356 protein-coding genes, 7 tRNA genes, 1 other RNA gene and 7 pseudogenes (2 of these 371 cut by a window edge) are annotated in these 461373 nt (G+C 58.9%); 174 read left to right on the forward strand and 197 right to left on the reverse strand.

Annotated features, from left to right (window positions below):
* The 3 genes from SH664x_RS14110 to SH664x_RS14120 all read right to left on the reverse strand — a co-directional run.
* On the reverse strand, positions 1-191 hold the beginning of the coding sequence (locus SH664x_RS14110) for a hypothetical protein (RefSeq protein WP_437201929.1). 1219 nt of this gene lie to the left of the window's left edge; the window shows 191 of its 1410 coding nt (coding positions 1-191); its start codon is at positions 189-191; its stop codon lies beyond the left edge, outside the window.
* Positions 192-333: 142 nt separating this feature from the next.
* Positions 334-702 carry a hypothetical protein gene (locus tag SH664x_RS14115; protein ID WP_437201931.1) on the reverse strand — a complete coding sequence of 123 codons (369 nt, stop codon included), beginning with the start codon at positions 700-702 and terminating at the stop codon, positions 334-336.
* Between the two features lie 369 nt (positions 703-1071).
* Positions 1072-2109, reverse strand: coding sequence for a leucine-rich repeat domain-containing protein (locus SH664x_RS14120; RefSeq protein ID WP_437201933.1), 1038 nt, complete (start codon positions 2107-2109; stop codon positions 1072-1074).
* Positions 2110-2487: 378 nt separating this feature from the next.
* Between SH664x_RS14120 and SH664x_RS14125 the strand changes: the two genes are divergently transcribed.
* The 3 genes from SH664x_RS14125 to SH664x_RS14135 all read left to right on the forward strand — a co-directional run bounded on the left by SH664x_RS14125 (position 2488) and on the right by SH664x_RS14135 (position 5463).
* Complete coding sequence (locus tag SH664x_RS14125) at positions 2488-2916, forward strand: acyl-CoA thioesterase (RefSeq protein ID WP_437201935.1); 429 nt, start codon at positions 2488-2490, stop codon at positions 2914-2916.
* Positions 2917-3738: 822 nt separating this feature from the next.
* On the forward strand, positions 3739-4797 hold the full coding sequence (locus SH664x_RS14130; protein ID WP_437201937.1) for a DUF1559 family PulG-like putative transporter: 1059 nt from the start codon (positions 3739-3741) through the stop codon (positions 4795-4797).
* 246 nt (positions 4798-5043) lie between these two features.
* Positions 5044-5463 carry a hypothetical protein gene (locus SH664x_RS14135; protein WP_437201938.1) on the forward strand — a complete coding sequence of 140 codons (420 nt, stop codon included), beginning with the start codon at positions 5044-5046 and terminating at the stop codon, positions 5461-5463.
* Positions 5464-6226: 763 nt separating this feature from the next.
* On the opposite strand, the gene truD (SH664x_RS14140) is transcribed toward SH664x_RS14135, so the two are convergent.
* Complete coding sequence (gene truD / locus SH664x_RS14140) at positions 6227-7399, reverse strand: tRNA pseudouridine(13) synthase TruD (protein ID WP_437201940.1); 1173 nt, start codon at positions 7397-7399, stop codon at positions 6227-6229.
* Positions 7400-7850: 451 nt separating this feature from the next.
* Between truD (SH664x_RS14140) and SH664x_RS14145 the strand changes: the two genes are divergently transcribed.
* The 5 genes from SH664x_RS14145 (at position 7851) to SH664x_RS14165 (ending at position 13160) form a co-directional block, all read left to right on the forward strand.
* Positions 7851-9305 carry a protein kinase domain-containing protein gene (locus SH664x_RS14145; protein ID WP_437201941.1) on the forward strand — a complete coding sequence of 485 codons (1455 nt, stop codon included), beginning with the start codon at positions 7851-7853 and terminating at the stop codon, positions 9303-9305.
* Between the two features lie 604 nt (positions 9306-9909).
* Positions 9910-10872 carry a DUF1559 family PulG-like putative transporter gene (locus SH664x_RS14150; protein WP_437201943.1) on the forward strand — a complete coding sequence of 321 codons (963 nt, stop codon included), beginning with the start codon at positions 9910-9912 and terminating at the stop codon, positions 10870-10872.
* Between the two features lie 211 nt (positions 10873-11083).
* Positions 11084-11521: a carboxypeptidase-like regulatory domain-containing protein gene (locus SH664x_RS14155; RefSeq protein WP_437201945.1), complete on the forward strand. Its 438-nt coding sequence runs from the start codon at positions 11084-11086 to the stop codon at positions 11519-11521.
* Positions 11522-11658: 137 nt separating this feature from the next.
* The gene (locus SH664x_RS14160) at positions 11659-12519 is read left to right on the forward strand and encodes an NAD(P)-dependent oxidoreductase (protein WP_437201946.1); all 861 of its coding nucleotides are present in this window, start codon (positions 11659-11661) and stop codon (positions 12517-12519) included.
* Positions 12520-12872: 353 nt separating this feature from the next.
* Complete coding sequence (locus SH664x_RS14165) at positions 12873-13160, forward strand: hypothetical protein (protein ID WP_437201948.1); 288 nt, start codon at positions 12873-12875, stop codon at positions 13158-13160.
* A 167-nt stretch (positions 13161-13327) separates the two neighbouring features.
* Here the strand turns inward: SH664x_RS14165 and SH664x_RS14170 are convergent, their stop codons facing one another.
* The 6 genes from SH664x_RS14170 to SH664x_RS14195 all read right to left on the reverse strand — a co-directional run bounded on the left by SH664x_RS14170 (position 13328) and on the right by SH664x_RS14195 (position 21950).
* Positions 13328-14170 carry a class I SAM-dependent methyltransferase gene (locus SH664x_RS14170; protein ID WP_437201950.1) on the reverse strand — a complete coding sequence of 281 codons (843 nt, stop codon included), beginning with the start codon at positions 14168-14170 and terminating at the stop codon, positions 13328-13330.
* Positions 14171-14211: 41 nt separating this feature from the next.
* Complete coding sequence (gene lepA, locus SH664x_RS14175; RefSeq protein ID WP_437201952.1) at positions 14212-16014, reverse strand: translation elongation factor 4; 1803 nt, start codon at positions 16012-16014, stop codon at positions 14212-14214.
* Positions 16015-16153: 139 nt separating this feature from the next.
* Positions 16154-17203 (reverse strand): M42 family metallopeptidase, encoded by a 1050-nt coding sequence (locus SH664x_RS14180; RefSeq protein WP_437201954.1) that lies wholly within the window; start codon positions 17201-17203, stop codon positions 16154-16156.
* 390 nt (positions 17204-17593) lie between these two features.
* Positions 17594-18085 (reverse strand): hypothetical protein, encoded by a 492-nt coding sequence (locus SH664x_RS14185; RefSeq protein ID WP_437201955.1) that lies wholly within the window; start codon positions 18083-18085, stop codon positions 17594-17596.
* A gap of 246 nt (positions 18086-18331) precedes the next feature.
* Complete coding sequence (gene trpS, locus SH664x_RS14190; RefSeq protein WP_437201957.1) at positions 18332-19327, reverse strand: tryptophan--tRNA ligase; 996 nt, start codon at positions 19325-19327, stop codon at positions 18332-18334.
* A 112-nt stretch (positions 19328-19439) separates the two neighbouring features.
* Complete coding sequence (locus SH664x_RS14195; RefSeq protein ID WP_437201959.1) at positions 19440-21950, reverse strand: hypothetical protein; 2511 nt, start codon at positions 21948-21950, stop codon at positions 19440-19442.
* Positions 21951-22186: 236 nt separating this feature from the next.
* On the opposite strand from SH664x_RS14195, the gene SH664x_RS14200 reads away from it, so the two are divergent.
* The 6 genes from SH664x_RS14200 (at position 22187) to SH664x_RS14225 (ending at position 28955) form a co-directional block, all read left to right on the forward strand.
* Positions 22187-23326, forward strand: a complete 1140-nt coding sequence (locus SH664x_RS14200) for a hypothetical protein (RefSeq protein WP_437201962.1) — start codon at positions 22187-22189, stop codon at positions 23324-23326.
* 68 nt (positions 23327-23394) lie between these two features.
* Positions 23395-24408 (forward strand): ATP-grasp domain-containing protein, encoded by a 1014-nt coding sequence (locus SH664x_RS14205; protein ID WP_437201965.1) that lies wholly within the window; start codon positions 23395-23397, stop codon positions 24406-24408.
* A gap of 12 nt (positions 24409-24420) precedes the next feature.
* Positions 24421-25467, forward strand: a complete 1047-nt coding sequence (locus tag SH664x_RS14210) for a hydantoinase/oxoprolinase family protein (RefSeq protein WP_437201966.1) — start codon at positions 24421-24423, stop codon at positions 25465-25467.
* A gap of 386 nt (positions 25468-25853) precedes the next feature.
* On the forward strand, positions 25854-26978 hold the full coding sequence (locus SH664x_RS14215; protein ID WP_437201967.1) for an FHA domain-containing protein: 1125 nt from the start codon (positions 25854-25856) through the stop codon (positions 26976-26978).
* Between the two features lie 113 nt (positions 26979-27091).
* Positions 27092-28282, forward strand: a complete 1191-nt coding sequence (locus tag SH664x_RS14220; protein WP_437201969.1) for a glycosyltransferase family 4 protein — start codon at positions 27092-27094, stop codon at positions 28280-28282.
* Positions 28283-28884: 602 nt separating this feature from the next.
* A tRNA-Gln gene (locus SH664x_RS14225) sits at positions 28885-28955 on the forward strand.
* Positions 28956-29118: 163 nt separating this feature from the next.
* Here the strand turns inward: SH664x_RS14225 and SH664x_RS14230 are convergent.
* Positions 29119-29667 carry a sigma-70 family RNA polymerase sigma factor gene (locus SH664x_RS14230; RefSeq protein WP_437201971.1) on the reverse strand — a complete coding sequence of 183 codons (549 nt, stop codon included), beginning with the start codon at positions 29665-29667 and terminating at the stop codon, positions 29119-29121.
* A 135-nt stretch (positions 29668-29802) separates the two neighbouring features.
* Positions 29803-30456 carry a hypothetical protein gene (locus SH664x_RS14235; protein ID WP_437201972.1) on the reverse strand — a complete coding sequence of 218 codons (654 nt, stop codon included), beginning with the start codon at positions 30454-30456 and terminating at the stop codon, positions 29803-29805.
* 398 nt (positions 30457-30854) lie between these two features.
* Between SH664x_RS14235 and SH664x_RS14240 the strand changes: the two genes are divergently transcribed.
* The 4 genes from SH664x_RS14240 to SH664x_RS14255 all read left to right on the forward strand — a co-directional run bounded on the left by SH664x_RS14240 (position 30855) and on the right by SH664x_RS14255 (position 36278).
* Entirely contained in the window at positions 30855-31094 is a 240-nt protein-coding gene (locus SH664x_RS14240) for a type II toxin -antitoxin system TacA 1-like antitoxin (RefSeq protein ID WP_437201973.1), read from the forward strand.
* A gap of 364 nt (positions 31095-31458) precedes the next feature.
* Positions 31459-33153 (forward strand): NUDIX domain-containing protein, encoded by a 1695-nt coding sequence (locus SH664x_RS14245; protein ID WP_437201974.1) that lies wholly within the window; start codon positions 31459-31461, stop codon positions 33151-33153.
* A 60-nt stretch (positions 33154-33213) separates the two neighbouring features.
* Positions 33214-34455 carry an SIR2 family protein gene (locus SH664x_RS14250; protein WP_437201977.1) on the forward strand — a complete coding sequence of 414 codons (1242 nt, stop codon included), beginning with the start codon at positions 33214-33216 and terminating at the stop codon, positions 34453-34455.
* Positions 34452-36278, forward strand: coding sequence for an ATP-binding protein (locus SH664x_RS14255; RefSeq protein ID WP_437201978.1), 1827 nt, complete (start codon positions 34452-34454; stop codon positions 36276-36278). Before SH664x_RS14250 ends, SH664x_RS14255 begins: the two co-directional genes overlap by 4 nt.
* Positions 36279-36330: 52 nt before the next feature.
* Here SH664x_RS14255 and SH664x_RS14260 read toward each other — a convergent pair whose 3' ends face one another.
* The 11 genes from SH664x_RS14260 to SH664x_RS14310 all read right to left on the reverse strand — a co-directional run bounded on the left by SH664x_RS14260 (position 36331) and on the right by SH664x_RS14310 (position 47453).
* Positions 36331-36582, reverse strand: coding sequence for a hypothetical protein (locus SH664x_RS14260; RefSeq protein ID WP_437201979.1), 252 nt, complete (start codon positions 36580-36582; stop codon positions 36331-36333).
* Positions 36579-38483, reverse strand: coding sequence for a hypothetical protein (locus SH664x_RS14265; protein WP_437201980.1), 1905 nt, complete (start codon positions 38481-38483; stop codon positions 36579-36581). Before SH664x_RS14265 ends, SH664x_RS14260 begins: the two co-directional genes overlap by 4 nt.
* A 3-nt stretch (positions 38484-38486) precedes the next feature.
* Positions 38487-38792 (reverse strand): hypothetical protein, encoded by a 306-nt coding sequence (locus tag SH664x_RS14270; RefSeq protein WP_437201982.1) that lies wholly within the window; start codon positions 38790-38792, stop codon positions 38487-38489.
* 43 nt (positions 38793-38835) lie between these two features.
* A complete protein-coding gene (locus SH664x_RS14275; RefSeq protein ID WP_437201983.1) occupies positions 38836-39633 on the reverse strand; it encodes a hypothetical protein in 798 nt (265 codons plus the stop codon).
* Positions 39630-40394 (reverse strand): hypothetical protein, encoded by a 765-nt coding sequence (locus SH664x_RS14280; protein ID WP_437201986.1) that lies wholly within the window; start codon positions 40392-40394, stop codon positions 39630-39632. Before SH664x_RS14280 ends, SH664x_RS14275 begins: the two co-directional genes overlap by 4 nt.
* A gap of 191 nt (positions 40395-40585) precedes the next feature.
* Positions 40586-41086: a hypothetical protein gene (locus tag SH664x_RS14285; protein WP_437201988.1), complete on the reverse strand. Its 501-nt coding sequence runs from the start codon at positions 41084-41086 to the stop codon at positions 40586-40588.
* A 356-nt stretch (positions 41087-41442) separates the two neighbouring features.
* The gene (locus SH664x_RS14290) at positions 41443-42048 is read right to left on the reverse strand and encodes a hypothetical protein (RefSeq protein WP_437201991.1); all 606 of its coding nucleotides are present in this window, start codon (positions 42046-42048) and stop codon (positions 41443-41445) included.
* A gap of 30 nt (positions 42049-42078) precedes the next feature.
* Positions 42079-42423 carry a hypothetical protein gene (locus tag SH664x_RS14295; protein ID WP_437201992.1) on the reverse strand — a complete coding sequence of 115 codons (345 nt, stop codon included), beginning with the start codon at positions 42421-42423 and terminating at the stop codon, positions 42079-42081.
* A 227-nt stretch (positions 42424-42650) separates the two neighbouring features.
* Positions 42651-45110 (reverse strand): hypothetical protein, encoded by a 2460-nt coding sequence (locus tag SH664x_RS14300; protein ID WP_437201995.1) that lies wholly within the window; start codon positions 45108-45110, stop codon positions 42651-42653.
* Positions 45111-45303: 193 nt separating this feature from the next.
* The gene (locus SH664x_RS14305) at positions 45304-45513 is read right to left on the reverse strand and encodes a helix-turn-helix transcriptional regulator (RefSeq protein ID WP_437201996.1); all 210 of its coding nucleotides are present in this window, start codon (positions 45511-45513) and stop codon (positions 45304-45306) included.
* 647 nt (positions 45514-46160) lie between these two features.
* Positions 46161-47453 carry a tyrosine-type recombinase/integrase gene (locus SH664x_RS14310; RefSeq protein ID WP_437201997.1) on the reverse strand — a complete coding sequence of 431 codons (1293 nt, stop codon included), beginning with the start codon at positions 47451-47453 and terminating at the stop codon, positions 46161-46163.
* A 504-nt stretch (positions 47454-47957) separates the two neighbouring features.
* Between SH664x_RS14310 and SH664x_RS14315 the strand changes: the two genes are divergently transcribed.
* A complete protein-coding gene (locus SH664x_RS14315) occupies positions 47958-48929 on the forward strand; it encodes a site-specific integrase (protein ID WP_437201999.1) in 972 nt (323 codons plus the stop codon).
* A gap of 1359 nt (positions 48930-50288) precedes the next feature.
* Positions 50289-50585 (forward strand): DUF1580 domain-containing protein, encoded by a 297-nt coding sequence (locus tag SH664x_RS14320; RefSeq protein ID WP_437202001.1) that lies wholly within the window; start codon positions 50289-50291, stop codon positions 50583-50585.
* A 47-nt stretch (positions 50586-50632) separates the two neighbouring features.
* Here the strand turns inward: SH664x_RS14320 and SH664x_RS14325 are convergent, their stop codons facing one another.
* On the reverse strand, positions 50633-50806 hold the full coding sequence (locus SH664x_RS14325; protein WP_437202003.1) for a hypothetical protein: 174 nt from the start codon (positions 50804-50806) through the stop codon (positions 50633-50635).
* Positions 50807-51138: 332 nt separating this feature from the next.
* Here SH664x_RS14325 and SH664x_RS14330 point away from each other — a divergent pair, with 332 nt between their 5' ends.
* Together SH664x_RS14330 and SH664x_RS14335 are read left to right on the forward strand one after the other, a co-directional pair.
* Positions 51139-53253 (forward strand): phage/plasmid primase, P4 family, encoded by a 2115-nt coding sequence (locus SH664x_RS14330; protein ID WP_437202004.1) that lies wholly within the window; start codon positions 51139-51141, stop codon positions 53251-53253.
* Positions 53254-53732: 479 nt separating this feature from the next.
* Complete coding sequence (locus tag SH664x_RS14335; RefSeq protein WP_437202006.1) at positions 53733-54236, forward strand: hypothetical protein; 504 nt, start codon at positions 53733-53735, stop codon at positions 54234-54236.
* A 41-nt stretch (positions 54237-54277) separates the two neighbouring features.
* Here the strand turns inward: SH664x_RS14335 and SH664x_RS14340 are convergent.
* A pseudogene (locus tag SH664x_RS14340) lies at positions 54278-55085 on the reverse strand (IS5 family transposase).
* A 736-nt stretch (positions 55086-55821) separates the two neighbouring features.
* On the opposite strand from SH664x_RS14340, the gene SH664x_RS14345 reads away from it, so the two are divergent.
* The 9 genes from SH664x_RS14345 to SH664x_RS14385 all read left to right on the forward strand — a co-directional run bounded on the left by SH664x_RS14345 (position 55822) and on the right by SH664x_RS14385 (position 62008).
* A complete protein-coding gene (locus SH664x_RS14345; protein ID WP_437202009.1) occupies positions 55822-57624 on the forward strand; it encodes a hypothetical protein in 1803 nt (600 codons plus the stop codon).
* 197 nt (positions 57625-57821) lie between these two features.
* Complete coding sequence (locus SH664x_RS14350; protein ID WP_437202011.1) at positions 57822-58406, forward strand: hypothetical protein; 585 nt, start codon at positions 57822-57824, stop codon at positions 58404-58406.
* The gene (locus SH664x_RS14355) at positions 58403-59152 is read left to right on the forward strand and encodes a hypothetical protein (RefSeq protein WP_437202013.1); all 750 of its coding nucleotides are present in this window, start codon (positions 58403-58405) and stop codon (positions 59150-59152) included. The genes SH664x_RS14350 and SH664x_RS14355 overlap by 4 nt, the downstream gene beginning before the upstream one ends.
* 330 nt (positions 59153-59482) lie before the next feature.
* Entirely contained in the window at positions 59483-59659 is a 177-nt protein-coding gene (locus SH664x_RS14360) for a hypothetical protein (RefSeq protein WP_437202014.1), read from the forward strand.
* Positions 59660-59714: 55 nt separating this feature from the next.
* On the forward strand, positions 59715-59924 hold the full coding sequence (locus tag SH664x_RS14365; RefSeq protein WP_437202016.1) for a transposase: 210 nt from the start codon (positions 59715-59717) through the stop codon (positions 59922-59924).
* A 489-nt stretch (positions 59925-60413) separates the two neighbouring features.
* Positions 60414-60620: a hypothetical protein gene (locus SH664x_RS14370; RefSeq protein WP_437202018.1), complete on the forward strand. Its 207-nt coding sequence runs from the start codon at positions 60414-60416 to the stop codon at positions 60618-60620.
* Positions 60621-60956: 336 nt separating this feature from the next.
* Positions 60957-61145 carry a hypothetical protein gene (locus SH664x_RS14375; RefSeq protein ID WP_437202019.1) on the forward strand — a complete coding sequence of 63 codons (189 nt, stop codon included), beginning with the start codon at positions 60957-60959 and terminating at the stop codon, positions 61143-61145.
* Between the two features lie 116 nt (positions 61146-61261).
* A complete protein-coding gene (locus SH664x_RS14380) occupies positions 61262-61468 on the forward strand; it encodes a hypothetical protein (protein WP_437202021.1) in 207 nt (68 codons plus the stop codon).
* A gap of 42 nt (positions 61469-61510) precedes the next feature.
* Positions 61511-62008 (forward strand): integrase core domain-containing protein, encoded by a 498-nt coding sequence (locus SH664x_RS14385; RefSeq protein ID WP_437202023.1) that lies wholly within the window; start codon positions 61511-61513, stop codon positions 62006-62008.
* A 225-nt stretch (positions 62009-62233) separates the two neighbouring features.
* Here SH664x_RS14385 and SH664x_RS14390 read toward each other — a convergent pair whose 3' ends face one another.
* The 4 genes from SH664x_RS14390 to SH664x_RS14405 all read right to left on the reverse strand — a co-directional run bounded on the left by SH664x_RS14390 (position 62234) and on the right by SH664x_RS14405 (position 67487).
* A complete protein-coding gene (locus tag SH664x_RS14390) occupies positions 62234-63538 on the reverse strand; it encodes a DUF1552 domain-containing protein (RefSeq protein WP_437202025.1) in 1305 nt (434 codons plus the stop codon).
* Position 63539: 1 nt separating this feature from the next.
* Positions 63540-66077, reverse strand: a complete 2538-nt coding sequence (locus SH664x_RS14395; protein ID WP_437207239.1) for a DUF1592 domain-containing protein — start codon at positions 66075-66077, stop codon at positions 63540-63542.
* A 38-nt stretch (positions 66078-66115) separates the two neighbouring features.
* A complete protein-coding gene (locus tag SH664x_RS14400) occupies positions 66116-66529 on the reverse strand; it encodes a hypothetical protein (RefSeq protein WP_437202027.1) in 414 nt (137 codons plus the stop codon).
* A 172-nt stretch (positions 66530-66701) separates the two neighbouring features.
* Positions 66702-67487, reverse strand: coding sequence for a DUF1559 family PulG-like putative transporter (locus SH664x_RS14405; protein ID WP_437202029.1), 786 nt, complete (start codon positions 67485-67487; stop codon positions 66702-66704).
* Positions 67488-67553: 66 nt separating this feature from the next.
* On the opposite strand from SH664x_RS14405, the gene SH664x_RS14410 reads away from it, so the two are divergent.
* Together SH664x_RS14410 and SH664x_RS14415 are read left to right on the forward strand one after the other, a co-directional pair.
* Positions 67554-68003, forward strand: a complete 450-nt coding sequence (locus SH664x_RS14410) for a transposase (protein WP_437201050.1) — start codon at positions 67554-67556, stop codon at positions 68001-68003.
* Positions 67958-68392 (forward strand): IS5 family transposase, encoded by a 435-nt coding sequence (locus SH664x_RS14415; RefSeq protein ID WP_437202032.1) that lies wholly within the window; start codon positions 67958-67960, stop codon positions 68390-68392. The genes SH664x_RS14410 and SH664x_RS14415 overlap by 46 nt, the downstream gene beginning before the upstream one ends.
* On the opposite strand, the gene SH664x_RS14420 is transcribed toward SH664x_RS14415, so the two are convergent.
* Positions 68357-68836 carry a hypothetical protein gene (locus tag SH664x_RS14420; protein ID WP_437202034.1) on the reverse strand — a complete coding sequence of 160 codons (480 nt, stop codon included), beginning with the start codon at positions 68834-68836 and terminating at the stop codon, positions 68357-68359. The two genes, SH664x_RS14415 and SH664x_RS14420, sit on opposite strands and share 36 nt — an antisense overlap.
* Here SH664x_RS14420 and SH664x_RS14425 point away from each other — a divergent pair.
* The 6 genes from SH664x_RS14425 (at position 68819) to SH664x_RS14450 (ending at position 74044) form a co-directional block, all read left to right on the forward strand.
* The gene (locus tag SH664x_RS14425) at positions 68819-69106 is read left to right on the forward strand and encodes a hypothetical protein (protein WP_437202036.1); all 288 of its coding nucleotides are present in this window, start codon (positions 68819-68821) and stop codon (positions 69104-69106) included. The genes SH664x_RS14420 and SH664x_RS14425 overlap by 18 nt on opposite strands.
* Before the next feature lie 364 nt (positions 69107-69470).
* Positions 69471-70250 (forward strand): hypothetical protein, encoded by a 780-nt coding sequence (locus SH664x_RS14430; RefSeq protein WP_437202038.1) that lies wholly within the window; start codon positions 69471-69473, stop codon positions 70248-70250.
* A gap of 11 nt (positions 70251-70261) precedes the next feature.
* Positions 70262-71047: an AAA family ATPase gene (locus tag SH664x_RS14435; protein ID WP_437202040.1), complete on the forward strand. Its 786-nt coding sequence runs from the start codon at positions 70262-70264 to the stop codon at positions 71045-71047.
* A 401-nt stretch (positions 71048-71448) separates the two neighbouring features.
* Positions 71449-71727: a hypothetical protein gene (locus SH664x_RS14440; protein ID WP_437202042.1), complete on the forward strand. Its 279-nt coding sequence runs from the start codon at positions 71449-71451 to the stop codon at positions 71725-71727.
* Positions 71728-71797: 70 nt separating this feature from the next.
* Positions 71798-72220, forward strand: a complete 423-nt coding sequence (locus SH664x_RS14445; protein ID WP_437202043.1) for a hypothetical protein — start codon at positions 71798-71800, stop codon at positions 72218-72220.
* A 330-nt stretch (positions 72221-72550) separates the two neighbouring features.
* The gene (locus SH664x_RS14450) at positions 72551-74044 is read left to right on the forward strand and encodes a hypothetical protein (protein WP_437202045.1); all 1494 of its coding nucleotides are present in this window, start codon (positions 72551-72553) and stop codon (positions 74042-74044) included.
* Here the strand turns inward: SH664x_RS14450 and drmC are convergent.
* The 7 genes from drmC to drmD all read right to left on the reverse strand — a co-directional run bounded on the left by drmC (position 74017) and on the right by drmD (position 93837).
* Positions 74017-74808 carry a DISARM system phospholipase D-like protein DrmC gene (drmC, locus tag SH664x_RS14455; protein ID WP_437202047.1) on the reverse strand — a complete coding sequence of 264 codons (792 nt, stop codon included), beginning with the start codon at positions 74806-74808 and terminating at the stop codon, positions 74017-74019. The two genes, SH664x_RS14450 and drmC, sit on opposite strands and share 28 nt — an antisense overlap.
* A 2-nt stretch (positions 74809-74810) precedes the next feature.
* Positions 74811-76640: a DrmB family protein gene (drmB, locus tag SH664x_RS14460; protein ID WP_437202049.1), complete on the reverse strand. Its 1830-nt coding sequence runs from the start codon at positions 76638-76640 to the stop codon at positions 74811-74813.
* Positions 76637-80056: a DISARM system helicase DrmA gene (drmA, locus tag SH664x_RS14465; RefSeq protein ID WP_437202052.1), complete on the reverse strand. Its 3420-nt coding sequence runs from the start codon at positions 80054-80056 to the stop codon at positions 76637-76639. The genes drmB and drmA overlap by 4 nt, the downstream gene beginning before the upstream one ends.
* A 40-nt stretch (positions 80057-80096) precedes the next feature.
* Positions 80097-83876, reverse strand: a complete 3780-nt coding sequence (locus SH664x_RS14470) for an RNA-directed DNA polymerase (protein WP_437202054.1) — start codon at positions 83874-83876, stop codon at positions 80097-80099.
* 110 nt (positions 83877-83986) lie between these two features.
* A complete protein-coding gene (locus tag SH664x_RS14475; RefSeq protein ID WP_437202057.1) occupies positions 83987-85918 on the reverse strand; it encodes a hypothetical protein in 1932 nt (643 codons plus the stop codon).
* The gene (locus SH664x_RS14480; protein WP_437202059.1) at positions 85890-90572 is read right to left on the reverse strand and encodes an Eco57I restriction-modification methylase domain-containing protein; all 4683 of its coding nucleotides are present in this window, start codon (positions 90570-90572) and stop codon (positions 85890-85892) included. The genes SH664x_RS14475 and SH664x_RS14480 overlap by 29 nt, the downstream gene beginning before the upstream one ends.
* Positions 90573-90576: 4 nt before the next feature.
* Positions 90577-93837 (reverse strand): DISARM system SNF2-like helicase DrmD, encoded by a 3261-nt coding sequence (gene drmD, locus SH664x_RS14485; protein ID WP_437202061.1) that lies wholly within the window; start codon positions 93835-93837, stop codon positions 90577-90579.
* Positions 93838-94036: 199 nt separating this feature from the next.
* Here drmD and SH664x_RS14490 point away from each other — a divergent pair, with 199 nt between their 5' ends.
* The 3 genes from SH664x_RS14490 (at position 94037) to SH664x_RS14500 (ending at position 98016) form a co-directional block, all read left to right on the forward strand.
* On the forward strand, positions 94037-94399 hold the full coding sequence (locus tag SH664x_RS14490) for a helix-turn-helix domain-containing protein (RefSeq protein ID WP_437202063.1): 363 nt from the start codon (positions 94037-94039) through the stop codon (positions 94397-94399).
* A 374-nt stretch (positions 94400-94773) separates the two neighbouring features.
* The gene (locus SH664x_RS14495; protein ID WP_437202066.1) at positions 94774-96951 is read left to right on the forward strand and encodes an ATP-dependent nuclease; all 2178 of its coding nucleotides are present in this window, start codon (positions 94774-94776) and stop codon (positions 96949-96951) included.
* 87 nt (positions 96952-97038) lie between these two features.
* A complete protein-coding gene (locus tag SH664x_RS14500) occupies positions 97039-98016 on the forward strand; it encodes a DUF932 domain-containing protein (RefSeq protein WP_437202068.1) in 978 nt (325 codons plus the stop codon).
* Positions 98017-98024: 8 nt separating this feature from the next.
* Here the strand turns inward: SH664x_RS14500 and SH664x_RS14505 are convergent, their stop codons facing one another.
* Positions 98025-100577, reverse strand: a complete 2553-nt coding sequence (locus SH664x_RS14505; RefSeq protein WP_437202071.1) for a helicase-related protein — start codon at positions 100575-100577, stop codon at positions 98025-98027.
* A 2-nt stretch (positions 100578-100579) separates the two neighbouring features.
* The gene (locus tag SH664x_RS14510) at positions 100580-101008 is read right to left on the reverse strand and encodes a hypothetical protein (protein ID WP_437202073.1); all 429 of its coding nucleotides are present in this window, start codon (positions 101006-101008) and stop codon (positions 100580-100582) included.
* 179 nt (positions 101009-101187) lie between these two features.
* On the opposite strand from SH664x_RS14510, the gene SH664x_RS14515 reads away from it, so the two are divergent.
* The 12 genes from SH664x_RS14515 to SH664x_RS14570 all read left to right on the forward strand — a co-directional run bounded on the left by SH664x_RS14515 (position 101188) and on the right by SH664x_RS14570 (position 108106).
* On the forward strand, positions 101188-101736 hold the full coding sequence (locus tag SH664x_RS14515; protein WP_437202076.1) for a hypothetical protein: 549 nt from the start codon (positions 101188-101190) through the stop codon (positions 101734-101736).
* Between the two features lie 10 nt (positions 101737-101746).
* Complete coding sequence (locus tag SH664x_RS14520; RefSeq protein ID WP_437202078.1) at positions 101747-101974, forward strand: hypothetical protein; 228 nt, start codon at positions 101747-101749, stop codon at positions 101972-101974.
* On the forward strand, positions 101971-102828 hold the full coding sequence (locus SH664x_RS14525) for a RecB family exonuclease (RefSeq protein WP_437202080.1): 858 nt from the start codon (positions 101971-101973) through the stop codon (positions 102826-102828). Before SH664x_RS14520 ends, SH664x_RS14525 begins: the two co-directional genes overlap by 4 nt.
* Entirely contained in the window at positions 102813-103589 is a 777-nt protein-coding gene (locus tag SH664x_RS14530; RefSeq protein WP_437202082.1) for a hypothetical protein, read from the forward strand. The genes SH664x_RS14525 and SH664x_RS14530 overlap by 16 nt, the downstream gene beginning before the upstream one ends.
* Complete coding sequence (locus tag SH664x_RS14535) at positions 103576-104079, forward strand: hypothetical protein (RefSeq protein WP_437202084.1); 504 nt, start codon at positions 103576-103578, stop codon at positions 104077-104079. Before SH664x_RS14530 ends, SH664x_RS14535 begins: the two co-directional genes overlap by 14 nt.
* A complete protein-coding gene (locus tag SH664x_RS14540; RefSeq protein ID WP_437202087.1) occupies positions 104048-104278 on the forward strand; it encodes a hypothetical protein in 231 nt (76 codons plus the stop codon). Before SH664x_RS14535 ends, SH664x_RS14540 begins: the two co-directional genes overlap by 32 nt.
* Before the next feature lie 96 nt (positions 104279-104374).
* Positions 104375-105442, forward strand: coding sequence for a helix-turn-helix transcriptional regulator (locus SH664x_RS14545; protein WP_437202089.1), 1068 nt, complete (start codon positions 104375-104377; stop codon positions 105440-105442).
* A gap of 109 nt (positions 105443-105551) precedes the next feature.
* Positions 105552-105971 carry a hypothetical protein gene (locus SH664x_RS14550; protein ID WP_437202091.1) on the forward strand — a complete coding sequence of 140 codons (420 nt, stop codon included), beginning with the start codon at positions 105552-105554 and terminating at the stop codon, positions 105969-105971.
* On the forward strand, positions 105972-106154 hold the full coding sequence (locus tag SH664x_RS14555) for a hypothetical protein (RefSeq protein WP_437202093.1): 183 nt from the start codon (positions 105972-105974) through the stop codon (positions 106152-106154).
* Between the two features lie 67 nt (positions 106155-106221).
* On the forward strand, positions 106222-106467 hold the full coding sequence (locus tag SH664x_RS14560) for a hypothetical protein (RefSeq protein WP_437202095.1): 246 nt from the start codon (positions 106222-106224) through the stop codon (positions 106465-106467).
* Entirely contained in the window at positions 106467-106808 is a 342-nt protein-coding gene (locus tag SH664x_RS14565) for a hypothetical protein (RefSeq protein ID WP_437202096.1), read from the forward strand. Before SH664x_RS14560 ends, SH664x_RS14565 begins: the two co-directional genes overlap by 1 nt.
* Positions 106805-108106: an MBL fold metallo-hydrolase gene (locus SH664x_RS14570; RefSeq protein WP_437202098.1), complete on the forward strand. Its 1302-nt coding sequence runs from the start codon at positions 106805-106807 to the stop codon at positions 108104-108106. Before SH664x_RS14565 ends, SH664x_RS14570 begins: the two co-directional genes overlap by 4 nt.
* A 13-nt stretch (positions 108107-108119) precedes the next feature.
* On the opposite strand, the gene SH664x_RS14575 is transcribed toward SH664x_RS14570, so the two are convergent.
* Positions 108120-108947: a hypothetical protein gene (locus tag SH664x_RS14575; RefSeq protein ID WP_437202101.1), complete on the reverse strand. Its 828-nt coding sequence runs from the start codon at positions 108945-108947 to the stop codon at positions 108120-108122.
* Between the two features lie 197 nt (positions 108948-109144).
* Here SH664x_RS14575 and SH664x_RS14580 point away from each other — a divergent pair, with 197 nt between their 5' ends.
* From SH664x_RS14580 to SH664x_RS14590, 3 genes are all read left to right on the forward strand, one after another.
* Positions 109145-109540: an HTH domain-containing protein gene (locus tag SH664x_RS14580; RefSeq protein ID WP_437202104.1), complete on the forward strand. Its 396-nt coding sequence runs from the start codon at positions 109145-109147 to the stop codon at positions 109538-109540.
* 275 nt (positions 109541-109815) lie between these two features.
* Complete coding sequence (locus SH664x_RS14585) at positions 109816-110430, forward strand: hypothetical protein (RefSeq protein WP_437202107.1); 615 nt, start codon at positions 109816-109818, stop codon at positions 110428-110430.
* A gap of 270 nt (positions 110431-110700) precedes the next feature.
* Positions 110701-110946 (forward strand): helix-turn-helix transcriptional regulator, encoded by a 246-nt coding sequence (locus tag SH664x_RS14590; RefSeq protein ID WP_437202110.1) that lies wholly within the window; start codon positions 110701-110703, stop codon positions 110944-110946.
* Between the two features lie 14 nt (positions 110947-110960).
* Here SH664x_RS14590 and SH664x_RS14595 read toward each other — a convergent pair whose 3' ends face one another.
* A complete protein-coding gene (locus SH664x_RS14595; protein WP_437202113.1) occupies positions 110961-111371 on the reverse strand; it encodes a hypothetical protein in 411 nt (136 codons plus the stop codon).
* On the opposite strand from SH664x_RS14595, the pseudogene SH664x_RS14600 reads away from it, so the two are divergent.
* A pseudogene (locus tag SH664x_RS14600) lies at positions 111255-111968 on the forward strand (tyrosine-type recombinase/integrase); the annotation flags it as partial. The gene SH664x_RS14595 and the pseudogene SH664x_RS14600 sit on opposite strands and share 117 nt — an antisense overlap.
* A 273-nt stretch (positions 111969-112241) precedes the next feature.
* On the opposite strand, the gene ssrA reads toward SH664x_RS14600, so the two are convergent.
* Positions 112242-112601, reverse strand: a transfer-messenger RNA (tmRNA) gene (gene ssrA, locus SH664x_RS14605).
* 287 nt (positions 112602-112888) lie between these two features.
* Entirely contained in the window at positions 112889-113389 is a 501-nt protein-coding gene (gene fae / locus SH664x_RS14610; protein ID WP_437202115.1) for a formaldehyde-activating enzyme, read from the reverse strand.
* 412 nt (positions 113390-113801) lie between these two features.
* Here fae and SH664x_RS14615 point away from each other — a divergent pair, with 412 nt between their 5' ends.
* From SH664x_RS14615 to SH664x_RS14635, 5 genes are all read left to right on the forward strand, one after another.
* Entirely contained in the window at positions 113802-114410 is a 609-nt protein-coding gene (locus SH664x_RS14615; RefSeq protein ID WP_437202117.1) for a hypothetical protein, read from the forward strand.
* Positions 114411-114732: 322 nt separating this feature from the next.
* Positions 114733-115647 carry an SgcJ/EcaC family oxidoreductase gene (locus tag SH664x_RS14620; protein ID WP_437202120.1) on the forward strand — a complete coding sequence of 305 codons (915 nt, stop codon included), beginning with the start codon at positions 114733-114735 and terminating at the stop codon, positions 115645-115647.
* 634 nt (positions 115648-116281) lie between these two features.
* Positions 116282-118123 (forward strand): tetratricopeptide repeat protein, encoded by a 1842-nt coding sequence (locus tag SH664x_RS14625; protein ID WP_437202122.1) that lies wholly within the window; start codon positions 116282-116284, stop codon positions 118121-118123.
* A gap of 338 nt (positions 118124-118461) precedes the next feature.
* The gene (locus SH664x_RS14630) at positions 118462-120021 is read left to right on the forward strand and encodes a sensor histidine kinase (protein ID WP_437202124.1); all 1560 of its coding nucleotides are present in this window, start codon (positions 118462-118464) and stop codon (positions 120019-120021) included.
* Positions 119993-121471: a sigma-54-dependent transcriptional regulator gene (locus tag SH664x_RS14635; RefSeq protein WP_437202125.1), complete on the forward strand. Its 1479-nt coding sequence runs from the start codon at positions 119993-119995 to the stop codon at positions 121469-121471. Before SH664x_RS14630 ends, SH664x_RS14635 begins: the two co-directional genes overlap by 29 nt.
* 176 nt (positions 121472-121647) lie before the next feature.
* Here the strand turns inward: SH664x_RS14635 and SH664x_RS14640 are convergent, their stop codons facing one another.
* Positions 121648-122919: an outer membrane beta-barrel protein gene (locus SH664x_RS14640; RefSeq protein ID WP_437202126.1), complete on the reverse strand. Its 1272-nt coding sequence runs from the start codon at positions 122917-122919 to the stop codon at positions 121648-121650.
* 384 nt (positions 122920-123303) lie between these two features.
* Between SH664x_RS14640 and SH664x_RS14645 the strand changes: the two genes are divergently transcribed.
* From SH664x_RS14645 to SH664x_RS14660, 4 genes are all read left to right on the forward strand, one after another.
* The gene (locus tag SH664x_RS14645; RefSeq protein ID WP_437202128.1) at positions 123304-124866 is read left to right on the forward strand and encodes a multiheme c-type cytochrome; all 1563 of its coding nucleotides are present in this window, start codon (positions 123304-123306) and stop codon (positions 124864-124866) included.
* A 302-nt stretch (positions 124867-125168) separates the two neighbouring features.
* Complete coding sequence (locus tag SH664x_RS14650; protein ID WP_437202130.1) at positions 125169-126344, forward strand: LptF/LptG family permease; 1176 nt, start codon at positions 125169-125171, stop codon at positions 126342-126344.
* A 266-nt stretch (positions 126345-126610) separates the two neighbouring features.
* Positions 126611-126940: a thioredoxin gene (trxA, locus tag SH664x_RS14655; protein WP_437202132.1), complete on the forward strand. Its 330-nt coding sequence runs from the start codon at positions 126611-126613 to the stop codon at positions 126938-126940.
* Between the two features lie 421 nt (positions 126941-127361).
* Positions 127362-128480 carry a hypothetical protein gene (locus SH664x_RS14660; protein WP_437202134.1) on the forward strand — a complete coding sequence of 373 codons (1119 nt, stop codon included), beginning with the start codon at positions 127362-127364 and terminating at the stop codon, positions 128478-128480.
* 93 nt (positions 128481-128573) lie between these two features.
* Here SH664x_RS14660 and SH664x_RS14665 read toward each other — a convergent pair whose 3' ends face one another.
* Positions 128574-129629, reverse strand: a complete 1056-nt coding sequence (locus tag SH664x_RS14665) for a prenyltransferase/squalene oxidase repeat-containing protein (RefSeq protein ID WP_437202136.1) — start codon at positions 129627-129629, stop codon at positions 128574-128576.
* Between the two features lie 140 nt (positions 129630-129769).
* Here SH664x_RS14665 and SH664x_RS14670 point away from each other — a divergent pair, with 140 nt between their 5' ends.
* Positions 129770-130270, forward strand: coding sequence for an MEKHLA domain-containing protein (locus SH664x_RS14670; RefSeq protein ID WP_437202137.1), 501 nt, complete (start codon positions 129770-129772; stop codon positions 130268-130270).
* A gap of 38 nt (positions 130271-130308) precedes the next feature.
* On the opposite strand, the gene SH664x_RS14675 is transcribed toward SH664x_RS14670, so the two are convergent.
* From SH664x_RS14675 to SH664x_RS14690, 4 genes are all read right to left on the reverse strand, one after another.
* Positions 130309-130944 (reverse strand): alpha/beta fold hydrolase, encoded by a 636-nt coding sequence (locus SH664x_RS14675; protein ID WP_437202138.1) that lies wholly within the window; start codon positions 130942-130944, stop codon positions 130309-130311.
* A gap of 70 nt (positions 130945-131014) precedes the next feature.
* Complete coding sequence (gene miaA / locus SH664x_RS14680; RefSeq protein WP_437202141.1) at positions 131015-131974, reverse strand: tRNA (adenosine(37)-N6)-dimethylallyltransferase MiaA; 960 nt, start codon at positions 131972-131974, stop codon at positions 131015-131017.
* Between the two features lie 509 nt (positions 131975-132483).
* Positions 132484-132702, reverse strand: a complete 219-nt coding sequence (locus SH664x_RS14685) for a hypothetical protein (RefSeq protein ID WP_437202143.1) — start codon at positions 132700-132702, stop codon at positions 132484-132486.
* 190 nt (positions 132703-132892) lie between these two features.
* Positions 132893-133291 carry an HU family DNA-binding protein gene (locus SH664x_RS14690; protein ID WP_437202145.1) on the reverse strand — a complete coding sequence of 133 codons (399 nt, stop codon included), beginning with the start codon at positions 133289-133291 and terminating at the stop codon, positions 132893-132895.
* Between the two features lie 564 nt (positions 133292-133855).
* Here SH664x_RS14690 and SH664x_RS14695 point away from each other — a divergent pair.
* On the forward strand, positions 133856-134323 hold the full coding sequence (locus SH664x_RS14695; RefSeq protein ID WP_437202148.1) for a DinB family protein: 468 nt from the start codon (positions 133856-133858) through the stop codon (positions 134321-134323).
* Between the two features lie 100 nt (positions 134324-134423).
* Here SH664x_RS14695 and SH664x_RS14700 read toward each other — a convergent pair whose 3' ends face one another.
* Together SH664x_RS14700 and SH664x_RS14705 are read right to left on the reverse strand one after the other, a co-directional pair.
* A complete protein-coding gene (locus SH664x_RS14700) occupies positions 134424-135335 on the reverse strand; it encodes a response regulator (protein ID WP_437202150.1) in 912 nt (303 codons plus the stop codon).
* 277 nt (positions 135336-135612) lie between these two features.
* The gene (locus tag SH664x_RS14705) at positions 135613-136134 is read right to left on the reverse strand and encodes an Hsp20/alpha crystallin family protein (RefSeq protein WP_437202153.1); all 522 of its coding nucleotides are present in this window, start codon (positions 136132-136134) and stop codon (positions 135613-135615) included.
* A gap of 280 nt (positions 136135-136414) precedes the next feature.
* On the opposite strand from SH664x_RS14705, the gene SH664x_RS14710 reads away from it, so the two are divergent.
* Positions 136415-137605: a pyridoxal phosphate-dependent aminotransferase gene (locus SH664x_RS14710; RefSeq protein WP_437202155.1), complete on the forward strand. Its 1191-nt coding sequence runs from the start codon at positions 136415-136417 to the stop codon at positions 137603-137605.
* 101 nt (positions 137606-137706) lie between these two features.
* Here SH664x_RS14710 and SH664x_RS14715 read toward each other — a convergent pair whose 3' ends face one another.
* Together SH664x_RS14715 and SH664x_RS14720 are read right to left on the reverse strand one after the other, a co-directional pair.
* A complete protein-coding gene (locus tag SH664x_RS14715) occupies positions 137707-138057 on the reverse strand; it encodes a hypothetical protein (protein WP_437202157.1) in 351 nt (116 codons plus the stop codon).
* Positions 138020-139768, reverse strand: coding sequence for a glycosyltransferase family 39 protein (locus SH664x_RS14720; protein ID WP_437202160.1), 1749 nt, complete (start codon positions 139766-139768; stop codon positions 138020-138022). Before SH664x_RS14720 ends, SH664x_RS14715 begins: the two co-directional genes overlap by 38 nt.
* A gap of 332 nt (positions 139769-140100) precedes the next feature.
* On the opposite strand from SH664x_RS14720, the gene SH664x_RS14725 reads away from it, so the two are divergent.
* A complete protein-coding gene (locus SH664x_RS14725; protein ID WP_437202163.1) occupies positions 140101-141819 on the forward strand; it encodes an ArnT family glycosyltransferase in 1719 nt (572 codons plus the stop codon).
* Between the two features lie 267 nt (positions 141820-142086).
* On the forward strand, positions 142087-143379 hold the full coding sequence (locus SH664x_RS14730) for a CvpA family protein (RefSeq protein ID WP_437202165.1): 1293 nt from the start codon (positions 142087-142089) through the stop codon (positions 143377-143379).
* 1088 nt (positions 143380-144467) lie between these two features.
* Here the strand turns inward: SH664x_RS14730 and SH664x_RS14735 are convergent.
* From SH664x_RS14735 to SH664x_RS14755, 5 genes are all read right to left on the reverse strand, one after another.
* Positions 144468-146888: an FAD-dependent oxidoreductase gene (locus tag SH664x_RS14735; RefSeq protein ID WP_437202167.1), complete on the reverse strand. Its 2421-nt coding sequence runs from the start codon at positions 146886-146888 to the stop codon at positions 144468-144470.
* On the reverse strand, positions 146885-148633 hold the full coding sequence (locus SH664x_RS14740) for a sodium:solute symporter family transporter (RefSeq protein WP_437202169.1): 1749 nt from the start codon (positions 148631-148633) through the stop codon (positions 146885-146887). The genes SH664x_RS14735 and SH664x_RS14740 overlap by 4 nt, the downstream gene beginning before the upstream one ends.
* 92 nt (positions 148634-148725) lie before the next feature.
* Positions 148726-151695: a hypothetical protein gene (locus SH664x_RS14745; protein WP_437202171.1), complete on the reverse strand. Its 2970-nt coding sequence runs from the start codon at positions 151693-151695 to the stop codon at positions 148726-148728.
* Between the two features lie 282 nt (positions 151696-151977).
* Positions 151978-152379, reverse strand: coding sequence for a hypothetical protein (locus tag SH664x_RS14750; RefSeq protein WP_437202173.1), 402 nt, complete (start codon positions 152377-152379; stop codon positions 151978-151980).
* Between the two features lie 61 nt (positions 152380-152440).
* Positions 152441-153400: a DUF1559 domain-containing protein gene (locus tag SH664x_RS14755; RefSeq protein ID WP_437202175.1), complete on the reverse strand. Its 960-nt coding sequence runs from the start codon at positions 153398-153400 to the stop codon at positions 152441-152443.
* A 162-nt stretch (positions 153401-153562) separates the two neighbouring features.
* On the opposite strand from SH664x_RS14755, the gene SH664x_RS14760 reads away from it, so the two are divergent.
* Positions 153563-154747, forward strand: a complete 1185-nt coding sequence (locus tag SH664x_RS14760) for a substrate-binding domain-containing protein (RefSeq protein WP_437202177.1) — start codon at positions 153563-153565, stop codon at positions 154745-154747.
* 135 nt (positions 154748-154882) lie between these two features.
* Here SH664x_RS14760 and SH664x_RS14765 read toward each other — a convergent pair whose 3' ends face one another.
* The gene (locus tag SH664x_RS14765) at positions 154883-155869 is read right to left on the reverse strand and encodes a hypothetical protein (protein ID WP_437202179.1); all 987 of its coding nucleotides are present in this window, start codon (positions 155867-155869) and stop codon (positions 154883-154885) included.
* A gap of 127 nt (positions 155870-155996) precedes the next feature.
* Complete coding sequence (gene uvrB / locus SH664x_RS14770; protein WP_437202181.1) at positions 155997-158117, reverse strand: excinuclease ABC subunit UvrB; 2121 nt, start codon at positions 158115-158117, stop codon at positions 155997-155999.
* Between the two features lie 377 nt (positions 158118-158494).
* Here uvrB and SH664x_RS14775 point away from each other — a divergent pair, with 377 nt between their 5' ends.
* Complete coding sequence (locus SH664x_RS14775; protein WP_437202183.1) at positions 158495-159922, forward strand: hypothetical protein; 1428 nt, start codon at positions 158495-158497, stop codon at positions 159920-159922.
* 103 nt (positions 159923-160025) lie between these two features.
* On the forward strand, positions 160026-160610 hold the full coding sequence (locus SH664x_RS14780) for a TIGR00730 family Rossman fold protein (protein WP_437202185.1): 585 nt from the start codon (positions 160026-160028) through the stop codon (positions 160608-160610).
* A 33-nt stretch (positions 160611-160643) separates the two neighbouring features.
* Here SH664x_RS14780 and SH664x_RS14785 read toward each other — a convergent pair whose 3' ends face one another.
* On the reverse strand, positions 160644-162041 hold the full coding sequence (locus SH664x_RS14785; protein ID WP_437202187.1) for an MBL fold metallo-hydrolase: 1398 nt from the start codon (positions 162039-162041) through the stop codon (positions 160644-160646).
* A gap of 973 nt (positions 162042-163014) precedes the next feature.
* Between SH664x_RS14785 and SH664x_RS14790 the strand changes: the two genes are divergently transcribed.
* From SH664x_RS14790 to SH664x_RS14800, 3 genes are all read left to right on the forward strand, one after another.
* Positions 163015-163293, forward strand: a complete 279-nt coding sequence (locus tag SH664x_RS14790) for a hypothetical protein (RefSeq protein ID WP_437202188.1) — start codon at positions 163015-163017, stop codon at positions 163291-163293.
* Positions 163294-163542: 249 nt separating this feature from the next.
* On the forward strand, positions 163543-164289 hold the full coding sequence (locus SH664x_RS14795; protein WP_437202190.1) for a 2-phosphosulfolactate phosphatase: 747 nt from the start codon (positions 163543-163545) through the stop codon (positions 164287-164289).
* Positions 164290-164410: 121 nt separating this feature from the next.
* The gene (locus SH664x_RS14800) at positions 164411-165418 is read left to right on the forward strand and encodes a mitochondrial fission ELM1 family protein (protein ID WP_437202192.1); all 1008 of its coding nucleotides are present in this window, start codon (positions 164411-164413) and stop codon (positions 165416-165418) included.
* An 88-nt stretch (positions 165419-165506) separates the two neighbouring features.
* Here SH664x_RS14800 and SH664x_RS14805 read toward each other — a convergent pair whose 3' ends face one another.
* From SH664x_RS14805 to SH664x_RS14825, 5 genes are all read right to left on the reverse strand, one after another.
* Positions 165507-166298: an isoprenyl transferase gene (locus SH664x_RS14805; protein WP_437202193.1), complete on the reverse strand. Its 792-nt coding sequence runs from the start codon at positions 166296-166298 to the stop codon at positions 165507-165509.
* A gap of 359 nt (positions 166299-166657) precedes the next feature.
* On the reverse strand, positions 166658-167773 hold the full coding sequence (locus SH664x_RS14810; protein ID WP_437202195.1) for a pyridoxal phosphate-dependent aminotransferase: 1116 nt from the start codon (positions 167771-167773) through the stop codon (positions 166658-166660).
* Between the two features lie 149 nt (positions 167774-167922).
* Positions 167923-168801, reverse strand: coding sequence for a carbon-nitrogen hydrolase (locus tag SH664x_RS14815; RefSeq protein ID WP_437202197.1), 879 nt, complete (start codon positions 168799-168801; stop codon positions 167923-167925).
* A gap of 67 nt (positions 168802-168868) precedes the next feature.
* Positions 168869-169789 (reverse strand): 1-phosphofructokinase family hexose kinase, encoded by a 921-nt coding sequence (locus SH664x_RS14820; RefSeq protein WP_437202199.1) that lies wholly within the window; start codon positions 169787-169789, stop codon positions 168869-168871.
* Positions 169786-170955 (reverse strand): iron-containing alcohol dehydrogenase, encoded by a 1170-nt coding sequence (locus SH664x_RS14825; protein ID WP_437202201.1) that lies wholly within the window; start codon positions 170953-170955, stop codon positions 169786-169788. The genes SH664x_RS14820 and SH664x_RS14825 overlap by 4 nt, the downstream gene beginning before the upstream one ends.
* A 162-nt stretch (positions 170956-171117) precedes the next feature.
* On the opposite strand from SH664x_RS14825, the gene SH664x_RS14830 reads away from it, so the two are divergent.
* Entirely contained in the window at positions 171118-173103 is a 1986-nt protein-coding gene (locus SH664x_RS14830) for a M20/M25/M40 family metallo-hydrolase (RefSeq protein WP_437202203.1), read from the forward strand.
* Positions 173104-173357: 254 nt separating this feature from the next.
* Here the strand turns inward: SH664x_RS14830 and tpx are convergent, their stop codons facing one another.
* From tpx to SH664x_RS14845, 3 genes are all read right to left on the reverse strand, one after another.
* Positions 173358-173861, reverse strand: a complete 504-nt coding sequence (tpx, locus tag SH664x_RS14835; RefSeq protein ID WP_437202205.1) for a thiol peroxidase — start codon at positions 173859-173861, stop codon at positions 173358-173360.
* 162 nt (positions 173862-174023) lie between these two features.
* A complete protein-coding gene (locus SH664x_RS14840; RefSeq protein WP_437202207.1) occupies positions 174024-175247 on the reverse strand; it encodes an SMI1/KNR4 family protein in 1224 nt (407 codons plus the stop codon).
* A gap of 72 nt (positions 175248-175319) precedes the next feature.
* Complete coding sequence (locus SH664x_RS14845; protein ID WP_437202209.1) at positions 175320-176729, reverse strand: UTP--glucose-1-phosphate uridylyltransferase; 1410 nt, start codon at positions 176727-176729, stop codon at positions 175320-175322.
* Positions 176730-177108: 379 nt separating this feature from the next.
* Between SH664x_RS14845 and SH664x_RS14850 the strand changes: the two genes are divergently transcribed.
* The gene (locus SH664x_RS14850; protein ID WP_437202211.1) at positions 177109-178179 is read left to right on the forward strand and encodes a Gfo/Idh/MocA family protein; all 1071 of its coding nucleotides are present in this window, start codon (positions 177109-177111) and stop codon (positions 178177-178179) included.
* A gap of 216 nt (positions 178180-178395) precedes the next feature.
* On the opposite strand, the gene SH664x_RS14855 is transcribed toward SH664x_RS14850, so the two are convergent.
* From SH664x_RS14855 to SH664x_RS14865, 3 genes are all read right to left on the reverse strand, one after another.
* Positions 178396-181539, reverse strand: coding sequence for an efflux RND transporter permease subunit (locus SH664x_RS14855; protein WP_437202213.1), 3144 nt, complete (start codon positions 181537-181539; stop codon positions 178396-178398).
* 70 nt (positions 181540-181609) lie between these two features.
* Positions 181610-182968 (reverse strand): efflux RND transporter periplasmic adaptor subunit, encoded by a 1359-nt coding sequence (locus tag SH664x_RS14860; RefSeq protein WP_437202214.1) that lies wholly within the window; start codon positions 182966-182968, stop codon positions 181610-181612.
* A 14-nt stretch (positions 182969-182982) separates the two neighbouring features.
* A complete protein-coding gene (locus SH664x_RS14865; protein ID WP_437202216.1) occupies positions 182983-183480 on the reverse strand; it encodes a MarR family winged helix-turn-helix transcriptional regulator in 498 nt (165 codons plus the stop codon).
* Between the two features lie 206 nt (positions 183481-183686).
* Here SH664x_RS14865 and SH664x_RS14870 point away from each other — a divergent pair, with 206 nt between their 5' ends.
* Positions 183687-184745, forward strand: coding sequence for an Ldh family oxidoreductase (locus SH664x_RS14870; RefSeq protein WP_437202218.1), 1059 nt, complete (start codon positions 183687-183689; stop codon positions 184743-184745).
* A gap of 354 nt (positions 184746-185099) precedes the next feature.
* Here the strand turns inward: SH664x_RS14870 and cysK are convergent, their stop codons facing one another.
* Complete coding sequence (cysK, locus tag SH664x_RS14875) at positions 185100-186032, reverse strand: cysteine synthase A (RefSeq protein ID WP_437202220.1); 933 nt, start codon at positions 186030-186032, stop codon at positions 185100-185102.
* A 245-nt stretch (positions 186033-186277) separates the two neighbouring features.
* Between cysK and SH664x_RS14880 the strand changes: the two genes are divergently transcribed.
* Positions 186278-187225, forward strand: a complete 948-nt coding sequence (locus tag SH664x_RS14880) for a hypothetical protein (protein ID WP_437202221.1) — start codon at positions 186278-186280, stop codon at positions 187223-187225.
* A gap of 20 nt (positions 187226-187245) precedes the next feature.
* On the opposite strand, the gene SH664x_RS14885 is transcribed toward SH664x_RS14880, so the two are convergent.
* The gene (locus SH664x_RS14885) at positions 187246-188031 is read right to left on the reverse strand and encodes a metal-dependent hydrolase (RefSeq protein ID WP_437202223.1); all 786 of its coding nucleotides are present in this window, start codon (positions 188029-188031) and stop codon (positions 187246-187248) included.
* 428 nt (positions 188032-188459) lie between these two features.
* Here SH664x_RS14885 and SH664x_RS14890 point away from each other — a divergent pair, with 428 nt between their 5' ends.
* Complete coding sequence (locus SH664x_RS14890) at positions 188460-190055, forward strand: ABC transporter permease subunit (protein ID WP_437202225.1); 1596 nt, start codon at positions 188460-188462, stop codon at positions 190053-190055.
* Between the two features lie 10 nt (positions 190056-190065).
* Positions 190066-190809 (forward strand): amino acid ABC transporter ATP-binding protein, encoded by a 744-nt coding sequence (locus tag SH664x_RS14895; RefSeq protein WP_437202226.1) that lies wholly within the window; start codon positions 190066-190068, stop codon positions 190807-190809.
* A gap of 124 nt (positions 190810-190933) precedes the next feature.
* On the opposite strand, the gene SH664x_RS14900 is transcribed toward SH664x_RS14895, so the two are convergent.
* The 3 genes from SH664x_RS14900 to SH664x_RS14910 all read right to left on the reverse strand — a co-directional run bounded on the left by SH664x_RS14900 (position 190934) and on the right by SH664x_RS14910 (position 195187).
* Complete coding sequence (locus tag SH664x_RS14900) at positions 190934-192967, reverse strand: redoxin domain-containing protein (protein WP_437202228.1); 2034 nt, start codon at positions 192965-192967, stop codon at positions 190934-190936.
* A 238-nt stretch (positions 192968-193205) separates the two neighbouring features.
* On the reverse strand, positions 193206-193862 hold the full coding sequence (locus SH664x_RS14905; protein ID WP_437202230.1) for a response regulator: 657 nt from the start codon (positions 193860-193862) through the stop codon (positions 193206-193208).
* Positions 193859-195187, reverse strand: coding sequence for a sensor histidine kinase (locus SH664x_RS14910; RefSeq protein WP_437202231.1), 1329 nt, complete (start codon positions 195185-195187; stop codon positions 193859-193861). Before SH664x_RS14910 ends, SH664x_RS14905 begins: the two co-directional genes overlap by 4 nt.
* A 260-nt stretch (positions 195188-195447) precedes the next feature.
* Here SH664x_RS14910 and truD (SH664x_RS14915) point away from each other — a divergent pair, with 260 nt between their 5' ends.
* Positions 195448-196548 (forward strand): tRNA pseudouridine(13) synthase TruD, encoded by a 1101-nt coding sequence (truD, locus tag SH664x_RS14915; RefSeq protein ID WP_437202233.1) that lies wholly within the window; start codon positions 195448-195450, stop codon positions 196546-196548.
* A 50-nt stretch (positions 196549-196598) separates the two neighbouring features.
* Here the strand turns inward: truD (SH664x_RS14915) and SH664x_RS14920 are convergent, their stop codons facing one another.
* Together SH664x_RS14920 and SH664x_RS14925 are read right to left on the reverse strand one after the other, a co-directional pair.
* Entirely contained in the window at positions 196599-198272 is a 1674-nt protein-coding gene (locus SH664x_RS14920) for a trypsin-like peptidase domain-containing protein (RefSeq protein WP_437202235.1), read from the reverse strand.
* A gap of 901 nt (positions 198273-199173) precedes the next feature.
* Complete coding sequence (locus SH664x_RS14925) at positions 199174-200307, reverse strand: hypothetical protein (protein WP_437202237.1); 1134 nt, start codon at positions 200305-200307, stop codon at positions 199174-199176.
* 579 nt (positions 200308-200886) lie between these two features.
* On the opposite strand from SH664x_RS14925, the gene SH664x_RS14930 reads away from it, so the two are divergent.
* Both SH664x_RS14930 and SH664x_RS14935 read left to right on the forward strand, forming a co-directional pair.
* Positions 200887-201825, forward strand: a complete 939-nt coding sequence (locus tag SH664x_RS14930; RefSeq protein WP_437202239.1) for a histone deacetylase family protein — start codon at positions 200887-200889, stop codon at positions 201823-201825.
* A 298-nt stretch (positions 201826-202123) separates the two neighbouring features.
* Positions 202124-202208, forward strand: a tRNA-Ser gene (locus SH664x_RS14935).
* A gap of 364 nt (positions 202209-202572) precedes the next feature.
* Here SH664x_RS14935 and SH664x_RS14940 read toward each other — a convergent pair.
* From SH664x_RS14940 to SH664x_RS14965, 6 genes and pseudogenes are all read right to left on the reverse strand, one after another.
* Positions 202573-203655: pseudogene (locus SH664x_RS14940) on the reverse strand (tyrosine-type recombinase/integrase); the annotation flags it as partial.
* Positions 203656-203670: 15 nt separating this feature from the next.
* Positions 203671-203934: a helix-turn-helix domain-containing protein gene (locus tag SH664x_RS14945; protein WP_437202241.1), complete on the reverse strand. Its 264-nt coding sequence runs from the start codon at positions 203932-203934 to the stop codon at positions 203671-203673.
* A 166-nt stretch (positions 203935-204100) separates the two neighbouring features.
* Complete coding sequence (locus tag SH664x_RS14950) at positions 204101-205651, reverse strand: AAA family ATPase (protein ID WP_437202243.1); 1551 nt, start codon at positions 205649-205651, stop codon at positions 204101-204103.
* Between the two features lie 204 nt (positions 205652-205855).
* Positions 205856-206056, reverse strand: a complete 201-nt coding sequence (locus tag SH664x_RS14955; RefSeq protein WP_437202245.1) for a helix-turn-helix transcriptional regulator — start codon at positions 206054-206056, stop codon at positions 205856-205858.
* 95 nt (positions 206057-206151) lie between these two features.
* Entirely contained in the window at positions 206152-206565 is a 414-nt protein-coding gene (locus SH664x_RS14960; protein WP_437202247.1) for a hypothetical protein, read from the reverse strand.
* Positions 206566-206600: 35 nt separating this feature from the next.
* Positions 206601-207416, reverse strand: a complete 816-nt coding sequence (locus SH664x_RS14965) for a hypothetical protein (RefSeq protein ID WP_437202249.1) — start codon at positions 207414-207416, stop codon at positions 206601-206603.
* 463 nt (positions 207417-207879) lie between these two features.
* Here SH664x_RS14965 and SH664x_RS14970 point away from each other — a divergent pair.
* The 6 genes and pseudogenes from SH664x_RS14970 to SH664x_RS14995 form a co-directional block, all read left to right on the forward strand.
* A pseudogene (locus tag SH664x_RS14970) lies at positions 207880-210306 on the forward strand (class I SAM-dependent DNA methyltransferase); the annotation flags it as partial.
* Positions 210307-210377: 71 nt separating this feature from the next.
* Positions 210378-211477: pseudogene (locus SH664x_RS14975) on the forward strand (IS3 family transposase); the annotation flags it as partial.
* Between the two features lie 137 nt (positions 211478-211614).
* Positions 211615-212007, forward strand: a pseudogene (locus SH664x_RS14980) (type IIL restriction-modification enzyme MmeI); the annotation flags it as partial.
* Positions 212004-213017 (forward strand): virulence RhuM family protein, encoded by a 1014-nt coding sequence (locus SH664x_RS14985; protein ID WP_437202251.1) that lies wholly within the window; start codon positions 212004-212006, stop codon positions 213015-213017. The pseudogene SH664x_RS14980 and the gene SH664x_RS14985, both read left to right, overlap by 4 nt.
* Positions 213010-215055, forward strand: a complete 2046-nt coding sequence (locus SH664x_RS14990) for a DEAD/DEAH box helicase (RefSeq protein WP_437202252.1) — start codon at positions 213010-213012, stop codon at positions 215053-215055. The genes SH664x_RS14985 and SH664x_RS14990 overlap by 8 nt, the downstream gene beginning before the upstream one ends.
* Positions 215048-216280: a GIY-YIG nuclease family protein gene (locus tag SH664x_RS14995; RefSeq protein ID WP_437202254.1), complete on the forward strand. Its 1233-nt coding sequence runs from the start codon at positions 215048-215050 to the stop codon at positions 216278-216280. Before SH664x_RS14990 ends, SH664x_RS14995 begins: the two co-directional genes overlap by 8 nt.
* A 269-nt stretch (positions 216281-216549) precedes the next feature.
* Here the strand turns inward: SH664x_RS14995 and SH664x_RS15000 are convergent, their stop codons facing one another.
* The gene (locus tag SH664x_RS15000; protein WP_437202255.1) at positions 216550-217095 is read right to left on the reverse strand and encodes a hypothetical protein; all 546 of its coding nucleotides are present in this window, start codon (positions 217093-217095) and stop codon (positions 216550-216552) included.
* Positions 217096-217502: 407 nt separating this feature from the next.
* Here SH664x_RS15000 and SH664x_RS15005 point away from each other — a divergent pair, with 407 nt between their 5' ends.
* From SH664x_RS15005 to SH664x_RS15025, 5 genes are all read left to right on the forward strand, one after another.
* The gene (locus SH664x_RS15005) at positions 217503-217637 is read left to right on the forward strand and encodes a recombinase family protein (RefSeq protein ID WP_437202257.1); all 135 of its coding nucleotides are present in this window, start codon (positions 217503-217505) and stop codon (positions 217635-217637) included.
* Between the two features lie 118 nt (positions 217638-217755).
* On the forward strand, positions 217756-219186 hold the full coding sequence (locus SH664x_RS15010; RefSeq protein ID WP_437202259.1) for a hypothetical protein: 1431 nt from the start codon (positions 217756-217758) through the stop codon (positions 219184-219186).
* A gap of 643 nt (positions 219187-219829) precedes the next feature.
* Positions 219830-221518, forward strand: coding sequence for a potassium channel family protein (locus tag SH664x_RS15015; protein ID WP_437202261.1), 1689 nt, complete (start codon positions 219830-219832; stop codon positions 221516-221518).
* Positions 221519-221893: 375 nt separating this feature from the next.
* Positions 221894-228046, forward strand: a complete 6153-nt coding sequence (locus SH664x_RS15020) for a CHAT domain-containing protein (RefSeq protein WP_437202262.1) — start codon at positions 221894-221896, stop codon at positions 228044-228046.
* Between the two features lie 91 nt (positions 228047-228137).
* Complete coding sequence (locus SH664x_RS15025) at positions 228138-230435, forward strand: HEAT repeat domain-containing protein (protein WP_437202264.1); 2298 nt, start codon at positions 228138-228140, stop codon at positions 230433-230435.
* A 168-nt stretch (positions 230436-230603) separates the two neighbouring features.
* Here SH664x_RS15025 and SH664x_RS15030 read toward each other — a convergent pair whose 3' ends face one another.
* The 4 genes from SH664x_RS15030 to SH664x_RS15045 all read right to left on the reverse strand — a co-directional run bounded on the left by SH664x_RS15030 (position 230604) and on the right by SH664x_RS15045 (position 236253).
* Positions 230604-232274: an FAD-dependent oxidoreductase gene (locus SH664x_RS15030; protein ID WP_437202266.1), complete on the reverse strand. Its 1671-nt coding sequence runs from the start codon at positions 232272-232274 to the stop codon at positions 230604-230606.
* A 322-nt stretch (positions 232275-232596) separates the two neighbouring features.
* Entirely contained in the window at positions 232597-232962 is a 366-nt protein-coding gene (locus SH664x_RS15035) for a VOC family protein (protein ID WP_437202268.1), read from the reverse strand.
* A gap of 115 nt (positions 232963-233077) precedes the next feature.
* Positions 233078-234610 (reverse strand): TolC family protein, encoded by a 1533-nt coding sequence (locus tag SH664x_RS15040; protein ID WP_437202270.1) that lies wholly within the window; start codon positions 234608-234610, stop codon positions 233078-233080.
* Between the two features lie 635 nt (positions 234611-235245).
* Entirely contained in the window at positions 235246-236253 is a 1008-nt protein-coding gene (locus tag SH664x_RS15045; protein WP_437202271.1) for a Gfo/Idh/MocA family protein, read from the reverse strand.
* A gap of 351 nt (positions 236254-236604) precedes the next feature.
* On the opposite strand from SH664x_RS15045, the gene SH664x_RS15050 reads away from it, so the two are divergent.
* Together SH664x_RS15050 and SH664x_RS15055 are read left to right on the forward strand one after the other, a co-directional pair.
* Positions 236605-237171, forward strand: a complete 567-nt coding sequence (locus tag SH664x_RS15050; protein ID WP_437202273.1) for a hypothetical protein — start codon at positions 236605-236607, stop codon at positions 237169-237171.
* A gap of 144 nt (positions 237172-237315) precedes the next feature.
* On the forward strand, positions 237316-238047 hold the full coding sequence (locus SH664x_RS15055; RefSeq protein WP_437202275.1) for a DUF2293 domain-containing protein: 732 nt from the start codon (positions 237316-237318) through the stop codon (positions 238045-238047).
* A 16-nt stretch (positions 238048-238063) separates the two neighbouring features.
* Here the strand turns inward: SH664x_RS15055 and SH664x_RS15060 are convergent, their stop codons facing one another.
* The 5 genes from SH664x_RS15060 to SH664x_RS15080 all read right to left on the reverse strand — a co-directional run bounded on the left by SH664x_RS15060 (position 238064) and on the right by SH664x_RS15080 (position 243242).
* Entirely contained in the window at positions 238064-238918 is an 855-nt protein-coding gene (locus tag SH664x_RS15060; RefSeq protein ID WP_437202277.1) for an HpcH/HpaI aldolase family protein, read from the reverse strand.
* A 10-nt stretch (positions 238919-238928) separates the two neighbouring features.
* On the reverse strand, positions 238929-239987 hold the full coding sequence (locus SH664x_RS15065; RefSeq protein WP_437202278.1) for a Gfo/Idh/MocA family protein: 1059 nt from the start codon (positions 239985-239987) through the stop codon (positions 238929-238931).
* A complete protein-coding gene (locus SH664x_RS15070) occupies positions 239974-240789 on the reverse strand; it encodes an SDR family oxidoreductase (protein WP_437202280.1) in 816 nt (271 codons plus the stop codon). Before SH664x_RS15070 ends, SH664x_RS15065 begins: the two co-directional genes overlap by 14 nt.
* Positions 240786-242444: a sodium:solute symporter family transporter gene (locus SH664x_RS15075; RefSeq protein ID WP_437202281.1), complete on the reverse strand. Its 1659-nt coding sequence runs from the start codon at positions 242442-242444 to the stop codon at positions 240786-240788. The genes SH664x_RS15070 and SH664x_RS15075 overlap by 4 nt, the downstream gene beginning before the upstream one ends.
* Positions 242445-242519: 75 nt before the next feature.
* Complete coding sequence (locus tag SH664x_RS15080; protein WP_437202283.1) at positions 242520-243242, reverse strand: FadR/GntR family transcriptional regulator; 723 nt, start codon at positions 243240-243242, stop codon at positions 242520-242522.
* 524 nt (positions 243243-243766) lie between these two features.
* Between SH664x_RS15080 and SH664x_RS15085 the strand changes: the two genes are divergently transcribed.
* The 3 genes from SH664x_RS15085 to SH664x_RS15095 all read left to right on the forward strand — a co-directional run bounded on the left by SH664x_RS15085 (position 243767) and on the right by SH664x_RS15095 (position 246978).
* Entirely contained in the window at positions 243767-244660 is an 894-nt protein-coding gene (locus tag SH664x_RS15085) for a DUF1559 family PulG-like putative transporter (protein ID WP_437202285.1), read from the forward strand.
* A gap of 162 nt (positions 244661-244822) precedes the next feature.
* Positions 244823-245236 carry a hypothetical protein gene (locus tag SH664x_RS15090; RefSeq protein ID WP_437202287.1) on the forward strand — a complete coding sequence of 138 codons (414 nt, stop codon included), beginning with the start codon at positions 244823-244825 and terminating at the stop codon, positions 245234-245236.
* Between the two features lie 329 nt (positions 245237-245565).
* Positions 245566-246978, forward strand: a complete 1413-nt coding sequence (locus tag SH664x_RS15095) for a hypothetical protein (protein ID WP_437202288.1) — start codon at positions 245566-245568, stop codon at positions 246976-246978.
* Between the two features lie 123 nt (positions 246979-247101).
* On the opposite strand, the gene SH664x_RS15100 is transcribed toward SH664x_RS15095, so the two are convergent.
* Positions 247102-248571 (reverse strand): serine/threonine-protein kinase, encoded by a 1470-nt coding sequence (locus tag SH664x_RS15100; RefSeq protein ID WP_437202290.1) that lies wholly within the window; start codon positions 248569-248571, stop codon positions 247102-247104.
* A 293-nt stretch (positions 248572-248864) separates the two neighbouring features.
* Here SH664x_RS15100 and SH664x_RS15105 point away from each other — a divergent pair, with 293 nt between their 5' ends.
* The 3 genes from SH664x_RS15105 (at position 248865) to SH664x_RS15115 (ending at position 252060) form a co-directional block, all read left to right on the forward strand.
* Positions 248865-249476: a hypothetical protein gene (locus SH664x_RS15105; RefSeq protein ID WP_437202292.1), complete on the forward strand. Its 612-nt coding sequence runs from the start codon at positions 248865-248867 to the stop codon at positions 249474-249476.
* Complete coding sequence (locus tag SH664x_RS15110) at positions 249473-251161, forward strand: hypothetical protein (RefSeq protein WP_437202294.1); 1689 nt, start codon at positions 249473-249475, stop codon at positions 251159-251161. Before SH664x_RS15105 ends, SH664x_RS15110 begins: the two co-directional genes overlap by 4 nt.
* Before the next feature lie 215 nt (positions 251162-251376).
* Entirely contained in the window at positions 251377-252060 is a 684-nt protein-coding gene (locus SH664x_RS15115) for a hypothetical protein (RefSeq protein WP_437202295.1), read from the forward strand.
* A gap of 107 nt (positions 252061-252167) precedes the next feature.
* Here SH664x_RS15115 and SH664x_RS15120 read toward each other — a convergent pair whose 3' ends face one another.
* Entirely contained in the window at positions 252168-253601 is a 1434-nt protein-coding gene (locus SH664x_RS15120; protein WP_437202297.1) for a hypothetical protein, read from the reverse strand.
* A 306-nt stretch (positions 253602-253907) separates the two neighbouring features.
* Here SH664x_RS15120 and SH664x_RS15125 point away from each other — a divergent pair, with 306 nt between their 5' ends.
* The 3 genes from SH664x_RS15125 (at position 253908) to SH664x_RS15135 (ending at position 256405) form a co-directional block, all read left to right on the forward strand.
* A complete protein-coding gene (locus SH664x_RS15125; protein ID WP_437202298.1) occupies positions 253908-254876 on the forward strand; it encodes a DUF1559 family PulG-like putative transporter in 969 nt (322 codons plus the stop codon).
* Positions 254877-254993: 117 nt separating this feature from the next.
* Positions 254994-255407: a carboxypeptidase regulatory-like domain-containing protein gene (locus SH664x_RS15130; RefSeq protein WP_437202299.1), complete on the forward strand. Its 414-nt coding sequence runs from the start codon at positions 254994-254996 to the stop codon at positions 255405-255407.
* 371 nt (positions 255408-255778) lie between these two features.
* Positions 255779-256405 (forward strand): hypothetical protein, encoded by a 627-nt coding sequence (locus tag SH664x_RS15135; RefSeq protein WP_437202301.1) that lies wholly within the window; start codon positions 255779-255781, stop codon positions 256403-256405.
* A 141-nt stretch (positions 256406-256546) separates the two neighbouring features.
* Here the strand turns inward: SH664x_RS15135 and SH664x_RS15140 are convergent, their stop codons facing one another.
* The 6 genes from SH664x_RS15140 to SH664x_RS15165 all read right to left on the reverse strand — a co-directional run bounded on the left by SH664x_RS15140 (position 256547) and on the right by SH664x_RS15165 (position 261536).
* On the reverse strand, positions 256547-256978 hold the full coding sequence (locus SH664x_RS15140; RefSeq protein ID WP_437202303.1) for a hypothetical protein: 432 nt from the start codon (positions 256976-256978) through the stop codon (positions 256547-256549).
* 517 nt (positions 256979-257495) lie between these two features.
* Positions 257496-258203, reverse strand: coding sequence for a zinc metallopeptidase (locus tag SH664x_RS15145; RefSeq protein WP_437202305.1), 708 nt, complete (start codon positions 258201-258203; stop codon positions 257496-257498).
* Positions 258204-258468: 265 nt separating this feature from the next.
* Positions 258469-259089 carry an OmpH family outer membrane protein gene (locus tag SH664x_RS15150; RefSeq protein ID WP_437202306.1) on the reverse strand — a complete coding sequence of 207 codons (621 nt, stop codon included), beginning with the start codon at positions 259087-259089 and terminating at the stop codon, positions 258469-258471.
* 318 nt (positions 259090-259407) lie between these two features.
* Positions 259408-260334, reverse strand: coding sequence for a fumarylacetoacetate hydrolase family protein (locus SH664x_RS15155; RefSeq protein WP_437202308.1), 927 nt, complete (start codon positions 260332-260334; stop codon positions 259408-259410).
* A gap of 209 nt (positions 260335-260543) precedes the next feature.
* Positions 260544-261014 (reverse strand): bis(5'-nucleosyl)-tetraphosphatase, encoded by a 471-nt coding sequence (locus tag SH664x_RS15160; protein ID WP_437202310.1) that lies wholly within the window; start codon positions 261012-261014, stop codon positions 260544-260546.
* 207 nt (positions 261015-261221) lie between these two features.
* The gene (locus SH664x_RS15165) at positions 261222-261536 is read right to left on the reverse strand and encodes a hypothetical protein (RefSeq protein ID WP_437202311.1); all 315 of its coding nucleotides are present in this window, start codon (positions 261534-261536) and stop codon (positions 261222-261224) included.
* 409 nt (positions 261537-261945) lie between these two features.
* Here SH664x_RS15165 and SH664x_RS15170 point away from each other — a divergent pair, with 409 nt between their 5' ends.
* Complete coding sequence (locus SH664x_RS15170) at positions 261946-263451, forward strand: hypothetical protein (RefSeq protein ID WP_437202312.1); 1506 nt, start codon at positions 261946-261948, stop codon at positions 263449-263451.
* Positions 263452-263477: 26 nt separating this feature from the next.
* Here the strand turns inward: SH664x_RS15170 and SH664x_RS15175 are convergent, their stop codons facing one another.
* Both SH664x_RS15175 and SH664x_RS15180 read right to left on the reverse strand, forming a co-directional pair.
* A complete protein-coding gene (locus tag SH664x_RS15175; RefSeq protein ID WP_437202314.1) occupies positions 263478-263852 on the reverse strand; it encodes a hypothetical protein in 375 nt (124 codons plus the stop codon).
* A gap of 276 nt (positions 263853-264128) precedes the next feature.
* Complete coding sequence (locus SH664x_RS15180) at positions 264129-264308, reverse strand: hypothetical protein (RefSeq protein ID WP_437202315.1); 180 nt, start codon at positions 264306-264308, stop codon at positions 264129-264131.
* A gap of 120 nt (positions 264309-264428) precedes the next feature.
* On the opposite strand from SH664x_RS15180, the gene SH664x_RS15185 reads away from it, so the two are divergent.
* The 6 genes from SH664x_RS15185 (at position 264429) to SH664x_RS15210 (ending at position 271117) form a co-directional block, all read left to right on the forward strand.
* Complete coding sequence (locus SH664x_RS15185; protein WP_437202317.1) at positions 264429-265616, forward strand: class I SAM-dependent methyltransferase; 1188 nt, start codon at positions 264429-264431, stop codon at positions 265614-265616.
* 164 nt (positions 265617-265780) lie between these two features.
* Positions 265781-266437: a (d)CMP kinase gene (gene cmk, locus SH664x_RS15190; protein ID WP_437202319.1), complete on the forward strand. Its 657-nt coding sequence runs from the start codon at positions 265781-265783 to the stop codon at positions 266435-266437.
* A 327-nt stretch (positions 266438-266764) separates the two neighbouring features.
* Entirely contained in the window at positions 266765-267235 is a 471-nt protein-coding gene (locus SH664x_RS15195; protein WP_437202321.1) for an FHA domain-containing protein, read from the forward strand.
* 2 nt (positions 267236-267237) lie between these two features.
* Positions 267238-268368: a ribosome small subunit-dependent GTPase A gene (rsgA, locus tag SH664x_RS15200; RefSeq protein ID WP_437202323.1), complete on the forward strand. Its 1131-nt coding sequence runs from the start codon at positions 267238-267240 to the stop codon at positions 268366-268368.
* A gap of 346 nt (positions 268369-268714) precedes the next feature.
* Positions 268715-270634 carry a redoxin domain-containing protein gene (locus SH664x_RS15205; RefSeq protein ID WP_437202324.1) on the forward strand — a complete coding sequence of 640 codons (1920 nt, stop codon included), beginning with the start codon at positions 268715-268717 and terminating at the stop codon, positions 270632-270634.
* Positions 270635-270736: 102 nt separating this feature from the next.
* A complete protein-coding gene (locus SH664x_RS15210) occupies positions 270737-271117 on the forward strand; it encodes a hypothetical protein (protein ID WP_437202326.1) in 381 nt (126 codons plus the stop codon).
* A gap of 15 nt (positions 271118-271132) precedes the next feature.
* Here SH664x_RS15210 and SH664x_RS15215 read toward each other — a convergent pair whose 3' ends face one another.
* Entirely contained in the window at positions 271133-272533 is a 1401-nt protein-coding gene (locus SH664x_RS15215; RefSeq protein WP_437202328.1) for a sigma-54-dependent transcriptional regulator, read from the reverse strand.
* A 353-nt stretch (positions 272534-272886) separates the two neighbouring features.
* Here SH664x_RS15215 and SH664x_RS15220 point away from each other — a divergent pair, with 353 nt between their 5' ends.
* On the forward strand, positions 272887-273864 hold the full coding sequence (locus SH664x_RS15220; protein ID WP_437202329.1) for a phosphoglycerate dehydrogenase: 978 nt from the start codon (positions 272887-272889) through the stop codon (positions 273862-273864).
* Between the two features lie 81 nt (positions 273865-273945).
* On the opposite strand, the gene SH664x_RS15225 is transcribed toward SH664x_RS15220, so the two are convergent.
* A complete protein-coding gene (locus SH664x_RS15225; protein ID WP_437202331.1) occupies positions 273946-274911 on the reverse strand; it encodes a SelL-related redox protein in 966 nt (321 codons plus the stop codon).
* A gap of 252 nt (positions 274912-275163) precedes the next feature.
* Between SH664x_RS15225 and SH664x_RS15230 the strand changes: the two genes are divergently transcribed.
* The 7 genes from SH664x_RS15230 (at position 275164) to pyrH (ending at position 284459) form a co-directional block, all read left to right on the forward strand.
* Positions 275164-276876: a serine/threonine-protein kinase gene (locus SH664x_RS15230; protein ID WP_437202332.1), complete on the forward strand. Its 1713-nt coding sequence runs from the start codon at positions 275164-275166 to the stop codon at positions 276874-276876.
* Between the two features lie 666 nt (positions 276877-277542).
* Positions 277543-277716, forward strand: a complete 174-nt coding sequence (locus SH664x_RS15235; protein WP_437202334.1) for a Flp family type IVb pilin — start codon at positions 277543-277545, stop codon at positions 277714-277716.
* Positions 277717-278222: 506 nt separating this feature from the next.
* Positions 278223-278780 (forward strand): A24 family peptidase, encoded by a 558-nt coding sequence (locus SH664x_RS15240; protein WP_437202335.1) that lies wholly within the window; start codon positions 278223-278225, stop codon positions 278778-278780.
* Positions 278781-278995: 215 nt separating this feature from the next.
* A complete protein-coding gene (gene cpaB, locus SH664x_RS15245) occupies positions 278996-280168 on the forward strand; it encodes a Flp pilus assembly protein CpaB (protein ID WP_437202336.1) in 1173 nt (390 codons plus the stop codon).
* Positions 280169-280342: 174 nt separating this feature from the next.
* Entirely contained in the window at positions 280343-282214 is a 1872-nt protein-coding gene (locus SH664x_RS15250) for a type II and III secretion system protein family protein (protein ID WP_437202338.1), read from the forward strand.
* Positions 282215-282244: 30 nt separating this feature from the next.
* The gene (locus tag SH664x_RS15255; protein WP_437202340.1) at positions 282245-283450 is read left to right on the forward strand and encodes an AAA family ATPase; all 1206 of its coding nucleotides are present in this window, start codon (positions 282245-282247) and stop codon (positions 283448-283450) included.
* A gap of 262 nt (positions 283451-283712) precedes the next feature.
* Positions 283713-284459, forward strand: a complete 747-nt coding sequence (gene pyrH / locus SH664x_RS15260; RefSeq protein ID WP_437202341.1) for a UMP kinase — start codon at positions 283713-283715, stop codon at positions 284457-284459.
* A gap of 219 nt (positions 284460-284678) precedes the next feature.
* Here pyrH and SH664x_RS15265 read toward each other — a convergent pair whose 3' ends face one another.
* The 4 genes from SH664x_RS15265 to rsmH all read right to left on the reverse strand — a co-directional run bounded on the left by SH664x_RS15265 (position 284679) and on the right by rsmH (position 289563).
* Positions 284679-286706 (reverse strand): peptidoglycan D,D-transpeptidase FtsI family protein, encoded by a 2028-nt coding sequence (locus SH664x_RS15265; RefSeq protein WP_437202343.1) that lies wholly within the window; start codon positions 286704-286706, stop codon positions 284679-284681.
* A complete protein-coding gene (locus SH664x_RS15270; protein ID WP_437202345.1) occupies positions 286703-287017 on the reverse strand; it encodes a hypothetical protein in 315 nt (104 codons plus the stop codon). The genes SH664x_RS15265 and SH664x_RS15270 overlap by 4 nt, the downstream gene beginning before the upstream one ends.
* Before the next feature lie 153 nt (positions 287018-287170).
* Positions 287171-288730, reverse strand: a complete 1560-nt coding sequence (locus tag SH664x_RS15275) for a LysM peptidoglycan-binding domain-containing protein (protein WP_437202346.1) — start codon at positions 288728-288730, stop codon at positions 287171-287173.
* Positions 288670-289563, reverse strand: a complete 894-nt coding sequence (gene rsmH / locus SH664x_RS15280; protein ID WP_437202348.1) for a 16S rRNA (cytosine(1402)-N(4))-methyltransferase RsmH — start codon at positions 289561-289563, stop codon at positions 288670-288672. The genes SH664x_RS15275 and rsmH overlap by 61 nt, the downstream gene beginning before the upstream one ends.
* A gap of 255 nt (positions 289564-289818) precedes the next feature.
* Between rsmH and SH664x_RS15285 the strand changes: the two genes are divergently transcribed.
* Positions 289819-290901, forward strand: coding sequence for a glycosyltransferase (locus tag SH664x_RS15285; protein WP_437202350.1), 1083 nt, complete (start codon positions 289819-289821; stop codon positions 290899-290901).
* Between the two features lie 34 nt (positions 290902-290935).
* On the opposite strand, the gene SH664x_RS15290 is transcribed toward SH664x_RS15285, so the two are convergent.
* Positions 290936-292372, reverse strand: a complete 1437-nt coding sequence (locus tag SH664x_RS15290) for a hypothetical protein (RefSeq protein WP_437202351.1) — start codon at positions 292370-292372, stop codon at positions 290936-290938.
* A gap of 369 nt (positions 292373-292741) precedes the next feature.
* Between SH664x_RS15290 and SH664x_RS15295 the strand changes: the two genes are divergently transcribed.
* Positions 292742-293779, forward strand: coding sequence for a glycosyltransferase family 4 protein (locus SH664x_RS15295; RefSeq protein ID WP_437202353.1), 1038 nt, complete (start codon positions 292742-292744; stop codon positions 293777-293779).
* A gap of 276 nt (positions 293780-294055) precedes the next feature.
* On the forward strand, positions 294056-295840 hold the full coding sequence (locus tag SH664x_RS15300; RefSeq protein ID WP_437202354.1) for a HEAT repeat domain-containing protein: 1785 nt from the start codon (positions 294056-294058) through the stop codon (positions 295838-295840).
* Positions 295841-295968: 128 nt separating this feature from the next.
* Here the strand turns inward: SH664x_RS15300 and SH664x_RS15305 are convergent, their stop codons facing one another.
* From SH664x_RS15305 to thiC, 5 genes are all read right to left on the reverse strand, one after another.
* Positions 295969-298425 carry a BatA domain-containing protein gene (locus SH664x_RS15305; RefSeq protein ID WP_437202355.1) on the reverse strand — a complete coding sequence of 819 codons (2457 nt, stop codon included), beginning with the start codon at positions 298423-298425 and terminating at the stop codon, positions 295969-295971.
* 168 nt (positions 298426-298593) lie between these two features.
* Positions 298594-302661, reverse strand: a complete 4068-nt coding sequence (locus SH664x_RS15310) for a hypothetical protein (protein ID WP_437202356.1) — start codon at positions 302659-302661, stop codon at positions 298594-298596.
* Between the two features lie 232 nt (positions 302662-302893).
* Positions 302894-304540 (reverse strand): alkaline phosphatase, encoded by a 1647-nt coding sequence (locus tag SH664x_RS15315; RefSeq protein WP_437202357.1) that lies wholly within the window; start codon positions 304538-304540, stop codon positions 302894-302896.
* A 176-nt stretch (positions 304541-304716) separates the two neighbouring features.
* Positions 304717-305112 carry a CAP domain-containing protein gene (locus tag SH664x_RS15320; protein WP_437202359.1) on the reverse strand — a complete coding sequence of 132 codons (396 nt, stop codon included), beginning with the start codon at positions 305110-305112 and terminating at the stop codon, positions 304717-304719.
* A 547-nt stretch (positions 305113-305659) separates the two neighbouring features.
* On the reverse strand, positions 305660-307495 hold the full coding sequence (gene thiC / locus SH664x_RS15325; RefSeq protein ID WP_437202360.1) for a phosphomethylpyrimidine synthase ThiC: 1836 nt from the start codon (positions 307493-307495) through the stop codon (positions 305660-305662).
* Positions 307496-307851: 356 nt separating this feature from the next.
* On the opposite strand from thiC, the gene SH664x_RS15330 reads away from it, so the two are divergent.
* From SH664x_RS15330 to guaA, 4 genes are all read left to right on the forward strand, one after another.
* Positions 307852-308886 carry a hypothetical protein gene (locus SH664x_RS15330; RefSeq protein WP_437202362.1) on the forward strand — a complete coding sequence of 345 codons (1035 nt, stop codon included), beginning with the start codon at positions 307852-307854 and terminating at the stop codon, positions 308884-308886.
* Between the two features lie 48 nt (positions 308887-308934).
* A complete protein-coding gene (locus tag SH664x_RS15335) occupies positions 308935-309957 on the forward strand; it encodes a DUF1559 domain-containing protein (protein WP_437202363.1) in 1023 nt (340 codons plus the stop codon).
* Positions 309958-310027: 70 nt separating this feature from the next.
* A complete protein-coding gene (locus tag SH664x_RS15340; RefSeq protein ID WP_437202365.1) occupies positions 310028-310408 on the forward strand; it encodes a hypothetical protein in 381 nt (126 codons plus the stop codon).
* Positions 310409-310562: 154 nt separating this feature from the next.
* Positions 310563-312131, forward strand: coding sequence for a glutamine-hydrolyzing GMP synthase (guaA, locus tag SH664x_RS15345; RefSeq protein WP_437202366.1), 1569 nt, complete (start codon positions 310563-310565; stop codon positions 312129-312131).
* Positions 312132-312372: 241 nt separating this feature from the next.
* On the opposite strand, the gene SH664x_RS15350 is transcribed toward guaA, so the two are convergent.
* The 11 genes from SH664x_RS15350 to SH664x_RS15400 all read right to left on the reverse strand — a co-directional run bounded on the left by SH664x_RS15350 (position 312373) and on the right by SH664x_RS15400 (position 322473).
* On the reverse strand, positions 312373-312840 hold the full coding sequence (locus SH664x_RS15350; RefSeq protein ID WP_437202368.1) for a hypothetical protein: 468 nt from the start codon (positions 312838-312840) through the stop codon (positions 312373-312375).
* A gap of 362 nt (positions 312841-313202) precedes the next feature.
* The gene (locus tag SH664x_RS15355; protein WP_437202370.1) at positions 313203-313850 is read right to left on the reverse strand and encodes a DNA-3-methyladenine glycosylase family protein; all 648 of its coding nucleotides are present in this window, start codon (positions 313848-313850) and stop codon (positions 313203-313205) included.
* Positions 313851-314006: 156 nt separating this feature from the next.
* Positions 314007-314909, reverse strand: coding sequence for an alpha/beta hydrolase (locus SH664x_RS15360; protein ID WP_437202372.1), 903 nt, complete (start codon positions 314907-314909; stop codon positions 314007-314009).
* Positions 314906-315568, reverse strand: coding sequence for an HAD family hydrolase (locus SH664x_RS15365; protein ID WP_437202373.1), 663 nt, complete (start codon positions 315566-315568; stop codon positions 314906-314908). The genes SH664x_RS15360 and SH664x_RS15365 overlap by 4 nt, the downstream gene beginning before the upstream one ends.
* Positions 315565-316242 carry a family 16 glycoside hydrolase gene (locus SH664x_RS15370; protein ID WP_437202375.1) on the reverse strand — a complete coding sequence of 226 codons (678 nt, stop codon included), beginning with the start codon at positions 316240-316242 and terminating at the stop codon, positions 315565-315567. Before SH664x_RS15370 ends, SH664x_RS15365 begins: the two co-directional genes overlap by 4 nt.
* A gap of 117 nt (positions 316243-316359) precedes the next feature.
* Entirely contained in the window at positions 316360-317604 is a 1245-nt protein-coding gene (locus SH664x_RS15375) for an amidohydrolase family protein (protein WP_437202377.1), read from the reverse strand.
* A gap of 117 nt (positions 317605-317721) precedes the next feature.
* Entirely contained in the window at positions 317722-318486 is a 765-nt protein-coding gene (locus SH664x_RS15380; RefSeq protein WP_437202379.1) for a HisA/HisF-related TIM barrel protein, read from the reverse strand.
* Between the two features lie 146 nt (positions 318487-318632).
* On the reverse strand, positions 318633-319340 hold the full coding sequence (locus tag SH664x_RS15385) for a lysophospholipid acyltransferase family protein (RefSeq protein ID WP_437202380.1): 708 nt from the start codon (positions 319338-319340) through the stop codon (positions 318633-318635).
* 173 nt (positions 319341-319513) lie between these two features.
* Complete coding sequence (gene eno / locus SH664x_RS15390) at positions 319514-320785, reverse strand: phosphopyruvate hydratase (RefSeq protein ID WP_437202382.1); 1272 nt, start codon at positions 320783-320785, stop codon at positions 319514-319516.
* 194 nt (positions 320786-320979) lie between these two features.
* Complete coding sequence (locus SH664x_RS15395; protein WP_437202384.1) at positions 320980-321324, reverse strand: DMT family protein; 345 nt, start codon at positions 321322-321324, stop codon at positions 320980-320982.
* 111 nt (positions 321325-321435) lie between these two features.
* Positions 321436-322473: a hypothetical protein gene (locus SH664x_RS15400; protein ID WP_437202385.1), complete on the reverse strand. Its 1038-nt coding sequence runs from the start codon at positions 322471-322473 to the stop codon at positions 321436-321438.
* 383 nt (positions 322474-322856) lie between these two features.
* Here SH664x_RS15400 and SH664x_RS15405 point away from each other — a divergent pair, with 383 nt between their 5' ends.
* From SH664x_RS15405 to SH664x_RS15435, 7 genes are all read left to right on the forward strand, one after another.
* Positions 322857-322979: a hypothetical protein gene (locus tag SH664x_RS15405; protein ID WP_437202387.1), complete on the forward strand. Its 123-nt coding sequence runs from the start codon at positions 322857-322859 to the stop codon at positions 322977-322979.
* A 74-nt stretch (positions 322980-323053) separates the two neighbouring features.
* A complete protein-coding gene (locus tag SH664x_RS15410) occupies positions 323054-324196 on the forward strand; it encodes a L,D-transpeptidase family protein (RefSeq protein WP_437202389.1) in 1143 nt (380 codons plus the stop codon).
* A gap of 237 nt (positions 324197-324433) precedes the next feature.
* Positions 324434-324550 (forward strand): 50S ribosomal protein L36, encoded by a 117-nt coding sequence (gene rpmJ / locus SH664x_RS15415; protein WP_092051845.1) that lies wholly within the window; start codon positions 324434-324436, stop codon positions 324548-324550.
* A 3-nt stretch (positions 324551-324553) separates the two neighbouring features.
* A complete protein-coding gene (gene rpsM / locus SH664x_RS15420) occupies positions 324554-324940 on the forward strand; it encodes a 30S ribosomal protein S13 (RefSeq protein ID WP_437202390.1) in 387 nt (128 codons plus the stop codon).
* 133 nt (positions 324941-325073) lie between these two features.
* Complete coding sequence (rpsK, locus tag SH664x_RS15425) at positions 325074-325460, forward strand: 30S ribosomal protein S11 (protein WP_437202392.1); 387 nt, start codon at positions 325074-325076, stop codon at positions 325458-325460.
* A 144-nt stretch (positions 325461-325604) separates the two neighbouring features.
* A complete protein-coding gene (locus SH664x_RS15430) occupies positions 325605-326630 on the forward strand; it encodes a DNA-directed RNA polymerase subunit alpha (RefSeq protein WP_437207241.1) in 1026 nt (341 codons plus the stop codon).
* Between the two features lie 88 nt (positions 326631-326718).
* A complete protein-coding gene (locus SH664x_RS15435) occupies positions 326719-327312 on the forward strand; it encodes a bL17 family ribosomal protein (RefSeq protein ID WP_437202393.1) in 594 nt (197 codons plus the stop codon).
* Positions 327313-327747: 435 nt separating this feature from the next.
* On the opposite strand, the gene SH664x_RS15440 is transcribed toward SH664x_RS15435, so the two are convergent.
* Entirely contained in the window at positions 327748-328131 is a 384-nt protein-coding gene (locus tag SH664x_RS15440) for a hypothetical protein (RefSeq protein WP_437202395.1), read from the reverse strand.
* 149 nt (positions 328132-328280) lie between these two features.
* The gene (locus SH664x_RS15445; protein WP_437202397.1) at positions 328281-329465 is read right to left on the reverse strand and encodes an acyltransferase family protein; all 1185 of its coding nucleotides are present in this window, start codon (positions 329463-329465) and stop codon (positions 328281-328283) included.
* A 658-nt stretch (positions 329466-330123) separates the two neighbouring features.
* On the opposite strand from SH664x_RS15445, the gene rpmF reads away from it, so the two are divergent.
* The 5 genes from rpmF (at position 330124) to fabF (ending at position 334024) form a co-directional block, all read left to right on the forward strand.
* On the forward strand, positions 330124-330303 hold the full coding sequence (rpmF, locus tag SH664x_RS15450) for a 50S ribosomal protein L32 (protein ID WP_437202399.1): 180 nt from the start codon (positions 330124-330126) through the stop codon (positions 330301-330303).
* 6 nt (positions 330304-330309) lie between these two features.
* Positions 330310-331323, forward strand: coding sequence for a phosphate acyltransferase PlsX (plsX, locus tag SH664x_RS15455; RefSeq protein ID WP_437202401.1), 1014 nt, complete (start codon positions 330310-330312; stop codon positions 331321-331323).
* A 120-nt stretch (positions 331324-331443) separates the two neighbouring features.
* Positions 331444-332352, forward strand: a complete 909-nt coding sequence (gene fabD / locus SH664x_RS15460; protein WP_437202402.1) for an ACP S-malonyltransferase — start codon at positions 331444-331446, stop codon at positions 332350-332352.
* A gap of 193 nt (positions 332353-332545) precedes the next feature.
* A complete protein-coding gene (gene acpP, locus SH664x_RS15465) occupies positions 332546-332776 on the forward strand; it encodes an acyl carrier protein (protein WP_437202404.1) in 231 nt (76 codons plus the stop codon).
* A 3-nt stretch (positions 332777-332779) separates the two neighbouring features.
* Positions 332780-334024 (forward strand): beta-ketoacyl-ACP synthase II, encoded by a 1245-nt coding sequence (gene fabF / locus SH664x_RS15470; RefSeq protein WP_437202406.1) that lies wholly within the window; start codon positions 332780-332782, stop codon positions 334022-334024.
* A gap of 121 nt (positions 334025-334145) precedes the next feature.
* On the opposite strand, the gene SH664x_RS15475 is transcribed toward fabF, so the two are convergent.
* The 5 genes and pseudogenes from SH664x_RS15475 to SH664x_RS15495 all read right to left on the reverse strand — a co-directional run bounded on the left by SH664x_RS15475 (position 334146) and on the right by SH664x_RS15495 (position 336329).
* The gene (locus SH664x_RS15475; protein WP_437207243.1) at positions 334146-334472 is read right to left on the reverse strand and encodes a DUF1559 family PulG-like putative transporter; all 327 of its coding nucleotides are present in this window, start codon (positions 334470-334472) and stop codon (positions 334146-334148) included.
* Positions 334473-334508: 36 nt separating this feature from the next.
* Positions 334509-334667, reverse strand: a pseudogene (locus tag SH664x_RS15480) (hypothetical protein); the annotation flags it as partial.
* 21 nt (positions 334668-334688) lie between these two features.
* Positions 334689-335120, reverse strand: coding sequence for a hypothetical protein (locus SH664x_RS15485; RefSeq protein WP_437202408.1), 432 nt, complete (start codon positions 335118-335120; stop codon positions 334689-334691).
* A gap of 418 nt (positions 335121-335538) precedes the next feature.
* A complete protein-coding gene (locus tag SH664x_RS15490; RefSeq protein ID WP_437202410.1) occupies positions 335539-335808 on the reverse strand; it encodes a hypothetical protein in 270 nt (89 codons plus the stop codon).
* Positions 335809-336050: 242 nt separating this feature from the next.
* Positions 336051-336329, reverse strand: a complete 279-nt coding sequence (locus tag SH664x_RS15495; RefSeq protein ID WP_437202411.1) for a branched-chain amino acid aminotransferase — start codon at positions 336327-336329, stop codon at positions 336051-336053.
* Positions 336330-336729: 400 nt separating this feature from the next.
* Here SH664x_RS15495 and SH664x_RS15500 point away from each other — a divergent pair, with 400 nt between their 5' ends.
* Together SH664x_RS15500 and SH664x_RS15505 are read left to right on the forward strand one after the other, a co-directional pair.
* On the forward strand, positions 336730-337599 hold the full coding sequence (locus SH664x_RS15500; RefSeq protein ID WP_437202413.1) for a homocysteine S-methyltransferase family protein: 870 nt from the start codon (positions 336730-336732) through the stop codon (positions 337597-337599).
* Positions 337600-337977: 378 nt separating this feature from the next.
* Positions 337978-342093, forward strand: a complete 4116-nt coding sequence (locus SH664x_RS15505; protein ID WP_437202414.1) for a beta strand repeat-containing protein — start codon at positions 337978-337980, stop codon at positions 342091-342093.
* Positions 342094-342145: 52 nt separating this feature from the next.
* Here SH664x_RS15505 and moaA read toward each other — a convergent pair whose 3' ends face one another.
* Positions 342146-343144, reverse strand: coding sequence for a GTP 3',8-cyclase MoaA (gene moaA, locus SH664x_RS15510; protein ID WP_437202416.1), 999 nt, complete (start codon positions 343142-343144; stop codon positions 342146-342148).
* Between the two features lie 11 nt (positions 343145-343155).
* Complete coding sequence (locus SH664x_RS15515; RefSeq protein ID WP_437202418.1) at positions 343156-343488, reverse strand: DUF971 domain-containing protein; 333 nt, start codon at positions 343486-343488, stop codon at positions 343156-343158.
* A 425-nt stretch (positions 343489-343913) separates the two neighbouring features.
* Between SH664x_RS15515 and SH664x_RS15520 the strand changes: the two genes are divergently transcribed.
* Together SH664x_RS15520 and hemL are read left to right on the forward strand one after the other, a co-directional pair.
* On the forward strand, positions 343914-344504 hold the full coding sequence (locus SH664x_RS15520) for an LURP-one-related/scramblase family protein (RefSeq protein ID WP_437202419.1): 591 nt from the start codon (positions 343914-343916) through the stop codon (positions 344502-344504).
* Between the two features lie 58 nt (positions 344505-344562).
* Complete coding sequence (gene hemL / locus SH664x_RS15525; protein ID WP_437202421.1) at positions 344563-345855, forward strand: glutamate-1-semialdehyde 2,1-aminomutase; 1293 nt, start codon at positions 344563-344565, stop codon at positions 345853-345855.
* 156 nt (positions 345856-346011) lie between these two features.
* On the opposite strand, the gene SH664x_RS15530 is transcribed toward hemL, so the two are convergent.
* The 4 genes from SH664x_RS15530 to SH664x_RS15545 form a co-directional block, all read right to left on the reverse strand.
* Positions 346012-346356, reverse strand: a complete 345-nt coding sequence (locus SH664x_RS15530; RefSeq protein ID WP_437202422.1) for a rhodanese-like domain-containing protein — start codon at positions 346354-346356, stop codon at positions 346012-346014.
* 77 nt (positions 346357-346433) lie between these two features.
* Positions 346434-347567 carry a twin-arginine translocase subunit TatC gene (gene tatC, locus SH664x_RS15535; protein WP_437202424.1) on the reverse strand — a complete coding sequence of 378 codons (1134 nt, stop codon included), beginning with the start codon at positions 347565-347567 and terminating at the stop codon, positions 346434-346436.
* A gap of 342 nt (positions 347568-347909) precedes the next feature.
* Entirely contained in the window at positions 347910-349679 is a 1770-nt protein-coding gene (aceF, locus tag SH664x_RS15540) for a dihydrolipoyllysine-residue acetyltransferase (protein ID WP_437202425.1), read from the reverse strand.
* Positions 349680-349905: 226 nt separating this feature from the next.
* A complete protein-coding gene (locus tag SH664x_RS15545) occupies positions 349906-351051 on the reverse strand; it encodes a DUF1570 domain-containing protein (RefSeq protein WP_437202427.1) in 1146 nt (381 codons plus the stop codon).
* 294 nt (positions 351052-351345) lie between these two features.
* Between SH664x_RS15545 and mnmG the strand changes: the two genes are divergently transcribed.
* From mnmG to SH664x_RS15575, 6 genes are all read left to right on the forward strand, one after another.
* The gene (gene mnmG / locus SH664x_RS15550) at positions 351346-353319 is read left to right on the forward strand and encodes a tRNA uridine-5-carboxymethylaminomethyl(34) synthesis enzyme MnmG (protein WP_437202429.1); all 1974 of its coding nucleotides are present in this window, start codon (positions 351346-351348) and stop codon (positions 353317-353319) included.
* A complete protein-coding gene (locus SH664x_RS15555) occupies positions 353316-353672 on the forward strand; it encodes a cupin domain-containing protein (RefSeq protein ID WP_437202431.1) in 357 nt (118 codons plus the stop codon). Before mnmG ends, SH664x_RS15555 begins: the two co-directional genes overlap by 4 nt.
* A gap of 78 nt (positions 353673-353750) precedes the next feature.
* Complete coding sequence (locus tag SH664x_RS15560; protein ID WP_437202432.1) at positions 353751-354836, forward strand: PA0069 family radical SAM protein; 1086 nt, start codon at positions 353751-353753, stop codon at positions 354834-354836.
* Positions 354837-355063: 227 nt separating this feature from the next.
* On the forward strand, positions 355064-356245 hold the full coding sequence (locus SH664x_RS15565; RefSeq protein WP_437202434.1) for a polysaccharide biosynthesis/export family protein: 1182 nt from the start codon (positions 355064-355066) through the stop codon (positions 356243-356245).
* Positions 356246-356547: 302 nt separating this feature from the next.
* Positions 356548-356730, forward strand: coding sequence for a hypothetical protein (locus SH664x_RS15570; protein WP_437202435.1), 183 nt, complete (start codon positions 356548-356550; stop codon positions 356728-356730).
* A 6-nt stretch (positions 356731-356736) separates the two neighbouring features.
* Positions 356737-357198: a RidA family protein gene (locus tag SH664x_RS15575; protein ID WP_437202437.1), complete on the forward strand. Its 462-nt coding sequence runs from the start codon at positions 356737-356739 to the stop codon at positions 357196-357198.
* 670 nt (positions 357199-357868) lie between these two features.
* Here the strand turns inward: SH664x_RS15575 and SH664x_RS15580 are convergent.
* The gene (locus SH664x_RS15580; RefSeq protein ID WP_437202439.1) at positions 357869-358039 is read right to left on the reverse strand and encodes a hypothetical protein; all 171 of its coding nucleotides are present in this window, start codon (positions 358037-358039) and stop codon (positions 357869-357871) included.
* Positions 358040-358727: 688 nt separating this feature from the next.
* On the opposite strand from SH664x_RS15580, the gene SH664x_RS15585 reads away from it, so the two are divergent.
* Both SH664x_RS15585 and SH664x_RS15590 read left to right on the forward strand, forming a co-directional pair.
* The gene (locus SH664x_RS15585; protein WP_437202441.1) at positions 358728-359783 is read left to right on the forward strand and encodes a Gfo/Idh/MocA family protein; all 1056 of its coding nucleotides are present in this window, start codon (positions 358728-358730) and stop codon (positions 359781-359783) included.
* Positions 359784-359844: 61 nt separating this feature from the next.
* Positions 359845-361665: a hypothetical protein gene (locus SH664x_RS15590; protein WP_437202443.1), complete on the forward strand. Its 1821-nt coding sequence runs from the start codon at positions 359845-359847 to the stop codon at positions 361663-361665.
* Positions 361666-361880: 215 nt separating this feature from the next.
* Here the strand turns inward: SH664x_RS15590 and xerD are convergent, their stop codons facing one another.
* On the reverse strand, positions 361881-362828 hold the full coding sequence (gene xerD / locus SH664x_RS15595) for a site-specific tyrosine recombinase XerD (RefSeq protein ID WP_437202445.1): 948 nt from the start codon (positions 362826-362828) through the stop codon (positions 361881-361883).
* A gap of 244 nt (positions 362829-363072) precedes the next feature.
* Between xerD and SH664x_RS15600 the strand changes: the two genes are divergently transcribed.
* Entirely contained in the window at positions 363073-363699 is a 627-nt protein-coding gene (locus SH664x_RS15600; protein WP_437202447.1) for a class I SAM-dependent methyltransferase, read from the forward strand.
* Here the strand turns inward: SH664x_RS15600 and SH664x_RS15605 are convergent.
* From SH664x_RS15605 to SH664x_RS15660, 12 genes are all read right to left on the reverse strand, one after another.
* On the reverse strand, positions 363634-364860 hold the full coding sequence (locus SH664x_RS15605; protein ID WP_437202448.1) for an EAL domain-containing protein: 1227 nt from the start codon (positions 364858-364860) through the stop codon (positions 363634-363636). The two genes, SH664x_RS15600 and SH664x_RS15605, sit on opposite strands and share 66 nt — an antisense overlap.
* A gap of 706 nt (positions 364861-365566) precedes the next feature.
* The gene (locus SH664x_RS15610) at positions 365567-367840 is read right to left on the reverse strand and encodes a hypothetical protein (RefSeq protein ID WP_437202450.1); all 2274 of its coding nucleotides are present in this window, start codon (positions 367838-367840) and stop codon (positions 365567-365569) included.
* Entirely contained in the window at positions 367837-368259 is a 423-nt protein-coding gene (locus SH664x_RS15615; protein ID WP_437202451.1) for an ExbD/TolR family protein, read from the reverse strand. The genes SH664x_RS15610 and SH664x_RS15615 overlap by 4 nt, the downstream gene beginning before the upstream one ends.
* A gap of 506 nt (positions 368260-368765) precedes the next feature.
* Positions 368766-369950: an aminotransferase class V-fold PLP-dependent enzyme gene (locus SH664x_RS15620; protein WP_437202453.1), complete on the reverse strand. Its 1185-nt coding sequence runs from the start codon at positions 369948-369950 to the stop codon at positions 368766-368768.
* A 261-nt stretch (positions 369951-370211) separates the two neighbouring features.
* Complete coding sequence (locus tag SH664x_RS15625; protein ID WP_437202454.1) at positions 370212-371735, reverse strand: DUF4080 domain-containing protein; 1524 nt, start codon at positions 371733-371735, stop codon at positions 370212-370214.
* Between the two features lie 284 nt (positions 371736-372019).
* Positions 372020-373114: an alpha/beta hydrolase family protein gene (locus SH664x_RS15630; protein WP_437202456.1), complete on the reverse strand. Its 1095-nt coding sequence runs from the start codon at positions 373112-373114 to the stop codon at positions 372020-372022.
* A gap of 319 nt (positions 373115-373433) precedes the next feature.
* Positions 373434-373982, reverse strand: a complete 549-nt coding sequence (locus SH664x_RS15635; protein WP_437202458.1) for a hypothetical protein — start codon at positions 373980-373982, stop codon at positions 373434-373436.
* A gap of 283 nt (positions 373983-374265) precedes the next feature.
* Positions 374266-374877, reverse strand: a complete 612-nt coding sequence (locus SH664x_RS15640) for a hypothetical protein (protein ID WP_437202460.1) — start codon at positions 374875-374877, stop codon at positions 374266-374268.
* A gap of 378 nt (positions 374878-375255) precedes the next feature.
* The gene (locus tag SH664x_RS15645) at positions 375256-375471 is read right to left on the reverse strand and encodes a hypothetical protein (RefSeq protein ID WP_437202462.1); all 216 of its coding nucleotides are present in this window, start codon (positions 375469-375471) and stop codon (positions 375256-375258) included.
* Positions 375472-376768: 1297 nt separating this feature from the next.
* Positions 376769-377182, reverse strand: coding sequence for a hypothetical protein (locus tag SH664x_RS15650; protein ID WP_437202463.1), 414 nt, complete (start codon positions 377180-377182; stop codon positions 376769-376771).
* A 1462-nt stretch (positions 377183-378644) separates the two neighbouring features.
* Positions 378645-379622 (reverse strand): NAD-dependent epimerase/dehydratase family protein, encoded by a 978-nt coding sequence (locus tag SH664x_RS15655; RefSeq protein WP_437202465.1) that lies wholly within the window; start codon positions 379620-379622, stop codon positions 378645-378647.
* Between the two features lie 59 nt (positions 379623-379681).
* Positions 379682-380833 carry a sulfotransferase family protein gene (locus tag SH664x_RS15660; protein ID WP_437202467.1) on the reverse strand — a complete coding sequence of 384 codons (1152 nt, stop codon included), beginning with the start codon at positions 380831-380833 and terminating at the stop codon, positions 379682-379684.
* 444 nt (positions 380834-381277) lie between these two features.
* Here SH664x_RS15660 and SH664x_RS15665 point away from each other — a divergent pair, with 444 nt between their 5' ends.
* From SH664x_RS15665 to SH664x_RS15710, 10 genes are all read left to right on the forward strand, one after another.
* On the forward strand, positions 381278-382654 hold the full coding sequence (locus SH664x_RS15665; RefSeq protein WP_437202469.1) for an O-antigen ligase family protein: 1377 nt from the start codon (positions 381278-381280) through the stop codon (positions 382652-382654).
* Positions 382655-382723: 69 nt separating this feature from the next.
* Positions 382724-383650, forward strand: coding sequence for a glycosyltransferase family 2 protein (locus SH664x_RS15670; protein WP_437202471.1), 927 nt, complete (start codon positions 382724-382726; stop codon positions 383648-383650).
* Entirely contained in the window at positions 383647-385158 is a 1512-nt protein-coding gene (locus SH664x_RS15675) for an oligosaccharide flippase family protein (protein ID WP_437202472.1), read from the forward strand. Before SH664x_RS15670 ends, SH664x_RS15675 begins: the two co-directional genes overlap by 4 nt.
* A 61-nt stretch (positions 385159-385219) precedes the next feature.
* Positions 385220-386380 carry a GNAT family N-acetyltransferase gene (locus tag SH664x_RS15680; RefSeq protein WP_437202474.1) on the forward strand — a complete coding sequence of 387 codons (1161 nt, stop codon included), beginning with the start codon at positions 385220-385222 and terminating at the stop codon, positions 386378-386380.
* A gap of 51 nt (positions 386381-386431) precedes the next feature.
* On the forward strand, positions 386432-387595 hold the full coding sequence (locus SH664x_RS15685; RefSeq protein WP_437202475.1) for a glycosyltransferase: 1164 nt from the start codon (positions 386432-386434) through the stop codon (positions 387593-387595).
* 177 nt (positions 387596-387772) lie between these two features.
* The gene (locus tag SH664x_RS15690) at positions 387773-388939 is read left to right on the forward strand and encodes a Gfo/Idh/MocA family protein (RefSeq protein WP_437202476.1); all 1167 of its coding nucleotides are present in this window, start codon (positions 387773-387775) and stop codon (positions 388937-388939) included.
* Positions 388940-388983: 44 nt separating this feature from the next.
* The gene (locus SH664x_RS15695) at positions 388984-389982 is read left to right on the forward strand and encodes an NAD-dependent epimerase/dehydratase family protein (RefSeq protein WP_437202478.1); all 999 of its coding nucleotides are present in this window, start codon (positions 388984-388986) and stop codon (positions 389980-389982) included.
* A gap of 84 nt (positions 389983-390066) precedes the next feature.
* Positions 390067-391335, forward strand: a complete 1269-nt coding sequence (locus SH664x_RS15700; RefSeq protein WP_437202479.1) for a glycosyltransferase — start codon at positions 390067-390069, stop codon at positions 391333-391335.
* A gap of 45 nt (positions 391336-391380) precedes the next feature.
* Positions 391381-392748: a glycosyltransferase gene (locus tag SH664x_RS15705; RefSeq protein ID WP_437202480.1), complete on the forward strand. Its 1368-nt coding sequence runs from the start codon at positions 391381-391383 to the stop codon at positions 392746-392748.
* Positions 392745-393947, forward strand: a complete 1203-nt coding sequence (locus tag SH664x_RS15710; protein WP_437202482.1) for a hypothetical protein — start codon at positions 392745-392747, stop codon at positions 393945-393947. Before SH664x_RS15705 ends, SH664x_RS15710 begins: the two co-directional genes overlap by 4 nt.
* A 146-nt stretch (positions 393948-394093) precedes the next feature.
* Here the strand turns inward: SH664x_RS15710 and SH664x_RS15715 are convergent, their stop codons facing one another.
* The gene (locus tag SH664x_RS15715) at positions 394094-395353 is read right to left on the reverse strand and encodes a glutamate-5-semialdehyde dehydrogenase (protein ID WP_437202484.1); all 1260 of its coding nucleotides are present in this window, start codon (positions 395351-395353) and stop codon (positions 394094-394096) included.
* Positions 395354-395550: 197 nt separating this feature from the next.
* A complete protein-coding gene (gene ppk1, locus SH664x_RS15720) occupies positions 395551-397743 on the reverse strand; it encodes a polyphosphate kinase 1 (RefSeq protein WP_437202486.1) in 2193 nt (730 codons plus the stop codon).
* A gap of 245 nt (positions 397744-397988) precedes the next feature.
* On the opposite strand from ppk1, the gene SH664x_RS15725 reads away from it, so the two are divergent.
* Complete coding sequence (locus SH664x_RS15725; RefSeq protein WP_437202488.1) at positions 397989-398618, forward strand: hypothetical protein; 630 nt, start codon at positions 397989-397991, stop codon at positions 398616-398618.
* A gap of 97 nt (positions 398619-398715) precedes the next feature.
* Here SH664x_RS15725 and SH664x_RS15730 read toward each other — a convergent pair whose 3' ends face one another.
* The 10 genes from SH664x_RS15730 to SH664x_RS15775 form a co-directional block, all read right to left on the reverse strand.
* A complete protein-coding gene (locus SH664x_RS15730) occupies positions 398716-401124 on the reverse strand; it encodes a transporter substrate-binding protein (RefSeq protein ID WP_437202489.1) in 2409 nt (802 codons plus the stop codon).
* A gap of 405 nt (positions 401125-401529) precedes the next feature.
* Positions 401530-402507: an acetyl-CoA carboxylase carboxyltransferase subunit alpha gene (locus SH664x_RS15735; protein WP_437202491.1), complete on the reverse strand. Its 978-nt coding sequence runs from the start codon at positions 402505-402507 to the stop codon at positions 401530-401532.
* A 180-nt stretch (positions 402508-402687) separates the two neighbouring features.
* Positions 402688-404205: a protein kinase domain-containing protein gene (locus SH664x_RS15740; RefSeq protein WP_437202493.1), complete on the reverse strand. Its 1518-nt coding sequence runs from the start codon at positions 404203-404205 to the stop codon at positions 402688-402690.
* Positions 404206-404390: 185 nt separating this feature from the next.
* The gene (locus SH664x_RS15745) at positions 404391-405443 is read right to left on the reverse strand and encodes a DUF1501 domain-containing protein (protein ID WP_437202495.1); all 1053 of its coding nucleotides are present in this window, start codon (positions 405441-405443) and stop codon (positions 404391-404393) included.
* A 382-nt stretch (positions 405444-405825) separates the two neighbouring features.
* Positions 405826-407664 carry an apolipoprotein N-acyltransferase gene (gene lnt, locus SH664x_RS15750; protein ID WP_437202497.1) on the reverse strand — a complete coding sequence of 613 codons (1839 nt, stop codon included), beginning with the start codon at positions 407662-407664 and terminating at the stop codon, positions 405826-405828.
* A 217-nt stretch (positions 407665-407881) separates the two neighbouring features.
* Positions 407882-409114, reverse strand: coding sequence for a molybdopterin molybdotransferase MoeA (locus tag SH664x_RS15755; protein ID WP_437202498.1), 1233 nt, complete (start codon positions 409112-409114; stop codon positions 407882-407884).
* Between the two features lie 111 nt (positions 409115-409225).
* The gene (locus SH664x_RS15760; protein ID WP_437202500.1) at positions 409226-410116 is read right to left on the reverse strand and encodes a hypothetical protein; all 891 of its coding nucleotides are present in this window, start codon (positions 410114-410116) and stop codon (positions 409226-409228) included.
* A 179-nt stretch (positions 410117-410295) separates the two neighbouring features.
* Positions 410296-411264 carry a methenyltetrahydromethanopterin cyclohydrolase gene (gene mch / locus SH664x_RS15765; protein WP_437202502.1) on the reverse strand — a complete coding sequence of 323 codons (969 nt, stop codon included), beginning with the start codon at positions 411262-411264 and terminating at the stop codon, positions 410296-410298.
* A 167-nt stretch (positions 411265-411431) separates the two neighbouring features.
* Positions 411432-412223 (reverse strand): inositol monophosphatase family protein, encoded by a 792-nt coding sequence (locus SH664x_RS15770; RefSeq protein WP_437202503.1) that lies wholly within the window; start codon positions 412221-412223, stop codon positions 411432-411434.
* A gap of 203 nt (positions 412224-412426) precedes the next feature.
* Positions 412427-413326 (reverse strand): FHA domain-containing protein, encoded by a 900-nt coding sequence (locus SH664x_RS15775; protein WP_437202505.1) that lies wholly within the window; start codon positions 413324-413326, stop codon positions 412427-412429.
* A 698-nt stretch (positions 413327-414024) separates the two neighbouring features.
* Here SH664x_RS15775 and secA point away from each other — a divergent pair.
* Positions 414025-417576, forward strand: coding sequence for a preprotein translocase subunit SecA (gene secA / locus SH664x_RS15780; RefSeq protein ID WP_437202507.1), 3552 nt, complete (start codon positions 414025-414027; stop codon positions 417574-417576).
* A gap of 184 nt (positions 417577-417760) precedes the next feature.
* Here the strand turns inward: secA and smpB are convergent, their stop codons facing one another.
* The 23 genes from smpB to SH664x_RS15895 all read right to left on the reverse strand — a co-directional run bounded on the left by smpB (position 417761) and on the right by SH664x_RS15895 (position 441877).
* Positions 417761-418243, reverse strand: a complete 483-nt coding sequence (gene smpB, locus SH664x_RS15785) for an SsrA-binding protein SmpB (protein WP_437202509.1) — start codon at positions 418241-418243, stop codon at positions 417761-417763.
* Between the two features lie 177 nt (positions 418244-418420).
* The gene (metF, locus tag SH664x_RS15790) at positions 418421-419299 is read right to left on the reverse strand and encodes a methylenetetrahydrofolate reductase [NAD(P)H] (protein ID WP_437202511.1); all 879 of its coding nucleotides are present in this window, start codon (positions 419297-419299) and stop codon (positions 418421-418423) included.
* 190 nt (positions 419300-419489) lie between these two features.
* On the reverse strand, positions 419490-420638 hold the full coding sequence (mqnC, locus tag SH664x_RS15795) for a cyclic dehypoxanthinyl futalosine synthase (RefSeq protein ID WP_437202513.1): 1149 nt from the start codon (positions 420636-420638) through the stop codon (positions 419490-419492).
* Between the two features lie 232 nt (positions 420639-420870).
* Positions 420871-421725 (reverse strand): TIGR03067 domain-containing protein, encoded by an 855-nt coding sequence (locus SH664x_RS15800; RefSeq protein ID WP_437202515.1) that lies wholly within the window; start codon positions 421723-421725, stop codon positions 420871-420873.
* A 368-nt stretch (positions 421726-422093) separates the two neighbouring features.
* Positions 422094-423047, reverse strand: a complete 954-nt coding sequence (locus SH664x_RS15805) for a D-alanyl-D-alanine carboxypeptidase family protein (protein WP_437202517.1) — start codon at positions 423045-423047, stop codon at positions 422094-422096.
* Positions 423048-423536: 489 nt separating this feature from the next.
* On the reverse strand, positions 423537-424994 hold the full coding sequence (locus tag SH664x_RS15810) for a PepSY-associated TM helix domain-containing protein (RefSeq protein ID WP_437202519.1): 1458 nt from the start codon (positions 424992-424994) through the stop codon (positions 423537-423539).
* A gap of 161 nt (positions 424995-425155) precedes the next feature.
* Positions 425156-425665 carry a hypothetical protein gene (locus SH664x_RS15815; RefSeq protein ID WP_437202521.1) on the reverse strand — a complete coding sequence of 170 codons (510 nt, stop codon included), beginning with the start codon at positions 425663-425665 and terminating at the stop codon, positions 425156-425158.
* Positions 425665-426591: a DUF1559 family PulG-like putative transporter gene (locus SH664x_RS15820; protein WP_437202523.1), complete on the reverse strand. Its 927-nt coding sequence runs from the start codon at positions 426589-426591 to the stop codon at positions 425665-425667. The genes SH664x_RS15815 and SH664x_RS15820 overlap by 1 nt, the downstream gene beginning before the upstream one ends.
* Positions 426592-427051: 460 nt before the next feature.
* Positions 427052-431377 (reverse strand): DNA-directed RNA polymerase subunit beta', encoded by a 4326-nt coding sequence (rpoC, locus tag SH664x_RS15825; protein WP_437202525.1) that lies wholly within the window; start codon positions 431375-431377, stop codon positions 427052-427054.
* Positions 431378-431462: 85 nt separating this feature from the next.
* A complete protein-coding gene (gene rpoB / locus SH664x_RS15830) occupies positions 431463-435170 on the reverse strand; it encodes a DNA-directed RNA polymerase subunit beta (RefSeq protein WP_437202527.1) in 3708 nt (1235 codons plus the stop codon).
* Between the two features lie 595 nt (positions 435171-435765).
* On the reverse strand, positions 435766-436182 hold the full coding sequence (gene rplL / locus SH664x_RS15835) for a 50S ribosomal protein L7/L12 (protein ID WP_437202529.1): 417 nt from the start codon (positions 436180-436182) through the stop codon (positions 435766-435768).
* 93 nt (positions 436183-436275) lie between these two features.
* Entirely contained in the window at positions 436276-436806 is a 531-nt protein-coding gene (gene rplJ, locus SH664x_RS15840) for a 50S ribosomal protein L10 (RefSeq protein ID WP_437202531.1), read from the reverse strand.
* Positions 436807-436895: 89 nt separating this feature from the next.
* On the reverse strand, positions 436896-437600 hold the full coding sequence (gene rplA / locus SH664x_RS15845) for a 50S ribosomal protein L1 (RefSeq protein ID WP_437202532.1): 705 nt from the start codon (positions 437598-437600) through the stop codon (positions 436896-436898).
* Positions 437601-437665: 65 nt separating this feature from the next.
* Positions 437666-438097, reverse strand: coding sequence for a 50S ribosomal protein L11 (gene rplK / locus SH664x_RS15850; RefSeq protein ID WP_437202533.1), 432 nt, complete (start codon positions 438095-438097; stop codon positions 437666-437668).
* A gap of 122 nt (positions 438098-438219) precedes the next feature.
* Positions 438220-438900 carry a transcription termination/antitermination protein NusG gene (gene nusG, locus SH664x_RS15855; protein ID WP_437202535.1) on the reverse strand — a complete coding sequence of 227 codons (681 nt, stop codon included), beginning with the start codon at positions 438898-438900 and terminating at the stop codon, positions 438220-438222.
* A 68-nt stretch (positions 438901-438968) separates the two neighbouring features.
* Positions 438969-439415: a preprotein translocase subunit SecE gene (secE, locus tag SH664x_RS15860; protein ID WP_437202537.1), complete on the reverse strand. Its 447-nt coding sequence runs from the start codon at positions 439413-439415 to the stop codon at positions 438969-438971.
* Between the two features lie 144 nt (positions 439416-439559).
* A tRNA-Trp gene (locus SH664x_RS15865) sits at positions 439560-439632 on the reverse strand.
* Between the two features lie 71 nt (positions 439633-439703).
* Complete coding sequence (gene rpmG / locus SH664x_RS15870; protein WP_437202538.1) at positions 439704-439859, reverse strand: 50S ribosomal protein L33; 156 nt, start codon at positions 439857-439859, stop codon at positions 439704-439706.
* A 132-nt stretch (positions 439860-439991) separates the two neighbouring features.
* A complete protein-coding gene (tuf, locus tag SH664x_RS15875) occupies positions 439992-441188 on the reverse strand; it encodes an elongation factor Tu (protein WP_437202540.1) in 1197 nt (398 codons plus the stop codon).
* A gap of 169 nt (positions 441189-441357) precedes the next feature.
* Positions 441358-441430: transfer RNA gene (locus SH664x_RS15880), tRNA-Thr, on the reverse strand.
* A gap of 111 nt (positions 441431-441541) precedes the next feature.
* Positions 441542-441612 (reverse strand) — tRNA-Gly (locus SH664x_RS15885).
* 63 nt (positions 441613-441675) lie between these two features.
* Positions 441676-441757 (reverse strand) — tRNA-Tyr (locus SH664x_RS15890).
* Positions 441758-441805: 48 nt separating this feature from the next.
* A tRNA-Thr gene (locus SH664x_RS15895) sits at positions 441806-441877 on the reverse strand.
* 757 nt (positions 441878-442634) lie between these two features.
* Between SH664x_RS15895 and SH664x_RS15900 the strand changes: the two genes are divergently transcribed.
* Complete coding sequence (locus tag SH664x_RS15900) at positions 442635-442958, forward strand: branched-chain amino acid aminotransferase (protein WP_437202542.1); 324 nt, start codon at positions 442635-442637, stop codon at positions 442956-442958.
* A 251-nt stretch (positions 442959-443209) separates the two neighbouring features.
* On the opposite strand, the gene SH664x_RS15905 is transcribed toward SH664x_RS15900, so the two are convergent.
* Complete coding sequence (locus tag SH664x_RS15905; RefSeq protein WP_437202543.1) at positions 443210-443809, reverse strand: 3-isopropylmalate dehydratase small subunit; 600 nt, start codon at positions 443807-443809, stop codon at positions 443210-443212.
* A gap of 171 nt (positions 443810-443980) precedes the next feature.
* Positions 443981-447184, reverse strand: a complete 3204-nt coding sequence (locus tag SH664x_RS15910; protein WP_437202545.1) for a CARDB domain-containing protein — start codon at positions 447182-447184, stop codon at positions 443981-443983.
* A gap of 555 nt (positions 447185-447739) precedes the next feature.
* Between SH664x_RS15910 and SH664x_RS15915 the strand changes: the two genes are divergently transcribed.
* Together SH664x_RS15915 and SH664x_RS15920 are read left to right on the forward strand one after the other, a co-directional pair.
* Positions 447740-449863, forward strand: a complete 2124-nt coding sequence (locus SH664x_RS15915; RefSeq protein WP_437202547.1) for a hypothetical protein — start codon at positions 447740-447742, stop codon at positions 449861-449863.
* A gap of 283 nt (positions 449864-450146) precedes the next feature.
* Positions 450147-450809 carry a hypothetical protein gene (locus SH664x_RS15920; RefSeq protein ID WP_437202549.1) on the forward strand — a complete coding sequence of 221 codons (663 nt, stop codon included), beginning with the start codon at positions 450147-450149 and terminating at the stop codon, positions 450807-450809.
* Positions 450810-450855: 46 nt separating this feature from the next.
* On the opposite strand, the gene SH664x_RS15925 is transcribed toward SH664x_RS15920, so the two are convergent.
* A complete protein-coding gene (locus SH664x_RS15925; RefSeq protein WP_437202551.1) occupies positions 450856-452139 on the reverse strand; it encodes a hypothetical protein in 1284 nt (427 codons plus the stop codon).
* Positions 452140-452234: 95 nt separating this feature from the next.
* On the reverse strand, positions 452235-453854 hold the full coding sequence (locus SH664x_RS15930; RefSeq protein ID WP_437202552.1) for a hypothetical protein: 1620 nt from the start codon (positions 453852-453854) through the stop codon (positions 452235-452237).
* A 189-nt stretch (positions 453855-454043) separates the two neighbouring features.
* Between SH664x_RS15930 and SH664x_RS15935 the strand changes: the two genes are divergently transcribed.
* The 3 genes from SH664x_RS15935 (at position 454044) to SH664x_RS15945 (ending at position 457539) form a co-directional block, all read left to right on the forward strand.
* Positions 454044-455225, forward strand: coding sequence for a glycine C-acetyltransferase (locus tag SH664x_RS15935; protein WP_437202553.1), 1182 nt, complete (start codon positions 454044-454046; stop codon positions 455223-455225).
* 114 nt (positions 455226-455339) lie between these two features.
* Positions 455340-456437 (forward strand): tRNA dihydrouridine synthase DusB, encoded by a 1098-nt coding sequence (gene dusB, locus SH664x_RS15940; RefSeq protein ID WP_437202555.1) that lies wholly within the window; start codon positions 455340-455342, stop codon positions 456435-456437.
* 175 nt (positions 456438-456612) lie between these two features.
* Positions 456613-457539, forward strand: a complete 927-nt coding sequence (locus tag SH664x_RS15945; RefSeq protein WP_437202557.1) for a lysophospholipase — start codon at positions 456613-456615, stop codon at positions 457537-457539.
* A gap of 12 nt (positions 457540-457551) precedes the next feature.
* Here the strand turns inward: SH664x_RS15945 and SH664x_RS15950 are convergent, their stop codons facing one another.
* From SH664x_RS15950 to rho, 3 genes are all read right to left on the reverse strand, one after another.
* Positions 457552-459342, reverse strand: a complete 1791-nt coding sequence (locus tag SH664x_RS15950; protein ID WP_437202559.1) for a hypothetical protein — start codon at positions 459340-459342, stop codon at positions 457552-457554.
* A gap of 130 nt (positions 459343-459472) precedes the next feature.
* Positions 459473-460855 carry a magnesium transporter gene (gene mgtE / locus SH664x_RS15955; RefSeq protein WP_437202561.1) on the reverse strand — a complete coding sequence of 461 codons (1383 nt, stop codon included), beginning with the start codon at positions 460853-460855 and terminating at the stop codon, positions 459473-459475.
* Between the two features lie 311 nt (positions 460856-461166).
* On the reverse strand, positions 461167-461373 hold the final stretch of the coding sequence (gene rho / locus SH664x_RS15960; protein ID WP_437202563.1) for a transcription termination factor Rho. The gene runs 1632 nt beyond the window's last position; the window shows 207 of its 1839 coding nt (coding positions 1633-1839); the start codon falls outside the window, past its right edge — the gene reads right to left on this strand; it ends in the stop codon at positions 461167-461169.

Consider the following 461373-nt stretch of genomic DNA (forward strand, 5'->3'; position numbering starts at 1 on the left):
GCGGTTAGCACTTTGCCGGTGGTCGCAATCTGGGACTGCGTGGCGAAAACCCGCTGATCGTTCTGCGGTTCGGCGAGACGGACGGGCTCATCCTGGGCGCAGGCGACCTGAGTCCAGCAGATTCCCCAGAGGACCAACAGGCAGAGTCGGGCTTCCCGGCGCAGACAACTGCCCCAATATCTCAGCTTCATTCAGTCGCTCCTTGATGACTGATTCATCATCCTGATGACCGCTTCCGTGCCATCTCCCCAACCGGGGGCAGCCAAGACAATCCGCTGCGAGTACTTCTCGTCACAGCCCTCTCTTCAGGAGAGGGCCGGATACCGCTCGGGACTATTCCGCAGCCGTTGCGACCTCGACCTTGGCCGAGGCGGGGGCCAGATCCCAGACCATGATGCGAGATTCGTCGACCAGCACGGAAACGCGAGAATCCTTGGCGGGAGTCACATCAGCACCCCAGCCTTTGAGTTCGGTCGCCTGTTCATCACCCTGCAGCAGGGTTCCGTCATCGGGAATCGCTCGCCACCAGTCCAGGTGCGGCCACTCCTTGCGGACGGTCTTGAGACAGGTCTCCATAGCACGCCCTTTGGCTCCTGCGTTGAAGCCGGCGCGCGCGGCAATGACACCGTAGCGGGCCACTTTGTCTGCTCGTTTGAGTTCCCACAAGACCTCGGCCACCGCTGGAGCACGTGTCGACGCCATACCATTTTCTCCAAAGCTGAACTCGTTCAAATCAACACGTTAACGTACCGCAACCGACATTCTACCACAAGCACGATCTGGCTTCTCATTGTAACGTCTCGCCCCGCCGCTGGATACGAGCGGCTGTTCCTGGCGGCCCGCAGGCAGTCTCCCTCGGGCGATTCATCGCAGATCCAGCTGAGGCGCGTTCCATCGGAGTTCCCGTACTTCGACCGCCACTGCGGAGCGGAGGGGGCCTTTCCCTCACACAGATGTTCACTGAGCAAGATTCAGCGCGGCAACCTGCGAGCGGCTTTCGATCCGGGGCGATCCGGGATCAATCCTCCGGCTTCACACCCGCGCGCCGGGGACCGGCAAGTGCAACCTGATTTAAAATTCTTCCCCATTGAAGACGATCACCGTGTCAGGAAGAAAGCGGGTCGCCAGTTCCCGAACCGCATCTCCCGAACAGGCGGTATTGCTGACGTCGAGCCGTTCCAACTGCTTCATCCCCTTGAAGGCAGCGAGCGACTGATTGGTCACAGCGCGGCAATTCGCCAGATTCAGCTCCTTCAGTTGACGCAATTTCGCCAGCGTCTTCACACCGGCGTCGGTGACCGCGTTGTCTCGAATGTCGAGTTGCCTGAGCTTGGGACAGGTGGAAACTTCACGAAGGACAGCATCTGAAATCCCGGCCTGCGACACCAGCAGTACTTCCAGATCTTTCATCGCACCCGCGTTTCCAAGCCCGTAGAGACCGATCCGTGTTCCATTGGCATTCAACTCTCTCAACTTTGACAACCGGTGTTGCTCAATCAGAAACCCGAAAGACTGTCCCATCAGGTTCGGATTGCCGTCAATCACCAGTGACTCGAGGCCGGTCAACGATTCCAGCGATTGCAGTCCCGGATCATTAATCGGAGCGCTCGACAAGGTGAGCCGCTTGAGACCGGTCGCCTTGGAAAGGTGAGCCAGCCCACTGCTGTCGACAGCTGTCCGGTCGAGCAACAATTCCTCCAGTCGAGGCCATTGTGAGGCGAACCGGAGTGAATCGTTGGACGTCCGCGTATCTGACAGGTTGACCCGTTTCAGTTCCGGAAACTTGTTCAACTGCTGCAACCCCGCTTCGGTCACAGGGCTTTTCGACAGATCGAGCTCGCGAATCTGCTCCAGCCCCGAAGGGAGTGCTGCCAGTTCAACGAGATGCTGGTCGCTCCGTTGCCAGGTGGGAAGCGCCAGAAACGCATCGATGGTCTCTTGTGGAGTCTTCGTCACCGGTGACTGGGCCGGCTCCACCGGGGCGGGCAGGGGGGTGGTCGGCGCAGAGGCCTCGGCAGCAGGGGAAGCTTCAGGCTTCTTCAGCTTGTCGCATCCCGTCACCCAAAGGGTGAAGAGCAGTACCAGACATAGGCATCGACGACCCGACATGTTACATACTCCCGGACGATGGATGCACATGGAGCAAAACCCGCACGGAGCCAGCCGGATCACTACAGCCTCGGCCGACGCGCAGTCAGGATCGTCTGCCACGAATCCTCAACCGACACCCGTCCCGGAACACAATTCCCTCCATCCTCAGCGTGGAGACTCAGACGCAACGCCGTTGAACTGATGGGCGCCACAGACTCGGCAAGCCTCCCCGGCGGCACGGAACGAGTTGCACTCCTGGAATTCGAGACAGAACCACAAACAGGTAGGACTCAAAAAAATTCGACAGGATCGCCGCTGCGCGGGGACTCGCCCCGGGAATCAACGACTGACTGCAGTATACCAGCCCGCCCGCCTGATAACGAATGAAAGCCACGGATGCCTTTGTTTTTTCACTTCGAACACACCGTCGCCGCGACAGAGATTGACCAGCAGGGACATGCCAACAACGTCGCCTATTTCCAATGGCTGCAGGACGCGGCGATTGCTCACTCAACGCTTCAGGGCTGGTCGGGAGAGGCCTACCGGGACCGGAACTGGGCCTGGGTGGTGCGCACACATTTCATCGAGTATCGCCGACCGCTGTTTGCCGGAGAATCGATCGTAGTGAAGACCTGGGTCGCCGACATGAAAAAATTCACCTCGCTGCGAAAGTACCAGGTCTATCGGGGAGAACAGCTGATGGCCCGCGCGGAAACGAACTGGGCCTTTGTTGACCTCCGGGAAGGGAGGCTCATTGCGATTCCGCCGGACGTGGCGGGGTCATTCGAGATCGGAGAGCCCCGAGCCGCTGAAGGAGATGCGTGATCATTGCCATCAGTCCACGATTGCCGCGAAACTAGTTCAGGACGATGATTGCTGACTTGGGAAAAATCAGGATCTTCACGAGCCCGCAAAACCCCACCCGTCCACGGCGAATCGGTGATCCCACCCACACACAGACTGAGAGTTTCATATGTTTCGTCGGCTTTTCCCGCTGCGAGACTGAGAGTGAGCACTGGCCAAGGGAGTCTTCCTCCCGGTGAAATCGACGGCCACTTTCTCAGCATCCAAAGCAAATTTCCGCACCAGTCCGTGGAGCATCACACCTACGATGTTCAGCGCACCGGAGCGGTCGGCGAACCTCCTGAGCGTGAAATATTACGTCGCCGCCTTGCGCCCGATCCGTTCCCACGACGCCTCTGAGCCCGCCAGAAACTTGATCACCCCGGCAGGTCGACTTCCGATAAGCACGCTGAACCAGACCGTCAGCAGCTGTTCCTGCGTAAACCTCTAGCGTTTCTTCAGATACGACCACGGCGAGACGTATTGCATCCGATCCGAGTCGACAGGGTCGCGACTTCCAGGAAAATGTTCGTTCGCGACCTCGGACTCAGGATTCTCTTTTACTGCCACCACTTCCCATGTTCAAGAGGACTTTTCCACGAAGGCATTCCCCTTCAAAACTCCCCGAAAATCTTTAAAAACGACAAGTTTACAGCAGAATTCGAGAAGACATGTCCGCGGCAACATGAATATAACGATGTTTGTAGATGCGTCTCATTGCCGTCAAGCCAGTGTCCGTTTTCAATTTGCTTTCCGTTTTCTGGTAAACTTGTCATTGAAATCGAGGATTCCATGTCCAGCCGAATGAAACGTACCCGAGCGTTCACGCTGATTGAACTGCTCGTGGTCATCGCCATCATTGCAGTGTTGATCGCTTTGCTCCTGCCTGCAGTGCAGCAGGCTCGTGAAGCAGCCCGTCGATCGCAGTGCAAGAACAATTTAAAGCAAATTGGATTGGCCCTCCACAATTACCACGACACCCACAAAGTGTTCCCCAACGGCAACATTACCCATCTCTCTGTCGACAAAAACGGATGTTACAGAGGAGCCGGTAGTTCCTCCCCCAAGTCCGGAGGGGCGCCGTGGCCTGTTTTGATTCTCCCCTTCATCGAACAAACGGCCGTTTATAACTCCCTGGTTATGACGGCACCGTTCCCTACGACGTACGATTCCACGACCGCGCCGCAAAACTTCGATAAGGACAATCGCTCGGGGCCGCTCTGGACGAATATCCCGGCGTTTCAGTGTCCGACTTTTATTCCGGGGGTTCCGAACTGGGTTCCACCGGGTTGGGCTGCGTCTGATGCCATCCCCGGGGTGCCCGTGAACAACTACTATGGCTGCACGGGTGGCACCATCCCTCCCTACACCTTTTCCACGGCCAACAACGGGTCGAACTCCTTTGTCTGCAACATTGGGGCGTCTAACATTGTGGTGAAGGGTGGAATCTGGAAGAACGGGCTCTTCAGTATTAATGAAACCCGTTCTTTGCGAGATGCCACAGATGGGGCTTCGAACACGATTCTGGTGGGGGAGACGATGTACAACGGTCTCGAATTGATTCGAGGCTGGGGAAGCGCGTACCGTAATGATCATGCTTCCAATAACGTGCCGGGTAGCCTGGCAGGAGTCCGCTTCGGAATTAACGCCGGTCCGGAAGTGTCGCAACTGGTGATTGCCCTCAGCAATGGGTTGCACAATACACTCGCGCAGACGAGCTACAGCAGCTATCACGTTGGCGGCGGACATCTTCTCATGGCAGACGGATCGGTTCATTTTTTCAGTGAAAATATGAACGTGAATGTGATCCGCGGCCTGGGGGCAATGGATGACGGACTGCCCGCGGGTGGTTTCTCGCCCTGAGCAGCCTGAACCCGATGCACACATTTTCGCTCCCAAAGGAGGAGACTTGGTGTTTCGGAGTCTAAAAGCAGCAACTGCTGACGCCGAGCGCCTAATTCGGGGTAGCGATCCGCTACCGATTGTCTGATGAACATTCCATTGCACTTCGGCAGCGAATTGCGATGGGCACTGTTGTCCGCGGGCTGGCGATGTTGTCAATTGCCAGCCCGTTCTCTTGCAAATGCCCGAAAGTAAGCAAGTAGTTCGATGATATCCAATTCAAGACCGACTTCTCTGGGGATGTTCCTTCTGATCCTTGGCCTCGCTGCGGGATGTCAGCAAGGAGAAACCATCGAGCGTGTTCCGATCTCCGGAACGGTGACATACGACGGCCAGCCGGTTCAACTGGGAACGATCATCTTTGAACCGACCGCGGACGCTGGAATGACAGCCCGCGCGAGTTATATGGCGGTCAATAACGGGGTCTTTGTGAGCGGCCCGAACGGACCGACCTCTGGCGAGTTTCTGGTACGGGTTTCTGGGTTCGACAAGTCGAAGATGAAGAATCCGAACGATGAGGAGGAAGACGTCCCACCCCTGTTCCCTGAGTACACGATGACGGTGCAGGTCCCAGTGACGGGAAACAAGTTGGACATTGTCGTTCCGGTTCGGTCTAAGTCGAAATAAGGTTCTGGGCCTTTATCAAAAGGTGGGGAGGTTGATTCGGATGCAGCTAACGCCGCAGGTGCGTAGGCCAGCACCCCAAGGGCTGATCCTCCAAACAGGCTCCAGTCGTTGCGGCTGGTCAATGCTGAGCCGGTGGCCCGTTTCGGCCACTCATGAATGATTCCACCAACCATCGCTTTCTGTAATTCTTTTCCTGCAATGTGGCCTCGGCCCCCTGGGAGCGGCATTGGCCATCCAGGCCTCCATCTGATCGATGGACTGCCGGCCTGATCACATTTCTTTGTATTATTTCCTTCAACTCAGAGGCCCCAAAGAAATCGCGAGGACTGAGCAGATCACTCTTCTCTCGTCAGGAAAATTGGCAAACCTTGTCGGGACGCGCCCGGCAGGATCCCACGGCCATTCATCCGTCCCATAAAGACTCCTAATCACATATCCAGCATTGATGCAATAAGCGTCTTCGCACAAAGATCTCTATAGTGCGACCACTACAGATTACTTCATCAGACTTTTGTAAAACCTCCCTTTATGATTAATAAATCGCATTCCCCGAAGGATGCGTGACAAGGAAGTTTTGAATTTGTTGCGACGCTTGGCATCCACCCCCGAAAAAAGAGTGTCCGTAATGGCTGCGCCACCTGATCGCGCTGATCAGTCCGCTTCGTCGGCTGTTCGTTCGGCATGAGCATCACAGCTGCACCTCACAAGGCTGCCCTCATCTCGCCTGCATCATGATCTGCCTGAGGAAGTCTTCAAATCGACGCTAAGATTCTTCTTCCAGCATTAACCGTTTAACAACCATGGTGGCGTAACAGCCTCGGGGCAGCAGGAAGTCCAGCTCGAGCTTCTGCTGCGTCGGGCTTAATTCGTCGACTGCGAAGGACCAGGTCAAACCTTCGACAGGAAAAATCACCCGCCGTGAACTACGGGCGAAGAAGCGGTCTCGGGGGAATTTGACTTTCAATTCCTCGAGCTTCCAGCCACGCACCGCCAGCCCCCGGTCAATCCAATTCCGCACCTCTCCCGGTTCCAGTTCGAGGCGGGCAGAAGGAAGGGGGATCTCCAGCGGAGACAACTGGGCGACCTGTTCCGCCGACAGATCCGTCGGGATCTGCACTGGGCCCGGCTTCAGCTGCAGTGGCTGGCGTTGCGACTCCGGGAACTTTTCCTTCACGAGTTCGCTGACAATCTGATTCCAGAGATCACTCTGCAACGCCGAGAGAAACAACCCCCGCAGATCGCTATTCACCCGGCTCCACGCCCCCTTGAAGTCTCCCTTCCGGTCGTCGAGAAAGGTGACGATGCTGCGGCGGTGCGAGCGACCCAACAATTGCTTGCAAAGGGCCCACTCGCCCCAGTGTTTGCGGAGGATTCGCTTTTGCTCACGTTCTTCCGCGTCATCAATTTCATCCGGCTCGACGAAGGTCAGCCGCAGCGCTTCCTCGTAATTGCCTCGTAGCCAGGGCTCCGCCACAAATCCACAACCGGGGAAGTAGGAGCCGAACCGCTGGTCGTCAAAATAATTGACCACGCCCGAGCGTGCGATATCAGGCAGGGCGTCTCCGGCAGACGCCACTTCCTCGGGACGGAGCCCCCGCAGAACCAGATGGAAGCGGTTGCCGGAAATGTCGTCCGAACGAATTTCCCGGCGTGACTGCCCCAGATATTCGAGCCGGAAGTGTTCATTATGGAAGGACTGCTGAGGGCCGCGTCGGGCAGTGATCAGCTGTGACGTCTCGGCGTGGCGATCCTTGAGGCCGGCGTGCATCAGGTTTCGACGGGGGAGGTGCAGCTCGCGTGAGATGCGGTCGAGAGCGTCGAGCGTGGTCCAATGCCGTTTGTGCAAACGGTATACGGCAAATTCCCCCTGCGCACCAATGGGGAGCGTGGAATCTTCATCCACTCGAAAGTCTTCAGCGAGGCGACGAAGTTTCACGGAGGAGCGGCCAGTTCATAAAAAAAGTGGGCAAAAACTCTCAGAGTCGTATCATCAGGAGGTCAGTGCGATTTTCCGCCAGAGTCCTCGATCCGGCACGAAATTTCCAGCATCTTCACTGGAGAGGCGGGATTGAGGTGCGCCCAACTCAAATATGCAGCGAAACTCTCGGTTCATCCCACAAAAGTCCAGGCACTCTGCCGCCAAAGAGTACTTTCCGGGATTTGCGAAAAACTGCACAGAAAATGTGATGATTTGTGACTCGCAATTCGCGTGCTGTGCGACGCATTTTTTTGAAACACCAGACGACACGAGACATGTAGCAATACGACGCAAGTCTTGCGCGAGAAGGAACCGATCTAACCCCTGAACGTTCATTTTGTGCTCCGAACGCTCAAGTTTGACGGATCTGTGGCCCCCTGGGCGCTCCTCGTTCATAGAATTGATTCGAATGTCTCAGCCGGCGGGGATGCACGTGAGTCTCCAGACACCACCGACGTCCGCGAATTCCCGATGGATCTGGCCCTTCGAAATCCTGGACCAGATCGGCGAAGGGGGAATGGGTGTCGTCTACCGCGCCCGCTATGTGGTCAATGGCCGCAACGTCGCTCTGAAAATGCTGCCGGGCGATGTGACCGATAAAACCGCTTTGGCCCGCTTCGAACGGGAACTCGACGTCCTGAAGACGCTGCGACACCCGAATATCGTCCGCTGCTTTGGCGGAGTGTGCGAAGACAAGCGCCGTTTCTATGCCATGGAGCTGGTCGAAGGGGGAAACCTCGACGAGAAACTGCAGAGCCGCGGGAAATTGGCCTGGGAGCAGGTGATTTACTACGGACTGCAGATGTGCGCCGCTCTGGAGTGCTCGCACGGAAAGGGAGTCGTCCATCGCGATATCAAGCCGAGCAACTTCCTGCTCACCCCTTCGGGCCAGCTGAAGCTCAGCGATTTCGGCCTGGCCAGTGTCCTCGCCGCGCGCAAAATCACAGCCGCGGGTAAAACCGCGGGAACATTCCTGTACATGGCCCCCGAACAGATTCGTGGACAGGATGTGACCCCCCGAACAGACCTGTATGCACTCGGCTGCGTCCTCTATGAACTGTTGACCGGAGAGCCTCCTTTCGTCGGAGAGACTCCGGGGGCCACCTTGCACCTGCACTGCTACAGCGCTCCCCCCCGCGCGACCGCCAAGGCACTCGATTGCCCGGTGGCGCTGGAGTCCATCATCCTGAAACTGATGTCGAAGGAGCCGGACGACCGTTACGAAAGCGCCACAGCCGTTGCCCGCGAACTGCGAAGCGTGCATCAGACAATTGTGGTCACGACTCCTCGCAAAGAGACGTTGCAGGACCTCCAGCCGGCATTTGACGAAGGGCAACGGATCGCTCGTGAACTGGAGGAAAAAACCGCTCCCAACATGTCGGCCCTGAAGTCCCGGAGGAACTCTCTGGTTCTGGCGGTCGCCTTGGCAGCCTCGCTGCTCCTGAATTGTGTGCAATGGTGGTCTGGACAAAGCGACTGGGAAGTCGCATGGCATCAGGCAGCAAACGCCCCGAACACCCAGATCCGAATCGCTGCGATGGAAGCGTTGGGGGGAATGGCGGCTGAACACAGCACCGCCACGGAGTCACTGATCAGTTCATTGAAGGACGATGACGCCAGTGTCCGCGCAGCTGCTGCCCGGGGTCTGGGCCGGGCAGGGGGACCGTCGCAGAGAATTGTCGGCGCGCTGTTAAACGCGCAGAAGCATGATGAGAGTGAGGATGTCCGCTCGTCGGCAGGGCAGGCGATCGAGACCCTTCGTCTCAATCAAACACATCGGTCCCCGTGGCAGGCAATCTCGTACTCGCTTCTGATTCTGGCCGCCGCTGGAGCCGGGACTTATTTCTGGCTCGGCAAACGGTAGAGCGTCGCTTTTTTAGAGGCCGGGCTGACTCTCCAGCTTCAGCCGTCATTTTCTCCGGTTCCACTCGGCTGCGTTCCATGCAGCCCTCCCGTTCAGACAGACATCTTGCGGGTCCCGCTTGGCCTGTTTCCCGCGCGGTCGCAATCGCACTTTGATGTGCCCGGAATGGATTAGTCAGCGGTCAACATGCTCACATCAGAGCGCTTTTACTGCTGACTTCGTCAGGGTTGGGGAGTGTCGACTTGTGGTGATTGCGTGACGGAAACGCTCCCGACCACGCTCAGAGACTGGCAAATCCGACACTGCAAATTCCAGCGAGCGCGCCGTTGCTTCCTCCGGTGCGGACATCCTTCAGCAATCAGCCGAGACTCTTAAGCACCTACAGGGGAGCGGTAAGTCCCATTCGCTAACGAAGTTTGCGCACACCACCCCACGTCGTTGAAGCTGAGTTCTGATTACGGACGCTGGCAAAAATCACAAGCTATTTATCAGTTATCGCATGTTGATGTGACGATGCATCTGAGACACTTCAGTCATCAGTCGTCGCAATTCTTGCCGTTTCTGTTGCAACGTTCACGGGCTTCCTGTTTCAAAGGTGATCTCCATGGCCACGTCTCAAAAGTCCAAAAAGGGTTTTACCCTGATCGAACTCCTGGTCGTGATTGCAATCATTGCAGTCCTGATCGCCCTGTTGCTGCCGGCAGTGCAGCAGGCGCGGGAAGCCGCCCGGCGCTCCCAGTGCAAGAACAACCTGAAGCAGATGGGACTGGCCCTGCACAATTACCACGATGTCTACAACGCGTTTCCCTCTGCCACCGTCTATAATTACGGTGGAAGCTTTAATATGTGGGCCTGGGGATTCGCACTGTTCCCCTATCTGGATCAGGCCCCTGCTTACAACATGCTGAACGGCGGATCGACGCAGCTGTGCATGGCTGTGCAGAACGCGACTATGCTCGAAGTCATGCAGAAAGGGTATCCAATGTTCCGCTGCCCCAGCGACATTGGGCCTGAACTCAACGCCGAATGGCGGATGACCCCCAAGTGCGGCACGACCGGTAACGATAGCAACATGGTGCCGACGTCCCGTTCGAACTATGTGGCATCCAATCACTCGACCAAGACAAACCGCGATCGTCCTTCTGACAACGCACCTGCGAATGGAGTGTTTCCCAACTCAGGTGATTGGGGGCAGCGGTGCATCAATCTTCGCGACATCACAGACGGGGCGAGTAACACTCTCGCCCTCGGAGAACGCTGTTCCGCCCTCAAAACGGTCAACATGAAAGCTGCCTTGATCTTCGGTGCCAACGACAATACAGAAGATAATGACAACGTCGGGATGTGCACTGTCTCATCCGGGGGAAGTCGCCTCATCAATGCCAACGGACGTGGATACGGCAGCCTGCATGCGGGGGGCGCTCAGTTCCTGCTCGCCGATGGTTCGGTCCGCTTCATCAGTGAGAACATCGACCATCGCCCGCAATCCGGTCTGGGTTCGGCACCCAGAAGTACATTCGAATATCTGATTTCCCGACATGATGGAAATCCCGTCGGCGAGTACTAGGAGTCACGGAGTTTTCCGGTTGGTCAAGACTGCACCACGGGCCATCCCCGGCTTCAAGACAGCCGGACGTGGTGCAGCCGGCCACGACCCGTCGTAAAGCTGGTTCCGGAAATCGACGGTACGCCGGGGCAGGCTCTTCAATGGGCCTGTCTCGGTGACAATTCTCTCACCTGGCAGAGCCTTCTCTTCAGATCGACAGGTCGTACTCTCCATGTCTCATCACGTTCCTGATTGCACATCGTTTCTCCGTACCAGTTGTCTGGCCGCCATGACCTGTCTGCTTATTCTGGCAGGCTGCGGAAAATCGGACCGTCCTGAAATTGGTCTGGTCGAGGGAACCGTGACACTGGATGGCCAACCGCTGCCAATGGCTAAAGTCCAGTTTGCACCACAGGGGGGTGGCCGCGCATCCACTGCAGTCGCCGACGCCAATGGCTTCTATATCCTTGAGTACTCCATCGGCACCAAGGGGGCCAAGATCGGAAGCCACTCGGTTGAAGTGTCGACCTCGTGGTACCCCGGGGAAGACGCTGCATTCCCGCAGGGAAGTCCCGAAAAGGTTCCACTCCGCTACAGAAAGCCCGATGCCATCGTGGAAGAAGTCAAAGAGGGCAAAAACACGATTGATATCCAACTGACCTCGAAATAGTTGGTTTAAACCAAGAGTATTTTGAATTTTACTGAACTCGTTCCTGCAAGGCAGACGTTCGCATTTCTTCACTCGAAACGCCTGCTGCGCAAGGATTGGAAAGAGCAAACTGCTCGAGCCGTAACTGGGCGATGACGATGCCGGATAAAGTTGTCGGGGTGATCGGGTTGGGACTCATGGGAACCGCCATCTCAGAGCGGTTGCTGGACCATGGTTATCGGGTCAATGTCTGGAATCGGACCCGTGAAGAAGCCCAGCCCCTGATCTCACGCGGGGCGGTCTGGACTGACAACCCGGTCTCCAGCTGTCAGCGGCTGGTAATCAGTCTCTATTCCAGCGAAGTGGTTTCGGACGTTCTTTCCAAAATGGAGTCAGGGCTCCGCGCCGGCCAATTCCTGGTCGACACCACCACGGGGGCTCCCGAGCAGACCATCGAAATCGAACAGCGACTCGCCAGCAGGGGAGTCAACTACCTCGATGCTCCGATCTCGGGTTCCAGCGAGCAAACCCGCCGGGGAGAAGCGATGGTCATGGTGGGAGGGGCACGGGCGGCGTTTGATGCCTGTTCGGATCTCTGGCCCGTCCTGGGAAAGCAGGTCTTTCACGTCGGCGCCTGTGGCACCGCCGCCAAGATGAAGCTGGTCACCAATCTAGTGCTGGGACTGAACCGCGCTGCACTGGCAGAGGGGCTCGCTTTCAGTGACATCCTCGGGGTCGATGCGGCTGCGGCCCTCGAAGTTCTGAAGGGGAGTGCTGCCTACTCACGGGCCATGGATGTGAAGGGGCAGAAGATGATCGAAGAGGACTTCAGCGTGCAGGCGCGGCTCGCACAGCACCTGAAGGATGTCAAGCTGATGCTGGATGCTGCCCGGCGGGCCAATGTGGACCTGCCAATGTCGACCACCCATTGCCAGCTGCTGGAGCAGGCTGTCGAAGCGGGTCTGGGCGAACTCGACAACAGCGCCATCGTCAAAGTGCTGCGACCAGATCGCCTCTGATCGATCTGAGTTGCGCTCATTCTGTGGCCGCGCTCCCTTTGTTCTCGGAGCACGTCCCTCGCACTCTCCGCGGGTCCATTTATCAATGGAAGCTCCCGCTGCGGTGCATTGTCCGGACCGGGCCCCTTCGAACTCTGCGCGCTCATCGACCAGCATGCATCCTCACGCCTCAAAGTCGAAATTTCTTTGAATCGTTTTGCACGAAACCGACTGTCTTTTCCCTCTTACGGACTTGGGTCGGGATTTTTGGTACGGCTGTTGCGTATTGCCGCCTCCATGAACTGATGAGTCGCCATGCCTTTCCAAGCGAGGCATGTCTTGATGAATTCAAGTCTGAAACAGGGAGAGCAGAAATGAAACGGTACTTATGGGGATTGCTGGCAGCGGGTCTGATGTTGTGCGTGGTCGGAGCAGACTCTGCTGAAGCGGCACGAGTACGCATCTACGGCGGGTCTCGAGGATGGAATCGTGGCTACAATGCCGGGTTCCGCTCGGGATACCGCGGAAACCGGGGCTATTACCGTGGCTACTATGGGCCGGGATACTACGGTCGCGGCTACTACCGTGGATACGGATACCCCGGTTATTACGGACGCGGCTATTATGGTGGCGGACGTTCTGGCATCTACCTGAATTTCTGACCGTACACCGATCTGAGCACTCAACGCGGTTTGGGGGCTATTGAGGTTTCAAAATTCGGGGTAGCGAATCCCGGACCACGAGCGAACTGATGGGCATTGCAAACCAACGCCCCTCAGATTCAAAAAGTTGGACGGGTTCGATCCCGCTAGAAAGCAGTTGCTGCGATTCAGTTCGGAGCAACTGCTTTTTCATTCCGCGCCGACTTCCGAAACAGGAATTCGTTGCATCCCAGTCGGCGGGTAGCTTTCAGACCAATTCGCTCGAATCCCCGCTCGGCAAGGAAATTGGTGACAGCAGGCACGCTCGCCACCTCAAAGGGGAGGCCACCCAGCCAGTCCACCCAATCGTGGGTGATGGACATTCCCCGATGCTGTCGATAGCGCGAGAATTCATTCTGCCTGCGAACGAGTGACACGCCAACTGTCCGCAGGAAAAACCAGGGATAATAGATCGCAGAAACGCCCCATCGGCTGAGTCTGTTCGCGCAGTACAGTTGCTTTACCTTCAACCAGATCCGCGAGCGGAAGCCCTGATCATTGTAGAGCGCGATGGCCAGTTTTCCCTGATCGGCCACTGCCTGGCTGACGAGATCCAGCCCCTTCCACATCGCACCGGTGTGGTGCAACACACCCCACGAATACACAACGTCGAACTGCCCGAGCGAGCGCAGATAGTCCGCATCGAGCGCTGAACCGCTTTCGACCTTCCAGTCGGCATCGCCCGGGAAATAACGTTCGCGCAGTTCCCGGGTACAGGCGACCGACTGCGGGTCATAGTCGAAAGAGTGCACCCGCGCCCCCAGCTTGCGCGCCGCCAGCGAGAACAATCCGCTCCCGCTCCCCACATCCAGAAACGTTCGACCGGCGAGATGATCAACCTGCACCAGATCCCGCAGCGACTGGACCGCAATTTCAATCCGTGAGTCGTCGAGCGTCTTTAAAAAAGAAGCCCAGTTCCGACCGAAAGGGAAACGTGCTCCCTGTTCGATTTCTGACTGGGCGTTCGACATGACAGGCACTTCCATTCACTCGGGCAGGGGACCGAACCCGTTCACTCGTCCTTTCCGGCTTCCAGTACCGACAGAAAGGCCTTCTGCGGAATTTCCACCTGGCCAAACTGCTTCATCCGCTTCTTCCCCTCTTTCTGCTTCTGCAGCAGCTTGCGCTTCCGGGTGATGTCCCCCCCGTAGCACTTCGCGGTCACGTTCTTTCGCAAGGCTGAAATCGTTTCACGAGCGATCACGCGGGCACCGATTGCGGCCTGCAGGGCCACTTCGAACTGGTGTTTGGGAATCTCTTCCTTGAGCTTCCGGACCAGTGCCCGACCCCGTCGTTCTGCGGTGTCGCGGTGCACAATCGTTGCCAGAGCTTCGACCAGCGTCCCTTTCACAAGAATGTCGAGCTTCACTAGATCGGCAGCACGAAACCCGATCACTTCGTAGTCCATTGTGCCGTAGCCGCGGGTGATCGACTTCAGCTTGTCGTACATATCGTAAATGATCTCGGCCAGCGGCAGCTCATACACCAGTTGCGCACGATCCGGACCGAGATATTCCGTGCTCTTGTATTCTCCGCGCCGTTCCGCACACAGTTGCATGATCGGCCCGATTGTGGATGTCGGGAGAATGAAGCTCACCTTGGCGATCGGCTCTCGGAATTCTTCGATCTGGCCCGCGTCAGGAACATCTGCGGGGTTATCGATCGTCGTCAACACCCCTTCACGTTTCAGAATCTGATACGTGACGTTGGGGGCGGTCTGAATCAGGTCGACGTCCGCTTCCTGCTCCAGCCGCTGCTGGATGATTTCCATATGCAGCATGCCGAGGAAGCCGCAACGGAAGCCGAAGCCCAGAGCATCACTCGTCTCCGGCAGAAAGGAGAAACTGGCGTCGTTGAGTGCCATCTTGTCGAGTTCGAATCGCAGCTTTTCGAAGTCGGTCGCATCGATCGGATACATGCCGCAGAAGACCATCTGCTTGGGCTGCTTGTATCCGGGCAGGGCTTCCCTGGCCTGATTTCCCTGCAGCGTGACGGTATCTCCGACGTGCACGTTTCCGAGCACTTTGATGCCGGTGATCAGGTATCCGGCCTGACCGGGGCCCAGTTCCTCACAGGCCACCATATTGGGGCGAAACTGGCCCACTTCCAGAGTCTCATGGACCGTCCCGGCCCGCATGAAGCGGATGCGGTCGCGCTTCCGCAGCGTCCCCTCGACAATACGGATATAGGTCACGACACCTCGGTAATCATCATATTTGCTGTCGAAAACGAGTGCCTTCAGGGGGGCCTGCGGATCTCCCTTCGGCGAGGGAATCCGTTGAATGATGGCTTCAATGCACTCTTCGATGCCGAGTCCTGCTTTCGCGCTGACGAGCAGGGCGTTGGAGGCATCCAGACCGATGATGTTTTCGACTTCGTCCCGGACTTCATCAATGCGCGTGACCGGCAGATCGATCTTGTTGATGACCGGAATGATCTCGAGATTGGCTTCGATGGCCGCGTAGGCGTTGGCGACGGTTTGTGCCTGCACCCCCTGAAACGCGTCGACAACCAGCAGAGCCCCTTCGCAGGCGGCCAGACTGCGCGAGACTTCGTAATGGAAGTCGACATGCCCGGGTGTATCGATGAAGTTCAGCTCGTACACCTGTCCCTGATAGGTGTAGTCGATCGCCACCGCCCGGGCTTTGACGGTGATGCCCCGCTCCCGCTCCACATCCAGATCGTCCAGCACCTGCGCATGAAACTCACGTTCATCAATGGCACCGCTTTTCAACAGCAGCTGATCGGAAAGAGTGCTCTTCCCGTGATCGATGTGTGCGATGATCGAAAAGTTGCGAATGAATTCAGGTTTCATAGACGTCGAAACTGTGGGAGCGTGTGACGGAATGCGGGGTGGCAGGCCGTCCGGACCGGTCATCAGCATCAACTGATGCGACCGTGGAAGCTGATATTATAGAGGGTGTCGTGGAAAAGAGATACAGCGGGCAGGGACGTCAGGAAACCTGCTCGAGATAGGCGGTCAGCAATGCGACGTAGGCTTCCAGATCCTCTTTGTGAGCCATCTCGGTGACGGTGTGAATGTACTTGACCGGACAGGCAAAAACGGACGTGCGGACACCCGCCCGGGTCCGTTGAATCATCGCCCCATCCTGCCCACCCCGGGCCAGAATCCCGCGTTGGGACTTGATCCCGTTTCGGGCGGCAATCGCTTCCATTTCTTCCAGCAGGCGAATGTCCGCGATCGTGGAGGAGTCCATAATTTTCAGGCAGATTCCTTCCCCCGGCAGCGTCACCCGTTGCTCTTCGGGAACCCCTGGCGTCTTGCAGCAGAGCGTCGTATCGCAGGCGATTCCGATATCCGGATCGACCGCAAACGCAGCTGTGGCGGCTCCCCGCAGACCGACTTCCTCCTGCACGGTCCAGGCGGCATGGATCTCGCAGTTGTGGTGCTGGAGCCGTTCGAGCGCACGAATCTGTGCCCAGCATCCGATCCGGTTGTCGAGGCATTGCGAGGCGACGTAGTCTCCCACTTCGGAAAATGGCCCATCCAGAACGACCATGTCGCCGATTTTGACTTTCTCGCGCACCGTTTCACCGGGCAGTCCCAGATCAATGAAGAAATCAGTGATCTCCGGCACCTTGCGACGTTCTTCTTCGCTGGCGATGTGAATCGGCCGGCCGGCCGGATTCATCAGACCGGGCAGATCGCCGGCGGCGGTGCAGACACGCACCTTGCGGGCAAAGAGATTGCGGGTATCGAACCCGCCTACGGGATTAACCCGCAGGAAGCCTTCCGAGCTGACGTGACAAACCAGAAAGCCGATCTGGTCCATGTGCGCTGCGAGCATCACTTTGGTCGGCTTACCCGCTGCACGTCCGGATGCGGGTCGCGGTCGGCGTATCCCGATCAGCGATCCCATCGCATCGACCCGAATGTCGTCAAACAGTCCAGCAGCGGTGACATGGGCCTGAATGACTTCGCGGATGCGATCTTCGCGCCCGGGGACAGAAGGTGTTTGTGTCAGCAGCTTGAGCAGATCCATATCTGTGAATCTTCAACAGAAGATAAATGGGGGAGTGAACGAGATGCCCCTGCGGCCCGCCCACAAGGTCTTCACAGCCCGAAGCAAAGAAAGCTGCGGCCGCACCGGAATGCGACCGCAGCAAGTCAACAAAAAATTCAGCAGTTCCGACGCTCGCAGCTCTGACCTCAGCAACAAACGACACGAGTTCGCAGGCTGCCAGGGCAGTCTGGCCGCATTGACCGGGACAAACGTTGATGGAATGCCCGGTCTTCCGCTGCCTGAACGCCAGACCTTCTGGCGATGCGTTTCGAGCATTTTGACTCTGAAGTGCCTTGTCCTCGCCACGCGGAAGTCAGCATTTCGCCCGACGAAACACGTGCCGCACGGGGACTGGACGAGTCAGCTGCTCTAGTAGGAGAAGCTCATCCGGCGCTGGCAGCTGGGGCAGCCGCTGTTAACCGGACCGAGGTTCAGAACCGGCTTGGCGATTTCGCCACTCTTGTGCTGATCCAGAACTTTCGCGAGGCGCTCCGAAGAGAGCTTCTCGCTGGTACGGTAGATCTGCTTCTTCTGGTTCTTGTCGATCACAACCACGCGGGGCAGGGGAGCATTGCCGAACAGCTCATGCACCTGCTTGCCATGATCCGTGGTGGTATCGATGACAGCCACAACGTAATCCTGCAGCACAGGCTGCAGCTTCTCATCGCCAACGAGTTCTTCTGTCGAGATGCCCTTCTGGGCATCAGCGGGATTGAGGATGACGAGCATCGGGCGCTCGGCATCGTGTGCAGCATGCCAGGCCTGTGTGTAGCTTGAGTAGGCACTGGGAGAAGAAGTGGAGACGGTCGCAACATCGACAGGTCCGGCAACCATCGCAAGCAAAATTGCACTCCAAGACATTCGCAAATCCTTTTCATTTCCCTAATCAAAACTCGTCGTCGGTTCCGTCCACCCCTCCGTGACGACGATGTCCGGCAGACAAGCAACTGTGGGAAAGGTCTGCGGACAGCTCAACCGAACTTCGATTGAACGCGAACCATGTTGACGCTCGCCAGACGAATGTCAACCCCGATCGGCGTGGTCATTTCCAAGCGATCGGCCGCGAATTGACGTAAGTCTGTCAGCGAGTGGCCGCAAAAAAACAGCCTAACTTCGTGGCTCAGGCGATGTTGGAGAAGGTCTCAAACCGCAGGCATCACGGGCACGTGCGAGAACTTCCCGAGCTTTGGAACGGGCCTTGCTTGCCCCCTCGCGGAGGATCTCTTCGACCTCATCGGGATGCGCTTCCAGCTGCGTTCGTCGTTCCCGCGCGGGGCCAAAATAGCTGAGAGCTTTCTCATACAACGCTGTCTTGGCTTCTCCATAACCCATCCCGCCGGCCCGGTAGCGAGCCGCCAGTGCCGCTTGTTCTTCCTCTGTCGCGAACAGTTGAAACAGTTGAAAAATCGAGCAGTGATCAGGGTTTTTGGGCTCTTCGACCGGTGTGGAATCGGTCTTGATCGACATGAACTTCTTGCGCAGCGACTTGGGCGATTCAAACAGCTCGATCGTATTGCCGTAGCTCTTCGACATCTTCTCGCCGTCGGTGCCGGGGACCTTGGCGGTGGCAGACATCACCTTGGCCTCGGGGAGTACAAAGACTTCCCTGTTGTAGATGTGATTGAAGCGCTGCGCGAGATCGCGGGTCACTTCCAGATGCTGGACCTGATCCTGACCGACCGGAACCAGCTGACTGTCATACGCCAGAATGTCGGCCGCCATCAGGACCGGATAGGTGAAGAGACCGGCATCGGCGGTCAGTCCGCGGGCGAGTTTGTCTTTGTACGCGTGGCATTTCTCCAGCAGGCTCATCTGGGTGACCGTCATGAGCAACCACGTCAGCTCGGTCACTTCGGGGACATCCGACTGCCGGAAGAGCGTGGCCCGCGCGGGGTCCAGCCCCAGCGCGAGAAGATCCAGCGCGGCATCGAGTGTGTTCTGCCGCAGCTGCGCCGGTTCGCGTACCGTCGTCAGGGCGTGCAGGTCGGCGATGAAATAAAACGATTGCTCGTTATCCTGCAGGGCAATGTACTGCTGAATCGCGCCGAAGTAATTTCCCAGATGAAAACGGCCGGTCGGCTGGATTCCGGAGAGCACTCGCATGGAAGTCCTTTTTGAATCTCGGCCAACGCCGGATTGTCGGTGATGATTGAGCGAATCTGAAACCGTCCCTGAATCCACAGCCCGGCGCAGGGATGACACCGCGCCGGATCTCTCAGTTCACGGGGGTTGCCGCAGCGGTCGCTGACGCCGTGTTCTCAGGCTCTGCGCCGAAGACGAGTCCCCGGTACAGCGATAGTGCTTCCATGCCGTTCAGATCACGATCGTCGGCTGTCAGCCGCCACAGCTCCGGTCCCTTGCCATGCTGAATGGCATAGCCTCCCAGCAACAGCAGAGCCTCTTCCTTCAGGTTGGCATCATGCAACGACTTAATGAACTTCAGCGCCTCGGCCGGTGACTGACGGGACTGCACACGGCTGCTCATTCGCAGCCCGACGCGATCGACTCGGTCCGGCTGCTTCTTGGCCAGATCTTTGAGGTAGGCAGCCTTCAGGACATCAGCCGCTTCGGCCAGCTTCCCGGCGGCAATCAGGGCCGACGTCCGTACCTCCAGCTGATCGATCGGATCAGTCTCAAACTGCCGACTGCCGGCAGCGGCCTTGATCTCACTGACGAGGGTCGACTGCCCCTCGACGGAGGCAGCGGCAATGAGCATTCCGGGTAATGTCGTTTCAAAGTAGGGCTCCGCCACGCGTGCATTGCCGTTCTGGAGACGATCGCGGACGAGTCCCCAGACCTCGGGCAACATCCCTTCCATGGCTGCAGCGCGAAGGATCTCGGCCTGTGTGGCCAATCGGGTGTCGGCCAACTGGTCGAGCACGTTGCACTGTCGGCGGTAGTTGTTGAATGAGGCTTCAAACTTGGAGTCGTCCCCTTTCACGCCGAGTTGCGAAGCGAGTTCGCGCCGCACGAGCTGTCCGGACTGCTGACACTCGTCCACGGCAGCCTGCGTCGCGACCGGACTGGGGGTGGTCGCCTGTGCGAAATCCAAGGCCTTCGCGAGGTTCGCCTTTGCGGCGTCGCGCTGCCCCAGGCGATTCTGCACCAAGGCCACATCCGCGGCAGCGAGTGACGCGGTCTGATTCGCTGTCGGATCGGCGAGGCCGCCGAACGGACGACCACGGCCATCGAGAATCTGCCTCTTGGTCGGAAGGGGCATCGGACCGGGAACCTGCAGCCCGTCCAGCAGTGTCAGAGCACGATCCAGTGCGGATTGCGCGGAGACTTTGTCCCCCATCTCCAGATAGCCTGCTGCCAGTGCCGCCCACAGACGGGTCTGCTCGGCAGGTGAAAACTTCGCGGAGGCCAGAGCGGCATTCAAAGTCGAGACGGCCTGTCCTTTCTGCAGAGAAGGGAGCTGTCCTGCCCACGCGGCGCGACAGGCCGCCTGCGAGCTGGCATCGTTCCCGGTCGCAGCGAACGCGAGCGCCGTTTCCACTTCGCCCCGTCCGACCAGAGTTTCCACAACGGACATTCGCAGTGGTTCCGGCATCACCACGTGCCAGGGACTGCGGGCCATGGCGTCGAAGTTGAAGGTTTTCGATTCGGTGGTTCCCTTCCACAGGGTGGAAGCCCGTCCGCGGGCATCTGTGTCCTGTTCAACCTGAATCAGCTGCAGAGCTTCCTCCTGACGACCGAGGGCCACCAGCGCCGCCGCCAGCGAGGCCACCGCATCCTGAGTTCGACGGACTGATTTCGGAAGGTCCTTGGCGCGTGCCAGTGCTTCGGTCAGCGACTGATTGGCTTCTTCCGTTTTTCCGGTCCGGCGCTGCAACCAGGCGGTCTCGACAAGCGGCTGAATCTGGAAAAACGGGGCCGCGCCGTCGCGCACGCGACGAAGGTCCTGGAACTGTCCGTTGGCTTCGTCGAGCTGACCCGCACTGGCATAGATTTCGGCAGCGATCTGATGGGCACGAGCCCGCGAGATATTCCGATCGCGAACCCGGTCCTTGATGCGGGCGACCGCTTCGGTCCGGACGGCTTCCGGAGAATCCAGCAGCCGTTCCACCTTGGTGACCGCAGCATTGTCTTTGGCAATCAAGCCTTTCAGACGCTCTTCATCCTTGTGCACCGCCACCACATCGTCGGTTCGATCGACGACCGGCGGAGGTTGCATCGCATACCACACTCCTCCTCCGATGGCCAACAGGGCAGCGAGACCGCCGCCGATGTACAATGGCTTGAGATTTTTCTCCGGAGCCTTGATCTCTTCGGTGACCTGCGGGCGAGGAGCTTTGAACACCGGAACAATGCAGTCCGGATTACAGCAGTGCACATCCTTGCCGGCATCGCTCGGCTGGATGTAGCCGGGAGTCTCGCACATCCGGCAGACAACTTCATAGGTTCGTGTTTTCGTCGGCTTCGGGGAGAGCTTGATCGCCCGCCGGACCGCCGAGGTATCGACTTCGAACGGATCTTCGGCGTTTTCATCGGGTGGCCGAATGGCAGGACCGCTGGGCCGTCGGGCTGCGGGGGTTGCCGGCGCAGCGGGCTTGGGAGCTGCATCTGCGGCTGCGGGCTTGGACGGGGCCGGGCCCGACGCCTTTTGAGGAGCAGGCTTTTTCGGCTGCGGTTTCCCCGACATGGAAGCCCCACAGAAGGGGCATTCCTGCACATCGTCTTCCAGGACGGAGGCCTGACACGCGGGGCAGGTGCGAAAGTCCATGGCTTGCTTCAACTCGAATTAGGGGTTCGGCTGATTGGCGCAATCGAAAACGCCGGAAATGTCATACATCCCAATCATACGCAACCGGATGGTCGACCGTCACGACCGCGAGTGATAGGATCGTCTGAGATGCCACAGAATTGCGGAGAGTTTCGTAAAAATCCACAATCCCCCGCTGTTTCGTCTCGATAATCCCGAAACGAACCCGTCAGTCAGCATTACGACCCCGGTTTGCCATGCATCGACACCTCGTCCGAAACGGCTGGGCTCGGCTTCAGACGCTCAGGAAAACCGATCCGGGGTCCCCCTGTCCGGGGACGCTCCGACGGACACTGCTGGCGTGCATGCTGGGAGTCAGCCTCAGCAGCTGCAACTCAAAAACCGCTCCACCAACTCCAACTCCGACAGCGGTCGAAGCGACTGCGGCCACGCCCGCGAAACCGGTCGAACCGGTAGCTCCGGAACGGAAATGGATCGGGAACATCCCCTATGACGTGTTCTACGACCAGCCACTGGTGATCGCGGCCGACGAAACCCGCCTGCAAGGGAGTTCAGCCACCTCGGCTCCCGTCACGCTCCCCTCCGCGTCTCCCGCAACCACGAACGCGATGCCTGTCGCGAGCCCCTCACCGGCTGCGCCTCCCGCATCGACATCTCCCCAGCCGGCCTCTCCGGACTGGGCCAAAATTCTTCCGATGCCGTTGCTGGTTGAGGAAGTCAAACTGCTGCGAACCCGACTGACCAGCAATCTGCAGACGGTCGCCACATTCAACAAGGGCGCCGCCGCGATTTCCCAGGATGCCGCTGTGCTGGCAGCGTTAGCCACAATCGTTACGACCCATCCGGAGTCCGTTTCCTGGAAGCCGAATGCCCATCACATTCGCGAGCTCGCCCATCAGCTTTCCGTCAAAAGCAGCGGCAGCGGACGAGAGGCATACAACGGGGCGAAAGAGCCCTTTGAAAAACTGACCGTGATCCTGGATGGTGGACCGCCGCCGGAAGAAACGGTAGCTGCCACGATCCCCCCGGCCGACGCCGTCGACCTCAGTGACCTGATGAAACGGACTGAAATCACCTTCAATTTCCTCAAATCGAACATCAATACCGAAGCGCGACTGAAAGAGAAACCAGCCGACTGCGAACGGGAATTGCGGCTGCTGGCCGCATTCGGCACATTGATGACCGATAAAAGCTACGCCGATGCGGAAGAAGAAAAATATCAGGCACTCGCTAAACGGTTCACCAGTGCGGCGGCTGCGGGAGCGGACGCATCGAAGTCGGAGCGCTACTCCGAATTCCAAGCAGCCCTGAATCAGATGCAAACCTCCTGTGCGGAATGCCATCAGGAATTCCGGAGCGGCGGTGCAGGCTTCTGAACCGAGCACGCAACAGCGACTTCGCAGCCAGACACGGGCGCTGACTCAAAGAGATTGAACACCTGCCGATGCAGCTCTTCCTGAGTGAATACCTTTGCAGTGGTGCCCTGGCCGATCAGGATCCTCCGGAATCGCTGCTGCTCGAAGGCCGCGCGATGTGGCAGGCCCTTGTGGAAGACTGCGCAGCCCTGCCGGGCGTGCACGTCAGCACCACCCTCGATGCCCGCCTGCCGTACGCGGAATCACTCAATCGTCCCAACATCGCGATCACCCGGGTCGACTCCGTTTTCGCTGCGGATGAACAGTTCACACAACTGGCTGAACAGGCGGATGCCGCACTCGTGGTCGCACCGGAGTTCCACGATCTCCTGGCGACGCAGGCCGAGCGACTGACAGCCTGCGGGACCAAAACTCTCCTCTCCATCCCGGACGCGATTCGACTCTGTGCGGACAAACTGCGGCTTTACGAGTTCTGCAGCAGTCGAGAAATCCCCACGATCCCGACCGTGCCCGCCGCCCCCCTTTCGCCTTGGGAAGCAACTGTCCTGAAGCTCAGGGACGGCGCAGGCTCGCTCGGCACACGACTTGTTCGCGGAACAGAAGAACTCCAGGCCGCACTGGCTGAAATTGATCCGGATGACTTCATCGCGCAGCCTTATGTCATCGGTCGGGCGCTCTCTGTGGCTGCAATTTTCCACAACGGCCAACCGGTCGCCCTCTTTCCCCCTGCGGAGCAATTGCTCTCCGCTGACAGACGGCTGCAGTACCTAGGAAGTCAGCTCCCCGCCCCTCATGTCTCCACGGACCGTCTTCACGCATTTGTCGCCCGGGTGGGTCGCCAGATTTCTGGATTGCAGGGCTACGTCGGCTTTGACCTGCTTCTGCCGGACGAATCTCCCGAACAGCCTCTGCTCGTGGAGATCAATCCCCGGCTGACGACCAGTTATCTGGCGTATCGGGAACTGGCGAAAGAAAATCTAGCCCGCTGGCTGATCGATCCGACAGACTCCTGTCCCCCGGAGTTCTCCGGAGCGGTGCGAATGACCGTCGGCGACACCTTTCACTTCCACAAACACAGCTGACGCAGCAATTTCATGTCTTCCCCGCTGAATTCGGTAGTGACATTCCCTCCTCTGGGCCTCGATATCGGCGGAGCGAACCTCAAAATCTCCGACGGCCACCGCACGCTCTCCTGGCCGTTCCCGCTCTGGAAGTCGCCTGCGGAGCTGAAAGACAAAATACGGGAGTTGCTCCAACAGTACCCAGTGGGGAGTCCACTGGCGGTCACGATGACCGGAGAACTCGCCGACTGCTTTAAGACCCGCAGGGAAGGGGTCCACCAGATCCTGACCGCCGTCGAAGCCGCAGCCACGGATCGTCCCCTTGCCATCTGGCAGACCGGCGGTGAATTTCTTTCCGCCCACGACGCCCGTGACCTTCCCGAACTGGTAGCGGCCGCCAACTGGCACGCCCTCGCCACCTGGGCAGGACGGATGGCACCGGTCGGCCCCTCATTGCTGGTCGATGTCGGCTCGACAACCACCGACATCATTCCGCTGGAAGAGGGGATTCCCGTTCCAGAAGGGCGGACCGACCTGGAACGGCTCGCTTCCGGAGAACTGCTGTACCTGGGCGTTCGACGAACGCCCCTCTGCGCCGTCACACAACAAGTCCCGGTGCGGGAACAGAATGTGGGAGTCGCCCGGGAACTGTTTGCCACCATGCAGGATGTCTGCCTGATTCTGGAACTCTGCCACGAGTCCCCTGACGACACGAACACCGCGAACGGTCGACCCGCCACACGACGCGAAGCAGCGATTCGACTCGCACGACTGGTCTGTTCCGACCTGGATGACCTGTCGGGGGACGACGTCCGCACCATCGCGGAGTCGATCTATCAGACAGCCCTGCAGCAGATCTCGACCGGACTGGCGGAGGTCATCGGTCGATTGGCCGGCCCGCCGGGAACGGTCCTCTTCTGCGGAGAAGGGGAATCTCTGGCCCGGGCCGCCTATCGGTCATTATTGTCCATCGACACGCGGGAGCAGCTGTCGCTGCAGGAGCTGATTGGCCCGGACCATTCTCAAGGGGCGTGCGCCTATGCACTTTCGCAGCTCTACCGGGAACATTTCTACAGCTGACCCGGGCATTTGAGATCGTCCGGGCTGTGGCGACGCCCCAATCAGGGGGAATTTGTCGAAGAACGATGCATCCTACGGGGCAGGGGCGTCGCGCAGACTGGTTCTGACCGTCACAAACTTGCAATCTTGGCAAGATGTTGCGTCAAATTTGACGTTACGTGAATTGTCACTCATAATCAGTTGCAGCTCGATGGAATGTTAAATCAGTCGCCAGGCGGAGGAGTGCGTCTTCGTCCAGTTACCTGACGCGTTGGAACTGGTCGAACAGTGAGACTTGTGATTGCGTGACTTTGGATGAATCGGACACCGCAAGGCGGAATTCTCCCTTTCTTCAATCGACATGCCTGCGATGCAGGCGCAGGAAAGAACGGCCTGCTCTAGGGATCATGGAGAATCAACTTTTGGCCATGCTGCAGTACGCGGCCGCGGTACAGAATCCGCTCCGGTTGCTGGTGCGCGCAGTTGACGGGTCAGAAACAACACACGAAATCAATTCCGCTTTCGCCATCGTGGGTCGGGGAGATGATTGCGATGTGGTCATTCCCGACCAGACCGTTTCCTACCGGCACCTCTACCTGCAGGCGATCGGCTCCCAGGTGGCCTGCATCGATCTTTTCAGCACGGGGGGAGTCCGGGCGAGCGGTCCGAAATTTCATGGCTGGCTCACTTCACAGAATACGTTGCAGATCGGCAGCGCCCGCATCCAGCTGCTCGATGAGGCCTGGATTGCTGACGAAACACTGAAAGCCCCGCTGGAGTTCCGCCCCCGCGACGAACAGCGCCCGGAATATGGGTTATTGCCGATGGTCGATCTGGAACTCCTCAACACCGCACAGCATGGCAAGAAGTGGCCGATCAACCGGGTCATCACTCTGGTCGGTCGCGACGAACGGTGCCGGATCACCGTGATGGACGATCGACTCTCACGCGTGCAGTGCAGCCTGTTGCTCCTCCCTTCGGGACTCTGGGCGATCGATATGCTCGGGAAGGGAGGAATTCAGATCAACGGACAGGAGTGCCGCTGCGCGCTGCTGGCAGCGGGTGCGGAACTGTCGTTCGGCCCGTATCGCGTGCGTGCTCACTATCCGCAAATCGAGGCCCGGCAGCTTCAGGGAAACATGACGGCCCAGACTCCCGAGGCCGACTTTCTGACCCGCTCCAACCGTATTCTCAAGGTCGAGTTTTATCACGATACCGTGATCATTCTGCCCACCGCTGAGTCCCAGAATTTTCTGTATCAGGACCTGCACATCGAAGCCAGCCGCATTACCGACATCATCTCGCAACGCGGCTACCGGCATGTCGTGGTCGACTTCTCACAGACCGCCATGGCAGGCCATCTGCTGCTGGAAGTCCTGATGTCCATCTGCCGGTCGACCCCCGGCCGCACCGTACTCTGCGGCGCAGATGAAAATGTTTTCAATGCCCTGCAGATGAGTCCGCTGAACCGCCGCTACCAGCACTACCAGAATCGACATGAGGCACTGCAGGCGGTCTACCTTCCGCTCTAGCCCCGATTGCTCTAACCTGCCTGTTCGCCGGGCAGGAAGAACAACATGATTTCCCCGGCCGCTCAGTCTGCTCCAGTCCTGACCCCTCTTGCCACTAACAGCCGACCGCCGCAGTGAACGTCGTTCATCTTATTACGCGGCTCATCATCGGAGGCGCTCAGGAAAACACACTGCACACCGTCGAGGACCAGCACCACCTGCATGGCGACCAGGTGACGCTGATCACCGGCCCCGCAGAAGGTCCTGAAGGGAGTCTGCTCCCCCGGGCTGCAGCCGGGGGCTTTCCCGTGGAAGTGCTGCCCGAACTGGTCCGCAGCATTCGCCCGACCACCGACTGGCAGGCCTACCGTCGACTCATCGCCCGCTTTCGCGAACTGCGTCCCGACATCGTCCATACCCACAGTTCCAAGGCTGGAATCGTCGGTCGAGCCGCCGCTCACAAGCTAGGTATCCCGGTAGTCCATACGATCCACGGAGCGTCGTTTCATTACGGGCAATCTCCACTTGCCTACCACGGCTACATTCAACTCGAACGGCTTGCCGCCCGCTGGACCGATCGTTTCATCAGTGTTGCTGACGACATGTCGCAGGAATACCTGCGGGCCGGCATCGCCACACCGGACCGCTACGAAACGGTTTACAGCGGCTTTGATGTTGAACCCTTTCTGAACCCTCCGGTTCCGCGTCACGAAGTCCGCCGCCGCTACGGCATCGACGAGCAGACCATCGTCGTTGGCAAGATCGGCCGTCTGTTCCACCTGAAGGGACACGAGTTCCTGATCAAAGCCGCTCCCGCGATCGTGGCACAGAATCCCCGCGTGAAATTCCTGCTGGTAGGCGATGGAATCCTGCGTCAAACCTACGAGCGGGAAATTGCTTCGCAGGGGCTGACCGACCATTTCATCTTCACCGGGTTGGTGCAACCGGGCATGATTCCCGAACTGATGGCCGCCATGGATCTGGTCGTGCACACCAGCCAATGGGAAGGGCTCGCACGAGTCCTGCCGCAGGGACTGATCGCCGGCAAACCTGTCGTCTCCTATGACGTCGGTGGTGCCCGTGAAGTGGTCATCCCCGGCGAGACCGGATTTCTTCTCCCGCGCGATTCACTGGAACCGCTGATCGATGCCGTTCTTCAGCTGGCAGGCGATGCGGAGCTGCGCGCCCGGTATGGGGCTGCCGGCCGGGAACGCTGTGCCCGGATCTTTCGCCACCAGTACATGACAGAGCAGATCCGGAAGGTTTATGAAGGCGTGCTGGCGAGCCGCACCCTACGCGGTGGCAGCATTCGGGCATTGAATTGACTCGTCGTCGCCAGGCGAATGCCAGCATTTCACCAGAGGAAACGCTGGCTGCACGGGCACCGGATAGAGTCCGGCTCTCGCAAGCGACCTGCCAGTCGAAGTTCCTCCCGCTAGAGCGAATCTCACGTACGTTTGGCGGCCTGGCGGCGGAAAACAAAGCGTTCTACAAAAATTTTTCCCACAAACGCCGCCACACTTCCCCGGGATCGGGGCTAACGCCAGGCCAGCGATTCGTCGGATGAAGTACGCACTTCGGTAACTTCGTCTGGCGGGGAGCTGCAACCGCTCCGCATTCATCTCCCTCGGCGATGCGCGCTCACTGAGCCTGCCCCCCTCTCGAGTGAGTGGCGATCACCGGCTGACTACCCCCGCGACGACCGGTCGGGCGAACGCATCAGCATCGCGAAGTCCGCCGCTCAACAGAGAGCGCCAAAACCAGGTGAACCTCCCCGTGCCCCACAACGTCTCGACCGATTAACAGCACCGCCGACTGCCTGAAATTTTGAGTTTGGCGAGAGAATCGGCGGGAAATCAAAATGCCGAAGGGGTGCGGATGTCCGATCTTGCAATTCTTCGACGAACGACTATGTTTCCCAGAGAATTACCCGGTAGTGTAACGGTAGCACAACAGGTTTTGGTCCTGTTCGTCGAGGTTCGAATCCTCGCCGGGTAACTCAGCAAACCGCGTCAAGGAAACGACTTACATCGACACCCTTGACGCGGTTTTTGCATTGAATTAGGTCGGTGCAACCTCCGTGCAACCAGCCAGGGGTGAACGCTAGCGACAAAAAATCTCCCGGCCTGTGGCCTGCAAACCGGGGGCATCTCATCCGGTGTCACGCCGGAATCGGCAGCGGATAATCGAGAATGGCCGACATCGCCAGCGGCTCCAGCTGGTGCACGCGATGCCTGGTACAGCCGATCTGCTCCGCGATTTCCTGTTGCGTGTCCCCATTGAACTTGCCCCTCAGAATGCGGGCGTAGCGATCCGGCAGCGAGCCGAGAGCCGTGGACATCATTTCGCAGTTTTCCCTTCTCTCTGGCGACATCACCAGCTCACGTGAAACCGGCTCGTGCTTCAGGGGCAGCGGTTGCCGGTGATGCCCCGACTGGCTGTAGGCCAGTTTTCTCATCAGCCCCCAGAGCCTCCAGTAGGCGTAGGTGATGGGATTCGATTTGCTGGGGTCGTAACTCGTGGTCTTGAGGAGTGACAGGAATGTCTCCTGAACCAGGTCCTCGGCCTTGTCCCGATCACCGTTCAGCCACTTGGTGGCTTTTTCAAGCAGGTAGTTACGACCCCGTGGCGTCATCACAGTCCGGAGAAGTTCCCGGGCTGCATCGCGGTCGATTTCAGGTGCGGAGGAAATGGGAGTGGGCGCAATCATGAACGAACCCCTTTCGGGAATGAGTGTGTGAAGGCCACTGCGGAGAGTCGCAGGGCGTGAAAGCAGGAACGAGAGAAAGATGTCCCCGGCGGACCAGGCGGTCGCACCGGGGAGCGACCATGCAGCCGGCGACCGTCAGTCAGTCACGGCATCGACGGCAGCCCGGACTTTCCGCAGGGCCTCGCGATCGCGGCCGGGAGCTTTGACGATGAACTGCACGTCGTTGTGGCCGGGCACCCGCAGCAGCCGCAGTCCCGGTTCATTTACTGGCAGTTCCAGAGGGGCTGACTCTTCCCGCTTCAGGGGCTTCACGTGGAGAGCCCAGAACTGCGGAGAGGGAGCCAGCTGCATTTCCCGGAGGTTGAACTCCCGAACGCACCGACGGGCGTCGCTGTTGCGAATCGGATCGCTGGCATCGGGCGGGAGATCGTATTCGCTTTCCGGAACCCAGAGCGACGACTTCTTCACCTGAATCACGGTGAACCCGGGGGCATGGCGATAGACCACAATATGCCAGGTGTCCGGACGACTCGGATCAGCCATGCAACGGCGGTTCAGTTCCGCGGCCAGTGACGTGGCGAGATCCAGCGGCATTCCCACCGAATATCGCGAGGGCAGGTTCGTGTGACTCTTGGGCACCCAGGTCGGCTCAGTCTGACGGATGATCAGTACCCGGGAATTGGCAGGTGTCGCAATCGGCAATTCCATTTCTTCCGGCGGAATGCTGAAAACGGAAGTGTCGACGGGACGGGGAAGGGAAAGTCGACATTGCAAAGTGGTCGAAACCATGAAATACTCTCCTTGGAGTGCCCGTCGACGTCGTGAGAAAATGGCGACGGGCGGCCATGATGACCCCGGTTGCACCATGCGGCCGGGGTTTCTTTTTTGCGCTGTGCTTTGTGGAATCAGCACGCTGCCCGGAGGTGGCTGTCCTCTTCAGCCTAAAGAAAAACCCGCTGGCCGGAAGGGACGAGCTTCGCGGCAGCGGGCTAGATCCAGGCAATGCCCGGGTATTCGATTTTGCGTGATGACCGCGGCTCTCGTCCAGCCATGTGGTCAGCATGATGAAGACGGTACCCGCTTCTCGCGTGATGTCAATAGATACCTATAGGGTTTCTTAGGATTTTCGTGCAGCCTGCACCGAGGGAACTCTTGAACGCGGATCGTTGTTCATCTCAGATACCGTCATGGCAAAGAAGGCAACCAACGCATCCCGTCAGCAATCAGGTCAGCAACTCAACGTCCGCTGCACTGACGATGACGCCGCGTTGTTTGCAAGGGCAGCTGAGATTGAAGGGGCTGACACTGCACAGCGCTGGATGGTGCAAGTCTGCCGCAAACGGGCCCGGCAGATCATCTCCGCAGCGGAATCCGGCCAGGCTGTCCGGATCAGCGAGACCGTGATTGTGCCGGATGAGGGCAAGTAGAGGGCGGGCAGGCTGCAGGGGCTTCGGCAGATCAGTGAGGGTGAAGAGGGCGATTGCGGCGGCCACGCAAAGGTGTTGGGCGGCCATGGCATTCAATGTACTGTCTTAAACCTGACAGGGAATGCTGACGCGATCAACATTCAGCGATTTCTGCGGTGGCAGATGGAAGGCGATCAAGTTTGGATGTAACGGCCATTCTTGCAAAACGCCATTGGCATGCGAAATCAGGTCCATCTTCAAATACCGGATCACCATAACCTGTCGGGTACAGCTGAATCGGCGGGGCTTTTTCATTGATTAGCGTGACTTACTGTGGTGGTATGGGGCGCTCCTTATTCACCTGACAGAAATGAAGGATAGTACCGTGACGTCAATTCAACAGATTGTCGATCGCTATCTCAAGGCATTTCCTGAGGAAAAAGAGCGGCTTCAGCCACTGTGCGATCTCATCAATCATGCCTCTGTCGAAGATCTCATCTCTCGGAAAAATACTGCGGGACACGTCACCGCCAGCGGATTTATAGTCGATGTGGCCCGTCGCCAAGTCTTGCGGCTCCAACATAAGGCACTGCGAGAGCTCCTTCAGCCCGGGGGGCACCTTGAACCAGAAGATGAATCCCCACTAGAGGGCGCAAGGCGAGAAATCCGAGAAGAAACAAGCATCACTTCACTCGATCACATTGCCTTCCATCCTGACTACAGCGTCCCTATCGACATCGACACGCATGCAATCCCAGCCAATGGTGATGAAAAAGAGCACCTGCACCACGACTTTCGCTACCTTTTCATTAGCCGTAACCCCTCTGAGTTCGTACAGAATAATCATGAATTCGAAACGTATGAGTGGGGAGACATTGGCGAACTGATGCGAATGGCAACATTCGAGCGACTCAAACCTAAAATCGAAATCGCCTTAAGCAAAGAGTTTCGCTCAAAACTCTTTTTTGACCGGATCGTTGAGAAAACCATCCCTGCCAAGCTGTGCAATTCAATCATCGTGGGGCATTGCGTGCCAGACGTAAAGGTCTTTCTGCGAGCACTCAACCTGCGAGTTCCGATTCAGGCACTCATTCCAAAGCCAAGGTCATTGGTTGATAAAGTGGCCGAGGAGCTTGTCGCCGACTTTCCTGTTCTTTCCTGGACGCGGGAGAATATTCACGCCAACCCAATTGAACTCGCAAAGCTTATTCAATCTGCTCCGCATCCCTGCGTTCTGTTCGATATTGGAGGATGGTTTGCGCCAATCGCCAAATGGCTTGCTGATCAATGTGGAGAGAAGTTGCTCGCAATCGTGGAAGACACCGAGAACGGACACCAAAAGTATGAAGCACAAGGAGATGTTACCGTCCCGGTGATTTCCGTGGCCAGAAGCCCATTAAAGCAGAATGAGGATTTTCTGGTCGGGCAATCCATCGTATTTTCTTGCGATGCGATTCTCCGGAGCGCGGGCTTCAACATCGAATATCAGACTTGCGCTGTGTTTGGCTATGGAAAGATTGGTTCATCCATTGCACAGCACTTGCTTGTACGTGGGATTAAGCCTTGGGTGTTTGACAGAAACCCGCTCTTGCGGATTGCCGCGTCGAACCGGATGTGCCTGATTCCCCCGCGTGAGGAAATCTTGGCTCATGCAGACGTCATTTTCTGTGCAACGGGGCAAAAGGTCCTTGGCCCTGAGGAATTTGTCCGACTTAAGCCAGGTTGTGTGGTTTGTTCAGTGACGTCAGCGGATGACGAGCTGAATCTTGCTGGACTTGACAACTACACTCACGAAGAGGTCAAGCCTCGCATCGACAAGTACACTAGTTTCGGCAACTATTTCTATTTAATCAACAACGGCAACGCAGTAAACTTCGCACATAACCCAGCCCTTGGTAGCTATATTCATCTCGTCCGTGCAGAAATGATGTATTCGTTAAACATGATCACGCGACACGAGCCTCCCAGTCACAAAATTCACACATTGAGTGTTGAGGATCGGAATGTCGTTGCAGAAGCGTGGCTGGCGACCTATGCCGACGACACCGCTGGACATCACGACCTAGGAATTGCTGGATAGTCGACTGGAGAAAGGTGGACACGAACACATAGGGGACGTCCCATTCGTTGCGTGCATGCTATGAATAAAAAGACGAAATTGGGCGGAACGGCAATTCCGCGACACGGTGCAGATGGCCTACTCGGCGCTCAGCCCGAATCCCAAATCAATGCTGACCCAGTATCGGCAAGCATGATGGCGTTTCAGACGCCCGAGATCAACAACTATTTGCGAGACCTTGAGGATCAGCTGACTCAATGTCGCGTTGCGTTCCTCATGGGGGCCGGATGCAGCAAATGTGCAGGCTTGCCGCTGATGAATGAGTTGACGAGTAGAGTTCAGAAGAGCCTGCCTGTTCCTTCGTTGGACGTTCTGAATGCTGTCCTGGAAGGGTTCGAAGGATCTCCCCGATCCACGATAGAAGACTTCATGAGCGAGATTGTGGACTTAGTGGCTATCGCTGAGCGACGAAAGCTTCGCAACGCTTCATCACCTACGGTCAATGTCGCTGGGAGGACGTTCACTAGCGAAATCCTTGGCACTGCTCTCGATGACGTCAAGCGAGAAATCGCGAAAGCCATTGCCAATCCGCAAGTGGACCTACAGGTAGAAACGCACCGATTGTTTATTCGCACGCTTCACAGAACTCTTCGGTCAGGTCGCACTTCGACGTTCCGACACGCCGTCGACTATTTCACATTGAACTACGATACATTGATCGAAGATGCTCTTTCCCTGGAACGCGTTCCGACCATTGACGGGTTTCAGGGCGGTGCCACAGGCTGGTGGGACGTCAAGCTGTACCAGGAAGCGTCAGCGTCCGCACGCGTTTATAAATTGCATGGATCAATAGACTGGTGCCTCTGCGATGACGACATTTTGCCACGCCGCATTCGGGCTGGCGTCGCCGTGTCGTCGCGCAAAGATCACTTAATGATTTGGCCGGCGGCAACGAAATACCGGGAGACGCAACGTGATCCATACGCGCAGCTCGTTTCGCTTATGCGGCGATCCCTTCGCCCAGACACCACCGACATTGTCGTTTGCATTTGTGGTTATGCGTTTGCAGATGATCATATCAACTTTGAATTGGACCGCGCACTCCGCGAGTCCAACGGACGACTCACTTTTGTCGTATTCACCAGTGACGATGAGCCACGCGGCCAGCTCAAGCTGTGGAATGAAGATCCCCAACTCGCTGAACGCGTACGAATTCATGCCAACCGAGGTTTCTATCACGCGAATATAGCATATACCACTGCGCACGAACTCCCTTGGTGGAAGTTCGAGGTGCTAACCCAGATTCTCGCGGGACATCGATGACACCATACCCCCCAAACCCTGGCGACCCAATCGACAATCTCGCTATCGGACGGATCATCGAAGTTGACGGCCCCCATGTCGTCGCGGAACTCGACGCAAAGATTTCGGAACTCACCCGCGTTTACAACGGGACGCTTTACTCGATCGGACAGTTCGGCTCGATTGTCAAGATCCACTTCGGCCGACGTCTGATCTACGGCTATGTGTCACGACTGCGAATGAAGGCCGATTTCAATCGAGAACGAGGCATTCCGACGGATGAGAGCTCGTCGGCTCGCATTATTGAAGCCGATCTTTTCGGTGAAGGCGAATGGAAATACACGGCCGGTGAATGGAGGCTTGCATTTGAAAGGGGAGTGTCAACTTTTCCGTTGCCGCAGCAAGGGATGTACTTAACGCCACGGAATGAGCTGGCAGATGTCTTCGGCCGAGGCGGCGACTTCAGCTTGGAATTTGGCGAGCACGTCGGTAGTGGGGGAACGCCGTGCCACCTTGATCTCGATGAACTGCTTGGCAAACACACAGCGGTTCTAGGCTCAACCGGTGCAGGCAAGTCGAGTGCGGTCGCGGCGATTGTACATTCTCTTCTGCAGCACGGGGCAAAATGCTCGTTTCCATGTTGGAGTCCACGCATCATCATTCTTGACCCTCACAACGAATATGGAAGCGCATTCCCGAGCCACAATCGGCTTTCTACCGATGAAGGAACATTGTCGCTTCCATACTGGATGCTTGATCTTGAAGAAACAATTGCCCTTATAATCGGAAAGACGGAATTTGCAGCCACCTCACAGACCAACATAGTGAAGAATGCCTTAATTGCTTCGCGCCGAGCGGGTGCGTTGGCGTTAGGATTGAATCCAGATGAAATTACCGTTGATTCACCTGTGCCCTATCTCTTGGGAGACCCAACAGGCCTGGACAATCTGGGCATGAGAAACGGCTCACTCGATACAAATGGGCTCGTCGGGCAGATCAACGACCAACGTCCGAAAGATAGCAAGGACAAGTCGAAGCATGAGGAATTCAACAAGGTCATTCGAAAGCTAGAAGGTCTGCTTCGTGATAGTCGCTTAAAATTCATGATGCAGCCTTGGACGGGCACAAAGGACGACGGTCAGTTGTCGAGGGTGCTACTGCAATTTCTTGGTTCGGGGGACCCCGTGTGCATCTTCGACCTGTCGGGTGTACCGAATGAGATCGCTGGAGCAGCAAGCTCTGCTGTAGCTCGTACATTATTTGCCACCAAACTATGGCAATCGAATGAAGAACGGGCGATAAGCCCTGTACTGTTGATCTGCGAAGAGGCGCACAGGTACGTTCCGCATCGAGGTGATGCTCAGTACTCCGCCGCGAGGCACGCGATTCAACGCCTTGCCAAAGAAGGCCGTAAGTATGGAATTGCCTTGATGCTAGTCTCTCAGCGTCCAAGTGAAGTGGATGCAACTGTGTTGTCGCAGTGCAACTCGTGGATCGTGCTGCGAATCACGAATGATTCTGACAGAGAGCACGTTAGGGCAATTCTTCCGGATTCTCTTGTTGGACTTACCAAGGTTCTTTCCGGCCTGCGCCAACGCGAAGCAATTGTTGTCGGACAAGCAGCGGCGATCCCTTCGCGAATTCTCATCCGTAGGCTCGAACCTTTACAATTGCCACGGTCGAACGACATCAGTTTTACCAACGGATGGCGTTCACCTCACATGGATGAGTGCTCCCTCGCTGCCATCGCAGAGAGATGGCAACTGCAAGAGAGGCTCCGCGAGAAAAAGGTCGGCATTAAAAGCACGCAAACGGCGGAGGCAGATGCTGGGCCACCGTTCTGACAGCTGATTATGTGTTTCCCTCGCCAGATGCGTCGTCGCCCCGCCCCGTGATTCACGCATCGGATTCCGGAACCCCGGCGTTCAGCCGCAGGGCCGTGATTTTCAGGGCGAGGAACGAGCTGCGGAGACTCACGGCGATCAGCCGGCGTTGCTGCGGTGTCAGTTTCCGCAGGTTTCCGGATTCGATCTGGTCCGCCAGCCCGGGGAGCGAATCGGCGTAGGGGGAGAGTTCCCAGCCCAGCTTCTGCAGCCGGGCCAGCTCCTGTTCCGCCTCGTGAAGACACCGCAGCTGTTCCGTCGTCACTGGACCGTCGCCCCGCTTTTCTTCGTGTTCTTCTCGATCTTGCCGAGATGGTCGTTCATGGTGTCCAGCTTGCCCGACACCGAGTTCGTCCCGAACTCTCGACTGGCGTACATGCCGAACGTCCCATGCCCCCCGACTCCGCCGCCTGTTCCCATCGACACGTCTGGCATGTTGAACCCTCCGAACGGATTTTTCTTCGGGTCCGTGACGGTCGAGTTGGCCTCGTTTCTCGCTTTGCGATAGTCGTCCATGGCCTTTTTCAGTTCGGCTTGTGAGTCGGCGATTTTCCGGTCGAGGTCCTCCTGGTTGGTTTCGAGAGCCCCGGCCTCCTGGCGGTTGATCTCGTCGATCTTCCTCTTCGTTTCCCGTTCCCGATCGAGAATGGACTGATCCCGATCGTCGCTGATCTTCGACATGCCGGCATCGTGGGCCACGTCGATCCCTGCGTCTGCCTTCTGCAGGAACGCTTCGGCCATGGCAGGGCTCATCCCCGAGGCCTTGGCGAGGACACGCATCAGGATCTTGGAGACCGCCGTCTCGGCGTGCTGCATCGCCTGCCTGACGGGAGTGATGATCAGTGAGAACGCATCGGCGATGAACCGGGCGGTTTCCGCCCAGACTCTCGAGATCGTCGCCGACAGCTTGATGAACATGTCCGCCGCCACCTTCACGAACCCGTTCCAGATGCCGGAAAGTTTCGTCGTCCCCTTGAGCCAGGCGAGCTTGAGCGACGTCCACAACACTTCTGCCGCGGCTCCCCAGTCCCCGCCCGAGATGGCCGTCTTGATGGCGTTGAACACTTCCGCCGCATGTTCATAGAGGGGCTTGAACAGCGTCCCCAGCCACTCGATCGCATTGCCGGACGCGAACGCCCAGGCGACCACACCCGCCAACGCGACGGCCACGGCCCCCATCGGCGTCGCGACCGCCCCGACGACCGTCCCCAGTGCTGTGAGGGCGGTGGACATCGCGGCCATTGCCGCACCGGCCCCCCAGAGGATGCCGGCGATTGTCAGTATCGCGGCTCCGGCACCGGCGGCGACCGTACCGATCACGGCGATCATCTTGACCAGCCCCTGATTCTCCGTGACGAAGTCGGCGACGAAGGTGATGCCTTTTGAAATGAGCGAGACGTACTTCGTGACGACAGGCAGGACGGCCGTCCCGACCGCTTCCCAGAAATTTTTGATGGACGCCCCCAATGCTTTGATCTGATTGGCATAGCTGCCACTTTCGCGAACAGCACTGCCGATTGCTCCCTGGTGCGCCATTCGATTTCGAATCTCGGCCATGCGGGCCATCGTCTTCTGAGCCTCAGTGGCATCATGATAGTCGACACCGAACATCTGCTTGACGATCGGCTCCAGGGCTCCGACTTTCAGGTTGACCCCGAACTTATCCATGACTTCGGTCGACCCTGACATTGCGGAAATGAATCGCTGCATCGCCTCATCGTCGGCGATGTTGTGGAATGCGGCGAAGTCGACCGACAGCGATTGCATCATCTTCGAGAGTTCTGCGGCCTCCTTCGAGCCCTTGCCCAGTCCCAGGAAGAACGACTGGAAGGTCGCCAGTCCCGTGACGGTGTCGATCTTGGCCCGGCCGATCGTCTTCGAGAAGTTCTCCGCCCACTTCAGGGTGTCGTCGGACTGGTCGCCGAACGTGGCGCGGAACTTGGCCATCGCCTCTTCCATGTCGGAGGCAGCCTTGGTGGCCGGGACGAATGCGGAAGACAGGATGCTGCCGACCCCGGTGAACACGGCTCCGATCTTGCCGACACTGAGCGAGAACGCTTTGAGGTTGCGGGAGATCCGCTTCACCCCTTGTTGGAACTTGCTGTCGTCAGCGAAGAATTCGACGTAAGCTCGACCGGCTCGGATTCCCTTGGCGGATGCTGCCATTTACTATCCCCTTCTACGGTAAAAATTTCCCATTGCCTGAATCAGCGAATTGGCGGCCGCCTCGATCGTTTCACAGCGGGCCAGTAACTCAAAAAATTGCTCCAACGTAATCCCACGCTCCTCAGCCTGTGGTTCACAGCAACACCACAGAGCCCCCAGCAACAATTTCGGTTTCTTGGCCAGTTTGCCGATGGCAGCGGGTTTCGGCTTCGACAGGTCCAACGACAACTGGTCGCGGATACGCTGGATGGACGCCCGGTCGAATTGCAGGTTCCAGACGCGTCCAGTGTGGTCGTTGAATTGGGACATTCTCTGCACTTTGTTTCAGTGAGGAACGATGAACCTGACCTCGTCAGCGATAAGTCTGTTCGGCTTGAATTGCCTGTGCGATTTCGTCCGTGCCACGACCTTCCCGTAACATCCGGTAACACTGGTTCGCGAACGCGTGATCCACGAATCCGCACGTCGCCAGCATCGTTTCCACCTGCTCCCGCCTGTCGTTTTCACGGCGATCGAGAGCGGTCATGATCTCTGCTCCAATCAGCTCGCCGAGTGCCCGCTGATCCTCGGGTGACAGTTCATCGTCGCCCCCTTCTTGGAACCCGGACGGTCTCCAGCTGGCTTCCAGATCGCCCGCCATGAACCGCAATTTGGCGTGTTCATCAGCTCCAATCGGCACAAGGCTTCCCTCCTTGAGTCCCCAGGAGGTGACGACATTGACCGGGCCTGTGAAATTTCTTCCGGCAACGAGTTCGGATTTCCCGGAAGGGACATGCGTCTTCTCGAGAACCTCATACCCGGCACTGATGTCGGTCAGGTGGCCCTCGCGGACCAGCGTGAATGCCTTCTCGGCTTCCTTGGCGGTCGAGAAGTGCAGGGTGCCGACAACATGATCTCCAGACACCTGTAAATCGCGAATGCTTCCCAGTTGGCGATTCACGGTGCTGCGATCGTGCCCATCCAGTAACGGGACCTGTTTCGGCAGCGTGACGCCGGACACCAGTAGAACTTCAGGAATGACCGTCCACCGCTCACGATCAAACATCGGAACGGCGGATTCCGTGGCGATGGTGGCGACGACGGTCCGAGATTCCGGATTGACCGTATCGGCCCGGAGCTGGTCGAAGCGAAACTGGATTCTGTCTCTCATGCCATTGCCTCCGATCGACTCAGCCTCTCCTCGTCTGCCGCGGCCAACTCGGAAAAGGCAGTGGGTGGTCCCAGAGTGAGGATTTCACGAATGGATAAATCGACCAGACGGACAGGCTCATCTCCCAGAGCAGACCAGTATGTCTGGAAACAGGTCCACGGCTCGGAACTGCGAGTGAGCAGGGAATCCATTGCCGGCAATCCGGCAGCAGTCATGCGATGTGAGACGTGAGCCATTACCCGCAGAAACGTTGGTCCATGACCTCGCTGCTTGCTGGAGAATTCCGGGTCAGCAGCACGTTGGGCCGCTTCCACAGCACTCCAGATCATCGCCCGCTGTTCTGCTGTGAGGGAACTGATCAGAGGGTTTTCAACGGCGGCAATCACCGACGGAGTTTCTGTCGGGTCAAGATCATGAGTTTCGGTCCGCTGCGCCGGATACGTGATGAAGTGCCCCGCCTCATGAAACGTGAGATTGAGGAGCGCGTAATAGCGGTGTGCTGACCCATATTCCAGAAAAGCGGACTCGACGATCACCGTCCCAAAGCCCCGGCCGCGCCAGTCTCCGTCAGCCTGCAACAGGGACTTGAGTCCGAGGTCCTGGTCTGGACCCGTCCACCCCCAGAGGCCGGGCTGGAACGTCATCCCCATCCGGTGTCGACAGTCAACGTCCGAAACGACGTAGACCGGCAGGGTCGACGGGAAATCGAGCGGTAGAACTCGGCGAAGTTCGGCGATGAATGGCAGCCCGAAATTCCTCACGCGACCTCCAGGGCTTTGCCAGTCAACCGCTGCTGTTCCTGAGTTACTGCGGCGATCTGCTGTTCGATGGAAGCGATTTCGGTAGAAAGCCTGTCGGCTTCTTCCCTTGCCTGTGAGGTTCCGGGGATCGGCCGCCCTTGTTCATCGCGGACCGGGGAATCACTCTTCGATCCGGCCCCCTGGGTTGCCGCTTACAGCCTCTGCTTCAGTTGGCCGAGTCGGTCCTGAAGCGGTCGGATTTCCAGTCCGACCCGAGTCGATTGACGACCGACTTCCGGGTCGGCTGTTTGTGCGAGCCCGCGGTAAGCGTCCTGGATCTTGGCCATTCTCGCATTGAGTTTCAGGATCTCGCTGTCGATCTGGGCTAGCTCCGCCTCGTGGTCACGGCGAGCCTGCCGCATTTTTTCCTCAGCGGCGGTTCGTCGCTGTGAGAATTTCTGGATCGCCGCCTCAACAGCCGGCTTCTCTGCGATCGTGGCGGACCACTCACGACGACGGAGCAGGCGATCGACGTCGGATTCCAGTTGCTCCAGAGATCGCCCGGCATCCCCGATCGCCGGCAGAATCTCGTCCTCACGAACTTTTTTGCCATCGGCGATCGCAAGAACGAGCTGCTGATAAACTTCTTCCGCGTCGGCTTGCTCGGACGCCCGACGCTTCCTCAGCTTGACGAAAAAATCATTCAGTGACATATTCGGAATCCATGTGAGAACCAACGAAAATCTCTATCTCCTCTATTCGCTGATTCACCGCGAGAATTGCAGTCATTCTCGGGAAGCCTCCGAAGCACAGTCGATCAATCGAATCGTCTGTTCGTGAGGCTGGACGGTTGAAAACAATAGACCGCACCTCAGGCAACGCCGACGCCGACGAGTACAGCCGACGTGAATTCTGCGGAATGAAACCCTTGACTCTGTCGATCCACAATGCGGGCACTTGATCTGGTGCAGAGATTGCGACGTGGCGCGGCTCATTGGTCCCCCCTCGGCTTCAGTTGGATACGCGGCTACTGGCGGCGACGTGACGTTGTGACCCTGGTCCGCCGTGACTACCGCTCCTCGGTCCCAGATGCGTTGCCAGCAAGCTCCTGCCTCATCTCGCGGACGGAATCGAGCACGTCCTCCAGCACCTCACGTGATGACTGGCGGGATGAGACAGCCACCCGCTTCAGAGCCTCCTCGGCAAGGGTCCGCTCTCGCCATTGAATGATGGGCTTGAGGCGGTATTTCCCAAGGTGATCCTTTGCGATCGGACAGCCCCGGCGCCGCCACTCATATACGGTGACTCGACTTTTCCCGAAGATGGCGGCGATCTCACCGACGCTCCCTACGGCGAGCTGGTCGAGTGCTGATTTCAGTGATTTTGATTTTCCCATCGTTTGCCTCGCGATCTGCTGTTGTAAACCACCCACATTTTCAAAAATTCTTCCGGGAAAATGTCTGCGGTCCGGAATACACCCCAGCCATTTTTCGCCCCGGAAGGACCCATCGATCACCGAGACGACGCCCGATGCGACGCCCGAGACGACGCCCATATGGCAGGCCGCCATATGAGCCTCATATGCTGTGCCGCCATATGAGCCCGGTATAGGAGCCCGCCATATGAGGCTCATATGCGGGCCTGTGGTAAAGCGTGCCAGTCGACCGAAATACAATCGGAATTCTTGAGGAATTCCGGCAGCTGGCTACTCACCAGTCGACTCGCCGATCAGTCCCGTGGCATCGGTGAACAGGTAGCGTGACCTCAGGATGTCGAGCCACTTGACGACCTCCCAGAGTTTTCGCCAGCGTCCCAGCTTGCTGCGGGAATAATCGTAGGACGCTTCGCTCATGACCCGGTTGCACACGCCCTGATGCACGAGGAACGCCAATCGCAAGTATGCCACTCCACCGAACGGCTCGATAACCTTGCCACACACAGCACATAGCCGTTCATCGAATGCTCTCCGGTGCCGCACCGCCCGTGATGGGATGCGACGGACGATGGTCCCGTCGTCGCCTCCCCCGGATTTCTCAATTAAACTCGTCATTGATTTTTCCTCCGTTGTTCACTCTTAGCCTATCCTTGATCTCTTGCCGGAGGGCCGTGGTGACACCGGTGACTTCTGGTGACACGTTTTCAGCCCGTCGCCCTACACATCTCAATGCACGCCATTTTTAATTCGTATGTGTATGTTTCTAGATTTCTCGTTTCTCACCCGCGAAGGGGGGAGGCAGTGTCACTTAGAGACACCAGTGTCACCGGATTCGTCTGTTGCTACCCCTGAATGACGATCCATCTTCTCTCTCTTGCGTGACCTTCCCGATAATCGAGTCTCCTGCCGCTCACCGTCCTGCCACGAAATTGGCGAAGACGGTTGCCGATTTTGTGCGCGTCGCGTCGCGTGACCTCGCCCAGCCCGCACAATTCGGCGATCGCGGAGTGAACAGTTCGCGTTTCGATCGCCTCCTGGCCGACGAGCATCTCCGCTGCGCTCACCGGCATATCTCCATCAATGAGGTCCCGTCGCCGTGCCCGGCTGTCGAGAAGTCCCGCCAGCTCAGACGACGTGACACCATGGCCATGTGGATCGATTTCGTGCCAGCTCTCCAGCAAAGTCCTCAGGGCCACTGCGTCACGGTCTGAAGATTCCACAAGTTCGCTGCGAGACTCACCCGGGTCAGGAAAGCCGACCCACACGAGACAATCCCTGATCAGGTCCGACCAGCCTTCGAAGCTGCCCCATGACTTCAGCTGCTGGCTTGGTCGTCCCGCCACGAAATAAGCCCGCAGCATCGTCAGCCCAGCCGCCACAAGCTTCGATCTGTTGTTCCGCACATGCGCCAGCAGGTTGGGGTGCCGGAAATCGTCGCGTTCTTCCGGGTTCTCGAGCGGAGATTCCAAGCGGACGTGAACAACCCGGCGGGACAGGTCCCCGCGGAGTGCCATGTTGTTCCCGGTCGCAAACCAGACGGCCTTCAGTGGCATCTCAACCACTTCGGAAACGCCAAGCCGACGATCCTTCCATGTCGTGGAGGTCATCGCGGCATCGATCGATGGTCCCCCTAGTGCCCCTGCCACATTGTCGACCAAGATGATCGGGTCGCCGTTCAAGGCGATTGCCGTGACGCGTTTCCTGAATTCGTCGTCGTCTGTCGGAGCCGTCATCCGGGGCATTTTTCGTCCCGTAACGACAATGGAGACGATGTCGGTCAACATCGACTTGCCGGAGCCACGGGTGTTTGCGTCAATGACAAACATCGGAGCGGGTCCTTCAAAAGCCCGTCGTCCGAGAATTGTCAGCAAGCCTGCTACCCAGGCCGATCGGTGTGCAGGAGTCCCGAACGGAAAATCCTCGACAATCTCAATGAGATCGGTTCCCGCTTGCTCAACCTCGTCCCGTGTTGGTTCGGGGGGGATGGCAGGAAATTCCCCGGACGGCTCGAAAATCAAGCCAGTCGATTCATCCCAGCCAGGCGAGTCCAGAATCGTCCCGTCGCTGCGGAGTGTGGGAATCTCAGTGATCCCGCTGAGATGTCGCACTGGCGGCCAGAAGCCGCGGGAATAGACGGAATTCACCGCCCAACCCGGGGGAGAACATTGGTATTCGACGACCTCCTCCCCGGTGTCCTTTTGCTTGAAGTAATAGGCACTGCTGGCGAGCAATTCTCGCAGATAGCCTGATTGGATGTCGCGAATCCTGGGCGTTCCCATGGCCCTGCTGATGCCGTCCTCGTCAGCGTCCACGATTTCCCGAACAATGTGCGTCAGCCGACCTGCCCGCTTGAAAGGTATGGGGCTTGCAGCCAGTGCTGCGATCGACTGCTCGATGACGATATGTTCGTCGGCCGTCACCTCGACAGGAATGCGCGGATCGTCTGGCGGCTTTCCGCAAGTGTTCTTCGTTCCGGCAGCAGATGCCCACTCATTAGCGGGAACGGCCTTCTCCAGTAGTTCGAGGAATTGTTCCGCGGTCCCACCTGCTGCCAGCCAGTCGAGTACGTCGCCCGCTTCAGGAAGCCCGGGGAGTTCAAGGATTCGGACTGACTTCGCGTGCGACTTCAGCTTCTCCGCCACGTCCTTGGCATGGTTGCGGCCAGGCTTGTCAGCATCCGGGAGAATAACCACGTCGCGGCCGGTGAATGTCGGACCGAACTCCGCTTTCCAGCCCCCAGCGCCGCCGACATTGCAGGTCGCAGTGAATCCCAGCTCTGCCAGCCGGTCAGCCTTCCGCTCGCCCTCGGCGATCAGGATGGGGCCAGCTGAAAAAATCAGATCGAAGAGCCGATACGGAACTTGGCGAACTCCTTTCGTCCCGCGACGCCATTCTGAACCGTCCCATCGCTCTTGGAAAAACTTCTTCTGTGGCTTGCACTTCCTGGTGTTGATTTCGCCCGACTCTGTTCGAACGGACCGGTACAGCGGGGCTCCCAGTTCGTCGGTGTACACCCATTGGCCGGTAATCCGCGGCACGGGCCGCGATGGTTTCCCGATCGATAGTCGGGACGCACTAATGCCGAATGCATAGCAGGCCTTCTTGGTATCGCAGCCCGCCCGACAATGCAGCAGGATTTTGCCGTCAGCCTCCGCCAGGGTGATAAGCAAGGACGGGTCGCTATCGTCATGGACAGGGCAGAAGCCGACCATGTCGTGGCCGATCTGCCGTGCCTGACACTTTTCGCACAGGTCCCGATAGGTGCCGCGCAGTTTTTCGATCGCGTCTGGAGAGTGCGTCATGTTCGCACCTCCAACGTGACACCGGTCCGCCGACCGCAGCAGCGGCGACGACGTTTGCAGATGATCATGAGAGGTCCATTCTCGCAATTAGCGAATGGACACGCGGTCTGCGATCCGATAAAATCAGACAACGCCCCTCAGCGTGTCAGATTTTCGGGAATCCCGACCGGACGTCCATCCGAGTCGGGATTTTCTATTTCAGGGGTGCGTCATTGCATTCGACGGTGCGAGACGCGAGCCATCCATCAATGTGGCTCTTTAAATAAAGAACCTTCGCCCCGATCTTGATGAATTGCGGGCCACGGCTTTGACATCTCCAAGTCCGCAGGGTGCCGGGCGAAACTCCGATGTACTCAGCAGCTTGCAGGGTGTCCAACTTGATAGAGGCAAGAATCGCTGGCATTTTTAGTTACTCCACGTGACGTGAATTTATTTGCGTCTACAGGGAATAATCGAAATGTGCACAGTGACATTCAATCCTCTTTCGGGGTGATTCTAAACACTCTGGGAAAGCCTGCGACTTGAAAAAGAAATCTTCGATTCAACTTCGACTCGCCTTCGACTTGCGTGCCTTCTTCAAAGGGTATTTCTTGTCGTCGCGATACTCGCTAGCCCGACTTTGCACCTCATCAAGTCGTAGGCGGACCTCCCTTTCCGTTCCGTCTGGATGAACCTCCAGTCGCCCCTGCAGCCGCCATGTCCGAAATGTCTCAGTAGAAACCCCGAAGATTCCGCACCATTCAGCGGGAGACCTTGCGCGTGTCCATCCCGACTGAGTTCTCTGGGAGATCTCCCGTACAAACGCAACAACCCTTCCACCAATTATTAGTGATTCACTGACGGTCTCACTTGGAGAGCTATATTCCTTTTCAAAGTGCAAGATTGGCTGCTCTACGATAAACCCCAGGTACACAAAATGTCGGTAAGTCATGGCCCTGAGTGCATTGCAGCTGTCGCATATTTTGTAGAAGTCATGTAGCTGAATTTCTCCAGTTTTGCTGCCAGCAAGATAGTCGTGGAGTTTCAATGCGACATCCGTCTCCGGCCCATTCAATCTTGGTGTCTCCATTGCTGGGTCAACTTTCTATTTTCGTCGGGTTCACCTTCTAATGCCGTCCTCGACTTGCTCGCATCAATCATCGCCGCCACTGCTGCCTCAACGCTCTGGCGAACGGGATCGAGATTCAACCTTGCGTATATCGCCGTTGCGGACTGGCTCTTGTGACCGAGGGACTTGCCAATGACAGAAAGTGACGCCCCGGCTGCCGCTTGCCAGCTTCCCAAAGACCTTCGCAGGTCATGCAGTCGCAAATCTTCCAGTCCGGCCCTCTTGCAGATCCGCCACCATGCCACGTGGGGATAGCTGAGATGCGGATATTTCCCTGTCGCCGTCCGTGATGGAAACACGTAGGCTCGACGTTCTAGGGACAGCTTTTCCGTCTCCGCCGCAATCTTTTGCCGATGCGTGAGAATCTCCAGGGCAGGGGGTGCCAGCGCGATCCGCACTGTGTCACCGTTTTTGGTCTCAGGGATCGTCCAGATGGCTTCCTTCAGGTCGATCTGGTCCCATCGCATTGTCAGCAGGTTCCAGCGGCGGGCGCCCGTGAAGATGGCCAGCCGAACGTAATCGGCAATGTCCGGTGAGGCGTCGGCGTCGATAGCCTCAAACAGCTTCGGGACTTCATCAGGCTGCAGGAATCGTTCACGGGCCTTGAGCTTGAATTTCCGGATCTTGCTGGCGGGGTTGTCGCCGCTCCAGACTTCAAGGCGGGAGGCAACATTGAAGACATTGCAAAACATCTGAATCAGTCGGTTCGCCGCAGTCTGACCGTGGCCCGTCCCGATCTTCTGGTGAAGAGCTTGCACGTCGGACCGCTTCACGGATGACAGCCGTCGTGATCCCCAGCCGGTCAGATACCGATCGTAAAGTCGCTGCTCCTCACGCCACGACTTCACATGTGGCCGACTGTGAGCCGCCATGTACCAATCGAAAAGTTCCCCAACGGTCCACTCTTGACGCCGCTCACGCTTCTCAGCATGCGGATTTCTGCCTTCAGACACCGCTGCAGAAGCCCGGACGCATAGATTGCGGGCTTGTTCAATCGTGATCTCGGGGAAGGTCCCAAAGCGAATGCGAACGGTTCTACCGTCAATTTTGCGGACCGAATAGAACGTTCGCTTTCCCGTGGCCGTGACGCACACCGCCAGTGTCGGAGTCCTGTCGTCGTACCAATAGTCCCTGCCACTCTTGGGCGGTTTGAGTGTCTGAATGGACTGTTTGGTGAGGCGGATTTTCTTGGGGCCACTTCGATTCGAGGCCACATTAGGTTTTGGCTCGCCCATTCTTCAGCCGTCCTGTTCGTCGCCCGGTGCAACCGTGGTGCAACCACCTGTGTACACTATCGGAAACTTCGATTAACACTGATGAACAGGATAACAGACGGTAAACAACACGCCAGTCAACATTTATCAACAGCCATCAACACCCGCTGTACACTATTTAAACTCCTTTTGGTCCTGTTCGTCGAGGTTCGAATCCTCGCCGGGTAACTTCTTTCTGTGTCGCGAGTTGCGGCAACCCATCGAGTGGTGCATGCGGTTCTACTACCACATTTCTACCATTTTTCATCGGTGGTGCAGCGTGAAACCCCCCAGTTTCACACCCTGAGATCAGGAGCTGCACCCATGCCCCGGCGACCGCGAAAACCCTCGTATTCCCTTCACAAATCTACTGGGCAGGCTCGGGTTCGGATCGGATCAACCGATTACTGCCTCGGGAAATAAGGATCCCCAGAATCGTACGAGCGGTACGAGCAATTACTTGGAGAGATCTTCCTGAACCAAGGCATGCACCCATCAAAACTGAACGTGGGTGTACTTACCCTCGCGTTCATCAAGCATGCGGACAGTTACTATCGCGTGAACGGTGAGCCGACAGGGGAGGCCAACAACTTTCGCGAAGCGGTTCGCCAGCTGAATGCCCTTTTCCGCGCAGTTCCTGTACGTGAGTTCGGACCAAAAAAACTCCAGCATGTCCGAAACAGAATGATCGAAGCAGGCAAAGTGCGGACCAGCATCAATCGTAGCATCGCACGGATCAAGCACGTCTTCAAATGGGGGGTTGCCCAGGAGCTCGTCCCCTCACAGATTTACACCGCATTGGCGGCCGTTCCAGGACTACGCAGGGATCGTTCAGCTGCGGTGGAAGCAGCCCCAGTCCTCCCCGTTCCGGAATCTGATATCGAGGCCGTTAGGCCCCGTTTAACTGCACCGGTCCGAGCAATGGTGGACCTGCAGTTGTTGACCGGAATGCGACCCGTTGAAGTTCGAACCATGCGATGTGGTGACATTGACCGCTCAGGAACGATCTGGACCTACACACCCCGATCCCACAAGACGCAGCACCACGGACGGCAGCGGAAAATCTTTCTGGGACCCAAAGCCCAAATGGTTGTGCGGCCGTTCTTGACGGACTCTCCAGAACTGTTCGTGTTTCGCCCCGAGGCTGGAAGAGCAGAATTCGTCGAGAAAGCCTACCGCCCGGGAGCCAGCGTGTCGGTTAGAAATTCCGAGGGAAGCAACTCTCCCTATTCGCGCCTGGGTTACGATGCCAGCATTCGCCGGGCCTGCAAACTGGTAGTAGTCACTCCATGGTCACCTGGTCGACTACGTCATAACGCCGCCACCCTGATCAGGAACGAGTTCGGCGACATCGATGCCGCCCGAGTCGTCTTGGGACACTCGTCTCCGACAATTACGCAAATTAATGCGGAGAAAGATTTTGAAGCAGCTCGAGGAATAGCCGCCAGGATTGGCTGACAGGGAAGGGATCAGGTCTCCATCAGAGGCGGTTTAGATGTATTCCAATACAAGCGGTAGACAAACATCGGGCAAATCCGGAGAACGGCTAGTGACTTGGCATGGACTCGGCATATTCCCCGACTGCTGGTACGACTTAACGGCGTTTTGTGAGATACTGCGAATTGGCCAGAAAAGGCGATATCTTCTCCTGGGTAAGCTTCGAAACTGCCCTCGCGCGCTCCTCAATGGGCACAGCATGATTGCAGAAGGGCGTGTGTTACTCGATCTGTTAAAGATCCTTAGCCAGCGACCAGACATAGAGAGACACCCTGGCAGTGACAACCGCTAAACTGGCTTTTTGGGTGAATTTGTGAGAGTCGAACAGCGGGGCAGGGATAATTCTCCAACACCTTGTCCAGCGCAATGCAGGTGCTCGTTCCTCGATCCCCATTTACGGATAAGCAGACCCTGAGCGCGGGAGCCTGATTGACTACCCACAAAATTTCTCAAATCATTCTGGCTAAACCTATTCTATCTTGAGATGCCTCCAGGCGATCAAAGAGTTCGCGATGTGGTGACATGCTGGGTGCACGTCTTCTAGTACTACAGTTTGACTTCCACGAAAACGCCGAAGAATACCGCCTTGGTTGGAACATAACGGCTTGATGGAATTCAAAGAAAACCCTCGCTGACGCGTCGGGCTCTGAGGAATTCCAACTGTAGTACTAGGCCGTCCCATCTGAGTGCGATGTCGGCGGAATTACTTCTGTCAACGGGTGGTTCTCTCAATGGGCCAACGTGTGAACCCCAAAGGTAACTGCTGCAGAGTTCGGCGATTGGGAACCGATTGGGAACCAAAGCTTCAGTGTCATCCAGTCTCAACAGCATGTGTCCCGTACGGCAATCGTGCCCGACGTGAGCAGCGACACTCCAAGCACCGTCCAGCAAACGTCTTCGTCTTCCCCCGTCGTTTGAATACTTCAGGACCACCGGCGGCACCAGTCACTTCGGATTATGGTCGTTGGCATCGGCCAGGATGCTTGCACGCGAAATTCCATTGCGAATCGCCGTCAAGTGAACTTTACTGCCACACTGGCCCCGCCTGCGGATGAGAAAACGGGCCCGCAATCAGAAGCATTTGTGCGCCAGAGAGAAAAGGGCTGGGGCCGTCCTGCCACAGCCCCTTTCATACCAGCGCACATCACTACACATCACCAAAGAAAAGCGACTGCATGTCCTGTCTGAGATAATGAGGTCGTTGCCAAGCGTTGATTATCACAAAACTTCGCCACCCCCTTAAAATAAGATCTTGCAAGTGTTTTCGGCGATCCTATTCTACGGCAGTTCATCGCTTCCGAACTGCATTAAGGAATATCAATGGTTATCGCTCATGACACTCTCCCAGAAATCCTTTCCGGACAGCTTGAACCCATCAGGGTGACTGCTAAACGGCGTACAGGAAAACACCCAAGTCCTCCAACGGAGTGGCGATGGGTCAGGATTGGAGTAGCTGGTGGCAACAAACTGCCGGCTGCCTTAGTCGGTGGAAGATGGTGTACGACACCTGCTGCGTTCGACGCTTGGATTGCGGCGCAAACGGCTGCCGCTTTAGCTCGACAATCTGCAAGTAAAGATGCTAGCAACAGCGACTTGCGCGCCGCTGACTTGCTGTAAAAAGCCATGACCCGTAGCGATGGGGATTCGCCACGGGCCACGACAGTTCACTTTATCCGCGCTGGCACGCGCGAAATCTTCGAAAGGCATTCGCCATGATATGGTTTAGTCACCAGACGGGCAATCGTAAACATCCAGAGTTTGAAATTCCCGTCTATCTCTTCTTCAAAGATGGTCGGCGCATTCGCTGCTCTCATCTCGAGCATCTTGAAGATGTTCATCAGTACGTTGTTGTTCCCCATCCGGAATCTTATATCGAGTGGGGATCGTCCCGGCTCAGGATTAGCTGCTCGGAATTAACGATAATTTATGCCGGAATGCTGCCAGACCCCATAACGGAGAAGGGCTTGTGAAAGGCAACTGGACAGAAGTTTCAGCAGCTCTTCCTTGTGAATGCTGTAGTAAAACAGATTGGTGCAGCAGAAACGGCACTGCGATGACGTGCAGGAGATCGTCAGTTCACCCATCGCTAGGCGCTGGCGAACGTGGAACAGATTCCGCAGGCAGCGAATTCTGGCTCTTCCGACAGCCAAGCAGCCGCCTGGAACTGGCTGTGCCAACGTTATCCCCATCGCCGAACCGGGCAGATGCTGAAATACTAGGCTGCATTTACCACGAATCAATCCTGCTTCTTCGCCCGTATCGTGAACCAGCCCGCGCTGAGCTTCATCGCCGCGGACTTGGTCCGGCCGACATTGAGTTTATCTTAAACAAACTCGGGTACTCCTGGCTTCCGGTTCGCAGTCGCGCTGCAATAGCGAAGCGGCTAATTGATCAGTTCGGGGAAGCAACAATTGCTCGGGTGCCCGGCTTCCTTGTGAAACGAGCCGATTCCGCAACCTTCTGGACAATCGGCGGACGGGAAGGACTTCTGATTCCCATTCGAGACGAACAGCAGCGAATTATTGCAATGATTGTTCGCGCTTCCACGGATGCCAAAGGCCAGCGATACCGCTACTTATCCAGCAAGCGGAATGATGTGGGTGGTTCCGGACCGGGAACGCCAGTTCATGTGCCCCGCTTTACTGGTGATCGCAGTATTATTCGAGTAACGGAAGGCTGCTTGAAGACCGATGTTGCCACACATGCCAGCGGCATTCTAACCATCGGACTCCCTGGCGTCGGTTCGTGGCGAAAGGCACCCGGGATCCTGAAATCGTTGGGTGCAGAGGAGGCGATCGTCGCGTTCGATTCGGACTGGCGAACGAATGCGGCTGTTGCTAGCTCACTGAAAAGCCTTGTTCGGGATCTGCAGAATAACGGCTTTGTCGTTGCACTTGAAATGTGGGCGCCAAGCTACGGGAAAGGTATCGACGACTGCCTGAGTGGGGGATATCAACCCGAGCAAATTGACAACAATTCCATTGAACAACTTCTCACCAGTCCTATTTTCGAATCATCAGCGATCGGAGAATTCCCGATCGGAAAGAATGTTCAACCTAGTTCTATTGCTGTCGCAATACAAAAGCACGACGCAACATTCCCCGGAATACCCAGCATTACGGATCCGGAAGGCAGGACAGACTTATCCAATAGCCGTCGGTTTAAGGCACTGCACGGGGATCGAGTAAAATTCTGCCAGACCTGGAATAGATGGATCGCCTGGGACGGTTGTCGCTGGGCTCCCGATGAGTCAGGTGCTGTTTACCGTTTAGCAAAAACGGTCGCCGATTCAATTTGGTCAGAAGTTCGCAGCAAAGGAGATGATTCCGCACTTCAATTTGCAGCAAGTACTGCCAGTTGCAAACGCATCACAGCGATGTTGACGCTCGCCAAATCGGAACTACCAGTCTTAACGAGCGATCTTGACCAACATCCGTTTTTGCTGAACTGTCCGAATGGAACGATTGATTTGCGGACAGGAACACTTCATGAGCATCGTCGGGAAGATCTACTCACAAAGCTCTGTCCAACCGAATTTCATGCGGAGGCATCCTCGTTTCATTTCGATCGCTTTCGTGAAGATATCTTTGAGGGGACTGAGGACGTTGAACCGTTTCTACAGAGATTGATGGGATATTGCGCAACAGCAGATGTAAGAGAACAGATCCTGACAGTTTTTCACGGAACCGGATCCAATGGAAAAAGTACATTCCTGGAGGCCATCATTGAGACTCTGGGTCCAGATTACACGGGAGCCGCGGCTCGTGACCTCTTACTGGAGCGGAAGGGTAACAGCCATCCAACTGAGATCGCAGATTTATACCAGAAACGCCTTGTCGTCGCCCAAGAAACAGATGCTAACCGAACACTCGCAGAATCTTTGGTGAAATCCCTGACCGGGGGCGACACGATTAAAGCCCGCCGAATGCGTGAGGACTTCTGGGAGTTCAAGCCCACCCACAAGATCGTACTTTGTACTAACCACCGACCGAGGGTAAAGGGAACTGATCACGCCATCTGGCGCCGCTTGCGGTTGGTTCCTTTCAATATCGGATTTGAAGGGGAGCGAAAAGATAAAACCATTCCTGAAAAACTTCGAAAGGAGAGGCCAGGAATACTCGCGTGGATCGTTGAAGGAGCCAGACTTTGGCTTCAAGCCGGACTACAGGAGCCGGACACAGTTCGCTTAGCGACCGCTGAATACCAAAGTGATTCAGATGTTATAGGCCGCTTTATCTCAGACTGCTGCATCACGCTCCCAGGACAAAAAGTGAAATTCGCATAATTCTTTGAGCGTTTCTCAAACTGGTGTGAATCATCGGGCGATCCAGTCCCTTCCAAGCGAACCGTGACAGCCTATCTCGATGATGACAAAAGATTTAAGCGGATCATGAACAATGGGCTATGGTTCAATAATATTACGCTTCGCGATTTCCACGACGGAATGAACGGATCCATACGGAACGAAGTTTTCGTAGACGCATTGCTATGCAGGGAATGTCATTAAAGTAGGTAACGGAATGACGGGTTCAATTTTCCTGTTTGTTGAGCTGATCATAACGTGAAGCGGCTTAACCCGGAAATCCATTCCGTTGTTCCGTTGTTCCGTTAAATATGGAATTTAGATGTTGAAAATGAATATGCAGTTTGCACTGCGATTTCAACTAAACGCAATGCCATAGTGTGCTATTTGCGACGACGGGACACCAACGTCGCAATCACAATGATTCAAAAACGTCGTCAACCCTGACACACAGAAAGCACATGGCGATGACCCTCACCCCCACCGAGCGCCAGCGCCGTCGCCGCCATGCCGCCCGCCAATCAGCGAGGCGAGAGCAAATCCGGGCAATTGCGAAGGTCGCGACGGCGATTCGCGCAGAAAACACGCCCGAAGCCATCTTGCTGGCCGTCAGGCGATCGCTAAGACCAGAGGCGGGGAGCGAGGGCAATGAGGCAGAAAACGTCGCAGCGGGCCTGCCGGGCGTTGTGGCGAGCGTATCTGATTTAGCCAGTCATCCTGGGACGCCACCGGCTGTGAGACTGAGTTTTGTTGAGACGCTTTTGCATGTTGCTGCGGTCGCAGAGCTAAGGGCTGCTGGCAGGGAGGAGCCACAAGGAGTGCGGCTTGACTCTGTAACACTCCAGGAGTTGCTGTTGACGAATCGGCCGAGAATCATCGCTGAACTGCGCCGGTTGCTTTGCGAAGGGATAATTAACGCCGATGACATTGACCCGACCCCGGCCAGTCATCCGGCACAACGATAATTATAAGTAATTACCATGAAAGGCAATGTGTCTAGAGCCTGTTATGAACTTGCCTGCATGAGGAAGCGAGCGTGCTTGAGCAGGAGGGCGACCATCGCGACCCAGTGCCAGCCGGCGAGGACTTCGGCCAGGCGTTCGTAGTCTCTCGCCAGTCGCCGGGAGCGTCCCAGCCACGCGAACGTTCGTTCCACCACCCAGCGCCGGGGGAGCAGGACAAAGCCTCGTTTGGCCCTGGCATGTTTCACCACCCGCAGTTGAATCCCTTGTTCCGCCGCAGCGTCTTCTGCGGTTTCACCCGTGTCCCCTTGATCGACATACGCCACTTCCACGGTCTCTCCGGTCACCGCTTGCACTGCTTCGCGCAGCGACCTGCGCCCGCTCCTGCTCATTGGCAGGCGTGACTTTCACCGCCAGCAAATGGCCCAGCGTGTCGATGGCAATGTGAATCTTCGAGCCTTTCCGGCGCTTGTGGCCATCGTATCCTGCCCGCTTTCCGCTCTCCGGCGTCGACTGCAGCACGCGACCGTCCAGAATGATTCCGCTGGGGTCTTCCTCGCGCCCTTCGACCACGCGGGCGATCGCTCGCAGGTCATGTGCGATGTCCTCGAAGACACCGGCCTGCAGCCAGCGACGCGGCTGCTGATCAACCACCGGCCAGGGAGGAAATTCATGCGGCATGAATCTCCACTGCGCTCCCGTACTCACCAGCCAGCGCATGGCGTTGAAGACCAACCGCAGCGAATGGACTCGTTGCGGAGAGTCTTCACGTACCAATGCCAGATACGGGACGAGAAACGCCCATTCTTCGTCCGTGACATCACTCGGGTAGGCCGTCCGTGGCTTGCTCATTCACGCACACTTCCGCAACGTCAACACTTAAGTCCATAACCGACTCTAGTAGTGGCTTGCGGGGTGTCGCTACTACAACCGCTCAGCGTCATGACTTCGTCATGGTTTGCGTCACTCAGCAGACTCTTTCAGGATGTCGCGGACCGTGAAGTGACTGAATTCGGGTGTCACCGTCGTTATCACGCGGCCTCAAGATCGGACGAATTCACCAGCCTGGGAACCGAGCCTCGAGCCTACCCGAAGTCCCAGATCAGCGGCCAACTCTTCGGCAGTTTCGTGAATTGCCGTCTGGTATCTCGCACCATGGGTGAGTAATCCGAGTAACCGTCATCCTTACACCCCGCGACGATCTCCACTTCACCATCCTTCCAACCGCCGTCAACAGAAGAGTTCAACTCATCCACGATGGTTAGAAGAAGTTGCTGGATCGGGTTAGTACGCCGGCCTTTCTGGACGAAGAACGTGCATCGTTACGAAGCCGCCATAGTTGGCATCGGGTGAACATTTGCTTTATCCTTTCGACAAAGGAGTTCTATGGCTGAATCAAGGGAGGTGAACCAACAGGCTTGGACTGCGGATGGCAGAGGGCTGCATGGCGTTCTGGATCTTCGAAAAGTTAGCTGGGGGTGCCGTTCGACGGGATCCGAATGAGACTCAGCTATTCAAGACTGAACAGACAGATGAGGGGGAGTACGCGGGGACGGATGCTCTAATCCGAGAAATCCTCCAGAACTCGATGGATGCTTCGACCGGGCAAGGACCGGTTCGTATTCGGCTGGCTCTTCATCCTGCGACCGACCTTCCGTCTCGGGCCCGGCTTTCGCATTACTTCCGCCGACTTGAGCCAGCGTTGAAGCATCGGGAGATCGGCTTTGCACCCGATGGAGTGCCTCAACTTCAGGAAGGGTTTCTTGTATGCGAGGACTTTGGAACTCGCGGACTCGGCGGTGATCCGCTCCTGGCGAGAGATCCTGCTCTTGGAAGTAAGAAGCGGGAGGACTTCTTCTGGTTTTGGCGGAACATTGGCCGGAGCGGGAAAACCGGTGATGACTTGGGCCGCTGGGGTCTGGGCAAGACGGTCTATCGTGCGGCCAGCCAGGTTGGCTGCATGTTGGGCCTGACGGTCCGGGCAGGAGATTGTCGTCAACTCCTCATGGGGCAGGCAGTCCTGCGGATTCATGAACTCGAGGGGCGCGAGTATGTCCCGGAAGGCTACTGGTGTGGCGGCGTGGAGCCACAGACTGGACTCCCCTTGCCTATCGAGGATGCGACCGAACTCGATGAGTTCCGTCGGGAGTGGAAACTCACCCGATCCGTCGATGAGCCTGGGCTGTCAGTGGTCGTGCCGTACATCGCCCCGGAACTGAAAGGAGCCCGACTTCTGCAGGCGATCTGCGTTCATTTTTTCCTGCCCATCCTGCGTGGGGATCTGATCGTGGACCTCGTTGCTCCGGATACAAGGGAGGTTCGACTCGATCACAGCTCCCTGGAAGAGTGGAGCCGTAGTGTCAAATGGGATGGTCCCAAGCGAACCAAGCGTCATGTTGCTCCCCCGATTGACTTCGTGAAGCGGTGCCTCGCCGTTGAATCTGTCGCCGTTCCCACGAAGCTCCTCGGCCAGACCAAGTTGCCGGAGTTAACGTCCGAGGCGTTCGAAGCTGCGACGCTTGAGAAGCTCAGAAACCAGTTTGCATCGGAGAAACTGACAGCGGTCAAGGTGCAGATGGCCCTGCCTCGTCGCCAGGGACCGGATGAGGTGGGGGAGATCTTTGTCTTTCTGCATCGGGAGCCTGATAGGGAACGGACTGATACGTACTACGTTCGCGAAGGAATGACGATCACCAAGTTGAATTCTCGGGCGGGCCTGCGTGGCGTCCACGGGTTTGTGGCCGTTGAGAAAGGCCCCTTGGCCTCTCTGTTAGGTGATTCGGAAGGCCCGGCCCACGAAGACTGGGATACATCCGAGGAACGCCCCAATCGGACTTGGACCAAATGGAAGGGACGAGTCAAGTTTTGTCGCCGGATCGTTGACGATCTGACCGAGTTGCTGACACCGCCGACGGTGAAGGCGGACTTTGACATTCTGAGTGATTTCTTCTCCATCGAGAAGACCCAGGCTCCTCAGAGATCAAGGCTGCCCAATCCGGACGGGAATGGTCGGCCCAAGTTTGGTGACATAACCTCCAAACCGCGTTGGTATCGCCTGGATGGCCGTCGCGGTGGCTTCCGGATCATCCACAACTCCGGGCAACCCCTGCCAGCGAATCCCCGACTTCGTGTCTCGGTGGCTTATGATCTCCCGTCAGGGAACCCCATTAAGACGTGGAGCCCTTTTGATTTCGAGTTCGGCAAGAGCCCGCAGCTGAAGCTCACGGGGAAGAGCGTCAAAGTCGTTCCCCGGGCCGGGAACATCTTGGTTCTCACCGTAGAAGGCGAAAAGTTTTCGTTCGGAGCCGACGGCTTCGATGAACACAGAGACATCCTGGTCCGGATCGACGAACTGACAACAGACAACGTTCTTGAGGAATCTGAATCGTGATTAAGCGAGTGAACTCCACCGGACGCCGAAGAATCGGCTCCGATCATGTCACCATTGAGGTGCATGAGGGACAGGATCCCCGTACGTTTGACGCGACGATTGACTTGAAGGATTTCGAGGCTCCCCCGGAAGCAGCCGTCGTTCTGGAAGCCACCTGTGCCGGCTCAAACACGATTCGCCGCTATGCGTGGGGGACTGTGGGGCAACTCTTGCCTCCTGACGATAGAGCCTTGAGGGACATCCACGGCGAGAACGTCATCTTTTCGCTGAAGGTCATCGACCGTTCCGAACGATTTGGTCGAATTCTTGGCCTGGCTGAGAACATCCGCGCGCTGAAAGCTGGTCCAAATACGGCCACTGGTCGCCGGGGGATTCTTCCTGTCGAAAAAACGGATCTGGGTGATGAATTGTGGAAGCTGGATTTCCGTTCTGAGGACGTTTTCCTGTTGGTGAACCAGAAAATCCCAGGGCTGTCGGAACGTGTTCGATTTGACGCCGCCATCTATGCCCTGATTTATCCGGCGATCATCCGTCAGGTGCTGCAGCGGGCTCTCGATGAGCAAACGGACGATAACGAAGACTCCGATCGATGGTCAGTACTCTGGCTGAAGTTTGGACGTCAGCTGCACCCGGAGGGTCTTAAACCGCCTGTTTCCGAAGATGACGATGAACGGGATGAATGGATCTCAGACGTTATCACCGCTTTCTGTCGGGAACATAGTTTGAGGGAGAAATTCACCCAGGCATCTGGTTCGAGCGAGGCTTGGGAGGAAACACCATGAAGCTCAGGCGATTCACACCGGAAGGCATTCAGGCATTTCGGGATGTTCTGTCGGAGTGCCGCAGGAAGCCAGGGACAGAATTACCGATCGATCTCCTGGAGCATCGCAAATGGACCGAGGTGGTGACTCCCGACTGTCAAGTTGCTGTGAGCATCTTCGAGACGAAGATCGAAGCCGCTCAGTATTTGCAGTCTGCATTGGCACCCTTGCCCATTGAGGCGGTGTCGAAAGATGCGGGGCTATGGTCATGGCTTTCGATGCTCTACTTTGACTCTCTTTGCTCGGTAGACGCTGGCTCATACGTGGTTAGAAGCGACTACTACTACATTTTTGAGCCGAATGCTGCTCGGTGTTGGTATCGTCACCTCCTGTTTGTTTCCTGGCGTGTTCTGCAGCTGGCTCCAAGGCACAATCGCCTATTCTTGAACTCCCGACTGAGCATGCTCGATCAGATTACGGAACGGGTCATGTCTCGACTGTTCCTGACTCGAATTCCGTGCATGTTCGATCTTCTGGATCGTCTGTATTGGGACGATTCCCAGAGCCGTCCAAGGAAGGGCATCACAGATATGCGGGAGCGTCCCGGTAATTTACGGCATCGCCTGCCGATCCGAATCCGGCAGCTGGAAAAGACCTATGACCTGATGAGTCTCACGGCAGAGCAGCTTCTGGAATTGCTCGGTGACGAATTCGCCTTTGGCCGCAAGAAGTGCCTGAAGCCGTTCTCGGAAGAAGTCACCACATGAGCCCTCGGAAGTGTGGTGCTCGGCCCCATCGAACAGGCCCAAGAGATAACTCGAGCGGGCCTGGACACTCGCATGCTTTGCAGCATGACCAGCTCAGCAAAGCAGCCGTCGTCAATGGAGGCTTCGACGGATTTTTACGTCACCAGCGTCACGACGCCATAAGTTATTGAGTACAAGACCTTCGGAAGTGACGCTAACATCACCGCGAAAAGAACTCTGAGTGTCATCAATAGCGTCACCGATTTTCATTCCTTACCAATCGGATCCAAGCACCGGATCAGGTCGTTCCCTATGACGTGCGACCTCTAGGGCTGGCCCCGAAGCATGCTCATGCCCATGCAGACTGACGCCGATCCCAAAGTCTCCACTGAAGGATCGATCGGCCCATTAGGCACGTATGCGATTGCGGATGCATTGGCCGTTCGCATGATCCCCGGCGTGCGTGAGCGGCAGACTCATCCCCGGTTTCTCGCCAGCATGGCCGTGTCGCTCTCGCTTTGTAGTTAGTTCGGTGAAGACGTCGTTGCGGCAGACGGAGTGAGCGACCCGGAACGTGCTGGCCATGGCCGGCATCAAAGCCTTCATTCCCAAGCGAGGTCAGGTGCAAAACTCGACGCTGGGAGCGACCCGCTGGCCGATTGAGAGAACGATCAGCTGGCTGAAGCAGTTCCGTAGAGTGCGGATTCGTGGGGATCGACTCGACGAAGTTCACCAAGCGTTCCATGACATCGCCAACTCACTGATCGCCTGGAGATTCTTACCCGCTGAATAGGTTATGTCCGGTTGGTCTTATAATTACGCTAATGGAATCGGGTTTAGCAAGTGCGTTAGATTCATTGAACATAATTGCTCACGAACTGCATCATACTCGCGAGCATTTACGACTTGGGACGATGCTCGACGAAGAGGCAGCTACCATTGATGGATTTCTCGCAGAGGAATATTTTCGATGAACGACGAATTACAGACGATTGTTACTCCAATGCCGAGAGAATCGGCAGAGATCGCCTTACTGCAATGGTTGGCCGATGAACGCTCAAAAGGTCGAGAACACCTTAAGGAAGAAATCATCGAAGATGTAATGTGCGGAAGTGATCGACAGACACTTGTTCGATACCGACTCTTGAAGAGACGGAAACCCAGTTAGATCAAGCGATATGTAAGAATTGCGAATTTAAAGGCGATCTTCACGGATTTTTCGTCACCGGTCCCAAGGCCCCCGTCAACTCCGCTGCCAGCATGCTGACGCTGGGGATACAGAATGAGCTCATCGCCGTCGATCCCGCGACAGATCTCGTTTACGACGGGGCCCGGGCTGGCGGCGAACATTGGCGTGGCAGCTGCTTTGGGGGCCGTCAGCGGAATGGTTTCTTGCAGCAGCAAGATCGGCATGGCCCTGAACGGGCTGGAACTGGCCAATGGAGCGATGGACGTGGGGCGCGGTGCAACCGCCCCTTCGGTTCCGTAGTCACACAATGGGTGGCGGATCGGTTGCGGATACCTTTCAGACCGCAGAAATCATTAGGCCGATTCACACTGCTTTCATGAGTCCAGAGCCTCAAAAGAGGCCAAAGTGGGTACAGTTTTCTGATGTGTACCCATGTTTTGCCCCTGACACAGCCCGGGCAGACCCTGCTCTTTAACCTGGCCAGATTGAGGCAAGCTGGAGATCTTTTGACGGTCGCTGGCGTCAGGCCGGAAAATCTCAGCTCTTCCCGCTCTCAAGAGAGGTTTCAACGGAGACATCGCGAGGTACAACGAAGGTGAAACACCTTGTAGATTAGCGAGTTGAGAAAATACCGGAATGACGAAAATTTTCCGTCCCCTCATCGCCTCCGTCACGGACCGGGAACTGGCCCAGTATGCCGAGTTCCTCAGGGAGGAGAACAAGATTCTAAGGGCACGGATTCGCGGGCAGATCCACACCAGGCTTTCGGAGCGGGAACGGCTGCTCAAGCTGGGCAGAGCTTTGGGCCAGACCATTGAGAACTGATCACGATTGTCAGTCCCAGCACATTCTCCCGCTGGGTTCGTGAGGCCAGTGAACAGCCGAAAAGCAAGCAGAACCCCAAAGGGGGTCAGCGGAAGCCGAAGGAGATCCGGGAACTGGTGATCCAGATCGCGAATGCGACGGGATTCAGATACACCCGGATTCTCGGCGAACTTCGGAAGCTGGGGATCAAGAAGATCAGCCGGCAGACCGTCCGCAAAATCCTGAAGGAGGAGGGGATTCAGCCCGGTCCTGATCGGACCTCCGACTCCTGGGTCAACTTTCTCCAGCGACACGAGGAGACCCTCTGGGCCTGTGATTTCTAAAGCGTGAAGGCAGTGACCAAATGAGTATTCCGCGATCTCGATGTGCTGGTGTTTCTTTATGATCACACCCGCGACGTCATTCTGTCTCCCTCCACGGAGCATCCCACCTCGGCTTGGGTCAAACAGCAGACGGACCACTTCCTCGACCAAACCTCCGGCAGGGACGAGAAACCAGCGATCGTGATGCACGATCGAGACACCAAGTTCACCAAGGAATTCACGCAAGCGTCCCGAGCAGGGGGGCAGATTAACCCTCTCCTAAAAGCCAGTCCCAACTTGAACGGACGCTGCGAGAGGTTCATCGGGACCATCAAATTGGGAGTCCTCTCGAAGTACATCGTTTTCGGCAAGCGGCGCTTGGACAATTTGGTCGCGGAGTTCGCGGACTATTACAACCTCCACCGCAGCCACGTGTCGAGAGGTCACCTGCCGCCGTTCAGGCAAGAACCGGAAGTGGTCATCACGCTTGGCCTGGATGAGGTCGAAGTGAAGTCAATTGTCGGTGGCCTCATTAAGAGGTTCGCGCGGACGAAAGCGTAACGGCTGACGGTGACCGGACCGATGGACCGGGCATCGGGCGACTCCGAGGAGAAAGTCTGCGGACAAAGTGCGCTGCGGAACAATCTCGACTATTCGCCGCAGCCCAGTAAGACGGGGTTCTGCTAAACAATTGAAAGTCCCCCGACATTATATTCGTGCCCATCTCGGCCGGATCTCCCGAAACCGACGTGACTTCATCGCAAAAAACATCTGTTGGACAGCGGACTATGAACTCAGCAGAGTGCCAGTGCTGGAGCCGAATTGCTCAGCTTCAATCTTCATCTGCTGAAGCATCGAAACGAAGAGGTTACAGAGCGGGACGTTTTGATCCCTCCGAAATGTCAGATGCTGGCCGTGGCGAAATCCCCCCCCGGCCAGCAAGATCGGCAGATTGGTGTTAACGTGAGTATTGGCGTCGCCCAAGTTGCTGCCGAATAAAACCATAGTGTGATCGAGCAGATGGCGTGCCCCGGTTTGGGTGTCGGCGAGCGTCTTAAGCAATTGACGAAGTAGTTGCATTTGAGCGTGATCGGCCTCGCGCAGCTGCGCCAGCTTTCCCTCGGCTTGTCCGTGGTGACTCAAGTTGTGATATCCATCTGTCGTCGTCCTTTCGTCCAGCTGAAAAACGGGAGTGGCGAAGGCGTCGACCATCAACGTGACAATGCGGGTGGATTCCGATTCCAGCGCCAGCCGTGCCATCTGCAGCATCAGATCATATTTCTTGAAGAACAAACGTTTGTCCTCCAATTCTTCGGGGGCCGGGTGATTGGAGATTGGCTTTGGACGCTGCTCCCATTCGCGGGCCGAGTAAAGGTCGTCTTCAACGTCGCGAATCGCTGTAAAATACTGGTCGAGTTTAGACCGATCCGAATGGCTGATCTTGCTGTTGAGGAGTCGGGCATCATCACGAATCGTGTCGAGAATACTGGCACGTTGTGCGAGTCGGTTGAGTTGGCGAGCAATGTCGTCCGGATTGCCCTGCAGGAACATTTTCCGAAACACCGCTGGGGCGCTGTCTTCAGCCGGGAGCAGTGCACCATCGCGAGTCCAAGAAAGACTGCGATTCGCCTTATCGATATTCACACCGAGATTGATGGAGGAGAACCGCGTGACCGGACCCAGAGCTTCCGCTGCAAACTGGTCCAGCGAAATTGTGTTGCGAAAGCCGCTTCGAGTCGGCCCCCTCGCGCCGGTAAGGAAGCAGTTCTCAGTGCTGTGCCCGCCTGAAACATCGGGGTGAGACAAACCGCTGAAGACTGTGAAGTCATTGCGGAATTCCTCGAGCGTCTGAAGGTAAGCGGGGAGAACATCGAGAGGACCTGAGGATTGGGGAAAAAAATGATCCGACAAGATCCCGAGATTGTTGGAGATTAGCAGCATGCGCTTGGGCGGCTCTTGAGTGTCCGGCAACCCCTTTGCGTTCAGTTGTGCCAGCGACTCAAGCCAAGGCAGGGCCAGACCGACTCCGACTCCACGCAGGAAGGCACGGCGGGGGAATCGGGTTGCACTCAGTAGATGCGGAATCTTCATGTTATTGGCGTTCCGTCAGGCAGCCGGGTTCTCCCAGAAAGATCGGACTGGTGATCATACCCTGTAAAAGATCCCCAACGCGGTAATCGCTCTGCTGGCAGTCGTCCAAAATCCGCTCGACCTCGTCTCTTTCCGAGAACCGCACCGGAGTTCCTGTGCCGTACAGCGCGAACTGGTGCAGAAGATTGCGGGCCAGTTGGCGAGGGTCCGCAGCCAAAATTTGCTTGAGTTCATTAATATCGTCGAACCGCTCACCATGAAGAAGTTGTCCGCTGCCATCGACAAGTCCCACGAGAGTATAAGCGAAGTCGTGGCCTGCCCGATCGATGCCTGTGACGAGTTCTCCCTGTTCGAGCCCTCGATATCGAGTCCTCCAGCCTCCGAGAATATCAAAATTCTCTAAAGCGTGTCCGACGGGCTCGAAGCGGGAGTGACAGCCTGCGCAGGCGGCCGATTTCGTATGGAGAGCAAGGAGCTCGCGGATCGAGTTCGCTCCGCGGATATCCGGTTCCACAGCGGGAACATTCGGCGGGGGAGGAGGAGGCCGTTGCCCAAGTAAGCGATCCATCACCCAAGCTCCCCTCACGACAGGTGACGTCGACGTCCCGTTTGCAGTCACTTTAAGAATTGCAGCCTGGGTGAGGAGTCCACCATATGGGCTCCCTGGCGGAACGGGAACCTTCCGCATGCCTGACCCGTCGACCGGCGGAAACTCGTAATGGTCTGCCAGCCGATCATTCACGAAGGCGAAGTCGGCATTAATGACCACGCTGACAGGCAGATTTTCCCGAATCATGGCTAAGAAAAACGCGCGGGTCTCCCGCTCCATCGATTCGACAAGATAATGATCCAATCGGTACTCCGGATATCGCAGGATGTCAGGTTCATCTCGATAGAGGTGGCGCAGATCCAACCAGTAATCGGTGAAATTATTCACAAATCGCTCAATGTCGGGAGACCGAATCATCCGGTCCGCTTCCACTTTGAGCGTTTGGCAATCCCGCAGACGTTCTTCTTCCGCCAACGATATCAACCACTCATCCGGCCGCGTATTAGTCAGCAAATGGGATAAACGACTGGCGATCACAAAATGGTCCTGCTCACCATGTGGTTCGTGGAGATAAAGAAAGTGACTGGAACATAAAAATGCCTGATAGGCAATAAGCATGGCTTCCGTGAATGGGGCACCGCTGTCGAGTTTTGAGAGGATGAGTTGTTCGAAATGTTCAATCGACGCTTCCGATACCGGCGCGCGGGCAGCGCGAGCGATGAAGCTCCGCAGCAACCGCGATGCATCCGCTTGCACATTGTTGGGAACAACTTCGACACTGAGCGCGCTGTCTGACGGAGCGGCTCGCAGCGGAAGATTGCCAAACAGAACTCGATGAGACGCAGGGGGCCAGTGATCGGGCTGGAGCGGGCCCGTGATCTCAAGCTTCTGGATGGCGACTCCCGGTTGTCCTTCGGGCGGGAAGGGAGGATAGCGATAACTGGGCTCTCCCCCGTCAACATTGCGGGCGAGAGGCATTGGCAGACCGAGCAGGCTATATTCAAGGGTTTCGCCAGCTTTCAGCAGTACTTTGGTTTCGAACTCGGTTTGCTCAGGCTGGATGTCCCAGATTCCGCCGGTGGCACGAACATCTCCGGACACGTCGGCACCGGAAGGCTTGCGGGCCCGAAATGTCATGGGGACAGGATGCTTTGCTGCCTCCAGCCGATACCCGGGAAGCTGCGTCACAGCTCGAGCAGAGAATCTGACCAGATATTCTCCGTCCTTCCTGGCGACGAATTCTCGCGGATATCCAAAGTAGGGCCAGGTGGCGGAGCGAAAAAGCGCCAGTTCAACCGATTCGTCGTCCTGCCATTCACTCTCCAGTTTATTGTCGAGCGCTAACGAATCCTTCGCGAAAAACATCGCCTCCCGATTGCCAAACGTACTCTTTGGTGTAAACAGATTCCGCCCGATCGCTCGATAGTAGTACGTCTCCGGTGTGTCAGGAGCAGTTGCCACAGCCTTGAACAACGCAGCTTCCGCAGCGTCCAGATAGGCGTTCAGTTGCACCCGGGAGAGGTCCAGAACCTCTGAAGTCTTGTTAAGATGGAAGCCCTCCCGGTCCTCCGGCAGGCGATCTCGAATATCCAGCAGTGGCAGCTTGAGAATATCCCGGAGATTCTGCTGAAATTCATCCCGCGTCAGACGTCGCATCGGTCCGCGACCGCGTTGACGGATGTCTTCCCGATCCGCCTGAACCAGAGCAAACTTGAGATCTGACAGAAACTTGGTGCGCTCGGCATTAGGAATCTGATCGGGATCCGGCGGCATCTCGAATCGACGCACGCGATCGTAAACGCGAACCCAGCCTTCGCGGACGCCGCTGTGATCGAGATTCCACTTGGGCTGCGCAAGACTCAGACCGGCCTCCGGACCGTCGGCGCCGTGACAGTCTGCGCAATAATGGCTGATGAACGCTTGAGTCCGTGCGTCCGGTGCATGCGACTCACCCCCAAACGTGAAGGAATCGAACGCCAGCGACACCATCACAAGTACTAATTCCGCTGGCCGGATCGTCCCAATCCTCATTTGGAAAGCCCTTCAAGTTCGAAGTTTAGTTCGAGCTCTGGTTTAGGGCCGATCTCCGCCCTTAGCTCGCTCCTTTCATTATATTTTGCAGGCAGAAACTGAATCGTTTCCTTGATTCCGAACTCCTCATAAGGCTTTCCAGTCCACTTGGAGCTGTTAATTTCAACCCGTTTGTTGCCATGCGGAACCTTGACGGTATACATACCGTCCGTGATCATCGCTTGGGCTGAGGGCGTTCCTTGATTCTCAGCCAGAAACGTGATCGTGCCTGACTCGAGCGGCTCTTTGTTGTAAAGGATGATGCCGGTCACGGTCGATTCTGGAAATTGGGGACCTTCCTGACATCCGCTGATCAGGATCAGAGCGCACGAGGCGACGGAAAAACGAGCCAGGAAGTTGAACCAGACCATTAATGAAGTCCGGTAGCTCCATCGCGTGCTAGTCCTGCCTCGGCCGACAGCCAGAAGAGGCATCGGAATCATTGCTGAACTCCTTTAATTCCAAAGTGTGTACAAACCGCGGAATCTCCGGCCTTCACCCCCGATAGTATCACTTGATTAGCCCGCCCCGCTGCTGTCCTGACTAGAACTCTCCGAGCACTTCTCCGCCGGCGCGAGATCCCAACCCCTGATAGATCTGGAGGGAGACATTATCAGCCACAAACCGGACCGCACCATCCGCGAGCAGTCCGTGAACTCCCCCGACGTGGTAACTCCGGGCGAACGTACGACTGTTTTCGACGCTGTCGGCTCCGCATGGGGCTCCGGGAATGGCTGCACATGAGATCAAGACGTCTCCGACCTTGGTGTTCGGCGTTTCCAGCGTGGAGATAAATGTCCCCATGCAACGCGGGTTCATCAGTCGCCCGCGAACATCATGTTTGCCCAAATCCGGGGATAGGATTAATTCGCTCGCCATCAATGTCATGGAGGTCCCATCAGTGATATCTCCCATCGACGTCCGCGATCGGGAATAAAAAATTCCGTCCAGCTGCGTGTACTGCTTTTGTGGCCCGAAGTTCGTGCTTCCGGAGCAAACAGTATAGTTCCCGTGAAAGCCCTGGGATTTATTTGCGGACGGATCTGTCTCTCCAAAGGTGATGATCTTTGGGGTGGCGGGGTCGCTGGGGCACATCATCATGGGAACCACCGTTTCCTTGGATTGCCAATAAATCGCCCCCAACCGTACCGTATTTTTCTGCTCATCCATGAACTTATTGTAGAGCGCTGCCTGTTCCACATAGGGCAAAATCATCGGATACCAACCTGTGTTATCCGTGGCTGGACGGGGCGTTCCGGGAAGATCGCCATTAGTGGGGTTAATCATCCCGAAAGGAAAGACTCGATGCGTGTCATGAGCCAGTTTCATAACCTTTAGATTACTGAACAGGATTGGCAAGGGATGTGCTTATGAGCATGGTGAAAGGAGACACTCATGCTCATTACCCTGCCTTCGTGGCCGACACGCCGTCGGCCGAACAAGACAGGGTCCAGGACGGCCCCGAAGCCCTTTCTCTCTGATGCACAATGGTTTCTGATCGCGGATCTGTTTCCTGATCTTCCGGTGGGCCCCCGTGGAGGACGCCCTTGGCGATCTTCTCGTGAGTGCTTGGAAGGCGTTCTGTGGGTACTGATTACAGGGGCCCGTTGGAAAGATTTACCAGAACGATACCCCTCACCAGTCACCTGTTGGCGACGCCATCGTGACTGGACTCGAAACGGGGTCTTTCGTGCAGCCTGGGATCGATTGCTCAGCAAGCTGCTACAGCGACGTGGCATCGACTGGGAAGAAGCGATCGGTGATGGCTCGTTTTCACGGGCAAAAAAAGGGGTGACGACGTGGGACGTTGTCATCGTGGCAACGGAACCCGCATCCTCCTCCTGACTGATGGACGAGGCATTCCACTCTCGGCATATACCACCTCTGCCAATTACAGCGAGGTGACCACGATCCAAACATTGATTGATCAATGCCCTCCACACGGCAAGCCGCGTCGCCTGCTGTACGATAAAGCTGCCGATGCCGACTGGTTGAGGGAACATCTTCTGTCCCGTGGCATCGAACTGATCTGCCCGCACCGAGACAAACGAACCAAGCCTCGACTGCAGGACGGTCGAGCATTGCGGCGATATGAACGCCGATACCGAATTGAGCGCACTTTCAGTTGGCTGCAGAACTGCCGCCGATTGATCACTCGCTGGGAATACTACGCCGAACTGTTCGAAGGCTTCGTTCACTTAGCCTGCCTGTACACCATCATCAAAGGGTTGTGAAACTACCTCATACACCGACAGCATTTCATTTGAGAATTCGCGATACGGGCTGTCAAAGTAGTACGCCCAATCTTTGTGGTTGAGGTTACGCTTCTTGAGATATTGCTTCGTGAACAAGCAGTTGTATCGCCAATGAGCAGTCATCTCATCGCTGCTGCCAAATCGCTCTGGCGAAGCGTGCAGCGGCGCAAACCGGGTTACGAGGACAGGAACCACACTGCTTGGTGGCGGAAAGTGAGAGATGGCCGGGATCAACTGTACCAGATGTTCGTAATCATCGATTGATTCACCTGGAAATCCCCGAATGATATTGTAATAGACGTGAATTCCGTTTCTTGCCATGTTGAAGATACAGGTGATGTTCTGTGCAGCTCGTACACCTTTCTTCATCAGTTTTTGAGGAATGGAGCGACGTTGCCAGAAGCGATGAAGCTGGCCCGGCACTCCACCGTCACCATGACGATGAACTACACCCACATCGGTCTGGAGGATCAGGCAGCGGCACTGGCGAACTTGCCGTGGGGGAAAACTGACAGTGCTATGACAGTGCCTGACGGTCAGTCCGTGTCATCTGATGTCCTCGATCCGGGGTCCGTGGTCCGGGTCAAAAGGGACGAAACCCCTTGCTGGAATTGTGTTTCTGGCAACAAAAATGGCCGTCTGTCACAAGGTGACAAAACGGCCAATTTTATGGAGGCGGCGGGAATCGAATGAGGCATCGTCTTCCCGCAACCACCTTTCTGCAGAACACCTTACGACTTCGGCCCCGTCGTTGTCAGCACATTGTCAGCAGTCGGGCAGCATTGCCAGTCTTACGCTGACAAATTCCGACGCCGCGTTAGACCGGGTCGCTCAGACTTGGTCCGTTCTCCCTAACGAGGTCCGAGGCGTGGTGGAGGCTCTCTGCCTCCACCCTCAATTGTGTGACACGAGCAACGTGAAGCCGGTTCTCGACCATTCGGCACTCGCCGAGATCGTCACCGCATGGCCTGAGTTGCCGCCGAGCTTCAAGCTGGCCCTTCTGACCATCGTCCGGCTGCCCTCAATCTTGCCGTCCGGCACAGATAGGAGGTAGGCGATGCCAGCCAACACTTTGACGGACGCCGGTCCGAATGAAGTTACCGAGTCACCGTCCGATGGCGAGATTCTTCTGAATCTCATCTTCTCGATGAAGGTGCGATATCACATCGACAAGACCGGCGAACCTTGTTTGCTTTTGCCTGGCGACTCCCTGGAACGAGCCTACCCGATTCAGTCGCGACGGGTGCGGGCCTACATCGCCGCATTGGCCTGGAACTCGGTGCAGATGCTGCCCAGCACGGCGGAACTGGATCGAGTCCTTCGTGTACTGGAAGGTCTCGCGTGGGAACTCGCCCCCAAGGACGCAACTCGGGATCAACTCTGGCACAGCCTTCAGGACAAGCCGATTCTTCAGGTCGTGATCGAGTTCATGCGAGAGCGTGAGAAGCACGAAGCCCAAATGCAGACGCTTCTCAACGACTTGGAGTTGGTCGCCGAGAAGCACAAGTTCGACGTGTACGCGAAGCAGTGGCCGAAGACGGCGGCTCATCTCAGTGCCCAACTCCGGCAGGAGCACAACCAGGAGATCCTGAAACAGTTTGGAATCGCCATTGAGATCACCCGAGACAAGAACGGAGCCAAGGTCGTCCTGAGTCGCGTGACGCCGAGTATTCCTGGTAACGATGAGGAGCAGTCGGCGTCATCGGCGGCGTCACCTGATAAACCGCAGCCGGGAAACGACTTGGCGGCGGGTGACGCCGGTGACGGCGAAATGCGTCAACAACAGCTCGAAGACCTGATCCTTAACCGTCTCAACCAGCATCGCAACCACGAATAGGAGGTGGCCCCGTGACGAACGATATCAAGCGATGGATTCCCACACGCTGGCAGGACGTGGCCGGCAATTCGGCCCTCGCCGAGCACTTTCAGGACATCCTTCGGGCGAGTCTCGACGGCGAGTTCAATGGGCTGAACACGCTCGTCACCGGGCCGTCCCGATCCGGAAAGACCGCAATCGTCAAACTGTTCGCCAGGTGCCTGTACTGTGACCGGCTGGACCGAGCGACGCTCACCCCTTGCCGCTTCGAATGCAAGAATTGCACTAGCGATGTCAGCCGGTTTGGACTGCAGGGCATCGAAACTCTCTCGCAAGGCCGGAGCATCCATTACGTGCCGATCGACTGTACCAGCGTTACCGAAGTCGAACTCCGTGAGAAACTGACGGATCTCAGGGACTATCCAGGCTTCCGCATCGTGTTCATGGACGAGGCCCATCGTCTCGTCCGTCGCAGCATGGACGAGCAACTGCTCAAGCCTGTCGAAGAGCGGGCGAACACAATGTGGATTGTTACATCCGCTGTCACCGGCGAGTTGGAGGCCATGTTCAAGAAGCGGTTCGTCCGGCTTCAAACTCAACTGCCATCCATCGAAGAACTCTCGCTTTGGCTGACAGACCGCTGCCACGAGTTCGGAATTCACGACATCGACAATCCGTCGACGATCATCCGACTCGCGGAACGATCGAACCAGATTCCAGGGGATGCCCTGCAAGTCCTCGCTCGTGCTGCCATCAAACGGCCGAAGCGACTGACGCGACAGCTTGTCGAGAGCCACGTCTTCGAGCTTGACGACTGATTGGACAGGTGGCTAATGCACCAACGCCCCAGCGAATGAATCACTCGATTCTCTGGTAAGGACGACAGAAACGAGTTCATACCGCAGCCGGAGGCACGAGGCCATCCCATCCCGGCACGGTGCTCGCTCACGCGGGCGTGGTCGACGGCGATCGATCACCTCTCTCCTGATGCCAAAGCCCAAACGAAAAAGGCGAAAGCAGAAGAATCACAAGATACAGGTCAGGCAAAAGAACAAAGTACAGGACTGGAATCACATCATTCAGATCAAAGCACTGGACAGGAAACAGCACTTCACAGGCAGGAACAAAGCCAGGTAAGGACAGGAAACAGGAATCAGACAGATCCAGTTCCGGGTCGAATCGACCAGAACGGAACCATGACAACTGACGGAGAACCACAATGGCGGAAACCATGCAAGCAATCGGCCCGCTGCGAACGCACTCGGCCCTGTCACCTCCGAGATCGGCCAACGGCCGCACGCCACCGGGATACCGTGTCCTGCACGTGATCGTGCCCGAACCGATCTTCAACCACGTGAAGGCCCAGGCCTACCTCTCTGGCATGCGGTTCCCGGAGTATGTCGCCCGGTTCCTTGAGGAAGCGTGGCCGTACAAGGATGCCCGCCCGCCACAGGGAGCCGTCGCTCCCGCCGGCACCGGTGGCGGTCACGCCGAGTGACGGCCGGACCTGACCAGCATCGTGCCCGTGACCAATACCCCCCAGCACCGCAACAGAGCCGGAGGCCAGCGTGACCACCCGAACGACCGTCATGGACGCTGACGTTGAATTGGCCCTCAGGGTCACCGTTCAACATCACGGCTATGACTTCAACGATCTGGCCGGCGGGGTCGATCAAACGATCATCGCCACAATCGGCCAGACTCCTGAAGGCTGCCACTACTTCAATCCCGCCGTCACTGTCTCCTGTCCCCAGCCGACCCCGGCGTTCTTCGCCAAAGTCAAACAGGAACAAGCCCGCTGGTGCCGGACCGCCAGCCTGACCTTCAAGAAACGGGGGCGACGAAGCGTGAAGTCTTGGATCAGCCACGACCGAGTCACCAACAAGTACGCCCGCTACCTCGAGCGTGCCGCCTGCTTCACCGGCATCCTGTTCATCGACGGTCGACCTGTCCCACACCACCAGTGGCCGAGCCGCAAGTCTCCCTTGTGAGGTAGTCGCCTGCCGTGCATCAAGTGTGGAGAGAAACTTCAGTACGAATAGTTTTCCATTGCCACAAGAAGTCGCATGCTCGGACACCCTGTCAATAGAACTTACGTCATTCGAGGACAATTCTTCTTCCGCTGTATTCCCGAGGGGCCGCCTTATAGCCGATCTCGCCCGGTACTGAGGCGACGAAGTCAAAGCGATATCCGGAAGTGCTCTTATGATTATGTCCTCGCACGCCGACCGACGGCTATCTCCGGTATCCCGCAGTGCCTTGCTTCTGGCACGGGTAGATCGGGGAACCGCCAGCATCTTCAGAGCAGGAAAGGGCAAGCGATGGCAAAGGGATGGTTTGAAGTGGACAAGGCCGGACTCGGCCACCTCGTCGATCAGCAAAACAAAGGACGAATCATCGCGGAACTGCTCCAGAATGCACTTGATGAGCAGGTCTCCAGGGTGAATATCACCCTTCAACCACATCCACGAGGCCGGCTCGCCGATCTGATCGTCGAAGATGACTCTCCAGACGGTTTTCGGGACCTTGCTCACGCCTACACGCTGTTTGTCGACAGCCGCAAGAAGGATGATCCTGAAAAGCGAGGCCGGTTCAATCTCGGTGAAAAACTGGTTCTCGCCATGTGTCGAGACGCACAGATCAGCACAACATCCGGCACGGTCATCTTTCGGAACGACGGACAGAGAATCCTGAAACCTCGTGTGAAGCGTGAACGGGGATCAGAGTTCCGGGCAACGATTCGAATGAATCGGGCCGAACATGGTGAGGCATTGTCGTACCTGAATTCGGTGCTTGTCCCCAGGGGCGTTAGAGTCACCCTCAATGGCTCCACCTTGGCACCACGATTCCCGGTTCATGCCTTCGACGCCACACTCGAAACGGAAATTGCCGACGAGGATCGCACTCTGCGGACAAGAAGGCGGAAGACCCGAATTGAACTGTATGCCCCTGCCCACGGCGAAGTGGGTACGGTCTACGAGATGGGACTTCCAGTGGTGGAGACCGGAGACACTTGGCACATCAACGTCTGCCAAAAGGTTCCGCTAAACCTCAATCGGGACAACCTCCGTCCGGCCTACCTCCAGCGGCTGAGAACACTGGTTTTCAACGAGATGCACCAGCACTTGACCGAGACGGATGCGGGGAACACATGGGTGCAAGAAGCGACTTCCCATCCTGAGTGTTCAGGCGACGCAATCAAGAGCTTTCTGGACCTCCGGTTCGGCACAAATCGGGCCTCTTATGATCCAAGCGATCCCGAGGCCGGCAAGCGAATCCAAGCGGCTGGTGGGACGGTCGTCACCGGGAGCATGTTGAACCGTCACCAATGGACCAACGCCAAAGAGGCCGCGGCCATTCTGCCTGCGGGGAAAATTTGTCCGTCGCCGAAACCCTACAGCGACGATCCCGATGCTCCACAAGAAGACGTGGTTCCACCGCACGAGTGGACGCAAGGTATCAGGAACATCGCCGACTACGCGGTCTTTCTGGCTCGCGAATTGATGGGAGTCCGCCTTTCCGTCAAGGTGACCCGCTGCCCCAACTGCTTTCTGGCCTGCTATGGCGGTGAGCAGTTGACGTTCAACCTACAGCATCTTGGCCACCGCTGGTTCGAGCAAGGCCCTAACGAAGAAGTTGACTCGCTCCTCATACACGAGTTCGGGCACGAGTACTCAGCCGATCACCTGAGCGACGAATACTACGAAGCCCTGTGTCAACTGGGAGCAAGATTGAAGCGAGTCGCCTTGGAGCAATCCGAAGCCCTACGGCACTTCTCAAGTCTGGCTCAGAACGCTCTGGCAGCTAGCCCGTGAGAATACAGATGCTTGAAGTGACGCGTCAGGCGATCTGCGAGCCACGGAGACTCGATGTTGAGACCGACCTCGATATTCCGCTGTTGGCCAGCCTCGGTGAAATTCGCCGAGGACACGAACACTTGCTCGCCGTCCACGACGACGCACTTTGCATGTAACGACGAGCGGATGGGGCTCTCGGCGTCGATGGATCGTGGATCGTAGTAAACCCGCGGCAACCGATGCCCCCGAGGCCACTGCGATTCCCTGAATCTCTGGGCGAAACGGGAGACCAGTACTGCCGACGGGCTGCCATCTCCAGCGGGACGGGGAATGTCGAGGAACATCTCGACTTCAAGGTTGGGCTTCTCTTCCATTCGCCGGGCCAAGGCTTCGAAGACTCGCTGTCCCTGGTAAACCGCATATCCGACCACCAGGACCGAACGCTCCGCATGAGCGAAAAGCTCTCGGACGACGACCGCCGTGTCACGGTTCGTCACGCCCGCGGCTTCCGGGCCGGAAGTGACCAGATCGATTCTGGGTTGGGCAGTCCGAACGGCAAGGCGATCCTGCTCAAGCAGATCCAGAACGACGAGGATCTGCTCTGGTTGAAAGCCTCTGACTTCCAACTCGCTCAACGTGGCCGTGACCGCAGTGGCGGTGGCGGGGGGCAGAATTCGGGAAACCTGAAGCTCGGAATACGGAGCAGCAATCCGCCTTGACCGCAGGGCGACGATCAACGCACGGAGATCCGCATCGCTTAGATGGGCGAGGGCATCGTTCATGATCAGGCGAGCTTGAAGAACTCGATCCCGAGATTATCGACGGTTGGGACGACCAGGGCCCGGTCAAGGAACTCGTTGTGCTGCTCACAGGATGTCTCGGAAATGAGCAGACAGCCGTGACAAGCGGCTCCGTGCAGGAACCGTCGCTCGTGCAGATTCGCCGGCTCGTGCTGGGCACAGACAGGATCGTTCGAGCAGAGTTGACCCAGTTCCAATGCGTTTCGAACGTGCTCGTGAATGCGACGACCGACCTGTACCAAACCTCCCAGCGTGCCCTCGGCGTCCGATGTTCCCGTGTAAAGCAAGACCCCGAATCCGACATGAGGGATCGCGTAGATCCGCTCTCGAATCGAACTTGCCGGATACCCGCACTCCAGAGCAACAGCCGTCAGCAGCAGGTGCGAGAAGGAATGGAATAGCACGTACGGGAGCAGGCCTCCTGCTTCAACGAACTTCTTTGTGGCGTTGTTGTGGTTATCCTTCCACGCATCATAGCCGGCCAGTAGCCGCTTACCCCGGGCAATGACATCCGTACGATTCACCCACTTCTTCACCTCATCGCTACTGAACTGAAGGAAGATGCCTTCGCCCCGTGTTTCAATGGCCGGGAGCCAGGTCACTTCGCGTGCCAATGGTGCCCGTCGGACGCCCATTTCCAGTTCACCATCAATGTCCGGGGAAACCGCCTCGAACCGGGTGAACCCAACTTGGGCCATTACTTCTCGCAATCGATGCACGAGGACGATCCGCTCAATCTTCTTCATCCACGGAGCGTTCCAGACTTCTCGGCTCAGAGTTCGAGCGTAGAAGTTTCCGTCGGGCCGGTCGTCCCCGAGCTCTTCCTTGCTGGCCATCAAGGTTTCCATTTCGGCCTGCTTGATCGACTTCTGCTGCTGGAGCGAGTGTCCTCGCCGAATCTGAACTTCATCGAGGACTTCTTCATCGGAGTACGGTTCCAAAACCTTATGCACCTTCGCCTTTTTCCGCTCGTACCGGAGCATTTCGAGATCTTCGACTTCTCCCACGAAGTCCCACACAGTCTCCACTGCCTCGCGAAGGGTTTCGTTGCGATCCGGCAGAGAGATGACACTCATGAGCTGCGGAAAATAGGCGTTGCTGGCGGTGCGGATGAGAAGCCGATTCGGCTCGCCACATCGCTCTTTCGAATATGGCCCTAACCAGGGACGATTGCCGTCGCAGTGGCCGAGGGACACCGTTCGCTCCGAGGCCTGCAACATGCTCCGTTCGCCGCGACCACATTCACATCGAACCCAGACTTCTGATAGATCCCCAGTTGTTCCCCGCTCTTCGATCCACAACTGACGACGGCAATCCGTCTCGCCGCCGTGGGCGAAGCTGTACCAGTCGATGTCCCCGATATGTCCGTTTCGGCACGCTCGGACGAATCGAACCGGAACCACAGAACGCTTCTTTTTCCGGTCGTCGATGAACTTCCCCTTGGTCAGCATCCGGCGGTGGACCAGCATTCTTGCCCGGATAGTTCCGCGGCTGGCTTCGGTGTCCACGTCTTGGGTGATAAACCATTCGGGGAACTGCCAGGCCGTGATCCCGGTCTGTGGAGCGGTGGGATCGTCCGGGTCCGGAGGCGGGCCGTGGAGCTTGAGCATCGTCAGCGGAGGATCGAACAGCGATTTCAGCTTTTCCACCAGTCGCGGCTCGACGATCTCCTCGCCTCCCGTCGACCACGAATCGAGGCCGCCGACGACAACGGAGTGATTGGGAAGATCGAGCATCGCTCCAGGACCGAATGACGTGATCAACTGGCTCTGTCGGATCTGCCCGTGCGGGCGAGTTCCCGGTCGACGGCTCATGCTTCTTCCTCCTCTGGCTCAATGTCTATGCCGTCGATTGTTTTCAGCCACAGATTGACGTTGGGTTCGACATCACGCATCGAACGATTCGCCCGGAATTTCCTGTGTCGCGGCGGCAGGGTTTTCAACTCTGGGTTCAAGAATTCATAAAGCAACCGCTGGGCACCGCCATGTTCCGTCTGATACTGGAGAACCCCGCCAGCATCGTGAAGCTCCTTGGCGATCTTGCTCCACTCGTCGAGAAGATCCTGGCAACGTTCCCACACCCGTTTAGAGAGCCGATCCGCTTCCCCTGATGAACTGTCGAGATGGGTCGCCAGGGCACGATCCGCCAGCCTCTGGACGGCGAACTCCAGCTTCGGCAGTTCCCGCAGAATCTCAGATGCCCCGCGAGGATGCGTCATTGGCAGGTGCCCCTGTCGAGCGAGAGCCACGAGGGTGCCCGCCAATCCGCGGTCCAATGCCCGTGGGGAAAACGGAGTGACGCTGGTGGCTTCGACGCTCCGGTAGAACGACTCATGAAAGGCACAGAAACGCTCATAGTGGGAGCGGTCGCGAGGCCGATGGATGTTGAAGATTGTGACTACGAGTCCCGGCCTCTCGTGATCCCGACCGACGCGGCTTGTCGCCTGAATGTATTCGGCACTCGTCTTGGGCTGCCCGAAGACGACCATAAGGCCAAGACGAGTGATATCGAGGCCGACAGAAATCATGTTTGTGGCGATGGCCACGTCCACATGCTCCTTTTCGCTGAACGGCTGCTCAAGTTTTCGCTTGGCTTCCGAGACGCGGTTGGTGGTCACCCGGCTGGTGAGCTCGACCGGCTCATACGCGATCGTACGGTCCCGAAACAGGCCAGCGGTCTCCCCGACTCGCTTACGTGCTCCGCGACCCATGAGCTGCGTGCGGACTTCATCTTCAATCAGCCGGCGAGCACCACCGAGCTCCCGCAGGCTATTAAAATAGCCCAGGAGCGTCATGTACGGATCGGCGGGGTTCGGAACGGCCTTGGCACCGCCAGCCTCCAGATAGGCCTTCTGTGCTGCACCCAGGAGTGCCAAATAGACTCGCAGCATCACCACTTTCGGGCTGCGTCCTTGGGCCGCGATTCCGACATACTGCCGGGCATTGCTGCGGTCCGTCGAATGAGTTTCGGCAAAGAACGAATGGCGACGATCCGGGCCAGGCGGAGGGAACACATCGACCTGCCGACGGTTGAACAAAGCTCGAATCTGCGACTCGGCCCGCCGGACAGTCGCCGTCGAGGCAATGATCTTCGGTCGGATCGTGTGACCGTCCTTCTCGATCGTCGCCAGTTCATCGAGGGCCGTCTCGTACAGGCCTACCATCGTGCCCAGCGGACCGGAGATGAGGTGCAGTTCGTCCTGAATCACCAGATCGGGGGGAGGCAGGCTGTCTACAGGCAATGGCCGCCCGGTGCTGGGGTGGCAGGGACCGTAGAAGCCTTCGGAATCGGCCCGCTGCACCCGTCCGAAGAATGCTCCAACTTCACCGGTCCAAGGCATGGCGGCGAACTTATCGACGGTTGCGATGAGGAAGCAGGGGAGCCGACGATAGATTGGCTCGTCAACAGCCAGGATCGGCAGGTGATTGCCCCGTGAGAAGTCACACTTCCGATTCAGGCAGGTGACTCGTAGATCGGTGGGCATGTCCGGATTCGGCATAAGCTGAAACGAACTCGCCCGGAACTTCTCGCCGCACCACGGACATTCCTCCAGCGGAATTGGCGAGGGCTTACGATCATCATTCTTAAATGCGATCGTCTTGGCCCGAGCCGATTCCCGATCCGTGTCGCCCTTTTGTCCCATCCGGTTAGGGGTTGCGGCCCTTCCGACCCACAAACCAATCTCAAATGGCCACTCGCCCAACTTCGTGACGTCCTGTTGCCGTTCAAGTTCCAACGCACAGACCATTGCCGCAGCACGCCCGAGCTGGTCCAGCGTGAGCAGCCGCAGGGTGTACCGCATCAGAACACTCAAGCCCGCGGACGTAATGCCGGGATTCCGCAGCCGACGCAACACCAGCGTAAATGCTGCCAGCCCGAGGTAAGCTTCCGTTTTACCACCACCGGTCGGGAAGAAGAGCAGATCCACACAATCCCGGTCGGGGTCCGACGGGTCGGCGATTCCCTTGAGGTTCATCAGCAGGAATGCCAGCTGGAACGGCCGCCACTCCGGTACAATCTCGTCCGGTGATTTCTTCCACTGAAGTGCCAGACGGCGTCTCCCTTGAGTCGCCATCGCCCGGTTCGTAATCCGGAATGCCTCCAGGCATGGCAGATCACGCAGCAGTTCGATGCCCGCCTGAATTCGGTCAGCTGCCAATTCCGCCCGCCGGAGCAATTCGTCCGCAGTCTCTTTCCGGTGTGCTGGCGATGAAGGAACGTTTCGTTTCTGTTCGGCGATCCATGCCCGGTAGGCGGTGACGAGATTTCCCAGCTTGGCCTCAGCATCCTTCCCGTCCGTCAGGCTGGACAGTTCCTCCATCCTTAGCTCGACATCCGGAATCGACGAAGGGGCCACCCGTTCCACATCGGCCGTTGGAATCCAGCAGGCCCGAACAATTTGGCAACTACAATCGTCAACCTGGGCCGCAGTGGAAACGCTGTGACCGACCGCGAATTCGCACGCATCGCGGTATTGCAAGTCAGCCACCCGCTCGTCCCAATCCTTACTCTGAAGGCTGCGAAGATTCGGACGGGCGACGAGTCCATCGCGGCAATGGACCTCCAGTTCGGCTTGAAAGATGAAGCCTTCGTCGCTCGCCTCATCCGGAGCCGGTTTCCTTCGATTCACGACGAACAGCGAAAGACTTCGCGTCCCTTGCGGTAGGCCTCCATCAACTCCAGAATCGGGAATCCCACGAATCGACCAAGCGAGTTCTACGCCGCGACTGTTCGGGACCGGAATAGCTCCACTAGCTGGGATCGTCTCCGGGAGCTTCAGCGTCACGGAACCTTCGCGAGGAATTCGCCGCCACTCGACCGAAGGCGACTCAGTTTCGTCAACTTCGGACCGCAAATACTCCCCATAGCTAACGGTCGCTTCAAGATCGGTCGTCTTTGTTGAGATCAATACACTCAGGCCCATGCTGCTGGGCAGGAACGACCGCCGTGCAGCCGCTCGCTCAGGCGTCTCATCGTCATCCAACCCTGCTGGCTCAGCCGCCTGATCGAGCTCGTCCATGCTCGTGGGATCAGTCCGCTGCTCCTCTGCAGCGTCTGTGGGGACTAAAAAGCCGGTGAGATACCAGCGAGAGGGGGACTGCGGCAGAACCTCCTTTGGATCGCCCATATTCTGGCTGGGGCCGACGAGGTCTAGCTGCAAAGCGTCGACCAGCTTACCGCGAACGCCCAGTGGACTGGATGGATTTAAGTTGAGATTGTTCGTCGCCATATGTTTCCTCTCCAGGCCTCACTGCCTTCCGGCAGTCGCTTTATCGTCGTCGATGGTTGGCAGGCGGAGTCTTCAGTGTGTCGCCACCATTTCGGTAGAGATCAAAGTCCAGTTCGAAAAAGCTCACCGCAACCTGCTCATTACCATGAGTGTGGAAAATGGTCCTCTTGTTCTTGTCTGCGAATGGAGCGTGAGCACTCGACCCGCCGTATTCCCCAGAATTCGCCACGACAACATGTTGAAACATATGGTAGTGAAGGGCGGCAGCCATGTTATCGAATGTACCGACATCAATATTCAAAGCCGGAACAATGAAAAGATCAGTAATGTTCCGTAAATCGGCTGCGAGGCTAAGGTCAGTTGCGTCGTAACACACTGCACTCGTCATTGACCACAGTATGTCGGAAAGATTGCGGGGAGACACCAGATTCAGAATCCATTGAGCGGGACGATAGGGCATGATGCCAAGCGTCCTCTCATGTCCCGTCATATGCTGCTTCCCCTGATAGACGATCTGGACATCAAGGCCCCCCGTTGGCCTCCTCACAGGAATGATCCATGCCGCCCCATTCACCAACGTTCCGTCTCCGTCGTCCGCAGGGCGAAATACAAGTCCTGCACATAGGATGCACCGATTCTGCATGACGAACGGCACCAAGAGCGGGCGAACATCGGAAGGATGAATCGACAGCTCTGGTAGGAGCAGCAACTCAATCCCCACAGCCAAATCCTGATGGGTTGTTCGGACCTCAAGCATTCGTTGAATGCCAGCCAGAACAGATGCGGTATGTCGGCGATGCCTTCGCCGATAGGGATCTGCCAGAAGTTGGGGATCGTTTAGAAGATCCGCAAAACGTGGAAGAACAGTCTGGGCCAAGCCGACTCGCATCCGCCGCATACCCTCGTCTGATTCATTGCCATTCGCACTTCGGGCAAATCCGAGAAGCTTTGGCACTGTGACCGGCAGAATCGGAATCCGCGACGATCGCCCGTACAGGCGTTCCATCTCTTCGACGCGACTTTGAAGTAGTTCTTCCAAATGTGCCTCACTGAAGCCTTGTGGCAATCGAATCTCGAACTCGAACTCCGGAAACCCAGGCCATTCCAGGAGTCGATTCAGCAGTGAGCCAAACCAAGACGAGATGGGAATGCAAGGCGGTCCGAATGCATTGCGGCCATTAAACATCCCGTAACGCCTTCTGAGCCAACTTGAGCGATAGGGGACATACAGAATCTGCGACCGGGAGGTTTTCGCACGGCCGTCCAACGTGTAGTCGGGAATGCCAGTCAGCAAGACCCGCAGTAGCATTCCTAGTTGGTATTTCCAGCGTTCGCGAGCAGGCACCCACTCCGGGAGTCGGAAACGACTGTCCTTGGAAGAGAGCGGAGCCAAGGTGACTTCAAAGGCATCGTCAGCGACAGGATAGCTTTCAGGTCGTAGACGAGACCAATCCGGTGCTGAAACTAGAACGCGGTCGGGAGTGACCACAACCGACTCGCCCGTCAACAAAGGAATGAGTCTTTGGGCGAAGCGGATCGCTAAGTATTCCTGACGAAAGGGATTCCCAGGAGAACGCGACACGTCCAGAAGAGAGTAACTGACCCCAGGATCAGCATTCTCAAGCGTCGCTGGAAACACCTGTATGTCCAAGATGCCATATCCTTGGAAGAGGTGCCGCCATGCCGCCTTCGTGTTGGTTTTCATCTTCTGCCACACCGCCAACGATAGTTGCCGATGCTCGCTCAGAATACGCACCAGCCATCGTTGCTGTCGTCGAATTCCCTCCTTGCTCCACTGCTTGAGAAATGCGGTCGCCGCTTTCTCCGGCGTCTGAAGTCCAGCGTGAAGCAAAGTAAATCGTGGCACCTCGGATGGTGGCAGATCCCGATATGCTCCCTTCAACGTCTTGTGGAGCAGTACATAATGGCGGAGTGCCGGATTTGAGCGTCGCGTTGCTCGGTGATCGACATACTCGCCAAAGCACGCCAAGTACAAATAGGCTTGTTGCACCAGATACCAGGGAAAGGCTTGTTTTCGCGATAGAATCTCTCGGGCGAGATCCGCCAACTTCGTCTGGTACGCCTGCAAGTCGACTCCATCTGGTAACTTGTCATTGTCGTCGACAAGCCCGGTCTCGGTCGCTCCGGCCTTCAGCAGTTCTGCTGCACAATACCAGGCGACGCGACGAGGAGCCTTTCGTTTTGTTCTCACACCGAGGTATTCGCTTAGGAGAGCCAAGACGGCGTCCAGAGTGCGGACATCGGGACGCAAATCGAGGGCAACCCGAAGGAGCCGCATGTTTGACGGATCGCGAATCCATCGCTCCACCAACCGACTTCCGAAGTGACTCGCTTTTTCATCCAGAATCTCACGAGTCAGCGTAGAACTGAGGCGAAATCGGCCCGAGTTCCATTCTTCAGACTCGCTCTCCTTACTCGGCTCATTGCCGGCTTCTTGCTCTGCAAATGTTTCGCTCATGGGGCGTAATGTGCGAAACGCAGACCGAAACCGATTCGCAGCGAACCGAGCCACCGTGTTTTCGCCTACGTCTGGCTTTGCAGCCAACACCGTGTCCTGGAAACGCTCTCCCAGACCCAATGAATTCGCTTCCGTCGAATACAGTAGAGTTTCGATTAGTTCCAAGGTCTCTTCGCCAACGAAGAGATCCATGACTCCAGAAGCGTTGTGGTTGACCCGCCGCATGCTGGAAGACACTCGGACGCTCCCTGCAGCGGCGTTTCGCCCCATCACAACTCCGCACTTCTCTGGATTAACGACAAGACCCGGTGCGTGTTGAGTGAGTGCTGCGGTCAACAATTCTGAGAAGGCCTTGACTAGCCGTGCCTCAAGATCAGCCTGTTTGAGCTTGCCGAAGCTGCTTTCAAGCCGCACGACGAAACGCATGTCGTCCACGTACCGGCAGTAGTCGAGCAGTTGCCACTCACCTTGGTCATTCCATTTATCGAACATCGAGACAATCGATTCGTCGAAATCAATCAGCACGACATTCGCGAAGAATCCACTCGACACCAGTCCCTGAGGCAAGGCGATGCGGTCGAAATCTGGTATTGAGTTTGGATTCGCCTGGCTGGCATACTTGAGTGCCTCTTTGGCCTCACTACCGTGCCACGTCCAATCGAAGAATGATTCGAAGGACCGAAGGAGGCGTTTGTCAGCATTTCGTCTAAGAAGTCGTCTGACGCTGGCATGCAGAACTTCGGGGCGGACACGGTCATAGAACTGCGACAGATCCGCCGAAATGATCGCCCAGTCCTGGTCCTGCCCGCTGAAGTGGTTGCGGACGGCCTGGTCCGGTCGTGCAATGAAGTTCTGATAATCCTGAAAGTACTGTCGGTAGACGCCCGCGTTCCCCCATCTGAACCGCATGCCATTTTCCACCCGATCACAGAAAAGGCGATGCCCGTAGCTCACCATGCCGGCTTCGCGGGCTTTTGCTGCGGACATTCTAGGATCGCCTTGTCGGGTCTCGGCGGTATCCGCCAACAGGATCATGAATGCGGTGCCGAGAATCTGGTCACGAACCGAGAGGTGAGCCAACGGCCGAAGTTTCTTCTCGACCGCAGATGGCCCCTTCGCTGGCCGCCACTGCTCTTTCTTGATCTCCCACACCTGGGACTTGGGAGCCAGCACTAGCCGCAACGGGTTGGAACGCAGCGGTTCGCCTGACTGAAGTTCCTCAGCAATTCGACGAGTCACCGCACCCAAATCGGCGTTCGTCAGGTCGAGTTCCAAGACATCCGAATACCAGTTGTGCCGACGAATGTAATCGTGAGCCTTCTTCCACGCAGGAACCAGCAAGTATTCCTGTGAGAGATGGTGGAATGTCGGACTCAGTGTGACTCTCGGCATTTTGGCCCAGCTCTAACTTGAGATTCCCGCGAAGTTCATCGCCAACTACTCGTCGAAACTCAAAACGCTCTTCCCAGCAGTCGCTCGGCATCTTTTCGGGCGTCGAGCGTCAGGCGGACGTACGGGCCGGATTCGTCGGCGAACTTTGGCGGCGGCGGTGTGGTGGTGGTCACGATGTACTGGAAGGAGATGTCATCCTCGGAATCGAAAAGCGATTCCAGTCCGTGGACGACCTCGAACAGTCTGCTGAAGAGTGGGCCTTCCATGTCTCCTTCGCGGGGGCTGTCGTGCAGCAGGAGGCGAGGGTGATTGCCGAGACCAGTGATGCTTGCGGCGACGCTGGAGACGTCGAATGCCAGGACCGTGGTCATCACGGACAAGGCGGCTCCTTCAGGAGCCAGATGCTCGTCGGGCACCGGTCGCAGTCCATTCCCGTCTACGCAGATTCGTCCCGCCGCCTGATCGCCGAAGATCTTTTGCAGAATCTGATGGTAAATGTCGGAGTGTCGCTGAACGTCAGACTTGATGAGGCTACGGACTGAATCCTGTCGATTCGCGGACTCCTCAACGTCCCCCTTCACATCATCGGCTTTTCTGGTTGAGCGAGAGAAGGACGTGGCCAACGTCTGGAAATCCTGAGCATCCTTCAAATATGCCCTCCATTTACCAATCTCCTCGTCAATTCCCGACCTCTCGGCGGCAAGCCGATCCTGTTCGGTCTTCAACTGCTTGAGGGCATCGTTCAGCGAATTCTGGTGGGCTTTCTTCGCCTGCTGGGTTGTCGCAAGTATCTGCTGCTGTTGGTCCAGTTGGCCGCGAAGATCGTCCAGGTGATCACTGGCCGAAGGATCTGCTGATTCGCGTGCCTTTTCCCTAATCCAGCAGGGATCTGCTTCACACTTTGCATAGGCTCGAAGCGGATCTTGCTCGTACTGCTGAATCTGCTTCTCGATGAAATCCATCAGCGTGCGGCAGGCTCGAATCTCTGACTCGGCGTTGTTCACCCGGTCATACGCCGCATCGCGTTCGACCTCCTGGTCCGCCACGCGAGATTCGCCGGCACGTTCTTCTTTGAGCCGCTCCAGCGACGCGATCTTCTGCTCGACATGGTCTGCCGGTTTGATCGAGTCGAACTTCGGCTGTTCGCCGGAGACTTCCGTCTCTTCCTTCAGTTCGAGCTTCTCCCACAGGGTGGGCCGCAGGGTTTCCAGTTTTCGCTGATCCTGTTCGACCGACTGTTTTTTCTTGGCCTGTTCATCCAGCAACTGGCGATGCTTCAGCCGCAGGTCGATTTCTTCGGCACTCATCAGGCCGCACAGCCATTGCATGATCAGGCTGTTTTCCGGCAGATTCAGGCTGGGGCCGGCGTTGGCGTCTTCGTGTCGCCAGTCGTTGGCCTTGCGGTAGCCGCACTGGTAATCGCGAGCCAGCCAGGCGAGTACGTCCAGCCAGTTCGCCTTGCGGCCTCTCGGGAGTGTGAACTCCGGCAGACCTGACAGGGCGGCGTCGCTCACCTGCTTCACGAAGTCGCGGTGGGAGTGCTCACGCAGCGGGATATCGACCACGGCACGCCAGTTATCGCTTTGTGCGGCGAACGAATCCGAGCCATCGGCGGACCGCAGGGAGCGAACGACAATCCAATCCTTCCCTGAAACAACCCAGTGGGCGACGACGTACCCCTCCGGCAACACCACCTGAACTCGGGACTGCAAGTCCTCCGAGCCGAAATGAGCTTCTCCCAGCGTGTAACGCATCAGACGCATCAGCAGCGTCTTGCCGACGCTGTGTCCCGCGACGCGATTGCCGTGCTCGTCCATCTGGCGGGTCTGGATGATGTTGAGGCCCCGGCGGAACTCGATCTCGCGAACGATTGCCGAGGAATTCAGAGACGAAAGGATCACCAGCCGCTTGAGCCAGAGAACCGGCTCGCGGCGATCGGGGGCTGGGGCGATTGGCTGCAACTCAAGCGGGAACAAGGTCGAGTTCGGCATCGACGCTCTCCTTGCTGATGGTCACCTTTCCGGATTCGGCTTCACGTCGGAAGTACTCCTGCACACCCCGAACTCGCTCCTGATCCTCCGCTGCACTGTCGTTAGTCGAGGGAGCCGCGGCAGTAATGCGAACGACCTGCTGAACGCCCGCGTTGTCGATGTCAACGAACCCTTCGACTTTCAGATCAGTCAGCAACTGGTTCAAATCGATGTCGAGGCTTTGTTTGCGAGGAGGCTTTGCCGAAGGGTTCAGCAGGGCTTTTCGCAGCTTGTCATCGAGCATCAGGATCATGCCGGCATTGAAGGCCCGGCGAGTGAGCGGCTTGCCGTCCCAGGCTCGCAGCAGCAGGAGGGCGAACCGCTGTTCCCGGCTAAGGTCGGAGATAAACAGGCGAGTTCCGGCGGAGACCGCTTTCTTCTTTGGACTGGCCTTCCTCGTCGGCTTGTCGGCAGCGGCTGCCTTCTTCCTGGGCTTCTTCGAGGCTTCGATCTCACCGGCGGCGAGGAGTTCTTCCTGGTGTCGCTGTTCGTTCAGTTCGAGCAGGCGGGCGAGGACTTCGTCGCGTAAGTCGTCAGGCCAGCGGAGACGCCAGGGCTTTTTCCGTTTGGACTTCTTACCGCTGGATTCATCCTGTTCGTCTTCTTCGTAGTCGAGGAGGAACTCGCAGCGAGCCCTGTCGGCGAGATCATGCCAGCCGTAGGCTTCTAGCACTACCCGATCCATCTCCGCATGGAGTTCTCGCAGCTTCAGGATGTCGGGCGAAGTCTCGTGGGGGTTGTGGAAATGGTTGTACGTTTTGGTCAGCCCTTCGTCGTTGCGGACCATGAGTGCGGCCCGGAACTCGTAATACTCATTGCCCGCACGTTCCAAATCCGTATCGTTCTCCCACTCCGGCGGGAACGGAAACGTCTCGAAGCAGTCGGAAGGCTTGTAGCGAAGCCGCTCTTCAAGTGACGATGCAAAGAAGCGGGCCCAGACCTCGTGAACTCGGCACTGCATAACGCACAAGGCAGCGTTGTGATCGAATGCAAACACCTTCGTCGTGTGAGCATAGACAGCAGAACTTGGCACAAAACTGAAAACGACATGAGAAGTCACTTCGGACATCGCAAGTGTGCGGTCCAGCGGACGAACTTTCTCGTATAGAGCGATTCGCTTTTCGCAGTATTGCCACCAGAGGCGTCGATAGAGCTCCCGGTTATCAGATTCCCGCTGGGGCTTGACCTTCATCTCGACAATCTGAATCAGTTCCTTCCAGTCAGCCGCAACAGGATCCGGATAATCGAGCGGCACACGGCCGGTTCGGAGCCAAGCGGCTCGTTCCGATTCGTCCGCTGTCGCCCACGTTTTTTCGCGGGCAATTGATAGTTCCGAACCCGCAACTCGCTCCAAAGGGAATTCGCCAAAGTTGATGACGTAGCGGTGATGGGCGTGCGTGGGGCTGGTGTTGATTTCTTCGCCACCGATAAAGGGAAATATACGTTCGGCGTTTCTGCGGTTCTGTGTGATTAAGCGTTCCATCTCGGACAGCGGCGTGGCGACCCCCTTCGTATCAGTGTCATCGAAGGTGAAGCCCATCCCCAGGACGATGCTGCCTTGAAAGCTCTTGCCGGCGTTGGCGGCGAGGGGGGATGGGTCATCGTGAGTGCCGCGATGGAACAGGAAGGCTGTGATCGTCTCGACCTTCCGACCGTCGAGCATTCGCTGGCCCAGAAAGCGTCCTTTGCAAACGTGGACCACACTGACGACGACGGCCGCCAGCCCGGGCCATTTCAGGCGGCGACGGGCATGATAGATTTCGCCGCCATGACGACCGATCCACCGCAGGCCGCTGGAGCGTGTATCACCTTGGCCGATCGTGTTGGTGGCAATCAAACCGAAGCACCCGGAGTCGCGGAGCAGGTTGAATGTGCGGCGGAAGAAGTGGGCGACCAGGTCGGCGTTGCCGTGGCTTTCGGCGTGCGTCTCCTTCAACCAATCGGGATATGCGTCGCGATTGCCGTTGATAAGCGTATTCTTTCCAGCAAACGGGGGATTGCCGACAAACGCATCGAATCCGCTATTCGCCCGTCCGAATATCTCCGGAAACTCAATCTCCCAATGAAACGGCGGGATCGGATGCTCTCCCTGCCGCAGACTGGCTGCCGCTTCTGCAATCGGGCCACGCTTGTCAGGGTGCATCCCACTGGCGAACCATTCGGACAGGCTGCCGAAGAGCTTGTCCACGCGGGTTTCCCGGTCCTTTTTCTTCTTTCCGGCGAAGAAGGCACTCACGCAGGCATCGCCAATCAGCCGAACGACCGACAGGGCCTCATCGGCCGCAGCGAGACGCTGTTCCTGATCGCGGTAAGGGGTGTCCTCGCGGGCATCCAGAATCTTCCGGCGTTCTTCCGTCGCCCGTTCCAACCGGGCCTGGATCACCGCCCCTTCCATGTCCTTCTGCTTCTTCGGCTCCCAGTGAAAGCCGACGATCTGTCGCCGGGTGAGGCCGACGAGCGAATCGCCGTGCCGGAGCGAATGGTCGAGGAACGTGAAGGGATGCGACTTCGCGAGCGTCACCAGCCACAGCGACAGCTTGGCCAGATCGACCGCCATCGGGTTCTTGTCGACGCCGTACAGGCACCGCTGGGCGATCAAACGGCGGGCGTAAAGAAGTTCGTCCTCATCCGGCGGAATGTCGGTCGGCAGGCAGTCGTGAGCGTGCCAGGCGGCGACGAGTTCATCGCCGAGTTGCCGACAGACCTCGACCAGAAACGCCCCGCTCCCCATCGCCGGGTCGCAGACCTTGAGATCGAGAATCTGATAGGGATGCGGCGAGCCGCCCGCTCGGGCCGCTTTGGCAGCCTCCATCGCCTTCTCCGACAGCCGAACCCGCATGGCCAATTCGCCCTGCGTGTAGCGACGCTTATCCTCCCGTGTCGGTTCGTAGACTTTGGGCAGTTCAACCGCCGGATCGACCATCGCTTTGAGGATTGGCTCCAGCGTCGTCCGGACAATCGGCTCGGTTAGTGAGCGGGGAGTGTAATGCGAACCACTCCGGCGGCGTTCATCGCTGGGCTGCAGGACGATGGCCCCCTTCTGCACCACCCGCGGCGTGACCTTCTTGGCAATCTTCTTGTCGAGGGCTTCCAGCAGCTCATCGATCGTGCCGGCATCCTTGAGTTGGGCCGTCGCCTGCTTCGGGAGCGTCTGATCGGCCTGTTCCTTGAGCCACTTCGCCCGGTCTTTGCCCTTGGTCGCCAGCAGAGCTTCGAGATTGATCGTCGCCGGGGCACCGTGAGATTTGACCGGCTTGATGGCGATGGATCTCCCCTGAGCCACCTCCAGGTTGAAGTCCATCACCGTTTCGTAGACGCTGCCGATCTGCTCGACATCGAGGCGACGATAGCTCAGCCGTTCGCCATCGAGGATCAGCAGGTTCCGCAGAACGCGGTAGATGACGCCATCGGGAATGCGGGGCACCTGAATGGCGTCGCGGTCGCGGGAGTCCCTGGGGCGGCCTTCCAGAAAGGGGTAACGGTCAGGATCGAACAGGTAACCCTTGCGGGCCGGCAATTGGAAGTCGCCATGCTGGCCCCCTTCGAAGACGAGCCGGAACAGCGTGAGGAGTTGCGACCAGGCCCCGAAGCGTTGATTCATGGTGTCGGGATGACGCCCGGCATCTCCCCGCAGCCGGTCGAACAGCCCGTTCACCGAATAGTAGTTCGAGTAGACCGGATCGCTCGACATGAGGTCGCGGTCTTCTGCGTACATGAGGAAGACCAGCCGCATGAGAACGGTGAGCAGGCCCGAGTAGACGTGATTGGGATCGGTTTCCAGCACGTCGCGGAGGAGTTTTCCTTTGGTGACATCGTTCGCCGCCTGGAAGCCCCGCATCAACTCGTACAAAGCGGCGAGAACCTGTTCGGCCAGCTTGGTTGAGACGGTGTTCTGATACTTGCGGCTGGTTTCGAGGATTGCCGGCAGCCGCTGGTTCTGACCCAGCGAGAACATCCGGTCGGCGTTCAGCAGCATGTGCAAGGCAGCGAACATCGGTCGGCCAGCCACCTGCATCATCTCGCCAACGTTGAATGTGGCGTGGCCGCTGGATTCACCACGGGGAGCGTACACCAGCCGGAGCTGCCGCTGGTTGAAGAGGAGCCCGATGGGAATGCTCGTCTCGCGGAGCAGACGTTCAAACTTGGCCTGCGGAGCCGCATTCCAGTGGCGATGGCTGTCGACTTCGCCGGGTTCGTCGAACGCTGCCCCGGAGGCGAGTTCCTGGATGAGCATCATCCACGGCGATTCGTTTCCCTTGGGACGACAGACGGGAACCGCGTACGTGGGACGTAGTGTTTCGTGATACTGGAGGAGGATAACTTCGAGCGTCGCCATGTTCCCCGGCAACTCGCCATGCCGGGGGACTTCGAGCAGGTCGTCCGCCTGCCAGTTCAACACTTTCTGAATGAATTCAGGGAGGCTACGAATCTCGGGAACGATTTCGCCATGACCGTCGCGGGGAAGACCGTTGAGAAAGCGGGCATGCTCGACGGCGATGTTCTTGTTGACATAGCACTGAGCTTCCAGCATGGCGGGGATGGAAACGACCAACCCCACCGGCTGGACATAGCCGATCCATTCCTGATGTGCCAGTTCTTCAGGTGATTTTGCCATGCCGTTATCCCGTCACCGGCCAGAGATAGACCAATCCGACCGGCTCGACCCGTCGAGCTTTGACGCTGTAAAGTTCTTCGATACGTGACGGCTCGGTCTTGAGTTCGGTCTTCAATTCCTCCAGCCGTTTGACCCAGTAACGCTTATTGGCATCCAGTTGTGCCTGCTCTTCTTCGTTGTCGAAATCAAAGCGAAGCTGTTTGGTGTCCAGCTTCTCCATCTTTCTGAGTGTGTCGGAGATGTGCTTCTGCTGAGTTTCGAGGATTTCCCGCATGGCTCTGGACTCGGCCTGGCCACGGGCGGCCAGCTTCTGTTCGGCATCGGCACCGTACTCCGAGCCACGTGTTTCGAGATGTGGCAATAGCTGCTGAATGTCGTCAGCGGCTGCCTGCTGAAGCTGGGCGATAACCTCTGGAGTGAGCTTGAATCCAGCCGAGCCGAGAAGTGACTGCTCCAGCAGTGAGAGCGTCTTGGCTTCCGCGTCTTTGGCGTAGGGAGACAGCGGTCCTTTACGGATCGCCGGATCAATCCATCGAGCGGTGACCGGAATCAACTCCTCATGCAGCCGGGCAGCACCAGGACCGTAGAGGCAAAGTCGGCCGATGAGGATGACACGAGGAATCGAGTCGGTAGCTTGGGCAAAACAGGCTCGGGAGAGATCGTGATGAACGAATCCCTGGGCGATGAACCGCCCCAGCAGTCGCTGGACGACGCGTTGCTCCAGATGGAGATGAACGACGTCGTCATCGACGGTGCCGGGATCGTGAAAGACGACGGGCCGGAGCGGTGATGACTTCCTCCAGTCCCAGAGTTTTTGATCCCGTTTGCGGGGGGCACGCAGGGTGTCCATCGTCTCGGCCCAGGTGGGATCGGCTCCGGACCGTTCATCGATGGGTGGAAACTCAAACTTGGAAACGGTTCCACCGCCCGCCTTCACGGGCTTCAACTGTTCGGAACCGAGGAGTTCCAGCGAGCAGGAAATCGCAGCATGAAAGTGGTCGTCACTGAGTCCAATGCTCTTGCGAGAATTGTCCAGCAGGGTGCGAAGCCGATCGATCTGCTCACGTAACTGCTGTTGTCGTTCCCGAGACGCTTCGAGTTCTTCCTTGATGGCGGCACGGCGGTCCTGGTCGAGGTCGGCCGATTCAAGTTCGCTTTCGAGTGACTCAACGGCACGATGACGAATGCCCTGACTGAGCGACTTCGTGAGCCGAGCATCGATCACCTGAGAGAGGCTCCCGAGTTCCTCCCGGATTCGCTCCGTTTTCCGGACGAGAACCTGCAAGATGCGGTCTTCAGGCCGCTGGCGATACATGAAGTAGTGGCAGAAGACTTCGGGCTGTGCCTGTAGCTTCCGGTCGATGCGACCGTTTCGCTGCTCCATCCGGCTGGGGTTCCAGGGAATATCAAAATGAAACAGATTGAAGCAGTGGGCCTGCAGGTTGAGACCTTCTCGGGCCGCATCCGTGGCCACGAGAATACGGACAGGATGTTCCTGGGGAGCTTTGTTGAACGCCTTCTTGATTTCTTCCCTCTTCTGAACCGGCGTCGGGCCATGGAAGACTTCTATCCGCCGCTCGGCCAGATCTGAACCGGCAATGGCGGCTTCCAGTTGCCCAATCAGATATCGCTTCGTGTCGTCATACTCGGTAAAGATGAGGAGCCGCGTGTCGTTCCACCGTGCCCCTGTCTTGCCGAGGTCCGGGCACATGTGGCCTCGAATCCAGTCAATGAGCTTTCTGACACGAGCGTCGGGTTTCCCGCGAGCCTGTTCCGCGATCTCGGTCATCTGATCGAGAAGCTTCTGTTCGCGAGCGAAGAGTTCTCTGGCAGAGAGATCTTCGAGCGATCCCATTGAGGACAGTGAGGCCGCTTCGAACTGGGCATCCTCTTCCGCCTGCAATTCCTGTTCATCCAACTGGGCACGGTCATCGTCGCTGCCCACGGAACCCGTCAGCAAGTCGAGTGCTCCAGATGCGTCCTGTTCTACGGTCGCAGATTTCTGCAATTCCTCCCATTGTCGCTGAACGGTCCGGCGGTGAACTTTCAGGGTTCGGGCGAATGCTTCAATTGAGGAGAGCAGGCGTTGCTGAAGGCCGGTGATCAACAGGCCGGACGCCGCCTGTTTTCGTTTGGTCTCGTTCTTGAGACGTTCCTCACGAGTTTCGCGGTACTCGTCCAGCAGCCGCGACAAATACAGTTCTGGAGCATTGGAGGGGAGGCCGTCGATCACGACTGGTACGACATTCCGCTTCGGGAATCCCCCCTGAATTTCGCGGATGTCTTCCTTCAGCCGCCGAACGATGACTTCGTCGCGGTGTTTCGGCGAGACAGGCACGCCACGGCAGAATCGCTGCGGGTCGAGAATCTCCAAAAGAGCGGAAAAGCTGTTGGAGTGACCGTTGTGCGGCGTCGCCGACAGAAACAGCCGGTGCTCAAACCGAGGAGCCAAATCGCGGACGGCTCGCGTGATCTGACTATCGATGGCATACTTCTGCCCGCTCGACGGGGCCGCATGGTGGGCTTCATCGAGAATCAGAAGGCTGCCACTCTGGAATGTTCCCAGGTGATCTCGCAATGGCCCCGCGTAGGTCTCGTCGATCAGCAGCCGATGCGAGACAAGAAACCGAGTGTGCGTGGACCAGGGATTGATGCTGAATCCCCGCTCTCGACGGACCCGCTTCATGTAGTCCTTGTCGAGAATCTCGAAGGTCAGGCCGAACCGCGATTCCAGCTCTTCCTGCCACTGGAGCAGCATGGAGGGCGGACAAGAGACGAAGATCTCTTTGACTTTCTTGCGAAGGAGCAGTTCGCGGGCGATCAGACCCGCTTCGATGGTCTTTCCCAGCCCCACGTCGTCCGCGATGAACAGGTTCACTCGTGGCAGTCGCAGAGCCTTGCGGAGCGGCTCCAACTGATAGGCATCGAGCCTGATTCCCGCTCGGAATGGCGACTGAAAGAGCTTGGGATCGGTCGAAGTGACGCAGTTCCATTTCAACGTGTTGAGGTACGCCGCAAACAGGCGGGACTCATCGAACCCCCGTGCTGCAATCGAATCCCATGCTTCTCCGGACAGAATTTGCGGTTCGAGTTCTTTCTCCCAGAGCACTTCGAGCGGCTGGCCCTGATTGTCGTCATCCACACATGACAATCGAACGAGCGTGCTGTCGGCCGACCGCCGGGATTTGACGGTCTCTTCAATCAGCCACGTCCGCTGTCTGACGCGGGCGATCTGACCGGGAGCAGGAATTCCGGTAAGGCCCATTTTGATGCTCCCATACATCTGAACGACTGACACTTTGAGGGAAACGTCACCAGGGTCACCCACATGGCACAACGCTTCCGCTCACCCCAACTCGAACGAGCCGGCCTGAATCGACTTCACGCACGCAGACTGTTGACCGAAAAGTACAGGCAGGATACCGTACCGATGGGGTGGACGCAATCCGCTGACGAGAATGCAAATGCAGTTTGGTGAACGAGTTCGAGACCTTCGGCTCAAGAGTGGACTGACCCAACAGGAACTCGCACGCCGGTTGAGCGTGAGCGTCTCGTACGTTTCGAAAGTTGAGAACGAGAAGCTCCATTTTGGCGACTACCCTTCAGAGAAGTTCGTTCACAAGCTGGCGGACACTCTCAATGCCGACGAGGACGAGCTTCTTGTCCTCACTGACCGAGTGCCGAAGGCGATCCGCAGGCGAGTGAGGGAGAAGCCTGAAGAGTTCCGGCGGCTGGCGAGCTTGGACGATGAGTCACTTCAGAGACTGATGGCGATGATCGACGAGCGGACCGGGCGGGTGTCGAGACGAAGAAAAAGTGGCCACTGAAGTATGCAAGGGGTGAGACTCAGATGAAGCTCGCAGCCGTTCTGCTCCGCTGGTACAAGTCGTTCAACACGAACTACGTCGGCTACGGGGATCGACGAGTCGGCGTTTCGTCTCGACCTTGGAATCTGCTAAGCAGGAGCACTCAGAGTGAAGACGACTATCCGTTCATCGAGATTCCGCTCGAACCGGACATCACGACCATTGTGGGAGCGAACGAGAGCGGAAAGTCGCACCTACTCAGTGCGATCAGCAAGGCCATCATGGGCAAAGGAATTCCTGATGGCTTCGGCGAGGGGCGTGACTTCTCACGGACGGACCTCTGTCACTACACGTCGCCACGCAACAAGAACGCCGAAGACTGGCCAAATGTCGGAGTGCAGTTCAATCAGCTGCGAAAGGACGAACTAAAAGCGATTGGAGAGGCTGCGGGAAATGAGGTCATCAAGAAGCATTCGCCCACACCGGATACGCTTCTGACCCTCGTTCTTGCTCCCGACCCGACCGAAAAGACGGTAGCTCACCTGTTCCTCGAAGGAACGCAGTGCGAGCTTGATAAGGGCCAGCTTGCGAAAGTCAGAGCATGTCTGCCCTCTGTCCAGTTCATTCGATCCGATGTCGCCTTCTCCGATCAGATTCCAATTCACAGCCTCCTATCGGCTTACAACGGCGGCACGGGCTCGAGCGACGAGGTTTTCGACTTCGCCGCCGCTCAGAAGGCCGCACGCCTGCTGTACTCGCTGGTCTTCGGGAAGGAGAAGCCGTCGCTGTCGGGCGAGGATTTGCAGAAGCTCTCGGCAGAACACGACGCTCTAGGCGATTCCCGCTTCCACAACGGCCAAGCTGAGCTTGAGCTTCAACTGTTTCGGGACGTGCTGGGGATCTCTGAGACGACCATTCAGTTCGTCGCTGGGCTCGGCATCTCGGACCGAACGCATGCTGACGGCCTCATCGCTCGGTGGAACCGAGAGATTGAGGAGAGGCTCAACCTTTCGCACTATTGGACGCAGGACGACTCGTTCGCATTACGCCTCAACTACAAACAAGGGCTGCTCTACTTCGAGATCACCGACAAAACAGGGGCGACCTATACGTTCCGGGAGCGAAGCTCTGGGCTGCGGTTCTTCCTGAGCTACTACATTCAGGCGAAAGCCCTGGAGAGCGTCTCTCGCACCAAGCCAGCAATCGTGCTCATGGACGAACCGGATTCTTTCCTCTCGATCATCGGCCAGAAGAATCTGCTATCGGTGTTCGAGTCGTTGGTCAAACCAGAGTCGTCGGGACAGAACTGTCAGTTGCTCTACACGACTCACTCCCCGTTCCTCATCAATCGGAATTTTCCGCATCGGCTGCGTCTGGTTCGGAAGGGTGATGCGGAAGAGGGAACACAACTCATCGACCAAGCGATGTTGCGTCGATACGAACCCGTCCGTTCCGCTCTCGGAATTGACTGCTCTCAAACGCTTTTCATGGGGGCGACAAACGTCGTTGTAGAAGGGCCAACCGACCAGTTTCTTATCTGCGAGTTGATCCGTGCGTACGCCCGGCCAGACAACATCAGCGAGTTGCTCGACCTGAATTCCGTGGTCATGGTGTCCGCCGAAAGTGCTCCCAGCGTCGAAAAGCTGCTCAGTGCGTCACAATGGGGTGACGAGTCCGTACCCGCCACGGTCGTATTGGTGGACAGCGATGACGCAGGAGATGAGATCAAGAAGCGGATTACCGGCAAGGCCCGGAAGTGCAAGAAGCTCATTGACGAGGAATTCGTCATACAGGTCGGTGCTGCCGTCACGAATTCTCATCCGGTGAAGACCACCGAGGACATCTTGCCGCTCGGCCTCTTCAAACGAGCGGTGATGAGCTACCTGGATCGTTGGTGGGAAGACCTCGAAGCTGAAGCGAGGTCAAAGGTCGGTGCGGCGATGGACGAGGGGACATTCGCCAACAACGGAGTAGTCGAAGGGGCGAATAAGGTGCTCAGCGAGCATGTCTTCAAGGCCAAACGCACCTACGACAAGTACGGCGTCCTTCAAGAGGTTGTTCGGCTCATCCAGCAGGGCGACCTCGAAGAGGATCAAGAGCTACTGAAGAGAAATGTCTTCAAGCTCTGTGAAGAGATTCGGCGGGCGGTGTCGGCGAGCCAGCAGGCCGCAAGGCGGGAGAGTGGCAAGCAGGCCGTGAAGCGTTTGATCGACGACTTCTTCGTGCAAAACAAGGAGTCGTCGTCGGTTTTCGACACACAACTGCTGCTCGAACGCGTTCAACGGGACTTACAGTTGCTCGGCTCCGATGGCGAAGTGCTGGATGGAACGATCAAACGGCTCCTTGCGGAGCTTCGAAAGTTGCGTTCCGCTGGTCACCATCGACTGACCTCTGAGGTTTGGAAATCGTGGAGCGGTGTCCTGGCCGCTATGCAAAAGAATCCGCTTCAGTTTGTTGTTGAGATCAAGGAGGGGGTTCCATCAGTGCCCACAGCGTCAGCGGAGCCACTGACGACGGCGGCGGAGACGATTGACGCGGAGACGGTTGCAACAGAGGCATCGGCCTCGGTTTAATTCGCGAGGGATTCTTCTCGTCAGCCGTTGCCAGTCCTTGCGGGTACTGAGTGCGTCGTTCGTATCGCACTCAACCGGAGGGAAAGCATGGCACACGAACTCGCAACGACCAACGGCCGGACGGCCATGATGTATGCCGGGGAGATTCCCTGGCATGGACTGGGAACGAAACTCGACGAACCGGCAACGGCCCGAGAGGCCATCGAAGCGGCCGGCCTGGACTATCTGGCGGAGCTTCGGGACATCCAGACGGCGGACGGGACACCGATCCCCACCCGGAAGGCAGTGGTGCGGTCGGATTCCGGGGACGTTCTGGGCGTGGTCGGGAACAGCTACGTCCCAGTCCAGAACTACCAGGCGTTTGGGTTCCTCGACGCCGTCGTTGCCGATGGGAGCCTGCGGTATCACACTGCCGGAGCACTGGGCAAGGGGGAGCGGGTCTGGATGCTGGCCAAGCTCCCGGATGACATCCGGGTGAAGGGCTCAGACGACATCACCGAGAAGTACCTGCTCCTATCCAACTCTCACGACGGCAGTTCGTCCCTGAGAGTCCATTTCACCCCGATTCGCGTGGTCTGTGCCAACACGCTGGCCATCGCCGCGAAGAGGGGACGCGGGCAAGGAGTGTCGATTATCCACAAGGGTGATCTGGCGGCGAAGGTGCGGCAGGCTCAGGAGGTGCTCGGCTTCGCCAAGCGATTCTACGACGACGTGCAGGAACAGATCGAGCGGTTGGCCCGGCATTATCCCAGCCGACGTCAACTGGAAGAATACTTCCAGCAGGTCTACCCGGACTCGCCCAATGGTCCCTTCACCCGGGCGAAGAACATCCGGGCAGAGTTCCTGCGGCTGTTCGAGCACGGGATCGGTCACGACATGCCGGAAATCCGCCACACCACCTGGACCGCCCTGAATGCCGTCACGGAATACGTGGATCACTACCGTTCCACCCGTGGGAAGTCGGAACACGATCGAGCCAGCAACCGGCTGGAGTCGGCCTGGTTTGGATCAGGGGCCCGGCTTAAGGAGCGGGCTTGGGAACTGGCTCTTCAGATGGCGGTGTAACGGAGGAATCACGCTTCTCCGGTCGAGTCCGGCAAACCTTTGCTGACGCTTTCCTTCCAGAGCTTCAAGGCGTTCAGGGAACGTCGATGCAGTTCCTGTTGAGATGGAAGGCCGCCGCGGGGAATGACGCCATCGAGGGCCGCGTCAGCCAAGGTTTGCTTATACTCGATGCACCGAAGTCGCAGGTCGTCCCAGGACCATTGACCAGCACGCTCCTCCCGGAGAGTCACCTGCGGGATGATGACTTCGATTTGATGGAACTTCGATCCCTGCCTCCACAGGCGGCCGACGATCTGCTCATAATCGGCATGCGACCAGGGAAGCGTCAAAAAGACGAGCCGATCCAACAGAAATTGCAGACCGTCAACGCCTGTCCCGATTGGAGCTGAACCGATCAGCACGTCCATCCGCTTCGCCTCAAATTCCTGCCGGAACTCTTCCAGCGATATCCGCTCTTTGCCCGTGAAGGCTGCGATTCGCAAACCCAACCCTTCCACCGCCCGCTTCACCGGCTCGACGATCTCTTCCACGTATTGGGTATAAATCAGCGTCCCCCGTCGTACCCACTCAGCCACATGTGGGAGCTTGGCCTCCAGAAGCGTCTGTTCCATGAGGAGCAGATCCTTGGGGCGAAGGTGCTCCAGCCGTGACAGCCAAGGCTGACCATCGATGACCACCGTCTTTCGGATAAGTTGCTGCTCATAGCGAGGGACATGGCGTATGCCATGCTCTCGCAGGTGCCGGTGAACATTGACCGCGTTGGCAATGCTCACTCCGACGGGAATGCGGGAGAAGTCCCGTTCGGGCCAGAGCAATGTCAAGACGTTGACGGCTTCACGCAGATTGTTGACGACCGGCGTCGCCGACATCGCCAGGATTCTGAGTTCGGGATTTCGGTCCAGAGCTCTGCGGATCAGGTCATCGACATGCTGCCGTCTCTGGGACTTTCGAGCCTCCGACTGATGCCGCTGTCGGGCGAATTGCACTTCGTCGAGCACGACGAAATCAATGGGAACTTGTGAAAGCAGCAGATTAAGGAGTTCTGTCGTCCATTGCTGCTGAAAAGACTCGTAGTTGATGACAAGAAAGTTCTTCTTGCCAGGCTGAGAACGAAAGGCCAGCGGCGATCCAGCATGAACATGAAACGAATCAGGGGCAAAGGATCGCTCGATGGAACGTTTCCAACCGGCGATAGTGGCGTTCGCCGCAAGAACGACTGTGAATTTGGAAGCGAGAACAGCCGCCCCAAAAATCGCCGCATGCGTCTTGCCGGCTCCCACACCCGACCAGTTGCCCACCCGCTTGTCATGCAGCAGGCGGTAGGCGGTCAGCCGTTGCATCAAGTTCAGATCAGCAGGCTGCCCAGCAGCATCCACCAATCGGTATTCTCCCGGAACGTCGAGAGCCATTACGCGACGGTAGCTGTCCGTGAACTGTTCCTTGATGAGCGTGGCGTACGTTCCCCCCTGAAATGAGTTCAACCGGTCAAGCATCGCCGCTTCACCGCTGGCCATCGCTTCCTGCCAGAGCAGCATGACGCGTTCCGAGACCATGAAGTCGAGAACTTCGGCATCGTCGGAAATGTTAAGTTCGGTGACCCGATCAACCGTCTGCAAGGCATCGAGAATGTCGAGTCGGCGAAGCGATGAGCCGTCCGTGGCGAACAGGTCCTCATCAGAGACCATCTGTTGCAGGTCGTTGTGCTCACCATCCTGCTCCGCGGCAGCCGCTGGTTTCTTGTCCAAGGCATCTGTCAGTTGCTGCTTCGCCTTCTGAAGATCCTCCTGAGTGCGAGCGTTCTTGAGTCCTCGCAGGAGCTTGCCCGCTCTCAGCCTGGCATCTCGCCGCAGCATTCCGTTCTTCGACAGAATCAGATACAGGTCGAGCTCCGTCAGCTGCTCGATGCACGGCTCCAGGGAGTCCAGGAATTTGGCGATCTCCCGATGCGTCCAGCGATTGCGGTATCCGAGGAAGTCGCCCCAGCCGATCCAGCCTTCGTCCTTGTACCGAGCGTCGGGCGATTGAGGGATATCGTCGGGTCGATGGGCCTTCGCCCATTCACGCCATTCGTCTTCGGACTTCAGGCCGAGTGAACGGGCGAATTCACGAGCTTCGAGGAACGAGCGTACCTGTTCGTGACCACTGGCTCGTCCGGGCTCACGTCCCAGCCAGTCGGGCCAACTGATCCACCCCTTGTCCTTATAGGCCTTGGACGGGTCGGCTGGAATGTCCGCAGGTTTGTCGGCGGTCTTGACCCAGACGTGCCACTGCGATTGCGTGGTGATTCCATACTGCGGCATCAACTGCTGGGCCATTTGCTTCGCAGATTCAAACTCCAGAAAGGGAATTCGTGTTTTCGGCCTCGAACGTTCCTTCGCCGGCCCCACCCCAAGGAAATACTCCCAACCACGCCAATCGTCACCGTAGGTGCCGCGTGGATTGGAAGGGATGTTGGCAGGACGGTCTGTCCAAGCGTAGAAATCCGCCTGTCGCTTGAATCCCTGTTGAACGACAATTGTTCGTGCTTCCTCCAGAGGGAGCCACTTTCCGGGGGCTGGCATCCTCAGCGATCCTCCCCGCTGTTCTGCGGGTGTTGGAGCACTTTCGTAGCTTTGGGTTTGGCGGTGCCGCTGCCTGTTTTGGACGGAACTATCCGATAGAGTGCGATTGTTTCCTTGCTGCTGGGAGGCAGTTTCTGGCCGTCGATCGTGAATTCGACTCCACTTGTGCTCATATGGACGACTTCTGTGGCCACGGATCGAGCAGCATCTTTGATGTCCATGGAAGCTGCACGCCGCACATGAGCCTTGTCGCCACCTGGACTTCCGGTTTCCTGAATCAACTTCTGTCGCACCTTCGGCCCCAAAAGGTCCAAGATCTGGAATGCGGTAAGAAATGGCCTTTTCGGATGTTTGGCCGCTTCCGACAGGATCTTCTTGACATGGGGGCGTAGCTTTTGAGATCGGGTAGTCGCAGCCTTCTTTTTCGCCATGGGTGGTCTCCTTTCGTCATCGAATACTGAGGGGTGGAGCAACGCAGACGCTCAAGTTCTACCAAGAATATCGGCGATCCAGTTGCTGAAGCTACGGCCCTGACCTTTCCAAGACGAATCTTGTCGGTCCTTCGGGTAGAGAGTCCATCAATGGCCTCCAACCCACGAAGGAGAATCGCATGCTCAAGGTCAACGTCGGTCTCAGCCGGAAGCTGTCTCGGGATTACAACTCCACCGGATTCAGCCTGAATCTGGAAGGGGAACTCTGCGTCGGTCCGGACGATTCCGAGGCCATGATCGAGAAGATCAGGGAGTTCTACGACCTCGCCGAGGAGGCTCTGAACCAGCAGATCGAACGCTACGAAGGGGAATCGGCCATCGCCAGCCGGGACGAGGCACCGGCACGCCAGAGCGGTCCCAGCCGCAATCGGGTCGCGACCCAAGCCAATCGCCTGCCGGAGGCTTCACCGCCGCCATCGGGCCATGGCAACGGTCATGCTGGAAACGGTGATCACGCAACGAACAAGCAGGTCCAGTACCTGCTGAATCTCGGCAAGCGGCACGGCCTGACACCGCCTCAACTGGAAGGCCGGATCGAGTCCATTCTCGGCAAGCGGGTCGGCGTCTACGACCTCACCAAGAAAGAAGCCGGGGACGTTATCGACGCTCTGAGCCAGAACGGCACACCAGCCACGAACGGCAATGGTCGCAGCCGGTCCAACCGCTGAGGGAGCCGACATGGACCCTCAAGCCGCCTGGAACGAACTCCTCGACGCCCTGGCCGATGACGATCTGGCAGAGGCTGAATTGAGGGCCGAAGCTCTCATCGCCTGGCTCGACAAGCAGGGTTTCCCACCGCAGACATCGCTGCGAGTGCTCCCCGGTCCCTGGGATGAAGCGATCTGCCGGTACATCTGTCGCAAGGTCATGGCCGCCGCACCGACTCACGAGAGAGGAACCCAATGAACCACTCCCGGCCCCACTGGAGCTACAGTGCGATCAGCCAGTACCTCCGCTGCCCGCTCCAATACTACTTTCAACGTGTGCTCGGAATCCCCAGTCGGACCGTCAGCAGTGGGATGGCTCTGGGCTCCGCCGTCCATGCCGGTCTGGCCGAATACCACCGGCGGCTGATGGAGCAGGAACAGGCAACTCCAGAAACTGTCACGAAAGCCTTTCAAGACGACTGGCAGGAGCGTGAAACCTGTGAGTTCATCCAGTTCCGAGATGGAGACACGCGGGATGACTGCATTGCTCAGGGCGTGCACCTGCTGGAACTGTACCTGAAGGAGCCGCCGCCGGAGCGAATCGTCGCGGTGGAGCACCGGTTCATGGCTCCGCTCGCCAACAGCCAGGGAGAGTATTTGGAGACTCCGCTCGTCGCCATCACCGACCTGATCACGGCGAACGATGACTCGCTGCAGGTCAAGGAGTTCAAGACCAGCGGACGGGCCTACTCGGAATCGGAAGTCGAGTCGTCGCTCCAGCCGACCTGCTATGTCCATGCCGTCCGGGAATGTCTGGGGCAGGAACCCTCGGTCGAATACACGGTGCTGGTGAAGACCAAAACACCGAAGGTCCAGCGGCTCCAGACCAGCCGGTACGCCGACGACTGCGGACGACTGGGCGACCTCGTGCAGACGATCCAGCGGGCGGTGGACCTGGGGATCTTCTATCCAGTCGAAAGCCCGATGAACTGTGCCACCTGTGCCTACCGGCAGCAGTGCCGGGACTGGGGACAGTCAAATCGACCGATCGAGACGGTCGAACATGTCCAACTCGAAACCCCGCAGGAGGCGTTGGCGTGCTCACCGAGTTGAACGGCAAGGGAGGCTGTCTCTGCGAACCGGCCCGGAAAGGAGAACTCCGCTGCCCGCTGATCGTCCGACCGACCAGCGAGGATATTGTCACGGGACAACTCTTCGGGACGCTGAGGGTGCTGAATCCCCGCTGGTGGCTGCCGGACTTCCTGAATCAGGCGTTGGGTACGGAGCGATTCCGTCGTCAGGTCTTTCGAGATCTCCGCATCGAGCTCTGGCAGAAGCAACGGACCTATCCGCGACAGCACTTGAAATGGGATGAAGGGCAAACTGAGGTGGATGTCGTGCTGACCTGGGAGAACCCGGCGACGACGGTCTTCATCGAAATGAAGTACGGCTCAAACCTCTCGGCCAAGACCACCCACAACCAAGGCACCGACGGCTTTCCGTCCGACCAGCTGATCCGAAACGCCCGCGTGGGACTTCGGGAGAATGGCTGGTTCGACGAAGACCTGCTGTTCGACGCTCCCAAGCGGGACTTCATCCTGATCCTGCTGACACCGTCGCGAGGGAATCCACTCGTCAGCGAATACCAGAACCCAGACCGGCTTCGGTCAGCCATCCCCCACGGCGAGCGGCTGACGGAACTTCCCCGATTCCCTTTCATCGGAGAACTCGGCTACCGGGACGTCATCGACCTGCTGAGCCAGCAACGCCGCTGGTTCAGTCCACCGGAACGCAAGCTGGTCGACGGGTTGAATGAATACCTCACGTTTAAGCTCACTCAACTCCGGGCAGTCAACGGACATGGTCACAACTGAACCGGAACGGATTGACGATTCTTTGGAGGCCCGACAGGCAGCTTTCGCCGAGTGGGTGGAAACCGTCCGGAACCCGGCACGGGAGCACTCCGAAGGACTCCGGCAACTGATGGTTCTCAACGGGGCCGCCATCGCAGACTACGAGATCGCACCACTGCCTAATGGGCGATGGGCCATCACTCTGCACTGCACCTATCGCTGCGGTCACTGTCACGGGGTGGGCATCCCTTGGGCCGACTTCGAGAGCCGGGCAGCCTGCATCGAGTTCTTCCTGACGATAGCCCGCAGACACTTCGGCTCTCCCATCGGGCCAGACGGTTCGGACCTCCAGCGGCGGGCACAGGTCGAAATGGCCGAGTCCCTTCGAGGCGGACTGTTCGGCTTCATCGAGCCGCTCCCTTCGTCGGGGTATGAGAGTCAAGAGCAACGAACCCTTTTCACACCCGAGGAGCACGACAATGGCGAAGACGAAGCAGCAACCGGCCCATGAGATTCGGATGGGGGCGATCAAGGCGACGATCTGGGAAAACCAGACGACCGCTGGCCCCCGGCACAACGTGACAGTCAGCCGCATCTACAAGGATGGCGACGAATGGAAGCAGACCGAGAGCTTCGGTCGCGATGACCTGCCCCTCTTGGCCAAGGTGGTCGATCTGGCCCATACCTGGATCTTTGAGAACGCCGCCTGATTTCCCAGAAGGATCGACAAGTCGGGTCGGGAGCAGCACTGCCCTACCTTTGGCAGACCTCCGCCCGACACTGGATGCCGGGAGGCAACCATCAGCATGGCCAAGAAGCAGTCGAAGAAGCAGAACTCGAATCCCTCCGGACCACCCGCCTCGAAGAAGGATCGATCGGATCGGGATCGCCGGGTTCGGCAGGCCGATCGGATCGCCCGCATCCTGAAGGTGCTGGAACTGATCCAGAGCCGGGGTCGCTGGACAACGAGAGCCATCGCCGAAGAGATCGAGTGCTCGGAACGAACGGTCTACCGGGACCTGGACGTGCTCCGGTTCGCTGGCATCCCGTACTACCGGGAAGGAGACCAGCAGTTCATCCGAGTCCGGCCGGACTACCGGTTCCCGGCCTTGTCGCTCACCGACGATGAAGTTCTTGGCCTGTCGCTGGCCACGGTGGCGACGAAGGCTCCCGGCCTCAACGTCACCGCCGGTGCAGGCCCCACCACTCGCAAGCTGGCGGCGGTCTCCAGGGCGGAGACTCAGGAACTGATCGAAGACGCCCTGCGTCTGGTCTCGGTTCTCGACCTGAAGCTGGTCGATCACAGCCGACATCACGAAACGATCAAGACGGTCCAGTTGGCACTTCTCCAGGGGAAGCAGATCAGCGGACTCTACGAGAGTCCCTACGAACCGGCTCCGGTCAAACTGAAGGTTCACCCATACCGGCTCTGCCTGTTGAAGAACGCGTGGTACGTCGTCGGACGGATGGGCGATGAAGACAGCCCCAAGACGTACCGCATCGCCCGGTTCAAGACGCTACGGCTGCTCGACGAGTCGGCCATCGTTCCCGATGAGTTCGACCTGAAGGCCTACTTTGGCAATGCCTGGGCGGTCTACCGGGGGGAGCAGAGCTACCGGGTCGAACTGAAGTTCACCCCCGACGGCGGGAAGATCGTCACCGAAACGATCTGGCATCCCACGCAACAAGCGAAGACCCACAAGGATGGCAGTGTCACACTGACGTTCCAGGTGGATGGCCTCCATGAAATCCTCCGCTGGCTTCTCTCCTGGGCCGGGCGGGTCACGATCCAGACGCCAGACGAACTCAAGGCTCTGTTTCTCAAGACACTGCACGACGCCATCCAGATGCAGGCTCCCACTGCGGATGCCTGACCCGCCTGAGTCAGTCCCTTCGGGTATCAGGGGAAGAAACGTCGCCGCGATCCGTCGCCTTAGGACTGGCGACCGTTGCGATTCCAGCACCTGACCGGAAGGACGAACGATGAAGCTCTGGCCTCTCTTGATTCTGTTGGTCGTCGGACTCTGCGGCTGCTCGGGAGGATCATCCCGCGACGGGACGGAAGCCGCAGCTCGAGCGTTCTTTGACGCCGAATTCCAGAAGTGGATGGCGGGGCAGGAGACTCAGGTCTCAACCATGAAGTCCCGGATCGGGAATCTCAAGAACCCGATCAGCTACGACATCCGCAGCGTCGTTCCTGACCAGCCCGACATGCTGGCCATCGCCGAGGACTACAACCAGCACGGCGAATCCAACGACAATGATGGCGAATGGACCGCCTGGAAGTTCAACGTGGCCATTGAGTGGGAATCCCAGGCCGGGACGCCGGTCGAGAAGGTGACGACCTACACGCTCACCTGGAATCCCCGAGCACAGAAGTGGCACGTCAGCGAACGCCACTGAATGCTCTCGAAATCGCCACTACCACTGACCCACGTCGGTCGCACCCATCCCAGACAATGGCTGCTGGCTCCCGGAGAGACGCAGGCCCCGCGAAGGGGAGGCGAGCCGGCACAATCCCGTCGGCTGTCTGCCGCCGGTCCCCACGGATCGGCCAAGCAGATCGGACCGACAGCTCAGGGGTGATCGACCGGCGATAAGCCATCGAACCCAGCATCACTCTCCGGGAGCCTCATTTTTCAGAGACTCAGCGATGAACGACCCGAACCGACAAGACGGCGAACTTGATCGACTGCTCCGAACGGCTCCCGCAGCCATCGGGAGTGGAGTCCGGAGCGGTGTCCGGGGCGTGGCTCTGTTCCTGGGGAGCGGAGTGGCCTACGGAGCCTTGATCGGGAAGATCGAGCAACTGTTTTACGAGATCCCGTATATCGCCTTGACGCTGTGGCTGGTCACTGGCGTGTTCATCTTCCGAGCCTGTGATCGAGGGGATCTGTGATGACCGAGTCCCCACGTTCCCAGCGACAGACCACAGAAAACGTCGGCCTTAGGTTCGAATTGACCGATGCAGAGAGGAACTTCTTCGCCAACTATTGGTGCGAGACAATGGCCCTCACCCTTGGTCCCGCCCTATCGTGGCTCAAAGAGAATGGGATCGAAGTCAACGCCATCTACCCGTTCACGACGCTCTTTCAAAAGGAGATCGATCTCGCCTTCGGACCGACCCAACCGGACCATTGCGTGACCCCCTGGGATTCCGTCGAAGAATTCCGAGCACGTTCAGAGGAACTTCGTCCCCTAATGGACCAGCCTCCTGCCAAGAAGGGAAGCCCATCATGAGGCTGACCATTCACCGGGGCACGCACGAGATCGGCGGCAACTGTCTGGAGGTTTCCTCTGGCAACAGCCGGATCATCCTCGACATCGGACTGCCACTGTTTAACGAGGACCGGGAGCCACACGACACGGGAGCCTTGAGACGGCAGACTCCGGAAGAACTCCGGCTGACTGGAGTGCTCCCCTCCGTTCCCGGCCTCTTCGATGACGGTCCGACCGTAGACGCGATCCTGCTCTCCCACGCCCATGAGGACCATACCGGTCTGCTCCGTCACTCTCGAATGGACATCCCGATCTACGCCAGCGTCGGCACCAGTAAAATGATGCTGGCCGGGACCAAGTTCGCCGGTCAACCCGCACTGCCCAGGGAACGGCATCGCGAACTGGCATCAGGGCAACCCGTCCAGATCGGTGATTTCACCGTCACGCCCTTCTCAGTGGACCACTCGATCTATGGCAGCCAGGCGTTTCTGATCGAAGCCGAGGGGAAGACGGTTCTCTACTCCGGTGACCTGCGACTCCACGGACGCAAACCCGGCATGCACCGGGCACTGGTCGAAGCGGTGAAAGACCGAAGCATCGACGTGTTGCTGATGGAAGGGACGCACATCGGCCATCCCGACCATCGAGGACCGAATGAATACGACCTGGAAAACCAGATCGCCGACCACATCCGATCGGCCACCGGACTGGTTCTGGCCTCGTTCTCACCCCAGCACGTGGATCGGCTGGTCGGGTTCCTCAGGGCCACCAAGAAGACGGGCCGAACATTCGTCGCCGACGCCTACACGGCGTTCGTCATGCACCTGATCGCCTCAGAGACTCCCGTCCCCAGGCCGGAGTCCACGGAATGGGTGAAGGTCTTCTTCCCGAAGTTCTTCGAGGAGAGTTACCGGAGAAAACAACTCGAAGGATTTGTCTCTTTGATGTCCCGGGCCCGGATGGAGATAGAGGAAATCCGGTCGAATCCATCCCGGTACGTGATGCTCTTCCGCCCCAGCATGCTGGAGAGCGACTTCGGCGGCGTCCTTCCCGTTGGCAGCCGCTGTCTCTATTCCCGTTGGACCGGGTACTTGGACCGGCCAGACTGGCAACCTGTCCGTAATGCCCTGCAGTCAGCACTGGGCGACTTGATCGAAATCCACACCAGCGGTCACATTCATGCCGCCGACATTGCGGAACTGGTCGGGCAGATCAAAGCCAAGGTGGTCATCCCAGTCCACACGTTCGAACCGGAACGATTTCATACCATCGCTGCCAACGTCCGGATTCTGAAGGATGGAGAGACGCTGGAACTGTGAGCCAACCACGGACTCAATTGACCAGCGGAAAGCCCACCAGTGGCTGAATCGCCAAGCCATCGACATTCAGATCATGCCCGCTGATGCTGACGAACGAGACGGGCAGGTTCTCCGTCTCGAATTCACTGAGCAATGTTCGGAATGACTCCCATGTCTCACGTGTGACCGTTCGTCCCTTCTCGGTGATCGGCAGCCAGTCAATCCAGAAGCTAGCTGGGGCTGCGGCGACCAAAGGGACTCGCTCCAGCTTCAACGGAATCTGAGTAATGACTTGAACCGGAAGGTCGAGTTCTCTCAACCGGGCAATCCATTCGGGTCGGAAGAGGTCCCAGTTCTTCCGGAGAGCGATCGCGTACGCCGCCGCCTCCAGCACCATTCGGAGTGGAGTCTCAGTTGCTTCAGTCTTTCCATCAGACAGGGCATCGGGAGCCTTCTTCAGTTCGACGACCACGGGCAAGCCATCAGCGGTGACGCCCAGCAGGTCAATATAGCCCCAGCTTCGTTTCTGTTGCTGGTCGAATAATGGCACCTGACACGCCACGAGACGACTCCACGCACGGGGAACCGGCCACATGCCCGTTGCTCCCCACCGCCGCATCATCGCGGACTCCAGCCGACGTTCCTGCTCACTTTCGTGGATTTCCTCTGCCACGTTCCGATCCAGCCGGAATCCCTGCTGACGCACTGGTGCAGCGGCATACGTAGCGGTGATCGCGGCCGACAACTGGCCCCTCTCGGCCAACGCCCGAGACTGCACTCCGAGATGAGCCTTCTGGCACCAGACATCCTTCAGGATGTGCAGTCCCTCCGCGGGCTGGTGACCGTAGAACGGGTCCGACATGGCCTTCCTTTCTTCACTGGCGAGGAAAGCCACGATCTTCCGAAACGACTGTGCCAACAGTGGGACACACCTCAATCGACGCCGCTCAGAAGAGAGCGGAAATCACCGTCTCAATCCCGGTTGTCCCACTGTGGTCATTGCCATCTGCGACGCTCTACCCCGACAAGAACTCTTTTCGGGGGCAGCGTGGACGCAGGATGGCCAAGAAGCAGCGATCAGATGCAGACCGCAGGGTCCGCCAGTGCGAGCGGCTGGGGCGATTGCTCCGCCTGCTCCACCTGATCATGGGCAAAGGCCGCTGGGACGCAGGCACTCTGGCCGAAGAACTCGAATGCTCCCGCCGGACGGTCTACCGGCTGCTCCAGACGCTCTCGATGGCCGGCGTGCCGTGGTACTTCGACGAGACCACCCGCTGCTATCGAGTGCGGCCGGGATACAAGTTTCCTGGTCTTGAGGGACTGACGACCATCAGCAGCAAATCCGTCGAGCCCGCCCCTTTGGCCGCGGCCGCACGACAATTGCTTCTGGACGGAGAGCAATTCATGGAGTCGCTGCGGGCCTTCTGTGAAAAGCTCGAAGGTCGCGACCGATAACCGGCAGTGCTCCTGCTGAAGGAGCGGGAGATAGCATCTCGGCGACGCTGGTTTCCGTGTTTCCTCCGCACCCTGTCAAGGTGATTTACGTCAATCTGACCGGATTCTCCGCCGGATAAAACTCCCACAGGCTGGGAACTGAGCCGATCTCGCGTCCGGAGGCATCGACGAAATCACTTCGGCCGTCAAACGTCGTCGTAAAATGTGGGCTGCAATTCGGGGGATCGTGTCGTCCCTGAATCGAAGCGGCCCAATCCTGTGAGCGAGAGCGATCCATGAACGATGTGGAAGTGACGAAGTTTGATGACTACTGGAGGACCATCACGCGAAATGAGGAGTTTATCAAGGAGCACGCCCATCATGGTTGCCCGGACTGGCAAGACACGTGGCACAAGGATCTGGAAGATGCCTACCATCAAGTTAAGCCGTTGCTGGAATCAGTGACAGCACGACGTGTCTATTGCGACTTGCCGGGGGATCTCACTTCCATCGATGCCGAGAACTATCACCACGCGTTAGTACTCGTTCTGAATCCACCTGAGCGGTGGTTCGGCAATATGGCCGTGCTCCGCTCGCCGAAGTATCTGGAGTTGAAGCGAGCCGCGGCAGAGGAGGAAAGGACGGTCGCACGATCATTCCCCACGGAACGCTCTACGGAAGCAGTCCCATCTCTGCTTGAACGTTTGAACGACACGGCCATCACGCTCCTGGAATCGATGGATTTGCAAGCCCCACTTTCCCTAAAGGAAGTCGCCGACCGAGCCGGCTATACCTACGACGTCGTTCGACGCTATTCGAAACCTCTCCAAGAGGCGAAGCTGATCAAGAAAGTCGGGCAAAGAGGGTTTGTCCGGCTGATCCGACTGCATGCGGACTGTGACGCCATGTGAATCACAACGACACACAGACCAAGCACACGTCAGACACAGACAAATCGTTGTTCGTGCTCAACAATTCTCGCAATGACATTGGTCACCGCCGCGTGGCGGAACGATCAAAGGGCCAATCACCATTCGAGAGCCATCAATGAGCGGCCCCTTCTGTCATGCACCCCGGCAACGGCCAAAGTTGCTCAGCCGGGTAATGCGGGTATTGAGAGGAGTCTGAACCGAAACTTGTCGGGCACGTCAATGGCAGTGCCCCAGAATGGAGATTCATGAATGGCAACGATCCAGGAAACCCAACAGTCAACCCAGTCCGAAACGGCGAGGCCGCTATTGGTATCCGTCGAAACATTGGCCGAGATGCTCGATATCTCGCCCCGTTCCGTCTGGCGACGGCTGAGCAGCGGCGAAATGATCGAACCGGTTCGCATTGGCAGCAGCGTCCGCTGGCGTCTTCGGGATGTCGAGGCATGGGTTGGTGCCGGATGCCCCACCCCTGTCTCCGAATGGAATGGGAGGTAAGCTGTGGCATCGCTCTACAAGTCTACAAGAAGGGGCGTGACAAGAAAAAGAAGCACGCCCCGTGGTACATCGACTACCTCGACCACAACGGCCGGCGGAGGACCGTCAAGGGATTCACCGACAAGTCGAAATCCGAGCAGCTTGCGGCGAAGCTGGAGATGAATGCCCAGCTTCGCCGAATGGGGATGATCGACCCGCAGCAAGAAGAACTTGCAGAGCGGAAACGATCCGGCGTCGAAGATCACCTCCAGCAGTTTGAGAAAAGTCTCGCCCGTCGCAAGAACACGGCCAAGCACGTCCAACTGACGATGGGCCGGGTTCGCCGTGTGATCGACGGCTGTGAATTCAAAACGCTGGGCGACATCAAGGCTGACGCCGTGGAGTGTTTCCTGGGAGAACTCCGCGAGGACGAAGGCTTCGGGCATCGCACCTACAACCATTACGTGCAAGCGTTCGAGCAGTTCTGTTCCTGGCTGACGGCCAAGGGGCGTTTGGCGGTCAACCCTGTCCTCGGGTTGCCTCGGTTGAACTGTGAAACGGACGTTCGCCGCAAGCGACGAGCCCTTAGCCCCGATGAATTCGGCAAGCTAGTCCAGTCAGCCCGGTCGAGCACCGAGTTGATCCAGTGCTTCGACGGCGAGACGCGGGCCAGGATCTACATCCTGTCGTACATGACCGGCCTTCGCCGGAGTGAGTTGGCGGGCCTGACGCCGGACAGCTTTAAGCTCGACGCGACACCAGCCACGCTGACGGTCGACGCCACGATCTCGAAGCATCGCCGAAAAGACACGCTGCCGCTCCATCCGGAGTTGGTAGGAATGCTCCGTGGCTGGCTGGCGGGGATGGAATCGGGCGAGTACCTGTTCCCCCGGTTGGCTCGGCGGCGAACCTGGTTGATGGTCAAGAAGGACTTGGAGCGGGCGGGCATGCCCTACGTCACGCCGGAAGGCGTGGCCGACTTCCACGCCGCCGGTCGCCACACCCACATCACCGGGCTGCTCCGCAATGGGGCGACGCTCCCGGAGGCGATGAAGCTCGCCCGGCACGCTGACATCAAGATGACGATGAGGTACACCCACATCGGCATCGAGGATCAGGCCAAAGCCCTGGCTGGCCTCCCGAATCCTTGTCAGCACATTGTCAGCATTTCAGACGACTTTGGGGGGCAAACGGCGTCGGCGGCCGTCGCTGACGGGCACGCCAATGGCCCTATGTCCGTTGATGCAAGTCTTGGAGAATTGGCAACTTCTGACGCTGACCAACAAAAAGGGGCATCGGATGACTCCGATGCCCCAAAGTGGAGGCGGCGGGAATTGAACCCGCGTCCTGAGAGCCCTGAGATGCAGTCTCTACGTGTGTAGTTGCTTGCTTCCGAGTGTCATTTCCTTTGCGACAAACAACAAACCCTCCGGAAATCAGGTTGCTAAAGTCTCACCGACGAACAACACAACCACGCGCCCGTCAGCCAGCCTGAATTTGTAACCAGCTTTCGGACTCCTCAGACGGGGATTCCTGAGCCGGGGAAGCCTGTATTAGGCAACCAGTGCGTACTGCTTGTTGGCAGTTATTGTTTGATCAGCTTTTTACGTGGCCAACTGATCAACCACGACACGCCACTGTCACCCGCGGAGAACCAGTCGAATCCGATCGCCCCCGGTGCTTTTGGCGGATCTATCATACGGTTCCCGGGCCCCACCCTCAAGGGGCGTTTTTTCGACTTCGCCCGGAATCGACACCGGACGCCAACCCTCCGGGTGCTGCTTCCCCAGGCCAAACAGCCCCACTCGGTGCTTCACGAACAAAAAAATCCCCCAACCACGCGGACAGGGGGATTCGTCGGTGCCAGATTATCTGCCTGGATAGTGGATCGCCGTCCGTCTGCCAGATTGAGCGCGGTGACAGAATGCCGGGAGTTCACCATCCAGCGGGCCGAAGCCCGCAATCAGGCCTTCTTGAAGAACGGATGTGCCGAGGCGGCCTTCTTGGAGAGCATTTCCGCAGCGCTGGGCTCGTCCTTCATGGCGCGCTGCAGCGACAGCTTGGTGGCTTCGTAGTTGTACTGGTAGATCTTCTGATCGTCGCTGGCGTCCCAGTGAATGAAGACACCGCAGACGATGCAGAGCTTGTCGGCCTGGTCCTTGGGAATGACGCCCGATTCCACGGAATCGGCGACGGCGTCAGCGACAGCCCGCTGTGCGGGGCCGAACATCTGCACGGCCTGCTTGGCACCTTTAATCGTCACTTTGGTGATCATGACGGTTGCGGGCTTGACGAGCAGATTCGGTTCGAGCACGGCCATCAGGTTGCTGTGTCCAGCAGACTGGTTGGCCAATGCATTGGCGAATGCGATGCCGGCGGGGCCCGACTTTTCACCGATGATCAGGTCGATGTGCGCAACTTCATTGCCTTCACCGACGAGCGCTTCACCAACATGAAATGACATCCAGAATCTCCTCAGAATTTTTGCAGAGTTGTATTTTCACCCTCAAATCATGCGGAGTCATAGCAGTGTCTCCGCATGATTGCCAGCGCAAGAAGTCTGCGCTCCCATAGAAATTTCAGGGACTCTCGTGTCTGACGGGAGGGAAACTGGCGGCGGGGATGCCGCCGTCGTCGGAAGCGAGCAGACCGTGAGCATTCTGAACGCGAGAAGCCGCACAGACTGTTCTCGTCGCGTGATGCGCTCGCGCAGGTCGCGTCACGCCTCCGGAGTGACGAGCATTCTGCGTCGATCCAGAGCAGTTGCTCTCACCAGTGTCCACGCGGCAAGCGGTTCGTCTGGCGAAATGCTGAGATCCGAGTGACGACGAGGGGGCAATCAAAGTCAAAGTGCTCGAGCTGTAAGGTCTAAATCCATGCCAGAACGGTTTACGGAAAACGGAGCGTTCACAGCCGAATTTGCCCGACAGCGACGGGACCAGCGGACCTGGAGGCTGGATCGTGGACTCGTCAGGGAGCTGCGACGTCTGATCAATGGCCGAACTGCCTTCGATTTTGGAGCGGGAATTGGACTTTACTGTGCGGAGTTAAACTGCTGCGGAGTGGATGGGATTCCCGGTATAGAAAACCTTTCCGCGGGGCGCGTCCACTGGGGGGACCTGACGTCGACCGAGTTGAGATTGCCGGAGCACGAGGTGGCTCTCTGCCTGGAAGTCGCAGAACATATTCCCCCACAGCGGCAGTCGATCTTTCTCGATCATTTGACGCGGAGCTGCCAACTGTTGGTGCTCAGCTGGGGAGGACGAGGGCAGGCCGGGGTCGGGCATGTCAACTGTCTGGACGAACCGGATGTCAGGGCCCTGATGGAGCAGCGGGGCTTTCGCGTCGTGGCGGCGGAGGTCCATCGACTTCGCAAGGCCGCTTCCATCTCGTGGTTTCGGAAAAACCTGCTGGTCTTCGAGCGCAGAACTGAAGCTCCTCAGGCGAGCACGTTTCCTGTCGGCAACACTCGACCGGGTGGATGATTCCGGCTGGCAGCACGAATCGCAAGGCGAGTTGTGCTGCGGCAACGCCGGAGTCATCTGTTCCGGTCCTCCGCAGCGCAGTCGCTCCGCCGGGCAGACTTCGATTCACGACACCGCAGGCTGACGGTACGTGAACAGGTTGCTCTACGCGACATTCCGCGGTCGACAAGAGGAGTTTCACTGCGGAACCTGAAACTTCAGGCTTGTTCGCTTCAGATTCGTATCGCGTCGGAAGTTCGGGGTTATAATCAAAATGTTGACGACACACAGCGGAGGTTCTGCGCCTTCGCTTCTCTGCAATCATGAAGAGGGGAGCTTATTGATGTTCAGCCGATCGCGCATGGGTGCTGGCCTCGGGGCGCTGTTATTCTGCCTTTGTTCGCTTCAGGGGCTGTGGGCGGCAGAGGACGACGCTGCCGTCATTGAAGAGATTCGAAAAGCCGCTGACGAGAATGTTTCTGCGTTCAACGCCGGGAAACCGGCCGAAGTGGCCGCCGGCTTTCTCCCGACAGGCGAATGGATCGATGAGCACGGCACGGTCTATCAGGGACGGAAAGAACTGGAAGAGGTCCTGACCGCCTACTTCGAAAAGTATCCCGAAGCCCGCATGATGATTGTTGTCGAATCGATCCGGCTCCTCGGCTCCGTTGCCATTGATGAAGGAGTGAGAGTCGTCACCACGAAAGACGGGACCCAGACAGCCAATATCCGTTACCTGGCAGTCCGACAGAAAACGGAACAGGGGTGGAAAATCGCCTCGCTGCGAGACTTTGGCGACGAACTGCCGCTGACTCCGCATGAACGCCTGCAACCGCTCGCCTGGCTGGTGGGGGACTGGGTCAATGAAGGATCTGACGGCACGGTGAAGATCTCTTACGCCTGGTCCGAGGACAAGAACTTTCTGGTCGGGACGTTCGACATTACGTGCGAGGGAGAGCCTCCCATGAAGAGCACCCAGCGGATTGGCTGGGATCCTCTGACAGGCAAAGTCCGTTCTTGGCTGTTCGACTCGGATGGGGGCTACGGAGGGAGTCTTTGGACAGAGTCCGCTGAAGGCTGGGTCATGAAATCTGAAGCGGTGACTCCGGCGGGTGTGCTGGGGTCGGCGACCGTCACCCTGATTCAGTCAGGTCCCGATCGTTACACGTTGCGCGGGACCGATCGCATTATTGGAGATGACCACGAAGAAGACTTCGAACTGGAAGTCGTTCGCAAAGCACCAGCCTCAGGGAAATAGGGCATCCGTCCAGTTCCGAACCTTTTGGTATTCAGTTTGATCAACAAACAATCAGGTTCCGCAAGACAAGGACCGCCCCCACAAAGGTGAGGTACGAGTCTTTGAAAGTTATCGAGAGCTGCTAGCTCATTATTACTGCCCGCCCGGCACGCGATTCGATTGGCCAATCTCCGAACCTGCAGGACCAGAGCGGGCAGACTCAAAATTAAAATATTCCAGAAGGGAGCAGGACATGCTCAATTGGATTGGAAAATGGCGCCGCACAGCCTGGATTCTGGCTGTGCTGGCGGGCGGGATCTGGAGTTTTGAATCCCTGGCACTGGCTCGCCCGTCGATGGGCAGGGCAGGGGGTGCTGGAGGAGCCCGCCCCTCGGGAGGTGGACGCCCCTCAATGGGGGGCGGCAGACCCTCGTCCGGAGGTGGACGCCCCTCAATGGGTGGTGGGAGACCCTCGCCCGGAGGAGGTCGCCCTTCCATGGGGAATGTTGGCGGAAATCGACCGACCCCCACTCGTCCCAGCGGGAACATTGGGAATCCTGGGAACCGTCCCTCGATGGGGGGCTTTGGAAATCGTCCGGGTGGTCGGCCGAATGCAGGCGCAAACCTTCCTGGAGCGGGAACACGCCCCGGAGGAGTGGGGAGTCCCAACTCTCGACCGACGGGAGGCCCCTCGACACGGCCGGGAAGCGGCGGAAGCAGTGTCCGTCCGATTCCATCGGTCGGCGGCGGGAACCGCCCCCAGCTGAATAACCCGGGGAACTTCCGGCCTGCCAATCGTCCCTCCCTGGGCGACAGGGATTCACGACCGAATTTTGTCGGGAACCGCCCCAGTCTGGGGAATGTGACTCGACCCGCTCCACTCCCGGGGGTCGGTGGCAATCGCCCCGGGGACAATCGCCCGGGAACCCGACCGGGGGGAGGAGATCGTCCTGGTGCGGGGGGGAATCGCCCCGGCGGAGGAGATCGTCCCGGAATTGGAGGAAACAATCGGCCCGGGCGGCCCGGTGGTCCAGGCCCCGTGGATCCCGGTCGACCGGGAACCCGTCCCCAGCGTCCTGGAGGAGGGGACCGTCCGATCATTGGCGGCAATCGCCCGAATCGCCCGGGAAACTGGAACCGTCCCGGCGGCAATAACAATAACATCATCATCGGCGGGGGATCACACAATCGCCCCGGCTGGAACGGCCGTCCGGACTGGGATCATCGTCCCGGTGGCAACCGTCCGGGCTGGGATCACCGACCCGGTTGGAATCATGGTCCGGGCTGGAATCACAATCATGGCTGGGGAAATCGTCCGGCCTGGGACCGTCCCAGCTGGAACCGCCCTGGCTGGGGATGGGGTGGAGGAGGCTGGCAGAACAACTGGCGCCGGTATGCGATCAACAACCGCTATCACTGGTATCATGGCCCGTGGGGCTATTGGGGGAGCGGCTGGTATTCACCACTCGCCTGGGGAGCAGCCGGCTGGGGTCTGGGGGCGTGGACATCGACCTGGGGATATGGGGGCGGGTACGGATACGGGTATTACAATCCGTATTACGTTACCACCGCACCGACGGTTTACTATCCCTATGACTATTCGCAACCCGTGGTGGTGAATAACTACACGCTTGCGAATGATGTTGATCCGGGGGTCGCTTCGATTCCCTCGCAGGCGGACACCACCTCTCCCGGCATGCAGGCCTTTGATCAGGGACTCGCGGCCTTTAAAGCTGCCGACTATTCGCTTGCGCTCAATCAGTTGAATACTGCCCTGAAGGAGATGCCGGGCGATCCGGTCGTGCATGAGGTGCGGGCGCTGACGCTGTTCGCGCTGGGAGACTACCAGCAAGCAGCCGCAGGACTGAACTCCCTGTTGGCCTCCGCTCCGGGCATGGACTGGACAACCGCCAGCAGCCTGTATGGCAATCCTGCAGACTACACGACGCAGTTGCGGCGGCTGGAAGCGTTCTGTAAGGATCATCCCAATGATCCTTCGGCCCACTTCGTGCTGGCGTACCAATACCTGGTGACCGGAGCGCAGGATGCCGCGGTCGATGCGCTGCAGGTGGTGGTGAAGAACCAGCCCAAGGATGTCGTGGCCAAACGCATGCTCGACGCCCTGGCTCCTCCCGCGGCAGAAGCAGCGGCAGCCCCGGAACCGACCACGCCTCTTCCGGCACCCTCGGCGGTGAATTCCGCTGATGCGCCGGAAACAGACCTTGTCGGAAGCTGGCGCGCCAGAGCCGGCGACACGACCATTGAACTGACGGTCAGTGAAGACTCGCAGTTCGTGTGGAAGGCGACTCCACAAGGCCAGCCTCCCATCGAACTGAAAGGGGATCTGAGCGCAGAAGATGATGAAGTCACCCTCGACAGTGATTCGCAGGGGGCGATGTCCGGAACGGTGACCTCACAGGGAGCGGACAAATGGCGGTTTAATCTCTCGGGGGCTCCGGCCAATGATCCGGGCCTCACGTTTGAGCGGGTCCGTTGAGCGTCTCCGGGAGCAAGCCGGGTTGAGTTCGAAGCGTGGTTGCCTGCAAGGGGAGCCACGCTTTTTCCTTGACCGACGGCAACCGGAAGACTTCTCCAGGAGTACAGAGGACCAGCCTGAGATTACGCGGAAGTAATCTCTGTGAGACACTCTTCTGCCGGTCGACGATTAAAGTATTCTGACTTTCCCGCCCCTCATCCTGCCACAGCAAGTTGATTTTTCAATCGATGCGTGCGGTATCGGGCAAGGGAAGGAACATGCCTCTCTCGGCTGTGCACCGACATGCTCTCTGTTAGTCTGGGTGGGGACCCTCTTCCGCAGTCTTTGGCGAATCGCTCATGCATCCGCTCAATGCCCGATTCATGTTGCGGATCGTGGCCCCCACGGTCGCGATCAGCCTGCTGCTGTTCGGTCTGGGAGTGGCGGCTGCCTGGAATGTGCAGCGTCAGCAGGAGCGCAGTTCCGAACTGGTGGCGCTGGAAGTGCACAACATGGTCGCTGCGCAGGAACTGGTGCTGGCGATTCCCGAACTGCGACACCTGCTCCAGCAGTCACTGCGGGGTGATGACCGCCAAGCTCTTCGGCGAGCCGTGGAACAGCGGGTCCCCATCGAAGAAAAGCTGCATCGCATCCACGAACTGTCACTGGCCGACGATGGGCAGGAGAATGTCCGGCGGCTGGCGCAGGGACTCACCGGATTCTTCTCGGATCTGGAGAAAGTCGAGCGGGTCGAAACCCGGGAAGAACGGCAGACAGCACTCGAACGGCTGCTGGATCACGAACTGGAGGAGCAGATCCTGCAGCCGGCCCGCAATATCGTGCTGGCCAATGGAGAAGCGGTCGATCGCACAAACATCGCGAACCGTCACACGACCGACCAGATGCGACAGGCGTTTCTGCTGCTGGGGATCTGTGGCGGAGCAGGGGGCCTGATCGCCGGTCTGGTCATTGCCCGGGGCATCGGCCGCTCGATGATTCGTCTCGACATCTCCGTGCGTGGAGCTGCCGACAAACTGAAAGAAGTCATCGGCCCGGTCCAGATTTCCACGGTGGACGGCTTCCCCGATCTGGAGCGGGGGCTGCAGCAGATGGAGAACCACATCACCACGGTTGTTGAAAAACTCCAGATTCGTGAACGGGAAAGCCTGAGGAACCAGCAGTTGGCCGCCGTGGGTCAACTGGCAGCCGGACTGGCGCACGAGCTGCGCAATCCGCTGATGCCGATGAAAATGCTCGTCCAGAAGGCCCTGCTGCGGGAAGATGGTACGATGCCCCGTCGACAGCTGCAGGTCCTCGATGAGGAGATCAAGCGGCTGGAATTGCTCGTGCAGGAGTTTCTGGATTTTGCCCGGCCGCAGTCTCTGCAGAAGAAGCCGGTTGATCTGCACGCGATTCTGACGCAGGCACTGGAACTGGTGGCCGCCCGCGCCCGCGTGCAGGAAGTCGAGCTGAGCGAGTTCCGGGGAAATCGCCTCCTGATCAGCGGCGACCCGCTGCGGCTGCGACAGGTGTTGCTGAATCTGTTGCTGAACAGCCTCGACGAGCAACCGCATGGGGGACGGATTGATATCTCCGTCAAGGAATTGCCGAACCTGATTCCCTACGGGCCTTGCGTTGTCATCCAGATTTCCGATCGGGGGCCCGGCGTGTCCGACGAGATCATGGAGCGGATCTTTGAGCCCTTCGTCAGTACCAAAGAGACCGGCACCGGACTCGGCCTGTCGATCTGCAAACGGATTATGGAAGACCACGGGGGAACACTGCTGGTGAAAAACCGCGATGGCGGGGGAGCCGTGTTTGAAATGGTGATCCCGCGCAGCGCCCCGCCGGATGCAACTTTCGAATCGGAATCACAACTGGGAACATGCGATGAAGCGTCGGCTGCTGGTAATCGATGATGAACCGAATATCGTGTTTTCCATCCGGGAATGTCTCGGCAGCGAAACGCTGGAAGTCCTCTCGACCGGCTCGGCGCGTGAAGGGATCCGGCTCATCGGAACGGAACGTCCGGACGCCGTGATTCTGGATGTCCGGCTGCCGGATATGTCCGGGCTCGATGCCTTTGACCGGATCGCCAAGCTGGAGCCCCGACTCCCGGTCATCATGATTACCGCTTACGCATCGACCGAGACCGCCATCGAAACGATGCGTCGCGGCGCCTTCGAATATCTGGTGAAACCGGTGGACTTCCAGCAGCTGGAGGCAGCGGTGACAAAGGCACTGGAGGTCAGCCGGCTGAACCGTGTCCCCGCATTGCTCGGAGAAGACCTGCCCGAGTCGGTGGGGGATCGAATTGTCGGCCAGTCTCCCCCCATGCAGGAGGTCTATAAGGCGATCGGTCGCATCGCTCCCGCGGAGGCTCCGGTCCTGATTCTCGGGGAAAGCGGCACCGGCAAAGAACTGGTGGCGCGGGCGATCTACCACTACAGCAAGCGAAGTCAGAAGCCGTTTCTGGCCATCAACTGTGCAGCACTGCCCGAGACGTTGCTGGAAAGCGAACTGTTCGGACACGAGGCCGGTGCCTTTACCGGCGCCGACCAGCGACGGATCGGCAAGTTCGAACAGGTTCACGGCGGGACGATTTTTCTCGACGAGATCGGTGACATGAGTCTGCCGACGCAGGCGAAAGCGCTCCGGCTGATTCAGGAGCAGAAGTTTCAACGTCTGGGAGGCACACAGACCGTGGAAACAAATGTCCGGATTATTGCCGCCACGAATCAGGATCTGGAAAAGCGGATCGCCGAAGGGAGTTTCCGGCTCGACCTGTTCTATCGCCTGAATGTCTTCTGCATCCGGCTCCCCGCCCTGCGCGATCGGCCGAGTGATATTCCCGAACTGATCGAACATTTCATTCGCAGAATCAACCATGTGCACAACCGGCGCATCAGCTCGATCACCCACGAAGCACTGCAGCTTTGCCTGGCCTATCACTGGCCGGGAAATGTCCGTGAGCTGGAAAGTGCGGTGCGGTTCGCCATCATTCGCTCAGCAGGAGATGTGATTACACCCGATTGTCTGCCCGAGCCCTTGCGACGCGCTCCGGAGAAAGAGGTCAAGTCCCTGCCATCTCCGGCAGCAGGTATGGCGGCCTTTGATGTTCGCCAGTATGTCAGAGCCCTGCTCGACGGGAACGTGGCCGACATCTACCACAAGGTCACGCGGGAAGTGGATCGAATTGTCCTGGACGAGGTGCTCCACAGCGTCGATGGCAATCAGGTGCAAGCCTGCAAGAAGCTCGGCATCGCCCGCATGACGCTGCGCAGCAAATTGCGGACACTCGACCCGCAGGCAGGGGAGAGTTCCCCTGTCACCCAGGATGCCGATGCCACTGGCGACGGTCCGTTGTAAGGGGCCGTCCCCTTCAGAGGCCCAGCCCTGATTCTCCTGAAACACAAAAACCCCGGGCTGTCAGGCAGCCCGGGGCATCGTGCATCGTCTTTCAGCTCTTCCCGTCCCCGCCACGCAGAATTGTGCGTTGTGCAGGCACAACTCTCGCAAAGTGAAGGCAGGAACGTGCAGCCGTCTTAGAACGTGTAGATCGCGTCCATCCCGAAGATGAACTGGTTCTGATACACGCTCGGCGGAGCCACAGCGCTGGTCACGTAAGGAACGCCCCCCGGTGCCCAGTTGTAGCGGACTTCAGGCCGGATGCGGAGATTGGCGATCGGCATGAAGTTCACACCGTAAGCCATTTCATACAGGGAATCGCCATCGGCTTTCCACCATTCGACGCGGGCTCCGGCTTTCGCCCAATCATTGAAGGTGTAGAACAGATACTGGTTCACACCGACGGTGTCGTAGTGTTCGTTGTCAATCGAGTTGGGCGAGTTGCCGACGCTGTTCACGTCGCTCTGGAAGACGTATTCCCACTTGTCGTTGATGACATAGTCCGCCACGATACTGTGGGTGTAGCCTTCACCGATCCAGCCCAGGTTGCCGAAGGTGCAGATGTAGGTCACAGCCAGATCGTCAGTCACAGCATAGCTGGCACCGCCGAGGAAGCTGCTGCCTCCATTGAGCTGTTCGAAGCCGGTATCCCATCCCAGCGTCCATCCCCCGTACAACGTCAGCTTGTCGTTGGCTTTATAGGTTGCCAGGGCACCCGTGTGGGTGAACGCTTCGCTGAAGTTGAAGGTGTAAGGAATGCTGTAGAAGAAGTTACCGGTTGCCGGCACGACCTGATAACCGAGCAGCGTGTAGAAGTGACCGACCTTCACCGACAGGTCGCCGTAAGCCACTTCCCCGTACAGCTGCGGCATGGCCCAGCCATACACCCCGTGATCCCAGCCGTTCAGATAGTCGAACGTTCCGGCGGGGTTACCGAACGACTGTGTGTTCGGAGCATCGGTACCGTACATCAGATCGACACGACCCCCGAAGCCGACACCGTTGCTGCCGTCAGCAACTTTTTCGGCGTACAGGTTCATCTGATTCAGCTGCAGGTGGTGCGGGTATGTCCAGAACACCCCGTCGTTCGCTGTGGTGAAACCGGCAGAGAACCATCCGCCCAGATCCCAGCCAGCGTCTTCGCCAAGCAGAGAATCACTCAGGTCGAATTTCGGAACGTCGAACAGATACACAGGATCAGCACCGGCAGCGTCACAGCCTCCCAAATCACAGGAGAGATCGCAGACCGGGGCGTCATGGTTGATCTGCTGGATCAGTGAGGTCTCGGAACTTCCGAGGATTGCTTCCGCCTGACTGACAAACTGATTTTCCTGGGCAAACGCCGTCGACGACGCCCCCAGCGCGACTGCCAAGCTCAGCAGCCATTCTCTCGTCTTGAGTTTACGCATCTTAGTCCACTCCTGGAACATTTTTTGAGATGACGGGAGCACTCCGCATCTCAATCGCCGACAGTCGTTCCTTCCTCCAGAAGTCAAAAGCGAGTGGGGCGTAGAGACGCCAGGTAGCCCGAACGGCAGAATCTGCCGTAATCACTTTCTTCCGCTTCTTGAGCGCAGTTGCAGGAACCAGTTCAGACCTGCAGATCGACACAGCGGGCACAGACAGATTGAGATTTCGCTGCAGGACGATTCAACACCCCCAATCGTTATAACCGGCCCTTCGGGGTTTTCAGCGGGGGCCAGTCCTCTTAAGATGGGGAATGACTGGCGGTTCGGTGGACGGATCCGGGTCACCAGACCGCAGTCGGCTCAACATCTGAACGGAGTTTGTGGATGAGTTCAGCTTCTCTGCGCTGGCCGGCGCGCCCCGTGTGGGGCAGCATGGTCTTTATTCTGGCAGTCGCGGTTGCAGCTTTTGTGCTGGTCCCGCGGTCAGGGTCGTCCCAGGGTGGCCCGGCAGCGTCGACGCAAACGACAGGCACGACATTGCTCGCAGACTGGGTGAATCCGGTCGCAGCTCTCGTCTTCACTGGTGACGTCCACGGCTACCTCGAACCGTGCGGCTGTTCCGAACGGCAATCGGGAGGCTTTGCCCGACGAGCCGACCTGATCCGCCAGCTGCGCGAAGTTCGCCAGATTCCGACGGTGGCTTTCGATGTCGGGGGCTCCCTGAATGACTCCCGCATCAGCTATCCCCAGACGAAGTACAAATTCGCCGCCATGCTCAAAGGGCTGAACGAGATGGGGGCGAAAGGGATCGCGCTCGGCAAGGAAGAACTGATGCTGGGGGCTCCTGAACTCTTTACCCAGCACGCCAACAGCTCCGCCGAAAACAAATTCGATGTCCCCTTCCTGGGGGCGAATACCACTCTCTTCGGGACACCGTCTGAAGCGCTGGGAACTCCGACTCCCACCCGTATCATCCAGGTCGGACCGGCCCGGATCGGAGTGGTGGCGATTGCCGGCAATACCGTCCGGCGAGAGTTGCAGGCAGCGGGTGTCCTGAACAATCCGACCGAACTGCAGGTCGACGAGCCGGCACCTGTCCTGGCGGCGGCGATTCAAAAATTGACGGCCGAAAAGCCCGACTATCTGGTTCTCCTCTCCCATGCCGAGATGGAGGAATCGAAGCAGCTCGCGCAGGCTTTTCCCCAGTTCCAGATTGTGGTGACATCAGGAAGCGCTGAAGACCCGCGTCCGGAACCGGTCTACATCGGGAAAACCATGCTGGTGCAGGTCGGCAAAAAAGGCAAGAACGCAGCGGTCGTTGGCATTTTCCCCGACCGAAAGCTGCGGTACGCACTGCTCGAGCTGGACATGGATCGCTTCCAGAATCACCCGCAGATGGTGGCTCTGATGGAGCACTACCAGAATCAGCTGAAGGAAGCCTGGCCGGAGCTGTCTGCCCAGGAAATTCCGGATCCGGCGACCGGGACTTTTGTCGGAGTTGAGGCCTGCAAGAGCTGTCATGAAGGGGCCTACGACGTCTGGAAAGACTCCAATCATGCACTCGCCTACGAGCATCTGATCACCGGCCGCAAAGGGCAAAAGGAATACATTCCGCGGATTTACGATCCTGAATGCCTCTGCTGCCACACGACCGGATGGGATCCGCAGCGGGCACTCCGCCACGCCAGCGGTTTCATCGACATGGAGCGGACCCCGCTCCTCGCAGGGCAGCAATGCGAAAACTGCCACGGTCCCGGTTCCAATCACGTCAATCTCGAAAAGGGACTCGCCACTGGGGCCTTGCCGACACCCGAAGTACTCGCGGCCCGAAAAGCAATGCACCTCGATCTGGAGACGGCCAAGAACAAGACCTGCACCGGCTGTCACGACCTCGACAACAGCCCGAAGTTCGAATTTGACCACTATTGGAACGAGATTGCCCACTAGTCAGTTCGGGCAGTCCTTCTGAATGAATGTAGAAAGCTGCTCCCGGTGGCGGGGGATGGTTCGGCGGGGGACATCAGCCGCGGACACGGTTCTGTCGTCGCCACCGATACCATCTCCGGAAGGGCGGGGGAGGGACGAACGTTGCTTTCGCCCGAAACCTTAACGGGCGTTGCGTAAACAGCTTCCGGTGCCACGCTTTACGTGGTCTGGTCTTGACCAGATTCCCGGATCAGGGCTATAGAAGCGGTCCGGCAGACCACGGATGGGTCAGCCCAGTTTCTGCGAGGGAGCGCCGCAGTCCGATGTTCTCACTGTTGCAGCGATACATCTTCGGTGAGGTGCTGCGCGTTTTTCTCTTCGTGCTCGGCTGCATTACCACACTGCTGATGTTTGTCGGGGTCTTCCAGCAGGCGACCGATCGAGGGCTCGATGCCCTCAATGCACTGAAGATCCTGCCGTATGTGATCCCGACGATGCTCCCGTTCACGATTCCCTCGTCACTGTTGCTGACGGTCAGCGTGGTGTACGGACGACTATCGGGCGATCAGGAAGTGACCGCCGCGAAAACAGCCGGAATTCACCCGGTTTCACTGATGTGGCCTGCATTCATTCTCGGTGCCGTTCTCAGCGTCAGCTGCGTGGTTCTTGTGGACCGGGTGATTCCCTGGTCGATTGGCCGCATCGAACAGTTCGGGGTGTCGGTGATTGAAGACATCTTTCTGAAACGTCTGGAAACGGAGCTGCAGTTCAGTGCCCCCCAGTTCGGGCTGAATGTCACCGTCGCCGGCATGGAAGGGAAAGAGTTGCTGCACCCGGTGTTCCGCTATTCGAAGGAGAAGCGGACATTCGTGATGACGGCCCAACGGGCGATTGTGGATTTTGATCTCGTGAATCAGCAGGCGGTCATTCTGGCGAAGGATGTCCTGCTGGAGATGCCGGGAGACCAGTCCTGCTACATCCCGTTGGCACGTGAGCCGATTCGCTGGGATCGGGACACCGACATCAAAAAGCCCCGGAACCTGGCGATTGTGGAAATCGATGAAGAGATGAAAAATCTGGCCCGTCAGCGGGTCAAAAATGAGCAGCGCCGCCTGCTCAAGGCGAGCTTTGCGCTGAGCATGGCCGATTTTCCAAATCTTGCCAAAACAGTCGCTGCCGAGAAAACAAACATCAAGACGGAACGGAATCGCATGTTCCGTCTGAACACCGAAAAACATTTCCGCTACGCTCTCTCGTGCAGCTGCTTTTTCTTCTCGCTACTCGGAACGCCGTTTTCCATGCGATTTGGAAAAAGCCAGTATTTCACGAGCTTCCTGATGTGTTTTGTGCCGATTGTTTGCGGGTACTACCCGTTGATGATGGGGCTCGTCATGCAGGCCAAGAAGGGGCATGTGGAGCCGGAATGGTCGATGTGGGTCGCCAACGGCGCACTGGCGGTCTGTGCGTGGCTGGTGATGAAGCGGGTCATCCGCTACTGAAAATCGAATCCCGGAATGTCCACCGTCTCCCACAAGGCGCGGTAAACTCTTTTACAATTAGTGGTTACGCCACACGAGAGATTGCCAAGAACATTGACACCCCTTATGCCGGGCCTATAATTTCGCGTTCCCGGTAACTGTTTATCCATGAGCTTGCCCAACTCCCGAACGCCACCACTCCCTCAGGCACTGACCGCGGCGGTGCAACCTGGTGGGCGACGCGTCCTGGGCCGGCGACATTCAAAGATGTTTGAGGAGTTCGAGTGATGGCAGGGAATCTTCAAGAGTTCAAAGACGGGACCTTTCAAGAAGAAGTTCTTTCGAGTAGCCAGCCCGTGCTGGTCGACTTCTGGGCTCCGTGGTGCGGTCCCTGCAAAATGCTGACGCCGACGATCGAAGCGCTGGCAGAGAAATACGCCGGTAAGGTCAAGGTCGGCAAACTCAACACCGACGACAATCGCCAGTCCGCCATTAACTACCAGATCAACAGCATCCCCACGCTCATTGTCTTCAAGGGTGGACAGCCGGTCGGCCGCATCCTCGGCCTGCAGTCGCAGGAGAAGATTGCCGAACTGCTCGACAAACACGTCGGCTAGAGCAAGTTGCTCTTTCCAGTGCCCGCGCAGCAAGCGCGGGGACAGAGAAGCTTCGCCTGCTCGAATGCCTTGCGGGAAAGGGCAGCGACCTGCCAGGGACACCCCCTGACTGAGCGCTGTCCGATCCGCCGTCAGAACGTCAAACGTCTGAGATCCGCCTCCGATTCCGGATGCCTACAATCCTCGAGAAGCCGGCGTTTCGTTCGCTGAACCGCCGGCTTCGTCGGGATCGCGTGTCGCTCTGATTCCTCTGCAGACTCGAGCGGGAGAAGCGGAGAGACACGCTGTCCGAGCGCGGGCTGGAAGCAGTGGCCCTGCGTTTCCTCAGGGAGTGTTGACCGCATTTGGCGACGATGATTCGTTGTGATTTCACTGTCGCGATTCCAGCTGGAATCGGGCAGCTGGGGAAGGAGTCCCCACCATGAATCCCATGCACCCGCCGTTGCCGACACCCGAGCCGGAAGAAGATCGACTGGCACAGGCCGGCCGCATTCTTCTGCATCTGCAGCAGCAACTGGCAGAGCTGGACCGCCGCGAGCAGGATTGCCAGCACCAGCTGGGAGAACTGATCCAGCGGGAAAAACTCTTTCAACGGACGCGCGCGGTAACCGAAAAGCGGCTCGCGGAGGGTCAACGCGAACTCGACGAGCGGACACGCGTCATTCTCGAAGCCGAATCGCTCCTGAATGCGCGGGCGGAACACCTGCAGCAGCGGGAACAGGAAGTCCAGAATCAGTTCGATCAACTGCAGCGGGACAGGGAAACTTTTCGCCAAACACAGCTGGAGCAGTCGGCAGCGCGGGAGGCACAGCTGGCGGCAGAACGGGATCAGTTGCTGGTGCTGCGGGGTCAGCAGGCCGAGATTCCGGTCGATCAACGTCAGGCAGACGAGGTCTGGCTGGCACAACGGCAACAGGAGCGTGAAGAGTTTCAGCTGGAACTTGCCGAACTGCGGAGGGAAAAACTCTCCAGCCTGGATCAGCGGGAGCGGGAACTTGAGCGCAGGGAAATCGACAGCCGCAAGCGGTTCCGGTTCCACGAGGCCCATCTCGATAAAATGCGCATCGAGCTGGCCACGCGTCGAGCGGAGATGGAGCGGGAACGTCAGCAGCACCGGGTCTGGATTAATCAGGTTGATGAATCACTCCGCCTCCGACTGGCTCAATTGCAGCGATTCCGCAGTCTGCTCGATGAACGGGAAACGCTGCTTGTCCAAGAACAGCAATCGCTGCATAAACAGCTGAACGAGAACGAAAGCCGTCTCTCCGCTGATCGCGCACTACTGCAAAGAGAGCGACACCAGTGGCTGCAGCTTTGCGATCAGCAGTTGCCCGCGGGAGAAGCCCGCGACCTGTTGCTGCTGCTGCACGCAAGTCAGACGGAATTCGCACAACGTCTCGATGATCTGACAGCGCTGGAAGAAAACTGGAGGCAGAAGCGGGAGGCCTGGCGGCTCGAACAGGAGCAGGCCGAGCAGCGGTTGCAGCACTTGTTCTCTGAGTTACAGCGGAACATTTCGCATTCGGAGCGGGCCGCTTAAGACTCGGTCCGCAAGGAATTCACCCGCCCACGCTTCATGCTCCGCATCACCGTTCTCGGGTCACCGTGATCTGGTGGAGGGACGATTCACTGTTCATCGCTGATAGATCGGCAGATAGCGGTAATCGACTGCGAGTCCCAGAACCGCCAGACTCGTGGCGTACGCCCGTCCCGCGATGCGCTCGTTCCCATGCTCCGGCGTCCATCCCCCATCTTCCTTCTGAATCGGCAGCAGGGCCTGCGCGAGTTCCCGGCGCGAGCGCTCCGCGAAATCTCCTCCCATCTTGAAGAGACCGACTCCGGTGTAATAGACGCCATAGAAAAAGAATGCCGATTCGCGATTCAGCGGATGCACGACCAACCATTCCGCAGCGTCCAGTGATTCCTGCGAATGATGATCTCCACAGACTTCCAGACAGGTAATGCCGGTGCCGGTCATGGTCGGTGTCGCTCCATTGCCGGGCTGATAGCCAAATCCCGAATTCTTGTTGACGGCACAACGCTTCACATAGGCGATCGCTTCATCGATCGATTCGGCCGGCACATCACAGCCAATATCCTTGGCGGCACGCAAGGCAAGCACCTGCCAGCCAGTCACACTCAGATCACTGTCTCGACTGTCGATCTGATAGCGCCAGCCCCCGCGATGCCGTTCAAATTTCTGCACTGCCTGCGCCTCGAGAATGAGCAGGACCGCTTTCTCCAGTCCCTCTTTGACCGCCGGGGCATCAGCACTGTTCATCATGCCCATGACTTCCGCCAGCATGAGCGTGCAGATCCCGTGGTTATACATCGGCCCGTGGCTGAGATCGTCACCCATCAACAGGCCAGAGGGCTGCTGCTGACTGAGGACCCAGCGAATTCCCCGGTTGATCTGCTCGCCATATGGCCCCTCGCCGGGAGTGTGTCCCGCAGCGAGATAAGCCATGACCGCCAATGCCGTAATCGCGGTCGAGTCGCCCCAGCCTTCCGTGCGCCAGCAGCCGCTCGGTTGCTGTTCCTGCGAAAGAAAGGCGAGGGCCCTCACAATGGCTGCGTCGACCGTCTCCGGGCTGATTTCCTGAGCCTGCACCCGCTGTTCGGGCACCGGCAGTCGACCGCCGACGGTCATCAGCAAGACGCACAGACCAATTGTGAAGCGGCGAAACATGTCAGCGTGAACTCCCGGAGAACTCCTGCAGTTTAAGATGATGGCCTCTTTCTTGTCACGGTGTCAGCGCAGACGTCCCCGGAACTTGCAGGGGAGGGGAGTGGCTTGCCGATCCCGTTTGACGTGATAAGTTGGCAGGCATGTCATCCCACCCGAGTGACCAACCGATCCTGTCGACCCCTGCCTGGATTGAGCTGAGCCAGTTGCTGCTCGATTCCTATGCCCGCTGGCTGGGACGGGAACTGATTCCCCGACGGGGGACTTCAGCCGAGCAGGCCGACAGGCTGTTCCACGCGCCCTTCGTTGTCGTCTCTCATGGCACGCAGGCCGATCCGGTGTTTCACTACGGCAACCAGGCTGCGCTGAACCTGTGGGAACTTGATTTGCCCTCGCTGCTGACCATGCCTTCGCGGCTCACTGCGGAACCGGTCCACCGCGATGAACGGGCCCGGCTGCTGGAACGGACAACCCGCGATGGTTATGTCGATGACTATTCCGGCATCCGCATCAGTCGCAGCGGTCGACGCTTTCGGATCAACCAGGCGATCATCTGGAATCTGGTCGACTTATCGGGAACGTACCGCGGACAGGCAGCCACGTTCTCGGACTGGACTCCGCTCGCGGCTGCGGAGGGGACCTGAACCGTTGCTGCATCAGCTGCAAGTGGTCGGGTAGTGGATTACGGAGTCGTGGGCCACAGCTCGAACAGAAACGATTCGATGGCCCGCACCGCGTTCTTCCGGTTCTGTTCGTAATTGCGGTCGCTCCCCCGGCTCAACTCGAGACTGTGATCCCCCTCGGGAACCCAGTGAATCCGGATCGAGGGACTGAGAGTGAAACTCTCGACCTCTTCGCGTGTGCCGAACGGATCGCGCTCTCCCTGGACGATCAGTACCCGCTTTTCAATCGTCTGCAGGTGTTCGATTCGCAGTTTGTCGGGACGCCCCGAGGGATGAAACGGATAGCCCAGACAGACGACGCCATCCGCTGCACATTCGTCGGCAATCAGAGTCGCCATGCGGCCCCCCATTGACTTGCCGCCGATGGCGAAGCGTTCCGCGCCGACCTGCTTGATGACGTCTCTCCAGGTCTGCAGCAGGACATCCTCCTTGTCGGGGGGACGTCGACGACCGGTGGTCGAGCGCTGAACCATGTAAGGGAAATCGAAACGAACGACTCGATGCCGCTGTTCGGCAAGCTTTTCCGCAAAATATGTGAGAAAGGCCGAGTCAGAACTTTCCCCCGCACCGTGGGTCAGGATGACACAGGTCTTGGCTTTTTTGGGACCGAGAATCTGGATGTTGTGGGGAGGCATGTCGTCGTGTGAGTTGGCGGCCAGCGGGGAATTGACCCCCGGCAATTTTCGTGATGTCTCGCGGATCGTATCAGAACGGACGACGTGCGGCTGCCAGCTCCTGAATTCGAAGGCTGATCATGTCGGCCGTTTCCGATCCGGAGATCTTCAATTCGGTACATTCTTCCAGATTGCGGAACCATGTATGCTGCCGTTTGGCAAACTGGCGGGTGCGGGTCTGGATCAGCTCGATCAGCTCCTGCCGGGAGGAGCCGGGGGAACGGAGCCAGTCCACCACTTCCCGATACCCCAGCGCCTGCTGAGCAGAATGACTGAGCGGCAATGGGGCCTTGAGCAGCGTTTCGACTTCTTCGATCAGCCCCTGCTCAAACATCTGTTCCACGCGACGGTCAATCCGTCGGTACAGGGTCTCTCTCTCCGGGTGCAGCCAGACCACAACGGCAGGTCGTTCGGAGTCGGGGAGGGGCCCCTGTTGCAGCAGGGAGGAAGGGGGAGTTCCCGTCTGGCGGTAAATCTCCAGAGCCCGGATCAATCGTCGTTGATCATTTGGATGCAGTCGCGCGGCCGTGACGGGGTCCACTGCCTGCAGCTGCTGCCATAGCCAGTGAGGGGGGGCCTGCTCCGCTTCGCTTTCGAGTTGTCGACGAAATTCCTGATCGGCGGAGGGCCCTTCAAACAGCCCTCGCAGCAGCGACCGGAGGTAAAGTCCGGTCCCCCCGACAAACAACGGAATCCGGCCCCGGTCAACAATCCCTTGTGCACTTTCCAGAGCGGCTGTGAAAAAAGCGGCGGTGGAGAAATCGACGTGCGGGTCGACAAGGTCGATCAGGTGATGCGGACAGCGCTCCTGTTCTTGTCGTGAGGGTTTGGCGGTGCCGATGTCCATTCCCCGGTAAACGGCCATCGAATCCAGTGAGAGGATTTCCGCTCCGATCTGTTCGGCAAGCCTCAGCGAGGTTTCTGTTTTCCCGACCGCGGTCGGGCCCGCGAGAAACCAGCAGCGCTGCAGCAGGGAGGAGGGAAACTTCATGAACCAGCCAGCCTGCAAATCGAAACGGAGCTCGCGGAAAGGGGAGGGGACCGACCGCGATTATAGGGTGTCGATCGCCATTCAGGCAGAGGGCCAGACGCAGTGATCCGCAGTGCCGGGCGGACGGAAACGGGATTTCTTGCGACTGTCGGCGCCTGCATGGGGACAGAGCGCATTCTGACTGTCAAGTTCCCAACCGCCACAGGGAGGCCTGGTGTTCATCAACCCGGGCGCCCGGTACGCAGGACGGGAGCGCGAGGCGTGAGCCCCCACCACATCAGCCGACGGACGCCAGCAGCAGCACATTAAAAAAAGAACCCCGATCGCATCCAGAACTGCGATCGGGGAATTTTCTTTCGGTGTCGACCCCGGCATTGGGCATGGAGGAACCGCCGGGTTCGCGTGACAAGAGCCTGTTTCTTTGGGAGCTGCCCGATCTCACCGCTTGGCGTAGTGCGTTTTCTCAAGCGAAACGAGCACGCTGCGGGAGAACAAAAGGACAGGCTGCTTCAGATCACGCCACCATGTGTCCGGTAGGGAGTGGCGGTGTCTGGCATATCCAGAAACCAGATCCGTTCCCAGATGCCGGGTATGTGGCGATAGTTTTCTGACTGATAAATCAATTGGCGGACGCGGTCATCGGGAGTGGCGCTCCAGATAGGCACCACGCATCCGGATTGGGTGCTCAACGTGGCAGTCAGGGCGATGAGCAGGAACAGCTTCCGCATCGGTTTCCTCCATGAATCCGAGATCGGCCGGGCCGGATCGGTCGGTCGATTTTTGTCGCAGCCACCCTCCAGAGCGGCACGACTCCATGTCTTGTTTCCTGTTCGAAATCACCGGCGGCTGACACCTGCGAGGGGGTTCCTGCGGGTGGGCCGCTCCGGGAAGTCGAATTTCGTGGGATCGCAAGCTGGATTACGGATGAGCAGGATATGGTGCCGAGGGCGTCGGAGTGCTCGGAATTGGCGATGAAGAAACCGGAGGAGCCACGGGTGCAGGTTCGGCAGCACCAGCTGCCTTGCGGGCAGCCTCTTCCTGCAACTGCAGGACACGCTCTTCCATCTCTTTGCCAGGTTTGAAGGTCACAACGAATTTTTCTGGAACATCCACCCGTTCGCCCGAGCGAGGGTTCCGCGCCTTGCGGGCGGCTCGCTTCTTGACTTCAAACACACCGAAATTACGGAGTTCGATGCGCTCTTCAGTCACGAGGGTATCGATGATCGCTTCAAACGTCTTCTGAACGATTTCCTTCGTCTTCAGCTGGGTCAGTCCACACTCTTCCGAAATTGTCTTGACGATTTCTTTTTTGGTCACGACTGGCCACTCCCGGCGATTTCGATGACGGTCAGATTGCTGTTCCTGAAGGAATCAGGTGGACTCAACTGTAAATGCAACAGCAACTTACTGTCAAGCAGCCGGGAAGGGCTGCCGGGCTCTCTCCCTAATGTTTCCGTCAGAGAAAGGAACACAAACCTCTCATCGTCATTTCACAGCCGCTAAATCAATGCAAATCGCAAAAATCGTCAAACCCTGCCCGATTTGCCCCTTCTCGGCCGCATGGGGGTTCCAGACGCAGGCAGTTCGAGGCCGTGCCAACCGGCAAATTCTGCCGTTGCGTGCTAGTCACACCCCTGAAAGAAGTTGCGCACTGCAACAAAATTGTTTTTCAGCACCCAGGTAGGCAACTGATCACGTCGTCCAAGCGGGTCAACGGAACGAAATCGCCGCATTCTGCACCAGGTGAACCACGGTGCCCGACGACGCGTCATCTGGTCATCATGCCGCTGTCGACGTGGATTCTGCACCCCGGAAGTGCCGAATTCAGTGCGGTTGCAGACTTTTGGCCCCGAATCCACATTTCAACCTGAAGGGTTTCGCATGTCTCTTTCCAATCTGATTGATCAATATCTGGCTGGCCCGGCACAACTTCGGACAGCAGTGCAGGGGATCACCGCAGATCAGATGGCGGCCGCTCCCGTTCCCGGACGCTGGTCAACGCAGCAGCTGATCTGCCATCTGTCAGATTTTGAACTGGTCAACGCCGATCGCATGAAGCGAATCCTCGCGGAAGAGCAGCCCCTGTTTTTTTCGGGAGATCCGGACCTGTTCGCTGCCAGCCTCGCGTACGACCTGCGCAACGTGGAAGAGGAACTGGTGTTAATCGAAGTTGTCCGCTCGCACATGGGACGGATCCTCAAGTCGCTGCCCCCAGCCGCCTTCGAGCGAGTCGGCCGTCACAGCGAGGAAGGGCTGCTGACCTTGAGGGACCTCGTGGAACGCATCACCCGCCACATTCCGCATCACCTTCCCTACATTCAGGAGAAGCGGCAGGCGCTGGGGATTTAACAGCAGGTTGGTCTTTCCAGTCCCGGCGCAGCAAACGTTTCGTAGGGGAAAATGCTGACATTCGTGCGGCGAGGGGAGGGCAATCAAAAGCCAGATTGCCCTAAAGAATTGTCGCACCTCGGGCTGAGCGTTTGATCATCGTCACTTCATTTCCGGTCGCGTTGTAGCTGACGTCGTCCATAAACGTCCGCATCAGGAGAACGCCACGTCCACAGGGGCGTTCCAGATTGGCCGGATCGGTCGGGTCCGGAAGTTTGGAAGGATCAAAGCCCGGCCCCTCATCGCGAACGATATACGTCACTCCATCTTCGTTGATGGCAATGCCGACATCGATCCGTCGGAACATATAGGGAGCCAGCTGGGCCCGCTCTTTCGCCAGTTCATAGAATTTGGCGTGGTCGATTTCACGCAGCTCGCTGCTGACTTCCAGATTGCCGTGATACGCGGCATTGAGCAGTGCCTCTTCCAGTGCCACGCCGGAGCGCAGCCGATCGCTTTCGGTCAGCACTTCCATATCGCGCAGGACCCCCTGCAGGTAAGCCACCAGCGACGTCAGTACCGCGGGATCGTTGTCCAGAATGAACCGACAGGTCATCGACTCCAGGCGCTTCAGCAGCGTTTTCTGGGTACGACGCTCACCCGCCAGCGACAGCACCTGACGAACGGTGTTCACCAGCAGATCCGCCAGCTTCGTCTTCGGTACATAGCTGGCCGCCCCGAGCCGGAGCGCTTCCACCGCGATGGTTTCGCTCCCCTGTCCGGTCATCAGAATCACCGGAACCAACGGGAACTTCTGATGCACCTCGCGGACGAGCTCCAGCCCGTTCATTTCGGGCATCTGCAGGTCGGTCACAATGACGTCGGGAGGATCGAGCGCCGCCTGCTGCAACTGCTCCCACGCCTCGCGGCCATCGGCGGCGTAGTCCACTTCCCAGCCCGAGACTTTCTGCAGCAAACCTCCCGCGATTTTCCGATCCATGGAAGAATCATCGACCACGAGTATGTTCACCATATTTCTCTCGCTGCGGAGCTGCACTTCCAAGACATTCTCAACATGACTTCTCACCTGACAGGATGCAAGTGACTGTGGAAACGGTGAGGAACGGATTTCAACGAGAACCGGAGAAGCCGGTACAGGACGGAACTTCCGTTGCATTGAGTTCCGCTGTGGCAGCCATCGGCTCGCCTTTCCGAGAGCGCAGGGATGTTGAGACGATGCCGTTCAAATCCGGACACCAATCGTCCCCCGGGACAGCCGGCTCCCTGCTGTCCGCGTCCGCGCGGGGAGCTCAGCCTTGCTGGGGAGAAGTTCCCTGAATCGGAATCTTGCGGCGTTTCGACGCTTCCAGCTTGGGAAGCCGGACCTTGAGCAGTCCTTGCGACAGTGTCGCTTCAATCTTGTCCTGATCAACAGGGCAGGGGAGCCAGACCGAACGGGAGAACTGCTGCTGCCGGCGTTCGAGTCGATGATACTTCTTATCGCAGTCCTGCGGTTCGGACTCCACCTTCCGCGTGCCGCTGATCGAAAGATGATTCTCCGCCAGATCGATGCTGATCTCCTCGGGCTGGTAACCGGGAACGTCGGCGGTCACTTCGACTGCTTCGGGAGTTTCCACCACATCGAGCCGAGGACCGGAGTCGCCGCGCCAGGCGGGGAGCGTCTCGCCGAGGAAATTCTCAAGCAGGTCATTCATCTCCTGTTTGAAGGCGTGGAACGACGTGGGAGGAAACCAGGAGCGCGCTCCACGCGGTTCACGAGGAGAAAACGAGTCGGTCATCGCAGGGACCTCGTAGAAAGTTGTTGTGGACAAACACCATCCCGATTCGATTGTACCATTCGGCAACGGGACCGGGATCAAAATTTCGCGATGTGAGGTGTTCGCACACCCGGGCAGGGGAGGGGGCCTGAGCAGCGCGTGGGGAAGGCTGCTCCCGTGGAGACACCTCCCCGAAAATCACCGGAAAACCGAGCGGATCGCTTGATTCTGGAATCGTCAGGTTCAAGAATCGCCCACTGCTGCCGGCGAACCCGCGGTCCAGGCGGTTGTCCGTCTTCCGGCTGATTTGTCATCAACCCTCATCAGGCTCACCATGCGCTTGTCTCAAATTGTCCAGAATCTGAAGCCGTCCGCGACTCTCGCTGCTGCCGCCAAGGCACGCGACCTGAAAGCCAAGGGGGTCACGGTTTACGACTTCACGACGGGCGAGCCCGATTTCATCACTCCCGAGCACATCCGTCAGGCGGCCAAGGAAGCCATGGATGCCGGGCACACGCGGTATACCCCCGCAACCGGGATCAACGAACTGAAGCAGGCTGTCGTCGCCGCTTACCAGCGGGATTACGGTCTGACTTACGATCCGGCACAGGTCGTGATTTCCAACGGGGCCAAGCACTCGATTCACAACGTGCTGACCGCTCTCTGCGGCCCGGGCGATGAAGTCATCATTCCGACGCCGTACTGGGTCAGCTACAGCGCACTCGTGGAACTGACCGGCGCGGTGCCGGTCCTGGTCGAAACGACTGCCGAATCCGGATTCTGTCTGACAGCAGAGCAGTTCGAAGCAGCCATTACCGATCGCACGCGACTGCTGATGCTCAATAACCCCTGCAATCCGACCGGGGCAGCGTATCCTCCACAGGTGCTGGAGGCTCTGGCGAAAGTGGCAGTGGCGCGGCAGATTCCTGTGCTCTCCGACGAGATTTACGAAAAGCTGATCTATCGGGGCTCGGAGTTCCGCTCGTTCGCCTCCTTCGGCCCGGAAGTGCAGGCCCTGACGATCACCGTCAGCGGTGTGAGCAAGGCCTACGCCATGACCGGCTGGCGCATCGGCTGGTCGATCGCTCCCCTCGCTGTGACCAAGGCGATCAACAACCTGCAAAGCCAGGAGACGTCGAACCCCTGCAGCGTCAGCCAGTACGCTGCAGTCGCCGCACTGAACGGTTCGCAGGACTGCGTGCAGGAAATGCTGACCGAGTTCGCCAAGCGTCGCGATTATGTCGCCGGACGGGTCAGCCAGATTCCGGGAATCACGTTTCCGGAGCCGGGCGGAGCGTTCTATCTGTTCTTCAATGTCAGCGAATACTTCAACAAGAAGCTGCCGCAGGGGAAGGTGGTCAAGGACTCCACCGAATTCTGCACAGCCGTACTCGAAGATGCACACGTGGCGCTGGTCTCCGGCGACGACTTCGGTGCTCCGGGTTACGTTCGGCTCTCGTTCGCCACCAGCATGAAAATGCTGGAAGGGGGACTCGACGCCCTGCAGAAATTCCTGCTGGGGTAATTCCCCAGGAATCTCTCTTCGCAGCATTTGAGATCGAGAGGCGCGTGGCTTGATGGCCGCCGCCTCTTTTTTGTGACAGGGACAGCAAAAGCATCACACCGTCAACGGCGAGGAGCTTCTTTCACCAGAAAAAGTGGAGTGTCGTCAACATCGGTCAGCAGTCGACCACAGGCGGAGCATTCCCAGACCCGATTGGACTTCGCCGCCGTGCGGATCTTCATGATGGCGGCTTCTTTCTCACCGGGGCGACGCAGATTCTCGATCGTGTCATCGATCAGTTCCAGCAGACGATCCCAGTCGGCAGTCGTCAGCCAGCGATAGCGCTGTGAGCCCTCGCTATCGACGACGAGGTGTCCGCACTGACATTCGTATTTCACGAGGATGGCTTTCAGCGAGGGGCAGGGGAGGGAAAGGTCAGCGGTCCTGCGCTGAGGACTTTCGAGGCTGGGCATACATCTCCGCATCGGGATAGTCGCGGACCTTCTGAAATTGCTCCGGTCGCAAGTCTTTCAGTTCCAGCTCATCAAAGACCTGCTGCAGCTGCTTGCCGTAGCTTTTCGAGATGACGACAACGAGATCATTCCCCGGTGTCGGTCGTTCAAAATGCACGGGGTCGATCCCTTCACGTTGGGCATAGTAGACCAGAGCTGACGAAGCGGGAGTGACCGACACAATTCTGTCGTTGGGCTGCAGGATGTCGCTCAGGTCGTGGATCACCTGTTCTGCTTCGGTGAAGAGCCCGGTTTCCGACGACCTGTCGATCGACTGCGAGGTTGCGGCGTAGATGAGGCTGATGCCGGCGAACAAGCTCCACGTGCTGGTCCAGAGTAACGGCTGGCGTAGAAGCGGGATGCGGTCCATCGCCAGTCGAGTGCCGGAGCCGACTCCGACCGCGACCAGCGGAATCAGAAAGACCCAGGTGCGGGGCGGGGGCCAGGTCCCTATGAGGGTGGCGGCGCCGACTCCCGCGGCCAGTGACAACCCAGCCAGCCGGATCAATCGCGAACGCGGGCTGCGGTCCATCACGACGAACGCGATGGCAGCGAGCCCCACGAGCAACGCCGGCAACGGCCAGTCCCGGATCAGCAGAGCCCCTGTCGCTGACAGTCCTCGCAGTGTGTGAGGCCAGCGATCGACTGCAGACGCTCCATTCTGGACTGTCCCTGTCAGGAGGCGCAGTGGACTCCACACGATCAACACCGGGGCATAGAGCAGGGCAGTGCAGCCGAGCGTTCCAGTGACAACGACAGTCAGCTGCCGCAACGTGCGCATTCCCGGAGAAGCCAGGAACAGCCACAACCAGATCATGCAGAGCGGGATCAGCATCGTGGGAACCGTCCAGAGTCCCAGACTGCCGGACAGAATCAACAGCACCGCCCCCGCGCGGTTGTCGAGTTCCCGGAGCGAGATGGCCCCCATCCAACCAGTGAGAATCAACAGCGTCATCATCGAGTAGCCACGCGCGTTGGTGGAGTATTCGATCAGGGCAGTTGATCCACAGGCGATCAATCCGGCGATCATCGCTCCCCAGCGACCAGAGGCAAACTTCCCCAGTGCAAACGTTAAGGGGACAACCAGCACCCCAGCCAGCCAGGCGGGCAACCGCAGCGCCCACGGTGCATCACCAAACAGTCGCGCACTGCAGTGCACCAGCAGATTATGAAAGATATGGTGATTCGGTTCATCGTACTTGGAGAGAACGATGAACCAGGGCTGCGACGCATAATTCAGCCATGTATAGGCTTCATCATACCGCATAGGCATGTTCAGCCAGAGCAGTCGAAACAGCGCTGCGAGCAGCGTCAGCGAAACGAGCGCGAACGCATTCTCCCGGCAGGTGTCGCGGGTGATATTCCACAAGCGGCGAACGTCCTCGCGCAAGTTGCTCCGGAATTGACTCAATTGCTCGGGGAATCGGCGACTCACACTCCGGCAGATCAGCAGGGTGGCCGCGATCAGCAGGGCAGCGGACCAGCAGGCCCACTGGAGCTGACGATGCAGGGCAGAGGTATAAGGATCAGCCGAGCCGTCGCCGGAGTAGGCGTCCAGGCGGCTGCGAATCACGGTGAAGGGGGTGAAGCCTGCCAATGCACATCCCACTGCCAGCAGCAGCGCCAGTCCGATCAGCAGTCGAATCGAGAGCAGACTTCGTAAGAGGCGCATGGGAGTTGCAGAGGCGAATGCGGAAGAGAGGTGGAGACATCAACGAATGCTGGATTAGAGCAGTTTGCTCGCATCAATGCCCGCGTCGACAGTGCATTATCAGCAGAAAGGGGCCGCACCGCGGGCCAGGGATGCGTCGGCAGAGTCCTCCCTTGCGGCAGAAGTGGATCGTCGCGGTTCCGTTCACCCATGCACCTGTCTCCGCACGCATCCCCCCGGTGATTGCTTCAACTCCCGATTGTCATTACAAGGACAAAGGAGTCTGCCTGCGCCGCTGCGACTGACCAGCTGTTGGTCAGGGAGAGCGAAGGGAGCCGTCATTCAGGGATGTTATGAAGCCTTCTGCAACAGCTGAACCGGATCAGTCTCCTCTGCTTTCGGCGCACGCGTCCCGTCTGGCGGTGGCAGCGCTGCTCCTGCTGCATGTCGTGGTGGGCCTTCATACGGCGTGGTCGAATTCGGTAACGCACGATGAAATCTGGCATCTGCCGGTCGGTGTTCGGAACCTGCAAGGTGATTTCGCGGCTGATGTCCTCAATCCTCCGGTGACGAGGATGTGGGCGGCGGTGCCTCTGGTCGTGGGCGGAGCCCAAGTCGATGCGCAGCTGCAGGGGCCGGAACTGGGGAAGAATTTTGTCCTGACCCATCGAGAGGATTTTCAGCGCTGGTACCGTTGGGGCCGGGTCTTCAACCTGGCGTGGTCGGTCGCCACGGGACTGTTGCTTTATGTCTGGAGCCGTAGTCTGTTTGGCAGTGGAGGGGGGCTGCTGACGCTGTTGCTGTATGTCACCTGTCCCAATCTGGCGGCGCATGCGAATCTGGTGACGCCGGATGTCGGCGTGGTGTTCGGATTCGTCGCGACACTCTTTCTGCTCGATCGCTGGACGAGATCACTGCAATGGCGGGATGCCATTTTACTGGGAGCAGCGCTGGGGGTGGCCGAGGGGATCAAGTACACGGCGATTCTGCTGGCGCCGGTTGTCGTGCTGGCCACGTTGATTTCCTTGGCACTGCGCCGTCCTCAGTGGAAGCGTGCCGGTCTGCAGTTTCTCGGGCTGACGGTCGTCAGTTTGCTGGTGCTGATGGCCTGCTACCGCTTTCAGGGGGTCTTTCAGCCGCTGGCCGGTTTTCAGTTTCAATCGACGACGCTGCGCACCTTACAGAATCTGCTGGCAGGCGTTCCCGTGCCGATTCCCTTACCGGCCGATTATCTGCGGGGGGTCGATGCGCAGCGGATCATTATGGAAGGGGAGCACGCCGTCTTTCTGGACGGTGTCTGGAGTCTCTCCGGATTTCGCAACTACTATCTGTGCGCCCTGCTCTACAAACTTCCGCACATCACACAGATTCTGATTTTGGCGGGGATGATCGCCTTGCTCGTGCGTTACCGGAACCTGCAATCGGTGCAGGGCAGAATTCTCGGCCCAATCCTGCTGCCGATTGCCGTTGTGCTCGGAGTCGCCAGTCTGGAGCAAATGCAGCTCGGCCTGCGGTATGCCTTGCCGGTCCTCGCACTCCTGATGGTAATCGCCGGTGCGGCGTCGCTGTGGATCCGCGACTTTTCTCCCCGTGCCCGACAGGTGTTTGCCTTCGGGGCAACCATCCTCTGTCTCGCCTCGCTTCGGCATCATCCCCATCACCTCGCTTACTTCAACGAGCTGGCGGGAGGGCCGGTCGGAGGCAGGGCCCATCTCATCGATTCCAATCTCGACTGGGGCCAGGACCTGGAACTGTTGCAGCAGTATTTAAAAGAGCAGGGGATTGAGCGGGTGGGACTGGCCTATTTCGGGACGCTCCCCCCGTTCGCCCTGGGAATCGACTACACGATCCCGCCGGGACGCACTCCGGAGCCGGGGACCTATGCGGTGAGTGTCAACTTTGTCATGGGGAGGCCGCACGGCCTGCTGCAGCCCGACGGCAGTGTGCGAGCAGTCGATTTCAACGAATTCGGCTACTTCCGGGCTTTTGAGCCGGTGACCACTCTCGGCGGCTCGATCGACGTTTATCAGATGACCGAGGCTGATATCGCCCGCGCCCAGCAAGGCCCCTGAAGCACCGGCCTACCCCAGTTCAGCCAGTCCCCCAACAGGTCAAAAAGCAGTAAATGGGATACTTTCCCAGCCTGCGGCGACTCCGGAACTCACGCGAACTGACCCGTTTTGCGAAGCCCGAAAGCCTGAGAAGTCCCGAATTCAAGGGGTCAGCTGGGAGACTGCTGAAAACTCTCTTTACGGAGGGAACCTGTCGGCGCTAGACTGCCAGACGAAATTTCCCGCGCCTGGAATGCGCGGCGAAGATGGCCGAAAGGAGTCTGGCTCATGTGGTATGACGTGCTGTGCGTGGGAGTCTTGCTGTTCTTCACGCTGCGCGGCGCTGCTCGCGGGGTGATCTGGCAAATTGCCGGCATCGCGGGAATCGTACTCTGCTTTGTCTTCGGCAACGGAATCTCGGCTGCGGTCGGTCCGTATATCCGGCTGGAATCTCCGCTGAACCACTGGGTCGCGCTCTTTATTGCTTACCTCGGTTTTTCGTTCTGCTGTTTCGGGCTGGGAAGGGCACTCACCGGCTGGATGGAAAAAAACCAGCTCAAGGAATTCAATCAGCATCTCGGCGCGGTCTTTGGATTGGTCAAAGGGGTCATCCTCTGTCTGGTGATGACCTTTCTGCTGGTGACCGTCTCGTCCGACATGCGGGCCAAACTCATTGATTCCCACACGGGGCGGTATTCGGCCATCATCATGGATCGACTCCACCCGGTGATGCCGGAAAAACTGCATGATGCGCTGGCGAAATACATTCATCAGCTCGACCACGATGGCCTGGATCTGGATCACCGTCATGACCACGATCACGACCACGAGGTCGTCCCGAACACCAATGGCAGTTCCCCCTACCTGGGGACGCCGACTCAGTTCCCGCAGACCCAGCAGCCCGTCGCGACGCCGACTTCGTCACCGCTCTGGTCGCAGCTGCGGGGTGCTCTCAGCGATCAGGCCCAGCAGGTGGTCTCGAAAACTCTTGATGCCGCTCAGGACCCGCAGACCCGGGCGAAGCTGGAACAGGACCTGCTGAACCTGTGGAACTCGGTTCCGGCACAAGACCGCGCAGCGCTGCAGCAGCAGATCATCAACGGCGGAACGACGCAGCTGCAGAACTATCTCAATCAGCGGCTACAGCCGGTGACGTCGACGCCGCAATCGATTCCAGTGCCGCCGATTGCGAACTCGGCTCCGGTGCAGACCCCGGCCCAGCCCACCACAACGCCGGCCCCCACCGCGCCGAGTGCTGGCGACCGGCAGGCGGCCCTGATTCGGGAAATCGCCAGCGCCTATTCGACCATCCCCAACATCCGGCAGGGCATCGAGCGGGACATCGCCGACAAGATCGCCGGGTTACCCGAGTCACTGGCGATCGCCGTTCTGGACGACTGGAACGCCGACGCCTGGTCGCGGCCGTCCGACCCCGATCCGCAGACCACGAATCAATCGACCATCGAACAGCGCATTCTTCGTCAGCTTCAATTGTCGGGATTGACTCTCGACCGGCTGGCCCCGGCGATTCAGCAGCGATTGCGGGCTGCCCAGTCGCCGCAGGCCGGGAACCCACTGTAAGAATCCGCCCGCGATTGCCGCTTCGAAATCAACGGGGCGGCCAACGACCGGGCACAGGGACGCGACATCCGGATGAGGATTCTGAATCGATCCAGCACGACGCATTCGCACGCCCCGAAGGGAGCAGTGCTGAGGGACTGCGTGCGAGGGGCGGATGCGGCTTCGCGGGGACCGCGGGGGTGGCATTTCGAGTTCCAGAGGCTTGAATCGCGGCCGAACCCCAACGTCCGATAATGTCCGTTATGTTCACTTTGGGTAGCGGATTTGCTGCGAAACCATGCAGTCTCACGTTTCCCGGCCGAGATGCGACTTCCGTCATTTCGCCTCAGCCAGCGGAACGAATTGGCCGGGACTTCAACTCGACGGTGACCGAACCCAAGACCGACGCCAGCGAGCAGGATGAGGGCGCCCACTGAGGCAACCCGCAGAGGGATTCCGCCACATTTCGTCCACGACGTCGTGCTCTCACCGACGCAAGGCTGGGGCGACTTCAGGTTGCGGTAGCCAGGTCTGTTTGACTCCGGATCCCTCGGTCAGAGCCCCAAGGGATCGGACTTTTCCAATCGCAGAATTCACATAGGGGACGCACAGCCAAAGAGCCATCTCCCTTATAGAACGCCTCCGCCAGCCTCCTTCAGTCACGGCCTCTCCTCCCCTGCCGACGGGGGCGGACCGACCTGCGGATTCGACATCGGAGAGGTCCTGCGTGAGGGACTTCTCAATCGCCATCCCAAGGAGCAGCGACAGGCGGGGCTGCGCCCCGACCATCGCGGAAGGCCATCCGCCTACCACGACTCGACCCTATTGATTTTGGGATCCGCGCACACTCGCCACGCGGAGTCATGTCGGGATTCGAAACGCCGCGCAGTGCGGGAACCCGAAAGAACAAACTGCTCACGCCGCGGGGAGACGATGCAGGTGAACCGAAAAAACTGTCGGCACCCCACCCGAGAGACCTACAGCTCGACCCGCGTCACAGAGCGGGCGGTCGGCACGCTCGATTCCCCGCATCGGCAGATCAGCCGGGTGAAGTCGGTTGACGACTCCGATTCGAGTCGCCACAGGAGCGTCAACTGAAATCATCCCCGTCAGGAATGCTCCGCCCCGTGTAGGCGAATGCGGAACACTGCGGCGGGGGCGCCGCTGTCGTTGCGAGCAAACTGAAAGCGGAGGCCGCGAGTACAGACCGGAGGATCCCAGCGGAACGTGACCCGGGTCAGGTGGTTCTCAGTTGCTCGTGCGAGCACGCGACCGTCAGCGGTTGTTGCGGTGATTTCAGGAAGACAGAAGGGCATGACCGGTTCTGGATTCCCCATGAGAACCGACTCCAACGGATGATCAAAATCGTTGTCGAGACAGATCGTCGCCGAGCCGATCGATTGCTCGCGGGGCCAGGCGAATTCGACCCAGGGGCGGAGGTCATCGATTTCAGCAGCCCAGCAATTGGCTGACGTCGTAGGACGCTCAGCTCCGTAAGCCAAGCGACGAGCGTCAAACAAATTCAAAGGGGGATCGAACTGCAGAGCGAGATTCTTCCCCTTGGGTCGTCGTTCCGGCAACCAGAACTCCAGCTCATCGAGTCCGGAATCTGCTGGCGGACGCTGGACCGCCTGAGTCGCCACCTTGGAATTCGCGCGGTGACTCAGGGACAGGATTCCAGACACTCGGAGATCACTGAGCGCGACTTTGATCTCGGGCGTTCCAAAAAGGCAAACGGTCACGTAAGTCTCATTCTCCATCTGGATGCCAAAATCGACTTCGATGACGTCACCGGCTTTCGGATCATCCACAATCGCGGTGGACCGTGATGCGACTGCGATGGTGGATGAGGCAGTCCCCTGAAGAGGAGCATGTGCGACACACGCAGCGGAAATCCCATTCGACGACAGAGCATCCCGGTTCAACGGCTCGACGGTGAACTCCCGAGTGGCCAGTGTCAGATCAGGAGTAAAACTCCCCTGACGGGAGCAGACACGCAGTTCGACGCGAAGAGGGGAAGGGTGGCTGGCCCGCATCCGAAATTTCAACCGGGGAAATTCGCCTACCGAAACGGGAAAGAGCATGGCTCGCGGCTCGGCCAGATCGGTCCATTCGCTTCCCGCGGGGAGTTCCGCCAGCGAAAGCTCACTGCTCGCAGTCACCGTCGCACTCGTTGCCAGATCATCCGGATCTTCGACATCCACTCCCGGAAGGGAGTGCCCAATGCGGCTGAGCCGTCGCTGCAGCACGGAGAGGCGGCCTGCCTGCAAGAGGTCTCGCGGTGCACATTGAAATTCTCTACAGAGAGCGGCAGCCATTCCGACCGCCTGCCCCCCATGAGCACAGGTCGCCATCACGCGTGTGGAACCAAAGGCCACATGCGTGGCACTGATAATACGGCCGGCCAAAAACAGGTTATCAATATTTCTACTGTAATAGCAGCGATAAGGAATCTGATAGACCCCTTTACTGTGATATTGCTGGCAGCCCGGGAGCGATGAATAAACACCGTCGGCCGGATGAAGATCAATGGCCCAGCCCCCATAGCTGATGGCGTCCGGATGCTTTCGCTGCTCCACCAGATCCCGCTGGGAAAGCAGGTAATCTCCTTCGAAACGGCGGCTTTCCCGCTTTCCTGGAATGTGTCCGACCCATTCCAGCGTGAGAGTTTCACTCTTGGGAAACTCTCCGGAATTCTTAATATGATTCCAGACCCCATAAATAATCTTCCAGAGCTCCCATTTAATCTCTTCTGTCTGATGGACTGTATCGAGCCGCCCCCCGTATTCGATCCACCAGAGCTGACAACCATGTTCGCGGGAGTTAAATGCCTTCCAGCGCGGGATTGTGGTGATATCCTGGAGAGCGAAGGCCGGAGGAACGAACCGGACAGGACGACCGGTGTCGCGGGTATAGAAATAGAGGGAGTGCCCGAGCAACTCACCGTAGGCGGCGGCCGGAGCGAACTGTTCCTGAAATTCGTCACGGGACTCGGCCCCCATGCGAAAGGCTCCCCCTGCGAGGAACCCCACGATCCCATCCCCCGAGGCGTCGACAAACAGCGGAGCCCGCAGAATATAACGCGTGCTGTTCTGGCTGCAGAAGGCGGTCACTTGCCGGATACGTCCCGTCGACTCGTTCTCGACCTCATAGACGGCGGTATTGAGCAGCAACTTCAGGTTTGGTTCCGCGACCGCCTTCTCCAGCAGGATCGAGTCGAGAATCAGCGGATTGCCTTCGGGATTGCGATAAGCATTCTCAATGAGAATCTCGTCGACAATCCCCCCTTCCCTCGACCAGCGGTTGTTGTTTCCCATATGGGACGTCGCGCCGAGGATCCACAGGCGGACTTCGCTGGACGCGTTCCCCCCCAGAACCGGGCGATCCTGCACCAGAATGACCGACAATCCTGCGCGTGCCGCAGTCGTGGCAGCACACAGTCCAGCGAGCCCTCCCCCGACAACCACCAGTTCGGCGGAAAGCTCGTCCGTACGAAGTTCTCGACCATGCGTGGGTGATGAAAGAATCATAGAGAGGCGATTTCCGAATCTTCGTTCAGTGCGTCAACGTTGGCCGATCGGCGCAACGTGTGAATTCCAACTCCGCCCGCAATCAGAAAGAGCCCTGCAGAAAACGCCCCCAGCACCAGCAGATCAACACGCGAACCGTGACGATTCACCCAGATCAGCCAAGTCGTCAGCAGTCCGCTCGCTCCCACAGAGGCGGCCACGAGGTAACCCAGCAACGGATCGAACTCCCGCACTCCCACTGCTGCTGACTCCGCAGAGTCCCGGCGCGCGGACAGGGTGTCGTGCAGCCGGCGCCAGCCGGGATCTGTTCCGCGCGCGAAGAGCATCCAGACCGCCAGAATTCCCAGCGGCAGAACCACCCCGATCAACGTATCGATGCTGCCCGACCAGTCACGCAGCTGATTCATCCAGGGCATGGGACAGAACGTCACCAGCAGACCACAGCCGAAGCTGGTCAGGGCAGTCGTCCACATGGCCGCGGCACTCATGCGGGAACTGAGCAGGCCGAACAGCGTGGGGGCCAGCAACGGTGTCACAATCAGGTTGGTGATGGTGACAATCGATTTTTCTGCTCCACCGAGCCGGGGGATGAGAATCGCCAGACCGATCAGCAGCACCCCGAGCACCCCGCTGAGAACTCTGCCCACCCAGATGCACTCCCCTTCCCCGGCGGTCGGCAGGATGCGTCGGTATACATCTTCCGTCAGCACTCCTGAGAAAACGTTGAGCTGCGCGCTGACCATGCTGGCGGTGGCGGAGAACATCGCGGCCAACAACAGTCCGACCAATCCCACCGGCAGCACACTCACACAGGCCCGGACGTAGGCCTCCTCATGGGGCGTATCAGGTTGAATGAAGCGGTACAGCATGGGTGGAAGCATCCAGACCCAGGGGCTGATGAGATACAGGATTCCAAATAGCCACATCGCCTTCCGGGCATCTCGGGGCGAAGGGACACAGAGGAATCGTTGAACAAACGCCCATTCCGCACCGATGATGAAAAAGTGAATGGTCGTCCAGCCAAACAGAAACAGCCACGAGTATTGCCCGGCTGTCACATTCCAGAATCCATCAGGAGCGGAATGGCGCAGGATGTCCCAGCTGTCAAACCGGGCAAGCAGCAACGGCACCACGACGAGCACCGACATATTCAGGACAAGAAACTGCAGGACATCCGTCATGAGGACCGCCCACAGCCCCCCCAGCATGGTGTAGATGACGGTCACACCTCCAAATAGAACGATGGCCCAGAACAGGGAGAAATGCCCTGTTTGAGGATCGCGCCCCCACGTCCCTTCCGGCAACGGCATCATCGCGCACAACATGACCGACAACGCGTAGAGCGCGACCGCCGAACCGACCATGCGATACACCATCATCGTCCAGGTGTAGAAGTGGACGGCCGCCGAGCCAAACCGGAGACGGACAAACTCAGCGGGAGTGCGGATGCCCAGCTTGTTCCAGCGGCCCGCCACAGCCCAGCCCGCGAGGAGTGCGGCCACCCCGTAACAAAGGTTAATGACGATGGCCACCAGACCGAGACGAAACGCGACTCCTCCCCAGACGACAAACGTCCCCGCGGAAAAGATCGTCATGAACGAACTCAGTCCCGAAGCCCACCATGGGGATTTACCGCCGGCAGCAAACAGGTCTGCTGTGGACTTCACGCGCGACATCAGGCTCGCTCCCACGGCGAGCATGCCAACCAGATAGAACGTCAGGACCAGATAGTCTGCGGATTGCATAACACTCTTGCAGCCAGAGATCGGAAGGTTTCAGCAGCCACGGAAAGGTGCCTCGTGAAGCCAGGAGTCTGCGGCTTCACGAATGTCCGGAATCACGGATTCGTTTGTTTCTCGACCGGCGTTTTCCCCGGCAGCTCGGTTCTCACCGCGCTGGCGGAAGCGGGCGGTCCCCCCTGCTCTCTGCGCAGGACACCCTCCTTCGAAGTCACCACTGTTCCATCGACGCGCTGCAGTTGAACGGAGAACCGGATCTCGTTCGCGTCGTCGGGAAGTGGAATCGTCTCGTCAAATGGGTAGCTGGTATCGGAGCGAGTTCCCGATTGACCGTCGATGGTGTACTGCCAGGTGACACCCGACACCTCATCGGGGGTGGCCGACGTATACAGGTAGGCGCTCGTCAAGCCTTTGCCGTAACTGAAGACAATGCCGGTGGCCCCGGCTTCGGTAAGACGTTCCGGTCCAGTCCAGTGTGACTCGACAGGCTGCGTGATGCGGTCCTGAAACCGAACCCGGGGAGTGACATGGTCGAGCCGCAAGGCGGCGAGTCCCTTCGCCGGCAGTTGGACCCTCAGGGCCTCCTCTGTCCAGCTGGCCCCTCCGGAGCCCGTGGAAAGAAGCGTGAGCAGAGGACGTGACGGTGCGGATGAGGAGGCTTCCCCTCCCCTGCTCCACTCTACATGCTCCGGGTTGATCCGTACGGTTTCGGTGACGGGCTGATTCGATTCATTCATCAACAGCAGGTAGAGAGCATCGTCGCGGCGGGCAGACAGATAGTTGATCTCAGGAGTCTGGAACTCCAGCAGTCCCGGCGGCATCCATAACCAGACGTCGTCATCACTGTAAAATTTGCCCGGGCGATCACCATACACCTTGGATTGGAGATACGCATAGCCCTCGGTGAAGCGGGAGGGGAAATCGACTTCCCCTTCGCTGCGCACGTACCCTTCGGTGACGAGGGCGTCGATCATCAGGCCGATATGCGACCAGATGTGGTTGTAGTGGATGGAGGTCGTCGCATTGAGCTGTGCCTGCGGACGCATCGGAAAGTCGGCCGCCATGTACACGGCGGTGCGGTTCGTGTTCATGTGGTAGCCCGGAAAATTCTGGTAACGACCGACCAATGCACAGCGCGCCGCCTCTTGCAGGAAACGGTCCTTTGTCAGCCAGCCGATTCTCGCCATAAAGGGTGCATAGTGGGCATTTAGAATGGCACGATGCCCTTTACAGGTTCCGGCGGATTCGGGTGTCAGTCCGATTTCGGAGACTTGCCAAGCCTCCACGTCGGAGGGTGTGACCGGAATGTCTTTCAAATGGGGAGACGTGCGGTAACGGGGGGCCAATCCGGAGGAATCGACCCGGACCGTCCCGTCGGGCACCTTGGGGCACATCCAACAGAACAGCAGATAGCGTCTGGCTCCGTCCCGGGCCGCCTCCAGAAATTCTGCATCGCCGGTCGCCTCATAGAGTTCGAGATAATCGATCCAGGGACTTGTGAACGCCGGCCAGAAGAATGAGCCACTCTGATGGGCGGCCGAAATGCCCCCCTGTCGCTCCGCGATCTCGGCCCGCGCCTGCTGGCGAGCGCGTTCCAGCAGGGCGTTGTCACCTGTAATGCGGAAGAGCGCCAGGGAATTCTGCCAGCGGGTCCCCGATGTGACGGTGTCGAGGTTGTAGATCTTGTCGATCCCGAAAATCTCCTGAGCCAGTTTGCGAAGGCCGTCGCTGCGACCTCCAGACATGGCATAGCAGGCGGCCAGATCCGGAAGCGTGGAGGCGGGTCCCGTGAGTTTCCAGCTGGGAGACTGAATCTTCACATCGGGGCTCGTTGCAAACAACAGCTTTTCCCGCGAGCAGACGTATTCCAGCATGGGCAGAGCCCGCTCGTGGTAGATGCGTTCGTCGTCCAGCACGATCGCGGCTTCGAGCGCAGGCAACGGGGAAACATTCTTCACCGTCCCGGGGGCATCTGTCGAATATTCGGCTCCCCGCAATTCCTTGTTGAATTCGCTCCATTTGCTCATCCCGAATTCGACCATGTTGTCGAGAGTCCGATTCATGGAGCAGAGACGATTTTCTCGCAGATCCCGAAAACCGAATTGTTGACGGGCCACCTGTTCATACAGGCCTGTCAGACTGAGATGCGAAACATGCAGCGTGCAACGAAACGTCATCGTTTCCATCGCTTTTCGTCGTGATCCCTCTCCTCCCAGAATGGGAGCAAAGATCATGGGGCAAGCCTCCCCTCCCCTGTCACGCAAGGCGACTCCAAACGGGTTGTTCTGGCTGTTTGTCGGCATGGGCAGGAATGGCAGTTCGTCGCTGGCGGCCATGACCGAAATGGAGCGGCTCCCGTCGTTCATCATGGTCCCCGGGAGGGTGCAAAGAAACGCTGGCGTCAGGAACGAGTCGGTGGGAAATCGGAGCTCCGTCCAGATCATTGGCTGCCAAATTTCCTTGAGCCGGACCACAGGAAGCGCCGGAGCCCCGACGTAGGCGACGGAGTAAAATCCAGCCTGCCGGGGAGTGAATGACCAGTTCAGTTCCGCCAGACCGGCCGCTTTTGAATCAACCTTCACAGTCGCGGAGAGCCTTCCCCACGGATGATCCGCGAAGCTCCAGTCGATGCGGTTCCCCTGCCTGCGCGTCTGTGTGGCAGTCAGTTCGACGAAGGGAGCAGCCGAGAAGACGTTGGCTGTTCTCCCTTTGCCGAACTTGCGGTCGACTTCAGGATCAAAGCCGTCCTGAATGTGCAGGTTTGGGTCGGGCTTGATGTCGGGGTCGCGACCCCAGGTGAGCACGTTGTAATTGGGGACGTTGGGAATGTCGGCATAGCGAAGTGCCGGATTGGGGGGCTTTTCAGCCTGAAAGATGAGAAAGCGGGGCTGGAATTCCGCAGCGGCTCCGTGCGAATCCTGAATCTGCAAGCCTTGGCTCTGTGGCGAGTCGGCAGCGGATGCAAAACTCGAGACAAGCGACATCAGCCAACAGCACCAGCTCAGACGGGTGACAAACCAGCGTCGCGATGTGCCCGGTATTCCAAGCTGCTCGATGGAATTTGTCACTGAGTCCAATCCTCTCTCATCGGTGGCAATTTGTGGGGCGGCGTGACAGGGAATCCCCTGCCCCGCCTCTCTGGCGAGAGTCAACATCGACGTGCGGGCAACGGTTGCCCCCAATGAAGTGATCCAGCCGGAGGGACGTCGTTTCGCAGGAGCACCATCATGAGCCTCTCTTCGGGGGGTGATGGCGGCGGCCGGTGCAGGTCATCCGCTGTTCTAAAAACATTGCTGGAGCCGTGGGTTTCGGGAGGTCAATCAGCAATCGGCAGACAGGATTGACGAAGCCTATTGGAGCAGGAAGTCCACATTTTCGTTCTCTCCGGGCTGAATCGTCACTTCGAGAAGAGAGGCGGTGCTGTACTTCTCCGGCAGCCCGACCACTTCGGGGAAAGTGGTCCCGTCTTCGCGGGTCCCTGTCTTTCCCGTCAGAAACTCGGCATGAATCTCGACCGTCTTCTTCCCTTCGGAAGCCTTCCCTTCAAACCGTCCCTTCCGGATGATCGCAGCATGCACGGGACCCGTTTCGGGGAGAGACCGGTCAGGGACAAAGACCACCCTTCCCGAGTCGATCGGCTTCCCCTGAAACGTGACTTGACCGCTGACGGGATACAGCTTGGGACCATCATCCCGGGTACAGCCCATCGGCAGCAACATCAGCAACGCCCCCAGGATCTGCCACTTCGTCATCAGCTTTGACTCCCGAACAATAAATGAAGACTTCCAGGAGAGGTGGGAATTTCGCGCACCATCAATAGTCACCGACCGTGTTTCCGTCTTCGCGATTCCCGAGGTTGTTCCACGTCTGCAGGTGAATATTGTTGGAGACGAAGCGAACCGAACCGTCGCAGAGCAGAATCTGAGCCCCCCCGGTATGGTGACTGCGCACGTTCATATGCAAAAACGCGGTGTCGGCAACCAGGCTGACGGGAATATCGTCCTGATGCGACGCATAACCGGTCTGCAGCACGTCCGGCGCTCCGGAGTTGGGAGGGTCGCGGAGCGCCACCGTCCAGGTGGCTCTGAGTCCGGCATAGAGGTGTCCTCTTCGGTCGCCGTCATTCATCGGAACGACTTTAATCTCGCCGGCTGCAGCCGTGTTGGATGTCCCATCGGTGATATCGCGGATCTGGATGCTGGAAATGCAGGATGCGATCCCGTTCCCTTCCATGCTGTTCGTGCCTGCAGAGGTTGTCGTTCCGGTCCGCATACTCTTCGAACCCTGGGACAGCTGATAGTTTGAATAGGAGCCAAGAGAGGTCACCTTGGGCATGGCCGGATCACTCGGGCAACTGAACCCGGGGATGATTGTCCCCCGGTCGGGCCATTCATAGGGACGCAAGGCTGTATTCTGGTGGGTGTTCATAAACGAGTTGAACAAAGCTGTCTGATCCAGATAAGGGAACAGCATCACATGCCAGCCGTACCGGTAACGGAACTGATAGCTCTGATTGGCCGGACGGCCGACAGAAAAGCCATAATCCTGCATCTGACCCGGCGGGAAAACCTTGTGCACATCGTGATAGTTGTGCAGCGCCAGCCCAATCTGCTTGATGTTGTTCTTGCACTGGGTTCTTCGTGCCGATTCCCGAGCCTGTTGCACGGCTGGCAACAGCATGGCGATCAGTACGGCAATGATGGCAATGACCACCAGAAGCTCGATCAGGGTGAAGCCCCGACGTTGTCGATCACAAGCGGTGAGAGCTGGCATCAATATCCTCATGAATGAATTGAAAGATGCAGACGATGCAGTCAATCGAAAACAACACAAAGGGTGATCAGGGCAAATTTATATCAGAACGAATTGATACAACAGGCAGTTTTGCGTAAAAAATCGTTGTAAATGCGACACGCTGTCCGAGAGGGATTATTCATGTCACAGCTCGAGTCCGCAGACATTCCCTCTGTTGCCGTGCTGGTCGACACCGCCACCGGCTGGGGACGTCGACTGATCCGCGGCGTCTGCTCCTACGCCAGTCGACACGGAGCCTGGCATGTCTGGTTCGAACCGCTCGGTCGCGGTGAAGCGACGCAGCTGCCACGCGATTGGGATGGAGATGGAATCATTGCCCGAGTCGGCTCCCCACGGATGGCCGATGCGCTCAGCCGACTCGAAAAGCCGGTGATCAATGTTTCCGCGATCGATATCGATCCTTACTCGTTTCCCCGTGTCACCAATGACAATCACATTTCGGCACGGCTGGCTGCCGAACATTTTGCCGAGCGTGGGTTCCGACACTTTGCGTATGTGGGACCACTCAACCGCGATTACGTCTGTGACCATGCGAACGCCTTCGCCCGCGAGGCGGCACAACGCCAGATCGGCTATGACTGCTTTGATTATCTGCACGAGTCGATGACTCATCGCAGCTGGCGTTTACGCAGACAATCGCTGGGAGCCTGGCTGGAGCAACTCCCCAAGCCGATCGGACTCTTCTCCTGGGCCACAAACGCCGCTGCTCAGGTGCTGGATGTCTGTCGGTCCCGGGGAATCGACTCCCCCGAACAGGTGGCTGTGCTGGCGGGTGACGATGATGAGTTGCTCTGCGAGGCAACCACTCCCCGTCTCTCCGCGATCGTGACCGCTTCGGAACATATCGGCTACCGGGCAGCGGAACTCCTGGACCTGCACATGCAACGCAAGCTGAAGAAGGTTCGGGAAGAGCGGATCGCGCCGCTGCACATCCGGACTCGGCAGTCCACAGATGTGCTGGCCGTGGCCAACTCGGAACTGGCTGTCGCCCTGGCGCTGATCCGCCGCGACTTCGCGAAGCCGGTCACGGTGCGTGAAATCGCAGCGGCTGTTCCGATGTCACGTCGAACGCTCGAGCGATCGTTCCGGGATTTCTTTGGAAGAACTCCACTCGATGAAATTCGACGGCTGCGATTGGATCGGGCGCGCGAGCTGGTCATCGAGACCGAGCTGCCCATGTCCCGCATTGCGCTGTTGAGCGGCTTCGGCACGCCGGAATATCTGACCGCCTGCTTCAGTGCCAGTTTCGGCAGCACACCGCTCAAGTACCGGAAGACGATTCGGACCGCGGGACTCAAGGGATAGGGCAGCTCTTGCCCTTCTCCAGTGCTCATGCGGCCAGCGTTTCAAATGAAGGAACCCTCACTGCCGCAGGGTGGGTCCAGCTCACTGAGCTGTCACACTGTCGAATGCAACAAGCCCCCTCCCTGCGTGGCCGCTTCAGGGTTGTGGAGCAGGAATCAGCAGCGGCTCCACAGCGTCCAGCAATGCTCGGGAATCGACTGTGTTGCCGCTTCCCGGAAAGGAAAACTCCGCCAGCGACCAGATCTCGGTGAACGAATCACTTCCGCCGGGAGGAAGGTTCATGCGGGGACCGACCGGTTCCAGCTCCACAAAGTAGCTGTCGGGATAATACACGGCAGCGCTGATCCCCATTACGTCGTCATAGACTGCGTTCGGATTCACGGCAAATTGCTTCAGAAACAACAGTCCATTCGGCTCCAGATAGGCGAGCCACCCGGCGGTCGAATCAAAACCCGACTTCGGTCGGCGCGGCGGAGCAACAATCTGCAGCAGATTGTCCCGCAGTACGATGTGAGGATCGCTGGGAAGGAAATTCACATAGCCCTTCTCTTCATACATGATGAACTGACGGGGCAACCGTGATGGCTGAGAGAGGGGGACCACCACCACTCCCCCTGTGGGAGCGAACGTCCGGCTCCAGTGGCACCAGTATTTGGGCTCGCTGGAGACATTCTCCACCGTCTGGACCACCCGCAGCCGCGACGTCTGCTCATCAAGCGTGATGTCACGGATCAACCGCACGCCGACAGCCTCGTCAATCTGGCTGGTCAACCGCGCCTGTCGCGGTCCGGTGAGGGTGACGGTCCACTCTCCAGTCCAGAGCTTCGGACGTCTGGGAACCAGATATTCAGGGCCGATGTCAAACCGGCCGGCGGACATATCGGTCAGGGTCCCTTCCGTTCCTGGCTTGAGCACGAGGGCGTTTTTTCCATCGAGCGAATATTCGAGGATGCGCCCCCCCGCCTGATGACAAAGAATGACACGCGTCCGTTCGTTCTTCAGAACGACACAGTCCGTGTAGCCGAAGAAATCGATCCGCCCGGTGCCTGGATACGATTCATCGGCTCGAGCTGAAACGCTCAGGACCATCCAACACAGACACAAAGCTGGGAGCCATCGCATCCGTTCTCTCCGGCACGAAATCATCTGAAACGGTCAGCCCGCATCATGACGGGGAACCCCACAGCGATCAATAGTCGGAACTCCCCACGGGGGAACGCACGCGAACGTTGATCTTACCAGAGACACCTTAACCCCGTCTGGGCCTCGGGACCCGTCCGCCCGGCTGGCTCCCTCCCCGCTTGCGGCCCCGGCCTCTCCCCTTGCCTCTTGATCCGCGGCCTCCTTCGGCAAACCCGGGCCGGTCTTCATCACCGACGGGGATCTGGTCCTCTCCGGATGCCAGTTTCCGCTGCAGGTCATTGATGCGGTCACGCAATCCGGCTGCCCGTTCGAACTCCAGATTCTCGGCGGCGGTCAACATTTCCTTTTCCAGTTCGGCGATGAACTCCTGAGTGATATAGCGGGTCTCACTGCCGACACCGGTGGCATCCCGCTCGATCTTGCGCGCGGAGATTTCGTCTTCGATTCCGCGTCGAATCGCCTTGCGGACTGTTTCCGGAGTGATCCCATGGTCCGCGTTGTATTTGAGCTGCACATCGCGGCGACGCTGGGTCTCGTCGAGGGCCCGCTGCATGCTCTCGGTAACGGAGTCGGCGTAGAGAATCACCTCTGCGTTGACATTCCGAGCCGAACGACCAATGGTCTGAATGAGACTGGTTTCGCTCCGCAGGAAGCCTTCCTTGTCGGCATCCAGAATGCAGACCAGCGAGACTTCCGGGAGGTCGAGTCCTTCCCGCAGCAGATTCACGCCGATCACCGCATCGAACTTCCCCTCGCGGAGTTCCCGCAGCACCTCCACGCGCTCGATCGCGTCCAGTTCACTGTGCAGCCACTCGCAGCGAATTCCCTCCTCCTTGAGATAACCGACCAGATCTTCGGAGAGGCGTTTGGTGAGCGTCGTCACCAGCGTCCGTTCTCCCCGCTCGGTCCGCAGACGGATCTGCTCGATCAGGTGCGGAACCTGACCGCGTGCCGGACGGACATACACGACCGGGTCGACTAGACCAGTGGGGCGGATGATCTGCTGAACCACTTCCCCTTCCGCCTGCTGCAATTCCCAGTCGGCGGGAGTGGCGGAGACGAAGACCGTCAGATTGCGGCGTTTGTCCCACTCTTCGAACTTCATCGGCCGGTTGTCAAGGGCCATGGGCAGCCGGAAACCGTGGTCGACGAGCGTTGTTTTGCGGGCACGGTCGCCATTGTACATCGCCCGGACCTGCGGCACGGTCTGATGCGACTCATCGACGATCATCAGAAAATCATCGGGAAAGAAGTCGTAGAGCGTGTAGGGAGCTTCACCCGGTTTCCGTTTCGCCAGCGCGCGTGAATAGTTCTCGATTCCCGGGCAGAAGCCGACTTCTTTCAGCAGTTCCATATCGTGGCGGGTGCGGGCGGAGAGACGTTGGGCTTCGAGCAGTTTCCCTTCCTTTTGAAAGAGCGCCAGCTGCTGATTCAGTTCCTCCTCGATTTCTCCCATCGCTTCATCAATACGACTCTGCGGAAGCACGAAGTGCTTGGCGGGATAGATGTAGATGTCTTTCAGATCTTTGCTGCTGGCGCCGGAGACCGGATCGATAATCGACAGTTTGTCGATTTCATCTCCCCAGAGTTCAATGCGGTAGGCGAATTCCTCGTACGCGGGCCAGACTTCGATGACGTCTCCCCGCACCCGGAATTTGCCCCGCGTGAACTCATAGTCGTTGCGGTCGTAGTGAATATCGATCAGTTTGAGGAGCAGCTCATCCCGGTTGACGGTCTTTCCCACCTGCATGGGGACCATCATCGCCAGATAATCTTTGGGGGAACCGAGCCCGTAAATGCACGAGACGCTGGCGACGACGATCACATCGCGCCGGGAGACCAGCGCGCTGGTCGCCAGCAGACGCAGCCGATCGATCTCCTGATTAATGCTGGCATCTTTCTCGATATAGATGTCCCGTTGAGGGATGTAGGCTTCGGGCTGGTAGTAGTCGTAGTAGCTGACGAAATACGTCACCGCGTTATTGGGGAAGAAGTCACGAAACTCCCCATAGAGTTGGGCCGCCAGTGTTTTGTTATGGGCCAGCACCAGTGTGGGACGCTGGGTGCGGGCGATGACGTTCGCCATCGTGAACGTCTTGCCGGTCCCGGTCGCCCCGAGCAGAACCTGCGATTTCTTGCCTTCTTCAATTCCCCGCACGAGCGATTCAATCGCCTTGGGCTGATCCCCCGCCGGGGAAAATTCGGACACAAGTTCAAACAAGGGCATAAAACGCCTGCAGGTGAGTGAGTGCGACGCGAGGAGTTTGACGTATGATTGCCCCATTCTCCCCACGCGGGAAGAGAGCGGTACATCACACAAATCGGCTGTTTCGCGGAGACGGTAACGAGCAACCGTCTCGAGGAGACTCCCGCCGCCGCTTTGTCATTCTAGAGTAAATCAGAACTTAGTGTACTGCTGTTCTCTCCCCGGGAACAGATTTCCCTGGCCGCCCGGGGCCCGCCGTTCGATTCGCGCCCCCGCATTTTTTTCCATGAGAACCGGAAGAGATGTCGCGCTGCCCCGCTGCGGTAGCAGTGGGCGTGGGGAATCTGCATAATTCTCCACATCTATCGCCCCCGTCCTCCAGCAGCGAGCCCGCTCCGATGTTGATCCATCCGGTCGTCCCGGCTCTCTGCCTGTTGGCGGCGGTGGTCATCTGGATGAACCGCACCCGTTCGCCACGTCTGGCAGATCTGCTCGGGATCGTCACTCCCCTGCTCTGCCTCGGTCTCGGTTGGCTGGGGCTCTCTTGGCTGGGGGCCGACCGGACCGCCGGGAGACCGGACTCCGGGTGGCTGCAGACCGATTCCGTAACGAAGATGGTTCTGATTCTCGCGCCGATTGCCGCTCTCGTGATGAACGCGCTGCGGCCGGCTCCCTTCATCGTGGCGGCCCTGCTGTGGAACTCTGGCTTACTGTGCCTGATGTCCACCTGCGGACATCCGGTCTGGTGGTGGGGAGCGCTGCAACTGACGCTACTGCCGCTCTTGCTGCACCCCGCCCGGGGATCTTTCATCAGTCAACAGGGATGGCACCGAGACCCCTATGTGGTCGGCAGCGGATTGCTGGCGCTCGGGATGCTGCTGCTCTGTCTGGCACGGGTCAATATCGTCACAAGCACACTGAGCATGGTTCTGATTCTCAGCGGGATGGGGGGCCTGCTCGGGTGGTTCCCTTTCCCCCGAATCCTGTTGCAGGGTGAACAGACTTCTTCGGTCGACGCCTTCGCCTTACGGACCCTCCCCTTGATGACCGGCGGAGTCCTGCTGCTGCGACTGGCGACGCTCCCGACGGTCAGTGCGGAGCAGCTGGGACTGATCGCCCTCGTGAGTCTCTTCTCTGCAGTGGCCAGTGCTGCCCGTCTGCTGTGGGAAGATCGTCTCTCCTCCCGAATCGTTCTGACCAGTACCTGCCTGCTGAGTTCGCTGGCGTGGGCTGGTTGCCTGTGCGGTTGGGAAACACTGCATCCGGCGCGCGCCTGGCCGCAGTCCAATCTACCGCACGCACAGACGCTGTTTCTGGCGATTCTGAATTGTGAAGTGGCCGCCCTGCTCGTGCTGGTCAGCTGCAGCCGGGTTCTGACAGCGCGAGGCCACGAAGGTGACTACGCCCAGACGCTGGAAGGGGCTCTGTCTGCGGCGCCTGTCGCCGCGGTCTCGCTGCTGTGCGGCGTCATCAGCCTGGCCGGACTCCCCCCCCTGCCCGGCTTCTGGTGGCGATCCGGGCTGATTGCAGCGCTCCTCCTGCCGCACAATCAGTCGAACGTCACCGGGCTGATCGAGCCGAATGATTCGTTCGCGTTTCTGGCTTTTGCCTTCGTGCTCCTCTGGATTCTCAGCTGCCTGGGGCAGTTGCGACTGCTGCAACAGGTTTTATTTGCCAGTCCCTTTCGTGTCCGGACAGAGCCCTCCAACTGGAGAACGAACCTCGCAGGAGGATTCGCGCTCCTGCTGCTGGGAGTATCGACTGCCTATCCGCTGACGCTGGCAGCACAACTGTTTCTGGGGAAAATGAATCTGCTTGCACGGTAGTTTTTCATGAGAGAAATCAGCCCCGGTGGCTGTGGGATGCGAAAAATGGTTTGAGGGGGAATTGGTGAACGGGCAAGTCACTTCCGGGAATGTCGAGGTCTAAGTGGAATCGGTCTGTGTCTTTTGTGGTTCGCGTGTGGGCAACAATCCTCTCTACGCCGAGCTGGCGCGGGAACTGGGAGCGGCCCTCGCACAGAAAAAGATCCGCATGGTCTTCGGCGGAGGAGCAATCGGCCTGATGGGAATCGTCGCCGATGCCGCTCTGGAACATGACGGAGAAGTGATCGGCGTCATTCCCGAAGCGCTCATGGCCCGGGAGATCGCCCATCTCGGACTGAAAGATCTGCGCGTGGTCGAGTCGATGCACGTCCGCAAAGCGCTGATGGCGGAACTGTCGGAGTCGTTCATCGCGCTGCCGGGTGGGCTGGGAACATTCGAAGAACTGTGCGAAATCCTGACCTGGGGACAATTGAAGTTTCACCGCAAACCGGTGGGCCTGCTGAACGCCAACGGGTACTTCACTCCCTTGATTGCCATGCTGGATCGTGCCGTCAGTGAAGGCTTCATGTCCCAGCAGAACCGTGACCTGCTCTTTGTTGCAGAGTCGGTTCCGCAGCTCATGGACTGGTTACTGCGGACGCCGGCGTTCGTTCCCTCCGATCCGACTTCCTTACGGGAGCTGACGTGAGTCGCGGTCCACAAAGTGCGACTCCAACCGGACTCAGACTTCGTAACTGTCCCCCAGTTGGGGGATCACCGGGTCCTCATCGCAGTTGTCACGAATGAGGCTGGCCAGCCCCTGTGCTCCGGCCGCTTCGCCATGCACGAGGAAGACTTTTCCGAAGGAGCCGCGGCGTGTCGATTCCTTGAACCACCACTGGAAATCGGCGGCGTCCGCATGGGCGGAGAGCCCTTCCAGCTGCAGGACATTCGCCTTCAACGGATACTCGCGGCCAAAGATCCGGAGAATTTTTTCGCGATTGGCGATATGACGACCGGTGGTCTGGGAAGCCTGGTAGCCCATCAGGAGAATGGTATTCCGGGCATCACCGACGGCATGTTTCAGATGGTGAACCACGCGGCCACTTTCGCACATGCCACTGGCGGCGATCACCACGAATGCTCCCTGCCGCTGATTAAGCGCCATACTCTCCGGCTGGCTACGGATGTAACTCAGGTGCGAGAACCCGAAGGGATCGGGGTCGGTTTTCAGGACCTCTTCAACATCCGCATCAAGAGTATGTGAGTACCGCAGAAACAACTGCGTCACTTTGTTGGCGAGAGGACTGTCGACATAAATTGGAATGCGCGGCAGCACCCCTTCATTATGCAGATCGTTCAAGTAGTAGACGACCTGCTGCGTTCTACCGAGTGCGAAGGCGGGAATAATTACGCGCCCTCCATGCTTCAGCGCTCCTTCCAGCACCTGCAGCAGAATCGCCTTCAGATCCTGCGGTGAGGGATGCAGACGATTGCCATAGGTCGATTCGCAGATCAGCACATCGGCACCGTCGACCAGCGGCGTGGGATCTTTCAGGAGCGGCATGTCGCGCCGACCGAGATCGCCGGTGAAGACGATTCGTTTGGTCTCCCCCTCGTCCTGCAGTTCGAGTTCCGTGATCGCGGAGCCAAGGATGTGGCCGGCCGGTGAAAACCGCAGGCGGACATCATCAGCCAGCGACACCCAGTCATCGAACTGGCAGGGCTCGAACAGCTTCATCAGGCCGTGAACGTCGTCCACGGTGTACAGCGGATCGATCGGCGGATGCTTCCCGATCAGCTTGCGTGAGAGATAGGCAGCATCTTCCTGCTGGATTTTTGCTGAATCCAGCAGCATCACTTCTGCAACGTCGGCGGTGGCATCCGTACAGAACACGGGACCGCGAAACCCCGTGCGGAACAGTCTCGGTAAGTTTCCGCAATGATCAATGTGAGCATGCGACAGAATCACCGCATCGAGTGTTTTGGGATCGCAACGGAGTGTTTCGTTTTTGCGACGTGATTCTTCGCGACGTCCCTGAAAGAGGCCACAGTCCAGCAGGATTCGCCGATCACGGGTTTCAATCAGATGCTGGCTTCCCGTGACCTCCCCCGCCGCACCCAGGAACGTGATTTTCATCTCCGCACTGTCGTGGAAGAGAGCCAGAGTGTCGAGTGCAGTCGACCTGCGACAGCCCGGTTTGAGCGGACTCAGCGAGAAACGGGTGAGACGCAGCAGAGGGTCGTAGCAATCTGGCTCAACGCCATGCTGAAGATTGCAGCAGCTGCTTCACACGCCTGGAAATCAGAATGTTTGCTGATGCCGCTTGACAGAATCATCCGAAAAGACGACTGTCTCGCCCGTCCGCAGATGGACGAGAAACAGCGAACACAAACCTTCCGCAACATGTTCGCCAGAGGACCAAACAATCGCGTGGGCCGCGATCACCCAAGGTGCGTGCCAGACACGACCTGATCGTCGCCCTTCTCGCAGCAGTTCCTGACTGCGCAACACGCGGAAGGTTTGACATTGAGAGCCGTGGCTTCCACTCCGGAGACCACGGCTCTTTCATTTTTGTCACAGCCCTTCTGCTCCCGGCCGTTCCGCTCCACACGAATTCCACTCCGAGGTGGAGATCCTGACCGCGGTTCAGAGAAGTCATCGAGACGGACACGTGCTGAAACGAAAATCCCAAATCTTCGAATTCCGGAACTTTTTGTTTGCTGCCCGGCAGCGTTTCGATAAACTCCCATTTGCGGGAATTGATGCGTTGTGTTGCCCCGGATAGGGAGATCTGCGTGATCTCGATCAGCCTCCCTGCTGGGGCATTGTGCCGCGCTGGCGAAGACGACAACGAGTCTGCGAGTCACCTGACTGCTGCCTCCGGGCTCAACACGGACCTGAGCGGACAATGAGTCACCCGAGCTTCCCCAACCGGAAGAAAGGCTGTCATCAGTCGCAACGTAGGCTGCGCGGCACCGGAAAAAGCAACCTGCTCTAGGAAAACATGGTGGTTTTCTCTACAGAGGCATTTCTCTCAAAGGCGGTTATTTGGTCATCGGAATCAGGAAACCTGTCTTTACAAGGAAGTTCAACACAAGGAGCGAAGCAGATGGAGGCTTCATCAAAGCAACCTCTTCTGAGCGATGTCAGCCTCGGCTGTTCACCGGTCGGGCTGTGTCTCAACGCTGATGATCAGATTGCAGATCTGGAGCGGAAAATCGCTTTCCGGACCGCTGGACGGATCCGTGAACTCCGCGTCGAGTCGTCCGGTGAAATGTTGATTCTGTGCGGTCGGACAACAACCTACTACGTGAAACAGCTGGCGACACAGATCGCTCTCGATGAGCAATTTGACCTGTCGTTACAGAACTCGATCGAAGTCATTTAGTCGCCTCGGTATCTGACTTTTCCCTCCTCGATTCGATGTGTGGGATAAAGGGACCGATCCGTCAGGCTGCGGCTGCCCGAGACGGTGGGGGACGAGTGACCGGCAGCAGTGAATTCTCGCACTCTCGGAATTTCATGCGGGAGCCGATCGCGGCTGAGTGCGGAAGCTTCTGCCAGACGCTGGCGCTCGTGTGCGCGTCCGAAGCCTGCGTTCCTTGCGCAAATCAGGGGTTCCGTCTAGAATTCCGGAATGCCCCACATTCATGTTCATCTTTTGCCGGCACTCCTCGAATCGCATCAGCTGCGCGACGGAGTTGTTGTCGTCGCCGACATTCTGCGGGCCACCACGACAATCATTCACGCCCTCAGCGCGGGAGCAGAGGCGGTCATCCCCTGTTTGACGGTCGATGAAGCCCGTGCTGCAGCCCGCGAACTCCCACACGAATCGCGAATTCTGGGGGGGGAACGGAAAGGGGAGCGAATCGACGGGTTTGACCTGGGAAATTCCCCAGAGGATTACACGTCCGCAGTCGTCGCCGGCCGACGGGTGATCTTCACCACCACCAACGGCACCAAAGCACTTCTCGAGTGCCGAGAGGCACGCAAAGTGTTCATCGGGGGCTTCGTGAACCTTACCGCCGTTGTGGAGCGGTTGCGTCAAATCGGCGCCGATGCCCATGTCCTCTGTGCGGGGACTGATGGTCAGCTGACCGCGGAAGATATTCTGTTCGCCGGAGCGGTTGCCTCGCAGCTGGTGACCGGCTCACCATCCGGCTGGAACTACGGGAACGTGCAGGGACAGATGGCGGCCGATTACTATGTCGCCCGTTCCCGTGACCCCCAGGTCTTTCGTGACACCTTTTTTGCCAGCCTGGGGGCCCGGAACCTGTTGGAACTCGGCATGACGGCCGATATCGAACGCTGCCTGCAGCGAGACCTGTTCCCCTTCGTGCCACAATGGAATGCTGCCACGGGTGACATTCGACTGAATCCCTGACGTCAAGAGCCGGGACAGCGGCAATCTGCTCTGGAGGCAATTTTCCTTCAGGGATACAGTATCCCGGCCCGGACGGAGGTCGTGGGCATTGCCGTCCGCACATTGCAGGGATGCCTCGGGCATGTCGATTTTCCCCTTCCCCCCTTCATCTGCCAACGCCCCAGGCTGCTTCAGCTGGGGGATCGCCGACGGCGCTGCCGGGCATGGCAGCCAGGTACGCGGCCTGACAGAGGGACTCGGTGGAGAATCGCAGGTCTTCGACTGCACACTGGCGGCGCCGTGGAAGTATCTGCCTGGATTTTGTGTGCCTCGTCAGCAACGCATTCTGCGCGCGGCCGTCGACCTGAACTCCCCCGCCCCGCGCGTGCTCGTCTCCTGCGGTCGACAGGCCGCCACCGCTTCCTGGATTCTGCGCCACAACGAACCCCGCACTTTTGCCGTGCACCTGCAGCATCCGCAGTCGCCGCTGGAACGGTTCGATCTCATTGTCGTTCCGGAGCACGATGGTTTAACCGGTCGCAATGTGGTCACGACACGGGGAGCGCTGCATCCCCTCTCTCCTGCCGCTCTGGCGACCGCTGCCGCCAAGGGACCAATGGGGGGACTCGAACAATTCGACTCTCCATTCGTCGCAGTGTTGCTGGGGGGACCGAACCGATACTTCCCCTTTACCCCGGAGGATACCGCCCGGCTCGCGCATCGATTGCAACAGGTCGCGGCTGCGGGGCATCGCCTCGCGATCATTCCTTCCCGTCGAACTCCCGCTCACGCCATCTCCCGGTTCGAAACCCTGTTTGGACAGGATCACCTCGTCTGGACCGGAAAGACGGAGAATCCGTACCGGTCTGCATTGGCATTGGCGTCTCATCTCATTGTGACGGGTGACTCGATCTCGATGGTTTCCGAGGCGAACGCCACCGGTCGACCGGTCTACGTGGAAATGCTCAATGAGCGTCGACCCGCCCGGAAATTTGCCCGCTTTCATCAGCTCTGCCAGCAGCGTGGGTTGATCCGACCCTTCACAGGGGAACTGGAAGACTGGAGCTACGAACCGCTGTATGAAGCGGGTCGTATTGCCGCGCTCATTCATGATCGGCTGGCAAACAGCACGCTGCGGGCAGCGGGATAGAGCCTTTTGCCTCGTCCTCACCAAGCGGAAGTCAGGATTTCCCCAAACAAAATGCGGCCGGCGCGGAGACCGGAAAACGCAACCGACTCTACGGAGTCGAGGGGGACAGCCCCTGCGGTTTGACGTTGAGGCCGCCGAATCGACGTTCCCGACCGGCGTAGCCTTGCAGCGCTGCGATCAGCTCGGGTTTGCGGAAGTCGGGCCAGAGGGTCTCGGTTACCCACAATTCCGCATAGCTGATCTGCCAGAGCAGAAAATTACTGACCCGCATCTCGCCGGCGGTGCGAATCACCAGATCAGGATCGACCATGCCCGCGGTGTAGAGGTGATCGGAGATCGTCTGTTCCTGAATGTCGGCGGCGTTCAACTCGCCGGACTTCACCTTCTCAGAAATCTTGCGGACCGCAGCGACCAGTTCGTCGCGAGCCCCGTAGTCGAGTGCCAGACAAAGCTGCATGCCGGAATTGTCGCGGCTGAGCTCGATCGTGGTGTTCACTTCCTGCAGGATCCTGCCGCCGATGCGGTCGGTGCGGCCGATGGTGGTAAACCGGATCTCCTGCCGCATGATTTCGTCACGCTCGGCGACCACATACCGCTGCAGCAGGCTCATCAGCAAATCGAGCTCGACCGGGGGCCGCTTCCAGTTCTCGCTGCTGAAGCAGTACAGGGTGAGCTGTTCGAGTCCCAGCCGGGCACATTCTTCGACCACGGTCCGCACGCTCTGCACACCGCGGCGATGACCTTCGATCCGGGGATATCCCCGCTGCTGGGCCCAGCGGCCATTGCCATCCATAATGATCGCAATGTGCCGCGGCAAACGCTCGGCACACAGGCCCAGGGCCTGAAGATCGGCGGAAGTATAAGGAGATTCAACAGCCACTGGTCATTCTGGAGCGGAGTGCTCTTACCTGAGTCTGTGCAGTCCGTTTTCAGTCAGGAAAACGGGGAGTCTCGCGTCGGAGCCGGCCTGCAAGTGGAATGGAAACGCTCTGGACACCGTCCGGGAGCAGGTTGCTTTTCCAGCGCCCGTGAAACCAGCGTGTCATTTGGTGAAATGCTGACTTCCGCGTGGCGAGGACGGGGCAATGAAAACTCAAATTGCTCTCAAGACAGGGCTCCGGCTGGTCGCAGATCTCCACGACTGGCGCCCAAGCCCCGGTGCACTTCGGCATTCTGACGGAACCGGTCCGTCTCGGCAATCACCGACTCCAGAAAATGCGGAACCGGCCAATTCACCGGTTACGGTCCGCTGCGGGCCACCCGACGCAGGATCTCGGCCCCCCGCAGCAGGGTGTCGTCGCTGGCGGCATAGGAAATACGGAAATGGGTGTCCTCACTGCTGAAAACATTTCCGGGAATAATCAGCAATTCGTTCTCAATCGCCTTTTTGACGAATTCGGTGCCGGTCCCCCAGGGCGTGCGCGGGAACAAATAAAAAGCTCCCTCCGCTCCCTGAATTTCGAAATCGTCCTTGAGGGCGTCGACCATCAGGTTCCGCTTGCGGCGATAATCGGCCACCCGGTCGCTGATGTCGTAATCCCAGGCGACGCAGCTGGCCCACTGCATCGGATGCGGAGCACAGACAAATGTGAACTGCTGCAGCTTGATCATCTGCTGAATAATATGTTCCGGGCCATGACACCAGCCGACCCGCCAGCCGGTCATCGAGTGTGATTTACTGAATCCATCAATGACGATGGTCTGGTCATTGAATTTTGCCGGGCTGACGAATTCATGGTCGTAACAGAAGACCCGGTAGATCTCGTCGCTGAGCAGCGCGATGTTGTGTTCGCGGGCAATCTCGGCCAGTCCCCGCACTTCCTCTTCGGTGGCGACATGGCCCGTCGGATTGCAGGGGCTGTTGAACAGAATCAGCTTCGTCTTCTCGTTGATGGCCGCCTTCACTTTGTCGAGCGGAATGCGGAAATCGGGATACGTCGAGATCGATCGCACCGTTCCACCCGAGAGGGTCGTCAGGTGCTTGTACATGACGAACCACGGATCAAAGACGATGACTTCGTCTCCCGGATTCACCAGTGTGTTCAACACCAGCATCAGGCCGCCGCTGGTCCCGCTGGTGATGAACGTCTTGCGGTCAGCATGGCCATAAGTCGCCTGCACGGAGGACTGGATCCGCTCCAGCAGCGGCTTGATTCCCTGTGTCTGGCTGTAGGCATTTTTACCTTCATCCGCCGCCTTCTTCATCGCCTCCTTGATCGGCTCGGGCGTGTCGAAGTGCGGCTGACCAATACTCAGATTGCAGGGATTGGCCATGTTGGCCGCGAGGTCGAACACCTTGCGGATGCCAGATGCGTCGATTTTGTGCATCCGGTCTGCGATCCATTTTTCAGACATCTGTGTGTTCCGTCAGAAAGGTGGAATTCTCTGGGAGTGGTGAGCTGGTTCCGCACCAAAATGCACTACGCGGGATGAGTCGGTCCGCTATCGTCGCCTGATGTTCGGTCGGAAGCAAAAGATGGCTTCGTTGACCCGCTCGCAGCGGATCAGTCGCGATACCGCTTCACGATGTCCCCATAGGCATCGATCCGGCGATCGCGCAGGAACGGCCAGTGGGTCCGCTGCACATCGATGCGGTCGAGATCACAGGGGACGATCAGAATTTCCGGTTTGTCGACGCTGGCTTTCTTCAGAATCGTTCCCGAAGGATCGCAGATAAAGCTCTGTCCCCAGAATTCGATGCCATCGCTCGCCGCTCCTTCATGACCAATCCGGTTGGGAGCAGCCACAAAGACCCCGTTTGCGATGGCGTGGCTGCGCTGAATCGTTTCCCAGGAAGTATGCTGCGCGACTCCGTATTCGGCTTTTTCTTTCGGATGCCAGCCGATCGCCGTCGGGAAGAACAGGATCTCCGCTCCGGCCAGTGCGGTGAGGCGGGCCCCTTCCGGATACCACTGGTCCCAGCAGATCAGCACGCCGATTTTCCCGAAGCGGGTCTCGAAAGCTTTGAAGCCCAGATCTCCCGGCGTGAAGTAAAACTTCTCATAGAACAACGGGTCATCCGGAATGTGCATCTTGCGATACAGCCCCAGCTGAGAGCCATCGGCATCAAACACAACAGCGGTATTGTGGTACAGCCCCTGAGCCCGCTTCTCGAACAGCGAGGCCACAATCACCACCCCATACTTCTTTGCAAGGGCACTGAATGTTTCCGTGCTGGGACCGGGAATCGTCTCCGCCAGCGCGAAGTTGCTGTGGTCTTCCGACTGACAGAAATACTGGGCCCGGAACAGCTCCTGCGTACAGATGATCTGCGCTCCCTGCTGCGCTGCCCGTTCGACATCGGCAGCGGTCTCGCGCAGGTTGGCGTCGACGTCGAGGCCGGCGGGCCGTTGAACCAGGGCGACGTTGACTACTCGGGCCATTTCTCGTTGCTCCGCAAAAAACTGTGTACTGAATCGGACCAGTCCCGGCAATCTGCCCGGACAGGAATCATTCTTCGGACTCAATTACGACCTGGGCTGCCAGTTCCTGACAGCGGTCCATTGTCAGCCGGCCCGGCAACAATTGCTCAGCGTTTTGAGCCGCTGCGCCGATGCCAAACCGGATGGCCATCAGCGGATCATCGCCGCGATGAAGCGCGACTGCAATTCCAGCTGCCAGACAATCTCCGCACCCGGTCGGATTGACCGTCCGCACCTGGGGTGGTCGCAGCCGATACGTCGACTGTTGCGACATGACATGGACCAGTCGCGGCCCATCGGTCACGACAATCCAGTCCGCACCGGCGTCGCGGCACTCCTGCATGGCAGACACCACCGCCGCCGATGTGTTCAGGGATCGACCGCAAGTGGCTGCCAATTCTTCCCGATTGGGCTTGATGAGAAAAGGCTTGCCCGGCAGACATTTTCTCAACGGTTCTCCCTGCAGGTCGAGAATCGTGCGAATCGATGTCGACTGCAGAAACTGTGCGAAAAATTCGGGCGGGACATTTGGAGGAAGAGAACCACTGAACACGGCCAGGCTCGCCGTTCGCGACAGGGCCTGCCAATGGCTGGCGAAACAACTCAGGACCGCGTCTTCCACCGGTCCGGTATTCTCCACCAGTTCGGTGGTCACCCCGTCAGCATCCAACAGGGTGGTACAGACCCGGGTCGGCTGCCGACTCTGAATCCACTCCATATGGAGTGGAAACAAAAACAGATCCGCTGCCAGAGCATCCCCGGATTGCCCTCCGCGGGTGGTCACGGCAGCGGTTTCCACTCCCAAATGACAGGCGGCCACGGCCACGTTGATGACCTTGCCCGAAGCGCACCACTCCGCCCCACGGGCCCGGTTCACGTCACCGATCCGGAGCGAGTCAAACTGGAGAATCTGCTGCAAAGCAGGAGAAAGTCCGGCTGCCAGGATCACCAGTGAGCCTCCAGGATGGAAAGGAGTTCGGCGTCTGTGAAATCACGCGGATTCCCGCTGAGACTGTTTCCGCGCGAGCCGGTCGCAATCTCGAGCAACTGGGAATGATGGACTCCCAGGTCGCGCAGACGCCGGGGAACCGACAGGTTGTCGAGTAAGGAATCGACCGCGGCAATCCCCTGCTCCGCCGAGGCGGTCAGATTGCCCGTCAACAGGGGAGCCAGCCGTCGCAGCCGGGCGTTCGCCACCTGCAGGTTTTGTCTCATGGCAATCGGCAGCAGCGTGGCACAGGCCAGTCCATGTGGCACGTTGCAGAGGGCCCCCAGGGCAGCTGCAACGCCGTGTGCGAAGCCGAGGCCGGAGTTCGCCAGTGCAATCCCGGAAAGAAAGGCGGCGTAGGCCATCGTCTCGCGGGCGGCCCGGTTTCCGGGGTCGCGGCAGGCGGTTTCCAGTGCCGACATCGCTCCGTCCAGGCCGGTCAAGCAGAGTGCGTCCGTAAAAGGCTGCGCTCGGCGGGAAAGAAAACTTTCGATCAGCTGTGTAATGGCATCCAGTCCCGAAGAGGCGGTCTGGCGGGGAGAGAGGCTCACCGTCAATTCGGGGTCGATCAGAATGGCCGAGGGGAGCATCAGGTTGGAACGGAGACTTTTTTTGCACGGCGGCTCATGACAGGAGATCACCGCATTCCGGGTCGCTTCGCTGCCGGTTCCGGCAGTTGTCGGGACAGCCAGTACCGGGAGCGGATCCGCCGTGAGTGTTCTGCCGGTCCCGACTCCTTCCAGATAGTCGCGGACACTCCCTCCCTGGCTGTTCGTCGCCATCGCAGCGACCGCTTTGGCCAGATCGAGTGCCGCTCCTCCTCCGATGGCGAGAACCAGATCTCCGGATGCAGGTTGAAACCGCAGGATGTCACGGGTGGTGGCATCGACATCGGCAATGGTCGGCTCGCACGTGACGGTACAAAGATGTTCGACAGCCAGATTCTGTGAGGAGAGCGAGCTCAGAATCTCTCCCCACACCGGGGATTTGCGGAGCGTATTGGAACCATCGACCAGAAAGACACGGGAACCGAGTCCGCGCGCCAGCGTTCCGAGCTCGACCCGGCGTCCCCAGCCGAAGGTCACCTGTCGAGGAAGCAGCAAATTGAATTCGAGGGACCGGTTCATCTCACAGATTCGGTTGAAGGCGCAGGGCTCGCAGACCCGGGCGAGGGAAGGTGTTTGGCAAACTTTTCCCCGGCGATCCCTTTCCAGACGTTACTTCTCCGGCGGAAAGACGTATAGAATCCCCGGCGGAAAAACTGAGAGATTCGACGGGAGGCGGAGTTCATGCGACCAAGTATAACGTTCAGTACCCTGCTCTGCGGACTGCTGGCCTGGAATTTGGCCGGCGCGGACGAACTCTCTCTCTCTGCGCAGCGAATGCGGGAAGACCTGAAAATTCTGGCATCCGATGAATATGAAGGGCGTGGCATCGGCACCGAGGGATTGAAGAAGGCAGCCGAATATATTGCGGAACAGTTCCGCGCGACGGGACTGAAGGTGGACGTCGCCGGAGGGGACCCGTTTCAGGAATTCGAAATCACCGACGGAGCCCGGCTGGGCAGTCCCAACACGCTGAGCTTCAGCGGCCCCGGCGGAAAAGTGATTGATCTGCAGTTGGATCAGGATTTCCGCCCCTGCTCCTTCGGAGGCTCGGGAACGTTCAAGGCTCCGCTGGTCTTCTGTGGATATGGCATCGACGCCAAGGATCAGGGATTCAACGAGTTTGCCAACGTCAATGTCCGGGGCAAGGTGGTCATCCTGATGCGGAGGGCTCCTCAGCAGGAGAACCCACACGGGATGTTTGCCGTGGCCCACGGTATCTCGCGGCATGCTTCACTGGCCACCAAACTGGGGGAAGCCTTTACTCGCGGTGCCGTGGCAGTGTTGCTGGTCAACGACCCCTACACCGGCCGGTCCGAGAAGGAAGGGCTTGCCAAGCAGGTTGAAAAAGCACGCGATGAAATCATCGTACTGGCGGAGAAATTGTCAGCGCAGGGAGCCACCAGCGATGAACTACTGCCCCAGCTCCGACGAGCCGTGGAACATTTGCGTCAGGTCGAGCAGATGGAAAGTGCTCATGTGGCCGACCCGTTAATGACCTTCGGCTATGGCGGCACCCGCTCGGGCAAGTCACTGCCCTGTTTCCAGATCACGCAGCAGGCCTGCAACGAATTGCTCTTGGCCAGCCTCAAGACCACGCTGCAGAAAATCGAAGCCGAAATCGACGAGACCGGCAAGCCGGCCAGCAGTGAGCTGACTGGTTGGACCGCAGCTGGCCAGGCCAGTATCGACGTGCAGAAGGTGGAAGTCGACAACGTGATTGGCGTGCTGGAAGGGACCGGCCCACTGAAGGAAGAGACCATCGTCATCGGAGCACACTTTGACCATCTCGGTCTGGGTGGAGAAGGTTCACTGACTCCCGGAGTGAAAGAGATTCATAACGGAGCGGATGACAACGCCTCAGGGACAGCGGGCCTGATCGAGATCGCCCGTCGGCTGGCGTCCCGGGGAAAGCCGCTGCCGCGGCGCATCGTATTTATTGCCTTCACCGGGGAGGAACGGGGGCTCCTGGGCTCTGAGGAGTACGTCAAAAATCCCGTCTATCCTCTGCAGCAGACCATCGCCATGTTCAATATGGACATGATTGGCCGCATGGAAGATGCCAAGCTGACGGTTTTCGGAACGGGGACCTCCTCCCGCTGGGAGAAGCTGGTTGATGAAGAAGCTGCAGCGCTGGGGCTGAAGCTTTCCAAGAAGCCGGAGGGCTTTGGTCCGAGTGATCATTCCAGTTTCTATGCCCACCGGATTCCGGTGCTGCATCTCTTCACCGGGACACACGGCGATTACCATCGCCCCTCTGATGACTGGGAGAAGATCAATTTCGCCGACATGGACCGGGTCATCAATCTGCTGGAAAAGCTGGTCGTGGAAACGGCGGAAGCCCCCACAAAGCCGGATTATCTGCACATCGCCGGCGCGGCATCACTCGACCGGAGCGGCAACCGCCCCTACTTCGGCAGCATTCCGGATTTCGGTTCCGATGTTCAGGGCTATGCCCTGCAAGGAGTCTCTCCCGGCAGCCCGGCGGAAAAGGCGGGCTTACGCGGGAAGGATGTCATTATCCGGCTGGGAGACCATCACATCGGCGGCCTCGACGACTTTGACCTCGCACTGCGAAAGTTCCAGCCGGGCGAACAGGTGGATGTCACCGTGCTCCGTGATGGACAGGAAGTGACGCTGAAGCTGACTCTCGGCACCCCTCGTGGTTGAAGGGGACTCAGCGGCCCGCCAAAAAGTGTGAGGCAGGCCGCACGTCCTCAAGCCTTTTCACGTAGGATTGCCCCGTTCTCACCATGCGGAAGTCAGCCCTTCACCAGACGAAGCGCTTGCTCCGCAGGCACTGGAAAGAGCAACCTGCTCAAATAAAAAACTCCGGACGGACTCGCCCGGAGTTTCTGATTGACCTGTGCCAAATGGCGGGGCGGATCTGCTTTGCAGTCGCTCTCCCGGAAATTCCGTAGTCCTCAACCGCGTGCGGCCGCCAGAGCGGCGTCGTAGTTCGGATGCTCTGAAATTTCCTTACAGTACTCAACATGCTTGAGCTTGTTGTCGGCCCCGATCACAAAGATCGCGCGGGTCAGGCAGCGATCGAGCGGCCCTCCTTCAATCAGCACGCCATAGGACTTGCCGAAGGCAGCTGTCCGGTGGTCGCTCAACGTGGCAACTTTGTCGACGTTCTCAGCACCGCACCAGCGCTTCTGTCCAAACGGCAGATCGGTGCTGACAACCAGAATCGCTGCGTTCGCGAGCTGAGCCGCTTCATCATTGAAGCGCTTGGTCTCCAGGCTGCAGACGCTGGTATCGAGCGAAGGGACTGTCGCCACGATGCGGGTCTTGCCCGCGGACGATTCCAGCGTGACGTCTTCGAGAGACGTATTCTGCAGGGTGAAGGCCGGAGCCGCATCACCAACTTTCAACTCCGCTCCGGACAGCTTCACCGGATTCCCTTTGAGCGTCACTTGTGGCATTTCCGCACTCCCTGTTTCATGAAAAATGGAAACTGCCTGCAATTGGAATCTGCAGGCAGTGATCAGTAATCCCCCTGGCTGCAAGCAGCGTTCCGCACGCGGCACTGCGTTGGTCGATCCGCAGTGTCACGCCGGAATTTGTCCATCCACTCGAGCGAAACGTTACAGCTTGGGGGGCAGAGTCAGCATCTTCTTCATCAGCCCCAGCAGTTCCGGATCGAGCTCCTGTTTCGAATCGGTCAGGTTCTCAGTCTCGTCTCCATATTCTGCGAACTGTTGCAGGGCGGCCTGGAACGAGGGGGGCAGACGATTGAGGTCCAGACCATCCAGTGTCTGTCGGGCTTCCGCCAGAATCGCCTGCATCATCTGTGGGTAAACGACTTCAATTTCGTCATCACTGAGCGACTGCATCCGCTCCTGCCACTCTTCCTGCGCGAGCGCCCGTTCGCTGAGTTCTCCGCCGATCAACCGCACGCGCAGCTGCACCAGCTTTTCGCGGTCGGCAGATTCGAACGTGACCATCGCCGGTTCGCCGGAACCGTTCCGGTTCTTCCAGCGTCCATCGGCGAGAGAGCGGGATTCTGACCACAGCGTACTGACTTCTTCGTAGTCGTCCGGATCAACGACCGACTCTTCATCGGGGAAGTCACTCGGTTCCGCCGCCAGTTGAATCTGGTAGAGCGCAGGAGTGGCATTCTGGACCGTGTTAATCAGGCATTGCTCGGCATCGAGCGGCTTGACGATTTCGAACCGGGTCAACAGCTCAAAATCCCCCTGGCGTTCCTGCCGGAACAGAATGAAAGAGGTTCCGGATTCACAGAGCCGCTGATCGATCGTGTGAGGTGCCGGCTCCCCCGCTTCCACGGGAATCTCAATCACTTCTTCCGCCAGCAGTTCGTATTCGCTGATTTCATTCCAGTCGACAGCTGGTTCCGCATCCGAGGCAGAAAGTCGGTTCAGGAAGTCGTCGACTCCCCCTTCGATTCGTTCGCAATAGCCGCAATGGAGGTCAATCGCGATGACATCCGGCTCTCCTTGCGGGCCGCATTCGTGATAATCGAGGCCGAAGAGCGTATGCCCTTCGTGTTCGTCTGCAAAGATCAGAATCTGTTCGGCGTGCCCCCCGTTTTCCTGCACCATTTCGAGGGCGTCGTCATCAAGCAGCTTCGATGCCAAAGCCACGGACTGCCGCTTGTCACGCGAAGTGACCTGAAACAGATTGACTTCCTCGTACCGGACGTATCCGCCGTTCTGGACGGACAACACTTTCACGAGGCTTTGTGGAAGGGAGACCTTCAGGCGTTTCTCGGCCAGTTGCAGGTCTTTGGGGGTCAGTCCCGGCGGAGCGTCTTCAGTCTCTTCCCAGAACTGCTGCAGATTCAGCATTGAATTGGATCCATCTCAGCCATTGAAATTCGAATCGCTGAGTATGCCGACTTGCCAGTCGAATGGCAATTCTCAATTCAGGACGGTGTCCTGCTTGAAGACGGCCGCTTCCGGCAGCTTCTCGCCGAGTTCATCGGCATCCAGAGCGTACAACGGGCTGATTTCGATCGTCACTCCCTTATTGACGCGGGCGCCGGTCGACTCCACCCACGCCCGGGCAATGCGTGCCAGAGCTTCCCGGCAAGTCATGGGCGAATCGTTCCCGTCTGCGTTTTTCACGGGGTTAAACTCACGGGCCCGATCCCCTTCCACCACCAGCGCCACCTGCGCATGCGGCAGGGCATCGAAGATGAACTGCTCAAACTTGGTGGCATTCGGCTGGGACGGCTGCACGGAACGTCCGGCGGCGTCGACATACGGAACTTTCTTGTTCGCGATATGGAACGGCAGCGAGAGATCATTCTGCAGCAGCTGTTCGAAGAACTGGCGACGAAACACGTGAATGGCCGTGTTCCCTGCCCAGAACAGCAGGTTACCGTCAGGGGCCTGTCGCCGGGCCTGTTCAATCGGCAGATCGCTGTATTCGATGATCTGGGTCTGCCCATCGACCGCTGCCAGAACCCCCATTTTCTCTTCCGCATTCACCTTGGCCACGACCTTGGTGGTCATGTCGGAATGCGTCAGGGCGTGGTGTCCGAGCATCGCCGGGTCGCAGACGATCGCTGTCGGGTTGTCGACCTGATGGTAGTAAAGGTGTTCGATCCCCCGATCCCGCATCACATCCAGGAGGCCGCTGTTCTGCAGGGCCCGCAGCATGCCGCCATGCCCGTCGGGACTGGTCGCCAGACGGCCGGGACTCTCGAGCAGAATCTGTGTCGACGCCATGTCGAGGGCCGGCAGTGAAGCCTGCTGGAAGAAGAAGACGTTATCTTCTCCCAGACCGAAATACCGGTGTCGCTCGAAGAAGGCGACCGTCGGAACGTGGGTCGCCTCGCTCGTCATGATGAAATATGGGATCGGCTGACCGGCCCGGCGCGACCGTGCCAGCAGCTGTTCGCAGAGGATCTGGAACAGCGTGCGATCGGTGAGCGGCCCGATCGGGAACATCCCCTTGGGGGCCTCGAATCCGAGTCGCGACCCCTGCCCGCCGGCCACCAGAATGGCACCGACCTTGCCGTCGGCCAGCAGGTGTTCACCCTTCTGGATCGCCTTCAATTCCGCTTCCTGCGCCGCGGCCGACTGCGGCAGCCGGACAACCTGTTGCAGCCCCTGAGCCCGCGCTGCTCTCTCTGCTCCGCTGCCACCGGGGTGCGCGGGTTCGGTTCGCAGCTGGACGAGCCGCTGCAGCAGGGTGAAATCGATTTCCTCGATCTGTTTAAGCAGAGCTGCCTGCTGTTTCTCGTTCAACTGGTCCCAGAACTGAACCAGGTGTGTCTGTTGATGCTCCTTGAGACGCTCCATCGTGTCGTCAGGAATTCGCACAGCTGTCTCCGAGAGAAACCTGCCAGGAAATACGGATTAGGGGCACTCGTGCGAGCGCGGTCCTGCCGCTGAATTTTAATCGTCAGGTCGAGTTTGTTGGAATCGACGTGGAGAGTATGCGTGGGGAGAGAGCGGCGCCAACTCTGCAAGGATCAATTGACGTTGATTGATCCACGGAAGACTCTGCCGGTTCTGCAGATCGTGCGAGCCGGGGAGGTCAATCGCGGCCCCACGGGCAGGCTCGGACCGGGACTGCGGGAGGCGGACAACGTCCTCACTACCGTTGAGGGAGGCGGGAGGAGCGGGTACAACGTGTGGCAGCCTTTCCACTGATTTTTTGAGACGCCGGCCAACGTGGCCGCCAACCTGGAGTGCTTACATGTCCATCGGATTTGGCATTGTCGGAACTGGAATGATTGCCCAATTCCATGCCAAGGCCATCGCCGCCATTCCCAACGCCCGACTGGTGGGGGGCTACGACAATGCCCCGGCCCGCGCGGAAGCGTTCGCCAAGGAATGTGCCTGCCAGGCATATTCCAATCTGGATGAGATGCTGGCCAACTCGGAAATTCAGGTCGTCACCATCTGCACTCCCAGCGGTGCCCACCTGGAACCTGCCGTCGCCGCTGCGAAAGCCGGCAAGCACGTGCTGGTCGAGAAACCGCTGGAGATCACACTGGAGCGCTGCGATGCGATCATCAATGCCTGTAAAGAGGCCGGAACGCTGTGCGGGGCGATTCTCCCCTCCCGCTTCACCGGAGCCAATCTGGCACTGAAACAGGCGATCGACGCCGGCCGGTTCGGGAAGCTGACGCTGGGGGACACCTATGTGAAGTGGTGGCGGACTCAGGAATACTACGATCAGGGGGGCTGGCGCGGAACCTGGGCTCTCGATGGAGGCGGGTCCTACATGAATCAGGCCATTCACAACGTCGACCTCATTCGCTGGTTCATGGGAGACGTCGCGGAAGTCTGCGGTCTGACCTCCACGATTGCCCACGAACGAATTGAAGTGGAAGACGTCGGCACCGCGATCGTGAAGTTCAAGAACGGCGCTCTCGGCACGCTCGAAGCGACCACCGCCGCTTATCCCGGACTGCTGAAAAAGACTGAGATCCACGGATCTGAAGGCTCGGCCATCGTGGAGCAGGATTCCATCCTGCTCTGGGATTTCAAGAACGCCGATCCGCGCGATGAAGAGATTCGACGCGAATTCGCCAAAGGCAATGAATCCAGCGGCGGCGCTGCCGATCCCAAGGCGATTTCCTTCCTCGGCCATCAGCGGCAGTTCGAAGACTTTGTCGCAGCCATCGAGTCGGGTCGCGCTCCGATGATCGACGGGGAAGAAGGCCGCAAGAGTGTTGAACTGATTCTGGCGATCTACCAGTCCGCCTGGGAAGGCAAACGGATCAGTCTGCCCCTCAAGGCTGATCCCAAGCGGCCCGCATAGAGCTGCTGGACTCTTGATCGGTCCGTCCTGGCTCCGCGGAAGCTCGCCTTTCACTCGACGAAACGCTGGCGGCGCGGGCCATGGAACGAGCAACCTGTTCTGAGTCAGCCAACCGACGGCGACTGCCGAGAAATCACAACGGGACGATGAATCAACCGGTTCATCGTCCCGTTTTTTTGTTCGGCCCCTTCAGAGACCGCTGCTGCGCAGACAGCATCAATGATGGTCTGCTGCGGGCGGGGCCTCTTCGACTACTTTCCTGCCGCGCAGTTTCTCATCGAGTCCCTGAAAGATGACGAAGAAGATCGGGATAAAGAAGATCGCCAGAACGGTCGAAGCAATCATCCCTCCGAACACCGCCGTTCCCAGCGCCTGTTGTCCGGCGGCCCCTGCTCCGTCGGCGAAGACGAGCGGCACCACCCCCAGAATGAACGCGAACGAGGTCATGATGATCGGCCGGAACCGCATCTTGGACGCCTCGGCTGCGGCCTCATACAACGAACGGTTACGAGCCCGCAGATCTTTCGCGAACTCCACGATCAGAATCGCATTTTTACTCGCCAGCGCGATGATCAGCACGATTCCGATCTGCGTATAGACATTGTTGTCCATGCCCCGCATCGCTACCGCCGCGGTCGCTCCCAGCAGGCCCAGCGGCACCACCAGAATCACGGCGATCGGCAGGATCCAGCTTTCGTACTGGGCGGCCAGCACCAGATAAACCAGCAGGATGGCGATGGCAAAGATGTACACCGCCTCTCCGCCGACTTTCTGTTCCTGATAGGCCATCCCGGTCCATTCGGTGTCCATGCTGGCGGGCAGGACCTGATTGGCGATCTGCTTCATGATCACCAGCGCATCCCCCGAGCTGTAACCAGGAGCCGCCGCACCGGAGACCGTGGCCGAAGGGTAAAGGTTGTAGCGGTTCACCACCTGCGGACCGAACGAGCGGTCCACATTGACCAGTGTGCTCAGCGGCATCATCTGGCCGTGGCGATTGCGGACCTCGAGCTTGCCGATATCTTCCGGCACCGCGCGAAACTTCTGATCTCCCTGCACGCGAACCTGATAGGTCCGGCCGAACTTGTTGAAGTCGTTCACATAGGCTGAACCGAGATACGCCTGCAGCGTGCCGAAGATCGTCTCCAGCGGCACATCCATTGTTTTGGCTTTCACACGGTCGACGTCGACGAACAGCTGTGGCACACCGGGACGAAACACCGTCGTCACACCGGCCAGTGAGCTTTGTGTGGCGGCATCCGCCACGATGGCCTGAGTCGCCTGCTGCAGCTCCTGCAGGCCGACGCCCCCCCGGTCTTCCACGATCATCTCGAAGCCGCTGCGGACGCCCAGTCCGCGAATCGCGGGAGGAGGAAAGGCAAAGATCATCGCCTCCTGAATGGACGAGACCGACTGCATCACCTCACCCAGAATCTGCTGTTGCGTCCGGCCGGACTTGCGTCGCTCCTCGAAGTTATCAAACGAAGCGAACACCGTCCCCGCATTCGGGGCGCTACTGCCGTCGAGCAGTGACAAGCCCCCGATGGTAATCCAGTCGCCGATGCCATTGATCTTGTCGAGCCGTGCATCGATCTGCTTGAAGACTTCCCGGGTCCGCTGCTGCGAAGCGGCATCGGGGAGCTGCACGATCATCAGAAAGTAGCCCTGGTCTTCCGTCGGGATGAAGCCTGTCGGCAACCGCATGTACCACCACCCGGTGATCGACACGAGCACGACAAACACCAGCGAGACCACGACCCGCTGATGCACCAGCCAGCGGATCGTCGCGGCATAGGCGTTTTCAATCGGCGCGTAGACCGCTTCGAACCACCGGAAGAGAAACATCTTCTTCTGCCGCATCGGCCGCAGCCACAAAGCACACTGCGCCGGCTTGAGTGTGACGGCATTCACGGCACTCAGCAGTGCGGTCGCCGCGATGGTCAGGGCGAACTGTCGGTAGAGCTGCCCCGTGATTCCCCCGAGAACGGAGGCCGGGATAAAGACCGCCAGCAAAACCAGTGTGATGCCAATGATCGGCCCGAGCACTTCGCTCATCGCGCGGATCGTGGCCTCACGCGGAGGCTCACCCCGTTCGATGTGATGCACTGCATTCTCGACCACCACAATGGCGTCGTCGACCACGATCCCGATGGCGAGGACCAGCCCGAATAGAGTCAGCATATTCACGCTGAAGTCCAGGGCATACATCGCGGCGAAGGCCCCGATAATGGTCACCGGCACTGTCGTGGCGGGAATGAGCACAGCTCGCCAGTCCTGCAGGAAGGCCAGAATCACGATCAGCACCAGCACGCCCGCCTCGAACAGCGTCTTGTAGACTTCGTGAATCGAGGCTTCGATGAACTTGGTGGTGTCGAGCGGCACCCCCCAGGTCACGCCTTCCGGAAACTGTCGGGAGAGTCTCTCGATTTCCTTGATCACGTCTTCCGCCACTTGCAGCGCATTGGCTCCCGGCAGCTGATAGATCCCGATGTTGGCGTTCTGTTGCCCCCGCTTCATGTTGAACTGGTCGTATGACTGTGCTCCCAGCTCGACGCGTGCGACATCTTTCAGGTAAACAACTTTGGTCCCTTCGCCAGTTTTGACGACGATGTCTTCGAACTGGGCAGGTTCACTCAGCCGACCAAGTGCCGTGACGGTGTACTGAAAGTCGGTCTTCAGATCGATCGGTGGCTGCCCGATCTGTCCGGCCGCCACCTGGACGTTCTGTTCCCGAAGGGCGTTGACGACATCCTGCGCCGTCATTTCGCGGGCTTTCAGCTTCTGCGGATCGAGCCAGACCCGCATGCTGTAGTTGGCTGTGCCGAAGACCGTCACTTCCCCCACGCCGGGCACACGGCTCAGCGGGTCGCGCATGCGCAACGTGGCATAGTTGGAAAGATACAGCGAATCGAGCCGCGGATCGGAACTGATCAGCGAAATGACGAGAATGATATTCGTCGACTGCTTCTTGACGGTGATCCCCTGCCGACGGACTTCTTCCGGCAACTGTGGCTCCGCGATGGAGACCCGGTTCTGGACGAGCACCTGCGCCTCATCGAGATTGGTGCCGATCTCGAATGTCACGGTCAGGGAGTAAGAACCGTCACCGGAACTTGTGGACGACATGTACAGCATGTTTTCCACCCCGTTCACCTGCTGCTCAACCGGAGCGGCAACGGTATCGGCGACAGTCGTCGCATTGGCTCCGGGATAGACGCTCGACACGCGAATCGTCGGCGGCGTGATCTCGGGATACAGCTCAACCGGCAGTTCCCAAAGTGCCACGACGCCGATCAGGATCGTGACGATCGCAATCACGTTGGCGAAAATCGGCCGTTCGATGAAGAACTTGGAGAACATGCAAGTTGCCTGCCGTCAGATCGATCAAAGGGATGCAGAGTGACACAAACACGAGCTGGTAAATCGGTCCCTATTTCCCGTCGGTCGCTTTCCCGTCAGTCGCGGTTTCCGCTGCGGGAGCCGCCGGCTGTCTTTCATCGGTGGCCTCCGGTTTCGGATCGGCGGCCGCAGCAGGTGGGGCCGTCTGCGGAACGGTGGGGGGGGCTCCCATGGTGGACAGGGTCGGATCGACAGTCGAGCCGGGTCGAGCCCGCTGCAGCCCGTTGATCACAATGCGATCCTGGGGAGTGATTCCGCTCAGAATCACCCGCATGCCGCCGGTGAGGATACCCAGCTTGACAGGACGTTGTTCGACGACGTTCTTACTATTGACCACCAGCACGAAGTCACCCCGCTGGTCGGAACTGAGAGCCCGCTCTTCGACCACCAGCTGTTCTTTCGGTTCACCCAGCGCAATGCGGACCCGCACGAACAGACCGGGAATGAGCTCGCCATCCGGATTGGGAAAAACCGCACGGCGTTCGGTCGTGCCGGTGCCGGGATCGACTCCGAAAGCCCGGAAATCGAGAACCCCCTTGTAAGCAAAGTCCCCCGAGCTGCCGAGAGCCATCTCGACCTGAGGAGGCGAAGCGTCGCTGAACTTTAACACGCCGGTGCGGATCATCTCCATGAACTTCAGCAGATCGGTTTCGCTCAGCTCGAAGTAAACGTGGATAGGATCGGTCGAGTCGAGCGTCCCCAACACCGTCTGGCCCTCGATCACCAGATTGCCGATGTCCACAAGATGGCGACCAATGCGGCCATCGAACGGAGCATGAATTTCAGTGTAGCTCAGGTTCAATTCGGCATCTCTCACCGCAGCTTTGGAGGCTGCCACGTCAGCCACGCGTGAGGCTCGTTCCGCCTCCTGAATATCCAGTGCACTCTTGGTAGCTGCATCATTGAGAGCCAGGGCGCTGGTCCGGGCGAGCTGCTGCTCCGCAAGTTGCAATTGTGCTTCTGCCTTGGCGAGCTGTGCCTGCGCCGAAGCCAGAGCCGCTTCAAAGGGAGCCTTGTCAATGACAAACAGCAACTCCCCTTTCCGGACATTGTCACCATCGCGGAAGGCGATCGACTCAAGATACCCCCCCACGCGAGCACGCAACTCAATATTAGCGACAGCACGGGTGCGGCCGGTCGTCTCGAAATATTCGAGCACCGGCTTCTGCAAAGGGAGTGCGACGGTAACCTTGGGGGGAGGAGGTGTGATCAGCTGATTTCGAGGCTGGCAGCCGGTCAGCAGAAGCAGTGTCGTCAGCAGACAGACAGCCCACCGGCCGCCCCCCTGACCCGGCCTCGTCTCGTGCTGGCCGTTCGCCGGTACACTGCAGCAGCCTGCTGGCTGCAATGCCTGCGGACAGATCAATTGTCCCGCTGCGCTCGTCATCATCTGGATTCCTTGATTCATCTTCCACACGTCGTCAGATTTCTCGGTTGGACACCCTCGGCGGAACCCTCTCCCGGCGATTCCGGAGGGGAAAGATTGTCGTGTACCTGCTCCAGCAACCTGCGCAAACTGACATACTGCTTTTCTGACAGATTGCGACTGGAACGCTCCCGGACTCGCTGGAAGCAATGAATGATCCGCTTCCAGACGGGGACCGCCTTGCGGGTCGGTCGGATCATTTTCCGACGGCGATCATTGACATCCGTCGTCCGTTCAATCAGCTCGTCCCGTTCCATACGTGCGAGAACCCGGGCCATCGTGGGGGGTTCGACATGGGCGAGCTTGGCCAGATCGACCTGCGATAATTCTCCCTTCAGCGCCAGCCAGGCGAGAACCTGACACTGGCGGTAGGTGATCCCCTCCACCGAGAGTTCCGAATTCATCGCACACTCGAAGCGATGTGCGGACAGATGAATCCAGTAGCCGATATCGGACTGAAAATCGTGCTCGAGCATCCCCGCTGCGGGCTCCCTGGAATTCGATAGACAGCTAACCAATAGCATGGCATACTTTTTATAGCGGGCAAGGTGACAAAGACCAATGAATTCATTTTCCGTGGAAGAAGTTCACTCCGGATTTGACAGAGATCCCGGCAGCGCTTCATAACCTGTGCAATTGTCAACGCGCCCCCTCTCCCCTGTGCTCAACCGATTGGTCCACGATGTCCCCCTTCCCGTCTGATCCGGCTCAGGAGACGCGGATTGCGCCCGAGCAGCTGCGCCCGCTGCTCGAACAGCTGCTGACGAAGCGCTGCCTGTTTCAGTACGATGCGGCAGTCGCCGTACAGCGGCTGCTGGACGCCGATCTGCATGGGATCCCCCAGCAGGGATGCGCGCTTCTGGGCAGCCTGCTGGATGCCATCGACCTGGGAGATATCGATCCGCGGGGGCGGGTCCTGACCCTCGCGGATGCTCCTACGTTCGCAGTCCTCGACGGAAGCCGGGCTGTCGGAATGGTGGCAGCTTCGCGGGGAGTGGAACTCGCTCTGGAGAAAGCTGTCGCTCAGGGCCTCGCATTGATCGTGATCGGCAACAGCCAGACGCTGGGAGCCCCGGAAATTTATGCCCGTCTGCTGGCCCAGAAAGGGTGCATCGGCTTCTGCACGACCAGCACAGGCACAGCGACACTGGCCGCTCCCGGGCAGACGACTCCCTTGGCCGGAAATCATGGTTTCGCCTATGCCGTCCCCTTCGGCACGGATTGGCCTCTGGTGTTCGACGCCAATTGCGGCCCCATCAGCTTACACCAGTTGCAGCTGCTCGAACGCTATGGAATGAAGCTTCCCGAAGGGCTCTGCCTGAATGCCGAAGGCGCCCCGACCACAGATCCGGCCCAAGTGCGAACTCTCCCGCCGCGCGGCGACGGGCTCGGCTTCGGACTCTCATTGTTCTTTTCGACGCTCGCGGGTCCGCTCGCCGGGGGAAAAATGCCCCTCCACAAACGGCAGCGCGCCGCGGCCGATGACTCCCAGCATGTGCTGCTGGCGATTCATCCTCCTCACTTCTGCGATGTCGAGAAGTTCAACAAAGAACTCGCCACCACCTTTGAAGACATGCGGCAGAAGACGATTGATGCGGGAACAACTCCGTTCGAACTTCCGGGAGACCGCGCGCGACAGGCGTATGAACAGTCAATGCGCGACGGCATTCCACTGCACCGCACCGTGGTCGACGACCTGCGAAACCGCGCTGAAAAGCTGAAGGTGCCCGTTCCGTTCTAGTGCATCTTGTTTTCTGATCTACCCGTTCTTGCCACGCAGAACTAAGCATTTCAGCACACGAAACGCTTGCTGCCCGGGCCCTGGAAAGAGCAACCTGCTCAAGCGGATTCGAAATTTCAATCACCGCGACCTCCGCTCCTCCTGCCTGAGTGCGACCGGCCCTGTTGTCGACTGTGGTCCCAAAAAAACGGCTGACCGTCTCCTTGCGGAAGCAGCCAGCCGTTGAATCAATCACACGATCTGTCTCGCCGTTCAGCCGATCGACTGACAGCAGGCATCCGATCGATCCCCTCGACCCGAGCATTTCATCAATCGAAACGCTTGCTGTGCGGGAACCGGAACGAGCAACCTGCGCTAGTCTCGCACGGAGTCGAACAGGGCGGTGGACAGGTAACGTTCACCCGAGTCGGGGAGCACGACCACAATGGTCTTCCCTTCGTTCTCCGGCCGGGCGGCAACCTTCAGGGCCACGGCCATCGCAGCACCGCAGCTGATGCCGCAGGTAATTCCTTCTTCTTTGGCAATCCGAGGGGCCATGGCGAAGGCTTCTTCATCGCTGATGGGAACGATTTCATCGACGAGGGTCATATCCAGAATCTGCGGCACGAAGCCGGCTCCGATTCCCTGAATCTTGTGCTTGCCCGGGGCTCCCCCCGCGAGGACGGGGCTGTTAGCCGGCTCCACAGCAATGGAATACAGTGGCTGCTTCTTCTCTTTTTCGAAGTAGCGGGAAATGCCGGTGATGGTTCCACCCGTCCCGACGCCGGCGACCAGAATGTCGACCTTGCCGTCGGTGTCGTTCCAAATCTCAGGACCGGTCGTCTTGAAGTGGATCTCGGGATTGGCCGGATTGTTGAACTGCTGCGGCATGAAGTAGTTCGGATCGGCTGCCAGCTCTTCAGCCTTGCGAATGGCTCCCCGCATGCCGTCGGCACCAGGGGTCAGCACGAGATTGGCTCCGAACGACTTGAGCATCATCCGACGTTCGATGGACATCGTGTCAGGCATGGTGAGGGTCAACTGATAACCCCGGGCAGCGCAGACAAAAGCGAGTGCAATCCCGGTGTTGCCGCTTGTCGGTTCGACCACCTGCATTCCGGGCTTGAGAACGCCTCGCTTCTCGGCGTCCCAGATCATGGCTGCACCGATACGGCACTTGACGGAGTATGCGGGATTCCGCCCTTCGACCTTTGCCAGAACCGTCGCCTTGAGCCCTTTTGTCAATTGATTGATTTTGACTAACGGTGTGCGGCCAATGGAGTCGGCGTTGTCTTTAAAAACAGGCATCGGGGTTCCTTCCTCTTTGAACAAGTGATCGCAGTCGCCTCACGTCCCCGATTATGCTTGAAACTGGGGCGATTGAGCAAGCTTTGCGACGTTTGACGGAAATTCGGTTGCAGACCGTACACAGACGCCTGATCTCGGTAAGTCCGACTTCGAAGATTTGCCGATTCAACAGCTATCACCGAGGCCGCAAGGGGGGAAACCGGCAATAACTGCCGGTTCCGGACGGCCGCGGAAGGGGGGACTGCATGTTGAGCTCCGGGAACTGGGGACGGAATCTGTCTGTCCTGGCTTTAGCGGGATTCGTCTTCGCACTTCGGTCGGCACCCGTGCTGGCTCAGGCCTCGGCCTCCGATGCCGAATCGGTGATGCCGATGGCTCAGGCGGTCGGCAAGTCGAACGGCCACCGACTGCAGGTCACGGTACTGAAGGCGGGCGATTCCAGCCGCCGCCAGCGCAGCGCCGCGATCGATCAACTCCCGATGCAGCATCTGAATCCGGCCGCCCAGCGGGAAGTCCAGCGGATCGTCAAGAACATCAGCCTGTACCGCCGCCTGCCGACCGTCGAGCTTTTCTCCGACCGCCGGGTTTATGAATACTTTACGACGCATCCGGATGTTGCCGTCAGCATCTGGCGGGCACTGGATATCTCACAGGTCCAGATGTTCCAGACCGGTCCCTTTGACTACGAAACCGACACGCGGGACGGCACCCTGGGAACGGTGACGGTTCTGCACCAGAGTCCGACCAGCTACGTGATTCTCTGCAAGGGACAGTTTCAGTCCCCTGCCCTGACCAAACCGATTCGGGCCGAGGCGGTCATGCATCTGCAGCCGCACTTCAACGACAACGGAACCGTCTGGCACGAACTGGATCTCTTCGTCTCGTTCTCCTCGCAGACGGTCGAGACGATGGCCAAGCTGGTCTCCCCGTTGAGCAACCGCATCGCCGACAAGAACTTCGAAGAAGTGAGCCTCTTCGTCGAAATGATGAGCACCGCCATGTCCCGTCAGCCCGGCTGGGTCGAACAGCTCGCCGGACGACTCGATGGTGTCCTGCCTGAACGGCCGAATCAGCTGCTGTCGGTCACGGCTCAGGTGTATGTGGACGCCGAGCGGCGCCGACTGGCTGCCGCAGGCCAACAGCCCACGCTGCAGGCGGTTGTCCCTCCGGCACCTGAACGGGTCCCGCGTTAAGCCAAAAGTGTGGCGGGCGACTACCGATAGAGGGGAGCGTCTCCCAGATTTTCCGGTGGCCTTTCCGCCTGAGTCACAGGCTCGTTCACAAAGACAGGCAGAACCTCCGCAGCCTGATCAACCTCTGTGGCGACCGGAGCCTGTCCCGGTTCCAGCGGGGGGCCAATCAGGCCGGTCTGTTCCCCCACAAGAAACGTCAACGTGGCCAGCAGACCATAAGTGAAAGCGGTCGGGGCGAATGTCGGTCCGGCAAACTTGATCGCCGTGCCAAACGACTTCTTGACGCCCGGAATCACTCCCTTCCACTGGACCGAGTAAATCTCATCCAGCAGCAGGTGCGAAAAAAATCCGGTCGTGACGGCCATCGCCATCAGTAGCTTCAGTTTCCACGATTCGGTGGGATAAGCCAGATAAGTCAGTTCGCCCGCAATCGCCATGGCGGGGAGGCTGTGGAACATCCCCCGATGGATGCTGAGTTTGTCGACGATCCATGCGAGGCCGTAGCGGATGCAGAAATACATGCAGAGCATCAGCAGCATGACCGTTTCGGTATCCCCCTTCAGTCCGGTGACACGCAGCGCGTGACCGACCAGAAAGAGCGGACCGACGGCGGCCATCCACGAGAAGACCTCTCGCCCCGGACGGGCCGTTGGCAGGTCCAGGTCGGGCAGCATCCCCGAAACACCGGTCAGGTAGCCGGCCAGTGCCGCTTCCGATGGGGAAAAGCCCAGCACAAAGCGGGCGGCCACGCCATAGCCGATGCCGAGCAAGCTGCTGAATGCAATATGTTCACGAAATGCCGCCATGCGTCCTCCGGGGGAGCAGGTTGCTCTTTGCGGTCCCCGCCCCGTGCGTTTGTCGCTCGATCAAAAGCTCGACACCGCACGACGAGAACGGGCATCAAAAATCAAAATGCTCTCACGCGAATATCACCAGGGGAATTTACTTCGCGGCCGAAGAAATCCTGGGGTGGTGCAGTCGGGGGGAACTGCACGGTGTGTGGGGATGTGTCTCAGGGGCCAACTGGCTGGGACCAGTCGGGGGGGCGAGCCGAAGGGGGGCTTCGGACCGGACCGGCTTCTAACAGAAGCCATCGCCACCGAACAATGGGATTTCCGTCTCTCCCGTTTCCGGTCACGACCAACTGCAGTTTCCTGCCGGTGTGGATCACCCGCCGTCGAATGACGGACAGTTCAGAAGTGGTCTCCGAGTGAGAAGTTGATATCCTCTCGCGATGCCTGAAATCTCACTTCGACACCGACTGCAATTCTTCAGTCTGTTCCTGCTCGCCAGCCTGTTTGGCTGGGGACCAAGGGATGCCGTCGCTGGTGACGCCCTGCAGAAGATCCAGCAACGGGGCAAGCTGATCTGGGGAGCGGATCAGGAAGGGGGAGGACCTTTTGTCTTCCCCGCCACCGACGACCCGCACAAGCTGATCGGCTTTGAAGTCGACCTGGCAGCGCTGATCGCGGAGCATCTGGGCGTGCAGGCTCAGTTTGCCCAGGGACAATGGGACAAACTCCCCGACCTGATGGAGCGCGGGGACATCGACATTGTGCTCAACGGCTATGAGTGGACACCCAGCCGCGCGGAACGTTACGGCGTTTCCATTCCCTATTACATCTACGAACTGCAGCTGCTGACCCGGCGCGATGATGCGACGCTGCGGAGCTGGGAAGATCTTGCAAAGCCTGTCGCCGGACGAAAGCGGCGGGTGGCGGTTCTCGGGACCTCCGCAGCGCAGGATTACATCGTTCAGAACTATCCGCAGGTCGACATCGTCAACTTTGATGGCGTCTCCGATGCCATGCGGGCGGTTCAGCTGAATGTCGACGGCATCGATGCCAATCTTCAGGACCTGCCGATCTGGACCTTCTATGAGTCCGGGTTCCCCGGCCTGCATGCCCTGGGCGAACCGGTCGGCCGGGGATATTACGTCGCTCTGACCAAAAAGGGGGAGCCGGAGCTGCTGCGCGAGGTGAACCGCGCCCTGCATGCGGCACTCCAGGATGGCCGCCTGCGGAAAATCTGTTCGAAGTATCGCATGTGGAACCGGACGCAGGCCGCACGCGGACTGGAGACCACCCCCACCGGGAGTTTCATCGGCGATGGTTCGCACGGGACCGACACGGAATCGACCGATCCCGTCGATGAAGAATCGTACGTCGCGGTGACCGGCTGGGATGTCATTCAGCAGCGTGGCGGTCTGCTGGTCAAGGCGGCGGGGATGACAGTGGCTCTTTCGGTCTGTGCGATGCCTTTGGCGGTGCTGGGAGGACTTCTGATTGCACTCCTCCGTCGCTACGGACCCTCTTTTCTGGCCCGGCTGGCGACGCTCTATGTGGAGATCGTACGCGGCACGCCACTGGTGCTGCAGCTGTATGTCATTTTCTTCATGCTGCCGGAAGTCGGCATTTCGATCAATGCTTTCGGCGCCGCTGTGCTGGGTCTGGCGATTAACTATTCGGCTTATGAATCTGAAATCTACCGGGCCGGGCTGCAGGCGATTCCCCGCGGGCAGATGGAAGCGGCGCTGGCACTGGGGATGACGCGCAATCTGGCGTTGCGTCGAGTAATCATTCCACAGGCGACCCGGCTGGTCATTCCCCCGATGACCAACGACTTCATCGCCCTGTTCAAGGATACGGCGGTCTGCTCGGTCATCACCGTGGTGGAGCTCAGCAAAGAATATTACATGCAGGCCAACAGTACCGGTGCCGTGTTGGAATTGGGAGTTCTCACCGCCCTGCTCTACCTCGCCATGAGTTATCCCCTGTCGGTGCTGGCCAACCGGCTGGAGCAGCGATTGCATCCCGAAAAGACAGGCTGAGCAGATTTCCATGATCACACTGACAAACATCCGCAAGAGCTATGGCGACACGGAAGTGCTGCGGGGGGTCTCGCTGCACGTGGCCCGCGGTGAAGTCTGTGTCCTGCTGGGACCTTCCGGGGGAGGCAAAAGCACATTGCTCAGAACGATCAACGGGCTGGAGACGTTTCAGTCGGGGGAGATCAAGGTCGGCACCACGACCCTCGGTCCGCAGCCGGGGCCTGATCGGGACCACGCGCTCGCGACGATTCGACGTCAGGTCGGCATGGTTTTTCAGCAGTTCAATCTGTTTCCGCATCGGACAGTTCTGGAGAACGTCACCGAAGCGCCGGTGCACGTTCTCGGTCGGCCGGTGGAGGAAGTGCGCCTGGAAGCCTTGCAGCTGCTGGACCGTGTCGGTCTGAAAGAAAAAGCCGATGTCCGACCGGCATCGCTGTCGGGCGGACAACAACAACGAGTGGCGATCGCCAGAACCTTGGCGATGAAGCCCGAGGCGATCCTCTTTGATGAGCCGACCAGCGCCCTCGATCCGCGAATGACAGCGGAAGTGACGCGCGTCATGGCCGATCTCGCGTCGGAAGGTCAGACGATGATTGTTGTCACCCATGCGATGGGGTTTGCCCGTACGGTCGCGCATCAGGTGCATATCCTGCATGCGGGGTGCATCGCCGAATCCGGGCCACCCCGGCAGATTTTTGAAGCACCACTGCAACAGGTGACCCGTGAGTTCCTGGCTGAGAGCCAGTCAGCCTGACCCAGCGTCGCCCCCTGACAGGGACGGCGGGCGCTCATATCACCGTCCGCCGCACTTGCATTGAAGAATCGGGCTGCAGACCGGCGTCGCGCAGCCGGGCCCAGCGTTCCTCCTCATCGGCGCATCAGCGGGAACGGGTATACTTCTGAATCGCCTCGGCGAGTTCCTGGGGGTCGAGTTGACCGTCACCATTCGTGTCGATCAGGAAGAATCCCTTTTCCAGAACTGGAAATCGTTTGGCTTCCTCGGGCGACAGAAATCCGTCCCGGTCCTTATCCAGCATGCTGAAGCCCTCCTCGAGATCAATCCGTTCGAGTGTTGCCGTACTGGGATTGAAGAGAGGCTGTTGCTCGGCGGTCCCCTTCGGGAAAATCAGATCGAAGTAACCGATCAGCATTTCATCCCAGGTCTGGTCCCCCCATTTGACGGTCTTCGAGGGGTCGGGATTGGCGGGATTCTGTGCCGAGTTATCAAACTGGGCCACACAGCGGATGCGTGAACCGGCCTCAATGGAGATGGGCGTGGCGGTGGCATAGCGGGTCTGCCAGTTGAAATCATATTTGGGCACATTGAGCAGCGTGGTCACCTGCTCATCCGGCGAGATGTATTCAAACCGGAAGGACTGCCCGCGGACGTGCATATGCGGAGCCATTGAAATCAGCTGGACATCTCTCCGGAAAATAGGAGACCGGCCCTTGAAAGTCTGATTGGCCAGATAGGGCTGCAACTCGATGCCGGGGTTGCTGACGTCCGCGGTGATCACTTCGTGGGTTACTTCCTCCGGCCGGGCTTCCAGCAGACCGAGACTGCTCAGGTCCTGCTGTTCCACTCCGATCGGCGTGTAGTGCACCTGAAAGCGAATCCACGAACCGGCCGGAATCTTCTTCGCCGCTCCCGGTGGAAGTCCATTCTCGAGGCGGAGTCCGGGCACATACCCCGCCAGAAACACAGCCTTTTTCGACCCTTTGCCTTCGGGATGCAGGAAGGCGATGATGTGGTGCACCACAGCCCGGTTACCGGGACGCAGCTCGATCCCCTTCACCCAGAGATCTTCCTTGAGTTGCGGGTCCGCCCAGAAATACTGGTACTTGACCCCCTTGGGCCCGGCATCTGCCGGAATCGTGTAGGGCTTGTCAGTGATCGGGACGACGCGATCGGGCACCCGTCCCAGCTGCCAACCTTCCACAAAAACTTTCGGCTCCGGGAGTTCTTGGGGATCTCCTTCCGGACAACCATTCCTGACCCACGTGACGATCAGCTGCTTCTGTTCTTCATTCAGGCTGCAGTCGTTGACAAATTTTCCGTGTTCCGGATCGGCGAACCAGGGGGGCATCCGATTCTGGGTCACCACTTCGGCGATCGTCTCTCCCCAACCCCGGACCTCTTCGTAGGTGGTCATATCGAAAGGACCGATATCCCCCTTGTGATGACAATCAACGCAATGCGCCTGAAAGATCCGCGCAATCTGGTTGGAGTACGTTACCTCGCTGGAGCCATTGGGCTCCCGGGTCCGGCCGATCAGACAACCGATGCCTTCCGTGCGGGAGACGGACACCGGTTGACCTGCCAGCAGTTCGTCGAGGGCGATTTTCAGGTCCTCGCGCGAGGCACCCTGTCGCACGACACCAATCTGATACTGATCATCGATCCGCCCCTGATAGCGAATCTGCTGTTGCCGGTCGACGACCACCACTTCGGGAGTCCGCTTCGCTCCGAGCAGGTCGGCCAGTTGGTGATTGGCGTCTTTGATCTGCAGCAGAGAGAGCTTGTGCTTTTCGGAGAACTGCGCGATCTCTGCCAGTGAATCCTGAATGTTGGCGTTCACACAGACGAACCGCACCTGCTCCGCAGGATACGCTTCACTCAGTTGCTGAAGGCGGGTGGCGTACAGCTTCGCCAGTGGGCATTCGGTTCCCAGAAAAGCAAAGACCACCAGCTGCGATTTCGCCAGATCAGTGTAAGAGTGCTTTCCGCCACGAATGTCCTGCAACTCAAGATTCGCTAGCCGCCCCAGGGCGGGAGGTTCCGCGTTGGCCACGGCGGAAAATTGACAGGCGACCAGCAGCAGCAGGATCGGGAAACGGAACCAGGGGTTCGCCCATCCGGGTGATGAAGTCGAAGAGCCACACAGGTGGAACAATCCAGCTGGAAACGTCATGACCTTCTGCATCCTGGCTGATTCCTGCAAATGCGAACTGTCTGCACATCCGCCGGTGGCCACTCCCACGTCTCTCAGGCTCGGGGAGGGCCACCCGGCGATGGTGCCCGACCGTGGTCCGCAATCTAGGCGGGCACAAGAGCAAAGCGAAGTGCCATTCGTCATTGCCGCAGGTCATGGACCCGACATGACTCCGGCGGAGTACCAGTTCCTCACTCCGCAGCCTCAGGAGAAACAGTCACGCCAGCCCCAGTTCACGTGCTTTCAGGGCGGCCTGCAGGCGATCCTGTACTTCGAGCTTGCTGAGGACGTTGGTCACATGATTTTTGACGGTCCCCTCTCCTATGTTCAGTTCCGCGGCGATTTCCTTGTTGCTCCGTCCCCGGCTGACATGCCGCAGCACATCCAGCTCCCGCTCCGACAGGCGATCGAGAAGGCTTTGCGAGGGGGTTCGCGGACGCAATTTGGAGAGCCGGCTGAACTCGGCGATCACTTTGGCGGCGATGGAAGGTTGCAGCACCGATTCCCCCCGCGCGGCGGCGCGGATCGCCTCCATCAGTTTCTGGGGAGAGGTGTCCTTGAGCAGGTACCCCGCCGCCCCGGCACGAATCGCGTCGAAGACGTCGTCATCATCGTCGAACGTCGTCAGCACAATCACCGCCGCTTTCGCATTCAGAGCCCGGATGCGACGGGTCGCCTCCACCCCGTTGCAGACCGGCATCCGCAGGTCCATCAGCACCACGTCCGGCTGGAGATGTCGCACCTGCAGCACAGCCGCTTCACCATCCTCCGCCTCCCCCACAATTTCGATTCCCGCCTGAGCCGACAGCAATGTCCGCAGGCCCTGACGAAAGAGAGACTGGTCATCCACCAGCAGCAATCGAATCGGTTTCATCCCGGCACCTCGATCTCCAGCGTCAATCCTTCACCCGGTGCCGTTGCGACCCGACACTCTCCACTCAGCAAGCGGGCACGCTCGCGCAGACTGATGAGTCCAAACCCGCCGTTCTTCGTATCATCGCAACCGATTCCGTTATCGCGGATTTTCAGGTCAACTTTATCCGCCTGCCGGAAGTCCAGGATGAGATCGACCTGTGACGCCCGAGCATGTTTTTCCACATTAGTCAGGGCCTCCTGCGCTGCGCGGAACAATGTCAGTTCCGTCTTGGGAGGCAACGGGCGAACCGTTCCCAGCAGCTGCAGATTCAACTGCAGGTTGCCATGCTGACTGTCGGAGACCAGCACCCGCAAACATTCCACCAGTGACATATTGTTTAACGGCGGCGAACGGAACGCTGCCACAGACCGACGGATCTCCTGCAGCCCCTCCTGAGTCAGCGACTGGGCTTTCCGCAGTGATTCATGCCCGGTCTCGGGATCACGATCCATCACCGCCTGGGCGGCCGCGATCTGCACGTTCACCACCGTCAAATAGTGGCCGACACTGTCATGAATTTCGCGGGCCAGTCGATTCCGCTCGCGGGCAATGGCCAGTTCCTCGACCTGCATTGCGTATTCGCGCAGCTTGCGATTGGCCTCGGCCAGTTCGTGTGCCAGCCGCTCCACGCGCCAGCGGACCCGCTCGGAATTCACGGCGATCTGCGAATAAACCAGCGTGAAAAACACGGCGTAGATGAAACTCGGCAGCGCTTCCGCCAGCGTCCTCCATTTGTGCAACCGCAGCACATTCACGGAAAAGATTCCAATGAACGCAAAGCAGACAATCGCCAGCCCCCACCGGGGCAGCACCATCACCCCGTGTGAAATCGGCGGCAACAGAATCAGCCACAGGGCCTCGATGGAACGCGCCGGCCGCGTGATGTGAAAGATCACCCCCGCCAGCAGCAGCTGCACCAGGAAGTACAACACAATCTTCTTCGTCGAGGGCCAATGCACCGACTTCTCGGCCGACGTCAGCCGGGTGAGTCCCGCAATCAGAATCGAGGCTTTCAGATTCAGTCCCAGATAGATCGCCCCCAGCACCGCAATCCAGGCGATCTCCTGTTCCGAGAAGACCGACCAGCCTTTCACGATCGCTCCGGCAATCCCCAGCAGCACCAGAAAAGCGACCGCGACATGCCCCCCCTGCACTGCCAGCTTCGTCGCCCGGACGGCATCGTCGGTCCAGGGAGTGACCAGCGGTCCCAGATCCGGCTGCTCGTCCAGGACCCCTTTCGCAGGGAGTGTCGGACTCCCCTCTTTCCCATGATCCGTCAACACAGCGATGACCTTATCCGCGAACAGTGCTTTGGCAGGGAGAGATTCCCGGGATTCCGCAGTCAGCGATTCAATCCGGTCAGAATGGCCGTCTGATCACCACGGGATTACATTGCCCCGGAGAGAATGACATATTTCGGGATCGCTCGCCAAGTGATGGGCAATCCGATCGTCGCAGGAATGCCGACTCCTTTTGAGTCTTCCTTGGGGAGTGCGTGCTGGAGAGAGACCTTCCCCGGCAATTCGCCTCACACTGTTAAGACATGTCTCCACCGATGCCGACCGACTCGACACTCCGCAATTCCACACCGGCCGCGTTGACCCTGCAGGGGCGGATCAAATCCCTTCCGGAAGACTTTGTCGTGGAAGAAATTCCCGCCTATGAACTTTCGGGAAGCGGTGAGCACCGATTTCTGTGGATTCAGAAGCGGGACGTGTCGGCAGAACAGTTGCTGCAGCACATCGCGTCCATGCTGCGCATACGGCGTGAAGAGATTGGTGTCGCCGGGCTGAAAGACCGCTGGGCGGTGACCCGGCAATGGATTTCCGTTCCGGCTACTGCCTCTCCCGATCCCTCGTTACTGAACACCGACCAGATTGAAGTCCTCGAAAGCCGGCTGCACGGCAACAAGCTGCGAACGGGCCACCTCCGTGGAAACCGGTTCGGGATTCTGATCCGCCCTGCCGCCGGTCTCCGCTTCGAAGTCTCCCATCTGGAAATCGCCCAACAGGTGATCGCCCACATGCGGACGTCAGGGATTCCCAATTACTTCGGAGACCAACGGTTTGGCACCACGGGTGAGACGCTGGAACTCGGGCTGTCGCTGCTGCGGGGGGAAGAATCACCGCGCCGCATTCCGTTTCATCGCCGCAAGTTTCTGACCAGACTGGCCCTCTCCGCAGCGCAGTCGCAGCTCTTCAACGGGCTGCTGACCAGCCGGATCGATGATGGCCTCGCCCGGGTCGTACTCGCTGGGGATGTGATGCAGGTGACCGCGACGGGTGGCCTGTTTGTCGTCGACGATGTTGAGCGCGAGCAGCAACGCTGCGACCAGCAGGAGACGGTCCTCACCGGGCCGATCTTCGGTCCCAAGATGAAATCACCAACGGGCGAAGTTCTGGAGCGGGAACAGTCCGCCCTGCAGCAGGCGGGCCTGAAGATGGCCCACTTTCAGGCGCACGCGAAATTCACATCGGGGACGCGCCGACCCTATTTCGTCTGGCCCTCTGAACTGACAGCGACGTTGGAAGAAGAAGGAATCCGCGTGGCGTTCTCACTCCCCAGCGGCAGCTATGCAACCGTTGTGCTGCGGGAGTTTCTCAAAGAGAGTACCGTGACGGAACCGGACGACGACACTCCGTGACGCTTCAGGACTTCCATCCCGTGCGGTAGAACCGGCGGAAGCACGCCTGATCAGTAGATCACGCGGCTTTTGGATTCGGTCGAGCGGCTGAACCGCTGCACCGGAACCGGCTTTGATAAGGTGGTCGGTGACAGCTGACTCTTCAGGCTCTGCGGCTGCTGGGCGATCATGGTCTCGGGAGCGGACCGTAACTGCCGGGTGATGGAGCGGAGCGGCGGCATTGGTTCGGTCTGACTGAGAATTGTCGAACTCTGCGGGGCGGCTTCCAGCTCACCGTTCAGATAGGCGTAGAACTTCGGGCTGATGTCGTGGAAGATCACCACGCGATTCTGCGACTGCGGCTGCGATTTGTCGCGAATGATCACGACCACCTCCGCGTCACCCGTCTGCACATCGAGAGAGCCCTGCACCGGTGCGCTGGCGGGGGCACTCACCGCTGCGGGGAACGGCTTTTCCATGACCGGAGCACTCGCTGCCGGGGCAGCCGCCACAGCGGTTTCTGCAGTCCGCACCGGCGTCGTGTCGACCGGGGCGTAGAGTGAAGTCAATTCACACTGATCGAGCAGTTGATGAATGGCCAGCAGGCCGGAATAGAATCCTTCTTTGGTCGAGGGATCAGCTGCACTGCAGACCCCTACGATTTCACCCTGACGATTGAACAGTCCACCCCCCGAACGTCCCTGAACCGGCAATCCGGTACAGAGCAGATTATGCGGGCCGTCGAAGCGGTCGATGGCAGCGACCTGTGACTGCTGCCGGGTGGGGTTGTCTCCTCCGCTGCAGCCGATGGCCACCAACGGTTCTCCCATCCGTGGAGCCGACTCTTTGGGCCCGACCTTGATCGGGAGGACCGGATTGGTCATCGGGATGGTGATCAAGCCAAGATCCGATTCCGGGTCATGCTTGATGAGTCGACCGATGTACTGCGAACTTTGACCGTTCACGAACAGGTCGACTTCAATCTTCGACTCGGGGGAATACTCCTTGAAGATATGAGCACAGGTCAGGATCTGCGTAATTCCGGGCTTGCTGGAAATGATCGTGCCGGAGCCCAGGTCAATCCGCTGCTGAGTGATCACCCGAATCCGGACACTGGCATCCATGGGATCGGCCGCAAAGGCGCTGCTCACCGCGGTGGCTTCAGGGACAGCGGCGACTGCCACTTCATTATTCGCCCGAACCGTTGCAGGCTTCTCTTCGGTCTTCCGGCCGAATGAGAACAGGTCTTTCAGGCCCCCCTTCTTTTCTTCGTTGCTGACGATGCGGGTCTCTTCAGGACGAGACGGCAACGACTGCGGGCGGGTCAGCGGTCCGGGTTCTCCGAGCTGAATCTGGAACGGCTGATTCGTACCGGGACGTGACGGGCTGCCACTGGTCGGAGCGGGATTTTTCGGCTCGGCTGGAATTCGCGCAGCCATCCGCCGCAGATCGCTTTCGGTCATGGCCCCCGTGTGACGGTCGACTTCCTTGCCGTCGATGATCAGCACAAAGGTGGGGATACTCTGCACGTTGTACTGATCGGCCAGACTCCGGTTCTCATCGATGTCGATCTTGCGGATCGGCAGGCCGGCCCGCTCCAGTTTTTCCACAATCGGGGCGACCTGCTGACAGGGGCCGCACCATTTGGCTCCGAAGTCGTAAATCATGCCGCGTGGCTCGGCCATCGCGACAGAAGCGACCAGACCGGACAGCATTCCACAGAAGAGCGCAAGAGATCGGCTCATGGGAGAGACTCCTGAAACAGTGCAGCCGGAGCGGCACCGGATATCGTTGGGTTGTTTCGACGGGAGGAACATGGCGGACAGACAGGGACCAGCAACGACGTTGCGGATCCAGGTTGTCACTGGGGAATGGGCTGACGGCAGGAGACTGCAGAGAGACTCAGCACACGGGGGGAAAAAGAGATCGAGTCGCTCATTCGGCTTCCTGCCTTTTGCAATTCTTACAAGTCGGGATTGTCGTTTTGACAATGAGTCGCCGTCGATAGCAACTCCAATTCAGGGAAGACCCGTGGATGAGTGTGGGTTTTTCCCTGCGCAAACCAGGCTCCAGAGAGCCGGTTCGATCACCGCCGTTCCCTCCTGGAAGCGGCCGGATGACAATTCCCCTTCCCGTGCAGCCACCGTGCCAAAACGGATGAGCGAGAAAAAAACAGCAGTCGCCAACTGCCGCATTTCGCGACACTGCTAGGGTTTTGTTTTTTGATCGACCCGTTCTTGCCACGCGGAACTGCGCATGTCAGCACACGAACCGCTTGCGTCGCGGGCACTGGAAAGAGCTACCTGCTCTCGCGTCAGCGGGGCTTGGTCAGGCCGCACCACACTGCGATGTCGCAATATCCCGAATGGAAACGTCGAGCCCCGGTCTCTCACGCGGACTGCAATTGAGTCAGTGACCGGCTTCGGCGGCCCCTTTCCATTGACGCTCACCTGCCGACAATCGCCGATGTCCGCAAGAGACTGACTCAAACTCGCAGCGCACGTCATCGTTTCCGAGTCAATGTTGCGAGCGGGTCAGCAGCGCACCGAGCGACAGCGGCCCGCAGTCCGTTCTGCGGAATGGGGCCCTGCAATGAGAACCGGGAGGTCGCCACGCGTCCTCGGGACGATCAACAGCCAAAGTGCTTTAAATCGCCTTGCTCAACGGCGTCACTTGTCGACTGGTCGGTTCGTTCTTTCCCAGCCAGTCCGTCAACGCCTGAATTGATGTCCCGGGAATGGGTGGGGGACTGCCGCCGATGACTTTCGTCGTCAGTTCAAAAACGACTTCCCAGGCCCCCTTCACAAACGTTGCATTCCCCTGCAGTCCCGGACGCTCGACGACGTACAGCAGGCCCCACTTCCGCTCTTTCGCATGGCGAACCAGCGCCGGACGAAACGCCAGATAGATGTTGGTAAAGCACCGGCGCCAGCCCGTGTATTGTGGCTGCTTATTGTACGCCAGCGACATGTCGCGGAGCAGCTTGACGATTTCGTAAGTCACCAGGGGAACATTGACGTTCCCCGGTAACGGCAGCTGAGATATCCCACGTGCAGCCAATGAGCGGTTATCAAACGTTTCACGCGGATTCATCACCACCGACAGCAGCGTGTCGATGACAATCGGCCGGTCCTGAACGTCATTCACCCGGTCGACATACCCCAGCGCTTCGATGATCGCTCCTCGGAACCACGCGATATCATCCCGGACGCTCGGCTCTGTTTCATCAAGTGCGGTGACCAGACCCACCGCGATTTCTGACTTCTCCACGGAACTCGGCGCCCCGGGGGCAGCGTCACGGCAAACACGGGCAAGCCCCCGTGCCGCGATAATCCGGCACTCCAGCAGTTGATTTTTGTCGGTCAGGACCTGGAGCAGAATTTTGTAAACAGGATTGTACGGGACGGCGGGAATCTCCACCCCTCCCGGCTGACTGGTCGCATTTTTCACGCTGAGCTGAGCCAGCAGCCACATCGTATTGGTGCGGATCAGCGGATTCGGGTGCGATAGCAGATCGGGTGCGGCATCGATGATGGCATCCATCATCGCGATCCGTGCTTCCGGCGTGGTCAGCTGGCTGAAGATTTCGCTGGTAAAGCGGTCGACCACTTCTTTGGGAAGATTGGCGACGTCGTTATGCAGCAGCCGGGACAGATAATAGTGGACAATCTTCTGCAGCGATTTGACTTGTGCTGCACTCGGCTTGGTCGCCTTCAGGGCGTCACGGTCGCGGAACTGTGCGGGCGAACGGCGCCACTCCTCGGCCTGAGCCGCCGACATGAACCAGGCGGGTGCGGTCCAATTGTCCTGAGCCTCTGCGCTCCGCACTGTGCAGACCGCAAGGCAGAGCATAACCGCGTGTAAGACGCTCCTGCAATTCCGTGGAAACAATTCGGCTCCCCCACATGTCCAGCCCCCTGGGAAGAGGCTGGTGGCTCACAACGTTGTACTTCAGCCCGTGCGGATCGTAGCGGAAGATTGGATTGAATCGAAGTGCTGGTGGGACCGAAGATTCGAACGAAACGCGGCCAGGTGACTGGTCGCGCAGCGGACCATCCCGGCTACCGCAGCCGACGAAACTATCATCGCTGCAAAACAGATGTCAAGTTGTGCCACCTCTTCCCCGTCGCTTTGGCGGCATCCCGATTCCGACTTCCTTATCTTGCCGGTTGTTCGAGCGTGACTTTCGCTGCGGGAATTGAATTCAACGCTTCCAACCAGCACAATCGGACATCGCGGTACGTCTGCCCACTTGTGCCGGGCTCCGACAGCCCCATCCTATTCTGCGGATGATCCCGACCAGACCGCCTGCCACGTGGCCCCTGCCCCATCGGAGCAGATTGTTCAGCGGAGATCGACATGCTGCTCTACTCGGACCCCGTTTTTCAGCAGCATGATCCCGGCCCCCATCCGGAGAACCCGCAGCGGCTGCAGGCGATCCAAACCGCCATTGCTCCCCTGCTCGAGCCTCTCCGGATCCAGCCGGGCACCCTCACTTCGGCACCCGACGAGGACCTGCTGGCGGTCCACACTGCCGAGTATCTGCAGGAATTAATCCGAACGAATGATGCCGGCGGAGGTCGACTCGATCCCGATACGGTGATGAGTTCCCGTTCGTTGGCCGTCGCCCGTCTGGCAGCAGGAACGGCGTGCGAAGCGGTTCGGCAGGTCCTGCAGGGGCCCGTCCGCCGCGCTCTCTGTCTGACCCGCCCCCCCGGACACCATGCACTGGCTGGGCGAGCAATGGGGTTTTGCCTCTTCAATAATATCGCTGTTGCCGCCCGATTCGCCCAGAAGCACTGCGGTGTGGAACGGATCCTCATCGTCGACTGGGACGTCCACCACGGGAACGGAACACAGGATCTTTTTTATGACGATGGCCAGATCGTGTTCTTTTCCATGCACCGCGACCGCTTCTGGCCCGGCACCGGACATGCCCATGAAACCGGGACCGGACTGGGACTGGGAGCCACACTGAATGCCCCCATCCCCTACGGAACACCTCGGGAGACGTTGATCCAGACCTTCGAAGCCCACCTGCAGCGTGCGGTCCAGCGGGCCCGACCGGAGCTGATCCTGCTCAGTGCCGGCTTCGACGCCCATCGGCTCGACCCGATCGGGTCACTCGGCCTGGAGACCGAAGATTTCGGCCGACTCACCGAAATCATCCGCGCTGCCTCCAACGCAGAATGCCAGGGGAGACTCGTCAGCCTGCTCGAAGGGGGCTATTCGCTGGAGGCACTCGGAGAATCGGTGGCATTGCACCTCCAGACGTTGGCGGAACAGCCCCCCGGCTGAGAATTCCTCTGAACGGATGCCAGACGCCGCGGTGGGAACTCGCTCTTCCCGAAGCAGGTGGCACTTTCCAGTGCCCTCGCAGACAGTGCCCCCGCAGACAGTGTTTCATCTCGGTAAAATGCTGACATCCGCATGGCAAAGATGAGGCAATCAAAATTCTAAATGCTTGGCCCTCCCTCGATCATCATGTTTCGGGGAACCTGCAGCGGACTCCCGTGTCTCGTCTAACGGACCGATTCCCGGCGAGCCCGCCGGAGTTGTGATGAACAGTGGAGTTTTCTAAACTCCTGAGCCACTCGGAGAGGTGGCAGAGTGGCCGATTGCACCGGTCTTGAAAACCGGCGTGCCGCAAGGTACCGGGAGTTCGAATCTCCCCCTCTCCGCTTTCTTCTCTTCCGCCGTATTGCTGCTGTTTTCGCAGGATTTCTGCAACTTGGCTGCTCTTTTGCGGTTCACGATAGGCTGAGTTCCGGAGCGCTCCCCGAATGCGGACTGCTGCACGGATATGCGGTCCTGCGCGATCGGCTTCTGTAAGACCGTCTGTAAGACACTTTTTCGCCCGTCAGTGCCGGTTGCGAGAAGTTCCTCCTGATGGTGTCTCGGAGAATGGAATGCCGACGACAGCACGAATAAGAATTCTAAGGCTTGGGCTTCGTCGGCCATCAGAGTATGAGCACACCGTGCCAGCGCGAGTTCTACGGTGGAATGCCGCGCCAGCCGCTGAGCGATCTTGGGATGCACTCCCCCCTTAGTGATCAGGCTAACGTAGGAGTGCCTCAAAGCATGGAAGTCGGCATATCGGTCGGTATCGTCTTTGTATTTCAGTCCTGCAGCTTCAAGATCGGCTTTCAGCATCTTTGAAGTATGTTGAGTCATGTCAGCCCATAGTGGGGAATCCGGGGAAATCTGGGCAGCGGAGATCCATTGTCGGAGTTCATCTGCCAGTTCAGGTCGGATGACTTGGATAACGGGTTGACGGTTCTTTGTAATTTGCGGGGCGACCACTATGGATGGGGGATCGACTTCCAGTTCCAGACTGACCGGCGTCAGGGATCGCAATTCATTTCGCCTCAGGCCGGTTTCCATGGCGACGCGGTACAGCATCGCTCGCGACTGGCCAGTCATCCTATGCCTAACCGGCCCGGTAACCGTGGATATCAACAACCGGGAAAGTTCTTCCGCCGAAAGACTCCGCCGATCATGTCGCCGGTCCAACTTGACGTTCAATCCTTCCAGATGTGCGACTGGCGACTCGGTCGCACTGCCATCCTTCACCATCCACCGGCAGAATTGCTTGATGGCTTGCAAGTAGAAATTCGACGTCTGATGGCCGATGGATTTTCGCTCATCAGAAGCTTTTCGCCGTTCCGCCAAATGCCGCTGTACTTTCGACGCATGAATATCAGAGTAGAAAACAAACCGGCAACCACTGCAGACGCGATCTGCCCGCGCCTTTACTAGATCTGCATGGGCACGGGTCGCCCCTTTGTCGATCAGTGAAGCATGAAAGTCTGCCAAGTGCTTTTCCAGAGGCTCTGACAGCGCCACCGAACGATTGTCTAACACTCCCCAGTTGCCCAACCTCTTCCGCAAGTCAGCAGGCATCGTTTCCAGCCATCGCACCAGTTCTGATTCGAGTGGATGATTTACGGATCGGCTGGCCACAATCCGTTCGAGTTTCCGCCCGAGTTCCTCAGTGGCTCTGCGGTCCCTGAATCCGGGGAGGCGCCGACGGACCTCACGATGATCGACAAATTCCAGGTACCACTTCGAAGACTCCCGGGCTAACCCCTTACGGTCTCGGTACTGCTGCCGAAAGATGACCATCATTTACCCCCTGTTCCATCATGTTGATGATTCCGGATTCTTCCGGAAAACCGTCAGCTCCAAACTGAGATAGCGACAAAGTCGGTCGACCGCTTTCATCGACAGCTGGCTCTGCCCATTCATGAAACGGCTGAGATTCGATTCCGCTATTCCAGTTTCCTGCGCCAACCGGTAGCGACTGTCCCCACAATTTTTGATCGCGTCCCGCAGAGCTTCGGAGATCAGTTTCGTTTGCATCGACATGCCCAAATCATAAAAGAACACTTGCGTATCCGCAAGCATTTCTAATTTCAGATTTCACGCCCTACGTGTTGACGATCTTTGAGGTTCATCCCAAAGATGGAATCGACCTCAACTGCAGCTGGAGCGGCAATTCTCAGGAATTCAGACATAGATGATCATCAATTCCCAAAGATGTGCATCGACCAACTTGAGGAGTCATTGGTAATCAAGCACTTTGATCATTGCCCGGCAGCATCCAGACCCATTTGCCGGCTTCCCCGAATCCTTCCCGCGTGGCGAGGACATTCAGCTTCTCTTTTGCTCTTCGCAATGTGGCCTCTTTGATTCCGTCCCCTTTCGCCCCGTCAATTAGTTCCTGCGCTGGGCGGGGGCCTGCTGTTAATTGCCCCCGCAGCCATTCCGCCGCTTCCGTCAGTGCCGGCGACGCTTTGGATGCACGTTTGTCCTCTCGCTGCCCGAGAATTTCATCGGCTGTTGCGCTGATCAAGGCCTCTTCCCATGCCAAGATGGGTTGACCTCCAAAAGACGTTTTGACTCCAAATGCCATCCCTCCAGTATCGGGAGCAAGATTGGCCTTGGCCGGCAGCATAAGCCGTCGCCGTCCGCTTAAATCATTGGGATCTTTCGTGACCAGCCAGACTACCCGCGCAGCTGCCACGTAGCCGATACTCCCCATCGTCCGGTAAATGGCCGGAGATCCACTGGACTTATTGAGATGGCTGACCGCCACGATCGCGACTCCGGTCTTGCGTGCCAGTTCGCACAACGGAGTCAGGACAGTTCTCAACTCGGTATCTTTATGGTTGTCCACTCCTCCCAGATAGGCATTAATCGGATCGACAATTACCATGCGGCAGTCCGCCGTGCGCTCAACGGCTGCACCGATAGCATCCAGATCCGTCTGCAGTGATACGGGCCGCTGAACCGATTTGCCGGACTTCTTGTCGACCTGACTGATTCCCTTCAAAAGCGAGATTCGGCTGCAGTCTGCCCCGGCTGCATCCAGGCGGGGCCGAATCGTATCTGCGGGGTCATCTTCGGCCGACAGAATGACAATCCCTCCGGCCTCACGGAGGTCCTCTCCGTCGGGCCAGCAACTGCCGGCACTCACCCGGGCAGCCAGATCGGCCGTCAGCAGACTTTTTCCCAGGCCGGGATCGCCGGAAATCAGCGTCAACTTCCCCCCGGGAATCCGTCCGGGCCACAGCCATTGGATCAGTTCAGGCTGTACATCAGATAGCCGTAGGATTAGTGGCTCACAAGTGGATTGCGAAGCACTCGCCCCTCTCCCCCCTACCTGCAGGTCGGTTCCTTCAAGTGCCGTCGTGAGTTCTCCCCGGGCGGCCGCCGTTAGCCTCCGCTCGTGGACAGTCATCGCCTGTCGCCGAAAGTGACATTCGATCAGCCGGCGGAGGTAGAAATCCGCATCTTCGGGCCGGGTGGCAATTTCGAAGCAAAGCAGGAGTTCTGTTCTCGCATCACCCGCCAAGGGCCACAAATTCGTAGCTGTGATTGCATGGGCTACCCTTTCAAGATTGCTGCGGGCGGCCGCGATCAAATGCGCTGGATGATCGCTTTGGGGGGCCGTCCAGTGACTCTGTCGTAGTGACTGGATCGTGACAACGATAATTTGTCGGCCTTCATTGAACCAATACAACGGGTCGACATCTTCCGGATCGACACCCCAGAGCAGACAGCCAATGAGCTGCCGTTCTGCCAGCACGTCCTGCGGAATGGACTGACCTTTACTTCGCATCGATGGCGATCCTTATTGGGATGCCAGCTTGCCGCATCGTCTGATCGCAGAGTAAAATGGCACTGTGAGACGCCGCTCTGCGGTTCAGGCAACGCTCGCTGGCCTATGGTAAGCGGGCGTTTGTCATTCAAGCACCGGCCGAGAATAAACCCACGCAAAAACAGGTCAGAAACCTGCCACGCGAAGTAGCCGGGCACAAACGCACTAGAGGTTTGCTCTGAGAATTTCCCAGCGGTCGCGGGACGGTGCGCCGGCGGCGAGCCAGGCCCGCAATTCCTCCGCATTCCAGCGGACTGCCCGCCCCAGTCGAATCGGTCGGGGAAGTCGACCGGTGGCATTCAAGGCCGCTACATGTCGAATGGAGACATTCAATAGTCTGGCGACGTCGGCAGCAGTCAGAGCCAAACTGTCAGGTTCATTTGCGTGCGATGTAGTTCTCATGCACGCATTCTGGAAAAACTGCGTCGTCGGATCTCGCACGGAAATAGGTCATTTTCAAACTACGAATTCATATCGCTTCGACCTATTTCCGACAGGCGGGCATTACCGTCGTGCCGAATCAGCTCAACTCTCAAGCCACCCTCACGCAACTTCTTATTAATTCGGTTCTTTAGGCTGTTCCATGAATTGTCGTAGGGAGCCTGCCAGTCGATTTTTGGATCTTTTGCCAGGTCCGCGATGGAAAGTTTACCCCCTGCCGCGAGAATGAGATCGATAACTCGCTTCTCTTTGCCTTTCAGAACGTTTGCGGAGAACGTGCGAATTGGCGACAGATCAATCGCAAAGCCTATGGCCGTCTCCAGGGAAAAGTTGCCTTCCGCAGTACTCGTGGCGGGCTGCTCCAAACAGTGCAACTCTGGCGGCAAGGGTTCGTGGTTTCGCGCCAACCAAGCTGCCGCCTCTTCTGGAAGCAACCGTCGATACTCGTTGTCAGCTGTTATGCCCGGCTCTACGTAGTATTTTCTCGTGAGTGTCCCCCAGGTTCCGTCCTGCAGACGCCAGAGTGTTTCCGTGCACTCAATGCCCCAATACCCCTCCGTTTGGGGTGCTCCCCATATTCGATCGTTCCGAATTCTAACCCATTGGTAAGGTCAAGCCTTACAAACTTGCCCGTTTCCACGTTGAACACGGAAACAAGAACTTTTGACATGCCGATCGAACGAGAAAAGAAAAGTCGCTCAAGTCGCGGAGGAATTGCCGAGATGCCCTGTTCGATGAACCAATCAACAGCCGCTTCGTCTGTCAGAATTGCAATGTTGTCTTCAAAGCTCGGAATCAGAACATCGAATGGGTCTTCAGTGGGCACACTTACAAGTTGTCGATGAATCCAGGTCCCATCTTGGGACAGATACAGCGTTGGTGACGGATCGTTCTTAAATTTGCTGAAGATTGATGGACCCCATCGCTGAACAGCGGTAGAGGGGTCAAACCACATCAGGCGCCCATCGATCGTGACTGTAAGGGGCCGAGAAGGATCGGGGCCTTCGCAGAGTTCATTTGGTATCCCATAACGATTTGCCTTGAGCCAGTTGACTGCGTCAAAAACCGTCAGAGATCTTTCTGAGTTTTCAGAGGGATGTTGTTCATGCGATGACTCAAAAATGATGATCAACCGCCAATCTCGGAGCCAGTCCCAGCACTCCAAGACCTCCGAGGTTTCGCCGATCGAGTAATTCCAGTTCGTTTCAGTTGTCGCATATTCGGCGGTCCGGATCGGTCCCCAGGTGCGCAGTGGCGCTTCAGCAGGCATTTCTTCTACCTTCATTGGGGCCGGGCCGGGAGACCGGGGCGAAGGTAGAAAAACCCAGTCCCTTCCGGACCGCTTCGGCCGACTGACGCTTGCAATCGTCAGCGGCAACCCGATCCGATTTTGCCAAAATTGGTGCCTTGCGAAAACCATCCTGCAGCCTGATGCACTGGGGTACATCGTCCCTTTCACCAAAATCCGCATAGACCTGTTCTTTTCTGTACTTTCCTGTCCTGCACAGTTCTGGTGGAGAAATAGCGATCTAGTCGAAAGTCCCTCCCCTTCCGACACGTCGCGAAGGAAAACGCATAAGGAGCGGCCGATCCGCAAAGCAGCCACCGAATGCGAGGCCCCCCGCCCTGCGAACCTGGCAGCCCCGCTGGAGAAAGGGGCTTGCCGCGCGCCGCCCTTGCATCTCCCCAACCTCTTCTCTATGACGACATGCTGGCTACTACCAGGAAAGAATGGGATCTGGCTTCCAATGAACGCGGTCGAAATTGAACAAGCGGTCTCAAAACTGGCGGAAGCACCGTTCGACCCGGCTGAATTTCCTTATGCGTTTTTTGAAGCCTTTGGCAACAAAGAGACAACGCTCAAGCGTCTGAGAAGCGGCAGCACCAACCAATCCGATCTGGATGGAGCCGTCCTTCAACGGAATAACATTCACATCAAAGTCTGCAGCGAAGGTCAGGTTGCCGACACCCTGAAAGCGTTGCGGGAAAGCCCAGCAACGGCCCGTCAGAAAGCCAAGTACATTCTGGCCACCGACGGCGTCACGCTGGAAGCCGAACGGCTGATCGATGGCGAGACGCTGGCCAGTGATTACCAGAACTTTCCCGATCGATTCACATTCTTCCTGCCGCTGGCTGGGATCTCCACTGTCCGGCAGATCGAAGAAAATGCCTTCGACATCCGGGCCACCAGTCGGCTGAATCGCCTGTACGTCGAATTGCTCAAGACCAACCCCGACTGGGACACCGACGAACGACGACAGGAGATGAATCATTTCTTCGCCCGGCTCATCTTCTGTTTCTTTGCGGAAGACACGAACATCTTCCGTTCCCCCACACTGTTCACAGCCACGGTCGAGCAGTTCAGTGCGAAGGATTCCTCAAACACGCATGAAGTGATTTCCGAAATCTTTCGGGCGATGCAGGTCAAGTCAAACGAAAAAGACCGCAAGGCGGCCAAGCTTCCCAGCTGGGCCAATCAGTTTCCGTATGTGAACGGCGGCCTGTTCTCCGGCAGCGTGGCGGTTCCCCAATTCAGCAAGATCGCCCGATCGTATCTGCTGCATGTCGGCAATCTCGACTGGACGAAGATCAATCCCGATATCTTCGGCTCGATGATTCAGGCGGTTGCCGACGATGAAGAGCGCGGCGCCCTGGGGATGCACTACACCAGCGTTCCCAACATTCTGAAGGTGCTCAATCCGCTGTTTCTGGATGACCTGCGGGAAAAACTGGAAGAAGCGGGGGACAATTCGCGGAAGCTGCTCAATCTGCGAAACCGGATGGCCCGCATTCGTGTCTTTGACCCGGCTTGCGGTTCCGGGAACTTTCTGGTGATCGCCTACAAGGAAATGCGGGCGATTGAAGCGGAGATCAACCAGCGCCGGGGAGAAGCGGACCGGCGGACGGACATTCCGCTGACGAATTTTCGTGGAATCGAGATTCGACACTTCTCCTGTGAGATTGCCCGGCTGGCGTTGATCATCGCGGAATACCAGTGCGATGTCCTCTATCGCGGGGAAAAGCTCGCGTTGGCGGAGTTCCTGCCGCTGGAAGCAGACAACTGGATCACCTGCGGGAACGCCCTGCGACTCGACTGGCTCAGCACCTGTCCCCCGACGGGAGAGCAGGTGAAACACCGGGCCGATGACCTGTTCAGCAAACCGGTCGATCAGGCGGAAGTGGAATTCGAGAACGAAGGGGGCGAGACGTACATTTGTGGGAACCCGCCATATAAAGGGAGCCAATGGCAGTCCGCTGACCAGAAAAACGACTTAAAACTATTGTTCGATGGGCGGACAAAGAGCTGGGCTTCTCTGGACTATGTTGCTGGCTGGTTTTTGAAAGCGGCAGATTACGGAACACACACCTCAACAGCCACGGCATTTGTCTCTACGAATTCACTCTGCCAAGGTCGTCAGGTTCAAGTTCTTTGGCCTGCTATTTACAAAACAGGTGCAGAGATTGTCTTTGCCCACACCAGTTTCAAATGGGCAAACCTAGCCAGTCACAACGCCGGAGTAACTGTTATCGTTGTCGGTTTCTCTATCGATGCGAAGCGAGTTCGCAAGCTGTTTTCAACAGATGAACGCGGAAATACTTCCGTCAAAAATGTACCGAGCATCAATTCCTATCTTGTTCCTGCTTCTAATGTGATAGTAGAAAACTCAAGCTCGCCTCTTTCCGATTTAACGGAGATGACATTTGGAAATATGCCTAACGATGGCGGTGCCTTGTTGATGAATTTTGATGAAGCTGTAGAGGTGAAAAGCAAGCATCAAGTCGACTCCAAATACATCAAAAAGTTTTTGGGCTCCAGAGAATTCATCAACGGAATTGAAAGGCGCTGCATATGGACCACTGAGTCTCAATATACAGATGCAAGACAAAACGAATGGCTAGGGAGTCGATTTGAGGCTGTAAAACGACAGCGTACTGCATCTGGTCGGTTAACGACTAAAAATCTGGCTTCCGTCCCATTCAGATTTGGAGAAGTTCGCCAGACCGGCGGTGAAACGGTTGTCATTGTTCCAAGTGTGTCGTCCGAGAGCAGAGAGTATCTGCCTGCCGGATATTGTCCGCCGGGTACAATCGTCAGCAATCTGGCTTTTGCATTACTCGATGCACCGCTCTGGAATATGGCGATCATTGCTTCCAAGCTGCATCTGGTCTTGGTCTGCCTTTGAAAACCTGATCCAGATGGTATGAAGGTTTCCAGCGGCCCCGGAGGGGGCGAAGGAGACCTTGAATGACGACGAAGCGAAGGAAGCGGCATACGCCCGAGCAGATTGTCAAGAAGCTGCGGGACGCCGAAGCGATGCTGAACGCCGGCCAGGACGAAGCTGCGGTACTGCAGGCTCTGGAGATCAGTTGGGCGACGTACCTGCGGTGGAAGAACCAGTACGGCGGAATGAAGTCCGAGGAGGCCAGGCGCCTCAAGCAACTGGAAGACGAGAACAAGCATCTCAAGGAAGTGGTCGCTGAGCTGACCTTGGACAACCGGATGCTGAAGCATCTTCAGCAGGGAAACTGGTAAGCCCTTCTCGAAAGCGAGCCGCTGTGAAGGAACTGCAGCAGACGTTCGAGGTGTCGGAGCGCAGGGCCTGCGAAGTGGTTGATCAACCGCGCAGCAGCCAGCGTTACGAGTCACAGCCTCGGAGTGATGAAGGCCCCATGACCAGACGGATGCGGGAACTGGTGGGGCGTCGTCCCCGGTTCGGGTACCGCCGGATCGGGAGTCTGTTGCGGAACGAAGGGTGGCGGGCCAGCGATACGCGGGTGTATCGCTTGTGGCGTCGGGAAGGGCTGAAAGTGCCGAGAAAGCGGCGGAAACGCCGCGGCCTGGGAGTCAGCGAGAACGGCTGCCAGCGCCGGAAGGCCGAGCACCAGGACCACACGTGGTGCTGGGACTTCGTGTTCGACCGGACAGCGAACGGGAGTCCACTGAAGTGGCTGAGCATAGTGGATGAGTACACCCGGGAGTGCCTGGCGCTCAAGGTGGCCCGGAGCCTGACCAGCGAAGATGTGATCGACACGCTGGCGGAGTTGTTTGCAATGCGGGGCGTGCCCCAGGCCATTCGTAGCGACAATGGGCCGGAGTTCGTGTCCAAAGCGATTCGGGGCTGGCTGGGCCGACTGAAGATCCAGTCGCTGTCCATTGCTCCGGGAAGTCCCTGGGAGAACGGTTACGCGGAGAGCTTCCACAGCCGGTTGCGAGACGAGTTCCTGGGGCTGGAAGAATTCGAGAGCCTGTCGGCAGCAAAGCGTCTGACCGAGGCGTGGAGAGAGGATTATAACCATCACCGACCGCACAGCTCACTGGGGTATGCGACCCCGGCCGAGTACGCGGCCCAGTGCTCGGGGACGGTCCCCGGCGCGGCCCGCTGTGCCAGCTGCGTTCGGCCTACGGCCTCACTCCGCCGGCACAGCGGAGATTCCCCAAACAAACCTTCATAGCACCTGGTACAGAAATTTGACGCAGATCAGTCTGGATTGCGACCGTTTGCGGGCGAATGAAAACCGACTATCGCTATTCCAACACGCTCGGCTGGAACACGTTTCCGGTCCCCACGCTCACAGAGCAGAACAAAGCAGACCTGACCCGCTGTGCGGAAGAGATTCTGCTGGCCCGTGAAGCCCATTTTCCCGCCACGATTGCCGATCTCTACGACCCGGAAAAGATGCCGGAGAACTTGCGCGAAGCCCATGACCGGAACGATGAGACGCTGGAACGGATCTACATCGGTCGCCGCTTCAAGAACGACACCGAACGGCTGGAAAAGCTGTTCGAGATGTACACCCAGATGACCGCCAAACAGTCCGCCCAGAAAGGGGCCAAGAAGCCTGCCGGTCGGAAGCGGAAAGGGGCCGACGCATGAGTGATCTGATTCTCTACACCAGCGAAGACGGCCAGACCAGGCTGGAACTCCGCGTCAGAGACAGGACAATCTGGCTGACGCAACTGGAGATTGCGGAACTATTTCAGACGACGAAACAGAACATCAACCTGCATGCCAAAAACATCCTCAAGGAAGGGGAATTGTCGTCGGATTCAGTTGTCAAGGAATCCTTGACAACTGCCGCCGATGGAAAGAAATACCGGACGCAGCTCTATAACCTCGACCTGATTCTGGCGATTGGCTACCGGGTCCGCTCATCGCGAGGGACGCAGTTCCGCCAATGGGCGACCACCCATCTGCGGGAATTCATCGTCAAAGGGTTCGTCATGGATGATGAACGCCTGAAAAATCCCGGCGGCTGGGATCACTTCGATGAACTACTGGCCCGCATCAGGGAAATCCGGGCATCGGAGAAGCGGTTCTACCAGAAGGTCCGGGACCTGTTCGCCCTGAGTTCGGATTACAAGATCCGGGAACAGGAAACGATGTTGTTCTTCGCGGAGGTTCAGAACAAGCTGCTCTATGCGGTGACTCGTCACACAGCCGCCGAACTGGTCCTCAAACGGGCTGATCCGAACGCTTCCAACATGAACCTGACCAGCTGGAGTGGCTCGCGGGTTCGTAAGCAGGATGTCATTACCGCCAAGAATTATTTGAGCCAGGACGAAATTGATACGCTCAACCGGCTGGTGGTGATCTTTCTGGAACAGGCGGAACTGCGGGTGAAGCAACGCAACGATTTGACCCTCGATTTCTGGCGGGACAATGTCGACAAGCTGCTGCAGTTTAGCGATCGGCCAGTGCTGGACGGACCTGGCAAAGTCAGCCACGAGGACATGAAGCGGATTGTCCACGAACGGTTCGAAAGGTTCGACCAGAACCGGCGGGAAGCGGACGCCCTTGCAGCCGATGCGGAGGATCTGAAGGAGATTGAACAGCTGGAGGACGAATTGAAGAAGAACAAACAGAAGGGCCGTGACCATGAATAAAGTGATTCCATCGGTTTCGGTCAAATACGCCCAAGACGGCGGCTCCACGAAGTCGAACGCTCTCGGCATGCGGCCAATGCAGGAGCGTGTCTGGCAGAAACGGGGCGAGCAATACCTGCTGATCAAATCGCCCCCGGCCTCCGGAAAGAGTCGCGCCCTGATGTTTGTGGCGCTCGACAAGCTGCACAATCAGGGACTGAAGCAGGCGATTATCGTGGTCCCGGAGCGTTCCATCGGTTCCAGTTTCAATAATGAACCGCTCAGCCAGTTCGGGTTCTTCGCCGACTGGGAGGTGAAACCAAACTGGAATCTTTGCAATGCCCCTGGCGGTGACAACGGCGGAAAAGTTGATTCCGTTAAGGCGTTTCTCGATAGCGATGATCAGGTGCTGGTCTGCACGCATGCCACGTTTCGGTTTGCTGTGGAGCGGTTTGGAGTGGAAGTGTTCGACGACCGGATGATTGCCGTGGATGAATTTCATCACGTCTCCGCGAACCCGGACAACCGGCTGGGAGAACACGTCCGCCAGTTCGTCGCCAGGGACAAGACCCATCTGGTGGCGATGACCGGCTCGTATTTCCGAGGGGATGCGGAAGCGGTGCTGCACCCGGAGGATGAATCCAAGTTCCAGACGGTGACCTACACCTATTACGAACAACTCAACGGATATCAGTTTCTGAAGCGACTCGACATTGGGTACTACTTCTACTCCGGCAGCTATACCGATGAGATTTTGAATGTCCTGAATTCAGCTGAGAAAACGATCCTCCATATTCCCAACGTGAACGCCAGAGAGAGCACGAAAGACAAAATCCGGGAAGTGGAGCACATCATCGAGGAACTGGGAGACTGGCAGGGAACAGACCCAAAGACCGGCTTCCAACTCGTGAAGACAAAAGAGGGGAAAATCCTCAAGATCGCTGACCTGGTCGAAGACGACGCCACGAAGCGTGACAAGGTCTCGGCCGCGCTGAAAGACTCGGCCCAGAAGAACAACCGTGACCATGTGGACATCATTATCGCCCTGGGGATGGCAAAGGAAGGCTTTGACTGGATCTGGTGCGAACATGCCTTGACGGTCGGCTACCGGTCGAGCCTGACAGAGATTGTGCAGATCATCGGCCGGGCCACCCGCGATGCTCCCGGCAAGACACGGGCGCGGTTTACCAATCTCATCGCGGAGCCGGATGCCACGGAAGCCACCGTCGTCGAAGCCGTGAACGACACCCTGAAGGCCATTTCTGCCAGTTTGTTGATGGAACAGGTGCTGGCCCCGCGATTCGAGTTCCGGCCGAAGACCCCGGCCAATGTTGCAACTCCCGGACTGGATTACGGAGACGGCGGTTACGATCCCAACAAGTGTAATGTGGGTGTCGATCCCACGACCGGAACGGTCCAACTGGAAATCAAGGGGCTGGCGGAACCGAAAAGCGAGGAAGCGGAACGCATCTGCCGTGAAGATCTAACGGAACTGGTGACGGCCTTCGTTCAGGACAAACAGGCCATTGAACGGGGACTGTTCGATGAGGAGTTGGTGCCGGAAGAATTGACCCAGGTTCGCATGGGGAAAATCATCAGAGAAAAGTTCCCGAACCTCGACCATGAGGATCAGGAAGCGGTCCGCCAACATGCCATCGCCGCACTGAACCTTGTTCAGCAGGCTAAGAAGATGCTAGAGGCGCCGGATGCAAGTGAAAAGGGGAACACATCACTGATCGACGGAGTGCGAAAGTTCGCCCTATCGGTGAAGGAACTCGAAATCGACTTGATTGACCGGATTAACCCGTTCGGCGAGGCGTACGCGATTCTGGCGAAGTCCATGAGCGAAGAACGGCTTCGGCAGGTGGCCGAGATTATCACGGCCAAGAAAGTCACGATGACGCTGGACGAAGCCCGTGATCTGGCAAAGCGGGCTAAGCGATTCAAAGAGGAGAAGGGACGGCTGCCGTCGCTCACCGCTGCGGACCCCTGGGAAAAGCGGATGGCGGAGGGGATTGCCTTTCTGCAACGAGAAGTGAAGGCGAGCAAGAATGGCTAAGAAAAAAAACGTCACAGAAGAAGATCTCGATCTGTTGGAGGAACTCGGCGTCGAGACCGAGCCGGAGGCAGCAGGCGGGCGTACTCCCCGCGAGCAGCGGATTATTGCAGGCTTTGAGGAGATCGAGAGATTCTTTGAAGCAAACGGGCGAGGTCCAGAGCATGGTGAGGGGCGCGATATTTTCGAGCGCATGTATGCCGTCCGCCTGGACCGGATCAGAGAATCTGAAGAATGCCGTACCGTGCTAAGCGGCCTGGACAAGCACGGATTGCTCGGATCGAAGGGAAGCTCCTCAACAGCCGCCACGAGTGATGCGGACCAGGACGACGAAGCGCTCCTGCAGGCACTGGGAATCGACTTAGTGTCTCAGGGCGATATTACAAATCTTGTCCATGTTCGGCCGAGAGCAGAGATCAAGGGTGCTGAGGAGATCGCACAGCGCACCCCCTGTCCCGATTTTCATCTGTTCAAGCCGCTGTTCGAGACGGTTCAACAGGAACTTGAGGCAGGCGAGCGCAAGACCGTAAAGTACGGAGAGCAAGCGGCGATCAAGGAAGGGCACCTTTTCATTCTGGACGGTCAGAAAGTGTTCGTAGCCAAGGTAGGCGACGAATTTGTAACAGATTACGGAAAGACAGATCGCAGGCTTCGCGTGATCTATGACAACGGCACTGAAAGTGACCTGCTGCTCCGCTCCTTGCAACGCGCTTTATACAAAGATGATTCCAGTCGGCGTATCACTGACCGGGAGCAGGGTGAACTTTTGTTTCTGGACAACGAGGAGGAGGGAGACCAGGCGACCGGCTCAGTGTATGTCCTCAGAAGCCTGTCAGATCATCCCTTCCTTGCCGAACACCGGAAAGCAATTCACAAGATCGGTGTCACTGGTGGCAGCGTCAAAAAGCGTGTGGCCAACGCCAGAAAGGACCCCACGTTCCTCCTGGCTGACGTGGAGATCGTTGCCGAGTACAAGCTTGCCAACATCAACCGAAAGGCTTTAGAAGCCCTCATTCACAGGTTCTTCGCCAATGCTCGACTTGATCTCGAATTGAAGGATCGCTTCGGCGCGGGAGTAGAACCCAGAGAATGGTTCCTGCTGCCGCTGCCCGTGATCGATGAGATGATTGAGAAGATCAAAGACGGGACGATTGGCGACGTCGCGTATGATTCTGGCACTGCTCGTCTCCGGAAGTCCGGTAAAATTGATACTCCACCTCGTGAGTGAAAGTGCAAATTTTGATCGATGAGAGGCGGAACACATGTGCAGACATCAGGTTCAATTGCTGTAGAATCTTTTAGGACGGCAATGAAAAGCACTTCAAAACTTGCCAATGGGCATGCGCCGCTGAAGTGCGGTTACCTGTGACTTTGCCCCCACCTTCTATACCCCCCCCTCCCCTTTTCCGTCGTGGCGAACACTGGATGGTAAGAGCTCCAACGCTGGCCGACCGTCACCCGCTGTGATGGGTTGTCCGGATTAGCCAAGCACTTCGTTCATTTTCCGGATGCCACAACAAGGGCCATAATGCCCGCTCGAATCGGTTCAGGAAGAGATTCCCAGCTTTCTACAATCCGAATGAGTCGAGAATCAGTCGATGCCGAGAGTGTTGGAAATGCGGTCGGATTCTGTAAGCCAGCCTGTAAGACAGCAATTCGCGAATCCACAACCCCTTTTTCCATTGATGTTTGCAACATTGCAGCACCGGTCTTGAAAACCGGCGTGCCGCAAGGTACCGGGAGTTCGAATCTCCCCCTCTCCGCTTTCTTCTCTTCCGCCGTATTGCTGCTGTTTTCGCAGGATTTCTGCAACTTGGCTGCTCTTTTGCGGTTCACGATAGGCTGAGTTCCGGAGCGCTCCCCGAATGCGGACTGCTGCACGGATATGCGGTCCTGCGCGATCGGCTTCTGTAAGACCGTCTGTAAGACACTTTTTCGCCCGTCAGTGCCGGTTGCGAGAAGTTCCTCCTGATGGTGTCTCGGAGAATGGAATGCCGACGACAGCACGAATAAGAATTCTAAGGCTTGGGCTTCGTCGGCCATCAGAGTATGAGAATACCGTGCCAGCGCGAGTTCTACGTCGCCTCCACTGAAAAGGCCGGTTTGTCAATCTGTGACAACCGGCCTTCTTATGTTTTTTTTAGAGGGGATCCGTATCTCCCGGCGGTATTCTTTCCCGTGGGGGCAAAACAGTCACATTGCCCATCGAGAAAAAATAGGAAACAGAAATTCGACGGCACCCGACGATGGCAGCCTGGCGATTCGGAATCCCCGGATCCCCTCCCCCCCACTTCCGAATCTCAGACTGTTGCCGGTGATCATCCCGTGACGGCCACTGGACCGGGAGAGAAGATCAACGCGGCTGGAAACAAGCCACAAAAGCCGCCGCCATTGCCCGGACAAAAGCGGCCAACGAAGCCTACTCCTTTCTGCTACCGACCATCAATGAAATGAGAGAACAAGGAGCCAGCTACCAATCCATCGCCAACCGGTTGAATCAGGGCGGTCATTCGACATCAACCGGAAAATCATGGACGGCAACTGCGATTCTCCGTACTGCCAGGCGAGCGACCGATTCCATTTGAGTGGCTTGTCGCGTTTACCTGCGAGTTCTGAACAGAGTGCTCGTTGACTTGAGAGAAAGCCTTGAGTGTATGATACTAATTGAAATCCGGTCGTCTTCTCAGACATATGCGGGGCCAAATGCGGGTTTCTAAGTATTACAACCTAGGTCGAAGCCAACCGACGCTCGATTTCGTTGATGTGGACATCGAAAATGACACACGTCTTTTTGTTGATCCACATGCTATCCGCATGCTTCCCGACGAGTGGGGCGATGAGTGTGTGGGCCTGCTTGAAGATTTCTTTGAGACAGTGCTGAATGCCATTAGGGGAGGCAAGCACTCAGAGGCAAAGTTGCTGCTTGCTTCCTTGAGGGAGCCAAATGAGACGCATCTTGGCATGTCTGTGGGGCGATCGCAGGGGAGCGGCGTAGGAAGAGACCTAGCAACGGACTTGTGGCAGTCTCTCTGCAATAGCACTGCCGTAAGCACTGGATTGATGAGAGATTTAGAAGATACAGTCTTAATGGTGCCAAATGTTGATGCTGACCGAGTGTCGGATATCACGACCAACATTATCCGCGAACCGCTTATTCGCTATACGAGGACCGTTTGTGAATTATACGGAATTCCTTTGCGATCACAAGTTGATTCCGGCCCCCTCTGGGACCCAACCAAGAAGGCATGGCACTCTAAGTATGTTGAATTACCTGTTACCAAATTTGGGAAGTTGATTTTAGTTCCTAAGGTGATCATCCGCCAAAAGCTCGCGTATGATGCCGGAGAATATTACCAACATTATATTCTGACGGAACTTCAGCAGGAAGCTCTAAATGATCCTGCTTCCTCTTTGGTGCGAGTGCTCAAGACAGGTCGGCGCAAAGTGACAAAGAAGTCCCTTAAAAATAGGTTTGGGAGTGGGAAGGATGTGAATGAACGAGAATCGATTCGGCTTCCTGAAGTAATTCGTCGCTATCGCGAACACAAGGAGGTCAACCCACTACCGCCATTGAACCACGATCAGATCGCTGTGGCAGAAGGATCGAAACCTCCAGATTGGGATGAGTTGCTTCAGGCTGTGATTCAACTTCGTACAGGTCGTGAATCGGCGACAGCGTACGAGAAGGCCGTTGAAAAACTGCTTTCGGCGCTTTTCTACCCGGCATTGGCCACTCCACAGTTACAAACCAAAATCCATGACGGCCGGAAAATCGTCGATATTACTTATACAAATGCAGCGAGATCAGGATTTTTTTGGTGGCTTCACCAGCACTACACTTGTCCGTATATATTTGTTGAATGTAAGAACTACGCGAGTGATCCTGCAAATCCTGAGTTGGATCAGCTCTCTGGACGATTCTCGCCACAAAGAGGAAAAGTTGGAGTTCTTGTTTGTCGGCAACTAAAGAACAAGGATCTGTTTATGCAACGCTGCATTGACACAGCAAGGGACCAACGTGGATTCATTATTCCTTTAGATGACTCTGATCTCAAAGAGATCGTTGAAGCTAGAGGGCTAGCGGGAATTGATTTTCCGCTATTGCGGGAGCGATTTGATCAACTCGTTTTATGAACGTATTGCTTGCTCACTTTAAGGCCTCGGTGCAGAGTATGTGAATCACGCTTCTGGCTGTAGTGTTGAATACAGGCCATGCTTTGATCACAGCAATCAAATCTGGGGCAAGCGACGACAGCCTCGGACACCCAGAGAAGCAAGGACGCTGACAATTTCTGGATTCACCGCATGCGATTCGCTGCAACTGATTTCTGGAAAAGTGGTTGCAGGAATTGCATTCCGTTTCAATTCCCCGCCGCCTCCACTGTTCTGTACGCCAAAGGGCCGCTCGCGAATTTGCAAGCGGTCTTTTGTTATAGTGGTCCGTAGGAATCGAAAACACTGGCTTTTGAGGGCAGGAGCCATCTGGGATAGCGATCCAGATTCCAATTACGCTCAGGCTGCTGCTGACTCCACCAGCGGACAGGCGTCGCCGGCCTGTCCTGGAAGCGAGATGTCATTCTTCCACTCGCATTCGCCGCTGGCCCTAATATCTGCTTCGGAATGCTGGTGCTTACCGGCGATTTGGTTTTTTGATGGAGGAAGGCAGATCCCCCGGTGCTCCAGAAGGCCGGACCGAGCCATTTGACGGCGTCGCTGGGCACGGTATTCTCCCCACAGCCTGCAACCGTCTCATTCCCGAGCTCAATGATCGCTGCTCATGAAATCGCTTGCCATCAGTCTGAGCTTTCTGACCAATCCCGCGCGCCGTCGCAATCTGCTGATCCTCGCACGCATGCTGCTGGTGTTCATGGCACTGGTCGCCGTCTATTCGCTTGCCTTTCATTTCCTGATGCGGGCGGAAGGGAAAGAATACTCGTGGGTCACCGGGACGTATTGGACCCTGACCGTGATGTCGACTCTCGGATTCGGAGACATCACATTCTCTTCAGATCTGGGCCGGATCTTTTCCGTCATTGTGCTGCTCTCCGGGACGGTGTTCATGCTGGTGGTTCTGCCGTTCATGTTCATCCAGTTTTTTTACGTCCCCTGGCTGGAGGCGCAGGCTGCCGCCCGCGCGCCACGGTCTCTGCCGGCTTCCATGGCAGGACACGTCATTCTGACCGGCCTGGGTCCGGTGGAGCAGACATTGATCCGCCGGTTGAACCGCTCGCATGTCAATTATGTCCTGCTCGTGGCAGATCTGACGGAAGCGCTGCGGCTGCATGATGAAGGTTACCGGGTCATGCTGGGGAACTTCGATGACCCTGAAACGTACTACAATGCGCAGGTGAAGCAGGCCGCACTCGTGGTGGCCCTGCAGAAGGACACGACGAACACCAACATCGCCTTTACGGTGAGGGAAACATCAGAGTCGATTTCGATTGTTGCTTCTGCCGCAGCTGAGCCGTCGATCGACATTCTGGAACTGGCCGGTTGCACGCATGTTCTTCAGCTGAGCGAGATGCTCGGAGAAGCTTTGGCCCGACACGTGGTCGGCCGCGACGCCCGCAGTCGGGTGATTGGGCATTTTGGGGATCTGCTGATTGCCGAGGCGGTGGTGGCCGGTACGCCGATGGTCGGTCGCACGCTGCGTGAGATTCGCTTGGGAGATCACGCGCAGGTGACGGTAATCGGGCTGTGGGACCGGGGGAAATTTCACATCTCCGGGCCCGAATCGGTTCTGACCGCCACTTCCGTTCTGGTTCTGGCAGGGAGCCGCTCGCAGCTGGATGAGTATGACAGCCTGTTTTGCATCTATCGCGACTCCAGCCACCCCGTGGTCATTCTGGGTGGGGGACGGGTCGGACGGGCGACCGCTCGCGAGCTCGCGAGACAGTCGGTGAACTATCGCATTGTGGAACGGCTTCCGGAACGGGCCACAGATACCGAGAACTATGTCATTGGAGACGCCGCCCAGCTGGAAGTGCTGCAGCGGGCCGGAATCATGGAGGCCAGTTCGGTCGTCATCACCACTCACGACGATGACATGAACGTTTACCTGGCGATTTATTGTCGGCGGCTGCGGCCTGACATCCAGATTGTGGGGCGAGCCAATCAGGACCGCAACATCACTACTCTGCACCGCGCGGGGGTTGACTTTGTGATGTCCTACGCCTCGACCGGCGCGAACGTGATCTTCAATCTGCTGCAGCAGGGGAAAATTCTGCTGCTGGCCGAAGGTCTGGATATCGTGCGACTGCCGGTGCCTAAGGCTCTGGTCGGGCAGTCGCTGGCGGAGAGTCGGCTGAGACAGACGACCGGCTGTAATGTTGTTGCTGTCGTGCAGAACGGAGTCTTCGAAGTGAATCCGAATCCCCATCAGCCGTTACCAGCCGGAGCAGAGCTGATTGTGATTGGCGACTCTGATGCGGAGGGCCGATTCTTCGCTGCCTGGACCAACAGCTAGGTCCGGTTGCTCTTTTCCGTCCCCGCGCAGCAAGCGTTTCATGTGGTGAGGGGCTCATTTGCGCGTGAAGAGAATGGGAGATTCACCGTTAAAATGCTTCAAAACAGCTGAAACATTCAGGCAGAATGGAGGTCGGGAACTTCTGGAGGAGTGGGGGCCGCCTGAATAGACATCCTCCTCACACAGACGCCACGGACAGCAGAAGCACCGGAACGCGACCTCCCAGGCGTGGGGCACTTCACTGCACTGATCCGATCGTGAGAAATCTTCTGGAACACTGTTAAGCCATTCTTGTAAGCCATTCTTGATCCGAGTTAGAATGGTGACAGGCTCTTCGGGTATTCTTCAATTCTGTCAACGCGGCGAGATGTGACTATGAACCCCTGTTATTTCGGACGGACCTGCTGCGCGCTGCTGGCCGGTTGGTTGCTGCTGCTGGTCATTCCGCTTGGGGTTACTGCAGCCGACACCCCTTCGAATTCTCAGCCAGTGCGCAGCCTGATCTCGTCGAATGCCATCGGCGCGGTCTGGCTGCGACCTGCCGAACTGGTCGCCTCGACGGAGTTCGAGATTCTGGGAGACGTGCCGTTTCTGGAACTGTTGCCGGTTCCCCCTTCGCAAATCGGTGAGATTGCCTTTTGGCAGGAAGTCGATCCGGAACATCCCGGGCCCGTTACCTATCTGGTACTCCGCTTTCTTCATGAAATGCCGGCGGGCCTGCTGGTGGATTGGCTCGCCCCGGGGGCTGAGCGGATTGCGGATCGTCCCCTCCCGTCTTATCGACATGCGGGACAACTGCAGGGAGGGATGCTGGGCGGTCACGATCTGGTCATGATCGATCCCCGAACCATCGTGCTGCTGGAGAACGCGGACAACATCCAGCAATTGCTGGAGCGCGACGTGGAGGCGACCACGGGGTTACCGCCGTTGGTGCGTTCCCTTCCCCCGGAATGCAACGTGTGGCTGGCGCTGGATGCCGGGCGGATTCGCCAGGTCTTCGACGAAGGCATATCGGTCCCCGCAGCCGGCTCATTCCCGGAACTGATGCTGTCAGTTCCCGCAGAGTTGGCCCAGTTGCAGGTGGCAATGGCGTTCGGCAAAACGGGGAGTCGTCTCGATCTTGAACTGACCAAGCGGACGGATGTCACCGATACCGGTGCACTGGAAACGTGGGCAGCCACGATGACGGGAGAGTTCAACCGGATGGTGGAGCTGGGAGAGGAAGCCATCGCCCGCCGTCTGCCTCAGTCAATGCACCCCCGCTTGCGGGAAATTGCGCAGCAGGTGCAGACGCAGTTGGGAAAGATTCAGCACGATGCCCCTGCCCGTCCGCTCCACTTCAGCGACTCTCACCTTCCGTCACTCACACGGTCCATGCGGGATGGTGCCCACCTGTTGGAGCCATTCATCATGCTCTCACGGCAGGCGGCTTACGATATGCAACGCCAGAACAACTACAAGCAGGCCCTGCTGGCGTTGATGATTTACCACGATCGTGAAGGCAAGCTGCCTCAGAACATTCTGGACGCTCAGGGACAGCCGCTGTTGAGTTGGCGTGTTCGGCTGCTTCCTGAACTGGGCTATGGCGAACTGTTTCAGCAGTTCAAGCTGGATGAAGCGTGGGACGGGCCGCACAACCGGCAATTGCTTGCACAAATGCCTGACGTATTTCGGTCGCCGGGGCTGCCCGCCCAGCCTGCGATGACACGGGTCCGCGCCGTCGATGGCCCACAGACCGCATTCGGCGACGGGGTTTCGTTCCGTGACGTCACCGACGGGCTGAGTCAGACCGTTGTGTTGGTGGAAACCGGCGCTGAGGTTCCCTGGTCCAAACCGGAAGACTTGATTCCCCTCCAAAAAGACATTCTCGCACAGCTGCAACAGCATCCCCAGGGTGCGGTTCTCTTGGGTTTTCTCGATGGACACGTTGAAAGTCCGTGGGCTCCGAGCGATGAGCAGCTCTCGATTTTATTTCACTATCGCGATGGCAAGGTTGTCACCGATCCACCGTCCGTCGAGGCGACACCAAAACCCGTTACTGCGACTCTGGAGCAGTCTCTGCGGTTAATACAGCAAGTCGCTCTGACTGATCGTTCGATGATTCGCAGTCTACTGCAGGATGCCCGACATCATCTCTTTGAAGAGTACGAACAACTCAGCCGGGAGAGTGCGATTCAGGGGACAGCGATTCCACCTGAGGTCGAAGCCCGCCATCAGACGAATCGTCAAATGGCCAGAGACACAATCTACCGGCTGTTGAAATCGCCGGACGTTTACGTCCGGGGGTGGGCAGCGGAACTGGCCATGCGTTGCCTTCCGCCCGGGGATGTCGCCCGCTCACCGGTGGCTGAACTGAAAGACGATGCCAACCGCGATCTGCAGGCGCATTTCAAACGTGTGCTCAACGAACAGCCCGGAACGGCAGGAACGTTTTCAGGCCCGCGGGAGTCGATCAAAGCGGTGCTGCTGAACTGGCATCTGTATTATGACGTGAATTCCCGATTCCCCGGGAACTATGTCGATTCCACCGGAAAGCCGCTGCTGAGCTGGCGGGTACGACTGCTGCCTCTCATGGGTGAACAGGACCTGTTTGCACGCTTTCACCTCGATGAACCGTGGGACAGTCCGCACAATCGCGAACTCATCGCCCGGATTCCAGCGGTCTATGAACGTCGCGATGGAACCATTGAAGATGGCACGACCCGACTGCTGGCGGTGACCGGTCCGAAAACGATTTTTACCGACGGCGTACAGCTGAATCAGATCACCGACGGCACGAGCAACACCGCCCTGCTGGTGGCTGCCGAAAAGCCTGTGGTCTGGACCAAGCCTGAGGATTTCGAAGTTCCGCAGAGTGACACCGGCCGAAGCCTGTACAGACTGCCGATCGGAACGTTCGTGGTGGGAATGGCCGATGGCAGCGTCAAATCCGCTGAGAAAGTGAGCGATTCAGAATTCAAAAGCTGGTCCACGTATGCAGGGGCCGAACTGAGTCTGCTGGAGCAGCGGAACCAGCTCTGGGAACAGGTGAAGCAGGAAGCGGCTGGTCCCCATCGGGCTCAGGCACTTGTAACAGGCAGGAAGATGCTGGCGCTGGAAGAAGAGATGCTGGGCCCTGTTCACGATGAGGTGCTGAGCACGCTGGGCTGGCTCGCCACGCAGGCGTCCGCCCAAGGGGATGCCCGGACCGCGCTCGATTACCTGAATCTCAAGCTGGAGAGAACCGGACAGCGTTTTGGCGAGCAGGCCCCCGCCACCGTCGATGCCCGGACGGCGGCCCGCCTGCATGAGTTCGAAATGAAAATGACCCCTGTTCAGCGTCAACTCTTCGGGGAGTCGCTCGCAGAGCTCGAAAAGGTCAAGGCCGCGCTCCAGCAGAACGATTTGAAGACAGCACTGGCTGCCGCCGAGAAACGTTGTCAGTTGCTCCGGTCCGCCCAGGCTGATTCGACAACGATCTTCTGCGGTCCACTCCGGGATTGCCGGGCCTTGCTCCAGCGGTCCGGGGAACTCCCGAAAAGCCTGGAAGTGGCATTGGAACTCCAGAAGCTCAATGCCTCGCAACTGGGGGAGCATTACCCTGCTGCCGTCAAAGATTCGGCGGAGTACGGTCTGCTGCTGCAGGCCAGCGGTCAGACTGAGAAAGCCGTGACGATCTTGACGCAATTCTACGATCAGATCGTCCAGCATTGCGAACCAACAGACGTCCATCACGTGGCCGACCTGCTGGCGTCACACGCGATCCAGCAGGGTGATTCCCGGGCTGCCTATCTGCTCGCGGGACAGGCGATACATCGTTTTCAGCAACAGGGACAGACCGCCGAGGCGCTCACCAGTTGCCTCTCTCTGGGCAGGCAGCTGAACCCGTCTCGCGAACCCCGTTACGCATTGTGTGCATTGTTCGAGGGGATCTGGCGGGCGGCGAAAGCCCATCAGACTCAAGGCTTCCGCGCCAACTATCACCAGCTCGCGTTGTACTTCCGGAATCAGGGGAAGCCTCATCTGGAACTCGGACTGCGGCAGACCTATCTGGGACTTGTGGAACAGTCGATTCCCGGTGGCCAGGTGAGTCTCAATGAATACGCGGGAGCTTATCTGGAACTGGCTGAGACCTCGCTGGAACTGGGTGATTTCAGCAATGCCGATCGGTACTACGGTCTGGTCATGCGAGTTCTGAAAGGCCAGGGAGAGGCGGAACCGACTCCGCCGGTGTCTGTCCTGCTGGGCTGTGCCCGGATTATGCAGTACCAGAAGAATCCCGCACGCGAGGAAGTCCTGCTGCGGCTCGCACTGCAGCATGCACAGGCGAGGCAGTCACAAGATCTCGCTGACGATCGCCGGTGCCTGCGGCAGCTCGCGGAATTTCGACAGCGGCAGGGGAAACTGGATGAAGCACTGGCTCTCAGTCAGCAACTGGCTGCAACCTATCCCGATGGCTTTCATTCCGATGGATCGATGCGGGACAGAGTTCAGCTGGCGCGATTGCTGGCCGATTCCGGGCAGACCGAACCCGCGTTGGAGCTGGCTCGTCCAATGCTCGAAATCATCCGTCAGCAACTGTCGACAGGCAGCCTCTCCCCACAAGTCGCGGAAGAGATGGCCGATCTGATGCTGGCCTGCCACGAGCCGGCGACAGCCAGAGAACTGTCCATCGAAGCGCTGCAGCTTTGTCAGCAGCGGCACGGACCGGAAAGTCGTGCCTACTCACGGGCCCTGCTGAAACGCGCACTCGTCGCCAAGGCGCTGGGAGACATTGCGGTCGCTGAAGCAGCTGCCCGAGAGTCGCTGCGGATTTCCAGAAAAGCACTCGACCATTCGATGTATGCACTCTCGCCTCGGCAGCAGATGGGATTGCGCGAGCATTCCCGCCAAAGCCTCGATCTGTACCTGTCGCTTGATCGGCAGACCCCCGCAGCTGCGCGACTGCGGTTCAACGAAATCTACCGCTGGAAAGGTGAATCTCAACTGAGACAGCGCAACCTGCATCAGCTGATGCAGCACGCCGAGGTCAAAGCCTTTCACGAACAACTGGCAGGTCTGACGAACCGACTCCTCAAGTCGGCCCAGCAAAAGCCGCTGGCGGAAGATGCTCCCGAGTTTGTCCGGATCGAACAGGAGACACAGAACCTGAGCCAGCTGAAGGAGAGTCTTGAGCAACAGCTCTCTGCTGCGGCTTTGACGTATCTCGATCTCTCCAGCCATGCCACGGTGGAAGATTTCCTGAAGTCCCTGCCGCCGGATTCCCTCTTCATCGACTATTTTGCCTATCAGAACAGCTCGCTGACGGGAGCACCCGGAGAGTATCAGCTGCTGGCGACACTCATCCGTTCGGATGGTTTCATGCAGACGATTCGGCTGGGACCACTCGCCCCGATTGAAGCCGAAATCGAAAGCTGGCGTCGATCTTTCGGCTCAACGACCGACGGTCGCGCTGCCGGGGCTGCGCTGCGCAGGCTTCTCTGGGATCCCGTCAGTGACCATCTGGGGGACGCTCAACTGGTGCTGATCTCTCCAGACGGCCCGTTGGGACAACTCCCCTTCAGCGCGCTTCCGGGGCGGGCTCCTCAGACTTATCTGCTGCAGGATCATCGTCTGGCTGTGGTGACCGTCCCGCAGCTGATGACCAGCACGCTGTCTCCTCTGACGAAGTCCTCCCACCGACTGCTGCTGTTAGGTGATATCGATTATCAGGCAGCTGAGGCGGTACCGAAGTCCTCTGTCGCACTTGCGGAGGAACTGCCGCAGGCCGTACGGGGGGGGCAGGTCTTCACGCCGTTGCCGGGAACTGCCACCGAGGTCGAAGCGATTGCCGGGCTGTTCCGCAAGGGAACCGACCAATCCTCCGGGGAGATCCGGTCGCTGGTGAAGCAGCAGGCCAGTGAAGCGGCGTTCCGCCAGTTCGCCCCCGACTGCCGCACATTGCATATTGCCACGCATGGGTTCTTTGCTCCCCGTCGCTCTGCTGGGGATGCATCGGGGCTCGCAGTCAACTCGTATCGTTATGGCAATACCGAGTCGATCGATGCCTATCATCCCGGGCTGCTCTCCGGACTCGCCTTCGCGGGGGCCAATTCCCCGGACCCGCAACAGACCGATGACGGAATTCTGACAGCCGATGAAATTGCGTCACTTCCGTTGTCCGAAGTCGATCTGGCGGTGCTTTCCGCGTGTGAAACGGGTATCGGCCAGATGACGCACGGCGACGGACTGATCAGCATTCAGCGGGCCTTCCAGATTGCGGGGGTGCGGTCCACCATCGCCAGTCTCTGGAAAGTCAACGACCATGCCACTCAGGTCCTGATGGCGCGCTTCTACAGGAATCTGCAGGGGGGAGGTCTCTCGCGTCTGGATGCGCTGCGAGAAGCACAGCTGTGGATGCTGGAACACCCTCAGGAAGTCTGGGCGAAGGCCTCGACAGAAGCACGGGGACTCCGCAGAGTGAAATCCGATGCTGCGGCCGACGAGAATCCGAAGCAGCTGGCTCCGGAATTCTGGGCGGCCTTCGTTCTCAGCGGAAACTGGAAGTAGTGCAGGCGGCATCAACTGGTGCAGGAACGATTTTGTGAGGTCGAGCAGGTCGTTCAACATTGGACGCCCCGGGCGCACTCCGGAGAATTCCATGATTCGCTCAGAATCAGCATTCGTCGTCGGCATTCTGCTCTTCGTGGTGGGCTGCCAGTCTCTGGCCCACGCGGAACTGATTCCGCCCCCGACTTTAGAGGGTGTGCGACAGCAGTTGTCGACGGATGATGAAGACCAGATCGAACGGGGACTGCTGCTTGTCCAGATGTACGATCTGCCGCTGGCCGACGAAGTGGAGCGGCATTTCGATTTTCAGTATCCGGAGCTGGCATATTGTGCCTATCTGGCTGCCGGCGGAAGCGAAACAAAACTCGTGCAGCGGCTGCAGGGGTTGATTGAAGCGGGTGTCGATGACGGACAGCGGTCTCTCGCCACTGCCCTGCTCTGCTCCCGAGAGCACAGCGAAAATGGTCTGCGGGCGCTGTTGGCCTTGGCCTTTAGTGGGATCATAGAACCCTGCGACGTCTTCGATCCTCTCGGAGGTGAACTCTCCGTGAGGAGCGTGGAACTGCTGCTGGAACAATTCGCCAAACAGCAACTTGAACTGACTGGCGACTTTCTCGAATGGGTGCCAGTTGCACCCCATCTCAAACTGCAGCATTGGCCGGGGCTCCGCAGGCTGCTGTCGACAGGGAATGAAGAGCTTCGTTTTCTGGCTGCTGCCTGGACGATGCTGGGTGATCTGGATGAACTGCCCGAGGATCAGGTCGCTCTGCTGTTGGCCGGAAGCGAACGGGAGCGAATTTGCGCCGCTGTGCTGAAGCTGCGTCGGGAACCACAGCATGCGGAGTGCTTCAGAATCCTGTCGGAGGCTTTCCAAAGTGCCGATCTGCGTGTCCAGCAGCTGGGAATCCTCGGTGTGGGAACTCTTCCCAATGACATGCAGCGATGGCTCCCGTTGCTACTCCCCTATTTGAGGCAGGAGCAGTCTGCGACGTCTTGGCTGGCGGTCCGGTTGATCCTGCATTCGGTTGCCGGACATGCAGAAGAAATTGTGGCAGATCTACAGCAGCATCTGAACGAAATCCCCGCAACGTTCCTCTACGATGTCATATTGCATTTCCGGGAGCAAGAGGTGCCCGCACTGCAGAAATTGTCCCTGCAGCTGGTGTCGCATCCTCATCGGAAAACCCGCAAGTTGGCGATTGAGTCTCTCAGTGCGAAAGAACTAACTCCACAAGTTTTTGAGGTCCTGCTCGAACAACTGAAAGATGAGTCCCCCGACTTTCGGTTCGACGCGCTGCGACTGCTGGCCAGAATGCAGCCCGACGATTTCCAACGGCAAGAAATCGACCGGGCCACGAAGCTTCTGCTGTCGGACGCCTCCTCCGTTTTCGGAGCGAGAGTGAGAGACCCGGCAGCCGCCCTGCGCTGGCAACTCACCCTGGATCGGGAAGGGCTGCTCACGCTGGCGCGAGACTGGCTTTCGTCAAAGAGCGTAAATGATGTCAACTGTGGAATTGAATTTATGAGGTCACTGCAGGAGGAGTCGGCGCCATTTCTGGACCAACTCTTTGAACTGGCAGGCCGCGACGGACGATTCCATTCAAGGCTTGTCCACGTCTGGCCTGCTTTTGGGCCCAAAGGCCGGCACTTTCTCTTGCAGAAACTGAAGAGCCCCACCCCTCAGGATCGGGGTCAAGCGCTCGAACTTCTGGTGGGATTTCCTGCTGACGACGAACTGGTCCAGACCACAATCTCTTTACTGGCAGACGAAAACCACTACGAGAGCAAGGGGCTATTTGGCGGTGTCAATTCCACCCCGATTGGCCTCTCTGCAGCGATGCCGCTTTATTACTGGCGAAACTGGCTGACTCCTCAACTCGCCAGAGATCTCCAGGTCGCACTCGCTCAAAGCGATCAACTGAAGTCCATGCTTCCTTTCGAAATGAGTGAATGGCTACAGCAGCCGTTGCTGGCCAACGCTGGGGATTTACCGGGAGAAGGACGGGCCTGCTGGATCATTGCCGATCGGCTGACTCACGGAGCCCTTCAGCCCGAGGACCCCAAGACATTGCCGCTTTCCCCTGCACTATTGCGTGAGTATCTCCAACTGGTTCAGAAAACACTTCCTTCCGGTGATACCATCCTCCGGGATGGAGCAGATTTCGCAATCATGCGGCTCGACTCTGTTGAAATCGTTGACGATTCGGTTGTCGAGATCCTTCAACGTTGGGTGAAAGAAGTGCCCGTGCTGGAACTCGATTTGCGTGTGGAATGTGCTACACAGATACGACACTGTCGCCCCGATGACAAACAGGTCCAGCAGTTTTTGGAACTGCGTTCGCGAGTCCCGGAGATCTGGAGTGGCGGGGTGACCATCCTGGATCCCTGACGCGAGCCTCTGCCGGGACATTCGCTTCCCCCTGGCACCGCGGGATTTTAGAGCGAATCTCACTGACGTTTGGCGTCCTGGCGGCGGAAAACAAAGCGTTCCGCAAAGATTTTCCACACAAACGCCGCGACACTTCCCCGGGATCGGGGCTGACCACGCACGATTCCGCTATTTGGAAAACTCGAGCACTTGCCGGTCTTCCAGCAGGCGCTTTCGCAGTTCCTCGTACGGAAGCTGGTGAATGGGGAGCTCCGCGTCGAGTGCCAGAACCACCCCCGTGGCGGCCGATTGACCGAGAATCATGAACACCGGCTCCATACGGATCGAGCCGTACGCGATATGCGACGTCGATGCGCAGACCGGCACCAGCAGATTCGTGCACTCCGTCTGCTTGGGCAGCAGCGACTTCCATTCGATCTGGTACGGGCCGTTGGTCTTCACCCCGAGATCACCTTCGTTCTGCACATGTCCCTCGGGCGTGATGTAGCGCTGCACGTTGTGTGAGTCGATGGTGTAGGACCCCATGCCGACCGATTCCCGCACGGGATTGCGCATCAGCAGCTCGTTTTCGGTCATCACAAACTCGCCGACCATCCGCCGCGCTTCACGGACATAGATCTGGTGCGGCCAGTGGTTGTTGTCCAGAAACTCATCGCGGGGCAATCCCCAGGTGGACATGCGGTCGCGAACTTCGGCCGGCACGCGCGGATCGTTTGCGAGGAAGTACATCAGTCCCTGCTGGTAGCGCTCGTGTTCCTTGCAGATTTCGCGGCGACGTTCATAGCTCGCCTCGGGATAATCGTAGTTGCCGCCGAGCAGGTCCGTGCTGAAGGGACCATGATTATTGGTGTCTGTTTTCATGTTGGGCAGACGATCAAACTTGTTAAACGTCTCGCGCCAGCCGGTATCCAGCACACGCCCCAGCAACTCGTATTCACGGGGATCGTACCCTTCCGGCTTCGGGAACGGCACCCGGTTTTCAGGGGCGTTGGTCAGACACATCCGGTAGCAGTAGGCCTGCACGCGGTGGTCGGCTTCACCGTACGTTCCAGGGGGCTCGGCACTGACATGCGGCAGCAGCCCGCTGGCGGGGTCGTCGGGAATCAGGTAAGGGCTGATCGGTTTGGGAAGCACTCCGAAGTGATGGCGGTGGTGCAACACCCCGACCTGCACGCCGGCCCATTTCTCTCCGTACTGTGCGCCACTTTCCCGCCCCACCGTATAGCTCACGCCCGCCGCAGCCAGCAGGTCCCCTTCATAGGTCGTATCGAGAAAGTATTTTCCGCGATACGTTTTGCCGCTCAGCGTCATGAACGAAACAATGCGGGTTCCCTCCTTTTTGACTCCCTTCGCCCGGTCGAGCCATTCATCGCGGACGACAGGAATCTGGTACTCCTCGATCAGCTGATCGAAAACATTTTCAGCCACATGCGGTTCGAACACCCACATTGTCGCTGGATTCTCGCCCTTGGCCGATTCGATTCCGCGCTTGCCAAATGTGGCCGGTGTCTCCCATTTCCACGCGCCGGGGGACTGATAGTGCTTCCAGATGCGATGATAGAACTCGCGCGCCAGTCCACCGATCGCGCGTTTGTCACCCGAGTCGGTGTACCCCAGTCCTCCACTCGAAAGACCTCCCAGATGACGATCGGGAGAGACGATCACCACCGTCCGTCCCATCCGTCGCACCTGCACAGCGGCTGTCACGGCTGCACTCGTTCCTCCATAGATGACGACGTCTGCCTCTGTCGGTGAACCGGAAGCGACAGGGGGAGATGCCGGTTCGGCGGCGAATGCCGTTCCGCAGAGAAGGAACCACAAGGCCAGGCGCAGAATCATGACACTCTCCGGGGAAGTAGGAGCAGGTTACTCTTTCCAGCGCCCGCGCAGTAAGCAGTTCAGTTGATGAAATGCTCACTTCCGCGTGACGAAAACGGGTCAATCACAAGTCAAATCGCCCCAGACGAGAGGGGCACAAAGGCTGTACCGAGGAAGGACGTCGACGCGAGAATCCGTCAGACCGGAGATCCAGACGCGACAGACGGCTTCGCAGCCCCTGCCCGTGCTGTGGACTTCACCCGGTCGCGGATGCAAAGCGGTTATACCGGGTCATTGGGGTCTTGCCAACAGGCACCGCGGCAAAGAGCGGGCGGCGCGGAGGTCACGCAGTTCGCGATTCGAGTGAGAACAGGTTTCCTTCCGGATCGTAACTGTGGCTGACGAGCACGCCGGGAGCCGGCGAAAAGATCGGCTCCAGCGCGACACCGCTTTGCAGCAGAGCGGCGCGAACTTCGGAAAGGTTCTGAACGGCAAACACAATCTTGGCGGCATCGGTCCCCTGTCCCCGCCCCACCACCGTGCGGACAAGCCTGCAGACTCCGGTCGGGATGACGATCCCATACTTCTCCGAGTCGTCGACACACTGGGGGAACTCACCAGACAGGCCAAACGTGTCGCGCTCGAGCCGGGCTGCCCGATCCCTCTCGGTGGCATCCAGAATGACTGGACCGTGAGGACTCCCGGGCATGGACTCTCTTCCCCGGAAACCGCTCGTTCTCTCGCATTCCCGCACAGCACTGTGGCGACCAACGATCATCACAACCCCGCGGTGTGGGGCTGGGCAGATCAGCCATCAACAGGCGTTATTGCTGGGAGAGTGCCTGGTCACGCAGTGCGGAATCGACCTGGGTGTCGGGCGTGTCTTCGAGAGCTCCACTGAGCAGCATGCCATCGATCAGGCAGCTGGCTTCTGCCAGATCAGCCAGGGCATCGACATAGAGAATATTGGAATCGAAGAAGATTCTGCGCGAGACGAGAATTTCGAGGAAGCTGTTCTCGCCGGCGACGTAGGCTTCTTCCGCAAGCTGCAGCATCTTCTTCGCACGCGGCAGAATCTCCTGCTCGTACAGATTGACCGTGGTGGCCGCAGTATCGAAGTCGCGGGAGTTGCGGGCGAGCCGGGCCTTCAGCCCCAACTGCAGTCGTTGCAGATCCTGAGTCGCCCGACAGTACTCTCCATAGGCGGCGGAGATATTTCCATCGTTATTGTTGAACACCGGGATCGGCATGTCGACCTGCACGTTGATCATGCTGGATCCGGTGCCGTTGTCATGTCCCGCGCCGAACAGCAGTCCCAGGTTGGGGACCGCCTGCACTTCCTGACGGCCGAGTTGCAGCTGGGCGCGCGCGACCCGGGCGCAGGCGGCCCGCACTTCGGGGCTGACAGCCACGAGCTGGTGGTAATATTCGTCCCAGTTACGGCTCTCGGACGAGACACGCAATTCACCGACCAGCGGCGTCGGCTGCATGTGCGGAATTCCGCTGACGGCCGCGAGTTCGCTCCAGGCGGCTTCATAGGAGATATGCGATTTCTTGCGGATCAGCTCGACTTCACTATATTGGATCTCCGCCTGCAGCACTTCGACCGTCGACCCTTCCAATGCCTTGCGCCGCATCTCGGCGATGCGGACCCCTTCGGAAGTGACCTTTTCAAATTCGAAAGCGAGATCGCGACGGCGTTGCGCGGTGAGGGCTGCGTAGAACTGACGACGAACATCGGTCAGCACACGGTAACGCTGCGCTTCCACTTCCCAGAGCTGCGTTTGCACTTCCTGGTCGAGGACGCGCGTGCTGCGGCCGAGCTTATCGGCCGTCACGATGCTTTGAGTGACAAAGGCGGTGTGCTGGTCGGTTCCGGCATCATCCAGCTGCGTACCGTTATAACCGATGCTGGGGTTCGGGTAGCGTCCGACCTGTCGGCGAAAGCCCTGCGCTTTGGCCACGGTGGCATTGGCCTGCCGGATCGCAGGATTGTTCTCCAGCGCGATCTGCTCCAGTGCCTGCAGCGTGAGGGCCCCCGCGGCGTTTGATTCCGGTTCCGGATGCAGAGCGTCTTCGAAATCGGCAGCGATCGTCGGTTCGACTGGAGCGGGAGGGGCCAGCTCGGCAGGGGAGGCGAGCTGTTCTGCGGCGGTCAACTGGACCGTCGCTGGCGTTGATTCCGCTTCGGCAAGGGGTGAAGCCACGGCCTTTGTTTGCGGTTCTGCGATCGGCTTCGCTGCGATCCTGGCTTCCGGCAGCAGCATGGAGGTCCATGACTGAGAAGTCTGGCAGCCCGACCATAATGTCAGGCCACCCAGACAAACGGCAAATCCCTTCGCCAGTTGAGAACTCATCGTGTGAACTCACCTTGTAGACTGAACTCGGGGGCGAGTGGGACTGCCCCTGAATGGATTCCAGCCCGAATTCATCTCGGCCCGCGCAAATGGCAAGCCAATGGCCGCAGCAGTTCTATCGGTCCTTCCAACGGTGCCTGTCCTGCCCGTCGAAGGGACAACATCGTTCCTAGGGAAGAGTGGACCGGCTTCACACTCAGAACCTGCATAGACGGAGAATTCGGAACCTGTCGATCCGTGGTTCGACTTGAATCCGATTCCCCAGATTCCTTGAATCCGGCCTGTTTTCTGGTCGGCGGGACAGTTGAATCGCTTGTGACGACCAGTTTGAGAGGCACGGAGAGTCTCAGGAGGAGGTTCCACTTTCCCGCGCGGGAAGTGTTTCGTTTGATGAAATGCTGATTTTCGTGTGCCGAGAACAGAACACCAAAACCGGACATGCTCTCAAAAAAAACACCGCGAAGGCTGTCCCTCGCGGTGTTCGGTCGTTTTCCGGCGATCGACGAAGTGCACTCTTTCAGCGGGAGTCGGTCCTTCCTGGCTCCCGGTCCTGCGCGTCTGTCGGTAGGGTGACGATGTGATACCGATTAAACGCCCAAAGGAGTGACACGGCTTAAATGCTGAATGTTCAAACGCTATTCCGGTCGGTTCTGACCGGCAGCCTTAAACAGGGTGTCAAGCTTGACCGGAACTCCTCCCTGCCGACGGCTTTCGTCAGCAGCGTCCATGAACGCCAGGATTTCCAGTGACTCCACGGGGTTCACGGGAGAGGTATTGGTACGGAAGAATTTCACGATCTGCTCGACAAGCAGGGAATAGTCGACCGGGACTTCACTGTACTCGTTGCCGCTCTTCCCAAAGACCAGCGCCCCGAAGCTGGAGCGTCCATCGCGCGTGCCGCGATACGTGGCAATGCGGCCATCTTTCCATTGCCCGGTGACAACGTCCGCCCCGGCATCATGCGTACGGGTGACCGTTTCACAACCGGGGCCCATGATCGTAAAGAGCATCTCCACACCGTGAATCCCGTACCAGTACAGGTCGGGATGATGTTCTTCCAGGCTGCACGGACCATAAGTCACGCACCCGAGAACCGGGCCGATCTTGGGAGCATTGAGATACTTCTGGATCTGGGGAGCATACCGCAGGGACGAACTGGAGAAGCAGGGGACACCCTTCTCTTTGGCGAGAGTCAGTAATTCGATCCCCTCTTTCAGCGATGAGGCCAAGGGCTTGTCGACAAACAGTGGCTTGCCGGCAGCGATCACTTCCCTGGCCTGCTGAAGATGCACCCGGCCGTCCACGCTGTTCATGATGACGACGTCCACCTGTGCGACCACGTCGGCGATCGACGGGACGATTTTCACGCCCAGCGCAGCGACTTCCTCGGTGAACTTGGGCAGGCGCTCAATGCTCGAGGGGATATCAGGACTGCCGCCGGGAAACGCGGCCACGACCCGGACGTTCTCCAGTCCTGGTTTGGAAGGTGTGGAGTTCAGGAGCGCGGTGAAGCGAACGCAGTGTGAACTGTCCAGACCGACAAGACCGACTTTGAGCGGAGGCGGGTTCGAGTCGGCTGCGAAAGAGCTGGCAGCCAGGGAAAGCATGGCCAGGAAGGCCCAGGACGTTTTGGAAAAAATCATCTCGCAAACTCACTTCAGGCTCACACTGATGGCCCGCCTGATCCGGAGCCGGGGATCGATGCGGGGCGATGTAGAGGGAGGTTGGTGACGACCGATTCTGTCGTGCGCACACACTCGACTGAGCAGCTTCAGCAGCATCCAACATCGCATTGCAAAGAACAAGCTGTGCTCTCGGCAATTCTGCAAAACTCGGCAAATGCGCGTTGCAGTCTGCGTGGATCAGAGGCAAATCGAGTGAGCTTTCAGTAAAATCACAGGAGATTTGGAGGGGAAATTTCGTATCAGTTTCCGACCTGATGCGGCCTGCTGATCGCCCCCCTTGCCAACGCTCGAACTTCATCCAGAGTTGCAATGTCCACTTCTGTTGCCGAGGGGAACACGCTGTTCCCCATTTCCCGGTTTGTGATTCGCTTGAGCCTCTGCCTGCTCATCATTCTGGGGATGGCGATCGCGGTGCATTTCGCCGAACGGTTCCTGTTCGGACGCCCGGACAGCTACGGCTTCTCGATCTGCCCGACCGCATTTTTCGCCTGCAGTCTACTCTTCATCAGTACGGGAGGCCTGCTGGGCTTTACCACGCTTTCGGAGAGTTTGCCTCAGTTGGAAAAGCGGATGATCGCCGGACTGCTGATGGGGGCGACCGCGCTGGGGACTCAGACTTACGGGATCTGGTGTCTGCTGCCGGAGCGTTTTAATCCTGAGTATCCACGCGTCGGCCTCTCGTTGATTCTGGTGGGGCTGCATCTGCTCGGCTGCATTCTCGTTCTGCTGGTGGCCAGCGCAGCGGTCGTGCTGATCACGGGGGGAGCGGACCGCCCCGTCACCCGGCAATTGCTGCGTGTCTGCGGCCTGTACTGGTTTGGGATGGGCCTCTGCTGGACCGCCCTGCTCTGCGGCTTTTCGATTCTGCTGGGGTGATTGCGGTTGGTTGGGATTGGACCGACCAGATCACCGACCCGAAAAAGTGGGTCAACCGGATGGACACATTGCGTTAACATTCGCCGCTGCTGTGACCGAAACTGTTGTGTCTTCTCCTGTTCGTTGCCTCGCTGACCTGCCCTCATGCCCGCTCCTTTGTATGCCCCTGGTCCGGCGGACCGCACCGTGCGCGCCGCAGATGGAAAAGTTCTGACCGTTCCTGCTGGCTGGATTCTCTTTCCTCCCGGTGATGCCGCCTTGACGCGACGAGTCAAAGCCGCCGGTGAGTTCTGGGCCGTTGCTGAAAAGCGGGGACGTAAAGTCTTCTCCAAAGGAATCTGGGCTCCGGCGGAAACGATTGAACGAATCCAGGCGGACCTCTTGCAGGAACGTTCCACCGAGACGTTCGCCCGCAAGAAAGAGTCGGATGCCCGGCGACGCGAGAAGAAGCAGAACGAGTATGTAGAAGACTTTCTGGGTGCTGTCCGCAGCTTCCTGAATTTTCATCCCGCACATGCGTCGCTGGAGGAAAAACTGGCGACCGCGGTCACGACGCATGCCACTCCGGTCGGCAGCGGAACGGTGGCGAGAACGCAGCGCATTCCCGTGGAACAGCGCGCTGAAGCTGCGGTGATTGCCTGGATGCGTCATCAAACGACCGCGTATGACAACATGCAGATTCCACGGGTCAAGGGGAAACGGCGGGAAGTCCGACGGATGCTGGCCCAGCGGTCCAAGCAGCTGTTGTCGCGCTATCGCCAGAGTGAAGTGATCAGAGGAGATTGCCCCCTGGCAGCAGCCCTCACTGAGGGTCGTTCAGCCCCTTCTGGCGATCACAACGTCAGGTCGCAGCCCGAGGCTCACAGCGAGTCATGATCGGCTCTCCCGGTCGTCACGCATCGGCTGCGGCATAGACCGAGTGGTGCTGACCATCGATCGCCGACTTCTTCCCAGCACCGTTCTTGGTCCGTGACAACCCCGCGATGGCCCCTTGTGCGTCGACCATCTGCTTCTTGAAGTAGGCGGCCAGCCCCAGCACATCCGCAGCGACGTTGAAGTAGCGGTATCCCATTTCGATCAGTCGCGGCAGTTCGGCGGGAGCGCAGGGGGTCCCCGCGAAGATTCCCTGCCGCTGCGTAGCCCGCACGACTTTGCGGCGTGCTTCATCAATCCGGGGGTCAGCGAACTGGCCCGGAATGCCCAGACACTGGCTGTAGTCGCCGGGACCGAAGAACAGAATGTCGATCCCCTCGATGGCGGCAATCCGGTCGACCTGTTCGACCGCCGTCGCATTCTCGATCTGCACAATCACCATCCGTTCGCGATTGGCTTGATGCAGGTAGTCGGCGAGCGGCGTTAAACCGTAATCTCCATCGGCCCCCGCTCCGTCCAGTGGTCGAAGACCGGTGGGATGGAATCTCGCCTGTCGCACAATCTCGCGGGCGTCGGCTTCGTCACGAATGTGCGGCACCATGACGCCCGCAGCATCCATTTCCAGCGGACGAATCAGGTCGCTGTAGCTGCCGCGCGGCACACGCACAATCACATCAACATCATAGATTTTGGCAGCCCGCACCTGGTTCTCGACGACCATCAGTGTGTTGGGAACGTGCTCCATGCAGGTCCACACGGCATCGAAGCCGGCCAGGCTGGCGACCTCGACGACCCGCGGATCGGCAAAGTTAAGTTTGGCGCTGAGGGCCACTTCTCCGCTGCGAAGTTTCCGCAGGAGTCGGCTGGGACGCATGATAGACCTCTCAAGGATTCACGAGGAGCGCGGACGGGGAAACTTCGATCTGTCGGCCCGTTTGCAGACTCTCGATCGCCGCTTCGGCGACCCGGAGCGCTGCAAGTGCTTCCGTTCCGTTCACCAGCGGAGCCACACGCTGAGACCGGCACTGGAAAAAATGGTCGAGCTGTTGACGATAGATGTCATCAACCCGTCCGGTAATCTTGTCGAGTTCGATCCGGGTGTCCTGCGCGGGGTCACCATGACGCAGACACTGCAGGGTTCCTGTCATGACGTCGTACAGGAGCGTGCCTTGATCTCCGTAGATCTCCAGATTCCGACGCTGCGGATGCTGGACATAGTCGAGATGAACCTGCACGAGCGCCTGTGATTCCATCACCAGTGACAACTGCACGACGTTGGGCTGCGGCTTGTGAGCGAGTCGGCCGAGCTTGGCCGACGTGGCGCTGACGGCGCTCACCTCACCCAGAATCCAGCGCAGAAAATCGAACTCGTGCGTGTAGTCGAACAGCAGTGCATTGGGAGCGAAATTGCGGTCGTCGTGTCGCGAATTCAGCAGCGTGATATAGGTGCCGATCATGGCGCGGGCCCCCACGATCTTACCGATGACCCCTTCCGCCACCAGTTCACGCACCTTGGCGAGACCGGGTTCGAATCGCAGCATATACCCGACCTGCAGCACCCGGTTCGCCTGAGCGGCGGCCTCGATGATCGCCAGTGCCTCGTCACTCCGTGTGCAGATCGGCTTTTCGATGAAGACATCGCAGCCTGCTTCCAGAGCGGCCAAGGCCATCGAAGCGTGGCGACTGTTGGGGGTGCAGATCAGTACGGCGTCTGGCTGTGAGGCGAGCGCTGCGGAATAATCGTTCCAGCAGCGAGCCGGCGGCGACTTCAGCACGGCCAGTGTTTCGTCGAGGAAACGCTGCTGCAGGTCACAGAGGGAAAGTTCGACATCGCTGCGTTCGCTGAGCAGCCGTGCGTGACGGCGGCCGATAGAACCGACGCCGACAACGAGGATGCGGGCTGGTGATCGTTCGTCGCTGAAACGATTGCTATTGCCAGACACTGAAGCCTCCATCGATGACCAGATTGTGGCCGGTGACGTAGCTGGACGCATCGCTTGCCAGAAAAACGACAGCCCCTTTGAAGTCGGAAACGCGTGCCATTCGACCCAGCATGGTTTTTTCGGAGTAATTCTCGATGAAAGGGGCGGGTTGATTTCGCTCGATGCCGCCCGGAGAGATGACGTTCGAGCGAATGCCATCGCGGCCGAGGCAGGCCGCCAGATCCCGATTGAGGGCGATCAGCCCCCCTTTCGCAGCGGCATAGTCGAGTGTCTGCGGCATCATGCCTTCCGGATAGACCCGCCGATCCCGACCAATGAGCCCCGCGATGCTCGCAATGTGAATCACAGAGCCTCGCCCTTGCTTGCGCATGACCGGTGTGACTTCGCGACTGACCAGCCAGGGAGCCGTCAGGTTGAGTCGTTGCAGGCGGTCCCAGTCGGAAACCTGACGGTGTTCGAAGTGGACGGCCTCCTGATCGTGCAGTCTCCCTCCCCCGCCGACGTTATTGACCAGAATGTCGATGCTGCCGAAGTCGCTGACTGTCGACTGGACCAATTCCCGGATCTGTTGCTCATTGGTGGCATCGAGAGCAGAACCGACAATTCGTCGACCGGTTGCTGCTGAAAGCTGCGCTGCGGTGTCGAGAGCGGGAGATGCATTCCGCGACGTGATCACCCCGTCTGCGCCCGCTTCGGCGAGTGCCGAAGCCAGTTCCCGGCCAAGGTCCCGTGCACCGCCGATGACGAGAAAGACTCGCGCGGACAGGTCGAAGAGATTCGTAATCGATGCAGACGGGCTCATGCGGTCGAAGCCTCCGCTTTGCAGGATCGCAGTGAGAAAATGTGGCTGGCGAGCGTGCCGGTGGTCAGGTTCACCAGTAAGGATGAGACGCCAATCCACTGAAAGCTGATGGGATAATCGAACAGTGAATCCGAGAACGCGACCAGCACAGCGGTGGTCAGGCCGCACACCGCCCCAACCAGCACGCCGGCCGAGTTGGCGCGGGGAATGAACAGCGCGAAGACAAAGAGTGCGAAAATGGACGGGGTGAACAGGTTGGCGGTCCGCTGAATCAGTTCCAAAAAATTACTTTTGATCTGGGCCATCAGCAGGCTGCAGGTCAGAACGAACAGACCAATCGCGAAGGTGAGCCCGCGCATGGCCCAGGCCCGTCGATGCTCCGATGAAAAGCGGATTCCGACACGGTCAATCCAGTCGGTCAACAGGACGGAAGTTAAGGCATTGAGACCCGAGTCGAGTCCTGACATCTGGGCTGCCAGCAGAGCGGCAACAATCAGGCCGGTGACACCGATTGGAAGTTGATGGGCGATGTAGTAAGGAAAAATTCGATCCGCATCGGTTTTCAGGTTGAGCCCCTGCGGCAGCAGGTCGACGTGGGCTTGATAAAATCCCATCAGTGCCAGTCCCACGAAGGAGAGCAGAACAATAATCAGCGAAGCGGCGAGCAGGCTGATTCCATAGGCTCGGCGGGCAGCGCTGACGCTGTGCGTGGACATGAAACGCTGCACGGAGAGTTGGTCTCCCCCTGCGGTGCAGGTGTTCCACACAGCTGAGAAAATGATGGTCCCCAGCAGTGTCGCGCGGGTTGTCGAATCGAATGGCAGAACAGGCTGAACGTCCCAGCCGGAATGCCAGCCGTGGGGAATCCAGCTGAAGCCGCCCAGTCCCCAGGTGACCGTGCCGATCACCAGCAACGTCCCGCTGAGCAGCAGAATGGACTGCATGACATCGGCAATCATGACCGCCTTCAGTCCACCCAGTGAGGTGTACGTGATGGTGGCGATGCCGGTGATCAGGCTCAGCCCGATGGCCCAGATGGCCTGCTGCTCGGGGGGAATGCCGATGACCGTGACCATCGCAGTGGCGCCGATGAACGTCACGACCGACATCCACAACAGCCGCAGCAGGATGAAGAGCGTTGCACCGAGCAGCCTGATCGGGAGACCGAGCCGGGCTTCCAGCAATTCGTAGGCGCTGGTGACCTGATGTTTCATGTAAGCCGGAATCAGCACGTAGGCGACGACCGCATACGCCAGCGGAAATCCCAGCAGCCAGGCCAGAATCACCGGACCTTTGCCAATCATCTCCCCCGGAAACGAAAGATAAGTCACCGTGCTGAGCAGGGACGTGAAGAGCGAGACTCCGGCGATCCAGGGATTCACCGCTTTGTTGACGACAAAGTAATCGCGGCCCGCCGCAGCCTGCCGTGAACAGACCCAGCCCAGGACAATCAGCCCGGCGACATAGGAAATCACAATTCCCCAGTCGAGGACCGTCAGTCCCTGCTTCGCCAGGTTCATCGCCTGCGGTGACGATGCTGCCGCTGCCGACTGAGCGGCGCACAGGGAACCGCCCATCACCAGCCACAGCAGGATCAGGCAAAAGGCAGTTCTGGCCTGCAGGCAGGCGAGGCGGAGACCGTGCGGAACGGACAACGATTGGCCTTTGGTTTGAGGTGAGGCTGCGAGAAGCCCGACCGGTGCAGCTGTGCCTGGTCGACTGCTCGCTGCTTATGCGGGTGGCCGATGGGCATTGATGATTTCGACAATCGGTAACAGATGGGCGGACATGACCCGGGCCGCTTCTGCGATATCCCGGGCGGCAATGGCTTCTGCGAGCGCCTCGTGTTCTTTCACGATCCGCAGGTCCGGCAAGGACAGAAACTTTTCACTCTGGCGGAAGTAGTTGACGAGTGTCTCGTGCAGCTGCGAGGCGAATTCGCTTCCGGTGGAGTCGAACAGCGTTCCGTGAAACTCAAGTTCCTTTTCGAGAAAGGCGTGACGCAGTCCGAACGGATCTCCTTCAGCTGCTTCCACCATGGCCCGCATCTCCGCCGCCAGCGATTTCAGACGGGCGATCTGTTCTTCGGAGGCATTCTGAACAGCCAGCAGCAAGGCTCCCAGTTCGACGACGACGCGGAACGCGGCCAGTTCGCGCCACCCTTTTTCGTTCGCGGCGGTATGGGTAAAGACCTTGCTGAGAATCGGGCGGATATCTGCCTCGGCGACAAAGACTCCGGTCCCCTGTCGCGAGGAAACGACCCCAAGTCCACGGAGGGCGCCAATCGCTTCCCGGACAACGGTTCGTGAAATGCCGTGGTGTTCTGCCAGTTGCAGCTCCGTCCCCAAGTGGGCGCCGGGGCCGAGGCGTTCGGTATGAATGCGGCGCAAGATGGTGTCGACCAGTTGTGTGCTGAGCGACTTGGTGTCTTTTTTGAGTTCGTTGTGATGCATGGGGATGATCGTCGTGGTCGAAGGCGTCAGCGTACCAGTGGATATTATCGTACAAACGAAATGCGTCAAGAGGGGCGGCGAAAGGGCTTCCAGGAGTCAGTGTTCTAGGTGTGGTTGTCGGCTGTAATACGGTTTTGGGGTGGTTCTGGTTCTTGGGGGTGTGAGTGGATTTTTGAGGAGAAACATTACTGATGCCCGCATTTTCGGGTTCGGATGGGCTTCGGGTGTTCTAAACAGCGGTGCTTTTGCGAGTGTTCGGTGAATTCTTGCCGGCGGCTGACATTTTTGTAAAAAAAACGGCTTGCAATTGTATGGCAATCTGTTAATTGTCATACAAACGTGGTACTGTTCAGTGGCTTTCATGTGTTTCGCCGGGCATCTGCTTTTCGGGGTCTGCACCAGTGTTTGCCACTGGCGGTCGTTCTGTGGTGCTGGATTGCTGTGGCAGTTTTGGCGTTCTTCAGGTTTTATTGATTGCGGTTCTGTACTGATTCCTTTGATCTCTCCCGATAAGGAATGACGTCATGCCTCATCGTTCTCGTGCGACTCGAAAAGTTGGCTTCACGCTGATTGAATTGCTGGTGGTCATTGCGATTATTGCCGTGCTGATTTCACTGCTGTTGCCGGCGGTGCAGCAGGCCCGCGAAGCGGCCCGCCGCTCGCAGTGTCAGAACAACCTCAAGCAGATCGGGCTGGCTCTGCACAATTACCATGACACACACGGCATCTTTCCTCCCGGGTTCTCGTTCAACCTTCCCGACTTCACTTCTCCGCATGTGACGAACGCCAACGCCAAGAGCCTGATCGGCTGGCAGGTGATGATCTTTCCTTATATTGACCAGGCTCCGCTCTATAACGAGATTCAGTCAACAGGAGCCTTTGACAAACGCTGGCTGGCAGTCACGGCATTTACGACTTCTCTGGCCAAATCGCGAATTCCGGCATACCTCTGCCCTTCGGATACGTTCGGCGGGATCAATACTTCTTCCAATGGACTGGGCTACGGCGGCACCAACTATGCCGGCTGTTATGGAGGTGACTTCGGCCCCAACTGGACCGGAATTCTGTTCCCGAACTCAGCGATTCGCATTCGGGATGTCACCGACGGAACCAGCCTGACCATGCTGGTCGGGGAACGGGAATACACGACGCCGCTGCGAAAGGCCTCGGGACACGGCATCTGGCCGGGAGGGATCAGCAATATTGCCGATTACACCATTGCTGCCACGACGAAGAATCACCCGAACACCATTCTGAATTCCGCGTTGGGGACCTCTGCGTTCAGCAGCATGCACGAAGGAGGGGGATACTTTCTGTTCGCCGATGGGCGCGTCCAGTTCCTGAGTGAGAATATGGACACCAAGAACTATGAACTGCTCGGCTTCCGCGCAGATGGAAATTCCATCGGTGACTTTTAAGGCTTGTTCCCTGGGGGCGTGCCAGCCCCTTGAGGCCCGATGCCGCGACGCATGACGCCGCACGTGAATCGGATCAGAGGGCCTGCTCAGGTGCTCGGTCTTCCGCTTTGATTCGTTCAGGTTTTGTGAGTGAACGTCCCCGTTCTTGAAGCGACAACAACTATGAAGTTCTCGATTGCCTTCTTCTTTCTGGCATGGGTGGCGACCTCCGCGGCGGGATGCGGCGGCCACAAGGATCGGCCGGAACTCGGAAAGGTTCAGGGGACCGTCACACTGGACGGCACCCCCCTGCCCGGTGTGCTGGTTGCCTTTTACCCGGAGACGGGCCGCTGCTCCGGCGGTTACACGGATGACAAGGGGCACTATGAACTGGTCTATCTGCGCGATGTCAAAGGAGCCAAGCTCGGCGTGCATCGCGTGATGATCACCGAGGATAACGATCCGGCCGGAGGAACACCGAGGCGGGGAAAATCAATGATCGGTCCCCAATACAACACAAACACGACCCTGGCTGCAAAAGTCGAGCCGGGTGAAAACACGTTTGACTTTTCGCTGACATCGGACGGCAAAAAGTGAAGTGCCGTCTGCTGTTTTCCCGTCCCAGGTCGTCGGAAGCAGTTTCAGAGAGTCGCACCAGGAACAAGGTGCATCGCTGAATGCGGGATGCGTGCCTCGTTTTCTCATCCCACATAACGGTCGCGGATCAGCTGCCAGCGATCAGAGATGGTTCGGACCGGAAGGGCGTTGACAGCGACTGGGGTCCGCTGCGCTCTCGACACCCTGCCGCTTCACACACTCTAGTGGAACACGAAAGGCACTTCCGCGCCTTCCCACTTCGTTCTTCATAGAAGATGTCCGTCGGGCAGCGGACACTCTTGCACCGGCAACGCCCTGAAGGAGAGGTTATGACCAAGTCCAAAATCTGGGTGTCGATGGCGTTTCTTCTGTCGCTCGCCACTCCAGCGCTCTCGGCTGATCCGGTCGACATCGGCTCCCGCAGAGAACTCTTTCTGGATGCGGAACTCATCGACCAGCTGAACGGTTTGTCGCTGAAAATGCACACTCCCACGCTGATGCCCGTCACGAGTCCGTGTCCGCAGATGCACTATTCGACAATCCTGCATGACAACGGCAAGTACCGCATGTACACACGGATCTATCTGGATCCGAAAGTCGACTGGAGTTCCCATGGTTGGGATGTGGCCCGCAGGAATGAATTCACCATCCTGATTGAAAGCCGCGACGGCTTGCGCTGGGAATCCCACCCCCTCGGGGTGATGGACGTGAAGGGGATTCCGGCAGGAAATGCGATCATCGGTACGAATGAGCCGCTGGTGGTCCATAACTTCACTCCCTTCATCGATCTCCGGCCGGGAGTCACGCCCGACGCCAAGTACAAGGCGATCGGCGGCATGCACTATCAGCCGCAGTTCAAGAAGTTCGAAAAAGATTTCGGACCCGATGGGCTCTACGTGTTCCAGTCGGCGGATGGCATTCACTGGAAACGGATTCAGGAGACGCCGGTCATTCCCTCGACCTGGGGAACGTTCGATTCGCAGAACGTGGCGTTCTGGTCCACTCTGGAAAACCAGTACGTCTGCTACTTTCGCACGTTTGTGAAAGGGTTTCGCAGTATCAGTCGCACGACGTCCGATGACCTCCTTCACTGGACCACACCTGTCCCGACGGATGCCAATCTGCCGGGTGAGCACCTCTATACGAATGGCGTTTTTCCTTACCATCGGGCGCCCCACATTTATGTCGCCATGCCGACTCGCTTTCAGGCCAAACGAGGTGCGACCACAGACATTATGCTGATGTCATCGAGAGGGGGAAACACGTTCACACGGACCTTCAAAGAGGCCTATATTCGACCGGGGCTGGGCAAGGACGGATGGGGGAACCGTTCAAACTATGCTGCCCTGAATGTCATCCCGACGAGCAGTTCGGAACTGTCGATTTATCTTGCCGGGAACCGCCGTTACACCCTGCGGTATGATGGATTTGCTTCCCTGAATGCCGGGTCTGATGAAGGGGAAATGGTGACTCGTCCGTTGATCTTCTCCGGGAAGGAACTGGAATTGAATTATTCGACCAGTGCATCAGGACGACTGCGGATCGAGATTCAGGATATCGATGGCAAGCCCCTTCCCGGGTTCGAACTCGAGAACTGCAAGCCGATAGTCGGTGACGTCATTGAGGGCATGGCTGTCTGGGACAGCGCCAGCGGTGCGGATGTCAGCTCTCTGACGGGGAAACCGGTTCGCCTGCGGATCGTGATGGAAGACTCTGATCTTTACTCCTTCCGGTTTAAGTAATCGACCCGGTTGGGCGCTCAGCGCGGTGTGGGGCCAGCAGACGCCTGACGAGAGACGAGCCTCTGCGCCGATGCAGAAACTTCTGCATTGCGGTCGATGCGGCCCATTGATGAGCAACCTGCTCTACCCGCCCCAGTACCAAGCCGCAGCGAACAATGACCCGAGCAGCGCCACGGCGACTGCGATGCCGATGGACCAGTGACGCAGCCGACGGGCGCGCAGTTCGGTGCGGTCCGGTCGACGAATCGCCGAACTTTCGGACTCCAGCTGATCGGCAAGGTCCTGATCAAGCCAGACATGGGCTGCTTCCTCCAGCGTGGGGGATGTGGCTGCTCGCTCCATGCGAATGGTGCTGGGCTGAGATGCCTGAATGGCATCGGTGTCAGAGGGGGGCGTCATCGCCGAATCCCATGCCGTATCCTGGGTTCTCACGGAGCTGGAGGATTCCGGATCGAAGCCCCCCTGCAGGCCGAGCCGGTAGCGCCCTGACTCGGTCACCGGGAACAGTGTGGCCGAAGCGGAACGCAGGCTCAGCGCTTCCCATTCGGCTCCACCGTTCTCGCTGAGCCAGTCGGTCAACTGATTCACCACGTCCCCAGCGGACTGGATCCGTTCTTCCCGCTGTTTGGCCATCATGCTGCGGATTATGGCCAGCAAGGATGCAGGAACATCCTGCCGAATCTGTTCGATCGGGGTCGGCTCTTTCAGTTGGTGGTCGAGCAATCGTTGTGTGAAGTTCCCTTCGAGAAACGGGGCGCGGCCCGTCAGCAGAAAGTAGAACGTGCACCCGAGGCTGTAAATGTCGGCGCGATGATCAACGGTATGACTGTCGATTGCCTGTTCGGGAGCGAGATAGTCGGCGGTGCCGATCACTTTTTCTTCGTGGCGCACGGTGAGCGAGAGGTCTTCACCTTCCTGAATCACGCGTGCGAGCCCCAGATCCATCAGCTTGACGACCCCGTACGAGTCGACAATGAAATTGCCGGGCTTGATGTCGCGATGCACCATTCCGGCGCGGTGGGCATGGTCCAGCCCGAGCGCTCCCTGGCGAAGATACTCCGCAGCCCGGACCGGCGACAGCGGACCCGAGGACTGGACCAGGTCGAACAGGTTGCTGCCGTTGACGTACTCCATCACCAGGAAATGAATCTCGAGATTCCCGTCGAGTTGATGATCGATGTCATAGGCCCGCACGATATTCGGATGGTCGAGAGCGGCAACCGCCTGCGCCTCGCGTTGAAACCGTTCCACGTACGAAGCTTCTTTCACCAGCTTCCACGGCAGGACCTTGATCGCGGTCAACCGTTTCATGACGACATGCTCTGCCAGATAGACGGAGCTCATCCCCCCTTTTCCGAGCAGACTGAGCAGGCGGTACTTGCCGAGAAAGAAGCCCTTGTGCTTCCCCTGCAGCAGCTTGGCCCCCTGCCACGCAGTGATCGCCTGCTGTTCCACGAGGAAGCGGGCAAAACTGTCGGCCGATTGATTTCTCGCGGAATCCCGGAAGTCGGCGGCCAGTTTTTTGTATGCAGCGTCGTCCAGCAGACGACTTCGTCGCAGCACGCCGGCAAACGATTCGAGTGAAATGCTCATCCGCGGTGTTCAGCGGTCATGATCTGGTAACGTCCAATTCGCACATTTACTCTATCCGAAAAAGCGGGGCTGTGCCGCTCCACGGGCTGATTTCGGTTGTCTCGGGGCCGGGATCAATCACCCGTCATCCTCCAGCTGTGCTGGTCTAATACACGAGTATGTCTTCACGATTTCGGCCCTGAGTTTTGACCTGAAGGGGCGTTGGCGCGCGACCAGTCCCGATTGGGTGAATTGGCACTGTCGGTCTGTTTTCTGCGGCGGCAGTGCTGAAGGACACTCCATCAGGACGACTCATGACGTTCGAGCCGGGCGACATTGCCGCCTGCCACGGGACTGACTGGACCAGCCGTGTGATCCGCTGGTCAACGGCATCGTTCCTCCCTCCCCGCCGGCTCATGCTGGGGCCGTCGCATGTCGCCATGATCTGCAGCTGGCAGGGGGAGCAGATCTGGGTGGAATCGACCCGGATGTGCCGGACGAACTGTCTGATTCACGGTCGACCTGTTTCCGGGGCACAGGCCCATCTGCCCGGGGACCGCATTGCCGACTACGTGTTGAACGGCGGCCGGGTCGATCTCTATCGACTGACGGCCGTCAACCGGCTCTCACACGACGAACAGCGACTGCTCACGGCCCTGCTGATGCAGTTTTTTGTGATCCCGGGAGTGAATTATGACCTCGGAGGTGCGTTGCTGTCGGGCACGCGGGTCTTTCAGTGGAGCCGCCTGTTCCCTCGCGCCAATCTGGAACAGCTGTTCTGCTCTGAACTGGTCGCTGCGGTGGTAATGCGTTTGAACCGCATGAATCACGCCAATCCGACCCGCTTCAATCCCGCCCGCCTGCTACGGACGCTGGTACAGACGGGGAAGTATGAATTCGTTCAGTCTCTGGCAGGAACGAGATGACCCCTCCCACCCTCGCGCGCACGCTGCTGCCGCTGCTGCTGACCGGGTTCCTGCTGAGCTCCTCGCAGCGCGCAGTCCTTGGTGAGAATTTCCGCTGCGCGGATGCGGAACTGTGCAGCGCGGCGGAGACGTCACGCCACCGTTCAGCGCTCTTCTGGTCGGGTCGGCCGCTGCCGGGGAACTGGTCTCTCCCCTGCCCCATTGTCGTTGTGGGACGGACCGGAAGCGGTCATGGCAAATTGCAGCTCCGATTTGATCGGGGAGAAGTCTTTGGCTGGCGAATGTTGATTCAGGGGGAACGGTCCACCCTGCTGAATGATGTGATTCCTCACGAGGTCGATCACGCGGTGCGGGCTTCGCTCATCCGCCATCCGATCGAGCGCTGGCTGGATGAAGGCTGTGCGAGCCTCATGGAATCAGCCCCTGCGCACGCAGCGCTCCGCAGCCGCATGGCGACGAAGACCGTCAACGACTTCACGCTCGAGTGGCTGGCGGCGGAGTCCTATCCCTCGAACGCGGGGGAAAATGAACGCCTCTACTGCCTGGGCTTTTCGCTGGTCGAGTTCCTTCTGCAATGCGACTCACCTCGACGACTGCTCGATTTTCAGCGCGATCCCCGCCCCATTGAGGAGCGGTTGCGGCTGTATTATGGCTGCACCGTGAAAGAACTCCACCACAACTGGCAGCAATGGCGAACCGCACGGGAGGCACGGGGGTATGACTGTGCCGCGTGTGGATGTCAGCTGCATCCCGGGAGCCCTGGCGCTGTCGTTCCCGAAGGAATTCCGGTGCTGACGATCTGGACGGCGGAGTGGTGTCTGCACTGCCATCGATTGCGAAAAGACATCGCAACCAATGTCGGGTTTCGAGAGGAACTGATGGCGCGGTTTACGGTCAGGTTTCGTGATGTCGAACACGATCCCGCGGCGGGACTGGAGCCACCTCCCGTCCTTCTTCCCGCGTTCGACTGCGGCGGTAAGCGACTGACCGGCTATCACAATCCGGGCGAGTTGCTTGAACGGCTGCGCGGCCTGTCGGCCCCGTCCTTTTCTCCGGAACCAATCGATCGTGAGCCCCCACCCCCATTGGTGGCTCCCCCGGATGTCCCGCTCCCGTCGGTTGTCATCGTGCCCCCACTGACCTCTCGACCAACTTCCACGCCTCCCTCCAGCAGCCAGCCCGAAGAGACCCGCGGCGGCAAGTTGATTACGGTTTCCGGGGGGGATGACATGCGCTGGGTCGGTGTCGCCCTGCAGGTGTTGAAGTGGACGGGAATCTGGAGTGGAACTCTGGCGACGGGTGGACTCGGGGGCCTGGCGATTGGCGTCGGTGCGTGGCTGGTCAAACGCCGGCTCGCGGCGAAGTTCCGCAGCGCAGCGACAAAACCATCGGTCGCCTTGACACCCGAAGGGAGGGATGCGGCCTGGCCAGCCCCCTTTCCCCGACAGCTGGATGAAGCACGTCAGTTACTTGAACTCAGCCAGGCAGAAGGACGTGTGGGAGTACTTGATACGCTCCGCGGCCTCTTCCTGCAGGATGAACTCGACAAACTCAGCCAGTCCGCCGATCTGCAAGCCAGCAGCGTTGCGGAGCGGCTGCGGAGGGCGATTGATGAGCGTGTGGAGGAAGTGGCGCCATTGACCACTCAAATCGGCCAACGGAACGGAGGCGTCTCCGGAAATTAAGGCAGCTTGACTTTCGATCTGCCTGGACCGCCACGAGGGGGTTGCCATTGATCCGTCACCGGGTGGGCTACAAGGGGGACAGCCAGAGCAACCTGCTCAAGACTTCGTCCACGCGGGGCCTTCGCCAAAGAGTTTGACCGGAATTCCCGGAGGCGACCCGTACGCCCCCGGCCGAGATCCAATGATTCATTTCTTCAATAAGGATGGAGTCTCACATGCCGATCGGAGAAGCCGGTAAAGAACAGTTTCGCCGGGCGATCGTGACGATGCGCAATCTGCACATCGCCGCCGCCCTCTCCCCTGTGTTCACGCTGCGAACAGAATTGCTCGCTAATGATGAACTCTCAGATCGGGGTGGGTTCGATGACCCGACCCGCGATCATCTGATTTCGTTACTGGTGCATTGCGACCGCTGGCGGCGACGCGTCACTCACAACCCGGACAAAGAGCCGCTCGGCGACAAGATCGAGCGGGCCATCAACACGAATTGTGTGGTCGAGATCGGCGACAGTCCCTTCGGCGGGGATGATATTCAAAATCAGTCGGGTGGTCTGATTGATCTTCCGTATGCGCTGGATGGGTCGGACCCCGACATCCCCTTGCAGTCGCAGCTCAAGCTGAAGAGTACGCACGCCATCGTGCTGCTGGGAGCCATTGATAAGGCGATTGTCGCCTGGACCCGTATTAACAGCCGCGACCGGACCCGTTTTATTACTCGCTATGATTCCATGCGGGTGTATGGCCATTATCAGGAGATTCTGGGTTATCTCACCGCCTTTGGTGGTGATGCCAACCGCGTGGATGTGGCGCAGGTGCTGCCGACGGAAGAACCGCTCGGAGCCGACGACAGCCCGAACCGTCGCACGGAAACGACCGCGACGACGGCTCTCAAGTTGTAAACGTGACTTTCAGATCCCGGACAGAAAGAAGCTCCCTCTGCTGCAGCGGGAGCTTCTTTGATTAGTAGGGACCGAAACAGCACACGCAATCGACCTCTCCGCTGCGCTCAGTCGGCCCAGTGAAATCCATAGAGCCGAGCCGACTGCAGCGTGAAGCGGATCGAGACCGGTTTTGCAGACTCACCCGTTCGTAGAGAATCGTTCCACCGGACTTCGTGTGCGATGTCATCGCCGGTGATCTCCTTCCGGTAGCCTGGGAGAAGACGGCGGTCCGCATCGAGAAGCTCCACCACCACGCTCCCCGCACTGGCATCGGCATTGATGAAGAGGGGGCCCCCACCCGGTGGGAGCAAAACGGTTTCTACAATTCCGATTCCGTTTGTTTCGGGACTTAGCGAAACAAACCGATTCCGTTTCCAGGTAGCCAGTCCGATCGCACGGCGTTTGGGAGGGAGCGTTCCGCCATGCCCGACGTTCATTCCCGAATAGTAGATCCACGTTTCATTACCCACATCCAACAGATTACCCACGCCAAAAATTGCCCCCTGATCAAAATGCCCCGCGCGGGGTTTCAAGATCGTCGGTCGTCCCGCAAATCGCTCCCACTTCACGCCATCCCGGCTGTAAACCATTTCAATTGCCATCGGGCCCTCATCCGCACTCTGATGCGGGGCCGGCTGGATCGGCATCCGCTCCAACTGACAGATGGTGACGAATCCCAGAAACAGACCAGCGCGAGGGCTGACCGTCATCCGATAGAAGTGCGTCCGCTGCGTCTCGGGACGGGTCACCCACACATCATCGGTTTCGTCCGGAACGAGAACTTCCACGGGGGCTGACCAGCTCTGAAAGTCGGTGCTCCTGCTGAGGCTGATCTTCCGACGGGATCGCTCCTCCTCCTGATCCTCAATCCGCAGATAAGCGAGAAACTCGCCCGTTTGGGGAGAGCGAGTGAGCGTGATGTTGTCACCGCCGGAGACGAGTTTTTTCGTCTCGGTCCAGTGGAATCCATCGGCAGACCGGGCCGTCAGATAGCCCCCTTTGCCGTAGCCCGCCATCCAGAACTGCGCCCTTGCCGGGGATCTGTCGAAGACGACACTGGGGCTGTGGAAATCGAAGACGATGTTATTGCTGGAATCACGATTCCACGTGTAGAGTTCCAGAACTTCCCGTTCCCAGTGGACTCCATCAGCGGACTTCGCCCGCAGCACAAGATCCTTCTTGCGAGAGTGAGTCAATCGTTGATCTTTTGCGGAGTCGTCGAGCAGATGAGCGTGGTACCACATCTGGAACTGCTGACTTTGCGGGTCGAAGTCAACGGTCCCCACATGCAGTCGAACGGATTCCCAGGGACGTTCCGGTTCGAGAACCGGTTGCGGCAGGGGCTCCGGAGGATGAACCGTTCGGACCACCCGCTCGCGCTGGGCGATGTGTCCATCGTCTACGAACAGCACCACGTTTCCGGAGGGAACTTCTGCCACCGTGGAACCGACGCCGACGGTTCCGGCGATCACGGCTGTGAGCAACAGCAGCTTTTGCATCGGGGACATTCTTTGCAAGTGAGATCTGCCGGGAACGATGGGGCAATTCCGGAGCGGGCGGTCCCTGGAATGAAAACGGACTCCGCTCTCGGTCTGTCGATCATCCCAGCGCCGCAAGCGGATCGCAGCCAGTTCCACCCTTTGCTGCGGAGAGGCTGCGAGCGGGCGGCGACACGAATCGATTGGACCGCAAAAAGCATAAAATGTTGTCGATTGTTTCGTCCGAGTGTCAATACGGGGAGGGATTGTCTCGCGATCGACATCTTGATCACTAAAGTAATTCGAGCATTGGATGGAGGCTAAGCCATGTCTCGTTTGAGGTTACGTCTTGGGTTCACCCTGATTGAGCTGCTTGTCGTCATTGCCATTATTGCCGTGCTGGTGGCCCTGCTGCTTCCGGCCGTTCAGCAGGCCCGCGAAGCGGCTCGCCGCTCCCAGTGTAAAAATAATCTGAAACAGATCGGCCTGGCGCTCGTCAATTACAACGAGACCCACGGTGTCTATCCGCCCGGCTGGGTTCAGCGTCCTGGATCAGCCGGTTACATCTACGACCCCGCCAACGTGACGGCGACCGGATTTCTGCGGAGTTCTGTCGACATGCCGGCCTGGGGCTGGGCGGCCTTCATTCTTCCCTATGTCGAAGAGGGGGGAGTTTACTCCCAGACCGTCGGCGCGAACGTGCTGCTGGAAAACATGATGACGCCTGACAGCATCATCATGAAGAAGCTGACGATTTACCGCTGCCCGTCCGACGTGGGGCCCGTGGTCCGGAATGCGGGCGGAAAGTGGATGAACTCCGCGATTTCCAATTACGCAGGAAACATGGGTCATCAGGGAGTCAAAAATGGTGCCGAAGGGGGCAAGCCAGGTGAAACGACCGGACTCTTCTGGGGGCAGAGCAATGTCCGCACCCGGGATATCACCGACGGCATGAGCAACACCATCGCTGTGGGCGAAGCAGCCCATGAGCACGGTGCCGAAATCTGGAACGCCAAAGCGTGGGCCGGTTGCCGCAAGGGGGGCGATGCTGAATGCATCAAAGACATTCTGGGTGATGGACGCGCAGGCATTAACACCCCGTCAACCGCAGGCACCGAACGGGCGGAAGCCTATCACAGCATGCACGCCGGGGGAGCCAATTTCGCTCTGGCAGACGGCTCGGTGCACTTCATCAGTGAGCATATCGAGTACAAGACCAAGCCCAGCAACAAAATCGACAGTGTGTACGAAATGCTGCTCAGCCGCGAGGACGGATTGCCGCTCGGTGCTTTCTGAGACCGGTGATGCTCTTTCCGGTTTCCACGTGAAGAGGGGAGAGCTCCCAAATTCCGAGCCTCCCCGATATGGAACGGGCCTGATGATTTTCCTGGCATGACAATGGAATTGCGCTCGATGAGATTGAACCTGCGGCTGCTGCGGTTGAGTGTTGTTGTTCTGGCGACGATGTCGTGTGCCGGATGCGGAGACAGCAATGAACCCAAATTCGGCGAGGTTTCCGGGCTCGTCACCCTCGACGGGAAGCCCCTTCCCTATGCGATACTGGAGTTCCAGAAAGAGGGTTCACGCCCCTCGATCGGCAAGACCGATCTAAACGGGAAGTACTCTCTCAAGTATTCCATCTCCCGCACTGGAGCTGTGCAGGGGAATCACAACGTCTGGATCGAAATGGGAGGGCCGGACGAGGGAGAGCCCCCCGCTCCCGGACCGTCGGTCACCTTACCGCGAAAGTACAACGTCGATTCCCTGTTGACCGCCGAGGTCAAAGCGGGAAACAACGAAATCAACTTCGCGCTCGACTCGAAGTAGTCCCGCAGTCCCTGCCGTGTTGATCGGCTGAACTGAGCGACCGGCAGAAGCCCCGACTTCTGTCAGTTTTCTTTTTTGCTGCGACGTGAAATGCCCGTGGCAGCGAAACCCCGCGATAGAAGCCGGAGACGGACTGCGGCGGAATCACTTGCGAAGGGCAACCTCTGCCGACGATGCTGTCGAATCCGGTCGGCAGGCTCACGCTCAATCACAGGCCGAAGACGGGCCTCTTGAAGAGTCAGCCGGTTCCGCCGCAACAGGAGAGAAGGCCGCCGTGCCCCACGACAACCCAACAGAAACTCAGGCCGGCGCAGATTTCCCAAGGGCATTTTGTTTTTTGATCGACCCGTTCTTGCCAGGCGGAACTGAGCATGTCATCACACGAACCGCTTGCTGCGCGGGCACTGGAAAGAGCAACCTGCCCCAGACAAACGCTGACGGTTGCCGCCGTCAGCCTGCTTTCGGTGCTGGGCTGGATTGTCGTCGGGATGGAACTCCATCGAGTCGCTGAAGGGAGGCTGTTTCTGTTCTCACTTTCCGGTGATCGCCCTGCCACTCCCCCTGAAGTGGCAGACGCCCACCTGCTGGCGACCGGACAGCGGTTCCAGGCGATGGTCGTCGTCCCGCTGCTGATCATCGCGGCACTCGGTTCCGTCCGTAAACTGCGGAAACAAGGCTGGCCTATCGAAAAAATCTGGTGGTGGGGGGCGGCACTCTTTCTGGTCGCAGCCATCGCGGATGGGGTGACGACGCTGTGGTTCTTTCATCGACTCGGCGTCGATCATGAACTGCACCCCGGAATTCGCCTGTTTGGATATGCCTACGGGCGGACGATCGGCCCCATTCTCGGCAAGGGGCTGCAGGCGATCGGAATTCTGCTGTTGGCGGCCTGGCGTCCTCGTTACGGGACCGCGTTGCTGCTGCTTGCAGCGGTGGTCTGCCTGGCGGCAGCGGGATATAACCTTTGCAGAACGTTGGCCAGTCCCCAGGCTGATTGACTCGGCCCTGCAACATTCGCTGCCTCATCACAAGGGAACCAGTCGGTTGCAGCTGATCGTCCGGCCGTCCGGAGCGGCCTGTCGAATAGTGACCTCAGGGCGGGGTCAGCCTCTCATGAGAAGGAGAGGAATCGGGCGCGTTCAGGCGTTTGCAATAGCGTGCGGCCAGTTCCTCATTGAGGGAGTCGATGCCGGCACCGGCCCGACCTTTCCCCCTCGTTCCTGGATCAGTTTTGCTGTCGGCAGAGTGGCATTGCAGTCCAGTTTTTGCATGGCAGCGAAGTCAATCCGGATCGTCTGCCGGATCTCGTCCAGATTGCAGCCATCAGCTTCCGGGATGGCTGCGGCATGGGGGCTGAGGTCGTCCCACGATGTCGGCCAGCGGTGATCGTGTTTGACAAACTCGCAAATCAGGTCAAAGGCGCCGCACGCTCGGGAATAGACGGTGAATGACTCACCAGCTGTCAGAGAAACCTTAAAAAATTGAACGAGGACCACCATGCCCCAGACAAGGCAAGCGGTGAGCAGGAGCGGCAAGACACTCGTCCTGAGAAAAGCCAGCAGCTTGCCCATGAAACGTCTCTCAAGTCAGACATGATGTCAGAGCCTGCCCACCGCTTCAGCGAGACGGCGAATTGCAAGCCTCCAAAAGCGTGCTGCGGAGTTGTCTATCTGCAGCAGAGGGTTTACGGGAGCGTTGGTTCCACACCTCACTGGGTGCACTCCTTGTCTCGACAACGGTCCGGTTGGCTCCGAGGTTGATTCGAAAACAGTCACCGCTTTTTTGAGGAGCAGTGACAGAGCATAGGACTTCCGGTCAACAGCTGCCTTTTGCTCAACACAAAGCCACTGCTGTACCGCATTCTGCTCTGGGCTGCCAATGGCGAGATCAATCGTCTTCTCGAGTCGCCCATCGGCAAATCTCGAGACAGTCCACGTTGCCGGCCCCTCTTCTCCACTCAAGCCAAATGAGATGGCGCTGACGAACAGAAGGACAACGACATGGCACGCTTTCATTAGAATTTACCAACGAGAGCGTACTGTGTTGAATTCAGCTCACATGACAGAGACCGGTTGTCATCGTGACACGTTAATCGTCACTTCGTGATCCGCCGAGCAGTCCCAGACGGAAGATGTAGTAGACGACCAGCAGAATCGACTGCAGCGTGGCCGCCACATACGTCCAGGCCGCAGCGTTCAAAACGTTTCGGACCGCACTGCTCCCGTCGAGATCGACAATCCCCATCTCGGTCAACAGCCGTTTGGCACGGTTGCTGGCGTCGATTTCGACCGGCAGGTTGATCAGCTGGAAAATGGCTGCGGCTGCAAATCCGCCGACAGCGAGCCACAGCAGCTGCTTGGAATACAGCGGCACGAACATGCCCAGCACCAGAAAGACCATGAACCAGATCGGTCCGAACTGCGCAGCCGGAACAGCAATCTGCCGCAGGGCCATCGGGCCGTAGTTCTGAGCATGCTGCAGAGCGTGTCCCGCTTCGTGGGCGGCAATGCCGACAGCAGCGGCATTCCGTCCCTGGTAGACGTCGTTGCTCAGGCGGAGCACGTGATGCGTGGGATCGTAGTGGTCAGACAAATGTCCGGTGGTCGACTCCACTTCGACATCCTGCAGCCCGGCGGCGTCGAGAATCCGCCGCGCGGTCGCGGCGCCGGATAATCCGGCGGGGACCTGCTGACCCGCGCTATAGGCATGTTTAATCCGGAACTGCGCCCAGACCATCAGCAGCAACGCCGGGGCGAGGATGATGAAGTACCAGATGTCGAAAAAGGGGTAGAACATCGGCAGCGGGCCCAATTCAAATTCACCAGGGGGAAAGTCCAACAACGTGCTTTGTCTCTCTCACGGCAGCGGGACCGACGTACTCCGGTCGGAAAGCGTCGACGTCACAGTGGGGGAGACAACCCCTCAATCATACCCCTGCGGAAGCGGCTCGCGTAGTCCTGTTGTGCGAAATCCGCGTCCGGTTATCACAAATGAAAAAAGGAGGCCGAACAGATCTGTTCAGCCTCCTGTCGGATTCCAGAAATCCAGGACCGCAGCGAACTTACTTCGCAGCCTGATCTTTACGGGTCCGATAGGACTCGTTGAGGTACTTCAGGATGGGCTCGGTGATGTCGTCCTGATCCTGATAGTAGACCACCTGGCGGTTCATGGTCTGCATGATGGCCTGCGGATTCGACGAATCAGCCACTTCCGCACGGTTGAACCGGATGATCAGCTTGTAGTCGTAGTACTTGGCATACTTGTTGACGGCGTCCTGCACTTCGACGTAGATCTGCTTGTAGACTTCGGCCTGCTTGCGGACGATTTCGCGCTGTTCCTTCTGCTTGAAGCCTTCCATCTGGGACTTCAGCTCGATCATTTCGCCTTCGATCTTGTTGAACTCGGCACTTCCCTGCTGGAAAGTGGCCGCCTGCTGCTGCAGCTTCTGGCCCTTTTCCATGAAGGCCTTCATCTGCCCTTCAGCGTCTTTGGCGGCCGCTTCGAGGCTGGCGGTCTGGTCCTTGAAGCGATCGTAGTTCTTGAAGATGTAGGCCAGGTCGATCACACCGACAACAGGAGAGGCGGCAGCCGACTTGCTTGCTTCCTGTGCGGAAACATGGGTGGGGGCCACACTCAAACCGGCAGCCACCAGGGCGGCCGTTAACAGGCTGAATCTCTTCACGGTGACTGCACTCCTTTGCGGTTTCCGTTCGACCGGGGCGGATCAGACTTCTGGGACAGGCTTGCTGTGCCCGGCGAACTCATGATCTCAGAGGTGAGTGAAATTGGCGGGGCTTTTGCCCCTTCAGGGGAGCGGGAATCTCGCAGAAGGGGCATTTCCGGTCAATTGGAATCATTCTGAGACACCGGCGCGCTGCGATTTTCCGGAAATCCCGGCGAAAACTGCCGCAGTCCTTCTTCGTGAAGGGCTCGGTTCTGTGCCGCTGCCTCCATCGGCGGAGACATCCGAAGCTGCGCAAAGCTTTTCAGAATAATGAGTTCAGACAACCGGATTCCGGAGGGTTCCAATCCGCTCGACGTACGCTTCCAGCAGATCGCCCGACTTCAGGAACTTCCCTTTGGCCTTTCCGATGCCGTGCGGAGTTCCGGTCGAGATAATGTCACCCGGCAGCAGAGTGACGAAGCTCGAAATGAATTCGATGAGCGCTGCCACCGGAAAGACCATGTCCGCGGTATTGCCGTCCTGCTCGACGTGGCCGTTGACCGCCAGCACCATGCGGAGGTTCTGCGGATCGGGGCAGTCGTCAGCAGACAGTACGCAGGGGCCCATCGGGCAGAAGGTGTCGTGCCATTTGCCGTGCAGCCAGTCAAAAAAGCCGTCGCGCGGACGCTCGACGCGGCCCGGCTGCTTGGTGAATCCGCGGTCGGTGATATCGTTGATCACGGTATAGCCGGCCACGTAGTTGAGGGCGTCCGCCTCACTGACCCGTGAACACCGCTGGCCGATGATGACCGCCAGTTCGATTTCCCAGTCGATCTGGTTCGGAGAGACTTCCGGGATCCGTACGGGGTCTCCCGGATGCGTCAGCGTTGTTGCGGGAGGCTTCATGAACACATAGGGAAACGTCCGTTCCCGCTCTTCAGCACGACCGCCCGATTCCTCCACATGCTTGGCATAATTGCCCGCCAGCAGCAGCAGTTTGCCCGGGTCCGGCACCGGAACCAGCAGCTGGACGTCGGTCGCAGGAAATGTCAGCCCCGGCACGGCTGACGGATCAAGAAATTCTTTCAGCGGCTGGACTGCACCGTAAAGTCCTCCTCCGGGCAGAAAGTCGAGCAGATTTGTCGACGGGGGGAGCGGGCACGCAAACTGTTCGGCGGCTTCCTTGAGGGGAAGAATCGATTCGTCTTCGAGTACGAATCCGATTTCGGCTTGTCCCTGATGGGCGTATCGGCAAAGACGCATGTCGCTGGGTCCCGGAGCTGAAAGAATGCGAACCGCGTGAGAGCAATCAGATTGTGGATCGACTCTTCCCTGCACCGCGGAATCCGGCTTTTTCAATCGGAATGCCGGTCTGGCGGCACGGGTCGAAGCGATCTGCGTTATCTTGGCCGCTTTTCCAGGGATGTCAATTCGCGCACTGGCGGATTCAACATCTGCTTGGGAGGGCCAGATCAGACGCTCGCAGCATCCTGTGGCGGGTCCATGTTGGAACCGGAGCGTTGCAGATACTCCTGCACTTGTTGCAGCAGCGGATCGATGACCCGGGCCTGAATCTCCTTCTCCGGTGGCCAGGGAAACCAGCGGTAGCCTTCGTGCTCGGTCACCCGGATTTTCACGGGTTCGGGAATCGACACCAGAAAGATGATCAGTGTCTTCAGCTTGCGGACAAAATTCTCGCGGGCCGTCTGCACGTAATACTGGACTCGAAATTCGAATCCGGGGTCGACCGTCACCGCCGAACGGGGAATCCCGGTCTCCTCTTCCATTTCACGCAGGGCGCACTCCAGGTCGGACTCCCCGGGGTCGACGTGCCCTTTCGGAAGATCCCAGCGGTCCGGGTGTTTCATCAGCAGGAAGGAGTGGATCGGGTTTCCCTGCACCACCAGCACTCCGCACGACTTGACCTCGACTGAATCGTCCATGCATTCCTTCCGCGTCCCGAAATTGAGTCCACAGCTCATTCTGGCAGGGAGTCGCATCGACTCAAGTGACCGACGTCCACACCTCCCGAAAAAATCAGACCGTTCGACGCCGCAGCGGCATGACCTCTTGCGGGATTCCACAGCTCCCCAACAAAAACACCTCCGGGACGTCAGCCGGAGGTGCGCCTGTGTTTGAACTTCCCGGCATCAGTGATGCCAGTGGCCGCTCTGGTGATAGTGGTAGTGTCCCGGCGTGACATGGAAGTGGTTCCGATGTGGAACAATCGTCGGCCCGTGATAATCCCAGTGGCTGGTATCGTGGAACACGGGACCATAGTTGCCCCCATAATACGGACGCACATAGCCGTAGCTGGGGGTGTTGTAGAAATACCGGGTTCCGACACGGCCATGACCGCCGTATCCCCCGTGATGATGACCGTGATGTCCTCCGGCAAAGGCGGACGTGCCTGCCAGTCCGATGACGAGACAGGCCAGTGCTGAAATCTTGATGAACCTGGACATGTGACCCTCCTCAATTTGTGTTTCCAGTGATTGCCGCAGCCCAGATTGGCTGCTGGTCTGGAAATAGAGGGGAGCAGGAGGCGTGCCTTTCGGCAGATTCTGCCGGTCACAGCGAAAACGTAGGGTTTGGCGCAGATTCGCAGGATGACGACTGAGTGGATTGTGACACACCCTGACATCATTCTGATGTCGTTCTTGTTCGGTTGCAGCGGATGCAAAGCCTGCACCTGCTGGAAGGATCTGGCCGGATGCAGTCGCTTCAAGCCGACTGCAGGACTCTCATTTCCTGATCCGCTGGTTGCAGAACGGAAATGCATCGGGTAAATCCAAATTCTGCCCAGATTGACGTTTTTGCCGGGTTGGCGCTCTGCACAGACTCTGCAATGTTGCGAACGAGACAGCGATCCCCATGAAAGTTCATCAGTTTCTTGACCACTACGGTATCACTGAGAACCCCTTTGCTCAGGAAGATGCCGCGTCGGATCGCGTTTTTCGCGAGCACTGTCTGGGCAGCACGCACCACCCGGCCTGGGACAAAATCTACGGCGATCCCGGCACTCCCGCGACGTCTGTCGTGTTCGGAGAACAGGGCTCCGGCAAAACCGCGCTGCGCCTGCAGATCGTCTCCAAGCTGCAGCAGTACAACGCGACCCATCCAAACGCCCGGGCGTTCATCGTGCAGTACGAGGACTTCAATCCGTTCCTCGATACGTTTCGCGATCGGCTGAGCAGCCGTCAGCGCAAACCGGAACGAGCCCTGACCAACTGGCGGCTCTGGGATCACATGGATTCCATCCTGACCCTGGCGGTGACCCGGCTGGCCGACACCATCCGCAATGATGGGCAGGATCTCAAAGACTCCACCCACAACATTACGCTGGATGCGATGGAGAAGCTGAACCGTCCGCAGCGTCGTGATATGCAGATGCTGGCTGCGTTCTATGATCAGAATCGCGAACTTTCGCCCGGACACCGCTGGTCGCTCCTGCGGAAGAAGATGAAGTTCACCAACTGGAAGGCGAGCTGGGATTTCTGGATCGGCGTGCTGGTGACAGTGATCGTCGTGGGAGTCAACGCCGCCGTTTCCGAAGGGCTGAAGGATGCCCTGAGCCACTGGATCTGGGTGGCGGTGCTGGCTCTGGCCGGCTGGGCTCCCTGGCTGTGGCGGCAATTCAAATCGTGGTGGGTGGCCCAGAGCGTCAGTCGGCAGGTGCGGGTGATCGACCATCAAAGCGGCGTCCTGCGGAAGCTGCTGACGAAGATTCCCCAGCCCGAACTGATCGGACAACCCTACCCCGGACGGTCCCGCGGCGATGATCGCTATGAGCTGCTCGGGCGTCTGCAGTCCATTCTCGAAACCCTCGGATTTACCAGCATCGTGGTGCTGATCGACCGGGTGGATGAGCCGCATCTCGTGCAGGGCTCACCCGAACGCATCCGCGATCTGGTCTGGCCGCTGTTCGACAACAAGTTTCTGAAGCATCCGGGAATCGCGTACAAGCTGCTGCTGCCGGCTACGGTTGTCGGTTATCTCAACCGTCAGGAAAAAGACTTCTACGAGCGCTCCCGACTCGACAAGCAGAATCTCGTCACGTCCCTCAGCTGGACCGGTCAGGGGCTGTACGATGTGGCGAACGATCGTATCCGGGCCTGTGCCAAGCTGTCGGAAAAACCGGTCGGAATCAAAAGCCTGTTTGATCCTTCGGTTACCGAAGCGGAGCTGCTGGCGGTCTTTGACCGGTTGCGGGCTCCCCGGCACCTCTTCAAGTTCCTGTATCGCCTGCTGATTGATCATTGCAGCAAGTACACCGAAGATCAGCCGCAGTGGGCGATTCAGCGGGAGACCCTGCAGTCGAGCCTCGCGGTCTTTCTGCGGGACCTCGACAGCTATGACCAGAAGCTCGGCACCGGCTGAGCGGAGGCTGATACACGCGAACGGCTTTATCGCACGAGCGACTGAATTAGCTCGGCGTTGAGCTTCAGAAACTGCTCTCCCCAGCGGTAGTCATCGAGCAAGCCCTCGACAGGCCGACCCAGCTGCGCATGCGCGGCATAGATCGCTTCGATCGTTGCGAGACCGGCACTCGGATCGTCGTAAAGTTTTGAGACGCGGGGGTATGCTGTTTTCCAGTCAAGCAGGCTGCGGATCGGCAGCCCGGCGTAATCAGGCTCCATCTTGGCCGCCAGTCGCCAGGTCCCATCCAGCACCAACAGGCCGCGGGGCTGATCGGCCGGCGTCAGGATCTCACCCCCCAGTCCCAGTCGCACATACGTCTGCAACGACTCGGCCCCCCGGGTCGGAAACTTCCAGAACACGAAATCGCTTCGCCCCCGCAGCGGTTCGACAGAGCATTTGCTCCGTTTCTCCTTGGGGTGGACCACCAGAATTGTCGGGAGAGGGTCGGCATTCATAACAAAGGGGGGGACGTCTCAAAAAAGCGGCAATCCCGGGCAGACGCTCCGGGGTCCGGGGAAGTCGACCGGGAGTCCGAGAGCAGGCAGCACTGTTCAATGTCTCCGCACCAGCGTTCCGTGTTGTGAAATGCTGTCATCCGCGGGGGCGAATGCGGTGCAGTCAAAAGTCGAAAAGTTCTAAGTCGCTTTCTGGATGTCCTGAATCTGCTTCTGAATTGCCGCGATCTCTTTCTCCAGACGGGGAATCTCCGCCGGGTCGTCCGGTTGTTTCTTCGCGCCGGAGAGCTGCTGCTGCAGATTCGTCAGCTTCTTCTTCAGAGAATCGATCTGCTTCTGCTGTTTCTTGTTGATGCTCATGGTCGATCGGAAGTTCGGGGAGAACAGTTATGATGCAGCGAGTGTAAAGTGCCCGCCTTCCGAACGCGAGGAGCCGGGAGTGGCCGATTTCTGCCCAACTGAAAATCTGTTTGCGCCCCCATGATCGACCAACCTCCGGAGATTCTCACCTCGTTCCGCGCCGCCTGGACTGAAGGTCGATTTTTGTCGCTGGTGCTCTCCCGTCCGGTGAAGTCGGCGGCTGCGGAGCCTCGTCGGCAGTCGGTCCGTCCCATCGAGCTCAAAGGACGTCCACTGCTGCAATGGTCCCTCCAGTTTGCGAAGCAGCAGACGCATCAGAATCTGGATCTTGAGCAATCGCTGCAGCGCGTAGCGGATCTGTTTCCTGCGGTCTATCAGGAGGTCAATCTGTTCACGTTGACCGAAGATCTGAGCGCCAGCCTGTCCGGGAAAACCGTCCGGCTGCAGCGACGCTCTCCCAGCCGGACGACGGCCCAGCCCGCGACGCACAATCGTTCGAAAGAGTACCTGATTCCAGAGGGAGTCCCCTGCCCCTTTCTCGTCGCACTCGACGTGATGTTGCCGAATGGTCAGGTCCGTCAGAACCGGCAGAAGAAATTCCGGCAGATCAACCGGTATCTCGAAATCGTCAACGATCTGGTTCCCGCGTTGCCCAGTCAGGGGACGATCCGGGTTCTCGATTTCGGTTGCGGACTGAGTTACCTCACCTTCGCGGTGCATCATCTGCTGACTGTCGTCCATCAGCGTGAGGTTCAGTTCCTGGGGGTGGACCAGAACGAACACGTCATTCAACGCTGCCGTGAGATTGCGAGCCAGCTGGCGTTGGGGGGGATCGAATTCAGTGCGGCACGCATCGAATCGCTTCCCGCTGCGCAGGATCTGGATCTGGCGATTTCGTTGCATGCTTGCGATACGGCGACCGATTTGGCACTGGCTCAGGCGGTGGGCGGGGGTGCGCGGGTCATTCTCGCAGCCCCTTGCTGTCAGCATGAGCTGTTCACCCGGATCGAAGTCGGTTCGCTCTCGCCGGTGCTTCAGCATGGCATTCTGAAAGAGCGAATGGCAGCGCTGCTGACCGATGGGTTGCGTGCTCAGGCTCTCGAAGCGGCGGGCTACCGGACTCAGGTGATGGAGTTCATCGATCTGGAACACACACCGAAAAATCTGCTCATCCGGGCGGTTCGACGGGAGAGCCCGGTCGACAGGGAGCAGAAATGCGCGGTCTACCACGAACTCAAACGGACATATGGGGTGACCGAACTGGCCACAGACCAGATTCTCTCCGCCGCCAGCAGCCGTGAAACTTGACGCCTTTCCTGGAGGGGGGGAGACTGCACTCCCCGGGAGGCGCCCGGAGTGACTGGCCGCCGATCCGGGAGATGGGGACGAGGGGATCACCGGCCGAAATTCGGCTCCGAGCGACCGGTCAGATTGCCCGAACCGGCACTGCATTCTTCGAGAGAGACAACGGAATGATCGTAACGATCGACGGGCCTGCCGGAACGGGCAAAAGCACTGTGGCCCGACTGCTCGCCCAGCAACTGGGGTTTGAGTATCTCGATACCGGTTCGATGTACCGGATGGTCGCCTACAAGGCGGTACAGGCGGGGGGGGATCTGACCAACGCCGACTGGATCTCGCAAATCGCCGAGGCGAGTCGCATGGATTTCTGTGAAGGACGCACCCTCTTGGACGGTGCCGATGTCAGCACTTCTCTGCGAACGACGGAAGTGAGCCGGGCCGCCTCCATCGTCGCCCAGAATCCGGCGGTTCGTGAAACACTGGTGCAGCGTCAGCGGGAAATTGCCGATCATCGCCAGATCGTCTGCGAAGGGCGTGATCAGGGGACCGTCGTCTTCCCGCACGCCGAGTTCAAGTTCTTCCTGACGGCGCAGCCCGAGGTTCGAGCCCGTCGGCGGCTGGCCGAGTTGCAGCAGGCCGGAACCGGAATCGATCTGGAATCCCTGCTCCGCGAGCAACAGGAACGGGACCGCAGAGACGAGGAGCGACTGATCGCCCCCTTGAAACCGGCGGTGGATGCCGAGATCGTCGACACCACCGAACTGCAGCTGGATGAAGTCGTTCACCTGCTCTTCACGAGGGTTCAGCCACGATTATCGGGCAGGTGACGTCTCCTCTTGGCCCTGCCGGCGGTCGATCGAAATCGAGAGATTGCCCTGTCAACGATTTTCCATTTCCGGCGCAATTGCTGCATTACAGGAAAAAGGGTGTGGATTTCGCGTGATCTGCCACGTATTGAAGCAGAAAATTGTGAAATTCGCCCGCATCATGTCCGCTCAGGCGAGGTTCTTTGAGAGGAACCGCAGGGGGCGATGCTTCGCAGCGAAGTTTGACTTCACCGAAAATCAGGAATAAAGTTGAATTGAGCTTTCGCAGCGGCGATGCCTGCCCTTGCTGCGTCACCAATTCTGCGAAACCAGAAGGATCTCGGGAACATGCTGGGTGAGTTGATTCCGACCGGAGGGGGCGATGCGATTCCCTTGCACCGGCCAAAGCTGGTGATCGGCCGTCGGGAGAGCTGCGATATCGTCTTCCAGTTCCCCAATATCTCCTCCCAGCACTGCGAACTGGAGCTGGTCAACGGCTACTGGCAGGTCCGCGATCTGGGCAGCCGAAACGGAATCAAGGTCAACGGCGAACGGGTCGACACCAAGTTCCTGCATCCCGGCGATGAGCTGTCGATCGCGAAGAATCACTTCGAGATCCGCTACCAGCCTCTGGGCAATGCCCCTCCACCAGAGGATGACGATCCCTTTGCGATGAGCCTGATGGAAAAAGCGGGACTGGAGCAAAAACGCCGGCCCGAGCCGCGCATGCCGCTGCCCCCTTCCGGCAAGGCGATCAAGAAAACCAATTTCGGTGCTGAAGAAGACGCAGCCATGGACTGGCTCATGGGCGACGCTTAACCGTGGCTGCCGCGAAGAAACAGGGGAAGAAGGTTCGACTGGCCTTCAAGAAAAATCGCGGCAACAGAACCCGCCATCACGATCTGACGCGTCAGGCTCAGGAAGTCGAAGATCTGGCCGACCTGTCGACCGGCGAACGGCTCTCCGGCAAAGGGGAGTTGACCCGTCATCGCACGATCCTCACCGAAGAAGACGGTTCGAGTGAACTGACGCGGGTCGCCAGCGAACAGGACTGTCTGCAGGGACGGGTCCTCGCCGCCGTCGGTGCCAATCAGATCCGGGTGCAGGCGGCAACCGGTGAGATCTTTCTCTGCAGTGTCCGCCGACTGGTGCGAACCCTGCTCCGCGAGACCCGCAGTGCTGTCGTGGCAGGTGACCGCGTCTTGTTCGCTCCCGAAGGGACAGACGCCGGAGTGATCGAACGGGTCGAGCCCCGCAGCACGGTCCTCAGCCGTGGGAGCCGGCGCTACGCGCATGTCATCGTGGCCAATGTCGAGCAGGCGGTGATCGTGGCCTCGGTCAATGATCCGCCACTGAAGCCCGGGCTCATCGACCGGTTCCTCTGCAGCGTCGAAAAGGGGGGCATCCGTGGAATCGTCTGTCTGAATAAGGCAGATCTCGGTGACCAGACACGTTTGCAGCCCATCATTGGACAATACGCCCAGCTGGGCTACGAAACCTTGCTGACGAACGCCCTGACAGGGGCCGGTCTCCCGCAGCTCCGTCGATTATTGCGGAACCGGGAAACCGTCTTCACCGGCCAGAGTGGCGTCGGCAAGTCGTCGCTGCTCAACGCCGTGCAGCCGGGACTGGGACGTTCGGTCGGCGATGTCAGCAGCGACAGCGGCAAAGGGCGGCACACCACCCGCGTGACCGAACTCCTTCCGCTCGAAGGGGGAGGCTGGGTGGTCGACACCCCTGGAATCCGTCAGTTGCAGTTGTGGAATGTCTCAAAGCCGGAGCTCGAGGGTCTGTTCATCGAATTCCGTCCCTATGTCCCCCGCTGCCGGTTTCCCGATTGCCTGCATCTGCATGAACATGAGTGCGGCGTGCAGGCTGCGGTGGCGGCGGGTCGAATTTCTCCTCTCCGCTATGAAAGCTACCGGCGGATCATGAATGACGAGGAAGACTGACCTGTCTGAGACGTGCCGCGAGCTGAGACGATTGCCTACCGGAATGCGCGGTCTCTCCCGATTCGGGAATCGGCTCTGCCGGTTTTGGGGATCCGCGGAAACTGGTCCTGACTGAATTTCCGGACTTCTCTAGAATTTTGCCGCTGCCAAACAGTCTGGCTCCGCGCGCTTCGGCTGCCGGAGCGGGAACCTGCGGCAGTCCAGGCATTCGGGAGGGGACGAAGATTTTCTCCCGTTACCGGGCAATCTGTCGGGCTCTGGCTGTGAGGCGCTGCCGAATCACCGGAACGGACCCCGTGTTGATGAGTTCAGGATCGCTGACGATCCGAAAAGGAGTTTTGGAACAATGCTGCCCAGACTTTTGAACGTGTGCGGATGCGCGGCTTTCGTTTTCGCTTCTGCCGCGACAGGAATTGCTGCGGAACCCAAGGGGGGCGTGACCGCCGAGGCGGTTCTCGGGTATCAGCCGGTCCAGCCGGGGGTCGATATCGAAACCCCCGCTCCTGCCGAGATGGCACAGTGCAAACTGGAAAGCGAAGGCTCCGCCTGGGTGGTCTATGGACCTGCCGGGCAGATCTTGCGGCGGTTTATCGATACCAATAACGACCGCAAAGTGGATGAATATCGCTACTTCAAAAACGGTTTGGAGATCTACCGCGATATCGACACCGATGGCGATAACGAAGTCGACCAGTTCCGCTGGATGAACATGGGAGGAAGCCGCTGGGGAGTTGACGAGAATAAGGATCGCCGCATCGACAGCTGGAAAATTCTCTCCGCGGAAGAAGCGACCCGTGAAGCGATTCTCGCGATGGCCAACCGCGACGAAAAACGGTTTCTGGCGGTCATGATCACGCCGGAGGAAATCAAGTCGCTGGGAATTACCGGCGAGCCTGCCACGCGGTTGAATAATAATATCCGCGATGCCAGCACGAAGTTCCGGCAGGTTGTCTCCACCACCAAAACCATCACGCCGACGACGACCTGGAGCCGGTTCGACTGTTCCATGCTCATGCCCTGCCTCATTCCGAAAGAAACCGGAAAGACCGGCAGTGACCTGCTCGTCTATGAAAACGTGATGGCCACCGTCGACAACGGCGGACAGTCCGGCTTCGTGCACATCGGTGAGATGGTCCGGATCGGCAATGTCTGGAAACTGACCCAGGTGCCGCAGCCGGCCGAAGGGGACAAGCTCGAACTGGCCGACGCCGGAGCGCTCTTCCAGCCAACGATCGCCGCCGCCGGAACTCCCAGTTCCGCCTTCAGCCCTCGTCTGCAGGAGCTGATCGCCCAGATGACCGAACTGGATGCCAAGGCGCCGCCAATGACGGCCAAGCCGGAAGAGATCTCCGCGTATAACGTCGCTCGAGCCAAACTGCTGGAGCAGCTGGCGAAAGAATCCGGAACAGAAGAAGAACGTCAGGAATGGCAACGGCAGCGGCTCGCACTGATTGGTGCTGCTGCGCAGATGGGAACTTATCCCAATGCACTGGCGGAGCTGAAAGCGGCTGAGCAGGCCCTGCGTCAGAACCGTGAGGATCAGGAGCTGCTCGCCTATGCCGTGTTTCAGCGTCTGGTGGCGGAATACAATATTGAGTTGCAGGCCAGCAGCCAGGCCGGCGCTGCCGAGCGGGCCAAGGTCCAGGAAAACTGGGTGAAATCACTGGAAGGGTTCGTGCAGGAATTTGCCCAGTCTCCCGATGCCGCGGATGCGCTGTTGCAGCTGGCGATCACCAATGAGTTCGTCGGACATGTGAAGGAAGCGACGGGCTGGTATCAGAAGCTGGTGGAAGGATATCCGAAAGCCTCGGCCGCCACTCGGGCAGCGGGGTCGCTCAAACGGCTGGAACTGGCCGGCAAGCCCTTCGCCTTTGAAGGAGCGAACCTCGCGGGTGGCAAGATCAATACCGCTGCCTACCGCGGCAAGGTGCTGGCGGTGATCTTCTGGGCGACCTGGTGCAAACCGTGCACGGAAGATCTGCCGCAGATCCAGCAGCTGTATCAGACGTACCAGAAGGAAGGTTTTGAAATCGTCGGCGTAAATCTCGATTCGCCGGGAGCACCGATTCAGCAGTATCTGCAGAACTATCGCGTGGTCTGGCCGCAGATTCACGAACAGGGGGGGCTCGAAAGCCGTCCGGCCATTGAATTCGGGGTGATCTCATTGCCGACGATGTTCCTCGTCGACAAGAGTGGCCGCGTGGTGAATTCGAGTGCTTCGGTCGACGACCTGAAGAAAGCTCTTCCGGAGTTGCTGAAGAAATAACTTCCGGATTGCAGTGTCACGAGAGATTTGCATCCGCCCGCCACGTTTTTTCAAAGACGGGGCGGGCTTTTCCCATTGTCCCCGGCACCGGAGTCCGGACGCATGGAGCTTGTTGTTGTCGGCAACTTTCTCGAAGCCTGCCTGTGGTTTGTCCTGGGGATCGGAACCTTCCTGGCCGGGAACGTGCGGGGCCTGACTCCGTTCGTTCGCTGGCTGCTGGTGGTCTCGTATTTCGCCTTCGGTCTTTCCGACCTGATCGAGATAAAAACCGGTGCCTGGTATTCCCCCCCTGCCCTGCTCGTCTTCAAAGGGCTGGGCTTGACCGGCATTGCCGTCGGCCTGCGGCGATTGTGGAACGCGCGTCGACCGGGAATATCAGAAGATCGAGTCACCCCGCTGCAACGCCGCCGGCGGGAACATCAACTGAAAGTCATTCGCGCGTCGACGGCGGAGATTCGACCCACCGACAAATCATCCGACTGATACGTCCGCAGCCAACTACTTCAGGTCGAACTCTTTGATTTTGCGATACATCGTCCGCTCGCCGATGCCGAGCAAACGGGCGGCTTCTTCCCGCTTGCCCCCGGTCAGTTCCAGGGCCCGGGCGATGTAATATTTCTCGACCTCTTCAAACGGTCGACCGATCAGCATGTCGGTGCCGGAAGCGTAAGCGAGGCCGTCCGAGGCCCGCCCCGCCAGCGTGGCGAGTTCCATCGGGAGGTCATCGACATCCAGTCGGCCATCGTTGTCGAGCGCCAGCATTCCTTCGATCACATTCCGCAGCTGACGGATGTTACCGGGCCATTCAAACGACATCAGCACCTGTCGGGCAGCGCGGCTGATTCCCTCCACTTCCCGACCGTTCCGCTTGCAGAACTCTTTGAGGAAGTGTTCGATCAGCAGCGGAATGTCCTCACGACGTTCCCGCAAGGGGGGGAGCGAGATCGTGACGACGCTGAGACGATAATACAGGTCGCTGCGAAACTCCCCCTTCTCCATCATCGCCTTGAGGTCCGCATTCGTGGCTGCCACCAGGCGGACATTGATGGAACGCTCTTCGTTTGAGCCGAGTCGCGTGATCTTGCGATCTTCGAGCACCCGCAACAGTTTGATCTGTGTTTCCATGGGCATTTCGCCCACTTCATCCAGAAACAGCGTTCCCCCGTTGGCATGTTCAAACTTGCCGATGCGGCGCGTGGCAGCGCCGGTAAATGCTCCCGGTTCGTGCCCCCACAATTCGCTTTCGAGAATGCTCTCCGGCAGAGCGGAGATATTCAGGGGAACAAACGGCTTGCTCTTGCGGGGGCTGTTCTGATGCAGGGCGCGGGCCACCAGTTCCTTCCCGGTGCCGCTCTCTCCCAGAATCAGCACGGTGGTATCGGTGGGGGCGAGGTTCTTGAGTTGCTCGATCACCCGGTGCATGGCGGGGCTGTTGCCGATGACTCCTTCAAAACCGAACTTCTCATCAAGCCCCTTGCTGAGGGCGATATTTCTGCGGAGAAGGCGAATGCGGCTGCTCGCTTTGTCGACGGCGCTTCGCAGCTCCTGAATATCCAGCGGCTTGGTGAGATAGGTATACGCCCCCCCCTGCATGGCGGTGACCACCGAGGGAATCGAGCTGTGCGCGGTCAGGACGATCACTTCCGCATCGGGGAGTTCATCTTTGGCTTTGCGGAGGATCCCCAGGCCATCGACGTCATCCATTTTCAGATCGGTAATGATGATGTCGTAGTTCTGGCTTTCGATCAGTTCTGCGCCCCGACTCCCTGAACTGGCGATTGTGCAGTCGCAGTAGAGGGCCTCCAGGGAATCGGCCACAGCCTGAGCATGCGGTTCATCGTCGTCGACAATCAGCACATTGATGGCGATGGCGCTGGGATCGGCGTGATTCACTGCCACGAGAGACGTCTTCACTACATAAGGAGGTGGAGGAGGAATCCTGTCGGGCTGCCGGCGGAACCGTCCGCAGCGGGCCATGAGTGACAGGACTTCCGGGGCCAGACGAGGCGAGATCTGTCGACATCTTACCTCGAACTGCAAAATTTACAGGTCAATTTCGGCGTGTAAAGGAGCCGAAATGGCAGATTTCATCTTGAACTGCTCCGGCCGCGGTTCTTTTCGGTGAAGCTGCTGATCGGGGAACCTGTACGGCACAGGCAAAGATTGAAGGTTGGCGATGCGTTTCCGTTCGAGTTATCAATCGATTAGATTCATGCCTCCCTCGTCCCCCACACCCCTCAAGCTGGCTGGCTATGAAAATCCGCTGCTGCGCCTTGGAATCTGATGAAGGTCCCCATTTCCCCCTGTTGCAGTCTGCCGGTTTTGAAGTCCTTCCCGGAGACCGGACGCTGAATTACTGGCAGGCGGACGCCCTCATCTCACAGCTCGCGGGGTGTGCGGGCGTGATTGCCGGGTCGGAGCCATACACCCGGCAGGTGATCGAAGCGTCGCCGGAACTGAGGGTGATTGCCCGCACCGGCGTCGGCTACGACGCGGTCGATCTGGCGGCCTGCGATGAACGACAGATCGCCGTCGTGACGACCCCCGGCGTGAATCATGAGGCGGTCGCGGAGCAGACCATGGCCATGCTGATGGCCGTGGCGCGGGGGTATCCCGATCTTGATCAGCGCGTGCGGACCGGCCGGTGGAAACGCATCGCCACCCCCCGCATGCTGGGGCGAACCCTGGGACTCGTGGGACTCGGTCGGACCGGTCAGGCGGTCGCCGTCCGGGCATTGGGACTGGGGCTGAAGGTGATTGCCAGCGATCCCTATCCCCCCACCGAATTCCTGAAAAAATATCCGGTACAGATCGTGTCGTTCGACGAAGTGCTGGCAACAGCGGATTATGTCTCGTTGCACAATCCTTACTCCGCGCAGGATGCCAGGATGATGAACGCGGCCCGGTTCGCACAGATGAAGCCCGGATCGATCTTCATCAATGCCGCCCGGGGGGGACTGGTCGATGAAGACGCGCTGTACGAGGCACTCAAGTCCGGACACTTACGCTCTGCGGCACTCGACGTCTATCAGATTGAACCGCTGCCGTTGACCAGCCCGTTGCTGACGCTGTCCAACATTCTGCTGTCAGGCCACGTTGCCGGACTGGATGAGGAATCGCAGCGGGACGCTCTGACGATGGCCGCCGAGAATATTATTGAGCTGTCGCAGGGTCGCCTCCCTGCAGGTCGGGTCCAGAATCTCAAGCACCTGACCCGGTTTAACTTTTAGCCTGCAAGGACGTCGCCGCAAAAACGGGGCGCCCGCATTGACAGGTCCCTGCGACCATTGTGATGAATGTTTAATCGGGATTCACCCGGACGGGAGGGGGCAAGCCAGCTCCGCATAGTCTGGTCGATCCGCAGCGGTCTCATGTCGATAGCTGCGGATGATCTTTCCCTGATCGAGTACGAAAACTCCGGGCATGCGGAAGCCGTTCCCTTGAATCGGACCGAAACCGTGTCCTTCCAGCAAGGCTGCACGCAATCCGCGGCTGATGACAGAGGCTCCAAACAGATCGGTGAAACGACCGAGCCGCAGATCGAAAGCCCGATAAAGCTGCTGATCGGGGTCGCTGAATCTCTCGGCGGCCTGCAATTCGTAACGGGCGAACAGAGGGGCAATCTCGACCTCGGGACTCATATGCACCAGCGCGAGGGGCATCGGCGTTTCTCCGCGGGACCGGGCGGCTCTGCGCCAGGCGGCCAGATCGGACAGTGCCTCGCGACAGAACGTGCACCCTGCATGCCGCAGGAAGACGACAAGGTGCGGCTGCTGTGTCGAGAGTTCGAGCAGTGAATTCCCGTTCTGGCTGCGGAACGAATGGAGCAGAGATTTGAAACTCTCCGAACCAGACGGATTCTCGACCTGAGATGAATGAAAGCGGACGGCACCCCACAGAATCATCGTGAAGGGAATCCACCAGATCAGGTCATTGCAGATCAGGAGTCGGGCGGCACTGGGAGGCAGTGTCCCCTGTGCCACGCTGACGGCCATACCCACCGGGCCCAGCACCTTTCCCAGCAGGCCGACGAAGACCATCGGCCAGTGACGATAGGGATCGCGGGCTGCGAGCCAATAGCCGACGCCATAGACGCCAATCACCATTCCCAGGCACTGCCAGAGCGCCGGATGGTGACCCTCCGGTGCGAATCCGGAAACCCGCAACGAGGCTTGCGGCCAGCCAATCACCCATAAGCCCCAGATGATGTTGTAAACACCGGCACTGCGCAGAACCAGCTTCATCCAGGGGGGCGCTACGAGCGATTCAGACGGCATGGCGATGTGTCCTGCTCCAAAATTGACATGTGATGAAAAAAGATAACGGACACTTGGGATTGTCGAAATCCATTATGTGGGCGGGATTTGAAGGGAGACACCCGACACCGGACCCGCGGTTCGCTCCGGGATCGCTCCAGAGAGGAGCGTGACCTTCCGATCTGGAGTGCTATGATGCCCCCGACGCGGCGTGTCACGACGACGGAAACCCGTCCCGTACCTGCCCCGTCCGGGAGCTTGAAAGTCTCATTTATGCCCCCAACCAAGCCGACGAATCCCAATCTCGAACAGACGATGCTGATGCCCGCCTTGGGCGCAGCAGCGGAGAAAAAGCCTGGGAAAAAAGGGGCCGCTGTCGCTCTCGTCAGCGGCAGCAGCATCGATTACAGCGGCGAAACCAGCCAGCTGTTAACCGAACGGCTGCGACTTTCTTCACTCATTCTTTCCGCCGGATTTGCTGCCTTTCTCGCGAAGGGTCTGTTCCTGCCGACGCAGCGGACGGCGAATCAGGAATGGATCATGCTCCCGCTGCTGGCGGGGGTGACCGCCATCACCGGCTTTCTCGCACTGCGGATTCAGGCCAGGTGTGAAAAGACACTCCGCAATCTGCGGCTGGTGGAGATGCTGATCTTCGGCTCACCAGCGATCCTGTTTACGGTCGTTGGTTATTGCTCGCTCGTGTACGGGGCGCAGCGGGGTTACCTGCCGCCGATCACGGTGCCGTGGCTTATCCTGATTTTTACCTACGCGCTGTTTATTCCGAATACATGGCAACGCGCGCTGGTCATGATTCTGCCCCCTGCTCTGGCTCCCGCCGGGACGATCCTGTTCGCCTGGGCGACCTCGCCGGATGTCTCCGAGTTAATGAAGAGCAGCGGCGATTTCCATTTTGTGATCCTTGAAGCGGCGATGGTGATGGCGTTCGGAGCGACCATCGCGGTCTGGGGTGTCAAAACCATCAACGTGCTTCGATCGAAGGCCTTTGAAGCGAAGAAGCTCGGGCAATATCGACTGAAGCGACTGCTGGGCAAAGGGGGGATGGGCGAGGTCTACCTCGCCGAGCACCTGATGCTGAAGCGGCCCTGTGCGATCAAGCTGATCCGTCCCGAAATCGCTGGCGACCCGGATACCCTTGCCCGTTTTGAACGGGAAGTGCAATCGACCGCCAAGCTGACTCACTGGAATACGGTCGAAATCTTCGACTATGGCCGGGCCGATGACGGCACGTTTTATTACGTCATGGAGTATCTGCCCGGAATGAGTCTGGACCAGCTGGTGGAACGACACGGCCCAATGCCCGCCGGTCGCGTCATTTCGCTGCTCGCGCAAACCTGCAGTGCCCTCGCCGAAGCCCATTCCCAGAACATGATCCATCGTGATCTGAAGCCCGGGAACATCTTCGCGGCCAAGCTGGGGGGCGTTTATGACGTGGCGAAGCTGTTGGACTTCGGCCTCGTGCGGACGGAGAACTCGGAAGTCGATGTCCGCCTGACTCAGGCGGGAATGGTGACCGGTTCCCCGCTGTATCTCTCCCCGGAACAGGCCACCGGAGACAACATCGACGCCCGCAGTGACATCTACTCGCTTGGATGTGTCGCCTACTTCCTGTTGACGGGGCAGCCCCCGTTCGTGGAAGACAAGGCGATCAAGCTGATTCTCGCACACGCCCAGCGGACCCCGGCACTTCCCTCTTCGATCGTCCCGGGAATCCCGTCCGATCTGGAGAGTGTCGTCATGCACTGCCTGGAGAAGGATCCTCGCAACCGGTACCAGTCGATTTCCGCGCTCCGGCGGGCATTGCTTTCCTGTGCCAGCGCCGACGAGTGGAGCAGCGAAGTCGCCCATGACTGGTGGAACGTCTATGGCTGTCCGAAGAAGCGCGAACTCGACGAGTGTGTCATCGAAGGTCGTGAACTGCTCGACTCCAAGGAATTCTCCGCTGCGGGTGATCTGATCAGCGTCTGACGCGGACACCGGGCAGCGAATGTCGCTTTTTCGCAACACAGCAATGCCGCTTTGTAGGGATTATGGCGGTTGTCCATCTGCAGGGGTCCGCACGGCGGAACTGACTTGGAAATCTGTACGGGATTTTTGCTTTTCCCGGATTTCAACCTAGGGTTGGGTGAACCGAGTCGAACACCGGATCATCGCGTGTCTTGGCGGGCGAGGGTGGGAGGCCAGCTGATCTTCCGCGGTCTTGACATGCGTCATGGGTCGGCGTTCGGTAGCGGTGCAGGAGCAGGTTCTCACGGACACACAATTTGTGCGGGCGAATGTGTGTGGAGCTGAGACCCCACCCTGAGAAGTTGGATGCATCCGGGCGGCTGTCGGAGCCCGGTGTTGCCGGCTGGTCGGCGTGAAAGTCGGTTGATGTGAAATGTCTGTTCTGCCTGTAGCGGGCGGAGTTGCCGCCAGCCAGCCAGCAAAAAAATTCTTCAAGAAACCACAGCTTGTGAAGAAATTCTGACCTAGGTTTCTGGTGAAGTGCGGCGAGCTTTAACGCCCTCCCACATCAACGTCACGTGAAGATGACGAGACGATTTGTGCATGTCCGAGGTCTCGGACAGATCGTTTCTAATCGTTTGGCCGGAGGTGAGAGCCCGGTCGAAAAACCAAGAGAGAGAACGAGAGATGAAGAACATCGCCCTGAGTGTCAAGAAGTTCCTGAAGAGCGAAGATGGCCCGACCGCTGTCGAATACGCCGTCATGCTCGCCCTGATCGTGATCGTCTGTCTGACCGCCATCAAGGCGATCGGAACCAACGCGAACACCAAGTTCAACGAAATCGGCAACGCGTTGACATAAGTCTGAGTGCTGAAGAGTTCATCATTACAAAGAATCAAGGTTCGCCGCCCGGTCGGGACAACTCGGCCGGGCGGTTGATCCGTCAGTAGCTCACCAAGTTTTGTTGATTTCACGGCACGCTGAAGGAGACTGCCATGATTCCCTTTTGGATCGATCTCGGATCGCTGCCTGCCTTGCAGCTGATTCCCTTCGTTCTTGCGGGATGGGCCATGTATTCGGTCCGCTAATGCTGTTGCTGCTGACAGGTTGCCAGCAATCCGTTTCTTCCTGAGAGACGTCCTGCCGGAATCCCGCCCTGTCCGCACCAAAGCACGGCCTTGGTTCCGATTGCATCAGGTCGGCAGAGAACTTCTCCGCTGACCCGCTGGATACAGAACGCACCCCCCTGTGCAACCGTATCCGCAGCCTCTCGAAGTTGTGAACGTTCGTGTTTCCCAGCACACACTCGAAATAACTTCCGGCCCGACGCTGAGTCGTTGCGGGCCGCGAGACATAAGGATGGCAAGATGGATTGGCACGCGATTATTTTTGATAACTGGCATGTGAAGTTCGTCTGCGCGGTGCTGATCGTCGCCGCCTATATCGACGGTAAAGAGCTTCGCGTTCCGAACTGGATCACCTTCCCGATGGTCCTGTCCGGCCTGGTCTACAGCACCTGGGTGGGTGGCTGGGAAGGACTGGGAGCCGGACTGCTCGGCATGGTCGTCGGACTCGCCACACTGCTGCCGCTCTACTCTGTCGGCGGCATGGGTGCCGGAGACGTCAAGCTGATGGCCGGCATCGGTGCCTGGCTCGGGGCGACCGTCACCTGGTACGCCTTCCTGTGGACCGTCGTCATCGGCGCTGTGATGGCTATCATCATGGTGCTCGCCCGCCGCAGCTGGGACAAGCATTACGGCAACTTCCTGATGATCTGGATGGAACTCACCTCGATCAAGGACCCCCGCAAGCTCTCGGAAATTGCTGCCGAGCGGAAGCCGCGGATGCTGCTCCTCCCTTATGGAATTCCCATCTGCATTGGATCCATCGGCTACTTCCTGTACTCGGGCATGATCACCTACTGAACGGCAGGGAATGCCGGTTGAGATCTGCTGAGAGGATGCGGCGCTTACGGGGCCTGCGGGCGTTTGGGTAGTTCGCCCGCAGAATCCGGATGATCGTTTTTGTCGTTACAACCCGCATATTGTGAAGCAGTCCGCCAAGTCTTGCCGATTCTGACTCTGATGAAGTCCGTCTCGGTCGCGGCCCACTTCCTGATTCGTGGTAAGAGGCGTCCGAGATGAAACCAAAAACACTGGTCCTGCTGGCAGTGGCGGTAGGCTGTGGCCTGGTGGCGATGCTGGGTGTCCAGCAGGCCATGCAGGGAGGACAGCAACCTCCGCCCAAGATTGAGACCGCAAAAGTGCTGGTGGCACTCGAAAATATTGATACCGGATCCCGGTTGACGACGGAAAACGTCGCCTTCAAGGAGCGCGCGATCGACTCTGTTCCGGAGGACGCCATCCGGACGGAAGAAGACTTTAATCAGCGGGCAGCCCGTGTGCCGCTGATCGCCGGTGACATTGTCCGGAAAATGAAGCTGACCGAAAAAGGAGAGTTCGGCAAGTCGGTGCAGATTCCCAAAGGAATGCGGGTCTGGACCATTAACGTCGACGACACGCATACCAACTGCGGTTTGCTGAAGCCGGGCGACCGGGTTGATGTGCTGGTGACCTATCAGGGAGTGAGCGATCGCGGAGCGCCGATCTCCAAGTCGACGGTGCTGCTGGAATACGTCGAGGTGTTCGCCACCGACAATAACACCGCCACCAAACTCGATGAGAAAAAAGATGGCAGTCGCGCCAAGAACGTGTCACTGCTGCTGACTCCCGAGCAGGTGAACTTTGTGGCTCTGGCCCAGCGCAAGGGGACCTTGCAGCTGTCCTGGAGAAACAAAGGGGATGACGAAATCACCAAGACGAAAGGTGTCGACGAGAAGCTTCTGGAAGAACTGGAAGGCTCGATCGGACTGCAGGACAACTACCACCTGTACACCAACGAAGAACGTGCGCCGCGGGGACTGTTTGATGAACCCAAGCCGGTGGAACCGGCCCCTGCTCCAGCACCGGAAGTTGTCCATGTGCCTGTCGCGGTAGAACCTGAGCCGGCCCCCGAACCTCCGGTGCCGACCTGGACCGTGGATGTCTTCAGTGGCAACCAGATGGTTCCACATGAGTTCGAGATCCGGAATGGAGTGCCTGTTGCTGTGCAGTCACAGCCGCCGCAAGGGGCTGCACCGGTGCCACGCGCTCCGGATCGTCCGGTCACCGCTCCTGTTTCAGGAGCCACAAAGTCCACCGGCGGTTCCACTGTCGGTATGGACGCCAAGGCCATGGAAGAAATGATGAGAACACTCGGAGCGGGAAAGGCGTCCGGCCGGAAGAGCACGGGCGTCGATTCACTCCTGCAGTGACGTGAAATTGAGTTTGAATTCGAGAGTCTGACTTCGCGACATGGATTGTCGTCGAAGACGGCAGGATCCCGGTCAGTATACCACTCGCCGTGGATGACATTCTGGAGCAGTCGGTCCGTTCAGCTCGAGCGGCTACTGTGAAAGGGTGACAGCTGACGAGATGAAGGTGCAAGGATGCCCAAGACACGAAATCATGGCCTTTCCCGTTGGCTGCGCGGCATTCTGTTTGCCACGATGGTCAGCCAGGTGCCACAGATTGCCGTGGCGCAGCCAGAGCGGCTGCCCCCTTCTCCCTCGGCACCGGCCGCCCCCGCTGGGACGCCCGCAGTCGCCCCGTTGCAGCAACCGACGACCGGTGAGCAGGTCTTCCGCGTGATCGCGCCCACGACCAATCTCTCGCTGATGCATCTTGACAGCCGTATTCTCGAACTGGCCCAGCGCATCAAAGTGGTCGATGGTTTCAACCCCGACAAATTGACCGTCACCGCTCTTTCACCCAACCGCATCCGCGTCCGGGGCGAGAATCCCGGGGTCACAACGTTGAAGCTTGTCGACGAATTTGATGCCGTTTACAGCGTCGAGTTCTTCGTCCAGCCCGATACCCGTGAGCTCGAAGCCTACCTCCGCAAGTTTTTTCCTGGTTCCGCTATCGAAGTGACCGGCCTGCGGGATGGAGTGGTGCTGCGGGGCTGGGTCACCGACCCCACACACATTCCGCAGATCATGAGAATCGCGGAGTCCATGTACCCGCCCGACCTGATCCAGTCACAACTGCAGGTGGGGGGCGCCAGCCAGGTTCAGTTGCATGTGAAAGTTGCGGAAGTGCAGCGGACGAAGCTCCGCGAGTTCGGGTTCAACTTCATCTTCAACGGTGAAAACGGCTATGTCGCGCAGACGGTCGGTGGCATCTCGCCGCTGAATGCAATCTCAGCGGCCGGGGCTCTGCCGTTTGGCGGACCCGCAGCACCGGTTGTTCTTCCCAGTGCCCTGTCAGGCTCCGAACTCCAGTTCGCTCTGACGGGAAATTCACTGATCTTTCAAGGCTTCTTCAAAGCCCTGCAGACAGAGGGTCTCGCCAAAATTCTGGCGGAACCGATTCTCGTGACAACCAGCGGTCGACCGGCCTCAATGCTCTCCGGGGGAGAGTTCCCGATTCTCGTGCCGCAATCTCTCGGGAACGTCACGATTCAGTACCGCGAGTTCGGCGTCAGCATGGAAATGGTTCCGGTCGTACTCGGTGATGGACGGCTGCGACTCGATGTCGCGCCGGAAGTGAGCGAGCGGGACTTCAGCAATTCCGTGTCGACCAACGGTTTCGTCGTTCCGGGGATTACCACTCGGCGCGTCAACACCCAGGTGGAGATGCGTTTTGGTGAAACGCTGATGGTCGGCGGTCTGATTTCTTCGAGGCGGTTCGGAACGATGCAGCGAATTCCCTTTCTCGGAGAACTCCCTTGGATCGGGGCTGCATTCAGCAGAAAAAGCTACACCATCGGAGAGACCGAGCTTATCATTCTGGTAACGCCGCAGATGGTGGCGCCCATGCTTCCCTGTCAGGTCCCGACCACATTGCCCGGTCAGAACACCGACATGCCGACCGATCGCGAGCTGATTCTGGATGGACAGCTGGAAGTTCCGAACTTTGGTCCGGAATGTCCCCCGGGGGGATGCCCGCCCGGGCAACTGATGACACCGCAGATGGCCTGTCCTCCGGGAAGCGTCATGCCGGGTGAGATTCTCCCTGGACAGCCGCAACTCCCCTCCTCCGCCGACGGACTGATTTCCCCGGAACCGACGACGGCTCCGAATATTCCCAGCGTCCCGCCGCCGGTGAGTGACGATCCGAATACCAGTGCCTCACGGTCCAGGATGATTAATCCGTTCCGGTCCACAGCCAGCAGAAGCAATCCCAACCCAGGCGCCGTCGTCCCGGCTTCGGCTGAGTCGGCGGGCAAGAACAGCCCGGGGGGAGTCGTGAATGCGGGGCACAATCTGCCCGGCCCGATCACTCCCGGCTCGTCTTCAGTCAAATCCGGCACCCGATGAACCCGTCAGCCGGATGGAGCGTCAGAGATCATGAACAACGTCTATCGCCTCGCCATTGTTGACCCCATTGATGCCAGCCGAAACTCCATCAAGAGTCTGCTGTTGGGAATCGATTCCGTCTGGCTGGAGGCGGAGTGCGCCCGCTACGAATTCTTCACCGACATCGTCACCCAGACACTCCCGCAGATCGCTCTGATCTCGCTCGATGCTGATCCACAGCGGGGACTGGCCCTGGTCGCCGAAGTGACCCGTGAAGCTCCGCAATGTCAGGTGCTGGTCGTCAGCCGTTCGCAGGAAGGGACACTGATCCTGCAGGCGATGCGGAACGGAGCCAAAGAGTTTCTGAGTTCACCGCTGAATCTCGATGACTTTCTGGCGGCACTCGACCGGATTCAAAGTGTCACCGGCGGCAAGGATGGCCGGGTGCGGGGCACGACGGTCATGACCATCGTCGGTTCCAGTGGCGGCGTGGGCTGCACCTCCCTGGCGGTGAATCTGGCCTGTGCGCTCGCCTCCAACAAGTCGAACAGTGTGGCGGTGCTGGACCTCGATTTGTCACTGGGAGATGCCGATGTCTGGCTCGATATCATCCCGGACTACACGATTCAGGATGTCGCCGAGAATATCAACCGGCTCGACTTTTCGATGCTGAAACGTTCGCTGACGCAGCATGCCTGTGGTGCGTTTCTGCTGCCGCGCCCGGTGCATCTCGAAAAGAATCCACCGCTCACTCCGGAAGAACTGCAGCGCGTGATTGCGTTGCTCAAGGCCACATTCACGCACCTGATTATCGACGTCAGCAAATCGTTCACCGCTTTGGACCGCGCGGCGATGGAAGCCTCGGACCAGATCTTCGTGATCGCGCAGCTCGACCTTCCGTCGCTGCGAAACGTGGTCCGCATCAACCAGTTTCTGGAAGATCAGGGGCAGGCCGAGAAGATCCGAGTGATCATCAATCGGGCCGGTCTGGGAGAAACCCAGATCAGCCTGAACAAGGCTCTCGACACGATTGGTCGGGAAGTCTACTGGCAGATCCCGAACGAATACGCGGTCGTCATCGAATCCCGCAATAACGGGGTGCCGCTGGTTACCGAGTTTCCCAAGTCGAAAATCACGAAGGCAATTCAGCAGCTGGCTGCGCAGATTGACGCCGGTGTGGTCTCCGACGGGGGCGAAGAGGAACCGGCCGAGAAGCCGAAACGGCGGCTCTTCAGCTTTCTGGGGCCCGGCAAGTAGGCTGGCAGACACCGACATTTTGCCGTGGCGAGACTCGCGTTTTGGTGTCCGTCTCGAGCGCTGAAACTGCCGCTGAATCCGGCGATTTCCGCATTCCGGTCGCCGCACTGTTGACCCACCGCAGCCTGTGAATCAGGATGCCCCGGGGAGTGCCGGATGCGGTTCCCCGGCTGGGACGCCGGGAACTTTTCTACTGCATTCTTCAGTCAGTCACAGTTGCGTCGGTCCGACGCACGAATTCCTTTTTACACGGATTGTCAGCATGGTCTCGGAAGCCAATACGGCCTATCGGCGGGTTCTCCTGAAGCTGAGCGGTGAAAGTTTCTGCCGCGAACGTGAAGGAGGAATCAGCATGACCGAAGTCACGCAGATTTCGAAGCAGATCAAATCAGTCGCCGAGACCGGAGTGCAACTGGCCATCGTCTGCGGCGGTGGAAACATTCTCCGCGGGAAGCAGTTCGCTCAGGTCAGCGCCGCCATTCACGCCTCGACTGCCCATTATATGGGGATGCTGGCGACCGTGATCAATGCTCTCGCCCTGCAGGATGCGCTGGAGAACGAAGGGGTCCCGACCCGCGTGCAGTCCGCCATCCGCATGGAAGGTGTCGCCGAGCCGTTCATCCGTCGGCGTTGTGTCCGACATCTGGAGAAGGGACGCGTGGTCATTCTGGCGGCCGGCACGGGAAGTCCGTTCGTGACGACCGATACCGCCGCTGCCCTGCGTGCCCGTGAACTCGAAGCCAACATTCTGATGAAGGCGACCAAGGTCGACGGAGTCTATTCGGAAGATCCGACGAAGAATCCGCACGCCGTGCGTTATTCGTCGATCACGTTCCAGGATGTGCTGAAGCAGAACCTGCAGGTGATGGATGCCCAGGCGATTCATCACTGCATGGAACACAACATTCCCATTATGGTTTTCAACTTCGGGCAGACCGGGAATATCCTTCGCGCCGTCCGGGGGGAGAAGATCGGGACCGTCGTGCACAATGCCGGCTCGCCCAGCTAGCCCCGATCCCGGGGAAGTGTGGCGGCGTTTGTGTGGAAAATCTGTGTAGAACGCTTTGTTTTCCGCCGCCAGGACGCCAAACGTCAGTGAGATTCTCTCGAGAGCAGATCAACTCTTGAACAACCCGTGCTCACTGCGCGGGTTGTTCGTTGACTCAATCGGGACGCGCGCTGCAAGGTCCAGAACCCAGCAGGTTGCGGAATCGCAGCGTGCGGATTCTCAGAGCGGTTCGTCTGCTTCGACCGTCGCCTGCAGCGCAACAGGCGGCTCGGGGAAGATCGTCAGTCCCGCTTCCAGAATGCGAGCCGCGCAGGGAGCGGCGACGCTTCCGCCAAACTGGGCAGCGCCGGTCGGTTCATCCACACTGACCAGCACCAGCACGCGGGGGGCTTCGGCCGGAGCGCCACAGATGAAGGAGCTGATATTCCGGTTCATGGAATAGCCTCCCCCCTCCTCTTTCGTCTTCTGGGCGGTTCCCGTTTTTCCAAAGACGGACACCCCTTTGATTTGAGCGAGTTTCCCGGTTCCCCGCTCGACCACCTGCACCATCGGCTCCCGCAGGACCCATTCGGCAGCGTCGGTGTCGACAACCCGTCTTATCATGACATTTCTGGAACGGGTTGAGCGAACGAGCCGCGCGGCTCCGGTGGACGTTTCGCCTTCACTCTTCAGCAGGAGGTGCGGCGTGACATAAATCCCACGGTTCGCGAGAACAGCATGGGCCGCAATCATCTGCAGAGGAGTGGCCGCCAGCTCCTGTCCCATCGGGATCGAGCCCGTGGAGTAGCTGTCCCAGTCTTCGAATCGCCGCAGAAGTCCCGGAAGTTCCCCGGGGATCTCGATTCCCGTGCGGTGACCGAATCCGTAGGCCCGCGCCAGTGCATAGAGCTGCTCATTCCCAAGTCGCTGGCCGATCTTGGCCATCCCGATATTGCTCGACTTCACCAGAATATCGGTCACCGAGAGCCGGCCGTAACGGTGATGATCGTGCAGCACCCGTCGACCCATGCGATAGGCCCCCAGCTCGCAGTCGAACAGTTCATCATGTTTGAGGACTCCCTGGTTCAGCCCCCACGCGACGACTAAGGGCTTGAAGGTGGAACCCGGCTCAAAGACAGCTGAGAGTGCCAGATTCTTCCAGGCTTCCGGACTGGCTCCGGCAGGGGAATTCGGGTCGAAGCCGGGACGGCTCCCCATGGCGAGAACTTCTCCTGAGCGCGGATCGAGCACGATGGCACACGCTCCCAGCGGAGCATGTTTTTCCATGAGCGCATCGAGTTCGCGTTCGAGATGAAACTGCATTTCGATGTCGATCGTCAGCGTCACATCGCGGCCATCGATCGGCGGTTCGGTCACCTCTTCCAGAACGTCGAGCACAAAGCCCCGGGCATCACGGACAAAACGCCGGATGCCGTTCTGTGAGGACAGAATTTCGTTGAACCCTTCCTCCGCTCCCCCCTGCCCCTGACCATCGATGTTCCGGATGCCGATGACATGAGCCGCGAGGCTGCCTTGCGGATAATGACGCTGCGACTCATACCGCAGTCCAGCGACGTCGGTGGAAAGTTTGAGTCGCCTGACAGCATTGGCTGCCTCATCACTGAGCCGCCGCTGGATCCACAGGAACTGCCTTCCGGAGTTCTCCTGAATGCGCCGTTCGAGCTCGATCGGATCGATGCCGATGGCTGCTGCCAGCTTCAGCGGAACGTCACTGCGTGCGGCGATCCGACTGGGATTCACATAGAGGCTGGCGGCTGAGATGGTCGTCGCCAGCAACCTGCCGCGACGATCGAGGATGTCCCCAGCGCGGGCAAAGATCGGTTCATCGCTGATCTGCTGTCGCTGCGCACGGGTTGCGAACTGACTCTGCGACAGGAACTGCAGATGAATCAGCCGGCCGATGAGGATGGCTCCCGCCACGCTCAACAGGATGGGCAACACGCGTTCCCGTTGCCGTGCTGAGGTGGGCGTAAACGGGACATCGCCGGTGTTGAGCGGAGCAGCCCGCGGGATCTTCTGCAGCAGTGGAATGATTCGTTCGACCACCCGAGTCCAGAGCGAGGGGCCGACCGGAGCCCCAGTTTCCTGCAGAAGGACTTCAGCAGTCAGCTCGAGGGGATCGGCCGTCTGCTCCTCAGCGGCTGTCACCTCGACAAGGATCGAATCGGGGGGGAGATCCGGTTCCTCAACGGGCGTGAGATAACGCTGCGCGACCCACGAGAGCAGATTTTGAACCAGACCACTCACCGCCGACTCCCTACAGAAGAGGGGCCCGTCGCTTCACGCGAGCGTGAGGTCGACTTGCGACTCCGGGCGGCGGCTCGCAGCTCCGCAGCGCGTTCCTGTTCGAGCCGTTCGCGCTCTTCGATCAGCCGCGCAGGAGATCCGAGACGCTGCGTCGTCAGAATCAGGCGGGAGCGTTTTTCCTTGAGCAGCTCCAGTGAATAGTGCTGCAGGCTGATCGCCCGCTTGTATTCCAGCTGCTGTTTTTCCAGTGTGATCGCCATCAACGAAATGATCGTTACGATCAGAGTCGCAATGCCGATGCGGAAAAACATGACAATCCCCACGCTCGCCCATCCGTGGGGTTGGTCAGCTCTCCATCCCGATTCTGAAAAGTCTGGCTCGGGTGACCGGTCCGCAGCCTTTGTCCGCAGTTCCCATTGAACGGCAACGGCTCCCCGGCTGCGGATCAATGGACCGGTACAGGATTATCGGATGCTGGTATCGTCCGGGGCGAGAACGACCTGGCAGGCATCCGCGGGGAGCCGCAGGACCGTGCCAATTTTGAGGGCGTCCTTATTCGGAATCAGCTCGCGATTCAGGCCGTAGATCTGCGTCCAGCGGGAAGATCGTCCGAGATGTTTTTCCGAAATGGTGGTCAGCGTATCTCCTTCGCCTACGCGATAGGCGGGACCCTGCGCATCGACAAAATAACCGGCTGGCAACGATTCTGCTGCCTGTGCGACGGCGGCTCCGGTCATCTGCGGGAACCGCTGATGCAGAACGTCGAGGGCCGGCACGAGGACAATCATTCCCGGCTTCATTTTCTCCGGCTGCGGAATGCGATGCTTGTTGTATTCGGCGAGTGCACTGAAGAACCGAGCGGAACCATAAAACTTGCGGGAGATGGTCCAGTAGTTGTCTCCCGACTGCACCTGATAGACCTCTTCACTGGGCGGAGCTTCTTCCTTCGGACTGAAAGGGGCCTGCGCAGGCACCCGGTTCCGGGAAGGTCCGGCTTCGCCAAAAGCTGCCGCGGGTCGAGCCTGTGTGGGAGGAAGTTCCTGCTGGAAGAACGGATCAGCGGTCTGAGCCGCCGGTGCCGGTCGCATTTCCCGTGCGGGAGGAGACATCGGGGCGATGTTCAGCGGTCGGGGATCGGTCATCCGGGGTTCGGGAATAGCCGCGCCACTTGCAAACGGGTCCGTAGCGGCCGGGGCCATGGGAGGAGTTTGCGGCGGCAGTCCTGTTGCCGTTGCGGGGAGTTGCCCCGGGACTTCCGCCTGCAGATCCCAGCTGGCGGCAGGTTGTGCAGGGGCGGGCCGCTGCGACATGTGGGACGGGCTCAACGGCACCAGCGGTTGTCGCGGCGGGATCTGGGCGGGTGCGGCAAACGGATCGGCTTCCACATGCTGAACCGGTTGCACTGACGTGTTGTCGGCCTGCGCATCGAGCGACATCACCGGCGCGAGAGAACGGGCCCGCTGCGCGGGTGTCATCTGCTGCGGCGCTTCTGCTGCCGGAGCGGCAAACAGGGCCTGTGTGGCTTCTGAGGGTGGAGCGGTGGGCTCTGCTGTCTGGGCCGGAGCCGTCTGCGGCGCGGCGAATGGGTCTTCCGTCTCGTGGCTGGCGAGCTGAATCCCGCTGATCATCTTCGGCTGACCGGCTGTTCCCTTCGGAAGAGGACGATGAAACTCGTCGGTGGGGTTGGGCGATGTTGCCCATGAGGGACGAGGCTTCACCGCCGCTGCAGGGGTTGCTGCGGGTGCGGGCGTCGGCTGGTCGGGACTTTGTCCGAGAACCACTCGCTTGAGAGTGTGTTTATCCCAGTGGGCGAGGTCATCCTGGCCCTTGAGCTTCAAATACGACAGACCGCCGAGAGCCACGACCAGCAGGCCAATGGCCGCCAGTCCCAGCTTTGACACGCCGCGTGACGGCTCGACCGCAACCGGTGCAAAGCTCTCGGGAGCGGCGGCAGCGAGTGGCTTCAGACGGGCGGTTGCCGTTTCGCGACCCGCAGCTTGGCGGACCTTGAACGCGGGTTCCATCGCACCTCGGAGGGTGTCGCGACGATCGGTTTGCGCGTGAGATTGTCCCATATATCCACCTCGCGAAAAGCCTGTTTGACCAGGCGATCTTCCAGTGAGTGAAAAGTGATAATCAAGGCTCTTCCGCCGACGCTCAAGCGCCGGGGCAGAACGTCATGCAGAAAGGTCTCGAGCTGTTCGAGTTCACGATTGACGGCAATCCGCAGTGCCTGAAACAGGCGGGTGGCGGGGTGCGATTTGCCGCCCTGTGTGCCGATGATTTTTTCCGCCAGCGCTTTCAGGCCGATCACCCGGGTCACGTTGCGACCCTGCTTACGGGCGGTGACGATTTCCTGAGCCAGCATCGCGGCCCGCGGTTCTTCGCCATACTCGCGAAAGATGCGCTCCAGCTCTCCAACATCCGCTGTCTGCAACAGTTCGGCAGCCGGAATTCCTTCCGAGGGGTCGAACCGCATGTCGAGGTCGCCGCTGGTGTCGAAGCCGAATCCCCGGCGAGGATCGGCGAGTTGATCGGAGGAGAGTCCCAGATCGAGCAGGACACGATCGACCTGCTCAAGGCCCAGTTCGTCCAGTACCTGATCCAGCCGGGCATAGCTTGATGCCCGTAACGTGACCTGATCACCCTGCACTACTGCCGCTGCCCGGGCAAGCATGCTCGGGTCGCGATCGAGTCCGATCAATCGGCAGCTGGAGTCCATACGGGCGACGATTTTTTGACTGTGCCCACCCCCGCCGACGGTGCCGTCGAGTATCGTCAAACCGGGCGCAAAGTCCATGTTTTCAAGGACTTCATGCAGCATGACGGGCACATGCACCGTCTGTCCAGACGACATGATTGGAACCGCTGAGGGAGGAAATACGGATGGAAACAGGCAGGAGATCTGACAGGGGCCGACTCGCGGAGAACCCGCAGCGTCGGCAAGGGGAAAGGGAATCTTGAGCGTTTTTTATCGCTCGGGCCAATTTTCGGAAAGATCAGTTTCCGGTCCCCCGCCGAACAGGATGCTGCCCAAGGGAAACCTGCCTTGCTACCTTGTTACCGTTTGCAGACGCCGTCTTTCGAACTCCCTTTCAGCCGGTTTCACCGCGTGCCGCGATCAAACCCCACAGTCAGTGTGCTGACGATCACTTACAACCATGAGCGGTTCATCGAAGGGACGCTGCGCAGTGCACTCTCCCAGCAGACAGATTTCGATTTTGAGATTGTGGTCGGAGAAGATTGCTCGACCGACTCGACGCGGGAAATCCTGCTGAGGCTGCAGCAACAGTTTCCAGATCGCCTTCGATTGATCCTCCAGCCACGCAACGTCGGCCTGATGCAGAACTTTGTGGAGACGTTTCGCGCCTGTCGAGGAAAGTACATCGCCCTGATGGAAGGGGATGACTACTGGACGAACGACACCAAACTGCAGCAGCAGGTCGACTTCCTCAACGCTCATCCGGATTGCGTGATCACTCATCACAATGTCTGGAAAGTGATCGAGGGAACAGCAGGTCACCCGGAAACCTGGCATCCCCGGAGTGACCGGGCCCGCTGGCAGACCCTCGAGCAGATGCTCTCCTCGAATATCATCGTCACCTGCTCCGCCCTGTTTCGCGCTGGGCTGTTCAACAAGTTCCCCGACTGGTATCTGCAGGCGGAAGCACCCGACTGGCTGCTGCATCTGCTCAACGCCCGGCACGGTCGCGTCTGGTATGATCCACAGGTGATGGCGGCCTATCGGATTCACCCCTCTTCGGTCTGGTCGACCTCTCCTCGGATCGTGCAGCTGAAACGGATCCTCAGACACGCCGGGATGATTCGGGGCGAGCTGACTCCTCCGCAGCAATACAAACTCGACGCCAGTTCGGCTCGCTGGCATGAAGAAATCGTCGAGCTTCTGATTCAGGACGGCCGTCGGGACGAGGCCCGTCATTATTCCGCACTGCATCTGCGCGACGATCAGGGACTGCAGCGGCTCCTGGCGTTCGCCGATGGACTGGAGCTGGAAAAAGGGAACCGTCGCTGGGCTGCCAATCTCAAGTTTGTGCAGGCGTTGCTGACCGGAATCGGGAAAACGCGCATCGGAATACCGGATGTGCTGCTGGCATTCGTGAGGAACACGTTTCCCGGAGTTTATTACCGGCTGCGTCAATGGCATCGCGAGCGGCAGTCAGCTGGTTCTACCTGATCAGGGAAGCCTCTCATCGCTTCGCTTGGGGAATTCAGGATGAGGTGTTCTTGCGCGCCTCCGCCGCCCGGGCCTCTCGATCGAACTGCCGTGCATAGACCAGCAGAATGAGAGTGCTGACCGGCAGAGTGATCAGCCAGCAATAGCCTGCATAGGCGGTCAACGCTCCGGGCAGACCGTACTTCCGACCGAAGTAGTAGAAGAGTGCGGCCACGATTCCGCCGGTGGCGACATTCAGGATCAGAAAGGGATCCCGCTTGTGGAGTCGAACGTAGTAGTGCTCGGTCATGGCCACCTGCAGTGCGATGAGCGCGATGATCAGAATGGCTGTCGAGCGCAGGTCCATGAATCGCGCCTGAAACCCTTCCAGCCCCAGGGGGGCGAGCAACCAGACCGCCCCCCAGAATCCAAAGCTGCACAGCAGGAAGACTCCCAACGCAATTCGGGCGGTATGAAGGAACTGCTGATTGAGATCCCGCCGGGCCTGTGCGGCGGCCAGCATCCCGAACTGGGGAATGCGTGTCTGGATCCAGGCGAGGCTGACAGTCTGGATGGTCGACAGGATGTTCCAGGTGAAGCCGATCTGCCCCGCCAACACCGGGCCCTGGGTGCGGAATGCCAGCGCGACGAAGAAGTCTTTGGAGACGAAAAAGCTCAAAATGGTTTGAATGGCCATCTTCCACTGCAGCGGCCAGATTTCCCGCGACCAACTCATGGTTTGTGTCACCGGCGCCTGCTTGAGGGACCGGAAAAAGGGACCATACCAGAGATGGACCAACGACCACTCCCAGGCCAAACGAACCAAGGTTGTCGCCGCGACAACCCAGAGCCCCGCGCCGCTGAGGATTCCAATCCACACGACAACCGATCCGGTGATGCTTTGCAGAAGTCGAACTCCGTTAATGGTGCCGACCTGATTGCAGCCTTCCAGAATGGAGAGCCGGGGGAGATAACCCAGAGACAGTGAATTCAGTACGAGGACCGTCAGCCACGGGGCTCGCCAATGCAACTCTGCGGCTTCGACGGATGCCGGCGACGCCCCGCTGCCCTGGGGAGCCCGCGGGAAATCCAGCAGGTAAGTCCCGAAAACCGCCATGATTACCGTAAACAGCAACGCGCAGCTGTTGAGCCAGCGCTCCGACTGGCGATGGAGGTTGGCTAACCGCGCGTGGGCGTCCGGAGCTCCGGTAATGGTCCCGTCCGGAGCCAGTTGCAGCGCTGACCATTCGTGACTCGCCATCAGGACAAGGATCGCCGACAGCCCCAATTCCGCGAACACCTGCATCGCCACCAGACTGCCGAAGGTGTAGTAGTAACCCTGCAGCGTGGGAGAGAAATAACGGGCAATCAGCCAGTAGGTGACCGGTGCGGTGACCACCTGCCAGAGTCGCCCCGCGACCAGATAGCCGACCGCGCGATTGATCGCGAAGCGGTTCAACAGAACGGTCAGCCAGGCGGGGAGCGACTGCACTTGGTCGAATACTCCGCTCCGAAGGGAATCCGGAGCCTCATCAGGGGGAATGGCAGAACTGCTTCAGGGGGCGCCGTTGGCACCCCCTTAAGGAACTGTGTGCTGCGACTTAGTAACGTTGAGTGGCGACTTTCGGGAACCGGGACAATGACACTGTGAAGACAAAGGGAATTGGGAGCAAGTCCGGTCTCCTCAAAACCACTCGGTTCGATTGGCAGACGGCCTTCCGTTGACGATGCTGTCAGCTGATCCGGAGTTGATCACCAGATTTTGGCGACCAACTGCCCCGTCAGATGATCGCTCCTCTGTTCCAAGGAAAACCGGGGGCCATCGGAACGATCGACTCGGCCCCAGCGCTCCCCCTCCTTTATGTCACGCACCCGAGTCCTGCTGCTCACTTCCGGACGGAACACGCCGACCACGCGTTACCGGATGCTTCCGTACGTGCCGCGACTGGCGGCGCTCGGGATCGACTGCACCGTTGCCCACAGCCTGCCGGAGAAGTACGACTCCTTTCGCTGGCTGGGGTGGCGGCTCAGTCAGCGGCTGAAACGGTCGGTGCGGCAGTTCCATCTGCGGCAGGCGCAGCGTCAGCGCTATGACGCCATTCTGCTGGAACGGGAAATCTTCGACGATCCCACATGGGAACTCGAAGCAGCCTTTCGGCAATGCACGCCTCGATTTGTGATGGACATCGACGACGCCATCTTTTTGCGGTATCCCGAGAAGTTTCAGCACATCGCCGGAATGAGTGACCGGATTCTTGCCGGGAACCGCTTTCTGGCCGAGGTCTGCCGCCCTTATTGTGATGAGATTCGCCTGCTGCCGACCTGCATCGATCTGCATGACTACCCGGTTCCCTCGCCGACCCGAAAAATCGAGTCGCCGGCGGTCATCGGCTGGATCGGCACTCCTTCAAATGTTCCCTACCTCAACGACATCGTGCCGGTGCTGCGGCGGTTGCGACAACGCCAGCCTCTGATTCTGCGGATTGTCAGCCACTCGGCAGCGGCCCGCAAGGTGCTGATCCCCGAAGACCTGCCGGTCGAGTTTGTCGAGTGGAACGCACGGACCGCCGTCGCGGAAATCAGCCGGTTTACAGTCGGGCTGATGCCACTGCACAATGGAGATTGGGAACGCTACAAGTGTGGGTTCAAGCTGCTGCAATACCTCGCCAGCGGCCTGCCGGCGGTCGCTTCACCGGTCGGTGTGAATGCGGAGATCGTGACCCCCGGTGAAAATGGCTTTCTCGCCGCATCGCCTGAAGACTGGTTTGAGACGATCGGGCAGATTCTTCAGGATCCGCAACTACGGGAAAAACTGGGTCGGAACGCGAGACGAACGGTGGAGGAGCTGTTCTCGATCGACGGTCACGTTTCGACCGTGGCTGCCGCGCTGCGGGATTGATCAGTCGCCGGCTGTCGCCGGGAGGGAGATTTCCCGCGGGTCCGCTCGCGAGCCCTCGCCGGCGCCCGCTATAATTTTGGACATCCGGCTGTTCGAATCGGTCGGGACTTGGCCTGCCCCCCATCTTCATCCAGTAGCGGGAGGGCAATTGGAATTCCCGCAGAACGTTTTGACCGCACGTTAGGTAATTCGTCATCCGGGAGTTGTTGTGACAGGGGATGAAGGAATCGGATCGCCATTGCGATCGATCGCGAGACGGTGGCGGGGAGGGAAGCGATGCGAAATCTGATCGGGCTGTGGGGACTGATTGTCGCCCTTTTGGCGACTGTCGGCGTCAGCCGTCCGGCGCTGGGGGCGTCGCAGGCCGAGATCAATGCCTCCATCGGCAGGGGGGCGACCTACCTGCGACAGGCTTATCCGACGACGAAGTCCGAGCAGAAGTCACTCGTTGCGCTGGCTCTTTACAAGGCGGGGCTCGACAAGGACGCTCCTGAAATCGCCAACGCCATGGAACTGGTCCGGGCGAAATGTTCGACCGGCAAGTACAAGGCGACAGGCGCTGAGGCGGGTCTCTACGAAGCGGGAGTCGACGCCACGCTGCTGGCCGATGTGGATCCGGCGGGGGAACGTGAGACCCTCGTCATGCTTCGGGATTACATTCTGTCGGAACGGTTGCCGACAGGCGCCTGGGACTACCCCACTCATCCCGGAGACCGGGCGCAATCCGTCGGTGATATGAGTGTGACGCAGTATGCCTGCCTGGGGCTCTGGGCGGTCGACCGCGCTGGGGCCAAAGTCAACCCGCAAGTGTGGGAAACCGTGCTGCAGTGGCATGCGAAATATCAGAACAACGATGGAGGTTACAACTACCTCCCCTTCCAGTCCCCGAACTCGACACTGAACATGTCGATCAACGGGCTGGGGAATATTTTCATCGCGATCCTGCATATTGATCCGGGGTATTCACCGCTCACTCCTGGTAAAGCCCGGACGCAGCCGAAGACGGAAGAAGCCAAACCGAAATTCGGTGTCCTCGAGACCGTCACGATTGAGAATCCGGGCGAAGCTGATCCTTCGCAACCACGCGCTCCCCTGCGGACGACGACTGCTCGGGTTCCCGCAGCCGCGACCGACGCCGCCCGCAAGGTTTTTGCGTACATCACGACCCGCTTTCGACGGGATGACGGCGGGTCGCAATTCGGCAGTTACTACTTTTACTCTCTGGAGCGGATGGCGGCGCTGGCCAACCTCGAAGAGATTGGTGACCACAACTGGTACGATGAGTGTGCCGACTACGTTGTTTCCAAGCAGCGGAATGATGGAGCCTGGGGGCTGGCGACTCACTCGCATATCTCGACTCCGGTCGATACCGCCTTCAGTGTGCTGTTCCTCTCCCGGTCCACCGGCAAGCTGCTGAAACGTGCCATCACGGAACCGGGTTTTGGTGAAGGGATTCTCGCAGCGGGTCGTGGCCTCCCCGATGACCTGCTGAATGTCGACTCCAAAGGGGGAAAGATCGGTGGGAAAAACAAGCCGGTCGAACCGCTCGAAAAGCTGCTGGCGTCGCTGACCGTCACGGGAGATGTCAACATCGACGAGGTTCAGGATCAGATTGTCGAGCAGATTCAGGTGCAGGACCGGCAGGCCCTGATTGGCAATATCGAAATGCTGATCAAGCTGACGCAACATTCCAATCCGGAGGTCCGGCGGACGGCTATCTGGGCGATCGGCCGCAGTGATGACCTGAAGCTGGGGACCTACCTGATTAACGCTCTTGATGATCCGGATCTCGGCGTCATCATCGAAGCCCAGAACGCTCTTTGCTGGATCAGCCGCAAGCCCCTGGGATTCGGGCATGCGGAAGACCCGCTGGCGGACCTGCCGCCAACCGCCAGCGAACAACAGCGGAAGGACGCCATCTCTGTCTGGTATCGCAAGCTGTTGCATGATTGGGGAAACTGGTATCTCGCGCATCGCCCCTTCGAATCGCGGGGAGACGAGTTCGAATCGCAGTTGCGGCTCAAACTGGAGCGGATGCGGTTGTCCGGCCAGATCCCGTAACACCCGGCTGTTCGGACCTGGCTGCTCTTTCCACTTTCTGTGCAGCCAGCGTTTCGCCGGGTGAAATGCTGACATCCCCGTGGCAGGGGGGATGAGAAATCAAAATGCTCTGGGAGTTCTCCCGGAGTTCAGGCCAGAGCTTCCCCCGGCGTCTGATAGAACCGGTTGGCCAGCAGCAGCTCTCCGCAGAAGATGACGACAAGGATCATCAACAGCACCGGGTAGACCTCCTGACCAATGTCGGTGGCGTTGATTTCATCTTTCAGTTCATCAAGGTTGCGGGCCACGCGATAACGGTCCTCTCCCAGCAGGCTGTCCAGATCCTGCCGCGTCAACCGGGTCAAATCGCTTTCGGCGGCTGTCACGTTGATGCTGAAGGCGCTGACGATCTCGCGCGGATTTTCCGCTTTCACCAGTTCGTAGTGGCCCGGTTCGGTGACATCTTTCAGCTGCAGGAGTGACTCGTTGGCGGCGAGTGTTCTGCGCGACTGCTTGAGATTGGGTTCTCTCAAAAGAAAGACGCGCTCTGCTTTCTCGGGGGGGAGCCGGATGGCGATGGTCTGACCCGCAGTGAAGGCATGCTGCGTGCCGGCAAAGCTGCTGGCGTAGTCCGTGAACTGCTCCACCAGCGCCAGAAACAGCCAGGCGTCGATGAGCGGGCTGGGAAGGTTATTCCAGCGTTCATTGCGGTTTTCGGGGAGGTTGGCAGCCGTCGTCAGCACGACCGACCGTCCCTTGCCGTGCCGTTTTTCGACGATGGCGGGCGAGCGATCGACGTCGGTGTAAGTGGCCAGCACCGCAGCCCCTTCTGCCGGCTTCACCTTCCAGAACCGTTCGACCACGACATTGTTTTCCAGAATGGCGAATGAGCCGAACGGCTCCAGTCGCCGGAATGTGGCAAACAGCGGGTGGTTTCGCTGGTCGATGGAAAATCGCCACTCATTTTTGGGTTGCCAGGAATCGAGCCAGGCCGGAAGAAACTGCTGCGCGGGGGCCCGGTTGTAAGCCGCGGCCGAGATGTCGGTACTTCCGAGAACCACAATCAGTCCGCCGCCGCTTTCGACATATTGCCCCAGCTGCTGCCAGGCATCATCTGTCAGGCGGGGAGCATTGATTAACGTTACCGTGGCGAACTGGCCGAGATCGAGTTCTTTTAACCGGCTGATCGGTTCGTAGCGGGGCTTATAGTTGTTGGAAACCGCACCGGCCCCTTCCAGCGGCGCCAGGGCTGCCAGCCACTCGAAGGCATCAGCGCGGCGGGGAGCCAACACCAGCACCTGCGGCGGTTCCCGCACTTCGGCGGTGAAGTAGCGGACATTGTCGAACGTCAGAGGATCGGTGCCGCTGAAACGGACCTGACCGTTGATCCACGGCACGGTCAATCCGGTGATCTGCGGGAACTCGGTGCGCGCGGGGAGGTTCTGGTCGAGCCGCAACTGCGTCTGACCCTGTTTGACCAGATTCCCATTCTGGCCCTGAAACAGCAGCTCCAGCTGCGCGGCATCGGCATCTTCCCCCTGAGCCTGTGCAACGGTTGTGACCGACAGGTCTCCACCCACGGGAATCAGTTCGCGCGAAGGGGTGACTTCCAGAATCGCTTCGTTCTTCCCCTGCTCTTCGCCGACATCGATTACGTAGACATGAATTCCCTTGAGGCGTTCCAGTTCGGCTTTCAGCAGGCTGCTCCCTCCCGAACGCCAGGCCGACTTCGCCAGATCGGTGAACAGGTAGATCCGCCGAAGATAAAGATCCTTCCGGACATCTTCGGCGACGGTCCCCTGCTCTGTCAGGACCCGCTTCCGATCCTCCTCCTGCGCATGCAGGGCTTCGCGCAGCCGATCATCAAGAGGGCGACTGGCTGCCCGGGGGTGCAGACTGTCGATGCGGGTTTGTGCGGAGAGGAGTGTCGACTGGAACAAAATGGGATAGTCGGCCCCCGTTTCAGAGACCGCCACCCGGCTGCCGGAAGGGAGTGCTTCCAGATGAGCACGTGCCACCTGCTGGGCACGGTTCAGAACGGTTTTTCCGGCCTGCAGATACGACATGCTCAGACTGTTGTCGAACAACAGAATACCCGCTACCGGAACATTGAGCTGGGTCGCGGTTTCGGGCTGTCGGATTTCGGCTGAGATCCTTCGCTGGTACGGGCAGCCGACGCAGAGCAGCAGCGCGCCCAGCGTTGCGGCGGTGGCCCAGCTGCGACGCGACTGTCTTTCCTGTTCCTGCTGAAAGCGGGATTCACCGGAGCGGTTGAGCGACCTGATCGACAGAAAATAGCCCCCGACTCCGGCCGCAGCGACCAGCAGCAGGACGATCAGCTCAAAGCGGCTCAAGGCATAATTCGCAGCCGGAAGCGAGGGACGTGCCACCGCCAGCACGATCAGGGCGAGCACCAGCATCCGGAACAACATCAGCCAGACATGCCGCAACCGCATGCGACGGACGTTCTGCTGTCGACGTTGCTGCAACAGCCGCAATGCCGGAAAGAGCAGCTTCCGGGGCTTCTGCCGCATCAGGAAGTGCAGCAATACGGGAACTGCGACAAATCCCAGTCCGATCAGAATCGCGGAGTTGAGAAACGTCATGTGCGGTCCGACGATGACTCAGTGTGGGAGAACCTGTGGAAGGATCAAAAGCTAACCTCATCAGGCAGGTGCACAACGATCCGATCGTTCCCGCGTGACCTGCCACCGATTCGTCCGCGGTCAGGTCGGCCTCGCAAACACGAGCTGCGAGGACCGGAACTGCGGAGCTCAGTCATCTACGGCCAGGTCGTCGTCTTCGCTGGATTCTCCTTTACGGCGGGGCCCACTTTTTCGGGTGGGCCGATTGCGGGGTGTGAGGTTCTCTTTCCAGAGTCGCGCCTGCTGCAGAAACTCCTCGCGGGTCATCGGCAAAGGAGAGACTTCCAGATCGGCTTCCATGCCGGGCCGGCCTCCATCTTCGGAGAACGTCGCCGACATCACTTCCCGTTCCAGCGAACGCAGCCAGTCCGGAATGTCGACTCCCGAGCCCCAGGAGTCTTCGAGGTAAACGTCGATTTCTTCGCTGAGCTGCTGGAAGATGGGTGAATCGTCCTGCCGGCCCGCGCGGGCATCGGCCACTGCCCTCGCCACCAGCGCGAGCATCCGGTTCACCGCGAGCGGCTTGACGAACCGTTCTTTCAGGTGATCCGTGATCGTCGGCATCCGCATGCCGTACTGGCTTTGCAGTTTGGACAGATTCGCGAGATGTCCGTCGGCGAGTTCCAATGTTTGGATTTCGAAGGCGGCTTCCCGAACTTCAGCTGCCAGCATCATGCCATTCCGCACCAGCACTTCGTGAACAATGACCTGCGGTGTCAAATTCCAGGCGTCGCGATCATAGAGGGCCTCCAGCCGCAGAAAGTCGAGGAGGCTGTAGATCATTTCGCCATAATCAGACTGCGTGGTGGTGGTGTTGTATTCCAGAAACCGGTCGAAGCGGTCAACGATGATGGAATACACCTGATCCAGAAACCATTCCGCGTCTTCGCGGTCAATCAGTCCTTTGTCGAGGTCTTCGAGCAGCTTGATCGGGCGGAGCGGGTCCTGCTCTTCTTCCAGATAATCGAGGAACCAGTCGACGCCGTTATGCAGAATGGCCCGCACGTTCCCCAAGGTCAGCTGGCTGGCGTGGAACAGATCGCCTCCGTACCGTTTGATGAACCGCGTGACTTCTTCCCAGTCTTCTTCCTTGCGCAGGCCGTCGACCGCGGAGATCCGCATGGTGCGGCTGTGCTCATGCCACAGCCACTGGTAAGGATCCAGCACCCGGTTCAGGGCATCGATCAGTTCTTCGGTATCCACCTCGCCTGTGGACCAGGTCTGCACACTGCCGACCAGAGACTGCAACGTGCTGCGGAGGGCAATGGCGAACAGGCGGTCGAACTCGGTAATCGCCTGCCCTTTGGGACGCCATTTGCGCTCCATGCGAAACGCGGTGTAGAGCAGATGCCAGGTCTCGCGAAGCAAACCCATGCGGGGTAATTCGCGAAGCAGAAACCGCACCACGGACTGCAGCGCCTGCGTCCGCAGAATCTGCCCGGGCTCTCCCCCGTTTTCCAGCGGGATATAGAGCAGCGGGTTTTTGGCCAGCCGCGAAAGAAACGGGGGCATCAACTCGCGGACGGTCGCGACATCGCGCTGGATCACCGCACGATAGATACGGGCCAGTTGTCGGTCCTGTTCCGTCCCTCGCGGGACATCGACTTCTTCGGGAATGATCCCGTTCAGCAGTCTTTCCGCATTCCGCAGGCAGATCAGTGTGCTGATCACCTGGTGCAGCAGATAAAACTTCACCTGCAGCTGAATGTCGTATTCCACATTGGAATCGTGATCTCCCATCGGCTCGGAGATTTCGTGATCCCAGATGTTCTCCATCAGCTCTGCGAGATCAATCTGCCAGCGCTGCGCCTGACGATGCCAGGTGACAATGGCCTCGCTCAATCGGGGATCAGCGCTCCAGACATTGGTGCCGCGCTGAATCTCGGCGGCAAAGCGTGCGGCGGCCAGCTGCCACAGCTGCCCGACCGCATTCAGAAACTTCAACCGCGGTTCCATTTCACGGTTCAGAGTTTCGAATTCGGTGTTGCGGAAGTTGCTCTCACCGCTGTCGGCGGTATCTCCCCAGTTGCCGTCCTCGGCACTGTCGCGGAAAACCACACCGTCATACGCGGCGCCGAAGACATCGTCTTCTTCGTTCTCGGTCTTTTGGAACGACTCCGGCTCCTGTCTGCCGAATTCCAGGTCGTCGGTCATCGTCGAGCTGGAAGCATTTCGAAGGCTTCCCAGTTGGGGAACTCCCCACCAGTCGTCGGCGTTGGCTTCCAGGAAGTCGAACATCCGGCGGATCGTGACCAGCGGGGACGAACTGTTGTCGGTCGCGGTTTCGGCGGAAACCAGTTTCATCCACCGCATCAGCAGCGAGAAAATGGAATGCTGCGGGCATTCAAAGCCGACATCTTCCAGCTGCCCCAGCCACTGCATCAGCAGTCCCATCGCGGCGACGTAATCCCGCTTCTGCAGCAGGGCGTCGACCACCAGCGCGTAGGACTGGGCGGACTGGAATTTTTCCACGTGGTTCCGCCAGAACGAGATATCGCCCGCCGCTTCTCCCGCCTCCCGCCACTCTGCCAGCGAGTTGGAAACGTGCGAAGCCGATTCCCAGCTGTCCTGTCCGGAGACATCGGGCAAGTCTTCGATGACATCGCTGCCGTAGCGGTCCCACCATTCGGCCAGCGTATGATGCGTGGCCGAAATCTCTTCCCGCAGGACAGGAAGTCCTCGCGCAGCCGCCTCTCCGAGACAGCGGGAAAACGCATTGAAGACCTGCTCCATCAACGACAGCAGAGTCTCGACTCGGTTGTCGGGAATGGCGTCTTCACGCGATGAGAACAGGGGGAACTGCCCCTGAAATCCGAGAATATTCCACGGGTCGACGAACGCCCCGCAGTCGATGCCGCGGCGGAGTAGATCGGGAATCTGCTTCAGGCCTGCGAAGGCTTTGGGGACGTCTCCTGCATCGAGTGCCGAGTGGGCTGCCGAGACCGTGCATTCCACTTCCGTTTCGAGTCGGACCGACGCCGCGGGAATGGTCAGGGCCTGTTGTCGGCTGGCAGCCGGGTAGCCCATGACGGCGTAGAGGTGAGCGAGTTCCCGGTGCTGCACCTGCCGCGCTCCGTAGCCGGCCAGTCGCATATTGAGGAACTGTCGGACATGTCCGAACGGTTGCTGGGTTTTCTGCTCTTCTTTCAGCAGCCGCTGCCGGCGGTCGCCAGTCACCGACTGCATCACGCGGGCGTAGAACTCGTCGCGTCGACGGGCAACGATCGGCAGCAGCGACGTGAGCGAAATCGTGGAGTCATGGGTCGCGGGGCCGGAGCCGCTCACCGACGAAGCCATCAGCATCGTCCCGCAGAGGGCGGCTGCGGCGTCGAACAGACGCTCGGAGCGCTTCACTCGGGAATCTTTATCGTCGATCCAGTCCTGCAGCGAATCGAGGATGATCTTCCGGATAATAAACCGGCGGTAGTTCCCCTTGTTGTCGATGCGGTGGGGGTCCCACTCGCCGAAAAGGTAGTTCGTGCGCTTGTTGACAGGATGCAGGTGGTCGTAGGCCCGCTGATCGATGGCGAGCTCTTCCAGCTGTTCCAGCGAGAAATGAGCCTCGTGCAGAATGTCCTGCGGAGCCTCTTTCAGGAACGCCAGCGTATGTTCCAACAGATCATGGTAGGGACCATTCGCGACGCCGGCCCCGGCCACAAAGACCGGAATCGGACGCAGACGCTCGTGCGGGTAGATCTCCATCTTGCGGCCGTTTTCCAGCACTGCAATGGGGCGATACCCGACGTAATCGTTCAGATGCTGCAAAGCCGCGGACACGATGCGATCGGGTTCATCCCAGGGGGCACCCTGCAGCAGCACCGCTTCCAGCAGCGCCGCCAGAAAGAATGGCTGTTCGAAGTCCTGGTCGGTCAGATGGAACAGCAGGTCGGCGTGAAATGAGCGGTAGGCCTTGAACAGATCGTTCAGTCCCAGATCGATGACCGCCCGGGCCTGAGAGGCATCGGCGAAGGCGGGTTGGTCTGTGGAAAGCCGGGTGAGCGTCTCCTGCAGCAGTTGACGCAGCAACTCGTGGCGATGGGGTTGATCGGGAAGGACGGACCAGATCGCGTTGAGATTGCGCAAGAATAGCGGGTCCGAATTTCCACTGGAGAAATTCAGATATCCCAAGGCTTCACGGACATTGCCGGAATGCGAATCGGGCAGCGACCAGCCCTTGGCGTTCTTCTTCGATGCCATTCCATCTCACTTCAACGGGCCAGTCTCAGGCCCTGCGGTACCAATATTGTAACGAGAAGCTTCTCCAGAACTTGCGAAAAATTTTCGCCAGCGGGGGCATTGTGACGGAGAATTGCCCGGGTCGCAAAGCAGCAATGGGAGAATCGTCCTCTCCATCCCTTTCAGGGCGGCGCAATGCCCACCTTTTCCTGCGGGCCGCAGCAGTCCAGCGCGAAAGGTCTCTGGATGAGTGCTATTTGCTCGTCACAGCTTGAGGTGTGATCAGGAGTTCCGGCTTTTCAAAAACCAGGTAATGCCCGTGGTCGGCCGTCACAATCATGACGGTTTCGTCCCAGGAACTGTGCTTCTCGACCCAGTCGGTGACCGCTCGCACAGCTGCATCGCCGCTGAAAACAGCGCCGATGGAATTGTCGATGTTGTTGTCGTGATTCGCCCAATCAACGTCACCCGCTTCCAACATCATCCAAAAGGGAGCGTCATCGGCACCCAGATAATCGAGGGCCGTCGTCGCCATCTCGGCCAGGACCGGATTTTCCAGCAGGTCTTCTGGCGTGTAGCTCTCCGCCTTGCGGGACTTGCCCGGCGCGGGATTGAAATTGCCGTCTGCCGTTTGAAACGGCAGATGTCCTTTGGTTCCGCTGGCTCCGAAGAAGCCAAAGAGTCGCTGATTGGCTTGCCGGGCTTCGGCCGCCTTGACCCGCAGCTGTTCCGCGCCGCTGACACCCGGTTCACGCGTGGCCACGACATACTTCCCACCGCTGCGAACGTCAGCCTGCTGCAGTGTTTCCGCGGTCAGGTACAGATTGCCCGGAATAAAATTTTCCCCCTGCTGTTTGCTTTTGGCGGCGTTCACTCCCCAGCCGCAGCCGATCAGCAGGTCGACGCCGGGGAGCGGTTTTTTCGGGTGGCTGATCGACGTGAGCCCCAGCAGATCGCGGGTCAGATCCTGATAATCATCCCGTTCGACGTTGTGTCCGTAAGCGGAGGCGGGAGTGGCATGGCTGATGGGGACGCTGGTCACCACGCCGATGCGGTATCCCTGACGCTGCGCCAGGTGGGCGATCGTGTCGACCTGCCCCCCGTGAATGTCGACATTGACCGACGCGTTAAACGTTTTAATGCCGGTCGTCATGCTGGTTGCCGAACTCGAGGAGTCGGTGTACGGCTGGCGAAATTCCTTGGATTCGGCTTTTCCGATCAGGTATTTGAGGTCTGTCGGCCGGCTCCAGGGGAACGATCCGGCAATTTCGAAGGCATAGCCGCCGCGCGTTCCTTCTTCGGAGGGGCTGGCGGTCTGCTTGTTGATGTCGACGACGGCATCGTTGATCCAGGGACTGGTCACCATATAGCCGTATTGGGTGGTGCCGCGGGCTGTGTAATCCATGAAATGCAGCCCTTCCCCCCGGCCGGAGTCAAAGGCGATCCGCTGATTTTTATGAATGGTGGCCGCCCAGGTGGTAAACCAGTCGGTGCCGTCGAACACCACGAGAATGATGTGTTTCTTGCCAGCGGCCAGAGCGGCCCGCTGAATGTCGAACACGTTGGTCTGGTCGAGATACTCGGCGTTTGGATTCAGGGTTCCGACGGGGACCTGACCGTAGAGCTTCTTGAGAGCTGCGGGATTGCGATAGGGACTGTTGGGGCCGGTGTAGCTGGTGAGGTCGATCCCCTGCCCGGCACCCAGCGTGCCGAAGGTATAAACCGGAATCAGGCGGTTGGAATGGGTTGACCAGGCAAGATAGTTTTCGGGGTCCCATCCCCAGTGGCCGAACTCGGCCTTGTTCTTCCCGATGGCCTGTTCCTGAAGGTCGCGAATGTAGTCTTCTGCGGGGCATTCCACGGCCAGGCAGATCAAACAGACAGTCAGCAGCCATCGCATACTTGGGATTCCTTGCGGAAAGTCGGCGGGAAGGAGAATCGGTTGGAGCAGAGAGCGGGTGGCTCGCCCGTTCAGGACTCTCATGAACATCCGCGACGGAGCGCGGCCTGTTCGCCTGCGGGCGGCTCACCCATCTCATTCTGTTACGATCAGTCCGCCATCATAACAATGGCACGTTAGCGATACACCCCAGCATAGAACCACTGTCCGTTGGCGGCCCGCTGGCAACCGAAGCCGACGCGGGTACTGCCACCCATCACAAAGGCCCGGTGTCCGGGGGAATTGATCCAGCCCTGCACGCAGGCAGTGCCGTTGGCATATCCACGACCGATCACCTGCTCGCCGCCGCCGTGATACATGGAGTTCTGGGCGGCCATCGTGTTGGCCCACCGCTGAGCGATCTTGCAGAGTTCTTCATCCAGAACCTGGGTCGGCATCCCTGCCTGAGCCCGGAAGCGGCAGCTGGCGGAATACATTTCCTGAATCCGTGGATTCTGTCCCAGCGGTGGTGACGTGGTGGCTCCCAGAAACAGAACCGAACAGAGGAGCGCCAAAAGTCTCAACTTCATCATACAGCCTTTCGTTCCTTCAAACTGTGGCCGACTGCTGCCTGTCGGATGGGATGTGAATCCATTCCCCGGCGGCTCGCCGTCCCAAATCATCCCGGGAAACCGTTCCCGGGCCTCCCAGCGTGACGGTCCCGATGGCGGCTCTCAACGGCGATCGGGCGGCGCCGAAGAACTTTTTCGTATCCATTATTTTTGAAGTAATGGCGGTTGAATCGCATGCGAGGTTTCTGTAGTCGCGGAGAGACGAGGCTGCGGGCCTCGTGCGGGGGCTCAGCGGTCGGACCCGGCAAAGAGCGAGGCCATTTCCTGTTGGCAGCAGGGTGTGGACCGCAGCCGCGAAGCCAGTGGGAAGGCCCTGTCCTGAAAACAAAACAGGACGCGCGATGCAGCCATCGCACGTCCTGATCAATTTGCCTGTTGCCGCTCCCCGACTCCGCCAGACCCGGGCTTTGAGCGTTTTTGACTTTTGATTGCCCCCCTCGCCACGCGGAACTCAGCATTTCTCCAGACGAAACGCTTGCTGCGCGGGCACCGGAAAGAGCCACCTGCTTTAGCGGGTTTTCAGTTCAACCAGCGTCAGGTTCTCCTGCAGCTGCTGGGCGGACTGCGAGTCCCTGTAGTCGCTGTGGCAGTTGGCCTTGCCGGCATCGGCCCCGACCGCCTTTTTCGTCTTACTGGCGAGCTTGTGAATCTCATCCGGCGAGAGCACCCCGCGCTTTTCGAGAATCTCCCGCTGTTCGGCACTCAATGCGGCCGAGACCTTGGCCCGGTTCCACTGGTAGTCCCCTTCCTTTCCGGAGGCGAACTCCACGATCTCCTTGCTGATCCGGACACTGCACCAGTCGTGACCGCACATCGCGCAGAAGTCGGTGTCAACGTCGAGGTCTTCATCGTGATAGGCCCGGGCCGTATCGGGGTCGAAACTGAGCTCGAAGTGTTTTTCCCAGTTCAGGGCAGCGCGAGCCTTCGTCAGTTCATCATCACGATCGCGAGTTCCGGGAATTCCCAGGGCCACGTCGGCGGCGTGAGCGGCGATCTTGTAGGCGATGCACCCCTGCTTGACGTCATCTTTCTTGGGAAGACCGAGGTGTTCCTTCGGAGTGACATAACACAGCATGCTGGCGCCGTGGTACCCGGCGGCGGTCGCCCCGATGCAACTGGTGATGTGGTCATAGCCGGGGAAGATGTCGGTCACCAGCGGACCGAGCACATAAAACGGTGCCCCGTGGCACAGGGTCCGCTGCAGCTTCATGTTGTATTCGATCTGGTCGAACGGCACGTGCCCGGGCCCTTCGATCATCACCTGGACCCCCTTTCGCCAAGCCCGTTCGGTCAGTTCACCGAGCGTGCTGAGTTCGGAAAGCTGCGCGCGGTCGGTGGCATCGGCCAGTCCACCGGGACGCAGGCCGTCACCGATGGAGAAGGTGACGTCGTATTCCCGCATGACGTCGCAGATCGCTTCCCAATTCGTATACATCGGGTTCTGATCGTTGTGGTCGATCATCCACTTGGCGAGGAGCGACCCCCCGCGGGAGACGATGCCGATCAGCCGCTCCTTGACGTACGGCAGGTGCTCACGCAGCACTCCGGCATGAATGGTGAAATAGTCCACCCCCTGAGCCGCCTGATGCCGCAAGGACTCCAGAATCACTTCGGCATTCAGGTCGTACAGCTTGCGGCCGATGATCATCGAATAGATGGGGACGGTGCCGATCGGAACTGTGCTGTTCTGAATGATGGCCGCCCGGCATTCATCGAGGTTGCCGCCGGTGGAGAGGTCCATCACCGTGTCGGCCCCCCAGCGTTCGGCCCACTTCAGCTTGACGACTTCGTCATCCGTGCCGGAAGAGACGGGAGAGGCCCCCATGTTGGCGTTGATCTTGGTCTTGGAGGCCCGGCCGATCGCCATCGGGTCGAGCTGATAGCCGAGATGCACTTTATTCGCGGGAATAACCATGCGGCCCGCGGCGACTTCATCCCGGACCATTTCCGGCGTGAGATGCCCTTCCCGTTTAGCGACCCGCGCCATCTGCGGCGTGACGATTCCCAACCGGGCTGACTCGAGCTGGGTGAGCGGCTCAAAGCCGGCGGGACAGACGACCGTTCGCAGCACGCCGTTGGACTGCGCGAAGGTGTAGGTGTCGACGTCGCCCCGTTGCTGGCCGACGGTGGCGGCCGGATTTTCGGTGGTGCTCCAGTTCTCCGGGAGGAAATCCCAGGCGGTCTTGTCCGAGGGAGCGGGCATCCCCGGAGTATCCGGAGAGGAGAAGGTCAGCCGGCCTTCGACGCCGGGGGCCAGATTCGGTTTGCGGGCGAAACTACCGGGAGTGGTTCCTGCGGCAGTTGAGGAAGGGTTCAGGCCCAGTTCGGGAAGCACATAATTCATGAGACAGACATCCCTTCCGCTCAAATGGCGGCAATTCGATGGACAAACGCAAATGTCAATGACACATCGTACCATCTCCGAACCAAGCGTCTATGCAGCCTGCAGGTTTCGGGGGCCCGGCCAGAGTCGATTCTGTCGCGACCGGCCCTTTCCACTGGGGATGCTGGCCAGGGATGGAAATTGCTGTCGAACCGGGGAACAGCAGGGCTTCCTCCCCGCCGCCTGTGGAAATATTGGCAGGAATCGCCCACACTGACCTGACGTTCTGGCGTATTCAGTGACACCTTCACGGGCTCATGGGCGTGTCGGGTTCTGGGGACCAATTGGGCGGGCACCGAAGGGAGCAGTGGCAAGGCATGCAAATTTCGCAATTTTTCTGCTGGGCAGCGTGTGCATGGGGGCTGGTGACAGGATCAGTCCTCCTGGCTGAGGAACGGACCCCCACCAAAGAATTCGAAGTACGAAACAATCGACCGTGGCTGGGAGGGCACGAAGTCGATCTGTGGGGCCTGCGCTGTGGCAACGCGCTGTACAGCCAAGCAGTCACCGAGAGGCACATTCACGCACTCGACAATATGGCGGCTCACGGGATCAACCTGATTGGATTCTACATCCAGGGAAGCAACGGCGGCGTCCCCAACCCTGAAGCTGGAATCAACGGCTTCACGCGGGACGGGGCGATTAAACCCTTCATCGCGGACCGGATGGAACGTCTGATCCGCGAGGCGGACAAACGGGGGATGGTGGTCATGGTCGGCCTGTGCAGTCCCCGCAAGGATCAGGACTTCTACGACGAGGCCGCCATCCAGAATGCGATGGAGAACACAGCGAAGTTTCTGATAGACCGGCAGCTGAAAAACGTGTTCGTCGACCTGATGCACGAGTTCAGCCATCCGGAGCGGATCGATCATCCGATCTTCCGCGAGCCGGATGGAGAAGCCAAAAAGGCGAAGCTGACTCAATGGTTCAAAGCGGTCGCCCCGGACATTGAGGTTGGCATCTGTCCCGATCACGACTCCACCACCGGCAGTCGCTATCCGGGCATGGACATCCACATCATTCAGAAAGATATGGAGATCCCCCCCGACGGATTTGTGGTCAACGTGGAGACCTTCCGGGAGGACCAGTACTCCTACGATGGAATTTTCAATCCCGGGGCGGTCCAGTCAGTTCGGGACAACTGCGAACGTTACCTCGCCGCCCCACATGCGGTGATGCTGTTTCATGCCGCCTATCTGCAGGGCATCAGCAATCAGAGCGGCTCTGCACCGCACGCGGAAATGGGGGGCTACGGGACCGGCGTGCATGACCGCGGAATCCGGTTCTATTTCGACTGGGTCCGCGATCACAAAGGACGCTGGGAGTATCCGCAGCATGTCCCCGTGAAGTAACTCCAGCCGCGGAAGGCTGAGGAGACCTGCAATCGAAGGAGGTGCGGCATGCGACGCAGGGGCTTTACACTGATTGAACTGCTGGTGGTGATTGCGATCCTGGCGGTCCTCATCGCACTGCTGCTGCCGGCGGTGCAGCAGGCCCGGGAGGCAGCCCGTCGGGCGGACTGCAAGAACCGTCTGAAGCAGCTGGGATTGGCACTCCACAACTACGAGTCCACCCACAAAGCCTTGCCGATGTCGTCCATTGTCTACAGGAAGAGTGACGGCAAGATCGGGACCAATTATCTCGGTCCGCATGCCCGGATACTTCCCTTCGTCGATCAGGGGACCGTGTACGCCGGTCTGGACACCTCTGCGGAATACGGACAGACGATGAACAAGGAGGCTTCCGGCCGCGTGATCGACCTGTTTCTGTGTCCGAGCGAGCCGTTTCGGGAAGTAGCGGACCACGCCACGTTCGGCAAGGTGGGGGGCGTGAACTACGCCTTCTGCATGGGAGACTGGTACGTCTGGAATGGCCTCGATAACGACTCGCCCCCCACGCGTTCCGCGTTTGGTGTCAACATCAGCCGTCGCTGGGCCGACTTTACCGACGGCACGAGCAACACGCTGCTGATGTCGGAAGTGAAGAACAATCAACCCTACGTGCGCGATTGTGGTCCCCTCTCGTTGATCAATGATCCGCATTCGGTTCCCCCGCCGACGGCGAACTATCTCGACGTGGCCCCGGAATACAGTGCGGCCGGCTGCAGCTTCTTTGAGAATGGTCATACTCAATGGGCGGAAATGGCGGTTCACCACAACGGGTTCACGACTGCCTGGCCACCGAACAAAGTGACCAAAGGGGGACCAGGGATGGGGCTGGATGTTGATATCAACAGCAATCGGGAACGGATCGGAGGGCCGACGTTCGCAGCCATCACCTCCCGCAGCCATCACGTCGGCGGTGTGCAGAGTCTGTTCGGCGATGGGGCCGTCCGGATGATTTCCTCCTCCGTGGACGGCTTCCTCTGGCGGGCAATCGGGACCGTCGGAGGGAACGAAGTGGTCGGCGAAGGGGCCTTCTGACCTGGATCAACCCGTTCCCACTTGCGGAACACGGGAGCGGTCCTGTCCGCTGCAGTGAGGAGATTGTCCGATGAATCGTCGACGCTTTGTGGTGAGCTCGACCCTGTCGTTGACAGCACTCTGGGGCTGCCGGAACGAGAACCCGGTCTCCGAAGCGTATCATCAGCACGCGCGGGAGTTGCTGCTCCGCTGCCTCGATGCCTGGCGCAATCGTGACACGCGAAGTCTGACGAGCGGCACAGACCGGGTCCGGTTTGTGGATGATGATCTCCGTTCCGGCTGGAATCTCCTCGCTTACCAACTGGTCAATCCCGATCAGAAACTCCGTCCGTTTGAAGGGATTCCGGTCACGCTGGAACTTGAGGATAAGGCGAAGAAGAAGCGGACGGTCGTGGCGTATTACCAGATTTCGCTGACGCCACGTCTGACGGTGCTGCGGGCTGATCCGTGAACAACGGTTCGGGGGAATCGCTGACGCAATGGTTTCCGCTGATGTGAAGGGCGATTCTTGACAGCCGGAGCCCGGTTGCATGCGGGCGAATGAGGGTTACAATGCCCGATTCCCCATTTTTCCGGATGGTCCATCGTTGACCACGAGGAGCACGATGACCGCTTTCTCCGCTTCGGCCGATCTTCAGCAAGACACCATTCTGGTCCTCGACTTCGGTTCCCAGACAGCACAGTTGATTGCTCGCCGGGTTCGCGATCAACAGGTCTTCTGCCAGCTGGTCCGTCATGACCTGACGGCTGCCCGCATCCGCGAATTGAAACCGAAAGGTCTGATCCTCTCGGGAGGCCCGGCCAGCTGTTATGCCGCCGGAGCACCGCAGATCGATCCGGAGATTTTCGATCTCGGCATTCCGATCCTCGGCATTTGCTACGGGATGCAGGTTTCCTGCCGGGCGATGGGGTGTGAAGTCAAGCCGGGTCGCTCCCGCGAATTCGGTCACACCGAGATGCAGTGTGACAACGAGAACCCCCTGTTCAAGGGACTTCCCAAATCGTTCACCGTCTGGATGAGTCACGGCGACCGGGTCGAGAACCTGCACGAACAGTTCGTCGTTCTCGGCAGAACCAACGACTGCCCCAACGCTGTCATCAAGCACCGCGAACGCGAGATCTACGGCTTGCAATTCCATCCGGAAGTGACGCACACGCAGCATGGCGAGCACCTGCTGGGGAACTTCATCCGGAATATCTGCGGTTGTGCCGGCAAGTGGAAAATCTCCTCCTTCATCGATCAGGAATGTGAGCAGATTCGTCACCGCGTCGGTCAGTCCCGCGTGATCTGTGGCTTGTCGGGCGGAGTTGATTCTTCCGTCACCGCCGCCCTGCTCTACAAGGCGATCGGCCAGCAGCTGACCTGCATCTTTGTCGACAACGGCATGCTCCGCAAAGGGGAGCGTGAGCAGGTTGAATACGAATTCAGTGAGCATTTCAAGACCGACCTGCATGTCGTCGACGCCCGGGATCGCTTCCTGGATGCCCTGGCCGGAGTCACTGACCCGCAGGAAAAGCGGAAGCTGATCGGCAAAATCTTTATTGACGTGTTCAAGGACGAGGCCCGCGGGATCGCCGATGCCCACTTCCTCGCACAGGGAACGCTCTACCCCGACGTGATCGAATCGGGGGCGAATCCGGACGGACCGGCAGCGACGATTAAATCGCACCACAATGTCGGCGGGCTGCCGGAAGAACTCGGATTCGAATTGATCGAACCGCTACGCATGCTGTTCAAGGATGAGGTCCGCGTGATGGGGAAAGAACTGGGCCTGCCGGATCAGCTGATCTGGCGGCATCCGTTCCCCGGTCCCGGACTGGCTGTCCGCTGCCTTGGAGCGATCACTCAGCAGCGGCTCGATACCCTGCGCGAGGCGGACGCCATCTTCATCGAAGAACTGGTCGAAACCGGTCACTACCGCAAAGTGCAGCAGGCCTTTGCCGTGCTGCTGCCGCTGCAGACGGTCGGGGTGATGGGGGATGCCCGCACCTACGAAGATGTGATCGCATTGCGATCGGTCGACACCGATAACTTCATGACCGCGGACTGGTCGAAGCTCCCGTATGACATGCTGCAGCGGATCTCCACCCGGATCATCAATAGTGTCCGGGGAGTCAACCGCGTCGTCTACGACATCAGTTCCAAGCCCCCGAGCACGATCGAGTGGGAATAAGGGGACGCACGCAGCGCACGTGTCCCGTCGTCGACCCTTTATCCAGCTTGCCCCGGGGAGGGCGCTCCTCGAACGACGCCTCTGCGGGAGCATTGGCGTTTTCAGCGTACGGTCGGTCTCGCAGAGTTGTACACGTGAGGCAGCGAGTTCCGCAGCGTGCTGGCCTCTCAACGTGTCAACCTCTACGGTGACTGAGAGGGGCTTGACTCTGCCTTGCCCCGTCCGAGGGAGGCTCGGATTATCACCGCTCCCCCTGTGACGACAGCGAGATGAGGCTCAGGCCGACCAGTGTTCCCTCGCTCCGGGCAAACTCGGCGATCGGCTCGTGCAGCGGCTCGGGAAGAGTGGGAAGCAACGTGGTCATCGCCACGATCTCTTCACCCCGGAGCAACTGCTCGGTCCGCAGCAGATCGACACTCTCGAAGACAAACCGCTCTGTCAGCTGCGCATTGCAGTCCTGCAGCTGCTCCAGAAGATGGCTCAGGGCCGCGTTCGCCCCGTCCACATACAGGCGGAGTCTCCACGTCGGCGACGGTTGTTGATCTTTGATGTCCACGGTCACCCCGGTCGTTTTCGAGCGCGCTGGAGTTGAAGAGTCACGTCGCGGGGTGGTCGCTGGCGTCTCCCAGATCAGGGAGAGAGGAACGCTGCTGTTGGACGACGTTGGCTCTCCGGGCAGTTGAATAACGTAAAATGTATCTAACGGCATTGTCCGTGATGCCCCTTCCTCTCTGCCTTCACGGAGTCTGTCTCTGAATGCATGGAAAAACAGGCTGCACTGACCTCCCGAGGCCAACCTGTGGTGACAAGTTGCTCTTTCGAAGTGGGTCGACGGGGCATTTTCGCAACGCCAACCTGAAGTTAAGTCGCACCTGCAACGTGTCAACCCCCCAAAATCTTTGGAATTTCACTCGTGCCCCCGCGTGAAAATTCGCAAAGCGAGTCGAGCTCGTCACAAAGTGGGCCGGAATCGCAACGGTCCTTTGCCACTCTCGCCGCATGCCAGAGCGGGCGATGATTCCTCTAACCGCTTCGCCGGGAATCAGGTTCCCCTGCCGAAAACGTCAGGCGTCATTGAGAAAGGGGTTTTGATTCCAGACTCCGCCACAGATACCAGGAGGCGACTGTCGCATAAGGCCGCCACGGTTCTGCGAGCCGCTCGCACTCATCCCGTTTGGGCTTGTCCGGCAGACCGTACAGACGCTGCAGCGCCACCTGGATTCCCAGATCTCCGTGAGGCAGCACATCCGGGCGACCGAGTGAAAACATCAGGAACATCTGCGCGGTCCAGACCCCGATCCCCTTCACCGCGACCAGCTCTTCGATCACGGTCTCGTCCGGCTGGCGACTGAGTTTGTGGAGCGGGAGCTTGCGGCTCTGTACGCGCTCGGTCAGATCGCGGACGTACCCCAGTTTCTGGGGCGAGATTCCGGCTCCGCGAAGTGACTCGTCCGGGAGTCTCTGGATCACCTCGGGAGTCAGGCGTTTTGTGCCGGCAGCGGTCTCGAGTTTGGCCCAGATGGAGCGGGCAGCGGCACCGGAAATCTGTTGTGAGACGATGGCCCTCAGGAGCGATTCATAGCGCCCGCGGTTCCTTTTCAGCGCGAATGGGCCTACGGACTGAATGACTTGCCCCAGGATGGGATCGCCTCGCTTCAGGTGCCGCAGGGCATTCCCGACGACGTCGGGGGTCAGCGTGATGATCACGGGAACAGGCATGAATGGAACCGTTTCTGAGCGAAGTCGCCGAGAAGCGACGTCGTACTGCGGGGGACGGATTTCAATTCGGGACGAACCTCAACAGGCCAGGCCCCGGTGGTGGAGGCACTGGCGCCTGATCGGGTGCCTGACAGCGAAAAGTTTGCCGCAACCGGTCTATGGCCTGACGGGCATCGGCAGGCTATTGAAGAACTCTTCATACGCTTGGCGAACCGGTCCGTTGGAAATGATACCCAGATTGTGGCCCACGTCGGGGAGTGTCAGAAAGGTTTTGGGAATGTCGTTACGGGAGCGATCCGGAGCCGCGGCGAACAGGCGTGCTCCCAACTCGTAAGGAACAACCGGGTCGGCCGTGCCGTGAATGGAGAGGAGCGGGCAGGTCACCGCCGAAATCCGCTCAATCGAGGGAAAGCGGTCGATGAGCAGCACCCGGGCGGGGATCCACGGGTAGTGCACAGCTGCGGCGTCGGCGAGTGATGTAAACGTCATGGAAATGATCAGCCCGCCGGGGACAACGTCCCGTTTGCACAGATCGCTGGCGAGCCGCGTGGCGACGGCCCCTCCCAGTGACTCTCCGCAGATCACAATCTGATCGGGGGAGAAAGCCAATTCCGTACAGGCGTAGTTCCAGATCGCCTCCGCATCGCGGGCGATTCCTGCTTCAGAAGGACTCCCGGCATTCTCACCATAGCCGCGATAGTCGCAGATCAGGCAGGCACAGCCGAGCTGGGTGAAGACCTTCAACGCATCGGCCCGATTGGCCCGGTTTCCCCCATTGCCGGGAAACAGCAGGACCAGCCGGTTCGCCTGTGCCAGCGACGTGCCCGCAGGTGTGGCGAGCCAGCCGTGAAGCGTCAGTCCCTCTGCGCCGGGGATGCGGACTTCCCGAATCTGGTCGGCAGGCAAACCGGCTTGATCAGGAGTGACGGGACCTCGGGAGGGAAAATAGATGAGTCGACGCTGGAAGGCCGCGATCGGTCCCAGCACTCCTCCCAGCAGGAGCAGCCCCAGCATGCCGAGTCGGATCAAACCTCTTCGCGGCTTCGCAGGCTCGCTCATCGCCGAATCAACTCCCGAATGCGGGGATCACCCAAGCTCTGCGCGACCCCCTTCGCCACGCTGAAATCATGGTGGCGGCTGTGGTCGTGCGGCACGGAAATAATATGGGCACCGGCTGCTGCGGCTGCGCGGGTGCCGTTCTCGCTGTCTTCCAGAACCAGCATTCGTGACGGATCGACCTCGAGCCGTTGAGCCGCTTTGAGATAAATCTCCGGATGCGGCTTGCCGTGGCTGACATCTTCCGCAGTCAGCAGAGCCTGAAAGCGGGGCAGCAATCCGTACCGGTCGAGAATTTTCGTGGCGTAGTCACGGTCGGACGATGTGGCGACCGCTTTGGGCAGTTGATGATCTTCAATGTGCTGCAGCAGTTCGAACAGGCCCGGCATCGGGGCCAGATGGTGGTCGAGCAGACCGTCAAAGATTTCGCTCGATTCGACTGTCAGCAGCTCGATGGTATCGGCCAGTTCCATATGGTCGATCATCGCCTGAAAGGCCTCGTGGGCGCGGCGGCCCATCATCTTGTGAAACAGCTCGGGGGTGGCGAGCTTGCCGCGGCGGCGCATCAGCTCGGTGCCGGTGAGATGAAAGACATCCTCCGTATTGAACATCAGGCCATCGAGATCAAAAACAACTGCCTCAATCCGGGGAAGCTCCGTCACTGTTTCGCCTTTTCCTTCGCTTTTTCAGGGGTGAGTTCGCGGTACTTCAGATCGCGAACCGCACCTTCCGTCTGATAGGTTGCCAGCCCGAGCGGCTTGCAGAGTTCCATTTCGATCCGCAGGCCGATGGTCCGTTCCGTGTAGTCGACATCAGCGATCTGCTTGTCGTCGAGCCAGGCCAGAATGTGGGTGTCAGTCACCTGCAGCTTCACCTTGTACCAGTGGTCATCTTCGAAGCGGACATAGTCTGAAGTCTCATTCTCCGAAGCGTCGAAACCGTCGATGCTGGACAATCCGACCACTCCCCCGCCCCACCCACCGAGGACGAGCGTGCAGTTTTCTTCCTTCACCGGAAATGTCAGGCCCAGGAAGAAGTCAGCCCCTTTGATCCGCTTGGCTTCCAGGGCAATCTCATAATTCGCTTTGGGAAACGCCGGCCCCTGCCAATGGACGCCGGTCAGGGGCTTTCCCTCGCCCAGGGACATGACCCCCTCCTTCACCGTGATCCGTCCATCGCCACCAAAGCTGGACAGCTTCCAGTTCTTGAGGGAGTCCTTGGCGATCAGAGGTTTCCACTCCACAGTTCCCTTGGGACGTTCCGGATCCCCTGCCAGAACGAGTCCTGACAGCAGCAACAGGCAGACGCCAAGGCGGCAGAGGTGGGTGAGTGACATGCTGGAAATCCTGGGGAATCGACGTTGTCTGCAGGGCAGGCTGACCTGTGGAAATATTGTAGACATCCCGATGACGATCATCACCCTTAGGGGCCGGGCACCGGGGAGGCCTCGCGCTCAATTCTTGTCCGGAGCAGCGGGGGGCTCAGGGTGGGCGGCTTGATAGGCCTGAACCTTTTTGCGGACCCCCGGAATGATCCGCTCCGCATTCTCGTGATAGACCTTCTTGAGAACATCGTCCGGCAGGCCGATTCCGTAGATGTTCCACAACCCTTGCGGAGGGAACGGATTGTCTTCGTAAGGGAAGTATTCGTCCCATGTCTCCAGAAAGCGGAAGTGCGGGATCAGCTCGGTCATGGGGGGGATGCCATCGGTTCCGAACAGGATCCGGTCCGCATACTTCAGGAAGAATCGCCGGGCTGTATAGGGTTGACGGCCCAGTTCGGCCACCCGTGCGGCGATCTCCACATTCATGTTGGGATACTGGTCCAGATATTTTCCCAGCAGCAACAGATCTTCCGGCAGGTCGCCCATATGAGCACAGATGAACGTGGTGTCGGGATGCCGGGCGATGACTCGGTTCCGCGCGTCAATCAACTCCTGCAGCGAGGGAAACTGCTCCCCGTGAAAACTCCATTCCGGGTGGCGATAGAGTTCTTCCCAGCGTTCGTTCTTTTCGTCGATGGGATTAAAGAACGAGAGGGGATCACCGCAGTGCCAGAGGACGGGAACCTTCAACTCCCCTGCCCGCTGCCAGACCGGGTCGAACCGCGGGTCATCCGGCTTGAGGAGTTTGCCATCGGCATCTTTCAGGTAGAGCCCGAGGTCCTTGAGAAGCTTGAGTCCACTGGCCCCCTGCCGGACCGCTTCGGTCAACTGGTCGGCCATTCGGAGTCCGAATCCCGGCTGATGGACATCCCACGTCTGCGGCTGCCTGGGGTCGCCGCGGCCGATGTAATCCATCCGCACGAAGACCACAAACCGGTCGGGATGTCGATCATGCAACTGGTGCAGATGCCCGGCGAACTTCGGGCCAGCGGGGCCGTCGAGGCTGACACTGACTGCGATGTTGGCTTCGTCCATGACCTTGACCATCTCGTCGATTTCCTGAGGGGTCAGGGTGGCGGGATGGGTATGCACGTTGACGCAGGGATACTTCGCCCGCGTCAGGATGTGCTCTGGAGTCTTGAGAACGGAGGTCGGTCGGAACTCGTCGAGGTAGATGCGGCGGGGACGCTCCGGCGGAGCCGGTTCAGCGCCGGGCAGGCTCGAATTTCCCGCCATCAGACAGATTCCGAGTGCCAGCGCCGACGGCCAGAGGCTGCCGGGGGTTCGGGCGTGTGTGTTCGGCTGCAATCTCATCAGACCCCTCAACTCAGGCTCGGGATGTGTTCCGCAATCAGCGAGTAGAGTAGGCCAGAATGGCATCCGTTTGCCACCAGCCGTCAGCGAGAAGGGACCATCCGGAGTCGCGGGAGGTCAGGCGTCGATCGCCCGCAGGATGTCGTCATCCGACAGTGACTGGAATCCCCGCCAGTCGGAGGGAGTGATGCCTCCATCGTGGAGGGCCGACGCCACCATCGCGCCGTCGAGGCGGGCCAGTGAGAGCGTATGGATATCGGCGAGCGAGCGGACCCCGCCTCCCGTCCAGAGAATCATCTCCGGCCACCGCCGCTTCAAACTGTGACAGAAGGCCACGGTCGGCACGCCCCGGTTTTTGCCGATTCCGGCCAAGTCCAGGACGATCAGATGGTGGACGCCGCATTCCACGACCCGGCTGACCACTTCGATGCTCTGCATGCCGGCGGCACATTCGCCGATCGGCTGGCCATCGCGCATGTCGAGACTGAAAAGAATCCGCTCCTCACCGAACTCCCGCGTAAACTGGCAGACGAGATCCAGATCGGGCAACGTTTCGAGAGCGATCGCGACTCGCGCGACCCCCATCTCGAACAGCTTCTGTGCCTTGGCAAGGGTTTCGACACCCGCATCGACCACCAGCTCCACCGGGAGCGACGCAAGATCCGCCAGCAGCTCGCTCTGGACTTCCCCCTGCTCAATGCCGTCAAGGTCCGCCACGTACAACGACCCCGGTTCATACTGCTTGACGAGCGCCGCAGCTGTCGCCAGCGGCTCACTGGAATTCAGGAGCCGACTGCGGTTGGGGCGGTAGAGATCGCGCTCGCCAGCCATCCCTCGGACGACCTGGCCACGCTGCAGATCAACGACCGGAACAAGCTCCATGATGCTCTCCGGAATGTGGGCCACTGGACAGGCATTTTTTCGATAGTACGCCCTCTGCCGACGGTTGCCAGTCAAATCGTGGAGGCAATTGTCATTTCAATTGAAATGAGTTCCTGAGCGGGCGTCCCGGTTCACGCCCACACCGCTCAGGCCGCCTTGGAGACCTTGACCTCGGAAGCTGCGGAGGAGGGAACGACACTGCCGGCCATCGCGTCGGCGCGGAGCTGCAACTCGTCCATCCGGCGCTGCAGCTCTTCACAGTACGGGCCCAGCTGATCGCGGCTCAGCCCCGGCGGAATCAACATCGGCTCGCCGCCGACGGAATAGACGGTGGTTCCCGGCAGAGGAACCAGCAGATCGGTCCATTTTCCACGCGGCCTCCAGGCTTTCACCGCCGAGATAGCAACGGGCACGATCTTGCGACCGGAGTGCGAGGCCAGAAAGACGATTCCCGGTTTCAGCTTACGTCGCGGCCCCCGCGGGCCATCCGGTGTGATGGTGATATTGACGTTCGCAGCCCCTTCCAGCATCTGTTTGATCGCCGTGGCGCCGCCGTGATTGTGGGATCCGCGGACCGGACGAATGCCGATCGCCTGCATCACCACCGCGACATAATCACCATCGGCATGTCGACTCGTAAGGGCCGCCATGCCGTGGACCTTGCCGCTGAACAGGGCTCCCAGAATGCCGTCATGCCAGACGCAGTAAACGTAGCGCTCCGCCGTCGGTGCGTACGGAGAAATTTGCGGCGCCTCTTCCACGATGTGAACCTTGCACGACCAGAACAGCCAGCGGTTGATCGATGCCAGGCAGCGTGCGAGCAGACGAATCAGGGTTCGGTTACGAATCTTCACGGAATCCGTTCCGGGCAAGATGACAGAAGGCAATCAGGGGGGGAATCATACGACCTGAGCCGGAAATCCGCCAAGAGCGTTTTCAGCCCGTCGAAACGTCAACGGCCGCATCCCAAAGGACGCGGCCGCTGCCAAGAGACACACTTAGCGGAGGTGTGTCCCCCGCTTGCGCCTTAAGAGATCGTTCCGCCGTAAACTGCTGCGCGGCCGAGGATTTCTTCAATCCGGAGCAGCTGGTTGTACTTGCAGATCCGGTCGGTGCGGCTGGCGGAGCCGGTCTTGATCTGTCCGGTTCCCAGAGCCACAGCCAGGTCGGCGATGGTGGTGTCTTCGGTTTCGCCCGAGCGATGGCTCATCACGGCGGTGTAGCCGTTCTTGTAGGCGAGGTCGACAGCCTGCATCGTTTCGGTCAGGGTTCCGATCTGGTTGACCTTCACCAGAATGCTGTTGGCGATGCCCTTTTCGATCCCTTCTGCCAGACGGCTGGAGTTGGTCACGAACAGGTCGTCGCCGACGAGCTGGCAGCGATCGCCGAGGCGATCGGTCAGGAGCTTCCAACCGTCCCAGTCATCTTCCGAGAAACCATCTTCGATCGAGCAGATCGGGTACTTGTCGGCCCAGCCGGCCAGCAGTTCTGCCATGCCGGCGGCGTCGTAGGTCTTACCTTCGACCGTGTAGATCTTGGACTTGGTGTCGTAGAATTCGGTGGCGGCACAGTCGAGAGCGATTTTCACCTGATCGCCGGGGGTGTAACCCGCTTTTTCAATCGCGGTGAGGATGACCTGAATCGCTTCTTCGCTGTTCTTGAGGTCGGGAGCGAAGCCCCCTTCATCGCCGACGGCGGTGCTCATTTTCTTGTCGTGGAGCACTTTCTTCAGGCTGTGGAACACTTCGGCACCGCAGCGGAGAGCATCACTGAAGCTCTCGAAGCCGAGCGGCATGACCATGAATTCCTGCAGGTCGATGCCGTTATTCGCGTGGGCTCCCCCGTTGATGATGTTCATCATCGGAGCGGGGAGACGGCAGGCCCCTGCCCCGCCAAGATAGCGGAACAGCGGCAGTCCGCACGAAGCGGCGGAAGCGCGGGCGACCGCCATCGAGCAGGCGAGAATCGCGTTCGCACCCAGACGAGACTTGTTCGGGGTCCCGTCGGCGTCGAGCATCGCCATGTCGATGCCGGCCTGATCGAACGAATCCATGCCGCACAGCAGCGCGTCGAGTTCATCGTTCACGTTGTTGACAGCCTTGGCAACGCTCTTGCCCAGGTACAGGCTCTTGTCGCCGTCGCGGAGTTCGCAGGCTTCGTGTGCCCCGGTGCTGGCACCGCTGGGAACCGCTGCCCGGCCAACGGCACCGTCTTCGAGCTCCACATCCACTTCCACAGTGGGGTTGCCGCGGCTGTCCAGAATCTGACGTCCATGCACCGAGAGAATAGCCATACTCATTTTCTTTCCTTCACGTCCTGTTCGCTGTGCTTGCGGGCGTTTCGCGCCTCGTCACGGCCATACAGTTGTTGCGATATGTTGATCAGTGCAACGTTTTAGCAGACAGATCGTTCCTCAGCCAACGATCGTGGTTCCCGTGGGACGGGGATTCGAATTGGCGGGAGCCGATCCTTTGACGGGCTCGTGCCTTCCATTCACGTCGCCGGGACGCGACCGACGACAAACGTGCAGACGACGGCCGCGAGAATGAATCCAAACGCCAGCCAGTCGTTCCAGCGCAGGGACTGCTGCAGGTACGTGGCGGAAAAAATGGCGAACACCGTCAGCGTGATGACTTCCTGCAGGATCTTGAGCTGGGGAGCGGTAAAGGTCTCGGAGCCGATCCGGTTGGCGGGGACCTGAAAGCAGTATTCGAAGAAGGCGATCCCCCAGCTGATCAGAATGACGGTCCAGAGCGGTGCGGACTTGTGCTTCAGGTGGCCATACCAGGCAAAAGTCATGAACACGTTCGAAATGGTGAGGAGAATGATGGTCTTCATGACGTTGACGCAGTTGCGGCTCGGGAACGGGACGGGGTTGGAAATCGTGTTCGCGCAAACAAAAAGCCGCCCGGGTAACGGGCGGCTTGTGTCATAGCATAGTCGGGCAAATCAGTGCTGCGCGACCTGCGTCTGCTGCTGGTCAGGACGGGGAGCAACGGGCAATCGGACAACCGACGGAGCCCGGAAGCTGGCCTGTGTCACCAACCGCTCACGAGGCGCCTTGAGGCTGGCGATCGGGGCGGAATCGAGCTCCAGAGGCTGAACTTCGGTGCTCGGCTTGGCTGGAGAATTGAAGGGATTGATCTCCTCGTCGGGGAGGAGATTGCCGGCGGGGGCGTTCGGATTGGCCGGCGGATTCCCCATCGGATTGATGGGATTGATCGGGTTAACCGGGGCGTTGTTCATCGGATTGACCGGCGCGACAGGGGGATCAAACCGACGCAGGTCATTTGGCTCCATGGGGTTGGTCGACCGCTGATTGTCGGGGGCCAGCGGAGTGAACGGACGGGCATTGTTGTCCGGATTCGTGTTCCCGGCTCCGTTTCCCCGCCAATTCTGCTGGGGATCGTAAGTCGGCACCCGGTTAAACTGGTCGCCCGGCGGGTTGTTGTCGTAGGTCCGCGGTGGCGACTGGCGGGGAGTGATTTCTTCTTCCTGCCGAGGCTTGGAAAGGTTCGGATCGGGAACCGGTGTGGTGCTCGGGGAATAGGTAGCGCCGCAGTTTCCGGTTGCACAGTTTCCGCCCGGGCAGTTCCCTGTGGCACAGTCACCGGTTCCACAGGCATTGCAGCCGGAACCGCATGGATCGCAGCCACACGGATTGCATCCGCAGGCAGGCCCGTACCCGGCACTATAAGCATAGCCGCCGTAGCCCATGTTCCACGGGGCGTAATACGAACTGATCGTGCCGGGGCTGGCGGGGTATCCGATCGTTGAGGGGTAGCCAGCGTTGTAGTAGGGAGCGGCACCGTACCCGTAACCACCGTAGTATCCGCCGCCGAAAATCGGGCCGTAGCCGAAGATTGCGTTGTAGGTCCAGGGAATGATTCCCGCTTCCGAGGTCGCGGGCATTGACGGTCCGGCAAGGACCACAGACAGCAGCAGGGCTCGCTTGAGCAATGTCAGCGGCGGCATAAATTCTCCCACGATAGCACGGTCCAGAATGGAGTTTTTGTCGTCCTGACTGGATACGGTTGCGCACCGCTCCACTTTATCTGTTTTAACAGGCGTCGAACCACTGTCAAATCCAGCACATCCCGCGCCGCTGTCGAAAACCGGGCGATCGGGCATTAGGAAAACTGAGGTTTGAGTGTCGGTTCAGAGGAACCCCTGCTGGCGGTATGACCGTTCCCGCTGAACCCGCTGCAGTCTCTCCGGGAGATTGACATTGTGGCTGTGGGGGGAGGGAGATAACGTCGCTGTTCCCCTCTCGCTCCCCTGTCAGTTCTTGGTCCCCTTCGGAAAGGACTCCGATGCGCCGGATATGCTTACTGTTTGTGGCAACATGCTTGCTGACAAGTGGTTGCACGATGTTTGAGTGGTTGGCTCCACACCAGCTCTGGAAGTTGAACCGTCAGGCTCCTCTGGGGAACGAGGATGCCTACTTCAGCATTCCTGCCGAACCGGCCTCTGCCGTGAACCTCGTGAGGTAGGCCAGTTTCGGCAGTTTTCGCCGGCCCGAGGACAAACTTTCAAGTGCCGTTGAAGTTCTTACAGGGTCCCCCCCATGCTCGAACCACAGCCCCAACGTCATCCGTTGCAGACTTTCCAGTTCTGGTTTGTGGTCCTGTTGAGCGCCGGCGCCGCAGCGGCCTGGAAATTCGACCTGCTCAGCTCCGGGAATCACCGCCGGGTGCTTCCTGTCATCACCGATGAGCCGATGCCCCCGCCTCCAGAAGGGGCGGAAGAACTCCCCGCAGCGGAGCCCGCTTCCATTGCTGAGTCGCTGGTGCTGACCGATGTCCGGACGGATGCTCCAATTCCCCCCGGCAGTGCTGCGGCAGCACCACTGCAGCAGCCGGAGATCGACCTCCCTCCGCCGCAGGAGGAACCACAACTTCTGCATGACGCACCACCCCTCCAGACGGTCAGTGCTACGGAACCGCGGATGCCGGAGTCGGCCCCGGTTCAGGCGGAAACCGGACCGTTACCAGTGATTGCCGTCGGCGATGAATTGTCGATGGAACAGGTCGACCGCCTGATCGATGGGGGACAGGATGTCGATGCGCATCGCCTGCTGTCCGGCTGGTATTGGCAATATCCCGCACAACGGCCCCGCCTCGCCTCGAGGCTGAATCTGCTGGCGCGGCGCATCTATTTCCAACCACAGCCCCACTACCTCGAACCTCATAAGGTCCGCTTCGGGGACCGCCTGGAGACAATTGCAGCAAAGTACTCCGTCCCGGTTGATTACATCGTTCGCCTGAACCAGATTGATCCGGGCAGACTCCGCCCCGGGCAGTCCTTGAAGGTAATTCAGGGGCCCTTTAGCGTGCTTGTGGATCTCGGCCGGTTCGAGCTCACGGTCCATGCCCATGGGTACTATGTGGTCAAACTTCCCATGGGATTGGGCGAGGATGCGGTTTTGCGTGCCGGGACCTATCACGTCTCGGAAAAGCTCACGAACCCGACCTACTACGGCCGGTCAGGGGTGGTTGCGGCGGACGATCCGCTCAATCCGCTGGGGGAACATTGGCTGACGCTGAACAACGCAGAGGGGACCCTGCGGGGAATTGGCATGCACGGCACGATTGAACCGGGGGCGATCGGGCTCAAGGGTTCGGCGGGGTGTCTTTGTCTGCGTGAGTCGGACGTGGCTAACCTCTTTGCTCTCTTAACGATCGGCTCAGAAGTTGTCGTGCGGGAATAGTGCGGCCGGACGAGTCGACCGCCGGTGCAATGCGCGCCCGGGGAACAACCAAAATCGATTCGTCGAGACAGGTTGCAGCGAATTCGGAATTTCTGCTCGCGAAACTTGTGTGATGCTGCAGAATTCGCTTATACTGCTCCGCTTTCGATTTCGCAGCTGGCTGAAGATCCCCTCCAAGGGGCTGCCGGTGTTTGCGTAGATCGCTTTCTGTCGCAATTTTTGCGGAGTGCAGGTTTCATGAAGGTTCGCTCGAGCGTCAAGCGCATTTGCGAGCATTGCAAGACGGTCCGCCGTAAAGGCCGGAACTACGTCATTTGCTCCGCCAATCCCCGTCACAAGCAGCGTCAAGGATAAGATATGCCCCGCGTTCTGGGTGTCGATATTCCCAACGACAAGCCGACTTATATTTCCCTGACCTATCTGCATGGCGTGGGCGCGTATCGTGCTATTGAGGTTTGTCGCCAGTTGAATCTGCCGACGCACCGCCGCGCTCGTGAATTGAGCGATGACGATGTGCAGCGTCTCAACTCTCTGCTCGATAGTCAGTACACGGTTGAAGGTCAGCTTCGCCGGCAGACAGCTGAGCATATCAATCGCCTGAAGGCGATTCAGTGTTACCGTGGGATTCGCCACCGTCGCGGTCTGCCCGTTCGAGGTCAGAATACGCAGTCCAATGCCCGTACTCGCAAGGGTGTGAAGAAGACCGTTGCCGGTAAGAAGGGCGTGAAGGACATGCGTCACTAAAAGTGACGCGAGGCTGGTGGGGCTTGTCGCTGTTTGCGGTTGAAAATTGGTACGCGGCGGACTTTGTAGTGACGGCATGTGGCTCGCCGGACCGGTCCCCTGTTCCAGGTAGAATCAGAATGAGGTTTGGTCAGTGGCGGTAACAACGAAGCAGAAGAAGCGGGTTCGTCGCAACGTGACTCGCGGCATTGCGCACATCAAGGCGACGTTCAATAATACGGTGGTGTCGATCGCAGATACCAACGGCGACGTCCTGTGCTGGGCGTCTGCTGGAACGGTAGGATTCAAGGGGTCCCGCAAGAGCACACCGTTCGCAGCGCAGCGGGCTGCCGAAACCTGTGCCGACCGGGCTCGTAAGTTCGGCATTCGCGAAATGGAAATTCGCGTGAAAGGTCCTGGTTCAGGACGCGAGAGCGCCATCACCGGTTTGCAGATCGGTGGAATTTCCATTAAGGCGATTGAAGATGTGACTCCGCTGCCGCACAACGGTTGCCGCCCCCGCAAGCGTCGCCGCGTGTAGGTTCGAGGCGAGTCAGAAGTATTTGTTCCACTGAATATTTGTTCCACTGCAGCGGCCGGCTGCAGGGAATTGGTCGGTGTGCTGCCGCTGCCGTTTGACTGGCCATTGCGACAGTATCTTTTCCTCGTCATTGGAGACGACACAGTGAGAATCCGCTGGCGGAATCTTGAGCTTCCGAGTCGAGTTGTTGCCAACAAAGAGACCGCGACAGGTACCTATGGTGTCTTCGTTGCCGAGCCGTTTGAGCGCGGCTTCGGCCATACGATTGCAAACAGTCTGCGACGTATTCTGCTCTCCAGCCTCGAAGGGAGTGCTGTGACCCGCGTGAAGATCGCCGGGATTCAGCACGAATTCGCCACGATTCCGGGTGTCGTGGAAGATGTGACCGACATCTGCCTGAACCTGAAATCCCTGGTTGTGAAGAATTACAGCAGCACCAGCAAGACACTGCGGATTGAGCGCCACGAGCGGGGTGTGGTCACCGGTGCGGACGTCATTACCGACGATCAGGTGGAAGTGATCAACAAAGACCTGATCATCGCCACCATGACCGATGACGTGCCACTCAGCATGGAACTGACGGTGGAAAACGGCCGTGGTTACATTCCGGCAACCGAAGCCTACGAGAAGAGCCCCGAGCTGGGAATCATCCCCCTCGACGCTGCTTTCTCCCCGGTCACTCGCGTCCGTTATAAGGTGGAAGACACCCGCGTCGGCCAGCGAACCAACTACGACAAGCTGACGTTGGAAATCTGGACCGACGGTACGGTGAAGCCCGATATGGCTCTTGTGGAAGCGGCCAAAATTCTCCGCAAGCACCTGAATCCGTTTATCAATTACCAGGAACCTGGTCCGGAACTTCCTCCGGAAGCGGGTCTCAAGGGAATGCTGGAAGCAACCGGCTATTCCCCGATCGACCTTGAACTGGAAGACAAGCTCAACCAGAGCCTGGCCGAGCTCAACCTGTCGGTTCGTGCGACCAACTGTCTGGAATCCGAAGGAATCACTTCCGTTCGCGATCTCGTCGGTCGGACGGAAGACCAGCTGCTGACGGTTCGCAACTTTGGCGAAACGACCCTGTATGAAGTGCGAGAGCGCCTCGGGGAAATCGGACTGCGCCTGGGAATGCGAGTTCCCGAGCGTTCCAAGAAGCAGGCCCGCACCCCGTAGTCGTTGCCAGAGCATTCCGTGTCGGGGGAGTCGATCTCTGTCAGACACACGTGATCATCCTGCGATCTTTTGTTGAATTGAGATTTCCATGCGACATCGTGTCAAGGGCCGAATCCTCGGCCGTAATGCCAGCCACCGTCACGCTATGTTTCGCAACATGGCTGCCAGTCTGATCAAGACTGTCCGCACGGACGGCGATAGCGAAGGGGCTCCGAAGGTTGCTGGTCGTATCATCACGACCGTGCCGAAGGCCAAGGAGCTCCGTCCGTTTGTGGAGAAGCTCATCACGCTGGCCAAGGGGTCGCTGAAGCACTCCCGCAGTGCCCAGGAGCTCTTTACGACTGCTGAAAAGAACAGTGCCGAATGGAAGAAGTGGCGCGAGTCTGAAGGCTGGAGCAAGTGGGCAGCAGCCCAGGCTCCCGTGGTGAATGCTCGTCGCCGCGCCTTCGCCCTGCTCCGCGACAAGCTGGCAGTCGAAATTCTGTTCGACGATCTGGCCCCCCGCTTCGAGACTCGCGATGGGGGCTACACCCGGATCCTGCGTCTGCCGAAGCCCCGTCTGGGTGATGCCGGTGAGCGGGCCCTGATCGAATTCGTCGGCGAACGCGACCGTGTCAAGGGACGCCGTTCTGCTCCGGCAGTGGTCAAGGACGAAGCTCCAGCGGCGACCGCCGAAGCGTGATCTTGTTGCAGGGAAGCTTCCCTGCGTTGCAAGTCAAAGAAATTAAACCCGGCGCCAGACTGATCTGGCGACCGGGTTTTGTTTTGTGGGAGAGTGGTTTGCGACTTGCCAACCCCCGCGGCGTTCTGCTCCGGAGGAGTTGCAGCTGTCGGTTTCGCGGTGGTAGTGATGCCGAGTCCACGAGGAGGCGGGTTGAAAGCGAGAGCATTTTGCTTCTTGATCTACCCGTTTTTGCCACGCGGAACTGAGCACTTCATCACACAAAAGCTTGCTGCGCGGGCACTGGAAAGAGCAACCTGCTCTCAAGCAGAACGGCTTTGGGTTGCCCGGTCTCGTCACGAGGAACCGAGCGTTTCATCAGGCGAAGCGCTGGCTGCGGACGCATCGGAAGAGTACCCTGCTCCGGAGAGAGCTTCCCGGCCTTTACAGTGGAGTTCAGGCGGCGGGACGAGCCCGGCGGCCTGTGGGTTGTGTCTCGCTCGTCTGCGGAGATGTGCCGAAGAGTGCCAGAAAGCCCCGCTGAGGAGTTGGATCGCTTTGCGATGAGGCAGTCAGTGCCCTGATGGGTGTCTCGGGCGACTCGGCCTGCTCGCTGGTGACTGGCAGGTGGGTTTCGCAGATATGGTGGGTGACGATCAGGCCAATGACGCCTCCCCCCGCCAGGAAGACGAGCATCAGTGCGGATTTGATCAGGAGCGTGGCGGCTTCCGGTCCGAGTGCCGCGGCGAGCGTGACCGCGAGAATTGTCAGTGCCCCGGCGGTAAAGACGGACATCTGCCAGTTGGTGGAGCCCGGAGCGGGCCATTGGTTGTTGAACATTGTGCCAGTCCTGTCAGGAATATCTGCGGGGATATCACGTCGGGACAAAACACATCAAGTGAAAACCCTTCCGTCAGCAAGGTCAAGTTCGCGGACCGGCCGATTTCGCGCCTTCATTGTCCGCAATCTCGCTGGGAAACGACTGAAGATCAGGTTTCCGAGGCGACCAGCGGTGCGTCCGGTGAAGCTTGTTTCGCGGACGTTTCAGTGGAAGAACTCGTCTCTGGTTTTCTTCGGAGGATCCAATCCCGCGCGGGTACTTCAATCCAGCGATACGTAAAGTGCGAAACGAGCAGGACAAGTGGTACTCCAGCAAGAAGGTACACGAGATCGCTATTCGTTGTGTCCATTGGAAATTTCAAAGCCTTGTTGAGGCCGCCCAGGAATGTCTGGATAAACGAATGGACCATATAAATCGAATAGGAAATTTCTCCGCCGTAGACCAACCAGGGGTGCCGGAGCCAGGCAATGGAATTCTGTCTTTCTGCTAACGCACAGAATAAAACGATTGTCGAAATCACGAGCACGCTCATCCAGGTGGGGGCGTCAAAGGTCATCAACAATGTCAAGGAGAGGATGCTGCCTGCGACCCAAAGTTGCGGGCGGGGGAGTTGAAGATTCATTGCGTAAATTCGGAAGGCCACAATTCCGAGGGGAAGTTCGGCCAGAATTCTGAAGACTCCTCCGTCGCCAGTTCTGTCCGTCATCGCGTACCCTGGTTTTGACACCAGGAAGTAGACCAGCAAAAACCACCCAATGGCGACAAGGAGAGCAGATCTCAACCTAAGCCGACTGAGAAAAAAAGCTGCCACAAAAGGGAAGAGCAAATAGGCCACCCATTCGGCGCTGATCGACCATGAAGGGCCATTAAATCCTCGCTTGAGGCCAGTCATTGAGTGCAGCATCAGAAAGTTGTAAAGAGCTCTGGGCCAGGTGTATTCGTCTGCCCTTTCGAAGCGAATTGAGAACATGGATGTTGCCAGCCAGACTCCAATGAATGCCAGCAGCATGACTAGGTGGAGGGGATAGATTCTGGCAAATCTTTTTCTGACAAATCCAAAATATTGCAGAGATTGCTTTTGAACCGCGCTAGAGTAGACAAATGCCAGAACAAACCCGCTCAGGATGAAGAAGAAGTCAACCATCAATTCGCCGTGTCGAAGGAACGGCGTCCATTGCAAAAACCAATTCCTCACGGCTCCCGAAGCTTCTCGCTCTTCGTAGAGGTGAAAGTAATGCAGAATGACAACTGCGAACGCTGCGAAAAAACGCAGTGAAGTCAAAGAATCAATCCGGTCCAGCTTACGAAGTCCAGGTTCCGTCGCAGAACTCATCAAAAAAACCTGCTGTATCACGAGGTGCGATTTTAACAATCTGTGAGGGTGGCGAGGCCGGAGCGGGCGCTTTCGATCGCTGCCTGCAGGGTGGCAATTTATCTGAAATGCAAATGCATTGCCACCATTGTTGCAAAACTCCGGCATCATAAGAGTTTACGAAGATTGTGCGGTCAGGTGGTAAACAGGCAGGGTTGCCATCGACGTTGCGTGGGGCATTTCGGTTTCCTGGACTCGTTGCCCGCCCATTTGCCGCAGTTCTCGGGGGGGGGCGGTATTTCACTGTTGCTGCGGAGTGGAATCTCGACGGGTGGGAGGCGGTTCGGCCTGCTCCGCCTGGTGGCAGTGGCTCGACCTGTTTAGATCTTGTGGGCGCATCCCACATTGGGTGCTGGCGTGTGTCCGGGACCCGCATCACCAAAATCGAGGTAGGTTTTACAGCGTTCAGTCTCGCGCGTGCCCTGCAAAGGCGCTCCGCACTCCTGTGACCCCGCAAGATTCCGCGCCTCAAGAGGGTGTGAACAGAATCGCTGTTCCCGTCCTTGACATCACTTTCCAAACTGCCATACGATCCGTGATCTTTCCAAGTCCGGCGCGCGAGGCATGCGCCGGCATCTGGAATTTTTCTATCTTTTAGCAGCGAAGGGGGTTCGGCGCGATGGCTGTTCCCAAGCGACGACAGTCGAAGTCACGTTCACGCAAGCGTTGTAGTCACAACGCCGTCAAGCCAATGAAGTTGCAGTATTGCACTCAGTGCGGCACCGCCGTTCCGTCTCACGTGGTTTGTCCGAATTGCGGGCACTACCAGGGACGTCCCATGGTGGAACAAGAGGACTAGCCGACCATGCGGATCGCGTTGGACGCGATGGGGGGAGATGATGCTCCCATTGTCAATGTGGAAGGAGCCATTGAGGCCCTGCGGCAATTGCCGGGGCTGGAACTGGCCCTTGTCGGTGATCGCGCAGCGATTGATCCGCTCATCGAAAAGTCGGGTTACTCCGGAGAGCGGCTGACCATCGTTCCTTCCGTCGGCTTCGTCGGGATGGAAGAAAAGCCGACCGAGGCCCTGCGTAAAAAGCCGGACTGCTCAATTGCGGTTTGCTGGAAGCTGATGGCCGGACGCGAAGTCGATGCGGTCGTCAGCGCTGGAAATACCGGGGGTGTGGTCGCTTCGGGACTGCGCACCCGCTTGTTTCTCAAGGGGGTTAAACGCCCCGGAATCGCGGTTGTTCTGCCGACAACCAGCGGACGAACCGTGCTGATGGACGTGGGGGCCAATCCCGGCGCCCGCCCCGAGCATCTCGCTCAGTACGCGCTGATGGGGTCCGTCTTTGCTCGCGAGATCCTGGGGATTTCCTCTCCTCGCGTCGGCCTGATGAACATTGGCAGCGAAGACGGGAAAGGGACCGATCTGGTCCGTGAAACTCATCAGTTGCTGGTCGGCAGCCAGTTGAGCGGAGCATACATCGGCAACGTCGAGGGGCGGGGTCTCTACGGCGGTGAAGCGGATGTGGTCATTTGCGAAGGCTTTGTCGGAAACGTTGTGCTCAAAGTCAGCGAAGGCATGGCCTCGATGATGATGCGGACCGTTTCCCGGCAGGTACTGGACTCCCTCAGCCAGGAAAAGCCACTCGCAGCCTCCGCATTGCAGCAGGTGGCAAAGAGTTTTGAGTACAATGAAGTGGGCGGTGCTCCGCTGCTGGGGATCGACGGCATCTGCCTGATCTGTCATGGATCCAGCGACGCCCGCTCGATCGGCAATGCCCTGCGGACGGCTGTGACGCTCAAGGATCGGGAAGTCAACCGCCACATTACCGAGCAGTTGAGTCACACTGCGAATGAAGCGCTGGCCGGTTAAGGGGACCTCCCCTGCCCTGCGGCTGTGCTCGGTGGACGACCGCTGAGCAGCCGGGAGTGGCGGCGATTTCCGCAACGGACTGCAGATCGACGATTTTCTCTCGCGTTAAGGGACGGAGTCATGAGCCGGATCGGATTTCTCTTCCCAGGGCAAGGTGCCCAGCATGTCGGTATGGGGAAGCAGCTCGTCGAGCAGTATCCGCAGGCCCGTCAGCTGTTCGACCAGGCGAACGAAATTCTCGGATACGACCTGGCGAAGATCTGCTTTGAAGGCCCGACCTCGCAGCTCGATTCGACCGTCATCAGCCAGCCCGCGATTTTTGTCACAAGCCTGGCGGCACTGGAAAAATTACGGGCCGAAGCTCCCGATGTCGTTCTCGCCTGTGAAATGGCTGCGGGACTGAGCCTGGGGGAATACACCGCGCTGGTGTTCGCGGGAGCGATGTCGTTTGAAGATGGCTTGCGGGTGGTGCAGAAGCGGGGTGAGGCGATGCAGGCTTCGGCCGACGCCACTGCTTCGGGAATGGCCAGTATTCTCATGCTGGAGCTCGAGAAAGTGCAGGCGGTCTGTGATCAGGCCCGTGGTCAGAGCACACTGGAAATCGCCAACTATCTCTGTCCGGGAAATCTGGTGATCTCGGGCGAGAACTCTGCGGTTGAAAAGGCGATCGAACTGGCAGAAGCTGCCGGTGCGCGGGTTGTTCCGCTGGCGGTCGCGGGGGCGTTTCACACACGAATTATGAAGCCGGCAGACCAGCTGCTGGGGGAAGCGCTGGCACCGGTCTCGTTGAAGGCCCCGGAAATTCCCGTGGTCTCCAATGTCGATGCCCTGCCCCACAGCGATCCCGCCGAGCTGAAGGACGTGCTGGTGCGGCAGGTGGTCAGTCCGGTTCGCTGGGAGGACTGCGTGCGGCACATGCTGGCGGCGGGGATTGACGAGTTTTACGAAATTGGCCCGGGGCGGGTTTTGACCGGGCTGATGAAGCGGGTGAACCGCAAGATTCCGTGTACGGTGATCAACGATTCGTGAGCATTCCCGAAAGGATGCTGAAAGTCGGCAATCGCCGCGATGCTTGACGTTTACATGGTCTCCAAAAGCCGTTATATCTTCACGCGTCGTACAAAATCCTTGTAAAAAGCCTAATCTTATCCGGCCGAAAAGCCGTCACTATTATCAAAACCGCACCACAGACGGTGACGGTTCGCCGACGAAGGAGCCCATCGTGGAAGAAAAAGTGATCTCAATTGTGAGTGAGCAATTGAGCGCCCCGAAAGACGATATCACACGCGAGAGCAGCTTCATTGACGATCTGCACGCGGATTCGCTGGATCTCGTCGAACTCGGGATGAAGTTCGAAGAAGAGTTCGGCGTGACGATTCCCGACGAAGACTACGAAAAGCTGCGGACCGTCGGGGATGCAATCGATTACATCAAGCAACGAGGGAACGCTTGAGTGATGGCCAGGCGAGTTGTGGTCACGGGCATGGGAGTCGTCTCAGCGCTCGGATTTGAATTGTCTGAGTTCTGGGACAAGATCTGCGCCGGCAAAAGCGGCGTAGGTCTCATCCGTCGTTTCGACTGCTCGACATTCAAGGTGAAGTTCGGCGGCGAAGTGCAGAACTTCGACCTCATGGACCACATGGACCTGCTGGAAAAAGAGGTCCGGCGACTGGATCGCTTTGTGCAGTTCGCCATGGCCGCCGCCCAGAAGGCGATTACCGCTTCGGGTGTCGATTTCGACAGTGGCGATCCCTATCTGAACGGGGTTCTCATTGGCAGTGGTATTGGCGGCCTCGGTGAGATTGAACAGCAGCATGCCGCGCTGTTTGATCAGGGGCCGGCCAAGGTCTCTCCGCTGATGATTCCCAAGCTGATGGTCAATGCTGCCAGCGGCAACATTTCTGTCCGCTGGAAACTGCGGGGACCGAACAGTGCCGTGGCCACCGCGTGTGCCTCTGCCACCAATGCCATTGGCGATGCGTTTCGGCTGATTCAGCAGGGACACGCAGATGTCATGGTGACCGGCGGAAGCGAAGCAGCCATTACCCCGATGGGACTGGCCGGTTTTGCCCGCATGCAGGCGCTCTCGACCCGGAACGAAGATCCTCAGGCAGCAAGCCGTCCGTTCGACAAGGGACGTGACGGCTTCGTGATGGCTGAAGGGGCCGGAGTGGTCGTGCTCGAAGAGTACGAACGGGCCAAGGCTCGCGGGGCGGAGATCATCGCCGAAGTGCTCGGCTATGGGATGTCCGCCGACGGCAACCACATGACTGCTCCCGATCCGGAAGGCCGGGGAGCGGCTCGTGCCATGAAGTCCGCACTGAATGACGCTCGCTTGGGACCGGATGCCATCCAGTACATTAATGCTCACGGCACGAGTACTCCGCTGGGGGACAAGGCCGAGACGTTTGCTGTAAAAACGGTTTACGGAGAGCAGGCACGCAGGGTTGCGGTCTCCAGCACCAAGAGTCAGCTCGGACATCTGCTGGGAGCATCCGGCGGACTGGAGTTCGTCATCTCCGCCTTGGCGATTCGCGACAACATCGCTCCGCCGACGATCAACCTCGATGATCCCGACGAGGAATGCGATCTCGATTACGTGCCGCATGAAGCCCGTCAAATGAAAATCGATCGGGTGATGACCAACAGCTTCGGATTCGGCGGCCACAACGCCTGTCTGATCCTGGGACGGCCTGAATAGTCCATCCAGCGGTTTTTGAATTCACCGACGCCCGATGTGTCCTTTCCGGATGCACCGGGCGTTGAGTTTTTCAGAGCCCCCCCCTGCTCTGCTGCAAAGGCTGGTTGTTGACAACTTTCAACTACCAGTCATCCGCTTTGGTCGGCTTCCCATCGTTCTTAATCAGCAGGCTGCGCAGCACCGCAGGATCGATCGAGGCTGCGAGATCGCGGACGGTTCCATCCGCCATGAGTGCCTGACTTCCCTTCGAATGGAAGCTGGAAAGAATGCTGCCCGATTCACCGGGAGTGCTCCCTGGCCGATTGATGCCGATCGACTCTCGGGTGAAGTCCACATCTCTTGGTTCTGTCCAGACGATGTTCCGGCCACAAGCCTCTACCAGCAGAATCGTTCGCGAAGTCCCGTCGACGATTTGCCTGATATTCCCGCCGGAGTCGTCCCCGTAAATTCTTCCAGACCCTGCTGGAAAGGCATAAGCTGAGAATTACGGCTCGTCTGCACGGGAATGCAATCGATCGAGTGGACAAGTGAATTGAGGAACGCGGGTTTCAGTGACGGGCTGAATGGCGACACTGTTCCACGGCTGGTCATCGTGATAGTTCGCACGGAGATCCAATCGATCGAGAAAGGGGAGGATGTCGACCCGCCAGCTGCGCGGAACCTGTTAGAGACCAAGCTGCTGACGCGGGGGAAACTGGTCATGGATTTCATGGTAGAGATGAAATGCGAGTCCCAGTTGTTTGAAGTGGAGTCGGCATGCACGGATTGGGTTGGGGGATTCAGGAATGTCCGCAGGCAGGGCGAACAGAATTCCCGCACAACTCAGAAGGAGCACCTGGTAAACCACCCTGAGGCCGGGGACCAGGTATTGAGACAACAATTGCCACAATGTGATCGTGATGCCAATCACCCCGCCTCGATAGGCCCACAAGCTCAAGGTGGCCCAGTCATGTTGCGAAGCAGTCGAGAGCGCCGTGCGTGCGATCGCGGCGGCTGCCATCCAGAATATCGCATCCGGCCAGCGTCGGGTGCGGATTTTCATCAGGCCGAAGTAATACATCACAGAGTAGAGGGCAATGACTGCAAAGCTGATCATCGCGACCGATGTCGGCAATACCTCTGAGACCAATGTGGGGGCATCATCGTGCGGCGGGTATTCGTACAGGAGCCTGCCCTGAGACGAATTGCTTAAAAAAGCCTGTTCCTCATGCTAAATGCTGATCAGCCGAGCTGTAAATCTGAGATCATTCCAGAATGGGACGTAGCGAGTTGTTAGAAGCAGTGTTTCGGGCGGCAGGGGTAAAACAAAAAAGCCCGCGTCATTTCTGATGCGGGCCTTTCGACAGGACAGCAACCCCCCAGCTGTGTCCTGCCGTGGTCTGGGTTGATTCAAGTGTTCCGCAGCGATCCGGACGTTCCTTCGGAGATCAGCTCGGAATGGGTGACGGGTCCAGGTGTGGTTCGCAGACGTCAGGGACTCGACGCCGCAACGACTCAGAACTTGCGTCCTTTGCTTACTGGATGGCAAACGTGCCATCGGAGGTTTCGATGCGATCCCGGAGGTCAATTCCGGACTTCGCGGCCTTGTGGCCATTACTGCAATAATGCCGGTAGTTGAGTCGAAGGGCGAAGAACGGGCCGCCGGTTTCGGGGAGTTGATACGGGGAAGACGCCTCGCAGATGCTGAAGATCATCCCCCAAGCAACCACAGTCTCCATCCGGATCAGCTTTGCCGAGACAATGAAACCCGTTTCATCCCCCAGCAGAGTGAGGAAAGTCTTCATGACAATCGTCGGTTCCGAGGTCAATGACTGCCTGAGTCAGCTGCCGGAGTGGCGGTGAGAGAGTCCGCCGGACAGCCGCGTGAAGGCAGGTCGATTTGAGAGAGAGGCCATGTCGCCAGAACGTGGCGAGATGGTTGTCCAGTCCGTTGGCGGCCGATGCCCCCGTTTCGTTTCGTCCCGCCTTCAAGCCTGCGACAGACGCTGAAGGCGGGGATTCGGTGGAGCCATCTGTTCGGGGCCGCTTACTGGACGTCGAACTGGCCGTCGCAGAATTCGGGGCAGTCGTGGTAGCTGCTGCCGGCCATCCAGCCTTTATGACCGCTGCTGCAGTGGACTTTGTAATCCTGCTTGAGGCTGGCGAAGGCGGAGCCGACATCTTCCAGCTCGTTGTTGACGTTATGGGAGACTTCGCTGAGGCCGACCACCATTCCCAGGACGGCGATGGTTGACACCAGCACCAGTTCGGCGGAAACAATGAAACCGGCTTCGTCGTTGATCAGAGAGGTCAGCAGAGCGTTCATGGGTCGTTCACTTTCAGCTTGGGGGGTGATTGGACGACTGTCGTTGTTTGGTTTTGACTGTCGTTTGATGTTTCAGGACATTTGCAGAGGGTGTGCCGGGTTCTGAACAACGCGGTGGAGAGAGCTTGCGGAAATGAGCTATTTCGACTCATAAATGTTTCTGGAGAAAGAAGTTGCGAGTTGTCAAAAAATCTGAACAGCCGTTGTTCTGCTCTGGGCCGGGACCTGCACGATGATGCCCAGAGGCAACGTGCAGAGAGTGCTGAGACGGTCCCTGCTCACGGGATTCCGGCATAAAGTTTGTGGCAGGCTTGGAATGCGGCAGATGATGTGGCGTTGCAACAGTGTTGACTCCGGGCATCAAGCGGGTCTCGGATGTGCCGGAGAATGAGGGATGCAAATGATTCCATTTCGTGAGCGGCTTTCGCTGGGCAGACCTCTCCTTCTCGATGGGGCTACGGGGACGGAACTCAGCCGACGGGGAGTGAATGTCGATGTCCCCTCCTGGAGCGCAGCAGCGATTCTCACCGCCCCGGAGCAACTGCTGCAGATTCATCGCGACTATGTGGAAGCAGGGGCGGAGGTGATTACGGCCAACACCTTCCGGACCCACGCCCGGAGCCTCCGCAGCCTCGGCTGGGAAGGCCGTGCGGAAGAACTGACCCGCAGGGCCGTCGAGATCGCCCGGGCAGCAACCGACGGCCGGTGTTATGTGGCCGGTTCCCTCGCCCCACTGGGGGATTGCTATACCCCGGCTGAAACTCCGGAGCTGGCGGATCTCGCGGTCGAGCACGCGACAATGGCTCGTCAGTTGGCCGACGCGGGAGTCGATTTGCTGCTGATCGAGACGCAGCTGACGATCCGGGAGGCGTGTGCTGCGGCAGCGGGCGCACAGGTCACGGGGCTACCGTTCGCCGTCAGTCTCGTTCTCGGCCGCGATGGGAACCTGCTCTCGGGAGAATCGCTGACGGATGCACAGATGGCGTTGAAGGTGTTTCAGCCTGACGTGGTCCTCGTCAACTGCCTCCCGGCGGAAGAGGTCCTGCCAGGTCTTAAGCCCCTGTTGTTCAGCGGGACTGCTCGCCACCTCGGAGCTTATGCAAACACCGGAAGGTTAATGCCGAACGGCAGTTGGGAAGCAACGTCGGGCGAATTACCGGCAGTTTACGCCGAATTTGCAAGAGGCTGGAAAGATGCCGGACTGATTTTGATCGGAGGCTGTTGCGGGACAATGCCGCAGCACATATCTGCAATCAGGAACGTGATTTAAACTCGGTCAAGAGCCGGCCGACCGCGTGAAAACAACGCACATTCGGGCCGATTCGACAAGGTTCTCGCTCGGGACTCGCTCTTCGCGCTGTTGTGACCTTCCACTACGGTCCGGCGATCATCACCCAGTCCCTCCTTGATGATCCCCTTTTGCCTTCGGCCTTCATCCCCTTCCCAACGGGGTCGGCTGGAGGATCAGTCCGCCCTTCGAAGTCCTCTCGCAAAAACTATGAACGCCAAAAATACCAATACGGGCCGGACCGCGGTGCGCGGTTCCACCACGGCGCAGCGAGCTTCCACACCGGCGGCCTGCGGAGATCGTGCGGATTCGGGGTCGTCACACATTCCTGACGCAGCAGTCAAAACGCGGGGTAAGCCGATGGCGTTTTCGCGGACGATGGAAATCATTCGCCGGATGGGCTCGAAATGGTCGGTGACCGGGGCAGGCCGCCTGAAAGCGGCGCGTCGCTGGTTGATGGGGGCCGCTGCCGGAGCAGCCATCGCCGGTGTCAGTCTCCCTGCTCTCGGTCAGATGCCGATGTCCCCTGCCCCGCAAGGTCCGCCGCCGGGAATGGACTTCACCATGCCCTACCCGGGGCAGGATCAGTCCGGCGCCGCGCGCTTCTCTGACGACAGCACCGATATTGGCGTCGGGGGTTTTGGTATCAAGGGACGCATCGGGCATGAAGCGGGCAAGACCGTCGGTCGCGAACAGTCGATCACGTTCTTCGATCTCTCGCCGTACATGTTCCTCGATGACAACAGCATTCTGTTCACGGAAGGCCGACTGGCACTCGGGAACAATGGTCGCCTCGGCGGGACAGCCGGCGGGGGCGTGCGGCACTACTTCGAGCGGATCAACTCCATCGCCGGGGTCTCTGCCTTCTATGATGGCGACGACACACGCGATGTGATGTTCAAGCAGTGGGGCGTTTCGACCGAACTGCTCACCGAGTGGATCGACTGGCGCACCAACCTGTACTTCCCGTTTGGTGACCAGCAGAAAGAGATCGCGAACGTCTTCGCTCCCGGCTCCACGCAATTCGCCGGGCAAAACCTGATCTTCCAGCGTCGAATCACCACTGCCACCGTGATGCAGGGGATCGACATGATGTTCACCGCCCCCATTCCGGGGGAAATTCCGGAGAAGTTCAATCTGGAGATCGGAGCCGGTTGGTATCACTTCCAGGCAGACGATGACTCTCTGCCGGAAGCAACCGGTTGGAAGCTGCGCGGCGACGCCGACGTGTTCGACCGTCTGTCGCACATGTTCCTGGAAGTGATGCACGACAGCGTCTTCAAGACCAATGTCGTGTTCGGAATCGACGTCAACTACTGGCATCATCTCGAAGCCCGGCCACGAATCGGCCGCACGCAGTACAACCGACTGGCGGAATGGGTCCGCCGCAATCGCACCACCGTGGCTTTGGAACAGGCCACCCTGAGTGCTCCTGAGATCGCGATCAATCCCGATACCGGTCTGCCATACGTGGTCGCGCAGGTCCGGAACGTGCTCACGCCGCCGCCGGCGAACTTTCCGTTCCCGATCGGAAACGGCACGATTGCCACGCCCTATCAGTTCATTCGCGAAGGTCTCTCCTCCGGCGCCGATATTGTGTTCGTGCAAGGGAACAGCGTGTTCGATGGCACGCTCATCGGCGATGCAAACGCTCAGGCAGATCTGTCACTCGGTGCGCCGGGTGTCATGGTGGTCGGTGAAGGGACCGACATCACCATTCCTGTTCAGGGAGTCAACGGCGGCATCACACTGCCGACGGTCACAACTGCTCCGTTCGACACGCCGGTCATCCGAAATCTCAATGGCCCGGCAGTCATTCTGGCCGACGGCTCAGACTTTGCCGGGTTCGATATCGAGAACGTCAGCAATGGTCCGGCCATTCTGGCCAATGGCGTGATCGGCTCCAATGTCAGCAACGTCACGATCGATACCGTGACCGGTGTGGGAGCCAACGGGATTGAGCTGACGAACAATTCGGGTCTCCTGAATTTCACAAATATCACGGTCAACGGTGCGGAAGATGCGACCCTGTTTGTGCAGGGGGGAAATGCGAACATCCTCTTCGGCGGAACCAACGTCTTCAATAATTCGACGGGCTATGCGGTCTTCGTGGAAGATGCTGGCGGGTCGGTGAATCTGAGCAGCACGCTGATCACCTCGACCGGCGGTAACGGAATCACCATTCAGGGAACCGCCCCGGGAACCTCGACTGCCGCCGTGACGTTCGAGCAGGTGACACTGACCGACACCAATGCCGGAGCTCCCGCTGCGGCGGTGCTGATTGACAATCACTTCGGCACCGTGGCGTTCACCGGCAACCTGTCGATTGACAACAACGAAGGGGACGCTTTCGTCGTCCAAAATCTCGGTCAGTCCGGCACCGTCAGTGTTTCAGGCAACACGACAATCAACGACCGGCAGGGGCGCGGGATCTACATCAATAACATTCAGGAAGGGGCCAATCCGGCCAATCCTTCCCAGACGATCGCGGGGAGCGTGATCTTCTCCGGAACGACGACAATCAATGATGTGGCTGCCGGATTTGTCGGACTGGACCCCGCCGTCCAGATGCAGAGCGATTCCGGAACGCTGTCGTTTCTCAATACCCTGACCATCGACGGCAGTAATGGCAGCGGGATTGAAATCTCGAACATTAACAACACGGGGACCGTGAACGGACAGTTCCTGTCGAACAGCCTGATCCAGATCGAGAACACCGCCGGGACGGCCTTCAATGTGGAGAACGTCGCCAAGTCGAACTTCTTTATCTCTACAAGCACCATCGATATCGATGACCGGCTCGGAATGGGGATCAACATCGACAACTTTGCCGGGACGGCGCAGTTCCTGGTCAACACCCAGGTTGACAACGGACTCGCTTCCACAGCGTCGGCGGTCAACGTCACGAATAACACCGGCAGCGTGACCTTCCAGTCGCTGACGGTCGAGGATGCCGTCGGCACCGGACCGGGCAGCTATGCCGTCCGCGTGTTCAACAACTTCAATCCCGACGCGACACTCCAGTCCATCGTCTCGTTTGGATCGCTCAATGTCGAAAGCGCCAACGCGACCGCCGTATCGTTTGAAAACAACGAACGCATCAGTGTGGGCAACGGTGTCCTGGACACCACCACCGGCCGGGCTATCGAAGTACTCAATAACGGTCAGCACTCGATTACCCTGACCGAGGTCAATGCAACCGCGGCCGACTACGGGATTCTGGTGCTGGACAGCTTCGGAACGTTTACGGTCAACGGATCGAACAACACGCCCGGCAGCGGGGGGACGATCACCGGGATGACCGTCGCCGGAGCCGCCTTCGAAAACACACAGGCTGTCCGCCTGCAGTACATGGACCTGACCGCCAACTTCCGCGGCGTGACTGCACAGGACATGCTGATCGATGAATTCAACATCACCCCGCAGCTCATTCTGCAGGGTATGAATATCGACGGTTCGCTCGCGCAGGGTATCCGGACTGTCGATGTCCTGAACTTCCAGCTGCTGGATTCCATCGTCAATAACAACGGTCGCGGCGGCGGACTCGGGCAGCAGCAGCAGATCTGGCTCACGGCAGCCACCGACAGAATCGACAGTGACAACGATGGGGATGTCGATGACAACGACGACCTGTTGACCTATTCGGTGCTGATTGATGGCAACACGATCTCGGATAATGTCGGCGCGGCGATCGTGGCGGACGACATGATCCTGATCGATACGCTTTCCACGATTGCCGATCCGGTAACGCTCAGTCTGGTCTTCACCAATAACGGAACGCCACCCTCGGGGGTCGACTCCATTACGTCGAACCGCAACGGCGCTTCGGCTCTGAATGTGAACTGGGAAGGAAACGTCGGCGCCACGATCTCGCGGAACGTCTTCAACCTGCTGAATGGTAACGGTACGATCACCGGCAGCAATCAGACCGGCGTCGAGATGAATATCGACGGGTCGGGCGACATCGTCTACACGTTCAACACGATGACAGCGACGGGGGCGACCAACACCGGTCTGATGATGAACTTCCGGCGGGCATCTGCCGTCCAGATCAGTGACAATGTCGTGCTGAATGCCGCGGGAAACAACATTCAGGGATCGGGCTTCCTGTTCTCAGGAGCAGATTCGACCGCAGTGGACCTGACGTTCCAGTCATCGAGCAACCGGGTCTTCTTCGAGCGAAACCTCGTTCAGTTCACCGGCAACGGCTTCAACGGAACCGGGATGCTGGTGCAGCGGGTCTTCGGCGATTCCGACTTCTTCATCAACAACAACCTGATCGAGCTGGTCACCGATCTCGATACCATCCCGGAACGGGGAATTTACTTCCAGGATGTGCGAGGCGTCATCGACCTGTTCGGCTCCGTCAACAACTCGATTACTCCGGGGACATTCCTGCCGTTCGTGATCGACTTCTTTGCTCCGACAGGCACCACCAACGGTTCGATCATCGTGAACGGCAGCCAGGTGCCGTAACAGCAGGCGACTTCCGGAATCTGACGTTCAATCAGAAAACTGCACGCAGCGGTCAGCCTCCAATGGAGTGCATCGGCCGCTGCGGTTGTTTGAAGTCGACCGCATTGATGTGATGACCGGCCCATTTCGCAGCCAGGCATTCCCGGACCCGCTGCTCGATGGAGTGATCACCGGCGTCGGAACGCAGCTGCTCCCGGACGTCGAACTCTTCGAGACTGAACAGACAGCTCCGCAGTTTGCCGTCGGCGGTGAGTCGAAAGCGGTTGCACGCGTTGCAGAACGGCTGACTGACCGATGGAATGAATCCGATCCGTCCCGTCCCGTCAGAAAACAGGTATTCCGTGGCCGGATTCATGGGGTCCTGCTCTCCCACGGGAACGAGCGGCAGCAGTTCCCGGGCGAGAATCTGAATGATCTCGCTGGCGAAGAGAACTTTCCCCCGTTCCCAGGCCGCATCGGCGTCGAGCGGCATGTATTCGATGAAGCGGACCTCGCAGCCGGTTTCCCGTGCCAGTCGGCCGAATGGCACGATTTCCGACTCGGTGAAATTCCGGATGGAAACCGCGTTGATCTTGATCGGGGCGAAGCCGACTTCCCGCGCCTTGTCGATGCCGGCCCGCACCTGCTCGAAGCCCGTTCGTCGGGTGATCTCCTCGAACTTCTCTGCCTGAAGTGCATCGAGGCTGATGTTGAGTCTGCGCAGCCCGGCCGCGAAGAGACCTTCAGCCTGCCCGGCGAGCAGGATTCCGTTCGTCGTCAGGCCGACATCCGTGATTCCGTCGATCCGGACGAGTCGAGCGATCAATTCGGGGAGATCGCGACGGACGAGCGGCTCTCCCCCGGTGAGTCGGATCTTGTGAACCCCCAGGGGCGCCACGATGCGGACGAAGCGCTCGATCTCTTCGTAAGTCAGCAACTCCTGTCGCGGCAGAAACGAGGAGAACTCGGCCGGCATGCAGTAGACACAGCGGAGATTGCAGCGATCGGTGACGCTGATCCGCAGGTTCGTGTGTGTGCGCTGGAAAGAGTCGATGAGGGGGAGTGAATTCATGGCATCGACCTTCAGGCCGTTGCACCCGGATTCAGTCGGACCTCGGGAGCGGCCGAGATTCGCTCCAGCAGATCCCAGGAATAGATTCCCGTGGCGTGTCCGTCACTCCACTGGATCTTGAGGGCATAATTGCCGACAAAGTTCATCGCCAGCGGCGCCACGTCATCGGGAACATCTTCCGGCTTGAGGAGACGCTCGCCCGTAAACTCATGAACACAGGTGGCACACGGACATTCACAGCGGATCAGCTTGAAGGGAAGCAGAAATTCCGGTGTGGTCGGCCAGGTGATAGCCAGCACCCCCTCCTTGCTGAGGGCACGAATTTTTTCCGGGACAGAAGCCATAGGGATGCTCGATCGCAAAAATGACAGAAAATCAACAGCCGCAGCAATCCTCCAGAATAGCATTCCTTCCGCAAAACAGCACCGACCGGGTGCGGGAAGGGGTGTTGCGGCACGCCGGCAGGCGAAGTGCTGGTGAGCGCGCGGCTCGGGAAGACCAAAGAGGAGGGTCCTTGCGGACAATCTTCAAGTTTGTCCGCGGTGAAAGAATGATGTGCGATCCTGCGGAGCGCTCGGCCACTCTTCCGGGATGGCCAATTCAAAACCGACTCGACGGGCGTGACTTCTGGCGCGACCCTGCGTACGTTCATGCAAGTGATCTGTCGTTGATAGCCGGATCGTGACGGGCACGGAGTCCACCAAGTCACGCCCCCCGCAGCGGACGCGGGATGACAAAATCAGAATGCTCCAATGTTTAAGGGCAAATCATGCATCCGGTTCTGAATCAGAATCTGTTCTTTGTAAAAGAGCATGTCGGCTTCTTCAAAGCGGCCAACAATTACGACGTCTTTGATCCCTCGACCGGAGAGGAAATTCTTCACTGCCGTGAACCCAATCTGGGGACAATCACAAAGCTGCTGCGATTTACTGACTACAAACGGATGACGCCGTTTGACATTTACCTGACGACACCGGAAGGTGAACCGGTTCTGAGGGTCCATCGGGGAGTGAACTTTTTCCTGTCGAAAGTGCTCGTCAGCGACGAAGATGATGTGGTGGTCGGCGGCTTCAAGCAGAAGCTGTTTTCCATCGGAGGAGCGTTTCAGGTGCTCTCGGCGAACGATGAGCCGCTCTGTCAGCTCCAGGGAAAATGGACCGGATGGGAATTCAAATTTGTCCACGAGGGGGACGTGCTGGCCACGGTGTCCCGGAAGTGGAGCGGAATTGGCAAAGAACTGTTCACCGACGCGGATAATTATGTCCTGTCGATTTCGGACTCGGTCCCTCCGGACAATCCGCTGCGAATTCTCATTGTCGGTGCGGTCTTCTGCATTGATATGGTTCTGAAAGAGAAATAAGCGACATCCTGCTCCACGGCTTCCGTGGCTGGGAAGACTGCACGAAAGATTTGCCCCGATGCCCTCATTCGAAAAAAGCCGCGAGCAGTTTGCCCGCGCTCAGCAACTGATTCCCGGTGGCGTCAACAGCCCGGCGCGCGCGTTCGGCGGAGTCGGCGGAACTCCGGTGTTTATCGCCCGGGGCGATCAGCAGTATCTCTACGACGTCGATGGAAATCGCTACATCGACTACGTCGGTTCGTGGGGGCCGCACATTCTGGGGCACCGGCATCCGACTGTGATTGCCGCGCTGCAGGCGGCGCTGGAATTCGGCACCAGTTTCGGCGCGCCGACCGAACAGGAGTCGGTCCTCGCGGAACTGATCATCGACGCCGTCCCCTCGATCGAAAAAGTGCGGATGGTGAACTCCGGAACGGAAGCGACCATGAGCGCCATCCGCCTGGCGCGGGGCTTCACCGGGCGAAATGTCATCATCAAGTTTGCCGGCTGCTATCACGGACATGTCGACAGCCTGCTCGTGCAGGCGGGGAGCGGAGCATTGACGCTGGGGCATCCCTCGAGCCCGGGAATTCCCATTGGCTGTACCCAGGACACGCTGGTCCTGGAATACAATGACCTCGAGGCCCTGTCGGCTGCTTTTGCTCAACAAGGGGACCGCATCGCTGCGGTCATTCTGGAACCGGTCGTCGGCAACATGGGAGTTGTCGCTCCGGCAGCAGGGTTTCTGGAAGCTTGCCGCGAACTCTGCACACGCTCCGGCGCGGTGCTGATCTTCGACGAAGTGATGACCGGTTTTCGACTCGCCTATGGCGGAGCGCAAGCCCGGTTCAATGTGACCCCCGACCTGACGACTCTGGGCAAAATTGTGGGGGGAGGACTCCCCGTGGGAGCGTATGGCGGGCGTGCGGACATCATGCAGTCGATTTCCCCTGTCGGCCCCGTATATCAGGCAGGGACCTTGTCGGGGAATCCGCTGGCGATGGCGAGCGGAATCGCCACACTGACCGTGCTGAAAGAAACCAATCCCTACGAGCAACTGGAGCAGCAGACCACCCTGCTCTGTCATGGGCTGCGCGAGATCGCCAAAGAGTTGCAGATTCCGGCGAATGTGGCACAGGTGGGGAGCATGTTCACCCTGTTCTTCAACCCGCAGCCGGTAACCAGCTACCGCGTCTCGGCACTCAACGACACCGCCCGCTTCTCGCGGTATTTCCACGGGATGCTGTCGCGCGGAGTCTATCTCCCCTGTAGCCAGTTCGAAGCCAACTTCCTCAGCATTGCCCATTCGACGAGTGATATCCGCCAGACCCTGGGGGCCGCCCGGGATGTGCTCGCCGAGATCACTCAGTAGCAGATTCGTGCGCAGCAGTTCATTCTGCAGCAGTTCATTCCGCAGTGGACGGAGTCGGAACAGATTCGCTTTGACGGACCCGTTTCCGCTGCGCGCAAGTCAGCATTTCACCATGCGAATCGCTTGCTGCGCGGGCACTGGAAGCAGCAACCTGCTCTAGTAGCGGGGAACGGTCGAATCAATCTTCTGCGACCACTCGTCAATCCCCCCGGCCATGCTTTGCGCCTGGGGGAAATTCTGGCTGCGCAGCCAGCGGGCGACGCGCAAGCTCCGTCCGCCATGGTGGCAATGGACCACAATCCGCTGCTGCCGGCTCCCCTCCAGTTCCGAGAGGCGGTTCTGAATCTCGCTCATCGGCAGCAGCTTCGCTCCGGAAATCCGCGCCGTGTCATGTTCATTTTGCTCGCGGCAGTCGAGGAAGGTGAAGGTCTCCTGCTGGTTGAGGAGCGAATGAACGTCCTCGCAGCTGATTTCCAGCGGCAGATCGGCAGCGGCGGTCATGGTGTTTCTCCGAAATCAGACAGCGTTTGCGAGTTGACAGGGGGCGAGCTCAGTTCGCTTCGCCGCCTGGAGCGGTGTCAGCTGGCCAGTTCACCCAGCGGTTGTCGTCGCGGCAGGTGATTGCACAGCCAGACCCCCAGGAAATACAGACCAATTAACGGGAAAAACATCAGCAGCATGCTGACGGGATCGGACGGGGTCAGAATCATCGCGATGATGGCGATGACCAGAATGGCCAGTCGGGCGTTGGCCAGGTATTGCTGCGACGTCAGGATCCCGATCCGCTCCAGGAACAGCATCACCAGCGGCAACTGGAAACTGACCCCGAACATCAATGGGAGAATGACCGCAAAGCTGATCCACTCCGAAAGGCGAATCTGCGGGTGCAGTTTGAGTTCGGCGTTAAAGCCCAGCAGATACTTGAGCACGAACGGGAAGACCAGATAAAAGCAGAACGCAGCCCCGATCAGAAACAGGGCCAGGCTCATCGTGCCGAAGACGTACACGTAGCTGCGTTCGTGCGGATACAGGCCGGCCGCGACAAACTGCCAGAGCTGATAGAAAATCCACGGGCTGGCCAGGATCACCCCCGCCACCAGCGAGACCTTCAGATAGACCATGAAGGCTTCCTGCACATTCAACGTCACCGCCCGGCGCGATTGCTCAACTGTCGCCTGAAACTGTGCGAACTGTGGAGCCCGCAGCTTCAAGGCGATTTCACCCGGAGCCGCTACGGGAGCGAGCAAAGTGCCGTTTGCAGCGGCCACGGGTGGAGGAGGAGGTGCGGGAAAATGGCTCGGGTCACTGTGATGCAGAGCCCGCAACAGTTCGTCCTTCGACAGGTGAACGGTAATGGTGTCGGAAGTCGTGTCGGGATCTGGAAGAGGCGGTTCTCCTTCGGCGACCACCTCCACTGGCTCTTCGGCCAGAGGATCCATTCCGAAGAACCGGCGAACCCCATTCCAGAACGTCTGCTTCCCCGCCTTGACCTCGGCAAACTCGCGATCAACGTTGGCTTCGGAGTAGCGTTTCAATGCCACATCGATCGGACGCCGGATCTGGTCAACAAGCCTGTCACCGATCCACAGACAGAAGAGGACGGCGATCACCAACCCGATCAGAGCCTTGATCAGATGGCTTCGCAGAGCCTCCAGATGCTCGCCAAACGACATCGTGCTGTCGTCAAAAAGGTCTTTCGTTGGCGTCTTCATGATTTGGATCCGGGATACCTGAAAACCTGCAAAACTTCTGCCGCAGACTTAGCCCTGCGACAGCAATCGGTATCCACCCGGATGGCCCATCACGATGGCGACGAGCAGTTGGAGCGGCATAGGTCCCAGCATTTTAAAATCTGGCCCGTGGGGTTGCAACAGCGGCGGATCGTCCCCTTCCGGCCACACAGCCGCAACGGAACAGGCCGCTGCAGCCGGGGCCCTCAAGGAGAACCGCATTCGAGTAGGTTGCTCTGTCCCGTGCCCGCTCAGCAAGCGTTTCGTGTGATGAAATGCTCATTGGCGCGTGGTGGGAACGAGTCCTTCAAAAGCGAATCGGCTCTAAACCGTGGTCAGCAACTGGAACGGGTCGGACAGCAGACTGCCGAGTGTCACCACAAAGCGAGCGGCATCGGCACCGTTGATGACCCGGTGGTCGTAGGACAGGCTGAGCGGCAGCATCAGGCGTTCTTCCACCTTGCCTTCGTTCAGGCGAAGTTCCTGCTGCCCGCGGGACATCCCGAGGATGCAGACTTCCGGATAGTTGACGATCGGAGTGAACCCGACGCCGCCGATTCCCCCCAGATTGGTGACCGTGCAAGTCGCCCCCTGCATCGAGTCGATCGGGAGCTTGCGGTCGCGGGCCTTCTCGGCGAGATCACCCAGATCACGGGCGATTTCGAGAATGCTCTTTTTGTCACAGTCCTTGATGACCGGCACCACCAGCCCGTGCGGTGTGTCGACAGCACAGCCGATGTTGTAGAACTTCTTGAACACGATCTCCTGCGTTTCGGGATCGAGACTGCTGTTGAACTTGGGATAGGCCTGCAGGCATTTCGTGAGGGCCTTGATGATGATGGCGGTCATCGTCACCTTGGGACCGTTCTTGCCCATGCCGGCGGAGAATCGTTTGCGGGCCGCTTCCAGATCGGTGATATCGATCCGGTCGTGCTGCGTGACGTGCGGAATCACGTTCCAGCTGACGGTCAGATTTTCCGCAGCGGTGCGGGCAATCTTGTTCATCTTCTCGCGTTCAACGAGGCCGAAGCGCGAGAAATCGGGCAGCGGCGGAGGAGCAATGCCTCCAGCGAGGGCGGGGAGATTCGCGGCAGGCTGGCTGCGGGCCGGAAGTGTTGCCTTCTGCATCCGGTCGCGGACGTAGTTCTGCACATCTTCCTGGGTGATGCGACCGCCACGGCCACTCCCCCGGACTTCCCGCAGATCAACTCCCAGCTGACGGGCCATGCGGCGTGTCGAGGGAGCTGCCGGAACCGGATCGCCGTTCTGGCTACTGTCGGCATGCGCCGCCCCACTTGTCGCCAGCTGGCGATTTTCCTGCGGTGCGGGCTTACTGGCAGGAGCGGCTGCCTTGGCCGGTTCCGCAGCCTTGGGAGCGGCTTCCTGCTTTTTCGCGGGAGCCGGTTCACTGGGCTTTGCGGGGGCGGATCCCTGGCTGACCTTGCTTGTCGCCTCGATTGTCATCACGACAGAACCGACGTTGACCGAGTCCCCTTCCTTGATGTGGATCTTCTTGATTTTGCCGCTGTGCGGACAAGGCAGCTCAACGACCGCCTTTTCGGTTTCGAGTTCCATGACGACGTCGTCCTTCTGCACGACGTCCCCTTCGGAGACAAGAATTTCCGCAACGTCTGCGGAATCGACCCCTTCACCGAGCGGCGGGAGCTGGAACTCCACCACGCCCTCCACGATCTCGGCTTCAGCGGCCGCTTCCGCTTTGGGTTCGGACTTCTCCGGCTTTTCTTGAGGAGCGGCAGCGGGCTGTTCGGCTGCCTCCTCTTTTTTCGCGGCTGGCTGTTGGGGAGCCTCTTTCTTCGCTGCCGAGTCGGAACCGGATTTGGCACCCGATTCTCCCTTGCCATCGCTGACGAGCATCAGCACTTCGCCGACCTGCACCGTGGCGCCGGGGGAGACCAGAATCTTTTCAATCTTTCCAGCTGCCGACGAGGGGAGTTCGACGACGGCCTTGTCGGTTTCCAGCTCCATTAACGTCTGCCCGACCGACACGGTATCACCGACCGCCACCAGAATGTCCGCAATGTCTGCAGATTCCACGCCCTCGCCGATATTGGGCAGCTGTACTTCAATAGTCATGATCGGTTCTGTCTCGTCAGTCGTCTGCGGCAGGGGTGCCGTGGTCTTGTCGAAAATTCAGGGAGGTTTTCCCTGTTCCGCCGATGATAGTCAAGCTGCGGCGATGGGGCGAGTGCGGTCTGTTGGCGCACCTGCCATGAGAAAATCACCCGTGCCGCTCCCGGTTCGCGGGGTACCGGGAGGCCCTTCCCAGGAAAATTTTTCGGGCGGACGACTCGGCGATGGGTCAGTGCATCCCGTTATAGTAGCGAATCATCTGGGCTTCCAGCAGCGAGGTGTCACTGCCGAAGACGGCCTGAAAATCGCGAATCCGCTCTGCTGCGGTATAGCGGGGTTCCAGAGGATCGCGATCTTTGATGCGTTGCAGATACTGAAAATACTTGGTCCGGTGGTGCTCGACGAGATAGAAGGTGAGCGCCCAGGCAACCCCATAGGCTTCCAGCGGATCCTGCTGAAAAGTCGGCTCGTCATCCGCCACGAAATCCATGATCGAATGCCGCGGGTGGGATTTGCGATAGTCAAAATAGGCCTTCAGCCGTTCCAGATTGACTTTTGAACCGGTCCCCCCAGAAGCCTCGGATTGTAGGATTCCGGTTTCCAGCATGGTGGCGAGTCCTTCCACAACCCACCGCGGATTCTGGCCGATCCGGGAATGCAGGCCCGAGTTGAATGCCAGTTGATGGATTGCTTCATGCATCACCGTATTGCGGGTGGCGGTGCTCAGATCTTCGGCAATCGGGGGATGGGCCAGCATGCGGTATTCGGTGGAGGGCTCGATCGGAGTTTCCGCCCCCGCACTGGTGGCGGTGGCTGTGATGTCGTAAAGCGTGACCCGGTTGGACTCCGGTGAGTAATAGCCCTGCAGCAGTGAGTTGGCTTTCATGCCATCGACTGAGCTGTTGAGCTCAAATTCCTCGCGTGTCGGCCAGACGATGACGACCAATGGATACTCAGCCCGCTGCAGACGGATGCTCCGCTTGCTGAAGTAGGTGGCGAAGTTGTCGGCGGTGCGGGCGAGGAGTTCGGCATACAGCGTCGTCTTGCCCGGCGGTGCGCAGACGACGTAGTTCCCGCGAACCAGAATCTCGAATTTGTGTCCCCAGCGTCGGCGCAGATCCTGCGCCAGCTGTTCTGCGGTGTAAGGACGAAAGGTTCCCGTCAGTTTCTGGAACTTGCTGACCCGGCTGAGGTCGATGGCGGTGTAACTGCCGTCCTTGCAGCCGAGCCAGCAGACTGCCTGATTGCTGACGATCGGCGTCCCCTCGTACACCGTGTTGTCGACCGTGAATTCCACCAGCAGTGATTGCGCCCGGGCTGGCGAACTCAGGAACAGCAGAGCGACTGTCAGCAGTGCAGGAGTCAGGCGATTCATATGCGGGCCAGCGAACTTCGGAAATGGATCCTGCCAAGCCTAGGCCACGCCAAATTGTCCGTTCCGGGTTCGGGAGATCCGGATTCAACTCGGAGCGTTCGGGGGTGGGGTTGTGACGATTGTGCGGGAGAGCCAAAGCCAGCGACTCCCCGTTGCAGGAGGGAGAGTCCCCAGGATTGCCGGGGCACTGCGAAGTCGACAGCCAACGGCCGGCACTCTTCCAATCCGCGTTTCGGTACGGGAAGATAGATCGCTTCCCCTCTGAACCCGGATTTTGATGGCGCGTCGCAGCAGATGTCTGATTCTTATTATCAATTTGATGTCGTGGTGATCGGCGCTGGTCATGCAGGAATCGAAGCCGCGCTCGCCAGTGCCCGGCTGGGGGCGAAAACTGCCCTGCTCACGATGAACTGCGACATGGTCGGGGCCATGAGTTGCAATCCCGCGATCGGCGGCGTGGCCAAAGGACAGATCGTCCGCGAGATCGACGCCCTTGGTGGCGAGATGGGGCGCTGCATCGATGCCACGGGAATTCAGTTCCGCATGCTGAACCGGGGGAAAGGAGCAGCGATGTGGTCTCCCCGGGCCCAGGCGGACAAGAAGGCGTACCAGTTCCTGATGAAGCTGCGCGTGGAGGAGCAGGAGAACCTGACGCTCGCGCAGGAGATGGTGGAAGAACTCGTCGTCGAAGGGGAGCCAGTCGCGGTCGACATCACCGAACCGGAACCGGCCCAACGTCCCCGTGTCACCGGAGTGCGCGTCCGGGGAGGAGCAGTCTACACCGCGCCGGCGGTTATTGTGACGACCGGAACCTTCCTGCAGGCGGTCATGCATACCGGCGAGGCCAAGACGGTCGGCGGTCGCGCGGGGGAAGGGACCACCGGGACCCTGTCCGACAGTTTTCGCCGGCTCGGCTTTGAGCTGCTGCGGTTCAAAACCGGGACCCCTGCCCGACTCAATGGACGAACAATCGATTTCTCGTCGCTGCAGATTCAACCCGGCGATGAGGCCCCGTCGCCTTTCTCATTTCTGACGGAGAAACTGACACAGGAACAGCTCCCCTGCTGGCTGACGGAGACCAATTCCTCAATGCACGAGCTGATTCGTGCCAACCTGCACCGCGCGCCGATGTACAGCGGTCAGATTCAGGGGACCGGTCCCCGCTATTGCCCTTCGATCGAAGACAAAGTGGTCCGGTTTGCCGATAAGGAATCGCACCAGATTTTCCTGGAGCCCGAAGGTCGGCAGACGCTCGAATATTACTGCAACGGGATCTCCACCAGTCTGCCGCGTGATGTGCAGGAGCGGATGATTCACTCCATTCGCGGGCTGGAGAAGGCGCAGATCATGCGCTTCGGCTATGCGGTCGAGTACGATTACGCACCGCCGACGCAGCTGACCGCCACGCTCGAAACGAAGCGGGTCGCCGGCTTGTACTTTGCCGGACAGATCAACGGGACCACCGGCTATGAAGAGGCAGCGGGTCAGGGCCTGATCGCCGGGGTGAACGCGGCGCTGAAGGTGCGGGGCGCAGCGCCGTTCGTCCTCGACCGCTCGCAGGCTTACCTGGGGGTGCTGATCGACGATCTGGTCACGAAGGGAGTCGATGAGCCGTACCGGATGTTTACCTCACGGGCTGAGTATCGACTGTTGCTGCGACAGGATAACGCCGACCGCAGGCTGACTCCGATCGGGGAAAAGATCGGTCTGGCAACCCCGGAGCGGGTCCGGCAGCTGCAGGCTTACGAAGGTGAAATTGAACAGGCCCTCGCTCTGCTCCGGCGGATTCGGCATCAGGGAACGACGCTGGAAGAGTGGCTGCGCCGACCGGAAATCGAATGGTCTCAAATCGCCGAAATGTCGAGTGAGTTTGCCGCACTGGCCACATCTCCCCGGGCGCGCGAGCAGGTGACGATCGAAGTGAAGTACAGCGGCTATGTGAAGCGGCAACAGCTGGACATCGACCGGCTCAACCGCACGCAATCGCTGAAGATCCCCACGAGCTTCGATTACCGTCTGCTGCCGCATCTACGCGCGGAGGCGAAGGACAAGTTCGCGAAAGTTCGTCCCGCCGATCTGGGACAGGCGGCACGGATCAGCGGGATCACTCCGGCCGATCTGGCGGTCCTGACGCTGTATCTGAAGGAACCGTCGCGGCGTCCCCGTCCGGAAGAGGAACAGCGGAATCACGCCAGTCCGCCCACCGCTCCCTGTGATGCGGCCGCCAACGCGGTGATCGACGCGACCCCCAGGAGCCCTGAACAATGACGTCCTCCCGCCGATACCAAATCGTGGACTTCACAGCGCTGCCGGGAATCCCCTGCCCCTGCGGAACGGCCCGTCGAGCCTTTGCCGAACACCCTGACTCACCCGGCACTGTGCATGTGACGGAGATCGATGACGACGCCCGCGTGCACTATCACAAAGCGCACACGGAGACGTATTACATTCTGGAATGCGGCCCGGACGCGGCCATGCTCCTCGATGGGGAACAGTTTCCGGTGCGGGTCGGCATGTCGATCCTGATTCCCCCGGGAGTCCGTCACCGCGCGATCGGCCGGATGAAGATCATCAATATCGTGATCCCGAAGTTTGATCCGGCGGACGAGTTTTTCGACTGACGAATCCCCTTGACTCTCGTGCGGGGATTGTGTACTTGTGTTCACTTATTGAGTGGTGGATGCAAGGGGGCAAACTCGATGAATCGTTCAATACCGCGAGGAGCCAAAGGACGCGCATCCCAGATTCATCCTCCCAACCGCTTTGATCGCATTCATGCGGAGGATGATTTCGAACAAGTTGAGCACGACAGCGAGTTCCTCGAAGATCGGCAGCAGGTGCCGACCGAGTACCTGCCCGACGAGACGCGATCGATCATTTCGGAAAACGACAGTCCTGATATTTCATTCCGCTATTCGCTGAATCCGTATCGGGGCTGCCAGCACGGCTGCTCATACTGCTACGCACGACCCTCGCACGAGTATCTCGGTCTGAATGCCGGCCTCGATTTCGAATCGAAGATCTACGTCAAACATCGTGCGGCCGAACTGTTTCGCGAGTTCCTCAGCCGTGACCGCTGGCAGCCGGAAGAGATCGTGTTCTCCGGAATCACCGACTGCTATCAACCCGCCGAAAAACTGTTTCGCCTGACGCGGCAATGTCTCGAAGTCGCCTGCGCCTGTCGGCAACCGGTGTCGATCATTACCAAGAACGGGCTCGTCGCTCGCGATCTGGATCTGCTCGGCGAGCTGGCTGCCCATCAGCTGGTGCGGGTCAACATCAGCATCACTACGCTCGATCCACTGCTGGCCCGGACCATGGAGCCCCGTACCAGCACGCCGGCAGCCCGATTACGGACCGTGGCAGCCCTCCGCGCCGCCGGTGTCCCGGTCAACGTGATGGTCGCTCCCATTATTCCGGGGCTGAATGACTCGGAGATCCCTGCCATTCTGGAGGCAGCCGCGGCAGCGGGGGCTCAATCGGCGGGCTATGTCCTGTTGCGTCTTCCCTTAACCGTTCGTCCGGTGTTCCTCGAATGGCTCGAACGGACACACCCGCTGGCCAGGGATCGCGTTGAATCACGGATTCGGGCCTGCCGCTCGGGGGAGTTGAACGGAGCCCGGTTCGGAGAACGCATGCGCGGCACGGGTGAATTCGCCGAGCAGATCAGGCAGACATTCCTGGTGTTTCAGAAGAAGTTCCGGCTGAACGAAAAACTCCCTCCGCTGGAGACCGGGCTGTTCCGTCCCCCTCGGAATCGCAAAGGGCAGCTGCGGCTGTTTTGAGGTTGGCCGCTCGTTCTTGCACCTGGGCATCGCTGCAAGATTTACAAATCGGCAGTCGAATTCGAAAAGTAACTCAAGTCGGGCCGAATCGAGCGAGAATCGATCTTGACCCTTTTTTGCCGCTGCAGGTAGTTTTCCGATCAACCTCCCTTTCCGTCGGTTTTCCGCCGACTCCTTGACTGACACTCCTCTTCTCGCTCCTGCAACCCCAGCGGTAGATCAACACGATGCAGCCCGTCCGGGGAATCCAGCCCCCGCAGCCCTCTGTTCGTACTCGTCAGACCGGCCTGAAGCCGTTGCTGAGGTATGGACTGTGGTTGGTGCTGCTGGGGGGGCTCTGCGGGTGTGCGAGCAAAAGGCCGTTTACCCCGTCCACACTCCCCGCACAATGGCAGGCGCGGCCGACGAGCAATGCCCGCACGGTGGGCTTGTCGCGTCTGGTGTCTGACACCCGTCCTCTGGACCAGATCGCCAAAGGGGATGTCATCGAAGTTAATCTGGCGGCGAGTCTGGCTGCCGATGATGCCACGACATTCCAGATGCGGATCAATCAGCATGGCTTCGGGATCATTCCGGATGTGGGACCGGTGCACCTCGAAGGCATGTCGCTGGAAGGAGCAGAATCGGTCATCCGCAATGAGTGCATCCAGCGGCAATACATCCGTAATCCCCACGTCACCGTCACGATGAAAGAGCGGAAGACGCTGCAGGTGACGGTGGTCGGCGGCGTGGAAAAAGAAGGAACTTACTTCCTGCCCAGTGGTTCCGCAGGGCTGATTCAGGCCATCTCCGCTGCGGGGGGCCTGGCCGATGATGCGGGAACCGGCGTGGAAATCAGCTACGGCCCGACTTCGACTCCCCAACCGGAGCGCGAACGGGAAAAATACATTGCAGAGTCGGGCCCGAACGGCACCGGAATCGAACGGACCGCGGGAATGGATGCCGATTATGCAGGGCAACGGGTTCCCGTCCGGACCGAAGGCCCGCGCACGGTCAAAATCGATCTGGCCTCATTTGGGCAGCAGGATTCCCAGAAACTTGCCCTGCAGGACGGCGCCACCGTGCAGGTGGAACGGATTCAGCCCCCCCGGATTACGGTGCAGGGACAGGTCCACAAGCCGGACACCTACGACGTCGATCCCGGGAAGGAATACCGACTGCTCGACGTCATCAGTAAGGCGGGGGGGGAAAGCTCTCTGGCTGCGGACAAGGTGTTCGTGATCCGCAATCGGCCGGAGTATCCCGAGCCGGCGTTGATTCAGGCGAGTATCCGCAAGGCGAAAAAGAACGGCATGGATAACCTGCTGCTGGAGCCGGGGGATATCGTCACCGTCGAGCAGACTCCGGGGACGATGCTGCTGGAAGCGGTCCGGATTATTGGGTTCAATATTTCCGCCCGGGCCCTGTAGGCCGGCTGGGTCTCACGACGTGCCGCCGCTCTCCCTGAGTGTTATCGTGTTGCAAGTGTATGTTGTATCGCCCTTTGTGCCTGTTTGCGAGGTGCGGTCTGTCGGCCCTGGTTCCCGCAGTCAGCCGCCTTTCCGGGAAAATTGCCGATTCCACTCTCGTGGATTTCTGGCTCGGATGGTGTGGTCTGGAAATTCCGGGGCTTCTCCCCTACACTCTTCCCTCCGCGGATTCGCCCATTCGATGTGAATACAGCGTGTTATGCGGATTCGAAATTGAAAAGCTGCCACGGCAGAGGTGAACCATGGATAAGACAAAGAATTTAGTGGACGTGAAACTCGCTCTGGCTGCCAAGTGTGAGCGGCTGCTGCGACTCTCCGGAAGCCGCCCCCGTCGCAAGACCTTGGCCTATCAGGCGTTGAAGTACCGTCGACAGGCCGAGCAGATCGCCCGTGACCAGAACCTGACCGCGACGACCGGGAAGTAGCTTTGCATGTCGGTCGAAGCCACGCTTGAAAAACTGGGATATCAGCTCCCCGAGGCAGCCAAACCTGTCGCTGCTTATGTTCCCTGTGTGCGCACGGGGAATCTGATTTACGTCAGTGGGCAGCTTCCGCGCACGGCGGGCGGAATGCTTGCTGTGGGGCCGGTCCCCTCGCAAGTCTCCATCGAGCAGGCGCAGGAGGCCGCCGTGCAGTGTGTTCTGCATGGACTGGCGGTGCTGAAGGCCGAACTGAACGGGGACCTGTCCCGCGTTCGACGCGTGGTTCGTCTAGGAGTCTTCGTGCAGTCCGATTCCGGATTCGGTGACCAGCCAATCGTCGGCAACGGAGCCAGCGAGTTCGTGGAGAAGATCTTCGGTGAAAGCGGGAAGCATGCGCGTGCCGCAGTGGGGGTGAATGCGTTGCCGCTCAACGCAGCGGTGGAAGTGGAATTCATCTTCGAAGTCGAATGACTCCTGCCCTTCGTCAGGCAGTCCACGGGGCGGCTGCAGTGATCACCTCTGCAGAGGACACGAGTCGACATCCTGTGAGTCATCACGCCTGGCACCGCCGGGCGTTTTTTATTGCAGCTGCGCTCAGAGTCGACCGGGGAGTGACTCAAACACTCCGCGCTTCCCCAGCCTGGGGCCTCGCGATGGGCAAAGGTTGGTCGGCCGTCAGGCAGTACTCGGTCGAACGATGGCTCGGGAAGACCCCTCATCACGGGGGGAAGGTCAGAGTCAATCAGAGCAGACCTGCCTGTCTTTCTATCGATCGGTGCGCTGCTCTTCCGGGCAGATGGATGGGTCGAAAGTGGTTCCCGCGAGGGGATTTCAACTCTGAGGGAAATTCAGGTGCCTGGGAGCAATGCACCGGGCGGGGACTGTGGGGCACCTGCTGTTTGCGACCCTCTGTACCGGGGCACACACAGCGCTGGGACTCACACAGTATGGTGGCTCACACTGGCGATGGTGGGAAGATTGAGCTGGCTTCCGAGAGGGGAGCCTGCGCAGAAATCGGGCTCGGCCTGCAGCAGTGCGGCCATTCCCTCGGCTCATCTCGATTTGCAGTGGCGGACGTTCAACGTCGCGAGACTTCGCGTTTCAAAGAACTCTCAGCCATTGCCAACCCGCACTGAAAACCTCAAACGGTTTCCAGCACTCCACTCAAGCTGTCGACTCCCAGTCCCCCCTGATCGTCGCCGTCGATTTCGATGCACAGTTCATCGCCATTCACATCCAGGATTCGCACAAAGTACTCGCCGACCTGAATGGATTCACCGACGCTTAATTCGATCAGATGCTCTTGCACCATGTCTCTCCGATTGGACAGAAATGATTTGGGCCTGAGTGAAATCCAGCAGCCCAGACTGATGATGGCGAACTATAGCAATGGTTCCCGGAATCCGCCAACTGAAAATACGTCAACGACAGGGAGTTTCCGGATCGGTCATCCTCTTCAGGTCGCATGAATGTTCAGGTGAAACTGCTTCATTACGAAGCACGACACGATGGTTTGTGATTGCTCGTTGATGATTCCACTACATGTAGAGGCTTCGGCAACTCAGGTCTCATGACGATCACGTTGACCTTTACGAGCATTGGCAAACAGCCAGTGCATGCGAAGTTTTTTTCACGGCTCATCCACACAGTGAAAACACTCGTTGCGATGCAGATGGTGTCTCCCACAACGGCAGCCGAAGTTCTTCCACGCGACTCACAGTGCTGCTTCGTGGAAACAGGCGGTTGTCAGTTTGTCAGATTCCCTGTCAGGCTGGTTGCCGTTGCCTGTCAACTTCCCTCGGGGCTGACTCGCTGCGCTGAAGCTTCCATTCCTTTTCCCCTCCGCATCTCTCTGGTACGGTGTCCCCCACTTGCAGGGACCTGGAGTTGGTGACTCTCTTCTGTGCTCGTGATCGCAACGTTTCCGCTGAGTGATCACTGAGCCCGCAGGAGAGAACGGTGTCACCGTGAATCGGTATGTTCGAAGTGGAGACTGTGAAATGACGGTGAGGATCGGCATTATCGGATTGGGTTTCATGGGGATGACCCACTTCGAGGCCATTCGGCAGGTTCAGGGGTCGCAAGTCGTTGCCATTTCGACCCGCAGCCAGAAGAAGCTGAATGGGGACTGGTCCGACATTCAGGGGAACTTTGGCCCCCGCGGGAGTGCGGAGACCGACCTCACGGGAGTTCGCACCTATCTGGAGCATGCCGATCTGCTGGCCGATCCCGACATTGATCTGGTGCATATCTGCTTGCCGACGGATCAGCATGAGGCTGTCACCCTGGAAGCACTGGCGGCCGGCAAACATGTGCTGGTGGAAAAGCCGATCGCGATTGAGCTCGCCGCCGCACAGCGGATGGTCAATGCGGCTCAGGCTGCGGGACGATTGCTGATGGTGGCCCATGTGCTCCCCTTTATTCCGCAGTTTCGCTGGCCCCTCGAGCAGGTCACCAGCGGACGCTACGGCAAGCTGCTGGGAGCCGCGTTCCGCCGGGTGATTGCTCCGCCGAAATGGTCATCGCAGATCAGCGATTTCCGGAAGCTGGGAGGCTGGGGAATCGATCTCCACATTCATGACAATCATTACATCGCGCTGTTGTGCGGTTGTCCGCAGCAGGTCTTCTCACGTGGCCTGCTGGTCGATGACTTCGTCAATCATGTGTCGACGCAGTATCTGTTCGGCGATCCGGATCTCACGGTCAGCTGTGTCAGCGGCGGGATCGCGGCCGATGGCCTGAAATTCGGCAACAGCTTTGAACTCTTCCTCGAAGGAGCCACCATCCAGTTCGATGCCGGAACCTATGGCAGCGAGTGGGTTGTGAACCGGCCGCTGACATTGATCACTCAGGATGGCGAAGTGACTCAGCCCGATCCGGGAGGCGGAACCGAGTGGTGTGCCGCTTTCACGGAAGAGATCCAGCAGGCGGTCGACGGAGTCCGTACCGGCACGCTTCCCCCGACCCTCTCTGCTTCTCTGGCGGCCGATGCGCTGCGCATCTGTTATGCTGAGGCCGAGAGCATCCGCCGTTGTGCACCGGTGAAGGTGGAATAAGCGCTGCAGCGGCTCCGAGGCGGATTCGTCAACGACGTTCTTACGTTTGTCCGGCCCGAATATGAAGCGCACTCTTCCCCTGTTGATCACCGCCATCAGCGGCATTGTGCTGATCGTGGCGTTTTTCGTTCCTTCTCTGGAGGTTGCCAGTGAAGAAACGACGGTGTGGTTTGATGTGCTCGCCTCCATCGCGTTTGTGCTCGGTGGAGGAAACCTGCTGAAGCTCCAACTGCAGAAAGTGAGTGATCGTCAGCCGGGCTGGGGTTATGCAGCGGTCACGGTGATTGCCTTTGTGCTGACGCTGGTTTTCGGCCTGCTGAAGACCGGTAGCCCACCGGAAGCCAGTTCGGAGTATTTTGGTGAAACCTTCGCCTCGCTCCCTGTCTCTGCGCTTCCCGAGTACCGCGTGCCCGGTGAAATCCCGCAGCGGGCGGATGGAGCCCCCCTGCCCGCGTCTGCGCGCGAACAGCTCCGACAGGCAGATGGGGAGCTGATTTTCCAGGGCTGGATGTCCCCCGGGCAGCAGGCGGATCTGACCGGCTATGAGGACACGCTCAGTTGGCGGTGTCAGGTGGAGCAGTTGGCTGCCGTCGCCCGGCCGCCAGCCTCATTACGAGGCAAAGTGAATTACTATGTCGGTCAACATGCCTTGGCGTGGCGGGGAACAATGACGGATGAGCAGCAGTCGGAACTCCGCCGCCTGTTGCAGCCCGGCCCTGATGTTGAGAATGCGATTGCCCAACTGGCAACGGGAGCCCACAAGGAGTCGTCGCTGGCGGTCACCGATGTCCCCTCCGGGTTCCAGATTCCTCCCGCACAGAACTCGATCGTTGAGCTCACGGACAGCACGTTGCGGTTTACGGGTCCCATGTCTGTGGGAGAGCGCGAACAGCTTGCCAAAGGCTGGTGCCATTACCCTCCTGCCCGACCGCAGACAGAATCGCAGCAGCAGCAATTACTGGCCGCGTTGAATCAGGCCGGTCCGCCACTCAACGAGAAACAGCGCGAGCTCTTCGACCGGTTCATGGAGGCTGAGTGGAAAGCGGAGCTGCTGGTTCTGGCGCTCAACAGCGCAGGTTCTCCTCCCCCCACCCCGGTCCCCGTTTGCGAGACCCGGCAAGCAATCCTTGCAGGTGAGACTCCCCCTGCCCCGACGGCCACCGCTCCGGTGTTGCTGAACGCGGCGCAAATTGCGGTGATTCAGAGGTTCGTGGATGATTCGGAGATCAGCCCTGAACAGCTCCCCGACTTACTCGCTGCCGCTGGTCCGTTCACCGAGTCGCAACGTGAAGCGGTAGGGACATATTTTGCGGAATTGCCCACCCTCGCAGACCGCTATCAGGAGCTGGGATTCGTGCTCTTGCAGAATGGCTCCTTGAGCAACGGCCAGCGCGAACTGCTGTTTGCCCCGGCCCGCGAGCAGTTTCGCTGGCGGCAGCAGGTCGGTCGACTGTTCCTCGCGGCACATGAAGTCAAATACCCCTGGTCCGGCGACTACAGTGCGGGCGGCACACCGTTCTGGTGGATCTACGAATACATTTTTCAGCCGCTGCTCACGACGACGTTTGCAGTTCTCGCTTTTTATGTGGCTTCGGCAGCGTTTCGCGCTTTCCGCGCCAAGAATCTGGAAGCAACCCTCTTGCTGGGGACGGCGTTCATCATTCTTCTGGGACGCACTGCTGCCGGGGCTTGGCTGACCGGCTGGCTGCCCGAGTCGCTGGCCATGTTCCGGATCGATCAGCTGACGGTTTACATCATGAGCATTTTCAATACTGCCGGAAATCGGGCGATCATGATCGGGATTGCACTCGGCATCGCGTCGACCAGTCTGCGAGTGCTGCTCGGAATTGATCGGTCATATCTCGGCTCGGGCGACGACTAAGAGGCGGATCACACTTCCGCGTTCCCGCGCCATGCGTACTACGCCCAGTCAGCTGCACAACTCTGTTCAGTGCTAATTCCGAAATGAATGGCTGCAGGGCGAAGGTGCGGTTCCAGAGCAGACTCGCTTTTGAAGTACCGCTTCTCGCCATGAGGAAAGGAGCATTTCAGCAGACGAAACGCCTCCTGCGCGGGCACTCGAAACAGCAACCTGCTCTATCCCCGGGGGTGGCACTTCGCATGAATTGCCTTCAGGCGGCTATGCTCCACCTGAGTATAGATCTGTGTCGTGCGAATGCTGGCGTGCCCGAGCATTTCCTGCAGAGCGCGAATCTCGGCGCCCCCAGCCAACATATGCGTGGCAAAACTGTGCCGCAGCGTGTGCGGGCTGATCTTCCCCCCGGCCCCGATGCGGAGCGAATACTTCTTCACCAGCTGCCAGATGTTGATGCGGGTCAACGCCCTCCCCGTGCGGGTGACGAACAAATACTCCGAGTCCCGCAGCCGCACGCAGGCGGGACGTTCGCGCGTGAGGTAACGGCGGATCGCTGCCACCGCATAGGGATTCAACGAAACGATTCGTTCCTTGTTTCCCTTACCGAGGCAGCGGCAGAAATTCTGTTCCAGCTTGAGGTCGCTGAGCCGGAGATTGCTGACCTCCGAAGCGCGACAGCCGGTGGCGTACAGAATCGTCAGCACCGCACGGTCGCGCAGGGCAAACTTGTCGGCCCAGCCCGGAGCCTCCAGCAGGCGATCGACCATCTCCGGACTGAGAACCGTGGGGAGGTACTGCCAGAGTTTGGGGGAGGAGAGCAGGTCCACCGTGCTTTCGGCAACAATCCCCTCCAGCACCAGAAAGCGGAAGAACATTTTCAGCGCGACAAGTCGACGTGAAATCGTAGTGGCTTTAAGTTCCCGCAGATGCAGCGCCTCGACGAATCGTCCCAGCGCAGGGAGGTCGATCTGCAGGACAGAGTCGAGCTGTTCCCCATCCATCCACGCGATGAACTGCTGTAGGTCGTTGCGGTAAGCCTTGACGGTGTTCGCCGACATGCCGCATTCTGCTTCCAGATAGTGCAGAAACGGCTGCAGATACTGCTGGGGATGCATGGCCCGCAGAGCGACAGGCTGGTGTCCGGTCGGAGGTCGACGCCTGGGAGGCATGGTGGCACCTGAGCTGATGAATCGAAATCTCGGGAATCATCGGCGCGGCAGGTGGACGGACAAGAGGCTGCTGTCTCGCTTGGGAAGTTCTGTCGCGATAAAGTGTCGGGTTTCCAGTTTCCCATGATTGTGACAGGCCCGCGTGACTTCTCCCGACCCGACCTCCGCGACTCCATCAGCTTTTCCGGTTTTGCCGGTTGATCCGGATGCACTCCCTGTAATCCCCGGAGGCTGGAACCGATCGGTGTTGTCGATCGCCGACCGGTCCATTCAGCTGATGCGGCCCGCCGTTCCCGATCTGTTTCTGGACGATGAACAGCTGCAGACGGAAAACGACCGCAACGACTATATGCCGTACTGGGCGTTCCTGTGGCCCTCCGCGGAGAAGATGGCCGCCATGCTGCTGCAGCACGCCGAGTGGCCGATCGGCACCGAACTGCTGGAGCTGGGAGCTGGAATTGGCCTGGTCGGACTGGCGGCGCTGCTGCGGGGAGATCGCGTGACGTTCAGCGACTACGACCCGACGGCGCTGCATCTCTGCCGTCTCAATGCCCGTTTGAATGGCTGTGCGGATCCCGATCTGCTGCTGCTCGACTGGCGCGATGCGGTCGATCGTCAGTTCCCGGTGATTATCGGCTGCGAAGTCACCTACGACGCCGCGACACATGGCGTGCTGCTCGAGACGCTGCAGAAGATGCTGGCCCCGGGAGGCGTCTGCTGGCTGGGTGATCCGGGGCGGTACCAGGCGCCGTTTTTTGCCCGTCTCGCAGAGGAAAGGGGATTTGCGCTGGAATGGCGTGATGCTTCAGGCCAGCCGGGGAACCCGGAGAGTATTCTCGGCTTTCAGCTTCTTCGGCTGGTCCGTCGTTGAGTCGGTGTTGATGACCGTATACGCCGAAACCGGCATCGGACGACCCAGAAAGAAACCCTGTCCGATATCAAATCCGAGATCCTTGCAGGTCTCCATTTCTTCGGCCTTCTCGACCCCTTCCGCCACGGTGACGATGGGAACGTCGTGACAGATGTCGACAAGCATCTTCATCATTCGCAGCTGGTAGGAATTGGCTTCGTGCACATCCCGGATCAGGCTGGCGTCGAACTTCAGAAAATCGGGAGGAGCTTTCACCAGCTCCAGGAGACGGGACTGCCCCGCACCGAAGTCGTCGTAGGCGACCTTCATCCCGAGGTCGCGAATGCGGTGACAAAACTCGGCGGTCATCATCGGATCGTGAATCGCACCCTCGTGAACCTCAACCACGATCGGCAGATCGGGATATTCTCTGCGGAGCTGACGTAGCGAGGGGAGGACATCGACGTCCAGACTCTCGTGGCTGTGGGTGTTGACGAACAGATGGGTGCCCGGCGGCATCCACTGCGAGTATTCCACTGCTTTCTGCCGGCAGATGAGGCTGAGCTCAACTTCCTGGTGGACCATTTCCGCGGTGCGGAACATCTCGGCCGGATTCTCCAGGCCAACCAGAGGGGTCCGGGCCAGCGACTCGTAGCCGATGACATCCATCGAACGCAGGTCGTAGAGTGGCTGATAGTGAGGCAGGACTCCGCGTGTCTCCATCAGTCGGTTGAACTGGCTGAGAACCCAGTTGGATTCCAGAATTTCAACCGCCTGTGCCGTCTTCTTCAGGACGTCCAGATCCTGCCGCGGCGACCAGACCTCTGCGGAACGAAGTTCCACGCGAAACTCCACGTTCGCGATTTCGATGTGATCCCCTTCGGCGATCGGGGTCGGCTGCTTGACCTGCTGGCGATTCAGAAATGTTCCGTTGGTGCTTCCGAGGTCCCGGATGAACAGATGCGGTCCGATCTGCAGAATCTCTGCATGGCGGGCGGAGACACATTGGGAAGCGATCGCCAGATCCGATTCCGGACGCCGGCCGATGACAAAGGTGGGGGAATCGATCTTGATTTGTGACAGCGTGCGAATGGGAGGCAGACAGCCGACCAGGTACCAAGCGGCACGGGCCTTGGGGGGGGCAGTTGTCCCTGGCGCTGTGATGAGCGTCTGCGAGGTCATGAGCTCTTCCAAATACGATCGGAAATGAGGAATGAATCTCCTCAGTCGAACGCTACTCCGAAAATCCTGCAGCACGTCGCATCAACGCAATGCGAGGGAATGAATGCGGTCGGTTTTTACGCAGAGCTTGCACACTGTTACAAACATATCGATTTTACCGATTTGGCGGTTTGTAGCGGCCGGGTTGTCTTTTACGTCGATTGAGCCGCTGCAGCGGAGTTTCCCTCACTCGATAATTCATTTGATCTGGAGAATCGCCACGATCCTTAGAACTGCTGAAAGTCAGCCAATTCGCGTGAGCGGCAGGAATCCTGCGACCGGGAGCCTGAAGTGACGCGAAACACGCAACCCTGCGGCGAATTTTTGTCGCCGTGGCACGCGTCCAATGCCGCGGATCAAGACAGTCTGATTGGCGGGAACGACGGATGGCCGAAAGACCTGGCCCGAAACGACTGACGGAATCTGGAGCAGGTTGCTCTGTCCAATGCCCGCGCAGCCAGCGCTCCGTCTGGCGAATGGTTGACCTCCGTCTGCGAACACGGGGCAATGCAGCCTCAACATGTTCGGAAGCGACGCTCCTTCACGAGCGCAATCAGTGCGGCGTGAGAACCATTGGTTCCGGGAGGGATCGTTCTTGTGATTGCGGAATGGCGCCGATGATCCTTGAGGACGCACAATTTGCGAGGTCCCGAAAGATCTGCCTGCCCTACTCCGTTTCCTGCAGGCGATAGAGCGGGAGGTACCGGTAATAGACCTCGAGATTCAGGGTGGCGATCGCAGTCGAATAGACCCGTCCCCCGTACCCGCCCCAGAGATCGCGCGGATCCCAACTTCCCGCCAGCGGGCCGGATTGCCGCTGTTCAGCAACCAGCAGATCGCGGACAGCCTTGTTCCACTGATCCCACTCCCTGCCGCCGTGCTGGTACATCGCCAGCGTCCCGTAGTACCAGTAATAAAGATTCAGCGTGGATCGTCGCGGCGGATGCTGCAGCAGAAACTGGACCGCTTCCCGGTTTGATTCAGGATCCTGTGCCATGCCCATCATCTGGCGACAGTAAAGCGCTTCGGCAGTCATCGAGGCAGTTGGTGGATCCATCGCCCGATAGCCGGCGAGGCCGTAGGCTTCTCCCCGACGTCGTTCCGAAAGAAACCGCCGCATTTTCGCTTTGACGTCTTCGGGGATGGGAATGCCGGCGGCTTCCGCACTTTTGATGGCCATCAGCTGCCAGCCGAACATGCTCATATCCCCATCCGGCTGTCCTTTGACGTACCGCCAGCCCCCATCCGCAATCTGAGTATCGAAGATAAAATGGATCGCCTTTTCGAGGGGTGTTCGCAGCCATTGGGCTTCTGGCTTGTCGCGCGACATGGCATACGCTTCCGCCAGCGCAAATGTCGCCATCCCGTGGCAGTACATTGCCTCGAAGTCGGAGGCGTTGCCCCCGAGATAGCCATTGGTTTCTCCCCAGTCCCCTTTCCAGCGATGGACCGTCTGCTGGGATACAATCCAATGCAGAGCCCGCCGCACGACCGGGGCGTATTCTCCCTGATCGATCGTATTCAGCTTCCCGAGGAATGCGAGTACGGCCAGCGCGGTGACGCCGACATCCGCATCTTTACCCGCTGTCTGTCGGTTCACCCCTGCTTCGGCGACCTCCACCTGCCCTGCTCCGAACTCACTGGCATCCCAGTAGCCATCGGGATGCTGGACTTTACTCAACCACTTGAGGCTGCGATCAACCGCAGCTTCGGTTTCGGCTGAACCGCCAAAGCGAAGGATCGCCCGTTCCCGTTGTTCTTCCGTACGCAGGCGGTAAGCCGAGGGAACCCTGTCGGCTCCTGTGCTGGAAAGAAAAGGATCAGCCTGACGTGAGAGCGTCGGCATTTCAGCCGGAACAGCGGAGGCGGAGAGTGACGCGGAGGGGTTGGCGTTTGTCGCGGGAGACGGAGGGGCGTTCGGTTCCACGCGGGCCCGTGCTCCACTTAGCCCCGTCCCGGTGTCGGTCTCCGTGAGCGTTCGTGTTTCCATCCGCGCAATTTCGCGGTCTTCGCTTCCCGCGGGGGGGCGGTCCTCGGGTGGGCGCACGATCTGTTCCGGTACGGTCGTGGCGATGGATGCCTGTGTCGGAACCGCCGGCTTCCCCTCGGGGTCGGGACGCTCAACCGTTGGGGCGGGGAGGATCTCCATGTAAGGAACCGTGGGGGAGGGACTGGTGTCGATCGATGGCTGGATCAGATTTCCGGCAAACGGACGCTCGGGAACGACAAGATCATCGACTTTGGCCTGCGGACTGGGGGTTCGCTCGCGCTGCTGTGTCGCAGCCGACTGCGTCTGCTGCCGGACCTGACTCGCCATCGATTCCACGTTCAGATTGGCGTTGGCCTGCGGCAGGGCCGATGTTTCTCCAGACTGCTGACGGTCGGGCAGTGGAGAATCCGGAGGCTGCAACGGGGGATTGAGATCCGGTGTCGGCTGTGGTTCGAATCTGGCCATGTCGCCGGGCTTGTTCAGCGCGACTTCCGGCGAGGCGGTTGCTGAGGGATTGGCCGTCCGTTCCGGGAAAGGTGTGACCGGTGGATTCGACGAGGGAGCGTGTTGCAGCATCCGTTCGAACTCCGGCAGATCACCCTGCACGGTGTCCTCAGTTCCCGGGCTGTCACTGCGGCTTTGAATGGAGACCACCTGCACCGGTTCGCGGGCAATCTCGTTCACCCGCGCATAAACAATGCGGGGATGCGATTCCGGGATCAGGGCGATCAGACCGCAGGCCAGAAGCAGGTGGACACTGAAGGAAAAGAACAGCGATTTCGAGGTGACCCGCCGGTCACCCCAGCGGGTTCCCAGCATGGTCAGCAGATGCGCCGTCGCCAACACGAGCCCGCAGATCAGAATCATCACCAGAGCCGGTTGCAACAGCGCGATTGTCAGGCGCGCCAGATGCCAGCTTTCCTGGTTCAGATTGACCGCAGCCAGCGTCATTTTGCCCCTTCGGCTTCAATCCGGTTGGCCAACTGGATATTGCTGATGAGCGCCCGCTTGCAGACATCGAGGACACTCATCACGTTTTGGTAGGGACCGGCGGCAGCGCCCCGAATCACGACCACTTGGTCCGCATAACGCTCATGCGCGGCACGCAGATCGGATTCGACCTGTTCGAGAGTCCGGGGTTGCCCGAACATCGAGATGCTCCCGTCTTCGGCGATATTGATAATGATTTCGTCGGGAAGCTGGGTCAGCGGCATGGCTGCCGACACCTTGGGAAGCTCGATATCGTACTGGCTCTCCTGTTTGGAGAACTGCGTCCCGACCATAAAGAAAATCACGAGCGTCAGCACCACGTCGATCATCGGCGTGAGGTTGAGCGCGGGGTCTTCCAGTGGCTCGAGTTTCAGTGGCATCGTTGCTTTCAGTCGGCAGCAGCACGGGGCTGTCGTTACTTCCAACAGGCAGAGATTGATTCTGCTTCCGGAGCATCCTCTGGAGGGACCGGGACAGCATCCGGCGTCGCACGATCTGGCGTTTCACTGCCATCCGCTGATCAGTCGCGTTCCCTCGCCCTCATCGGGGACGGCCTGCGGGGCATTGGCAGGGTCCTCGAGATCGAGCGGTCTGGGGAGAACGATTTATTCTCCGGAGTGCACCGGTCTTCCTGACCACTCCAGTATATCGGCATTCGCAGGGAGACTGCAGCGTCATTTGCCGCTTTGACGCGACTTCCCCACCGTTCCTCAATTCAAAAACTGGAAACTGGGGGTTCTGGTGAGGGTCGTCCCTCAGCCGAGAGGCCAGCCTCAACCTCCTCAAGCCGTAGAACTTCACCGGATTGCCGCAATTCCCAGCAAAGCAGCCACGATGCTTTCCGCAGCAAATGCAGCAGGGCGCCCCGGAAAGCGGCTGAGTGGGGTTACGGCGTTAGGGTCGCCGGGTGTTCGGCGGTCCATTCGCCCAGGGCGTCGAGACAACGCTCAACATCGGCCCGGGTGTTGTAGAGATGGCAGGAGATGCGGACGAGCGAACGCTCTTTCCAGCCAATCACCGGCACCTCAATGCGGTGTTGATCCCACAGCCATTGCTGCAACGGATGCATCCCTCCCGGAAAGTTGGCGACCTGAGGGAGCGGGAAGGGGATACTCACCATCGAACCGTACCAGGCGATGTCATCCGGAAAGAGTGGTTCCTCACCACTGATCCGCAGCATCTCCTGACGGGCGAAGCGGGTCAGCGCGTGGGTCTCCTGCCGAAATTTCTCGACACCGTACTGTCGGAAGAAATCAATTGCGGCGGGGATTGCCAGGTAGGGTGTCGGATCAAATGTCCCCGGCCAGTGAAACTCATCCTTCCACCGCGTCGGACTGCCATCGAGACTCCTACCCCAGCTGATCACATTCGGTTTCAGTCCTTGTTTGAAACGGGAGCGCACATACAGGAAACCACTGCCGAAGGGAGCACTTAACCACTTATGGCAACCGGCAGCGTAAAAGTCACAGGGAATGGCCTGCAGGTCGATGTCTGTCATCAACAGGGCATGAGGACCATCCACACAGACCAGCAGCCCCTGGGCGCGGGCCCGTTCACAGATCTCTTTGACGGGGAGCTTCACGGAAGTTTGTGAGGCCACATGGCTGACGACGAGCAATCGTGTGCGGGGCGTCACCCGCTCGAAGATGGACTCCACGATGTCAGGGATCGAATTCAACGGCAGCGGCAATCGGGCCAGTGTGGTTTTGGCCCGGGCCTGTTGGCAGTACTGACCCCAGATCCGCACCACCGCGCCATACTCGTGGTCAGTCAGGAGGACTTCATCCCCTTCCTCAAGCTGCAGATTCGCCGCGACAATGTTCATCCCGGCGGTCGAGTTGGGAACGAAGATCAGATTGTCCGCCGGACAGTTCACAAAGCGGGCCACCGCCTCGGTCGCGTCGTCGAGCAGGCGCGACAATCGACGAATGAAGAAGTGCATCGGTTCGGCTTCCAGTTGCCGCAGCCATTCCTGACGGGCTTCCATGATCGGAAGGGGCGAAGGGCCGAACGAGCCGTGATTGAGATAGGTGACGCCGGGCTCCAGGCGCCAGTGTTGGGCAATGTCCATCGGGGAATTTTCTTCAAAAGAATGAAGATCAGCGGTGCGGGTGTGGTTACGATAACAGTCGCCAACGGCGCTGGAAATCAGGAAACCCCAGATGTGACATCAGGGGAAATCTGATCCTTACCGTGACAACAGGGACACTGACAGCAGCACAGTGCAGCAGGTTCGGCTCAGGGGAAGCTGCCTGATCGAATGACCTCGAGCCTTCTGAACTCAGATCAACAGTAACGCACCGCGCGGCGGAACCCGAGAGCGAGCCCTGCTCTACACCTCGAGATGTCGCGCTTGACGGGTCGGCAAGCCGGACCGGGCCTTCAGATCTCTGGCTGCCGGGAGTTCGAATCGACGCAAGAACTGCGGTCGGTCTTCACGTCCTCCCCGAGTGTAGTCCTGCCAGATGGCCTGGGCAGTTTCCTCTTCATTGCGTTTCAACTGCGTCGTCAGAAACTGAAAGACCAGTTCGGCCAGCCGTGGCAGAGGAATGCCATGTGTTTTCTGTTCCGTCTGGTAGAGCCATTCCGAGAGCTGCCGGAATGTCCAGAATGGCGATTCCCCTTCGCACCACAGCAGCTTGCGGGTCTGCACGAAGTTGCCGCTGTTGGCGATCAGGTCCCAATACCGGGCAAAACGCCGGAGTTGATGAATCGTTTCGAAACTCAACAGGCTGGTGGAGAGGATTTCGTAAGGAGGAAACGGGCTATAAGCCATTTGGAAGGTGTCATCATGACGGGTGATCGGCGTCCCTCTTAACCGCTTCAGTAATCCGACCTGAATCTCCTGAGGATCGAGTCGCACCAGCCGATCGAATCCGGCGGCAAAGCTCTCCTGGCTCTCACCCGGCAGCCCGACAATCAAATCGGCGTGAAGATGCACGCCCGTCTCCTGACGCAGGAAACGGAAATTCGCCGTCAGTTTGTCATTGTCCTGCCGACGGCTGATCAGTTCACCGACATTGTCGTTAAACGTCTGCACTCCGATTTCGAATTGCAGTGCCCCGGCGGGAAACTGGCTGATCAAGGTTCGCAGAGAATCGGGGAGCCGATCGGGAATCATCTCGAAGTGCAGAAACAGTCCCGGCTCGTAGCGATCCAGAAAGAACTGCAGAATCGCCTGACTGAAACGCAGGTTCAGATTGAATGTCCGGTCCACAAACTTGAACTGCCTTGCTCCCCGGTCGAGCAGACGTTGCATCGCTGCCAGAAACGTTTCGAGCGGGACCGCCCGGACCGGGATCTCCAGTGCGGAAAGGCAGAACTCGCAGGTAAACGGACAACCGCGCGAGGCCTCGACATAGAGGACCCGATGGGCGATGTCTTCCCCGGTATAAAGTTCGTAGGGGAGTTGCAGCTCCCCCAGCTGCGGAACGGGAGCGCTGATCATTTTTTCGGAGCGGGGCCTGCCGGCCAGCAGGTCTGTGCAGAGATCACGAAATGCCAGATCCCCTTCCCCGCTGATCACATAGTCCGCCAGTTCCACAATCGGCTGACCGGCCGCTTCGTAACTGACTTCCGGTCCACCGAGAACGACGATGATGTCCGGACGCACCTGCTTCAGCTCGGCGACCACTCGCGTCAGCGCCTGCACATTCCAGATGTAGACACCCAGACCGACGATGCGGGGTTGCTGTGCCAGCAGGTGCGAGACGATGTCGACGCTGTTGTCCCCGATGCCGAATTCCAGCATCGCTGTCCGCTCGCGCAGCGGCCCGAGATTGGCAAGCAGGTACCGCAGGCCAAACGCGGTGTGGCAATAGCGGGCATTGAGCGTCGCCAGAACGATTTCAGGCATGGAACCGGTTTCAGCTGCGGGAGTTCAAACTGAAACTCTAAACGTTTTGTCGGTCGAGCAACAGGTTCCGCGACCCCGTCCGCTGCAGGGAGGTCAGGCCCATACGACGGACGCCCCCCTGCCCCATCGCGATTTTCTGTCCGGACAGTTTCGGGTAGGGGACGGACATTGTCCTCATCGCCCAGAGCCGTTTGCTCTTCCCAATACCCGCGCGCCAAGCCTTACGGCGGGTGAAATGCTCACATCCGCGTGGCAAGCACGGGTCGATCAAAAAACAAAAGGCCCTAATCAACTGGAATCAGTGGTCGGCCGATGGTTTTGCCGGTGATTTCCGAAGCCATCTGATTGAGAACATCGTTGATGATCAGAAAGCCCAGAAAATGATCGACCGGCAGCTGCACGTGATGTCGATGATCAAGCTTTGCGAGCCGGGCGAACTCCCGGGCATTCTGAATGGGAACGATCTGATCGAAGATCCCGGAGTACAGCCAGGTCCGCTGGGGGTCGAGCCGGTGAGCGAGACGATTGGGTTCAATCCGCCAGACCAGTTCCCGCAGCTCTTCTTCTCCAATCCCGGCCTTCTCGAGTTTTTCCCGGAGTTCCTTGGCTTCACGCTCCCCCTTCTGGATGACCCCCAGAACGTTGCCGCTGGAGAGAAAGAAAAACGACTTGTCGAAGGCGGCATCGAGCCCGGCAGCGGTCGAAGCGACAAACCCACCCAGACTGGTTCCCTGCAACGACACTTTCCCGGGCTCCACCAGCGGGAGTGCCGCGACCGCATCGCGAGCCCGGCGAACATCGGTGATCCCTTGTCGAACCAGCTCAAAGCGGGCATCAAATTTTGGAGCTCCCGGCGTTTTGCGGGCGCCGTAGCCCGGCAGCTGCAGATGAAACGCATGGATTCCCCGCTTGCAGAACCCCTTTGCGATTGCGCGGCCGACCTGCATCCCCGGCCCGGATTCGTGAATCACCACCACAGCCGGAGCGGTGATCGCATTTCCCTCACCATCTACTGCCAGCGACCATTCCATCACCACTTCCGCCGCTGCTGCTTGGCTTCCGGGACAGGGAGAGGGAAACCGGACGATCGCCTCTCCGTATTTGGGATCGATTGGTGCCTCGACCCTCACCTGAAATTCCGAGTTCTGCCAGCACAATCCGTCCAGACACTGGCGGGCATCTTCGATCGGCTCATCGTCGGTTTTCAGCGTGTCCTGCGCCTGAAACTGCTGTCCGATGAGCGGATGTTCAGCCGCGGCTGCTGTCGAGAGGCTGAACATCATACCGGGCAGAAACAGCGCTGCCACGAGCGTGAACATGCGGTGAACTCTCGCGCCGCCGATCGCATCCAACTTTGAAGGGGTCGGCTGAACTCCCATTGAACTCCGTCGCTCCCGCATCGTTTATTTCTCCCGTGCGTCTCGCTCTCCTCAAGCTCGCTTGCTGAACCCTCTCAGGTTCAACCCTCGATCGCAGACTGAGAGCCTCTCCGCGAGTTAAAGTTGCGGACTCTGCACACGGCACTGTGCATTTCAGCGGCGGCACTGTCAACATTGCGCCCGGGTGAACCGATCGCTGTGGTCGTCGCAGGGAAGAAAGTCGACCTGCTCCGCTCCCGTCAGCACGAGTTCAGCGATGAAGGTGGCGGGGAGGATTTTACCCTCCCCGTCCGCCGGAGGAGTCGGGATCGTGCTGCGACTACTTCTTTCGCAGGTAGGTCATCTTCCCGCATGTTTCCGCTGCCGGTTTTCCCTGATCCCAAGCGACCCCTTCAACTTCGAAGTGATCGGGATCGACGATTGTCAGCACAGCGGAATGCATGTGCATGTCCTTCTTGGGATCCAGATTCGATCCCCCCGCAAATTCGAAGTTCAGTCGATTGCCGCTGGGGTTGGCCTTGGCTTTCATCCGCGGCTGGTTTCCGAGAACGCAATAATGCGTCATCAGCAGATCGGGTCCGTCAGCGGTGTAGACGGAAACCATTTCCATGGGCTCTCCCGGGAACACGGTTTCGTGGATCGCGCTCCCCCCGGCAGTGAGCCGAATGATCGAGACCACCTTGTCGGTCGGTTTTCCCTTTTCGTCCGCCAGCACCCACTCCCCGACCAGTCCTTTCATTTTTTCGAAGGTCGCATTGGTCGGAGCCTGAGGGGGAAGCTCGTGCTTGTGTTCGTGTTTGTCTTCCGCGAGGGCTGGCCATGTCAGGCCCAGTGACAGCATCGCAATCAGTAAAGCGGAACGTTTCATTGAGTGACTCCCATTCGGTCAGCCGGATTGTGAAGCAGGCAGAATTGCCTGACTCAAACTGGTCGAACAGCCATCCCTGGAATCGACACGAAAATACGGGATTGCTTCAAAGGATTTCAGAACGTTGTAACTTGAGATAACAGAAGAAATTACAGATCTGCCGAACTCTGGAAACCGCGAGCAGGTTCTGACCTCTTCGGCTTGTTCGAACCTCTCCGTCCACAATGCGAGCTGACCTTCTTCACACCTAGAGCCGAGCCCCGCGCACAGACCCTCGGGGCGATCAGAACTTTGATCCGGACTTCCGATAATCTTCGCCCCCTTTCGGGGTCAGATACAACATCTGGACGACCCCCAGGTTTTCCATTCCAACGATCGGGCAGGCATTCTCGAAATAGAATGCCACTTTCCGGTCGGTACCGGGGATCTCTTGATCATTCAGCAGGACGGCACGGATGGTGTCCCCGTGTGGACACTCCACCCGCAGGACTTTGAGCGGAGGAAAATTCTTGAGGAACTCTGCATGGCAGACTCGCGTGAACTTCTGGGGGAGCGAACCTGTGGGCCCCGCATCGACAGCCACGGTCATCCACCAGTAGGAGCGAGAACCTTCAATCCATTCAGTTTCCGCGATGATCACCAGGCCGGCATCTCCCTTCCAGGCCGCCGCCGAAAACGACATGACATCCGGGAGCTCCGGCAGCATTTTTTTGCGCGAACCACCCCTCCAGCTCAGGACTAGATCTTTGTCGTCATCGATGGCGACTTCGATATCGAACTTGCCGACCCGGACAGTCACCGGATCGCCAGCGTGAAGATGAACCGCGGAAAGATGTGCAAGAGTCGCCCAGACGCTGATAACGCAGATCACGTTAAAACTTTGGCGTGCATTCATTCCCGGCTCCAGAATTCAGGGGAAACTGTATGGGCAGGAACAGCCGAAGACGTTGCTCAACAGCTCGTCGTCTGACAGCTTAATCCACATTGAGCGGTGGCCGACAGTTACCCTGTTGAAAGGACCTTGGGTTGTTGCATTTGTCCTAACGCCGCAGGGCGGAGGCCAGCACTCGGAGTGCTGGTTCGATGAACAAGCTGCGTTCCCGCCTGGCCGTGAGTGTTGATCCCGTTGTCCGTTTCAGACCGCTCAGGAACGATTCCACCAACCAACGCCGGCCGTAACCTTTTTCCTTCAGCGTCTGAAGTGTCATTTGCGAGCGATACTTCCCACGCACGCTCCCATCCGCGCAATGCACCGCCGGCTTCATGACACTCTTCACTTGCCAGTCCTCCCGGCAGAAGCGATGGACCCCTTCGGCATTAGAACCGGCATCCGCAAACACTCATTGCGGCGCTGCAAAGTCTCAGAGACTTCCAGGAACTCGATCACACCCCGGTAGGTCGTCTTCAGGTAAGCCCGCAGGATCAGGCAGGTGAGCAGTTGTTCCTGCGTGAACTTGTGAGGGCTCTTCAGGTGCGAATACGGCGCCACATGCCTCCGCGCAATCCGCAGAGTGAGAGAGAGAGAGAGAGAGAGAGAGAGAGAGAGAGAGAGGTGACTTCCAACAGGATGTTCGTTCGTGATGTCTGGCTCTTGCCATGCGTTGGAGCGCAGCGAATCGCCGATTCAAGAGATGTTTTCAACAGAGCAAGGTCACTTCAAAACTTGCCAATGGGCATGCGCTGCTGAAGTGCGGTTACCTGTGACTTTACCCCCACCTTCTATACTCTACCCTCCCCTTTACCGTCGTGGCGAACACTGGATGGCAAGTGCTCCAACGCTGGCGGACCGTCATCCCCTGTGAAGGGTTGGCACGATTAGCCAAGCACTTCGGTCATTTTTCGGATGCCACAACAAGGGCCAGAATGCCCGCTCGAATCGGTTCAGGAAGAGATTCCCAGCTTTCCACTATCCGAATGAGTCGAGAATCAGTCGATGCCGAGAGTGTTGGAAATGCGGTCGGATTCTGTAAGCCAGACTGTAAGACTGTGATCCGACCATCCACAACTCCCTCCCCCAATGATGTTTGCAACATTCCTGCACCGGTCTTGAAAACCGGCGTTCCGCAAGGTACCGGGAGTTCGAATCTCCCCCTCTCCGCTTCTCTTGCAGTTGGTGTCGCATCCCTGTTGCGATTATCTTGTCTGCCGGTATTCGCACCATTCCCCTGTTCGTAAATGTGAAGGGTGGATTCCAAGGTGCCCATTTCCCTGGCAAGAAGTGAACCGCAGACGCAATCAGGCATTCTCAACGCGTTCGTTTCAGTGAGACGAGAGCTTCATGGCGCCAGCGTATGCGGATGGGAGCTTTAATGGCATTGGTAACCAACATTGAGCGCTGCCAAAAGGATCGTACGACGGTCCATAAGCCAACTCGTTGCTTGTTTTCGATCGTGGAAGGCGATGCGGGACAGCGATATCTTCAATTGGATACGTTGGGATCGGATAAGCGGCAGATTGCCGACAAGGTGAGTCAGTCAATCCAGTTTGACAGGCAAGCCGCCGAGCAACTGCTCCAACTTTTTCGGCAGACATTCCCAGACTTGGCATGAATAAAGACGGCGACCCATCACGAAATCGCCTCACTCCGGTAATAGAAAGCTCCATAGACGTCCTGTCCTGTCGACATTCTTTTCCTATATAAATGACGCCGAAGTCGGTTCGTTAGAACCGCTCTTGTCGACCAATTGCGGCGATCAGTGGATGTGCTCTTTCCGCTGCCCGCAGCGCGTGAGCCTCGCCGGACAAGACCTCCTGAGTTCGCGAGGCACGGACCGGCGGAAAAGAGGTTAACCTCTCTTGCTCTCAAGTTGCTCAGATTCCTTGCATGCGTTTGAAGCGACCGGACCGACACGATCATCAGGCGCGCCCAGTTCAACGAGTCGCGTGCTGATCCACTTCTCTGCCCTGCGGGAGGGGTTCGCGATGAACGGCCAGACTGCACCCAACATGCCCAACACAACCGCAGCACAACTCGCGTAAACTTGAGGCAGTGCGGCAGGATGACTGATGTAGTACTCACGCTCTCTTCCGCGACCAGTACTGATTCCGGGAGCTAAAATTCCCGCTACCGCAGCTCCCATCACCATGAGCAGGAGACAAATCCCCGCTTCGTCGATCCGGAAGAGCTGCTTGATCGAATATCCCTGCGTGCGCATGAGCGCAATGAACGCCCCGACGAGCGTCGTGAAGTAGCAGAACACTGTCGCGCTGCTGAGTGGCCCCCTGTCGCCAGCCTCCCAGGACCACCAGGTCAATGCAGACAAGGTGCCCGCAAGTATCGACGAGGTGACACACGCAACAACTTTACCGAGAACTGTCCGCATCACGTTCACCCGGAATGTCTAATCGCCTCTGCCAGGGCAATTTCTCTGCCTTCGCTCAGACGCATTTGAATGACTCGCGCTGTGTGCGATGACCGTCAAACAGAAGAACGCCGCGTTAATGCCGATGACAAAACGTCTCTCCTCTCCACACGAAATCTCCACCTCCTCTTGCAGTCAGATCCAGTTTACACAGCTTAGGCGCGATTCATCATATGAAGCCCAGAAAAGCGAACAAATCAGAGACGTGAAACCGGCCGCACTCGTTGGTTTTCAAATCTGAGGGAGATATCCGGCCGCGCGTGGGGGAACAATATCACATCGCCAACCCGCCAGAGGTTGTCGATCGGCGCATAAAAAAACCCGGAAACAGCGAGTCCCAGGGGGGCGGAGGACTACAAGCCATTTCCGGGGGCGATGAGCGTGCCGGACCTTCGAAGGCTGCTCATCCGTGCCTTCGATGAGCGGGACAATATGACCTCTTGCAAAACGCGTCAATACGGCTTTCCGCGATTCCCCTGATGCGGTTCCGGAAGACCACAACAGAAGCCAAAACAAAACACAAGCACTTAAACACAAATAAGTTACGCCACAATGAAACACACGACACGACCGGCAGAATTCGCCGATGGTCGCCGACCAGGGGCGAAGATCCCGCAGTATTTCGCTGCGATTCTTTCGAAGACAGGCCGCGCCCGGTCAGGGCCCGGGTTCAGCGAAAGAGGGTTCCCGGGTGAATCCACCGCGCCTGTCGATCAACGAAGGCGTCGACGAGTCGACGAATTTGAGTCACGCTCGTGCAGAACTCAGACTTCGTCGAGTGGAGAACAAACAGTCACGCGGGGTTCAACTTCAGCGCGCTGAACCATTTCTCTTCGTCGTGGCTCGGGCCCCTAGTCCCCCTGTCGAGTCCGGGGTGTCAACACGCTTCGGGGTTCGCGATCAAAGCTCGAACAGTAAGGAGGCGAGATTCCTTGCTCTCCTGTGCCGGTGAGTCTCCGTCACTCTGACACCGGCCCGGTGGTTGTGGCCCGGACTCAGTTGGACAATTCCCCAGTAAGCCCAGCCCCTCTTCCTCGCGAAACGAACAAGCAGCACAAGTCGTCACGGGCAACGGACTGCAAGGAAAGCCATCCGGATGAAATCAGGGCGAGTGCAATGAGAGTGAAGAGTGGTGTTAAGGATCGGGATGAACCTCCGAAACGTCGACGCAGAAGCAGAAGTCGGCTTCCCCGCTCGACAGTCGCTCCCCATTTCCTTCAGGTTTTTTGATGGAGTCCGGGTTCACACGTTCCAGAGACGGCGCGGATGCATCGAAGCCGGGCTGTCGCCAGAGATGGAATTACCGGCGGCTCAGCTCTTCCCGTTTCCAGGCGATGATGTCGTCCAGAATCCTGCTCAATGGCAAGGAGGGCTTGTCTCCCAGCACAGACTTGAGCTTCGACACATCGGGGACGCGGCGACGGACATCTTCAAAATCGTTTCCGTACGCATCCTTGTACTCCATGTACTCAATCCGGATTTCCGGGTCGATGCGGCGAATGATCTCCTCAGCCAACTGCTGAATCGAGACATCCTGATCGCTGCCGATGTTGTAGATCCCACCGAGCGCGGCATCCGTTTCGGTCAGTCGAATCACGCAGTCGACCACCTCGGAGACATGGGCGAAGCACCGGACTTGGCGCCCGTCGTCATACACGACCACCGGACCTCCGCGCAGGGCCTGTTCCACAAATCGGGGAATCACCATCCCGTAGTTGCCGACCTGCCGGGGTCCGACCACGTTGAAAAAACGGCCAATCACGACAGGCAGCTGAAACTTGTTGAAGTACGCCAGCGAAAGAAACTCGTCAATCGCCTTCGAGCACCCATAGGCCCAGCGGGGCCGGGATGTCGGCCCAAAGTGCAGGTCTTCCTCTTCCGTCCAGCGTTCTTTCGGATTCTTGCCGTACACTTCGCTGGTCGAAGCCAGAAAGAACCGGCAGCCGCGCTGGGCTGCAAACCGCAGCAGCCATTCGGTCGGATAGATATTCGTTTCGATCGTCCGCACGGGATCTTCCGCGACGATTTTGACTCCCACCGCTGCAGCCAGATGATAGATCACATCGACACCGCGGACTGCTTCCGCGAGCAGCAGCTGATCCGTAATGGAACCTGTCAGAATGCGAAGTCGTTCGTGATCACGAACACGGGCAAGATTATCCGCCCGGCCTGTCGAGAAGTCATCGACCACCGTGACGGAGTGCCCCGCGGCCAAAAGCTTTTCGGTGAGATGACTGCCGATGAACCCGGCTCCGCCGGTCACGAGACACTGCGACATTGGAATCCCCTGACGATGATCGCTCTATCGTGACAGACGAGGGGACCGTCGTCCAATGATCAGGCAGCCACAATTTCCGCGTCGTCGGTCGGCGCGGGATAGCCGAACCGTTCATAAATGACGCGGCAACGGCTGTAGACTTCACGGATCCAGACCGGATCCGGAGTGAACTTATTCTTCTGGTAGCGTTTCAGCTCCGGAAGCTGCGGTTCGAGAATTGCCCTCAGCTGTTCAAACTCGCCCAGCTGCAGGCCATTGTACAGCCGTTTCATCTCGGCCACCGGGTCAGCGGTCAGGTCCTCGTAGCGGATCTCATGCAGGTTGCCTGCTGGAATCAGCTTCCGGTCCCGTTCATAGGCCTCATAGCCTTCCAGCATCGTCTCGATGACGTCATTTTCCGGGTTGGGATGATCATTCTTCCCCAGCGTGTTCTCATCGATCAGCGTCTCGCGGAGATGCAGCGTGGAGTTGAACACGCTGTAGGGGTTTCGCGAGATATGAACGAACTGGGCATCGGGGAAGAGCTTCAGCAGCGCCTCGACATGAAACGTATGGGCCGGCGACTTCAGCACGATCCGCTTGGGATCGCGAATGGTAATTTTCTTCATCAACAGGGTCAGAGCATCTTCCCAGGCCTGTTGCTGGGCGGGAGTCAGTCCCTCCAGGCGGTACATCTTCTTCCACGTGACGTTATCGGTTGGGTTCGCCACCAGGACATAGCAGGAAATCAGCGACAGGATGCAGAGCGCGATGTCGTCTTCCTGGGGAGTGGTCCAACTGACCGCCACATTGTCCATCGGACGCGAGTCGGGCACCATCCAGCTTGTCAACGCGATTCCCATTTTCTGCGTGGTCAGGCAGTGGTTCGGGAACACCGTTTCGTAGAGTGAGGGGTAGGTAAACCGGGGATCCATCGTCAGCAGGTTATGCAGCAGCGTCGTGCCGCTGCGCCAGTACCCCAGAATGAAGATGGGAGGTCGATTCAGACGTGTTTCTGCGATTTTCCGGCTGTAGAGCAGCTTTTCGACCCAGCTCATCAGCGAGTTATACAGTCCCAGCGGGGGCAATGTCGCAATGCGCAGCCAGCGGGACCAATGAAGATTGGGGCGAACAGTCGCCAGGAAGCGGAACATCATTCCCAGCGTCATGCCGTGCCAGATTGTCAGCTGTCCCTGACTGGACCTCTTGATCTTCCCTGCAGAATTCTTCATACGACCATCTTGGTTCAAACAGCGTGACGATTCCCCGGAGCCTGATGCTCCCACCCAGGAATGCTTTCTCCGGACAAGTGACCGTCGAAGTGCGTTCGCCACCGATCCTTGACGGATTGCAAATCACTTCCCGCCGAAACTCGCCGCTGTGGAGTGCAGCGGAATTCCGGCCCGATAAGTTGCGCATTAACGCATAATCGGGTCGCCACGGCAACCGGTTTTGACGGAAAATGGGCTCGATGCGAATAATCGGAGAGGTCCGGTCGGGGGGACCTTGACGGTTGGGAGAGTCTGACGCTCTTTGGCCTGCTGCAATTTTGCAACCTCGGCGTTCTTTCTGGGGACGCCCCCCGCGACTCCGCCCCATATTTCCTGAGCCGATCCGACAACGGAGGGATTCCCCCCGCCGGTCGCGATTCAGTTGCCCCGGAGATTCGACCGGAAATGGTCGCGTATCTGCTGTTCCTCTGCGCCAACGCGATGCTGTTCATTCGACCGGCGGAGCTTCTCCCTGCGCTGGGCAATATTCAGCTCTATCTGGGCTGCATTCTCGGCGCGATTCTGTTTTCGATTCACGACCTGCACAACCAGTTGCGATGGCGAACGCTGGTGCAGCAACCGGTCAACCTGTGTGTGCTGGGTGTGACCTTCGCCATTGTCACGTCGCGTATCGCCACCGGACATACCGAAGACCTGGACACCAGCGTCTTCAGCATGATCAAGGTGGCCCTGTACTACCTGCTGCTCGTGTCGGTAATCAAAACACCGCTGCGGCTGCGCTATTTTCTGATGTCGACCGCCATCTGCTCCACCCTGATGATCGCCTACAGCGTAGTGGACTACCGGGCCTTCGACGCCGAATGGCGTGGTCGCCCGGACATGGTTCAGGAGATTGAGAAAGACAAAGCTCGCGCTGTCGAAGACCGGCAGTTGCGTCATATCCCGGATCGCGATGGCGAAGATATTTACGGCAACGAGATCTGGTTCTTCCGCATTTGTGGTCTGGGGATCTTTCATGACCCGAACGACCTGTCGCTGCTGATCGTGGCGACTGCATTCATCTCCGTCTATTTTCTCAGCGATCGTCGTCTCGTCGGCTTGCGTTATCTATGGCTGATTCCCATTGGGATCATGGGGGTGGCCATGTACTACACCTACTCCCGGGGAGGATTGCTGGCCTTCGGCGTCGGTGCCATGGCTTGGCTCGCCTGCCGGTTCAGCACCAAGGTGAGCATCGCCCTGGGATGCCTGTGTGCAATGGCTGTCCCTGTCGCACTGGGACGCGCCGGAAACATGAATCTGTCCTCCGGAACAGGACAGCAACGGATTCAGCTCTGGAGCGATGGGCTGGCCGCCATCCGCAACAGCCGCATCCTGTTCGGCATCGGCGAAGGGACTTATTACGAAGTCGCCGGACATGTGGCCCACAACTCGTACGTGCATGCGTTTGTAGAACTTGGATTCTTCGGCGGAACGCTCTTCTTCGGCTGCTTCTTCCTGCCCGCGTACACGTTCTTTCTGATGAAGCGTTACGACTTCCGGATTGAAGATCCGGAACTGCGGCGGTTGTTCCCCTACGTCGCCGCCATTCTCGCGGAATGGGGAATGGGGATGTGTTCTCTTTCCCGTTGCTACGTGCCGCCGACCTATATGGTTGCCGGTCTGGGGGCGGCGTTCATCAATCTCGTGGGCTATTACCGGACGACACCCCGTCCGCTCATCATTCTGAACCGGAATACGATCCGCCCCTGGCTGACCTGCAGTGCGGCCCTCCTGGGAGGAGCGTATGTGTTTGTCCGCGTTTTCGCCCGCTGGGATTAAAACAGCTCACGTGATCCGATGCCCCCGGCTCGACGTCTCCCCGACAACCTGATTTTCCCGAACAGACCTATGCCACAGACTCCCCGAATCAGCGTCGTCATTCCCGCCTACAATGCGGAGAAGACACTGGCACGGACCCTGGACAGTGTCCTCGCGCAGACGCTTCCCCCTGTGGAAATCCTCGTGGTCGATGATGGCTCGCGGGATCAGACTCCGGCCCTCGTCGAATCGTACGCACCGCGGGTTCGTCTCATCCGGCAGGCCAATGCGGGCCCCAGCGCTGCCCGCAATCATGGTATTCGTGAAGCGCAGGGGGACTGGATCGCGCTCCTCGACTCCGACGATGCCTGGCTTCCCGGGAAACTCGAACGTCAGGCGCAGGAACTCGGCCCCGATGTCGCCCTCGTCCACTGTTACTCCCTCGATGAAGAACACCGGTTTGAAGGGACACTGAATTTCGATCGCCTGTGGAAGCACAATCACGTGGGGACATCGACAGTTCTGATGAACAAGCAATTGTTCACAGAGGTCGGCGGCTTTGTCGAAGACCGCTTGTTCATCGGCGCGGAAGACTACAACCTGTGGCTACGAATGGCCGCCACCGGCCAGCGGATTGTCACGGTCCACGAAGAATTGTCGATCTATACTCCGGCCGAGAACAGCCTGTCTCAGCAGGTCGCCCGGGTCATCAAAGCGGAATTGCTCAACGCCGACGTCATTGGCAAAGAACTGCAACTGCCCCAGTCGCAGATTGATGAGAAGAAGGCCGACCTCTACGAAGAGTATGCCCGTGCGCTGTTCTGGATTCGTGATCTGCCGCTGGCCCGGCAATACTATCGCGAAGTCCTCAAGTTGCGACCGTCGGCCACATCGCTGCTCCACTGGCTGGCCACGTATCTCCCTTCGTCACTTCTGAATTACCGACGCAAAACCGCGGCGGCCGTGGCGGCTCCTCTCCCCTCTGCTTCTTCTCACAGCCTGCTGGTGACGAAATGAGCGTCCGACGAAACATCATCGCCGGCTGGCTGGGGCACCTGGTGACGGTGCTGATCGGCTTTTTCCTGATGCCGTATATTCTGGGCACTGTGGGAGAAGCACAGTACGGGGCGTGGCTGTTCATCAATGCGGTGGCGGCGTATTCCGGCATGGTTTACGCCGGGTTCGGGGCGACGATCTGCCGTTATGTCGCCGATCTGGCAGCCCGCAAAGAGTGGAACAAGCTTAACACCGTTGTCAGTACGATTCAGGCCATCTACTTCGGCACCGCGTCGATCGTGCTCGCCTTCGCTGCGGGGTTTGCGTGGCTGGCACCGGCACTGAAACAATGGGACGGCGTGTCCGTCTCGGAAGTGCAGGTTTCGATTCTGCTGATCGGCGTGTCGATCGCGCTGGGAATGATCTGCAGTGTTTACGGCGGAGTGTTGGTCGGCATGCAGCGCTTCGATATCAAGCGCGGCATCGAAGTCGGTATCAATGTCTTGCGACTGGTGCTGACACTCGTCTGCCTGACGCAGCGATTCCCGCTGATCACGCTCTCACTGATCTTCCTGTCGGCGGTTGTGCTGGAACACGGTCTGAGTGCGTTCTTCGCTTATCGATCGGTCCGCACGCTGTCGGTTGCCCCGTGGCATGCCAGCCGTGAGGTCATGCAGGAATGCTTCGGATTCAGCGCGTACAATGCTGTGGCCCTCGTTGCGGAATATCTGATCTATTTTTCCGACACCGTGATTCTGGGTGTAATGCTCGGCCCCAAATTTGTCGTCCCCTACCAGATTGCTCTGCGGGTTTCGCAAATGATTCAAATGCCGATCGCGCAGATCGGCGAGGCAATTCTTCCCAAAGCGGGCGAACTCTATGCCCAGCGCTCGACGACTGCCCTCAGCCAGCTGGTTTACAAAGGAATGGGCGTCGCCTTTCTGCTGGCGGGAGGCTTCTTCATCGGCGCCAGCTACTTTGGAGATCTGCTCATTCGCACCTGGATTCGGCAGGAATTCGATTCCACGATCGCCATCATGGCGATTCTGCTTGGGGCACAGACCGTCAACCTCCCGATGACGATCATCCGCAAGGCCCTGATCGGGATCGGACAGGTCCGCCAGCAGGCGTTCATCGATCTGGCGGAGGCCCTCGTCAACATCGTGCTGTCGATCCTGTTCATCCGCTGGTGGGGAACGATTGGCGTCGCCTGGGGAACCTTTATTCCGCTCACGGTCATCGAGCTTTTTATTCTGTTGCCCTACGCCGCACGGCCTCTCGGACTGACAACCGGAGCGTTGTGGCAGAAAGTGGTCATGCCGCAGGTCCCGGCACTCCTCGCCCTGCTCTGTTTCTGTGAAGTTGCTGACGGTTTTGTGCCCGCTGAAGGCTGGATCCCGCTGTTGACCGTCACCGGAGGGGGGGCTGCAGCTCTGCTGGGAACATGGGCGCTGACTCGCCGACTGGAACAGCACTGGTCCTCCCGCAAAGAGGCCGCTGCCTTGCAGGCCAACTGTTTGTCCTCCTGAATCCGAGATCCCAATGATCGTCACCCGGCGATCCTCCCTGTTGAATTTGAAATCGACTGCCATGTCTCTTCTGGAACAACCGACAGTTGCCAAGAGTGCCGACCTGACCTGGAGACTGCTCCCCTCAAAAGGAGTGGAAGAGGCCCTCGCTCTCTGGCGGCAACTGCATCTGCGCTTGCGGAATCAGGCGGTCGCCTGCGACCCGATCTGGATTGAAACCTGGCTGCGGCATTATGGGGACAGTCAGCCGCACCGGTTCGCCGTCGCGACTGCCGGTGGCCTGACCCGGGGAATCGCTCTGCTCGCCGACGGTGTCGGCCAGAAACTGGGGCCGTTTCCCGTGCGGACATTGCATCTCGGCACGGCCGGCGAACAGCAGCCGGGCAGCGTCTGCGTCGAATACAACCAGCCCCTCGTTGAAGAGACCTTTGCAGAAGAGTTCCAACGCGGACTCGGGCAAATCGTGCTGCAGGAGGGACGCTGGGAGCAGTTTCGGCTCGACGGCTTCACGGAGCATGATCTGCAGCCCTGGCTGGACTTGTTGCCTGATGCCGAGGTCCGCACGCGTGACTCGCGGTTCTTTGATCTGCGTCAGACACGCGAGCAGCAATCGGACATCCTCTCTCAACTCGGAAAGAGTACGCGCTACAACATTCGTCGGCGGCTGCGGCAGTATGGAGAACTGGATTGCGAATGGGCGACCGATCTGGAAACCGCCGAAGAGATTCTGAACGAATTGATTTCGCTGCATCAGGCGCGCTGGCAGGGAGCGGGTCAGGCGGGAGCCTTCGCCAATCCCCGCTTTGACCTTTTCCAACGCGACGTTTCCATGCGGCTGTTCCACGAGCGGAAGGCCGTGCTCTTCCGGGTTCGACATCAGGGAGAGACCGTGGGCTGTCTGTTTCTGCTGGTCGACCGCAATCGACTGCTCGATTACCTCTCGGGCTTTGCCGACTTCGACGTGAAGCCGAGTCCCGGACTGATCTCGCACTACCTGTGCCTGGAACAGGCCTTAACCCGCGGCTACGACGCCTACGACTTTCTGGTGGGCGACAAACGCCACAAGAGCAATCTGTCCAACAGCGTGACGACCCTGTGCTGGCTGAGCAGTTCCCGGCCTTCCTGGAAGCTCTCCGCGATTCGTCTTTTGAAAAAAATCAAACACTCCCTGCGACCCGCATCCCCCCCGGTGGATTCGACCAGTTCCACTGATCAGGAATAGGCCCCGAGCGCGTCCCGGAAAATTGTCTCAATCCCTCTAGCGAGAAGATTCGTGAGCGTACAATTAAATGATCTCCCTGAAGCTGGCAGCCCGCACGCCAACACGCTGTTGTCGTCCGGCGCGCGCGTGCGGGTCTGCCATTTAAGCATGACGTTGAAGACGGGTGGACTGGAGCGGTTGCTGGTCGACTTTGCCCGGTTTCACGACGCGACCCGCTACGATCTGAGTTTTGTGGCTCTCGATGATCTGGGCCCGCCTGCCGAGGATCTCCGTGCGGCCGGATACCCCGTTTCGTCGATCGGCCTGCGGCACTGTGGCAAACGGGCTGCCCTGCGGAAACTGCGGGAGCATCTGTCAGCCGAAAAGATTGACGTCCTCCATACTCACAACACGTACCCGCAGTTCTACGGGAGCATCGCGGGGAGACTGGCCGGAGTTCCGGTCATCATCAATACCCAGCACGGACGTGGCTGCGGTCCCGGCTGGAAGAGCCTCTGGCAGTTCCGGATGGCGAACCGCCTGACCGATCGCATCATCGGCGTCTCGGAAGATGCCGCGCGGTTATGTCGTCAGCAGTCTCCCGGCGCCGCTTCGAAAATCCAGTGCATCTGGAACGGCATCGATGTCGATCGCTTCCGCTATTCCGGTCCGTCCCATGAACCGGTGGCCATCGGCGTGGGCCGGCTCTCCCCGGAGAAAGATTATTCCACGCTGTTGCGAGCCACAGCGATTGTGCTTCGGGAGTTCCCCCAATTCCGACTGCGACTCGTCGGCGATGGTGCGGAACGCCCGCGGCTCGAGCGACTCGCCACCGACCTGAAAATCGCTGATCACGTCGAATTCCTGGGTGAACGGCAGGATGTTCACGAACTCCTGCGGACGGCGGGCTTCTTTGTTTCCTCCTCCAAGACAGAGGGCATCTCGCTGACCTTGCTGGAAGCGATGGCGGTCGGATTGCCGATCGTCACCACCCGCGTCGGCGGGAACCCCGAAATTGTTGTCGAGGGAGAAACCGGACGCCTGGTTCCTCCGCTCAATCCCGACGGACTGGCGGCCGGAATTCTGGAGATGCTGTCGGAGCGGGAGCTGTGGTCGGGAATGGGAATCGCCGCCCGATCGCGGATCGAACAGCATTTCGACGTGCGACGGATGCTCACCAACTACGAAGCCCTCTACCTCGAACTGCTCAGCAAGAAGTGTGCACTCCCCCGTTAGAGCGCTCGGACTTTTGAACTCCCCGTCATCGTCACGGGAAAATGAACATTGATCGATCGAGATGCCTGAGACGTGAACAGGCAAGAGCAAACAGCAGGCGAACAGATCCCCCGGACCTCTGACCTGTTTCCGGTGGTTGCCCAGACCGCAGTGATGCCCCAGAGAAGATTTCGAGCCATGCCGACACCATCCCCACTTCGCATTGCAGTCCTCGGCTGCGGCCAGATCGCCGATGCACATCTCTCGCAGCTGCGACGCATCCCCGCCGCCGAAGTGGTCGCCGTGTGCGATGTGTATGAAGATCTCGCCTATCAGGCAGCAGCCCGCTTTGCCGTCCCCAGGACATTCACCAGTCTGGAACGGATGCTCGATGATACCCGGCCCGATGTCGTGCATGTCACCACACCAGCCCACACACACGCTCCATTGGCCATGCAACTGATGGAAGCGGGTTGCCATGTCTATGTCGAGAAGCCTTTCACGCTCGATTGCCTGGAATCTGAAAAGGTGCTGGCGACCGCCGCCCGGACCGGCCGATTTGTCTGCGTCGGACATGACCAGCTCTTTGATCCGATCTGGTTGACCGCCAAAGAATGGCTGGCCCAACAGCTGATCGGCGAGGTCCTACATATCGAATCGGTGCTGGGCTATCCCCTCGCCGGGAGCTTTGGAGCACGAGTCGCCGGCGATCCTCAACACTGGGTCCACCGGCTGCCGGGAGGACTTTTTCAGAACACAATCTCCCATCCCCTGTATCGCATCACCGACCTGATGGAGACGGATCAGCCGAGCCTGCACGGGCATTGGGCAACCCGACCAGGATTCAATTTCCCCACGGAAATGAATCTCGCTCTCGCCGGAAGTGCACAAACGGGAACACTGACCTTCAGCACCTTTCTACCCCCGCAGAGAATCACACGCATCTACGGTCAGCGCGGCACGCTGGAGCTCGACTTCGACGCCCAGACGATTCGCTGGAACCGGCAGCTCAAACTTCCCGGAGCGTTTGCCAAACTGGAGGCGGTCTGTCGGCAGTTCGGGAATGCCTGCTGGAATGCCGGCCACACCGCACTCCGGTTCCTGCGGGCCGACATTCATTACTTCGCCGGCATGAAGACCTTGTTCGAGCGGTTTTATGATTCGATCCGGACCGGCAGCCCACTGCCGATTCCTCATCACGAGGCACAGCGAGTCACCCTGCTCATGGATCGCATTTTCGCGCATTGCCGCGATTCCGCAGAGAGCGTTCGCCCCTCGACACTGCGAGTGGACAATGAGGAGCAGAACTTCTCACACCGCTCTGCAGAAGCCGTTGCCGTCACAGCCGGCGAAGTGTCGTTTTAAGCGACTTCTCCCCACACAATCAGTTCAGTATCAACAGGTGAGCGATGGCAATCAGGGCATTTATCACAGGGGGAACCGGGTTCCTCGGGCGGCGACTCATCCGATCGCTGCTGCAGCACGATGTCCGACTCCGCTGTCTCGTCCGGGGCTCGAGCGATGTTGCCAGTCTCCTCGGTGAAGTCCCTCCGGAGAAACGACGCTGCGTGCAACTGATCGAAGGAGATCTGATGCAGCCACACACCTACGAGGAGCATCTCGAAGGGGTCGATGTTGTCTATCACCTCGCTGCAGCGTTGTCCGGTTGTGCCTCTGGCATGTTTCTCAACACGGTGGTTCCAACCCGCCAGCTGGTCGAATGCGCGGTCCGCTCGCAAGTGAAGCGCTTCGTGCATGTCAGTTCATTGGGGGTCTACGGCACGAAAACATTGTCCAACGGTTCGCAGCTGGATGAGACCACGCCAATCGACCCGCTCCCACACCTGCGCGATCCCTACACCTTCAGCAAAATCCGGCAGGAGGAAGTGGTGCGGCAGGCTGCCGAAAGGTATGGACTGCCAACCGTAATCGTCCGTCCCGGTGTCATCTACGGTCCGGGACGGTCCCTGCTCACCAGCCGGGTCGGACTGTCACTCGGTCCCCTGCTCCTCCGCATGGGGGGGAGCCAGCAGCTTCCCTATACACACGTGGAAAACTGTGCCGATGCCATCAAGCTGGCGGGCATCGCTGCCGGCACGGATGGAGAGATCGTGAACGTCGTCGACGATCACCTCCCGACCGGTCGGCAGATCGTCAGCTTGTTGCGTAAAAGTGGCCAGCGGGTCCCGACGCTCTGGCTGCCCCGTCCCCTCATCGGGCCGCTCTCTTCGATCTACGAGTGGTATTCGAACTGGTCCGAAGGGCAACTCCCGGCTGTCATCACTGCGTACAAAAGTGCCGCCATCTGGAAACCGTTACGTTACTCCAATCGCAAAGCCAAAGAGCTGCTCGACTGGCAGCCGCGCATCACCACGGAAGACGGATTACGAAGCACAATCGTCAGTTGAAGTCCTTCTTCTCCGGTCAACATGAAAAGAGAACTCCGCCTCGCCTCCGGATTCGGCACACACTGAAGGAGGACCGGCCCCCGAATGGGGGGCAGATCGCCCGTTGCCATCGGCACAGCCATGAAAATCCTATTCCTCAGCACGACCTTCCCGGATGCCGCCGCTCCCTCCCGAGGGACCTATAACGCGGCCCTCTGTCGTGCGCTCGCGCGAGATCATCAGGTGCGGGTGATCGCCCCCCGGATGTTCACCGAAGTCTACCGTCCCCTGCGTCCCCGCAAGCAATTTACCGTTCCCGCCGACATCGCTGCCGCGGGAATCGCGGTCGATTATCCAACCTACTGGTATACCCCCAAACTGCTGCAACACTGCTATGGCGAGCAGATGTGGTGGTCGGTCCGGAGCGTCGTTGAAGAGGCGATGCAGTCCTTTCAACCGGATGCCGTCCTCAGCTATTGGGCACACCCTGAAGGGGAAGTCGGTGTCCGAGCAGCCCAGCTTCAGGGCATTCCGTCTGCGGTCATCGTGGGGGGAACCGACGTTCTGGTGCTCCCCAAACTTCCCCGACGCGGTGAACGCGTGCAGGATGTGCTATTGCAGTCCCATGCGGTCATCACCGTCAGTGAAGGCCTGCGAACCGCCGTCACAGGGCTGGGAATTCATCCCGAGCGGGTCCGCACCATCTATCAGGGAATCGACGATTCGATTTTCCACCAGCGACTCTCCCGAGAGGAGGCCCGCCGACGACTCGATCTGTCAGACGATTTCGCGCATCTCGTCTGGGTCGGACGCATTGTCGCCATCAAGGCACTCGACATGCTGCTCGATGCCGTAGCGCTGCTGCGGGACTGGGGTGTCCATTTCAAACTTCATCTGATTGGAGACGGCCCACTTCGGGGCTCGCTCACTCAACAGGCGGCACGTCGGGGAATGGACAGCTTTGTCCATTTTCATGGAGCCATGTCCCCTCAACAGACCGCCGACTGGTACCGGGCGGCCGATCTGACCGTCCTTTCCAGTGACAGCGAAGGACTTCCGAATGTGCTGCGGGAATCTCTCGCCTGCGGAACGCCCTTTGTTTCCACCGATGTTGGCAGCCTTGGCGAAATTGCCGGGCCGGGCTTTTCCCTCCTCGTTCCTCCGCGCGATGCTCCCGCGATGGCACATGCGATTCAGTCGATGCTGACAACAGAAGCCAAAACCGCCGCAGCCACGTATCGTCCCAGACACTGGAACGAGACCGCAGCCCAGACCGCCGCTCTACTGCAGTCGCTCAGCCGGCAACACCCTCAACGGGTGACCCGTTCCGAATCTCCGACGAAGGAAACCTCAGATCTCCTGGAAGCCCGATAGTCTTCAACAGGTTGCCAACCCCTCTCTTCGATTTTGACAGACTCCATGCCCTTTGCTCAGAAACGTGTCCTGTTCGTCTCTTACTCCTTCCCTCCCGTGGGGGGAGTCGGCGTCCAGCGCGTTGTGAAGTTTGTGAAATACCTGCCCGAGTTCGGCTGGCACTCTTCGGTGCTGACGGTTTCCAATCCATCGGTCCCCCTCATCGACGACACTCTCTCCCAGGAGATCCCTGTCGGGACGATCCTCCGTCGTGCCAAGACCTATGAGCCGGGCTATGCGGTGAAAAACGCTGTGGCAAACGGATCCGGCCGCAAAGGACATCCGCTGCTCCGGCTGGCGAAATCGGCGGCACGTCGGATTGCCAATACAGTGCTGCAGCCCGATGCCCAGATCCTGTGGCATCCCCACGCTTACCGCACCGCACTGAAGCTGCTGCGCGACGTCCCGCATGATGCCATCATCGCAACTGGTCCCCCGTTCTCTTCTCTGCTGCTGGGCGCCCGCATCAGTCGCGCGACCGGCCTGCCGCTGGTCCTCGACTACCGGGATGAGTGGGACATCAGCAACGCCTACTGGGAAAACAAGAGTCACGGACGATTCGGAAACTGGTTGCAGAAGCGCCAGCAGGCGCAGGCGCTGCGGGCGGCCGATCTTTTGCTGGCCACGACCCCTTCCAGCACACAGGCTGTCGCGGAGGCCGCCGTGCAGGCGGGCCATCCCTGCCGGTCGCACTGCCTTTATAACGGGTTTGACCCGGACGACTTCCCACAGTCATCAGCTGCAACTGGCCGCACTGACCAGAAATTCCGTCTCGCATTTATCGGCACGTTGTGGAACCTCAATTCCATCGAGCCGGTCGTCAAGGCTCTGCTGCAACTCTCCACGGCACATCCTCAACTGGCGGGGAACCTCGAACTGCTGCTCGCCGGACGACGCACAGACGATCAGGAACAGGTACTGCGACAACTCGACGCCACACCGGTGCAGGTGACCCGGCTCCCCTTCGTGACCCATGCGGAGGCGATCGGGCTGATGCGTTCCGCAGATGCCTTGCTGATGCTGAACAGCGATCTGCCGAAAGCCCGACACATCATCAACGCCAAGACGTTCGAATATATGGCTGCCCGCCGTCCCATGTTTGTTGTCGCTCCGCGGGGCGACGTGTGGGACATCGTCCGCGATCTGCCCGGAACCATGTTGAGCGAGCCGTCCGATCAGCCACGCATCGTCGAGCTGCTCGAGCTGATGCTGGAACAGCATCGCTGCGGAATCCGCCACGATTCCGCCATCTGGAACATTCAGCGATTTGAACGTCGCTCATTAACGCGGGAACTGGCCGAGCTGCTGGACCAGCTGCCGGAGCGCCCGACCTTGATCGACGGCAGGAATCACAGGAAATTGATAACGCCATGACTGGCTTCTGGATCATTGCCATCGGACTTCTGACCATCGCCCTGCTGGGCATCGCAACCGCGGCGTGGATCATTCGCGCGCGGGACATGCAGTACTGGCTGGGGAGTTATGTGTTCCCGACGGAACCCCGGCCCGACTGGAACGTCGACGAGCCGATCGACGTCTTCATCGCCCTGTGTGACCACTGGGAACCCCGCTGCTATGGCGCCTCCGATGCGCTTGCCATCGCGCGTGTCGAAAGGTGGCGCGACGACTATCCCGAACTTTTTTCCCAGTTCCACGACGTGGAGGGGCGTCCCCCGCAGCACTCATTTTTCTTCCCGGAAGACGAATACCGACCGGTTTACCTCGATCAGCTCAAACCGCTGATCGATGCCGGATTCGGCGATGTCGACATTCACCTGCATCACCACAATGACACGGCCGCGCAGCTGCGTGACAAACTGATCGAGTTCCGCAACACGCTGTACCATCGTCACGGACTGCTGCGAGTCGATCCCCACAGCGGCGATATCGTTTACGGTTTCATTCACGGAAACTGGGCTTTGTGCAATTCCCGTCCCGACGGTCTGCTGTGCGGTGTCAACAATGAACTGTCGATCCTGATGGAGACCGGCTGCTACGCCGACTTCACCTTACCATCAGCTCCCAGCGGGACCCAGACCCGCACCATCAATTCGATTTACTATGCCCGCGACCTGGGGGACCGGCCGAAGTCTCACGATCAGGGCCTGCGGGCCCGTGTCGGCCAGCCTGCTCCACGGGACCAGCTGCTGCTGATCCAAGGCCCTTTGATGCTCGACTGGGGCTCGCGCAAATGGGGGCTGATTCCCCGCACGGAGAATAGTGACGTCCACGGGTCACGTCCGGCGACATTGCGACGGTTGAAACTCTGGATGAACGCCGGCGTCCATGTGGCGGGTCGACCAAACTGGCGATTTATCAAGCTGCATACGCATGGATGCAAGGACGAAAACATCCGGATGCTGCTCGGCGGCGAGATGCAGCAGTTCCACCGCGAACTGCGAACCCTGCATCAGCACCATCCCAATTTCCGCTATCACTATGTCACTGCCTGGGAAATGGCACAGCTGGTCCATCAGGCGGAGCGGGGATTGAGTAAGCCGGACTTCACGTCGCTGCGGGCCGGAACTGAAAAACCCGCTGTCGAGACACCGCGGACACACATGGAAAGCTGATCGCCGTTCCCGTTCCCGTGCAGGAATCGAATCGAGCCACCCACGGCCGCGATGAGCAGTTTGCATCGCTTCCGTATCCGCACGCGGAAGCCAGCATTTCACCTGACGAAACGCTGGCTGCACCCGCACGGAAAGAGCAACTTGCGCTAAGAGCGGACCTGACCATTTCCATAAGCCACGTACTTGTAGCTCGTCAGTTCCTTGAGGCCACAGGGCCCGCGTGCATGAAACTTGTCGGTGCTGATTCCGATCTCCGCTCCGAGACCGAACTCTCCTCCATCGTTGAATCGGGTGCTCGCATTGACGATCACCGCCGCGGAATCGACCGCCGCCACAAACCGCTGTGATGCAGGGAGATGGTTGGTCACAATCACATCGGTGTGGTGCGAGCCATACTCGTTGATGTGTTCAATCGCCGCTTCCAGATCGCTAACCACCTTGGCGGACAAAATCAGATCCAGATACTCCGTACGATAATCCTCTTCGGTGGCCAGGCGGGCGGAAGGCAGGAACGCACGAATCCGCTCATCTCCCCGCACCTCGACCCCTGCCGCAGTGAGTGCCTCGGAAGCACGCGGCAGAAAACGCTCGACAATCTTCTCGTGAACCAGCAGCGATTCGGCTGCGTTGCAGACTCCGGTTCGCTGACATTTGCTGTTGATGAGAATCCGGATTGCCATGTCGACATCGGCCGACTCATCGACATAGACGTGACAGACACCGTCGAAATGCTTGATGACCGGCATCGTCGCTTCTGCGGCGACCCGCTCGATCAAGGACTTGCCGCCGCGAGGAATAGTCACGTCGATATACTGATGCAGCTTGAGGAAGTGCCCCACCGCCTCGCGATCCGTCGTTTCGACCAGCTGCACCGCATGTTCGGGAAGGCCTGACTCCTGCAGTGTCTCCCGCAAGATCTGAAACAGCGCCACATTGCTGTGCAGCGCTTCTTTTCCTCCCCGCAGGATCACGGCGTTGCCACTTTTGACACACAGGGCTGCGGCATCGACCGTGACATTGGGACGTGACTCATAAATGAAGAACACCACCCCCAGCGGGACCCGCACCTGCGTGACCATCAGGCCGTTCGGACGAGGATTGCTGCCGATCACTTCCCCGATCGGATCGGGAAGCATCACGACTTCTTCCAGCGCGGCGGCAATCTTTTCGAGGCCGGATTCCGTAAGTCGCAGCCGGTCGATCGAAGCCGCCGAAAGTCCGTAGCCGGGTCCTGCTTCCAGGTCCCGTCCGTTCGCAGCCACCAGTTCCGGCGTGCGACGCCGGATTGCCGCTGCCGACCGCTTCAGCCAGTCATTCTTCACCCCGCCCGGAATCGTGGCCAATTTGCGGGAGGCATCCCGGGCCTGACGGGCGAGGCGAGTCGTATAAGCAGACAGATCGTTCATGACAACTTGTCCGGCCTGTGCCGGGATTCAGGAATAGTGACTCTGGAAATTTCACGACCTGCCGGAGCGGGGTGAAGCTCGTTCGTTCATCGCCCGCTGCAGTGGTTCCGCTCCAGCCGAAGAACCGTCCTCAGACCGTTTCAGTCGAACTCTGCCGATAGGGGAAGCTGACAGCGAGCACTGTCGTCCGGAGCGAGTCATTCCTCTGGACGATGGGGTTCAAACAAAGTTCGTCGCCGACGTTCCAGCCGACGCACCTGTTCGCGCGCCTGCCGATACAATTCCTCCTGCGCGCGAACCTGCAGCCCATCCTCTCCGTGCAATCGCCGGTAAGTTCCATCCGGCTGCAACTCCCACGCTTTGACATTATCGGCGAAACAGGTCTCCAGTGTCGACATCAGACGGCGGCGGCACTTTTCATCTTCGATGGGAACCAGCAGTTCTTTTCGCTGATCCAGATTCCGGGGCATCCAGTCGGCACTGGAGATGAACATTTTCGCGTCCCCCCCATGATGGAAGTAAAGGATGCGGGCATGCTCCAGAAAACGATCGATAATACTCGTGACCCGAATGTTTTCACTCAACCCGGGAACCTGGGGTTTCAGGCAGCAGACTCCCCGGACATTCAGGAGAACTTCTACGCCTGCCTGTGACGCCGCGTACAGCGAATTGATCAGTGCGGTATCCGTGAGTGCATTCAGCTTGAGAATGATCCGCGCCTCTTCCCCGTTCTGTTTGCGGTTGATCTCGGCATCGACGAGGCTTTTGAGGGTATCCCGCAGCCGCAGCGGTGCGGCCTCCAGCTTCCGATAGCTGTAAGGGGGCTGGGAATAGCCGGCAATCGCATTAAAGAAGGCCAAGGCGTCGATCCCCAGATCTTCGTCCGAGGTCAGCAGCGAAATGTCACTGTAAATCCGGGCGGTCGCTTCGTTGTAGTTTCCGGTTCCAAAGTGCAGATACCGCTGCACGCCATGAGGTTCGCGCCGCACCACAATACAGAGCTTGGCATGGGTCTTCAGCCCCTTGACACCGTGAATCACCTGCGCCCCAGCCGCCTCGAGTTCCCGCGCCTGCTTGAGGTTGCGTTCTTCATCAAAACGGGCCTTCAGTTCCAGCAGCACGGTCACATGCTTGCCGTTTTCCACTGCCCGTTTCAGGGCCCGCACAATCGGGCTGTCACGGCTGATCCGGTACAACGTCTGTTTGATCGCGATGACATCAGGATCGTCGGCCGCCTCATCCACCAGCCGGACGACCGGTTCGAAACTCTCGTAAGGATGCACCAGCAGCACGTCACGCTGTGACAGAATATCGAAGACGAGCTCTTCGGACGGAATCTCCGGAGAGTTCACCGGCGGCCAGGGTTCATCACGCAGTCCGTCCGCTCCGCGCCGACCGGCCAACTCCATGAACGCCCCCAGATCGACCGGCCCGGGGACACAATACGTCTCGACATCAGTCACTTCGAGTTGCGATTCCAGAAACTTCAGGAGTTCGGGCGAAGCGGTGTCCTGCACTTCCAGCCGCAGGCATTCGGTGAATGTCCGGGCGCTCAGCACTTCCGCCATATTGAAGGCGAGGCCGTGGGGAGTCAGTTCCTGCACCTCCACTTCCGCATTGCGCGTAATGCGGAACGGAACGGACTCCAGGACTTCTTCACCGGGGAAGAAGTCGTCGATCGACATGGCGACGACATCTTCCAGATGCATGTAGGCGATCCCCTTCTCCGAAGGAATGCTCACAAACCGCGGGAGTGTACGTCCGAAAGGGAGCACGGCATAGCGGGGGGGTGGGAGATCGTCTGCATGCGCCGGCTGCTCGGGCGCAAGGCGAATGCACATGCTGAGCATCTGATTCGGAAGCAGGGGGAACGGTCCGTCGCTGTCGACGGCCATCGGTGTCAGCACGGAATAGATGTCCTGCTGAAACAGATGCCGCACCATCATCTTCTGCGTCGCGTTCAGGTTTTCCGGCAGGAGCCGCACGATCCCATTCTCAACCAGTCCCGGTGCCAGCTCCTGCGCATAGCAGCGGTACTGTCCCTCCACAAATGAGGCAATCCGACGCCGGACACTCTGCAGCTGCTGCTCGGGAGTCAGGCCTGAAGGGGTGGCGCGGTTCACGCCGTTCTGAACCAGCAGCGTTAATGCTCCGACACGGACGCGAAAAAACTCATCGAGATTGGTGCTGCTGATTGCCAGAAACTTCAGCCGTTCCAGCAGCGGCACGCCGGGGTCAAGCGCCGCGTTCAGGACCCGCTGGTTGAATTCCATCCAGCTGAGTTCACGATCGAAAAAATCTGTGGAAGTTGCCGACTGCATCGTCTGACTCGTGCGGTTCTGGAATTTCGGGGCGATACAGACTGTCGGCCAGATACTGAATGTTTTCAAGTCCGCCTTCCACCGTTTTGCCGTTCTGTGAAGCGGATCGCTGCCGAAAGACCATCCGGCTGCGGAGAGCGGCCACCCGCGGAGTTTCTGCTTCGGACAGCTGGCGTGTGCGGAGAGGACGGAAACCGGTTGCTGACGCAGAGGACGCCCGGCTTCGCAGTGTTCACCAACAACCGAAACTGATATGAATCCGTCGCGATAACTCAACCATGGGTCACCCTTCAAATTCCTGACCGAGGTGTTAGATGAAGAGTTTCAGGATCGCCCTGCTCCTGCTGCCGTTCTTAACGTTTCCGGTCACCGCTGCCGAACAGCTGGACGAGAAGGTCGAGCCGCCGCTCGCGTACACCTTGACGATCGGTTCGCAACGGGTGCCGCTGACCCCGGGCCATCCCGTCAAGGTGAGCGGAGCGTTTCGCGATCCGCAGGTGACGTTGAACCAGGGCGATGTCCGCAAGTTTCCCTATGGGGAGATTGAGTTTGAATATCCGGCCCGGTTCAGCTGGACGGCCAATCTCGATACTCCGGGTCTGAAAATCTGGAATCTCGGGGGCAAGGAAACAACGATTCTGTACTTCGTCGCCAATGAGGAACTGACCCCCGCAGGTTATGTCAGCGAGTTGGCCAATCGCTTCGGCCGCCCGAACTGTCAGATCTTCCCGGTGGTCGAAAAGTTTGATGGCCAAGAGGTCGCGGGACAGAAGATTGTCATCAAGCAGGAAGGGGCGACCGTCGTGCAGTACGCCTACGCGATTCCCCACAAGGGTAACCAGCGTCGGCTGTTTGTCGTTCAGGAAGTCCTGATGGAGGGCAAGTCGCCGCAGGCCTATCTCGATCTGATGGAACAGCTCCGGAAGACGCTCAAGTTCAAATAATCATCGGGCTCTCTGTCGTGACAGGCAGCACGCGCCGTGAGTTGTCCAAAGTCCAATTCCGCGTGCTGCCCCCGAGCAGAACTGACCAGGCTCGAAATTACTGAGTCTGCAGGGACCAGTGATTTCCCCAGCCGCGATACAGCTTCTGCAGCAGTTGCTCCCACTCCTCCCGGGAGCGTGTTGGCGGAAACGGAACCGGAGCCTCCGGTTCGGCGGCGGTCCAGACGATGAGAAACTGTCCATCCGGCTGCACCCGACCAATCCGGGGCGTCTTGAACGTATGTTGCGTCTGGGGATCGATCTTCACCCGGCCCTCGGGAGCTTTGACTTCCTGCCCCCTGATTCCCAGACGAATGTCCGCCGGCACCAGTGAGCGGGCCGCCTCGACTCCGCGGGCCCACAGGAAGACTCCGAAGTAGGCCGCTTCCATCGGGTCGTTGACGACTCGCTGTGGACCGTAGCGCTTGCGGAATGCGGCGATAAACTCTTTATTCTCCTGAGAATCAATGCTCTGGAAATAGTTCCAGACCGCAAAGTCCCCCGCCATCGAGGCGACACGCAAACGGCGGAGCTCTTCTTCACCCACGCTGAACGAGATCGTGGGAACCGATTGCGGAGTCAGCCCTGCGCGTCTCAGCTCGTTAAAAAAGATGGTGTTGGTATCGCCATTGATGAGGTTCAGAATGACGTCGGGCTGGGCCGCCTGAATCCGGCCGACAACGTCATGGACATCCAGTCCACCCAGCGGAATGAAGTCTTCACCGACCAGCTGTCCGCCAAGTTCCGCCAGCTGATCTTTGATGATTTCTGCAGCCACGCGAGGAAAGACATAGTCGGAACCCACGACATAAAACTTGCGTTTCCCCAGGAACGCGTAGGCCCACTTGATCGCCGGAATGATCTGCTGATTCGGAGCCGCCCCCGTGTAGACCACATACGGAGATTCCTCTGCCCCTTCATACTGCACCGGGTACAGCAACAGATGATTCGCCTGCTCGAACACCGGAATCACGGTTTTACGGCTGGCCGACGTCCAGCAGCCGAAGACCGTGCAGACATCTTCTTTCTCAATCAGGCGGGCAGCCTCTTCCGCAAAGACGTCCGGATCGGATTTGCCATCGGCCACGATCCCTTCCACGGGACGGCCGAGAACTCCTCCGCGCTGATTCAATTGTTCGATGGCCAGCAGTGTCGCATCGACCACAGGCGATTCGCTGTTCGCCATACTCCCGGTCAGTGAATGCAGAATGCCGACCCGGAGGGGAGGTCCGACCGGTGGTGGAATCAGTGGGACCACCGCTGCGGCGGGAGCGACTGCCGCGACCGGTGGCGTCGCGGCCTGCTCATTCGCGGCGGCCACGGAGCCAGGTGTGCCCCGGGCGGAGAGCAGCGTCGCGAGCCCGGCAATCAATGCGGTCGCAACGAGGACGCCTCCCGCCACCGCTCCCCAGAGCCAGGTCCGTCGTTCCGCCGGCAGCGCAGGGAGCGGTCGGTCGATCCGTTGAGTCCTGTCCTGACTGGGCAGCACGATTCCCGCGCCGGAGAGAGCGGCCAGAACCGCCTCCAGATCGCGTCGTAACTCTTCCATGTTCTGATAGCGCAGCTGCACATCGGTCGCCATCGCCCGTTCGATAATCATGGCACAGGCCAGCGGGATCAGTGCACTCACCTCGCGCGGGTCGGGGCGAGCGGCGTGACAATGCGCGTACATCACCTGCACGACGCTGTCGCTCTCCTGATAGGGGCTGCGTGCCGTCAGCAGGCTGTAGTACGTTGCCCCCAAAGAATAGATGTCGCTGCGAGCGTCGATCTTCCGGGATTCACACTGTTCGGGACTCATGAAGTACGGAGTTCCGACAATCTGTCCGGCCTGAGTCGCATTCAGTCCGGAACTCTGCACACGCTTCGCCAGACCGAAGTCCGAGACTTTCACCATTTTTTCCGGGGTCAGCAGCAGGTTCGCCGGCTTGATATCACGGTGAATGATTCCCTGTTTGTGTGCCGCGTGCAGGCCCATGCAGGCTTCAATCGTCAGCCGGGTCGCCTCACCCACCGAATAGGGGCCGCGCCGACGCAGTTCATCGGCCGCACTTCCGCCCGCGACAATCTCCATCGCGAGATAGTGGATGTTTCCCTCTTTTCCAATTTCGTAAATCGTCACCGTATGCGGGTGATGCAGCTTCCCCGCGCTCCGGGCTTCCGAGAGGAAGCGATTCAGAGCAACTTCATCGGAGGCCAGTTCCTCTGGCAGCACTTTGACGGCGACGTCGCGGTCGATCCCTTCATCATGGCCACGCAGGACGATTCCCATCCCCCCCATGCCCAGGATGCCGGTGATCTGGTATTTGCCAATCTTCCGCCCGACCCAGCCCTCAGCCGAAAGATTCGGACGGGGACGATGCGATTCATCCTCTCCCCCCATGATCCGGGTTTCGGCCAGAGTGGGCAGCCCATCTTCCCTCCCGCCGTCCGTCAAATCCAGGCGATTTGCATCCGAAGAAGTCATATTGCTCCCGGCACTCACCATGCCCCTGCGTCTGTCAGAACGCATTCTGCAAGCTGCACATGCTGCCCCTGTCGAGGCTGGAGGGTTCTGGCGGCTCGCCAGCTCTCCGGATCTCTGTCATTGCCCTATGGCCCGGCCAACAGAACTCGGCGTGCAGCCTGCACAGCGTTCCGAATCGGAGTCCACGTCAGTACATGGTCCGAGATAAACAGACATTCATCCTCGCCAGCCAAGGAGCGCCCGGCCAACGTCCGCTCAGAAACGGCTTTGCTCTTGCAATGAGCCTATGTTTCATTTGGAAACAGCACAAACTGAAACTTCAGCTTTGCAACCGGATTCCGCCGAAATCTCACGTCAAAGCCCGCTTATTCGTCACAGTCGACTGGCGACCTGTAGCGATATCAATCAAACCCCCGCCCCTGCGGACTGGTCTTCAAATTCACCAATGCGACGGAATTTCTGATACCTTCGCTCCAGCAGTTCCTCAGGCGGAATGTCAGACAGTTTCTTGAGTGCCTCGGTCAGCGAGGCTTTCAGCAACGTCGCCATCCGACGGTGGTCACGGTGAGCGCCTCCCAGCGGTTCATCCACCACTTCGTCGACGATCCCAAAACCGAGCAGGTCCTTTGAGGTAAACCGCAGGGCCTGTGCGGCTTTATCGGCATGCTTGGAATGCTTCCAGAGAATCCCCGCGCAACCTTCCGGGCTGATCACCGAGTAGTAGGCGAAGCGGAGCATCGCCACATGATCGCCAATTCCGATCCCGAGAGCTCCTCCGCTCCCCCCTTCCCCGATCACGACACAAACGATCGGGGTGTTGATGCGGGACATCTCCCGCAGGTTGTAGGCAATCTGATACGCCTGTCCCCGTTCTTCCGCCCCGATCCCCGGATAGGCTCCGGCGGTATCAATGAGACAGATGATGGGCAAATGATATTTGGCGGCCATCTGCATCTTGGCTAGTGCTTTCCGGTAGCCTTCCGGATGCGCCATGCCGTAGTTGTGTGCAATCCGCTCCTGCAGGTTGCGTCCCTTCTGCTGTGCGACGAGCATCACCTTCCGGTCGTCGAGCTTCGCCAGCCCGGTCAGAATGGCCCGGTCGTCTCCGAAGGACTTGTCGCCGTGCAGTTCCACAAATTCATCGAATACCAGCTCGATGTAGTCCAGAGCTTTCGGGCGGGCTTCGTGCCGGGCCACCTGCACAATCTCCCAGGGATTGAGCTGGTCATAGATCTCGCGTCGAAGCTTTGTCAGTTCCGTCCGCATATTGCGCACGGCTTCGCGGGTGGCTGAGGTCGGATTCGGTTCCGCCTCCAGAGCTTCGACCTGTTTTTCCAGATCGTGAATGCGACGTTCGAACGGCAGCGGCAGGGGAGCTGGCATGAAATCGGGTCACTCGAAAACAGTGACCGGAAGGGGCTGGAAACCGCTCAACTGCTCTCCCTCCCGGACTGGTGGAAGTTTAACTCCCGCGAGGGTCTCTGGACACCCCGCCCGCCTCCCCTTCCATCGAGAAGAGGAGGGAGCGAATGTCCGAGTTGCAAATCACTGCGGAACAGAGAGTTACTCGATCTGCAGGTCGTCGATCGACGCGAGGGGAATGTCTTCCGGCGGGGCGGCTGCCGGAACGGGACGGTTAGGTACGTTAGCAGGCGCTGGCCCGGCCGGCACGGGACGAGGTGGCTGCGGGGTTGCCGGCATCGGCATTCCGGGTTGAGGAGGCAGGCCCATCCCCGGCGGCATCCCCGGCATGGGGGGGAACGGCCCCGGCGGCATCGGCATTCCCTGCCCAGGCATTCCCTGCCCAGGCGTCAGGTGTCCCGGCATCATCTGTCCGGGCATCCCCGGAAAGCCCCCCGGCATTGGCATGGGCATCCCCTGCGGCGGCATCCCGGGATATCCGGGCATCGGCATTCCGGGCTGCATGGGAAATCCTCCCATTGGCATACCGGGCATCATCGGTGCGCCGGGATAGGGCATCCCCGGGTAGCCGGGGAATGGCTGAGGCGGGTACATCGGCGGGGGAGCAGCGGCTGCGGCAACGGGCGCAGCCGCCGGAGCTGCAGGCTTCTTCGCCCCTTTTTCTTCCTTCAGTGTCACCACCGGCTTGGGCTTCGGTTTGGGTGCCGGACGAGCCTCGCCCGATTCCGTGCGCAGCGCATCGAGCCGGCTGTTGAGGCGGTCATTCTGCGCCTGCGCGTCGGACTTCGCAAACTCTTCCGCACGTGACCGGGCCAGCTCGACCGGATCTTCCTTGAAAAACTTCAGCGAACGCACTGCAGAAAAGACCTCCTGCATATTGGCGGGGCGTTCTTTGGGATACTTGGCGAGCATCCGCAGAACCAGCTGGTCCACTTCCGGCGTGATATTCTTGTCGATGTCTGAGGGGGCGGCCGGCTTATCGCGGACATGCATCATCAGCAGGTCATTGGGATTCGCGGTCCGGAACGGTGGATGCCCCGTCAGCACTTCGAAAAGGAGAACTCCCAGACTGTACATGTCGGCGGAGAATGTCAGCCGTTCCCGTCGAATCAACTCCGGCGCGAGGTACGTACGAGTTCCCTGAATCGCGATGCTCGACTTCTTGGAGACCGCGTGAATCACCGGATTTCCCTGCCCGCTGGCCAGAGAGAAATCGATCAGCCGCACATCGCCCGCTTTCGTCAGCAGCACGTTGTCCGGCTTGACGTCCTTGTGGACCCAACCCTTCTCGTGGAGGTGCCCCAGGGCCTGCGAGAGACATTCCATCAGCTTTTTGGCTTTGCCCTGTGTCGCTGCACGTTCGCTGCGGATCAGCCCTTTGACATTCCCCCCGCGGAAATATTCCATCAGGAAGTAGCCGTGCTTGCGGGACATCTTCAGGCCTTCCACCCGAATGATGTTGGGATGCTGCAGCCCCTTGGCGACCTTGTATTCGTGTTTCAGCGCGCCGCGGTGTTCCGACAGCTTGTAGGCCTCGGGCAACAGCAGCTTCATGGCCATCGACTGGCCCCCCTGTGCCACTTCCCAGATCTGGGTGACGCTGCCGGTTGCCACGCAGTTCACGAGATCCCAGCCGTCGATTGTGTCCGCTTCCGCCACGGTGCCAACCTCACATCAGGGTTTGTCAAAGCGCGCCACCTCGGGGGCGCAAAGAGGCTCTCCTTTCAGTTTAGACCACCGGACAGGTGAATTGAAGAACGGAATTGTCCCCCCGATCGAAACAGTCGGAGAGCCCGGGGGCCGGTCCGGTCACCGGGATTACACAGATCGCTCGGAAAAATCGCTCAAAACAGCTCGTCGACGGGACGGGCCACCCGCGGTCCGCTCGCCTGGCCGACACACCGGGCAATGGTCGCAGCCAGCTCCTCCGGACTGACGGGACGCTCGACCGGCTCCTGCCCGCAGGAATCGCTCGCTCCGATCACCCGTCCCCCCTGCACGCCTCCCCCTGCGAACGTCACCGAATAACAGCGGGTCCAGTGGTCTCGTCCTCCGTCCTGATTGATCCGGGGGCTGCGGCCGAATTCCGACAATGCTGCCACGAGGGTCCCCTCCAGCAGGCCTCTCGCTTCCAGGTCCTCGACCAGTGCGGTATAGGCCCTGTCGTAGATCGGAGCGACCCGATTCTTCAGCGATGTCATGGTGGAAAAGGGTTTTCGGCCGTGGATGTCCCACGTCGATTCATCGAAGATTGAGGGGAACGACGGGACACCAACGAACCGGACTCCCGCTTCAATCAGCCGACGTGCGCGGAGGCAACTGAGTCCGAAGCGGGTTCGACCGTAGCGCTCCAACACCGCGGGCGGTTCCTGCGTAAGACTCCAGGCCCGTTGCAGCTGAGCGGGGAGAGCATCCGTTCTTTCCATTCGGCCCAGATCAACCGTCGCGCTCCCATCCAGCGAAGGGAGAGAGGCGGCCAGTCCGTCGACACTCTCTGCTCCCCCCGTTTCATTGGGCAGCGAGTCGTGAATGGCAGGCCCCGCATGGTGGCAGGAGCGGATCACCGCGATGCGATTCGCCAGACGGGCATGTCCCGGCAGCAGTTCGCTCACCTGCAATCCAGCCACGGAGGTCGGGATGGCGCGAAACGGACCTCGAAATTCGGACGGAGCCAGTGGCTTGGGATCGAACAGATCCAGCTGACTCGGTCCTCCCCGGTTGCAGATGAGAATACAAGCCCCTTCCTTCCCCTGAGCGCCCGCCGGAACGAGAGACCTCGCCAGCAACGGTGGACTTCCCGCCACCGTCAGCGCCGTCAGCGATCCCCATTGCAGGAGACGGCGACGGCTGAAAGGCGACTCCTCTGGCGACCATCCGGACAGGCTGGAACTCTGCATCTGGCTGCTCCGATCAGGAATCCGGACACGCAACGCCGGACGTGCCCCGCCTCGCGTGTCCTCAATTGACAGAACGTCGTGGCGCTCACCGCATCGTCAGTTGACGATCGGTCCCATCCAGCAGCATATCAGTCATTTTCAGGTGCAACAGAACTTCGCCGCAGAAATTTCGAAGTTGGCATCGGGCCGCACATTGATCCACGTGCGAAGCTGGATTTCCGCTGCCGTTCCTCTCCTGTGTGTCTTTGAGGTCGAGGCCACCGCTGAGCGGCCCCTTGGGGGGAAGTCCTCCCCGTTCAGAATCCGAGTTCTGACTCCCTCGCGCACTTTCACTTTGGGGAGCCCCTCCTCGCCGCGCGGGCGCTGACAAGAACCGCCTGCGCTAAGCAACCTGTTGACGGCTCTTCATCAGGCAACCCTGTAACCCCAGAGCACAGAACGCCACCAGACAGGCTGCCGCAAACCAGTCTCCTCCTCTGAGGTACAGGCTCCGGCGGGGATCGAGTGGGACATCGGCCACCAGGGCGCAATTCAGCTGCTTATGAAACTTGCCGGTGCGGGGATCACGCATCGACTCGCGCGGCGTCTCACCCGCGCGCTGCGCGTCGAGATCGATAAACTTCTCCGGTTCGCGGACGACTCCGTCACCATCGATGATGGCAGAAATTCCGGTGTTCACCGCCCGGACGAGGGGCGTCCGGGTTTCCACACAGCGGAAGGCTGCCGTGATCAGGTGCTGCTCCAGTTCGCTGGAACCGTGGAACCAGCCGTCGTTCGTCACATTGACGAGCACCTGCGTCTGTTCGCTGTCATCTTCAGCACTTTTGACGATCTTGCGAACAAGATGCGGAACCGTGTCTTCGAAGCAGATCAGCGGAATGAACTGCCAGTCCTTGTAGCGGAAGAGATGCGCCTCGCTTCCGGCATCGATTCCAAAATTGCCACGATACGGTGTAGCGGCCTGCAGGAACGGGAACCAGTCCTTCAGCGGGATATACTCGCCGAACGGGACGCGGTGCATCTTGTCGTAGTGATCGGTCACTCCGCTGCCCGGCTGCACGAACGCGGCGGAATTATAGATTCCGTAACTGCCGGGAACGGCATCGAAGATACTGATTCCCACAATCAATGCGGCGTTCGCCATTTCGGCGAGATCGGCGAGCTTCTTCTGAGCATCCCGGCTCGACCAGACCATCGGTGGAATTCCCGGATCCAGTTCCGCCAGCTGTTCATGAGTCATCCCTTCGGCGTGCTGCCACATCGGGTAACGGAACATTCCTTCGGGCCAGACCACGAGATCGGGCTGCAGCAGAACCGCCTTGGCGGTCAGCTGCTGATGCGTGGAATAAATCTCGACCCAGCGGTCACGGTCATCGTGAACGGACGCCGGGAAATTCCCCTGAATGAGAGCCACACGAGGCCCCAGGGGAAACGGCTCATGTCCGCGACGGACGACTCCATACGCCACACAGGCACCGACGAGGACGACCGGAATGATCGCCACACGCCACGGACTCCGGAGCGCTTCCGCCTGTCGCTGCTTCTCCACCTCATTGGGCCACGCCAGATCCAACGGTCGCAACCACTGGAAGGGAATCAGCTGTGCCAGTCCGGCGTTGGCGGCCGCGACCACAAAGGAGACTCCATAAGCCCCCACCAGATCACTGACCTGAATCAGGGAGACCCAGCGATACTGGGTGTGCCCCAGAAAATACCAGGCAAACCCGGTCATCAGATGCGCCCGCAGATACTCCAGCCCGGTCCAGAACACCGGCACCACAAGAATCATGGGGAGATTCAGTCGATGCACCGCAAGCCGCGTGACGCCAATAAAAATTGGCCAGTAAAACGCCAGATACGCCGCGAGCGCAAACAGTGCAAAATACATGGTGGGATCGCCCAGTCGCATCCACTGCAGCGTTACCAGCCAGAAGATCAAGCCGGCGTTATACAGGTTGCGGTACATCCAGCGCGTCCGTTGCTCCAGACGGACGAGCAGCAGCATCGGCACCAGACAGACCCAGCCGAGCGGTCCCCAGTCCAGCGGAGTGAATGCAGCCCACATCAGCAGTCCGGAGAGCAGCGACAGCACCAGCCCCCCGGTGAATCCAGGACGACTCCGCTGACCGCGGGAAATAATTTCCACCAGACGCTGATGACCGCCTGGCCCTTCGTTCTCGGCCTGATTCATGTTTGCCTCGTCCGTGAGGGCACCACTCATGATTCGCTGTCTGCCTCGCTGAGATCCGTGAAAATCGTCCGTTCGCAGCCTTCTCGGATCACCACCCCCACCCTGGGGCGGCCTGAAATGATACGGGCGCGCGACGCACTGCTTTTGCAGCAGTCACCCCACACAGGAGGGCTGCAACTTCCATCAATCATTGCTGGGGTGATGCCCCTTGGCAACAGTTTTGCAGGAATGACGGGCTGGGGGAACCTCAACTCTCCAGACTGCCTCCCCACACGAGCACTTCGACCTCCGTCCCCGCCTCCCACAACCGGTCCCCCGGCGTGAAGCGAACGCTGCAGTTCGCGTCCGCCGGACTTCGCAGATCGAATGAGCCTTTCCAGTTCACCGGGGAGACCTGCATTCCCTGCGGTCCCATGGAGAGCCGGGCCGGGTACCAGGTTTCGCGGTCTCCTTTGTGAGAAAAAGCGACGGCCAGACGGGCGACGACACGAGGAGCGACCGCCGGACTGAGACCGACGAACGCCCGAATCGCCGTCCGCAGAAACAGTTCGCAGCCGAGCAGACTGCTGACCGGATTCCCCGGGAGCCCGAACACCGCGCAAGGGCTGGCTCCCGCACCGGACCGAATCCCGAACCACAACGGCTTTCCCGGCTTCATCGCGATTTTGTGAAAGACTTCACGAACTCCCGCAGCCTGCAGTTCGGAGGGGACCAGATCGTAAGTTCCTGCAGAAACTCCTCCCGAGAGGACGAAAAAGTCGGCCTGCAGCCCGGCCGCAATTTTTTCCCTCAGCGACTCACGTTCATCGCGCGCAATCCCCAGATCGATGGGGGTTGCGCCGAACTGCTGCAATTGAGCGGCCAGCATCAGGGCATTGGTATTGCGAATTTCTCCCGGTCCGGGAATCTGGTCCACGGGAACCAGCTCGTTTCCGGTCGCCAGGATGGCCACTCGCGGAGGACGTCGCACATAGGGAGTCGCGATCCCCGCTTCCGCGAGCAGCGCGAGTTGCGGCGCCAGCAACCGCCGACCGGCCGACAGGATCACCTCTCCCTGCGACATGGCCGTCCCTTGCCGGACAATATTCAGCCCCTCACCAACCGGCTTGCCCGGGGACTGAATGCGAACCGTGGTGCTGTCCGTCGTCGTCCATTCCACCGGCACCACGGCGTCGACTCCTGCGGGAATCGGAGCGCCGGTCATGATCCGGAGCGCCTCCCCCCTCCCGACGGCCCGATCCGCAACCGCCCCAGCAGCTACTTCTCCGATGATCGCGAGGGTCCCTTTTCCATCGACAAGATCCAGCGAACGGATGGCGAAACCATCCATCATCGCCTTATCGAAAGGGGGAGAGTCACAGCCGCTCCGCACATCGGCCGCCAGCACGCAGTTCCGGGCCAGCTGCAGCGGCAACGACACGCCCACGGCAGAGGGGATCGACTCCACAATTCGCTGCAGTGCTTCATCCACGGTCAACATCGAGTGCCACACTTCGCTCAAGGGGAAACGATTCCGAGACAGGGAAGCCCCGGTAGACGTCACGACAGCGGCTCTCTCCGCAGCACCGGGGTTCCGGCGCATCGGAGAAACTTAGTTGGGCATCAGCCAGAGCCAGTCGCCAAACAGAAACGAAAACCGGCTCGCCAGCAATGCGATTCTCCCCATGACGGTAAACGCGAACACCGCACCAAATGTAATCATCAGCACCCAGACACCGGCCCGCGACACCTTCCCCACGACCCCTTTGTGTTCCACAGAGAAGAAGAAATAGACCAGCGTGGCCAGCAGACTGGCCAGCAGCAGCATGCTTTGCAGGCTGCGGCCGAAATCGATTCCGCCGTCGGAATTCAGCACGATCAGCGGCTGAATGCTCCCGTTGATCTGTCCCAGGAAGTCGGCCTGAATGAAGCCCAGCAAGCGGATTCCCGAAAACGAACCAATGATGAAGGCGAGCGGCCAACGGGCGATCCACCCTCCCCGGGGCGCGAGTCGCCAAAGCAGCATCACTCCCAGAATCAGCGGGAGAAAATAGAGCCACCACCGTGCTTCCCGCACCGGCGACAGTCCCGGCAGCGCCCACGACTGGATCCACGCCGGCCAGATCTTCCCCGCCAAATTCGGAATCATCACCGTCCAGAATGCCACGACCATCCAGTAGGCCGCCGACACGCCCACGAAGATCGATTCGCTGAATTTGTAGCAGGCGTTGTCACGGTACAGGAAGGAAATCACAGCCAGCGTCAAGAAGGCGGCAAACCAGACCCCGACGGTGCGGATCAAACTGTATTCGGCAGTCCCCGCGATGAAGTCGTTCCGACTCGCTTCCAGAACGCGGCCGTTCATCTCGGTGACGTAGGCGGACCCGGCACCGACAAAGATCGCCCGATACAGCAGCCAGGCGGCAAAGACCAGCCACGCGGCTGCCCAGAATCGGCGCCAGAGCAGATCGGACCCAGGTCCCTTCAGCGCGGTTGTTGCCACACCAACATCTCCGTGCAGATTCGTGACAGTCACCGTTCCCACCCTTCCGCGACGGTGGTTCGGCGGAAAACTCTCCCACCCCCGGCCTGCTTCTGCCAAGGGCCGCGCAACGAGCTTCACATCGGGTCGAGAGCCCGCCCCCGCGCGGTGAGGACGGGGCCATCAAAAATTCAAAGCCTCTAAATTCCAAATGACGATCTCAGGATACTCTCATTCACGCTGCCGAACACGTGAACCCGGCCGGTCTCCAGGTTCTGAAAGACCACTTCCGCCGGACTGAACAGCAGCGGATCCAGCTGGTAGAAATCCCGCCCGGCCGCTTCAAACAACTCCAGGAACGGCTTGCCATAGGCTGCCGAACCCGAAGAGGGGACCCGCGGTCCGATCTCGGCAATCGATTCATCGTCGCCGGTGACGTACAGCGTCACCCGGCCTCCATACAGGATGGCATCATTCGTCCGGCCGACACCGGTCAGATCGTCGGCGGCCACCGGAGAGATCGGAGCACTGCCACACGCCGACTCGACCCGCAGCACATCAAAGCCGACCTCGTGCAGTTTGTGCATCGCGGTCTCCACACTCCGCGCGACCACCTGCAGATTCCCGGCGATGCTGGATGTCGGCGCGACGAGCAGCGCGACCTGATCGGGAGCGACCCGGCAGGTCTTCGCAATGTATTCCACCACCTCGCGCGAGGGGAGACGGGAACTTTCCAGCACTCCCACGACCCCGTAGCCGGTCTCGCTGTAGTCGAGTTCCTCGAACAAGGGCTCTTTCAAGGCGGCCGCCCGCATCGGCCCCGAGCCCATCGCGAAGTATTTTCCCAGCGAGATCTGCCAGCCCGCGTACTGGCTGAGCAGGCAGGCTTCGAGCGGATTGTCGGTCTGCACGAACAGCGTCGGCCAGCCGATTCCCCCGACAGTCCCCGGAACGATCGACAGCTGGCACAAACCTGCCATGCAGACTTCCGCCAGTGCCAGGCCTGCCGACAGACTGCCGTCCGCCTCCACGCCGAAATCCAGCACGACGCCGGCACCCTGCTCGGCCACCGGCTGAACACGAAGCTCGTCCGCCTCCGATAGAATCTGGTGAACCAGATCCCAGGCCAGATCATTCAAGGGGGATTCGACGTTTTCTTCCTCTTCCACGATCCGCCTTAATATCCGGTTAGAACCGGAGCTGTTCTGTTCCGTTCAGGCCGACACCGGCCCACTTGTCCATCTGATTCGGAATCGCCCCGCTCTCATCACGAAGAAGCGTCCCTTCGATTATTCATTCACGTTCGCAGCGCGGGAACCGACAAGTGCGACCTGCTCTAAGCCTGCAGAAGTTTGAGCACCTCATTCCGCAGCGCCGGTGTCAGTGAGATGCCATTCCCGCCGGTGGCGCTCGACTCACCATTCCAGTTGACGAAGTCACCGCCGGCCTCCTGGATAATAGGGATCAGCGCCGCGGCGTCCCACTCCGCCAGCAGCGGATCGACCATCAGATCCGCCCGTCCCGTCGCCACCAGCATGTGTCCGTAGCAGTCTCCCCAGCCCCGTGAAAGGCGGGTGCCCGCCGACAGCTTCTCCAGAGCGTCCAGTCGACCAATCTCGGTAAATCCCTCGACGGCGGTATAGCAGAAGAGAGATTCTTTCAGGCGGGTTTGTCCCGTGACCTGAGCCCGGACGGCCGGCTGATCACCGCGAATCCACCAAGCCCCCTCACCTCGTGCGGCATAGATCACCTCACGAACCGCAGGCAGACGACAGATCCCCGCGACGGGCTCTCCCCGAAACTGCAGTCCGACCAGCATCCCGAACAAGGGGGTTCCATGGATGAAAGACTTTGTGCCGTCAACAGGATCCAGAATCCAGCGGAATCCACTGGACCCGGGAGTCTCCCCGAACTCCTCTCCGAGCACGGCGTCCTCTGGAAAGTTCTTCAGAATCTGTTGCCGCAAGAGTTCTTCAGCCCCGCGATCGGCAGCAGTGACGGGGGACAGGTCCGACTTCCAGTCCACCTGCAAACCGGACTGAAGGTAGTAATCGAGCACCAGACGTTCGGCGACCGCAGAAGCGTCGAGCCCAAACTGGAGTCGTTGGTTGATCAGAGCAGCAGACATGGGACCGGCTTCCATGCGACTGAGAGAAAGGAGACAGCGCAGGAGCGTAGGCCAGTGTCGCCGGGGAATCAAGCAGCCCTCGAGCGCTGGCCCTCAAGCGATCGATGCAGTCGGCATACTGACAAGGTGCGTTGTCACCAGAGACAGTCCCCCGCTCCGCATCCCCTTGGGCTGACGCGGGCGATCTCAGCAGGGACGCCCGCTCAGGTCGTCGGACGGCGACTGCGATACTGGTTGATAATGTCGGCCGCTCGCTTGGGAGCTTCTTCCTTGGCCTTCGCGTCAGCGGTCTTTTCACCGGTTTCTACCGGCTTGGGAGCGGGAGGCTTGGCACCCGTCTCTTCCGGGTTGGGCAATCGCAGCCCGATATTGTCGACCACCGGCGCAGGAACTTCCGGTTCGGGGGCCTGAGGCGGCGCTGGCATCATCGGGGGCATCTGAGGCATCGGCATCTGCGGATACATGCCGGGCATCGGATAGCCCATCTGCTGTGGCATGGGTGGATACCCCGGATAGCCGTAAGGCATCATCTGAGGATACCCCATTTGCGGGTAGCCGAGCGTGGGCTGCATCGGCATTCCCATCTGTCCCATGAACTGGGTATCTCCCGCGGGGGGAGCAGCAGGGCCAGCCACCGGCAGAATCTGCGACGCCACCGGCATCTGGATGGTGTCGGTGGCAGAAGGCTGATTCAACTCCAGCTCACCAGAAGAGGGAGACTCCGAGAGGGTCGGCTCTGCCTTGGGAGCGGGCATCATCCGGGTCTCGCTGTCGAGAGCGATATGAGTCGCCGTGTCTTGGGCTGACTCATGAATGACGACCTGAAAATCGATCTTTCCGATCGAAACGACATCGCCCTGATTCAGGATCACCGCACCCCGGATCCGCTCGCCGTTGACGAGCGTACCGTTCGTGCTGCCGAGATCCCGAACCCGAACTGAGTACTCATCCACATTAAAGACGCAATGGTGCCTGCTTACCAGCTCGCTGTTCGGACGGAGGTTACAATCTTCTTCCCGTCCAATCAGGAACCGGCCTTGAGGAAGTGGAATGGTATTACCCACCTGCTTGCCTGAGGCGACCTTCAATTCTGCCTGCCGCATAGCGCTTAAACTCCGGGTAACTTCAGCTTTGCTTGTCCTTCTTGTTTCTAAACGCCAGTAATCTGAGGCAGAAATTCTTGTGACCGGAAACGATCAGATGAAAGGGCTCCGCGGGAGACGACGAAAAAAGTGTCGCGTCCGCAGAATACAAAACTGCACGAATAAAACCGGGAAATGAATATCCTGTCGAGCGTAACAGTCAGGTCGGGGAGTGTCAATAATTGCGACGGTGCCGCATCTGACGTACAAGCCTTTTTTGCAACCTCTTCCAAACTCGTTGCATCTCACTACACGTTCGGTACCAAGCCGTTTCCAACCGCACGTTGATCCCTCAACAACGGCCTCACCCCAGCCCAAGGCGCAGTTCTGGCCGGTTCAACTCCTGCGACCCAAGGTTCTTTACTTTTCAGAAATGATGAAAATCTTGCCCCCGACTCCCCTGTCGGGCGTATTGACCCATTTTGACCGTCAAAATAAACTTTGTTGCGATGGCGGGTTGCGGCTAACGTTCCCGCCAGCCGGCAGTTGATGCCCCTGATGAGATGGCTCCCCTCCCGATTTGCCAGTGATTGAGTCAATCCCGGCCGGGGGGACGCGGCTCATCCGGCTTTGCTGCTCTCGTCGACGGAGTGACGCTCGGGCCCCCCGGACGCGCTTGCCCGCGAGATGCAACCTCCGAAACGTCTGGATTGGAACAAATGGATTTCATTGATCGTCTCGGCGAATTTTTCACTGCGATCACTGCGTTTATCGAATCGCTGATCCGCGGCATGTTCGGCTCCGCCAACGAACGGGCGATCCGCAACATCGGCTACATCCGCGAGAAAGATGGCTCGTCGCGAGTGATCCCCGGGTCGACTCTTGACCGGATCAACTCTCTGGAAGCAGAGATGAAGAAGTTGACCGATGCCGAGCTGAAAGCGACGACCGACAAACTGAAGGCCCAGCTCGCCGACGGCAAGACGCTCGACGATGTCCTTCCCGAAGCCTTCGCTGCGGTGCGCGAATCGGGGGTCCGTTTTCTGCAGATGCGGCACTATGACGTGCAGATGGTCGGGGGCTACATCCTCAATCAGGGAAAGATCGCCGAAATGGTCACCGGGGAAGGAAAAACCCTGGTCGCTTCGCTCCCCGCCTATCTCAACGCCCTCAAGGGAAAGGTGCACGTCGTCACCGTCAACGACTATCTGGCAAAGCGCGACATGGAATGGATCGGCCCTCTGCACATGGGCCTGGGCCTGTCCATGGGGGCCATTCAGTCTCACATGCAGCCGCACGAACGCCAGAAGGAATACGCGGCCGACATCACTTACGGGACGAACAACGAATTCGGCTTCGACTACCTGCGCGACAACATGAAGCCCACGCGGGAACTGCAGGTGCAGGGCCCCCTCGACTACGCCATCGTCGACGAAATCGACAACATCCTGATCGACGAAGCCCGGACCCCCCTCATCATCTCCGGACCGGCACACGACGACGTCACCAAGTATCCCAAGGCGGACCGCATCGCCCGGTTGCTGACCCGCGATGTCCACTTTGAAGTGAAGGAAAAGGAACATACCTGCCATCTGACCGATGAAGGGATTCGCAAGGCGGAAGACCTGGCCGGCGTCGAGAGTTTTTACTCCGCGGGGAACATGGAATGGCCGCACCTGATCGATAATGCCCTGAAAGCCCACTACCTCTACAAGCGGGACGTCAACTACGTTGTCGAACAGGGGGAAGTAATCATTGTCGACGAACATACCGGCCGAAAAATGCCTGGTCGGCAGTGGAGCGACGGACTGCACCAGGCGGTGGAATCCAAAGAAGGAGTGCGGGTCAAGGAGACGACCCAGACTCTCGCCACCATCACCCTGCAGAACTACTTCAAGCTCTACAAAAAGCTCTGCGGCATGACCGGGACGGCCATGACCGAAGCCAACGAGTTCTACAAGATCTATGGGCTCGACGTGGTCGCTGTCCCGACCAACCGGCCGATGCAGCGCATCAACCACCACGATGTGATCTACCGCTCTGAAAAAGAGAAGTGGCACGCGGTCGTCGAGGAAATCGCCGAAGTGCATAAAACCGGCCGCCCGATTCTGGTCGGAACGGTTTCCATCGAAAAGAGCGAAAAGCTCTCCTCGCTGCTGGACAAGCGGGGAATCAAGCACAGCGTGCTCAACGCCAAATATCACGAACGCGAAGCCGAAATCGTCGCGCAGGCCGGTCGCAAGAATGAGGTCACCATCGCCACCAACATGGCCGGTCGCGGAACCGACATCATTCTCGGGGGCAATGCCGACCACATGGCCTGGGATATTCTGAAGAACAAGTATCCCTCCCGGCTCGATGTCCCCAAGCGGGAATGGGATGCCCTGGCCGATGAAATCGCCCAGAAGGAAGGGATGAAAGCGGAAGGGCGACAGGTCGCGGAGCTGGGCGGACTGCATGTCATCGGCACCGAACGGCACGATTCCCGCCGGATTGACCTGCAGCTGCGGGGACGTTCCGGCCGTCAGGGAGATCCCGGCTCGAGCCGGTTCTTCCTGTCTCTGGAAGACGACCTGATGCGGATCTTCGCCGGCGATCGGGTGAAATCCATGCTCACCTGGCTGGGGATGAAAGAAGGAGAATCGATCGAGCACCCGATGGTCTCCAAACAGATCCAGAAAGCCCAGAAGAAGGTGGAAGAACGCCACTTCGAATCGCGCAAAAGCCTGCTCGAATACGACGAAGTGATGGACCACCAGCGGAAAGAAGTTTACGGCTATCGCCAGAAGATTCTCGACGGTGCGAACTGCCGCGAGCTGATGCTGGAGATGCTCGACAAGCAGGTCGAGAAATGGGCTCAGCAGTTCCTCTCGCCGCAATATCGCTGGGAAACCGCTTCCGCCTTCGCCAGCCAGCAGTACGGGATCGTCACCGACTGGCAGGACCTGCGGGACATGAACAAAGAACAGATGTCGGAGCATCTGAAGAACGAAGCCCAGCGGCAATCAGAGACCCTGATCGAAGAACAGGTCGATGAAGCACTCCCCCGCGATGTCGATTCCCGGGAATGGACCTGGCAGGGACTGGCCACCTGGGCCAACCGGCATTTCAACCTGAACATCAATGACCGCGAGCTGCGAAAGATTGCTCGCGGAGACCTCCCCGAAGGAGAATTCGAGCGGGATGATGTCGTCCGCTATCTCTCACAACGGGCCGCCGAAGCGATCGACCGGATGGATCTTTCACCCCTGGAGACCATCCTCGCCGACGATTTCCCCCAGCGGCAGCTCGCGGGCTGGCTGCGTCACACCTATGGCGTGGAGATGCTCCCCGAAGAGTTTGCCAAGGACGAAGACCCCACGGCGGCCATTCCCCTGATTCAGTCCAAAGTCCGGGAACGGTACCGGGAGAAAGAAATCCGCTTCCCGGTGCTGATCGGCATGAACCGGTATCTCGCCGGTTCCCAGCCTGACCGTGAAGGGCTGCTGGAATGGGCCAACCAGCGTTTCGAAACGAGCCTCACCGAAGACGACGTCAAAGAGAAAGAACGTCCGCAACTGGCCGAGATTCTGCTGCAGCGCAGCCGGATCTACTATCCCAGCACCGAAGCGTTCGAAGACCTCGAAGACAAACTCGGCCACACCTTCCCGAAGCGGTCTCAGGATTACATTCCCCGCCGCAACGGGTCGATCGAAGATTTCGCCCAGTTTGTTTCGGAAACGTTCCGGGTGCGGGTCCGCGGCTCAGAGCTCAAGAACCTGACCACCGAGCAGGCCCGTCAGGCCTGTCTGGAAAAGATCGACCACAAGTACCGTCCCGAACTCGGACAGGCGGAACGGTACCTGCTGCTCGAAATGCTCGACGGGGCCTGGAAGGAGCACCTCTATTACATGGATCATCTCCGGTCAGGGATCGGACTGGTCGGCTACGCCCAGAAGGACCCCAAAGTCGAGTACAAACGCGAAGGGATGAAAGCGTTTGAGCAGATGTGGGACCGGATTGCCGAGCAGGCGACTTCCGCAATCTTCCGGCTGGAGTCCGAAAGCTCTCCGCAGTTCCTCAACAGCCTCTGGTCGAACGCCCAGGCACAGCATCAGGCCGCCCGCTCGGCTGCTGAAGAATACGAAAGCGGTTCCGGAGAGCCGGTTCCAGGTGCACCGGATCAGGCGGTCGACCCCATCCGCAACTTCGACGAAAAAGTGGGCCGCAACGATCCCTGCCCCTGCGGCAGCGGGAAGAAGTACAAGAAGTGCTGCGGCTCGCAGGTATAACCGGTTGTGTGCGGGCCTGCACGAGCGGACTGCCCGGACGAGCCTGTTGACTTCTGCAGGTTTAAACCCGGATCGAGTTGAATGATAAGACCGGCCTCTCCACGTGGGGGGCCGGTCTTTTGTCTTGTGTCAGGACGAGAATCGGCAGGTGAAACGCCCGAGACCGTGCTGAACCGGGGCTCCGTCACACCCGCTTGCGAACCGCATCCCGCAGCGTGCGGTCGGCATCGTTCTTCTTGATCTTCTGCCGCTTGTCGTATTCCTTCCGCCCCCGGGCCGAACCGATCTGCACTTTCACCAGTCCTCGAGAGAAATAGACCGACAGCGGAATGAGCGTCATTCCCGACTGCATCGCCGTCTCGGCAAACTTCCGAAGCTCGCTTTTCTTCAGCAGCAACTTGCGCGGCCGCTGACGTTCATGATTCAGGTAGGTCGCCTGTGGATAGATCCCGATATCGGCGTTGAAGAGCCACAGTTCATTCCGTTCGACACGGGCGAAGGCTTCATCAATCGTCATCTTGCCGTCGCGAATGCTTTTGACTTCACTCCCCGCGAGCACGATGCCGCATTCCAGTTCGTCCACGATTTCGTAGTCGTGTCGCGCGCGGCGATTCCGGCAGACAGTCTGCGAATTGGGATCGGCGGCTTTTTTCTTCTTGGCGGTCATCAAGTCACCAACGGTCGAGATCGAGCGACGACAAGGAGACCCGGCTCCTGACACGACGCAGCGCAGTTCACGGGCCCGCCAACTCCTCCGGCAGGTCGCCTCAATGGTCTGCAGCGCATCCACCCGTTGATGGTATGCCGCAGCGGCCGGCAGGGAAAGAGGCGGTCCAGTTCGACGTCAGACACGCCCGGGAAGCGGAAGTTCATTCAGAATCTCTTCCACCGCGTCCGACTTGTTCAGCACATAGAAGTGAATGCCGGGAACACCCTGGGCAATCAGTTCGCGGCACTGGCGGATCGCGAAATCAATCCCGATGCGATACTGGGCTTCCTTGTCTTCCTGAGACGATTCCAGCTGCTGGAAGAGTTCCTGCGGAATCTCGCAGGCGGACATGCTGGTAATCCGCTTGATGCGGGAGAACTCGGTGATCGGCATGATTCCCGGAACAATCGGAGCCCGGATGCCTGCCTGCTCTGCCTGCTCCCGGAACCGGAAGAAGCAGTCATTATCAAAGAAGAGCTGCGTGTACACCGCATCTCCCCCGGCGTCGATCTTGCGTTTCAGATTGGCCAGATCCGACGCGGCGTCGATCGCTTCCGGATGCTTTTCCGGATAGCCCGCCACACCGATCCCCATCTCTGGAAAGTGCTTGCGAATCAGTTCGACGAGTTCGGCAGCGTATCGTAGCCCACCCTCTTTCTGCACAAAGGCCGTTTCACCGGCAGGCGGATCTCCCCGCAGGGCCATGATATTCCGCACCCCAATTTCCTGGGCACGCTGTAACCACTCCAGCAGTTCTTCACGCGTCGAACCGACACAGGTGAAGTGTGCGGTGGCAACCTGCTTCAGCTCGTTCTGCAGGATGTTGCAGATCCGTAAAGTGCGATCCCGGGTGCTCCCCCCGGCCCCGTAGGTACAGGAGATGAACGCCGGCCGACGCTCGACCATCCGTGCCAGATGTTCCAGCAGCGACGCGTCCCCCTGCTCCGACTTCGGGGGAAAGACTTCGAACGAAAGACCGAAACGGCCATCAGCATAGACATCGCGAATTCGCATGGGCTCGATTCGAATGGTGTTGAGGAGGCTGCGCTGGCAGGTCACAGCCTCTGATTCTGAAATCAATTCGGCAACAGCGTGGAGACAGGTGACTCTTTTTGTCTCTTCCCAGCCGGAGTCTGGAGTGGTGGAAAGCTCTGTTCCCGTGACGAGGATCGATCAGTCGAATCATCCGGGACTGGAACGCGAATCAAACAACCGGCGCAGGTTCATCGAGATACTCATAATGCACGTTCCGTTGACGCGGGATGTAACCGGCATCCTGGATGCACCGCCGGATCGCGTCCAGCGACAGGTGGAACACGGTTCCCGCCTGCGAGACCACGTTTTCTTCGATCATCAGGCTTCCCATATCGTTGGCCCCGAAGAACAACGCCAGCTGGCCGATTTTCTCGCCCTGCGTGACCCACGAGGATTGGATATTCGGAATGTTATCGAGATACAGCCGGGCCACGGCCTGCGTCTTGAGATATTCGAACGCTCCCGCTTCGTGCAGCTGCGACATGTCGACGCCCCCTTTGCGACCAGCATCAGCATCTTTCCCGAACCAGGGAGCCTCGGCGGGAGGCTGATGCGTCCAGCAGATGAACGCGGTAAAGCCACCGGTCGCGTCCTGCTGACGCCGCAGCCGGTCCAGATGCTCGATCCGTTCTTCCAGCGTTTCCACATGACCAAACATCATCGTGCAGGTGCTGCGCCCCCCGAGTTCATGCCAGGCCTGATTGACTTCCAGCCAGCCGTCCGTCAGCACTTTGCCACGGGTAATCTGCTTGCGCACGCGATCCACCAGAATTTCACCACCCCCGCCCGGCAGACTGCCGAGTCCCGCGTCCATCAGCCGCTGCAGAACGGTCTTGAGGGGCAGCTTGCTCAACTTGTGAAAGTGCCACAGTTCCGGCGGGCTAAAGCCATGGACATTCAGTGTGGGGAACCGGGACTTCATCGACCGCAGCAGATCTTCATACCACTCCAGCGGCAGCTGCGGGTGGAGTCCCCCCTGCAGCAGAATCTGATCCCCTCCCAGATCGAGCGTCTCCTGAATCTTCTGAAACAGGACTTCCTCGGTCAGCACATAGGCTTCCGCGTGACCGACCGGCCGGTAGAAGGCGCAGAAGTCGCAAACGGCCGAGCAGACGTTGGAATAATTGATGTTCCGGTCAATGTTGTAGCTGCGGTACGGCCCCGGATGCAGCCGGTTGGTGACCGCCAGCGCGGCCTGCCCGAGCGCGGTGAGATCGTTGGATCGCAGCAGCGCGACTCCTTCTGCGGGAGTCAGCCGCTCACCCGCGACCGCTTTCTCCAGAATGTCATCGACGTGAGAGGGCACAACTGAAATCATGGCGTATTTGCAGTGCAGAAACTGTCGGCGGTCGGCCGACGCGATGGGACCATCGTCAGGTGCGGGTATGGTAGGACAGATTCACCTGAAATCCCAGATTCCCCTGAAAAAACCGCGACACACATCAGCGAATCACCATTTTTCACGGCCAGAATGTGTATGAACCCAAGAAAAAAGAGACCGCCCGGAAGGGACGGTCTCTCTCAGTTTCGCACTTCGCCCACAGGCGGGATTATTGAACTTTCCGTCCCAGCCCCAGTCGACCGAAATCATCGGCGAACACCAAGTCGGTGGGGGAAATCGAACGAATCGTCACTCCCATCAGTGTTCCCACCCGATTCAGATGCTGGGAGGCAAGCACCTGCAGCAGCAGGCGGCCGTGGTCGATCCGCCACGTGCCCGTCGACATCGGAGTTTCCACAAAGATCTGCTTGTACAGCTTGGATTTCTCGACCTGGCGGGTCGTGGTGTAAGTCCCGTCGGCCCGATATTGCACCACGAGTTCGCCGCCGTGGTCATCATAAATCCAGGTCCCGACCAGCATCCGGGCCACGTCGGCATCACTCAGCACGACTTCGGCCGGATGTGCGGGGGCCGGCGTGGCGGGTGTCGCCGGCACGGGGGCCTGGGCGGTCACCGGGACAACCGGCACGGTGGCCGACCGCTGCAGAACCATCAGCATCCGCTTGCTCCCCGGCTCGGCGGAGAAGTCCGAAGGTGGTTCTTTGGCGTCGTGATCTGCCAGACAGACCACCAGCTTCTGCCCCTGAAACTTGAAGATCCCTTTCACCTGCGATTTGTCGACATCGGTGATCGTGATTCCCTTCGGCTCGCGTGCAGCGTCGATCGAAAAGATCCGGGCATGCTTTTCCTTGTCCACGTGTGAGGTGAACAGGATCGCACCATCTTCAATGTCGACCTTTCCTCCCGATGGCAGCCATTCAGGAATCGCTGCGGGCGGAATCACCTTGCCATCTTCGACAAGTTCCACCACCGACCACTGACCGTTCATCGACTGGGAATCAGCCGCCCGAAGCGAGGTTCCGCTTCCCAAGAGACCGGCCAGAACCAGAGAAATGCACATCATCCTGATCACGACATTTCCTTCCGTGAAATGAGTTGAAACGCTTTCAGAACCGACACCTCGCGCTGCCCGATATCGACTCGACAGGTGACGCTCTGCGGTGGGGGGGCCCGGGTGCAGCACCACAAAAAGCAATTTCGGCAGCCACAGCCAGGTTCCGGAAATATAGAATCCGCACGCGACGCCGTCCAATGTTCACGGCCCCCCGCGCTCTCCCTCCGAAACAGACGCTGGTCGATCTCGCCCCGATGACTCGAGCATTCAGACTTTCAATTCAACCGTGCTCGCCACCCGGCAGTGAGTCCTTCAGGTGACGAAACGCTGGCTGCACGGGGAACGGGAAGTGCCTTCGGCTCCGGCGTCTGCAACCCTCAGTTGCTGTCGCCGACCGTTGGCTGATGCCCCCGCTTCAGCCAGGCCCATCGATAGAGGTTCTGGCTGTCGAGATAGCGGCCCGAGGAAGTCTCCGAGCCCAGCACAACGACGAGCAGGTGGTCTTCCCCCCGATGGCCGCTGGAGACCAGACAGGCGTTGGCCTGTGGAGTGGTTCCAGTCTTGATGCCATCGAACCCCTGAATTCCCAGCAGCTGATTGGTGTTCTTCCAGGTGATCTGGCGGCTCTCTCCTGCAGAATTTCGGACGGTCGACGTGTGCTCAACGGTGCCGACGTAGTCCCGAAACCGGGGAATCTGCATGGCGGTATGCGCGAGCTTAAGCAGATCGCGCGGAGAAGTCGTTCGATCATCGCGTGTCCCGCCATCGCCGAAAGGACTGCGGTAGACCGTCTCTTTCATGCCCAGTTGCGTGGCGTGCCGATTCATCTCGGCGATGAAATTGGACCGCGATGTCGCTGCTCCCACGACTCCTGTGGGGGGCTGCAAGCGATCATTGAAATGCTCTGCCAGGGCGTTGCCGGCATCATTTCCCGAGGGGAGCAGGAGCCCGTACAGACACTCGCGAACAGGAAGACTTTCGCCGGCGTGAATGTCGGCAGTCGACCCGGTCGTGGCGTCCGCCAAGGGAGAGAAAGTGACCATTTCTTCCAGAACGCCCGGATCTTTCTCAGCCAGTCGCAGGACGACATAAGCGCACATGATTTTCGTAGTGCTGGCGGCCTTGACCGGTTCTGCTTCCCGGTGCCCCCACAGAAGTTCTCCGGTCTTGCCGTCGGCAATGGCCCAGTTCCGGGCGGAGACAAAAGGTGGGCCGCTCAGATCATCGGGAGGAGCTTTGTCGGCAGCCCACGAGACGGGCAGTCCCCCGCCCACGCACAAGACAACCATGAGCAGCAAAGATCGAAGCGACGGCAAGGGGATGGAGGACATGGCGGCAGCTCCAAAAGGAGAGTGCAGAATGTTGTTGAGAGGCAGGAACGTTCACAGCGGGTCTCGACCCCTGATGACTGCAGCCCATCACAATTGAACCGTGACGCGAGACCTCATGCCTGGGAAGGGCAAGGTCCCCCCCCTGTTCCGCGCAGTCCGTGTCGAATGGAATGAATGACAGCCGTTCACGAGTCAATGAAGAGTCGTGCAGAAGCCTGAATGGCCCCGCTTCGGGCGCACCGCTGGCGGCCATTCTGCAACGCATCTCTCCGGATGTCTACGCCCTCACTGCAGCGAGGGGAGGCGATTGCGCGAAATCAACACGACAAAACGTGAACTCACAATAAAATGAACTCATCAATAACGCTGCCGGAAGACTCCCTCAAATGCAAAACGCTCCGGCCTCGGCAGCCAGAGCGTCCCAATTTCGATGTGTTTCAACCGCACTGTGGTCGTTCGCTGCGGCCGGATGATCGGGTGACCGTCGGCTCACACTCCCGGCGTGGATGGCTGGGCGCGGCGGTTCCTCATCGTTTGCCACATCCAGTCCCAGACCAGCACCAGAATGATGCTCGCCCCCGCGACCGGCATGAGCAGACTGAGCAGAGCGATCAGCAGGACCATCCCACTTCGCAGGGGAACCCCCGTCCGCTTCGGCAAACCCGACTCTCCTCGCGGCCGACGCTCCCACCACATCCACAGCCCCGTCAGTGGCATCGAAAACAGGACCAGCATCGAGACCATCCAGAGCGCCTTGGAGTACTGTCCGAACACGCTGCCGACGTGAAGGGGATAAGTCCACGTATGCCACCAGTAACGAGGGTTGTCCCAGAGATGGCTCTCTTCGTGGATTTCCCCCGTATCGGGGTCCAGATGCAAGCCGGTCGACTGCATCGGCCCCCAGGTGGCTCTCGCATAATCGTTGATCGCCGAGACATCATATTCCGGATGTCCGCTGGTCGGCATCGTCACGGTGAGATCGCGATCGGGGTAGAGTTCCCGCGCTTTGGCGACAGCCGCATTCAGAGGAAACTTCGGCGGAGGGACCTCCTCACGCTGACGCTCGCCGGCATTCCTCTGCTGCTCCCCCCGGGCCGGCTCCCGCATGGCGGCGATCGCCATTTCAGGATGATTCAACAGGAAGAATCCCTGACTCCAGATGTAGGCGTAAAACAGGCCGGTCACCGTCACCAGCAGAATCACAGGAGTGAGATAGATCCCCACCACCGTATGCAGATCTCTCAAGACCACATAGGTCTTCCCTCTCAATCGTGGCCACCAGACCCCCTTGTCGTTCCACTTCTTCGGCCACCACAGGTAGATCCCCGTCACTCCCAGAATCACCAGCCAGCTGGTCGCCAGTTCCACAAACAACCGGCCAGTTGTCCCGATCCAGAGATTGCGGTGCAGCGACAACGTCCCCCGGAAGAATCGTTGATAGGCCTCCTGCGGCGCGGTGGTCCCCTGCACCACTCCCGAATACTGATCCACATAGTAAGTGGTCTGATTGCCCCGCCCCCTTCCACCACGTCCCCGCTGCGGTGGCGGATCTCCCGGCTTGGGAGGAACGCGAAACGTGAGCATCGCCGCCCGTTGCGGATCTGCAGAGAGAAAGATCCGCGTGAATTTCTTGCCGGCAGCCTCTTTCTCGTTCTCCACAGCAGCAACCAGATCCTCCGGCGGGAGTGTCTCTGGCCCCACCTGCTGGACGTAGATTGCGTCCCGGAAAACCCAGTCGACGATCTCCGCGCCGTAGATGTAAATGGCCCCCGTCGCAACGACAACCAGTAACAGCGGAGTCGTCAGCACACCCGCGTAAAAATGCCAGCGCCAGATCGTGCGATAGTAACTGGGAGTACGCTCGGGCTTCGACACTTTCGCTGCATCTGGGACCGGAACGGTCGTGGACGGCTCTGCGGGCTGGGTTTCCAGAATCTGCGTCGACATGAGACTGACCGTGAATGAATGAAGAGGAACTGGAGAAGACATCCCTGCCGCGCAGACACGGAACAGATTGTTCCTTCATGTCCGCTTATTACGGCTGTCTGCAGCACAGCCGGAGCCCCCAGCAGCAGGGCCCTGCGTTCGACCGCTGCCTGTCTGCGAACTCAATTGGCGGTGTCGAACGGAGTCCGTGGGCGCGGGCGTTTTGACGCATTGCTGAGCGCCGCCTGCAGCTTGTCGCTCTGAATCTCGATCACGGGGAGTTCGTTGTTTCCCGCTTCAATCCTGACCGTCCACGGAGAGGAATCCGGTTTGTCATATTCCCCACCGAGAAGGTCAGTGAAATCTGCTTTGAAGGCATCCTGTCGAAGCACGACCGTCACGCGGTATTCCCCCGGCGGAACGCCGTCATCCGGTTGATAGGTCCGCAGCCGGAACGTTCCATCCTCACGACTGATCCCCCAGGGCTTCGACTCTCTGACATCCAGCTGCCCCTGCAGGGGATGCAGCGTGATAATGGCATGTTTGCGAGGTTCGCCGTTGATCAGAATTCGGCCCTGAGCGGGGTACGTCTTCGCCTGCCAGGAATTCGCACGATGGCAAGCAGACAATGTCGCGAGGCAGAACAGAGAGAGACAACACAGCAGCGGCCTGAAGGTGGGGGGAGTGCTCATCAGAATTCTCCCACGGTCTCGCCGCCATTGATGGAAGAAAGCGCCGACAGGATGGTCATCGACGTGTTCTCCGACAAGAAGCGGACGCCGCCATCAGCCAGCAGCATCTGCACCCCACCCGTATGAAACGAGTACGGGGCAGCGTAGCCATTACAGACGTTCACCACCGCGCTGCCGGTGTAGGCAATGACCGCGGAGCCTCCCGAGAGGTCAACGGCAGCTCCAAACCACCAGCCAGCATTCTGGTGAGAGGTCCAGCCGTCCTTCGACTTTCCATAGTTCGTGGTGTTGTTCGTGTTGCTTTCGTAACCCCGGATCAGATAACGGGCCCGGCCGGCCGATTCGTAATGCATGCAGGTATTCGACAGGCCGTCGGTGATGTCGCGGATCTGGGCCGAGAAGTTCTGATTAAACAGCGACTGGTGATTTGCATAATCACTGGCGCTGCGAATCACGGAATAGGCTGTCACCTGCTGTCCGATCGCCGGCAAAGTCTCGAGAGCAAAGGGATCCGAAGGACAGGTGTAGACGGTCGGCATTTTGTCATAGAGAGGCTGATTCGCCGCGTCATCCCAAGGCTTGTTGTAGTCATACAGATTGGCCAGCGCTCCCTGATCGAGATACGGAAGCAACGCAATCGCCCAGTTCGCATTGGTCTTCTGCCAGGAACGGGGAAAGGCGGAATGCACATCGTGGTAGTTGTGCATGGCCAGACCGATCTGCTTCAGATTGTTTTTGCATTGGCTGCGACGGGCCGCTTCGCGGGCCTGCTGCACCGCGGGGAGCAGCAGAGAAATGAGCACCGCGATGATGGCGATGACCACCAGCAGTTCAATCAGCGTGAATCCTGTTTTCCGGGAGTTCCGCTGGAGCAGGTGCAAGACGACAGGCGAGCTGGCAGTGCTCGTATCACCAAAGTGAGGCATGGTTATTCACTCGAAACGGGTTGGCACAACGATCAGAACAGACGAAGCCGCGTTTGGGCATTTCAGGGCTGAGGCAAAGAAGAGCCTCGAAGCTGGCGTCTGGCTGGCCACCCCGGTCTGGTGAAAAGCGCTCACCAAACAACATGAGATTGAGTCTCAATATCACACAGATTATCGAGGAGCCGGAGATTGTCAACCAAACCTCACCGCGACTTCTAAAAAATCGGGAAGACGACGAACTCAAGCAACACCAGAGAGCCCTCGCAACAGCTCTCCCCACGCCCCCTCCGCTGGCAGCCCTCCACAACCCCCGGCAGACATAGCAGTTGCATCCACTTCCCCTGGGACAATGTTGTGGCCCGGTGCGCACAAAAAAAGCCCCGGCTGTGTGAGCCGGGGCTTCATTGCTGTGCAATATTGGACCGTTGGTCACTCTCAAGGGAGAGCGGCCTCAAGTTGATCACTCGTCCGGAGAAAGGTCTGAGAGTGAGGGGACGTCACCGGTGTTCGGAGGGAACCCCGGAGGAATCAGTCCTTCTTCGTTCTCGCTCAGCAGTTCGCGACGGGCAGCCAGAATCCGGGCATGCTCTTCACGAAGTTCCTGCTGGGCTTCCGGACGGATCCGGACTTCTGCATTCTGGTGCACCTTGAAACCGGTACCGGCCGGAATCAAGTGTCCGAGAATCACGTTTTCTTTCAGACCAACGAGGTTGTCCGACTTCCCGGCCAAAGCGGCTTCGGTGAGCACTTTGGTCGTTTCCTGGAAGCTGGCCGCCGAGATGAAGCTTTCGCTCTGCACCGCCGCCTTGGTGATCCCCAGCAGCTGCGTGCTGGCACTGGCAGGACGGGGCCGACCGTGCTTCACGGTCTTTCCACCAGAAGCTTCGATCTGCTCGTTCACTTCTTCGACGGTTTCCAGCGGGACCACATCCCCGACCTGGAACTCGCTGTCACCCGGATCGGTCACCTTGACGTTATCCGCCAGGGCCCGATTCACACGGCGGAATTCCCATTTGTCGATAACGACCCCCGGCAACAATTCGGTATCACCGACGTCGTCGACTCGCACCTTGCGGAGCATCTGCGAGACCACAAGCTCGATGTGCTTGTCGTCGATACCCACGCGCTGGGCGCGGTAAACGTTCTGGATCTCGTGGAGCAGGTACTGCTCAACCGCTTCTTCGCCGCTGACCCGCAGAATGTCGTGCGGAACCAGAGGCCCACGAACGAGAGCGTCACCGGCCCGCACCATGTCGCCGGAATGCACCAGCACGTGCTTACCGTGCGGAATGATGTGTTCCACATCGGTGCCGTCGGCTCCGTGCACCACGATCACCCGCTTACCCCGCTTGCGCTCGGCAACCAGCTCGACTTCACCATCGATCTCGGCGATGACCGCCGGATCTTTCGGCTTGCGGGCTTCGAACAGCTCGGTGACCCGCGGCAGACCCCCGGTGATGTCCTGGGTTCCCGACGCTTCACGCGGCTGCTTGGCGAGGATCGCCCCGGCGGAGACCTGCTCCCCTTCCTTGGCTTCCACGTTCGCCCGCTCAGGCAGGTAGTAGTAGTCGAGAATCTTGCCGGTGCTGTCTTCGAGAATGATCTGCGGATGCAGGTCACCCTTATGCTCGATGACGACACGACGCATGTGACCGCTGGCATCCTTCTCGGACTTGATCGAACGTCCTTCGATCAGGTCTTCGTAGCGGACGCGACCACCCACTTCGGCCAGAATCGGCACGGAGTGCGGGTCCCACTGGCAGAGCACCTGTCCTGCCTGGACATGTTCGTCTTCCTTCACCATCAGCACCGCACCGGCTGGCACGTTGTACTTTTCGAGTTCCCGGTCTTTCGGGTCGATGATGATGATCTCCCCCTGTCGGGCCAGCACGATGTTCTGACCTTCGGAGTTCACCACGCTGCGAATCCGGGCGAATTTCACCGTTCCGGACTTCTTGGTCTTCAAATCGCTTTCTTCCAGTTCCTTCGACGCCACCCCCCCGATGTGGAAGGTTCGCATCGTCAGCTGCGTACCGGGTTCACCAATACTCTGGGCAGCAATAATGCCGGTCGCCAGACCTTCTTCAGCGAGCAGACCGGTCGAAAGGTCCATCCCGTAGCACAGCTTGCAGAGCCCGAGCTCCGCTTCGCAGGTCATCGGGCTGCGGACCTGAATACGCTCCAGTCCCATCTCTTCGATGCGACGGGCGATGGCGTGGGTAATCAGCTCGTCTTCGCGGACGATCACTTCGTCGGTAATCGGGTCGACGATGTTCGTGCGGCTGACGCGACCACGAATGGCCTCGGCCAGACTCACTTCCACCTTTTCACCACGATAGAGAACTCCGCGGGTCACCCCCTTGGTGGTGCCGCAGTCATCCATCGTGATGACGAGGTTCTGGCAGATGTCGGCCAGCTTACGGGTCAGGTAACCGGAGTCCGCCGTCTTGAGAGCGGTATCGGCCAGTCCCTTACGGGCACCGTGCGTCGAGGAGAAGTACTCCAGCACGGTCAGACCTTCGCGGAAGTTCGACTTGATCGGTGTTTCGATGATCTCGCCGCTCGGCTTGGCCATCAGACCACGCATCCCGGCCAGCTGTCGAATCTGTTCGAGTCCCCCTCGTGCACCCGAGTCTGCCATCAGGTAGATCGGGTTCACATAGGCCCCTTCATCGCGGACGTCGTGTTCGAGGTCGCGCTTCATGGCCTCGGTGATCTCTTCGCGAGCATGCGTCCAGATGTCGATCACCTTGTTGTACCGTTCCTGGCCGGTGATCACACCGCGGTCGTACAGCTTCTGCTGCTTGACCACTTCCGCTTCCGACTTCGCAATCACGGATTCCTTGTTGGGAGCGACCACCAGGTCGGTGGCACCGAAGGAGAGGCCGCTGCGGGTCGATTCCTGGAAGCCGATCGCCTTCATCTTGTCGAGCAGCTCGATCGTGGCGCGCTGGCCGATAATCAGATGGCAGTCGGAGATCACGTTCTGCAGGTCCTTGCTCTTCAAGGCCATGTTGTAGAACGGCATCCGCGGGTCGAGGATGTCATTGAAGATGACACGCCCGGCCGAAGTTTCGATCAGGCCTCCCGCCTTGAAGCTGTCGGCCCCTTCTCCCTTGACCTTCTTGTCACGCGGGAGCCGGACCTTGATCGTAGCGTGCCGGGAGACTTTCCCCTGCTGATAGGCGGTGATGCACTCCTTCAGCGAGGCAAAGGTCATCCCTTCACCTGGTCGATTCAGACGACGCAGGGTGCAGTAGTAGCAACCCATCACGATGTCCTGCGACGGTGAAATAATCGGGGCACCGTTCGCCGGGCTGAAGATGTTGTTGGTGGACATCATCAGCGTCGTGGCTTCGACCTGGGCTTCAATCGACAGCGGCAGGTGGACGGCCATCTGGTCGCCGTCGAAGTCGGCGTTGAAGCCTTTGCAGACCAGCGGATGGATCCGGATCGCGTGACCTTCCACCAGCACCGGCTCGAACGCCTGAATCCCCATACGGTGCAGCGTGGGAGCACGGTTCAGCAGCACGGGGTGATTGGTGATCACCTCGTCCAGAATGTCCCACACCTCTTCATCGCGACGTTCCAGCATGCGCTTGGCCGACTTGATCGTGTCGGCATGGCCCAGCTCTTTCAGACGGCGGATGATAAAGGGCTGGAACAGTTCCAGCGCGATCTTCTTGGGCAGACCGCACTGATGCAGATGCAGTTCCGGACCGACCACAATGACCGAACGGGCGGAGTAGTCGACGCGCTTACCGAGCAGGTTTTCGCGGAAACGCCCCTGCTTCCCCTTGATCATGTCGGTCAGCGACTTCAGCGGGCGGTTCGAGGAACCGAGCACCGGGCGCTTGCAACGTCCGTTGTCGAACAGGGCGTCGACCGACTGCTGCAGCATGCGCTTTTCGTTGCGGACGATCACTTCGGGAGCGTTCAGATCGACCAGCTTCTTCAACCGGTTATTGCGGTTGATGATGCGGCGGTACAGATCGTTCAGGTCGCTGGTGGCGAAGTTTCCGGATTCCAGCATAACCAGCGGACGCAGGTCGGGCGGAATCACGGGAACGCAGTGCAGCACCATCCACTCGGGACGGTTGTCGCTGTCGCGCAGGGCTTCGACAATCTTCAGCCGTTTGATGAGATCTTTGGTCTTCTGCTGGCTGCCGGTTTCTTTCAGCTCCTGACGGAGCCGGGTCGACTCCTCGGCCAGATTCAGACCGCTCAGCAATGAGAAGACGGCTTCCGCCCCCATCTCGATTTTGAACTCCCCTTCCCCGTATTTTTCACGGGCGTCGCGGGCTTCATCTTCGGTCAGCAGCTGGCAACGACGCAGCGGGGTATCGCCTGGGTCAGTCACCACGTATTCCTGGAAGTAGATCACTTTTTCCAGGCTGGTGGTCTTCATGCTGAGCAATGCGCCCAGTCGGCTGGGCATGCTCTTGAAGAACCAGATGTGCACGACCGGGGCAGCCAGTTCGATGTGCCCCATGCGTTTGCGGCGGACGCGACTGTGGGTCACTTTCACGCCGCAACGATCGCAGATCATTCCTTTGTATTTCATGCCGCGGTACTTGCCGCAGGCGCATTCCCAGTCCTTTTCCGGACCAAAGATCCGCTCGCAGAACAGGCCATCGCGTTCCGGGCGATAGGTCCGGTAGTTGATCGTCTCCGGCTTCTTGACTTCACCGAAGGACCAGCTGCGGATGTCATGCGGACTGGCCAGGCTGATCTTGACGGCCCGGTAGTCGTTGACGCGATCGTAAGCACCTTCTCCGACGCTCACTAGACGCTCCTCGTTTAAACAGTGTATGCGGGGCGGGGTTAGCCGGCCTGCCGAAGCAGCACCGGCTGAACAGGTTCAACTTGAGTTACGCGTGGGCTTTTTCCAGCTGCATGTTCAGACACAGGCCGCGGATTTCGTTATTGAGCACGTCGAAGCTGGCCGGGGTGCCGGCTTCGAGAGTGTTCTCGCCTTTGACCATCGATTCGTAAATCTTGGTCCGGCCTTCCACGTCGTCGCTCTTGACAGTGAGCAGTTCCTGCAGGATGTAGGCGGCTCCGTAGGCTTCGAGAGCCCACACTTCCATTTCCCCGAACCGCTGACCGCCGAAGCGGGCTTTTCCGCCCAATGGCTGCTGCGTAATCAGGGAGTAAGGACCGGTCGCCCGAGCGTGCACCTTGTCGTCGACGAGGTGGTGCAGCTTCAACATGTAGATGTAACCGACCGTCGTCTTCTGTTCGAATTTCTCGCCGGTCCGGCCGTCGTGCAGGACAACCTTTCCTTCCTCCGGAAGACCTGCTTCGCGCAGTGCTTCGTGAATCACCTCTTCGGTGGCACCATCGAACACCGGGCAGATCGCCCTGAATCCGAGTTTCCCGGCAGCCCACCCGAGGTGGGTTTCGAGAATCTGCCCCACGTTCATACGGGAAGGCACCCCCAGCGGGTTCAGAATGATGTCGACCGGCGTCCCATCTTCGAGGTACGGCATGTCTTCCACCGGCAGAACCTTGGAGATCACCCCCTTGTTTCCGTGGCGACCGGCCATTTTGTCCCCGACAGAGATCTGTCGCTTCGACGAGACATACACCTTCACCATCTGCAGCACGCCGTTGGGAAGTTCGTCCCCGCGCTTCATGCTGTTCATTTTCTGATCGGCGGTGTCGATCACGTCTTCCACGAACGGCCAGGCATCTTTCATCAGCTTCCGCAGATCGGACTGCTTCTGCGGGCTACGGATGTCGAGCTTGTCGTAGTGGGTATTGAAATCGCGGGCAAACTGCGAAACGAATTTGACGTCGTCAATCGTACGGATCTCGCGGCCGTCATCGTCGGTCAGGTGCTTGCCCAGAGCCCGTTCAAACTCAACCAGAAACTCCTGGAACTTCGCAGCGATGTTCTCGTAGCCTTCCTGCTCGATCCGCTTGGCTTCCTGATCGAATTCCTTGCGTTCGGCCTCGGACAGACTCATCCGTCGCGAGAACTTCTCGGTGTGGATGACGATCCCTTCGACACCGCTCGGAACTTCGAGCGACTCGTTCTTCACGTCTTCCCCGGCTTTCCCGAAGATTGCGTGCAGCAGTTTTTCTTCCGGGGTCAGTTCGGCCTTCGCCTTCGGCACCACTTTGCCGACGAGAATATCCCCCTGCTTAACGCGGGTTCCGATGCTCACGATCCCGTTCTCATCGAGATGCCGGAGCGCCTTCTCGCTGACGTTGGGAATGTCGCGGGTGAACTCTTCGCGTCCCAATTTGGTTTCGCGGATCTCGACGTCGAACTCGTCGATGTGAATCGACGTGTACACATCGTCCTTCACCAGACGTTCGGAGAGAATAATGGCGTCTTCGAAGTTGAACCCTTCCCACGACATGAAGGCCACGAGAACGTTTCGTCCCAGAGCCAGCACCCCGTTCTGGGTGGCAGCACTGTCCGCCAGAATCTCACCCTTCTTGACGCGCTGTCCCAGTGCAACCACCGGTTTCTGGTTCAGGCAGGTCCGCTCATTCAGACCGGTGAACTTCCGCAGCGGGAACCGCTTTCCTTCAACCTCGATGACGTTGGCGTCGACGTAGGTCACCTTACCGGGACGATCCGAGCGGACCACCATCCCGGAGTATTTCGGGATTTCCATTTCCATGCCGGTTCCGACCAGCGGAGCTTCCGTCACCAGCAGAGGAACCCCCTGCCGTTGCATGTTCGAACCCATCAACGCGCGGTTGGCGTCGTCGTGCTCGAGGAACGGAATCAGACCGGCAGACACACCCACCATCTGAGCAGGAGCGACGTCGATGTACTGCACCTGCTTGGCTTCAATCCAGTGCACGTCGTTGTGGTGACGAGCCAGCACGCGCTCATCAACGATCTTTCCCTTTTCCACGTGCGTATCGGCCGGGGCCACGAACACGCTCGATTCTTCATCGGCACGCAGCCATTCGATTTCTTCGGTGACCCGGCCCTTGTCGACCTTACGATACGGCGTGATCAGGAAGCCGTAATCATCCACCTTGGCGAAGATGCTGAGGCTGGAGATCAGACCGATGTTCGTGCCTTCAGGCGTTTCAATCGGGCAAATACGTCCGTAGTGGGAAATGTGCACGTCGCGCACTTCGAAGCCGGCACGCTTCCGGTTCAAACCACCAGGACCTAAAGCACTGAGGCGACGTTCGTGCGTCAGCATGGCCAGCGGGTTGGTCTGGTCGACAACCTGCGACAGCTCGCTACGACCGAAGAAGTACTCGATCGCTGCGGAAACCGACTTCGGATTGACCAGAGTCCGCGGCGACATCTCCTCCACGTCCTTCAGGCTCATCCGCTCCTGAACGGTCCGGCGGAGCTTCAGGAAACCCTTGCGGATCTCGTCCATCGCCAGTTCGTCGATGGTCCGCAGACGGCGGTTACCGAGGTTGTCGATATCGTCCACGTACGCGGTCGGATCAGCGACACGCAACCGCACCAGGTAGCGGATCGCATTCGTGATATCCTCTGCCCGCAGCGTCATTTCATCATCAGGAATATCCTGATTGAATTTGCGGTTGATACGGAACCGACCGACGCGTCCCAGGCGGTAACGATTGACGTCGGAGAACTTCTCTTTGAAAAGGTCCTTCGCCTTTTCCAGTGCCGGAGGATTCCCCGGACGAAGCCGCTGATAGATCTTCAGCAGTGCCTCTTCGTGGCTACAAGTACCGTCTTCGATGACACTATTGAGGACCAGCGGATCGGGTGCATCTTCGATCACCAGTGCCTTCTTGATCCCGGCTTCGGCAATCTCGGCAGCGAGCGAAGCGGAAATCTGATGGCAGCACTCCACAATGATTTCGCCGACCCGTTCCCCGCTCTGATAAACGATGTCTTCGGCTGCGTACTTCCCGGCCAATGCCGACCCGTCTGACCCGACCTTGGTCTCCTTAACTTCATAGAACAGCTTCAGCAGTTCTGTATCCGTGCTGTAATCCGGGCTCATCGCCCGCAGCAGCGTCATCGCCGAAAAACGGCCGCTCTGGTCGATTCGAACGCCCAGAGCGTCCTTCTTCGACACCATGAACTCAATCCAGCTCCCTCGCTCGGGAATGACGCGGCAGGAATAGCTCTTCCGCTCGCCCGGCTCGGCCGACATCACAAAATCGACACCTGGCGAACGATGCAACTGGCTGACGATCACGCGCTCAGCCCCGTTGATGATGAACTCGCCCCCGCCGATCATTACGGGCATATCGCCAAGGTAAACCTCTTCCTCCATCGGCTGCTCTTTGATCAACCGCAGCGTCACCCGAAAGGGCATCCCGTAGGTCAACCGCAGCTGACGACACTCGTTCTGAGTATAACGTGGCTTGCCCAGCTCGTACTTCACGTACTCCAGGCGGTATTGCCCGTCATAACTCTCAACAGGAAAGACTTCCCGGAGAATCTCTTCGAGCCCTTCATCGCGACGCTCGTCCGGCTTGCGTTCCAGCTGCAGAAAACGCGTATACGACTCGGTCTGAATCCGGGTGAGGTCAGAGAGTTCGTGATGGGCTTCAATCTTGCCAAAATGCCGGACGGTGTTAACAGGAACAATACGTTGGTGCGGAATTGGCATGAATGGATCTTTTTTGGCGCGGTAGGTGACGATTCGAACCAGTGGACAAGCAATGCCAGCGTTATGAGCCAGGCCTCAGGATGCCGGGACTCAAAATGCTGGCTGAATGCGGTGGGCCAGCAAGCGGGCCGCGACGCTCCAGCCTGCAGCACAGCACCGGATCTCCTGAACGAGGAGGAAGACAAACGCCCTGAACCAGAGACACGGCAGGGCCACACAGAGGCGCATTGAAATCATATGCAAAATGGATTTCCGCCAGACCGATTTCCGTCAACTTCAGCCCCGTCAACCCGGCTCCCCTTCCGGAACATGTCGACGGCCATAGATCAATGCCGACGGCCACAGAAAAAACTTCCCACAGACGCCCCGCAGAGCGTGCTGCAATCCCTGCGACGCGAAAACCAGACAGAGGAATTCAACGAAATAGCAAGCAGGACTTCCTGTTGCGACCGCTCCACCCCTGACTTCCAATGACGTAGCCTACCACTCGCTGCAAAAATTGCAAGTGGACGGCACGCCCCATGCTGCTAAACGACAAAAACAGGGCGAACCGACGATTTCTCGCCCGTTCGCCCTCTTTGCCTGCTTCGGGAAATTACTTCAGCTCGACTGCGCCGCCAGCTTCTTCGATTTCCTTCTTGAACTTTTCGGCGTCTTCCTTCGAGACAGCCTGCTTCAGCGGCTTCGGCACGCCTTCCACCAGGTCCTTGGCTTCTTTCAGCCCCAGACCGGTGATGCTCCGGACAGCCTTGATCACGTTGATCTTGTTGTCACCGAACTTGGTGAGGATCACGTCGAACTCGGTCTTCTCTTCGACCGGAGCAGCGGCTGCACCAGCGCCCCCTGCAGCCGGGCCGGCCATAACCACGCCGCCGCCTGCCGGCTCGATGCCGTGAACTTCCTTCAGGTAATCTGCGAGGGCCTTCGCCTGCAGCAGGGTCATACCGACGATCTTGTCGCCGAGTTCCTTTGTCGTTGCGTCGAATTCTTTAGCTGGTGCTTCAGCTGACATCGTTCTTTCTCCAGAAATTAATCCACGCCGGCGAATACCGACCGGCTCGGTTGAGTGAATAACTCGGCCGCTTCACTCGGCCGAACCGGGACGCTACGCCGCGTCGCCGCCTTCGTCTTTGTCGGCCAGCGCCTTGAGCTGACCGGAAACCGTGCCTCCAGGCCCCAGCAGCGCACCGGCGAGGCGGGCACCCGGGCTGAGAACCAAGCCAACGATCTGGCCAATCAACTCCAGACGGCTCGGCCCCTTGGAAATGTCTTCAACACCCTGAGAGTCGACACCCTGGCCGTCGACAACTCCTCCCTTGATCGTGATCTTGTCGATCTTCTTCGCCCACTCGGTCATCTCGCGGGAGAGACCAACGATATCTTCTCCGCCCCAGACCAGTGTCGACGGCCCCGCCAGCACGTCATCGACCGAGCCGATGCCACTCTTCGCGAAAGCCAGACGAGCCAGAGCGTTCTTGACCCCCAACAGCTTGATTCCTCGCTTGTCGAGCTCCAGCCGCAGGTCATTCATCGCAATGGCGTCGACTTTCGACGTATCCAGGACGACGAAATCCTTCCGATCACCAATCTTGGCAAGGATCTGGCCGATCATCATATCCTTGACGGGCTTACTCATGGCTACACTTCCAAATTCTTCGAAACAATCGCCCGCTTGAAATCACAGGCCGTGTATATTCCGCAGCACCAAACCCCAGCGAAAGCAACTTAGACCGCGGCAATCTGCACTCCGGGCATCTGAGTCGCCGTGAGTGTAATCGACCGCAGGTACTGCCCCTTTGCTGCCGATGGCTTCAGCTGCTGAATCACCCGCAGCAAAGCATCGACGTTCTCGGCAATCTTCGCCTCGTCGAACGAAAGCTTACCGACGACGCAATGCACAATACCGCCGTCGTCGACTTTGAACTCGACCTTACCAGCCTTGTATTCCTTGACTGCGGTCGTCACGTCCTGGGTCACGGTTCCCGCCTTCGGTGAAGGCATCAGGCCGCGCGGACCGAGCAGCTTACCGAGGGGACCGACCACGCCCATCATGTCGGGAGTCGCAATCGCCACATCGAACTCCAGCCAGCCATCCTTAATCTTATCGGCCAGCTCTTTCCCACCTGCGTGCTCTGCCCCGGCATCGAGAGCCTTCTTAACGTTCTGGTCTTTACAGAACACCAGAATCCGCTGAGCCTTGCCAATCCCGTGAGGAAACACGATCGACCCGCGAACCTTCTGATCGGCATGCTTCGGATCGACACCCAGCCGGACAGCCAGCTCCACAGACTGATCGAACTTGCTGGGTTTCACCCCTTTAGGCAGGGCTGTTTCCAGCTTCTTCAAAGCAGCAACAGCGCCCGCCACGGAGACCACACCGACCTTGCTGGCCGCTTCCTGCAATGCTTTTTGGCGTTTTGATAGCTTCATGACTTCACTCTGTTAGCCGGATTCACTCTGCGGCAGCCACCCAGTACCCAGACCAGGCGGCAGGATTAATCAACGATTGCAATACCCATACTGCGAGCTGTGCCGGCGATAATCTTCGCGGCCTGCTCCACGCTGTTGGTATTCAGATCTTCAAACTTCTTCTGCGCGATGTCGCGGACCTGGGCCTGCGTCACAGTCCCGATCTTCTCAGTGCGAGGATTCGCCGCCCCCTTGGCGACCTGGGCAGCCTGCTTCAGCAGCACCGCAGCTGGTGGGCTCTTCAGCACAAACTCAAACGAGCGATCATTGAACACAGTGATCACAACAGGGATCGTCGTCCCCATCATGTCACGTGTCCGCTCATTGAACTGCGAGACAAACTGCCCAATGTTCACACCGTGCGGACCAAGTGCGGTACCGACAGGTGGAGCGGGAGTCGCCTGTCCGCCGGGAATCTGCACTTTGATTTCAGCGACGATTGCTTTTTTCTTGGCCATGACTGAGCACAGAATTCAGAGATCAGGAATCCACAAATGGCCTGCAGCCATTCCACAAATCAACTCAAAAACAATAACCCGCAACGGACATTCCGATGCGGGCATTCATCGAAACTCGGCCACTAGACCTTCTCAACCTGCCAGTGCTCAAGCTCAACTTCGGTCGGTCGACCGAAAATTTCAATTATGACTTTGACCTTACCCGTCGTGTCATCCATCGAGTCAACCGAGCCTTCGAAACTCTCGAACGCCCCTTCCTTGACCTTCACATGATCCGCAACGGACACGTCAAACTTCACCACAGGCTTGGACGGCTTCTCAGGCTCGCCCGGCTTAACCTCTTCTTCGAGGCCGAGCCAGCGACGCACCTCATGAATCTCCATCGGGATCGGCTTGCCGGCTGCCCCGGTAAAGTCGCCGACACCACCTGTCGACCGAACAAGATGCCAGCTCTCGTCGGTCAAATCCATCTGAATCATCATGTAACCAGGGAGCAGCTTCTGCTCGCGGACCCTGCGCCCGCCCCCCTTGGTCTCTACAACTTTTTCGGTCGGAATAAAGATCTCGCCGAAGTGATCTTCCATCCCTTCCATCTTGATCCGACGAATAATCGAATCCCGAATGGAACGCTCGCGATTGCTCTGCACCTTCAAAACAAACCACCGCATGCGGGGATTGTCGGTACCGAGCCGCTCCGCAATGGAACGCTCAGGCTTGGCAGCCTTGCGCCCCTTCGGCTTTGCCTTGGATTCAGGCTTGATTTCGGAACTGGATTGTTGGTCGTCCATAAGCGAGCCACGCATCTTTAATGATCGCCCAAGATTTTTCAAGCGATCGAGAAATAATCCCTTGCGAATTGACCTTGATTTCCTCAGGCCCCCATCAGCCTCGGATCAAGGAACCGCACGAAGATGAACAGCTGCTGCCAGATGATATCGCAGAAAAACAGATATCCCCCGAGGACAACCATAGTCACCAAGACCACCGCCGTCGCACGCTTCAGATATTCCCAGCTTGCCCACGAGACCTTCTCCATCTCGGCGTCAACAGAAATCAGAAAGTTGGCAAACGTGGGCCAGTTCACCAGCCGATAAGCCAGCCAGACCCCCAAAAGCCCAATCGCAGCGGGAATCCCCCTCCGAATTGGCTCACTGGAGTCAGCCAGCGCCGTCGCATGCAACCGGTAGGCAATCAGGACAGCAGTGACCGCAATGGCCAGTGCCGTGACCTGCCGGACAACCCGCCCCTGAGCCGGCTTATAGGGCCGGACCTGGAACAGCTCGCCGATCAGTGACGTTTCCGCTTTCGCTCGTGCCATCCTGGGCGATTCCTTCTCGTGACAGATTCCCTGCGATCATGCAGGTCTGAAGGTCATTCGAATCCGTTAATAATTCGCAGGCCACCCTGAATCTGCGCTGACCCGCCCACCGGACAAGGCAACCAGACACAGGTACCTCTTCAGCACGGGCGGAGGGACTTGAACCCCCAACCTGCGGATTTGGAATCCGCTGCTCTGCCGATTGAGCTACACCCGTCCGCAGCGGCCCGCGGTCCCCGCACCAGCAGCAGCACTCTGCATCTGGCACCGGAAAACCACGGTGACTGACTACTTTTTGCGAGATTCTTTATGCAGAGTGTGACGGCGGAGCTTCGGGCAATACTTCATCAGCTCCAACCGCTCAGTTCCCCGCATTTCCTTCGGAACACGATAGTTGCGCGAACCCGATTCCGTGCATTCCAGCCAGACGTATTCCCGAGCCATCTCTTACCTCGATATAACGACACCAATCCGACGACTCGCGCGGGCGAATCGCCGGATCATGAGTTCACGCGCCAAGACAGTCAAAAACAGAGCTGACCACCCTCACCCGAGAGTGGCCAGCCATTTCACATACTACAGCAGAATCTTCGTCACGATTCCGGAGCCGACGGTCCGGCCCCCTTCGCGAATCGCGAAGCGGCTACCTTCAACCAGAGCGACCGGCTTGATCATCTCGACTTCGAGCTTCACATTGTCGCCGGGCATACACATTTCGGCGTCACCCAGCAGCTTCACAGCACCGGTCACGTCTGTGGTCCGGAAGTAGAACTGCGGACGGTAGCCACTGAAGAACGGGGTCTTGCGACCACCTTCCTCTTTGCTCAACACGTACACCTCAGCTTCAAACTTGGTGTGCGGCTTGATGGAGTTCGGAGCAGCGAGCACCTGCCCACGCTCGACGTCGTCCTTGGCGGTACCGCGGAGCAGAATCCCCACGTTATCCCCTGCCTGACCAACGTCCATCAGCTTGCGGAACATTTCCACACCGGTACAGACGGTTTCCTGCGTGTCGCGGAGACCGATGATCTGAACCTTTTCGCCAACCTTGATCTGACCCCGTTCAATACGACCGGTCACCACAGTTCCACGACCAGAAATCGAGAACACGTCTTCGATGGCCATCAGGAACGGCTTGTCGACTTCGCGAGCCGGCTCGGGAATGTCTGAATCCAGAGCATCCATCAGCTTGCCGATGCAGGCATTCTTTTCCGGATCAGCCGGGTTATCGAGAGCCGGCTTGGCCGACCCACGAATGATGGTGACGTCATCGCCGGGGAAGTCGTACTTGTTGAGCAGGTCGCGAACTTCCATCTCAACGAGTTCGAGCAGTTCTTCGTCGTCGACGAGGTCGCACTTGTTCAGGAAGACCACGAGAGCAGGCACGTTCACCTGGCGAGCCAGGAGGATGTGTTCGCGGGTCTGCGGCATCGGGCCGTCTGCAGCCGACACCACCAGAATGGCGCCGTCCATCTGAGCTGCACCGGTGATCATGTTCTTAATATAGTCGGCGTGCCCCGGGCAATCGATGTGGGCATAGTGCCGGTTCGGCGACTCGTATTCGACGTGCGACACAGCAATGGTCACCGTCTTGGTCTCATCGCGGACAGTTCCCCCCTTGGCCACTTCCGAGTAAGCGATCGGAGTGGCAAGCCCCTTGGTCGACTGCACTGCGAGAATCGACGCAGTCAGGGTTGTCTTGCCGTGGTCGATGTGGCCAATTGTCCCGACGTTAACGTGCGGTTTTGTCCTTTGAAACTGTTCCTTCGCCATATCAGCGCTCCAAAACTTTCAGATGACTATCTCAATAGAATCCAGGACCGGAAACCCAGACAGTGAATTCCACAGGTTGAATTCAGGCGGCCTGATCTGCCGCAAACACCTAGGTGTCCGCAGCACGCCTGCGGCCGCCTCCTAACGACAAAACCGGACATGACCGGTAAGCTGCTGGTGGGATTTGAACCCACGACCTCGTCCTTACCAAGGACGCACTCTACCGGCTGAGCTACAGCAGCAGACTACTCCAGATAACCCTCCGGCAACAGCACCCCAAAAGGGGCATACCGCTTCCGACGATTATCACCGACGACCCGGGCTTCGTCTGAACTTCCGATCCACTACACAAAAGCGGGTGAAGGGAATCGAACCCTCACCACCAGCTTGGAAGGCTGGAGCTCTACCATTGAGCTACACCCGCAACAATCTCAGCAGAGCCGCCTGCACCTGCCGATGCAGAGGGCACTCTTCACCTCAACTCGAGTGGGGGCGGGTGGATTCGAACCACCGAAGGCAGAGCCACCAGATTTACAGTCTGGCCCCATTGGCCGCTCGGGCACACCCCCCAATTTTGCTGAAAGGCTGGATCCGTTTCCTTTTCCAGCGATCGCAGAAGCTAGCGGAGGGATTCGAACCCACAACCGCCGGTTTACAAAACCGGTGCTCTGCCGTTGAGCTACGCTAGCCGAGAACCGGATCGTAAGCCGCGAAGTATAGCGGCGGACTACCCCCGTGCAAGCACAAATCGTTTCTCTGTGCCGCGTCTCGCATCGACCATTCTAGCGATCACGCCAAACCTCGCTACTCCAGAGCGGTTCACCGGGAAAGGAATTCCCTCTCCACGCAGGGCTACATGGGCCGGATTTGCCCCGCTTCCCGACGCCCCCGCAAGGGGTTTCCTCTGAAGAAACTCTACTCCGCATCGGTGCATCAGGGACTGACACCACCGGCCCCCCTCCAGTTCGCGTCCGAAACGGCTCTACCCTAAAGAGCCCAGCCGTCAACACCTTTCCCGACCCCGAAGTCGACCAACCAACCTCCCCTCCTCTGCGGCCGGGCCCCTTTTCTTCTCCGAAAGCCAGATCAGACGTTGCCGCAACACATCACCGACGTTGCTTTTGCCGCAACAACCCGCAATGTGAAATTCCACAAACACTTAGAACAACAGAACACCCTCAACATCTCCCACAAACGTTGCCCTGAAGCATCACAGCGACCCTTCCTCTGAGCGCTCTGTCAAGAAATTTATCGCGACAATGTCGAGTCGTAACCATCTTCTCCATCGACACTTAGAGAAGGGACAACTGCCCCCAAAAAGCATTCACTGCAAAACCCGGCATTCACCCTGCTTGACACGCAGGACGAACGCTGTGTTTCGGCAACTCACTCCGACGACGCAGCAGGACACTCACCTTCACCGAGACTCACGACCAAGGAAATTCCATGCTGCATCTCACTTCTCAACTCATGAACGACGAGGCAGGCTTTATCGTCTCCGCCGAACTGGTTCTCGTTTCCACAATTCTGGTGATCGGAATGGTGGTTGGACTCAGCGAAGTCGCGAACAACATCAATCAGGAGCTCGAAGACGTCGGGTCGGCCTTCGGCAGCGTCAACCAGAGCTTCCATTTCTCGGGCTTTACGGGACACAAAGGCTCGATGGCGGGCAGCTGCTTCCGGGATCTGGAAGATTATTGCGACGGCCAGTTCGACATCACTTGCGACAGCGGTGCCACTCCGGAAGGGCAGAAGCGTTATGGATGGTAGTCGGAGTGCGGACCGCGATTTACGCCGTGGTCCGCCTGCTTGATCTCCAACCCGTTCGCGTGGATCGCACTTTGCAGAACCCGGCCAGCGCGGCAGCCGAACAGCAAAAACAGACTGTTCGCCGCACGCCGAACCCGGGCAGATGGAAAATCGAAGTGCTCGAATTGCCTCTCCCCAAAAGCAAACGCCCGCCGGAATTTCTCCCGCGGGCGTTTTCGACTTTTCTCCTTCTGACTCAGGCAGCCAGCGGCTCAAACCGACCCGGCAAAACCTGTCAGGTAGGGAAGCTGCTTGGCTTTGGCATCAATCTGGGGCTTGTTCGCCAGCAACTGCCCCAAAAAGTCCCATTGGCCCGTCACGAGTGCCTCGCGGGCACTCTCCGGCATGCTGCAGTCAATGCTCTGCTCTGCGTACCGGACGACCTGAGCATCCAGATCGACCAGAATCGCCAGCTGCGGATTGGCCTGAATCGCGGCGGCCAGATCTTCCAGGTCGTGACGTGACGCACAGACCGCAGGAATCCCTAGCGAAACACAGTTTCCAAAGAAGATCTCCGCGAAAGATTCCGCAACAATCGCCTGAATTCCCCAGCGCATCAGCGACTGTGGAGCATGCTCCCGGCTCGAACCACAGCCGAAATTCCGGCCAGAAACCAGCACGCCGGCATTCTGAAACCGGGCATCGTTGAACGGGTGTTGCGGATCCTGCTGGCGGTCGTCTTCAAAAGCGAACTCGCCAATGCCATCGAACGTGACACAGCGGAGATAGCGCGCCGGAATGATCCGGTCGGTATCAATATCATCGAGCAACAACGGAATGCCGGTGGCGGTGACGGTTTCAATCTTGTGCATGAACATTCACTTCGTAGGGATTCAACACGGACCGGGCTGCAGTCAGAGAAGCGCGCAGCCAGCCGGCCGGAGCAGTCAATCCCTATTGTGTCACATGTTCCGCCGGTGAGCAAATACGTCGCGGGGAGACACCGACCAGTCTCCCCTGCCCTGTCCCCTCACAGCGCTCACCTATTCGGCGATGACCCTCACGGCGTGATCCCGCCGCAGCGTTTCAAAGTCCGCACTTTCGAGCTGCAGGGTCACCTTCGTCGAACCGGCACCGATCGCCGTCAGCACCAGGTCATACACCTGCTCTCCCCGCACCGGCAGCTCGTTGAGTGGGGAAAATGTCACCAAATTCCCCTGCAGATCGTAAGAAACCGGGCCTTTTGCCGCCGCGAACTGTAACCCGGGCGGAATTTCGAACGTTGTCTTCACCTGCCGGGCTCCCGCGGTTCCGTCGTTCTTCAACGTGACCCGGACCGACAGCTGTTCGCCGACGACGACTGTCCGCTGTGGGCTCGCCATGTCGACCGCCAGATCCGCAAAGCCCTTCACTTCCAGCGATGTGGCGACTTCGGCCCGGTTTCCTGCAGCATCCTGAGCGATCACTGTCCCCTGATGATCTCCAGCGGTCACCGCTGCCAGCTTCGATTCGAAACGGCGGGATTCACCTGGCTGCAGCTGCGGAATTTCCCAGCTGATCGTGTGCCGGACAGCATCCCAGCGTCCTTCAGCAGGAATGCCCGCGAGCTGCACTGACTGCGGCACGGTCTCTTTCACAACAACCTGCTTGAGAACGGTCTGCGACTCGTTGGTAACCGTCGTCACAAACGTTGCGGGCCGATTCACAAATCGACGTGCGGGCCCGGTCCGTTCCAGTTTCAACCGGGCTTCGATAACGCGGAGATCGCTGCGGGTTTCATCCTGTGTTTTGCCGTCATTGGTCACCAGTCCGCGTGGAGTCACGATGCCAGGCTGATCGGCCAACACGGTCAGATCGATCGTCCGGGATGCCCCTGGCGCGAGAGTTCCGACCTCGTACTCAATATCGTTCCCGCCGGGGTGCTTGAGCCCTTGCGGCAGGATCGCCCGCAGAAAGACATTTTTCGCAGCCCCTTCACCACTGTTTTTCAAGGTAAAGTGGAAGGCCAGCTTTTCACCCACCAGCCCTTCCGAGGGACTCGTCATATCGATTGTCAGCTTGGGAGCCGTCACGCGAATCGAGGCGGTCACCGCTGCCGCAAATGAAACCGTAGCGACACTTCCGATCTGTCCGGGCTCCAGCGGAGTCACCTTCAGCTGAATTTTTCGCTCCGCACCCGGTTCGATCGATCCGAGTTCCCACAACAGTTTGCCGTTTGACAGCACCGCCTGGGGAATGGTCCCTTCCAGACGGGCTCCTTTGGGAATCTGGTCTTCCACTTTCACATCGCGAGCGGTGCTTCCCCCTGCATTCCGGATCACGATGGCATAGACCACCGGTTCACCAATCGTGGCTTCGCTGGGGGCGATTTTCTCGATCTTCAATTCCGGCGTTTGAGGTCCCGTCGGAACATTGCTGTGGGGCTCCCCGTGACCGAGCAGCTCGCCGGGGGCCACGGACCCTTTCTGCATCTGCAGTGACGTGACAGGTTCGATCGTCGACTGCTGCGGCATCGTCGGCAGCGGGATCGCAAGATTCTCGACCGGTGCGGGTCTGGGAGCCGCTGGCGTCGCCGGTGTCGGCAGCAATTCCGAGCCTCCACTCGGCAGCAGCATTCCCGCGGGTGGAATTCGCTCTTGATTGCCCGGCATTTCCAGCTGGGGCTGACTCGACAGGTTCGGCTGGGCCTCCTGACGAATGGTTGCTGGTGGAGAAACGCCAAACGGATCATCAGCCAGCGTGGGAGCGGGCGCGGGCTGCGGATTCAACGGCGTCAGCGGGAGTTCCGCCGGAGCCTGACGAGGAGTCGCGGCAGGCTGCTGCAGATCCCACGGGACCGATGACGGAGCAGGTGTCGCCGCCGGGGCCGCTCCACTGGCTGGAGTCGGGAGAATCTCATCGGACGCGGCCGGAGCCGGATTGAGGATCGGCATCATCGGCGCGGCTTTGGGCTTCGCGACGGGAGCGGGCGTCTCGGCAAACGGGTCGCCTCCGCCGAGAGCGGGTGCCGGCTGAGTCGGCGCCGCCTGGGTCGGTGCCATCGGGACAAATGGTTTGTCTGGGACGGGCTGCGGCGTAATCGTCATCTCAAACGGTGCCGCCTGCTTCGCTGGGGTCACAGCCGGTTTGATCTCCGGAAGAATTTCCTCGGCGGCCTGGATCGGAGCAGGTGCCGACGCGGTTGCGGGAGCCAACGGGAGGAACGGCCGCTGTGGCGGGGCATCTCCCGCAGCGGGCAGAATCAGATCATTTTCTTCGGCAACCGCTCCGTCAGCGGTCACCACCCCGCTCGGCAGTCGAGGTGCCGCCTGAGGACTCATTTCCCCGGCGGGCAACAGAACCGGGCCGGGATGGGTGGGAGGCAGTTTGGTCAGTCCGGGAGGATGATCCGCACCGGGCAGTGGCTTCGGTTCGACCGGTTCGACGGCGAACGGGTCATCGGTCGCCAGCATCTTTTTCTGATGAGACGGACCGAAGGGGGCTGCCAAAGTCGGTTCCGGAGCATGCGGATCTTCCTGTTCCGGCAGTTCCGCAGTCTGCAGGGGGGCTGTCGCCAGCATTTCCGGCTCGGCCTGAGGCTTCAGTGGTTCCACTTCGGGTTCCGACTGGGGCAGGAGAAGTTCCGTCTGTGCCGGCAGCGGAAGAGGCTGCGGCGTCTCCTTCAGTTCCTTCTGGGGAACTTCGACTTCCGCAGCCACCGGAAGAATCTTCAGCTCCGGCTCCTGGGGAGGAGCTGCCATTTCAGTCTGCGGAGGAGCGGCGGCCGGTTCCGGAGCGGACTGGAACGGGTCCCGGGCATCGATTCCGGCGATCGGCGGGGGACTGGCGGCTGGCGGAAGTTCCGGGGCTGCTTCTTGAGCGGGCGCCGGTTCTGTCCCTCCGAACAACATCGGGAATTCGCGAACAGTGCCTGGTTTTGCAGCGGGCTCAGCAGGAGCAGATGCGGTTTGCCGGGGGAATGCTCGGTTTTCGAAGTCGAAGGGGGCACTTTCGGGAGCCGACGCTGTGGCCGGAATCTCGGCCCGTTGCGTCGGCAGCGTGCCAAGCTGCTGTGCAAACGGGTCGTCCGTCAGATCAGAAACGTTCGCAGTCGGTGCCGCGCTGGCGTCCGACTCCAGCGGATTAAAGCTTTCGGGTGTGATTTGCGCACTGGGCTGTTGCAGTCCGTCATGAGCCCGCCAGACGACAAATCCGCTGCCGCCGATGACGCCTGACAGAACCACCAGTTTCAGTAATAGGTTCTGCACCGGGGAATCCTTTCCCAATAACCGCAATCACAGAAGAGTTTCAATTCGGACGACGCTGACGGGGGCCAGCGACCGATCCAACTTCGCACCGTTTCCTGACAATCGTCTGTCAAAAACGCTCTGGCTCGGTTGGCGATATCCCCTGACCGGTTCGCTCATCCTGCGTACCGGCCCCCCGGGAAATCAGTTCAGCGGGGACTCATAACAAATTTTTGTAAAAAGTGTAAAGCCGAATTTGTCTAACGGCACATTCTGCTGCTGATTACGGAAAATCGTCATTTTCGACCTGTTTGATTGCAAAGTCTGGGCACAATAGACTGCGTAGAGGGATTCTTCCGGTTTCCCTGATGAGCCGGAAGAAAGGAGTCCCGTCGGCCCTGCGGCCTTTTCCGTCGATGCCGTTCTGACCCGTCGGAACAGTCGATAACACGTTGTGATCACTTTCGTCGGAGTTCCCTGACTCCCTTCGACGTAAGCCTCGTCATGGTGGAACCAATGCGAATTCGTCAGAGTCTGATGTGGATGGTTTGTGGCTGCAGCCTCTCGATGTGGGCCGTGTCCCACTCCTGGGGTTTCGATCAGTTGCAGGCCCCTCCGGTAGGTCTGGGTGGCCTGTTCAATGGCCCTCCAGCCGGACTGGGTGAAGAAGATTTCGCCGCCCTGACCGAGTCGATCGACGGCTCCTGGAAAGAATGGACGACGGAAACCGGAACCTTCGTGAAGGACCTGTTCACCGGCGAACACGCGACCGTGGATGAGCAGCGCGCCTCCATCCAGCGGGTCAAGGTCAAATTGAACACCCTCGAAAAAGCCCTGTCGGATCCTCGCTACAAAAAGGTCGCTCCGCAGCTCTCGAGCCTGTACAGCAAGCTGAGCCCGGCGGTCGAGACGGCCGAGGCACTGCTGGACACGCTCACAGTCGATCCGGCAGCCGCGCAGAAGAGTCGCGTCGAACCGGCGTTTAACGAATTGCATTCGGCTGTCCGGAAACTGCAGTCGGATCTCAAATCATACGGAAACGGAAGTCGCTGGAACCCGTGGATCGGAAGCGATGAACTCCTCAGCCTGAAGGCCGACAATCCGCAGGCACTGGAAATCGTGACGGCTGCCAAGGCCAAACTGGAAAAACGGGAAACCTACTCTCCGGAAGTTCGTGACTTCGTCAGTCGTGAACCGTTTCTGGCTCTGGAAGATGCCCTCGCCACCGTGCAGCGTGCTTTGCAGCCTGCCGCCCCAACGTCGCCTGAAGAGCTGCGGGGACTGCTCACCAAGCTGCTTGAAACCATCGGTCAGTACAACGCTGACCCGAACTGGCAGCTGGAAGGCGAGATCCGTTCGCTGCTGACACAGGTACAGGACAAGTCTCCCGATGGGGGAGCTGAACTGAGCCGCGTCATCGGCGCTGCCTATCTCAACTACAACCTGCGGCTGGGTGTCTCAGAAGGGTTGATGAACCGCTTCTACATGGAACGCCGGGTCGAATCGAGCACCATCCGTGATCGCGTGATGGAAGCGTGCGTCGTTGGCAACCAGTGCACCAACACGGACCTGACACTCGACATTCTTCCGAGCTCGCAGAATGCCCGGTTCGCGATCACATTGAGCGGAGTCGTGCGGGCCAACACCAACGGCTACACCGATCAGGCAACGATCCACACCGTCGGGAACCATAGCTTCCGTGCCCAGAAGCCGATCATCTTCGATGGTCAGTCGTTTTACGGCGAACCGGCACAGGTCTCCGTGCGGGCGAACAACCAGACCGTCGGAGCCAGCACCAAATTCAGCGGGCTGCCCCTGTTCGGACGGATCGCTGACAACATCGCCTTCCGTGAAGCCAGCTCCCGCACCCCGCAGGCCAATGCAATGGCCGCCGGAAAGATCTCGAACGAAGTCCGTCAGAAGCTGAACGATGAAGCCGACCGGCAATTCGCCAACGCTTCGAAGGAACTGCAGACCAAGACGTACGGCCCGCTGCGGAAGTACGACCTGTATCCGGACGTCATCGCCGTCAACAGCACCGACAAGGAGCTGCGGTTCTGGTCACGTCTGCTCGGCCCGACCGAAGTTGCCGGCTCCCGTCCGGCCCCCATGCCTCCGGTCCCCAGCAACGGACTGGTGGCCCAGATCCATGAGAGCCTGCTGACGCACGGGCTCGATCGCTTCGGACTCGCGGGTCAGACCATGACCGAGGACGAAGTCCGCTCGCTGCTGGAATCGCGCTTCAGCGAGATTCTCAACCGTGAAGTCAAGTTCCCCGAGCCGCAGCCGACCGCGGAAGGGGAAGCCGTCAAGGGGAACACACTCGTCTTCGATGAGCACGATGCGGTGCGGTTCATCATTCGCGGGGGTGAAGTCATTCTGCAGATCCGTGCCGGCCTGAAGCGGGACAACGGCGATGATATTCCCACTCAGATCATCACCGTGCCGTTCACTCCGGTCCTCACCGGTAACGAATTGATCCTGAAGCGGGGGAATGTCGGTGTGAAGCCGGTCTCCCGTCCCCCCAATGTCGGAGCACAGATCACCCGTGCCAACGTGATGCGACAGAAGATTCAGGCTGCCCTGCCCGAACGGACACTGGAAAACAAGTTCGTGGTGAACCAGAACGGCAAAACGGTCAACCTGTCGATGACCGGTCTCTCCGCCGACGCCGGCTGGCTGACCATCACGCTGCAGTAATCCCGGAGATTGGCGAGAGCCTGTGGCTCTTGCCGGTCGCCACGCCGCCTGCGTTTCGTCTGACGAAATGCGGGGCCCGGCCTGGCAGGCCCGGTTGAATCCAGTTCAGAATGCTTTCAATTCAGTGTGCGGCGGAGGAAGTTGACAGCTTCAGCCGCCGCACATTTTATTGCGCCCCGCCGACGAACCATGAACTCCACCGAACCGGACAGCGGAAAGCGAGCCGATCCCGGAAAGGCGGAACGATGCTGAGTGCTTCTTCCCAGTCACGGATTGACCGCCCATGAACGAACGCAAGGAAACATCCGCTCAGGAGAAAATGCGGGCCGCTGCCGAAGCGGAACGGCCGACCAGTCCCTGGCTGCTTGTGGGTGGGGGTCTGGCCGCTGCGCTGCTGGTCATCGGTTGCGGCTTTTGCGCGATCGGCATGTGGTGGTTCCGTCCGCAGATCACCGAAGATCCGGAACAGGCCTCCCAGATGCTGCAGCGCATGGTGGAGATCCATCTTCCGGCCGACTTTCAGCCGCGCGGCACGGTCGAATGGAATATGGGTTACGTTCTGCGTCTCAAGGGGGTGTATTACGAAAGCCACGATGGGAAGTGGCTGTTCACAGCGGTCGAAGTGAATTCCCGTCTGGCCAGCGACAGCGCTGTCCGCAGGCACATTCGCGAAACGCTCCTGCAGGAAGGAGCAGGAGGAACGCCGCTGATCGTCGACAATACCCGCACCCGCCAGGAGTCCTACCGGATCAACGGCGCGCCGGTCGACTTCAACTTTGAAACGGCGGAAGACCCTTCCACCAAGCGGATCTACCACCTCGTGCAGGGGGTCCTGAACAGCAAATCCGGGGGACAGGTGCTGGTGTCGATTCGCGTGGACGCCGACAGCTGGCAACCGGAGATCGTTCAGAAGATGCTCGGCTCCCTTTCACAGGAAATGAAATGAGCCCCTCCCCTTCAGGTCGGTCAAATCGGGAACCGGACGTCGGGAGTCAATGGGCTTCGGCTGAGGGGGTCGCTGGTTTTGCGGGAACGCCAGCCGCAGTGTCACTGGCTTCCGGCCGGTAGGGATGCTTCCCTTCCCACTCCCGCCAGAATTCCGCCGGATGCTGTTGCCGCCAGTTGCAGAGCGCTGCGCCGACATGGGAGAAGAACGTGTAGTTCTGCTTGATCTCGTCGTGTGACTTCTCTTTGGTGGTCCGGATCACCCATTGCATGGCCTTGCGAATCTGTTCTTCCGGCGGATGCAGTTCGGGAGGAGCAATGGAGAGCCATTCCAGATGATGCCCGGTCGCGATCACTTTCTTGTAATCATCCTCTACGATCGGATCAGCCACCGCGTCGGCCCCATCCGGCCAGTTGGAGGGCCAATGTCCATCTTCGAATTGTGAGACCGTAATCGCGTCACGCACGGTCCGCAGGTAATCCATCGAAGCCTCGCGGGCCTCATCCGACAGAATGTCGAATTCGTCATCCAGTCGGATCAGGACCATCAGCGAATAGACACGGTGAGTGCCGACACAGACTCCCGTCTGTTTCTGCCCCCGACGCAGCCGATCGGCCAGCAGGTCAAACGAATACTCGCGACCGCCGGAACCGATCCAGCTTTTTGTGGGACAGATCCAGAATCCGAAGCCCATCGCCGACCATTCCGTCTCCCGTTCATCGAGGCGGAAGTCGCGCAGTGACTGCTGAACGACGTCGTACAGAGTCGCGGGCCGGCGGGAAACTCCATAAACCGGAGTATTCAGCGGTGCGCCCGCTTCGGTCACGCATGCCAACCAATGATCGTGATGATAGGAAGCATTCAGTTCCGCTTCCCAGCGAATCGCCACGCCATTCGGCTGCTCCAGCAGCAGCGGCGCGACTTCGGTTCCCCACGACTGGTAGTACTTGGCGGTATCGGTCAGGAACTCGAGCATTTCCTGTCCCGAGACAATCTTCGGGTTCTGGAAGGTCGCTTTCGCCCCCCAGGTGCGCAGCGCGTGCTCCACGTGGTTGGGCTTCATCTGCTTGCGGTCGAAGGGGGGCTGCACCTGCCTGAGCACCGCCGCCAGATCCTCGTCGGTGACCAGATCGGGCCGGTTGTAAAGCGGTTTAATGCGCAGCGGCTCTTCACGAGGAATCGGCACCGGCTGAAACGCTTCGATTCCCAGCAGTTCCTGTCGGGCGAGTCCTCGGGCCTGACTGCTGCTCAGTGCGAACGCCAGTCCGAAGGCACCTACGACGGCCACCTGAATCCCAGCGAACAGCTTCCAGTTGATGTGACGTTTCATTTGCAATCACTCACTCGTCAATCGAGTTCCAGCACGGAAGGAATCAAATCTCGCCGGTTCTTTCAGCACAGGGCCGGCACTGCGACGACGGAGGGTCAGATCGGCTTCTTGCGGTAGAAGACCGCCCCCTGATAGTCCTTGTACTTCTTTTCCCAGCCGGACTGCTTTTCCAGTTCCCGGATCAGCCCGCCGCGGGATTCCGCATCGACCACCACAGCATTCACTCCGTACCGGTCGAGCTTTTCCATCCAGCCATTGGCTCCGTTGGCGATCTGCAGATAATCGTCCCAGACTTCTTCGGGAATCAGATGAGCGTGAGAGTTCACGAACAGCTTCATTTCCTTCGGGCCGGCCCAGAGGAGGTAATCTCCCCACTCATAGGAATTGAAGACCTGCCCTGTCGGCGGCTCGCGATTGAGGAATCGTGTCAGCTCCACCGGTGTCTGCGTCGACAGGCTCTTGCGGAACTTGGCTTCGGCGGCTTTGGGATCTTTGATCTGTCCATGCAGCACGGTGTATCCGAATGGCGTGTAGGCAAAGCAGATCCAGGCCACCCCGACCACGATAATGGTCCGCAACCCGGTATAAGTCGGTTCCGCAGCCGGCTGCTTCCGCCAATGGCGCCAGATTGCGATGGCGTGGACCGCCAGATAGTACGCGGCGACGGGGGCGAACCAGACGATCATCCGGCAATACCACATCATCCCCAGACCAAGGAGAGCCAGCAGCAGAACTTCGCGCACGGTCACACGACGGGGTGTCAGGCGGTAGGCACAAATCAGAGCCAGCACCACACAGGCCGCCGCCTGCCCCTGCTTCATTCGCAGCGTCAGCGGTTCCCACTCCACGAGGCTCTCCAGATTCCGGCTGCCGGAGACCTGCAGCACTTCTGGATAGATGCCGATGCCATAAGGATTCAGCAGGACCGCCGCTGCGGAGAGTTCCGTTGCGAGCAACAGCCCGCGGGTCCCGCGTTCGGCGAGAACCGTTCGCCAGTTTTTGCTATGCAGCCAGACGTCGATCCCCCGACCGACGGTGAACAGCCCCAGCATCACCAGCCCGACGAGAAACGAACCGTGCAGGTTCGCCCACGCCATGAACACCAACGGGATCGCGAAGGTAAACCACCGCTTCCATTCCGGGGCGGTGATCATGGCGAAGACCAGCGTGAAGCAGACCATTCCGGCCAGCTGCGGACGGACCACCAGCAGCTGCTGGTAGGCCACCCAGTAAAACGCGCCCAGTGCCAGCAATGCGGCTGCGACACTTTGGGTGCGCCGATAAACGATCGAAGTCAGGACGCCCGCGACCAACAGAAAGGAGGAAGCGTACAGGAACTGAATTCCGCTCACTCCAAAGCGTTCGAACATGCCGAAGCCGATCAATTGGCTCAGCCAGGCGGTATCCACGAATGGAACCCCCTTGGCCAGTGGCAGTAGAGGCTCTGTGCGCGGGACAGCGTGCTCCGCAGCGATCCATCGGCCATAGGAAAGGTGCCCCCACAGATCGGTATGCCAAAGTGCGGCATAGCTGAAGGTGATGAACAAGCCCCCCAGTGCCAGTGTCAGAATGACGGCCCCGCGCGACAGCCGGAGCGCCGCCGGCATCCGGTCCTGCAGGAGTGCGACATTCGCATGTCCGTCGGCATCAAGGTATTGTGTGGCCACTGGCGGCGTGCCCGATGAGGCGGCGAGTTCGTTCAGGGTCGTACTCATTGTGGCAGAGGATTTCTGAAGAAAAAGTCGATTCCACTTTCAACCTAAGCCTGATCGGGGACTGTGGTCGAGAGACGACTGAGGAACTCCTCCAGAAACACCCCTCTCCAAGCCGAACAACCGTTTTTTTCGTTACAACTCAACATTCAGCCGCCATTGCGACTGTCGCGGAATACATCAGGAATCTTCATGTACGGCCAATTCCAGAATCATATCCAGACCCAGCTTGCCGACATCCGTGCTCAGGGACTGGAAAAACGGGAACGTCTGCTCAGCTCTCCACAGAATGCCCGGGTCGAGGTGAATGGCCGGCAGGTGCTCAACCTGTGCGCGAACAATTATCTCGGCTTGGCCGATCACCCGGAGATTGTCGCCGCAGCCCGACAGGGACTGGACGAATGGGGCTTCGGCATGGCGTCGGTCCGCTTTATCTGCGGGACGCAGGAAATTCATCACCAGCTCGAAGAACAGTTGAGCCGGTTTCTCGGGACCGAGAGCACGATCCTGTACTCCTCCTGTTTTGATGCCAATGGCGGTCTGTTCGAGACCCTCCTGGGGGAGCAGGACGCGGTGATTTCGGACGAACTGAATCACGCCAGCATCATCGATGGCATCCGTCTCTGCAAAGCCCAGCGTTTCCGTTATCGCAATAACGACATGGCGGATCTCGAAGCGAAGCTCAAAGAAGCCCGCCACGCCCGCTTCCGCATGATCGCCACGGACGGGGTTTTCTCCATGGATGGTTACCTCGCCAACCTGCCGGAAATCTGTGATCTCGCCGACAAGTATGATGCACTGGTCATGGTCGATGACTCGCACGCGGTCGGCTTTACGGGAGCCACCGGCGCGGGGACGCCCGAACATTTCGGCGTGACCGACCGGATCGATCTGCTGACCGGAACCCTGGGGAAGGCACTTGGCGGAGCCAGTGGAGGTTATACCTCTGGCCGGAAAGAAATCATCGAGTGGCTGCGGCAGAGGTCGCGCCCTTACCTGTTCTCCAATTCACTCGCACCGGCGATCGTGGTCGCCGCCCAGAAGGGACTGGAGCTGATCACGACCGCCGAGTCCCTGCGTCGCCAATTGCGGGAGAACACCCGTTACTTCCGCGAGGAGATGACCCGTGCGGGGTTCTCCATTCTTCCGGGAGACCACCCTATCGCCCCGGTCATGCTGGGAGACGCCCGCGTGGCGCAGGAGATGGCACAGCGACTGCTCGAGCGGGGACTGTACGTGGTCAGTTTCTCATTCCCGGTTGTCCCCCGGGAGAAAGCACGCATCCGGACCCAGATGTCGGCCGTCCACACACGTGAGGATCTCGCCTGGGCCATCGAGCAGTTCAAGGAGGTCAAGGCGGAACTGAAAATCTGACCTCATTCGTCTAGTCCGGCGCCTATGATAAACGAAGAGGGGGCGGAGCAGATTTCGCCCCCCCCCACGCAGAATCAGCGCCGGAGAATCCTGCAGCCCCGAACGTGCTTCTGTATGACTTCTCCCCACGAAACACCTTCTGCCTCCGCTGCTCCCGCCGCACAGCCGCTGCAATTCGGCAGCCTCGCGCTGCCATCGCGCTATCTCCTTTCGCCGCTGGCGGGATTCACGAATCTGCCGTTCCGACGGATCTGCCGCGAGATCGGGGGAGTCGGTCTGTGCACCACCGATCTGGTCAGCGCTCGGGGTTTGCTGGAACGCAGCCCCAAGTCGATGCAGCTGATCGAGACGTGCGCTGAAGATACCCCCTACTCCGTGCAGATTTTCGGGCCGGATCGTTTCGAGATGCGGGATGCCGCCCAGTTTCTCCAGGCGTACGGAGTCGACTCGATCGACATCAACATGGGCTGCCCTGTCGACCGGATCACCAAGGGTGGTGCGGGGTCGGCGATGATGTGCTCGCTCGACGCCACGATTGCACTCGTGCAGAGTGTCGTTGAAGCGGTCACGTTGCCGGTGACTGTCAAAATGCGGCTCGGCTGGGATGAGACTCAGCTGTCGGCTCCCCGTTTTGCCCGCGAGTTTGAACAGGTCGGTATCGTGGCGGTCGCGATTCACGGCCGGACGCGTGCCCAGGGGTTCAGTGGAAACGTGAACCGCGATGGGATTCGACAGGTGGTTGAGGCTGTCGAGCGGATTCCAGTCATTGGCAACGGAGACATTCGCAACGTCGCCGATGCCGAGCAGATGTTTCGCGAAACAGGCTGTCAGGGAATTTCGATCGGTCGCGGGGCCCTCGCCAACCCGTGGATCTTCCGGCAGCTGACGGAATGGGAGACCACCGGCAGTCCCCAACCGACCGGCAACTTCGATGACCGATTGCAGTTGATGCTGCGACAGTTCGCATACCTTACAGAACAGGTCGGTCCGGCACGGGCGGTTCCGATGTTTCGCAAGATGGGCCACTGGTACCTGAAGGCGATGCGGGTTCACAAAAGCTTGCGGCATCGATTCCAGCTGGCACAATCGACCGAGGAACTGCAACAGGCTGTGGCAGAGATTCGCGGGGCCGGTCCTGTCGATGGACATCGTCTGGGAATTCTGCCGGACATGCATATTCCGGTTCCTTCCGGACCGGTGGAACGGTGGTAAAAAACGACTCGCACCTACTTTTGAGCCTGCCTCACGATGGACTGTGACGATCTGATTTCTGAACGTCTCCCGACCACGTGGAGCTGTCCCGTTTATCAATCGACAATCGCGCTGCGCGGGCACGGACAACAGCCGCCTGTTCTCGCGTCCGACTGCGGACAAGGAAGTTGAGATCATGGAGACCGCGACTCCCCTCGACGATGAAGAAGAGTTCCTCACAGCGGCGGACGGAACCCGACTTTACAGTTGCCGACATCCCGTCTCTCCCAGTGTGGGCCTGGTGCTGCTGGTGCATGGACTCGGTGAACACAGCGGCCGCTACGGCCATCTGATTCGCTACTTTCAGGATGCGGGTCTGTCGACAGTCCGGATGGACTTGCGAGGGCATGGCCGTTCGGAAGGTCCGCGCGGACACGCTCCGAGCTACGACCAGTTGCTCGACGATCTGTCATTGATGCTCGCCGAAGCCCGGGCCCGGTTTCCGCATCTGCCGGTCATCCTGTACGGACATAGTCTCGGCGGCAATCTGGTTGCCAACTGGTGTCTGCGTCGCCGCGACACCTTGGCCGAGATCGCCGGTGTGGTCCTCTCCTCTCCGTGGCTCGAGCTGACGGAAAAGCCGACCCCATTCAAATCCAAAGTCATTCACTGGCTGGGAAACGTGTGGCCTTCGCTGGCGATTCCCGCGCGGTTTCGCCCCCGCAAGCTGACTCGCGATCCGGAAGCCATCGACCGCTATGAAAACGATCCGCTGGTCCACTTTCGCGTGACCACCCGACTGGTCAGCTCCGCGTATGACGCCGGTCTGTGGGCCCTGGAGCATGCGGGCGAGTTTCCGCTGCCACTCTTGGGACTGCACGGCGCCGCGGATCCGATCACGTCTCCCGCAGCCACGGCGCTCTTCTGCGAGCGGGCCCCCGATTCGGAATTCATCCTGTTCGAGAACCTGGTTCACGAACCTCATAACGAACCGGAATGGCCGATCGTGCTGGGCAAGATCCGCCACTGGATTCTCGACAGGGTTTCGCAATTCACACGCGAGCACTCCCCGCAGCCCGAGGAGCAACCGGAATCCGGGGTGAAGCAATCGTCCGAGGCGTGATCGACGGCCCGCTCAGGGAAGCTCGTACGGCAGTTGCATCAGGAACTCGACCAGGTCCCCCCGTTGCTCCGGGGTGAGATGGCTGGTGACCCCATGCCGATCCTCGGGATTGCAGGTGGTGAGCACTTCCTCCAGAGTCCGGGCCTGCCCATGATGCAGGTAAGGAGCGGTCCGGTAAATTCCGAACAACGTCGGCGTGTCGTACAGTGGCCCCATCAACTCCGTCGGGTCGGACTGTCCGGTACCGACATCATGCAGCTTGCGGTCGGTGTAGTAGCTTCCGGAATGGCACGTCGCACAGCCGGTTTTCTCGGAGAAGAAAATCTCCCGCCCCCGCTTTCCGGCCTCTGACAGCCCTCCTTTCCCATGTGGGCTGAGCCGAAAGGGATGAGAGTTCGTGTACGCCGCCAGCGCATCAAGTTCACGGGACTTCCCGGCATTCTTCTCACCGAGAGAATCCGCAACCGGCCCGCGAATCAGTCCTTTGCCCCGCATCAGCTCCGAGCGGATGGTGTGTTCGAAATCCTGAACTTCATCGCGATCGGCCGACCAGTGGATCGGATGTGTCTCTTTGAGGCCGAAGAGGGCCTGTGTATTCCGCAAACCTTCCGGTTGCTGCCAGGTTCTGCCGTCGGCATCACCATCCGGGTGACAGCTGGAACAGCTGATCCAGCGGAGCGCTGACATCGGCGATTCCGCCGTATAGAACAGTTTCTTCCCCAGTAGTTCTTCCGCACTTCCGGGCCACGTCGTCACCGCAATATCGGCGACCTTCTGCTGCGTGGCGAGATCGATTTCCGTCACCGTGAAATCGAGAGCATTGTAGGCGAACAGGCGTTTGCCGTCGGGGCTGAACCGCACCGCACGCGGGTTTGCTCCGGTTCGGAAGGTCGTCAGATAGCGGAGTTCCTGATAGTCATCATCAAGCACTTCACACAGGAACAGGTCATTCGTCCCGCTGAAGGCGACACAGGCGGACTTGCCATCGGGTGAGAGGGCCACCTCCCACGGATTGGCCACCACATACACGCCCCGAAATGAATCCATCTGGACCCGCTTGCGGCGCTTCCCTTCCCCAGCCTCGGTATCGAGCACGGAAACGTAGGGAAAAATGGAACCGGAGCCGTGAGCGACATGCGTCAGGGTCCGCTGATGAGGGAGGTAGGCCTTCGGACGATGGGGATGCACAGTCAATTGCCTCGCCATGCCGTCTTCTTTGGAGCCGATCCAGCTGTCGGTGACCGTCAATGTCTGAGGATCAATCGCTTTGACAATTCCGGTCAGATACTCACAGACCAGCAGCCGGTCTCCGCAAATTGCCAGACCCCGTAAAAACTCGCCGACCTGTTGTTCGCGACGGATCTTTGCGGTTGCGACATCGATCTCCACGATCCGGCCGGGATACTCCAGTGTCGCCCACAGCGTGCTCCCATCGGGACTGGAGACCACGGAATAAGGTTCGGCAAACACCTCAATTCGGCCGGTCACCTGACCGGAATCGGCATCGAGCATGAGGATGCAATCCTCGCCGTACACCGCGACCGCCAGGCGGTGACTGCTACCAAGAAAAGTGACCCCCTCCGGATGTGTTCCAACGGCCACTTCGGACAGTTTTCTTCGCGACTGCAGATCGACAATGGTGACCGTACCGCTGTCACGGTTACTGCAGGCGAGCAAGGTTCCATCGGTCGAAAGGTCCATCAGGCTGTTCGAGCTGCCTGCCTCAAGAGCCGGGGAAGGAATCAACATCATTCCTCCCAGCACGACACTCATCAGCCACGCGATTCCGGCCGTTCGCTTCATGATCCACTCACCCTGCTGGCCAAGTCATCCTGTCTCTTCCGGTCATCTGCTCTTCCACACGGCAGCGGGAGAGCCGCCAGATCATACCTGTTCGTGCGGCGGGAAACGATCCCGAGTTCCCCCGGAGCCGCTACAGTAACGTCCCTTTAAGAAGGACGAGTGCCACCGTGAAATAGATCACCAGACCGGTCACATCGACGAGCGTGGCCACAAACGGAGCCGAGCTCGTCGCGGGGTCGAAGCCTATGCGCCTCAGCAGAAAGGGGAGCATACTGCCGACAATCGATCCGAAGCAGACGACGCCGACCAGCGTGACCCAGACCGTCAGGCCGACGAGCAGATAGTGCTCGCTATAATCGACCCAGCCAAACCGGTGCCACATCACAATGCGGATGAAGCCGAGCAGTCCCAACCAGCCCCCCAGCGTCAGACTGGTCCGCAGTTCTCGCCAGAGCACTTTCAGCCAGTCCGAGAGTTCCAGCTCTTCCAGAGCCAATGAACGAATCACGAGCGTCGCCGCCTGTGAACCGGAGTTCCCACCGCTGCTGATGATCAACGGAACGAACAAGGCCAGCACGACCGCCTTGGCGATTTCATGTTCGAAAATCCCCATCGCAGTTGCGGTCAGCATTTCACCCACGAACAGCACCGACAGCCAGCCGCCGCGCTTCTGCACCATCTCGCGGAACGAGACATCGAGATACGGCGCATCGAGTGCCTCCATCCCCCCGATCTTCTGCATGTCTTCCGTGGCCTCCTGAGACGCCACGTCCAGAATATCGTCGATGGTAATGATCCCCAGCATATGCCCGCTGGGGTCCGTGACCGGCAGGGCCACGCGGTCATACTTTTCGAACGCCCGCAGCACCTCTTCCCGGTCGGTCACCGCCTGCAGCGGCACGGTCCCCAGCCCGGCAATCTCATGCAGTCGGGTCTCGGGGTCAGCCAGAACCAGAGCTCCCAGCCGGATATCCTTGACGAACTTTCCATCCTCATCGAGCACGTACAGCACGTGGATGGTTTCCTTGCCCCGGCCGTTGCGACGAATCTCTTCCAGCGCCTGCCCGGCGGTCATGTCGGCGCGCACCGCGACATACTGCGGCGTCATGTAGCGCCCCGCGCTTTCGGGGGGATAGCCCAACAACTCACGCGCTGCCTGCAGTTCCTCCGGCGACAATGTCTCCAGCAGCCGGCGGGTCATCTGCGGCGGCAACTCTTCCAGGAGTCGCGTCTGGTCGTCGGGAGACATCGCATTGAGTACCCCCCGCATCTGATCGCTGGAGACGGAGCGGATCAGTTCCTCCTGCCGGGATTGAGGCAGGTAGGCGAACACCAGTCCGGCCAGTTCCCGAGGGAGAATGCGAAAGATCGGCGCATCATCCGCGACAGGACACTCGGTCAGGATCTCAGCGATATCCGAGGGGTGAAACTGCGAGAGTGTGGCCCGCAACACGTCCCAGCGGCGCTCCGCGATCAATTCTTCCAGTTCCGGTCGAAGCAGATGTCCAATCATGTCGTCATCCTACCGGTCCTCAGGTGTTCCCTGAGTCCGCCTGGAGCAGGTTGCTCTCTCCTATGCCCGCGCAGCAAGCGTTTCGTGTGATGAAATGTTTATTTGCGCGTGGCGAGAAGGGGTACATCAAAGGCGAATATGCTCTCAAGAACTCTGGATCAATGACCCAGAGCAGTCTGCCTGCTGTTGCGGTTCGGCAAGTTCCCCGCTGCACAGATCAAGCACATCACAGGATAAATAAAAACGTCCCGGACACAGGATGTCCGGGACGTTGTTCAAATTGTGATCAGTCCGCAAGAGCGGCTGAAGGCTTACAGCACTGCGCGGATCTTCTGCAGAAACTCGCGATTGGTGTCGAACTTGCCGAGTGTCCGGACCAGCTGGTCCATCGCCTCGGTCGGATTCATCGAGACCAGGCTGCGACGCAACATAATGATGCCGTCCAGAATTTCCGGGTCGAGAATCTTCTCTTCACGGCGGGTTCCGGACCGGCTGATGTCGAGTGCCGGCCAGATGCG

This window comes from Planctomicrobium aquicomposti (genome assembly GCF_051466325.1).
Lineage (GTDB): Bacteria > Planctomycetota > Planctomycetia > Planctomycetales > Planctomycetaceae > Planctomicrobium.

Bases quoted from the DNA above. Each gene is read 5' to 3' on its own strand.
- SH664x_RS14115 (WP_437201931.1), bottom strand. From the start codon at position 702: ATGGCGTCGACACGTGCTCCAGCGGTGGCCGAGGTCTTGTGGGAACTC.
- SH664x_RS14120 (WP_437201933.1), bottom strand. From the start codon at position 2,109: ATGTCGGGTCGTCGATGCCTATGTCTGGTACTGCTCTTCACCCTTTGG.
- SH664x_RS14125 (WP_437201935.1), top strand. From the start codon at position 2,488: ATGCCTTTGTTTTTTCACTTCGAACACACCGTCGCCGCGACAGAGATT.
- SH664x_RS14130 (WP_437201937.1), top strand. From the start codon at position 3,739: ATGAAACGTACCCGAGCGTTCACGCTGATTGAACTGCTCGTGGTCATC.
- SH664x_RS14135 (WP_437201938.1), top strand. From the start codon at position 5,044: ATGATATCCAATTCAAGACCGACTTCTCTGGGGATGTTCCTTCTGATC.
- SH664x_RS14145 (WP_437201941.1), top strand. From the start codon at position 7,851: ATGTCTCAGCCGGCGGGGATGCACGTGAGTCTCCAGACACCACCGACG.
- SH664x_RS14150 (WP_437201943.1), top strand. From the start codon at position 9,910: ATGGCCACGTCTCAAAAGTCCAAAAAGGGTTTTACCCTGATCGAACTC.
- SH664x_RS14155 (WP_437201945.1), top strand. From the start codon at position 11,084: ATGTCTCATCACGTTCCTGATTGCACATCGTTTCTCCGTACCAGTTGT.
- SH664x_RS14160 (WP_437201946.1), top strand. From the start codon at position 11,659: ATGCCGGATAAAGTTGTCGGGGTGATCGGGTTGGGACTCATGGGAACC.
- SH664x_RS14165 (WP_437201948.1), top strand. From the start codon at position 12,873: ATGAAACGGTACTTATGGGGATTGCTGGCAGCGGGTCTGATGTTGTGC.
- SH664x_RS14170 (WP_437201950.1), bottom strand. From the start codon at position 14,170: ATGTCGAACGCCCAGTCAGAAATCGAACAGGGAGCACGTTTCCCTTTC.
- lepA (WP_437201952.1), bottom strand. From the start codon at position 16,014: ATGAAACCTGAATTCATTCGCAACTTTTCGATCATCGCACACATCGAT.
- SH664x_RS14180 (WP_437201954.1), bottom strand. From the start codon at position 17,203: ATGGATCTGCTCAAGCTGCTGACACAAACACCTTCTGTCCCCGGGCGC.
- SH664x_RS14185 (WP_437201955.1), bottom strand. From the start codon at position 18,085: ATGTCTTGGAGTGCAATTTTGCTTGCGATGGTTGCCGGACCTGTCGAT.
- trpS (WP_437201957.1), bottom strand. From the start codon at position 19,327: ATGCGAGTGCTCTCCGGAATCCAGCCGACCGGCCGTTTTCATCTGGGA.
- SH664x_RS14195 (WP_437201959.1), bottom strand. From the start codon at position 21,950: ATGGACTTTCGCACCTGCCCCGCGTGTCAGGCCTCCGTCCTGGAAGAC.
- SH664x_RS14200 (WP_437201962.1), top strand. From the start codon at position 22,187: ATGCATCGACACCTCGTCCGAAACGGCTGGGCTCGGCTTCAGACGCTC.
- SH664x_RS14205 (WP_437201965.1), top strand. From the start codon at position 23,395: ATGCAGCTCTTCCTGAGTGAATACCTTTGCAGTGGTGCCCTGGCCGAT.
- SH664x_RS14210 (WP_437201966.1), top strand. From the start codon at position 24,421: ATGTCTTCCCCGCTGAATTCGGTAGTGACATTCCCTCCTCTGGGCCTC.
- SH664x_RS14215 (WP_437201967.1), top strand. From the start codon at position 25,854: ATGGAGAATCAACTTTTGGCCATGCTGCAGTACGCGGCCGCGGTACAG.
- SH664x_RS14230 (WP_437201971.1), bottom strand. From the start codon at position 29,667: ATGATTGCGCCCACTCCCATTTCCTCCGCACCTGAAATCGACCGCGAT.
- SH664x_RS14235 (WP_437201972.1), bottom strand. From the start codon at position 30,456: ATGGTTTCGACCACTTTGCAATGTCGACTTTCCCTTCCCCGTCCCGTC.
- SH664x_RS14240 (WP_437201973.1), top strand. From the start codon at position 30,855: ATGGCAAAGAAGGCAACCAACGCATCCCGTCAGCAATCAGGTCAGCAA.
- SH664x_RS14250 (WP_437201977.1), top strand. From the start codon at position 33,214: ATGAATAAAAAGACGAAATTGGGCGGAACGGCAATTCCGCGACACGGT.
- SH664x_RS14255 (WP_437201978.1), top strand. From the start codon at position 34,452: ATGACACCATACCCCCCAAACCCTGGCGACCCAATCGACAATCTCGCT.
- SH664x_RS14265 (WP_437201980.1), bottom strand. From the start codon at position 38,483: ATGGCAGCATCCGCCAAGGGAATCCGAGCCGGTCGAGCTTACGTCGAA.
- SH664x_RS14270 (WP_437201982.1), bottom strand. From the start codon at position 38,792: ATGTCCCAATTCAACGACCACACTGGACGCGTCTGGAACCTGCAATTC.
- SH664x_RS14275 (WP_437201983.1), bottom strand. From the start codon at position 39,633: ATGAGAGACAGAATCCAGTTTCGCTTCGACCAGCTCCGGGCCGATACG.
- SH664x_RS14285 (WP_437201988.1), bottom strand. From the start codon at position 41,086: ATGTCACTGAATGATTTTTTCGTCAAGCTGAGGAAGCGTCGGGCGTCC.
- SH664x_RS14295 (WP_437201992.1), bottom strand. From the start codon at position 42,423: ATGACGAGTTTAATTGAGAAATCCGGGGGAGGCGACGACGGGACCATC.
- SH664x_RS14300 (WP_437201995.1), bottom strand. From the start codon at position 45,110: ATGACGCACTCTCCAGACGCGATCGAAAAACTGCGCGGCACCTATCGG.
- SH664x_RS14305 (WP_437201996.1), bottom strand. From the start codon at position 45,513: ATGCCAGCGATTCTTGCCTCTATCAAGTTGGACACCCTGCAAGCTGCT.
- SH664x_RS14310 (WP_437201997.1), bottom strand. From the start codon at position 47,453: ATGGGCGAGCCAAAACCTAATGTGGCCTCGAATCGAAGTGGCCCCAAG.
- SH664x_RS14315 (WP_437201999.1), top strand. From the start codon at position 47,958: ATGCACCCATCAAAACTGAACGTGGGTGTACTTACCCTCGCGTTCATC.
- SH664x_RS14320 (WP_437202001.1), top strand. From the start codon at position 50,289: ATGGTTATCGCTCATGACACTCTCCCAGAAATCCTTTCCGGACAGCTT.
- SH664x_RS14325 (WP_437202003.1), bottom strand. From the start codon at position 50,806: ATGAACATCTTCAAGATGCTCGAGATGAGAGCAGCGAATGCGCCGACC.
- SH664x_RS14335 (WP_437202006.1), top strand. From the start codon at position 53,733: ATGGCGATGACCCTCACCCCCACCGAGCGCCAGCGCCGTCGCCGCCAT.
- SH664x_RS14345 (WP_437202009.1), top strand. From the start codon at position 55,822: ATGGATGCTTCGACCGGGCAAGGACCGGTTCGTATTCGGCTGGCTCTT.
- SH664x_RS14355 (WP_437202013.1), top strand. From the start codon at position 58,403: ATGAAGCTCAGGCGATTCACACCGGAAGGCATTCAGGCATTTCGGGAT.
- SH664x_RS14360 (WP_437202014.1), top strand. From the start codon at position 59,483: ATGCCCATGCAGACTGACGCCGATCCCAAAGTCTCCACTGAAGGATCG.
- SH664x_RS14365 (WP_437202016.1), top strand. From the start codon at position 59,715: ATGGCCGGCATCAAAGCCTTCATTCCCAAGCGAGGTCAGGTGCAAAAC.
- SH664x_RS14370 (WP_437202018.1), top strand. From the start codon at position 60,414: ATGAGCTCATCGCCGTCGATCCCGCGACAGATCTCGTTTACGACGGGG.
- SH664x_RS14375 (WP_437202019.1), top strand. From the start codon at position 60,957: ATGACGAAAATTTTCCGTCCCCTCATCGCCTCCGTCACGGACCGGGAA.
- SH664x_RS14390 (WP_437202025.1), bottom strand. From the start codon at position 63,538: ATGAAGATTCCGCATCTACTGAGTGCAACCCGATTCCCCCGCCGTGCC.
- SH664x_RS14395 (WP_437207239.1), bottom strand. From the start codon at position 66,077: ATGGTGTCGCTGGCGTTCGATTCCTTCACGTTTGGGGGTGAGTCGCAT.
- SH664x_RS14400 (WP_437202027.1), bottom strand. From the start codon at position 66,529: ATGGTCTGGTTCAACTTCCTGGCTCGTTTTTCCGTCGCCTCGTGCGCT.
- SH664x_RS14405 (WP_437202029.1), bottom strand. From the start codon at position 67,487: ATGAAACTGGCTCATGACACGCATCGAGTCTTTCCTTTCGGGATGATT.
- SH664x_RS14410 (WP_437201050.1), top strand. From the start codon at position 67,554: ATGCTCATTACCCTGCCTTCGTGGCCGACACGCCGTCGGCCGAACAAG.
- SH664x_RS14425 (WP_437202036.1), top strand. From the start codon at position 68,819: ATGAAGCTGGCCCGGCACTCCACCGTCACCATGACGATGAACTACACC.
- SH664x_RS14430 (WP_437202038.1), top strand. From the start codon at position 69,471: ATGCCAGCCAACACTTTGACGGACGCCGGTCCGAATGAAGTTACCGAG.
- SH664x_RS14440 (WP_437202042.1), top strand. From the start codon at position 71,449: ATGGCGGAAACCATGCAAGCAATCGGCCCGCTGCGAACGCACTCGGCC.
- SH664x_RS14450 (WP_437202045.1), top strand. From the start codon at position 72,551: ATGGCAAAGGGATGGTTTGAAGTGGACAAGGCCGGACTCGGCCACCTC.
- drmC (WP_437202047.1), bottom strand. From the start codon at position 74,808: ATGAACGATGCCCTCGCCCATCTAAGCGATGCGGATCTCCGTGCGTTG.
- drmB (WP_437202049.1), bottom strand. From the start codon at position 76,640: ATGAGCCGTCGACCGGGAACTCGCCCGCACGGGCAGATCCGACAGAGC.
- drmA (WP_437202052.1), bottom strand. From the start codon at position 80,056: ATGGCGACGAACAATCTCAACTTAAATCCATCCAGTCCACTGGGCGTT.
- SH664x_RS14475 (WP_437202057.1), bottom strand. From the start codon at position 85,918: ATGCCGAACTCGACCTTGTTCCCGCTTGAGTTGCAGCCAATCGCCCCA.
- SH664x_RS14480 (WP_437202059.1), bottom strand. From the start codon at position 90,572: ATGGCAAAATCACCTGAAGAACTGGCACATCAGGAATGGATCGGCTAT.
- drmD (WP_437202061.1), bottom strand. From the start codon at position 93,837: ATGGGCCTTACCGGAATTCCTGCTCCCGGTCAGATCGCCCGCGTCAGA.
- SH664x_RS14490 (WP_437202063.1), top strand. From the start codon at position 94,037: ATGCAGTTTGGTGAACGAGTTCGAGACCTTCGGCTCAAGAGTGGACTG.
- SH664x_RS14500 (WP_437202068.1), top strand. From the start codon at position 97,039: ATGGCACACGAACTCGCAACGACCAACGGCCGGACGGCCATGATGTAT.
- SH664x_RS14505 (WP_437202071.1), bottom strand. From the start codon at position 100,577: ATGCCAGCCCCCGGAAAGTGGCTCCCTCTGGAGGAAGCACGAACAATT.
- SH664x_RS14510 (WP_437202073.1), bottom strand. From the start codon at position 101,008: ATGGCGAAAAAGAAGGCTGCGACTACCCGATCTCAAAAGCTACGCCCC.
- SH664x_RS14515 (WP_437202076.1), top strand. From the start codon at position 101,188: ATGCTCAAGGTCAACGTCGGTCTCAGCCGGAAGCTGTCTCGGGATTAC.
- SH664x_RS14520 (WP_437202078.1), top strand. From the start codon at position 101,747: ATGGACCCTCAAGCCGCCTGGAACGAACTCCTCGACGCCCTGGCCGAT.
- SH664x_RS14525 (WP_437202080.1), top strand. From the start codon at position 101,971: ATGAACCACTCCCGGCCCCACTGGAGCTACAGTGCGATCAGCCAGTAC.
- SH664x_RS14535 (WP_437202084.1), top strand. From the start codon at position 103,576: ATGGTCACAACTGAACCGGAACGGATTGACGATTCTTTGGAGGCCCGA.
- SH664x_RS14540 (WP_437202087.1), top strand. From the start codon at position 104,048: ATGGCGAAGACGAAGCAGCAACCGGCCCATGAGATTCGGATGGGGGCG.
- SH664x_RS14545 (WP_437202089.1), top strand. From the start codon at position 104,375: ATGGCCAAGAAGCAGTCGAAGAAGCAGAACTCGAATCCCTCCGGACCA.
- SH664x_RS14550 (WP_437202091.1), top strand. From the start codon at position 105,552: ATGAAGCTCTGGCCTCTCTTGATTCTGTTGGTCGTCGGACTCTGCGGC.
- SH664x_RS14555 (WP_437202093.1), top strand. From the start codon at position 105,972: ATGCTCTCGAAATCGCCACTACCACTGACCCACGTCGGTCGCACCCAT.
- SH664x_RS14560 (WP_437202095.1), top strand. From the start codon at position 106,222: ATGAACGACCCGAACCGACAAGACGGCGAACTTGATCGACTGCTCCGA.
- SH664x_RS14565 (WP_437202096.1), top strand. From the start codon at position 106,467: ATGACCGAGTCCCCACGTTCCCAGCGACAGACCACAGAAAACGTCGGC.
- SH664x_RS14570 (WP_437202098.1), top strand. From the start codon at position 106,805: ATGAGGCTGACCATTCACCGGGGCACGCACGAGATCGGCGGCAACTGT.
- SH664x_RS14575 (WP_437202101.1), bottom strand. From the start codon at position 108,947: ATGTCGGACCCGTTCTACGGTCACCAGCCCGCGGAGGGACTGCACATC.
- SH664x_RS14580 (WP_437202104.1), top strand. From the start codon at position 109,145: ATGGCCAAGAAGCAGCGATCAGATGCAGACCGCAGGGTCCGCCAGTGC.
- SH664x_RS14585 (WP_437202107.1), top strand. From the start codon at position 109,816: ATGAACGATGTGGAAGTGACGAAGTTTGATGACTACTGGAGGACCATC.
- SH664x_RS14590 (WP_437202110.1), top strand. From the start codon at position 110,701: ATGGCAACGATCCAGGAAACCCAACAGTCAACCCAGTCCGAAACGGCG.
- SH664x_RS14595 (WP_437202113.1), bottom strand. From the start codon at position 111,371: ATGCCCGAAGCCTTCGTCCTCGCGGAGTTCTCCCAGGAAACACTCCAC.
- fae (WP_437202115.1), bottom strand. From the start codon at position 113,389: ATGTCATTTCATGTTGGTGAAGCGCTCGTCGGTGAAGGCAATGAAGTT.
- SH664x_RS14615 (WP_437202117.1), top strand. From the start codon at position 113,802: ATGCCAGAACGGTTTACGGAAAACGGAGCGTTCACAGCCGAATTTGCC.
- SH664x_RS14620 (WP_437202120.1), top strand. From the start codon at position 114,733: ATGTTCAGCCGATCGCGCATGGGTGCTGGCCTCGGGGCGCTGTTATTC.
- SH664x_RS14630 (WP_437202124.1), top strand. From the start codon at position 118,462: ATGCATCCGCTCAATGCCCGATTCATGTTGCGGATCGTGGCCCCCACG.
- SH664x_RS14635 (WP_437202125.1), top strand. From the start codon at position 119,993: ATGAAGCGTCGGCTGCTGGTAATCGATGATGAACCGAATATCGTGTTT.
- SH664x_RS14640 (WP_437202126.1), bottom strand. From the start codon at position 122,919: ATGCGTAAACTCAAGACGAGAGAATGGCTGCTGAGCTTGGCAGTCGCG.
- SH664x_RS14645 (WP_437202128.1), top strand. From the start codon at position 123,304: ATGAGTTCAGCTTCTCTGCGCTGGCCGGCGCGCCCCGTGTGGGGCAGC.
- SH664x_RS14650 (WP_437202130.1), top strand. From the start codon at position 125,169: ATGTTCTCACTGTTGCAGCGATACATCTTCGGTGAGGTGCTGCGCGTT.
- trxA (WP_437202132.1), top strand. From the start codon at position 126,611: ATGGCAGGGAATCTTCAAGAGTTCAAAGACGGGACCTTTCAAGAAGAA.
- SH664x_RS14660 (WP_437202134.1), top strand. From the start codon at position 127,362: ATGAATCCCATGCACCCGCCGTTGCCGACACCCGAGCCGGAAGAAGAT.
- SH664x_RS14665 (WP_437202136.1), bottom strand. From the start codon at position 129,629: ATGTTTCGCCGCTTCACAATTGGTCTGTGCGTCTTGCTGATGACCGTC.
- SH664x_RS14670 (WP_437202137.1), top strand. From the start codon at position 129,770: ATGTCATCCCACCCGAGTGACCAACCGATCCTGTCGACCCCTGCCTGG.
- SH664x_RS14675 (WP_437202138.1), bottom strand. From the start codon at position 130,944: ATGCCTCCCCACAACATCCAGATTCTCGGTCCCAAAAAAGCCAAGACC.
- miaA (WP_437202141.1), bottom strand. From the start codon at position 131,974: ATGAAGTTTCCCTCCTCCCTGCTGCAGCGCTGCTGGTTTCTCGCGGGC.
- SH664x_RS14685 (WP_437202143.1), bottom strand. From the start codon at position 132,702: ATGCGGAAGCTGTTCCTGCTCATCGCCCTGACTGCCACGTTGAGCACC.
- SH664x_RS14695 (WP_437202148.1), top strand. From the start codon at position 133,856: ATGTCTCTTTCCAATCTGATTGATCAATATCTGGCTGGCCCGGCACAA.
- SH664x_RS14700 (WP_437202150.1), bottom strand. From the start codon at position 135,335: ATGGTGAACATACTCGTGGTCGATGATTCTTCCATGGATCGGAAAATC.
- SH664x_RS14710 (WP_437202155.1), top strand. From the start codon at position 136,415: ATGCGCTTGTCTCAAATTGTCCAGAATCTGAAGCCGTCCGCGACTCTC.
- SH664x_RS14715 (WP_437202157.1), bottom strand. From the start codon at position 138,057: ATGCCCAGCCTCGAAAGTCCTCAGCGCAGGACCGCTGACCTTTCCCTC.
- SH664x_RS14720 (WP_437202160.1), bottom strand. From the start codon at position 139,768: ATGCGCCTCTTACGAAGTCTGCTCTCGATTCGACTGCTGATCGGACTG.
- SH664x_RS14725 (WP_437202163.1), top strand. From the start codon at position 140,101: ATGAAGCCTTCTGCAACAGCTGAACCGGATCAGTCTCCTCTGCTTTCG.
- SH664x_RS14730 (WP_437202165.1), top strand. From the start codon at position 142,087: ATGTGGTATGACGTGCTGTGCGTGGGAGTCTTGCTGTTCTTCACGCTG.
- SH664x_RS14735 (WP_437202167.1), bottom strand. From the start codon at position 146,888: ATGATTCTTTCATCACCCACGCATGGTCGAGAACTTCGTACGGACGAG.
- SH664x_RS14740 (WP_437202169.1), bottom strand. From the start codon at position 148,633: ATGCAATCCGCAGACTATCTGGTCCTGACGTTCTATCTGGTTGGCATG.
- SH664x_RS14750 (WP_437202173.1), bottom strand. From the start codon at position 152,379: ATGACGAAGTGGCAGATCCTGGGGGCGTTGCTGATGTTGCTGCCGATG.
- SH664x_RS14755 (WP_437202175.1), bottom strand. From the start codon at position 153,400: ATGCCAGCTCTCACCGCTTGTGATCGACAACGTCGGGGCTTCACCCTG.
- SH664x_RS14760 (WP_437202177.1), top strand. From the start codon at position 153,563: ATGTCACAGCTCGAGTCCGCAGACATTCCCTCTGTTGCCGTGCTGGTC.
- SH664x_RS14765 (WP_437202179.1), bottom strand. From the start codon at position 155,869: ATGCGATGGCTCCCAGCTTTGTGTCTGTGTTGGATGGTCCTGAGCGTT.
- uvrB (WP_437202181.1), bottom strand. From the start codon at position 158,117: ATGCCCTTGTTTGAACTTGTGTCCGAATTTTCCCCGGCGGGGGATCAG.
- SH664x_RS14775 (WP_437202183.1), top strand. From the start codon at position 158,495: ATGTTGATCCATCCGGTCGTCCCGGCTCTCTGCCTGTTGGCGGCGGTG.
- SH664x_RS14785 (WP_437202187.1), bottom strand. From the start codon at position 162,041: ATGAAAATCACGTTCCTGGGTGCGGCGGGGGAGGTCACGGGAAGCCAG.
- SH664x_RS14790 (WP_437202188.1), top strand. From the start codon at position 163,015: ATGGAGGCTTCATCAAAGCAACCTCTTCTGAGCGATGTCAGCCTCGGC.
- SH664x_RS14795 (WP_437202190.1), top strand. From the start codon at position 163,543: ATGCCCCACATTCATGTTCATCTTTTGCCGGCACTCCTCGAATCGCAT.
- SH664x_RS14800 (WP_437202192.1), top strand. From the start codon at position 164,411: ATGTCGATTTTCCCCTTCCCCCCTTCATCTGCCAACGCCCCAGGCTGC.
- SH664x_RS14810 (WP_437202195.1), bottom strand. From the start codon at position 167,773: ATGTCTGAAAAATGGATCGCAGACCGGATGCACAAAATCGACGCATCT.
- SH664x_RS14815 (WP_437202197.1), bottom strand. From the start codon at position 168,801: ATGGCCCGAGTAGTCAACGTCGCCCTGGTTCAACGGCCCGCCGGCCTC.
- SH664x_RS14825 (WP_437202201.1), bottom strand. From the start codon at position 170,955: ATGAACCGGTCCCTCGAATTCAATTTGCTGCTTCCTCGACAGGTGACC.
- SH664x_RS14830 (WP_437202203.1), top strand. From the start codon at position 171,118: ATGCGACCAAGTATAACGTTCAGTACCCTGCTCTGCGGACTGCTGGCC.
- tpx (WP_437202205.1), bottom strand. From the start codon at position 173,861: ATGCCACAAGTGACGCTCAAAGGGAATCCGGTGAAGCTGTCCGGAGCG.
- SH664x_RS14840 (WP_437202207.1), bottom strand. From the start codon at position 175,247: ATGCTGAATCTGCAGCAGTTCTGGGAAGAGACTGAAGACGCTCCGCCG.
- SH664x_RS14850 (WP_437202211.1), top strand. From the start codon at position 177,109: ATGTCCATCGGATTTGGCATTGTCGGAACTGGAATGATTGCCCAATTC.
- SH664x_RS14855 (WP_437202213.1), bottom strand. From the start codon at position 181,539: ATGTTCTCCAAGTTCTTCATCGAACGGCCGATTTTCGCCAACGTGATT.
- SH664x_RS14860 (WP_437202214.1), bottom strand. From the start codon at position 182,968: ATGATGACGAGCGCAGCGGGACAATTGATCTGTCCGCAGGCATTGCAG.
- SH664x_RS14865 (WP_437202216.1), bottom strand. From the start codon at position 183,480: ATGCTCGAGCACGATTTTCAGTCCGATATCGGCTACTGGATTCATCTG.
- SH664x_RS14870 (WP_437202218.1), top strand. From the start codon at position 183,687: ATGTCCCCCTTCCCGTCTGATCCGGCTCAGGAGACGCGGATTGCGCCC.
- cysK (WP_437202220.1), bottom strand. From the start codon at position 186,032: ATGCCTGTTTTTAAAGACAACGCCGACTCCATTGGCCGCACACCGTTA.
- SH664x_RS14880 (WP_437202221.1), top strand. From the start codon at position 186,278: ATGTTGAGCTCCGGGAACTGGGGACGGAATCTGTCTGTCCTGGCTTTA.
- SH664x_RS14885 (WP_437202223.1), bottom strand. From the start codon at position 188,031: ATGGCGGCATTTCGTGAACATATTGCATTCAGCAGCTTGCTCGGCATC.
- SH664x_RS14890 (WP_437202225.1), top strand. From the start codon at position 188,460: ATGCCTGAAATCTCACTTCGACACCGACTGCAATTCTTCAGTCTGTTC.
- SH664x_RS14895 (WP_437202226.1), top strand. From the start codon at position 190,066: ATGATCACACTGACAAACATCCGCAAGAGCTATGGCGACACGGAAGTG.
- SH664x_RS14900 (WP_437202228.1), bottom strand. From the start codon at position 192,967: ATGACGTTTCCAGCTGGATTGTTCCACCTGTGTGGCTCTTCGACTTCA.
- SH664x_RS14905 (WP_437202230.1), bottom strand. From the start codon at position 193,862: ATGAAACCGATTCGATTGCTGCTGGTGGATGACCAGTCTCTCTTTCGT.
- truD (WP_437202233.1), top strand. From the start codon at position 195,448: ATGTCTCCACCGATGCCGACCGACTCGACACTCCGCAATTCCACACCG.
- SH664x_RS14920 (WP_437202235.1), bottom strand. From the start codon at position 198,272: ATGAGCCGATCTCTTGCGCTCTTCTGTGGAATGCTGTCCGGTCTGGTC.
- SH664x_RS14925 (WP_437202237.1), bottom strand. From the start codon at position 200,307: ATGTCGGCGGCTCAGGCCGAGGAGTGGCGCCGTTCGCCCGCACAGTTC.
- SH664x_RS14930 (WP_437202239.1), top strand. From the start codon at position 200,887: ATGCTGCTCTACTCGGACCCCGTTTTTCAGCAGCATGATCCCGGCCCC.
- SH664x_RS14945 (WP_437202241.1), bottom strand. From the start codon at position 203,934: ATGCTTGCGGATACGCAAGTGTTCTTTTATGATTTGGGCATGTCGATG.
- SH664x_RS14950 (WP_437202243.1), bottom strand. From the start codon at position 205,651: ATGCGAAGTAAAGGTCAGTCCATTCCGCAGGACGTGCTGGCAGAACGG.
- SH664x_RS14965 (WP_437202249.1), bottom strand. From the start codon at position 207,416: ATGAAGGTAGAAGAAATGCCTGCTGAAGCGCCACTGCGCACCTGGGGA.
- SH664x_RS14985 (WP_437202251.1), top strand. From the start codon at position 212,004: ATGAGTGATCTGATTCTCTACACCAGCGAAGACGGCCAGACCAGGCTG.
- SH664x_RS14990 (WP_437202252.1), top strand. From the start codon at position 213,010: ATGAATAAAGTGATTCCATCGGTTTCGGTCAAATACGCCCAAGACGGC.
- SH664x_RS14995 (WP_437202254.1), top strand. From the start codon at position 215,048: ATGGCTAAGAAAAAAAACGTCACAGAAGAAGATCTCGATCTGTTGGAG.
- SH664x_RS15000 (WP_437202255.1), bottom strand. From the start codon at position 217,095: ATGGCCGACGAAGCCCAAGCCTTAGAATTCTTATTCGTGCTGTCGTCG.
- SH664x_RS15005 (WP_437202257.1), top strand. From the start codon at position 217,503: ATGAGAGAACAAGGAGCCAGCTACCAATCCATCGCCAACCGGTTGAAT.
- SH664x_RS15010 (WP_437202259.1), top strand. From the start codon at position 217,756: ATGCGGGTTTCTAAGTATTACAACCTAGGTCGAAGCCAACCGACGCTC.
- SH664x_RS15015 (WP_437202261.1), top strand. From the start codon at position 219,830: ATGAAATCGCTTGCCATCAGTCTGAGCTTTCTGACCAATCCCGCGCGC.
- SH664x_RS15020 (WP_437202262.1), top strand. From the start codon at position 221,894: ATGAACCCCTGTTATTTCGGACGGACCTGCTGCGCGCTGCTGGCCGGT.
- SH664x_RS15025 (WP_437202264.1), top strand. From the start codon at position 228,138: ATGATTCGCTCAGAATCAGCATTCGTCGTCGGCATTCTGCTCTTCGTG.
- SH664x_RS15030 (WP_437202266.1), bottom strand. From the start codon at position 232,274: ATGATTCTGCGCCTGGCCTTGTGGTTCCTTCTCTGCGGAACGGCATTC.
- SH664x_RS15035 (WP_437202268.1), bottom strand. From the start codon at position 232,962: ATGCCCGGGAGTCCTCACGGTCCAGTCATTCTGGATGCCACCGAGAGG.
- SH664x_RS15040 (WP_437202270.1), bottom strand. From the start codon at position 234,610: ATGAGTTCTCAACTGGCGAAGGGATTTGCCGTTTGTCTGGGTGGCCTG.
- SH664x_RS15045 (WP_437202271.1), bottom strand. From the start codon at position 236,253: ATGATTTTTTCCAAAACGTCCTGGGCCTTCCTGGCCATGCTTTCCCTG.
- SH664x_RS15050 (WP_437202273.1), top strand. From the start codon at position 236,605: ATGTCCACTTCTGTTGCCGAGGGGAACACGCTGTTCCCCATTTCCCGG.
- SH664x_RS15055 (WP_437202275.1), top strand. From the start codon at position 237,316: ATGCCCGCTCCTTTGTATGCCCCTGGTCCGGCGGACCGCACCGTGCGC.
- SH664x_RS15060 (WP_437202277.1), bottom strand. From the start codon at position 238,918: ATGCGTCCCAGCCGACTCCTGCGGAAACTTCGCAGCGGAGAAGTGGCC.
- SH664x_RS15070 (WP_437202280.1), bottom strand. From the start codon at position 240,789: ATGAGCCCGTCTGCATCGATTACGAATCTCTTCGACCTGTCCGCGCGA.
- SH664x_RS15080 (WP_437202283.1), bottom strand. From the start codon at position 243,242: ATGCATCACAACGAACTCAAAAAAGACACCAAGTCGCTCAGCACACAA.
- SH664x_RS15085 (WP_437202285.1), top strand. From the start codon at position 243,767: ATGCCTCATCGTTCTCGTGCGACTCGAAAAGTTGGCTTCACGCTGATT.
- SH664x_RS15090 (WP_437202287.1), top strand. From the start codon at position 244,823: ATGAAGTTCTCGATTGCCTTCTTCTTTCTGGCATGGGTGGCGACCTCC.
- SH664x_RS15095 (WP_437202288.1), top strand. From the start codon at position 245,566: ATGACCAAGTCCAAAATCTGGGTGTCGATGGCGTTTCTTCTGTCGCTC.
- SH664x_RS15100 (WP_437202290.1), bottom strand. From the start codon at position 248,571: ATGAGCATTTCACTCGAATCGTTTGCCGGCGTGCTGCGACGAAGTCGT.
- SH664x_RS15105 (WP_437202292.1), top strand. From the start codon at position 248,865: ATGACGTTCGAGCCGGGCGACATTGCCGCCTGCCACGGGACTGACTGG.
- SH664x_RS15110 (WP_437202294.1), top strand. From the start codon at position 249,473: ATGACCCCTCCCACCCTCGCGCGCACGCTGCTGCCGCTGCTGCTGACC.
- SH664x_RS15115 (WP_437202295.1), top strand. From the start codon at position 251,377: ATGCCGATCGGAGAAGCCGGTAAAGAACAGTTTCGCCGGGCGATCGTG.
- SH664x_RS15120 (WP_437202297.1), bottom strand. From the start codon at position 253,601: ATGCAAAAGCTGCTGTTGCTCACAGCCGTGATCGCCGGAACCGTCGGC.
- SH664x_RS15125 (WP_437202298.1), top strand. From the start codon at position 253,908: ATGTCTCGTTTGAGGTTACGTCTTGGGTTCACCCTGATTGAGCTGCTT.
- SH664x_RS15130 (WP_437202299.1), top strand. From the start codon at position 254,994: ATGAGATTGAACCTGCGGCTGCTGCGGTTGAGTGTTGTTGTTCTGGCG.
- SH664x_RS15135 (WP_437202301.1), top strand. From the start codon at position 255,779: ATGTCATCACACGAACCGCTTGCTGCGCGGGCACTGGAAAGAGCAACC.
- SH664x_RS15140 (WP_437202303.1), bottom strand. From the start codon at position 256,978: ATGGGCAAGCTGCTGGCTTTTCTCAGGACGAGTGTCTTGCCGCTCCTG.
- SH664x_RS15145 (WP_437202305.1), bottom strand. From the start codon at position 258,203: ATGTTCTACCCCTTTTTCGACATCTGGTACTTCATCATCCTCGCCCCG.
- SH664x_RS15155 (WP_437202308.1), bottom strand. From the start codon at position 260,334: ATGCGTCTTTGCCGATACGCCCATCAGGGACAAGCCGAAATCGGATTC.
- SH664x_RS15160 (WP_437202310.1), bottom strand. From the start codon at position 261,014: ATGGACGATTCAGTCGAGGTCAAGTCGTGCGGAGTGCTGGTGGTGCAG.
- SH664x_RS15165 (WP_437202311.1), bottom strand. From the start codon at position 261,536: ATGTCCAGGTTCATCAAGATTTCAGCACTGGCCTGTCTCGTCATCGGA.
- SH664x_RS15170 (WP_437202312.1), top strand. From the start codon at position 261,946: ATGAAAGTTCATCAGTTTCTTGACCACTACGGTATCACTGAGAACCCC.
- SH664x_RS15180 (WP_437202315.1), bottom strand. From the start codon at position 264,308: ATGAGCATCAACAAGAAACAGCAGAAGCAGATCGATTCTCTGAAGAAG.
- SH664x_RS15185 (WP_437202317.1), top strand. From the start codon at position 264,429: ATGATCGACCAACCTCCGGAGATTCTCACCTCGTTCCGCGCCGCCTGG.
- cmk (WP_437202319.1), top strand. From the start codon at position 265,781: ATGATCGTAACGATCGACGGGCCTGCCGGAACGGGCAAAAGCACTGTG.
- SH664x_RS15195 (WP_437202321.1), top strand. From the start codon at position 266,765: ATGCTGGGTGAGTTGATTCCGACCGGAGGGGGCGATGCGATTCCCTTG.
- SH664x_RS15205 (WP_437202324.1), top strand. From the start codon at position 268,715: ATGCTGCCCAGACTTTTGAACGTGTGCGGATGCGCGGCTTTCGTTTTC.
- SH664x_RS15210 (WP_437202326.1), top strand. From the start codon at position 270,737: ATGGAGCTTGTTGTTGTCGGCAACTTTCTCGAAGCCTGCCTGTGGTTT.
- SH664x_RS15220 (WP_437202329.1), top strand. From the start codon at position 272,887: ATGAAAATCCGCTGCTGCGCCTTGGAATCTGATGAAGGTCCCCATTTC.
- SH664x_RS15225 (WP_437202331.1), bottom strand. From the start codon at position 274,911: ATGCCGTCTGAATCGCTCGTAGCGCCCCCCTGGATGAAGCTGGTTCTG.
- SH664x_RS15230 (WP_437202332.1), top strand. From the start codon at position 275,164: ATGCCCCCAACCAAGCCGACGAATCCCAATCTCGAACAGACGATGCTG.
- SH664x_RS15235 (WP_437202334.1), top strand. From the start codon at position 277,543: ATGAAGAACATCGCCCTGAGTGTCAAGAAGTTCCTGAAGAGCGAAGAT.
- SH664x_RS15240 (WP_437202335.1), top strand. From the start codon at position 278,223: ATGGATTGGCACGCGATTATTTTTGATAACTGGCATGTGAAGTTCGTC.
- cpaB (WP_437202336.1), top strand. From the start codon at position 278,996: ATGAAACCAAAAACACTGGTCCTGCTGGCAGTGGCGGTAGGCTGTGGC.
- SH664x_RS15250 (WP_437202338.1), top strand. From the start codon at position 280,343: ATGCCCAAGACACGAAATCATGGCCTTTCCCGTTGGCTGCGCGGCATT.
- SH664x_RS15255 (WP_437202340.1), top strand. From the start codon at position 282,245: ATGAACAACGTCTATCGCCTCGCCATTGTTGACCCCATTGATGCCAGC.
- pyrH (WP_437202341.1), top strand. From the start codon at position 283,713: ATGGTCTCGGAAGCCAATACGGCCTATCGGCGGGTTCTCCTGAAGCTG.
- SH664x_RS15270 (WP_437202345.1), bottom strand. From the start codon at position 287,017: ATGTTTTTCCGCATCGGCATTGCGACTCTGATCGTAACGATCATTTCG.
- SH664x_RS15275 (WP_437202346.1), bottom strand. From the start codon at position 288,730: ATGGAACCCGCGTTCAAGGTCCGCCAAGCTGCGGGTCGCGAAACGGCA.
- rsmH (WP_437202348.1), bottom strand. From the start codon at position 289,563: ATGTCGTCTGGACAGACGGTGCATGTGCCCGTCATGCTGCATGAAGTC.
- SH664x_RS15295 (WP_437202353.1), top strand. From the start codon at position 292,742: ATGTCACGCACCCGAGTCCTGCTGCTCACTTCCGGACGGAACACGCCG.
- SH664x_RS15300 (WP_437202354.1), top strand. From the start codon at position 294,056: ATGCGAAATCTGATCGGGCTGTGGGGACTGATTGTCGCCCTTTTGGCG.
- SH664x_RS15305 (WP_437202355.1), bottom strand. From the start codon at position 298,425: ATGACGTTTCTCAACTCCGCGATTCTGATCGGACTGGGATTTGTCGCA.
- SH664x_RS15310 (WP_437202356.1), bottom strand. From the start codon at position 302,661: ATGGCATCGAAGAAGAACGCCAAGGGCTGGTCGCTGCCCGATTCGCAT.
- SH664x_RS15315 (WP_437202357.1), bottom strand. From the start codon at position 304,540: ATGCGATGGCTGCTGACTGTCTGTTTGATCTGCCTGGCCGTGGAATGC.
- SH664x_RS15320 (WP_437202359.1), bottom strand. From the start codon at position 305,112: ATGATGAAGTTGAGACTTTTGGCGCTCCTCTGTTCGGTTCTGTTTCTG.
- thiC (WP_437202360.1), bottom strand. From the start codon at position 307,495: ATGAATTATGTGCTTCCCGAACTGGGCCTGAACCCTTCCTCAACTGCC.
- SH664x_RS15330 (WP_437202362.1), top strand. From the start codon at position 307,852: ATGCAAATTTCGCAATTTTTCTGCTGGGCAGCGTGTGCATGGGGGCTG.
- SH664x_RS15335 (WP_437202363.1), top strand. From the start codon at position 308,935: ATGCGACGCAGGGGCTTTACACTGATTGAACTGCTGGTGGTGATTGCG.
- SH664x_RS15340 (WP_437202365.1), top strand. From the start codon at position 310,028: ATGAATCGTCGACGCTTTGTGGTGAGCTCGACCCTGTCGTTGACAGCA.
- guaA (WP_437202366.1), top strand. From the start codon at position 310,563: ATGACCGCTTTCTCCGCTTCGGCCGATCTTCAGCAAGACACCATTCTG.
- SH664x_RS15350 (WP_437202368.1), bottom strand. From the start codon at position 312,840: ATGCCGTTAGATACATTTTACGTTATTCAACTGCCCGGAGAGCCAACG.
- SH664x_RS15355 (WP_437202370.1), bottom strand. From the start codon at position 313,850: ATGCCTGTTCCCGTGATCATCACGCTGACCCCCGACGTCGTCGGGAAT.
- SH664x_RS15360 (WP_437202372.1), bottom strand. From the start codon at position 314,909: ATGAGCGAGCCTGCGAAGCCGCGAAGAGGTTTGATCCGACTCGGCATG.
- SH664x_RS15370 (WP_437202375.1), bottom strand. From the start codon at position 316,242: ATGTCACTCACCCACCTCTGCCGCCTTGGCGTCTGCCTGTTGCTGCTG.
- SH664x_RS15375 (WP_437202377.1), bottom strand. From the start codon at position 317,604: ATGAGATTGCAGCCGAACACACACGCCCGAACCCCCGGCAGCCTCTGG.
- SH664x_RS15380 (WP_437202379.1), bottom strand. From the start codon at position 318,486: ATGGAGCTTGTTCCGGTCGTTGATCTGCAGCGTGGCCAGGTCGTCCGA.
- eno (WP_437202382.1), bottom strand. From the start codon at position 320,785: ATGAGTATGGCTATTCTCTCGGTGCATGGACGTCAGATTCTGGACAGC.
- SH664x_RS15395 (WP_437202384.1), bottom strand. From the start codon at position 321,324: ATGAAGACCATCATTCTCCTCACCATTTCGAACGTGTTCATGACTTTT.
- SH664x_RS15405 (WP_437202387.1), top strand. From the start codon at position 322,857: ATGTTTGAGTGGTTGGCTCCACACCAGCTCTGGAAGTTGAACCGTCAG.
- SH664x_RS15410 (WP_437202389.1), top strand. From the start codon at position 323,054: ATGCTCGAACCACAGCCCCAACGTCATCCGTTGCAGACTTTCCAGTTC.
- rpmJ (WP_092051845.1), top strand. From the start codon at position 324,434: ATGAAGGTTCGCTCGAGCGTCAAGCGCATTTGCGAGCATTGCAAGACG.
- rpsM (WP_437202390.1), top strand. From the start codon at position 324,554: ATGCCCCGCGTTCTGGGTGTCGATATTCCCAACGACAAGCCGACTTAT.
- SH664x_RS15435 (WP_437202393.1), top strand. From the start codon at position 326,719: ATGCGACATCGTGTCAAGGGCCGAATCCTCGGCCGTAATGCCAGCCAC.
- SH664x_RS15440 (WP_437202395.1), bottom strand. From the start codon at position 328,131: ATGTTCAACAACCAATGGCCCGCTCCGGGCTCCACCAACTGGCAGATG.
- SH664x_RS15445 (WP_437202397.1), bottom strand. From the start codon at position 329,465: ATGAGTTCTGCGACGGAACCTGGACTTCGTAAGCTGGACCGGATTGAT.
- rpmF (WP_437202399.1), top strand. From the start codon at position 330,124: ATGGCTGTTCCCAAGCGACGACAGTCGAAGTCACGTTCACGCAAGCGT.
- plsX (WP_437202401.1), top strand. From the start codon at position 330,310: ATGCGGATCGCGTTGGACGCGATGGGGGGAGATGATGCTCCCATTGTC.
- fabD (WP_437202402.1), top strand. From the start codon at position 331,444: ATGAGCCGGATCGGATTTCTCTTCCCAGGGCAAGGTGCCCAGCATGTC.
- fabF (WP_437202406.1), top strand. From the start codon at position 332,780: ATGGCCAGGCGAGTTGTGGTCACGGGCATGGGAGTCGTCTCAGCGCTC.
- SH664x_RS15485 (WP_437202408.1), bottom strand. From the start codon at position 335,120: ATGATCAGCTTTGCAGTCATTGCCCTCTACTCTGTGATGTATTACTTC.
- SH664x_RS15490 (WP_437202410.1), bottom strand. From the start codon at position 335,808: ATGAAGACTTTCCTCACTCTGCTGGGGGATGAAACGGGTTTCATTGTC.
- SH664x_RS15495 (WP_437202411.1), bottom strand. From the start codon at position 336,329: ATGAACGCTCTGCTGACCTCTCTGATCAACGACGAAGCCGGTTTCATT.
- SH664x_RS15500 (WP_437202413.1), top strand. From the start codon at position 336,730: ATGATTCCATTTCGTGAGCGGCTTTCGCTGGGCAGACCTCTCCTTCTC.
- SH664x_RS15505 (WP_437202414.1), top strand. From the start codon at position 337,978: ATGGCGTTTTCGCGGACGATGGAAATCATTCGCCGGATGGGCTCGAAA.
- moaA (WP_437202416.1), bottom strand. From the start codon at position 343,144: ATGAATTCACTCCCCCTCATCGACTCTTTCCAGCGCACACACACGAAC.
- SH664x_RS15515 (WP_437202418.1), bottom strand. From the start codon at position 343,488: ATGGCTTCTGTCCCGGAAAAAATTCGTGCCCTCAGCAAGGAGGGGGTG.
- SH664x_RS15520 (WP_437202419.1), top strand. From the start codon at position 343,914: ATGCATCCGGTTCTGAATCAGAATCTGTTCTTTGTAAAAGAGCATGTC.
- hemL (WP_437202421.1), top strand. From the start codon at position 344,563: ATGCCCTCATTCGAAAAAAGCCGCGAGCAGTTTGCCCGCGCTCAGCAA.
- SH664x_RS15530 (WP_437202422.1), bottom strand. From the start codon at position 346,356: ATGACCGCCGCTGCCGATCTGCCGCTGGAAATCAGCTGCGAGGACGTT.
- tatC (WP_437202424.1), bottom strand. From the start codon at position 347,567: ATGAAGACGCCAACGAAAGACCTTTTTGACGACAGCACGATGTCGTTT.
- aceF (WP_437202425.1), bottom strand. From the start codon at position 349,679: ATGACTATTGAAGTACAGCTGCCCAATATCGGCGAGGGCGTGGAATCT.
- SH664x_RS15545 (WP_437202427.1), bottom strand. From the start codon at position 351,051: ATGAATCGCCTGACTCCTGCACTGCTGACAGTCGCTCTGCTGTTCCTG.
- mnmG (WP_437202429.1), top strand. From the start codon at position 351,346: ATGTCTGATTCTTATTATCAATTTGATGTCGTGGTGATCGGCGCTGGT.
- SH664x_RS15555 (WP_437202431.1), top strand. From the start codon at position 353,316: ATGACGTCCTCCCGCCGATACCAAATCGTGGACTTCACAGCGCTGCCG.
- SH664x_RS15560 (WP_437202432.1), top strand. From the start codon at position 353,751: ATGAATCGTTCAATACCGCGAGGAGCCAAAGGACGCGCATCCCAGATT.
- SH664x_RS15565 (WP_437202434.1), top strand. From the start codon at position 355,064: ATGCAGCCCGTCCGGGGAATCCAGCCCCCGCAGCCCTCTGTTCGTACT.
- SH664x_RS15570 (WP_437202435.1), top strand. From the start codon at position 356,548: ATGGATAAGACAAAGAATTTAGTGGACGTGAAACTCGCTCTGGCTGCC.
- SH664x_RS15575 (WP_437202437.1), top strand. From the start codon at position 356,737: ATGTCGGTCGAAGCCACGCTTGAAAAACTGGGATATCAGCTCCCCGAG.
- SH664x_RS15580 (WP_437202439.1), bottom strand. From the start codon at position 358,039: ATGGTGCAAGAGCATCTGATCGAATTAAGCGTCGGTGAATCCATTCAG.
- SH664x_RS15585 (WP_437202441.1), top strand. From the start codon at position 358,728: ATGACGGTGAGGATCGGCATTATCGGATTGGGTTTCATGGGGATGACC.
- SH664x_RS15590 (WP_437202443.1), top strand. From the start codon at position 359,845: ATGAAGCGCACTCTTCCCCTGTTGATCACCGCCATCAGCGGCATTGTG.
- xerD (WP_437202445.1), bottom strand. From the start codon at position 362,828: ATGCCTCCCAGGCGTCGACCTCCGACCGGACACCAGCCTGTCGCTCTG.
- SH664x_RS15605 (WP_437202448.1), bottom strand. From the start codon at position 364,860: ATGACCTCGCAGACGCTCATCACAGCGCCAGGGACAACTGCCCCCCCC.
- SH664x_RS15610 (WP_437202450.1), bottom strand. From the start codon at position 367,840: ATGACGCTGGCTGCGGTCAATCTGAACCAGGAAAGCTGGCATCTGGCG.
- SH664x_RS15615 (WP_437202451.1), bottom strand. From the start codon at position 368,259: ATGCCACTGAAACTCGAGCCACTGGAAGACCCCGCGCTCAACCTCACG.
- SH664x_RS15620 (WP_437202453.1), bottom strand. From the start codon at position 369,950: ATGGACATTGCCCAACACTGGCGCCTGGAGCCCGGCGTCACCTATCTC.
- SH664x_RS15625 (WP_437202454.1), bottom strand. From the start codon at position 371,735: ATGCCTGAAATCGTTCTGGCGACGCTCAATGCCCGCTATTGCCACACC.
- SH664x_RS15630 (WP_437202456.1), bottom strand. From the start codon at position 373,114: ATGGGAGTTCAGCCGACCCCTTCAAAGTTGGATGCGATCGGCGGCGCG.
- SH664x_RS15635 (WP_437202458.1), bottom strand. From the start codon at position 373,982: ATGAAACGTTCCGCTTTACTGATTGCGATGCTGTCACTGGGCCTGACA.
- SH664x_RS15640 (WP_437202460.1), bottom strand. From the start codon at position 374,877: ATGAATGCACGCCAAAGTTTTAACGTGATCTGCGTTATCAGCGTCTGG.
- SH664x_RS15655 (WP_437202465.1), bottom strand. From the start codon at position 379,622: ATGTCGCAGTGTCTCGTGACCGGCGGAGCCGGGTTCATCGGCAGTCAT.
- SH664x_RS15660 (WP_437202467.1), bottom strand. From the start codon at position 380,833: ATGAAGAATTCTGCAGGGAAGATCAAGAGGTCCAGTCAGGGACAGCTG.
- SH664x_RS15665 (WP_437202469.1), top strand. From the start codon at position 381,278: ATGGTCGCGTATCTGCTGTTCCTCTGCGCCAACGCGATGCTGTTCATT.
- SH664x_RS15670 (WP_437202471.1), top strand. From the start codon at position 382,724: ATGCCACAGACTCCCCGAATCAGCGTCGTCATTCCCGCCTACAATGCG.
- SH664x_RS15675 (WP_437202472.1), top strand. From the start codon at position 383,647: ATGAGCGTCCGACGAAACATCATCGCCGGCTGGCTGGGGCACCTGGTG.
- SH664x_RS15680 (WP_437202474.1), top strand. From the start codon at position 385,220: ATGTCTCTTCTGGAACAACCGACAGTTGCCAAGAGTGCCGACCTGACC.
- SH664x_RS15690 (WP_437202476.1), top strand. From the start codon at position 387,773: ATGCCGACACCATCCCCACTTCGCATTGCAGTCCTCGGCTGCGGCCAG.
- SH664x_RS15695 (WP_437202478.1), top strand. From the start codon at position 388,984: ATGGCAATCAGGGCATTTATCACAGGGGGAACCGGGTTCCTCGGGCGG.
- SH664x_RS15700 (WP_437202479.1), top strand. From the start codon at position 390,067: ATGGGGGGCAGATCGCCCGTTGCCATCGGCACAGCCATGAAAATCCTA.
- SH664x_RS15705 (WP_437202480.1), top strand. From the start codon at position 391,381: ATGCCCTTTGCTCAGAAACGTGTCCTGTTCGTCTCTTACTCCTTCCCT.
- SH664x_RS15710 (WP_437202482.1), top strand. From the start codon at position 392,745: ATGACTGGCTTCTGGATCATTGCCATCGGACTTCTGACCATCGCCCTG.
- SH664x_RS15715 (WP_437202484.1), bottom strand. From the start codon at position 395,353: ATGAACGATCTGTCTGCTTATACGACTCGCCTCGCCCGTCAGGCCCGG.
- SH664x_RS15725 (WP_437202488.1), top strand. From the start codon at position 397,989: ATGAAGAGTTTCAGGATCGCCCTGCTCCTGCTGCCGTTCTTAACGTTT.
- SH664x_RS15730 (WP_437202489.1), bottom strand. From the start codon at position 401,124: ATGACTTCTTCGGATGCAAATCGCCTGGATTTGACGGACGGCGGGAGG.
- SH664x_RS15735 (WP_437202491.1), bottom strand. From the start codon at position 402,507: ATGCCAGCTCCCCTGCCGCTGCCGTTCGAACGTCGCATTCACGATCTG.
- SH664x_RS15745 (WP_437202495.1), bottom strand. From the start codon at position 405,443: ATGCAGAGTTCCAGCCTGTCCGGATGGTCGCCAGAGGAGTCGCCTTTC.
- lnt (WP_437202497.1), bottom strand. From the start codon at position 407,664: ATGAGTGGTGCCCTCACGGACGAGGCAAACATGAATCAGGCCGAGAAC.
- SH664x_RS15755 (WP_437202498.1), bottom strand. From the start codon at position 409,114: ATGTTGACCGTGGATGAAGCACTGCAGCGAATTGTGGAGTCGATCCCC.
- SH664x_RS15770 (WP_437202503.1), bottom strand. From the start codon at position 412,223: ATGTCTGCTGCTCTGATCAACCAACGACTCCAGTTTGGGCTCGACGCT.
- SH664x_RS15775 (WP_437202505.1), bottom strand. From the start codon at position 413,326: ATGCGGCAGGCAGAATTGAAGGTCGCCTCAGGCAAGCAGGTGGGTAAT.
- secA (WP_437202507.1), top strand. From the start codon at position 414,025: ATGGATTTCATTGATCGTCTCGGCGAATTTTTCACTGCGATCACTGCG.
- smpB (WP_437202509.1), bottom strand. From the start codon at position 418,243: ATGACCGCCAAGAAGAAAAAAGCCGCCGATCCCAATTCGCAGACTGTC.
- metF (WP_437202511.1), bottom strand. From the start codon at position 419,299: ATGCGAATTCGCGATGTCTATGCTGATGGCCGTTTCGGTCTTTCGTTC.
- mqnC (WP_437202513.1), bottom strand. From the start codon at position 420,638: ATGATTTCAGTTGTGCCCTCTCACGTCGATGACATTCTGGAGAAAGCG.
- SH664x_RS15800 (WP_437202515.1), bottom strand. From the start codon at position 421,725: ATGATGTGCATTTCTCTGGTTCTGGCCGGTCTCTTGGGAAGCGGAACC.
- SH664x_RS15805 (WP_437202517.1), bottom strand. From the start codon at position 423,047: ATGTCCTCCATCCCCTTGCCGTCGCTTCGATCTTTGCTGCTCATGGTT.
- SH664x_RS15810 (WP_437202519.1), bottom strand. From the start codon at position 424,994: ATGTCGACGCAGATTCTGGAAACCCAGCCCGCAGAGCCGTCCACGACC.
- SH664x_RS15815 (WP_437202521.1), bottom strand. From the start codon at position 425,665: ATGAGCACTCCCCCCACCTTCAGGCCGCTGCTGTGTTGTCTCTCTCTG.
- SH664x_RS15820 (WP_437202523.1), bottom strand. From the start codon at position 426,591: ATGCCTCACTTTGGTGATACGAGCACTGCCAGCTCGCCTGTCGTCTTG.
- rpoB (WP_437202527.1), bottom strand. From the start codon at position 435,170: ATGCCAATTCCGCACCAACGTATTGTTCCTGTTAACACCGTCCGGCAT.
- rplL (WP_437202529.1), bottom strand. From the start codon at position 436,182: ATGTCAGCTGAAGCACCAGCTAAAGAATTCGACGCAACGACAAAGGAA.
- rplJ (WP_437202531.1), bottom strand. From the start codon at position 436,806: ATGAGTAAGCCCGTCAAGGATATGATGATCGGCCAGATCCTTGCCAAG.
- rplA (WP_437202532.1), bottom strand. From the start codon at position 437,600: ATGAAGCTATCAAAACGCCAAAAAGCATTGCAGGAAGCGGCCAGCAAG.
- rplK (WP_437202533.1), bottom strand. From the start codon at position 438,097: ATGGCCAAGAAAAAAGCAATCGTCGCTGAAATCAAAGTGCAGATTCCC.
- nusG (WP_437202535.1), bottom strand. From the start codon at position 438,900: ATGCGTGGCTCGCTTATGGACGACCAACAATCCAGTTCCGAAATCAAG.
- secE (WP_437202537.1), bottom strand. From the start codon at position 439,415: ATGGCACGAGCGAAAGCGGAAACGTCACTGATCGGCGAGCTGTTCCAG.
- rpmG (WP_437202538.1), bottom strand. From the start codon at position 439,859: ATGGCTCGGGAATACGTCTGGCTGGAATGCACGGAATCGGGTTCGCGC.
- tuf (WP_437202540.1), bottom strand. From the start codon at position 441,188: ATGGCGAAGGAACAGTTTCAAAGGACAAAACCGCACGTTAACGTCGGG.
- SH664x_RS15900 (WP_437202542.1), top strand. From the start codon at position 442,635: ATGCTGCATCTCACTTCTCAACTCATGAACGACGAGGCAGGCTTTATC.
- SH664x_RS15905 (WP_437202543.1), bottom strand. From the start codon at position 443,809: ATGCACAAGATTGAAACCGTCACCGCCACCGGCATTCCGTTGTTGCTC.
- SH664x_RS15920 (WP_437202549.1), top strand. From the start codon at position 450,147: ATGAACGAACGCAAGGAAACATCCGCTCAGGAGAAAATGCGGGCCGCT.
- SH664x_RS15925 (WP_437202551.1), bottom strand. From the start codon at position 452,139: ATGAAACGTCACATCAACTGGAAGCTGTTCGCTGGGATTCAGGTGGCC.
- SH664x_RS15930 (WP_437202552.1), bottom strand. From the start codon at position 453,854: ATGAGTACGACCCTGAACGAACTCGCCGCCTCATCGGGCACGCCGCCA.
- SH664x_RS15935 (WP_437202553.1), top strand. From the start codon at position 454,044: ATGTACGGCCAATTCCAGAATCATATCCAGACCCAGCTTGCCGACATC.
- dusB (WP_437202555.1), top strand. From the start codon at position 455,340: ATGACTTCTCCCCACGAAACACCTTCTGCCTCCGCTGCTCCCGCCGCA.
- SH664x_RS15945 (WP_437202557.1), top strand. From the start codon at position 456,613: ATGGAGACCGCGACTCCCCTCGACGATGAAGAAGAGTTCCTCACAGCG.
- SH664x_RS15950 (WP_437202559.1), bottom strand. From the start codon at position 459,342: ATGAAGCGAACGGCCGGAATCGCGTGGCTGATGAGTGTCGTGCTGGGA.
- mgtE (WP_437202561.1), bottom strand. From the start codon at position 460,855: ATGATTGGACATCTGCTTCGACCGGAACTGGAAGAATTGATCGCGGAG.